This window comes from Rhodococcus sp. ARC_M6 (assembly GCF_022810305.1).
GTDB lineage: Bacteria > Actinomycetota > Actinomycetes > Mycobacteriales > Mycobacteriaceae > Rhodococcus_F.
Genome location: NZ_JALGQH010000002.1, coordinates 114,283 through 479,212, shown reverse-complemented (window position 1 = coordinate 479,212; position 364,930 = coordinate 114,283). Strand labels below are relative to the sequence as shown.

The 364,930-nt window shown below is 61.5% G+C and carries 333 protein-coding genes, 6 tRNA genes and 8 pseudogenes (1 of these 347 cut by a window edge); 188 read left to right on the top strand and 159 right to left on the bottom strand.

Annotation, left to right across the window (positions count from 1 at the left end):
• Together MTX36_RS05090 and MTX36_RS05085 are read left to right on the top strand one after the other, a co-directional pair.
• On the top strand, positions 1–13,577 hold a 13,577-nt coding region (locus MTX36_RS05090), incomplete at its 5' end, for a non-ribosomal peptide synthetase (protein WP_243618628.1).
• A 118-nt stretch (positions 13,578–13,695) separates the two neighbouring features.
• On the top strand, positions 13,696–14,715 hold the full coding sequence (locus MTX36_RS05085) for an alpha/beta hydrolase family protein (RefSeq protein ID WP_243618627.1): 1,020 nt from the start codon (positions 13,696–13,698) through the stop codon (positions 14,713–14,715).
• 61 nt (positions 14,716–14,776) lie between these two features.
• Here MTX36_RS05085 and MTX36_RS05080 read toward each other — a convergent pair whose 3' ends face one another.
• Positions 14,777–15,367 (bottom strand): TetR/AcrR family transcriptional regulator, encoded by a 591-nt coding sequence (locus tag MTX36_RS05080; RefSeq protein WP_243618626.1) that lies wholly within the window; start codon positions 15,365–15,367, stop codon positions 14,777–14,779.
• Between the two features lie 141 nt (positions 15,368–15,508).
• Here MTX36_RS05080 and MTX36_RS05075 point away from each other — a divergent pair, with 141 nt between their 5' ends.
• The 3 genes from MTX36_RS05075 to MTX36_RS05065 all read left to right on the top strand — a co-directional run bounded on the left by MTX36_RS05075 (position 15,509) and on the right by MTX36_RS05065 (position 19,014).
• Entirely contained in the window at positions 15,509–16,267 is a 759-nt protein-coding gene (locus MTX36_RS05075) for an SDR family NAD(P)-dependent oxidoreductase (RefSeq protein ID WP_243618625.1), read from the top strand.
• A 339-nt stretch (positions 16,268–16,606) separates the two neighbouring features.
• Positions 16,607–17,773, top strand: a complete 1,167-nt coding sequence (locus MTX36_RS05070; RefSeq protein WP_243618624.1) for an NADH:flavin oxidoreductase — start codon at positions 16,607–16,609, stop codon at positions 17,771–17,773.
• A gap of 107 nt (positions 17,774–17,880) precedes the next feature.
• On the top strand, positions 17,881–19,014 hold the full coding sequence (locus MTX36_RS05065; RefSeq protein WP_243618623.1) for a Rieske 2Fe-2S domain-containing protein: 1,134 nt from the start codon (positions 17,881–17,883) through the stop codon (positions 19,012–19,014).
• A gap of 74 nt (positions 19,015–19,088) precedes the next feature.
• Here the strand turns inward: MTX36_RS05065 and MTX36_RS05060 are convergent, their stop codons facing one another.
• From MTX36_RS05060 to MTX36_RS05050, 3 genes and pseudogenes are all read right to left on the bottom strand, one after another.
• Positions 19,089–19,859 (bottom strand): IclR family transcriptional regulator, encoded by a 771-nt coding sequence (locus tag MTX36_RS05060; RefSeq protein WP_243618622.1) that lies wholly within the window; start codon positions 19,857–19,859, stop codon positions 19,089–19,091.
• Positions 19,860–20,051: 192 nt separating this feature from the next.
• Positions 20,052–21,530 (bottom strand): MFS transporter, encoded by a 1,479-nt coding sequence (locus MTX36_RS05055; RefSeq protein WP_243618621.1) that lies wholly within the window; start codon positions 21,528–21,530, stop codon positions 20,052–20,054.
• Between the two features lie 411 nt (positions 21,531–21,941).
• Positions 21,942–22,354: pseudogene (locus MTX36_RS05050) on the bottom strand (hypothetical protein).
• A gap of 514 nt (positions 22,355–22,868) precedes the next feature.
• Here MTX36_RS05050 and MTX36_RS05045 point away from each other — a divergent pair.
• Positions 22,869–23,135, top strand: a complete 267-nt coding sequence (locus tag MTX36_RS05045; RefSeq protein WP_243618620.1) for a GlsB/YeaQ/YmgE family stress response membrane protein — start codon at positions 22,869–22,871, stop codon at positions 23,133–23,135.
• A gap of 98 nt (positions 23,136–23,233) precedes the next feature.
• Here the strand turns inward: MTX36_RS05045 and MTX36_RS05040 are convergent, their stop codons facing one another.
• Positions 23,234–23,518, bottom strand: a complete 285-nt coding sequence (locus tag MTX36_RS05040; RefSeq protein WP_243618619.1) for a DUF1214 domain-containing protein — start codon at positions 23,516–23,518, stop codon at positions 23,234–23,236.
• A 341-nt stretch (positions 23,519–23,859) separates the two neighbouring features.
• On the opposite strand from MTX36_RS05040, the gene MTX36_RS05035 reads away from it, so the two are divergent.
• Both MTX36_RS05035 and asnB read left to right on the top strand, forming a co-directional pair.
• Positions 23,860–24,117, top strand: a complete 258-nt coding sequence (locus MTX36_RS05035) for a hypothetical protein (protein WP_243618618.1) — start codon at positions 23,860–23,862, stop codon at positions 24,115–24,117.
• A 214-nt stretch (positions 24,118–24,331) separates the two neighbouring features.
• On the top strand, positions 24,332–26,170 hold the full coding sequence (gene asnB / locus MTX36_RS05030; RefSeq protein WP_243618617.1) for an asparagine synthase (glutamine-hydrolyzing): 1,839 nt from the start codon (positions 24,332–24,334) through the stop codon (positions 26,168–26,170).
• 25 nt (positions 26,171–26,195) lie between these two features.
• Here the strand turns inward: asnB and MTX36_RS05025 are convergent, their stop codons facing one another.
• Positions 26,196–27,818 (bottom strand): NAD(P)/FAD-dependent oxidoreductase, encoded by a 1,623-nt coding sequence (locus MTX36_RS05025; RefSeq protein ID WP_279394182.1) that lies wholly within the window; start codon positions 27,816–27,818, stop codon positions 26,196–26,198.
• Between the two features lie 109 nt (positions 27,819–27,927).
• Here MTX36_RS05025 and MTX36_RS05020 point away from each other — a divergent pair, with 109 nt between their 5' ends.
• The 4 genes from MTX36_RS05020 to MTX36_RS05005 all read left to right on the top strand — a co-directional run bounded on the left by MTX36_RS05020 (position 27,928) and on the right by MTX36_RS05005 (position 32,995).
• A complete protein-coding gene (locus MTX36_RS05020; protein ID WP_243618615.1) occupies positions 27,928–28,542 on the top strand; it encodes a TetR/AcrR family transcriptional regulator in 615 nt (204 codons plus the stop codon).
• An 89-nt stretch (positions 28,543–28,631) separates the two neighbouring features.
• Entirely contained in the window at positions 28,632–29,612 is a 981-nt protein-coding gene (locus MTX36_RS05015) for an alpha/beta hydrolase (protein ID WP_243618614.1), read from the top strand.
• The gene (locus MTX36_RS05010) at positions 29,605–31,338 is read left to right on the top strand and encodes an amidohydrolase family protein (RefSeq protein WP_243618613.1); all 1,734 of its coding nucleotides are present in this window, start codon (positions 29,605–29,607) and stop codon (positions 31,336–31,338) included. The genes MTX36_RS05015 and MTX36_RS05010 overlap by 8 nt, the downstream gene beginning before the upstream one ends.
• Before the next feature lie 43 nt (positions 31,339–31,381).
• A complete protein-coding gene (locus MTX36_RS05005) occupies positions 31,382–32,995 on the top strand; it encodes an ABC transporter substrate-binding protein (RefSeq protein ID WP_243618612.1) in 1,614 nt (537 codons plus the stop codon).
• Positions 32,996–33,085: 90 nt separating this feature from the next.
• Here the strand turns inward: MTX36_RS05005 and MTX36_RS05000 are convergent, their stop codons facing one another.
• The 3 genes from MTX36_RS05000 to MTX36_RS04990 form a co-directional block, all read right to left on the bottom strand.
• Positions 33,086–35,404 (bottom strand): sulfatase-like hydrolase/transferase, encoded by a 2,319-nt coding sequence (locus tag MTX36_RS05000; protein ID WP_243618611.1) that lies wholly within the window; start codon positions 35,402–35,404, stop codon positions 33,086–33,088.
• A 75-nt stretch (positions 35,405–35,479) separates the two neighbouring features.
• A complete protein-coding gene (locus tag MTX36_RS04995) occupies positions 35,480–36,217 on the bottom strand; it encodes an energy-coupling factor transporter transmembrane protein EcfT (protein WP_243618610.1) in 738 nt (245 codons plus the stop codon).
• Positions 36,214–38,247 (bottom strand): ATP-binding cassette domain-containing protein, encoded by a 2,034-nt coding sequence (locus MTX36_RS04990; RefSeq protein WP_243618609.1) that lies wholly within the window; start codon positions 38,245–38,247, stop codon positions 36,214–36,216. Before MTX36_RS04990 ends, MTX36_RS04995 begins: the two co-directional genes overlap by 4 nt.
• 145 nt (positions 38,248–38,392) lie before the next feature.
• Here MTX36_RS04990 and dapB point away from each other — a divergent pair, with 145 nt between their 5' ends.
• Both dapB and MTX36_RS04980 read left to right on the top strand, forming a co-directional pair.
• Positions 38,393–39,148, top strand: coding sequence for a 4-hydroxy-tetrahydrodipicolinate reductase (gene dapB, locus MTX36_RS04985; RefSeq protein WP_374230424.1), 756 nt, complete (start codon positions 38,393–38,395; stop codon positions 39,146–39,148).
• A gap of 11 nt (positions 39,149–39,159) precedes the next feature.
• The gene (locus MTX36_RS04980; protein WP_243618607.1) at positions 39,160–39,642 is read left to right on the top strand and encodes a hypothetical protein; all 483 of its coding nucleotides are present in this window, start codon (positions 39,160–39,162) and stop codon (positions 39,640–39,642) included.
• 33 nt (positions 39,643–39,675) lie between these two features.
• Here MTX36_RS04980 and MTX36_RS04975 read toward each other — a convergent pair whose 3' ends face one another.
• From MTX36_RS04975 to MTX36_RS04960, 4 genes are all read right to left on the bottom strand, one after another.
• Positions 39,676–40,281, bottom strand: coding sequence for a DUF3105 domain-containing protein (locus tag MTX36_RS04975; RefSeq protein ID WP_279394239.1), 606 nt, complete (start codon positions 40,279–40,281; stop codon positions 39,676–39,678).
• 67 nt (positions 40,282–40,348) lie between these two features.
• On the bottom strand, positions 40,349–41,317 hold the full coding sequence (locus MTX36_RS04970; RefSeq protein WP_243618605.1) for a hypothetical protein: 969 nt from the start codon (positions 41,315–41,317) through the stop codon (positions 40,349–40,351).
• A 140-nt stretch (positions 41,318–41,457) separates the two neighbouring features.
• A complete protein-coding gene (locus MTX36_RS04965) occupies positions 41,458–42,768 on the bottom strand; it encodes a lysine N(6)-hydroxylase/L-ornithine N(5)-oxygenase family protein (RefSeq protein ID WP_243618604.1) in 1,311 nt (436 codons plus the stop codon).
• A gap of 131 nt (positions 42,769–42,899) precedes the next feature.
• Entirely contained in the window at positions 42,900–44,063 is a 1,164-nt protein-coding gene (locus MTX36_RS04960) for an isochorismate synthase MenF (protein ID WP_243618654.1), read from the bottom strand.
• A 200-nt stretch (positions 44,064–44,263) separates the two neighbouring features.
• Here MTX36_RS04960 and MTX36_RS04955 point away from each other — a divergent pair, with 200 nt between their 5' ends.
• The 10 genes from MTX36_RS04955 to MTX36_RS04910 all read left to right on the top strand — a co-directional run bounded on the left by MTX36_RS04955 (position 44,264) and on the right by MTX36_RS04910 (position 63,415).
• Positions 44,264–44,494 carry a phosphopantetheine-binding protein gene (locus tag MTX36_RS04955; protein ID WP_243618603.1) on the top strand — a complete coding sequence of 77 codons (231 nt, stop codon included), beginning with the start codon at positions 44,264–44,266 and terminating at the stop codon, positions 44,492–44,494.
• Entirely contained in the window at positions 44,482–45,279 is a 798-nt protein-coding gene (locus MTX36_RS04950; RefSeq protein WP_243618602.1) for an SDR family NAD(P)-dependent oxidoreductase, read from the top strand. Before MTX36_RS04955 ends, MTX36_RS04950 begins: the two co-directional genes overlap by 13 nt.
• Positions 45,280–45,315: 36 nt before the next feature.
• A complete protein-coding gene (locus MTX36_RS04945) occupies positions 45,316–46,974 on the top strand; it encodes a (2,3-dihydroxybenzoyl)adenylate synthase (RefSeq protein WP_243618601.1) in 1,659 nt (552 codons plus the stop codon).
• A 37-nt stretch (positions 46,975–47,011) separates the two neighbouring features.
• The gene (locus MTX36_RS04940) at positions 47,012–47,659 is read left to right on the top strand and encodes an isochorismatase family protein (RefSeq protein ID WP_243618600.1); all 648 of its coding nucleotides are present in this window, start codon (positions 47,012–47,014) and stop codon (positions 47,657–47,659) included.
• Between the two features lie 45 nt (positions 47,660–47,704).
• Positions 47,705–48,157, top strand: coding sequence for a flavodoxin family protein (locus MTX36_RS04935; RefSeq protein WP_243618599.1), 453 nt, complete (start codon positions 47,705–47,707; stop codon positions 48,155–48,157).
• Between the two features lie 148 nt (positions 48,158–48,305).
• The gene (locus MTX36_RS04930) at positions 48,306–60,029 is read left to right on the top strand and encodes an amino acid adenylation domain-containing protein (RefSeq protein ID WP_374230423.1); all 11,724 of its coding nucleotides are present in this window, start codon (positions 48,306–48,308) and stop codon (positions 60,027–60,029) included.
• Positions 60,026–61,039, top strand: coding sequence for an ABC transporter substrate-binding protein (locus tag MTX36_RS04925; RefSeq protein WP_243618597.1), 1,014 nt, complete (start codon positions 60,026–60,028; stop codon positions 61,037–61,039). Before MTX36_RS04930 ends, MTX36_RS04925 begins: the two co-directional genes overlap by 4 nt.
• Positions 61,036–62,337, top strand: a complete 1,302-nt coding sequence (gene entS / locus MTX36_RS04920; RefSeq protein WP_243618596.1) for an enterobactin transporter EntS — start codon at positions 61,036–61,038, stop codon at positions 62,335–62,337. Before MTX36_RS04925 ends, entS begins: the two co-directional genes overlap by 4 nt.
• Complete coding sequence (locus MTX36_RS04915; protein WP_243618595.1) at positions 62,334–63,266, top strand: siderophore-interacting protein; 933 nt, start codon at positions 62,334–62,336, stop codon at positions 63,264–63,266. Before entS ends, MTX36_RS04915 begins: the two co-directional genes overlap by 4 nt.
• Positions 63,263–63,415: a hypothetical protein gene (locus MTX36_RS04910; RefSeq protein WP_243618594.1), complete on the top strand. Its 153-nt coding sequence runs from the start codon at positions 63,263–63,265 to the stop codon at positions 63,413–63,415. Before MTX36_RS04915 ends, MTX36_RS04910 begins: the two co-directional genes overlap by 4 nt.
• Before the next feature lie 343 nt (positions 63,416–63,758).
• Here MTX36_RS04910 and MTX36_RS04905 read toward each other — a convergent pair whose 3' ends face one another.
• On the bottom strand, positions 63,759–65,030 hold the full coding sequence (locus MTX36_RS04905) for an alanine racemase (protein ID WP_243618593.1): 1,272 nt from the start codon (positions 65,028–65,030) through the stop codon (positions 63,759–63,761).
• Positions 65,031–65,208: 178 nt separating this feature from the next.
• Between MTX36_RS04905 and MTX36_RS04900 the strand changes: the two genes are divergently transcribed.
• The 3 genes from MTX36_RS04900 (at position 65,209) to MTX36_RS04890 (ending at position 67,437) form a co-directional block, all read left to right on the top strand.
• On the top strand, positions 65,209–65,445 hold the full coding sequence (locus MTX36_RS04900; protein WP_243618592.1) for an RGCVC family protein: 237 nt from the start codon (positions 65,209–65,211) through the stop codon (positions 65,443–65,445).
• A 67-nt stretch (positions 65,446–65,512) separates the two neighbouring features.
• Entirely contained in the window at positions 65,513–66,136 is a 624-nt protein-coding gene (locus tag MTX36_RS04895) for a TetR/AcrR family transcriptional regulator (protein ID WP_243618591.1), read from the top strand.
• A gap of 44 nt (positions 66,137–66,180) precedes the next feature.
• A complete protein-coding gene (locus tag MTX36_RS04890) occupies positions 66,181–67,437 on the top strand; it encodes a DUF1214 domain-containing protein (protein ID WP_243618590.1) in 1,257 nt (418 codons plus the stop codon).
• 61 nt (positions 67,438–67,498) lie between these two features.
• Here the strand turns inward: MTX36_RS04890 and MTX36_RS04885 are convergent, their stop codons facing one another.
• Positions 67,499–68,128, bottom strand: coding sequence for a bifunctional 2-polyprenyl-6-hydroxyphenol methylase/3-demethylubiquinol 3-O-methyltransferase UbiG (locus tag MTX36_RS04885; protein ID WP_243618589.1), 630 nt, complete (start codon positions 68,126–68,128; stop codon positions 67,499–67,501).
• 108 nt (positions 68,129–68,236) lie between these two features.
• Positions 68,237–68,383, bottom strand: a complete 147-nt coding sequence (locus MTX36_RS04880) for a hypothetical protein (RefSeq protein WP_374230422.1) — start codon at positions 68,381–68,383, stop codon at positions 68,237–68,239.
• A gap of 335 nt (positions 68,384–68,718) precedes the next feature.
• Between MTX36_RS04880 and MTX36_RS04875 the strand changes: the two genes are divergently transcribed.
• On the top strand, positions 68,719–69,093 hold the full coding sequence (locus tag MTX36_RS04875; protein ID WP_243618588.1) for a hypothetical protein: 375 nt from the start codon (positions 68,719–68,721) through the stop codon (positions 69,091–69,093).
• A gap of 186 nt (positions 69,094–69,279) precedes the next feature.
• Here MTX36_RS04875 and MTX36_RS04870 read toward each other — a convergent pair whose 3' ends face one another.
• The 19 genes from MTX36_RS04870 to MTX36_RS04780 all read right to left on the bottom strand — a co-directional run bounded on the left by MTX36_RS04870 (position 69,280) and on the right by MTX36_RS04780 (position 87,834).
• Positions 69,280–69,462 (bottom strand): acyl-CoA thioesterase domain-containing protein, encoded by a 183-nt coding sequence (locus tag MTX36_RS04870; RefSeq protein WP_243618587.1) that lies wholly within the window; start codon positions 69,460–69,462, stop codon positions 69,280–69,282.
• 350 nt (positions 69,463–69,812) lie between these two features.
• Positions 69,813–70,487 carry a lysoplasmalogenase gene (locus MTX36_RS04865; RefSeq protein WP_243618586.1) on the bottom strand — a complete coding sequence of 225 codons (675 nt, stop codon included), beginning with the start codon at positions 70,485–70,487 and terminating at the stop codon, positions 69,813–69,815.
• Positions 70,488–70,519: 32 nt separating this feature from the next.
• Positions 70,520–72,115 carry an NADH-quinone oxidoreductase subunit NuoN gene (nuoN, locus tag MTX36_RS04860; RefSeq protein ID WP_243618585.1) on the bottom strand — a complete coding sequence of 532 codons (1,596 nt, stop codon included), beginning with the start codon at positions 72,113–72,115 and terminating at the stop codon, positions 70,520–70,522.
• On the bottom strand, positions 72,112–73,749 hold the full coding sequence (locus tag MTX36_RS04855) for an NADH-quinone oxidoreductase subunit M (RefSeq protein WP_243618584.1): 1,638 nt from the start codon (positions 73,747–73,749) through the stop codon (positions 72,112–72,114). Before MTX36_RS04855 ends, nuoN begins: the two co-directional genes overlap by 4 nt.
• A 23-nt stretch (positions 73,750–73,772) precedes the next feature.
• Positions 73,773–75,665, bottom strand: a complete 1,893-nt coding sequence (gene nuoL, locus MTX36_RS04850; protein ID WP_243618583.1) for an NADH-quinone oxidoreductase subunit L — start codon at positions 75,663–75,665, stop codon at positions 73,773–73,775.
• Position 75,666: 1 nt separating this feature from the next.
• The gene (gene nuoK, locus MTX36_RS04845; protein WP_094272470.1) at positions 75,667–75,966 is read right to left on the bottom strand and encodes an NADH-quinone oxidoreductase subunit NuoK; all 300 of its coding nucleotides are present in this window, start codon (positions 75,964–75,966) and stop codon (positions 75,667–75,669) included.
• Positions 75,963–76,775: an NADH-quinone oxidoreductase subunit J gene (locus tag MTX36_RS04840; RefSeq protein ID WP_279394180.1), complete on the bottom strand. Its 813-nt coding sequence runs from the start codon at positions 76,773–76,775 to the stop codon at positions 75,963–75,965. Before MTX36_RS04840 ends, nuoK begins: the two co-directional genes overlap by 4 nt.
• Positions 76,772–77,299, bottom strand: a complete 528-nt coding sequence (gene nuoI, locus MTX36_RS04835) for an NADH-quinone oxidoreductase subunit NuoI (RefSeq protein WP_243618582.1) — start codon at positions 77,297–77,299, stop codon at positions 76,772–76,774. Before nuoI ends, MTX36_RS04840 begins: the two co-directional genes overlap by 4 nt.
• Positions 77,292–78,554 carry an NADH-quinone oxidoreductase subunit NuoH gene (gene nuoH / locus MTX36_RS04830; RefSeq protein WP_243618652.1) on the bottom strand — a complete coding sequence of 421 codons (1,263 nt, stop codon included), beginning with the start codon at positions 78,552–78,554 and terminating at the stop codon, positions 77,292–77,294. Before nuoH ends, nuoI begins: the two co-directional genes overlap by 8 nt.
• Before the next feature lie 8 nt (positions 78,555–78,562).
• Complete coding sequence (locus MTX36_RS04825) at positions 78,563–80,977, bottom strand: NADH-quinone oxidoreductase subunit G (RefSeq protein WP_243618581.1); 2,415 nt, start codon at positions 80,975–80,977, stop codon at positions 78,563–78,565.
• A complete protein-coding gene (gene nuoF / locus MTX36_RS04820) occupies positions 80,974–82,275 on the bottom strand; it encodes an NADH-quinone oxidoreductase subunit NuoF (protein ID WP_243618580.1) in 1,302 nt (433 codons plus the stop codon). Before nuoF ends, MTX36_RS04825 begins: the two co-directional genes overlap by 4 nt.
• 1 nt (position 82,276) lies before the next feature.
• Positions 82,277–83,095, bottom strand: a complete 819-nt coding sequence (nuoE, locus tag MTX36_RS04815) for an NADH-quinone oxidoreductase subunit NuoE (RefSeq protein ID WP_243618579.1) — start codon at positions 83,093–83,095, stop codon at positions 82,277–82,279.
• On the bottom strand, positions 83,092–84,426 hold the full coding sequence (gene nuoD / locus MTX36_RS04810) for an NADH dehydrogenase (quinone) subunit D (protein WP_243618578.1): 1,335 nt from the start codon (positions 84,424–84,426) through the stop codon (positions 83,092–83,094). The genes nuoE and nuoD overlap by 4 nt, the downstream gene beginning before the upstream one ends.
• On the bottom strand, positions 84,426–85,088 hold the full coding sequence (locus tag MTX36_RS04805; RefSeq protein ID WP_243618577.1) for an NADH-quinone oxidoreductase subunit C: 663 nt from the start codon (positions 85,086–85,088) through the stop codon (positions 84,426–84,428). The genes nuoD and MTX36_RS04805 overlap by 1 nt, the downstream gene beginning before the upstream one ends.
• Positions 85,085–85,639, bottom strand: a complete 555-nt coding sequence (locus MTX36_RS04800; RefSeq protein WP_094272479.1) for an NADH-quinone oxidoreductase subunit B family protein — start codon at positions 85,637–85,639, stop codon at positions 85,085–85,087. Before MTX36_RS04800 ends, MTX36_RS04805 begins: the two co-directional genes overlap by 4 nt.
• A gap of 60 nt (positions 85,640–85,699) precedes the next feature.
• Entirely contained in the window at positions 85,700–86,059 is a 360-nt protein-coding gene (locus tag MTX36_RS04795) for an NADH-quinone oxidoreductase subunit A (protein ID WP_169633751.1), read from the bottom strand.
• 214 nt (positions 86,060–86,273) lie between these two features.
• Positions 86,274–86,696 (bottom strand): hypothetical protein, encoded by a 423-nt coding sequence (locus MTX36_RS04790; protein WP_243618576.1) that lies wholly within the window; start codon positions 86,694–86,696, stop codon positions 86,274–86,276.
• Between the two features lie 136 nt (positions 86,697–86,832).
• The gene (locus MTX36_RS04785; RefSeq protein WP_243618575.1) at positions 86,833–87,267 is read right to left on the bottom strand and encodes an SRPBCC family protein; all 435 of its coding nucleotides are present in this window, start codon (positions 87,265–87,267) and stop codon (positions 86,833–86,835) included.
• Between the two features lie 105 nt (positions 87,268–87,372).
• Positions 87,373–87,834 carry a toxin-antitoxin system HicB family antitoxin gene (locus MTX36_RS04780; protein WP_243618651.1) on the bottom strand — a complete coding sequence of 154 codons (462 nt, stop codon included), beginning with the start codon at positions 87,832–87,834 and terminating at the stop codon, positions 87,373–87,375.
• Positions 87,835–87,973: 139 nt separating this feature from the next.
• Between MTX36_RS04780 and thyX the strand changes: the two genes are divergently transcribed.
• Genes thyX through MTX36_RS04760 form a run of 4 tightly spaced genes read left to right on the top strand, consistent with a single transcriptional unit; the run spans position 87,974 to position 92,338 of the window.
• On the top strand, positions 87,974–88,723 hold the full coding sequence (gene thyX, locus MTX36_RS04775; protein WP_243618574.1) for an FAD-dependent thymidylate synthase: 750 nt from the start codon (positions 87,974–87,976) through the stop codon (positions 88,721–88,723).
• Positions 88,724–88,769: 46 nt separating this feature from the next.
• Positions 88,770–89,675: a 4-hydroxy-tetrahydrodipicolinate synthase gene (gene dapA, locus MTX36_RS04770; protein ID WP_243618573.1), complete on the top strand. Its 906-nt coding sequence runs from the start codon at positions 88,770–88,772 to the stop codon at positions 89,673–89,675.
• Positions 89,676–91,691: an RNase J family beta-CASP ribonuclease gene (locus MTX36_RS04765; protein WP_279394178.1), complete on the top strand. Its 2,016-nt coding sequence runs from the start codon at positions 89,676–89,678 to the stop codon at positions 91,689–91,691.
• A 23-nt stretch (positions 91,692–91,714) separates the two neighbouring features.
• Positions 91,715–92,338 (top strand): TIGR03085 family metal-binding protein, encoded by a 624-nt coding sequence (locus tag MTX36_RS04760; protein ID WP_243618572.1) that lies wholly within the window; start codon positions 91,715–91,717, stop codon positions 92,336–92,338.
• Between the two features lie 17 nt (positions 92,339–92,355).
• Here the strand turns inward: MTX36_RS04760 and MTX36_RS30180 are convergent, their stop codons facing one another.
• Positions 92,356–92,721 (bottom strand): hypothetical protein, encoded by a 366-nt coding sequence (locus tag MTX36_RS30180; RefSeq protein WP_243618571.1) that lies wholly within the window; start codon positions 92,719–92,721, stop codon positions 92,356–92,358.
• 22 nt (positions 92,722–92,743) lie between these two features.
• Between MTX36_RS30180 and MTX36_RS04750 the strand changes: the two genes are divergently transcribed.
• Positions 92,744–95,278 (top strand): DNA translocase FtsK, encoded by a 2,535-nt coding sequence (locus MTX36_RS04750; RefSeq protein ID WP_243618570.1) that lies wholly within the window; start codon positions 92,744–92,746, stop codon positions 95,276–95,278.
• Positions 95,279–95,326: 48 nt separating this feature from the next.
• Positions 95,327–96,301, top strand: a complete 975-nt coding sequence (locus MTX36_RS04745; RefSeq protein ID WP_243618569.1) for a TerC family protein — start codon at positions 95,327–95,329, stop codon at positions 96,299–96,301.
• Between the two features lie 6 nt (positions 96,302–96,307).
• On the opposite strand, the gene MTX36_RS04740 is transcribed toward MTX36_RS04745, so the two are convergent.
• Positions 96,308–96,592 carry a YciI family protein gene (locus MTX36_RS04740; protein ID WP_243618568.1) on the bottom strand — a complete coding sequence of 95 codons (285 nt, stop codon included), beginning with the start codon at positions 96,590–96,592 and terminating at the stop codon, positions 96,308–96,310.
• Positions 96,593–96,625: 33 nt separating this feature from the next.
• On the bottom strand, positions 96,626–97,150 hold the full coding sequence (locus MTX36_RS04735; RefSeq protein WP_094272489.1) for an amino-acid N-acetyltransferase: 525 nt from the start codon (positions 97,148–97,150) through the stop codon (positions 96,626–96,628).
• Positions 97,151–97,270: 120 nt separating this feature from the next.
• On the opposite strand from MTX36_RS04735, the gene pgsA (MTX36_RS04730) reads away from it, so the two are divergent.
• From pgsA (MTX36_RS04730) to MTX36_RS04710, 5 genes are all read left to right on the top strand, one after another.
• Complete coding sequence (gene pgsA / locus MTX36_RS04730) at positions 97,271–97,921, top strand: CDP-diacylglycerol--glycerol-3-phosphate 3-phosphatidyltransferase (protein WP_243618567.1); 651 nt, start codon at positions 97,271–97,273, stop codon at positions 97,919–97,921.
• Between the two features lie 5 nt (positions 97,922–97,926).
• The gene (locus tag MTX36_RS04725) at positions 97,927–98,424 is read left to right on the top strand and encodes a CinA family protein (RefSeq protein ID WP_243618566.1); all 498 of its coding nucleotides are present in this window, start codon (positions 97,927–97,929) and stop codon (positions 98,422–98,424) included.
• Between the two features lie 150 nt (positions 98,425–98,574).
• Entirely contained in the window at positions 98,575–98,958 is a 384-nt protein-coding gene (locus MTX36_RS04720; RefSeq protein ID WP_243618565.1) for a helix-turn-helix domain-containing protein, read from the top strand.
• A 199-nt stretch (positions 98,959–99,157) separates the two neighbouring features.
• A complete protein-coding gene (locus tag MTX36_RS04715) occupies positions 99,158–99,970 on the top strand; it encodes a PspA/IM30 family protein (protein ID WP_243618564.1) in 813 nt (270 codons plus the stop codon).
• Positions 99,971–99,999: 29 nt separating this feature from the next.
• The gene (locus tag MTX36_RS04710) at positions 100,000–100,845 is read left to right on the top strand and encodes a hypothetical protein (RefSeq protein ID WP_243618563.1); all 846 of its coding nucleotides are present in this window, start codon (positions 100,000–100,002) and stop codon (positions 100,843–100,845) included.
• Between the two features lie 23 nt (positions 100,846–100,868).
• Here MTX36_RS04710 and MTX36_RS04705 read toward each other — a convergent pair whose 3' ends face one another.
• From MTX36_RS04705 to MTX36_RS04695, 3 genes are read right to left on the bottom strand one after another with little or no spacing between them, the layout of a single operon-like run.
• A complete protein-coding gene (locus MTX36_RS04705) occupies positions 100,869–101,474 on the bottom strand; it encodes an energy-coupling factor transporter transmembrane protein EcfT (protein WP_243618562.1) in 606 nt (201 codons plus the stop codon).
• Positions 101,471–102,151, bottom strand: a complete 681-nt coding sequence (locus tag MTX36_RS04700; protein ID WP_243618561.1) for an energy-coupling factor ABC transporter ATP-binding protein — start codon at positions 102,149–102,151, stop codon at positions 101,471–101,473. The genes MTX36_RS04705 and MTX36_RS04700 overlap by 4 nt, the downstream gene beginning before the upstream one ends.
• A 6-nt stretch (positions 102,152–102,157) precedes the next feature.
• Positions 102,158–102,754 carry a biotin transporter BioY gene (locus MTX36_RS04695; RefSeq protein WP_243618560.1) on the bottom strand — a complete coding sequence of 199 codons (597 nt, stop codon included), beginning with the start codon at positions 102,752–102,754 and terminating at the stop codon, positions 102,158–102,160.
• A 225-nt stretch (positions 102,755–102,979) separates the two neighbouring features.
• On the opposite strand from MTX36_RS04695, the gene MTX36_RS04690 reads away from it, so the two are divergent.
• From MTX36_RS04690 to recX, 8 genes are all read left to right on the top strand, one after another.
• Positions 102,980–103,156 (top strand): hypothetical protein, encoded by a 177-nt coding sequence (locus MTX36_RS04690; protein ID WP_243618559.1) that lies wholly within the window; start codon positions 102,980–102,982, stop codon positions 103,154–103,156.
• 18 nt (positions 103,157–103,174) lie between these two features.
• Entirely contained in the window at positions 103,175–103,888 is a 714-nt protein-coding gene (locus MTX36_RS04685; protein WP_243618558.1) for a PIG-L deacetylase family protein, read from the top strand.
• Between the two features lie 50 nt (positions 103,889–103,938).
• On the top strand, positions 103,939–104,577 hold the full coding sequence (locus MTX36_RS04680; protein ID WP_243618557.1) for a TetR/AcrR family transcriptional regulator: 639 nt from the start codon (positions 103,939–103,941) through the stop codon (positions 104,575–104,577).
• 4 nt (positions 104,578–104,581) lie between these two features.
• Positions 104,582–106,126, top strand: coding sequence for a glycerol-3-phosphate dehydrogenase/oxidase (locus MTX36_RS04675; RefSeq protein WP_243618556.1), 1,545 nt, complete (start codon positions 104,582–104,584; stop codon positions 106,124–106,126).
• Positions 106,127–106,158: 32 nt separating this feature from the next.
• Positions 106,159–107,322 (top strand): glycosyltransferase, encoded by a 1,164-nt coding sequence (locus MTX36_RS04670; protein ID WP_243618555.1) that lies wholly within the window; start codon positions 106,159–106,161, stop codon positions 107,320–107,322.
• A gap of 45 nt (positions 107,323–107,367) precedes the next feature.
• Positions 107,368–107,562 carry a DUF3046 domain-containing protein gene (locus MTX36_RS04665; protein WP_243618554.1) on the top strand — a complete coding sequence of 65 codons (195 nt, stop codon included), beginning with the start codon at positions 107,368–107,370 and terminating at the stop codon, positions 107,560–107,562.
• Positions 107,563–107,757: 195 nt separating this feature from the next.
• Positions 107,758–108,795, top strand: coding sequence for a recombinase RecA (recA, locus tag MTX36_RS04660; RefSeq protein WP_094274950.1), 1,038 nt, complete (start codon positions 107,758–107,760; stop codon positions 108,793–108,795).
• 8 nt (positions 108,796–108,803) lie between these two features.
• The gene (gene recX, locus MTX36_RS04655) at positions 108,804–109,418 is read left to right on the top strand and encodes a recombination regulator RecX (protein WP_243618553.1); all 615 of its coding nucleotides are present in this window, start codon (positions 108,804–108,806) and stop codon (positions 109,416–109,418) included.
• Positions 109,419–109,499: 81 nt separating this feature from the next.
• Here recX and MTX36_RS04650 read toward each other — a convergent pair whose 3' ends face one another.
• From MTX36_RS04650 to gluA, 4 genes are all read right to left on the bottom strand, one after another.
• Positions 109,500–110,396: an amino acid ABC transporter permease gene (locus MTX36_RS04650; RefSeq protein ID WP_243618552.1), complete on the bottom strand. Its 897-nt coding sequence runs from the start codon at positions 110,394–110,396 to the stop codon at positions 109,500–109,502.
• Positions 110,393–111,073, bottom strand: coding sequence for an amino acid ABC transporter permease (locus MTX36_RS04645; RefSeq protein ID WP_243618551.1), 681 nt, complete (start codon positions 111,071–111,073; stop codon positions 110,393–110,395). Before MTX36_RS04645 ends, MTX36_RS04650 begins: the two co-directional genes overlap by 4 nt.
• Before the next feature lie 100 nt (positions 111,074–111,173).
• On the bottom strand, positions 111,174–112,010 hold the full coding sequence (locus MTX36_RS04640; RefSeq protein ID WP_243618550.1) for a glutamate ABC transporter substrate-binding protein: 837 nt from the start codon (positions 112,008–112,010) through the stop codon (positions 111,174–111,176).
• A 42-nt stretch (positions 112,011–112,052) separates the two neighbouring features.
• Entirely contained in the window at positions 112,053–112,781 is a 729-nt protein-coding gene (gene gluA, locus MTX36_RS04635; protein WP_243618650.1) for a glutamate ABC transporter ATP-binding protein GluA, read from the bottom strand.
• A gap of 213 nt (positions 112,782–112,994) precedes the next feature.
• Between gluA and miaB the strand changes: the two genes are divergently transcribed.
• Entirely contained in the window at positions 112,995–114,524 is a 1,530-nt protein-coding gene (gene miaB / locus MTX36_RS04630; RefSeq protein WP_308198189.1) for a tRNA (N6-isopentenyl adenosine(37)-C2)-methylthiotransferase MiaB, read from the top strand.
• Positions 114,521–115,114, top strand: a complete 594-nt coding sequence (locus tag MTX36_RS04625; protein WP_243618549.1) for a hypothetical protein — start codon at positions 114,521–114,523, stop codon at positions 115,112–115,114. The genes miaB and MTX36_RS04625 overlap by 4 nt, the downstream gene beginning before the upstream one ends.
• Positions 115,115–115,164: 50 nt before the next feature.
• Here the strand turns inward: MTX36_RS04625 and MTX36_RS04620 are convergent, their stop codons facing one another.
• Positions 115,165–116,565, bottom strand: a complete 1,401-nt coding sequence (locus tag MTX36_RS04620) for a DUF349 domain-containing protein (RefSeq protein ID WP_243618548.1) — start codon at positions 116,563–116,565, stop codon at positions 115,165–115,167.
• A 163-nt stretch (positions 116,566–116,728) separates the two neighbouring features.
• Between MTX36_RS04620 and MTX36_RS04615 the strand changes: the two genes are divergently transcribed.
• The 3 genes from MTX36_RS04615 to MTX36_RS04605 all read left to right on the top strand — a co-directional run bounded on the left by MTX36_RS04615 (position 116,729) and on the right by MTX36_RS04605 (position 119,193).
• Positions 116,729–117,460 carry a class III extradiol dioxygenase subunit B-like domain-containing protein gene (locus MTX36_RS04615; protein ID WP_243618547.1) on the top strand — a complete coding sequence of 244 codons (732 nt, stop codon included), beginning with the start codon at positions 116,729–116,731 and terminating at the stop codon, positions 117,458–117,460.
• On the top strand, positions 117,448–118,383 hold the full coding sequence (gene miaA / locus MTX36_RS04610; protein WP_374230421.1) for a tRNA (adenosine(37)-N6)-dimethylallyltransferase MiaA: 936 nt from the start codon (positions 117,448–117,450) through the stop codon (positions 118,381–118,383). The genes MTX36_RS04615 and miaA overlap by 13 nt, the downstream gene beginning before the upstream one ends.
• Positions 118,384–118,521: 138 nt before the next feature.
• Entirely contained in the window at positions 118,522–119,193 is a 672-nt protein-coding gene (locus MTX36_RS04605) for a class F sortase (RefSeq protein WP_243618545.1), read from the top strand.
• Between the two features lie 98 nt (positions 119,194–119,291).
• Here MTX36_RS04605 and MTX36_RS04600 read toward each other — a convergent pair whose 3' ends face one another.
• Complete coding sequence (locus MTX36_RS04600; RefSeq protein ID WP_243618544.1) at positions 119,292–120,305, bottom strand: hemolysin family protein; 1,014 nt, start codon at positions 120,303–120,305, stop codon at positions 119,292–119,294.
• Complete coding sequence (locus MTX36_RS04595) at positions 120,305–121,690, bottom strand: hemolysin family protein (RefSeq protein WP_243618543.1); 1,386 nt, start codon at positions 121,688–121,690, stop codon at positions 120,305–120,307. The genes MTX36_RS04600 and MTX36_RS04595 overlap by 1 nt, the downstream gene beginning before the upstream one ends.
• A gap of 286 nt (positions 121,691–121,976) precedes the next feature.
• Here MTX36_RS04595 and MTX36_RS04590 point away from each other — a divergent pair.
• From MTX36_RS04590 to MTX36_RS04575, 4 genes and pseudogenes are all read left to right on the top strand, one after another.
• Positions 121,977–122,087, top strand: a pseudogene (locus MTX36_RS04590) (hypothetical protein); the annotation flags it as partial.
• A gap of 56 nt (positions 122,088–122,143) precedes the next feature.
• A complete protein-coding gene (dapF, locus tag MTX36_RS04585; RefSeq protein ID WP_243618542.1) occupies positions 122,144–123,013 on the top strand; it encodes a diaminopimelate epimerase in 870 nt (289 codons plus the stop codon).
• A 46-nt stretch (positions 123,014–123,059) separates the two neighbouring features.
• Complete coding sequence (hflX, locus tag MTX36_RS04580) at positions 123,060–124,562, top strand: GTPase HflX (protein WP_243618541.1); 1,503 nt, start codon at positions 123,060–123,062, stop codon at positions 124,560–124,562.
• A gap of 175 nt (positions 124,563–124,737) precedes the next feature.
• Complete coding sequence (locus MTX36_RS04575) at positions 124,738–125,604, top strand: hypothetical protein (RefSeq protein ID WP_243618540.1); 867 nt, start codon at positions 124,738–124,740, stop codon at positions 125,602–125,604.
• 84 nt (positions 125,605–125,688) lie between these two features.
• Here MTX36_RS04575 and MTX36_RS04570 read toward each other — a convergent pair whose 3' ends face one another.
• Genes MTX36_RS04570 through MTX36_RS04555 form a run of 4 tightly spaced genes read right to left on the bottom strand, consistent with a single transcriptional unit; the run spans position 125,689 to position 129,805 of the window.
• Entirely contained in the window at positions 125,689–125,946 is a 258-nt protein-coding gene (locus tag MTX36_RS04570) for an HPr family phosphocarrier protein (protein ID WP_243618539.1), read from the bottom strand.
• A 39-nt stretch (positions 125,947–125,985) separates the two neighbouring features.
• Positions 125,986–128,040, bottom strand: coding sequence for a fructose-specific PTS transporter subunit EIIC (locus MTX36_RS04565; protein WP_243618538.1), 2,055 nt, complete (start codon positions 128,038–128,040; stop codon positions 125,986–125,988).
• A 17-nt stretch (positions 128,041–128,057) separates the two neighbouring features.
• Positions 128,058–129,041, bottom strand: coding sequence for a 1-phosphofructokinase (gene pfkB / locus MTX36_RS04560; protein ID WP_243618537.1), 984 nt, complete (start codon positions 129,039–129,041; stop codon positions 128,058–128,060).
• Complete coding sequence (locus MTX36_RS04555) at positions 129,038–129,805, bottom strand: DeoR/GlpR family DNA-binding transcription regulator (protein WP_243618536.1); 768 nt, start codon at positions 129,803–129,805, stop codon at positions 129,038–129,040. Before MTX36_RS04555 ends, pfkB begins: the two co-directional genes overlap by 4 nt.
• Positions 129,806–129,953: 148 nt before the next feature.
• On the opposite strand from MTX36_RS04555, the gene MTX36_RS04550 reads away from it, so the two are divergent.
• The 3 genes from MTX36_RS04550 to MTX36_RS04540 all read left to right on the top strand — a co-directional run bounded on the left by MTX36_RS04550 (position 129,954) and on the right by MTX36_RS04540 (position 134,259).
• On the top strand, positions 129,954–131,627 hold the full coding sequence (locus MTX36_RS04550; protein ID WP_243618535.1) for a phosphoenolpyruvate--protein phosphotransferase: 1,674 nt from the start codon (positions 129,954–129,956) through the stop codon (positions 131,625–131,627).
• 76 nt (positions 131,628–131,703) lie between these two features.
• On the top strand, positions 131,704–132,984 hold the full coding sequence (locus MTX36_RS04545) for a uracil-xanthine permease family protein (RefSeq protein WP_243618648.1): 1,281 nt from the start codon (positions 131,704–131,706) through the stop codon (positions 132,982–132,984).
• A 132-nt stretch (positions 132,985–133,116) separates the two neighbouring features.
• Positions 133,117–134,259, top strand: a complete 1,143-nt coding sequence (locus tag MTX36_RS04540) for an acyl-CoA dehydrogenase family protein (protein WP_243618534.1) — start codon at positions 133,117–133,119, stop codon at positions 134,257–134,259.
• Between the two features lie 97 nt (positions 134,260–134,356).
• Here MTX36_RS04540 and lexA read toward each other — a convergent pair whose 3' ends face one another.
• Complete coding sequence (gene lexA, locus MTX36_RS04535; RefSeq protein ID WP_243618533.1) at positions 134,357–135,082, bottom strand: transcriptional repressor LexA; 726 nt, start codon at positions 135,080–135,082, stop codon at positions 134,357–134,359.
• 371 nt (positions 135,083–135,453) lie between these two features.
• Here lexA and MTX36_RS04530 point away from each other — a divergent pair, with 371 nt between their 5' ends.
• Both MTX36_RS04530 and nrdR read left to right on the top strand, forming a co-directional pair.
• Complete coding sequence (locus MTX36_RS04530; protein WP_243618532.1) at positions 135,454–136,152, top strand: LysM peptidoglycan-binding domain-containing protein; 699 nt, start codon at positions 135,454–135,456, stop codon at positions 136,150–136,152.
• Positions 136,153–136,352: 200 nt separating this feature from the next.
• The gene (gene nrdR, locus MTX36_RS04525; RefSeq protein ID WP_243618531.1) at positions 136,353–136,853 is read left to right on the top strand and encodes a transcriptional regulator NrdR; all 501 of its coding nucleotides are present in this window, start codon (positions 136,353–136,355) and stop codon (positions 136,851–136,853) included.
• 269 nt (positions 136,854–137,122) lie between these two features.
• Here the strand turns inward: nrdR and hrpA are convergent, their stop codons facing one another.
• Entirely contained in the window at positions 137,123–141,028 is a 3,906-nt protein-coding gene (hrpA, locus tag MTX36_RS04520; RefSeq protein ID WP_243618530.1) for an ATP-dependent RNA helicase HrpA, read from the bottom strand.
• Positions 141,029–141,099: 71 nt separating this feature from the next.
• Between hrpA and MTX36_RS04515 the strand changes: the two are divergent.
• Positions 141,100–141,772, top strand: a pseudogene (locus tag MTX36_RS04515) (Pr6Pr family membrane protein).
• Between the two features lie 44 nt (positions 141,773–141,816).
• Here the strand turns inward: MTX36_RS04515 and MTX36_RS04510 are convergent.
• From MTX36_RS04510 to MTX36_RS04485, 6 genes are all read right to left on the bottom strand, one after another.
• A complete protein-coding gene (locus MTX36_RS04510; RefSeq protein WP_243618529.1) occupies positions 141,817–142,065 on the bottom strand; it encodes a hypothetical protein in 249 nt (82 codons plus the stop codon).
• Between the two features lie 774 nt (positions 142,066–142,839).
• Positions 142,840–143,055: a hypothetical protein gene (locus MTX36_RS04505; RefSeq protein WP_374230420.1), complete on the bottom strand. Its 216-nt coding sequence runs from the start codon at positions 143,053–143,055 to the stop codon at positions 142,840–142,842.
• 178 nt (positions 143,056–143,233) lie between these two features.
• Positions 143,234–143,461 carry a hypothetical protein gene (locus tag MTX36_RS04500; protein WP_243618527.1) on the bottom strand — a complete coding sequence of 76 codons (228 nt, stop codon included), beginning with the start codon at positions 143,459–143,461 and terminating at the stop codon, positions 143,234–143,236.
• A 49-nt stretch (positions 143,462–143,510) separates the two neighbouring features.
• A complete protein-coding gene (locus MTX36_RS04495) occupies positions 143,511–144,158 on the bottom strand; it encodes a superoxide dismutase family protein (RefSeq protein WP_243618526.1) in 648 nt (215 codons plus the stop codon).
• Between the two features lie 47 nt (positions 144,159–144,205).
• Complete coding sequence (locus tag MTX36_RS04490) at positions 144,206–145,144, bottom strand: DUF5996 family protein (protein WP_243618525.1); 939 nt, start codon at positions 145,142–145,144, stop codon at positions 144,206–144,208.
• A gap of 48 nt (positions 145,145–145,192) precedes the next feature.
• A complete protein-coding gene (locus MTX36_RS04485; RefSeq protein ID WP_243618524.1) occupies positions 145,193–145,513 on the bottom strand; it encodes a DUF2322 family protein in 321 nt (106 codons plus the stop codon).
• A gap of 130 nt (positions 145,514–145,643) precedes the next feature.
• Here MTX36_RS04485 and MTX36_RS04480 point away from each other — a divergent pair, with 130 nt between their 5' ends.
• Entirely contained in the window at positions 145,644–146,870 is a 1,227-nt protein-coding gene (locus tag MTX36_RS04480) for an aspartate aminotransferase family protein (protein ID WP_243618523.1), read from the top strand.
• A 3-nt stretch (positions 146,871–146,873) separates the two neighbouring features.
• Here MTX36_RS04480 and MTX36_RS04475 read toward each other — a convergent pair whose 3' ends face one another.
• Positions 146,874–147,128 (bottom strand): hypothetical protein, encoded by a 255-nt coding sequence (locus MTX36_RS04475; protein WP_169634024.1) that lies wholly within the window; start codon positions 147,126–147,128, stop codon positions 146,874–146,876.
• 18 nt (positions 147,129–147,146) lie between these two features.
• On the opposite strand from MTX36_RS04475, the gene MTX36_RS04470 reads away from it, so the two are divergent.
• Positions 147,147–147,845 carry a hypothetical protein gene (locus MTX36_RS04470; RefSeq protein ID WP_243618522.1) on the top strand — a complete coding sequence of 233 codons (699 nt, stop codon included), beginning with the start codon at positions 147,147–147,149 and terminating at the stop codon, positions 147,843–147,845.
• Positions 147,846–147,917: 72 nt separating this feature from the next.
• Here MTX36_RS04470 and MTX36_RS04465 read toward each other — a convergent pair whose 3' ends face one another.
• Both MTX36_RS04465 and MTX36_RS04460 read right to left on the bottom strand, forming a co-directional pair.
• On the bottom strand, positions 147,918–148,457 hold the full coding sequence (locus MTX36_RS04465) for a carboxymuconolactone decarboxylase family protein (RefSeq protein ID WP_094272541.1): 540 nt from the start codon (positions 148,455–148,457) through the stop codon (positions 147,918–147,920).
• Between the two features lie 2 nt (positions 148,458–148,459).
• On the bottom strand, positions 148,460–149,047 hold the full coding sequence (locus tag MTX36_RS04460) for a peroxiredoxin (RefSeq protein ID WP_094272542.1): 588 nt from the start codon (positions 149,045–149,047) through the stop codon (positions 148,460–148,462).
• Between the two features lie 195 nt (positions 149,048–149,242).
• On the opposite strand from MTX36_RS04460, the gene MTX36_RS04455 reads away from it, so the two are divergent.
• On the top strand, positions 149,243–150,202 hold the full coding sequence (locus tag MTX36_RS04455) for a hydrogen peroxide-inducible genes activator (RefSeq protein ID WP_243618521.1): 960 nt from the start codon (positions 149,243–149,245) through the stop codon (positions 150,200–150,202).
• Between the two features lie 10 nt (positions 150,203–150,212).
• Here the strand turns inward: MTX36_RS04455 and MTX36_RS04450 are convergent, their stop codons facing one another.
• The 7 genes from MTX36_RS04450 to MTX36_RS04420 all read right to left on the bottom strand — a co-directional run bounded on the left by MTX36_RS04450 (position 150,213) and on the right by MTX36_RS04420 (position 156,116).
• Positions 150,213–151,187 carry a hypothetical protein gene (locus MTX36_RS04450; RefSeq protein ID WP_243618520.1) on the bottom strand — a complete coding sequence of 325 codons (975 nt, stop codon included), beginning with the start codon at positions 151,185–151,187 and terminating at the stop codon, positions 150,213–150,215.
• Between the two features lie 437 nt (positions 151,188–151,624).
• Positions 151,625–151,864: a hypothetical protein gene (locus MTX36_RS04445; RefSeq protein ID WP_243618519.1), complete on the bottom strand. Its 240-nt coding sequence runs from the start codon at positions 151,862–151,864 to the stop codon at positions 151,625–151,627.
• Between the two features lie 3 nt (positions 151,865–151,867).
• Positions 151,868–153,076, bottom strand: coding sequence for a colicin E3/pyocin S6 family cytotoxin (locus tag MTX36_RS04440; protein WP_243618518.1), 1,209 nt, complete (start codon positions 153,074–153,076; stop codon positions 151,868–151,870).
• Positions 153,076–153,366, bottom strand: a complete 291-nt coding sequence (locus tag MTX36_RS04435; RefSeq protein ID WP_243618517.1) for a WXG100 family type VII secretion target — start codon at positions 153,364–153,366, stop codon at positions 153,076–153,078. The genes MTX36_RS04440 and MTX36_RS04435 overlap by 1 nt, the downstream gene beginning before the upstream one ends.
• Positions 153,366–153,698: a WXG100 family type VII secretion target gene (locus tag MTX36_RS04430; RefSeq protein WP_243618516.1), complete on the bottom strand. Its 333-nt coding sequence runs from the start codon at positions 153,696–153,698 to the stop codon at positions 153,366–153,368. Before MTX36_RS04430 ends, MTX36_RS04435 begins: the two co-directional genes overlap by 1 nt.
• Positions 153,699–153,840: 142 nt before the next feature.
• Complete coding sequence (locus tag MTX36_RS04425) at positions 153,841–155,226, bottom strand: FAD-binding oxidoreductase (RefSeq protein WP_243618515.1); 1,386 nt, start codon at positions 155,224–155,226, stop codon at positions 153,841–153,843.
• A gap of 41 nt (positions 155,227–155,267) precedes the next feature.
• On the bottom strand, positions 155,268–156,116 hold the full coding sequence (locus MTX36_RS04420; protein ID WP_243618514.1) for a LysR substrate-binding domain-containing protein: 849 nt from the start codon (positions 156,114–156,116) through the stop codon (positions 155,268–155,270).
• A 56-nt stretch (positions 156,117–156,172) separates the two neighbouring features.
• On the opposite strand from MTX36_RS04420, the gene MTX36_RS04415 reads away from it, so the two are divergent.
• Positions 156,173–156,580, top strand: coding sequence for a DUF5997 family protein (locus MTX36_RS04415; RefSeq protein ID WP_094272551.1), 408 nt, complete (start codon positions 156,173–156,175; stop codon positions 156,578–156,580).
• Between the two features lie 59 nt (positions 156,581–156,639).
• On the opposite strand, the gene MTX36_RS04410 is transcribed toward MTX36_RS04415, so the two are convergent.
• From MTX36_RS04410 to MTX36_RS04400, 3 genes are all read right to left on the bottom strand, one after another.
• Positions 156,640–159,144, bottom strand: coding sequence for an RNA helicase (locus tag MTX36_RS04410; protein WP_094272552.1), 2,505 nt, complete (start codon positions 159,142–159,144; stop codon positions 156,640–156,642).
• 26 nt (positions 159,145–159,170) lie between these two features.
• Positions 159,171–160,208 (bottom strand): alpha/beta fold hydrolase, encoded by a 1,038-nt coding sequence (locus MTX36_RS04405; protein ID WP_243618513.1) that lies wholly within the window; start codon positions 160,206–160,208, stop codon positions 159,171–159,173.
• Positions 160,209–160,383: 175 nt separating this feature from the next.
• Positions 160,384–161,343, bottom strand: a complete 960-nt coding sequence (locus tag MTX36_RS04400) for a proteasome assembly chaperone family protein (RefSeq protein WP_243618512.1) — start codon at positions 161,341–161,343, stop codon at positions 160,384–160,386.
• Between the two features lie 316 nt (positions 161,344–161,659).
• Between MTX36_RS04400 and MTX36_RS04395 the strand changes: the two genes are divergently transcribed.
• Both MTX36_RS04395 and MTX36_RS04390 read left to right on the top strand, forming a co-directional pair.
• Complete coding sequence (locus MTX36_RS04395) at positions 161,660–162,415, top strand: sensor domain-containing protein (RefSeq protein WP_243618511.1); 756 nt, start codon at positions 161,660–161,662, stop codon at positions 162,413–162,415.
• Positions 162,416–162,571: 156 nt separating this feature from the next.
• Positions 162,572–163,702 carry a DUF4192 domain-containing protein gene (locus MTX36_RS04390; protein WP_243618510.1) on the top strand — a complete coding sequence of 377 codons (1,131 nt, stop codon included), beginning with the start codon at positions 162,572–162,574 and terminating at the stop codon, positions 163,700–163,702.
• Here the strand turns inward: MTX36_RS04390 and galE are convergent.
• Both galE and MTX36_RS04380 read right to left on the bottom strand, forming a co-directional pair.
• Positions 163,699–164,682 (bottom strand): UDP-glucose 4-epimerase GalE, encoded by a 984-nt coding sequence (gene galE / locus MTX36_RS04385; RefSeq protein WP_243618509.1) that lies wholly within the window; start codon positions 164,680–164,682, stop codon positions 163,699–163,701. The genes MTX36_RS04390 and galE overlap by 4 nt on opposite strands.
• A gap of 8 nt (positions 164,683–164,690) precedes the next feature.
• The gene (locus MTX36_RS04380) at positions 164,691–165,377 is read right to left on the bottom strand and encodes a metal-dependent transcriptional regulator (RefSeq protein WP_243618508.1); all 687 of its coding nucleotides are present in this window, start codon (positions 165,375–165,377) and stop codon (positions 164,691–164,693) included.
• Positions 165,378–165,552: 175 nt separating this feature from the next.
• Here MTX36_RS04380 and MTX36_RS04375 point away from each other — a divergent pair, with 175 nt between their 5' ends.
• Together MTX36_RS04375 and MTX36_RS04370 are read left to right on the top strand one after the other, a co-directional pair.
• Positions 165,553–166,824, top strand: coding sequence for an acetoin utilization protein AcuC (locus MTX36_RS04375; protein WP_243618507.1), 1,272 nt, complete (start codon positions 165,553–165,555; stop codon positions 166,822–166,824).
• Between the two features lie 46 nt (positions 166,825–166,870).
• Positions 166,871–169,534, top strand: coding sequence for a bifunctional GNAT family N-acetyltransferase/acetate--CoA ligase family protein (locus MTX36_RS04370; RefSeq protein WP_243618647.1), 2,664 nt, complete (start codon positions 166,871–166,873; stop codon positions 169,532–169,534).
• 81 nt (positions 169,535–169,615) lie between these two features.
• Here the strand turns inward: MTX36_RS04370 and MTX36_RS04365 are convergent, their stop codons facing one another.
• The 3 genes from MTX36_RS04365 to MTX36_RS04355 form a co-directional block, all read right to left on the bottom strand.
• Positions 169,616–170,593: a sigma-70 family RNA polymerase sigma factor gene (locus MTX36_RS04365; RefSeq protein WP_094272559.1), complete on the bottom strand. Its 978-nt coding sequence runs from the start codon at positions 170,591–170,593 to the stop codon at positions 169,616–169,618.
• A 159-nt stretch (positions 170,594–170,752) separates the two neighbouring features.
• A complete protein-coding gene (locus MTX36_RS04360) occupies positions 170,753–172,240 on the bottom strand; it encodes a class I SAM-dependent methyltransferase (protein WP_243618506.1) in 1,488 nt (495 codons plus the stop codon).
• A 38-nt stretch (positions 172,241–172,278) separates the two neighbouring features.
• Positions 172,279–172,638, bottom strand: coding sequence for a DUF3099 domain-containing protein (locus MTX36_RS04355; protein WP_243618505.1), 360 nt, complete (start codon positions 172,636–172,638; stop codon positions 172,279–172,281).
• Between the two features lie 85 nt (positions 172,639–172,723).
• On the opposite strand from MTX36_RS04355, the gene MTX36_RS04350 reads away from it, so the two are divergent.
• Positions 172,724–172,960: a DUF3039 domain-containing protein gene (locus MTX36_RS04350; RefSeq protein ID WP_094274965.1), complete on the top strand. Its 237-nt coding sequence runs from the start codon at positions 172,724–172,726 to the stop codon at positions 172,958–172,960.
• Here the strand turns inward: MTX36_RS04350 and MTX36_RS04345 are convergent.
• Positions 172,933–174,162 (bottom strand): YihY/virulence factor BrkB family protein, encoded by a 1,230-nt coding sequence (locus MTX36_RS04345; RefSeq protein WP_243618504.1) that lies wholly within the window; start codon positions 174,160–174,162, stop codon positions 172,933–172,935. The two genes, MTX36_RS04350 and MTX36_RS04345, sit on opposite strands and share 28 nt — an antisense overlap.
• A 256-nt stretch (positions 174,163–174,418) precedes the next feature.
• Between MTX36_RS04345 and MTX36_RS04340 the strand changes: the two genes are divergently transcribed.
• Positions 174,419–176,218, top strand: a complete 1,800-nt coding sequence (locus MTX36_RS04340; RefSeq protein ID WP_374230419.1) for a DEAD/DEAH box helicase — start codon at positions 174,419–174,421, stop codon at positions 176,216–176,218.
• A gap of 107 nt (positions 176,219–176,325) precedes the next feature.
• Here the strand turns inward: MTX36_RS04340 and MTX36_RS04335 are convergent, their stop codons facing one another.
• A complete protein-coding gene (locus MTX36_RS04335; RefSeq protein ID WP_003942643.1) occupies positions 176,326–176,517 on the bottom strand; it encodes a hypothetical protein in 192 nt (63 codons plus the stop codon).
• 234 nt (positions 176,518–176,751) lie between these two features.
• Between MTX36_RS04335 and MTX36_RS04330 the strand changes: the two genes are divergently transcribed.
• The 5 genes from MTX36_RS04330 to MTX36_RS04315 all read left to right on the top strand — a co-directional run bounded on the left by MTX36_RS04330 (position 176,752) and on the right by MTX36_RS04315 (position 179,309).
• Positions 176,752–177,129 carry a DUF952 domain-containing protein gene (locus MTX36_RS04330; RefSeq protein WP_243618503.1) on the top strand — a complete coding sequence of 126 codons (378 nt, stop codon included), beginning with the start codon at positions 176,752–176,754 and terminating at the stop codon, positions 177,127–177,129.
• A gap of 73 nt (positions 177,130–177,202) precedes the next feature.
• On the top strand, positions 177,203–177,685 hold the full coding sequence (locus tag MTX36_RS04325; RefSeq protein WP_094272564.1) for a cation:proton antiporter regulatory subunit: 483 nt from the start codon (positions 177,203–177,205) through the stop codon (positions 177,683–177,685).
• Between the two features lie 7 nt (positions 177,686–177,692).
• On the top strand, positions 177,693–178,865 hold the full coding sequence (locus MTX36_RS04320; protein WP_243618502.1) for a cation:proton antiporter: 1,173 nt from the start codon (positions 177,693–177,695) through the stop codon (positions 178,863–178,865).
• Between the two features lie 61 nt (positions 178,866–178,926).
• Positions 178,927–179,016 (top strand): hypothetical protein, encoded by a 90-nt coding sequence (locus MTX36_RS30490; RefSeq protein WP_374230418.1) that lies wholly within the window; start codon positions 178,927–178,929, stop codon positions 179,014–179,016.
• Between the two features lie 11 nt (positions 179,017–179,027).
• The gene (locus tag MTX36_RS04315; RefSeq protein ID WP_243618645.1) at positions 179,028–179,309 is read left to right on the top strand and encodes a hypothetical protein; all 282 of its coding nucleotides are present in this window, start codon (positions 179,028–179,030) and stop codon (positions 179,307–179,309) included.
• Between the two features lie 9 nt (positions 179,310–179,318).
• Here the strand turns inward: MTX36_RS04315 and MTX36_RS04310 are convergent, their stop codons facing one another.
• On the bottom strand, positions 179,319–180,803 hold the full coding sequence (locus MTX36_RS04310) for an RNA polymerase sigma factor (protein ID WP_279394173.1): 1,485 nt from the start codon (positions 180,801–180,803) through the stop codon (positions 179,319–179,321).
• A 75-nt stretch (positions 180,804–180,878) separates the two neighbouring features.
• Positions 180,879–181,634 (bottom strand): polyphosphate--glucose phosphotransferase, encoded by a 756-nt coding sequence (ppgK, locus tag MTX36_RS04305; protein ID WP_243618501.1) that lies wholly within the window; start codon positions 181,632–181,634, stop codon positions 180,879–180,881.
• 93 nt (positions 181,635–181,727) lie between these two features.
• On the opposite strand from ppgK, the gene MTX36_RS04300 reads away from it, so the two are divergent.
• Positions 181,728–182,642, top strand: a complete 915-nt coding sequence (locus MTX36_RS04300; RefSeq protein WP_243618643.1) for an inositol monophosphatase family protein — start codon at positions 181,728–181,730, stop codon at positions 182,640–182,642.
• Here MTX36_RS04300 and cei read toward each other — a convergent pair.
• Positions 182,632–183,315 carry an envelope integrity protein Cei gene (gene cei, locus MTX36_RS04295; protein WP_243618500.1) on the bottom strand — a complete coding sequence of 228 codons (684 nt, stop codon included), beginning with the start codon at positions 183,313–183,315 and terminating at the stop codon, positions 182,632–182,634. The genes MTX36_RS04300 and cei overlap by 11 nt on opposite strands.
• 480 nt (positions 183,316–183,795) lie before the next feature.
• On the opposite strand from cei, the gene MTX36_RS04290 reads away from it, so the two are divergent.
• Entirely contained in the window at positions 183,796–184,098 is a 303-nt protein-coding gene (locus tag MTX36_RS04290; RefSeq protein WP_003942593.1) for a DUF4193 domain-containing protein, read from the top strand.
• An 85-nt stretch (positions 184,099–184,183) separates the two neighbouring features.
• Here the strand turns inward: MTX36_RS04290 and MTX36_RS04285 are convergent, their stop codons facing one another.
• Entirely contained in the window at positions 184,184–184,681 is a 498-nt protein-coding gene (locus MTX36_RS04285) for a DUF3093 domain-containing protein (protein WP_243618499.1), read from the bottom strand.
• 41 nt (positions 184,682–184,722) lie between these two features.
• On the opposite strand from MTX36_RS04285, the gene dut reads away from it, so the two are divergent.
• Positions 184,723–185,217: a dUTP diphosphatase gene (gene dut / locus MTX36_RS04280; RefSeq protein ID WP_243618498.1), complete on the top strand. Its 495-nt coding sequence runs from the start codon at positions 184,723–184,725 to the stop codon at positions 185,215–185,217.
• A gap of 3 nt (positions 185,218–185,220) precedes the next feature.
• Entirely contained in the window at positions 185,221–186,096 is an 876-nt protein-coding gene (locus tag MTX36_RS04275; RefSeq protein ID WP_243618497.1) for a DUF3710 domain-containing protein, read from the top strand.
• 8 nt (positions 186,097–186,104) lie between these two features.
• On the opposite strand, the gene MTX36_RS04270 is transcribed toward MTX36_RS04275, so the two are convergent.
• Positions 186,105–186,833 (bottom strand): alpha/beta fold hydrolase, encoded by a 729-nt coding sequence (locus tag MTX36_RS04270; protein ID WP_243618496.1) that lies wholly within the window; start codon positions 186,831–186,833, stop codon positions 186,105–186,107.
• 137 nt (positions 186,834–186,970) lie between these two features.
• Between MTX36_RS04270 and MTX36_RS04265 the strand changes: the two genes are divergently transcribed.
• On the top strand, positions 186,971–187,345 hold the full coding sequence (locus tag MTX36_RS04265; protein WP_243618495.1) for an OB-fold nucleic acid binding domain-containing protein: 375 nt from the start codon (positions 186,971–186,973) through the stop codon (positions 187,343–187,345).
• 32 nt (positions 187,346–187,377) lie between these two features.
• Entirely contained in the window at positions 187,378–188,061 is a 684-nt protein-coding gene (locus MTX36_RS04260; RefSeq protein ID WP_279394172.1) for a DUF3159 domain-containing protein, read from the top strand.
• Here MTX36_RS04260 and MTX36_RS04255 read toward each other — a convergent pair.
• From MTX36_RS04255 to MTX36_RS04245, 3 genes are all read right to left on the bottom strand, one after another.
• Entirely contained in the window at positions 188,054–188,338 is a 285-nt protein-coding gene (locus tag MTX36_RS04255; RefSeq protein ID WP_243618493.1) for a GNAT family N-acetyltransferase, read from the bottom strand. The genes MTX36_RS04260 and MTX36_RS04255 overlap by 8 nt on opposite strands.
• 18 nt (positions 188,339–188,356) lie before the next feature.
• Complete coding sequence (locus MTX36_RS04250) at positions 188,357–189,019, bottom strand: TrkA family potassium uptake protein (RefSeq protein WP_243618492.1); 663 nt, start codon at positions 189,017–189,019, stop codon at positions 188,357–188,359.
• A gap of 70 nt (positions 189,020–189,089) precedes the next feature.
• Positions 189,090–189,755 carry a TrkA family potassium uptake protein gene (locus MTX36_RS04245; RefSeq protein WP_243618491.1) on the bottom strand — a complete coding sequence of 222 codons (666 nt, stop codon included), beginning with the start codon at positions 189,753–189,755 and terminating at the stop codon, positions 189,090–189,092.
• A gap of 171 nt (positions 189,756–189,926) precedes the next feature.
• On the opposite strand from MTX36_RS04245, the gene MTX36_RS04240 reads away from it, so the two are divergent.
• From MTX36_RS04240 to MTX36_RS04225, 4 genes are all read left to right on the top strand, one after another.
• Positions 189,927–191,921 (top strand): APC family permease, encoded by a 1,995-nt coding sequence (locus MTX36_RS04240; RefSeq protein WP_243618490.1) that lies wholly within the window; start codon positions 189,927–189,929, stop codon positions 191,919–191,921.
• A gap of 74 nt (positions 191,922–191,995) precedes the next feature.
• Entirely contained in the window at positions 191,996–193,273 is a 1,278-nt protein-coding gene (locus MTX36_RS04235; RefSeq protein WP_243618489.1) for a class I SAM-dependent RNA methyltransferase, read from the top strand.
• A gap of 132 nt (positions 193,274–193,405) precedes the next feature.
• Positions 193,406–193,912, top strand: coding sequence for a MarR family winged helix-turn-helix transcriptional regulator (locus MTX36_RS04230; protein ID WP_243618488.1), 507 nt, complete (start codon positions 193,406–193,408; stop codon positions 193,910–193,912).
• A gap of 5 nt (positions 193,913–193,917) precedes the next feature.
• Positions 193,918–195,519, top strand: coding sequence for an MDR family MFS transporter (locus tag MTX36_RS04225; RefSeq protein WP_243618487.1), 1,602 nt, complete (start codon positions 193,918–193,920; stop codon positions 195,517–195,519).
• Here the strand turns inward: MTX36_RS04225 and MTX36_RS04220 are convergent, their stop codons facing one another.
• Both MTX36_RS04220 and glsA read right to left on the bottom strand, forming a co-directional pair.
• Positions 195,520–196,188: an SIMPL domain-containing protein gene (locus MTX36_RS04220; protein ID WP_243618486.1), complete on the bottom strand. Its 669-nt coding sequence runs from the start codon at positions 196,186–196,188 to the stop codon at positions 195,520–195,522. It abuts the gene before it with no gap.
• A gap of 48 nt (positions 196,189–196,236) precedes the next feature.
• A complete protein-coding gene (gene glsA, locus MTX36_RS04215; RefSeq protein ID WP_243618485.1) occupies positions 196,237–198,036 on the bottom strand; it encodes a glutaminase A in 1,800 nt (599 codons plus the stop codon).
• Positions 198,037–198,288: 252 nt separating this feature from the next.
• On the opposite strand from glsA, the gene dxs reads away from it, so the two are divergent.
• On the top strand, positions 198,289–200,226 hold the full coding sequence (gene dxs, locus MTX36_RS04210) for a 1-deoxy-D-xylulose-5-phosphate synthase (protein ID WP_243618484.1): 1,938 nt from the start codon (positions 198,289–198,291) through the stop codon (positions 200,224–200,226).
• A gap of 17 nt (positions 200,227–200,243) precedes the next feature.
• Here dxs and MTX36_RS04205 read toward each other — a convergent pair whose 3' ends face one another.
• The 9 genes from MTX36_RS04205 to MTX36_RS04165 all read right to left on the bottom strand — a co-directional run bounded on the left by MTX36_RS04205 (position 200,244) and on the right by MTX36_RS04165 (position 211,998).
• The gene (locus MTX36_RS04205) at positions 200,244–201,686 is read right to left on the bottom strand and encodes a sugar porter family MFS transporter (protein ID WP_243618483.1); all 1,443 of its coding nucleotides are present in this window, start codon (positions 201,684–201,686) and stop codon (positions 200,244–200,246) included.
• A 154-nt stretch (positions 201,687–201,840) separates the two neighbouring features.
• Positions 201,841–202,311: an SRPBCC family protein gene (locus MTX36_RS04200; RefSeq protein WP_243618482.1), complete on the bottom strand. Its 471-nt coding sequence runs from the start codon at positions 202,309–202,311 to the stop codon at positions 201,841–201,843.
• A gap of 41 nt (positions 202,312–202,352) precedes the next feature.
• Positions 202,353–203,366 (bottom strand): iron-siderophore ABC transporter substrate-binding protein, encoded by a 1,014-nt coding sequence (locus MTX36_RS04195; RefSeq protein WP_243618481.1) that lies wholly within the window; start codon positions 203,364–203,366, stop codon positions 202,353–202,355.
• Between the two features lie 129 nt (positions 203,367–203,495).
• Positions 203,496–204,902, bottom strand: a complete 1,407-nt coding sequence (locus MTX36_RS04190; RefSeq protein ID WP_243618480.1) for a beta-propeller fold lactonase family protein — start codon at positions 204,900–204,902, stop codon at positions 203,496–203,498.
• A 196-nt stretch (positions 204,903–205,098) separates the two neighbouring features.
• Positions 205,099–207,204, bottom strand: a complete 2,106-nt coding sequence (locus tag MTX36_RS04185) for a 3-hydroxyacyl-CoA dehydrogenase NAD-binding domain-containing protein (protein ID WP_243618479.1) — start codon at positions 207,202–207,204, stop codon at positions 205,099–205,101.
• Positions 207,205–207,207: 3 nt separating this feature from the next.
• Positions 207,208–208,425, bottom strand: a complete 1,218-nt coding sequence (locus MTX36_RS04180) for a thiolase family protein (RefSeq protein WP_243618478.1) — start codon at positions 208,423–208,425, stop codon at positions 207,208–207,210.
• Positions 208,426–208,588: 163 nt separating this feature from the next.
• On the bottom strand, positions 208,589–209,878 hold the full coding sequence (locus MTX36_RS04175) for a ribonuclease D (protein WP_243618477.1): 1,290 nt from the start codon (positions 209,876–209,878) through the stop codon (positions 208,589–208,591).
• A gap of 11 nt (positions 209,879–209,889) precedes the next feature.
• Positions 209,890–211,344, bottom strand: coding sequence for a wax ester/triacylglycerol synthase family O-acyltransferase (locus MTX36_RS04170; RefSeq protein WP_243618476.1), 1,455 nt, complete (start codon positions 211,342–211,344; stop codon positions 209,890–209,892).
• Between the two features lie 63 nt (positions 211,345–211,407).
• Positions 211,408–211,998, bottom strand: coding sequence for a DUF3000 domain-containing protein (locus MTX36_RS04165; RefSeq protein ID WP_094272597.1), 591 nt, complete (start codon positions 211,996–211,998; stop codon positions 211,408–211,410).
• Positions 211,999–212,201: 203 nt separating this feature from the next.
• Between MTX36_RS04165 and hemE the strand changes: the two genes are divergently transcribed.
• From hemE to MTX36_RS04145, 4 genes are read left to right on the top strand one after another with little or no spacing between them, the layout of a single operon-like run.
• On the top strand, positions 212,202–213,299 hold the full coding sequence (gene hemE, locus MTX36_RS04160; RefSeq protein WP_243618475.1) for a uroporphyrinogen decarboxylase: 1,098 nt from the start codon (positions 212,202–212,204) through the stop codon (positions 213,297–213,299).
• Positions 213,296–214,648 (top strand): protoporphyrinogen oxidase, encoded by a 1,353-nt coding sequence (locus MTX36_RS04155; RefSeq protein ID WP_243618474.1) that lies wholly within the window; start codon positions 213,296–213,298, stop codon positions 214,646–214,648. Before hemE ends, MTX36_RS04155 begins: the two co-directional genes overlap by 4 nt.
• A gap of 4 nt (positions 214,649–214,652) precedes the next feature.
• A complete protein-coding gene (hemQ, locus tag MTX36_RS04150; RefSeq protein ID WP_243618473.1) occupies positions 214,653–215,348 on the top strand; it encodes a hydrogen peroxide-dependent heme synthase in 696 nt (231 codons plus the stop codon).
• An 11-nt stretch (positions 215,349–215,359) separates the two neighbouring features.
• Positions 215,360–217,669, top strand: coding sequence for a molybdopterin guanine dinucleotide-containing S/N-oxide reductase (locus MTX36_RS04145; protein ID WP_308198188.1), 2,310 nt, complete (start codon positions 215,360–215,362; stop codon positions 217,667–217,669).
• Here MTX36_RS04145 and MTX36_RS04140 read toward each other — a convergent pair.
• Positions 217,659–218,273, bottom strand: a complete 615-nt coding sequence (locus MTX36_RS04140; protein ID WP_243618472.1) for a dihydrofolate reductase family protein — start codon at positions 218,271–218,273, stop codon at positions 217,659–217,661. The two genes, MTX36_RS04145 and MTX36_RS04140, sit on opposite strands and share 11 nt — an antisense overlap.
• 196 nt (positions 218,274–218,469) lie before the next feature.
• Here MTX36_RS04140 and MTX36_RS04135 point away from each other — a divergent pair, with 196 nt between their 5' ends.
• Genes MTX36_RS04135 through MTX36_RS04125 form a run of 3 tightly spaced genes read left to right on the top strand, consistent with a single transcriptional unit; the run spans position 218,470 to position 220,158 of the window.
• Entirely contained in the window at positions 218,470–218,931 is a 462-nt protein-coding gene (locus MTX36_RS04135) for a YbaB/EbfC family nucleoid-associated protein (protein ID WP_243618471.1), read from the top strand.
• Entirely contained in the window at positions 218,924–219,235 is a 312-nt protein-coding gene (locus MTX36_RS04130; RefSeq protein ID WP_243618470.1) for a WXG100 family type VII secretion target, read from the top strand. The genes MTX36_RS04135 and MTX36_RS04130 overlap by 8 nt, the downstream gene beginning before the upstream one ends.
• Positions 219,235–220,158 carry a hypothetical protein gene (locus MTX36_RS04125; RefSeq protein ID WP_243618469.1) on the top strand — a complete coding sequence of 308 codons (924 nt, stop codon included), beginning with the start codon at positions 219,235–219,237 and terminating at the stop codon, positions 220,156–220,158. The genes MTX36_RS04130 and MTX36_RS04125 overlap by 1 nt, the downstream gene beginning before the upstream one ends.
• 309 nt (positions 220,159–220,467) lie before the next feature.
• On the opposite strand, the gene MTX36_RS30485 is transcribed toward MTX36_RS04125, so the two are convergent.
• The 5 genes from MTX36_RS30485 to MTX36_RS04105 all read right to left on the bottom strand — a co-directional run bounded on the left by MTX36_RS30485 (position 220,468) and on the right by MTX36_RS04105 (position 225,157).
• Positions 220,468–220,611, bottom strand: coding sequence for a DUF2510 domain-containing protein (locus tag MTX36_RS30485; RefSeq protein ID WP_374230427.1), 144 nt, complete (start codon positions 220,609–220,611; stop codon positions 220,468–220,470).
• 437 nt (positions 220,612–221,048) lie between these two features.
• Positions 221,049–221,468 carry a peptide-methionine (R)-S-oxide reductase MsrB gene (msrB, locus tag MTX36_RS04120; RefSeq protein ID WP_243618468.1) on the bottom strand — a complete coding sequence of 140 codons (420 nt, stop codon included), beginning with the start codon at positions 221,466–221,468 and terminating at the stop codon, positions 221,049–221,051.
• Between the two features lie 9 nt (positions 221,469–221,477).
• Complete coding sequence (locus tag MTX36_RS04115) at positions 221,478–222,761, bottom strand: glycosyltransferase family 87 protein (RefSeq protein ID WP_243618467.1); 1,284 nt, start codon at positions 222,759–222,761, stop codon at positions 221,478–221,480.
• 61 nt (positions 222,762–222,822) lie between these two features.
• Positions 222,823–224,379 (bottom strand): alpha/beta fold hydrolase, encoded by a 1,557-nt coding sequence (locus MTX36_RS04110; protein WP_243618466.1) that lies wholly within the window; start codon positions 224,377–224,379, stop codon positions 222,823–222,825.
• Between the two features lie 19 nt (positions 224,380–224,398).
• Positions 224,399–225,157 carry a pyrimidine reductase family protein gene (locus MTX36_RS04105; protein WP_243618465.1) on the bottom strand — a complete coding sequence of 253 codons (759 nt, stop codon included), beginning with the start codon at positions 225,155–225,157 and terminating at the stop codon, positions 224,399–224,401.
• Positions 225,158–225,191: 34 nt separating this feature from the next.
• On the opposite strand from MTX36_RS04105, the gene zapE reads away from it, so the two are divergent.
• Positions 225,192–226,208: a cell division protein ZapE gene (gene zapE, locus MTX36_RS04100; RefSeq protein ID WP_094272610.1), complete on the top strand. Its 1,017-nt coding sequence runs from the start codon at positions 225,192–225,194 to the stop codon at positions 226,206–226,208.
• On the opposite strand, the gene MTX36_RS04095 is transcribed toward zapE, so the two are convergent.
• Both MTX36_RS04095 and MTX36_RS04090 read right to left on the bottom strand, forming a co-directional pair.
• Entirely contained in the window at positions 226,209–226,757 is a 549-nt protein-coding gene (locus MTX36_RS04095) for a GNAT family N-acetyltransferase (RefSeq protein ID WP_279394170.1), read from the bottom strand.
• 51 nt (positions 226,758–226,808) lie between these two features.
• Positions 226,809–228,152 carry an MFS transporter gene (locus tag MTX36_RS04090; protein WP_374230426.1) on the bottom strand — a complete coding sequence of 448 codons (1,344 nt, stop codon included), beginning with the start codon at positions 228,150–228,152 and terminating at the stop codon, positions 226,809–226,811.
• Here MTX36_RS04090 and MTX36_RS04085 point away from each other — a divergent pair.
• Positions 228,128–229,513, top strand: a complete 1,386-nt coding sequence (locus MTX36_RS04085; RefSeq protein WP_279394169.1) for a GH1 family beta-glucosidase — start codon at positions 228,128–228,130, stop codon at positions 229,511–229,513. The genes MTX36_RS04090 and MTX36_RS04085 overlap by 25 nt on opposite strands.
• Positions 229,514–229,688: 175 nt before the next feature.
• A complete protein-coding gene (locus MTX36_RS04080; RefSeq protein WP_243618462.1) occupies positions 229,689–230,171 on the top strand; it encodes a 2-isopropylmalate synthase in 483 nt (160 codons plus the stop codon).
• Positions 230,172–230,301: 130 nt separating this feature from the next.
• On the opposite strand, the gene MTX36_RS04075 is transcribed toward MTX36_RS04080, so the two are convergent.
• The 5 genes from MTX36_RS04075 to MTX36_RS04055 form a co-directional block, all read right to left on the bottom strand.
• Positions 230,302–230,376 (bottom strand) — tRNA-Val (locus MTX36_RS04075).
• Positions 230,377–230,394: 18 nt separating this feature from the next.
• Positions 230,395–230,470: transfer RNA gene (locus MTX36_RS04070), tRNA-Gly, on the bottom strand.
• Between the two features lie 92 nt (positions 230,471–230,562).
• A tRNA-Val gene (locus MTX36_RS04065) sits at positions 230,563–230,637 on the bottom strand.
• A 1-nt stretch (position 230,638) separates the two neighbouring features.
• Positions 230,639–230,709, bottom strand: a tRNA-Cys gene (locus MTX36_RS04060).
• 25 nt (positions 230,710–230,734) lie between these two features.
• Positions 230,735–230,807, bottom strand: a tRNA-Gly gene (locus MTX36_RS04055).
• A gap of 287 nt (positions 230,808–231,094) precedes the next feature.
• Between MTX36_RS04055 and MTX36_RS04050 the strand changes: the two genes are divergently transcribed.
• A tRNA-Val gene (locus MTX36_RS04050) sits at positions 231,095–231,166 on the top strand.
• Positions 231,167–232,348: 1,182 nt separating this feature from the next.
• Here the strand turns inward: MTX36_RS04050 and MTX36_RS04045 are convergent.
• The 3 genes from MTX36_RS04045 to MTX36_RS04035 form a co-directional block, all read right to left on the bottom strand.
• Entirely contained in the window at positions 232,349–232,552 is a 204-nt protein-coding gene (locus tag MTX36_RS04045; protein WP_243618461.1) for a hypothetical protein, read from the bottom strand.
• Between the two features lie 205 nt (positions 232,553–232,757).
• Positions 232,758–232,985 (bottom strand): hypothetical protein, encoded by a 228-nt coding sequence (locus tag MTX36_RS30480; protein ID WP_374230417.1) that lies wholly within the window; start codon positions 232,983–232,985, stop codon positions 232,758–232,760.
• Positions 232,986–233,325: 340 nt separating this feature from the next.
• Positions 233,326–233,691 (bottom strand): YtxH domain-containing protein, encoded by a 366-nt coding sequence (locus MTX36_RS04035; protein WP_243618460.1) that lies wholly within the window; start codon positions 233,689–233,691, stop codon positions 233,326–233,328.
• Positions 233,692–234,210: 519 nt separating this feature from the next.
• Here MTX36_RS04035 and MTX36_RS04030 point away from each other — a divergent pair.
• Entirely contained in the window at positions 234,211–235,482 is a 1,272-nt protein-coding gene (locus tag MTX36_RS04030) for an IS110 family transposase (protein WP_243618459.1), read from the top strand.
• 318 nt (positions 235,483–235,800) lie between these two features.
• On the opposite strand, the pseudogene MTX36_RS04025 reads toward MTX36_RS04030, so the two are convergent.
• Positions 235,801–236,217 (bottom strand): annotated as a pseudogene (locus MTX36_RS04025) (hypothetical protein).
• Positions 236,218–236,380: 163 nt separating this feature from the next.
• On the opposite strand from MTX36_RS04025, the gene MTX36_RS04020 reads away from it, so the two are divergent.
• The gene (locus MTX36_RS04020) at positions 236,381–237,397 is read left to right on the top strand and encodes an FUSC family protein (protein ID WP_243618458.1); all 1,017 of its coding nucleotides are present in this window, start codon (positions 236,381–236,383) and stop codon (positions 237,395–237,397) included.
• Positions 237,398–237,540: 143 nt separating this feature from the next.
• Here MTX36_RS04020 and MTX36_RS04015 read toward each other — a convergent pair.
• Positions 237,541–237,744 (bottom strand): annotated as a pseudogene (locus tag MTX36_RS04015) (transposase); the annotation flags it as partial.
• 177 nt (positions 237,745–237,921) lie between these two features.
• On the opposite strand from MTX36_RS04015, the gene MTX36_RS04010 reads away from it, so the two are divergent.
• The 4 genes and pseudogenes from MTX36_RS04010 to MTX36_RS04000 all read left to right on the top strand — a co-directional run.
• A complete protein-coding gene (locus MTX36_RS04010) occupies positions 237,922–239,286 on the top strand; it encodes an FAD-dependent oxidoreductase (protein WP_243618457.1) in 1,365 nt (454 codons plus the stop codon).
• Between the two features lie 657 nt (positions 239,287–239,943).
• Positions 239,944–240,348 (top strand): hypothetical protein, encoded by a 405-nt coding sequence (locus MTX36_RS30175; RefSeq protein WP_308198187.1) that lies wholly within the window; start codon positions 239,944–239,946, stop codon positions 240,346–240,348.
• Entirely contained in the window at positions 240,290–241,450 is a 1,161-nt protein-coding gene (gene ltrA / locus MTX36_RS04005; RefSeq protein WP_308198186.1) for a group II intron reverse transcriptase/maturase, read from the top strand. Before MTX36_RS30175 ends, ltrA begins: the two co-directional genes overlap by 59 nt.
• 78 nt (positions 241,451–241,528) lie before the next feature.
• Positions 241,529–241,823 (top strand): annotated as a pseudogene (locus MTX36_RS04000) (transposase); the annotation flags it as partial.
• A 55-nt stretch (positions 241,824–241,878) separates the two neighbouring features.
• Here the strand turns inward: MTX36_RS04000 and MTX36_RS03995 are convergent.
• The 3 genes from MTX36_RS03995 to MTX36_RS03985 form a co-directional block, all read right to left on the bottom strand.
• A complete protein-coding gene (locus tag MTX36_RS03995; RefSeq protein ID WP_243618456.1) occupies positions 241,879–242,742 on the bottom strand; it encodes a DUF1206 domain-containing protein in 864 nt (287 codons plus the stop codon).
• A complete protein-coding gene (locus MTX36_RS03990; RefSeq protein ID WP_243618455.1) occupies positions 242,735–243,973 on the bottom strand; it encodes an acyl-CoA desaturase in 1,239 nt (412 codons plus the stop codon). Before MTX36_RS03990 ends, MTX36_RS03995 begins: the two co-directional genes overlap by 8 nt.
• 65 nt (positions 243,974–244,038) lie before the next feature.
• Complete coding sequence (locus MTX36_RS03985; protein WP_243618454.1) at positions 244,039–244,194, bottom strand: DUF6131 family protein; 156 nt, start codon at positions 244,192–244,194, stop codon at positions 244,039–244,041.
• A 641-nt stretch (positions 244,195–244,835) separates the two neighbouring features.
• On the opposite strand from MTX36_RS03985, the pseudogene MTX36_RS03980 reads away from it, so the two are divergent.
• The 3 genes and pseudogenes from MTX36_RS03980 to MTX36_RS03970 all read left to right on the top strand — a co-directional run.
• Positions 244,836–245,250 (top strand): annotated as a pseudogene (locus tag MTX36_RS03980) (TetR/AcrR family transcriptional regulator C-terminal domain-containing protein); the annotation flags it as partial.
• Positions 245,251–245,717: 467 nt separating this feature from the next.
• Complete coding sequence (locus tag MTX36_RS03975) at positions 245,718–245,891, top strand: CsbD family protein (RefSeq protein WP_094275016.1); 174 nt, start codon at positions 245,718–245,720, stop codon at positions 245,889–245,891.
• A gap of 364 nt (positions 245,892–246,255) precedes the next feature.
• Positions 246,256–246,714, top strand: a pseudogene (locus tag MTX36_RS03970) (hypothetical protein); the annotation flags it as partial.
• A gap of 505 nt (positions 246,715–247,219) precedes the next feature.
• Here MTX36_RS03970 and MTX36_RS03965 read toward each other — a convergent pair.
• Positions 247,220–248,422 carry a glutamate--cysteine ligase gene (locus tag MTX36_RS03965; RefSeq protein ID WP_243618452.1) on the bottom strand — a complete coding sequence of 401 codons (1,203 nt, stop codon included), beginning with the start codon at positions 248,420–248,422 and terminating at the stop codon, positions 247,220–247,222.
• A 199-nt stretch (positions 248,423–248,621) separates the two neighbouring features.
• Here MTX36_RS03965 and MTX36_RS03960 point away from each other — a divergent pair, with 199 nt between their 5' ends.
• Positions 248,622–248,927: a hypothetical protein gene (locus MTX36_RS03960; protein ID WP_243618451.1), complete on the top strand. Its 306-nt coding sequence runs from the start codon at positions 248,622–248,624 to the stop codon at positions 248,925–248,927.
• 148 nt (positions 248,928–249,075) lie between these two features.
• Here MTX36_RS03960 and MTX36_RS03955 read toward each other — a convergent pair whose 3' ends face one another.
• Positions 249,076–249,405, bottom strand: coding sequence for a hypothetical protein (locus MTX36_RS03955; RefSeq protein WP_243618450.1), 330 nt, complete (start codon positions 249,403–249,405; stop codon positions 249,076–249,078).
• 271 nt (positions 249,406–249,676) lie between these two features.
• Between MTX36_RS03955 and MTX36_RS03950 the strand changes: the two genes are divergently transcribed.
• The 11 genes from MTX36_RS03950 (at position 249,677) to MTX36_RS03900 (ending at position 255,678) form a co-directional block, all read left to right on the top strand.
• Entirely contained in the window at positions 249,677–249,937 is a 261-nt protein-coding gene (locus tag MTX36_RS03950; RefSeq protein ID WP_243618449.1) for a hypothetical protein, read from the top strand.
• Positions 249,938–250,405: 468 nt separating this feature from the next.
• Entirely contained in the window at positions 250,406–251,092 is a 687-nt protein-coding gene (locus MTX36_RS03945; RefSeq protein ID WP_243618448.1) for a hypothetical protein, read from the top strand.
• Between the two features lie 5 nt (positions 251,093–251,097).
• Positions 251,098–252,228, top strand: a complete 1,131-nt coding sequence (locus tag MTX36_RS03940) for an SRPBCC family protein (RefSeq protein WP_243618447.1) — start codon at positions 251,098–251,100, stop codon at positions 252,226–252,228.
• Complete coding sequence (gvpJ, locus tag MTX36_RS03935; protein ID WP_243618446.1) at positions 252,225–252,635, top strand: gas vesicle protein GvpJ; 411 nt, start codon at positions 252,225–252,227, stop codon at positions 252,633–252,635. The genes MTX36_RS03940 and gvpJ overlap by 4 nt, the downstream gene beginning before the upstream one ends.
• A complete protein-coding gene (locus MTX36_RS03930; protein WP_243618445.1) occupies positions 252,635–253,423 on the top strand; it encodes a GvpL/GvpF family gas vesicle protein in 789 nt (262 codons plus the stop codon). Before gvpJ ends, MTX36_RS03930 begins: the two co-directional genes overlap by 1 nt.
• 3 nt (positions 253,424–253,426) lie before the next feature.
• On the top strand, positions 253,427–253,678 hold the full coding sequence (locus MTX36_RS03925; protein ID WP_243618444.1) for a gas vesicle protein GvpG: 252 nt from the start codon (positions 253,427–253,429) through the stop codon (positions 253,676–253,678).
• A 6-nt stretch (positions 253,679–253,684) separates the two neighbouring features.
• Positions 253,685–253,972: a gas vesicle protein gene (locus MTX36_RS03920; protein ID WP_243618443.1), complete on the top strand. Its 288-nt coding sequence runs from the start codon at positions 253,685–253,687 to the stop codon at positions 253,970–253,972.
• On the top strand, positions 253,969–254,376 hold the full coding sequence (locus MTX36_RS03915; protein ID WP_243618442.1) for a gas vesicle protein: 408 nt from the start codon (positions 253,969–253,971) through the stop codon (positions 254,374–254,376). Before MTX36_RS03920 ends, MTX36_RS03915 begins: the two co-directional genes overlap by 4 nt.
• On the top strand, positions 254,363–255,142 hold the full coding sequence (locus MTX36_RS03910) for a GvpL/GvpF family gas vesicle protein (protein ID WP_243618441.1): 780 nt from the start codon (positions 254,363–254,365) through the stop codon (positions 255,140–255,142). Before MTX36_RS03915 ends, MTX36_RS03910 begins: the two co-directional genes overlap by 14 nt.
• A gap of 4 nt (positions 255,143–255,146) precedes the next feature.
• A complete protein-coding gene (locus MTX36_RS03905) occupies positions 255,147–255,356 on the top strand; it encodes a gas vesicle protein (RefSeq protein ID WP_094272926.1) in 210 nt (69 codons plus the stop codon).
• Positions 255,349–255,678 carry a gas vesicle protein K gene (locus MTX36_RS03900; protein WP_094272925.1) on the top strand — a complete coding sequence of 110 codons (330 nt, stop codon included), beginning with the start codon at positions 255,349–255,351 and terminating at the stop codon, positions 255,676–255,678. The genes MTX36_RS03905 and MTX36_RS03900 overlap by 8 nt, the downstream gene beginning before the upstream one ends.
• Before the next feature lie 40 nt (positions 255,679–255,718).
• Here the strand turns inward: MTX36_RS03900 and MTX36_RS03895 are convergent, their stop codons facing one another.
• From MTX36_RS03895 to MTX36_RS03880, 3 genes are all read right to left on the bottom strand, one after another.
• Positions 255,719–255,913, bottom strand: coding sequence for a CsbD family protein (locus MTX36_RS03895; protein ID WP_243618440.1), 195 nt, complete (start codon positions 255,911–255,913; stop codon positions 255,719–255,721).
• A gap of 1,365 nt (positions 255,914–257,278) precedes the next feature.
• Entirely contained in the window at positions 257,279–258,457 is a 1,179-nt protein-coding gene (locus tag MTX36_RS03885) for a zinc-dependent alcohol dehydrogenase (RefSeq protein ID WP_243618439.1), read from the bottom strand.
• 880 nt (positions 258,458–259,337) lie between these two features.
• Positions 259,338–259,766 carry a hypothetical protein gene (locus MTX36_RS03880; protein ID WP_243618438.1) on the bottom strand — a complete coding sequence of 143 codons (429 nt, stop codon included), beginning with the start codon at positions 259,764–259,766 and terminating at the stop codon, positions 259,338–259,340.
• 1,099 nt (positions 259,767–260,865) lie between these two features.
• On the opposite strand from MTX36_RS03880, the gene MTX36_RS03875 reads away from it, so the two are divergent.
• From MTX36_RS03875 to MTX36_RS03830, 10 genes are all read left to right on the top strand, one after another.
• Positions 260,866–261,276 carry a TIGR02611 family protein gene (locus MTX36_RS03875; protein ID WP_243618640.1) on the top strand — a complete coding sequence of 137 codons (411 nt, stop codon included), beginning with the start codon at positions 260,866–260,868 and terminating at the stop codon, positions 261,274–261,276.
• Between the two features lie 132 nt (positions 261,277–261,408).
• The gene (thrS, locus tag MTX36_RS03870) at positions 261,409–263,466 is read left to right on the top strand and encodes a threonine--tRNA ligase (RefSeq protein WP_243618437.1); all 2,058 of its coding nucleotides are present in this window, start codon (positions 261,409–261,411) and stop codon (positions 263,464–263,466) included.
• Entirely contained in the window at positions 263,463–264,017 is a 555-nt protein-coding gene (locus MTX36_RS03865) for an HIT domain-containing protein (RefSeq protein WP_243618436.1), read from the top strand. Before thrS ends, MTX36_RS03865 begins: the two co-directional genes overlap by 4 nt.
• A 27-nt stretch (positions 264,018–264,044) precedes the next feature.
• Complete coding sequence (pgsA, locus tag MTX36_RS03860) at positions 264,045–264,704, top strand: phosphatidylinositol phosphate synthase (RefSeq protein ID WP_308198185.1); 660 nt, start codon at positions 264,045–264,047, stop codon at positions 264,702–264,704.
• On the top strand, positions 264,701–265,603 hold the full coding sequence (locus tag MTX36_RS03855; RefSeq protein WP_243618435.1) for a phosphatidylinositol mannoside acyltransferase: 903 nt from the start codon (positions 264,701–264,703) through the stop codon (positions 265,601–265,603). The genes pgsA (MTX36_RS03860) and MTX36_RS03855 overlap by 4 nt, the downstream gene beginning before the upstream one ends.
• Positions 265,600–266,727, top strand: coding sequence for a glycosyltransferase family 4 protein (locus MTX36_RS03850; RefSeq protein ID WP_243618434.1), 1,128 nt, complete (start codon positions 265,600–265,602; stop codon positions 266,725–266,727). The genes MTX36_RS03855 and MTX36_RS03850 overlap by 4 nt, the downstream gene beginning before the upstream one ends.
• Positions 266,724–267,746: an NUDIX domain-containing protein gene (locus tag MTX36_RS03845; RefSeq protein ID WP_243618433.1), complete on the top strand. Its 1,023-nt coding sequence runs from the start codon at positions 266,724–266,726 to the stop codon at positions 267,744–267,746. Before MTX36_RS03850 ends, MTX36_RS03845 begins: the two co-directional genes overlap by 4 nt.
• 115 nt (positions 267,747–267,861) lie before the next feature.
• The gene (gene pdxS / locus MTX36_RS03840; protein ID WP_308198184.1) at positions 267,862–268,770 is read left to right on the top strand and encodes a pyridoxal 5'-phosphate synthase lyase subunit PdxS; all 909 of its coding nucleotides are present in this window, start codon (positions 267,862–267,864) and stop codon (positions 268,768–268,770) included.
• Positions 268,771–268,796: 26 nt separating this feature from the next.
• Positions 268,797–269,459 carry an AzlC family ABC transporter permease gene (locus tag MTX36_RS03835; RefSeq protein WP_243618432.1) on the top strand — a complete coding sequence of 221 codons (663 nt, stop codon included), beginning with the start codon at positions 268,797–268,799 and terminating at the stop codon, positions 269,457–269,459.
• Entirely contained in the window at positions 269,456–269,764 is a 309-nt protein-coding gene (locus MTX36_RS03830) for an AzlD domain-containing protein (RefSeq protein WP_243618431.1), read from the top strand. The genes MTX36_RS03835 and MTX36_RS03830 overlap by 4 nt, the downstream gene beginning before the upstream one ends.
• Positions 269,765–269,784: 20 nt before the next feature.
• Here the strand turns inward: MTX36_RS03830 and MTX36_RS03825 are convergent, their stop codons facing one another.
• The gene (locus tag MTX36_RS03825) at positions 269,785–270,264 is read right to left on the bottom strand and encodes an SRPBCC family protein (protein ID WP_243618430.1); all 480 of its coding nucleotides are present in this window, start codon (positions 270,262–270,264) and stop codon (positions 269,785–269,787) included.
• A 38-nt stretch (positions 270,265–270,302) separates the two neighbouring features.
• Here MTX36_RS03825 and MTX36_RS03820 point away from each other — a divergent pair, with 38 nt between their 5' ends.
• From MTX36_RS03820 to MTX36_RS30170, 3 genes are all read left to right on the top strand, one after another.
• Positions 270,303–271,058 carry a methyltransferase domain-containing protein gene (locus tag MTX36_RS03820; RefSeq protein WP_243618429.1) on the top strand — a complete coding sequence of 252 codons (756 nt, stop codon included), beginning with the start codon at positions 270,303–270,305 and terminating at the stop codon, positions 271,056–271,058.
• Positions 271,059–271,140: 82 nt separating this feature from the next.
• Positions 271,141–271,512: a BlaI/MecI/CopY family transcriptional regulator gene (locus MTX36_RS03815; RefSeq protein WP_243618637.1), complete on the top strand. Its 372-nt coding sequence runs from the start codon at positions 271,141–271,143 to the stop codon at positions 271,510–271,512.
• Positions 271,509–272,468 (top strand): M56 family metallopeptidase, encoded by a 960-nt coding sequence (locus MTX36_RS30170; protein WP_243618428.1) that lies wholly within the window; start codon positions 271,509–271,511, stop codon positions 272,466–272,468. The genes MTX36_RS03815 and MTX36_RS30170 overlap by 4 nt, the downstream gene beginning before the upstream one ends.
• Here the strand turns inward: MTX36_RS30170 and MTX36_RS03805 are convergent.
• Positions 272,461–272,949, bottom strand: coding sequence for a hypothetical protein (locus MTX36_RS03805; protein ID WP_243618427.1), 489 nt, complete (start codon positions 272,947–272,949; stop codon positions 272,461–272,463). The genes MTX36_RS30170 and MTX36_RS03805 overlap by 8 nt on opposite strands.
• 118 nt (positions 272,950–273,067) lie before the next feature.
• Here MTX36_RS03805 and MTX36_RS03800 point away from each other — a divergent pair, with 118 nt between their 5' ends.
• From MTX36_RS03800 to MTX36_RS03785, 4 genes are all read left to right on the top strand, one after another.
• On the top strand, positions 273,068–273,778 hold the full coding sequence (locus tag MTX36_RS03800) for a thioredoxin domain-containing protein (protein ID WP_243618426.1): 711 nt from the start codon (positions 273,068–273,070) through the stop codon (positions 273,776–273,778).
• A 6-nt stretch (positions 273,779–273,784) separates the two neighbouring features.
• Complete coding sequence (locus MTX36_RS03795) at positions 273,785–274,657, top strand: cytochrome c biogenesis CcdA family protein (protein ID WP_243618425.1); 873 nt, start codon at positions 273,785–273,787, stop codon at positions 274,655–274,657.
• 125 nt (positions 274,658–274,782) lie between these two features.
• On the top strand, positions 274,783–276,324 hold the full coding sequence (locus MTX36_RS03790; RefSeq protein WP_243618424.1) for an HNH endonuclease signature motif containing protein: 1,542 nt from the start codon (positions 274,783–274,785) through the stop codon (positions 276,322–276,324).
• Between the two features lie 79 nt (positions 276,325–276,403).
• On the top strand, positions 276,404–276,727 hold the full coding sequence (locus tag MTX36_RS03785; protein WP_243618423.1) for a hypothetical protein: 324 nt from the start codon (positions 276,404–276,406) through the stop codon (positions 276,725–276,727).
• Between the two features lie 76 nt (positions 276,728–276,803).
• On the opposite strand, the gene MTX36_RS03780 is transcribed toward MTX36_RS03785, so the two are convergent.
• The 3 genes from MTX36_RS03780 to MTX36_RS03770 are packed head-to-tail and all read right to left on the bottom strand — an operon-like array spanning position 276,804 to position 279,708.
• Positions 276,804–277,496 (bottom strand): TetR/AcrR family transcriptional regulator, encoded by a 693-nt coding sequence (locus MTX36_RS03780; RefSeq protein ID WP_279394166.1) that lies wholly within the window; start codon positions 277,494–277,496, stop codon positions 276,804–276,806.
• Entirely contained in the window at positions 277,496–278,314 is an 819-nt protein-coding gene (locus MTX36_RS03775) for a Fic family protein (protein ID WP_243618421.1), read from the bottom strand. Before MTX36_RS03775 ends, MTX36_RS03780 begins: the two co-directional genes overlap by 1 nt.
• Positions 278,311–279,708 carry a putative nucleotidyltransferase substrate binding domain-containing protein gene (locus MTX36_RS03770; protein WP_243618420.1) on the bottom strand — a complete coding sequence of 466 codons (1,398 nt, stop codon included), beginning with the start codon at positions 279,706–279,708 and terminating at the stop codon, positions 278,311–278,313. Before MTX36_RS03770 ends, MTX36_RS03775 begins: the two co-directional genes overlap by 4 nt.
• Before the next feature lie 201 nt (positions 279,709–279,909).
• On the opposite strand from MTX36_RS03770, the gene MTX36_RS03765 reads away from it, so the two are divergent.
• The 6 genes from MTX36_RS03765 (at position 279,910) to MTX36_RS03740 (ending at position 287,553) form a co-directional block, all read left to right on the top strand.
• On the top strand, positions 279,910–281,433 hold the full coding sequence (locus MTX36_RS03765) for an amino acid permease (RefSeq protein ID WP_243618419.1): 1,524 nt from the start codon (positions 279,910–279,912) through the stop codon (positions 281,431–281,433).
• Positions 281,430–282,299, top strand: a complete 870-nt coding sequence (locus tag MTX36_RS03760) for an urea amidolyase associated protein UAAP1 (RefSeq protein WP_243618418.1) — start codon at positions 281,430–281,432, stop codon at positions 282,297–282,299. Before MTX36_RS03765 ends, MTX36_RS03760 begins: the two co-directional genes overlap by 4 nt.
• Complete coding sequence (locus MTX36_RS03755; RefSeq protein WP_243618417.1) at positions 282,296–282,949, top strand: urea amidolyase associated protein UAAP2; 654 nt, start codon at positions 282,296–282,298, stop codon at positions 282,947–282,949. The genes MTX36_RS03760 and MTX36_RS03755 overlap by 4 nt, the downstream gene beginning before the upstream one ends.
• Complete coding sequence (locus MTX36_RS03750) at positions 282,946–284,958, top strand: 5-oxoprolinase/urea amidolyase family protein (protein ID WP_243618416.1); 2,013 nt, start codon at positions 282,946–282,948, stop codon at positions 284,956–284,958. Before MTX36_RS03755 ends, MTX36_RS03750 begins: the two co-directional genes overlap by 4 nt.
• Positions 284,955–286,631 carry an allophanate hydrolase gene (gene atzF, locus MTX36_RS03745; protein WP_308198183.1) on the top strand — a complete coding sequence of 559 codons (1,677 nt, stop codon included), beginning with the start codon at positions 284,955–284,957 and terminating at the stop codon, positions 286,629–286,631. The genes MTX36_RS03750 and atzF overlap by 4 nt, the downstream gene beginning before the upstream one ends.
• A 100-nt stretch (positions 286,632–286,731) precedes the next feature.
• Entirely contained in the window at positions 286,732–287,553 is an 822-nt protein-coding gene (locus MTX36_RS03740; RefSeq protein ID WP_243618415.1) for an acyl-CoA thioesterase II, read from the top strand.
• Here the strand turns inward: MTX36_RS03740 and MTX36_RS03735 are convergent.
• A complete protein-coding gene (locus tag MTX36_RS03735) occupies positions 287,538–288,158 on the bottom strand; it encodes a hypothetical protein (RefSeq protein ID WP_243618414.1) in 621 nt (206 codons plus the stop codon). The genes MTX36_RS03740 and MTX36_RS03735 overlap by 16 nt on opposite strands.
• Before the next feature lie 87 nt (positions 288,159–288,245).
• Between MTX36_RS03735 and MTX36_RS03730 the strand changes: the two genes are divergently transcribed.
• Positions 288,246–289,100, top strand: a complete 855-nt coding sequence (locus tag MTX36_RS03730; RefSeq protein WP_243618413.1) for an acyl-CoA thioesterase II — start codon at positions 288,246–288,248, stop codon at positions 289,098–289,100.
• Positions 289,097–289,702 carry a pyridoxal 5'-phosphate synthase glutaminase subunit PdxT gene (gene pdxT, locus MTX36_RS03725; RefSeq protein ID WP_243618412.1) on the top strand — a complete coding sequence of 202 codons (606 nt, stop codon included), beginning with the start codon at positions 289,097–289,099 and terminating at the stop codon, positions 289,700–289,702. Before MTX36_RS03730 ends, pdxT begins: the two co-directional genes overlap by 4 nt.
• On the opposite strand, the gene MTX36_RS03720 is transcribed toward pdxT, so the two are convergent.
• Together MTX36_RS03720 and MTX36_RS03715 are read right to left on the bottom strand one after the other, a co-directional pair.
• Positions 289,699–290,655, bottom strand: coding sequence for a hypothetical protein (locus MTX36_RS03720; RefSeq protein WP_243618411.1), 957 nt, complete (start codon positions 290,653–290,655; stop codon positions 289,699–289,701). The two genes, pdxT and MTX36_RS03720, sit on opposite strands and share 4 nt — an antisense overlap.
• Complete coding sequence (locus tag MTX36_RS03715) at positions 290,652–291,008, bottom strand: GntR family transcriptional regulator (protein ID WP_243618410.1); 357 nt, start codon at positions 291,006–291,008, stop codon at positions 290,652–290,654. The genes MTX36_RS03720 and MTX36_RS03715 overlap by 4 nt, the downstream gene beginning before the upstream one ends.
• Positions 291,009–291,153: 145 nt before the next feature.
• Here MTX36_RS03715 and MTX36_RS03710 point away from each other — a divergent pair, with 145 nt between their 5' ends.
• The 10 genes from MTX36_RS03710 to MTX36_RS03665 all read left to right on the top strand — a co-directional run bounded on the left by MTX36_RS03710 (position 291,154) and on the right by MTX36_RS03665 (position 302,736).
• Positions 291,154–291,909 (top strand): YebC/PmpR family DNA-binding transcriptional regulator, encoded by a 756-nt coding sequence (locus tag MTX36_RS03710; RefSeq protein WP_243618409.1) that lies wholly within the window; start codon positions 291,154–291,156, stop codon positions 291,907–291,909.
• Positions 291,910–292,038: 129 nt separating this feature from the next.
• On the top strand, positions 292,039–292,641 hold the full coding sequence (ruvC, locus tag MTX36_RS03705) for a crossover junction endodeoxyribonuclease RuvC (RefSeq protein ID WP_243618408.1): 603 nt from the start codon (positions 292,039–292,041) through the stop codon (positions 292,639–292,641).
• Complete coding sequence (gene ruvA, locus MTX36_RS03700) at positions 292,638–293,234, top strand: Holliday junction branch migration protein RuvA (RefSeq protein ID WP_243618407.1); 597 nt, start codon at positions 292,638–292,640, stop codon at positions 293,232–293,234. Before ruvC ends, ruvA begins: the two co-directional genes overlap by 4 nt.
• Positions 293,231–294,307, top strand: coding sequence for a Holliday junction branch migration DNA helicase RuvB (gene ruvB / locus MTX36_RS03695; RefSeq protein ID WP_243618406.1), 1,077 nt, complete (start codon positions 293,231–293,233; stop codon positions 294,305–294,307). Before ruvA ends, ruvB begins: the two co-directional genes overlap by 4 nt.
• A 179-nt stretch (positions 294,308–294,486) precedes the next feature.
• The gene (gene yajC / locus MTX36_RS03690; RefSeq protein ID WP_243618405.1) at positions 294,487–294,828 is read left to right on the top strand and encodes a preprotein translocase subunit YajC; all 342 of its coding nucleotides are present in this window, start codon (positions 294,487–294,489) and stop codon (positions 294,826–294,828) included.
• 118 nt (positions 294,829–294,946) lie between these two features.
• Positions 294,947–296,680 carry a protein translocase subunit SecD gene (gene secD, locus MTX36_RS03685; RefSeq protein WP_243618404.1) on the top strand — a complete coding sequence of 578 codons (1,734 nt, stop codon included), beginning with the start codon at positions 294,947–294,949 and terminating at the stop codon, positions 296,678–296,680.
• Positions 296,677–297,912 carry a protein translocase subunit SecF gene (gene secF, locus MTX36_RS03680; protein ID WP_243618403.1) on the top strand — a complete coding sequence of 412 codons (1,236 nt, stop codon included), beginning with the start codon at positions 296,677–296,679 and terminating at the stop codon, positions 297,910–297,912. Before secD ends, secF begins: the two co-directional genes overlap by 4 nt.
• A 2-nt stretch (positions 297,913–297,914) precedes the next feature.
• Positions 297,915–299,648 carry an ABC transporter substrate-binding protein gene (locus tag MTX36_RS03675; RefSeq protein ID WP_243618402.1) on the top strand — a complete coding sequence of 578 codons (1,734 nt, stop codon included), beginning with the start codon at positions 297,915–297,917 and terminating at the stop codon, positions 299,646–299,648.
• The gene (locus tag MTX36_RS03670) at positions 299,645–300,226 is read left to right on the top strand and encodes an adenine phosphoribosyltransferase (protein ID WP_243618401.1); all 582 of its coding nucleotides are present in this window, start codon (positions 299,645–299,647) and stop codon (positions 300,224–300,226) included. Before MTX36_RS03675 ends, MTX36_RS03670 begins: the two co-directional genes overlap by 4 nt.
• Positions 300,227–300,324: 98 nt before the next feature.
• Positions 300,325–302,736 (top strand): bifunctional (p)ppGpp synthetase/guanosine-3',5'-bis(diphosphate) 3'-pyrophosphohydrolase, encoded by a 2,412-nt coding sequence (locus tag MTX36_RS03665; protein ID WP_243618400.1) that lies wholly within the window; start codon positions 300,325–300,327, stop codon positions 302,734–302,736.
• Positions 302,737–302,811: 75 nt separating this feature from the next.
• Here MTX36_RS03665 and MTX36_RS03660 read toward each other — a convergent pair whose 3' ends face one another.
• From MTX36_RS03660 to MTX36_RS03650, 3 genes are all read right to left on the bottom strand, one after another.
• On the bottom strand, positions 302,812–303,927 hold the full coding sequence (locus MTX36_RS03660; RefSeq protein ID WP_243618399.1) for an alpha/beta hydrolase family protein: 1,116 nt from the start codon (positions 303,925–303,927) through the stop codon (positions 302,812–302,814).
• A 186-nt stretch (positions 303,928–304,113) separates the two neighbouring features.
• On the bottom strand, positions 304,114–304,914 hold the full coding sequence (locus tag MTX36_RS03655) for a peptidylprolyl isomerase (protein ID WP_243618398.1): 801 nt from the start codon (positions 304,912–304,914) through the stop codon (positions 304,114–304,116).
• Positions 304,914–305,798 carry a peptidylprolyl isomerase gene (locus tag MTX36_RS03650; protein WP_243618397.1) on the bottom strand — a complete coding sequence of 295 codons (885 nt, stop codon included), beginning with the start codon at positions 305,796–305,798 and terminating at the stop codon, positions 304,914–304,916. The genes MTX36_RS03655 and MTX36_RS03650 overlap by 1 nt, the downstream gene beginning before the upstream one ends.
• A 166-nt stretch (positions 305,799–305,964) precedes the next feature.
• Here MTX36_RS03650 and MTX36_RS03645 point away from each other — a divergent pair, with 166 nt between their 5' ends.
• The 6 genes from MTX36_RS03645 to MTX36_RS03620 all read left to right on the top strand — a co-directional run bounded on the left by MTX36_RS03645 (position 305,965) and on the right by MTX36_RS03620 (position 311,833).
• Complete coding sequence (locus tag MTX36_RS03645; protein WP_243618396.1) at positions 305,965–306,645, top strand: MBL fold metallo-hydrolase; 681 nt, start codon at positions 305,965–305,967, stop codon at positions 306,643–306,645.
• 16 nt (positions 306,646–306,661) lie between these two features.
• A complete protein-coding gene (hisS, locus tag MTX36_RS03640) occupies positions 306,662–307,933 on the top strand; it encodes a histidine--tRNA ligase (protein ID WP_243618395.1) in 1,272 nt (423 codons plus the stop codon).
• Positions 307,923–308,552 (top strand): hypothetical protein, encoded by a 630-nt coding sequence (locus MTX36_RS03635; protein WP_243618394.1) that lies wholly within the window; start codon positions 307,923–307,925, stop codon positions 308,550–308,552. Before hisS ends, MTX36_RS03635 begins: the two co-directional genes overlap by 11 nt.
• Before the next feature lie 53 nt (positions 308,553–308,605).
• On the top strand, positions 308,606–309,595 hold the full coding sequence (locus MTX36_RS03630; protein WP_243618393.1) for a malate dehydrogenase: 990 nt from the start codon (positions 308,606–308,608) through the stop codon (positions 309,593–309,595).
• Positions 309,596–309,643: 48 nt separating this feature from the next.
• Entirely contained in the window at positions 309,644–310,618 is a 975-nt protein-coding gene (locus MTX36_RS03625; protein ID WP_243618392.1) for a hypothetical protein, read from the top strand.
• A 213-nt stretch (positions 310,619–310,831) separates the two neighbouring features.
• Positions 310,832–311,833 (top strand): hypothetical protein, encoded by a 1,002-nt coding sequence (locus tag MTX36_RS03620; RefSeq protein WP_243618391.1) that lies wholly within the window; start codon positions 310,832–310,834, stop codon positions 311,831–311,833.
• Positions 311,834–311,860: 27 nt separating this feature from the next.
• Here MTX36_RS03620 and MTX36_RS03615 read toward each other — a convergent pair whose 3' ends face one another.
• Together MTX36_RS03615 and MTX36_RS03610 are read right to left on the bottom strand one after the other, a co-directional pair.
• Complete coding sequence (locus MTX36_RS03615; RefSeq protein ID WP_243618390.1) at positions 311,861–312,304, bottom strand: hypothetical protein; 444 nt, start codon at positions 312,302–312,304, stop codon at positions 311,861–311,863.
• Positions 312,305–312,479: 175 nt separating this feature from the next.
• The gene (locus MTX36_RS03610; protein ID WP_243618389.1) at positions 312,480–313,220 is read right to left on the bottom strand and encodes an acyl-CoA thioesterase II; all 741 of its coding nucleotides are present in this window, start codon (positions 313,218–313,220) and stop codon (positions 312,480–312,482) included.
• 142 nt (positions 313,221–313,362) lie between these two features.
• On the opposite strand from MTX36_RS03610, the gene MTX36_RS03605 reads away from it, so the two are divergent.
• Both MTX36_RS03605 and MTX36_RS03600 read left to right on the top strand, forming a co-directional pair.
• Entirely contained in the window at positions 313,363–313,692 is a 330-nt protein-coding gene (locus MTX36_RS03605) for a helix-turn-helix transcriptional regulator (protein WP_243618388.1), read from the top strand.
• On the top strand, positions 313,692–314,390 hold the full coding sequence (locus tag MTX36_RS03600) for a cation transporter (RefSeq protein WP_243618387.1): 699 nt from the start codon (positions 313,692–313,694) through the stop codon (positions 314,388–314,390). The genes MTX36_RS03605 and MTX36_RS03600 overlap by 1 nt, the downstream gene beginning before the upstream one ends.
• Positions 314,391–314,408: 18 nt before the next feature.
• On the opposite strand, the gene MTX36_RS29760 is transcribed toward MTX36_RS03600, so the two are convergent.
• From MTX36_RS29760 to MTX36_RS03590, 4 genes are all read right to left on the bottom strand, one after another.
• Positions 314,409–314,543: a hypothetical protein gene (locus MTX36_RS29760; RefSeq protein ID WP_254922840.1), complete on the bottom strand. Its 135-nt coding sequence runs from the start codon at positions 314,541–314,543 to the stop codon at positions 314,409–314,411.
• A 257-nt stretch (positions 314,544–314,800) separates the two neighbouring features.
• On the bottom strand, positions 314,801–314,932 hold the full coding sequence (locus MTX36_RS29755; protein WP_279394165.1) for a hypothetical protein: 132 nt from the start codon (positions 314,930–314,932) through the stop codon (positions 314,801–314,803).
• 146 nt (positions 314,933–315,078) lie between these two features.
• Entirely contained in the window at positions 315,079–316,515 is a 1,437-nt protein-coding gene (locus MTX36_RS03595) for a hypothetical protein (protein ID WP_243618386.1), read from the bottom strand.
• On the bottom strand, positions 316,512–316,841 hold the full coding sequence (locus tag MTX36_RS03590; protein WP_243618385.1) for a type VII secretion target: 330 nt from the start codon (positions 316,839–316,841) through the stop codon (positions 316,512–316,514). Before MTX36_RS03590 ends, MTX36_RS03595 begins: the two co-directional genes overlap by 4 nt.
• 98 nt (positions 316,842–316,939) lie before the next feature.
• On the opposite strand from MTX36_RS03590, the gene otsB reads away from it, so the two are divergent.
• Together otsB and MTX36_RS03580 are read left to right on the top strand one after the other, a co-directional pair.
• Positions 316,940–317,734: a trehalose-phosphatase gene (gene otsB, locus MTX36_RS03585; RefSeq protein WP_243618384.1), complete on the top strand. Its 795-nt coding sequence runs from the start codon at positions 316,940–316,942 to the stop codon at positions 317,732–317,734.
• Positions 317,735–318,106: 372 nt separating this feature from the next.
• On the top strand, positions 318,107–318,658 hold the full coding sequence (locus MTX36_RS03580) for a transglycosylase family protein (protein ID WP_243618383.1): 552 nt from the start codon (positions 318,107–318,109) through the stop codon (positions 318,656–318,658).
• A 154-nt stretch (positions 318,659–318,812) separates the two neighbouring features.
• Here the strand turns inward: MTX36_RS03580 and MTX36_RS03575 are convergent, their stop codons facing one another.
• Positions 318,813–319,073 (bottom strand): hypothetical protein, encoded by a 261-nt coding sequence (locus tag MTX36_RS03575; protein WP_243618382.1) that lies wholly within the window; start codon positions 319,071–319,073, stop codon positions 318,813–318,815.
• 825 nt (positions 319,074–319,898) lie between these two features.
• On the opposite strand from MTX36_RS03575, the gene MTX36_RS03570 reads away from it, so the two are divergent.
• Positions 319,899–321,440, top strand: a complete 1,542-nt coding sequence (locus MTX36_RS03570; RefSeq protein WP_243618381.1) for a glycoside hydrolase family 71 protein — start codon at positions 319,899–319,901, stop codon at positions 321,438–321,440.
• A 118-nt stretch (positions 321,441–321,558) separates the two neighbouring features.
• On the opposite strand, the gene MTX36_RS03565 is transcribed toward MTX36_RS03570, so the two are convergent.
• From MTX36_RS03565 to MTX36_RS03555, 3 genes are read right to left on the bottom strand one after another with little or no spacing between them, the layout of a single operon-like run.
• Positions 321,559–322,989: a putative nucleotidyltransferase substrate binding domain-containing protein gene (locus MTX36_RS03565; RefSeq protein WP_243618380.1), complete on the bottom strand. Its 1,431-nt coding sequence runs from the start codon at positions 322,987–322,989 to the stop codon at positions 321,559–321,561.
• Positions 322,990–323,038: 49 nt separating this feature from the next.
• On the bottom strand, positions 323,039–323,932 hold the full coding sequence (locus tag MTX36_RS03560; protein ID WP_243618379.1) for a DUF5995 family protein: 894 nt from the start codon (positions 323,930–323,932) through the stop codon (positions 323,039–323,041).
• Between the two features lie 44 nt (positions 323,933–323,976).
• Positions 323,977–324,342, bottom strand: coding sequence for a RidA family protein (locus tag MTX36_RS03555; RefSeq protein ID WP_243618378.1), 366 nt, complete (start codon positions 324,340–324,342; stop codon positions 323,977–323,979).
• Positions 324,343–324,488: 146 nt separating this feature from the next.
• Between MTX36_RS03555 and helR the strand changes: the two genes are divergently transcribed.
• The 9 genes from helR (at position 324,489) to MTX36_RS03510 (ending at position 336,721) form a co-directional block, all read left to right on the top strand.
• Positions 324,489–326,645, top strand: coding sequence for an RNA polymerase recycling motor ATPase HelR (gene helR, locus MTX36_RS03550; protein ID WP_243618377.1), 2,157 nt, complete (start codon positions 324,489–324,491; stop codon positions 326,643–326,645).
• Between the two features lie 45 nt (positions 326,646–326,690).
• The gene (locus MTX36_RS03545; protein WP_243618376.1) at positions 326,691–327,713 is read left to right on the top strand and encodes an Rv2578c family radical SAM protein; all 1,023 of its coding nucleotides are present in this window, start codon (positions 326,691–326,693) and stop codon (positions 327,711–327,713) included.
• A gap of 63 nt (positions 327,714–327,776) precedes the next feature.
• Positions 327,777–329,180, top strand: a complete 1,404-nt coding sequence (locus MTX36_RS03540; protein WP_243618375.1) for a 3' terminal RNA ribose 2'-O-methyltransferase Hen1 — start codon at positions 327,777–327,779, stop codon at positions 329,178–329,180.
• On the top strand, positions 329,177–331,720 hold the full coding sequence (locus tag MTX36_RS03535) for a polynucleotide kinase-phosphatase (protein ID WP_243618374.1): 2,544 nt from the start codon (positions 329,177–329,179) through the stop codon (positions 331,718–331,720). The genes MTX36_RS03540 and MTX36_RS03535 overlap by 4 nt, the downstream gene beginning before the upstream one ends.
• A gap of 134 nt (positions 331,721–331,854) precedes the next feature.
• Entirely contained in the window at positions 331,855–332,343 is a 489-nt protein-coding gene (locus MTX36_RS03530; RefSeq protein ID WP_243618373.1) for an FBP domain-containing protein, read from the top strand.
• A 174-nt stretch (positions 332,344–332,517) separates the two neighbouring features.
• Positions 332,518–332,916 (top strand): nitroreductase family deazaflavin-dependent oxidoreductase, encoded by a 399-nt coding sequence (locus MTX36_RS03525; protein ID WP_308198182.1) that lies wholly within the window; start codon positions 332,518–332,520, stop codon positions 332,914–332,916.
• Between the two features lie 112 nt (positions 332,917–333,028).
• On the top strand, positions 333,029–334,630 hold the full coding sequence (locus tag MTX36_RS03520) for an alpha/beta fold hydrolase (RefSeq protein ID WP_243618372.1): 1,602 nt from the start codon (positions 333,029–333,031) through the stop codon (positions 334,628–334,630).
• Positions 334,631–334,802: 172 nt separating this feature from the next.
• Positions 334,803–336,050, top strand: a complete 1,248-nt coding sequence (locus tag MTX36_RS03515) for a M23 family metallopeptidase (RefSeq protein ID WP_243618371.1) — start codon at positions 334,803–334,805, stop codon at positions 336,048–336,050.
• 131 nt (positions 336,051–336,181) lie between these two features.
• Positions 336,182–336,721, top strand: coding sequence for a hypothetical protein (locus MTX36_RS03510; RefSeq protein ID WP_243618370.1), 540 nt, complete (start codon positions 336,182–336,184; stop codon positions 336,719–336,721).
• 292 nt (positions 336,722–337,013) lie between these two features.
• Here the strand turns inward: MTX36_RS03510 and MTX36_RS03505 are convergent, their stop codons facing one another.
• From MTX36_RS03505 to MTX36_RS03490, 4 genes are all read right to left on the bottom strand, one after another.
• Positions 337,014–337,610, bottom strand: a complete 597-nt coding sequence (locus MTX36_RS03505) for a CHAP domain-containing protein (RefSeq protein WP_243618369.1) — start codon at positions 337,608–337,610, stop codon at positions 337,014–337,016.
• Between the two features lie 27 nt (positions 337,611–337,637).
• The gene (locus tag MTX36_RS03500; protein ID WP_243618368.1) at positions 337,638–339,197 is read right to left on the bottom strand and encodes an MDR family MFS transporter; all 1,560 of its coding nucleotides are present in this window, start codon (positions 339,195–339,197) and stop codon (positions 337,638–337,640) included.
• Between the two features lie 333 nt (positions 339,198–339,530).
• A complete protein-coding gene (locus MTX36_RS03495; RefSeq protein ID WP_243618634.1) occupies positions 339,531–341,051 on the bottom strand; it encodes an MDR family MFS transporter in 1,521 nt (506 codons plus the stop codon).
• A gap of 70 nt (positions 341,052–341,121) precedes the next feature.
• Positions 341,122–341,754: a TetR/AcrR family transcriptional regulator gene (locus tag MTX36_RS03490; protein ID WP_243618367.1), complete on the bottom strand. Its 633-nt coding sequence runs from the start codon at positions 341,752–341,754 to the stop codon at positions 341,122–341,124.
• Positions 341,755–341,865: 111 nt separating this feature from the next.
• On the opposite strand from MTX36_RS03490, the gene MTX36_RS03485 reads away from it, so the two are divergent.
• Complete coding sequence (locus MTX36_RS03485) at positions 341,866–342,210, top strand: zinc ribbon domain-containing protein YjdM (RefSeq protein ID WP_243618366.1); 345 nt, start codon at positions 341,866–341,868, stop codon at positions 342,208–342,210.
• Here MTX36_RS03485 and MTX36_RS03480 read toward each other — a convergent pair.
• Genes MTX36_RS03480 through ppk2 form a run of 4 tightly spaced genes read right to left on the bottom strand, consistent with a single transcriptional unit; the run spans position 342,197 to position 347,891 of the window.
• Positions 342,197–342,445 (bottom strand): PLDc N-terminal domain-containing protein, encoded by a 249-nt coding sequence (locus MTX36_RS03480; protein ID WP_243618365.1) that lies wholly within the window; start codon positions 342,443–342,445, stop codon positions 342,197–342,199. The genes MTX36_RS03485 and MTX36_RS03480 overlap by 14 nt on opposite strands.
• A 27-nt stretch (positions 342,446–342,472) precedes the next feature.
• Positions 342,473–344,179, bottom strand: coding sequence for a SulP family inorganic anion transporter (locus tag MTX36_RS03475; protein ID WP_243618364.1), 1,707 nt, complete (start codon positions 344,177–344,179; stop codon positions 342,473–342,475).
• A 49-nt stretch (positions 344,180–344,228) separates the two neighbouring features.
• Positions 344,229–347,009, bottom strand: coding sequence for a cation-transporting P-type ATPase (locus MTX36_RS03470; protein WP_243618363.1), 2,781 nt, complete (start codon positions 347,007–347,009; stop codon positions 344,229–344,231).
• A 30-nt stretch (positions 347,010–347,039) separates the two neighbouring features.
• A complete protein-coding gene (gene ppk2, locus MTX36_RS03465) occupies positions 347,040–347,891 on the bottom strand; it encodes a polyphosphate kinase 2 (protein WP_243618362.1) in 852 nt (283 codons plus the stop codon).
• Between the two features lie 167 nt (positions 347,892–348,058).
• Here ppk2 and MTX36_RS03460 point away from each other — a divergent pair, with 167 nt between their 5' ends.
• Both MTX36_RS03460 and MTX36_RS03455 read left to right on the top strand, forming a co-directional pair.
• Entirely contained in the window at positions 348,059–348,271 is a 213-nt protein-coding gene (locus tag MTX36_RS03460) for a three-helix bundle dimerization domain-containing protein (RefSeq protein ID WP_243618361.1), read from the top strand.
• A 122-nt stretch (positions 348,272–348,393) separates the two neighbouring features.
• Positions 348,394–348,771, top strand: a complete 378-nt coding sequence (locus MTX36_RS03455; protein WP_243618360.1) for an SHOCT domain-containing protein — start codon at positions 348,394–348,396, stop codon at positions 348,769–348,771.
• Positions 348,772–349,324: 553 nt separating this feature from the next.
• On the opposite strand, the gene MTX36_RS03450 is transcribed toward MTX36_RS03455, so the two are convergent.
• Positions 349,325–350,359, bottom strand: coding sequence for a hypothetical protein (locus MTX36_RS03450; protein WP_243618359.1), 1,035 nt, complete (start codon positions 350,357–350,359; stop codon positions 349,325–349,327).
• A gap of 373 nt (positions 350,360–350,732) precedes the next feature.
• Here MTX36_RS03450 and MTX36_RS29750 point away from each other — a divergent pair, with 373 nt between their 5' ends.
• From MTX36_RS29750 to MTX36_RS03440, 3 genes are all read left to right on the top strand, one after another.
• Entirely contained in the window at positions 350,733–350,855 is a 123-nt protein-coding gene (locus tag MTX36_RS29750) for a hypothetical protein (RefSeq protein ID WP_279394164.1), read from the top strand.
• A gap of 128 nt (positions 350,856–350,983) precedes the next feature.
• Positions 350,984–351,403, top strand: coding sequence for a DUF1622 domain-containing protein (locus MTX36_RS03445; RefSeq protein ID WP_243618358.1), 420 nt, complete (start codon positions 350,984–350,986; stop codon positions 351,401–351,403).
• 30 nt (positions 351,404–351,433) lie between these two features.
• Positions 351,434–352,834 (top strand): DUF2252 domain-containing protein, encoded by a 1,401-nt coding sequence (locus MTX36_RS03440; protein WP_243618357.1) that lies wholly within the window; start codon positions 351,434–351,436, stop codon positions 352,832–352,834.
• Positions 352,835–353,041: 207 nt separating this feature from the next.
• On the opposite strand, the gene MTX36_RS03435 is transcribed toward MTX36_RS03440, so the two are convergent.
• The 3 genes from MTX36_RS03435 to MTX36_RS03425 form a co-directional block, all read right to left on the bottom strand.
• A complete protein-coding gene (locus tag MTX36_RS03435; protein WP_243618356.1) occupies positions 353,042–353,758 on the bottom strand; it encodes an SRPBCC domain-containing protein in 717 nt (238 codons plus the stop codon).
• A gap of 3 nt (positions 353,759–353,761) precedes the next feature.
• On the bottom strand, positions 353,762–354,373 hold the full coding sequence (locus MTX36_RS03430; protein ID WP_243618355.1) for a helix-turn-helix domain-containing protein: 612 nt from the start codon (positions 354,371–354,373) through the stop codon (positions 353,762–353,764).
• Positions 354,374–354,442: 69 nt separating this feature from the next.
• A complete protein-coding gene (locus MTX36_RS03425) occupies positions 354,443–355,372 on the bottom strand; it encodes a neutral zinc metallopeptidase (protein ID WP_243618354.1) in 930 nt (309 codons plus the stop codon).
• A gap of 162 nt (positions 355,373–355,534) precedes the next feature.
• On the opposite strand from MTX36_RS03425, the gene aspS reads away from it, so the two are divergent.
• The 3 genes from aspS to MTX36_RS03410 are packed head-to-tail and all read left to right on the top strand — an operon-like array spanning position 355,535 to position 359,556.
• Positions 355,535–357,343, top strand: a complete 1,809-nt coding sequence (gene aspS / locus MTX36_RS03420) for an aspartate--tRNA ligase (protein WP_243618353.1) — start codon at positions 355,535–355,537, stop codon at positions 357,341–357,343.
• 18 nt (positions 357,344–357,361) lie between these two features.
• Positions 357,362–358,327 (top strand): DUF389 domain-containing protein, encoded by a 966-nt coding sequence (locus MTX36_RS03415; RefSeq protein WP_243618352.1) that lies wholly within the window; start codon positions 357,362–357,364, stop codon positions 358,325–358,327.
• 53 nt (positions 358,328–358,380) lie between these two features.
• Positions 358,381–359,556, top strand: a complete 1,176-nt coding sequence (locus tag MTX36_RS03410; protein ID WP_243618351.1) for a kinase — start codon at positions 358,381–358,383, stop codon at positions 359,554–359,556.
• A 72-nt stretch (positions 359,557–359,628) separates the two neighbouring features.
• Here MTX36_RS03410 and MTX36_RS03405 read toward each other — a convergent pair whose 3' ends face one another.
• On the bottom strand, positions 359,629–360,009 hold the full coding sequence (locus MTX36_RS03405) for a nuclear transport factor 2 family protein (protein ID WP_243618350.1): 381 nt from the start codon (positions 360,007–360,009) through the stop codon (positions 359,629–359,631).
• Between the two features lie 82 nt (positions 360,010–360,091).
• Between MTX36_RS03405 and MTX36_RS03400 the strand changes: the two genes are divergently transcribed.
• The 4 genes from MTX36_RS03400 to mltG all read left to right on the top strand — a co-directional run.
• A complete protein-coding gene (locus MTX36_RS03400; RefSeq protein ID WP_243618633.1) occupies positions 360,092–361,483 on the top strand; it encodes a replication-associated recombination protein A in 1,392 nt (463 codons plus the stop codon).
• Positions 361,484–361,552: 69 nt separating this feature from the next.
• Positions 361,553–364,225: an alanine--tRNA ligase gene (alaS, locus tag MTX36_RS03395; protein ID WP_243618349.1), complete on the top strand. Its 2,673-nt coding sequence runs from the start codon at positions 361,553–361,555 to the stop codon at positions 364,223–364,225.
• Between the two features lie 2 nt (positions 364,226–364,227).
• Positions 364,228–364,761: a Holliday junction resolvase RuvX gene (ruvX, locus tag MTX36_RS03390; protein ID WP_243618348.1), complete on the top strand. Its 534-nt coding sequence runs from the start codon at positions 364,228–364,230 to the stop codon at positions 364,759–364,761.
• Positions 364,758–364,930, top strand: partial view of an endolytic transglycosylase MltG gene (gene mltG / locus MTX36_RS03385; protein ID WP_243618347.1) — the beginning only. Its footprint extends 1,141 nt past the window's final position; only the first 173 of its 1,314 coding nucleotides appear in the window; it begins with the start codon at positions 364,758–364,760; the stop codon falls past the right edge of the window. The genes ruvX and mltG overlap by 4 nt, the downstream gene beginning before the upstream one ends.

Genomic DNA, 364,930 nt, shown 5'->3' with positions numbered 1-364,930 from the left:
CGTTGGCGGATCTCTTTGATGCGCAGGTGGCGCGGACTCCGGGTGCTGTTGCGGTGGTGTTCGAGGGTGCGGTGTTGTCGTACCGGGAGTTTGATGCTCGGGTGAATCGGTTGGCCAGGTTTTTGATTTCGGTGGGGGTGGGGCCGGAGGTGTCGGTGGGGGTTGCGGTGGGGCGCAGTGTGGAGTTGTTGGTGGGGATTTATGCGGTGGTGAAGGCGGGTGGGGCGTATGTGCCGATCGATGTGGATCAGCCGGCGGAGCGTGTGGGGTTTGTGGTGTCGTCGGCGGGTCCGGTGTTGATTTTGACGGTCGCCGGTGGTGGTGGGTTGCCGGTGGGGGTTCGGGTTGTTGATCTTGATGTTGTTGATGTGTCGGGGTTTTCGTCGGATCGGGTGACGGATGCGGATCGGGTGGCGCGGTTGTTGCCGGAGCATCCGGCGTATGTGATGTTTACGTCGGGGTCGACGGGTCGTCCGAAGGGGGTGGTGGTGCCGCAGGTGGGGGTGGTGAATCGGTTGTTGTGGATGCAGGATCGGTATCCGTTGGGCTGCGATGATGTGGTGTTGCAGAAGACTCCGGTGACGTTCGATGTGTCGGTGTGGGAGTTGTTTTGGCCGTTGATGGTTGGTGCTCGGTTGGTGGTTGCGGCGGTGGGTGGGCATCGTGATGCGGTGTATCTGTCGCGGGTGATTGTGGAGCAGGCGGTGACGGTGGTGCATTTTGTGCCGTCGATGTTGGAGGTGTTTGCGGCGGAGCCGGGTGCGGCGGCGTGTGTGGGGTTGCGTCGGGTGTTTGCGTCGGGGGAGGCGTTGTCGGTGGTGTCGGCGGTGCGGTTGCGGGATGTGTTGCCGGGTGTTGAGTTGCATAATTTGTATGGTCCGACGGAGGCGTCGGTGGATGTGACGTTTCATGAGTTCGGTTCGGGTGATGTTGGGGTAGGGGCGGTTCCGATCGGTGTGCCGGTGTGGAATACGCGGGTGTTTGTGTTGGATTCGCGGTTGCGGCCGGTGCCGGTGGGTGTGGTGGGGGAGTTGTATTTGGGTGGTGTGCAGTTGGCGCGGGGGTATGTGGGTCGGTGTGATTTGACGGCGGATCGGTTTGTGGCGGATCCGTTCGGGGGTTCGGGTTCTCGTTTGTATCGGTCGGGGGATGTGGTTCGTTGGGCCCCTTGCGGTGAGTTGGAGTATGTGGGGCGTAGTGATTTTCAGGTGAAGTTGCGGGGGCAGCGGGTGGAACTCGGTGAGGTGGAGGCGGTGTTGTTGCGTCAGGTGGGGGTGGCGCAGGCGGTGGTGGTGTTGCGGGGTGGTGGTGGTGGTGGGGAGTATTTGGCGGGGTTTGTGGTGCCGGTGGTGGGGGTGACGTTGGATGTGGGGGTGGTGTTGGGGGGTGCGGCGTCGGAGTTGGTGGGGTTTATGGTGCCGTCGGTGTTGGTGGTGTTGTCGGGTTTGCCGGTGACGGTGAATGGGAAGTTGGACCGAAAAGCGCTACCGGACACTCACTTCAGCGGAACAACCTATCGTCCGCCCATCACGCCGACGGAGCAAGCGGTGGCCACGGCCTTCGCTGACGTCCTCGGGGTCGACCGAGTGGGAGCTGACGACAGCTTCTTCAACCTCGGGGGAGACTCACTGAGCGCCACCCGAGCGGTGGCGCGCATCAACAGTGCACTTGGTTCAACGCTGGGAATCGCGGCGTTGTTCGACGCACCGGTCGTGTCCGCGTTGGCTGCGTGGGTCGAATTGACAGCGCGGACTACTGCGGCTGCCCCGATGCTCAGCAGGAGGCTGCGACCCGACCGGATTCCCCTTTCCCTTGCGCAACAGCGGATGTGGTTTGTCAATCAATTCGACACGTCCTCGCCGGCCTACAACCTCCCCGTAGCACTGCAGTTGGACGGAGTGCTGGATCCGGATGCGTTGCGAGCGGCACTCGGTGACGTCATTGAACGACACGAGTCTCTGCGAACTTTGTTTCCCGGCTCCGCGGACGGGCCTTGGCAGGCGATTGTCGATCCCACTACGCTTGCTCTGAATCTGAGCCCGACTCCCGACCGAGAATTGCGATCCTCGCTCAGTTGCTTCTTCGGCGTCGGATTTGATGTCTCCGAAGAACTTCCGCTCCGGGTGAAGTTGCTGAGGCTCGCTTCGGAGCGGCATGTCCTTGCCATTGTCGTCCATCACATTGCTGCTGACGGCGTGTCGATGGCGCCCTTGGCGCGGGATTTGATGCTCGCCTATGCCGCCCGCGCACGGCAACAGTCGCCGGGTTGGGAACCGCTTCCCGTGCAGTATGCCGACTACGCCCTGTGGCAGCGCGAGGTGCTGGGCACGGATGCGCAGACACGTTCGGAGGTGTCGGGCCAACTCGACTACTGGACGCGGACATTGTCGGGAATCCCGGAATTGCTGCAGTTGCCACTGGATCGGCCACGGCCCGCACAACGGTCCGTAGTCGGCGGAGTTGTTGCATTCGACATCGAACCCGTGCTGCATCGAACACTGATAAATCTTGCACACCAAAGTAATTCATCACTGTTCATGGTGATGCACGCCGCATTGGTGGTGCTGCTGGAAAGGCTGTCGGGTTCGGACGACGTAGTGGTGGGAACTCCGGTAGCGGGTCGTGGCCAACGGGAACTCGACGACGTCGTGGGGATGTTTGTCAACACGCTTGTCCTGCGTACCCGCGTCGACGCAGGGGCTACGTTCGCCGAAGTTCTCAGCGGTGTTCGAGCGGCAGACCTCGGTGCATTCGAGCATGCGGACATCCCCTTCGAGCGCGTGGTGGACGAGCTTGCCCCCGAGCGATCGACTTCGCACACACCTCTCTTTCAAGTGCTACTCGAATTCCAGAACACCACTGCGCTGCGCCTGGAACTGCCTGGACTTGCCGTCCGGTCGATCGATGTGGATCTGGACGTCGCGAAATTCGATCTGCAGTTGAGCCTGATGGAGCGCGTCGACGAGCATGGTGCGCCTGCGGGAATCAGTGCCGGCTTCCGGTACGCGTCCGATGTATTCGATCGTGAGTCGGCGCAGCAGATCTCGGACCGATACCTGAGAGTGGTGGAGAGCGTCACCACGGATCCGACGAAGCCGGTGGGGGATATCGACATCCTGCGGGCGTCGGAACATGTGCTCACGTCAGCGAATCGCCCGGGAACAGCTGTCGCGTCCGCGACCTTGGCGGAATTATTTGATCGATCGGTGGTTTTGTCAGGCGATACTGTGGCGGTATCTCCAGTCGGCACCGTCGCGGTGACATACCGGGAGCTCGACGCGCGAGCGAACCGGCTCGCAAGGCTGCTTCTGGCGCAGGGTGTGGGTGCAGAATCGCTAGTGGCCGTGGCGATGACAACTTCGGTCGATCTTGTGGTGGCCATATTGGCAGTGGTGAAGTCCGGGGCCGGTTATGTACCGGTGGACGTGACCTCTCCGACTGAGCGGTTGGCGTTCATTCTCGGTGATGCGCAGCCGCGGTGTGTCCTCACCACTACTGCGGACTCGCATGCAGTCGGTACCAGCGATCTCCCGATGATCCTGCTCGACGATCCGGAGATAGTGTCTGCACTGCAGAAGTTTTCGCCACTTCCGGTGGGAGTCGGAGACCGGCAGGGGCCGCTACATCCCGACTCGGTGGCCTACGTCATCTACACGTCGGGTTCTACCGGGCAGCCGAAGGGCGTACAGGTTTCGCATCGAAACGTGGCCACTTTGCTCGCAAACACGCAGTCGCTATTCGGATTCGGGCCGTCTGACGTGTGGACTATGTTCCATTCCTCCGCATTTGACTTCTCGGTGTGGGAAATGTGGGGAGCGCTCTGTCACTGTGGTCGACTGGTGCTGGTCGACTACTTCACGGCACGCTCACCCTCGAAGTTCCTGGACCTACTGCGTGAGCAACGCGTCACCGTCCTCAATCAGACGCCCACTGCCTTCTATCAGTTGGCCGAGGTAGATCGTCTGGCGGATACTCCCGATCTGGCAGTGCGGTATGTGATCTTCGGTGGGGAGGCCCTCGAATTCGGGCATCTGAAGCGCTGGTACGAGCGGCGAGATGAAACAGCCCCGGTCCTGGTCAACATGTACGGCATTACCGAAACAACTGTGCATGTCAGTTATCTGGAGATTGACCGTGACCTGGCGGCACACGAGTCCGCGTCGGTGATCGGCCATGGCCTGCCCGGGTTGCGGGTCTACGTTCTCGACGGGCGACTCCATCCCGTGCCGTCCGGTGTTATCGGAGAAATGTACATCTCCGGCGCACAGGTCTCGCGCGGATACCTCGGCCGGTCTGCCCTCACCGCTGCCCGGTTTGTTCCCGACCCCTTCACCCCGGGATCGCGGATGTACCGGTCGGGTGATCTCGGCCGGTGGAACGCGAACGGAACGCTGGAGTACCTTGGGCGCAACGATTTCCAGGTTCAGTTGAAGGGCTATCGCATCGAACTCGGTGAAGTGGAGTCTGTACTGCTCGCATGCGGCGGGGTTGCGCAATCGGCGGTGACAGCGCATGGGGATCGCTTGGTCGGGTATGTGGTGCCGGAGAACGGTGCGGTGATAGATCCGGTCGCGATCATCGATGAAGTGGCGCAAACACTGGCTTCGTACATGGTGCCCGCGGCAGTGCTGGCCTTGCCCGAGTTGCCGCTGACACTCAATGGCAAACTGGATCGAAAAGCCTTACCCGAAGCAGACTTCGGAAATAATGTGACCCCGAGTCGGAAGCCGGTCACCGGCACAGAACGCATCTTGTCTGACCTGTTCGCGGAGGTACTGGGTCTCGATGCCGTCGGCGTCGACGACTCGTTTTTCACGATCGGTGGGGATTCGATCATGTCGATCCAGCTGGTCACCCGAGCTAAAGCTGCCGGAGTAGTGATCTCGCCGCGTGATGTGTTCGATCGCAAAACCGTTGCGGCACTGTCCGAGATAGCGGGGACTGCCGACGAGGTGGTTGTCCTCCCGGAACTGGCCGGGGGTGGCATCGGGGAAATTCCGTTGACGCCGATCGCGTCGTGGATGCTCGGACGCGGCGGGGATTTCCGCCGTTATTCACAGTCGGCACTGTTCACGCTCCCCACGACACTGGACGTAGACACCCTGACGAGGGCATTGCAGGTAGTGGTTGACCGACACGATCTGCTGCGGGCGAGGTTATTCCGGACCGACAGCACTGAAACCGGTTGGGGGTTGGAGGTAGCGGACGAAGGGGCGGTGCGTGCGGCCGCGATTGTCCGTCGGGTGGAGGGATCCGGAGCGGACGGCGAGTTCGCGGCGCGGGAACTCGACGCGGCTCTTGATCGCCTCGATCCCGAGTCGGGCGTGATGCTGCAGGTGGTCTGGCTGGACAGTGACAACAGCGACGACAGGGACGACAGCAGCGCCGCGAGGTTGCTGATCGCGGTCCATCATCTCGCGATGGACGGTGTGTCTTGGCGGATCCTGATGCCCGACCTCGGAAGTGCATGCGCGCAACTGCAGTCCGGTTCGGAGCCGACGATCGAGCCTGCCGGGACATCGATGCGCCGGTGGGCGCACGCACTCGCAGATTTCGCCCACGATCCTCGGTGTATCGCAGAACTCGAGTTGTGGCGGGGAATGCTGGATGCACCCGATCCGATGCTGGGATCGCGACCACTCGCCGTTTCCGATACCGAGTTCATTGCTGCGGATGTAGAAGTACGGGTTCCGGCGTCGCTGACCGAGACCCTACTGACGACGGTGCCGGCGGCCTTCCACGGCAGCGTGGGCGACGGATTGCTGACGGCGTTGGCTCTGGCGTTGATCCGTTGGCGTCGACGCCGTGGGGTCGATGTGGCGGAAGCACTTCTGAGCCTCGAAGGTCACGGACGAGAAGAGCAGTTGGCGCCCGGAGCGGACCTCTCTCGCACAATCGGATGGTTCACCACGATCTTCCCGGTACGACTCGATCTGCGCGACGTGGATCTTGACGACGCCTTCGCTGGGGGCCCGTCCGCCGGTGCCGCGATCAAGAAGGTGAAGGAACAACTTCTCGCGGTTCCCGATCACGGGATCGGTTTCGGTCTCCTTCGATATCTGAATACTGATACAGCGCACTTGCTTTCATCTCAGGCGATGCCTCAGATCAGTTTCAACTATCTCGGGAGATTGGGCGGGAGCTCGACCGGGAGCGCCGACGGCTGGGTGCCGATCGAGGAACCCGGACTGCGTGAAAGGTTGACTGCGGGCCTGCCCCTTGCCGCCGTTGTCGATGTCAACGCAATGACCGTCGACACCGATGACGGCCCCGTGTTGACCTCGACATGGACTTTCCCGCCGGGTGTGATCACCCGAGAGGAGGTTGATGAACTTGCGCAGGGGTGGGTGCAGGCGTTGCACGCTCTGAGCGCACACGCGCAAGCTGGTGGTACTGGATTCACGCCGTCGGATTTGGATCTCGTCGAGCTTCCGCAGGATGGTATCGAAGAACTCGAGAGCCGAGTTCCAGACCTGAGCGACGTGTGGCCACTGTCGCCGCTGCAGGCCGGAATGCACTTTCATTCCGAACTCGCCGACGAGTCCGTCGACGCCTATCTGGTGCAGTTGAGCCTTGATCTTGTCGGCTCCGTGGATGTGCCTCGGTTGCGCCGTGCGGCCGACGCTCTACTGAACCGGTATTCCAACTTGCGTACGGCATTTCTGCATGACGCGGAGGGCAACACGATCCAGGCTGTCCGGTCGCGGGTGGAAATACCGTGGACTGACGTCGATCTGACGACACCCGATTCGAGTTCGATTGATGTGGAGCGGCTCCTCGACGATGACAGGCTCCGTCCGTTCGAGATGACCCGGGCACCGCTGATTCGGTTCATGGCGATCAAGACTGCGCCGGAAAAGTATCGACTGGTGTTGACCAACCATCACATTCTTCTCGACGGGTGGTCGATGCCGCTGCTGATTACGGAGTTGCTGACGCTTTATGCCACGGATGGCGACCAAGCTTCGTTGCCCCGGGTGCGCGGATATCGCGATTATCTGGAGTGGATGAAGAACCGAGATCAGGTTGCATCGCAGGAGATGTGGGCGCAGGCCCTGGCCGGGGTAGAAGGGCCGACGTTGCTGCTTCCGTCTGGCCGGGGGCAGCAACTGTCAACGATTTCTCAGGAGTGGGTTTTCGACCTCTCCGAGGACCAGACCGCACGGCTCCTCGACGTCGCGCGCTCGCGCGGTCTGACCGTCAACACGATCGTTCAGGTGTCGTGGGGGATTGTGCTCGCCGCGCTGACCGGCCGCGACGACGTGGTGTTCGGTGCCACGGTCTCGGGTCGGCCACCGGAACTTGCCGGGATCGAGACGATGATCGGACTGTTCATCAACACGCTTCCTATTCGAATCAGGTTGCGGCCTGACGAAACTCTGGGAGATTTGCTGGAGCGGGTTCAGGCCGAGCAGGCTGCGTTATTGGATCACCACTACATCGGCCTGTCTGAGATTCGGCGGGCCGCGGAACCCGAGGTCGGATTCGACACACTGGCCGTGTTCGAGTCCTATCCGGTGGATCGTGGCGGCCTGACCACCGATAGCGATATCGCCGGAATGAGAGTGGTCGGAGTGGACGCAAAAGACGCCGCCCACTATCCGTTGAGCTTGGTAGCGTCCGTCGATACTCAGCTACGTCTTAAGTTCGAGTACCTTCCAGATGTCGTCGACGCGAATACAGTTGACGGCATCGCGGCGCGGCTGGTGCTGGCACTCGAGGCCTGTGACCGTCCAGATCAGCCGTTGGCCGCGCTGTCGCTGCTGACCGAGCGGGAGCATGAGGGTCTGGTGCCGGTCAGCGGCGGAGCGGGTGGGTCTATCCGCACTCTGCCGCAGATTCTCGAAGATTCGGCTGCCCTGGATCCCTCCGCGATTGCGCTGTCCTACAAGGATGTTGACGTAAGCTACGGGGATCTCAACAAACGATCGAACCGTCTGGCACGTGCGCTCATCGATCGAGGCGCCGGCCCGGAAACCTTTGTGGCAATCGGGATACCGCGCTCCATTGACTCGGTCTTGTCGGTGTGGGCGGTAGCAAAGACCGGAGCGGCGTTTGTGCCCATCGACCCCAATTACCCGGACGAGCGCATTGCTCACATGCTCAGCGATTCCGGAGTTGCGCTCGGTGTGACCACGATGGAGCACCGAAACCGGTTGCCTGGCAGCACTGACTGGATGGTTCTCGACGATCCGGACTTCGCGCGAGAATGCGCCGAGCGATCCGGGAGTCGCCTGCACCGAATCCCCGCAGACACGCTCGATAGTGCCGCCTACGTCGTGTACACGTCGGGGTCTACGGGCCAGCCTAAGGGCGTGGTGGTCACCCATCGCGGACTGGACAATTTTGCTCGCGATCAGATCGAACGATTCGGAGCGACAACACAATCCCGCACGTTGCATTTTTCGACTCCGAGTTTCGACGGATCGGTGTTCGAGTACCTGCAGGCCTTCGGTGCCGGTGCGACCATGGTGATCGTGCCGACCGACATTTACGGTGGCAACGAACTGGCGGACCTCGTCAAACGCGAACGCGTCACCCATGCCTTCATCACGACCGCTGCGTTGGCGTCACTCGATCCGACGGGGCTGGATTCTCTTGCCGACGTTGTGTTCGGCGGCGAGGCGTGCCCACCCGAACTTGTCGCTCAGTGGGCCGATCTCGATCTCCCGAGTATCCGAGCAACGGGTCGTCGGTTGTACAACGCCTACGGACCGACCGAGACCACGGTCATGTCCAACATCAGCAGACCGATGGTCGCCGAGATGCCGATCACCATCGGTGGGCCCATTCGAGGTGTGACGGAACTGGTACTCGATCACCGGCTGCAACCAGTCCCCGTGGGTGTTCCGGGCGAACTGTATCTCGCCGGAGTGGGACTGGCCCGGGGGTATCACCGCCGGCCGGCGCTCACCGCCGAACGGTTTGTTGCAAACCCGTCCCAGCCGGGGGCGAGGATGTACCGCACCGGCGACATTGTGCGATGGACAGCCGAGTACGCCCTCGAGTACGTGGGCCGCAGTGACTTTCAGGTCAAGGTCCGTGGGTTCCGGATCGAACCCGGCGAGATCGACGGTGTTCTCATGTCGGAGCCGAACGTCGGATTTGCTGCGACCCTCGCGCAGACCGGACCCGCCGGCGACACACTGCTGGCGTCCTACGTCGTGCCGACCCCGGGACGCTCTCTCGATGCCGCCGAGCTCACCCGGGCGCTTGCTGAGCGCCTGCCGACGCACCTGGTGCCGTCGTCGATCATGGTGCTGGAACGCATTCCGCTGACAGCAGTCGGAAAGCTGGACCGTGCGGCACTGCCGGAACCCGTCTTCGATTCTCGGACAGTGCAATACCGTGCTCCGTCGGGCCCGATCGAGGTGGCTGTGGCGGGTATCTTCGCGGAGGTTCTCGGGATCGAAGATATCGGCGCCGACGACGGGTTCTTCGACCTCGGTGGCAACTCCCTCAATGCTACCCGGGTGATGGCCCGAATCCGAGCGTTGCTTGGCACCGACAACGGGGTGCGGGACCTGTTCGAAGCGTCGACCGTCGCGGCGCTGGCCCCGCGCATCGAAGGTGTCGCGGCGCACGAACGGTCAGAGCGTCCGACCCTTGCACGTCGCCCACGGCCGGAAGATATTCCGCTCTCGTTTGCTCAGCAGCGAATGTGGTTCGTCAATCAACTGGACACCACATCACCGGCGTACAACATTCCGATTGTGGTGCGACTGCGCGGTGAACTCGACACAGAGTCGTTGAGCACAGCAATTACGGACGTCGTACGCCGGCACGAGTCGTTGCGAACAGTGTTCCCAGAACGCGAGTCCGGGCCGGTTCAGCAGATTCTGCCCGCCGAGAGTGTTGTTTCCACACTGGCATCCGTGGCTGTTGTGGACGAGGAACACCTGCGCGGTGAGCTTGCCCGTCTGGTTTCGGCAGGTTTTGATGTCACAGTCCGTGCACCGTTGTCCGTCGGACTATTTGCGCTGACCACAACGGAACACGTACTTGCCGTTGTAGTGCACCACATTTCCGCTGACGGGTTCTCCATGGTTCCACTGGTGCGCGACGTGATGGCGGCGTACGGGGCGCGAGTGAGCGGCAACGTCCCGGGGTGGTCGTCGCTCCCGGTGCAGTATGCCGATTACGCCCTGTGGCAACGAGAGGTGCTGGGTTCCGATGAAGATCCCGAGTCGCTGTTGTCGGCGCAACTCGACTACTGGACGACGACGTTGGCGGGAACGCCAGATCTTCTGGAAATACCTACCGATCGTGACCGGCCGTCGCAACAATCTTTCCGCGGGGGACGTATCCACTTCTCCGTCGACCGAGACCTTCATCGGCGCATCAAGGAACTGTCGCGGAGATTGCGCTGCACCGAATTCATGACCATCCACGCCGCGCTCGCGGTCCTGCTGGCACGGCTGGGCAGCACCGACGACGTGGTGATCGGAACGCCGATTGCCGGTCGTGGGGAACGCAGCCTCGACGATCTTGTCGGCATGTTCGTGGGCACACTCGCACTACGTACTCAGGTGGATGCCGCGCGGTCGTTCACGAGCACGGTGGCGCACTGTCGCGACGTCGACCTCGGTGCCTTCGCGCACGCCGACGTTCCGTTCGAACGTGTGGTGGAGGAAGTCGGGCCGACCAGATCGACGGCGTATTCACCGATTGCTCAAGTCTCCCTGGAATTTCAGAACAACGAGCGACCGGTGCTGCACCTGCCGGGATTGGAAATCGAGGGAGCCGACCCCGAACTCGATGTCGTCAAGGTCGATCTCGAATTCCTCTTGGCGGAGGAGTTCGATTCGAACGGTGAACCGGCCGGGATGACCGGAGCGGTCGACTTTGCCACCGATCTCTTCGACGGTGACACCGTCCGAAGTTTCGCCGATCGATTCGTTCGAATTCTCGTTGCTGTCACCGAAGATCCCGACGAGGCGATCGGCGAAATCCCACTGCTCGGCAAGCGAGAGAGTCGAGAGTTGGCGCCGGCGCGAGGCCTGCCCGACGTCCTACCGGCACTGTTGCCCGACATGTTGACAGCCGCCGCCGCACTCGATCCCGACGCCGTCGCGCTGTCCTACGAGGATCGGCAGATCACGTACCGCGAACTCGACAAGTGGTCCAACAGTGTGGCGCGGGTTCTGCGCGGACACGGAGTTGGTCCGGAAACCTTTGTGGCGTTAGGAATGCCGCGTTCGATCGAGGCGGTGGTCTCGATTTGGTCGATCACCAAGGCCGGTGCAGCATTTGTGCCGGTGGATCCGGCGTATCCCACTGAACGTATCGACTACATGCTCACCGACTCCGGGGCATCGGTCGGTCTGACGTTGCGAGGCAGCCGGAGTCAGCTTCCGCACACGGTGTCGTGGTTGGTGCTCGACGATGCGGACTTTGCCGAGCAGTTGGCAGCTGTGTCGTCGGCACCGCTTACCGACGATGACCGAACCAGTCCGCTGTATCTCGCGCACCCGGCCTATCTCATCTACACGTCAGGGTCCACCGGAAAACCGAAGGGAGTCAACGTCACTCATCAGGGGTTGGCCAACTTTGCCGCGGAAACGCGAGAACGATTCGAAGTCACGCACGACGCTCGGGTCTCGCAGTTGACCTCCCCGAGTTTCGATGCATCGGTATTCGAACTGATGATGGCATTCAGCGCTTCGGCGCGGGTCGTGATCGTTCCGCCCACAGTTTACGGCGGCACCGAGTTGGCGGATCTGCTCAAACGTGAGCACGTGACCCATGCGACCATCACGCCGACAGCTCTGTCGTCCCTCGGTGAAGACGGTCTCGATTCACTTCGTGTTCTTGATCTGGTGGGGGAGGCATGCCCACCGGAAGTGGTTGCACAATGGGCGCCGGGGCGGAGCTTGCACAGCGGGTACGGGCCGACGGAGACCACCGTTCAGGCCAGTGTCAGTGCGCCGATGCGTCCCGGTGAGGGTGTGAATATCGGGGCACCGGCGCTGGGATTCAGGTTCTTGGTCCTTGACGACCGGTTGCAACCCGTCCCGGCCGGCGTACACGGTGAGTTGTATATCGCCGGTCCAGGTATGGCGCGCGGGTACCACAATCGGATGGCGCTGACCTCGGAACGATTTGTAGCCTGTCCCTTCGGCGACCCGAGTAGCCGGATGTACCGGACCGGCGACGTGGTGCGCTGGCGCGAGTCCGGGAACGGCACCGGTCACACCCTCGAATACATCGGGCGCAGCGACTTTCAGGTGAAAGTCCGTGGCTTCCGAATCGAACTCGGAGAGATCGACGCCGTGCTCGCGCGCCATCCGGCGGTTGGTTTTGTTGCCACCATCGGGGTCCCCGGCCCATCGGGTGAGACGGTACTTGTCTCCTACTTGCGAGCTCGAGACGGCCAGGATGTGGTGCCCGCAGAACTACGCACGTACGCGTCTGAGCGTCTGCCCTCACACATGGTGCCGGCTGCAGTGGTCGTGCTTGATCGGATTCCGATGACGCCGGTCGGCAAACTCGATCGAAAGGCATTGCCCGCCCCGGAGTTCGGCTCGAGCATTGCCGCATTTCGCGCGCCGACAACGGAGACCGAGCGCATTGTCGTGGAAGCGTTCGCGGAGGTTCTCGGGGTGGAGAAGGTGGGTACGGCCGACAGCTTCTTCGACCTCGGTGGAAGTTCCCTCGTCGCCACCAAGATCGTCGGCGCACTGCACGCAAAATTGGATCGGAAGATTCCGCTGCAATGGATGTTCCTCGATCCCACTCCGGCCGGAATCGCACGCCGCCTCGACATTCCTACGCAGAGCGCAGGCGCGGAAGAGGCACTCGCCGTGGTGATTCCGTTGCGCTCGCAGGGAGATGGACGACCGTTGTTCTGCGTGCATCCGGGAATCGGATTGGCCTGGGGATACGCTGGGCTGGTGCAGCACCTGCCCCCGGACAGGCCTGTGTACGGGCTGCAACTGCCGACGATCAGTGGTGACGGTGAATACCGCTCGATCGAACAACTTGCCCACCGCTACGTCGAGGAAATTCAGGCAATCGAGCCCACCGGTCCGTACGATCTGCTCGGTTGGTCGCTCGGCGGGGTGATTGTGCACGCGATGGCCGTCGACCTGCAGATGGCGGGCGAAGAAGTCGCAACCTTGGCGGTCATGGACAGCTATCCCGAGAATGGCGAAGATCCGCAGTCCGGGGACCTCGACATGCGGGAGTTGCTGCTCGGGTTGGGGCTCGACATCGACATGGAGATGGACGGTGACATGACCTACGAACGCGCGGCACAGTTGCTAAGCGAGTCGTTCGGGACCGAGACCGGAGTGAGCGCGCGTGACCTCGCTCGGATCGCTTCCGGCTACGAGAGTTCCCGGCGTATCGGACACCAATTCGTGCCGCAGATTTTTCATGGCAACATGCTGGTCTTTCCCGCTCTGCGCGACGGGGACGGCGCCACCAATGTGCGGTCGTCGCAGGAGTGGAGGCCGCTCGTGACCGGTCGAATCGACGAGCGGCCAGTGGACTGCGGACACAACGAGATGATCGAACCCGGGGCGCTGGCGATCATCGGACCGGCACTTGCCCGTGCCCTCACTGCGGGTACTTGAGGGGATGACCGACTGCGTGGATGTTTTCCGGTCACGATGACGGGGAATGTCACTCAGTACCGGATCAGCAATCAGCGGTTCGGTGTCCAGGCACCGCAATCAAGTTCGAGGAGCGACTATGCGCGCGATCAGGCACCGCACAATCGGACGCTGTCGGGCGCTCGCGGTTGTTACCGTGATTGCCGCGTCAGGACTGTTCGGGCAGGTGTCCGTAGCGTCGGCCGACAGTCCCGCGCTGGATCGCGTCGAGCACATCAATGACCGCCAGATGAACATGTACGTGTACTCGGCCGCGATGGACAAGGTAATTCGCCTCGAGGTAATCCGGCCCGAAGATACGAGCGTGAGCCGCCCAACGTTGTACTTGCTCAACGGCGCCGGCGGCGGCGAAGACGGCGGCGCGGACGCGGCGACCTGGCAGACGAAGACTGACGTGGTCGATTTTTTCGCTGACAAGAATGTCAATGTCGTGACTCCCATCGGCGGCGCGTACAGCTACTACACCGACTGGCAGCAGCCCGATCCTGTTCTCGGCCTGAACAAATGGACAACCTTCCTGACCGAGGAACTTCCTCCGATCGTTGACGCCACGCTGGGAACGACCGGCGTCAATGCCATCGCCGGACTGTCGATGGCGGGAACTTCCGTCCTCAACCTGGCCGAATCGGCACCGTCGCTGTATCGAGCAGTCGGTGCTTTCAGTGGGTGCGCCGAGACGAGCACCCAACCCGGTCAGAGTTACGTCACCTTTGTGGTCAGCGCACGCGGCGGAAACGCGAACAACATGTGGGGCCCACCCAGCGATCCGGCGTGGATAGCTCACGACCCCGTAGTCAATGCCGAGAAGCTGCGCGGCATCAACTTGTATATCAGCAACGGCAGCGGAATGCCCGGCCCTCATGACACCCTCCAGGATCCGCAGGTCAACGGAGATATCGGTACCCTTGCCAACCAGGTGATCGTGGGCGGAGCCATCGAGGCGGGAACTAATCAGTGCACCCAGCGATTGGCCGAGCGGCTCAGTTCTCTGGGAATTCCGGCCACGGTCGACTTCCGTCCCACCGGTACCCACTCATGGGGTTACTGGCAAGACGATCTGCACAACTCCTGGCCCATGATCGCCGGTTCCCTCGGCTGATTCTCTCGCCTGTCACATACGGCAACATCGGTGAGTCGAGCAGGAATCCGCTGGTTTGTGGTCAGCCATTCCTTCCAGCTCGAAAGCCGTCGATGAACAGGGTCCGAACATCGGCTGCCAGTGCCGCATTCGAATACTCAGGAGTGGGTCGGTGCCACTGAGTGGACAGCCAGACTGCATCACGAATCAGCTTGTAGAACACACGTGAGTCGATGTCCGTCCGGAACGTGCCGGCGGAGAGGCCTTCGTCAATAGTTGTGAGCCAGGCATTTTCAACGTCGGTAGCAAGCGTCCCAAGCCCTGCTTCGTGCATCTTTTCCGGCATGTACTCGCCTTCGTTCTGCCAGATTGCCGTGGCGCCGCGGTGAGTGTCGGACGAGTCGAGTGCCGCCTCGATGAGTTGTGCCAGGCGGTCGACCGGATCGGTGGCTTGTGCCATGACGTCATTGCATCGTGACCACAGATCGTCCAGATACTCGCGGATGATCTCGACTACCAATGCGTCCTTGGACGGAAAATAGTGATAGAGCGTGCCGGAGTAGACGCCGACGGAATCTGCGATCTCCCGCACGGTAGACGCGGCGATTCCCTTGCTTGCGAATACCTCTGCAGCGCAGTCGAGAATCTGGCGTCGGCGTTCCTGCGGTTGCATCTGACTCACTTCTTATTGTTCGGTGTACCTGATCTGACATGTTACCCACCGGTTCTGTTGTGGATATGACAACCCGAGCCTACATTGATTGAACGCTTGCTCAATGCGGTTGGTGAAAATAGTCTTGAACAGTGAGGTGCAGTGAATACAGTGCTCGCGGGACAGATCGCGCTTGTGACCGGAGCTGGGCAAGGAGTAGGGCGAGGGATAGCTTTGGCGCTCTCCGGTGCCGGAGCGCAGGTAGCGGTGGTCGGTCGATCCCCGGAGACGATCGAGGCGACAGCTTGGGAGATTCGGGCGAGAGGAGGTGACGCACAGGCGTTTCTGTGCGACGTGATGGACGCTGGTCAGATCGATCGGGTAGTCGAGGCCGTTGTCGCCCGATTCGGCGGATTGTCGATTCTTGTCAACAATGCACAGACCTCGGTTCACGGACGCCTGCTCGAGCTGGACGAGCAGGTATATCAGGACGGGATGGATTCCGGTCCGTTGGCGGCCCTGCGGTTGATGCGTGCGGCGCACCCCCATCTGGCGGGCAACGGTGCAATTGTGAATCTCGGTTCAGCGGCGGGTGTTCGGTGGGATCCGTCCGGCTACGGCGGGTATGCGGCAGCCAAGGAAGCCATTCGAGTGTTGACGCGCACAGCGGCCTGTGAGTGGGCATGCGACGGAATTCGTGTGAATGCAATTCTGCCACTCGCGAATTCGCCCGCGCTCGAAGAATGGGCGCGAGCACGTCCAGAAGAGTCGGTCGAGTACTTGCAGACTGTTCCATTGGGGAGATTTGGTGATCCCGAATTGGACATCGGCCCGGCCGTCGTATTCCTCTGCAGCGCTGAGGCTCGCTACATTACCGGGCATTCTCTGCCTGTGGACGGCGGACAGGCGCTGATGCGGTAGAAGGTTACCGCTCAATGGAAACGGTGCAGATATGCGAGGAATGCATTCGTACTGTCGGATGAAATCCCACGAAAGGATGGTGTCCGAAATGAAACCACTTGCTTGCGAATCTTGCGGCAACACAGTACTAGTCGAGAAATTCAGCGAGGTCCATACTAGTGTGCAGTGGATCGAAAACGTCACTTCGAGATGCACGGAACTCGAGCGACGGACTCGCGATGGCGTGCCGGCTTCGATAGTCAACTCGTGCGATCGACTGCGAAAGTCGATCCATCACGCTGTTTCCGATGGTCGGTTGGTCGTATCGGACTGCAGCATGCCGACTCACGGAGCGTTGCAATGAGTGGATTTGGTGTGTTCGGTGCCGCAACACTCGGACCAACAAAACTCCGCAACCGCACAATCAAGGCGGCCACGTTCGAAGGTATGACTCCTGACGGGAGCGTGACCGAGGAGCTGATTGCATTTCATCGCGCGCAGGCGCTGGGAGGAGTGGCGGTCACGACAGTAGCGGGGTGCGCAGTATCAGCGGACGGTGCCAGTACTGGCGGTCAGATCGTCATGAGACCCGCAGTGGTGCCAGGACTTCGACGGCTTACCGATGTTGTGCACGAAGCGGGTGCGGCGGCTTCGATACAGCTCAATCATGCCGGTCCGGTGGCGGACGTGCGGGCAAATGGTCATCCGGCGGTAGCGCCTGGCAAAGTGTTCAGCTTTATCAGTCTTCGCAACAGCAAGGCTGCATCAGAGGTGGACATCGAACGCATCACCCAGGATTTCGTGAACGGCGCACTGCATGCAGTCGACGCCGGGTTCGACGTGATCGAAATCCATATGGGCCACAACTATTTCATCAGTTCGATGCTCAGCCCGAAACTGAACAAGCGGACTGATGGCCACGGAGGGTCTCTCTCGAATCGCGCTCGGATGGCAAGAGATGTGGCAAAGCGTGTGCGCGAAGTTGTCGGTGATCGAGCTGCTGTGATCGCGAAGCTCAGCATGGACGACGGCGTGCCTGGCGGCACCTGGATCGACGAGGCGCTGCAGACGGCGCAGTGGTTGGACGAGGACGGCGCACTCGATGCGTTGGAACTGACCGTGGGCAGTTCGTTGCTGAATCCGATGTATCTGTTCAAAGGCGAATCTCCGATCACGGAGTTCGCGGCGGTGATGCCACAGCCCGTGAAACTCGGCACCCAACTTTTCGGCAAACTCGTGCTGAAAGAGTATCCGTACCAGGATCTTTTCCTTCTCGAGCAAGCTCGACAGTTCATTCCGGCGGTCAAGGTTCCACTGATTCTTCTCGGCGGAATCACGGATCGCGCAGGGATGGACACGGCTATGGGTGAAGGGTTTTCATTCGTCGCGATCGGTCGGGCGTTACTCCGCGAACCCGATCTGATCAATCAGATCAAGGCTGACAATCACAAGCGCTCGCTGTGTATTCACTGTAATAGGTGCATGCCCACGACGTACACCGGTACGCGGTGCGTTCTCACTTCCTAATACATTGCCGCTGAATGGAACCGGCCTATTTTCCGCGACAGCGCCCTTCGATGATCGAAGGGACAAGTCGTGGGTTCGCCGGAGCCCTGCCATCGAATGGAGAATTTATGAGCATCGACAGTTCGGTCGATATCGAGGTACGTCAGATCAAGACAGGAAGCAATCCCACGCGATATGCACGCGGTTGGCACTGTGTGGGCTTGGCCAAGACCTTTCGTGACGGTAAGCCCCATCAGGTCAAGATTTTCGGTACGGATCTGGTGGTTTTCGAAGACTCCCGGAACGAGTTGAAAATCTTGGATGCCTTCTGCCGGCACATGGGTGGAAACCTGGCTCGGGGAGAGATCAAGGACGGCAACATCGCGTGTCCCTTTCACGACTGGCGTTGGGGCGGCGACGGACGTTGCAAGGATGTTCCCTATGCTCGACGAGTTCCGAAGATCGCCCGCACACGCACCTGGATTACGCTCGAGCGCAACGGAATACTCTTTGTCTGGAACGATCCGCAGGGCAATCCACCGCCGGCCGACGTCACCATCCCTGAGATCGAGGGCTACGGTACGGACAGGTGGACCGAGTGGACCTGGAACACTTTCCTGGTCGAAGGTTCGAATTGTCGCGAGATCGTCGACAACGTCGTGGACATGGCCCACTTCTTCTACGTCCACTTCCAGATGCCGCAGTTCTTCAAGAACGTCTTCGAAGGCCACGTAGCTTCTCAGCACATGCGGTCGACAGGCCGTGATGACATCAAGACCGGCGTGCAGTTGGATCTTCCGGACTCGGAAACGATTTCGGATGCGTCGTACCACGGACCGTCCTTTATGCTCGACACCGTTTACACCGTCTCCGGTGACATCGCAGTAGAAACGAAATTGATCAACTGCCATTACCCGATAACCCAGGATTCCTTCCTCCTGCAGTACGGCACCATCGTGGAACGAGTCAAAGGCGTTCCGGCAGAAGAGTCCGACGCTATGGCGACCATGTTCACCGAGGGCGTCGAGACACAGTTCAAGCAGGATGTGGAAATTTGGAAGCACAAGAGCCGAATCGAGAATCCGTTGCTCACGGAGGAAGATGGCCCGGTCTATCAGTTGCGACGCTGGTACAACCAGTTCTATGTCGACATCGAGGATGTCACGCCTGATATGACGCGGCGATTCGAGTTCGAGGTCGATACGACTCGGGCGTTGGAGAATTGGCAGGTCGAGGTGGAAGAGAACCTCGCAGCTGAATAGACGAACATGAGAGCGGTTGCACCTGACAGGTGCAACCGCTCTCATGTTTTGCTTCGGTATTTCCGCCGTCGACGTCAGGCGCTCAGGGAGCGGTGTTTTCGTGGATCACCGAGTAGACGGCGGCAGGTGGCCAAGGCAGCCATACGTACGGGTGCGATCATGGCGGTACTGGTCATGGTGCGAGTGGGACCGCAGACCGAGATCGCGCCGTAAGTGGTTGTGCTGTCACTGATTGCCGCAGCCACGCAGGAGACCCCGAGCAGTGATTCGTCGTGATCGTGCGCAACGCTCTGCTCACGAATACGTGCGAACTCCCGGCGTAACGCCGCCGGATCCGCAATGGTGTTCGGTGTTGCAGCTACGGGGCGTTCGGGTAGCGCGGTTATGGGATCAGCTCCGGTCTGCGCAAGAAGTGCTTTGCCCAATGCAGTCCTGTGTGCGGGCGCGCGTCCTCCCACCCTGGAGGGCACCGCCATGCCGAACCTGCCCCCGATTTTATCCAGGTAGAGGATGTCGGAGCCGTCGAGGACCGCGAGATGTACGACCATTCCGGTTGTGCACTGCAGTTCGTGAATGATCGGTTCTGCTGCCTTGTGTACGCGATCGTGCTGCTGAGCCAGTGAGCCGAGTTCGAGCATTTTCATGCCCAACTCGTAGGTGTGATCTTGCCGCCGAAACCACTGAATATTGATCAGTTGCAGCAACATTCGATGAGTCGACGAACGCGGAAATCCAGTGCGTCGGGATAGTTCGGAGAGGGTCAAGCGCTCGGTGTCGGCAAATGCGTCGAGTAGAACAGCTACGCGATCAATGACTGCGATCGGTGATTCGTGTTCGGTTGACATGGGTACGGGTCCTTCGTGAGAGAGTCTGCCAAGCCATTGAGCAAGCGTTCAATCAATCTTGTGGGCGACTTTAGCAGGGCCCGTCCTCATACGCGTCGGTATTGCAGTGAGTGTCGAAAATGAAAACCACAGATCCTGTGAAATGCGATGTGGGGCCACCGAAACCGGTAGCCCCACATCGCCAATATTGTCCTAGAAACGTGCGCTCCGTGCCAGTTCGGAGTCCTCCGGTGGGATACGCGGAGCATGTCGCCTTCGGTGAAGCAGCAGGCTCGCCACTACGATTGCAGCTACGGAAGATGCTGCACAGAGTACGTACGCACGAGCCATTCCGCCGTCGGTGTAGTAGGTGTACCCGTCGACAACTGTCGCTACGTGTGCGCTCAACATGGCAAAGGCAACGACGGGGAAGATCGAGGCAATCAAGGTCTGTGCCGTCTGGACCATACTCGACATCGTGGCCTGCACGGCTGCCGGAACGGATGCGATCACAAGGTTGGGAATTGACGCGGTCGCAGCGCCCATTCCGATTCCGAACAGTAGAACCCAGACGAGCAGTGCTGTGCGATCGGCATGTAGTGCGGCAGTCAGGACGGAACTGGTCGTCATGAGACCTAGCCCCACGATCAGGGTGACGGTGGGCTTGATGTGGCGTATCGCGCGCCCGGCTGACAATCCACCGATCACACTTCCGATGCCGATGGGTGCCTGCAAAATTGCGAACTGCTTGGCATCGATGCCGAACCCGTAGCCGAGAGCCAACGTAGCCGGTGCCATGCACATGAGTGGCAGCATCGTGGTGTAAAGCGTAATGGTTCCATAGCTGAATCCTGCTGCGGTGGTGATCTTCAACATCGGACCGCGGCGGAAGAAACGAAGGTCGATCAAGGGTTCCGGTATCCGAAAACTGGATGTCAACCACGCTGCGAGAAGACCGACCCCGCCCACGAGGAACAAAAGTGTGCTGGAATTTGCCCATCCCCAGGTCGGTCCGAAGCTGACTCCGACCAAGACCGCGGCCAGGCCGCCTCCGAGAAGTGCCGCACCGATCAGATCGACGCGAGATGCGGTGCGTACTGGGGACTCTCGGGTGGTGAGGACCACGACAGGGGCAAGAATGACGAGTGAGATGGCGAAGAACCAGAAGATGCTTCGGAATGACCAGGTAGCCAGGAGGATTCCCGTGAGGAATGGTGAAGGAATCGACATCAAACCCATTCCGGCTGCAGTGATGCTCACCGCGAGCGCCAGAATCTTAGGAGGGAAGATGTCTCGCATCAACGAGTATGCGAGGAACATGCATGTGATCAGGCAGCCGAAAAGTGCTCTCCCGACTATGAACAGCCCAAAACTGGTTGCCGTCGCGGATATCAGCGCTCCGACCGTCGCGATAGCAAGTGATATCAGGAACATTCGGCGTTTGCCGTAGACATCGGCAAGTTTGCCGACAATCGGACATGCAATTGCGGCCATCAACAGCCAGGCCGTCATTACCCAAGCGATCTGATCAGTCTTGAAGTACTCACCGATCGGCTTGAGTGCCGTGGCGGTCATATACGAACTGATGGAGATAACCTCGAGCACGAGACCCATCGACACGAGTGACATGGTCAAGCGCGGTGTCCAGCCGTCGTGAGTTGCCTCTGTTGCGGATGATCGCACGAACATCATGTGCCTTTCCCGAGCGCCGATGCCTTATGGCCGGCATGTGCCGCTCATTACAGACCCAGATGCATCGCTCAGTGAATGGTGCTTCAGCTCAACGGAACACATTCGAATCTTGTTCGCTGCGCTTGCCCCGCGCGTCGGAATTGCAGGATATTCGTGTTCCATTCGCCGGGATGGATCTACCCGAGCGGGGTTCTTTGGCAACGAGGGCTCCTCGATCCTTCCCGCACTGTCATCGACGGGACTTTGCGTCGTACCTGGAAGATGGAGAGGGTTGCACTTTTGTGACTGGTCCGATCGCTGCGTGTTATCGAAACAGTCGCTCACGTTTCGGTGTTCTATCTGGTAGACGTCCGTGGCGGTCGAATCTTGTTGGCACTCTCTACCGACGGCTCGGAGCAGTGAAGGCGATGATTACTCGTTGTGCTTCCACGTGGGGACAGCCCAGACAACTACGATGTCGAGTGCGATGACGAGAATCGGCCACCGAGGGTAGTAGGGAATCCAAAGGAAGTTCGCGACGATCGACAAAGCGGCAATAACGAAAGCGAGGCCGCGAGCCCAACTCGCTCCGGAGAAGAGTCCCAGTGCAACAACGATTCCGATGGCACCCAGGATGGCGTGGATCCATCCCCACGTGGTGATGTCGAGTCGGTAGGTGTAGTTGATTCCGACGACGAAGAGATTGTTGTCGGCTGTGCGGCGATTCTTTGTAGAACACTGACGAGCCCTGCTGCGAGCAGCAAAATCGCGGCCGTGAACGTTGTGCCGGCGGCGATGCCTTGCTTGACCGGGCTAGTGGATTGAGTTTGCGACGTTGTGGTCATCTGATTTGCTTTCGGCGGAAGTGTCTTCGGCCAGTCTCTGATGAACGCTGCAATCGAACAGCATCCTCAACGGATGATCACTCATCTGTTCCCGGTGATTCCGTCGACCGACTCTGCCTGAGACTCTGAACTCGAACATTGCGGGTTTATTAGTTTCGGAAGGAAACACTTCAGGGCGCAATCGGTCGAGCCCCCGGACTGGTCACTTCCACGCAGGTCACTGCCAACATAATTGCAGCGAAAAGGATTACCCTGATGGGCGGCGCCCCTCGTCGCGCTGGTCGCGGTCTACAGCATTCTCGACCGGCTTTCCAGAATTGATGCGAACCAGTGGCACCGAAAGGAACTTCGCCGACGGAAACTGTGCCTGACCCGGAACCCGACAAGGTCCTGGTTGCATGATTGTCCCACCGCGGCGCCGCGTCCGGCTCGCTTTATCGGCCAGCAAAGCTGACTCGCAAGAAGATTCAAGATTCCGGTTCACACGCCCGGCCGACGTAGTTAGGATTCCAGCATGCTTCTCATCGCGATCATATTGTTCGGGACAATCATCGGTGCCGCAGCCCAGCTGCTTCTGGGAAAGTCCAAGAAGGGAGTGGACTGGAGCGCGGCCTTCGCTGCCGGAATCATCGGTTCGTTCGTCGGTGGCTTACTGGTCAGCCTGCTCTCAGGTGACGGCCTCGCGTTTCGCCCGAGCGGGATCATCGGTTCGGTGGTCGGAGCAATCATTGTCACGGCAGGATGGTATTGGTGGAAGGGCAAATATGCTGCGCGCGTGTAGCGGATAACTTCCACGCGGCGGTGCTGTTTCGTCAGATAGCGACGAGCGCCCGCAGTATCCCACCGGTAGGTCAACCGAAGCCGACCTACCGGTGGGGTTCAGGTACGGACGATGGCGGGGGTGACGTAGCTTCCATCGAGGACAGCGGGCAGTGGTTCGTACATGCGCAGCACTGGTCTGAAATCGCCGGCAGGGGCCGGTAGCCAGTTGGCTGCGGCATCCGAGTCGGACGGCTTGTCATGACTGATGGTGATTGTCAGGACGCCGTGCTCGTCGAACACCAATCCCGGAGTCCGGTCGCCGATCGAGTAACGCTCGATCAAGTTTGCGACGAGAAAGAAATCGGGGACGGAATGCATGGTCAGGGACCAGAAAGCGTTCACTGGCGGCACCGGATCCAGATGCACAAGTGTATGTGCGTGCTCCGTTGAGTTGCTCACCACGGTCATCGATATAGGTCATGGTGGATGCAGCTTCGTAGGGATGATTTCCCCAGAGCCCGCCTTTGGCTGCGGCTGCACGCTGGATGATGCGCAAGGACGGATTCTCGATCTTGAACGCCGCGTCGTCGATCGTGCCGACCTCGAAGAAGTCGAGGATGTAATCGAAGGCATGAAACGTCAATGTCCATCCGTTGGCCTGTGGGCTGGATCCGGGAGTGGATTTGTCGAGACTCTAGGCGGGGTCGTCTCCGTCCGCGGCATTCGGGGTCATCGGGGTACTGATGCTTATCGTCAGCGCAACTTCTTTTGCACGAGCGTTGGGCAGAATGTACGCGCGGACGTGGTTGGTCCCGGCTACGACCTTCCGCCAAGCGTGGAGCTGGTTGGCAGTCGTGGTCGTGATCGCGCTCGCGGTGGCGTTGGCAATGTGGTGCAATTCGTTGCGCGACATCCACGTGGTCGGAGTAGTTCTCGAACTGCTGTATTCCTACCGCGGATGGCGCAGAGTTCCGAGGATCAATTCGGAGTCCTGGGCCTGATGTTCACCTTCGTCGGGTGGCTCTTCGCCTACTCCGCGATCGTTGTGACCGCCACCTGCATCAGCGCTTCTTTCTCGCGAGGCTCCGGATCTCTCGGGGCATGGTTGCGTTCCAGTCCGACATGTGAAGGCCAATGGTTTCACCAAAAGGATTAGCGTGGAAGGAAGGTGGTTGGAAAGCAACAGAACAGCGTCAGTGACAGCCCGAGGAAGCCATGTGTGGAATAACCGGATGGATCTCGTTCGATCGCGACCTACGGTCCGAGCAGCCGACAGTCGACTCCATGACCGAGACGATGAAATGTCGTGGACCAGACGCGCGCGGCACTTGGGTGGTCGAGCATGCCGCGCTGGGGCATCGACGGCTCGTGATCATCGATCTGCCCGGCGGGAATCAGCCGATGAGCGTCAACACTGCGGGTGGGCCGATCATGATGGTCTATTCGGGCGAGGCGTACAACTTCGGTGAACTGCGCGAAGAACTACTCGGACGCGGACACGTGTTCGTCACGGACTCCGACACCGAGGTTGTGCTGCACGGATACCTGGAATGGGGGGAAGACGTCGCGCAGCGCCTCAATGGCATGTATGCGTTCGCCGTCTGGGATTCACGCGTCGACACACTTGTGATGATCCGTGACCGCATGGGCATCAAGCCGTTCTACTATTACCAGACGCCGGACGGTGTTCTGTTCGGTTCGGAACCCAAAGCGATACTTGCCAATCCGATCTCCGAGTCGACCGTCACGATGGACGGGATCCGCGAGCTATTGGCATTTGTGAAGACGCCGGGTCACGCGGTCTGGGATGGAATGCGTGAGGTGGAACCGGGAACGGTGGTCACCGTTTCACGCGCGGGTGTGCGCACTCATCGCTATTGGACGCTCCACACCCGACCGCACACCGATGACCAGGACACCACAGTGGCGCATATTCGTGAACTTCTCGATGACATCGTGCGTCGGCAACTGGTCGCCGACGTGCCGCGGTGCACGCTACTTTCCGGCGGTCTCGATTCTTCCGCGATGACCGCGATTGCGGCGCAACAACTTGCCGAGGTCGGCGAGACGGTCCGGTCGTTCTCTGTCGATTTTGTCGGTCAGACCGAACATTTTGTCGCCGATGAACTGCGTGGAACTCCAGACGCCCCCTACGTCCACGACGTGGCTCGACGGTCCCGGACTGCTCACGAGGACATCGTGCTCGACAACGACGCGCTGGCCGATCCTGCGGTGCGGGCGAAGGTCATCCGGGCGCGCGACATTCCGACAGGACTCGGCGACATGGACGGGTCGCTGTATCTGCTGTTCAAAGCGATCCGCGGGCTTTCCACGGTGGCGTTGTCCGGAGAGTCGGCTGACGAGGTATTCGGCGGGTACAAGCAGTTTTTTGATCCCGACGCGCAAAAGGCCGACACGTTTCCCTGGCTCGTGCACCGAGTGGAACGTTTCGGCGACGACAGTGACATTTTCACTCCGGAGGTGACTGCGGCATTGAACCTGGATGTGTATGTTCAGGATTCGTACGACAGTGCGATTTCCGGAATCGACAGGCTAAGTGGCGAAACCGACTTCGAGTGGAGGATGCGCAAGATCTGCTACCTGCATTTGACGAGGTTCGTGCGATTCCTGCTCGACCGCAAGGACCGAATGAGCATGGCTGTCGGGCTGGAGGTTCGTGTGCCTTTCTGCGATCACCGGTTAGTGGAGTACGTCTACAACACGCCGTGGTCGATGAAGACGTTCGACGGACGGGAAAAGTCACTACTGCGGGCAACGTCCCGAGATGTGTTGCCGCAGTCGGTGATCGAGCGGGTGAAGTCGCCGTATCCGTCCACTCAGGACCCCAGGTACGCCGTGGCGTTGCAGCAGCAGGGCAAGGAGTTGCTCAGTCGGCCCTCGCACCCGGTGTTCGGGTTGATAAGCCAGGGATGGCTGATGCGGGAGGTGTCCGTCGATACCCCACAGGTCACTCAGGTTTCTCGTCGTGGCCTAGAGCGCACCCTCGATCTTGCGATGTGGATGGACATGTACAACCCCACCATCCGGCTCTAGTTAGAGATGTACCGGCGGGGAGAATTTAGATGGTTGTCGTAAATCCTCGGTAGTCGTCGTCGGCGATCTGGGCGCAGAGTGCTCGGTAGTTTCCGACGCCTCCGAGGTACGGCAAGAAGATTCTCGGCTTTCCTGGGATGTTTGCGCCCAAGTACCACGAATCAGCTTGCATATAAAGGCTTTCCGCGGCAATGCCCGTCACGTGGTTTGCCCACTCATCCTGGGCGGCGATGGTTGCCTCCGTGAAACGTGCTCCGGTCCGGCGCATGTGATCGATGTAATCGACGACCCACTCGACGTGCTGTTCGATCGAGACGACGACATTGGAGAGCACTGACGGACTACCCGGTCCGGTGACAGTGAACATGTTGGGAAAGCCTGCGACTGCCACCCCGAGGTATGTCCGTGGTCCGGCCGCCCACGCGTCGCGCAATGCGAGGTTGTCTCGCCCTCGGATATCGATGCCGTCCAAGGATCCGGTCAAGGCGTCGAATCCTGTGGCGTAGACGATCATGTCGAGTTCGTGGAGTTCGGCTGTTGTCTCGATGCCGCCTCGATCCAGGCGTTCGATCGGCGTCGCGCGTACGTCTACCAGCGTGACGTTGTCGCGGTTGAAGGTCTCGTAGTAGTCGGTGCCGATGCACAACCGCTTTGTTCCCAGTGGATACCCCTTGGGGCACAGAGCTTCTGCGGTGATCGGATCCGAGACGGTCTCGCGGATCTTGGACCGGACGAACTCGGCGGCAGTCTCGTTTGCGGCGGCGTCGAACATGAGGTCGCCGAACGTAGTCTGGAACGCAATTCCGCCTGCTGCCCAGCGACTCTCGTACTCTTTGTCGCGGACCTCCGGTGAGGCCTCGAGTGCCATTCCGGCGGGTGGTGGCAGTATCCATCCACCGTGGGATTCACGCTGAAGTGCTCGGCGCGACGGGTATTGCGCCTTGATGTCGTCGAGTTCGCCCGGGCTGAGAGGCCGGTTGCGGGCGGGGATGACAAAGCCTGGAGTCCGCTGAAATACCGTGAGATGATCGGCTTGCTCGGCAATGATCGGGATCGCCTGCACCCCGGACGATCCGGTGCCGATGACGCCGACTCGCTTGCCCGTGAAATCGACACCGCCTGCGGGCCAGTCCGCGGTGTGATGGACGTCGCCACCGAAAGTCTCCTGGCCATCCATCTGAGGTATCCGGGCGGCCGAGAGCGCACCGGTCGCCATGATCATCCACCGTGCGGTGACGGTGTTGTCGTCGTCGGTGGTGATGACCCAGAGTCCGGCGGTCTCGTCGAAGTGGGCTGAGTTCACTCGGGTGTCGAAGGTGATGTCGTCACGGAGACTGAAGCGGTCGGCGACGTGCTCGAGGTAGCGAAGGATCTCCGGCTGCGTCGGAAAGCGTTCGGTCCACACCCATTCCTGCTGCAGGTCGTCGTCGAACGAATACGAGTAGTCGGCACTGTCGACGTCGCAGCGGGCACCCGGATAGGTGTTCCAGAACCATGTGCCGCCCACCCCGGTGCCGGCCTCGAACCCGTGCACGGACAGTCCGCGCTGTCGGAGGCTGTGTAGCGCGTACAGCCCGGCGAATCCGGCGCCAACGACAACTACGTCGTAGATGGCGTCAAGTGACGTGTTATTCGACAAGGTGGACATCCTCATTTCGTGGTGAGCGTTCTTGTGGTCAGTTGTGGTGCCAGTAGCATCAGTGCAGGCAGTACAGGAGTTCCGCGATACGGGCGGGTGCAACGGGAGGAACGTAAGCGTGGACGCAGGGCCCATGGACAGGCCGAATCGGGCGCAGCAGCTCGATCTCGCATCGTTGCCGAAGGGGCAGCTGGCGAGGCGTCAGCACATCATCGACGTTGCGGGTGAACTGCTGGTCACCGACGAGTTCGAGAGGATCCAGATCCGTGACGTTGCTGAGGGCTCCGGCGTTGCACTCGGAACCGTGTACCGCTACTTCACATCCAAGGAGCATCTGTACGCAGCGGTGTTGCGGGACTGGTCGGCAACGGATTCCGAAACTCTCGGAAGTCCGGTGGATCTGTCCGTGTCGGACTCCGATCGGATGCGAGCGCGCCTGCATCATTCTGTCGACAGGTTTGAGAAGTATCCGACATTCCTTCGCCTGCAAGGAGTTTTGCGGCAGTCCACCGATCCGATCGTGTGCGAGATTTTTGCAGAGTTTTCGGAGCAGGTGCTGACCTCGTATCGCGAGCAACTTGTTGATCTGCCCGTTGAGGAGGCCTCGGACGTCGTCGCGATCGTGACTGCCGTGCTGGCTCATGAGTTGAATTTGTTCGGCCTGGGGCGCCAGAGTACCGCCGAGGTGCATCGACTGCTCGATCGGACGGTGGACTTGATCTTCACACGCTGAGGTCACACAAGCCCGGTACGGATTGCCCGCGCCTTCTGGTTTTGATGTGACCGTTGTCATGCCGACAGACTAGAGTTAGATTCTAGTTCATGACAAGTAGCGTGCAGCGAGTACAAAGCGAGTTGGATCCCGCGCTGCGGGCCGTGGCTGATGCGGTCGAGGGTGCGGGGCTCCCGCCGATGATCGACCTCACGCCGATTGAGGCGCGCGGACGGATCCGCGGGGCATTGCCTATGTGTGCACCCGGACCCGAGATGTCCGCCGTCGACTCGCATGCCATCGGAGACAAGGTATCGGTCCGGATCTACCGCCCGTTGGCGGTGAAGGCGTCGGGCACTGTTGTGCACCTCCATGGCGGAGGATGGGTGACCGGGGATTTCGACTACGCCGATGCCACCTGTCGACTGTTGGCCGACACCGCCGGCGTTCCGGTGGTGAGCGTGGATTATCGACTGGCGCCGGAACATCAGTTTCCAGCTGGTGTCGACGACGCGTCGGCAGTCCTGCGTTGGGTTGCCGCCGGATCCGAAGGGCTTGATCCGCGGATTGTCGTCACCGGAGACAGTGCGGGCGGAAACCTTGCGGCGGTCTGCGCACAGACGATGCGTTCCGACAGCGAAGTCTGCGTGGTGGGTCAGGTACTCATCTATCCAGTCGTCGACGCCGATCTGACGCGAGACTCGTATGTCGCTAACTCGGGTGTGTTCCTCGGCTCGAAGGAAATGCAGTGGTTCTTTGATCATTACTGCCCCGATGCTGCGGATCGGAATTCTCCAAGCCTGGCGCCGATTCGCGCGGCAGACCTTGCCGGACTGCCGCCTGCGATTGTGGTTGTGGGTGGTCATGATCCGTTGCTCGACGAGGGCTTGGAGTACGCGGAGCGATTGGCTGCGGCTGGTGTGGCTGTGGAACTGCTGCACTACCCGACGCTCCCGCACGGTTTCCTTCAGTTCACGGCCGTCTCCGCCGATGCCCGGGAGGCTGCCGCCGCGGTGGCGTCCGCTACTGCACGACTGTTCAAAAATGCTGGCCTACAGACTGATTCGATCGAAGGAGTTGCTCGTGCATGATCTCGTGATTCGAGGCGGGCTCGTTGTCGACGGGACCGGTGCGGTGCCGAGACAAGCGGATGTGGCCGTCGACGGCGGCCGTATCACGTCGGTGGGCGAGGTATCCGAGCCCGGACGCCGTGAGGTCGACGCAGCGGGCATGCTCGTGACGCCCGGCTTTGTCGATATTCACACCCACTACGACGGTCAGGTCACATGGGACGCGCTGCTGACGCCGTCGTCGCTGCACGGGGTTACGACAGTGGTGATGGGGAACTGCGGTGTGGGATTTGCACCGGTCAAACCGGAACAACGTGACTGGCTTATCAGCCTGATGGAGGGTGTGGAGGACATCCCCGGAAGCGTGCTGGCCGAGGGGATGACGTGGAACTGGGAGTCGTTCCCCGACTACCTCGACGCGATCGACACCCCGCACGCCATCGACTTTGCTGCCCAACTTCCGCACGGCGCCCTTCGTACGTATGTGATGGGGGAGCGGGGCGGCGATCACCTTGTTCGGCCGACCAACGACGAGATCGATCGGATGCGTGACCTCGTGGCCGAAGCTGTCGAGGCAGGCGCACTCGGCTGGTCAACCTCGCGAACCGCGGTGCATAAGACGTCGGACGGTGAACCGACGCCGAGCCTCACGGCGTCGCGGGAGGAACTGATCGGCCTTGCCCGCGGGCTGGCCAAGGCCGGTGCCGGTGTCGTCGACTTCATCTCCGACTTCATGGAAGAACCCGCGGAGATGACATTGGTGAGCGAGATCGTCGAGGCGGCGCAACGGCCCATGTCGGTCTCGATCGTGCAGAGTGACCGTGCACCGGACAAATGGCGTGAGCTGTTGGATGGATTGGCGGAAGTGTCTGCACAACAGGATATTCCGATCACAAGTCAAATTGCACCGCGAGCAGTCGGGATAATGCTCGGCTGGGAGTTGAGTTGGCATCCCTTCATGGCGCATCCCAGCTACAGTGCGTTGGCGGACCTTCCGCGAGAAGAGCGCGTGAAGCAGTTGCGTCGGCCCGAGGTCAAGGCAGCTCTACTGGCTGATCGGCCCGTGACGGACAGTGACTTCGTCTCGAGGCTGTCGACGCAATTCGAGCACGTCTACCTGCTCGGTGATCCTCCCAATTACGAACCGGGACCGGGCGATTCCGTCGCCGCGCTGGCGGAACGTTGTGGCGTCTCGGCCGTCGAAGTTGCCTACGACGCGATGATGGCCCAGGACGGCCGCGCCTTGCTGTATTTCCCGATGCTCAACTACGCCGGCGGAAACCTCGACGCTGTCCGGGAGATGCTTGCCCGGCCCGATACGGTACCGGCACTCGGCGACGGCGGCGCCCATTGCGGTGCGATCTGCGACGCGAGCTTCCCGACGACTCTGCTCACCCACTGGGGTCGTGACCATCGGAACAGTGAGTCTCTGTTTCCGGTCGAGTGGTTGATCAAGCGGCATACTGTCGATACTGCCGCAGTGGTGGGGCTGCTCGATCGGGGTCAGGTGCGGCCCGGGTACCGAGCGGATCTCAATGTGATCGACTTCGATCGGCTCCAGGCTGACCATCCGGAAGTGTTGTACGACTTGCCAACTGGTGGCCGTCGTCTGATGCAGACTGCAACCGGTTATGTTGCGACGGTGGTGGCGGGTGAGGTCGTCTTCGAGGAAGGCCAGCACACCGGCGCTTTACCGGGACGGCTTGTGCGTGGCGCCAAGACAGCTCCCGAACCAGCCGTGTCGTGACATGCATTCCCACCGTTCACATTCTCAGCGAAAGTAGAACTATATGAAGCGTTGTTCACTCACCCGAGTCGCTACTGCGCTCATCGCATTGACGACGGTGACAGCACTGGTGGCAGGGTGCGCCGGAAGTGGATCGACTTCCGAGACTGACGCATCGGACGTGACGACAGGACTCGTCGGCAATCAGGAAAGCGGTGGCGACCCGCAATCGGGAGGAACGCTGTCTTTCGCGACGTACAACGGCGTCAGCAGCCTCGATCCGGCTGACCGGCAGGACGGCGGAGCGACCGGGGGCAACGAGATGGCTGCAATCTACGACCTACTCATGCGGTACAACCCGGAGTCCAAAGCGTTCGATCCGCAGCTCGCGAAGTCACTGGAAGCCAACGGCGACAACACAGTCTGGACTTTGAAGCTGCGTGACAACGCCAAATTCAGCGACGGTTCCCCGGTGGACGGCGGTGCGGTGGTCTGGAGTATCAACCACTACCTGGAGAAGAAGGGCACACACACGCAGGTCTGGAAGGCGAGCGTTGCCGACGTTCAGTCGCCTGATCCGTCGACGGTCGTGTTCACGCTGAAGCAGGCATGGAACGAGTTCCCGATCATGTTCACCACCGGTCCCGGAATGATCGTCGCGCCGTCTTCGATGGCTACGGGAACCTTCACCCCGATCGGCGCCGGCCCGTTTCAGGTCGAGAAGTTCGCTTCGCAAGACGAATTAGTGCTTGCCGCCAGCCCAACCTACTGGAACGGCAAGCCGAATCTGGACAAGCTGCGTTTTCCCGCGATCGTCAGTGAGCAGGCCAAGGTGGATGCTCTCCATGCCGGCGGAATTCAGGCCGCCTATCTCCGTGGTGCCGACGCAGTCCACAACGCGCTCAGCGCCGGCGACGTGGGGTATGTCTACACGGTCAATATGGGTGGCGTCGGCAACATCAATCAGCGTGAGGGACGGGCAGGCGCCGACGTACGGGTTCGCAAAGCGATTGTGGCAGCGTTCAATCCCGATACTTTCAACGAGCGGGTGGAGGACGGCTACGGAATGCCCGGCAGCGACATGTTCGCTTCGTGGTCGCAGTGGCATGGATCTGTGGCCGGCAACGGCTATGACCCGGAGGCAGCCAAGCGGTACCTCGGTGAGGCGAAGGCGGACGGATACGATGGCAAACTCACCTACGTGGGCCTGAATGATCCGGCTGCTCAGAGGAGTGCGTTGGCGTTCCAAGCAATGCTGCAGGCCGTCGGTTTCACCGTCGAGATCGTCTATGCCACCAGTATCAACGACCTCGTGAAGGCTATGTACGCCAAGCATGACTACGACATCGGATATGCGGGATTCAACATCCTCGACGAGTCGCCCTTCGTTCGCATGTACGGAAACCTCTACAGTGAATCGTCCTCGAATGTACTGGGCTACAAGAATGCGACGATGGATTCGCTGTTGGCCAAGCTGCAGAGCGCTGCATCAGACGACGACCGTAAGAAGGTTGTCGAGGAGATTCAGGCCCTGGTCAACGAGACGGCTCCGATGGTGACCGTCAACACCGGCAAGTACTTCATTCCGTGGAGCAAGAACGTCCACGGGATCACACCCAGCGCGGACGGCATCATGCTGTTCGGAAATGCTTGGATGGCTCCGGATTCCGCATCCTAGTCCGGTAGTGAACTGCCGCAGATAGCCGCAACGGCGGGGTCGTGAAGACCCCGCCGTTACTGGTTTTCCGCGCAGAATTGAGTGCCGCCGCTACTGCGTGGCAGCGCCCATTTTCCGGAAGTGGTCGAGCATCGTTGCCATGGCATCGGGTGCAAAGTTGCCCGGCCGGAAGGTAATTCGGCTGAACCGGCCCGAGTACGCGAACACGCCGCGGCGCAGATGCAGATCCCACGAAATCGGCGAGCGGCGCATTGCTCCCACATAGAGACCGCTGAAGGGAACCAGCCAAGACAATTGGACGAACTGGATGTCGGTTCGCACGCACTCGCCGTCGACGAAAATGCTTGCCAGCCAACGTGCTTTGCCCGGGGCATCGACAGTCACGCGGATTCGCTGAGTTCCGTCGCGCAGCGGCACCGGTTCGGCCGCGATCATCCGTCCCCACGCATTCTGAACGAGATGCAGTTGCCCGGCCTCGATGTAGAGCATGTAGCCGCTCTCCTGGCCTCCATGGGCCAGCAGTACGCCTTCGTCGGCCGTGGTGAAATCGGTGAGCTCTACCTCGAATTCAAATGATCGTCCGTCGATCAGCTGGCTCGCGCGGAATCGCTCGAGCGTCGGGGTTTCGGGGAGCAAGACCACATCCGTTGCGAAGCGCTCATCGAGCGGATCCCGCTGGAACCAATGCAAAGGACTGCCATTCGCCATCGGAAACACCTGATTGCGTTCCGCAGCATCGCGCCACGCAGCGATCAGTTCTTCGACCCGCTCCGGGTTCTCGGCGGCGAGATTGTTGAGCTGATTGAAGTCCTCGGCAGTCTCGAACAGTTCCCAGCGATCCTGATCGAACGGGGTCATCGGAGTGCGTTGCGCGACAGCTTCCCAATCGCCGGCGTAGTAGGCGCGTTCGCCCAGGCACTCGTAGTACTGCTCGGTGTGATTGCTGACGGCGTCGCCGCGGCGCAGCAGCTCCGCCATGCTTGTGCCGTCGAGGGGACGAGCGGCAAGACCGTGGCGCTCGGTGGACACCGGCAGGCCGATGAGGTCCATCAGCGTCGGCGCGAGGTCCGTGACGTGGGCGTATTGGTGTCTGATCGCCCCGGCAGAGTCCGGCAGTCCGGCAGGCCAGGACATCAGGAAGGACACTTGGTGTCCACCGCGATAGGTGCTGAACTTGTGGCGGCGGAACGGGGTGTTGGACACGGTCGCCCAGCCAGTTGCATATTGCGGCCAGCTTGTGGGGCCGCCGATCTCGTCGATCCGAGGCAACTGCTCCGCGATTCGATCAGCATTGCTCACGACGCGCGAGCGATCGAGATTGGCGAGGTGATTGAAGGCGCCGACGTCGTGGCCGCCGCCGCCGGAGGCGCCGTTATCACTCAGGAAGACGAAGATCGTGTTCTCGAGTTTGCCGAGTCGATCCAGAACGTCACGGAGCTTTCCGACGCTCTCGTCGATAGTGCCGACCATCGCTGCGAAGCCTTCCATGTGGCGCGCGGCGAGAGCTTTTCCGTCGTCGGAGAGTTCGTCCCAGGCGGGGACGTCGTAACCGGCCTCTTCGCTTCGGGGCGAGAGATCGGTTCCGGGAGGAACAACCCCCAGGGCTTTCTGACGTTCCAGGCGGGCTTCGCGGATCGCATCCCAACCCTGGGCGTACTTCCCCCGGAAGCGGTCCATGTCTGCAGGTTTCACGTGCATCGGTGTGTGAACCGCAGCGTGCGCGAAGTACATCATGAACGGCTTCGACGGATCCGCCGCCTGCGTATCGGCAATCATCTGAAGGGCGCGGTCCGTCAGATCGTCGGTGAGGTAGTAGCCCTCCGGGTACTGGTCGACGTGGACCGGGTTGTTGCCCTCGTACAGCTGATGTGGGAAGTGAAGATTGGACTGTGCTTCCAGGAATCCGTAGTACTGGTCGAAGCCCCGCTGCAGCGGCCACGAATGGCGGTTGCCCGCGGAATGCATGTCGGATTCCCGGCACAAGTGCCATTTTCCGATTGCCATTGTGGAGTAGCCGTTGTCGCGAAGCATCTCCGCGATGGTGGGCTGATTGGCCGGGAGTTCGGCAGCGTAACCGGGGAAACCGTCGTCGACGTTGGCGACGGCGCCCATACCGACGGCGTGCGAGTTGCATCCGGTCAGCAGGGAGGCCCGTGTCGGGGAGCACGTCGGTGTCACGTGAAAGTCGGTCATGCGGACGCCTTCACCGGCAACTGCGTCCAGGTGAGGGGTCGGAATTTCCGATCCGAACGCTCCGATGTCCGAGTAGCCCATGTCGTCGACGAGCATCACGATGACGTTCGGTGCGCCGGCCGGGGGCGTCGGATTCTGAGGCCACGACGGTTGGGAGCTTGCGATTGATTCGGTGATGATCCCGGCGAACTCGGGACTATTCGATAGTGCTGCCATTCTCGAGACTGTAGAGACCACGGGTCACCGAGTCAGGTCTGAATTCCGTTCATCGAGACCGAAAACATGGTTGAGCTATCCGCCCAGAATCACCGTCAACACGATTGCACCGACGCACGATACGGTGACGATAAGTATCGCAATCAGGTCAGCACGCCGCGGTCGTTTGGGATACGCGGCAATCAAACCGGTACCGCCGCGGGCAGAGATTGCCTCACCCATTTCAGCGGACCGGCGGATTGCCACCGACATCGTGGTGGTGATCAGGTCGATGATCGTGTTGTCGGAAGCACTGTGCACCACACCCTTCGGTCGAAGGCGCCGCGCAGCAGCGAGTGTGAGCATCTCCTCGATCAGGAGGGGGAGTGATCGGATGCAGAGGGCTGCCGCGATTGCCCACTCGTCCACGGGGATTCGCAGGAATCGCAGTGGTCGGCCGAGCGTTGCGAGTGCGGGCGCGACATCGCTCATGGACGTAGTCAACGCCAACATCAGTGAGGCGCAAAGTAATACGATGCCGAAAGTGATGGCTCGGAGATACAGATAGACGGCGTCGAGTCCGATCGGAAGGTTGACCAGCGCGCCGCCCAGCAACAGCAACCAAAACCACCACGGTGGCCGCGGGAATGCGGTCACGGGAACTCGGCCGATGATCGCGGTGACGAGAAGCAGTCCGACGATCACTGCAATGGACGGCCACGACGGTGCGATCACCAAGACGAGGCTGATGAGAACAACGGCGATGATCTTCGTTCCCGCCCACAACCGGTGAATCGGCGACGTGGTGGGTACTTCACGCAGGAGAGTGGTCATCGCTGTGCCTCTTCCAGGCTGGCGGGGTTTTCGGCAAGAATGCCGTCGGCAAGGTGAATTGTTCTGCTGCACACGGCGTCCATACCGTCGACGTCATGTGAGATCACGACAATGGCCGTGCCGTTGCGCCGGATCCAGGAAAGGACGTTCATGATGGCCGCTCTGCCCGGCGGGTCGAGTCCGGCCAGGGGCTCGTCGAGAATGAGCAATCGGGGTTGGCGGACAAGGAGTCCGGCCAGTACCAGCCGACGCATTTGTCCGCCGCTGAGTTGGTCGATACTGCGGCCCGCGAGGTTTCGATCGAGGCCGACGGCGTCGAGAGCCCAGGACACCTGGGTGGTTCCGATTTCGGGTCCGCCCGCGGCTTCGATGTCTTCGGCGACGGTGCGGCGTTGGAGTTGTAGTCTCGAATGTTGGAAGGTCAGTCCCACCGAGCCGACTTCCTTCGCAATGGGTTTGCCGTCGAACAGTGCGGTGCCGGCAGTAGGAACCGTCAACCCGGCCATGATCCATGCCAGTGTCGATTTGCCGGAACCGTTGCCGCCCAAGACGAGTAGGCCGTCACCGGCACCGATAGTGAGGTCTACATCGGACAGCGCAGTCCGAGACCACGGTGTCCGATTGTTGTAGGTGTGCGAGAGATTGCTGATCTCGAGAAGCGGCCGGGTGCTGTGTGGCCAAGGGGCCGAGGGCAATGTCGGTCCGGCGCCGAGCATCCAGTTCGGTTGATGCTCGATCTGACGTCCGCCTTGGAGCTGAATGACGCGGTCGGCTCGGCGCGTATCGGCCTGATGATGGGTGACCAGAACGACCGCCATGTCATGGCGCCGCGGGAGTGTGGCCAGCAGTTCCACCAGTTCTTCGCGGCCGGCGCGGTCGACCATCGCGGTAGCTTCGTCGGCGATGAGCAACGCAGGTTTGCGTGCGAGGGCGGCGGCAACAGCCAGACGCTGCATCTCGCCTCCCGACAGTGACGACGTTTCACGCATCGCCATCCCGCCTAACCCGACCTCGGTCAGCAGTGCCTCGACGTCGGGAAGATGGTCGGGTTGCAAGCCCCACACCACGTCGTCAGCCACCCGGGTGCCGAGGATCTGACTCTCGGGCCGTTGCAGGACAACGGCTGTTCCACCGGTGCGCCCGAGTCCCGCCGCTCCCGGTCGCACCACAATGCCGGTCGACGGCGCTCGTCCGGCAAGCAACCGGGTCAGGGTGGATTTACCGGAACCGTTGTGGCCGACGATGGCGATGAATTCGCCGCGGTCGATCGTGAAGTTGATGTCGGTCAGGGATGCGGAGTGAGCCCCGGGGTACGTGAAACCGACGTGTTCGAGAGCGAGCGGCAAGGGGCTGATCGGTCGAGTATCGAGGGCTGTTTCCAGTTGATCCTCGGTCGGAATGGCCGCCAAACGATCGAGAACCGCGCCGAGTACGAAGTACGACACAACAGTGGTGAAGACGATGCCCAGCGTGGCAGACGCGGCAATCCACACCCACCAGTAGTCGATGATCGACCCGACACTGTTTTCGATCCACTCGGCCGCGCCGATGAACGGTGGCCAACGCTTCAGGATTGCCGCGACGCCCCGTGCTGTGTAGTCCAACGAGTTCAGGATCAGATTTCGCAACGGCGAGAGAATCAGCAGCAGAACTATCGAGAACAAGGCAATAAGTGGGCCGACGACAAACGACGCCAGTAATGCGGAGGCGAACCCGCGTCCGCGGCGTTTGACGTTGCCGATGATGCCGCCGATCAGGACACACAGTGCGACTGCCGACGCCGATCCCGAACCGGCTGCGACAAACGCCACGACCGTCGCCGATATGCCGGAGGCAACTACAGCACGAAGCCGGAATCTCTGGGCAACGATTCCCATCGGCACCGCGGCAACAAAGTGAAGCGCACTAGCGAGTGGGATTACCGTTGCGATGACCGACAGGGCGACGGTGAATCCCGCCATCACGGCACCGGTCGCCAACTCGAGTGGACGTAGGTTACCGGTGGTACGGACTTCGGGGCGGCTGCTCACCGACTCCAGTGTGCCAGTTGTATCGAAATTGCTGAGTTGTCGAAACTGCGCGGTGATGAAACTCCCGTCCCACTGATGGTGAGACGATCTGCCCGGTTGCGTAGGCTTCGCCTTACAACTATGCATCGGATGGAGCGTGGAAGACGTGAGTGCAGCACCCATCAGGGTCGGGGTTCTGGGAGCCAGGGGCAAGGTCGGCCAGGCGATCTGCGCAGCAGTGGAAGCCGCTGCTGATCTCGAATTGGTCGCGCAGGTCGATACCGGCGATCGCATCGAAACGTTTGTCGATACCCGCACTCAGGTCGTGGTTGATTTCACGCACCCGGACGTTGTGATGGGAAACCTCGAGTTTCTCGTAGCCAACAGGATTCATGCTGTGGTCGGCACCACAGGATTCGACGACGCACGTCTGGGCACAGTTCAATCTTGGCTCGACGCGCAGCCTGCTGCCGGTGTGCTGATCGCTCCCAACTTCGCGATCGGCGCAGTGCTGATGATGCGCTTCTCGGCGGCAGCGGCGCGGTTCTTCGATTCCGTCGAGGTCATCGAACTTCATCACCCCAACAAGGCTGACGCTCCGTCCGGTACCGCATTCCGGACCGCTGCGATGATCGCCGCGGCCCGCGCCGAAGCCGGTGTCGGAGCCAGTCCCGATGCCACGACCGTCGAACTCGAGGGTGCCCGCGGTGCCGACGTCGACGGCGTTCGCGTGCATTCGGTTCGTATGGCCGGCATGGTTGCGCATCAGGAAGTGATCCTGGGTACGCAGGGCGAGACACTCACCATCCGCCACGACTCCATCGACCGAAACTCGTTTGCCCCGGGCGTCCTACTCGGTGTTCGTCAGATCGCGGCCCACCCGGGTCTGACGGTCGGTATCGATTCATTCCTGGACCTGTGAGTACTACATCGATGAGCAGCAAATCAGTGAACAACAAGACCACTCGCACGCTCATCCTGATCACAGCGATCTGTCTTGCGCTCGGCGTGTACTTCGTGCTGCTCGGTCAACGCGGAATCACACTGATTCAGCAGGGAGGCGTTGTGCCCATCGGCCTGGGAATCGGCGTGATGATCCTGCCGTTCCTGGGATTGTGGCTGGTGATTTCAACGCTGCGCGCCGGTTTCACCCATCAGCGTCTGGCTCAGCAGATTGTCGACGAAGGCTTGGCCGTCGACGCGTCGTCGCTCCCCAAGTTGCCTTCGGGCCGCATCGAGCGCGCTGCTGCCGACGAGTTGTTCGCGAAGGTCAAGGTCGATTGGGAAGCTGATCCCGACAACTGGAAGCAGAACTTCCGCCTTGCTCGCGCCTACGACTATGCCGGTGACCGCAGTCGCGCCCGCGAAACCATGCGTCGGGCAGTAGAATTGGAGCGCCGCGAGCGCGGCAGGTAGGCCCGCCGCGAACGCGGTAATCAACCTCGCAGGCTACTCCGGAATCGTGTAGGGCGAAGCCGGATCCGGAGTAGTGGGGTCGAAGGGTGGCGGGTTGTCCGGGTCGAAGCTTGTAGGCGGCACCGAGCACGTTGCTCCCACCTCGGGGTACGTCGTGGGGTTGAGTCGCAACGCCGAGATGAAGTGGTCGATCCGAGGATCGTCTGATTTATCGAGCTTCAACTGATGGCCCCACGACTGCAATGATATCGGGGCGTCGAGCGTCGGATACGGGGACATCAGTGTGTAGCCGACTCCGCTGACGCGTTGCGCGAGCCGCTCGACGTCCTGGTCCGACACCAAGTCCGGGTTGTAGGTAATCCACACGGCACCGTGTTCGAGTGAGTGAACAGCATTCTCGGTTCGAATCGCTTGGGGGTACACAATTCCCGTGCACTTTGCCCACACCGAGTCGTGCTGACCACCGAATGGTGGTGAATATGTGTACGCCACACGCTCATTGGGGCCGACATGTAGCGCCGCCGGGTATTCGACAAACGTGACACCGTCGATAGTTTCCGACTGATCGGGGTTCTCGCGGCTCGGTACAAACCGATCCGGAACGGGCGTACCCTGGATCGGCTGCGCGCAACCAGACATGCCGACTACTGCAGCTACAGCGATGATTGCCCGAATTCGTGTGTTCACTCCGCGATGATAGCGGCAGTCAGGAGCCAGTCGAACCGGTCGATCCCAGCGAACCGAGCGATCCGGATGGGCTGCCGGATTCCGCGATCTCGGTTGCTCCCCGCAGGATTCGCAGTGGAGGCATCGGTCCTCCGCGGGTTTCGGAGCCGCTGACCAGATCGCCGTCGTCGTTGAACGTGATTGCCTCACCTTGCGGTTCGTTGGGAAGGGGAACTCGGATTGCTCTGGTGGTCAACGCTTTCACGACGTCGCCGTCCGGTGCGAGATATAGATACACATCCGTGTAGGTCCGCAATGCGACTACTGTTCCGTCCTTGCTGACCGCGCCGCCGGTGACGGCCATCGTTCCTGCGCCGGTGACTGGCCCACCCGGTGTGAGGGTCGGGGTGAACTGAAGGTGCCCCACCTTGCTCAGCGGTGTGGGGACCGAAGTACCGAGGTTGTGAACGCTGGTCCGGTCGGCGGGTGTGTATACGTAACTCGCGCCCAAGTAGTCCTTGGTCACGATGACCGGCAATCCGTCGTTCTGGATCAGCAGGGCCTCGGCGTCGTGGGCTCCGTCGGGATAAGCAAGCGGGTGAGCGGTGGCTGTTCCGCCGTCGGGATCGAATCCGATCAGTGAAACTGACGAGCGAACCTTGTTGTTGTCCCCGATGTCGGCGAGCCACAGGGACCCGTCGGCGGTTGCATCTAGATCTTCGACGTCGACGGTAGGCGTACCGACGGGCATCCATCGAGTGACCTGGCAGTTCGTGTCGAGTTCGGCTATTTGGTCGTCCGCACCGCTGTCGCCGATTGCGTACATTCGAGCATCCGACACAGCCAGTCCGGAGAGTTCGGCCAGTCCCGGATCGGTGGGGGTGCAGAGGACGTCGAAACTCGTGGTGGCCGCTTGCGCCGCAGTGGTGAGACCGCCCAGAGCGATCGTCATTGCGGATGCAACGGCGACAGTCGTCACGGTGCGGACTGTTCGTCGTTTCGATGTCACTGCGTGTTCCTCCGTTGGGGGAAGTCGATTGCTGCCGCTGTGAGAGGCAACAGTGTCGGACTAGATGCAGTGTCAGACTAATTGTGCAATCGGGACTTCGGTGGAGAATGCCGGACAAAGGTGACGGGACACCGGTTTTGTCAGACAGTCACTGCCGCTCGGTGCGATGTGACAGCCGCAAGGATCTCACCCGATCGGATTGCGATGTTGGACAGCAATGACGATGTGAGCCCGTGTGATTGCTCAGTACCGCCTTGGAGAAATATCGAGCCGCCGCATTCCTGGTTGGTGATCAATCGATAGTCGCGGGTAACCGAAGGACCATTTTTGTCGAAATCGGTTCTGTTGCAGAGTGGTCCGAGGATGGATGGCAGGTCCATAGGCTTGAAGCCCGTCGCATAGATGACGGCGTCATTGCGGAAAGTCTCAGTTAGTCCGGTAGGGCGGTGCTCGACGGTGACGTCCACTCCGGCGGCATCTTCGTGAATCTCGGAGATCGACGACGCTCCGTGGACGAACAGGCGCCGCGGGCCTTGTACGCGCTCGGCGTATTCCAGCGCGTACAGCTCTTCGATCAGTGGCAAGTCGACCGCCGAATAGTTGGTTCCGCGATGATATCTGAGCAGTTGTTCCCGAACATCCGGTGATGACGAGTAGAAATCGTCGACAGCGACGGGGTCGAATATGCGGTTGGCGTAGGGACTGTCGTCGGACGGGCTGTACCCGTACTTCCCGAACACGGCGTGCACCTCGGCCTGCGGGTACGTCGAATGGAGATACCGTGCCACTTCGGCAGCGCTCTGTCCCGCGCCGACGACAACAAAGGAATTGTTGAGGATGGGCGGTAGTTCCGCCAGTTCGAACAAGAGGTTGTGGTTGTGGAACTGGCGGTTGCTGGGGGAGACGCCGTCGGGCAGTGTGGCCGTCAACCCGCCGGCCATGACGATGTTGCGCGCCCGGAGCATCCCTTCCACCTTGCCATTGGTCGTGACCTCGAAATAGTCACCGGTGCTTCTGATCTCGACCACCCGAGTGCCGTAGTCGACTGCTGCGTCAACGGTGGCGGCCGCCCATTCCAGGTACTGGTGAAATTCGATCCGCGTGGGAAAGAACGTCTGGTAGTTCACGAAGTGACTCAATCGTTCGTGCTCGGCCAAGAAGTTGAGAAACGTGAAGCGACTAGTGGTGTTGCGTTGTGTGGCAAGGTCCTTCAGGAAGGAAACCTGCATGGTTGTGTCAGGAATCAGCATTCCGGGATGCCAGCCGAATGCCGGCTTCGATTCGACGAACCGAGCTGAAATATGGTCCTCGCGATCCCGTATCTCGTTGTACTCGCGAATGGCGATAGCGAGGCCCAGATTCGACGGTCCGAATCCGACTCCGATCACATCGATGACGTCGTCATCGTGCGGTGTCGAGTTCTGGTGATTCACAGTGTCACGGAAATGCATGATTTCCTCCTGATATTTCGTGGAAAAGTCAGTGAACCGTATTGTCCACCAAAGAAAATGAGATTTCGCGCGTGACGAGCGTCAGACGGCGATCGAACTCAAAGTATCAAAATTTGGCCACTCTGTGTCGCCTACGTGTCGAGATCGCTTTCAGTGACTCCGAATGCGGTGAGTACGGTTCGGAATTTCGTGCGTGTCTCACGCAATTCGGCCTCGGGATCGGACGACGCCACAATTCCTCCGCCCGCGTACGCACGAGCGGACATGCCGTCAGCGGCGATCTCGGCACATCGGATGGCCACCATCCACTCGCCGTCACCGGTCCGGTCGCACCAGCCGATCGCGCCCGCATAGAACCCGCGATCGGCTTCGGTCGCGGTGATGTGGTCGCGGGCGACATCGGTCGGTGTCCCGCAGATTGCCGGAGTGGGGTGCAATGCCAGGGCGAGTTCCAGCGCTGTCAGATTCGGATCGGCCAGCACTCCTTCGATTTTGGTTCCGAGGTGCCAGAGTTGTGGTGTGCGAAGCAGTTCCGGAGCTTTCGGCGCAGAATACGACCTGCACAGCGGTTCGAGAATCGCGCTGACCGAATCGACCACAAAAGCATGCTCGGTCAAGTCTTTTGCGGATGCCACCAGTTCGCGGGCATTCGTCTCATCCTGCTGTGGATCAGGGTGGCGCGCAATCGAACCGGCGAGCGGATGGCACGTTACGACATTTCCGCGTCGTTCGATCAGGACTTCGGGCGTCGAACCGACCAAAGATCGTCCGCGATATTTTCCGCCGGCCGGAGAGAGGTCAACGCAGAATCCGTTGTGCGATTGATCGAGTTCGATTAATCGGCTTGCCAGTGCGGTGGGTGAGATCGGTGATTCCGTCTCGATTGTCAGCGAGCGTGCGAGAACCACTTTGTGTAGTTCTCCGGCTTGCAATCGGGTGATGGCGCCGCGAACTCGGTCGGTGTGCGCGCGGGGTTTCGGTTCGAGATCGGTGACCCGGGCAGGTGGAAGATCAACGCCGTATGAGTGATGTAGATCACCTCTGACTCGGGTGAAACTCAGCGGCGCGATGAGTGCACAGGGGGTTGTCGAGGTGAACGGAATGGCGCCCACGACCGAGTCGATGCGCCCGGTTTTGAGGGCTTCGATGGCGTCGAAAGCCGAGTCGAATTCCTCGACCACGCCTGACGTTCGTACCGACGTTTGCCTACGTGAGAGCAAGAAAACCGAATCCGTACCGGTGTCAGATCGGTTGGTGTGCAACGGGTATTCGGCGACTTCGGCGACTGCGAACATGGACACCTTTCCAGGTTGATCGAGACACTTACTGTGTTGAGGCTAGCCTTAGTTGGCTGAAAATTGTGTTGCAGGTTTTGATGTTGTGTACTTGCGTACCAATGTGGTTAGGCTGTCCAAAGTCGCTACGGTTGTGTGAGGTCGAAATGAGGTTGATGCGACCCGCGCCGAGCGTGTCGATCACTACTTCGAGGAGATCAATGAGCAGCACCGTAGACCGCGACCGGATCGTGCGCGACGTCGCCGAGGTTCTGTCGATGAGGGCAGAACAACTCGGCGGCGACGCGGATCTCGGGGATGAAGGACTGGACTCGGTCCGCCTCATGACGCTCGTCGAACGCTGGCGGGCAGACGGGGCGGATGCAGATTTTGCAGAGTTGGCAGAAGAGCAGACGATCAATGCCTGGGCATCGGTTCTGTGCCCCCGCTGAGTCAGCACACTAGGGTTGCAGTTGTCACGGGCGCCGCCGCGGGTATCGGCGCCGCGGTGGCCCGGACGCTGGCCTCGGACGGCTACTCTCTGGCACTGCTCGATCGTGACGGTGTTGAACTCGGCAGTGTCGCAGCTGAATTGGCTGCATCGTTCGACGGTGAGATCGTCACCTACGTCGTCGATGTGACTGATCGAGACGGCGTCGACACGGCGATCGAGTCGGTCGTCGAACGATTCGGAACAATCGATGCTCTGGCGCACGTGGCCGGGGTGCTCGATACGGGCTCGGTACTCGATTCGGATCCGTCAGTGTGGCGCAACATCTTCGACGTCAACGTCTTCGGATTGCTCAATGTCCTGCAGAGCGTCGGACGAGAGATGCGTACGCGTCGGTCGGGTTCGATAGTCGTCGTCTCGTCCAACGCTGCGGGGGTTCCCCGAATCGGTATGGGTGCCTACGGATCTTCCAAAGCGGGCGCAACAATGCTGGTCCGTACTGCCGGACTCGAACTTGCCGGCGACGGAATCAGGGTCAACGTCGTAGCTCCCGGGTCCACAGACACCGCCATGCAGCGTTCACTCTGGGTCGATCCTTCGGACGCCGCGGGTGCCGAGGCCGTGATCGAAGGTAACCTCGCTGCGTATCGCCTGGGAATTCCGTTGGGCAAGCTAGCAACTGCAGCTGATATCGCCGACTCCGTGCACTTCTTGTTGTCCGATCGGGCAGCGCACATCACCATGCAGGCGCTGTATGTAGACGGCGGCGCCACGCTCAAAGCATGAGAAACATCCGTCGAATCTTCGAAGAGGAGTCTCCGCATGACTACGAGGATCGCCCGCGAGCCCTTGGCTCCGGTAGCGCAGTATCCGCCCGAGTTGGTGAAACATTATCGTGAGCAGGGCTATTGGACGGACGATACGCTCGCCGGGTTTTTGACCGCCGCATCTGCACGTTTTCCCGACAACGACGCTGTTGTGGGCCGTGACGGGGACGGCGCCGATGTACGCCTGACCTATTCCGATCTCGACCGGCGAAGTTCGGCCGTCGCCGGCGGTTTGTCAGCACTGGGCATCGTTCCCGGTGACCGGGTCCTGTTGCAATTGCCGAACATCGTGGAGTACACCGAGGCGCTGTTCGCCGTGCTGAAGTTGGGTGCACTACCGGTCTTCGGGTTGCCCGCGCATCGGCGTACGGAAATCGGATACTTCTGCGAGTTCGCTGATGTCGCTGCGTATATCGTCGCTGATCGACATGGTGGGTTCGACTACCGAACACTCGCTCGCGAAGTGATCGAGACGCTCGAAGTGCCACCCATCGTGATCGTTGCCGGTGATGCCGAAGAGTTTGTCAGCTTCGGTTCGTTGAGGGAAAACGATGCGCTGGTACCGGCGTCAGTGGATCCTCTCTCGGTTGCGTTTCTTCAGCTTTCCGGCGGCACGACCGGTGTCTCGAAGCTGATTCCGCGAACTCATGCGGACTACCTGTATTCGGTGCGAGCGTCGAATCCCATCTGTGGTGTCGACGAGTCGACACGCATGTTGGTGGTTCTTCCGGCAGCACATAATTTTCCGATGAGTTCGCCCGGAATTCTGGGCGCACTTCATGCTGGCGGCACAATTGTTTTTGCCCCGGACGCCATGCCGTCTACCGCTTTCCGGCTGATTGAACAAGAACGCGTCACTCATGCGTCTTTGGTACCGCCTATCGCGCTGGGATGGATGGCAGCTCCCGGCAGATTGGATCATGACCTGTCGAGTTTGCGGGTTCTGGGCGTCGGAGGTGCGAAGTTCAGTGCGGAAGCCGCAGCTCGGGTCCGCACGGAACTGGGGTGCACGCTGCAGCAGGTGTTCGGAATGGCTGAAGGTTTGGTCAACTACACGCGGCTCGACGACAGCGATGACCTGATTGTCGGCACTCAGGGCCGGCCGATCTCATCCGATGACGAGGTGCGAGTTGTCGACGATGAAGGTGACGCTGTCGGACCCGGAATCACGGGACACCTGCTGACCCGGGGGCCGTACACAATTCGCGGGTACTACCGCGCGGACGCGCACAACTCCGAGGCATTTGATGCCGAAGGTTACTACCGCACCGGCGATCTCGTCAGTGTTACCGAGACCGGGCATCTGATTGTCGAGGGCCGCGCAAAAGACCAGATCAACCGCGGCGGCGAAAAAGTAGCCGCCGAGGAAATCGAAAACCACCTGCTCTCACACCCGGCGGTTCACGATGCGGCCGTCGTCGCAGTTCCCGACGAATACCTGGGGGAGCGCACGTGCGCCGTTCTGGTGATCTCGGGTGAAGCGCCGACAGTGGGAGACATCAAACGATATATCCGTGCGCGAGGCGTTGCGGCATACAAGGTTCCGGACCGCGTGGAATTCGTGACGGAGTTCCCCGTTACCGGAGTCGGTAAAACCAGCAAGGCGGCGCTACGCCGCGCAATCAGTGAATCGATAGCTGCTCAGATGTCCTGAGTTGTTCGATTCCACCTGACATCTCGAGGAGAATCTCATGGCTTTACCCACGGCAGTCCGATACTCGATGCCCACCGAGTTTCCCGAAAACCGCGTCGACTGGACTCTTGATCCCTCGCGCGCTGTGCTACTTCTGCACGATATGCAGGAATACTTCGTCGGCGCGTACGACCGGACAGCGGACCCACTCAGGACGGTGGTACCGAACATTGATCGTCTGCGTTCCGCAGCTCGCGCGGCCGGAATTCCGATTGTCTACACCGCGCAGCCGGGAGATCAGGATCCCGAGGAGCGCGCGCTGTTGTCGGATTTCTGGGGACCAGGTTTGAAAGCCGACCCCGCGCACACCGATGTGATCTCCGAACTGGCGCCGCACCCGGAAGACGTGATGCTCACGAAGTGGCGGTACAGCGCATTCATCAAGACGGACCTTCGGGAGCGACTGAGCGAGAGTGGTCGCGATCAGCTGATCATTACCGGCATCTACGCGCACATCGGTTGTCTGACTACCGCTTTGGACGGGTTTATGCAGGATGTTCAGATCTTCTTCGTGGGAGATGCAGTGGCGGACTTTTCGTTGGAAGAGCACGTCGGGGCTCTTGACTACGCCGCGGGACGTTGCGCTTCGGTCACCAGCACCGACGACCTGGTCAAGGCAATGAGTGCCGAGACCGTCCTGGCTTGAGCGAGAACGGCGACGGGCACGGCGCTTCGCCGTATTCTCGTGGGCGTGAAGACTTTGTTGGTGGTTCACCATTCGCCCTCGCCCGCTACGCACGAACTGCTCGATGCCGTGCTGGCAGGCGCTCACGACCCCGAGATCGAGGGCGTCGCGGTGAAGGTGATTCCGGCATTGGCCGCGACGGTGCCGCACGTCCTGGCTGCTGACGGCTACATCTTCGGAACCACTGCGAATTTCGGCTACATGTCCGGCGCCTTGAAGTATTTTTTCGACACCACCTACTACCAATGTCTTGGTGCCGTTGCCGAACGGCCCTACGGGCTGTGGGTGCATGGCAACAACGACACGGCCGGCGCCGTGTCGTCGGTGCGCAAACTTGCTACCGGAATGGGTTTGGTGGCGGTGGCCGACGCACTCGAAGTGATTGCGCCGGTGGATAAGTCGATTCGGGAACAGTGCTACGAGCTGGGTGGAACGGTTGCCGCAACGTTGATGGAGTAAGAACTCCCGCAGTGCTTTGTCGACACTAGTTTGTTGAAGCTCCAACTCTCGCTGGACTATTCCATGGTCCTGAGTGTCGGCGTCCCCCATTTTCGCTTGATTTAGTTTAGGCTACCCAAAATAAGGTAAGGCCATCCTGGGATGGCGTGTGTCTAAAGATGAGGGGATCAGTGTGAGCGTTCTTCCAGGTTTGAACTCCAGCGTGCCGAGCAGCGATTCATGTGCTCTCACAGGAGCTCAACTCGGGATCTGGAACGCCCAGAGACTCGATCCCGAATCTCGGAGCTATCTCGTCGGTGAAGTACTCGAGATTTCCGGAGACGACGCGATTAACCCCGCACTACTGACGGAGGCCATCAAGGCCACCATCGGCGAGGCCGAAACAATGCGCCTGCGGATGATCGAGACCGAAGACGGTCCGCGTCAGATCATTTCCAACGCACCGCTCGGCGACATTCCGATCACAGATCTGCGCGCCGAACGCGATCCCATCTCGGTGGCCAATGCGCTCGTGGACGCGGAGCGCAGTCGAGCATCCGAGTACTGCCGCTTCATGGTGGACCGCCCGCTGTACACGTACTCGCTGATCAGGCTCTCTGACCGCGAGGTCTGGTGCATCCAGCTCTATCACCACCTGATCGTCGACGGATACAGCGCGGCAATGATCTCTCGCCGCGTTGCGGCTCACTACACAGCGTTGAAGCACGGAACTGACATTGCACCAACACGATTCGGATCGATTGAGCAGTTGGTTGCCGAGGATGAGGACTACCGCGCGGGCGAGCAGTTCGCCCGGGACCGTGACTACTGGCGCGATGTCCTGACACCGTTGCCGGCGCTGGACGGACGTGGCAAGCAGGTCGCAGGGCCTGCAGAACGAACCATCCAGGTTCGCGAGGTCATCAGTGCGAAGACGCTCTCTGATCTCAAAGCGGTAGCCGACGCGACGGGGACAACCTGGGCCGAAGCTCTCATCGCTTGCTATGGCGCGTTTCTGCATCGATTGCTCGGTGAGACGGACGTCGTCATCGCGATGCCGCTCATGGCCCGCGTCGGACGCACGGCCCTGCGGACTCCGGCAATGGCGGTCAATGTCCTGCCTTTGCGTCTGACGGTCCGCAGCCATGACCGACTCGGTGATCTGAGCAAGCAGGTAGCAGAGTCGATGAAAAGCCTGCGCGCGCATCAGCGTTACCGCGGCGAGAACCTGGCTCGTGATCTCGGTGTTGCCGGTACTGGCGCGCTACTGCACGGAATCGGTATCAATCTCAAGGCTTTCGACTTCGCTCTGGACTTCGCAGGCGCGGTGGGGGTTTTGCGCAACGTAGCCGGTGGACCGCCCGAGGATCTCGGTTTGACCGTGACACCGATTGCAGACGGTGAAATTCTTCTCGGCTTCGAGGTCGATGCCCGTACCAATACTCGTGATTCAGTGACGCGGCGCCTCGCAGGATTTGTCAGCATCATCAATGCGATGGTGGGGGAGGGCAATCCCGCCGTCGGTCACGCGGATATGGTGCCCGCGCTCGAAGGCGCGGGGCTTCTTGCCGATCGGGTGAGCGCGCCGATCGTGGGTCGCGTTGACCCTGTGCCCGATGTGTTCGATCGGGTTGTGGCCGACCATGCTGACGCGACCGTCCTTGTTTGCGGCGAGGAGCGACTGACTGCTGCAGAACTCGGCGCACGCGTACATCGTCTGGCTCGCGCATTGCGCGCACGAAGTGTCGGCCCGGATGACATTGTCGGAATCGCACTTCCGCGTACTTCTGACATGATTGTTGCCCTTCTCGCGACCCTTGATGCCGGTGCCGGGTACGTGGCGTTGGATCCCCAGCATCCGGCCGAGCGACTGCGAGATCTGATCGACGACGCGCAGCCGAAGGTAGTGCTCACGACAGGCGCTTTGGCAGGCCAACTTGTCGGAGACTCCCGGCCGACTCCGGTTGTCATGGATTCCGAGCCTGCGCGCGGGGAACTTGCGGGCTACTCCGATTTACCCTTGGCTCCGGAAGAACTCGCGGCAGCGCGCCATCCCGATCATCTTGCCTACGTCATCTACACGTCCGGATCCACCGGCAAACCCAAGGGTGTTCTGGTGCCGAGCGGCGGACTCGCGCATCTGTTGCATCATCACACCGCGAGGATCTTTCACGACACTGCAGCGCGCGTCGGCAACCGGCAGCTGCACACGGCGCACACAGCGTCCTTTGCCTTCGATGCCTCTCTCGATCAGCTGCTGTGGCTGCTGGGCGGTCACCGAGTTCACGTGTATGACGAGGAACTCCAAAAGGATGCAGCCGCGCTGGTTTCCGCGTTTGCACGTGACCGGATTGATGTAGTTGACACAACCCCGTCGATGGCCGCAGCGTTGGTCGACAACGGATTGCTGACCGGGCCACAGCGTTTGGCGCTGTTGGTCGTCGGCGGCGAAGCTGCGCCTCCGGCGCTGTGGGACGCCATCATCGAAGCGGGCGTACCGGCGCAGAACCTGTACGGGCCTACGGAAACTACGGTCGACGCCATCGCGACGGCCGTCGAGGGTGAGCGCCCCCGAATCGGTTACCCTCTGGCGGGAACTCGCGCCTACCTTCTCGATAGTGCACTGAAGCCGGTTGCCGACGGCGAGCGAGGCGAGCTCTATCTGGCCGGGCCGCAGCTGGCCCGGGGATACCTCGGCCGGGCTGCTGCGACGACCGAACGATTTGTTGCCGACCCCTTCGGAGCACCGGGCGACCGCATGTACCGCGCGGGTGACGTGGCACGTTGGGTTCCGGGTCGCGGATACGAGTTCATCGGTCGTAGTGACAAGCAGGTGAAAATCCGTGGCCATCGCGTCGAGTTGAGCGAAGTCGAAGCAGTTCTCGGCTCGGTGCCGGGCGTCGGAGCTGCGGCTGCACTGATTCGGACCGAGGGCGGACGCCCGACCTTGGTCGGCTATGTCGTCCCCGCGGCCGGGGTGGCCCTGCCGCCGCAGGAGGAACTGCGCCGCGATCTCGCCAGTCGGGTTCCGGATCATCTGGTTCCGTCTGCACTTGTTGTTCTGGAAGAACTTCCAGTGACGGTCAACGGCAAGCTCGACCGTGCAGCTCTGCCCGCGCCGGTCGCCGAATCGGAAGGTCGGGCTGCCACCACACCACGCGAGCTGATCCTCTGTGATGTTGTTGCCGAGGTTCTGGGACGGGATCGCGTCGGTACCGACGAGGATTTCTTCGGACTCGGTGGCGACAGCATCACCGCTATCAGCATCAGCAGTCGCTTGCGTGTGCGCGGATTGATCATCGCGCCGAAAGAACTTCTTGCTCAACGTGACCTGGGGACCATCGCGGCGGGGGCGCGTGATGTGGAGGACGACAAGACATCCACCGTCGCAGTAGTCGACGTGGCTACAGGGTCAGTTGTTGCGCCGCCGATCGTTCGAGCTTTGACCGACAAGAACGTCACCGACGAATCCATCGCCGGATATGCCCAGTGGACTGCGGTGCGCATAGACGAGGTGCTGACCCAAGGCGAAGTGCAGTCCGGGGTGCAGACCATCCTCGATCGACACGACGCTCTACGGCTACTGCTGCGCCGCGGAACCGGTAACAGCGCAACCGAGTTGATCGTTCGAGAGTCGGGTGCCGTCCGTGCGGACAGCCTCGTCACAGAAATCTCCGGAAGCGCGGATGCCGAACAGATCCGTCGAACTGCCGAAGCGGCTGCGAACGAACTTGATCCGCGAGCGGGCAACCTACTCCGGGTCATTCTGGTGCGGACCGATTCAGATCAACCCGATCAGTTGATCGTGGTTGCGCACCACCTGATCGTCGACGGGGTTTCCTGGCGGATCCTGCTTCCCGATCTCCACGAAGCGACCGATGCTGCACGCGACCGCAGGCCGGCCAAGCTGGGTATCGTGGGAAGTTCATGGCGTCGATACGCGGGGCTACTGGCGGAGTTGGGCACTTCTGGCAGCCTGCGATCCGAACTCGACTACTGGACTTCGGCGTCCGCATCCATTGATGATGCGCCGATCGGCGAACGACGTCTCGACCCTGCCGTCGACGTGGTCGACACCGCGTCGCGGACGACGACTGTCGCGTCCGTCGCGGTCACAGAAGCATTGTTGACGACGCTCCCCGCCGCGTACCGGGCACGGGCCGACGAGATACTTCTTGCCGGGCTGATGCTGGCGCTGCGCTCCTGGCAGCACAGCCGCGGACAGGTGTTGGGTGACGCGCAGAGCGTGACCGTCGAAGGCCACGGCCGTGACCCGCTTACCAGCGAGAGCGACTTCGCCGGAACAATCGGATGGTTCACCAGCGAATTCCCGGTTCGAGTTCCTACCGGTGCAATTTCGACCACGACCCAACTCGCCGACGCACTCAGTGGCGGTTCGGCCGCTGGGCATCTACTTCGCGCCGTCAAGGAATCCAAGCGAGCTGTTCCCGGCGGCGGGGTCGCCTACGGAGTGCTGCGCTATCTGGATCCTGTTGCTGCACCCGAGCTTTCCGAATCGGATACTCCCGAATTGTTGCTCAACTACCTCGGACGCTTCCCGTCTTTGCCCGGAACCGGATGGAGACTGCCCGAGCGCGACGCGTTCTCGGTGGTTGAGCCGGCGACCAAGGTGATGTCGGAAGTGCTGGCGCTCAACGCGTTTGTCCGTGAAGACGGTGCCCCCCAGTTGGCTGTCGAATGGACCGCGGCCAGCAGCGTGCTCGACGCCGTGACCATTACGCAATTGCAGGCACATTGGGATCAGGCGCTGGCCGCGCTCACCGCCCACGCTGCTCTCTTCTCCGGCGGATTGACGCCCTCGGACTGCTCGGCAGAGTGGGTCGATCAGGACGGCATCAACGAACTCGAGTCCGTCCATGGTCCACTCGCGGATCTACTTCCGCTGTCGCCACTCCAGGAAGGGCTGCTGTTCCACGCAGTTCGAGATGGCGCTGCAGATGTCTACACCCTGACCGCGCGTTTCGATCTGAGCGGGCCACTGGACGAAGCGCGGTTGGCTGACGCATTCGAGACCGTGATCGACCGGCACCCCAACCTCCGCGCCGCCTTCCACTACGAGCAGTTTGCCCGCCCGGTACAGGCGATTCCGCGTGCCGCAAAAGTTGCTTGGCGCTCCGTGGACCTGACGTCCGTGCCGGCGGCTGCAGCACTTCGTTCGGCGGATCGACTCGAGAGCGAGGCCGCCGAGCACGTCTTCGACGTCAGTCGGCCGCCGCTGTTGCGTGCCCTTCTGATTCGCATGCCCGGCGACGTGCATCGGCTGATTCTCAATGCACATCATCTGCTCACCGACGGTTGGTCAACTCCGATTGTCTTGCGTGAGTTGATGAACGTATATCACGACGGCGACGCACATCTGCCGACGCCGACGCCGTACCGCGATTACCTGGCGTGGATTGCCGATCGTGATCAAGAGGTTCAGCAGTCGGCGTGGAGTGAGCGTTTGCGTGGCCTGACTTCCCCGACTCTGGTTGCCGGCGACAAGCCGGCACGTGGAGTGCCGGTCAGTGTTCCGGTGCCGCTGTCGACGTCTGATGAGCAAGCGTTGATCGACCTCGGACGCAAACGCGGGTTGACTATCAACACGCTGGTCCAAGGGGTCTGGGCCGCAGTGCTGGCTGAGGTGACGGGGCAGTGGGACGTCGTTTTCGGCGCTACCGTGTCCGGTCGCCCGGCCGATCTGTCCGGTGTGGAAGGAATGGTCGGGCTCTTCAGCAACACGATTCCGGCTCGCCTGCACATAACGGCGGACGAGCCACTTCTGGATCAATTCGCCGGGCTCCAGAGCGCCCAGTTCGACATTCAAGACGTGGAGCACACGAGTCTGGCCGAGATCGAACGCATCGCCGGCATCGGGCAGTTGTTCGACACCTTGCTGATCTTCGAAAACTTCCCGAACTCCGGTGCGGGTCAGCCTGATTCGCACACGCTGCGCGTCGACGGATTTGCGAATCATGGTGTCACGCACTATCCGATGACTCTGATGGCGCCGCCGAGTACGGGTCTGGACCTCGTGCTGTACCACGATCCCGCGGCGGTTTCCGGCGTGATGGCCCAGCGTATTGTCACCAGGATCGGTCAGATCCTCACCGGGCTACTTACCGCGCCGATGACGCCTGCATCCGAGGTTCTGACGGTCGTTCGGGTGGCTCGAAATGTCGTGGCCTCGCCTACATCGATTGCCGCTCCGGCTAGTGCATCAGCTGACGTGGACCCTTCGGTCGTGGAGGCAGTGTGTCATTGTGCGGCAACAGTGTTGGAACTTCCCAGCGTGCATCCGGACGAGAATTTCTTTGCTCTCGGCGGGCATTCTCTGACTGCGATGCGCGTGGTGGGAAGTCTCCGCAAGCTGGGCATCCGCGTCGTCGTCTCCGATGTCTTCGATACTCCGACACCGCGCGGACTCGCTGCGGCGGCCCAGATCGATTACTCGAAGTTCGCGGTCGGGGACGTCGTGACAACGTCTGCCTCGGTCGTGGACGAGCTGGAGCCGGTACGTCTTGCTGCCGCTCCGGGCGATCCCGATCACGAGCGGTACTGGGTCAAGGCTCTCGCAGGGTTGCCGCTCGAGCTGGACCTTTCGTCTGACCGTCCGCGTGGTACGGCGTACCGCGCGCACACGTACTTCCGGCAATTGAGTAGTGGGATCGATTCCGAGACGGTGCTGATCGCTGGCGTTGCAACTACTCTCAACGCATTCGGGGGCGGCCGCGATATCGCAGTCGGTCTCGTCGACAACAACGCCGAGAACGTCATCCGGGTAAATCTGAACGGTCGGCCGACCTTCGGTGAGGTCGTGACCCGGGTCGACGACGCAGTTTCGGGAGCGTCGGCGCATGGCGACGTGACCCTCGATCGTATTGCGGATCTTCTGGACCGGCCTCGCTCACGGTTGTTCGCCGCCCGCGTCGGTCATCTGGCCGAAGACCCCGTAGACCTCGAATTTGTCTGTACCGGAACCGAACTTCGGCTGACGGTCAATGCCGAGTTGTTCGACGCCGTCACCGCGGATGCAGTGCTCGACGGCGTGAAGTCGGTGCTTGGAGCGGGCGCCGATGTTGTCGTCTCGGACGTGCGTTTCTCGGAGGGTGAACCGCATCGGGATCCACCGCGCCGTGAGGTGGCGCCGGCGGGAATTTCGCTGTTGTTTGCACGGCAGATTGAGCGAACCCCCGACGCACCTGCAGTTGTTTCCGGCAGTTCTACGCTCACCTATCGGGAGCTGTCTGCCCGCGTGGACGAGGTGGCACGAGAACTGGTCGCTGCCGGTGCCGGACCCGAAAAGGTCGTGGCGGTCGCGTTGGACCGGACTGCGGATCTGGTGGCTGGACTGCTGGCAGTTCTGCGCATCGGAGCGGTCTATCTGCCCCTCGATGTCGACTACCCGGCCGAACGCCTCGAGTTCATGATCGAGGACGCGGCACCGGTGTGTGTTCTCACGAGTACTGATGTCGCCGGACAACTTCCAGACGCTGCGCCGGCGATGGTTCTGGTCGACGGTGAACTCGCTGCGCTGGGCGCTGTGCTTCCCACACCACGACCCGCTGGTGAACACCTCGCCTACGTCATTCACACCTCAGGGTCGACCGGTCGACCCAAGGGCGTGATGGTCTCGACGGCAAACCTCGCGGCATTCACGGACACCGTCATCGAAGATCGCTGGATTAGGCCGGGTGATCGCATTGTTGCTGTGACGACGGTGTCGTTCGACATTGCAGCGTTGGAGTTGCTGTGTCCCCTCGCTGCCGGCGCAACTATCGTTCTTGCCGATCGTCGCACGGTCCGAGATCCGGATGCGTTGCTGGAGTTGATTACCGCCAGCGGGGCGACCGTCATGCAGGCAACACCGTCGCTGTGGCGAGTGGTCACGGAACACGAAAATGCGCAGCAACTCGGTCAGGTCCGCGCGTTGGTGGGCGGAGAAGCGCTCCCGCAGGATCTGGCTGACAACCTCGTGCAGTTCAGCTCTGCAGTGCGAAACGTGTACGGGCCCACCGAAGCTACAGTGTGGGCGACGTCGGCTGTGCTGGCCTTCGGTGATCGGGTCACAATCGGGCGACCGTGGACCGATGTGCATGCTCGAGTTTTGGACGACGATCTGCGCGAGGTTCCGGAAGGTGTTGCCGGCGAACTGTATCTGGGTGGTACCCAGGTTGTGCGCGGATACCTGAATCGGCCCGATCTCACGGTCGCGCGGTTCGTGGCTGATCCAAGTGTGCCGGGCGCACGCCTCTATCGCACGGGTGACCTGGTGCGACGCCGTCAGGGAGTGCTCCACTTCTTGCGCCGCGCAGATGATCAGGTCAAGGTTCGCGGTTTCCGCATCGAACTCGGCGAGGTCGAAGGTGCGCTGAACGCGCTGAACGGCGTGTCCCGCGCCGCGGCCACCGTCCGGGTGGATGCTGCCGGAACGGGCAGTCTGCACGGATACGTGGTGCCCGTCGGAGGCTCGGTCCTCGATTCGGTGCTGGTTCGCAAGGAGGTTGCGCTGCTCCTTCCCGAACACATGGTGCCGCAGACGATCACGGTGCTGAACTCACTTCCGTTGACGCTGAACGGAAAGGTCGACCGCAACGCGCTGCCGGAAACTGCACCGGATCAGATCCGCCGCCCGTTGGTGACAGTGGACGTCGATCGTCGGGCAAGACTCGATTCCCTCAGTCCGGACTGGCGGGATGTCCTGCCTTTGGGACCCTTGCAGGAGGGCATGTACTTCCAGTCGGTACTCGACGGAGCACATGGTACCGACGCTTATCACATGCAGCCGCGGTTCGAGTTCTCTGCGGACGCCGCAGTAGATGCATCAGCACTGCGCGCGGCAGGCGATGCTCTGTTGCGGCGCTACCCGAATCTGAGCGCAGGATTCACGCACGCCGGCTTCGATGCGCCGGTCCAGTTCGTTCCGCGAGCTGCCGAGATGCCGTTTCGTGAAGTGGACCTCACCGGTGTTGCCGCTGATGAATTGGATTCTGTGGTCCAGACTTTGGACGAGGCAGAGTTCGGCACACTCTTCGATTTGAGTGCTCCGCCGCTCATCCGGATGGTCCTGGTGTGGCTACCGGGTGGGGGAGCGCACCTCGTCTTCACGCAGCATCACCTGCTGACCGATGGTTGGTCACAGACATTGATGTACGCGGAGCTGTTTGCACTGTACGAGCTCGCGCGTTCGCAGGGCGCCGATCCGGTTCGCCTGGATGCAGCGTTGGAAGAACCTGCCGATTTCCGTGATCACTTGCGATGGCTCGCAGAAACAGATCGAACGGAGGCGTTGTCGGCGTGGAAGAACTATCTGGCGGACCTCGAGCAGCCGACGCTCTTGGGCGGTACTGGTTCCGGCGGAAGCGCGCCGCTGCCGGTATTCAGCCGAGTTCTGTTGGAACCGAGCGCTACCCAGGCTGTTCGTGATCTTGCCCGTCGTGGCGGCGTGACACTGTCCACCGTTGTCTCCGCTGCGTGGGGCTTGGCATTGCGGGCAGTGACGGGTCGCGACGACGTCGTCTTCGGTGCGACGGTGTCCGGACGCTCACCGGATGTGGACGGCGCCGATCGGATGGTGGGGTTGGCACTCAACACCATTCCGGTGCGTGTTCAGGTACGGCCCGGGGACACGATTCCGGACCTGCTCGGTCGCCTGTTCCGTGAACAAGGCTCCATGCTCGGACATCACCATCTCGGTCTCGGCGACGTTCAGCGCGCTGCAGGGTTTGCGACGCTCTTCGACACGCTCTACGTCTTCCGCAATACTCCGCGTGATGAACAGGGACGTCGGAACACGTTCGAGCGCAGCGGAATTGTCGGCTTCGACGCAGTGGACGGTACTCACTATGCACTCACTTTGGATGTCGATCCTGGAATTGCTGACGCCTCGATGTCGCTCGTTCTGGAAAATCGGCCCGATCTGGTTCCCGCTTCCCTCGCGGAGGACCTGCTTGCCCGCACCGTCGCGATCCTCCAACTGATCGCGGGGTCGGACGCTGTCACGGTGGCGGACACGGCTGTTCCGCGTGCGAACACCCCCGTCGAATTTGCGCCACCTCGTGTTGTGATGCCACTTCCCGGTGAGCCCAGCGGCAGCGTCGACGCACTACTGCGCGAGCGAGCGCTGGCGACACCGGACGAGACTGCCCTTGTCTTTGGTGGCGTCACACTGAGTGCTGCAGAGATGAACACTCGTGTTGATCGGTTGGCACGGATCCTGGCCTGGGCAGGTGCCGGGCCGTCCAGCGTTGTGGCGCTAGCTCTTCCGCGTACTGCAGACCATGTTGTCGCGATCTTTGCCGTCATGCGAACCGGAGCCGCGTACCTTCCGCTGGACCTGGCGCATCCGCCGGCGCGGTTGCGGGAGTTGATCGAGGACAGCAACGCAGCGCTGGTGATCACCACCAGTGAGCAGCGTGACGTCGTTGCTCCGGACGGACGTCCGTGCGTGGTCATCGACGCAACGGATGTGGCAGACGTACTCGACGGGCGGACCGAAGCGCCTGTTGTCTCCGCGGCAGCGGTTGGTGGACCGACGACGGCGGATCAACCCGCCTACGTCATCTACACCTCCGGCAGCACCGGCAAACCCAAGGGCGTTGTGGTGGGTCATCGAGGCTTGACCACGATGTACCACAATCACAAGGCCGAAATCTTCACTCCCACCGAGAAGAAGGTCGGACGTCTGCGCATTGCGCATACGGTGTCGTTCTCCTTCGACATGTCCTGGGAAGAGCTGTTCTGGCTGCTCGCCGGCCATGAAGTTCACGTGATCGACGAGCAGGCCCGCCTTGATCCGGGGTCGCTGGTCAAGCACTACCGAAAAGTCGGCATCGACGTGGTGAACGTGACGCCGTCGTATGCACGGGAATTGATGGCAGCAGGTCTCCTCGACGGTGAGCGGACCCCCGCCCTGGTCATGCTCGGCGGAGAAGCCGTGCCCGCGGAATTGTGGTCACGATTGCGCGATCAGGACGGCGTCGACGGCTACGACCTGTACGGACCCACCGAGTTCACGATCAATGCGATGGGGTCGCCGGTGCAGGGGAGCGTCACGCCGTGCCTCGGCCGACCTGTCCGCAATGCTTGTGCACGAGCACTTGATTCGGGTCTTCGTGAAGTTCCCGTCGGCGCAGTGGGGGAGCTCTATATGTCCGGTGACGGCACGGCTCTGGGTTACCTCCACCGAACGGCGCTGACATCTTCGGTGTTTGTTGCCGATCCGCACGTAGTGGGCGGACGCATGTATCGAACGGGCGACATGGTTCTGCGACGCCGGGACGGCGAACTCGAATACCGGGGCCGCGCAGACCATCAGGTGAAGATCCGCGGGATTCGAATCGAGTTGGGTGAAGTGGAAGCAGCGCTCGCTGCGTGCCCCGGCGTACTTCGCACAGCGGCAACGGTCCGCAGCGAGAACGGTGCGCCGCCACGTCTGATCGGATATGTGATTCCCGAAGACGGTTGTGCGCCTGGTGATCTCCGGCCGTACCTGCGTGAACGTATACCGGCGCATCTAGTTCCGTCCGACATCGTCACGGTGGACACGATCCCGTTGACCCCGAACGGAAAACTGGACCGCGCAGCATTGCCGGCGCCCCCGCCGCGCGCCGCCGCACGGGCGCCGCGCACAGACGCCGAAAAGCAACTGTGCCAGGTCTTTGCGCGCGTTCTCGACGTCGAAACCGTGAATCCGGAGGAGAGTTTCTTCGATCTCGGCGGCGATTCGCTACGGGCCATGCACTTGGTGGGCGAGGTGGAACACGACCTCTCGATCACCGTCGGCGTCGGGACCCTGATGGCTCATCCGACAGTTGCCGAACTTGCGACACACCTTGCTTTGTCGCACCACACAGACCACACAGTTGGAAACACAATGGGAGATAACAAATGAAGTCCACACCACCGCTCGCGACACGGAGTAGGCGACGTCCCGCCGCTATCGCGGGACTGATGATCGTCGCACTCATGGCGATGGTCGGGTGCAGCAGTGCGTCATCGGACGAACCTGCCAAGGCAGACGAGCCCACGACGCGCATAGTCCAGACCGACAAGGGTGCCGTCACGGTGCCGGCTTCGGCCGAGCGCATCGTGGTCCTCAGCGGCGGACTCGCCGGCTACCTCTACGCTCTCGACGCTCCGGTGGTTGCCACCGATACCCGCGTCCTCGGTGTGACCAACCTCGAGGGTGGATTCCCGCCGGCCTGGTCGGATGCAGCCAAGAAGCAGGGCACCACGGAACTTCCCGCTGGTGAGCAGCTCAGCGTCGAGGCCGTTGCCGCCGCCAACCCTGACCTGATTATCGGTGGTGGACAGGGTGTTACTTCTGTTCAGGCCGAGGAACTTTACGACAAGCTCACCGCTATCGCACCAACGGTTCTGGTCCCGCGGACCGTAGCCGCCTGGGACAAGCAGCTCGAAATCGTCGCCGACGCAGCGGGCCGTTCCGATCAGGTTCCCGCCCTCATGGCCGCCTACGACGCGAAGGTGAAAGACGTCAAGGGCAAGATCAAGGTTCCGGCCGGCAACGTCGTCTACATCCTCTCGCTTGCCAACAACAAGCCGTACCTCGTGCCGCCGACGGCAGCCCTGCCCGCAATGCTCAGCGAGCTCGGGTTTGTCGCTGACGACGTCATGACCAAGGCCGGTAACCCGCAGCTCTTCGGTTCCGGTGACTCGTTCGAGGTCAGCCCGGAACTGCTGTCGCAGGTTGCCGACGCACCGGTGGCGTTTGTCATTCCGGTGTCCGGACGTCCGATGGCAGAACTTGCCACCGATCCGCTGTACTCACAGTTGCCGTCCTTCAAGGCCGGTACGACGTTCGAGCTCCCCGCCACCAGCTACCGTCCTGACTACGACGGCGCAATGGCAACTCTCGATCTGATCGGTCAGACCTTCGGATGACCCGACTCGGTGGGCTGGTGATCGATGTTTCACCATTGCGGACCAGCCGTCCCTTCCGGTACGCCTTCTCCGCGCGATTGATCTCGCTGCTCGGGATCGGGCTGCTCGTTGTAGCCGTTCCCGCGCAGACGTACCAGCTCACCAGGTCAACCTTGCAGGTTGCCGGAGTTTCCACCGCGATGGCTATCGCGATGTTCTTCGGCAGCCTGTTCGGCGGTGTGCTCGCCGATCGATACGATCGCCGACGCACCATCCAATTGGCCCGCAGTGCTGCGGGTCTCGGATTCATCATTCTCGGATGCAACGCACTACTGCCACATCCGTCGATGTGGGTCATCTATGTCGCAGCAGCGATCGACGGATTGGCCGGTGGTGTCAGTAGTTCGGCGCTGATGGCCTTGATGCCGACATTGTTGCCGCGCAACAAGATGGCGGCGGCCGGCGCACTGGTAGCGCTGACCACCGATATCGGGACGATGGTCGCGCCGGCTGTTGCCGGCGTGATCATCGCGGCCGGCGGAATCCCCATCACGTACTTTGTAGCCGCAGCGGCTACTGCCGGAACTGTCACGTTGTTCCAGGCGGTCGGACCGGCCCCCGCCCCGGGAACTGATCACGAGAGCCCCATTCGGGCGCTCGTGACCGGGGTGAAGTTCGCGGGCAGCCATTCCGTCATTCGTGGGATCCTGATCAGCGGGCTCCTGGTCATGTTCGTCAGTGGGCCGATGGTGCTACTTCCGGCATTTGTCGATCAGGTGCTCGGCGGCGGGCCCACGATGCTGGGTCTGCTCTACGCAGCGCCGGCAGTGGGCGCGGTTATCGGGTCGTTGACCAGTGGATGGACCGGACGTGTTCACCGCAACGGTGCAGCCATGCTGATATCGGTAGCCTTCATGCCGCTCGGGCTGGTAATCCTCGGGGCGTCGGGGGCTGTGGTTCTCGCGTTCCTCGGTCTCGCCGGCTTCGGGCTCGGACGAGCGCTCAACGATATTCTGAGATTTGCGGTACTCCAACAGAACACACCCGACGAGCTTCGAGGCCGGGTGTCAAGTCTCTGGATGGTGCAGGCCGTCACGGGCACGGCCATCGGGTCGATGGCCGCCGGATTCCTTGGGCAGTGGCTGGAGCCGGGAACTGCGCTGTTGGTCTTGGGTATTGCCGGTTCGGTGCTTGGGCTGCTTCTTCTCGGGACGCTGGGTTCGGTACGGCGGGCAACGTCGGAAGTTGTCGAGATCGATCTTCGTGAAAGTCCGGTGCCGGTAGGCACGACACAGCAGGAAAAGGAAGGTAGTTCATGAACCGAGGAGACCACCTCGCGGCCATCGCCGAAGTTCGGGCCGGCGCCAGCAGCGCAAAGGTGCCGTACCCCATCGGTATTCGCGAACTCGAAGTTGTCCGCAGCACTATGGTCGGTTCCGGGTTGCTGCGACTGACGTTGGCCGGCCCGGAGTTGGAGGGCTTCGAATCGCACGCCCCCGACGAGCATGTACGGCTGGTGTATCCCGATGCCGACGGCACCGTACGGTTGCCGGAACGTGATGGCAACGGCCTGAAGTGGCCTCGCCCACTTCCGATTTCACGTGAATACACAGTGCGTCGGTACGACGCCGAACTGGGGGAGTTGGACCTCGACTTCGCGCTCCACTCCGGTGGCTTCGCCTCCGATTGGGCGATTGCGGCGACTCCCGGAACCCGGGTTCACGTCGCGGGTCCGCCTGGTGGCGTCGTAGTTCCGTGGACGTACGACCGCTACCTACTGGCCGGCGATATCACCGCGTTGCCGGCTATTGCTCGCTGGTTGGAGATGCTTCCGGAAGCCGCCGCAGGATGGGTGTTTATCGAGGTCACCGATGCGTCGCAGCAGATCGAACTGGCCGCTCCCGAGGGTGTCGAGGTTCGGTGGTTGCACCGCGGCGACGTTCCGGCTGGGCATTCTGATCTGCTCGAGCGCGCAGTCGGAACGGTGTCCGTGCCGGAAGGCGAGCGCGTCTACGCCTGGGTGTCGGGTGAGGCCACCAGCCTCAAGCCGATCCGACGGTTCGTGCGCGATGAACTCGGCCTGAGCGCCGGTGACCACCTGATCACCGGTTACTGGAAGCGTGGAGTTGCCGACTTCGACGAGGACGACGACGAGCCCGTACCTTCCGCCTCGATTGGCTCAGTGTCGTTGCCGGACACGCATGTTCCGATGCAGGACCAGGCGAAGTCGACCGCTGTCGGGAAGTGATCGGACAGCGGAGTGCTGTCCTCGGTGGCGAAATCGGTGTGGGCATTGCGATATCCGGTCGCCCCGAGGGTGACGTGATCGCCACTACGGTAGAAGACTTTGTCCACGGTTTCGCAGTCGACGGTCGGTGTGGTCTCGTCGCAGAGTAGTGCGGGCTCGCCCTTCGCTGGGGGGTCGCTGTTCCTGACCAGATCCACCCATGCGTCTCGCAGGCCGTTTGCGGCGGCAATCGCGTCGTGCGGCGCCGGGACGGCGGCACCCGTGGAGGCGGGAACACCCACCACTGACCACAGGAGCAGGGCGGTTATCCATTGGAGTCGCTGTCCACTCCGTGAGGTTGCCCGGCGCCAGGCCGGAGTCCGGGTCGTCGCGTCTGTGGACACGCACCCAAAATAGCTCCTCGAAACACATCTCGAGTCGTGTTCGTCATCACGGTGAAAGGCGCTTCCAGCGTCGGTTTGTGTGTTGAAGTGCTCATCCGCCTAGGTCTGGTCAGAAGAACGTGTGAACCAATCCGACGACCCGATAGTCCGCGTCGACCTCAGGAATCAGTGACCACTTGTCGAAAGTGGTGCACGGGTGCGAAATCCCGCAGCCCAGCAGATCGCCGACCTGCACGTCGAAATCTGCCGGCACATCGACGTAGGCATGCTGATCGTTGAGGGCAGTGATCGACAGTGACCGAGCTGGTTGATTGGAGCCATCTCGCCGTCGCCACAAAACCTTGGGAAAGCCCGCGTCGGAGCCGACGTCGCGACGACCGAAGCCCAGGATCGCGCGTCCCGGCTCCGGGAGGGAGAGCACAACGCCCCAGACCTCAGCGGCTGCCCGCAAAGTCCGCGGACCATCTGCCCAGGGAGAGGTATCGGCGTAGAGGCCGTGGTCGTGAGTGATGTAGCAACCACTGCGCAGAATGACGCGCACGTCGTTGTCAGCTGCCCAACGCCCGGCCAACTCGCGGACTACCAGATCGTGAAATGCACTGCCGCCGAAGGTGACCAGGGGGAGTGGGGCTTTGGTTGAATTGTTCTCGAACAGGTTCTCTGCCACGCAGATTTCCGTGAATACTCGCGCGGATCTGAGATACGAATCGACAGAGATGCGGCGCGCAGCCACCGAATCGCCCGGCATCATGCCCTCGAAACCTTCGACTCCGGTGAGGATGAGAGAAGGTGCCTGTGACGCTGCGCGGGCAACGTCGAGGGCTTGCTCGAGAGTGCGCGTTCCGGCTCGGCCGCTGTCATAGCCGAGTTCGACGAGTACTCGAATTCTGCTGCTCGGTGAGATATTCGCGATCAACCGCTCCATCAACTGGATGCTCTCGATCGAGTCGACCAGGATGGCAACGAAGAATTCGGGATCCGCCGACTGTGCGTCGCAGATCCATCGAATGCCCGCTGAGTCGAGAACTTGGCTCGCGATGACGATGGTGTCGACGCCGAACTCGCGGAGAATGCGAGCCTGGGCAACAGTTGCCGCAGTCATTCCCCACGCGCGGGCGTCGAGTTGTCGACGAACCAACTCCGGACTCATCGTGGTCTTGGCGTGAGGTGCCAGGTCTACATCGTGGTCGGCACAGAACCGTGCCATGACATCCAGATTGTGTGAGATCGCTTCACGCTTGAGTGTCATCACCGGGAGGAGGAGATCGCCGTCGAGAGCGGAAATCCCCAATGCTTCGAGATCGGAACTGCGCAGACCGTGGAGGTCACTTCCGAAGGCTTTGTGCTGCCAACCGATCGGTGGGCTCGTATTCTCGGTCATGGCGTCAATTGTGCCCTTGGTCGCCGGTGAGGGGTGCAGCGGTGACATGACGGTAGTTTCCGTGGGAGCGGGTAGCGTGGAGGATGCCGAGGGCAATTCGAATATGCGCCCTCTAGCCATGTCGTCCTCGGCGCCCAAATCGGTCTGAAGTCCAACGGCCGAGAATTGGAGAACCGCCATGGCTTCGAACCCCACTGATGTGTCGAATTCCGCCGAAGTTTCTCAGTCAACTGCTCCAGAGCAGGCAGCGGGATCGACTGACTCGACGCCGTCCTGCCCGGCCTGTGGGCACAGTCTGGATTCCCACGATCCGCTCGGAATTCGATTCTGCGCCGTGACTTCGGACCGGAGTCTTGACCGAAAGTGCATCTGCCCTGATGAACACGCGAGCCAGCAGCACTACACCCGGTACTGAATTGATCCCAGCATCTAATTAACGCACTGCATTGACAGTTTAATGCAGTGCGTTATACCGTCGTTGCATGGCATCCGTAGATCCCAAAAGTGCAATGGTCGATGTCGCGGAGCGACTCCTGGGAACCCAAGGGGTCGACGCGCTGTCGATGCGAGATGTGGCAAATATTGCGGGCCAACGTAATACGTCCGCGGTGCAGTACCACTTCGGTGGACGCGATCAACTGCTGATCGAAGTGTTCCGTCGGCGAATGGCGGCAATCGCAGAGGCTCGACGCTCGTTCTTGACGGCAATTGACGCAGAGGGTCGTGGCCGCGAATTGCGAGCACTCGTCGAGGCGTCGATTATTCCCTTTGCCGCCTCGGTGAGTGGATCCGTCGCCGGCGCGAACTACGCCGAGTTCATTGTGAGAATCCTTCCTACGGTTGACTATTTCGGTGCAGATCTAGATTCCCCCGGCAACGTGAACCGTGAAATCCATCAAAGATTGGTGGATTCATTGACCCATTTGTCGGAGGATCAGGCCGCCCAGCGAGTCGAGATGATGTTCAATATGGCCTTCTCGGCGATCGCTATGCACATGAAACGTAATGCGCTCGGAATTGGCACTGCTACAGGAACTTTCGATGGCTATGTCGAACATGTTCTGGCGGTGGCCGTTACCGCGTTGTCGGCTCCGCAATCACTCTGACTATCAACGCATTCAAACCTACCCACAAACTGAAATGAGCAAAGATGGATGCTCCTTCTTGTCCCGAATCCGAAAATGCTGCCCTGGATGCAGCCTGGGCAACGATGTGCGACGACTTGCGGTCCGCAGGCAACCTCGTCGCGCGTGACCCGGTATCGGTCGATCCCACGATGCGTTCGGCGGGATACCGATACTTGCTCAATCTTCTCAATGCCGGGCTGGAACAGATGGTATTCAGTGCGGACCCGGAATATCCGGAAGTTGGTCACCTCCAGGACAATACGAAGCGATATGCGACGGAGTCACCGGACTGCCTGTTCGGGCACGCAACTCTCGATGCGGCCGGAACATATCGACTGACAGGTGCCGGTGGGTTTGCGCGGTATCTGGGGTTGACGTTGTACGACTCCATTAATCTCTACGAGAACCTCGACCGTGCCGCGCTGGAGCAAAAAGATTTTGCGGCGGCATTCAAAGCTGCGACGGCCGGAACCCTGGGGGCGATCTCGAATCCGGGTGGAATCACCTTGGGGGCGGGCGGCAACTTCGAGGTGATCATCAGTGCCGAGCGCCAGGATGGGAACTGGTTACCGATGGATCCTGCTGCGACCAAGCTGATGATCCGGCAGTACTTCTACGACTGGGAGAATGAAGAGCCGTATCATATTTCCATTGAGCGACTTGACTTCTCTGGTACTGGGCCGGTGCCGGACCCTGTGGTGATCGCCAGTCAGGTGACGAGAGTCGGTGAATTTGTCGACGGATTCTCGGATTACTGGGCAGCGATGTATGCAGCTCGCGCCGGCGATCGCAACGTACTCCGCACCCAGCCGGTGGTCAGCGACAACTATGCCTCTGATTCCGGGTATATCGCGTACGGAGGAGGAAGCTTCGAGATCGCCGAGGACGAAGCCGTCATCATCGAGGTGTCCCCGCCCGCCTGCCATTTCTGGAACATTCATCTTGGTGATTACTGGGGGCAGTCACTGGATTACACGTTCCGCCAGACTTCGTTGAACGGACACCAGGCAGTGCTGGACGATGGTGTCTTTCGGGCCGTCGTCGCACACCGTGATCCGGGCGTGGCCAACTGGCTCGACACAGCCGGAAACAGGTTCACCCGATGCGTCTACCGATGGTGGCTTGCCGAGAGTGATGATCTTCCGACACCGACTGTGCGAGTAGTGAAGTTCGCAGATCTGGCCGAGGAGTTAGTCGGCGTCGAACCGATCTCGACGGACGAAAGGAAGTCGGTGCTCGATCGTCGGCGTCGAGCGGTATTGGCTCGCTATCAGCGATAGGGGTTAGCAGTCGACGTATCCGAAAGACGTCCCCGCGGGGACGTCTTTCGGGACACGATGGTCAGTTCGCGCGCGAGAATACCGCCACCAGAAAGCCGGAATTTTCGGTGAAGGGGCGCAGGTCCCAGGTCTCCAGCAGCAGATCCACGGTCAGTCCGCTTGCCTGGGCATCGGCAAGGAACTCGGAGAATTCGTAATCTCGCCCGGCTCCGAACCCGATGACTACCCGGCCGGTGGGGGAGAGATGACGTGCGAACCTCGAGAGGACTGTCTGCCGGGTCGACGGTGCCAGGAAGGTCACCACATTGCCGGCACATACGATGACGTCGAAATCGGCTGCAACTCCGCGTGCGGGGAGATCCAACTCGGCAAGGTCACCGACGAGCCAGGTCGGCCCGGGATGATCTTCCTCGGCGGCGGCAATCAGCACTGGATCGACGTCGACACCGACAACGTCGTGCCCGGCTTCGTGTAGGTAGCCACCCAGGCGGCCCGGTCCACATCCTGCGTCGAGAACTCGTCCGGCACGGCCGAGCATCGCGTCGATCAGTCGAGCCTCACCGACGATGTCCTTGCCCTCCGCCACCATTGACCGGAATCGCTCAACGTATCGCGTGGAATGAGTTGAGTCGACGGCCACAATTTCTTCCCACTGGCTGGGGGTGCGCTCGCTGGGTGTCGGTGTTGTCATCTCCGGATGGTACCGAGCGATCGCCTGATGCCGACCACGCTCCCGTCGGTGAGGTATCCGAAAGTGTTGGGAAGACCTGCTGAACGCTCGTCGCCGGGAATCTTCCGTTCAGTCGGTGATCGTGGCGGGATGGTTCGAGAACCAAAGGTTTTCCTCGGTCAACCGCGCACTTCGCCAACCGTTCGAGGTGCGCACCACCTCGTGGTGGTAGTTCCCGCCGCAGTACGTCAGATCCTCGGCTCCGGGGAGGCGCATCGGGTTGTGAACCTCCGCGATGAGGCCGGGTTGGGTATAGAGCCAGGACCTGGTGACGTTCTCAGTGCGTGCGAGCGCGGCAACGGTGATCGGAAGTCGAGTGCAGCGTCGTCTCGCTTTTCGGTTGTGTACTACGACGTTGTGCAGAAACTCAGCAGCTCACGGCGGGCGCTTGCCTGTCACGGTGATCCGTTGAGCGACAACGGTGCCCGACTCCAGTGTCCCGGCGGCAATGTGGATTGTATGGCTAGTTCTTCGTGGGCTTCGAGGGAATCGAGTGGCATACCGATCGATTCGGCTACGAGGTGCAGAGAGGGGCTGGAACTGGATCGCACGTGTGCAATTCGGTTTTCGTCGAAGTCGGCCGGTGTCCGACCGAATCCCATGGCATCGAAGAGGATGCCGGGCGAATTGCGTTGGGAAAGATCGGCGAATTCGCCGATCACAGGATGGTTGAGTTGACGCTGAATCGATTTCGGTACCAGGGGGAGTGCCTCGGCTACGTGTCCGGTGCTGCCGCCCGGGCAGTGGATCGAAGTTTCATCAATTCGGCAGACGGCGTCGGCGTTGAACTGGCCTGGCATGTGGAGCGCACAATCCGCCCTCTGCCCGATGGCGTGGTCGATACAGTCAGTCGCGATTACCCCGGAGTTCGCGATGCTGCACAATTCCCGGCGTCGAGTCCGGTCTTGTCGACTGAAAAGGCTTAGACACCAGCCAGTTCCAGGTTCGAATGTTCAATGACGCCGCGCAGGGAAACGGGTACCGATGTTGCCGGTGGCTCATTGAATGACTCGATGGGCGCCTGTCTCGGGTATCGCCTGAAAAGTACTGTCGGACAGTATATTTGAACTCATGTTACTCCTCAGGTTGGTCTGTGCCATCCGGACCCGATGTCACGGTAGGTGAACAAGGGCTTCTTGGGCATACGAGGCGACAAGGTTGCCGTCTTCGGTGAAAATGTCGCCACGGCCGTAGCAACGGCTGTGAACCGACAGTGGACTGTGCTGGCGCAGCAGGAGCCAGGAGTCGGTGGTGAAGGGTCGGTGAACCAGAGATTGTGTGAGGTGACCGCGCACGTGCAGAGGTTTCGTTTCCCGAGTTGGCGCAGGTCGTCGACCGGCCGCAATGCGATTCCGATGAGGGTGATGTCGGTAGCGTAGGAGGTGAGTGCGGGCGCAAGGCGGTGGCGACACCCCCACAACTGGCGTGCGATGACGGAAGGTGTTGCGAAGGATCGACCCTCGTGTTGGCGTGTCACTTCGTAGAGAACGGACTGGTCGACGCGGCCCTCGAGTGCCAAACAGTGAGTGAAGTGACTTGATGCTCTTGCTTGGGCATGTCAGTTCCGTAATGCTTGGTCACTGTCCCGGCTACGTCCCTTTTTTGCTCTGTTGATCCGAGGCTTGCATCGTGTGGTTCGAGGTCGTCACACCGATGTCTGGCGTTCGCGGCTGAGGATACCGATTGTCAGGAGCAGTAGGGCGAGGATGTAGGTGGTCATGATCCAGATATCGGCGGGCTCAGGTCGCCATTTGTCTGCCTGTCCCAGTAGGATCATCGCGTCCGAGGCGAGAAACAGTGCACCGCCCAATCCCGCAATCCGGTTGTAAGCCAATGAAGTTGCTGCCGTGCCGACGAGGATCGCAGCGTAGATCGGGACGGGGATCGTGAGATCACCCAAGCCAGACCACGTGTAGCAAACGAGCGCGATTGCCGCGGCCGTGTAGGCGATGAGAACCCACGGGTTGCGGCGCACTTCCGTCAGTGCACCGCGGGAGATGAAGAATCGGATGAAGCAGATGTGGCCGACTGCGAAGGCGGCCATGCCGACGATGAATGTGTCATCCCAGATGAGGAAAAAATCGCCGAAGGCGCAGGCGATGAGTGCTGCCGCGACAATGCGCGGGCCGTGATCGGCGACAACCCAGGCGGCCAGTAGTGGAGCGAGCATAACTTTGCTGATGCCGTCCCACGGTGACGCGTCCGCCGCATTGAGGGTCAGGTGCGCGACGGCGACAATGGCGAAGGCAATGAACCACGGGCTCCGCATCGTGTCGGATAGCCGGGTACTGCGGTTATCGAGACTCATGTCCTTCGTCATTGTCTGAGAGTATCGGGCATGCGTGGCGCCACTCAGCGAATGAACTCCGCGGCGCGCTCGGCGAGGTCGAGTGCGGGCTGGGGGAGGACGCCGAGGATGAGAGTTACACCCGCGCCGAGGCCGATGACACTACTGGTGAGGGAGCTCGGAACAACCACGGTCGGAGCGTCGTCCGTCGGATCGGTGAAGAACATCAGCACGATGACACGGACGTAGAAGTACGCGGCAATCGCGCTGCACAGGACGCCGACAATCACGAGAGGAACGGCGCCGCCCTCCGCAGCCGCACGGAACACTGCGAACTTCCCGATAAACCCACTGGTCAAAGGGATTCCGGCGAAGGCCAGAAGGAACAGTGCAAACACGGCCGCGATAAGTGGTGAGCGCCTACCCAATCCGGCCCAGCGGGAGAGTTCGGCAACCTCACCGTCGGCGTCCCGGACAAGGCTGACAACGGCGAAGGCGCCTACGGTACTGAAACCGTAGGCGAGGAGATAGAACATCGTCGCAGATAGTCCCGCATCGGAATCGGCGACAACACCGGTCAGTATGAATCCGGTATGTGCGATGGCAGAGTATGCAAGCATTCGCTTCATGTCGGTCTGGGTTACAGCGACAATCGAACCAACAACCATTGTGAGTATCGCGACGCCCCACATGAGTGGACGCCAATTCACATACTCGTTGGGCAGTGCCACGTAGAAGATTCGCAGGATGGCCCCGAACGCCGCGATCTTGGTGGCCGTGGCCATAAAACTGGTGATCGGAGTGGGTGCACCCTGATACACGTCCGGGATCCACGAATGGAATGGCACCGCACCGACTTTGAACAGCAGGCCAACCGCGACGAGACCGGTGCCGAGCCACAGGAAGGAGTCGTTCTCCGTGCCGATACGGGCGGCGTCGGCAATCCCCGCGAGATCGACGGTGCCCGCGTAGCCGTAGAGCATGGCAATTCCGAAGACGAAGAACGCCGACGAAAATGCTCCCAGCAGAAAGTATTTCATTGCAGCTTCTTGCGACAGGAGACGGCGTCGCCGCGCCAGTCCGCACAGCAGGTACAGCGGCAGCGAAAACACTTCGAGCGCAACGAACATCGTCAGGAGGTCGTTGGAAGCAGGGAACAGAAGCATCCCGCCCACAGCGAACAGTGTCAGCGGAAATACCTCGGTCTGAGCGATCCCGGCCTTGGTGGCTTCCTGCTCGGCAACACTTCCCGGGACACTCGACGCTTGCGGTGTGAAGCTCCCGAGAGCGTCGTGATTCGGCGATTCGGGGACGGTGTTTCCCGATCCGCGTTCAGCAACAAGCAGTACCGCGGGAATCGAGACCAGCAGAATTGTGCCCTGTAAGAACAAGGTTGGGCCGTCAACGGCAACAGAACCCATCATGGCCACGGACTTCGTTCCCGCCAGCAGGACGACGGCAACAAATGCCGCTGCCAATCCGCCGACCGCGAGAACCAGTTGGACGGGATAGCGCACGCCGCGTGGTGCAAATGCTTCGACAAGCACGCCCACTACCGCTACCCCGAACACGATCAACATGGGCGAAAGTAGGCCGTATTCGATACTGGGTGAATGGTTGGCGGCTTCACTGAGAAGTGTCAGGTTGTCGAAGGAACTCATTTGTGGGCACCTCCGTCGGCGTTGGCATCAGTGACAAGCGGTGTCGGTACCTGATCGACTGTTACAGGCGTCGGAACCTGATCGACGGACGTGTGACTGACTGCGGGGGTGATGATGTCGAGAGCAGGCTTGGGGTAGATACCAAGGAAGAGGAGTAGCGCGAGCAATGGCGCCACGACGATGATTTCGCGGCGCACCAGATCTCGAATCTTGTCGGACCCTTCCTTCTCGGGTCCGCCCATCACACGCTGGTAGAGCCACAGGATGTAGATCGCGGACAAGACCAGTGCGAGCGTCGCAATAATTGCGGCTACGTGATAGCGCGAGTACGTGCCGATCAAAACCAGGAATTCGCTGATGAACGGCGCGAGTCCCGGTAGGGACAGTGTTGCGAGTCCGGCAACCAGGAAGGTGCCGGCCAGAACCGGGGCGACTTTCTGGACGCCCCCGTACGCCGCGATTGCTCGTGTACCTCGCTGGGAGACAAGGAAACCCGCGATCAAGAACAGTGCCGCCGTAGAAATTCCGTGATTGACCATATAGAGCGTCGATCCGGCTTGGCTTTGAGTGGTCATCGCGAAGATCCCGAGAATGATGAACCCGAAGTGCGATATCGATGTGTAGGCGATGAGTCGCATGATGTCGGTCTGCCCGATCGCCAGGATTGCGCCGTAGACAATTCCGACGACAGCAAGGGCGATGATCCACGGAGCGAAAGTTGCCGATGACTCCGGAAACAGTTGCAGGCAGTAGCGGATCATCGCAAAGGTGCCCACCTTGTCCACGACGGCCATCATCAGAACGGCGGTTGACGGCGTGGATTCCACCGCCGAATCCGGCAACCAACTGTGTAGTGGCCAGAGCGGCGCCTTGACAGCAAACGCGAACATGAATCCGAGGAACAACGCGTTGAGAACACCCGGTCCGACACCCAGATCGCCGTTTGCTGCCGCAGTCGCGATCGCCCGAAAATCGAAAGTGCCTGCACTGAACGGGCTTTCTGCACGGGCTGTGACAACGTAGAGTCCGATGACAGCCGCGAGCATGACCAAGCCGCCGAGCAGGTTGTACAGCAGGAACTTCACCGCTGCGCGTGATCGGTTGGCTCCGCCGAAACCTCCGATGAGGAAGTACATCGGGATCAGCATTGCCTCGAAGAAGATGTAGAAGAGAAGGACGTCGAGCGCGCTGAACGAGACCAGGACCATCGACTCGACAACAAGGATCAGCGCGAAGTAGGTATGCGGAAGGCGTCGTGGCTCGGCATCCGGAGTATCGAGCGGAACCGCGGGAACATCATGCCAACCGGCAACCAGGAGCAGTGGTACCAGGACTGCGGTCAGGAGCACCAAAACCAGTGCAATGCCGTCCAATCCGAGTGTGTAGCTGGTTCCGAAGGCGGGAATCCAACTGTGCCTCTCGACAAACTGGAATTGTTCTCCGCCGCGGTCGAATTTGCTTCCGAGAACAACCGCGATCACCAGTACGGACAAAGACATTGCGAGCGCGACGTATTTGGCGAGTTGATGCGACCTAGCCGGCAGCGCGACGACTACTGCGGCACCCACGAGGGGGAGCAACCACAAGGCAGTCAGCGCGGGAAAGTCGCTGTTCGCAACGGTCTCGGTGGTCATTAGTTGAGTCGCCACAAGTTGGGTCACCACAGTGTCACCGCCATCATCGTCGCGACTACCAGTGTTGCCCCGACAAACATCACCAGGGCATATGAACGAACAAAGCCGGTCTGCAGCCTGCGGACAAGGGTCGACAGCCCGGTGATGACTACGGCGAAGCTGTTCACCACGCCATCGATGCCCTTGGTGTCGACCACTTCCAAGGCTTGAGTAAGTTGTTGGCCGGGCTTCATGAACACCGCCTCGTTGAAGGCGTCACCGTACAGGTCGCGGCGTGCCGCGACGGTCAGTGGGGAAACGGAAGTGGGCGCGTCCCGGGGAATTTCCCGAGTGGCGTACTCGTGGTAGGCAACTCCGACGCCGGCCGCAACGACGACGAGCGCCAGCACGGTGATGGTCCACGCCGGAATCGGCGGCTCGACGTGATGTGATCCGACAACGGGCTCGAGCCAGTTCTGCAAGCTGGATCCGACGGTCAGCAGAATTCCCCCGACAACGGAGCCCACGGCGAGCAGGATCATCGGCGACGTCATCACAGCGGGGGATTCGTGGGGTTCCTGGTTTTCCCAGCGAGGTTTTCCGAAGAAGGTCATCAGCATCACGCGCGTCATGTAGAACGCGGTGAGTCCGGCACCCAGCAGGGTGACGATGCCGAGAACGATGCCCTTGAGGTCGCCTTCGCCGATGGCAACTTCGATGATCTTGTCCTTGGAGAAGAAGCCGGCAAACGGCGGAACACCGATGATGGCAAGGTAACCGAGCCCGAAGGTGATAAACGTCAGAGGCATGAACGCGCGGAGTCCGCCGTAACGCCGCATATCCGTTTCGTCGTTCATCCCGTGCATCACGGAACCAGCGCCGAGGAAGAGACCGGCCTTGAAGAATCCGTGCGTCAGTAGGTGCATGATCGCGAATGCATATCCGGCAGGGCCCAAACCGGCAGCTAGAACCATATATCCGATCTGACTCATCGTGGACGCGGCCAGCGCCTTCTTGATGTCGTCCTTCGCGCAACCGATGATGGCCCCGAACAGGAGGGTGACGGCACCGACGATCACAACAACAGTTTGGGCGTCGGGCGCCAGATCGAAGATCGGGTTGGAACGCACGATCAGGTATACACCCGCGGTGACCATCGTTGCCGCGTGGATCAGCGCCGACACCGGGGTGGGGCCTTCCATCGCGTCGCCGAGCCACGACTGCAGTGGCACCTGGGCCGACTTTGCGCAGGCTGCGAGGAGCAGCATCAGACCGATTGCCGTCAGCACGCCCTCGCTAGCAGCCGACGCATTGCCGAACACATCGCTGAACGAGAGCGATCCGAACGTACTGAACATCAACATCATTGCGATCATCAGTCCGACGTCGCCCACCCGGTTGACCACAAACGCCTTCTTGGCTGCAGTCGCCGCGGTGGGCTTGTGCTGCCAAAATCCGATAAGCAGGTACGACGCCAATCCGACGCCCTCCCAGCCGACGTAGAGACCGAGGAAGTTATCGGCGAGGACGAGCAACAGCATCGCCGCGAGGAACAGATTGAGGTAGGCGAAGAACTTACGACGCTCCGGGTCGTGGGCCATGTACCCAACCGAGTAGATGTGGATCAGCGATCCCACACCCGTGATGAGCAGTACGAAACACATGGACAGCTGGTCCAATTGGAGTCCGAACTCGACCTGCAAGCTCTCAACCGGCACCCAACTGAACAGGTGCTCGTCGATGCTCCGCTCGGCGGTATCGCGGCCGAGCATGCTGATGAAGAACGCCACGGCAACGGCAAACGATGCTAGCGCCATCACACACGCGAACAGGTGCCCCCACACATTGGTGCGGCGACCGGCAAGTAGTAGGACGGCAGCGCCGCACAGCGGCAGTGCAGGCAGTAACCAGACGGCGGACGTGATTCCTCCTGACATATCAGTACTTCAGCAGGTCTACGTCGTCGACGGATACAGAACGCCGAGATCGGAAGATAATCATGATGATTGCCAGGCCCACAACCACTTCGGCAGCAGCGACGACCATGGTGAAGAACGCGAAGATCTGGCCGTCGAGATTGCCGTGCATCCGCGCGAAGGTGACAAACGCAAGATTGGCGGCATTGAGCATCAGTTCGACGCACATGAAGACGACGATAGCGTTGCGTCGCAGGAGAACTCCGGCAGCGCCGATCGTGAACAGTAGAACCGACAGATAGAGATAGTTCTCGGGATTCATCGATCGTTCTCCTCTCCGAGGTGCTGCGACGGTCTGCGCGGCGTCAGTGCGCTACTGACGGAGATATCCGAGTGCGAACCGTCGGGAAGCCTCGCCGGCATGTCGACGGCATTGTGGCGCGCATAGACACCGGGGCTGGGCAATGGTGTGGCCGAGCCTTTTTCGGGACTGTCTTCGTCACTGCTCAGGTACTTGAAACGGTGCTTGGAGAGTTCTCGTTGGTTCATTGCCGCTTCGATCTTTTCGCGGTGCGCCAGCATCATCGCCCCGAGGGTTGCCGTGATCAGCAGTGCACCAGTCAATTCGAAGGCCCAGACGTAGCGAATGAAGATCAGATCGGCGAGGGCTTCGATGTTGCCCTGCTCGAGCCCAGTGAACCCGGTGAACCCTGAAATCGACGCGTTGCCGAGCCCACCGATCAGGAGCAGTCCGAAACCCAGGCCGATAACGATGGCACTCACACGCTGCCCGCGAAGACTCTCGACCAGCGAATCCGAGGAATCCACGCCGACCAACATCAGGACGAACAGGAACAGCATCATCACCGCGCCCGTGTACACGACGATCTGGACGACACCGAGAAACAGTGCGCCCTGGACCATGTAGAACACGGCCAGAATGATCATCGTCATCGCCAGGAACAGTGCTGAATACACAGCTTTGGGTGCAGCGACGACGCCGAGTGCGCTGATGACTGCCAGTGTGCCGAGAATCCAGAACTGTACGGCCTCGCCCGTCGACGTCGACACCATGGTTTGTTGTGCGAGGGCCCCGTCGGCGAGCACTGTGGTGACTGCCGCCGCGATCATTGTTCCGGCTCCTGGCCAGCAGCACCGATGTCGCCGCGGTAGTAGTCGTCCTGAGTGGTTCCGGGACGAAGTGCATGCGGCGGAGCATCCATGTCGGGCTCGAGCGGCGCGAGCAGTTGGTCCTTCTCGTAAATCAGATCAGCGCGATTGTCGTCTGCCATCTCGTACTCGTTGGTCATGGTCAGTGCCCGGGTTGGGCAGGCCTCCACACACAGTCCACAACCGATGCACCGCAGGTAGTTGATCTGGTACACCTGGCCGTACCGCTCACCCGGGGAGAACCGCTCTTCCTCGGTGTTGTCGGCACCTTCGACGTAGATCGCGTCGGCGGGACACGCCCAGGCGCAGAGTTCGCAGCCGATACATTTTTCGAGTCCGTCGGCGTAACGATTGAGTTGGTGGCGACCGTGATAGCCCGGCGCCGTGGGGCGCTTCTCCTCCGGATAGAACTCGGTTTCGGGCTTCTTGAACATGGTGGAGAGTGTTACGCCGAATCCGGCGAGTGGTCCGAGGAATTCAGGCATGGGAGTCCTCCGAGGGAGCAGTGTGACCTGGCATCGGCGGGACAGGGAACCCACCGGCCATCGGATCGAAAGGTCGGGATTCGAGAGGTTTCTCAGGTCCGGAGCCGACTTCCCGGCGACGACTGCGGAAGACGTTGGCCACCAGAATGAGCAATGCAATGCCGAGAACAACGCCGACGCACAGCAGCACCAACCACGTGTTGTAGCCGGCATTGCGGAATGCGCGCACCGTCGCGATTGTCATGACCCACACCAATGCTCCCGGGATGAGGATCTTCCAACCCAGATTCATGAACTGGTCGTAGCGCAATCGGGGGAGCGTGCTGCGGAGCCAGATGAACACGAAGAGGAAGAACCAGACCTTGCCGATGAACCACAGAACTGGCCACCACCCGGAATTTGCCCCGTCCCACAGGTTGAGGGGGAACGGTGCATGCCAGCCGCCGAGGAATAGTGTCGTGGCCAGCGCCGAGACGGTTACCATGTTCACGTATTCGGCGAGCATGAACATCGCAAATTTGAGTGACGAGTATTCGGTGTGGAATCCGCCCACCAGTTCGCCCTCGGCCTCGGGGAGGTCGAACGGTGCGCGGTTGGTCTCGCCGACCATTGCCGTCACGTAGATCAGGAACGACGGGAGAAGCAGGAAGACGTACCACGTGCCCTCCTGTGCGCTGACGATTCCCGACGTGGACATCGTTCCGGCATAAAGGAATACGGCGGCAAACGACAACCCCATCGCAACTTCGTAGGAAATGACCTGCGCCGTGGATCGCAGTGCGCCGAGGAGTGGATACGTCGAACCGGACGACCAGCCGGCGAGCACGATGCCGTACACGCCGATCGACGTGACTGCCAAGATGTACAGCACTCCGACCGGGAGGTCTGTCAGTTGCAGCGGCGACCAGGTTCCGAAGATCGATACTTCCGGACCGAAAGGAACAACGGCGAACGCCATGAACGCCGGCACCACCGCGATGATCGGGGCAAGCATGTAGATCGGTTTGTCGACGCCGGCCGGCGTAATGCCTTCCTTGAGAGCAAGTTTGACTCCGTCGGCCAGGCTCTGGAGCATGCCCCGCGGACCCACGCGGTTCGGTCCGACACGCATCTGCATGCGCGCCATGACTTTGCGTTCGGCGTAGATGGCGACCAGCGTGGTGAGCAGGAGGAACACGAAGATGACCAGCGCTTTGGCGACTATCAACCACAGAGGATCGTGGCCGTAGGCCGAAAGGTCAGCCGGGGCAGACATATACCCGCTCATGATGGCACCTGCTTCGAGATCCTGACGACGCCACCGGGGGAAACGGCCAGCGTTCGGTTGACCGCGCTGCCGGGTGAGTTGAGGGGGAGCCAGACAACTCGACGTGGCATATCGGTGATCACCAACGGCAACGTGATCGTCCCGCGTTCCGAGCTGACAGAAACCGGCTGGCCCTCCTCGGCTTCGATCTCGGCGGCCGTCGTTGCAGACAATCGGATGACGGGAGCGTGCGCTGTGCCGGCCAGGTTTGGTTCACCGTCCTGGAGTCGGCCGAGATCGAGAAGTAGGTGCCAGCTGGCCAGAATGGCTTCACCCAGTTTCGGCTCGGCGGGGGCAATCGGTGATGACGGAGGTGCCGGAACGCGCTCGCCAGACCACTTTCCGAGCTTGCCGATTTCTGCGCGCGCGGCGGCGGCATCGGGTAGCCGGAGATCCAATCCCATCTCGGCGGCAATCGCGTGCAGGACTCGCTGGTCCGGCATTACACCGGTTGTCCGCAGGGCCGTATCGAAGGGACGCTTGCGGCCTTCCCAATCAACGAATGTTCCCGGTTTCTCGGCAACCGGAGCTACCGGGAATATGACGTCCGCCAGTTCCGTGACCGAACTGTGCCGAATTTCGAGGCTGACCACAAAGCCTGCCGCTTCGACGGCAGCCTTTGCAGCATCTGGATCTGGCATGTCGGCAAGGTCGACGCCGCCAATGAGAAGTGCACCCAGCGCCGACGCTGATCCCAGTATCTGCGCCGCATCTTGGCCGTCGGCGGCGGGAATCTCGCCATCCCACAGCGAGGAAACTTCCTGCCGAGCAACAGAATGGGTGATCGGTCGACCACCCGGCAGTAGCTGCGGCAGTGCGCCGGTCTCGATTGCGGCGCGGTCACCGGCGCGGCGCGGAATCCAGGCCAGTCGTGCGCCGGTGGCTTCGGACAATTGCGCTGCTGCTGTGAGTCCGCCGGGAATTGCGCCCAGCCTTTCTCCGATGAGGATGACGGCACCAGGTTGGCGTAGGAGCATGCCGATCTCACTGGATTGCTCGCGCAGGGCGTCGAGAACCGCAGGTTCGTCGCCGGGGCGAGCCTGCAGTAGTCGGCCCGACATTTTCTGGAGACCGCGAGTTATGTACGGCGCAAGTGAGATTACTGCTGCTTTGCGCGTACGCGCAGCCTTGCGCAGGCGGAGGAAGATGATCGGGGACTCTTCCTCGGGTTCGAGCGCCACCAGCAGTGTGACCGGCGCGGAATCCAGGTCCTCGTATCTGATCGAATCTTCGAGCGTCTTTCCGGCCACGTGTGAAGCCAGGAATTGAGCCTCCTCGGCGGACTGGGTACGAATCCGGAAGTCGATATTGTTGGTACCCAGCGCGATTCGTGCAAATTTGCTGTACGCATAGGCATCTTCCAGCGTTGAGCGCCCACCGACCAGCACACCGGCATTGTCGCGGGCTTCGATAAACTTTCGGGCCACCAGGTCGAGAGCAAATGGCCACGACGCGGGAACCAGCGTGCCGTCGTCATGGCGGATAAGGGGAGTCGTGATTCGATCACCCTGTGTTGCATAGGAAAACGCGAACCGGCCCTTGTCGCAGTTCCACTCCTCGTTGACCTCCGGATCGTCGCCGGCAAGGCGTCGGAGAACCTTTCCGCGGCGATGATCGGTGCGTTGCGCGCAACCGTCGGCGCAGTGTTCGCAGACGCTCGGACTGGACACGAGATCGAAGGGCCGGGCACGGAACCGGTACGACGTGTTGGTCAGTGCGCCCACCGGGCAAACCTGAATAGTGTTGCCGGAGAAATAGGACTCGAAGGGTTCGTTGGCGTAGATCCCGACCTGCTGCAGGGCGCCGCGTTCGAGGAGTTCGATGAAAGGGTCACCGGCGATCTGCTGCGAGAACCGGGTGCATCTTGCACAGAGGACACACCGTTCCCGATCGAGCAAGACTTCCGACGACAGGGGAATCGGCTTGGGATAAGTCCGCTTCACTTCACCGAACCGGGACTCCGTTCGGCCCGTCGACATCGCTTGATTCTGCAAGGGGCACTCGCCGCCCTTGTCGCAGACCGGGCAGTCGAGCGGGTGGTTGATGAGCAGCAATTCCATGACGCCGCGTTGCGCCTTCTCCGCGACAGGTGAGGTGACCTGGGTGTTCACCACCATGCCTTCGGTGACCGTAGCGGTGCACGACGCCAGAGGTTTGCGTTGACCTTCCACCTCGACGATGCACTGTCGACATGCGCCGACGGGATCGAGGAGGGGGTGATCGCAGAACCGGGGAATGACAATGCCGATCATCTCGGCGGCCCGGATGATCAACGTGCCCTTGGGGACCTGAACTGTGGTGCCGTCAATGGTGAGTGTGACGAGTTCCGAAGGGGCGGCCTCGCCGGTTTCTACATCAGAGGCTGCGGTCATGACGCGTACGCTCCTGTCGCGAGAACGGACCGGTGCGGATCGAACGGGCAACCGTCTTGATCGAAATGGGCCAGATACTCGTCGCGAAAGTACTTGAGCGAAGACATGATCGGGCTGGTGGCGCCGTCGCCCAGGGCGCAGAACGACTTTCCGAGGATAGTGTCGGAGATGTCGAGCAATTTGGTCAGGTCGGCTTCAGTACCGGAACCACTCTCGAGGCGCTGCAGGATTTGCACCAGCCAGTACGTGCCTTCACGGCAAGGAGTGCACTTGCCGCACGACTCGTGGGCGTAGAACTCGGTCCAGCGAAGCACCGCCCGAACGACACACGTGGTCTCGTCGAAGATCTGCAATGCTTTGGTGCCCAACATGGATCCAGCGGCGCCGACGCCCTCGTAGTCGAGGGCGACATCAAGATGTTCGTCCGTGAAGATCGGTGTGGACGACCCGCCGGGCGTCCAGAACTTGAGAGTGTGACCGGCGCGCACACCGCCGGCGTACTCGAGTAGTTCACGCAATGTGATGCCGAGGGGAGCCTCGTACTGTCCGGGCGTCGTGACGTGGCCAGACAACGAATACAACGTGAATCCGGGCGACTTTTCAGTACCCATTGATCGGAACCATTCCGGTCCGTTGTGGATGATTGCCGGCACGCTGGCAATGGATTCGACATTGTTGACCACGGTCGGGCACGCATACAGTCCGGCGACGGCGGGAAAGGGTGGACGCAATCGCGGTTGGCCACGGCGACCCTCCAGGGAGTCGAGCAACGCGGTTTCCTCGCCGCAGATGTACGCGCCCGCACCGGCGTGTACCACCAGATCGAGGTCGAAACCGGTACCGAGGATGTTCCGGCCGAGGTAGCCGGCAGCGTAGGCCTCCGCGACAGCGGTCTGCAAGCGCCGCAGTACCGGGACAACCTCGCCGCGGACGTAGATGAAGGCCTTCGCGGCGCGAATCGCGTACGCCGCGATGATTACACCTTCGACCAGTGTGTGTGGCGTCGCCATCATCAACGGCATGTCCTTGCACGTACCGGGCTCGGATTCATCCGCATTGACCACGAGGTAGTGCGGCTTGTCATCTCCCTGCGGGATGAAACTCCACTTCAATCCCGTGGGAAATCCAGCGCCACCACGCCCACGCAGACCCGCATCCTTGATCGTGTCGATCACGGAATCGGGTGTGCCGGACAGTGCTTTGTGCAACCCCTGATAGCCGTCATGGCGTAGATACGCGTCGAGAGCCCACGACGAGGGTTCGTCCCAGTACCGACTCAGTACAGGCGCGAGTGGCATGTCACTTCCCTTCGCCGGGCGTGGACGTATCGGTTGCAGAGGGTTCCTGCCGGTGCGCAACTCTCAAGCCGGCGAGGGTAGCGTCGCCGCAGGTCTCCGCCTCCGAGGCCTCCACGCGAGAATCTTCGAACCCCGCGAGGGTGCGGGCCGTTTCACGGAACGAGCACAGTGTGGCGCCTCGACTGGGCGTGACGCGCTCGCCGCCGCGCAGTGCATCGACCAGGGAGCGCGCTGATTCCGGCGTCTGGTTGTCGAAGAACTCCCAATTGACCATCACCACCGGTGCGTAGTCACACGCGGCATTGCATTCGATGTGTTCGAGGGTGATCTTGCCGTCGGAAGTGCTGAGCGAGTGTGACGCGTCGTCGCGGGTTCCTGCTGATCCGAGGTGCTCTTCGAGGGCTTCGAGAATGGCGTCGCCGCCCATGATCGCGCACAGAGTGTTGGTGCAGACACCCACCAGATATTCTCCGGTCGGACCGCGTCGGTACATGGAGTAGAACGTGGACACTGCCGCAACTTCGGCCCCGGTGAGCCCGAGTTTGCCTGAGCAGAAGTCGATTCCGGCCGGCGTGATGTACCCGTCCTCCGACTGGACGAGATGCAGCAATGGAAGGAGCGCTGATCTGCTGGTGATCGACGTCTGCCCGGCGGAGTCGTCGCGGTACCTCGCGATAATTGTCTCGGCATCGCTGTCGAGTCGAGCGAGAACATCAGCAGGGTAATTGGTTCGGGCACCCGGACGAACCAATTGGGTGGGCTCCTCCGGGCGCGGTCCGAGTTCGATGAAGACACGGGTGCCGTGTGCGCTTTCGGTCATCGATCTACTCCGCCCATGACGGGATCGATGCTGGCTACCGACGCGATTACATCGGACACCATGCCTCCCTCGCACATCGCTGCTACGGCCTGCAAATTGGTGAACGAAGGATCCCGGAAATGCACGCGGTACGGCCGGGTGCCGCCGTCGCTGACCATGTGAACGCCGAGTTCCCCCCGAGGTGATTCAACGGCCACATAAACCTGACCGGCTGGAACGCGGATTCCTTCGGTGACCAATTTGAAGTGATGGATCAGCCCTTCCATCGACGATTCCATGATCTTGCCGACGTGTTTCTGGGAATTGCCGAGGCCGTCAGCACCGACCTCGAGGTCTGCCGGCCACGCAATTTTCCGGTCGTCCACCATCACTGGTCCGGGTCGCAATTTGTCCAGGCATTGCTCGACGATCTTCAGGGACTCCTTCATCTCCTCCACCCGGATGATGTACCTCCCGTAGCAATCGGATCCGGTGTGAGTGATCACGTCGAACTCGTAGTTCTCGTAACCGCAATACGGCCCGGCCCGACGCTGATCATGCGGATACCCCGTGGCTCGCAACACCGGCCCCGTCACTCCGAGAGCCATGCAACCGGTGAGATCCAAATATCCGATGCCGCTGGTGCGGGCCTTCCAGATGGAATTGTCGGTGAGCATCAATTCCATGTCGCGCAGGCGATTCGGCAGAACCTTCAACAATTCCCGTACCTTCGCGACCGATCCGTCGGGAAGATCCTGCGCCAATCCACCGGGACGAATGAAGGCGTGGTTCATTCGAAGCCCGGTGATCGTCTCGAAGACGTCGAGGATCAGTTCGCGTTCGCGGAAGCCGAACAGCATGGCGGTGACAGCGCCCAACTCCATGCCGCCAGTCGCCAACGCGACAAGATGCGAAGAAATGCGATTGAGTTCCATCAGCATCACGCGAATTACGGTTGCGCGCTCGGGGATGTCCTCGGTGATGTCGAGTAGTTTTTCGACGCCCAGGCAGTACGCCGTCTCGTTGAAGAACGGAGACAGATAGTCCATACGAGTGACGAAGGTGACGCCCTGTGTCCAGTTTCTGTACTCGAGGTTCTTCTCGATTCCCGTGTGTAGGTAGCCGATTCCGCATCGCGCCTCGACCACCGTCTCACCCTCGATCTCGAGGATCAGGCGAAGAACGCCATGCGTCGACGGATGCTGAGGGCCCATGTTGACGACGATCCGCTCGGCACCGGCATCGGATCGATTCTGCGCCGCAGTGGCAACAATCTGGTCCCAGTCCTGACCGGCAGCGGTGTAGACGGTCTCGGGCCGTGTGGATACTTTCTTGTCTGCAGTGTTATTCATCAGCGGTACGACCTGCGCTCGTCGGGGGGCGGTATCTGGGCTCCCTTGTATTCAACGGGGATTCCGCCGAGGGGATAGTCCTTGCGCTGGGGGTGGCCTTGCCAGTCATCCGGCATTTCGATCCGCGTCAGCGCCGGATGGCCGTCGAAGATGATGCCGAAAAAATCGTACGTTTCGCGTTCGTGCCAATCATTGGCCGGATAGGTGCCCACCAGCGACGGAATGTGCGGATCCGAGTCGGGTACGGACACTTCCAGTCTGACCCGGCGATTGTGCGTGATGGACGAGAAGGGGTACACGGCGTGCAGTTCACGTCCGGTATCCGAGGGGTAGTGAACTCCGTTGACACCGAGACACAATTCGAACCGCAAGTCCGCTTCGTCCCGGAGACGCCGGGCTACCGGCGGCAAGTACGAACGCTCGACATGCAGGGTCATCTCGCCGCGGAAGATCACGACTTTCTCGATTGCTTCCGAGAATTCGATGCCCTTGTCGGCAAGTGCGGTGGTCAATCCGTCGGCTATGGCGTCGAAATAGCTTCCGTACGGCCGAGAAGCGTTGTCCGGCGCTGAGATCGGTCGGGTCAGGCGGCTGTATCCCGAGGTGTCTCCGCTGCCTCGCACACCGAACATTCCTCGTCCATCATCGCGATCAGTGGTCATCGCAGAAGGCCCTTCACCTCGAAGAGGGGAGTGGACGCCAGTGCCGCGCGTTCAGCAGCCGCGCGTGCCTCCTCTCGGTTGACGCCCAGCGGCATTTCCTGAATCTTCTTGTGCAATTCGATGATTGCGTTGAGGAGCATCTCGGGACGAGGTGGGCACCCGGGCAGGTAGATGTCGACCGGAACGATGTGGTCGACACCCTGGACTACCGCGTAGTTGTTGAACATTCCACCCGACGACGCGCATACACCCATGGCCAGCACCCACTTGGGCTCTGCCATTTGGTCGTACACCTGGCGCAGGACGGGCCCCATCTTCTGACTGACACGACCGGCGACGATCATCAGGTCCGCTTGGCGAGGGGACGCCCGGAAGGCCTCCATACCGAATCGCGCCAGATCGAATCTGCCGGACGTCGTGGACATCATCTCGATTGCGCAGCAGGCGAGGCCGAACGTTGCCGGCCACAGGGAGCCCTTGCGAACATAACCGGCCAAGCCTTCGACAGTGGTCAGTAGAAATCCGCTGGGAAGCTTTTCTTCGAGACCCATACTCGACTCTTTTCAGTCGTAAGTGTTGCTGTGACCGGCATTTTCGGTTCGGTGAGGGAACTAATCCCAGCTCAATCCACCTCGTCGCCATTCATAGGCGTAGGCAACCGAGACGTTGACGATGAACAACCCCATGGCGGCCAGTCCGAACAGGCCGAGCGAGTCGAAATGAACTGCCCAGGGGTAGAGAAAAACGATTTCGATATCGAAGATGATGAACAACATGGCGGTGAGATAGAACTTGACCGGAAAACGACCGCCACCGGCTGCGCGGGGTGTCGGCTCGATTCCACACTCGTACGCTTCAAGTTTGGCGCGGTTGTACCTACGGGGGCCGACGACGGACGCCAGGATTACGGACACAACGGCAAAGGCCATCGCAATGGCACCGAGCACGAGAATTGGTACATACGCGTTCATGTCGCCCGAACCCCTCTCCGTCGCCGAAAAGACTGTGCTGATCCTGCCAAAACTGGTACTGCCACACCGATACTGCCAGCAACTCGCCGATCATGTGACCTGTGACACCACACTAGGGGGTGCCTCCGACATTGGGGTTGATTTTCGGTGTGTGGAGTTTGCGTCCCCGGTTACGAAGTAGCCGCTGCTGCAACGGGACACCCAAGATTCCGAGCTACAGGCCGAGCCGAGTTCGAAGCAAGCCGATCACCGTCGACGCCAACTGCAGGGGATCGATGGGCTGGGGAACAGCGGCTTCGGCGCGCGACCACGATGCCAGCCACGCGTCGTCGGGCCGACCGGTCAGAATCACGATCGGCGGACAGTCCGTGATTTCGTCCTTGAGCTGCTTCGCGACGCCCATGCCCCCGGCCGGAACTGCCTCGCCGTCGAGGATCGCAAGGTCGATGCCGCCTCGATCGAGCTTGTCGATCACCACCGGAGCCGTCGCCACCTCGATGTAGTCGATCGGGGGGAGGTCGGGATGAGGACGCTCACCGAGTGCGAGGCGCACCTGTTCGCGGGTGTGGGCGTCGTCGCTGAAGACGAGTACACGCACAGTGGGCGTGATGCGGGGCTCTGCTGTCGCTGCGGACACGCGGCCGACGTTACCCCGAGTGCGTTGATCGCGGCGGTGAATCTTTAACTTGATCAAGGACTTTGCGCAAAAATGCGAGAGTCCCCGGCTCCGGAGATTTCCGGGGGCCGAGGACTGCTGCGAATAATCTTGGGTGTCAGAAGCTTTCGACGAACTTGGTCAAACCCTTGCTGGCAGTCTCGAGAGCCACCTTCTGGGCTTTCTTGACCAGGAAACCGGGCAACGGAATCTTGGGGTCGATGGTCAGTTCGAAGCTGATTTTCGTTCCGCCGTCGGTCGGGGTGAGTACGTACGACCCGTCCTGCTGGTTCTGTTGTCCACTCTCGACCAGAGTCCAGGTCACCTTCTCGTCGCCTTCGAAGGTGTAGTCGACAACCTGCTCGTCGTTGATGCCGAGAACCGATACGGACATCCGGACCCGCTGGGGCCGGCCGTCGTCGTGGGTGCTTTCGATGGTGATCTTCTTGTGCGCCGACGACCATTCGGGCAACCGGTCTACGGCCGCAACGGCTGCCATGACAGTGGCCGGATCGGCCTTGATCTCAAATTCCTTGACGCCCGAAACGGCCATACGACTAACTCCTCCATGCCTGAGCGCGACAAATTCGTGCAACGTGTGCGGTGCAATTAGATCATTGCGGAACAGTTGCGCGGGGAGTGGATTTGCCGTGGCGTTTCAGTAGTCCATGCCGTTCTTGCGCATCTGATCGCGCAGCGCGCCTTGGACGGCTTGCGACACCCAGGAGTTCAGGGAAACTCCGTTCTGATTTGCGGCCTCTTCGGCGCGGGCCTTGATCTGTTCCATCATGCGTAGGGTCACCCGACTGATGTCGCCGCTGACGTCGTCGAAGGAGTACGTGTTGTCCTTGCCGTCGTCGTCGGCTGTGCTGCCTTCTGTAGATTTCTGGACGTCGACGAGTATTTCGTTGCCGTCGAGACGAACTTTCACGTCCCGGTTCTCGACCTCGGCGCTGATTTCTTTGGCAAGTTCGGTGGCAGCAGCCAGGATTACCAAACGAATCGACGGTTCGATGGCGGCGGCGAGAGACGTCGCGATTCGGCGAGTCTGATCATCGCCCAGTTCTGCTGCCGTGACGAGGTCGTCGTGCAGCTTCGCGGTGTACTCCGAAATGTCCATGACACCAACTGTGGCGTCAGAAGTGGCGTCAGTCAAGGCGTCAACTGATGTCACCCAATTTACCTGTCGGGATCTCCCTATAGAGTTGCCGCGCAATAGGGCCGGTAGAGCCTGACAAGTGCATCTCGAGGAGTCAGTAGTGCCGCACACTGTGTCACTGAAAGTGCAGATGGTGGCGAAGTCCGAGTTCTTCCCGCCAGATGACATCGACTGGGAAACAGATGCCGAAGGCGGCGAGGCACTCGCAGAATTCGCTGGTCGAGCGTGCTACCAAAGTTGGTCCAAACCAAATCCGCGTACCGCCACCAATGCCGGATACATCAGGCACTTGCTCGAAGTCGGCCACTCGTCCGTCTTGGAACACGCAACCGTGAGCTTCTACATCACCGGCATCTCACGATCCTGTACACATGAACTGATTCGTCACCGTCACTTCTCGTACTCGCAACTCTCCCAGCGGTTCGTCCGCGAAAACGATGCCAACGTCGTCGTACCGCCAGCAATCGAAGGTGACCCGAAACTCGAAGCCCTCTTCCTGGCGGCGACCGACGAGAGTCGCAGCGCCTACGGCGAACTGCTCGCGGCTTTGGAAGGCAAACTTCAATCTGTTCCGGGTGCGCCGGAGCGTGGCAAGCAGGCGCGTCAGGCTGCGCGCTCGGTTCTGCCCAATGCCACCGAAACGCGTCTGGTCGTCAGCGGAAACTATCGGGCCTGGCGCCACTTCGTGGACATGCGTGCGACCGAGCACGCCGACGTCGAGATTCGTCGCGTCGCAATCGAGTGCTTAAGGCAACTTCAGGCCATCGCGCCAAATGTGTTCGGAGACTATGAGATTCTCGGAAAATCGGACGGATCCGAGATCGCTGTCAGTGCATTTGCAGCCGAGTGAAGACTCGTGTGCAGAAGTAACCTCCACACCGGGTAACCTTCTGACCATGACCTACGGTGATTCCGCTTCTCTCGTCGAGCGTCCGTTCGGCACCATTTCCGTTGCGATGGTGACCCCGTTCACTGCCGACGGGAAGTTGGACGTCGACTCCGGAGTGCGCCTCGCAGCGCACCTCGTAGACAACGGCTGCGACGGCCTCGTACTTGCCGGCACGACCGGTGAGTCTCCGACCACCACCGAATCGGAGAAGCTCGACCTGCTCCGCGCGGTGATCGACGCCGTCGGCGACCGCGCCAAGATCATTGCCGGAGCCGGCAGTAACGACACCGCCCACAGCGTTGAATTGGCGCGGGACGCAGCTCGTGTCGGCGCCCATGGACTTCTTGTTGTCACCCCTTACTACTCGCGCCCCCCTCAGGCCGGACTCTTCGCGCACTTCACCGCCGTTGCCGACGCCACCGACCTGCCCGTCATGCTCTACGACATTCCGCCCCGCTCCGTTGTCGCCATCGAGACGGAGACCATCCGTCGCCTTGCCGAGCATCCCCGCATCAAGGCAGTCAAAGACGCCAAGGGTGATCTGAACGCGGGCGCAGAATTGATCGGCACTACCGACCTCCAGTTCTTCTCCGGCGACGACCCGCTGAACCTCCCGTGGCTCGCGGTCGGCGCTACCGGATTTGTCAGCGTCATCGGGCACCTGGTTCCGGGTCGCCTGCGTGACCTTCACACCGCGTTTGTCACTGGCGATATCGCCCGGGCGCGCGAAATAAACCTCAGTTTGATCCCTGTGATCCGTTCCGTCGCCCGTTTGGGTGGCGTCAGCGCTTCGAAGGCGGGTCTGCGACTCATCGGTATCGATGTCGGAGAACCGCGCCTTCCGCAGGTTGCACCCACTAAAGAGCAGATCGACGGCTTGGCCGCCGATCTGCATGCGGCAGGAGTTCTGTAAATGACCCGTCCCCCCCGACGTCGTAGCGCTAGTCGCCAAGCCGGACCGCCTTCGGCACCGGCTCCTGAAACGGCAGCCCCGAAAACTGCAGCCCCGGCACCGGCTACCCCGGTGGAAGCTCCGGTAGCCGCAGCGGCTCCGAAAAAGGCTGCGGCGCAGAAGAGCGCGCCGCCGAAGGCTGCTTCTCACAAGGCCCCAGCCCAGAAGGCCCCAGCTCAGAAGGACGCACCTCAAAAGGCTGCGCGCAAGTCCCCGTCGGGTAATCGCCCCGCAGCAAAGTCCGGTGGCTCACGCTCCGGAAACCGGCGTCCTGAGAACCGCCCGTCGGTAGATCCGACTGCACGACTGGGTATGCCGCCCAAGGCTCCGGCCGGCGGACTTCGTGTCGTCGCGCTCGGTGGAATCGGCGAAATCGGTCGAAACATGACCGTGTTCGAGCACCAGGGTAAATTGCTGATCGTCGACTGCGGCGTCCTGTTTCCCGAGGACCAGCAGCCTGGCGTCGACCTGATCCTGCCGGACTTCCGCTACATCGAAGACCGTATGGACGACGTCGAAGCCGTCATCCTGACGCACGGTCACGAGGACCACATCGGCGCTCTGCCGTTCCTCCTGCGCTTGCGCTCGGACATCCCCGTCATCGGCGCCAAGTTCACACTGGCACTGGTAGCAGCCAAGTGCCGCGAGCACCGTCTGCGCCCCAACCTCATCGAGGTTATCGAAGGCACATCCACAAACCATGGACCGTTCGAATGCGAGTACTTCGCAGTCAACCACTCCATCCCGGATGCGCTGGCCATCGCGATTCGTACCGACGCCGGCGTTGTACTGCACACCGGCGACATCAAGCTCGATCAGCTCCCGCTGGACGGCCGACTGACCGACCTCGCCGGCTTCTCCCGTCTCGGTGACGAGGGCGTCGACTTGTTCCTGGTCGACTCCACCAACGCCGAGGTTCCGGGATTCGTCACGCCGGAACGCGAGATCGGTGGCGTTCTCGATACCGTCATCGGCAAGGCGAAGCAGCGTGTCATCGTTGCATCCTTCGCGAGCCACGTGCACCGCATCCAGCAGGTCGTGGACGTCGCAGCGCGCTACAACCGTCGCATCGTGTTCGTCGGTCGCTCGATGGTCCGCAACATGCAGATTGCCCAGGATCTCGGTTACCTCACCGTGCCCGACGGCCTGGTAGTCGACATCGACACCGCTGCAAGCCTTCCCGACGACCGCCTGGTGCTCATCTCCACCGGATCCCAGGGCGAGCCGCTGGCAGCACTTTCGCGGATGGCACGCGGCGAGCACCGCCAGATCAACATCCGCGCAAACGACCTCGTCGTTCTCGCGTCGTCGTTGATCCCCGGCAACGAAAACTCGGTCTTCGCCGTGGTCAACGGTCTGGCTAAGCGTGGTGCCACCGTCGTTACCCAGCAGAGCGCCAAGGTTCACGTCTCGGGTCACGCTTCCGCTGGTGAACTGCTGTACCTGTACAACGCAGTTCGGCCCACCAACGCCATGCCCGTGCACGGAGAATGGCGCCATCTGCGCGCCAACGCGGCACTCGCCAAGGCAACCGGTGTTCCCGAAGAGCGCATCATCCTCGCCGAGGACGGCGTTGTGGTCGATATGGTCGACGGTCTCGCCGAGATCGTCGGACGCGTTCCCGTCGGGCACGTCTACGTTGACGGACTTTCCGTGGGCGATGTCGGCGAGCCGACACTGTCCGATCGTCTCGTGCTCGGTGAAGGCGGCTTCATCGCCATCACCATCGTCATCAACGAGTCGACCGGCCGCGCGGTCAGTACCCCGGAGGTATCGGGTCGAGGATTCTCCGACGACCCGACCGCGCTCAAGGATGCTGCCCAGTTGGTGGAATCGGACCTCACGCGTCTGGCCGGCGAAGGCATCATCGATGCGCATCGCATCGCACAGTCCGTGCGCCGCGTTGTCGGCCGTTGGGTTGCGGACAAGTACCGTCGTCGCCCGATGATCATTCCGACGGTTATCGCGGTTCCCTAAAGTATTCGAGTACGTTGGCGAAGGTGACCTTCGCGCATGATGAACGACTCGCCCTGGTGGACAGCATGGCCGACTTCGGTCCCGATGCTCCGACACTGTGTGGTGAGTGGACAAACCGTGATCTGGCAGCACATCTGATCATCCGGGAGCGGCGTCTCGACGCCGCTCCCGGAATCATGATCAGTGCCTTCGCCGGTCATACCGAGAGCGTACGAAAGGCCACCGCAGCGCGGCCGTGGGACGAACTCCTGCACGATGTGCGCAGCGGGCCGCCCACATGGTCGCCCCTGTACTGGCTCGACGCCCAGATCAATACCACCGAGATGTTCGTCCATCACGAGGACGTTCGACGCGCTCACCAACATTGGACCGCCCGTGCCCTGCCGGTGGGGCGGCAAGCACAACTGTGGAAATATGCGCGTCAGATCGCGAAGATGGGGTATCGCAAGGCGCCTGTCGAAGTGATCTTCGAACTGCCGTCCGGCGAGAGCGCAGTGGTGCACAAATCGGATTCACGTACCGTAGTTCTGCAGGGGGAGCCTGCCGAGCTTCTGTTGCATGCCTTCGGCCGCAACGAAGTCCTGATCGAGGCCAAAGGCGAGCTTGCCGACGTCCAATCGGTGATGAGCCTGGACCGCAGCGTCTGAATCGTCTGCTTGGGCAGCTAGCCGTCGCGAATATCACGATTCGAACGTATAAACGGTGTTGCTGGTGTTGCGGATGGTCCGGATGGGGTGGCACCGACTAGCCTGAACGACATGGCAGGTAAGTCGAGCGCCCGGGGACCTAGTACAAGCACGTCCGCGTCACGCACATCCACGTCCCAGGCATCGACCAGGTCGTTAGCATCTACTCCACCGGCGAGGGGCGGCGCAAAGTCGCGAACACGCACCGTCTCCACCCCACGTAACGTCACGACGTCGTCGCACGCCGGTGGTGCCAAACCTGCTCCGCGCAAAACTGCAGCCAAGAAGGCTGCGCCGGGAAAAGCTGCACCGCGAAAGGCTGCACCGCGAAAGGCGACGGGCACGTCCTCGTCCGCCCGCCGGCCCGTGTCCAAGGCCAAGGCCAAGCAGAGCTCCAGCCCCTTCGACGCGGTAGGCAAGGGCATTTCCAAGGGTTGGTCGTTGGCCGCCAGGGGAGTGGGGGCAACCACCCGTACCGTCGGCAAAGTCGGTGATATCGAAGCCGGCCACCGGCGCGACGGAATCGCGCTCGGACTCATCGCTTTCAGCGTTGTCGTTGCGGGAAGTGTGTGGTTTGCAGCCGGGGGTCCGATCGGCGGTGGAATCGCGACGGCCGTGCGCGCGGTGTTCGGAGCGGTATCGGCGGTCCTACCGATCCTGTGTGTCGGCATCGCGATCCTGCTGATGCGAACGGAACCCCGACCGGAAATCCGGACACGATTGTTCATGGGCTCGCTGCTGGTCGGTCTGCCCGCGCTCGGACTGTGGCATATCGGATCCGGTGCGAAGACAACTGCGCAGACACATGAAATGGGAGCCGGCTTCGTTGGCCGGGCGGTCGGTGGACCGTTGACAGATGGTCTGACAGTGTGGCTTTCGGCCCCGCTGCTCATGATCGCTGTGGGCTTCGGAATTCTACTTCTGACCGGCACCACTCTGCGTCAGGTGCCGGGGAAGTTTCAATCCTTCTTCGGCTCGCCTTCCGATGACGACGAATTCGATGACTACGGCAGCGAATTCGACGACGACAGCTACGGCCGGGACTACGGCGGTTCCTCCTATGATTCGTCGGACTTCGACGCCGACGGTTATCCGGTGGACACTTACGCGGAGCCGCCCCTACGGCCGTCCAAACGCTCGAGTCGTCGGGCACCGATCGACAACTATCCGACAGACGAATTCGAGTCCGGTGACAAGAAGACCGAGATCCTCGGATTGTGGAGTCCGGAACCGGATCCTGAACCTGCACTCGAGGTCCCCGAGGACGTTGCACCGGCACCTGTCGTCGAAAAGCCCGTAAGCCGTCCCAAGATTCCCGCTCGTTCGGTTCCGGTTGCAAAGCCGGCGCCCAAGCCTGAGCCGGAACCCGAGGAGACCGAGAGCTTTGTCACCGCTCCGGTGAGCGACAGTGACTACAACCTTCCGCCGACGTCGCTGTTGATCGAGGGCGAGCCGCCGAAGCTGCGCAGTCCGGCCAACGACGCGATGATCGAGGCGATCAGCGAAGTTCTCGAACAGTTCAAGATCGATGCTGCCGTCACAGGATTTACACGCGGCCCGACGGTGACCCGATACGAGGTCGAACTCGGTCCTGGCGTCAAGGTCGAGAAGATCACGGCACTCGCGCGAAACATCGCGTACGCCGTGGCCACCGACAACGTTCGTCTGCTGGCGCCGATTCCCGGCAAGTCGGCCGTCGGTATCGAGGTACCGAACTCGGACCGTGAACTGGTCCGTCTCGCCGATGTGTTGACTGCGCCGAGCATGCGCCGCGAGCGCCACCCCCTTGTCATCGGACTGGGCAAGGACATCGAAGGCGACTTCGTTCACGCGAATCTCGCGAAGATGCCGCATCTCTTGGTTGCTGGTTCGACCGGATCGGGTAAATCGAGCTTCGTGAACTCGATGCTCGTGTCACTGCTCACCCGCGCGACGCCCGAAGAAGTGCGGATGATCCTGATCGACCCCAAGATGGTCGAGTTGACGCCCTACGAAGGCATCCCGCACTTGATCACGCCCATCATCACGCAGCCGAAGAAGGCAGCCGCAGCGCTGGCGTGGTTGGTCGAGGAGATGGAGCAGCGCTACCAGGACATGCAGGTCAACAAGGTGCGTCACATCGACGACTTCAATGCCAAGGTGAAATCCGGCGAGATCTCCGCGCCGCTCGGCAGCGAACGCGTCTACCGGCCGTACCCGTACATCCTCGCGATCGTCGACGAGTTGGCGGACCTCATGATGACCGCGCCTCGCGATGTCGAAGAGGCGATCGTGCGCATCACTCAGAAGGCACGCGCCGCCGGTATCCACTTGGTCCTGGCCACACAGCGTCCGTCCGTCGACGTCGTCACCGGCCTGATCAAGACCAATGTGCCGTCGCGACTGGCGTTCGCGACGTCGTCCCTGACCGACTCACGAGTCATCCTCGATCAGCCCGGTGCCGAGAAGCTCATCGGTATGGGCGACGGTTTGTTCCTGCCGATGGGTGCGGGCAAGCCCACGCGTATGCAGGGCGCATTCATCACGGACGAAGAAATCTCTGCTGTTGTGGATTTTGCCAAGAACCAGGCAGAGCCCGAGTACACCGAGGGAGTCACGGCCCAGAAGGCCGGCGAGAAGAAGGACGTCGATCCGGATATCGGCGACGACATGGATGTGCTGCTTCAGGCCGTCGAGTTGGTGATTACCAGTCAGTTCGGTTCCACCTCGATGCTGCAGCGCAAGCTTCGCGTCGGCTTCGCGAAGGCGGGTCGTCTCATCGACCTCATGGAAAATCGTGGAATCGTCGGACCCAGTGAAGGTTCCAAGGCTCGTGAGGTACTCATGAAGCCCGAAGAACTCGACGGGGTGCTGTGGTCGATTCGCGGCGGAGATCCGGAGGAACCGTCTTCCGAGGACTGACAGTTCGGCCCGGCGGGTAATCCGTCGGGCCGAGAACCGGAGGTTGTCGTGCACGTGTCACCGCTGGCTTGGGGCATCACGATCGTGGTGATCCTCGGGTTGTTCGTCTTCGACTTCTTCGCGCATGTCCGAACGCCGCACGCTCCGACGTTTCGTGAGTCGGCCTTCTGGTCGACGGTCTACATCTCGATCGCGATAATCTTCGGCCTGGTCGTGATGTGGATCTGGGGAACCACGTACGGCGGCGAGTACTTTGCCGGATACGTCACCGAAAAGGCGCTGTCCGTCGACAACCTGTTCGTGTTCGTCATCATCATGTCGACGTTTGCGGTGCCGCGTGAGTACCAGCAGAAGGTGCTGCTCATCGGTATCGTTCTCGCGCTTGTCATGCGCGGCATTTTCATCGGTATCGGTGCGGCCGCGATCAATGCCTACAGTTGGGTGTTCTACCTTTTCGGGGCATTCCTGATCTACACGGCTTTCACCCTGATTCGCGATCACGGACACGAGAAGGAAGTCGAGGAGAAGCGAGACAGTCGCATTATCGCTATCGTGAAGCGGGTCCTACCGACCACCGAGGAGTACGACGGCGACAAGCTCGTCACGAGAATCAACGGCAAGCGCGTCGTCACACCGTTGTTGTTGGCACTCATCGCAATCGGATTCGCAGATGTGCTGTTCGCGCTGGATTCGATCCCGGCGATCTACGGGCTGACGCAGGAGCCCTACATCGTCTTCACGGCCAACGCGTTTGCTCTGATGGGCTTACGGCAGTTGTACTTCTTGATCGGCGGACTGCTCGAGCGACTGGTCTATCTGGCGTACGGACTTTCGGTGATCCTGGCCTTCATCGGGGTCAAGTTGGTGTTGCATGCACTCCACGAAAACACGCTGCCGTTCATCAACGGTGGAGAGCATGTCAGTGTGCCCGAGATTTCGACGATGCTGTCGCTGGCCGTCATCATCGGAGTGCTGGTCGTGACCACGATCGCGAGCCTGCTCAAGACTCGCGATCGTGCGTGACCAGTTTCAGCCGCTGAACTGACCCAGCACCGGCACCCACTCGGTGATCCGAACGTTCGCGATCAAATCTGCGATGGCAAAAGGATCGTGGGTGAACAGTAGAGCCACGGTCTCGGCGTCCGCGGTATCGACGATGATGAGGGCCCCCAGACCGTCGGCAAATGGGCCCGACGACAGCACGATGTCACGTTCGAGAAGATCAGTGAGCCACGCGCGGTGGTCGGCGCGAATCGCATCGCGCGCAGCGTTCTTTTCGGGGGCGTAGGTGTATTCGACGAGGAACAACGACATCGGGACCGCTTTCGGGGAAGTGTGTGAACCTTTTCAGAGCGTCAGAAGCATACGGGTATTGCCGAGAGTGTTGGGTTTGACGTAACTGAGGTCCAGGAACTCGGCGACACCGGCGTCGTACGACCGGCACATCTCGGTGTAGACCTCAGCGGTGACCGGAGTTCCCTCGATTTCCACGAAGCCGTGACGGTGGAAGAAGTCGGTTTCGAAGGTCAAGACGAAGAGTCGTTCCAGTTCCAATTCGCGGGCAACCTGGATCAGTTTGTCTACTACCTGGAAACCGGCGCCCTGGCCCTTGACCGTCGGATCGACGGCGACAGTGCGGATCTCGCCGAGATCGGCCCAGAGCACATGCATCGCTCCGCAGCCGAGAATTCGGCCGTCTTTCTCGGCCACCCAGAATTCCTGGACAGCCTCGTAGAGCGTGACAAGGTTCTTTTCCAGCAGGATCTTGCCTGAGTAGATATCGATGAGACGTTTGATTTCCGACACATCAGATGTTCGTGCCCGCCGCACGATCAAGTGGCTCTCGGTGTCGCTGCGCGCGGTGGAAGTCATGTGGTGCACATTAGTCAATGGGTCTACCGATATTCTGAGTCGCGTGCCCGTCCGCCCTATGAAATTCCTCCGCCGCTCGGTGACCTCCCGGGTTCGGCCCGCAGTCTCTGCGGTGATCCGATGACCTCGCCGCGCGATCATGCAGATGCCCATCGGGCCGCTGTCGGACCGTCAGATGGAACACCGGCCGCGGACAACCCCGTGCCACTCTTCAATATCGCCAACATCTTGACGATGCTCCGAATCGTTCTGGTTCCGGTGTTCCTCGTCGTGCTTTTTGTCGACGACGGACATCAAACCGCGTGGCGTCTCGGTGCCATGGCCATCTTCATCGTCGCGGCCATCACCGACCGGATCGACGGGCAGTTGGCCCGGAAGTACGGATTGGTCACCGACTTCGGGAAACTGATGGATCCGATCGCGGACAAGGCGCTGATCGGCGCCGCGCTGATCGGCTTGTCGATGCTCGGCGATCTGTCCTGGTGGGTCACGGGCGTGATCATTGCCCGCGAACTCGGAATCACAGTGCTGCGGTTCGCGGTACTGCGGCACGCCGTGATTCCGGCCGGCAAGGGCGGCAAACTCAAGACGCTCGTACAGGCCGTAGCTATCGGTTTCTACATCTGCCCCCTCCCGAGCAGTTGGGACACCGTCAGCTGGCTTCTGATGGCCGCGGCGGTCGTCCTGACTCTGGCGACCGGCATCGAATACATCGTGCAGGCAATCCGATTGCGCGCCGGGGTCCGATCTGCCGATCGCGACGGGCACTAGTTTCCGTGCAGGATCCGTTGCTCGAACTCGGTGTCGTCGAATTGGTCGCGGCATTGCTGGACGCCGGAGAGACTGTCGCTGCTGCAGAATCGCTGACTGCGGGGCTCTTCACCGCAGCAGTTGCCTCGGTGCCCGGTTCCAGTGCTGTTCTACGCGGCGGACTGGTGGTTTATGCGACGGATCTGAAAGCGACTCTGGCGGGTGTCGACGAGGCTGCATTGGCGGCTGACGGACCGGTGTCAGCGCCGACCGCGATCGCCCTGGCAGCTGGGGCACAGCGTCGGTGCGAAGCGGACTGGGGGATCGGACTGACCGGGGTGGCAGGTCCGAGTGAACAGGACGGGCATCCAGTGGGCACGGTATTTCTCGGTATCTCCGGGCCCGACGGAACTACGTGCGAACGTCTGTCGTTGAAAGGTGAGCGGTGGGAAATACGGACTTCCGCAGTCGCGACGGCCGTGTCGCGGTTATGTGATCGTGTCGGCGTGGATCGGGCAAGATAGGCTCGGGAACCAATCGGTCGAGTTCGGACGTTGATTGTTGAGAAGGTGTACAACAGCGACGTGAAGAGCAGTCACGATGTTGGCCTGTGACGGTTTACGCCGTGACGTTTTCGGCCTGGCACGATAGGTGATGGATGAAGGAGGAGCGAGATGGCGCTGCTATTGCGTGAGGCAATCGGTGACAGTCTCCGGCGTACGCGCGTTTCGCAGAGTCGCACGCTACGTGAGGTGTCGAACAGTGCGCGCGTGAGCTTGGGCTACCTGTCCGAGGTGGAACGTGGACGTAAGGAAGCGTCCAGTGAGCTTCTGGCCGCGATCTGCGATGCGCTCGCCGTGCCGTTATCGGATGTTTTGGTCGATGTCAGCGAAACGTTGGCCACCAAGAAGAACGCTCCGGCCCTCGGTCGGCCAGTCGCCAATTCCGGGGTGACGTCGTCCGGTGCGAGTGCGTCGGCATCCGGTTCCCCGACCATCGCCCGCGATACTCGAGTTGTTATTCCGGCACCCAACGCGCGCAGGTTGGCCGCTGCATAGCCACTGCCGGTCCCAACCGATAGGTTTTGTACGTAACCGCCAGTTTTCGAGGCGGGGACACGAAGTTCAGAGTTACGGCAGTACAGGTCACGGCAGTACAGGTCACGGCAGTTGGGGCGCAGCCCTTGTTACGGTGTGCGACGGTCGCTCACCGGGTCGCGCAGAGCGCGGCGCATCAGATGGAGGCAGGATCAAACCCATGGCTAATCCTTTCGTCAAGGGCTGGAAGTACCTGATGGCGCTCTTCAACTCGAAGATCGACGAGAACGCCGATCCGAAGGTTCAGATCCAGCAGGCGATCGAGGACGCGCAGCGTCAGCACCAGGCGCTGTCCCAGCAGGCCGCGTCGGTGATCGGTAACCAGCGTCAACTCGAGATGAAGCTCAGTCGCCAGCTCGACGAGGTCGAGAAGCTCAACGCGAATGCGCGCCAGGCTGTCAACCTCGCGGATCAGGCTGCCGCTGCCGGTGACAACGACAAAGCAATCCAGTACACCAATGCCGCGGAGGCTTTCGCCGCCCAGCTCGTGACCGCCGAGCAAGGCGTCGAGGACCTCAAGGCACTTCACGACCAGTCGCTGCAGGCTGCTGCACAGGCCAAGAAGGCCGTCGAGCAGAATGCGATGACCCTGCAGGCCAAGGTTGCCGAGCGCACGAAGCTGCTCAGCCAGCTCGAGCAGGCCAAGATGCAGGAACGGGTCAGCGAGTCGCTGCGCTCCATGGACAGCACGCTCTCCGCTCCCGGTAACACCCCCAGCCTCGACGCCGTGCGCGACAAGATTGAGCGTCGCTACGCAAATGCGCTCGGTTCAGCGGAACTGGCACAGAACTCGGTGTCGGGTCGCATGATGGAGGTGCAGCAGGCCAGCGTGCAGATGGCCGGCCACAGTCGCCTCGAGCAGATCCGCGCGTCCATGAAGGGCGAGGCATTGCCGTCCGGTGGCGCCGCTGCAACTCCGGCTCCGACATCCATCGAAAAGCAGCCGCCCGCAGCCGGCACGACCGGGCAGTAGTCCGACGACAACACACGATTGATGTTCTGATGTTTTCTTCACGTGGTGGCCGACCTGAGCGAGAGTTCCGGTCGGCCGTCCCTGTTTCAGTGACCGGCGCCTTCGGGGCGCTCGGACGAACCGCCGATTCACTCCGGGAAGTCGGCTTGTCGGCCGCCGAGGCCGCACGTCGTTGGCAGGACCCTCGCGCCAAGTTCGAACGCAAACGCGGCCGTGCGAGACGTCGGGCCCAACGTTGGGGCTTCATTTCCGGCGGCACAGTGATCGGAACGGCCGGTCTTGCCGTGGCATCCGCTCCGGAGTGGTCCATGGTTGTTGCTGGTGGGGGAGCTGCACTCTTTGCTGTCCCCGCTGTGGTTGCGCTCGGGCGGTATCGGTCGATGAACGCGGGACCGCCGCCGTCGGCTCCGATGCGTCGACGCCTGCCACCGTCGTCGTCGCGTGCTTTCATCCCGATGTCGAGGCTCGTCGGCGCCGAGACGTCGTTGTTCGAGATTCTCGGTGTACTCCGACGCGCCGACACCATCGATCCTGCGGAGTTGGACGAGATCACGCTCACCGCGGATTCTGCGATACGAGCGATGTTCGCGGTGTCATCGGACATTGTCGCGATGGAACGGGCCGTGAAATCAACCCCCAAGGTTTCCGAAACGCTCGATCCGACGGTCAACGGTGCGATGCACGAATTGCGAGCGGGTCTGGATCAATACGAAGACCTGGTCAATTCGGCAGCCACTCTCACAGCTCCGCACACGCCTTCGGCGCTCGTGGGATTCAATCGCGAACTTTCGGCGCTCCACCAGGCTGCGGAGCGACTCTCCAGCCTGGCCGACGCTATCGGCGAGGTCGACGAGATCACTCGCAAATACGGCTGAAGTTCTCGGCGAACCGGGAAAGTTCAGTCGTCGGCGCCGCGAGCAGCGAGAGCTTCACCCATAGCGTCGGCGGTCATGAGCGTCCCGATGATCACGGGTACGGCGAATGACCGGAGCGAGAAGCCGAGTCCACGTGCTTTCCGGGCTTCCGACACCTGGGTGATGACGTCGAACATCAGCGGTATGCACCGAATCGTCATGGCCAGGAGCAGTGCGATTCTCTCCGGGTTGACTCCGAATCGTCTCAGGGGCATGAGGAACCCGGTAATTGCGTCGAGCATTTCCGAGATTCGGGTGGTCAGTCCCATGAGCGCTGCAAGAGCGATCGAGAGTACGAGTACACCGCAGATCAGGACAGCTCGTTCCCAGCCGGCGAACAGTATCTGGAATCCGCCGATGAATACGATCATCCACAGTGCGGGGCGCAGTTGAATGATCGCAGTTCGCAGGGGAATTCGCGCGGCAATGTAAAGCGCAACGACGATCAGCGTGGGCGGAATCAATTGCCAAGGGGCGCGGACGAATACCGATACGGCAATGATCGCGAGGATGAGCGCGAGAAGTTTGAGTCCGGGTCGTGTCCGATGGAGAATCGACGTTCCCGGGCGGTAATGACCGAGGGTGGTCATGCGACGAGGGAACGATAGAAATCGATGGAATCCGCAGGCGGACCGTCGGCCACGACGAGTCCTTGATCGATGACCAGGACTCGGTCGAACGAACTGATGAGATCGAGCTGGTGCGTCACGACAATCAATTGCTGTTCGAGTGAAGCGAATACTTCGCTGATGAGCCGCGAGTTGCGGAGATCGAGCAAAGTGGTGGGCTCGTCTGCCACCAGCACTTTCGGCTCGGTCACCATGATGGCCGCGAGCGCAAGAAGTTGCTTCTGCCCGCCGGACAGTTGGTGAGTGGGATGGTCGGCGTGACCGTCCAAGCCGAAACGGCTCAGAACTGACGTGACCTTGGCAGTCCGTTCGGGTTTGCTCAGGCCGTTGCGGCGCAACGAGAATTCGATATCTTCGGCGACCGTCGGCATCACGATCTGATGGTTGGGGTCGGTGAAGACGAATCCGACGCGCTTGCGTACGTCTCGGCCCTTCTTTGCGGTATCCAAACCGTCGATACGCACCGAACCCGTCGCCGGAACTACCAACCCGTTGATCATGCGGGCCAGCGTTGATTTTCCGCTTCCGTTGGCACCGACGATTCCGATGCGCTGCTCGGTCAATGTCAGATCGACACGGTCGAGCACGGTGCGTTCACCGAAGCTGTGACCGACACCTTCGAAGATGATCTCGCTCATGGAGATTCAGTTCGCCAGAGCAGTTTTCGAGCGTGACGTGACGGTGTCACGCAGCAACGCCGGGTAGGCGCGGTGAACCTGGGATGCGACCACGGCGGTTACGACGGCTTTGGCAGCGTCAAGAGGGATGAAGGCTGCATTGGCGGTCCAGGCGGCGAGGAAGGTCATGTGACCGCGAATCATCATTCCGCCGATACCGAATACGTAGAGAACTACGACACCGCCGAGGAGGTTGATTCCGATTCCGGGGACAACTCGATACTTCGGAAGCATCTTGGTTGTCAGCCAGCCGATGAGGAATGCGGCTGGTATCCAGCCGATCAAGAACCCGGCAGTGGGACTCGACAGCGAAACCAGCGCAGTACGCCCGCCGGCGAGGACCGGCAATCCGACGAGGCCCAATGCGATCACGGTGAGGACTGCGAGCACTGCCTTACGTGGGCCGAGGAGTGCGCCGGCCATCATCACGCCCAGTGATTGAAGGGTGATCGGCACTCCGGAGATTCCGATGTTGATGGCGCCAGGCAGTCCCAACGCGATGATGAGCGCCGCGAAGACAGCGACGTGTGCGAGATCGCGGGCAGGGAAACGAGAGGTTGACACTGCGGACGTGCTCCTTAGGCCTACTGGATGGAACTTCGCGAGTTTACGTCAGCGGGTCCATAAGCCGGGTTAGACGCATGCCCAGTCTGCTCGTGGTGACTCGGGGTGAACCCTGATCTTTTCCTGATCTTGCCGGTGAGCTGCTGCTTTGTCGGCTCGAACGTGTCAGGCTGGTCTCACGGACTTCAGCAGGTGGGTCCGAGATACGGCAAGCGGAGGTAGATCATGTTTTGGAAGATCGTGTTGGCAGTGGTGCTGGTGTGGGTTGCTCTCGCAGTGGTCGGAACGTTGATCAAGGGCTTGTTCTGGGTGCTGGTCATCGGCGCTGTGGGCTTCGGGATCTATTTTCTCGTCAAGGCAATGTCAGGCAATGACGAGAATTCACCCGCTTCGCGTCTGTGACAGGCAAGATAAGGCGGTATGGACCTTTTCCCTGAGGACTGGCACCGCGCCGTCGTCATCGTGGCGCATCCCGACGACATCGAGTACGGAGCCGCCGCTGCTGTGGCGCGGTGGACGGATCAGGGCAAGGACATCAGGTACGTCCTGGCGACCAGTGGAGAAGCAGGCATCGCAGGACTCGCGCCGGCAGAGTCCGGACCGCTCCGCGAAGAAGAAGAGCGTCGGTCGGCTGCAGTGGTGGGAGTTGCGGAGGTCGAGTTCCTCGGACTTCCCGACGGCCGATTGACCGAGGGCTTGGAATTGCGTTCGATATTGGCAGCGGCGATTCGCCGGCATCGCCCGGAGTTGGTTGTCACTATGAACTTCTCGTTTACCTGGGGTCCGGGATACCTCAATAGCGCTGATCATCGCGCCCTGGGGATCAGTGTTCTCGACGCCACCTCCGACGCGGCCAATCAATGGATCTTCCCGGAACTGTCGGCCGACGGACTTGCGCCGTGGACCGGAGTGCGGTGGGTGGCCGTAAATTCGATGACGCCGACTCATTGCGTCGACGTCACGGACACAGTGGTCCGCGCGGTGGATTCGCTGGCGGAACACGCTCGGTATCTGGCCGCACTCAGCGACATTCCGGTTCGGGAACAAGCCCAGGCCCAGATCGAGATGGTGTCTGGGCTCAAACCGGGTTTTGACGCGACCCGAGCGGTCGGGTTCGAGTTGTACTATTTCTGACACGCGTCCGGTGCACATTATCCGGAGAGTCCGGTACCGTGTTACAGACGATGGCAATCCGTAACGCAGATGACCGTGTCCTTGAGCGACAGGGCGACGGTCAGCGCACTTCCAGTCGCGAGATCGATGATCTGATTCTTGATGCTGCGCGATCGTGCGTGCTCGATTTCGGTATGCAGCGGACGACGTTGGCCGAGATCTCTCGCCGCGCCGGTGTCAGTAGGCCTACGGTCTACCGGAGGTGGCCCGATACGCGCGCTGTCGTGGCAGATTTGCTCACACGTGAGATTCGCGCAGCCCTCCCCGAAATGATCGACACGGGCAGTGCCCGGACTCAGTTGGTCGCGGCTGTTGTCGATGTCGTGTCCCAGATTCGGGACCATCCGCTGTTCGTCAAGATTCGTGTTGCCGACCAGGAGTTGTTGACCACCTATATCGTCGACCGCCTCGGTGCCAGCCAGCGATCGATTCTCGAATTGCTCACTGCCGTCGTTGCCGCCGGTCAGCGGGACGGATCGATTCGCGACGGAAATGTCGGTGAGATCGCGGCGATGACGTTGCTGATTGCGCAGTCCGTCGTGATTTCGGCACCGACCATGGAGGGCCAACTTTCACGTACTGCGGCGGTCGAGCACATGCGCAGTGCGATATCGGCATATCTGACACCCGTCGCCGGATCGGGGCACTAGGAGCATGGTGGATTACGAGCGAACCACGCCCGAACCGGGATCTTCGGCTCTCAATGCTGCCCGACGAACGCGAGAGTTGAACGAACTTACGCACGGTGATTCCGTGGACGTGTTGGTGATCGGCGGTGGGATCACCGGTGTCGGAGTGGCATTGGACGCCGTGACGCGCGGACTCAGTGTCGCTCTCGTTGACAAGCATGATCTGGCATTCGGTACCAGTCGCTGGAGTTCCAAACTCGCGCACGGTGGTCTTCGGTACCTGGCGTCGGGAAATGTCGGTATCGCCCGTGAGAGTGCGGTGGAACGCGGAATTCTGATGACGAAGACGGCGCCGCATCTCGTGCGTGCCATGCCGCAACTTGTTCCGCTTCTGCCGCAAACGTCATTCTTCGGAAAGTCATTGGTGCGCACCGGATTTCTCGCCGGCGACGTCCTGCGGGCCAGTGCGCGGACGCCGTCGTCCGTGTTGCCTCGTTCGCGCACCGTCAGTGCGTCCCGGGCCCAGGAATTGGTGCCGGGTGTACGACGCGAGAATCTGCGTGGCGCTCTCACGGCGTATGACGGCCAGTTGATCGACGACGCCCGTCTTGTGGTGAACATCGCCCGCACCGCCGCTCTGCACGGTGCACGAATCTTGACCAGGGTCGGAGCTTACGACGTATCCGGTACCTCCGCGACTCTGCGGGACGAGTTGACCGGAACCGAGTTCCTCTTGCGTGCGCGGACAGTGATCAATGCAACGGGCGTGTGGGCGGATCAGGTGGATTCCAGCATCACTCTGCGCCCCAGTCGCGGTACACACTTGGTTCTCGACGCGAAGTCGCTAGGCAATCCCACTGCGGCACTGACTGTTCCGATTCCCGGCGAAACCAATCGCTTTGTCTTTGCCTTGCCGGCGCAACTCGGTCGTGTCTACCTCGGTTTGACCGATGAAGCAGCGCCGGGTCCCGTCCCGGATGTCCCGACCGCATCCGAGTCCGAAATCGATTTTCTCCTCGAGACGGTGAATACGGCTCTGGAAGTGCCGCTGACGCGTGCCGATATTCTGGGCACGTTTGCCGGGTTGCGACCGTTGCTCGATACCGGCGACGGATCAACAGCAGATCTCTCTCGTAATCATGCGGTGGTCAGGTCGGGGAGTGGGCTGATCACGGTGGTCGGCGGCAAACTCACCACCTACCGCCGGATGGCGCAGGACGCCGTCGACTGTGCCGTCGAGGTGGGCGGGCTGAATGCACATGCCTGTCGAACCCGGAACCTGCCTCTCGTGGGTGCCGCGACTCGGGCGGAATTGAACAAGATCGCAGCTCCCGCTTCGCTTGTCGCGCGTTACGGCACCGAGGCCGAGGCAGTGTTGGCGTCAGGCGATCATGGCCTTGATGCTGTGGCCGGCTTGGACGTCTGCGCCGCCGAACTCGCTTTTGCGGTGTCGCATGAAGGTGCGCTCGACGTGGACGACATTCTGGACCGCCGGACGCGCATCGGTTTGGTGGCTTCCGATCGTGAGCGTGCGTTGCCGGCGGCGGAGAAGGCAATCCGGGCGGTATGACCGGTCTTTGTGGCATGTGACACGCTGTCCGAGTGCGTGTAGCCGTAGTTGCCGGGCCGGACCCGGGTCATGCTTTTCCTGCAATCGCGTTGTCGCTGGCGTTGATCGCAGCCGGCGACGAGCCGATTCTGTTCACCGGTTCGCGATGGGTGGACGCCGCCAGGGCGGCGGGAGTGGAGACCGAGCCACTCAAGGGTCTGGCTCCTCGGCCCGGTGACGACGACCTCGATGCGGGCGCTCGGATCCACGGGCGGGCCGCCTATATCTCGACGGAACTGCTACCGGACCTGAGAGCTGTCTCGGTTGACCTTGTTGTCTCCGACATCCTCACTGCCGGAGGCGGATTGGCCGCTGAGCAGTTGGGGATTCCGTGGGTCGAGCTGTCTCCGCATCCGTTGTATTCGCCGTCTCGGGGTTTGCCTCCCATCGGTAGTGGGCTCGCGCCGGGTATCGGACTTCGTGGTCGACTGCGCGATACCTTGATGAGGGCTGCGACGGGTCGCTCGATCAAGCAAGGACTCGCGCAGCGTTCCGAAGCGCGCGTCAGCGTGGGGCTTCCGGCAGTTGATCCGGGCCCGGCCGCGAGGTTGATCGCGACGCTCCCCGCGTTGGAAGTTCCACGTCCGGACTGGCCGGAACACGCCCATCTGGTCGGTCCGTTGTTGTGGGAGCCGACAGAGAAGGTTCTGGAACCGTCGGTGGGCTCGGAGCCGTTAGTCATGGTGGCACCGTCGACGGCGCACACCGGCGCTGTGGGAATGCTCGAGGCCGCCGTCGACGGTCTGGAAGGTGCCGGGGTGCGGTTGATCGGATCGGTACTGGAAGGCTCGGACGGGCAGCATCCGGAGTGGGTTCGAGCCGGACTCGGCCGTCAGGACGTGATGCTCCGTGACGCGTCTGTCCTGGTGTGTGGAGGAGGCCACGGAATGCTGGCCAAGGCCATGTTGGCCGGGGTGCCGACGGTGATCGTTCCCGGCGGCGGCGATCAGTGGGAGTTGGCGAATCGCGCTGCTCGGGGTGGCAGTGCGATTATCGTGCGGCCCGCTGATTCCGGATCCATCAGGGACGCGGTCCTGCGGGTTCTGGCGGACAGTAGCTTCGCCGACGCGGCCCGCGCTGCGGCGCTGACTGCATCCGACGTTCGTGATCCGGTGGCCGTGTGCCGAGAGGTTGTTGCCCGGGGAGTCCGGGCCTGACCGCTCTGGTGCACGAAGCGCTCTGTGTGCACTACCGTTGCGGCTGTGCGATTGACCGAATTTCATGAACTGGTACGCGAAGAGTTCGGGCAGGTACGAGGCGACTCGATGCTGGTCGACCATGTAATGACGAGTGTGGGTGGGCAGACTGCGAAGGCGGCGCTCGAAGCCGGCTGGGACCCTCGTGAGGTGTGGCGAGCGTTGTGCGCCGACTTCGATGTTCCGCTCTCCCGTCGCTAAATTCTTCGACGGTGTTCGAGCCTTCTCTGTTGTTCGAACAAATGTTCGTCTATGCTGACTGTGTTCAGTGGTAACTGCCGCTTCCGCGATTGCAGGATTTCGGTAGGCCGGCACGACGAGCGCAAAGTTTGTCGGTGGCCGGTTCTACTCTGATCGCAACACCACTGAGACTGACTTTTAAGGATGGGGATCACGATGGCACCACAGGCACCTGATCGGGACAAGGCGCTCGACCTCGCGTTGGCGCAGATCGACAAGAACTTCGGCAAGGGTTCGGTGATGCGCCTGGGTGAAGGTGTCCGTCAACCCATCGCTGTAATCCCCACCGGTTCCATCGCGCTTGATGTCGCGCTGGGCATTGGAGGGTTGCCTCGTGGACGCGTCGTAGAGATCTACGGGCCGGAGTCCTCGGGTAAGACCACTGTTGCTCTGCATGCGGTTGCCAATGCTCAGGCAAACGGCGGCATCGCTGCATTCATCGATGCTGAGCACGCACTCGATCCCGATTACGCGGCAAAGTTGGGTGTCGATACCGACGCGCTCCTGGTCTCCCAGCCCGATACCGGTGAGCAGGCACTCGAGATCACCGACATGTTGATCCGCTCCGGCGCCCTCGACATCATCGTGATCGACTCCGTGGCCGCACTTGTTCCCCGCGCCGAGATCGAAGGCGAAATGGGCGACAGTCACGTTGGTCTCCAAGCCCGTTTGATGAGCCAGGCCCTGCGAAAGATCACCGGCGCCATGAGCAACTCGGGTACCACCGTGATCTTCATCAACCAGCTTCGCGAGAAGATCGGCGTGATGTTCGGTTCGCCTGAAACCACCACCGGCGGTAAGGCTTTGAAGTTCTACGCTTCGGTCCGTCTGGACATTCGCCGTATCGAAACGCTCAAGGACGGCACCGACGCAGTCGGTAACCGTACCCGCGTCAAGGTAGTCAAGAACAAGGTTGCTCCGCCGTTCAAGCAGGCCGAATTCGACATTCTTTACGGTCAGGGCATCAGCAAGGAAGGCTCGCTCATCGATATGGGCGTCGAGCACGGCTTCATCCGCAAGTCCGGATCCTGGTACACCTACGAAGGTGACCAGCTGGGTCAGGGCAAGGAAAATGCTCGAAAGTTCCTGCTGGAGAACACCGATATCTGTGACGAGGTCGAGAAGAAGATCAAGGAAAAGCTGGGTATCGGTGCAGACGTCACCGCTACCGATGAAGCTTCTGCTGACTTCTGAGTCCAGCCATGGTTTTTATCGACGGTGATGGTGGCGAGGACGCCGGCTATCGACGTTCTCGCTCCCGATCCGCGCAGACAAGGCGGCGCGGCGAGCGCGGCCAGCATGGTGAAAGTGGCCAGCGGCGGGAACGTGAACCGCGTGCCGAAGGTGGTACGGAGGCGCAGGCAAAAGATGCGTGCCTACGTCTCTTGAGCGACCGGGCACGTAGCCGTTCCGAGCTGGAAAAGAAGCTGATCAGCCGAGGGTTCGAGACTGAGATCATCACTCGCGCGCTGGACCGACTGCAAGAAATCGGTCTGATCGACGACGCCGACTTCGCGAATCAGTGGGTGCATTCGCGTCACACCTATTCAGGCAAAGGCAAGAAGGCACTCGCCGTCGAACTCAGGCTCAAAGGCGTCGATCAGGACATTGCGTCTGAGGCGCTCTCTCAGATCGACTCAGCGGATGAGCGTGAGCGCGCTGCAGAGTTAGTGCGACGGAAGCTGCGAAACAAACCGGTCGAGGATCGCGACAAGGTGATGCGACGGCTGGTCGCCATGCTTGCGCGCAAAGGGTATTCGGCAGGTATGTCGTACGAGGTAGTCAAGACGGAGATGGCAGCAGCTGCAGATTCGTAGTGCTATCGATTGACAGAAGCGGGGTGTGTCACCGAATTCGGTGACACACCCCGCTTCTCATGACTCTGGGAGTGCCCGGGGTCAGGGTTCGGTGAGATCCATACCCGGAACCGAGACACCCACAGCTGCGATCGGGGCTGCGATCGGGCCTTTGCCTTTTCGCTTTCCGGAGCGCAGGCGCTTTTCGACCTTGGTGGCGAGGTATGTCAGCGACGAGTTCAGGATGATCATGATCACTGCCGCCACGATGAGGGCGGGCAGATAGTTCCGGAACGCGGCACCGATCTGGGTGGACTGCCGGACAAGTTCGGTGTAGCCGATGATGTAACCGAGAGCCGAGTCCTTGAGCGCCACAACCATTTGCGAGATCAATGCGGGCAGCATGGTGGTGATGGCTTGCGGTAGCAGGATTGTCGCCATGATCTGGGACTTACGCATACCCAGGGCCTTGGCTGCTTCGCTCTGTCCGCGGGGAAGCGAATTGATTCCCGATCGAACGATCTCTGCGATCACCGATCCGTTGTAGAGCGTCAAACTCACGACCACGGCAGCGAGTGCAAGGAGATCGAGTTTGAATACCTTGTATTCGGCAAAAACCGCATACATGAAGATCATCAGCAGGAGAACGGGAATCGCACGGAACAGTTCGACGAAGACACCGCTGATAATTCGCACGACGCGATGATCCGACAAGCGTCCGATGCCGAGAATCGCCCCGAGGACCAGCGCAAATACGATCGACAGTGCAGCAGCTACCAATGTGCCTTTGATGCCGGGAAGTAGATACGTGGTCCAGACGTCTGCCTGCAGGAAGGGATCCCACTTGGCTGAAGTCAACTGATCTTTGTCCTCGAGGGCCCGGTAAACGACGTAGGCGACTGCGAGGGCCACGATTGCCACCGCGACCGATATCAGGCGGTAGATGACGCGCGCCTTCGGTCCGGGCGCGTCGTAGAGAACTGTTGCGCGGTCGCTCATCGTGACACCTCGAATTTCTTGGCCAGCTTGCCGAACAGCAATCCTGTCGGCAGGGTCAGGATGACAAAGCCGACTGCAAAGATTCCTGCGGTAACGAAGAGTGCGGCTTCGTTTTCAAGGATCTCCTTCATCAACTTCGATGCCTCGGACACGCCGATCACGGCGGCGACCGTGGAGTTCTTGGTCAGGGCGATCAAGACACTGCCGAGTGGTGCGATGACGGCGCGGAATGCCTGGGGAAGAACGATGAGTCGGAGGTTCTGTACGAAGGTCAACCCGAGGGACCGGCCGGCTTCGGCTTGCCCTGCGTTGACAGTGTTGATTCCGGCGCGGATCGATTCGCACACAAACGATGCCGTGTAGATGCTCAGACCCAGAACCGCCAGGCGAAAGTTGTTGTCGATCACGAAGGTCGAGGAATTGTTACTCGCGAGATTCACTCCGAGCGTCTGGGACAACCCGAACACACAGAACAGCAAGATCAGTGTGAGCGGTGTATTGCGGAAGATCGTGACATAGGCGGTGCCGAGGAATCGGGCGACAGGCACGGGCGATACTCGCATCGCGGCAATAATCACGCCGAGTATCAATGCGCCGATCGCCGAGAAGATCGTGAGCTGGATCGTGGTCCAGAACGCTTCGAGGATCTGGCTTCCGTATTCGTCGAGAATTTTCACTTACCGTCTCCCCAGTTCATGGGTCGTTGTTGAAAGTGCTTACCCTGGTGCGGTTTCCGGATGAGGAAACCGCACCAGGGGTGGGGACTGCTCAGGTGATTCAGTACCGATTGACGGTGGGCGGTGTCGGCATCGGGTAACCCGACGGTCCGACGGTTTCGGTGAATGCCGCTGCCCAAGCGCCGGAAGAGATCATCTTCTCGATGGCATCATTGATCTTGCCGCGTCCCTCGGAATCATCCTTGGCCAATCCGATTCCGTAGTTTTCGGTCGTGAACGGCTTACCGGCGATCCGGAACTCGCCGGGAGACTGCGCCGCGTAGCCGGCCAGGATGATGTCGTCGGTGGTGACGGCGTCGACCGCGCCGTTGCGCAGTGCTTCGACACACGCTGAGTACGTGTCGAATTCCTGGAGCTGGACGTCCTTGGCGTAGGTGTCCTTGACCTTCTGTGCGGGGGTGGAGCCTGCTACCGAGCACAGGATCTTGCCGCCGTTAAGCGATTCGGGGCCCGTGATGTCGGTGTTGTCGGCCTTGACCAGCAAAGACTGCCCGGCGACGAAGTATGGTCCGGCGAAGCCGACCTTTTCCTTACGAGCGTCGGTGATCGAGTAGGTGGCGACGATGTAGTCGACCTCACCGTTCTGGATCAGCGTCTCACGCTGGGCGGACGGTGATTCCTTGAACGTGATGTTCTCGGGCTTGACGCCGAGCTCGTTTGCGACGTACTGGGCAACCTCGACGTCGAAGCCACTGAACGTGCCGTCTGCGTTGCGCAGGCCGAGTCCGGGTTGGTCGAACTTGATGCCGACGGTGAGCTTGCCGTCGGCGGCGTTCTCGCTGACGGTGTTGCTTGATTCGCTGCCACCGCACGCGGTAGCCGCGAACGCGATGGCCATGATTCCGATTCCGAACCGGACGGAACGATTGATCTTCATGGAGACCCTCTCAATTGTTTACGTGTGAACAGTGCGGTCGGATCAGTGCGCGAGGATCTTGCCGAGGAAGTCCTTGGCCCGATCCGACTTGGGATGGGTGAAGAACTCCGAGGGGGTGGTGTCTTCGACGATCTGGCCGTCGGCCATGAAGAGCACACGATCGCCGGCTTTTCGTGCAAAGCCCATCTCGTGGGTGACCACGAGCATGGTCATGCCTTCCTTGGCGAGCGAAGTCATGACGTCGAGCACTTCATTGACCATTTCGGGATCGAGCGCCGAGGTGGGCTCGTCGAACAGCATCACTTTCGGTTGCATGGCCAGAGCGCGGGCGATGGCTACGCGCTGTTGCTGTCCACCGGAGAGTTGAGCCGGATACTTGTCGGCCTGATTGGCGATGCCGACGCGCTCGAGCAACTGAAGCGCGGACTTCTTTGCGTCGTCCTTCTTGGCCTTGCGAACCTTGATCGGCGCGAGCATGACGTTCTCGAGGATCGTTTTGTGGGCGAAGAGGTTGAAGGACTGGAAGACCATGCCGACGTCGGCCCGAAGCGCTGCGAGTGCTTTGCCTTCCTCGGGGAGGGTCCGACCGTCGACCTTGATGACGCCCGAGTCGATGGGTTCGAGTCGGTTGATGGTCCGGCACAGAGTTGATTTACCGGACCCGGAGGGGCCCAGGACAATCACCACTTGGCCCTTGGGTACCTCCAGATTGACCTCTTGCAGGACGTGAAGTTCCCCGAAGTGTTTGTTCACCGAGGTCATCGAGATCATGGATGTGGAATCGCCGGAGGTGGTCGGCGTCTGCGCATCGTCGGCTTGGGTCATACCCGAGAACCTTAGGCGTAGTTTCCGTCTGTGCCCCGGATTTGGCGAGGGTTCCGAGCAGAAGTAATTAAAAATTTACGACGGTGACGTTTATATAGCACTTTGTCGGTTTACCTGGGCGTTATTACAGACCGTAGTGGACGTGAGCTAGGCTGAAGCGTGTCACTGATCGACGAAGAGTCCTCCACCGAGCCTGCCCGTACCTACGAAGTGCGGACCTACGGCTGCCAGATGAACGTCCACGATTCCGAGCGCTTGTCGGGTCTCCTGGAAGAAGCGGGATACAGCAAGGCGGAGTCGGGCGCCAATCCTGATTTGGTGGTGTTCAATACCTGCGCCGTCCGTGAAAACGCTGACAACAAGCTGTACGGAAACCTCGGCATGTTGGCGCGGCTCAAGGAAGTGAACCCCGACATGCAGGTCGCCGTCGGTGGCTGCTTGGCGCAGAAGGACCGCGAGATGGTGGTCAAGAAGGCGCCCATCGTCGATGTGGTTTTCGGAACCCACAACATCGGGTCGTTGCCGGCGCTGCTGGACCGCGCTCGTCACAATCAGCGTGCCGAGGTCGAGATCCTCGACGCGCTCGAGGCATTTCCGTCGTCGCTTCCCGCGAAACGTGAATCTGCTTATGCCGGTTGGGTTTCCATCTCGGTTGGATGCAACAACACGTGCACGTTCTGTATCGTTCCTGCGCTGCGAGGCAAGGAAGTTGACCGCCGTCCGGGCGACATCCTGGCTGAGGTGCAGGCCCTCGTGAACGAAGGTGTCTCCGAGGTGACGTTGCTCGGTCAGAACGTCAACGCGTACGGCGTGTCGTTTGCCGATCCGGAGCAGCCGCGCGATCGTGGCGCTTTTGCCGCCCTTCTGTCTGCCTGCGGAAACATAGAGGGCCTCGAACGTGTGCGCTTCACGTCGCCGCATCCGGCCGAGTTCACCGATGACGTCATCGATGCGATGGCCAACACCCCCAACGTGTGCCCGCAGTTGCATATGCCGCTGCAGTCCGGATCCGATCGGGTCCTCAAAGCAATGAAGCGCTCCTACCGCAAGTCCAAGTATCTCGGCATCATCGAGAAGGTACGGGCGGCGATGCCACATGCGGCCATCACCACCGACATCATCGTCGGATTTCCCGGAGAGACCGAAGAAGACTTCCAGGAAACGCTCGACGTGGTGCGGCAGGCACGATTCTCGAACGCATACACGTTCCAGTACTCCAAGCGTCCGGGTACACCCGCGGCAGAGATGGAGGGCCAGCTTCCCAAGGAAGTTGTCCAGGAGCGCTACCTACGTCTGCTCGCAGTGCAAGAAGAAGTGAACATCGAGGAGAACCGCAAACTTGTCGGTACCGAGGTCGAACTTCTGGTTGCCTCCGGTGAAGGCCGCAAGAACGCGGCAACACTGCGAATGAGTGGGCGCGCCCGCGACGGCCGCCTCGTCCATTTCCGACCTGTCGGAAACGTGAACGAATCGATCCGGCCAGGTGACGTCGTGACGGTGGTCGTCACACACGGCGCTCCGCATCACCTCGTAGCCGACGACGGGGTTCTCACTCACCGTCGCACGCGCGCCGGAGATTCTTTCGACAAGGGCATCACGCCCAAGACTGCGCCGATCGGCGTCGGTCTCGGGCTTCCGAAAATTGGTGCCCCAGCCCCACAACCCGTCCAGATGGGATGCAATTCATGAGTTCACAGAACGACAATCCGGCGTCGCAGTCCGCCGACGATGCTTCCTTCGAGGAATACCGCCAGGACCTCGACGCGGTCGAGCGCAAGATTGCGGGGGAGATCGATCCGGGTGCCCGCGCGATGGTCGTTGCCGTCGCAGTGTTGGTGCTGGTCGGCACCCTCGCGTTGCCGCACGCCGGTGCCGCAAACGGTTGGGATGTTTTGGCGTTCAACGCGGATGCCGAGTCCGAGCGCATTGCGTTGTTCTCGCGACTATTCGTGTGGTTCGTCGTGATCTTCGGCATCGGCTTCTCGATGCTCGCGCTGGTCACCCGGCGTTGGGCACTTGCCTGGGTTGCGCTGGCCGGTAGTGCCGTCGCGAGCGCTTTGGGAATGATGGCGGTGTGGTCGCGTCAGACGATTCCCGCAGGATTCCACGTCGCGGGCCCGTCGATCGGCCTGATCGTCGGTTGGTTCACCGTTGTCTTCCTGACGTTCCACTGGCTCAAGGTCGTCTGGGCACGTTCGACGCTTCAGTTGGCTGCTGAGGAAGAGCGCCGCGTAGCAGCAGCAGAAGCTGAAAAGAACCAGGAATGGAACGTCGGCTGACCCGATGTTCTGGGCCAGCCGACGAGTGAACCTATTCCGTCTGAACTCAATCAGTCGTTGACTGCGCCTTCGGCTGCCTCGGCCCATTCACGCCACTGCGCGGCCTGAGCGAGAGCCTTCTCGGCATCCTTGGTCTTGCCCGCAGCCTGAGCCTTGGCGGCCTGCTCCTCGAACTGTGCGACCCGTTCGGTGAACTGGGCTGCACGGGCGAGGGCTTCCGGGTCGGTCCGACGCCACTGGGCGTCGACGGCGTCGTGGACCTTGCTTTCGAGTGCCCGCAGCTTCGCCTCGAGATCCTGCATCCGATCACGCGGGACCTTGCCGATGGCATCCCACTTTTCCTGCAAGACTCGCAGCGACGCGCGTGCGTTGTCGAGGCCGTTCGCGGGATCGATGTTGGCGTGCGCAGCGAGGAGTTCTTCCTTCGCCTTTGCATTCTCCTCGAACTCCGCGTCACGCTCGGCGGTTGCGGCGTTGCGTGCTGCGAAGAAGACGTCCTGGGCGGCCTTGAAGCGTTCCCACAGAGTGTCGTCGGCTTCGCGCGGTGCGCGGCCGGCAGCTTTCCACTCGGCGAGGAGATCGCGGAACTGTCCGGCCGTCGGTCCCCATTCCTCCGACTTGGAGAGCTTCTCGGCACGCTCGACGAGCTCTTCCTTGGTGGACCGGGCACTCGCGCGATCGCGGTCGAGTTCCGCGAAATGAGCGCCGCGGCGGCGGTTGAAGGATTCGCGGGCCTTGGAGTAACGCTTCCACAGGGCGTCGTCGGTCTTGCGTTCGATTCCGCGAATGGTCTTCCATTCGTCGAGAATTTCGCGGAGGCGGTCGCCGGCGGTCTTCCACTGGGTGGACTCCGTACCGATCTGCTCGGCCTCGACGGCAAGAGCTTCCTTACGCGCGGTGTTGGTAACCCGCGACTGCTCCTTCTCCTCCTTGGCGTGTGCTGCAGCCTCGTCGGAGCCTTCGATGATGTGGTCGAGTCGGCGAGCCAGGGCATCGAGATCGCCGATGACGGCTGCGGTGGGCAGCGATTCCGACAGTGCGACCGCGGCTGCCTTGGTCTTCTTGGCATCGCCGGCACCGGACGTCAGGCGAGCTTCGAGAAGCGTGACCTCGGTCGCGACGTCGTCGTAGCGGCGTCCGAAGTGCGCCAGACCCTCGGCGGCGTCACCGGCTTGCCATGAACCGATCTGTCGTTCCCCGTCAGCAGTCTTGACCCAGGCTGTGCCGTCTTCCTCGACGCGGCCGAACTTGCTCGGATCACTGGCAGGTGTCGTCGCGGCGGCCGGGCGGGTAGCGGCCGGTCCTGGCCGTGGAGCGCTGGGTCGCGGTCCACCTGGTTTCGGAGCACCTGGTTTGGGTGTCGACGCTGTGGGCTGCTCCGCACCCGGTGTGGGTGCGGCGGGAGCCGAACTGCGCTCTGTTCCGGTGGTGGGTTCGCTGTTCTCGGTCATCGGTCCTCGTCTCTGCCGCGCGTCACGGCTGCCTGATCGCATTCCTGGTTCCATTGAACCCGGTACTGACGTTCTACGACTATTGAATCAGGTAACGCGATGTGAGGTTGTCACCTTGGTGACAGTGTGGGCGTCCATGTCGGGTTCGACTAGCGTGGCACCTGTGTTCACAGCTGCAGCCCTGGTCCCGTCGCCGCCACTCCTAGTTCCGCAATTGTCGGGTGACTCGGCCCTGTCAGCCGAGGTCCGCGCCGCTGTAGTGGGTGTGGCCCGCGAACTCGCTGCCCTGTCCACGCACTGGATTGCGGTCGGCGTCGATGAATCCTCGGTGGCGGGAGATGTCAGCCGGTCGGGGGTCGGGCGTGGTGAGTTCGGAACCTTCGCCGGGTTCGGGGCCGATGTGCGGACGCAACTCGACGCGGATGCGGTGGGCCCGGTCAATCGCGAGTTGCCGTTGGCTGCGCTCATGGCGGGTTGGCTTCGGAGTCAGGTCGAGCACGAAATTCGCATTGACCTGCACCTCGTCTCGGTGGATGCGACTGCGGACGAATGTCGCGCCGTCGCAGTTGAGCTACGCGCGCAGCTCGACGACGGTGACGAACCCGTCGGCCTGTTGGTTCTCGCGGACGGCGCCTCAACGTTGACACCGAAGGCTCCGGGCAGTTTCGACGATCGTGCGCCGGCAGTTCAGGCAGTGATCGATGCAGCGCTCGGAAAGGGTGATCGTGAGGCGTTGCTGAGTTTGGATCCGAAACTGTGCTCCGATATCGGTGCGTCGGGCCGGGCCGCGTGGCAAGTCTTGTCGGCAGTGTTCACCGAGCAGCCCGCGGCCTCGGTCGAATACAACAGTGCGCCGTTCGGCGTCGGATACCACGTGGGGATGTGGCGCGCGTGAGCATTCCCGTGCATCTTCGTCCGATTGCCGTGGTGGGCCCGACGGCCTCGGGAAAGTCTGATCTGGCTTTGGATCTTGCCGAGGAATTGGGCGGAGAGATCATCAATATCGACGCGATGCAGCTCTATCGCGGCATGGACATCGGTACGGCAAAGCTCAGCGTGAGCGAACGTCGGGGGATACCGCATCACCTGTTGGATGTTCTCGACGTGACCGAGACGGCCACCGTTGCCCGCTATCAACAGGAGGCCATCACGATCGCGGAGCGGTTGATGGACTCCGGTCGAGTGCCCGTCATCGTCGGTGGTTCGATGATGTACGTGCAGTCGTTGCTCGACGAGTGGGCATTCCCCGCCACGGATCCCGTCGTGCGAGCGCGTTGGGAGGCTGTCCTTGCCGACGACGGTATCGGCGCCGTGCATGCTGCCCTGGTGGCGGCGGATCCCGTCGCGGCAGCATCGATTCTCCCGACCGACGGACGTCGGATGGTGAGGGCACTGGAAGTGGTGGAGCTGACCGGGCAACCGTTTGCGGCTTCGGCGCCGCAGATTGGTGAACCACGTTGGGGTGCAATAATTCTCGGAGTTGACCGCGAAACGGAAGGGCTCGATGCGCGCATTCGATTGCGCACGGACCAGATGTTCGAGAGCGGGTTGGTCGGCGAGGTCGAGGGCTTGATCGACCGCGGCCTGCGCGACGGTGTCACGGCGCCGCGAGCGATCGGCTATTCGCAGGTGCTGGCGCACTTCGACGGTGAGTACGACCTGGACGAGGCGCGCGAGCGCACGTTCATCGGCACGCGCCGCTATGTGCGTCGTCAACGCTCGTGGTTTCGTCGTGACTCGCGAGTGCAGTGGATCGACGGCGGCGCTGACGGTGTTCTGGATGCTGCACGCCGCGCATTGTCCGGCGGCGATCGGTGACCGTTTCGGGCCGATGTGTAACAAATCTTCCTGTTCCGCTATTTTACAGATAGCTATCTAGTGGTTAACTCTGTGAAGTGGCCTCCAGGTGGCGTCACGACCGATCAGTCTCGACAAACCGACGGAGGACGACAGATCATGGTGCAGACCGGGTCGCACGCAAAGCCGAAGCGTCGGCGCAAGAAAAGCCTGCCGCTGATCCTGCTCTTGGTCGTGTTTCTCGCAGTCGGCGGTGGATTGATCTACTTTGCCGTCAGCGCGGCCGGTAAGCCGATCAGCGCACCGTTGCCGGATGCACCGTTCGAAGTCGGAACGGCACCGGATCCGGGAATAGTCTGGGCTCCGGCACCGACTGATCTCCCGCCCAACACACTCGCGATTCCGGACCTGGATGTGCGAGCGGACATCGTGACCAGTGGTCTCGGTGCCAACCGCGGCATGATCCTGCCGCACCCCGACAAGGTCTCCCATTTCCTCAACGACGTGCATTTCGGCGCTCCGGTGGGAACCAATCTCGTAGCCGGGCACGTCGACGACGGTGACCGCACCCATGGAGCGCTCTGGCCGCTGCACCAGATCAAACCGGGCACGCCGATTTACGTGACCGACGACGTCGGGGTCATGTTCACCTACCACGCGTCGAGCCTGAAACTCTTCGAGAAGGTTGCGTTGCCGGCCGAGTTCTTCTCGGAAACCGGCGAACCGCGCCTGGTCCTGGTGACGTGCGGCGGGCCGACGGTGCCGGACCCCTCGATGCCTTCCGGTTTCACCTATGAACACAATCTGGTTGTCACGGCTGCACCTGCATAAGTCGAACGAGTGGCTGACTGAGATGTGAGCGGTACTCGATGACCAGCTTGTGGCCGTCGAGTACCGCTCAGATCCACTACCTGATCGTCCCCGTGAGGTCAGACCGCCGGTTCGGGTCGAGGAAACAGCCGCGAGAGGACATCGGCGAGCGTGACGATCCCGATAGTTGTCCCACCGTCGGTAACCACTGCCAGATGGTTGCGGGTTTCCCGCATCGAAGCCAGCGCGACGTGAACGGGAGTATCGGATGTGAGGGTGAAAGCCGGTCGCATGATCTCTTCGGCGCGAATGTGATCGGGGTGGAGCAGTGTGTCTCGGACGTGCAGGATTCCGAGCGGAACACCGTTGTCGCGAACCAGGATCCGCAAGTGTCCCGATCGCTTCGAGACCTCTCGCACCTGATCGAGGGTGGTGCTCGTCGTCACGGACGTGGGCTCCTTGCCGCTGCGCAGCAGATCCCGCACAGTCAGCGTCTGGATATCCAGGGCGCCGGAGAGTTGAGCGGAATAGCGGGCATCGAGCGCTCCCACGTTGACGGAATGTTCGACCAAATGGCGCAGGGCTGCGGGATCCTGCCCGCTACCGACCTGATCGACCGGTTGCACACCGACCTTCACCAACAACCAGTTCGCCATCGAATTCAACCGCCGAAGTAACGGGCGTGTGAGCCACATGAATCCGCGCATCGGAATGGCGAGCAGGGTCGCTGATTTCTCGGGATGGGCGATAGCCCATGACTTCGGAGCCATCTCTCCGACGACCAGGTGCAGGAACGTCACGATGATCAAGGCGAGAACGAAACCAGCGACGTCCGCGGTCCATAGTGGCATTCCCCAACTGCTGAATGCGGGGGTGAGCCAGTGGTGGACTGCAGGTTTGGTGATCGCACCGAGGGCGAGTGTGCAGACGGTGATGCCGAGTTGGGAGCCCGCGAGCAGCACAGTGAGCTCGGAGGCACTGCGCAGAGCGGCGCGGGCAGAGCGACTGTTCGGAGCAGCGTCTTCGAGGCGATGCCGTTTGGCGGAAATCAGGGCGAATTCGACAGCAACGAAGAATGCGCTCAGAGCGATCAGGGTGACGGTGATCGCAATGATGATCCATGGGTTGTCCATTAGTTCTTCTCCTCGGAGGTGGCGTCATCGGCCTGCGGGGCAATCTCGAGGCGGATGCGCAGTGACGAGGGGACGTATCGATCGACGGCGAGGACATCGATGACGACCGAATGCCGGGGTTGTTCGTCGTCGGAGATCAGATCGGTGGGGTCCGGCGGCAACTCGACGCGGATCCGCGCGCCCACTGGCGGCAGTTCGCCGTAGTGGGCGATGGTGAACCCTGCGATAGTTTCGTAGTCGCCGGCGGGAAGGTCGTGTCCGATCGCGCGCTCGACTTCGTCGAGATGTACGCCGCCGTCGACCGTCCACGAACCGTCCTCGGTGGGCAACTCGAACGGTCGGTCCGGATCGTGTTCGTCGGTAATTTCGCCGACAATTTCCTCGGCGATGTCCTCGAGTGTGATGACTCCGGCGAATCCGCCGTATTCGTCGATGACACAGGCGAGTTGGTTTTTGGTGTCGGTGAGTTCGGTCAAGGCTTTCGGCAATGGCAGTGTGGTGGGAAGGATCAGGGCAGGACGGGCCAGATCCTGGACTGTCAGATCACTCGAGGACGTCAGCGTGAGTACGTCGTGCAGGTGGATGACACCGACGATGTCTTCGGAATCCTCACCGGTGACCGGGTAACGGGAGTGACCGGACCCCATCAAGGTGATGACATGGTCCAGTGAGTCGTCGGCGCGGACGGTGTCGACGTGTGTGCGGGGGATCATCGCGTGTTCGACCGGGCGGGTCGGGAAATCGAGAATGCGATCGAGCAACGTGGATAACTCGGGCGCAAGATCACCTGTTTCGCGTGATTCGGCGACGATGTGTTCGAGGTCGCGGGCCGAAGCAGAATGTTCCACGTCGTGGACGGGTTCGATTTTCAAAGCACGCAACAACAAGTTCGATGCATGATCGAAGATCGAGATCAACCAGCCGAACAACTTCAGATAGATGTTGGTCGAGCGCGCGAGCCAGCGCGCTACCGGTTCGGGCCGAGCGATCGCCAGATTCTTGGGGAAGAGCTCACCGAAGAGCATCTGTACGAGAGTGGAGAAGAGAATCGCCAGTACAGCGCCGATCGCCAACCCGAGCGCGGTCGGAATACCGATGCCGCCGAGGATCGTCCCCAAAGACTCGCCGATGAGTGGTTCCGCGACGTAACCGACGAGAAGGCCGGTGACGGTGATGCCGAGTTGGGCACCCGAAAGCATGAACGATGTGCGGCGGGTGATCGCCAGGGTGCGCTGCGCGCCCGCGTCGCCGCCTTCGGCGAGCGAGTTCAGTCGAGAACGATCAACGGTCATGTAGGCGAACTCTTGAGCGACGAAGTAACCGGTGACTGCGGTGATGAGCAGTACGACCATGACTCCGAGCATCAGCGTCAGGGCGATCGTCATGAGCCGGACACCCCGCCATCACATTTGGCTACGTAGTGGGTGGTATCCGGCCGGGGTCTGTGACTGTCCATGGTGCTCTCTGTAGGTACGGAAAAGTTCTGTCCTTACTCTACGATTGCTGGGCCTTGAAAGTTCCGACCGGCATGCAGCAGTGTGGGAATACTTCACGTTTCGGATAGTTGCTCTTTGCCAGTCGTTCGGCGGGCACACCGACGCCGAACTTCAGCGTCGACGGCGCGAGCTAGAGGGTTGTCAATTGTGGTGCTCAGTGCGCGTCCCGTCCCGGGTGGTGGGCCTTGTGCTTGGTTTGCGCAGGTTCAGTCAGCAAGGGATGTTCTTCACCGGAGGAAGCCTCGCCGACAGATTCGGCAAGCGTCCGATCATCTCGTTGGGGTGTCAACCGCTGTGGTTGGGCTGTGTAGCGCCAGTATTCCGCCCGATATGATCACGCTCATGGATTTCAGCAAGGGACACGGCACGCAGAACGACTTCGTTGTTCTCCCTGACCTCGACGTTCGCATCGATCTCGAGCCCGGCAAAGTCGCGGCACTCTGCGATCGTCAGCGCGGATTGGGGGCCGACGGCATCTTGCGCGTCGCTCGGGCCGGTGCGCTCGCAGAAGCGGGAGTCCTGGCCGAGATCCCGGCTGGAGTTGCCGCCGACGACTGGTTCATGGACTACCGCAACGGTGACGGTTCCATCGCTGAAATGTGCGGCAACGGTGTCCGTGTATTTGCGCATTATCTGAAGGCTTCCGGCCTTGAGAACCGTCGCGAGTTCGTCGTCGGCAGTCGCGCTGGTGGTCGTCCGGTTATCGTCCATTCTGCTGACGGCACGGCTGGTGAGGTCACCGTCGCAATGGGCCTGATCAAGGAACTGGGTTCGAGTACAGCGACGATCGACGGGTACACGTTCACGGGACTCGGCATTGATGTCGGGAACCCGCACCTTGCCTGTGTCGACGCCGCGCTCACCCCGGAAGTTTTGGCGGCACTTGACCTCGACAACGCTCCGGAATTCGATCCGGTCTTCTTCCCGCACGGCGTCAATATCGAAATTGTCACGGCTCTGCAGAACGGAAGCGTCAACATGCGCGTCCACGAACGGGGCGTCGGTGAGACGCGTTCGTGTGGCACCGGGACCGTCGCTGCGGCCGCTGCGGCGTTGAAGCACGACGGGCGCGTCGACGGCACGGTGACTGTCCGAGTACTCGGTGGTCAGGTGCAGGTTACCGTCGAAAACGGCCACGGTTTGTTGCGTGGACCCTCGGTCCTCGTCGCGTCCGGAACGATCAGCGACAACTGGTGGAATTCGCTCGAATGAAAAGCGGATGCATCACCATGGCGTTTCGTGGGATCATGGGTCTTGTATGACGAAATCACATGACAGTCAAGAATCCGCTGCAGACGAGTCTGCAGAGTCGTTTGCTGCCGACGAGTCCACAGGACACGAGCAGCCTGAATACACGGCGCCAGCCTCGTCCGGAGATCCGTCGGTCGGCGAGATGCAGCTCGAAGCTCGCGACGCTCGGCGCCGCGTCTCCGGGCTGTCTACCGAACTCGACGATGTCACCGAAGTCGAGTACCGGCAGTTGCGTCTCGAGCGCGTGGTCTTGGTGGGTGTCTGGACCCAGGGGACGGCCGAGCAAGCAGAGAACAGCATGACCGAGCTGGCTGCGTTGGCCGATACGGCTGGGTCCGAGGTTTTGGACAGCCTCGTACAGCGCCGCGACAAGCCGGACACAGCCACGTACATCGGGTCAGGTAAGGCACAGGAAGTGCGCGAAATCGTGCTCGCCACCGGCGCCGACACCGTCGTGTGCGACGGCGAATTGACGCCCGCGCAGCTCACGGCGCTGGAAAAGGTCGTCAAGGTCAAGGTCATCGACCGTACGGCCTTGATTCTCGACATCTTCGCCCAGCACGCCACCTCCCGTGAAGGTAAGGCGCAGGTCGCCTACGCGCAGATGGAATACATGATTCCCCGCCTGCGCGGTTGGGGTGAGTCCATGTCCCGTCAGGCCGGTGGTCGTGCGGGAAGCAACGGCGGTGTGGGTCTGCGTGGCCCCGGTGAAACCAAAATCGAGACCGACCGTCGACGCATTCGTGAGCGGATGGCAAAACTGCGCCGCGAGATCAAGGCAATGAAGGCTGCTCGCGACACCAAGCGGACGCGCCGTCTCCAGAGTGACATTCCGTCGGTTGCGATTGTCGGCTACACCAACGCCGGCAAGTCGAGTCTTCTCAACGCCCTGACTGGTTCGGGTGTTCTGGTGGAAAACGCACTGTTTGCCACCTTGGATCCGACTACACGACGGGCATCGCTCGACGACGGTCGCGAATACGTCCTGACCGACACTGTCGGATTTGTGCGACACCTGCCGACGCAGTTGATCGAGGCCTTCCGCTCGACTCTCGAAGAGGTCACCGACGCCGATCTGCTGATGCACGTGGTGGACGGATCCGATCCGTTGCCCACCGATCAGATCAACGCAGTCCGCGGTGTCATCACCGATGTTCTGCGCGAGACCAATTCGCCGGCCCCGCCCGAATTGATCGTGGTCAACAAGATCGATGCCGCGGATCCGGTCACACTCACGCAGTTGCGAGCGCTCCTGCCCGGAGCTGTCTTCATCTCGGCTCAGACCGGCGAGGGCGTTGCGGAACTGCGCGCCCACCTCGCCGAGGTGTTGGTGCGTCCCGACGTCGAAGTTGACGTCCTGGTTCCGTATCACCGCGGCGATCTGATGGCCAGAATCCACTCCGACGGAACTATTTTGGAGTCCGCTCACGAGGAGTCCGGTACGAGGGTTCACGCCCGCGTGCCACAAATGTTGGCATCCGCATTGGTCGAGTACGCACCGAGTGCTTAGGCGGTCGAGTACGCACCGAGTGCTTAGTTCGACGCGAGTAGCCGCTGCAGCAGGTGCGCTCTTGGTGATTCTTTCGGGAAGTGCTACTGCACAAGCGAATACGCCCGTTCCAGGAACGGGCGTATTCGAGCCATTATGCACACCAACCGATCCGGGCCTCGAAGAGCTTTCGGGAATGGTTGCTCTCGGGGAGCGAATCTTTGCGATCGGCGACAGCGGCAACGACGAGGTTGTCATCGAGATGGATTTCGATTGCGCTGTGCGTGGCCGCATTCCGGTGCCGATCGACCCGTACGACGTCGAGGATCTGGCGTCGCACGGCGGTCTCCTGATTCTGGCGGACACCGGCGACAATCGGCGGGCTCGGGAAACCGTTGCCTTGCTCACCTTGGATCCTGAGTCGGCTGATGGCACCCTGCGCCGACTCACTTATCCGGACGGCCCGCACGACGCCGAGGCGGTGCTCGTGGATCCCAACGGTCGTTTGTTCGTCGTCACGAAGGAACTGCTCGGACCGAGCAGCGTCTACACACCCGAAGGCGGGCAGACAATCTCCGGCCTGGCGGAACCCGGACCCACGCCGCTGACCCGGGTCGGCACGGTGCGCACCGGTGATACGTCGACGGGCGGGTTCAATTCCGTGATGTTCACGGGCGGCGCAGTCGCCGCAGACGGTTCGGTATTGGCACTGCGCAGCTACACGGATGTGTACCTGTACCTGTACCGGATCGGTGACGACGGTATCGGCGCGGCGCTGACAGAATCAGAACCCCTGCGAGTCCCGACGCCCCACCAGCCACAAGGTGAATCAATGATGTTCACCGATGGCGGTGACCTGGTGATCGGCTCCGAAGCGCAGGGTGGCGCACTGCCGCCGTTGTACGTCATGCGCGGGGTAGTTGACGGGATGGCACCCGATGATGCGGCAGCGGCAGAAGACGCTACGTCGACTGCCTCGAACGGGGTTGTGCTGTGGGGTGGCATCGGAATTGTCACCGTTGTGCTGGCAATTCTGGTCGGCTTCCGAGTGCGTCGGCGCTGAGACCGGGAAGCTGAGAGCGGAAACGCGAGAGGCCGGGCTTCGCACTGAATGTCAGTGCGAGGCCCGGCCTTTCAAGCCTGTTGCTCAGGCGTCGAGATCCGCGGCAACCAACTCGGCAACCTTCTCGAGGGCGGCAACGTCGTCGGACTCGACGGTGACTTCGGTGTCCTTGGCAGCGCCGAGCGTCATGATCATGAGTGCTGACCCGGCGTCGACGGGCTCGCCGCCGGCAACGGCCAGGGTAACGGTGGCTCCGGATGAGCCGACTGCTTCTGCGATCAGAGCAGCGGGGCGAGCGTGGAGGCCGACTGCGGAACCTACGGCAACGGTCTTACTGGGCATGGGAACTCCTAGAGGTGTGGTCGTAGTGGTTGGTGTTGATCATGCCGCAGCGGGCACGGTTTCGGGGTCCAACTCTGCGTCGGTGGGTCCGGAGCGGATGAACTGTTTTGCTGCGACGACTGCCAGTGCTGCAACGACGGTGCCCGCGGCGAGGGAGACGATGAACCATCCGATTCCGCCAATGGCGAAGGCGACGAAGATACCGCCGTGCGGTGCACTGAGAGTGACGTTGAAGGCCATGATCAGGCCTCCGGTGACGGCGCCGCCGGCCATCATCGAGGGAATGACGCGGAACGGATCGGCGGCTGCGAACGGGATGGCGCCTTCGGAGATGAATGCGGATCCGAGCAACCAGGCAGCCTTTCCGTTCTCACGTTCAGCTTCACTGAAAAGCTTGGGACGCAGGACAGTGGAGGCGAGGGCCATCGCGAGCGGCGGAACCATACCGGCGGCCATGACTGCCGCCATGATGCGCAGCGAAGCCGGGTCGTCGACGTTCAGGCCTGCAACAGCGAATGCGTATGCGGCCTTGTTGACGGGACCGCCGAGGTCGAAGCACATCATCAGACCCAGGATGATTCCGAGGAAGATGGCGGAACTGCCCGAGAGTCCGTTGAGCCAGTCGGTAAGTCCGGAGGTAATCGCGGCGAGGGGTCGTCCGAGGACGAGGAACATCAGTGCGCCGACCACCAGGGTGGCGAACAGCGGGATGATCACGACGGGCATCAACCCTCGTAGCCACTGAGGGACGGCGATTCGGCCGATGTACAGCGCCACAACGCCGGCGATGAGACCGCCGACCAGGCCACCGATGAATCCCGCGCCGACAAAAACAGCCACGGCGCCGGCGGTGAAGCCGGGAGCAATGCCAGGGCGGTCGGCGATAGCGAAGGCGATGTAACCCGCCAGTGCCGGGACAAGGAAGCTGAAGGCCAGCGAGCCGATCTGGAACAGAACGGCGCCGAGGTAGGTCGCGAGTCCGCCGTCCGGCAGATTCGTCAGCGAATTGTTGAGCACGATGTCCTGCGCCGGCCCGGAGATTTCGTATCCGCCGAGCAAGAAGCCGAGGGCGATGAGCAGGCCACCGGCCGCGACGAACGGGATCATGTAGCTGACGCCGGTCAGCAGTACCTGGCGCAGGTGTGTGCCGAAACCGACTGTGCCGGTGTCGTCGTCCGCTGCGGCAGCTGCGCCGTCGACAACCGCTGCGGCCGGATTATCGGCAGCGCGCAGTGCCTCGGCCAGCATCTTGTCCGGTTCGTTGATGGCGCGTTTCACGCCGGAGGCGACGACGGGTTTGCCGGCGAACCTTTCACGGCCCTTCACCCCGACATCGGTGGCGAAGATGACCGCGGCGGCGCTGGCAATCACGGACGGCGCGAGGGCTGTGCTTCCGCTGGACCCTTGGGTTTCGACGTGGACCGTGACACCGGCACGTTCACCGGCGGCAACAAGGGAATCAGCGGCCATGTAGGTGTGCGCAATGCCGGTGGGGCAGGCGGTGACCGCAACGATGTGGCGTGGCTCTGCCGGCTCGGGCGTGGCTGCTTCGGCAACATGTTTCCCGACGGAAACAGGCGCGGGTGCGGGAGTTGCGGGTGCCGGCGTTGCCGGGGCCGGATTGAGAACCTCGTCGACCAAGCGCACGACCTCGTCGGGCGTCGACGCTTCGCGAAGGGACGTCACGAATGCCGGGCGAACCAAGGCGCGGGCCAGGGAGGAGAGGAGCTTCATGTGCTCTGCCCCGGCGCCTTCCGGTGCGGCGATCAGGAACACGAGGTCGGCGGGGCCGTCGGGAGCTCCGAAGTCGACCTTCGGGTCGAGGCGGGCAAATCCGAGGGATGCGGACGTCACGGCTGCGGAGCGGCAATGGGGGATCGCGATTCCGCCGGGAAGGCCGGTAGCCGACTGGGCTTCGCGGGCGAGGGCGGCCTCGACGAGGCCGTCGGCGTTGTCGGCGCGACCTGCCGCGGTCAACCGCGCAGCCAAGGCGCGAATGACGTCGTCTTTGGAGGAGCCGAGGTTGGTGTCGAGTGAGGTCAGTTCGGGGCTGATGATCGGGGAGCCGGAACCGCGTGCGGTGGGATCGGACATGTCAGTTTCCTTAAAACTCAGGCGAGTTCGGTGGGCAGGACGGACTCGGCAGCCACGATCGTGACGCCTGCGAGATCGACTTGTTTCGGTGTCGGGAGGGTGGTTCCGGGAAGGGATGCTGCTGCGCTTCCGTAGGCGACCGCATGACGGAGGCATTGTGCTTCATCCGCTCCGGCGGTCGCGGCGAGGATGTAGCCGGCGAGTGACGAATCACCGGCACCGACGGTACTGACCGCGACGATCGGGGGAGCGGTAGCGATCCAGGCGCCGTCGGCGGTGACCAACACCGCGCCCGCTGCACCGAGCGTTGCGAGTACGGCGCCGACGCCACGCTCGACCAGTCGGTTTGCTGCAGCGATCGCGGGGCCCGGATTGCCCGCTTGTGCAGCATTTTCCAGAAGATGGCTGTCAACGCCGGTGAGTTGAGCCAACTCTTCGCCGTTGGGTTTGAGCAGATCCGGCGCCGAGTGGGGGAAATTCTCGGCCAGTGCTGACAGGGGTGCGTCGGAGGTGTCAACGGCTACTCGGCACGGGTGATCTCGAAGGGCCGCAACAAGTTCCGCGTACCAGCCGGGGTGAACCCCGGGCGGTACCGATCCGGACAGGACTATCCAGTCGGCGATGTCGGCCCGCGAGATCAGTTCGTGGGCTAACGCCTCCAGCGTCGACGCGGACAGTGTGGCGCCCGGTTCGTTGATTTTGGTGGTCGTGCCGTCTGGTTCTGCCACGGTGATGTTGGTGCGGGCGAGGCCCGTCGTGGCAACACCGAGGTGGGGGATTGCGCCGGTAGCGAGCGCGCTCAGAAGCGGGTCACCGGGATTGCCGGGGAGAATCGCGAGTACTTCGAGTTGTGCGGCGCTCAGGACGCGGGCCACATTCACCCCCTTCCCGCCGGGATCGCTACGGGTGGACTGTGCGCGTAGGACGGAGCCCCGCACGAGGGGTTGATCCAACTGCACTGTTCGATCGATGCTCGGATTGGCGGTCAGCGTGACGATCATGCGATCACCACCTCGATTCCGTGGTCGTGGAACTCGGATGTATCTGTGGCACTGATTTCCTCGTCGGTAATGAGGACGTCGATGCTGTCGAGCGGAGCGAAGCTGATGAGATGCTCGCGGCCCACCTTGGTGGAGTCGGCAAGCACGACAACATGATTGGCGGCCTTGACCATGGCGCGCTTGACCGCGGCCTCCTCGTTGTCGGGGGTCGAAAGTCCATGTCCGGGACTGATGGCGTTGGTGCCGATGAAGGCGACGTCGACGCGGAGTGTGCTCAGCAGACGTAGAGCGTCCTCGCCGACTGCGGCCTGGGTGACTCCGCGGACACGACCGCCGAGCATGATCAGTGACACCGAACTCATCGATGCCAGGCGTGCGCCGATCGGCACGGAATTGGTCACGGCCGTGAAATCGAGTTCAGGGGGGATTTCGGGCATCATGCGTCCGGTGGTGGTGCCGGCGTCGAAAATTACGCTGCCGCCGCTGACCGGCAGGTACGTGGTGGCGCACCGTGCGATGCGGTCCTTCTGCTCGGCGCGAGTCTGATCACGTTCGGCCATTCCGGGTTCGGTGACGTGAAGCGAAGCGGTGGGAACGGCGCCGCCGTGAACGCGGCGGATCTGGCCGATTCGTTCGAGGAAGGCGAGGTCGCGTCGAACGGTTTCGGTGGTCACGCCGAAGGTTTCGGAAAGTGCTGACACGGACATGCGGCCACGCTGCGACACCATTCCGGCGATCGCTTGCTGACGTTCTTCCGCGTACACGTGTTCTCCGATTCGACGAGGGGATCTGGCGGTCGGTTGCCGATCACAGTTGATGTTGCTTTATGTTGTTTTACGCCCGAGTGTGTTGACATGTCAATAGTTGCGAGTAACCTTCGTCACAACGAGGCTGAGTAAGTAGGAGGACACGATGACCGAACAGATCGATCGCGCAAGCGTGCAGGGGACTCCCGTCGTACCTGGCGTCGCCTACGGACCGGCCATCTGGCCGGCCCGGCGCCCGGAACTGGTCTTCGAGGCACCGCCGCTCGACGAGTCCGTACGAGCAAGCGCGCAGGACGACTTCATCGCCGCAGCCAAGACGGTGGAGGGACGACTGCTCGCGCGCGCCGCCGACGCCACCGGCGCTGCGGCTGAGGTACTGGTGGCCAACGCGGCGATGGCCGCGGATCGTGGTTGGATCGGCGCCGCCCAGAAATCGATCGCCCAGGGAGTCCCGCCGGTGCAGGCGGCCATCGCGGCGACAGAGCAGTTTGTCACCGTCTTCACCAAACTCGGTGGGTTGATGGCTGAGCGGGTCACGGATCTGAAGGACATTCGCGATCGCGTCATCGCCGAGTTGGCGGGCCTTCCCGAGCCTGGTATTCCAGCTCCGGAAACCCCGTCGATTCTGTGTGCCGACGACTTAGCACCGGCTGATACGGCCGGCCTGGACCCAACGAAGATCATCGGTCTCGTGACTGTTCTCGGTGGTCCCACCAGTCACACGGCGATCATTGCGCGTCAGCTCGGGATCCCGTGCATCGTCGCGGTCAAGGACCTGGCCACGGTTGTATCCGGGACGCCCGTACTGATCGACGGTACGACCGGCGAGGTGATCAGTACGCCGGACGCGGATCAGGCTCGCGCTTTGGTCGAGGTATCCAGGTTGGACCGTGAGCGTGTCAGCACGTGGGTCGGACCCGGACAGACCGCTGACGGCGTGGCCGTCAACATCATGGCAAATGTGCAGGACGGTGCCGGTGCTCGCGCGGCGGCGCTGACGCAGGCCGAAGGTATCGGACTGTTTCGTACCGAACTGTGCTTCCTCGGACGCGAGACCGAGCCGACAGTCGACGAGCAGGCCGCGATCTACACCGAGGTGCTGGAAGCATTCGCCGGCAAGAAGATCGTGATCCGCACCTTGGACGCCGGGTCCGATAAACCTCTGAAGTTTGCCAACCATCAGGAAGAAGCAAATCCGGCTCTCGGCATTCGTGGTGTTCGAATTGCGTGGCAGGACATGGGGATTCTCGATCGTCAGCTCGATGCCATCGCAGTTGCGGCAGCGCGAACCGGCTCGCAGCCGTGGGTAATGGCACCGATGATCGCGACACCTGGCGAAGCCAAGCGCTTTGCGGACGCCGTCCGTGCCCGCGATCTGGTACCTGGTGTGATGGTGGAGATTCCGGCCGCGGCTTTGCTGGCAGATCAGATTCTCGAGCACGTCGAGTTTCTGTCGATCGGTACCAACGACCTCGCTCAGTACACGATGGCGGCCGACCGGATGTCTTCCGAATTGGCAGAACTGACCGATCCGTGGCAGCCCGCGGTGATTGCTCTGGTTGCTCGGACAGCGCAGGCCGGAAAAGCAGCCGGTAAGCGAGTCGGTGTATGCGGCGAAGCTGCCGCGGACCCTCTGCTGGCGTGTGTTCTTGCCGGTTTGGGTGTCTCGTCGCTTTCGGCTGCAGCCGCGTCGGTGGCCGGTGTCGGGGCCAAGATCGGGTCCGTCACGGTGGCGCAGTGCGAGGCAGCCGCGACGGCGGTTCTCGCGACCGGCGATCCGGCCGAGGCGCGTAAGGCTGCGGCTCGCGTATTGGCGTAAGTGGGATTCGACCAGTGTGACGCCGGGGAGCCTGCGTCGGCCTCTAGTATTTCGACCTGTGACTGAACGAGAAACTATGACTGGGTCCGGCCGAATCGGCTGGAGCGTCCACGGAGACGGTAAACGAATTGCCGACGGGGCCGTGGTCGGACCGGATGAGCGGCTCAGCTGGCCCCGCACTGTCGGGATCGGGATGCAGCACGTCATCGCGATGTTCGGCGCCACGCTGCTGGTGCCGACCATCACCGGTTTCCCCGTCACGACGACGCTTCTGTTCTCAGGTATCGGCACGGCGCTGTTCCTGATCATCACGAAGGGCCGGATTCCGAGTTACCTCGGTTCGTCGTTTGCGTTCATCGCGCCCCTGACTGCGTCGGCGGGTTCGGGTCCGGCCGCTCAGCTCGGTGCCGTGATGGCGGTCGGCATCGTGCTGATGCTGATCGGTCTAGCTGTTCGCCTGATCGGTGGACGCATCATCGACGCTGTCATGCCTCCCGTGGTGACCGGTGCCGTCGTGGCGTTGATCGGCCTGAACCTTGCGCCGACGGCCGCCGGCTCGTTCCAGTCTCAGCCCCTGATTGCCACTGTGACGCTGGTGTCGATCCTGCTGGTCACGGTGGTCGGGCCGGGTTTGCTCGGGCGGCTCGGAATCCTCGTCGGCGTTGTCATCGGCTGGGTGTTTGCCGCGGTGTACGGCGGTCTCGACAGTGAGCGTGTGACAGCGCTTCACGACGCCGACTGGTTCGGCCTACCGACCTTGCACGGGCCGTCGTTCGACTGGTCCGTCATCGTATTGGCTCTGCCGGTCGTGATCGTTCTGGTCGCCGAGAACGTCGGACACGTCAAGGCAGTCTCAGCGATGACCGGGAAGAATCTCGACGATCTTGCCGGGAATGCACTCTTCGCCGACGGTCTGGCGACGACACTTGCCGGCGCCGGCGGCGGTTCGGGTACGACGACGTATGCCGAGAATATCGGCGTGATGGCGGCGACGCGCGTCTACTCGACAGCGGCGTACTGGGTGGCAGCAGCGACAGCGATGGTTCTGGCCTTCTCGCCGAAGTTCGGCGCACTTGTCTTCACAGTTCCGAACGGTGTCATCGGTGGTGCAACGATGGTTCTCTACGGCCTCATCGGAATCCTGGGTGTACGGATCTGGATGGAAGCCAAGGTCGATTTCACGGATCCCGTGAACCTGACCGTGGCCGCTGCGGCACTCGTTGCGGGTATCGGCAATCTGACGCTGACAATCGGGTCGGTGGAGCTCGGCGGCATCGCCTGGGGCTCGATCGGCATCCTGGTCGCGTACCCGGTCATGCGTTCTCTGGCCAAATTCCGTACTTCGAGTAACAGATAACCGGTACAGTCACGAATCGTGATCGTTCGGGTCATCGACGGATTGGGTGAGTAGTTCTACCGTCGGTACGAAAAGACAAGTGGGTTGTCGAAGTTCGCCCGCCCAGAATGTATCGAAGTAGTAGGAGTCGGCGTGGAGCGCACCTTGTTCGAACCAGAGCACGATCTCTTTCGGGAGTCGTACAAAAACTTCTTGGCACAGCACGTTGCACCCAATCACGAGAAGTGGGAAGCGCAGAACATCGTAGACCGCGACGTCTGGGTAGAAGCGGGCAAGCAGGGTTACCTGGGAATGGCGGTCCCCGAAGAATTCGGCGGCGGCGGAGTCAAGGACTTCCGCTACAACGCGATCATCACCGAGGAGACGACCAAGGGTGGTTTCAGCGGTATCGGATTCACGCTTCACAACGACGTCGTCGCGCCCTACCTGATTGACCTGAGCAATGAGGAGCAGAAGCAGCGTTGGCTCCCGGGTTTTGCTTCGGGCGAACTGATTTCGGCGATCGCCATGACCGAACCGGGCACCGGTAGTGACCTGCAGGGCATCAAGACCAGGGCCGTGCGCGACGGTGATCACTGGATCCTCAACGGCTCCAAGACTTTTATCACCAACGGTATCAACGCCGACATCGTCATCGTGGTCGGCTGCACCGACCCTGAGAAGGGTGCGCAAGGGTTCAGCCTGTTTGTTGTCGAGCGCGGCATGCCGGGCTTCGAGCGCGGCCGCAACTTGGACAAGATCGGTATGAAGGCCCAGGACACCGCAGAACTGAGCTTCACCGACGTTCGGGTGCCGGCAGCAAATCTGCTCGGCGAAGAGGGCATGGGCTTCCTCTACCTGATGAAGAACCTTCCGCAGGAACGACTCTCGATTGCCGTTGTTGCCGCCGCTGCAATGGAATCGGTCCTCGAGAGCACGATCCAGTACTGCCGTGATCGCAAGGCGTTCGGCAAGTCGATCGGCAGTTTCCAGAACACCCGATTCGTACTGGCGGAACTGGCAACCGAAACCACGGCGGTCCGCATCCTGGTGGACAAGTTCATCGAACAGCTCAATGCCGAGAAGTTGACGGTGCAGGAAGCTGCCATGGCCAAGTGGTGGACAACCGAGGCCCAGGTCAAGCTGATCGACCGCTGCCTCCAGCTGCACGGCGGCTACGGCTACATGAAGGAATACCCGGTTGCCAAGGCGTACCTGGACTCCCGTGTCCAGACGATCTACGGAGGCACGACGGAAATCATGAAGGAAATCATCGGACGGTCGCTGAACCTCTGATTGCGCAGAACTTCAGATCGCAGAACCACAACGACGCGGGCCCCGGCATCAGCCAGGGCCCGCGTCGTTGCATCTTGCTATTCGATCTCGGGAAGCGTCAGATCTTTCGCATAACGGTGACGACCTTGCCCATGATGACTGCGTTGTTTCCGGAAATCGGCTCGAACATCGGATTGTGGGGCATCAGCCAAACATCCTTCTTGACCCGCTTGAATGTCTTGACCGTGGCCTCGCCGTCGATCATGGCCGCAACGATGTCACCGTTCTCGGCAACATTCTGCTGACGGACGACTACCCAGTCGCCGTCGCAGATCGCGGCGTCGATCATCGACTCTCCGACGACCTTCAGCATGAACAGTGAGCCCTGGCCCACCAATTCACGGGGGAGCGGAAACACGTCTTCGACGGCTTCTTCTGCAAGGATCGGCCCACCAGCTGCGATCCGACCGAGTACGGGCACAAAGGCCGGCTCGGGAAGTGGATCGCCCGTGCTGTTGCGGATCTCCGACGAGTGCTTGGTCACCGATGCAATGGCAGTATCGGCGGCAACCTCGTCGAGCCCTCGAACATCAACTGCTCGGGGACGATTGGGATCGCGGCGAATGAACCCCTTGCGCTCGAGTGTGCGCAGCTGATGTGCCACCGACGACGTCGAGGTAAGCCCGACGGCGTCGCCGATCTCACGAATGCTCGGCGGGTAACCGCGTTCGGTCACCGATTCGCGAATGACTTCGAGAACACGGCGCTGCCGTGGAGTGAGCGACTCGGCTGACGTCGCGGTAACTCCTGCCGTTGCGGCACTTGTGGAGCGATCGTCCTTCATGGCGTTGTGCCTCCGTGTCTGCGGTGTTTGGTCGTGCTGTGTTCTGGGTCGTGCTGTGTTCTGGGTCGTGCTGTGTTCTAGGTGGTGCTGTGTTCTAGGTGGTGCGGAGTTCTGGGTGGTGCGGCGTTGCTTATCGGTAGGTCCTGATCAAATCAGCGTCAGCACGTAGAAGTCGCTCAGGGATCGTGCTGTGTGCTCTGACACGAATCTATCTCTATTTGCTCAGGGTTTCAAACATCTGTTCGAGACGTGTCGCTGGAAACGCGAGACTTTGTCGGACGAACGTGGTAGAAATTCGAACATGCGTTCCATCGAACGCAGGTTCGAATCGTTGGCAGGTCCGAATCGGTCGGTGTAGATCCGCGGAGGTCATGATGGGCAACGCAGCACTGAAGAATGAAGTGTTCGATGAAACGGCACTGAAGAATGAAGTGTTCGATGACGCAGAACTGAAGTACGCAGCATTCGATTGTGATGTTCGGCCCGGCTACGGCACAGCATCGGGGAACGCTGGTCGGAACTCTGCCGCGGTGCCGAAATATCACGCATCGTTCTATGACGCCGCGCCCTATGACGTGGCCGTCGGCGTGATGCCGTACCGAGTGCGCCGCGAGGTATCACACATTCGCGAGCGCCGCGACAGTACTCGCGAAAGTGGTCGGAACTTTGTCGTGGATCGCCGGTTCGAGCGTGATGTGGACAGCGTGCGACCCCAGGGCGGCAATTTCGAACACCGCAATCGGGTAGGCGTGTCGCGCGCACCCCACGTTGTCGATTTCGTTGACGTAGGTTGGCGGAGCATGGTTTTGGGTGTGCTGCTGACGGCGGTAGCGGTACTGGGTTTGGTGGGCCTTGCCTCCGTGTCCGTGGGTGGGGTTTCAGGTCAGGTCGACGAGACGGGCGTGGTTCGGGTTGCTGCGGGGGAGACGCTCAGCGACATCGCCGCTCAGGTAGCGCCAGGGCAATCTGCAGGCACGGTGATCGATCGGATCATGGACCTCAATGCAATGTCGAATTCGAAGCTGAGCGTTGGTCAGACCCTGATTGTTCCGGTGGCGCAGGGTCGTTGATGTCGGACGGCTGGAGTGTTCGATCGGGGTCGGCGTGCATGAAATCGATTTCGTCGAGTACGAGTAAGCTGTGGGCTTGACAGTCACACCACTCCGTGTGGTCGCGTTGTGCCCGCGTGTCTGCTCTGCGAATCGTCGGAAGATTTGCAGTGGTAGGGAATCGGAATGGCGGCCATGTCGGCAACACAAAAGGAACAACGATGCATTGCCCGTTCTGCCGACACCCTGACTCCCGAGTGGTCGACTCGCGTGAGGCGGATGAAGGGCAGGCAATTCGCCGTCGGCGGTCCTGTCCCGAATGCGGTCGGCGTTTTACGACGGTGGAAACAGCAGTGCTGTCGGTAGTCAAGCGCAGTGGCGTCACCGAACCCTTCAGTCGTGAGAAGGTCGTCAAGGGTGTGCGTCGAGCGTGCCAGGGTCGTCAGGTCGACAACGATTCATTGAATCTGTTGGCACAGCAGGTCGAAGATGCCGTGCGCTCTTCGGGTTCCGCAGAGATCCCGAGTAATGAAGTAGGACTTGCCATTCTCGACCCACTACGCAATCTCGACGAGGTCGCATACCTCCGGTTTGCGTCGGTCTACAAATCCTTCAGCTCGGCCGAAGATTTCGAACGCGAGATCACCGACATGCGGGAGCATGCGCAGAATCGGGAAACCGTGAAGAAGCCCGGCGAAGAAGCCGTCTCCGCTGTCGATTGAGGCCCGCTACTTAGATAACGCTCCGGGCACAAAAATGCGTTTTGCCCGAATCTGAAGCCCGCAGGGGCATACGCTCGGCGGGTACGTTCAGCGGTTCGAGTTGGTTTCGTGCCCCTCGGATCGTCAACCGATAGTTATCGTTACGGAGGCGTTATGCCCTTGAACGGAATCATCGCAGTTCTCAACAGTCTGGTCACAACGGGCTTTGCCAACACTGTCACGACAATTGGTGGCTCAGTGACAAACGTGAACGTCATCTGAACCGACGATCATCGTTTGATCGACTCGATCGCCTTCAGGACCCGCTTCTCGGAGATCGGTGTAGGCGTTCCCAACGATTGTGCAAACAGGCTCACCCGAAGTTCTTCGATCATCCATGAGATGGCATCGACATCTCGGGCAGTACGACGCTCTTCGGGTAGTGAGTTGAGTAGTCGGTCGTAGGCAGCGTAAACGCGGTCGAGCACGTCCATGGCTTGCTGGTCGCGAGTTGCACTGGCAGGTAGGGCTTCGAGTCGGAATGTAGCTGCTGCCAGGTAGCGGGGTAGCTCGCGCAGTCGCGCTGAACCCAGTTCGGCGACAAAGCCGGGGAAGAGGAGCGACTTCAGTTGCTCGCGAACGTCTTCGGCGGGTTCACCGCTTGAACGGTGGAGAACCACGTTCAAGCGGTGCGACTGTTCGAGGATCGGCACGATCATGCGCAGTATCGCGGACACGCGTCCTGCCAGTTCTGATCGCGCGACTTTGACGAGTGCGTCGAATGCGTCGGGTGTGCGCACCGGTCCACCCTTGGCCGCGATGATCTCGTTGGCAGCGGCGACTCGGCAATCTTCGACCAATGCTTCGAGGCTTCCGTCCGGGTTCTGGCCCAGCAGGAGTCGATGCGTATTGGAGAGCCCAGAAGTAACAGCTTTGAGTTGCGTCGGCACCGCTGCGAGGAGCAAAGCGCGGGACCCGTCGCGCATCGACTGAGCTTGCGCCGCAGGGGTACTGAGGACGCGAACTGCCACGCCACCGTTTTCGGGAACCAATGCTGGATATCCGGTGACCTGTTGGCCGCCGATCTTTCGGGTGATGGTGGGTTCCAGGGCACCCAAGGTTTCGGACGTCCACACCGCTGCAGCTGCTCGTTCGGTTCCGGTGGCGGCCTTGGCAACTTCCTTCTGGACGCGCGGAGCGAGTGTGCGTCGGAGCTCCGCCAGATCTTTGCCCTTGGCCAGTACCTGGCCTGATTCGTCTTCGACTACGAAAGTCATCCGCAGATGATCCGGCAGTGCGCTCGGATCGAAGTCCTTGGATTCGATGTGCACTCCGCCGAGGCGGGAGAGTTCTCGGGCCATTGCCGTGAGTAGCGGTTCGGAGCGGGGCTTGATCGACGCGAGTGCGGCGCTTGCATAGTCCGGTGCCGGCACAACCTGGCGTCGGACGTTCTTGGGCAGTGTCTTGATCAACGCCGTGACGAGGTCGACGCGCATACCCGGTACCAGCCAATCGAACCCGACGGGCTGGAGTTGCGCGAGTAGGCCGACGGGGATGTGTGCGGTGACTCCGTCGTCATCCTTGCCGGGTTCGAACTGATAGGTGAGCGGCAGCTTCATATCGCCCTGGCGCCAGGCGTCGGGGAACTCGCCCCCCAAAACCGTTGCAGCATCGGAGTTCACGACGGTTTCCGGCGTGAACGTCAGGAGGTTGGGATCTTTTCGGCGCGCAGTTTTCCACCACTTGTCGAAATGGCGTGCAGAAACGGCTTCCTCACCGATACGGGAGTCGTAGAACTCGTAGAGTGTCTCGTCGTCAACCAGAATGTCGCGTCGGCGCGCTCGGTTCTCGAGTTCTTCGACGTTGTCGAGCAGTGCTCGGTTTTCGTGGAAGAACGCGTGCTGGGTAGTCCATTCGCCCTGTACCAAGGCATGGCGGATGAACAGTTCCCGCGAGATTTCCGGGTCGATCGAGGAGTAGGTGACAGCGCGGCCCGTGACGAGGGGGACGCCGTACAGAGTGACTCGCTCGTACGCCATCGCGGAACCGCGTTTGGAGGACCAATGTGGTTCGGAGTAGGTGCGTTTGACCAGGTGCGGCGCGAGCTTCTCGGCCCACTCCGGTTCGATGCGGGCGGACATGCGAGCCCACAACCGCGACGTTTCCACCAGTTCGGCGGCCATCACCCAGCGCGGTGGCTTCTTGAACAGGCCGGAACCGGGGAAGATCGCGAAGCGGCTTCCCCGAGCGCCCAGGTAGTCACGCTTCTCGCCTTCGCGAAGTCCGATATGGGAGAGCAATCCGGCCAGCAGCGACTGGTGAATTGCGTTCTCGCCGGCGGGTGCGTCGTTGACGGTCCATCCGAGTCCACGCGTGATCTGACGGAGTTGACCGTGCAGGTCCTGCCATTCGCGGATGCGTAGCCAGTGCAGGAATTCGTTTCGGCACATCTTGCGGAACTGGCTGGAAGACAGATCGTTTCGCTGATCGCGGACATAGTCCCACAGCTTCAGGTATGCGAGGAAGTCGGAATTCTCGACAGCGAAGCGGGCATGTTTTTCGTCGGCGGCCTGCTGGAATTCAGCTGGGCGCTCACGCACATCCTGGATGGACAACGCCGCGACGATAACCAATGTTTCGTGCAAGCAGCCGTTTGTCTTGGCTTCCACCAACATTCGCGCCATGCGTGGGTCGACGGGGATCTGTGCGAGTTCACGTCCGATGGGAGTGAGTTCCGGATGGGTTGCATCGGAGCCCCGCGCGATGGCGCCGAGTTCTTCGAGTAGCCCGATTCCGTCCTTGATCGCCCGCGAATCCGGCGGTTCGACAAACGGGAAGGCGGCGATGTCTCCAAGGCCCAGCGCCGTCATCTGCAGGATGACCGACGCCAGATTGGTGCGAAGAATTTCGGGTTCGGTGAATGCCGGCCGTGATTCGAAGTCTTCTTCGGAATACAGGCGAATGCAGATGCCCTCGGCCACACGACCACAGCGGCCGGATCGCTGGCGCGCCGACGCCTGGGAAATCGGCTCGATGGGCAGTCTCTGCACTTTGGTACGTACCGAGTATCGCGAGATGCGCGCCGTACCAGGATCGACAACGTAGCGAATTCCGGGAACAGTGAGCGATGTTTCGGCGACGTTGGTGGCCAGGACAACTCGTCGGCCGGTATGGGCTGAGAACACCTTGTGCTGCTCGGCGGCGGACAGCCGCGCATAGAGCGGAACAATTTCGGTGTTGCGTAACCGTTTGTCGCGCAGTGCATCTGCAGTGTCGCGAATCTCGCGTTCGCCCGAGAGGAAGACGAGGATGTCGCCCTCGCCTTCGGCGCTGAGTTCGTCGACGGCCTCGCAGACTGCGTCTACGGGATCTCGGTCGTAGCTGATGTCACCGGACTCGACAGTCAGTGGCCGGTAACGCATTTCCACGGGGAACGTGCGGCCGGACACCTCGACGATGGGCGCGGGGTTGCCGTCGACGGCAAAGTGCTCGGCAAAACGCTGGGGATCGATGGTTGCCGACGTGATGATGACCTTGAGATCAGGTCGACGGGGGAGTAGTTGCGCCAGGTATCCGAGAATGAAGTCGATGTTGAGGCTACGTTCGTGAGCCTCGTCGATAATCAGCGTGTCGTAGCGACGCAGCATCCGATCGCGCTGAATCTCCGCGAGCAGAATGCCGTCCGTCATCAGTTTCACGTAGGTGCGGTCGGACACCTGATCGGTGAATCGCACCGTGTAGCCGACGGCGTCGCCGAGTTCTGTGTCGAGTTCCTCGGCGATACGTTCGGCGACGGTACGTGCGGCGATGCGTCGAGGCTGGGTATGGCCGATGAGCCCGCGAACTCCGCGGCCCAGTTCGAGGCAGATCTTGGGGATCTGGGTTGTTTTGCCGGAACCTGTTTCGCCGGCCACGATCACGACCTGGTTTTCGGCGATCGCGCGAGCGATGTCGTCCTTGCGCTGGCTGACGGGCAGCGATTCGGGGTACGAGATTGCGGGCACACCGGCGGCGCGGGTGCTCAGTCGAGCGCGAGCCTTTTCTATCTCGGTGGCCACCGCTGCCAAGGCGTCCGGGGTGCGGGCACGGTCGAGTGTGCGACGGAGTCGATTCTCGTCACGCAGGGAGACCTGTGTCAGTGCGTTCTTGAGGTCACTGCGTCGGGGCGAGAGCGGGACCGGTGGTGTAGTAGACATGCTGACGACAGCCTATCGAATAGGTATGCAACTCCTGCCCGCAGAGTCCGGGGTTGTGAAAACATCGACCAGTGACGACAAACACGGTTAATGGGGCATCCGACAGGACCGCGTCGACGCCGATTGTTGTGCGTGCACTTCGACTGGCCTTCGCTATTTACGCGCATCGCGGCGCTCTTGTGGATTCCGATCCGCAACGCCGACGGGTTCTCGCTGACGAATTATCTGAGCTACTTCACCATCGAAAGCAACATTCTGGCGGTGATCGTCCTACTCGTGGGAGCGGTTCGCGATCCGCAGTCGCGTACCTGGCAGTCGATCCGAGGTGCAGTCACCCTCTACATGGTCATCACCGGCATCGTCTATGCGGTGCTGTTGGCAAACGTCGACGTGATGCTCAAGGACGCGTGGATCAATGCCGCACTGCACCGAATACTTCCTCTGGTGCTGCTTCTCGACTGGGTCGTCTATGCGTCCCGGCGCAAGTTGTCCGAAGGGGAAGCGCTGAAGTGGCTCGCATTTCCCGCCGCCTACGGGATTTTCTCTTTGATTCGCGGACCCATCGTCGACTGGTATCCGTATCCCTTCCTCGACCCGAGGCAGCAGGGTTACCTGTCGTTGGTCATCGGAATGGTGGTGCTCGCCGTGGCTATGGCCTTGATGGCGTTGGCGGTCAACGCAGTTGGGCGTCTTGGTGCCAAGTGGAGGTATCGCGATGACGAGACGGTTCTCGCGGCACACTGATCGAAGGCGTTGCGCTGTCCGTCGTGACGACTGTCAGATGACCTTCACTGGAATCCATAGCGGCGGCGCAGTTGATCGAGGGCGTGAACATCTTCGTCGGTAAGTGCCGTGGTCTGTGCCAGCTCCATGGCGAGGAGGTAATCGTGGTGCCGGCGATCGCGGTCGGTGTCGGGGAGATCGGCATATCCGGGGCGATCATCCGATGCTGTGGTTCCGGGTTGATCTGTGCGTTCGAACTGAGCGAGGTAGGTGGCGATGGACGCGGCTTGGCGTCGATGGTCGGCTGGTGTCATGTTCGCATCTTTCGGATGATCATCATGGTGCCCCGACTCCACTCGTCAGGGCTGGTCGATAGTCATAGGGGATAGCTGAATCCGGGTCGCCGGTGAATGGCGAGCATCAATCGTAATGATCGTGCTGTTTCTGCAGCTCCGGGCAGTATCACCATCTCTGCTGGTTGACGTTTTCGTAGATCGGAAACGTGTCACTTTCGTGGATCTATGTACAGCATTCGGCAGTGCTCGATAATAACGACCTACTCTCCGACCCGCTAGGTTACCCGACAGTAGCAATGTACCGGTTATCGAGAGTACTTGCAGACGCGCTACACGGCACGCACGTCCTCCGTGACCGGTAGCGATACGTGTCAAACCGGATGTCGGTGGCGGTTTGTTCGGAAGTTCGATGCGCGGCCTGTCGGGCCGAGTGTTTGTCGGTTCAATGGGTATACGGAAAGTCAGGGACCGTTGATACTGCGGTCGGAATTCCGACCTCGGTTCCGAGAGGAGGTAGTGCATATGAAAATTTTGATATCGGACTTTGCGACATGCCATTATCCGGTGCCTCAACCACCCGTACCTCAACCGCCGGTGCCTCCGACTCCGCCCGTTCCGCCACCGTATCCACCGGAACCGGGGCCAGTGCCGGAACCTCCTGTCCCGCCGCCATTTCCGCCTGAACCCACTCCTGAACCGGATCCGATGCCTGAGCCCTTGCCGCCGCCGCAGATCGGGCTCCGACTCTTCGAGCGCGAGTAATTGTGCCCGCACCTCGGTTTGAGGTTGGGGTCACTGACTCGGTTGGGGCAGTGTGCAACTCGATATCTTCGGATTGACCCCGAAATAGTTCAACGGTCCTGCGATCACGGTGACCGCGATCGTTCCGGCACTCGCGCAGCTGGTCTCGGAGCTGTTACTGAAGTAGCCACGCTGGCCCGCCGCGACTGCGCCGACGATCAGCCATATCAGGACGATCAACACAATGATCCTCATTGCAATCACCACATTCGTCAGATCGGTGAAGGTGGAATGCCCTCGCTAGGTCCCGGCAAACCTACTTCCGAGATCCTTTCTGCCAGCTAGTTTTCGGACCCTGCGTCACTGCGCGAGCCTCCGGTACCGACACGAGAGGATCAGCGAAAAGATTCTATGATCTTCTACTGTCCGTAGCTCCGACTACCGCTCACCGATTTGCCCAAGCGCGAGCGATCTCTGGGTGTGCGCGTAGGATCTCGTCGACCATGTGGTCGTCGGCAGTGTCGACCTCTGCTCGGTGCCGTTGCGCTGTGACCAGGGGACCCGTCGGTGCGCCCGGTGGATCCTGCGGCGGGTGAGATGGGGCGTCTGCTTCCAAGTCCAAAACCAATTCGTCCAGTCGGGTTGTCAAGAAAGCCCGTTTGCCCGTACTCATCGACATCACTCCCATTCGATCCAGGTGCCCAGGCTGTGCCCTCGGCTACTCAAAAGTCCTCGTCTATGCAGGCCAGACGATCGCCGGCCATGCCGGCCATGCCGGGGTCGGTCATGGTGTGTTGCGCGTGAATCACGACCGATTGAGCTTGGTCTTCGCGGAATTCCCAGTCGACAGTGCTCGACGATTGGGCATTTCCGGCAGCGTCGGTGGTGACGTCGAGCCAGACTTCGTTCTGGGGATTGGCGTAGGCCGGATCCGACGACGGAGTTTCCGGCGTGGCCGCTGGATCGACGTTGTTTTGATAGTGAGGTCCTGCATCCGACGGTTTCGGTCCGCATGGCCGCGTATGGACGTGGACGCCGAAGTCTCGGTTGGGGGCGAGGCCCTTCGCGGTGAACGTGACGGTTGTACGGCCGTCGTTCTCGTCGGATTCGATGTCCACGGACGAACCCACGGGGACTGCGGCGGCGTCGTATGTGAAGGCGTCGACTTCTCCGCTGCTTGTCCCGGGTGTTTGAAAGACATCTCCATTCATCCCAGGCATTGGCATGGCGGTGTTGGTCGTTTCGCGAGACAGGGGAGGCGTTTCGATGGTGACGGTCTCAGTCGTCGACGAATTGTTGCTACCGCATCCGGCGGCGACGAGTACGGTCAGGGATACGCCAGCGATGACAGTTGCGCGTCGTATATCCATGATGTGGCATTACCCGCGATATGCAGCCCTGAACCAGACGATCGGACCTATCGTCGAGATGCCCAACGATTTGGGTCGCACTCCAACGCTGCCCTGTCCCAGTGTCCCAACTCGGCGGCAGCCCGGTACGTGGTTTCCAGGAACGCCCGGAGTGTCGCGTCCGGGTCCGCTGAGGTACGGACGGATTCGTACGGCAGCAGAAATTGGCCGAAGTCGTCGCTGTAGAACGCCGCCGACGGCTCAACGCTGGAATCCTTGAACCCATCGGGCGGGGGATAGCAGTACGAATAGAACGCACCTTCGTCGCCACCGCCTGGCCAGAAGCCGCAGCTGCTCAGCTCGTGGGAGTACCCCTCCACCATCACCCAGTCGCCGCAGTTTGGGGCGCCTCCCGGATGCGGTGGAGCGGTGCGTCCGGAGAATCGCGTACAGGCGAGGTCCATCGCGCCCCAGAAGAAGTGCACCGGCGATACCTTTCCGATGAATCCCGCACGGAAGGCTGCGATGACGCGGTCCGCGTGAACGAGTTGACGCCAGAACAGGTGGACTGCTCGGGCGTCGTAGGTGCAGTGCGTGTGATCGTCAGCGAACGGTACAGCCGGATCGACTTCATTCGGTGTTGGTTGAATGTCGACTGAAATGCCCAGGGCTCGAAGCGCTTCCATCGTTTGTGCATAGAACGTCGCAACGGATTGAGGTTCGAGAGCGAATCCGTGTGACGCCCCGGAGCTGTCGCGGATTTGTAACCGGTGATCGCACAAGTCGAACTCGATGTCGAAAACGCGGCCGCCGTACGGAATCGATGAGGTTGTCAGTCCTCGGGGCGTGACATACAGCGTTACCTGCCACCAGTGATTGACGAGTGGGGAACACGCGAGCCGAATCTTGCCGATGATCTGCACCCACATGTGCAGTGTGCTGCGCGTATCGGCCCAATCGTCCACTCGTAGTACGGGCCAATCCTCCGAAGTGCTGGATGCAATCATTCGATGTCCTCCACACTCGATCGACGATGTCGCCGCGACGATCCACGGCTACTGCTGAGCTGGAACTTCTTGCAGTCCGAGGGTGTTACCGGTGGCAATGACCCGATCGAGGCGATCGATGTTGGGGTGCTTGCCCGGGTTCGCACGCGCGTCCTCGGTATGTTCCGCGAAGATGGCCAGCGCGGCCTCTGCAGCTTCCGGGGTGATCGCGCCGTAGACCTGTGCCACATGGTTGTAGACCTTCACCGAACCGGACTTGCCGGGCTTGTTCTCGACGGTGTCGATAATTGCACCGTCGGCATCGAGCACGTTGATGGCGGCGAGGTGATCGATGGCGGGCAGGGCAGCGAGATTGTCGGCAAAAGTCATGGTTTCAAGATTACGTGCTTTCGGCGTAAATCCCATCGTCGGGGAACAGTGCTCGGGCCTCGATCTCGAGAGTCGATATAGTCGCAGCACATCGTTTGCGCACCAGCATCGTTTGTATTCGAAGGGGAAAATGATGGCTTCGGCACTGTGGCACGGTTTCGCGGATATGGGCGCGGTAGAAAAGAACGGCGCATTTGTCGTCTCGCGCGGCGAGGGCGCATACATCTGGGACTCGCAGGACAATCGGTACCTGGACGCGACTGCCGGCCTATGGTTCACCAATGTGGGCCACGGCCGCACCGAGATCGCCGACGCCGTTGCCGCTCAGCTGTCGAAGATCGCTCACTACTCCAACTTCGGCGACTTTGTCCCCGAGACCACTCAGGCGTTGGCAGAGCGTCTTGCCGAGATCGCGCCGGTTCCCGGCAGCAAGATCTTCTTCACCTCGGGCGGTTCCGATTCCATCGATACCGCGGCAAAGTTGGCTCGCCGGTACTGGCATGAGGTGGGTCAGCCCGACAAGAACATCATCGTCGGTCGCGAGAAGGCCTACCACGGAATGCACGTTGCGGGAACGGCTCTCGCCGGTATTCCCGTCAACCGTGAAGGTTACGGCGAGCTGATGGCCGACGCCGCCACAGTGAGCTGGGACGACGCTAAGAGCCTGCTCGCGCTTATCGAGAAGGTCGGTGCCGACAAGATTGCGGCATTCTTCGCCGAGCCCATCATCGGTGCCGGTGGCATCTACCTTCCGCCGGAGGGATACCTCGCCGAGGTTCGCGATATCTGCCGTGAGCACGACATCCTCTTTGTCGTCGACGAGGTTGTCACAGGCTTCGGCCGCATCGGCGGTGAGTGGTTCGCGTCCACCCGCTTCGATCTGCAGCCCGACATGATGACCACGGCAAAGGGTTTGACCTCCGGCTACGTTCCGATGGGCGCAGTGTTCATCGCTCCTCGCGTCGCCGAGCCGTTCTACAACGGCGCGTGGTGGCGTCACGGCTACACCTACGGTGGGCACGCCGGTGCGGCCGCTGCAGCGATGGCCAACCTCGACATCCTCGAGCGTGAGAATCTTCTCGCGGAGTCCAAGCGTCTCGAAGCGTCGTTGCACACGCACCTGCAGCCGCTGGCCGAGCACCCGCGGGTTGCCGAGGTCCGCAGTGGCCTCGGTGCCGTTGCAGCGGTGCAGCTCGTCGATCCGGCTGAGGCACTGCCGTTCGTGAAGACTCTGCGTGAGCACGGAATTTCGGGTCGCGCCGCGGGTCAGGGAGCTATGCAGATTTCCCCGAGCTTCGTGATGACGGACGAGCAGGTTGCCGACATGGCTGCCGGAATACTCGCCGCGCTCGGATAGGCTTCAGCTTCGGCGCCGAATGAGCTTCTTCATTCGGCGCCGAAGTGCACTCGGCACCGGTTCGAGTTCGATTTCTTCCTGCACCGATTGCTTTGCGTACGCCTGCGTGTAGCGCTCGTGCAGAACCGAGCGAATTTCGTCAGGGGAGTAGGCCCGGCGCGTTCTTTCGTTGCGCGCCGCCAGAACCCCGGTGGCCGCGACTCCCATGACGCCGGCCAGGCCGACGAGCTTCCAGATGTGCGAGGCACGAAGTGTCATGCCTCTAGGCTAGAGGCTATGGACCGACGACTGCATTCCCAGGTGACTCTCGACGAGGCCGCGGCCGCCACACGCACCGGCGATATCTGGATCTTCCGCGGAGAATCCAAGGCAGACAAAGCGATCCAGACGCTCACCAACAGCCCGGTCAATCACGTCGGCATGTCGGTGGTGCTCGAGGATTTGCCGCCTCTCATGTGGCATGCGGAATTGGGACATTCGCTTCAAGACATGTGGACGGGAAAGTTTCAACGCGGCGTGCAGTTGCATGATTTGAAAGCGGCAGTTCAGGTGTGGGGTGCCAAGTACGGGCAGCAGGGTTGGTTGCGTCAGCTCGAGACTCCCGTGACCCGTGAGCAAGAGGACGCTTTGTTGCGCACCATCGCACGCTTGGACGGCACTCCGTTTCCGTCTACCGCCAAGCTGGCGTCACGCTGGTTCGGTGGGCGTATCCCGAAGTTCCGTAAGAAGTCCGAGGCACCGGCATCGGGAATCGAAAGTGCTTATTGCGCCGAGGTTGTCGCGCAGACATACGAGGCAATGGGTCTGATGCTCGCGAACCGTCGGATCAACTGGTTCGATCCGGGCAAGTTCTGGAGTGGCGATCATTTGCCGCTCGTACCCGGAGTGAATCTCGGTGACGAGATTACTGTGACGCTGCGCGCCGAAGACCTTGAAGCGGGCCGTAATCCAGCGGGATACACACAGAGCTCCTGACTGCAGGCACAGCAAAAAACCTCCCCACCAGTGAAGGTGGGGAGGTTTTTCTCTACTGCGTGAAGTCTGTGATCAGACCTGTGCGGCAGAAAGGATCTCGTTGGCTTCGACAGCCTGAGCAACGCCCATGACGATGGAACCGGCACGGATCGCTTCGAAGATGACCTCGCGGGAAACGCCTTCCTGACGGAGGGTGTTCTCGTGAGCTTCGAGGCAATGGTTGCAGCCGTTGATCGCGGAAACCGCGAGCGACCACAATTCGAAGTCAGCCTTGTCGACGCCCGGGTTGCCGATGATGTTCATCCGCAGACCCGCACGAAGGTCGTCGTACTTACCGTCAAGGTAGCCCTTGGTGCGGTAGAAGACGTTGTTCATGCCCATGATCGCCGCTGCGCCGAGCGCTGCGTTGTAAGCCTCAGCTGAGAGGTTGTCTGCAGCCTCCGCCGCGATTTCCTTGAGCGTGGTTGCCGACTTGGTGGCAGCGGCCGTTGCGAGGAGTGTGCCCCACAGCTGCTGCTCGTTCAGAACTGTGGTGCGCGCAATGGAACTCAGGTTGAGCTTGAGGTCCTTGGCGTACTCGGGGAGCGAGTTCTTCAGAGTGTCGACACTCATGATCAGACGCTCGCGGTGAGGAGCTCGCCGACGTTGATGGTCGGGTCGCCCTTCTTCCAGTTGCAGGCGCACAGCTCGTCGGACTGCAGTGCGTCGAGAACGCGGAGGACCTCGTCGACGTTCCGGCCGACGGAACCGGCTGTGACGGAGACGAACTGGATCTCGTTGTTGGGGTCGACGATGAACGTCGCGCGGTCTGCAACGCCGTCAGCGTTGAGGACGCCGGTGGCCTCGGCAAGCTCGCGCTTGAGGTCCGAGAGCATCGGGAAGGGGAGCGTCTTGAGCTCGTCGTGCTGTGCACGCCACTGGAAGTGCACGAACTCGTTGTCGACGGAAGCGCCGAGAACCTGTGCGTCGCGGTCAGCGAATTCGTCGTTCAGCTTGCCGAATGCTGCGATCTCGGTGGGGCACACGAACGTGAAGTCCTTGGGCCAGAAGAAAACGACGCGCCACTTGCCGGCGTAGTCATCGCTGGTGATCTGTGTGAAGTAGTCGTCAGGCTGCTGCGCATCGACCTTGGAAAGGTCGCCGCCGATAACGGCCTTCAGGTTGTATGCCGGGAACTGGTCGCCGATTGTCAGCAGAGCCATATGTCTCGTTCTCCTACTTGTCTTGTGAACAGGGATTTTTCACACGCACGATCACAACTGGCGTGATCGATGAGGTTTATTACCTTCGAGCGGGTCTCGCCGTAACGGTGCGTGACCGGCGCTTTTTGGTATGAGTCCATTCTGCATCAAAGTGTTCAAAAGGTAAAGGTGATCAGTGGCACTACACTGATAGGCATGGCTGATCAGACTTATCAACCTTCCTTGTCACAGCTGCGTGCCTTCGTCTCGGTCGCCGAACATCGACACTTCGGTACCGCCGCAGCACGTTTAGGTGTGAGTCAACCCACACTGTCGCAGGCGCTGGCGGCGCTCGAAGCGGGACTCGGGGTGCAATTGATCGAGCGAAGTACTCGACGCGTGCTCGTCACGAGCGACGGCCAGCGACTCCTGGGGCAGGCCAAGGTGATCCTCGAAGCCGCCGAAGGATTTGTTGCGAGCGCAGCCGGAACGGGGGAGCACCTAGCCGGTCCACTGCGCATCGGGTTGATTCCCACCGTCGCGCCCTACGTCTTGCCGACGCTCTTGCCGGCGTTACGTGAATCCATGCCCGCGGTCGCGCCTCAGGTCATCGAGGATCAAACAGCCAGATTGCTCGACGCACTGCGTTCCGGAGCTCTCGACGTGGCACTGCTTGCACTGCCGGCGGGCGCACCCGGGCTGATCGAAATACCGCTCTACGACGAGGATTTTGTCCTTGTCGTTCCCACGGAGAATGAATTGGCGGGGCGTACGGATCTGACGGCCGAAGTCCTGGACGAACTGCCTCTGCTGCTCCTCGACGACGGTCATTGCCTGCGCGATCAGACGTTGGATCTGTGCCGCTCCGTCGACGCACATCCGCTGTCCGGGGATACCCGCGCAACGTCCCTGGCGACAATCGTTCAATGCGTTGCCGGTGGTCTGGGCGTTACCTTGGTCCCGGAATCGGCTGTGCTGGTGGAAAGTCGGCGCGCTGAACTCGCTACCGCGACGTTTACTGCTCCCGCACCGGGGCGCACGATCGGGCTCGTGTTCCGCTCGTCGAGCGGCCGCGCAGCGGGCTTCCGCCAGTTTGCGGATGTCGTGAAATCTGTTGCGCCGGGAAGGCAATGCATCGATGAGGCGGCCGTCGTCACCGTGGCCAATTCTGCGTAAACCCGTCGGATCAATATTTGACGGGTTTGGCATCCGGAAACGCCGGAAGAAACTCTGGCGGCTTGTGGTAATTCCAAATCTCTCCGGGTTTGATGATCCGGGCGTTGAACGTCGTCGGGTTGGCATCGAGAATCGGCTGGAGGTCGCGGTCGACATCCGAGAGCTTGGCTTCGGCAGTGGTCAAGGCGCCGATTGCGCTCTGTGCAGCGGCATCGACTGCGTCGAGTACGACACTGATGGCCGCAATCGTTGCTTCTGCGCTCGCATCGGTGACGCTGGCTGTCCCGATGGTTTCGACAATGCGCTGGCGGGCGTCCACGATCGTCGTGGCCCAGTCCTTGCACACAGTTGCCAAGTTTTCATACTTTTCGTGGACGTCCCTAGTGGAAACGTAGACGCCATTCATGTACGCCAGGGCATGTGGCACCTCATCCGAGGCAAATTCTTCGAGGGTGCCCCACGCGTTGCCCGTTGCGTCATTTGCATCGCGGAGACAGTCGGATGCCGTTTGCCATACAGAAGCGAGTGCTCGCAGTTTGTCGGGGTTCCCGTCAGGCCAGCGGCGCCCCTCGAGTTTCCGACTGATCAACTCCCAACCGTCAGGTGCATCGGCCTCGCCGCCGTATGAGCATTTGAATGTCGGTACGGTAGATGAAAGAAGCTGCGGGGGAGTGCTTTCGGTCGGTTCGGCTGGATTCTTGGTGAATCTCTCGATGTTGACGAAGTCGACCCATGTCGCAGCGAGTAGGTCGTGCAGTTTCCCCGACGCGTTGGCAATGTTCGTTCCCGCTACAACGGCCTCGATTGCGATGCGGTCGTAGCCCGCGGCCCATTGTGTGCCGGCGTCGTCGGTCCCGGCGCAGGCCGAGTGCGCGTCGAGTGCGGTAGCAAGCCAACGAATCACGTCGTCGGTGTAGCTTCTGATCGCGCTGTAATCGTTGGCCGCGTCGAGGAGGATCTGAGGGTCCATCGTGGTGGGCGGCATTTGGGCAGCCTCTCTGTGTTGTGTTTGATGTTGTCTACGTTTCGGTTGGCGGCGCATTCAGGTCGCCGCAAACTTCGTGAATGTCGTTTTGGCATCTAGGCCTGAGGCATCCTGATGGACTACTGTATTCGCACTATTGTGCGTAGAAGCTAATTTGATAATCACATGACTTATCGATTGAGAATGGTTCATCGACGTATTTGAGCACTAGAGGAAGTTTGGAAGTTGAAATATCGCAACCATATTGTTCGATGGCGAGGTCGATATTGAGCAAGTTTTTGAGGGAACTGGCGTCTATTTCCGAGATTCGATACCGGCGAACCAATAGCGACGATTCTTTTTCGAATTCCTCTAGATGTATAATTTTTGGTGCCGTTTCTGTTGCTACTGCGAGGCTCGGACGATTGGGTTGGTGATAGATAGTGGGTGGTGTGAGCTCAGTCTGCTGAGAGTCCGACATAGTAATTATATGATGTGTTTTCGGTGACCGATTCGTTCAGATGGCTGGCCAGCTTGTGGAGTTTTGCCACAGGTACAGGATTTTCGCGGGACTCAACGGGATCGAGATTATCTCTTATGTCGAATAGCTCTGTGAGCGTTGGCCCATCCATATCGTGCAGTTCGTATTCACGAACAAAATTTCCGGACTCTCGCTCAAATACGCTCAAGTTCCACATGATTCATCCTCCAGATTTGCGGGTGGGATCGGCGGGTTTTGTCTGTGCGCCGGTGTCGGCATCAAACTCACCTAAGTGCTTTCCGTTCCTGCTGTATTTCTCGACGGCACCGTGCTGGTAGTCCCATTCGTAGATGTTTCCTTTGTCGTCTGTCCATCGTTTTCGATAGCGTGGTCCTATTGGATCAATTTTACGGGCATTCGGGAATCCCGGGAGGTTTTTCGGCGCAGGATAGTAGTGGTGCGAGTTTCCGCCGCCGGTGTTGGCGTTGAAGGTAGTCGGGCTGGCTTCGAGGAGTGGTTGTAGCTCGTTGACCGCACCCACAGCCGCGGTCCCTGCCGCGGCGACGGCACCGACCGCCGCTACAGCGACCGAATCCACCGCACCGAGGACCCCGACGACACTGGCAGCGATCACGCTTCCCGTTGCACCGGCAGCGGCGACGGTACCGGCACCGAGAGTGAAAAGTGCGGTGATCGCGCCGGCCACAGCGCCGATGATGATGGCTTTGCCGACGAGGTCGAAGATCTTCCGGTGAGCTTCTTCGATGGTCTGGGCCCACTCGTCGCAGGCGGCGGCCAGGGTGTCGTACTGGTCGGCGACATAGTTGGTGGTGACGAAGACATTGTCGAGTTGTGCCAGGACCTGCGGCATTTCGTCGGAGGCGAGTTCTTCGAGGGTGACCCAGGTGGTGCCGGTTGCGTCGTTCGCATCGCGTAGTCCGGTGGCGGCGGTACGCCACGCTTTGCCGAGGGTTTGGAGTTTGTCGGGGTTGCCGTTGGGCCAGGTGTGGCCTTGCAACCAGGCGGTGATCAGTTCCCAGCCGAGGGGTGCGTCGGTGTCGCCGCCGTAGGCACCGTAGAACGTCGGCGCGGAAACCGGTGGGAATTGTGGGGGAGGACCGTCAGGCGGTTCGGGTGGGATCGTGTTGGATCGTTCGGTGTTGGCGTGGTTGACACCGGTGGCGGCGAGGAGGTCGTGGAGTTTGCCGAAGGCGTTGACGATGTTCGTTCCGGCGGCGACGGCCTCGAAGGCGGCGGGATCGTAGCTGGCGGCCCACTTGGCGCCGGCGCTGTCGGTTCCGGCGCAGCCCCAGTTGGTGTGGAGGGTGCTGGCGAGTGATCGGATGACCTCGTCGGCACTGTTTCTTACGGTTTCGTACTGCGCTGCGGCGTCGGTGAGGATGTCGGGGTCCATCGTGATGGGCGCCATCAGGGCCACATTCCGCTGTTGTGTTGGGCGTTGGCAATATAGCGGTCGTGCGCGCCGCGGGCGGTGGTTTCGAGTTGCGCGAGTGCGGTGCGCATGTCGTTCATCTCGCGGCGGCGGGTGTCGTGTTTGGTGCGGTGCGCGGTGGCAGCGTCGCCGTCCCAGTCGACGTTGAGGGCGGTGACTTCGCGTTCGATGTCGGTGATGCGTTGTTCGAGGCGTTGGTTGATCTCCTTCGCCCGGTTCACCACGGCGAGGATCTGTTCGGTGTCGGCGCGGTAGCGGCCGCCCATCAGAGGTTCATGTTCAGTCGAGCACCGGAAATGCAGCTCGCATTTGCGTGATCGGTCTTGCTGTATTCGGCCGCGGCCTGGTGTAGGAGTGCGGGGTCTTCGGTGAGTGCGCCGGCGACTTGCCGGGCGGAGTCGACCCATTCTGCCCACAGGGCTGCGTGGGTGTGGGCGGCGTCGCCGGTCCAGTCGGCTGTCGTGAGGTTTTCGGAGTCGCGGCGAAGCGATTCGACGTCGTCCCAGAAGTCGTCTGCGAGGTCGGAGATCCGTGTCGCTGTGGCATGCATCTGTTCGGGATTTCCGTGCATCAGTGACCACCAATTGGTGTCGGGCACAGTCGTTTTGCCGCGTTCGTACGATTTTCTTGGATGGCGAAGTTGTGCATTCTGCCGGTCCCCCCCAGGCGTCATGAATGTTGCTGGGAGTCTAACCCGGAATGGACCGATGGCGCCTACTCAGGGTGGTTCTGTGGGGATACTATTTTGCGGCGATCACCGCTCCGGGATTGAGGATTCCCAACGGATCGAGTGCGCCTTTGACCTTCCGATTGAGGGCCATCACGTCCTCGCCCAGTTGAGTTGGTAGCCAGTCACGTTTGATCCGGCCCACGCCGTGCTCGCCGGTAATGGTGCCGCCCAGTGCAATTGCGAGATCCATGACGCGACCGAACGCGATGCGGGCGCGTTCGGTCATATCGGGATCGGATGGGTCGAACACGATCAGGGGGTGGGTGTTTCCGTCGCCGGCGTGTGCGACAGTGCAGATCAGTACGTCAAGATCTTCGGCGATCGATTCCACCCCGGTGATCAACTCCGGTAGTTGGCGCATCGGAACACCGACATCCTCGAGCATGAGGCTCCCCAGCGCCTGCACGGCGGGGAACACCGCACGCCGGGCTGCCGTGAATGCGTCGCCCTCTGCTTGATCGTCCGTCGCAAAAACTTCGGTAGCGCCATTGTTTTCACATGCCGCGACAATGGTCTCGATTTCGAGAGTGCCAGCCGCGCCCGGAGCGTCGGACTGAGCGAGTAACAGTGCCCGGGCCTGTCGATTGAGTCCCATCCGTACCGAATCTTCGACGGCATTGATGCTGGCGTGGTCCATGAATTCGAGCATCGCGGGCCGAATGTTTCTGGTAATTGCCAAAACTGCGTCCGCAGCGTCCGCCACGGAGTCGAACGAAGCGACGACCGTCGACGTCGGCGGTTGAGCTGGGATGAGTCGGAGCGTCAGTTCGGTGATGATGCCGAGCGTTCCTTCGCTCCCGACAAAGAGTTTGGTGAGCGATAGTCCCGCAACATCTTTCAAGAGCGGTCCGCCTAGCGATACCGCAGTACCGTCGGCGAGTACCACTTTCAGCCCGAGTACATAGTCGGTGGTGACGCCGTACTTCACGCAACACAGGCCGCCCGCGTTGGTCGCGGCGTTTCCTCCGATGGAACAGATTTCGAATGACGACGGATCCGGCGGATACCAGAGCCCGTGCTCGGCGGCAGCCTTCTTGACTTCGGCGTTCATCGGACCGGGCTGCGTAACGGCAACCCGAGCGACTGGATCGATCGTGATCTCCCGCATCCGCTCGGTGCTGACCACGATGCAGCCGTCCACGGCGCTCGATCCACCGGAGAGTCCCGAACCGGCGCCACGCGGAACCACCGGCACCCGATGCTCGGTGGCCCAGCGCATGACGACTTGAATGTCTTCAGTGCAGGTGGCTCGAACGACTGCGGCGGGATGCCCGGCAGTCGGATCCGCCGCCCAGTCTTGTCGATAACCTGCTGTCAGATCGGGATCGGTGAGCACCGAACCATCAGGCAGCAGTGCGATCAGTTGGTCCAGGGCGCTCGAATGCTCCGAAGTCATGGTTACCATCATGCTCGCCGAAGCGAGATTTCAGGGGAGGTTCAGCGGCCCTTCGGCTTACTCGAGAACCGGCCACCGGAACTCTTTGTGCCACCGGACTTGCCGCTGCCCGCTTTGCCGCCGGCCTTGGCTTTGCCGCCAGCTGTGTTGCGGCCCGACACACTCTTGGCCGTTCCGGAACTCTTGGCCTTGTGCTCAGCTTTGGCAGCCTCAGCGCGTCGTTCCTTCGCCGCTAGCTTGGCCTTGACCGAGCCCTTGATCTTCTCGGCCGGCTGACCGTTGCGTCCACGGGAACTCTGCGCGGTACGTCCACGCACGATGCCGATAAGTTCCTCGACCAATTCTGTGGTCTTGGACTCCATCCACGCGAGCGCGATCGGAGACTCGGGAGCACCGTCCACCGGACGGAAAGTCAGATCCTTGCGGTGGTGCAGGCGCGCCAGCGAATGGGGGACCACAACAACGCCAACGCCGGCCGCTACCAACTCGATGGCGTCGGCGATTGTCTCCGGACGTTCGGCTGCCGCCTTGCCCGGACGCGTCGGCCATTCCAGGGTGTCGTCGAGGGGATTGAACACAATCTCGTCGTTGAGATCGGCGACGGAAATCTGATCGACAGTGGTGAACACGTGATCCTTGGGGATCACTACCACCGGCTTCTCGGCATACAGGGAGATGGCGCTGAGCTCCGTGCGGTCGATTGGCAAACGAACCAAACCCGCTTCGGCCTCACCAGCGCGAAGTGCCGCTACAACCTCGAGGACGGGGAACTGAACGAGCTCCAGGCGAATGTCGGGGAGACGTTCGTTCCACACCCGAATCCACTTGGTCGGCGTCACCCCGGGGGCATACGCGAGACGAAAAATTGCCGGACTATCCGCGTCTGTCACCTGGCAAGGTTACCGCCTTGGTAAAACACTTCGCGACGGCTGGCTACTCTTGTTGCATGACGTCGAACAAAACGCCCCAGACGATGAAGCCGACGACGGCTGCCAAGAAGCTGGGTGTGTACCTGGAAGCAACACCGAAAGAGTTCCAGGAAGGCGACGTGACCCGTGAAGAACTGACGGCGCTGCAGACCGAAGCTCCGGAGTGGCTGCTCGAGCTGCGCAGCACCGGCCCGCATCCCAAGCAGGTCATCGCAGCCAAGCTGGGCATCTCCATCGCCGGTTTGGCGCGCGGAGGCGTCGAAGAGGCGCTCACCACGGATCAGGTCGCTGCCCTGCTGGAAGAAAAGCCCGAGTGGCTACAGAAGGAGCGCAAGCTCCAAGCCGACGTGCGCGCGGAGAACGTCCGCATCAAGGAAAAGCGTGCATCGCGCCGCAATCAGCCGCGCAAGGCTCGTCGCGGCTAGCTCGTCAATGTAAAGAAAAGGATGGTGCGCATCGATTCGGTGCGCACCATCCTTGTTTCTCAGCCTTCTACGACGCTGAGTTCGTCGAATACGATTTCGCCCAATGCGTCGGATTCCGGGATGTCCACGACGCCGAGCAGTGCCCAACCGTGATCGCCCTCGGGATCCTCGAGGACCTGACGCACGCGCCAGAACTCGTCTTCCTCGACTACCTGGAACAGGGCCGGCCCACGTGCCGACGGCCCGGTTCCGATGGAGTGATACTCCTCGAAGTAGGGGAGCAGTTGCTCTTCCCACTCCGCGGCGTCGATACCGTCCTCGAGGTTTTCGAGTTCGTGCCAGCGTCGACGTGATGCGAGGTCGATACGACGGAACATCGCGTTGCGCACCATTACCCGGAATGCCCGTGGGTTCGCGGAGATCGGCCGGGGAATGTCGGCGCCGAAGGCGACCTGTTCGGCGTCGATCTCAGCTCCGGGATCGGTGAGCGATTCCCACTCGTCGAGCAGGCTCGAGTCGACCTGACGGATCAATTCGCCCAGCCATTCGATGATGTCTTCGATTTCTTCGGTACGAGCTTCGGTGGGAACTGTCTGGCGCAGTGCGCGGTAGGCGTCCGCGAGGTAGCGCAGGACGAGTCCCTCGGAGCGGGTGAGTCCGTAGTGGCTGATCAATTCGGCAAATGTCATGGCGCGCTCGATCATGTCGCGCACGACGGACTTGGGGGAGAGTGCAAACTCGGTGATCCACGGATGGCCTCCGCGGTACATCTCGAAGGCGGGGAACAGTAACTCCGACAACGGTTTCGGCCAGGTTACTTCTTCGAGGAGTTCCATGCGCTCCTCGTATTCGATGCCGTCGGCCTTCATTTGAGCCACAGCTTCGCCGCGGGCAAAGTGCTGCTGACCCATCAACACCTGACGGGGATCGTCGAGCGTCGACTCGATGATGGACACGACATCGAGTGCGTAAGTATCGGATTCGACGTCGAGGAGTTCGAACGCGGCCAATGCGAAGGGTGAGAGCGGCTGGTTCAACGCAAAATCGCGCTGCAAATCCATGGTCAAGCGTGCCATGCGGCCGTACTCGTCGGGTTCGTCGAGGCGTTCCACGATGCCGGCGCTGAGCAACCCGCGGTACAGGGAGATCGTCTTGAGGATGTGCTTACGCTGAGCCGGCCGCGATTCATGGTTGTCTTCCAACAGATGCCGCATCGCCTCGAAGCAATTACCCGGCCGTGCAATGACATTGAGCAACATGGAGTTGCTGACCGAGAACCGTGACACCAGCGGTTCGGGTGAAGCGGTGACCAAGCGGTCGAAGGTCGCTTCGCTCCAGGACACAAAGCCTTCGGGTGCCTTCTTGCGTTGAATCTTCTTGATCTTCTTAGGATCGTCACCAGCCTTGGCGACGGCCCGCAGGTTGTCCACCTCATGTTCCGGTGCCTGAACGACGACGGTACCCATCGTGTCGTAGCCGGCGCGGCCCGCACGCCCCGCGATCTGATGAAACTCGCGTGCCTTCAAGTGACGGGTGCGGACGCCGTCGTACTTGGCCAGGCCTGTGAGCAACACTGTGCGGATCGGGACGTTGATGCCCACACCGAGAGTATCGGTGCCGCAGATGACCTTGAGAAGGCCGTCCTGAGCCAGGACTTCGATAAGGCGGCGGTACTTGGGGAGCATGCCGGCATGGTGAACCCCGATGCCGTGGCGAACGAGGCGAGAGAGGGTCTTGCCGAACCCGGTAGTGAAGCGGAATCCGCCGAGCGCCTCGGCGATTGCTTCCTTCTCGGTCTTGGAGCAGAAGTTGACGCTCGTGAGTGCTTGGGCGCGTTCCAACGCTGCGGCCTGCGTGAAATGCACGATGTAGACGGGCGCCTGGTTGGTGGTGACCAGATCTTCGATAGTTTCACCGACCGGCGTCGTTGCATACGAAAACATGAGGGGGACAGGGCGTTCGGTGCCGGACACCACGGTGGTGGGATTGCCGGTACGCCGCGTGAGGTCCTCGGCGAAGAAATCGACCTCGCCGAGTGTGGCGGACATCAACAAGAACTGGGCGTGCGGAAGTTCGATCAACGGGACCTGCCACGCCCAGCCGCGATCGGGTTCGGAGTAGAAGTGGAACTCGTCCATCACGACCTGGCCGATGTCCGAGTTCGCGCCTTCGCGCAGAGCCAGGTTCGCGACGATCTCTGCGGTGGCGCAGATGATGGGTGCCGACGAGTTGACTGCGGCATCGCCCGTCATCATGCCGACGTTCTCGGCTCCGAACACCTCGCAGAGGGCAAAGAACTTCTCGCTCACCAAAGCCTTGATGGGAGCCGTGTAGTACGTGCGTTTACCGCGAGACATCGCGTAGAAATGCGCACCGATCGCCACCATGGACTTACCCGAACCAGTCGGAGTCGCCAGAATGACGTTGGCGCCCGAGACCAGTTCCATGACGGCCTCTTCCTGAGCAGGATAGAGCGTCAATCCTCGCTCCACGGTCCAAGAGGCGAAGGCGTCGAAAACGGAATCGGGATCCGCGTTGTCGGGGAGCAGTTCCGTCAGCAGCACTCGTACAGGCTAGCCGTTGTCGGTGATCAGGTTGCGCTGCGCTCGTCGGAACCCATCGCGTCGAGCACCGCCATCCGCGTCGACGACGAACCGGTGATCATGTTTTCGCCGACTCCGGCAATCAGCATGTGCCGCCACCGTGCTTCGTCGAAGGTCAACGGAACAGTGGTCGAGAGGAAGTCTTCGACGACATGCAGGAAACGGATGGGGTCGTCACGGAACGGGAAGTGACCCGATCCGCGGAAGATTTCGAGGCGAGAATTGGGCATTGCAGCGTGCGCAAGATGAGCGTGAGAAACGGGGATCACGGAATCGTCGTCTCCCCAGATCAGCTGAACCGGGAGATTCTCCGTCAGATAACACCGATCGAGCATGGTGACCACTTGACCTCGCCAATCGACCACGGCGCGCAAAGTGCGGAGGTATGCCTCGTAGGCGGTGGGATCGGGCAATTCGGCGAGCACCCGGATCAGATCGGGAGTGTCGTGGAGCATGGTTCCCGGACGAAGGTTTGATCCGTGGACCGCACCGGCAAAGGTTCCGGCGAGTCGTACCAATGGCATGGCCCCGGGTAGGCGAAGGAGTTTGAGAACTTCGTTGACCACCGGCACCGACATGAGTCGCAGAATCGGATGCACGTCCTTGGTGATGCCGCCCGCAGAGACCAGTACCAGACGATCGACCATGTTCGGGAACTGATAGGCGAACTGCATCGCGACGCCACCACCGAGTGAATGCCCGATCACCGAGACATGTTCGATGCCCAACGTCGACAACAGATCGCGCATGCCGTTGGCGTAGGCGGCCACCGAATAGTCGGCACGCGGTTTGTCGGAACGGCCGTGACCGAGAAGGTCAGGCGCAATCACGGTGTAGTTCTTGGCGAGGTGGGGGATTATTTCGGTCCACGTGGAGGAGTTGTCGCCGATTCCGTGGAGCAGGAGAACTGCGGGACCCTCGCCGGCGATTCGAAACGCTCGACGGTAACCGTGAATTGTCCGAAACATCATCCGCGGTTCCTCGTCGGGTACCGGACGGAGCTGTCGCGTTCGGGGTCTGCTCATGTCGCCTCCAGGATCATGGCGTGACCTCGGCTGACTGATGCGCTCCGATTCGTTGAGCCGTCAACAAAAGCTACGCTGAATTTGAGGCTATCCGACGAAAGTGTCGAGGACAACATTTCAGATAACGGCAGGGTTGCGGAATGCGCACAATGTGCACATTCCGCAACCCCGTTCGTCAGTTCTGGTCGGTGTCGCCATCTCCGGGAGCATCGAACTCTCCGCTGCCGGCCTGTTCGGCCAGGAAGCGCTCGAATTCGGCCCCAATCTCGTCTCCACTGGGGAGATCGGCCTCTCCGGCCAACAGGGACGCCTGTTGTTCCTGGGCTGTGACAAAAGTGTCGTATTGCCGTTCCAGTGCCTGGACAACCATCTGAACTTCTTCATTCGCAGCAATGTGCTCGTTAACCTGTTCCCGGACTCGCGCCGAGGCTTCGCCCAGGGCGGCCAACGGGAATTCGAGCCCGGATACCGTGGCAACATTTTCGAGCAGAGTCTCGGCTGCGCCGGGGTAGTCGGTCTGCGCGAGGTAATGCGGAACATGGACCGAGAAGCCTACGGCTTCGTGCCCGTGCTGAGCCATCCTGAATTCGAGCAGCGACGACGCGCTACCAGGCACCTGTAATTCACCCGACCAGCGCTGATGGTCGCCGATCAGTTCCTTGTTCGTGGAATGCGCAGTCAAGCCCAAGGGGCGGGTGTGCGGAATTGCCATGGGGATTGCGTTCAAACCGATGGTCTGACGAACGCCCAGTTGTTCTGCGAGCAATCGAACCGCGGTGGTGAACCGTTCCCACTTCAGGTCTGGTTCCATACCGGCGAGCAGCAGGAACGGAGTTCCGACGGTATCGCGCAGTGCGTACAAGTTGAGCGTGGGCTCGGCGTAGTCCGAGAAGTGATCGGCCTTGAATGTCATCAATGGCCGACGCGAGCGGTAATCGATCAACTCGTCCACAGCAAACGATGCGACAAGTTCGGTTTCGAGGCTCTCGCGCAGGTGCGTCGTTGCAAGCTTTACCGCGTGACCTGCATCGGAGTATCCCTCAAGTCCGTGAATGAGGACCGGTCCCTGGCCGTCGGCAGCAGACAATTGGGGTGCCGGGAATTCCAGCTCGTACATTTTCGACTGGTCGTCCATCGCAGTCCCCTTCTTTCGCAGTGCTTCATTCCAGTGTCCACTATCAGCGACGGCTGATTGGCAGTGGAGTCACTCTTCGGTCGAGGTTCCTCTTATGGAACACGCCCGCTGTGCTCGGGCATTCCCGAAATCGTGCACTGGTGTGTTCGCCGCGAGCGAATATTGGTTTAGGGGGGTTTCTTCGCGGGCGGTCCGGTTTCGACACCGTCGGCCGCCGTGACGGCAGTTCCACGATCCGGGAGTCGGACATGGCAGAGTGACAGTGAGGCACTGCCGCCGTGGATTTCGGTTCGGCTGCAGCCGAATGGAGGCGCACATGCAGAACGGCCGAGGAATGTTGCGAACACAGGTCTGTGGTGTCGCCGCAGCGATCGCCGCCGTCGGCCTGCTGGCAGGCTGTGCGCAGCCGGTGCCAGGAGCGGCCGTCGCGGATCCGGCAGTGGCGTCGCCGAGTGCGGTCGATGCGACATCTGTTACCCGTTCACCGGAGCCGGCTGCGAAGCTTTCCGATCTGCTATTGACTCCGGCAGAGTTTCCCAAGCCTTTCGACGCGGTTGTGCTTCCCGCGCAGGCTGTGCCGATGGCGGCACCTGACCTCGTCGGCGTTCCGCGCGGCGCCGCAGTCGATCCGGTCGATTGCGCTCCGCCGAAACAGGATTACGGACCCGAGGGCACCGTCATGGCCGTCGGGACCGACAACTCGACGAGATCAACGATTTCCGTGGAACTGACGCGGATTGACAGCAGCCTCGCCGAGTTGGAGGCGCAGACCGAAGATTGCACGTCGATGACCGTGACTGCCAATGGCGTTATCACGACGGTCACCACAGTCATTCTTCCGCCGTCGCCGATCGCTGCGGACCAGACTTTATCGCTGAGACGGACAGTCACGGCGCCGTCCTCGGCCGCCGGTGACCAGTCCATGTTGACCCTGCTTGCCCAGGTAGGCGACGTGCGAATTTCCGCCACCCTCATGACATTCGGGGCGGCAAACGGAGCGGGTAACGCTGCCACAGCTGAACTCGACCAAGCATTTACCGCAGCCGTTCAGAAGGTTCGCGCGGGCAGCTGAGAATGATGCAGGGCCCACCGACAGGTAGTGGCGTCGCGCAAGGTGAAAGCTCGATTCATCCCCAGCCTTCCGCGTAATCCACAGATGTCATTTCTGTCGACGTTTTGCCAGGTCGATCAGTGGGAGACTTCGGTGGTACTTGTCATGGTTTGTGGCATGACAACATCACCGTTTTCCCGCGAATTCGAATCCTCCGACCATGACGAGAGCACCTCGGCGCTGCCTCTGTCCGAACACCTTTCGGATCCCGGCGAATTGATTGCCGCAATTCCGGCGCTGTTGGGATTTCGCCCGGTCGATTCGATAGTCGCGATGTGCTTGATGGACACCACCCCGAAAACGCTTGGCCCGATCATGAGGCATGACTACTTTCCGAACATCGGTTCCGAACTTGCGCCCGCGATGCATGCGGCCCTCGCACAGTTCGTCCGAGTCTGCGCGGTGGAAGGAACGGTTGCCGTGATCCTCGTGATGGTCGGAGATCATCCTCTCGGTGAATTATTCGACATCGCAGGTGAATTCAACGACATGCTCGTCGGCGAGGGAATCGACCTCATCGATGTTCTCTGTACTGCCGAGATCGCACCCGGCCGCGAATGGATGAGCGTGTTCGCGCCGGACCGCTACGGGAGATTGCCTGATCCGGCGGCGTCGTCGGTGGCTGCGGCGCAGGTGTTCGGCGGCCGCGTCATCAGGGGGTCGAGAGAAGAGTTGGTGCTCGCGGTGCGCGGTGAATCGCCCAACCACACGTCGATCGGATCGTCGATCGACGTGGAACGAGCATCCGTAGCGTCAGCGCGGTGCGCGGCCCACTGTTCGAACGATCCCTTCGCCCAGGTTCGACGGGAGGTTGAGACCGTTCTGATTTACGTCGAGAGTGTCGAGTGCGGGATGTACCCCGACACCTACGAGTGCGCACAGTTGGCGCTCATGTTGTCGGACGTGCGCGTACGCGACGCAATCATGGGGCTCGCTGCAACAGAGTGCGCAAGTGCTGCGGAAGCGTTGTGGTCCATGCTCACACATGAGCTTCCAGTTCCGGAATGCGCTTGGGCGGCATCACTTTTGGGATTCTTTGCCTATGCCCGTGGAGACGGACCCCTGGCCGGCGTTGCGCTGGCCTACGCGCTGGAAGCGGATCCCGAACACACTCTTGCCGGCTTGCTCGACAAGTCGTTACAAGCCGGCATCAGGCCGGACGGAATCCGCGAACTCGCGACCGTCGGCCTCACTCTCGCCGGGGAATTGGGTGTCACTCGAATGCCCGAAATGCGGCGGACGAACTAACGAGCTGCGTGTGAAGCAGCGCCCAAGTCTTGAAGGAACTGCCATGCGTCGGCCACGATCACGTCGAGGTCGGTACGCGTTGGCGTCCATCCCAACTCAGCGATTGCCTTGTCGCTGGACGCGATGAGAACTGCAGGATCACCCAGGCGTCGGGGTGCGTCCTCGACGTTGATCGGTAGGCCGGTTACACGGGCGCAGGATGCAATGACTTCACGGACGCTGAACCCCGTACCGCTGCCGAGGTTGTAGATGCGGTGCTCCGCGGGCGTGGCCGATTCCAGTGCGAGCAGATGTGCTTCGGCCAGGTCGAGAACGTGAATGTAATCGCGAACCGCGGTGCCGTCGGGAGTCGGCCAATCGGTGCCGAACACCGAGATCTTGTCTCGTTGGCCGAGTGCAACCTGGAGGACGAGGGGAATCAAATGTGTTTCGATAACCCGATTTTCGCCGGCGGACTTGTACGCGCCCGCGACATTGAAGTATCGCAGGCTGGTCGCCGCGAGTCCGTGCGCGATCGAGTACGACGTGATCGCGTGATCGATCGCGAGTTTGGATGCCCCGTACGGATTGGTCGGGCGGGTCGGGGCGGTCTCCACGATGGGCGACTGCTCCGGCTCACCGTACGTCGCTGCCGTAGAAGAGAACACCAAGCGCGGTGTACCCGAGAGACGAATTGCCTCCAGAAGAGCAAGGGTGGTGACTACGTTTCCCTGCCAGTACTTTTCGGGATGCAGTACCGATTCGCCGACAAGGGACTGTGCCGCGAAATGCAGCACACCGTCGAACTCGGCGGAATTTCCGAGGACCTCTGACGCGAGCTTTGCGACGTCGCCTTCGATGAACTCGGCACCGGCGGGAACAGCATCGGCATTTCCGGTGGAGAGATCATCGATGATGACAACCTCATGTCCACGTTCGAGCAGAACTGTGCTGCAGACACTTCCGACATAGCCGGCACCGCCGGTGACCAAGAGTTTCATGAAGACCTTCAGACCTGCTTTACCTGTACGGCGTGTGCCATTTCTTCGGACAATTCGAACCCGCTGTGGCCGGGCACCGTGATGGTGACGGAGCCGGGCCGTGTTTCGACGGTGACTCTGGCGTCAGGAACGACGCCGGCTTCACGCAACTGCGCAATGAGTTCGGGATCCGACTGCACGTGCTCGGCGAGCCTGCGCACAACGACTGCCGTCGGCTTGCCCGGCGGAACGTCGGTGAGGCGCATCAGCGTCTCGGGCGTGCTGGTTACTCCGGCCAAACCCAACTGATCGAGCCCGGGGATCGGGTTACCGTACGGCGAGGTGGTCGGGTTGTTCAGAACGACAACAAGTCGCCGCTCGACTTCCTCGCTCATGACGTGCTCCCAGCGGCAAGCCTCTGCGTGCACGTCTTCCCACTTCAGCCCGATCACATCCACCAGCAGGCGCTCTGCCAATCGATGCTTACGCATGACCGATACCGCAAGGTCGCGGCCCTTGTCGGTGAGCTCCAAGTGTCGATCGCCGGCAACAGTCAGCAAGCCGTCGCGCTCCATGCGAGCAACGGTTTGGCTGACGGTGGGTCCGCTCTGTTCGAGCCGTTCGGCGATCCGCGCCCGGAGTGGGACAACGCCCTCTTCTTCCAAGTCGTAGATCGTCCGGAGATACATCTCCGTGGTGTCGACTAGATCCTTCACACTCAACCCCTTCGTCGGAAGTCATTCTACCGTTCAGTTCACTGATCTTGTGCCGCTCGCGCAGCGGCGAGTCCAGGGCATTGTCCGTATTCACGTTTATCGGCGCGATTGCCTGGCCGGGAGAGTGCAATGGTGTGGTGCATGGCACGAATCGAACAGCAAGTAGCGTGATCGCATGACCGCCTCGATCAGATCTGACGGGGACCCTGCGCCGCCTCGAACAAATCGAGTTGTGGTGTGGAGTCCGGAGTACCTGAGTTATCGGTGGAGTAACGATCACCCGATGAACCCGACGCGCCTCGACCTCACGATGGAACTCTCGCGAGGGCTCGGATTGCTCGAGGGAATCGAGTTCCTCGAGCCCACTCCGGCTACCGATGTCGACCTCCTGCGGATTCATACTCCCGCTTACCTTGCGGCGGTGAAACAAGCAGGCCATTCTGCGTCCAACGGTGTCACGGGCGCAGATGTTCCCCACGGCCTCGGAACCGAGGACAATCCGGTGTTCCCGCAGATGCACGAGGCGAGTGCGATTCTCGCCGGTGGATCTCTCGCTGCGGCAAAAGAAATCGCGTCGGGTCGCACGCGACGAGCCGTCAGTATCGGCGGCGGCATGCATCATGCGATGGCCGACTGGGCTTCCGGTTTCTGTGTGTACAACGACGCGGCAGTTGCGATCTCCTGGCTCCTCGACAACGGATACGACCGCATCGCTTACATAGACGTCGACGCCCATCACGGTGACGGCGTGCAACATGCGTTCCTGGGTGACCCCAGAGTTCTGACGGTCTCGCTGCATCAGCATCCGGCAACACTGTGGCCCAACACGGGCTGGTCCAGTGAAGTCGGAGACGGTGCGGCAGAAGGAACAGCCGTCAATATTCCGGTATTACCGGGAACCGTCGACGCGTTGTGGCTGAGGGCATTTCATGCTGTCGTTCCGGGCGCGATCGCGGCGTTTCGCCCGCAGATCATCATCAGTCAATGCGGTGTGGATTCGCATAGAGAGGATCCTCTCGCCGATCTGGCCTTGACGGTCGACGGTCAGCGAGCGGCGTTCCTGGCGATGCGTGACCTTGCGGATCGCTACTCCGAAGGGCGTTGGCTGGCTGTCGGAGGCGGGGGGTACGGACTGGTGCGGGTTGTACCGCGTGCGTGGACACATCTCATTGCGGCGGCTCTCGACCGTGAGATCGATGTGAATACAGCAGTTCCGGACGGATGGAAAGAAACGACCGGAGCGCTCGCACCCGGTGTGGATCTACCGTTGACGATGGGTGACGGCGGCGATGTGAACTACGCCAAGTGGGACGGCCCCGGTGGTACCCCCGAAACCGGAATTGCTTCCGTGGACCGAGCGCTCACCCGCATCGATTCCGCCATCATCGCCACGCGACGCGCTTCGTTCCCGCTTCTCGGACTCGACCCGGAGGATCCCCGTGACTGAACAGTCCGATACCGAACCGACAGTGTCCGAACCGACACCACCAACCGTGGCCCCGGCGCCTGATGCCGCGCACGACTATCCGCACAGTTGGGTTGTCGACGTCCTTGCCTCCGACGGTGGCGCAGTAGCACTGCGTCCGATCGTCCCCGAGGACGCGGACAAGTTGGTGGAATTTCACGGCAAGCTGTCCGAGCGAACCCGTTACCTGCGGTACTTCGGCCCGTATCCCACGATGTCCCAGAAGGACGTCAAGAACTTCACGACGGTCGATCATCACAATCGAGTGGCGTTTGTGATGATGCTCGGTGACGAGATCATCGCTGTCGGCCGATACGAGCGACTGCTCGACGTCGGTGACGGCAAGTCGGCGGAAGTCGCGTTCGTCGTTGCCGACGCCCATCAGGGCCGCGGCCTCGGGCCGATTCTGCTCGAATACCTGGCTGCTGCTGCAGCGGAGAACGGTCTGACGATGTTCGTGGCCGAGGTGCTCTCGGAGAACCGCAACATGGTGACGGTGTTCCGGGAGGCCGGGTATCAGGTCAGTCGATCATTCGACGGGGGAGTGCTGCGTCTGGAGTTTGCGATCGACCCGACGGAAGCTCTGGTTTCCGTACGTAATTCGCGTGAACGCGCGGCAGAAGCCCGAAGTATGGGCAACGTTCTGCGCCCTCGATCGGTTGCGGTGATCGGTGCGTCCGCCGATCCGGCGAAGGTCGGCAATGCGGTTCTGACGAACTTGTTGCGCGGCGGTTTCACGGGGCCGGTCTACCCGGTCAACGCCGAACATCGTTCCGTCCACGGAGTTCGCGCCTACAAGACCGTTCGCGAGATTCCGGACGATGTTGATCTGGCCGTGGTCGCGGTTCCCGCCGAATCCATCAACTCGGTCCTCGACGACTGCCTGGACAAGGGCGTCAAAGCGCTTGTCGTGGTGTCCTCCGGATTCAGTGACAGCGGCCCGGACGGTCGGGCATCCGAACGTAAACTTGTCCACGCTGCCCGGGCGCACGGTATGCGACTTATCGGCCCGAATGCGCTGGGTGTTGCAAACAACGATCCGTCGATTTCATTGAACGCGACGCTCGCACCGGTCCTGCCCGCAGCGGGCAACGTCGGATTCTTCTGTCAGTCGGGCGCACTCGGAATTGCCATCCTCGACGAGGCTGCTCGCAGTCGAATCGGATTGTCCGCCTTCGTCTCTGCTGGAAACCGCGCCGACGTATCCGGCAACGACCTTCTGCAGTACTGGGATTCCGATCAAACCACCGAAGTAGTGCTCCTGTACTTGGAGAGCTTCGGTAACCCACGGAAGTTCTCCCGCATCGCTCGGCGGGTGGCGCGAAAGAAGCCGATCGTGGCCGTCAAGAGTGGCCGCCACGCCGTCCCGCCGGTCCTGGCGGCAACCGGTGTGGAGATCGACGATTCTGTAGTCCGTGCGCTGTTCGAGCAGGCCGGCGTCATCCAGGTCGGATCGATCTCTCAACTCTTCGACTGCGCACTGCTGTTCGGGTATCAACCGCTGCCTGCCGGTCCGCGTTTGGCAGTCATCGGAAATTCCACAGCCCTCGGTGTACTCGCGGCCGACGCCGCTCGCAGTGAGGGCCTTCAAGTCAGCGATCCGATCGATCTCGGTGCACAGGCCAGTCCGGAACTCTTCGCGTCCGCGGTCCGTGACGCCCTCGGCTCCTTCGACGTCGACGCGGTTATTGCCGTCTTCGTTCCGCCCGTCGCCATCCCGGTCGAGCCGTTTGCCAAGGCCCTCAAGGACGCCGTCGCCGGATCGGACAAGCCGATTCTCACCACCTTCCTCGCTGCGGAGGGTGTGCCGGAAGTGCTGACGATCCGCGACGACGCCGGCAACCCCACCCGCGGATCGGTACCTTCCTATCCGGGGCCCGAACGCGCCGCACTGGCATTGGCGCGGGCCTGGCGCTACGCGGAATGGCGAAGCAAGCCTGCGTCGAAGGTGGTTCGGCCGGCGGGAATCGACTCGGAGCGTGCTCGCGCCATGGTTGCGGATTGGCTCGAAAATTCGCCCGGCCGTTGGCTTTCCGACGTGGAAGCGGCAGCGCTCCTTGCCTGCTACGGGGTCGACGTCGTCGAATTCCGTTCGGTACTGAGCGAGGACGAAGCCGTCGAGGCAGCCGACGCGTTGGGCTATCCCGTCGTGGTGAAGGCCACCGGTGAACTGTGGCGGCACCGCCCCGATCTCGGCGGGGTCCGTCTGGACCTGGTGGGTCCGGATTCGGTTCGACTGGCGTACAGCGATCTGGCTGCGGCGTCGGGCGAGCCGCTCCTCCATGTGCAGAAGATGGCGCCGAAGGGAATCGGGTGTGTGGTGGCTGTGCAGGACGACCCGTCGTTCGGTTCGCTGATCTCGTTCGGTTTGGCCGGAGTCATCTCGGATCTGCTCGGCGACCGGGCCTATCGCGTCCTACCGCTCACCGAGGACGCTGCGACCGAACTGATCGATGCGCCCAAGGCAGCGCCGCTGCTCTCCGGATACCGAAACGCCGTCCCGGTCAACAAGGCTGCACTGGTCGATTTGGTTCAGCGGATTTCGACGCTGGCTGACGACATTCCGGAGGTCCGGGAAATGGCCTGCGAACCGGTCCTGGCGTCGGCGGTCGGAGCGGAGATCACTGATGCGAGGGTGCGAATCGGGCCGGAGCCGAGTGCGGTGGATCTAGGACCGCGTCGCTTGCGCTGAGATAACGCACAACACCGGCCCGATCCGTTTCCGAGTGGAAACGAACCGGGCCGGTGTCTTTGGCTTTATGTACTGACTGGATCAGCTGGCGTCGGCGTACGAGCGCAGCTTCTCGGCGCGATCGCCGACCCGAAGCTTGCCCATGACCTCACGTTCGATCTGGCGGACACGCTCACGGGAGAGTCCGAAGAGCTTGCCGATCTGATCGAGGGTGCGAGGCTGGCCGTCGTCGAGACCGTAGCGCAGACGGATGACCTGCTGTTCACGCTCGTCGAGAGTGCCGAGCACGCTGCGGACGTCGCTGTGAAGCAAACCGGCAATGACGGCGTTCTCGGCTGACGTTGCTTCGGCATCTTCGATGAAGTCACCCAAGGGAGCTTCTTCGTCGCTGCCCACCGGCATGTCCAGGCTTACCGGGTCGCGGCTGTGGTCGAGGAGATCGGCAATCTTGTGGGCAGGAATGCCCGACTCTTCGGCCAACTCGTCGTCTGTTGCTTCACGTCCAAGTTGCTGATGCAGTTCACGCTTGATGCGGGCAAGCTTGTTGACCTGTTCCACGAGATGGACTGGGAGCCGGATGGTGCGACTCTGATCAGCCATACCGCGGGTGATCGCCTGACGGATCCACCACGTTGCGTACGTCGAGAACTTGAAGCCTTTGGCGTAGTCGAACTTTTCCATCGCTCGGATGAGTCCGAGGTTGCCTTCCTGGATGAGGTCCAGCAAGGGCATACCGCGTCCTGTATAGCGTTTGGCCAAGGACACGACCAGTCGCAGGTTGGCTTCGAGCAAGTGGCTCCGCGCGGACTGACCTTCACGAACGATCGTTGCGAGATCCCTCTTCTTGGCGACTGTCAGGCGCTTTCCCGTGGCGAGAACGTGGCTGGCGAACAGCCCCGCTTCGATTCGCTTCGCCAGTTCGACCTCGTCGGCTGCTGTCAGCAGCGCGGTGCGTCCGATTCCGTTCAGATAGACACGAACCAGGTCTGCGGACGGGCTCTGGGCGTCCAGATCCGCAGCGCTCGGGCGAATGCGAGTAGTGGTGCTGGGGCTTGTCATGACTTGCCTCCCTATCGGCGGTCTCTCACAAGGTTCAACGTGTGAGAGTTCCAGATAAGTTCCCGCAGCGAATTCTCCGAAAGCGCCCTGAACTGCAGTGTTCCCGTTCTCGTCCTGAGAAGTTGCTGAGAACTCGAAAATCTGCAACCTGATCGGAACTCAATTTGTGACGGGCAACACCAATCCGTGACGAACCAGTGATAGCAACAGGCTGACGACCCCGCCGCTCAGGACTTCGGGGTCTTCACCGTTGGCCGCAGCGAGGAGTTCCACCAACTCCGCTACGACCAAACCGTCGGCACGCAGGCCCGCGAGAAGAGCGGCTCCCAGATCGTCGATCTCGTGCTGCCAATGTGGGCCGTTGCCGCGGTGGACTCGGGTGACCACCTGCTGCCACCCTTCCTCACCCGGCAGGTAGACGCGTTCGAGTGCAGTATTCGGATCGACGACAAACCGTTCCTGCAGTACATCGTGCTCGCGCAGCCACGCGACGCGATCGAAGTAGGCCAGGGCTTCGGGGCCGAGCGGGTCGGAGAAGCCCTGCAGAAGGTCCTCGGCCATCAAGTCGGTCGGAGAGTCGGTACGGCGCAGGAAGACGAACCCGAAGCCGACACCTTCGACGTGTGACTCTTCGAGATGGTCGAGCCAGGCGTTGGCACGAGCCTCCGTCGCCGGATCGCGAGGATCCTGGCCACCGTCCTTGAGCCAGGTTCCGACGTACAGAGCGGGATCCGCGACGTCGCGCTGAACCACCCAGGCGTCGACGCCGTGCGCCGGCAGCCACGACGCGATGCGTGATCGCCAGTCTTCGCCTTCGATGTGCACCCACGACGCCAACAGTGCTGCCGTGCCGCCTGGGTTCAAGTAGTCGATGGAACGAGAAATCATCAATTCGCTGGCGCCGTCGAGATCTAGTCCCGAGTCGCGGTACGTGTGGTGAACCCGCGCCTCGCCGACGACAAACGGGGGATTCGCGACAACCTGATCGAAGGTGCGTCCCTCCACCGGCTCGAACCAGGAACCCTGATGCAATTCGACGTCGAGGCCGTTGAGCGCCATGGTGGCGGCGGTGAGATCGATCGCTCGCTGGTTGATGTCCGTCGCGGTCACCGAATCTGCGTAAGTCATTGCATGCAGAGCCTGGATTCCGCAGCCGGTACCCACATCGAGAACACTGCCGACGCGTGCGGTCGGTGTTGCCTGCAGTAGTGACAGCGATGCATGTCCCACGCCGAGAACGTGATCACTCGTTGTGGCCTGCGTCCGGCGAATTCCACCGTCCAGGTCCGAGATCACCCAGCGATCTCCGGCACCGACGTCGAGGGGACGTAGATCGACCGCTGCACGCACGACGGAGTTGTCACCTTCGAGCAGTCCCGCGTCGATGGCATCGTCGACGCTCAGCGGCGTCAGGGCAGCTTCGACATCTGAGCGCGGACAGTCGTCGGCGAGAAGGAACAGCCGAACGAGCACACCGAGATCACCGTGCTCGCGGCTGGCGCGTCGAACGGGAACCGGCTCACTGCGGCCCAGGGCAGCGTGAGCTTCCGGACCCAAGGTTTCCAGAAGGGTTCCGGTGTCGAACTGATTGCGACGCAAGGCGGTACGTAGTGCCGGAGTGATGGACAGGAGTGTTTCGCTTCTCACTCGAGCATTCTCGCAGGTGCACCGTCAGTGGACGCGAGTCAACCTTCGATCGTGTGGTGTGTTCCTGCTTCGAGGGCCCCGGAGTTGTGCCGTGGGCCGTCGTAACGGCTGGGCTCGTCCTTGGTTCGCGGGGGACGATCATTGGCGATCAGGACCGCGATCCAGGGGAGCGGGATGGACGCACCGATGATGAGCATCGAGACCCAGCCGTTTTCCCAGATGCCGTAGGCGATGGCGGCAAAGATCAAGGCGGGGAAGCGGAAGGCCATGATCGTCATGTACTTCCGGACTCGCGCTTTGTGCTGCTCTTCGACGGAGAGCTGTGCTGCGGTAATCAGTACGGGATTGTCGGGTGTTCCGGCTTCGTCGGACTCGCCGAACGCGCCATTTCGTGCCATGGGTCCACTGTTCCACTCTCGGCCGACAATTGCACACACGACCCGTCGGTCGCATCCCCGCGAAGGAGGCGGCATTATTGGAGGGGTGAGCACTCAAACCAAGGAACGTCCCGACGTTTCCACAGACGAAACAACCGACGACGACACCCCCAAGTTCTTCCATTACGTGAAGAAGAACAAGATTGCTGAAAGCGCCGTCATGGGCACCCATGTTGTCGCGCTGTGCGGTGAAGTCTTTCCCGTCACCAAATCGGCGAAACCTGGATCGCCGGTCTGCCCCGACTGCAAGAAGGTCTACGAAGGACTACGTAAAGGCGAGTGATCGCGCTCCGCGTGATCTAGCGGCGAGTGATCCTGCTCTGCGTGATCTGACACACAATCCGAACTCGGCGGATCGACAGTTTCGACATCGACCGCCGGGTTCGTCGTGTCCGAATTCGCGCGCAGACTCCGCGGCCGCCCATACGAGGGAACCGTCGCAGGGTCGGCCTTGTCGCCGGAGATGCGGATGGGGCTGGTAGTCAGACGCCATGTCAGGCTTGCCACCGGGCCGACGTCGTCGTCGTCGCTCTGTTGCGCGACAAGCCACTCGCGGACCTGTTCCATGCGGGTCGCGCGCGCCGGCCAGAATTCTTGGACCGTGGCATTGAACTCGGCACCGAGCACCACCGCGAAACCGAGAAAGAACGTAAAAAGCAAGAAAGCAATCGGCGTCGCCAAGGCGCCGTACGTGTATCCGGCGCTCGACACAAATCCTAGGTACCAGCGAAGACCCGTACTTGCCGCCATGAAGAACACACCCGCCACCAGCGCCCCGGCGAGAAGTCGGTGCCACGGCAGTGACTTGGGCAAGGCGACTTTGTAGAGCGTCGTGAGACCGATGATCACCAGTAGGCCGACCGCGGGATAGTAGAAAGTGTCGACCAAATGTGAGCCAACTTCGTACCAGGACGGTGGGAGTGCCCGGCCGATCATCGTGGGGCCGAGTGCGACCAACGGCAGCGTGAACACCGCCATGGTCAGGAACATCACGTACAGCAGCAACGCGAAGATTCTCTGCCAGATCGGGTTGCGTGCGTCTTGCTGGCCGTGAGCATCGACTATCGAATCGACGAACGTCGAGATGGCCGAGGACCCGGCCCACAGTGACAGCAGGAAACCCACCGAAATAATGTCGGGCCGACCGCGCTGGAGGATATCCGTGACCGTCGGCCTGATGATCTGATCGACGACGCTTTCGCTGAAGATCGTTCCGCTGAAGGTGACGATCTTCGATTCGATGATCTCGACCGTGTTGGGGCCGAACCAGCCGCCGATATAACCGATCATGCCGAGCAGTCCCAGGAGCAACGGTGCGAGTGACAAGGTTTGCCAGAACGCAGCGGTTGCGGCCTTCCCGAAGATCGAGTCGTCCCACGCCTTGCTGAGAGTGCGCCCGATCAATTGACCGGTACGGCGCAACGGGTGCCATCTACGGTGATGTAGATCACTCTCGTGAGACTGTTGGTCCGGCTCGTCGCTCATGATCACTCCAGCATTCCTGATGACATGCCAGGTTGCCCAACTGCAGCACTGCTGTGTCGCATTTTTTTCTGACACAACTTGTGTCCGTCGTCTCTCTAAATCCCTGGTGGAGAACGCCCTTCCAGTGAATCCGGCCATGCCGAAGTACTTCGGGTGCGGCTTTCGTCGGTGGCTGCGGTTACGCTCGTCGCCGGACATTCATTGAAAAAATCTAGGAGCTCGAGACACCAGTGCGAATCCAGCGGAGGCGCGGCCGATGACGTCTGAGGCAGTTGCGGTTAGAGCTAGCGGGGCGGCAGAAGTGACAGGGCAGGCCGACGCCGACAACTCGTCCGAGAGCACCGGAGGGCAACCTGCCGCCTCGATGCAGTCGCTTCGCGCCTGGCAGCGACGTGCGCTCACGAAGTACCTGTCGAGCAGTCCTCGAGATTTCCTCGCGGTGGCAACTCCGGGTGCCGGCAAAACGACGTTTGCGTTGCGGGTTGCGTCGGAGTTGCTCCGTGATCGAACCGTTGATCAGATCACGGTTGTCGCGCCCACCGAGCACCTCAAACATCAGTGGGCGGAGTCGGCGCAGCGCTCGGGCCTGGCTCTCGACTCGCGGTTCTCCAACTCCACCGGCCAGACGTCCAGCGACTATCACGGTGTTGTTCTGACGTACGCCCAGGTTGCGGCGCATCCCACCAAACACCGGGTGCGCACCGAAGGACGCAAGACGCTGGTCATCCTCGACGAGATCCACCACGGCGGAGACGCCAAGAGTTGGGGCGAGGCCATCCAGGAAGCATTCGGTGACGCGACCCGCCGATTGGCTTTGACGGGAACTCCGTTCCGAAGTGATGACAGCGCAATCCCTTTCGTGCAGTACGAGCCCGACAAGGAAGGTCTGCTGCGGTCGAAAGCCGATCATTCCTACGGCTACGCCGATGCACTCAAGGACGGCGTTGTTCGTCCGGTGGTGTTTCTCGCCTATTCGGGTGAAGCTCGTTGGCGCAACAATGCCGGCGAAGAATTCACGGCCAGGCTCGGTGAACCGCTCAGCGCCGAACAGACGGCTCGGGCCTGGCGCACCGCCCTGGACCCTACGGGCGACTGGATTCCTGCCGTCCTGCACGCAGCACACACTCGTTTGGCGCAGTTGCGCAGCGGCGGCATGCCCGACGCCGGCGGTTTGGTCATCGCGACCGATCAGACGGTCGCTCGTGAATACGCCAAGGCCTTGACCGCGATCACCGGTGAGGTGCCGACGGTGGTTCTCTCCGACGACCCCACAGCCTCGAAACGGATTGCCGAATTCGGTGCTAGTGACGACAAGTGGATGGTCGCCGTGCGCATGGTGTCGGAAGGAGTCGACGTTCCACGTCTGGCGGTCGGCGTGTATGCGACTAGTGCCTCGACCCCGCTCTACTTCGCGCAGGCGATCGGCCGTTTCGTGCGTTCGCGTCGCAAGGGGGAGACAGCGAGTGTCTTCCTGCCGTCGGTGCCGGTTCTGTTGGATCTGGCGTCGCAGCTGGAAGCGCAACGTGACCACGTCCTCGGTAAGCCGCACCGTGAGAAGGACGGGCTCGACGACGATCTGCTTGCTGACGCCAACAAGCAGAAGGACGAGCTGGGCGAAGAGGAGAAGGCATTCACCTCACTCGGTGCCGATGCCGAACTCGACCAGGTGATCTACGACGGTTCCTCCTTCGGAACCGCGACGTTCTCCGGAAGTGACGAGGAAGCCGACTATCTCGGGTTGCCTGGGTTGCTCGACGCCGATCAAATGCGCGCGCTGCTGCGTCAGCGTCAGTCAGCACAGGTCGACAACAACACTGCGAAGGCTGCCGCGCCGGCACCGACCGCAGCTGTCGTGTCGGATCGCGCTGCGGCAGCTGATCAACTGGGTGCATTGCGCAAGGAACTCAACGGACTGGTTGCGATGAACGTGCACCGCACCGGAAAGCCCCACGGAATCATTCACGCGGAATTGCGTCGGGTGTGCGGTGGCCCGCCGACGGCCATCGCAACGGTCGATCAGCTCACCGAACGCATCGCGATTCTGCGAAGTTGGTAGCCGAAGTCGGCTAGCTGAAGACGGCAAAACGGGCGATCACATAAATGTGATCGCCCGTTTCGGCGTTCATGGTGCGCCTCGTGAAGAGGCCACCCCCGGCTGACTGGTCAGATTGCGGGTTCACTCTCGGAGACGACGGCATTCATCTCGCGAAGTCGATCCGCGTGTTCGGTTGCGTGGTGTCCACAGAAGAGAAGCTCGCCGCCGGTGGGAAGCACCGCGCGTACGCGGGCTCCGGCACCGCACCGGTCGCACCGGTCGGCAGCGGTCAACTGTGGGCTGGTCAGTGTTCCGGGCATGACTCCTCCGTACTGGCTAGCGGCTTTCGTGCCGTGTGCCTGGGGCCTGGTCCGCCGCGTCGGAATGGCGCGGTAGATCCACTCTTACAGACGTTTGGGGTTCATGGGTTGTTCCCGCATACGTTTCTTAGTGTCGTGTCTCACTGGAAATGCGCTGGGCTGGGGTTCTGGTGCTGAAATTGTTCGCTGACAGCTGATTCGAATTTTTCGCCGACAGCTCGATAGTCTGGGCCGATGAAACCGGAATCCGGACAGAACGAGAGCGAACCCGTCGAGTTGCTACACATGTGCACGCGCGCCGAATGGGAGCGCGCGCAGGAGATCGGTGAGCGCATTCCGGACAGATTTGCGGCCGAAGGATTTGTTCACATGTCGACTCCGTACCAAGTTCACCTGCCGGCCAATCGGATTTTTGCGGGCCGGGACGACGTCGTATTGCTAACCCTCGATCCCGCGCTGTTGGGCGCAGACGTGAAGTGGGAGCCAGGAGTTCCGGCGGATCCGGATTCGATGCGATTTCCGCATCTCTTCGGTCCGATACCCGTCGGCGCCGTCATGTCTGTCACCGAGTACCGGCCCGACGTGAACGGGGTATTTCCGGCACTGCGGTGAAGGCTGCGAGTAGCGAGCAGCAAATTGCAACCCTATTGCGGTGGATGTCGGCGATCGGCGCTACCGTTGATCTATGAATGTAGAAGTCACCCCACTACCGGGCATCGGGACTCGCAAAGATTTTGTCCTGGCTTCCGGTCGCCGCGTGGGTGTCGTCACTCACCGTGACGGTCATACCGACCTCATCGTCTCCAAGGCAGATGATCCCGATGCCTGTGCTGCCTCGTTGCCGCTCACCACGGAAGAAGCCGCTGCGTTGAGCAATCTTCTGGGTGCGCCTCAGTTGGTTGCGCAACTCGAAGAGGAGCACAGCGATGTTCCCGGGATCCGTACGAAGCAGTTGTACATCAAGGACGGTTCCCGCTACGACGGACAGACTCTCGGTGATACGGGAATGCGAACACGCACCGGTGTCTCGATTGTTGCAGTCATGCGCGCGGGGCAGGTGAACCCGTCGCCGAACCCTGATTTCACTTTTACCGGGGGAGATCTCCTGGTTGCGGTCGGGACACCGGACGGTCTCGCCGCTGCGGCAAAAATCTTGACCAACGGCTGACTGACGCGTGAACACAACCACCCTCGCGCTGATCGAACTCGGCGCGGTCTTTTTCGTGCTCGGATTACTCGGAAGGCTTGCAGCTCGGTTCGGCATGTCGCCGATCCCGTTTTACCTGATCGGCGGCCTGTGCTTCGGGCAGGGCGGATTCATTCAGCTCGGCGATATCGGTGAGTTCTCGCACCTCGCCAGTGAAATCGGCATTGTTCTCCTCTTGCTTCTGCTTGGCCTCGAGTACACCGCAGCGGAGTTGATGACTGGGCTCAAACGCTCGCGGGTCGCGGGCTTGGTCGATCTTGTCCTCAACGCGACACCGGGCGCGGTAGTCGGACTCATGCTGGGCTGGGGTGTTGTCGGTGCGACGGTCATGGCCGGTGTCACCTACATTTCCTCGTCGGGAATCATTGCGAAAGTTCTCAGCGACCTCGGGCGTTTGGGTAACCGTGAAACGCCGGTCGTCTTGTCGATCCTGGTGTTCGAGGATCTCGCGATGGCGCTCTACCTGCCTATCTTGACGGCGATGCTTGCCGGCGTGAGCTTCATGGGTGGGCTGGAAGCCGTGGGAATCTCGCTGTTGGTGATCACCGTGGTTCTCGTGGTGGCACTGCGATATGGGCGCTATGTCTCCGCTCTGCTGGACAGCCCCGACAGTGAGACGTTGCTGCTCAAATTGCTGGGTGCGGCATTGTTGGTAGCTGGCATCAGTTCCGCGATGCAGGTATCAGCCGCCGTCGGCGCCTTCCTTCTCGGTATCGCGATCTCGGGTTCGACGGCACGCAATGCCAGTCGGGTCCTCGAGCCGCTGCGAGATCTGTTCGCGGCCATGTTCTTCGTCGTGTTCGGGCTCAACACTGATCCGAGCACAATTCCGCCGGTCATCGGGTGGGCGGCGTTGCTGGCCGTGGTCACGGCTGTCACCAAGCTCATGACGGGTGCTTGGGCCGCCAAGCGACAAGGTGTGGCTCGGATGGGTCAGGCCCGCGCCGGCGCAGCACTGATTGCACGCGGTGAGTTCTCGATCATCATCGCTGGACTTGCCGTCTCTGCCGGTGCCGTCGAGGCTGAATTGGCGGCGCTCGCAACGGCATACGTTCTCCTGATGGCAGTGATCGGTCCGGTTGCGGCAAGAATTGTCGAACCTGTCGCCTCGATGTACATCAAAGTTCGTACCAAAGCCTGATTTCGTCGCCAGCAAGGCGTTTCACGACGCACTGACAAACGTCGAAGCTGCCAACGGCGCGGTGATGTCTCACCGCACGTCGGGCAAGGACCGCAACGGGCGGATGACGGCAGTTCTGCTCACCATCCCGGCGTGGACCGGGAGGCGGTGAATGCCGACTACATGTTGAGCAATCACTATCTGGGCGGTACGTCCCCCGGCCCGGCGCTTCCGGGCGGTCGTGAAGCGATCGTTTCGCGGTCCAGCCGGTTCGAGCAGTCCTGGCTCGATGCTTCGTTTGCGGCCTTCGACCAGAAGTACGGCAACTTTGACAATTACGTCGGCAGGGATTGGGTCTCACCGACGCAGATATCGCGTCGCTGCAGGAAAACTTCTCAACTGAGATCTTGTCGAAATAACAGAACGGCCCTCGGATCAAGGATCCGAGGGCCGTTCTGGATGTAAATGTTGTGGCTAGTCGAGGTAGTCGCGCAATACCTGCGAACGCGACGGGTGGCGCAGCTTCGACATGGTCTTCGATTCGATCTGACGGATACGCTCGCGCGTGACGCCGTAGACCTGTCCGATTTCGTCTAAAGTCCTCGGCTGGCCGTCGGTGAGGCCGAAGCGGAGGCGAACGACGCCGGCTTCGCGCTCGGACAGCGTCTCGAGGACAGACTGCAACTGATCCTGCAGCAAGGTGAACGAGACGGCGTCAACTGCGACAACTGCCTCGGAGTCCTCGATGAAGTCACCGAGCTGGCTGTCGCCCTCGTCGCCGATGGTCTGGTCGAGAGAGATGGGCTCACGCGCGTACTGCTGGATCTCCAGCACCTTCTCGGGCGTGATGTCCATTTCCTTGGCGAGCTCTTCCGGGGTGGGCTCGCGGCCCAGATCCTGGAGCAGCTCACGCTGGATGCGGCCGAGCTTGTTGATGACCTCGACCATGTGCACCGGGATACGGATGGTGCGGGCCTGGTCGGCCATCGCGCGGGTGATGGCCTGACGGATCCACCACGTCGCGTAGGTCGAGAACTTGTAGCCCTTGGTGTAGTCGAACTTCTCGACTGCACGGATAAGGCCCAGGTTGCCTTCCTGGATGAGGTCCAGGAAGGCCATGCCGCGGCCGGTGTAACGCTTGGCGAGCGATACGACCAGACGGAGGTTTGCTTCGAGAAGGTGGTTCTTGGCACGGTTGCCGTCGCGGCAGATCCAGCTCATGTCGCGGCGCTGGGCTGCGGGCAACTTTTCGCCCTTTTCGGCCAGGTCGGCCATGATCTGCACGGCGTACAGGCCGGCTTCGATGCGCTTGGCGAGCTCGACTTCCTCTTCTGCGTTGAGGAGTGCGACCTTGCCGATCTGCTTGAGGTAGGCACGAACCGAGTCGGCGGAGGCCGTCAGTTCGGCATCCTTACGAGCCTGGCGCAGAGCCTCGGATTCTTCTTCGTCCCAGACGAAGTCTCCGGAAGCCTTGTCCTTGTCGGTCGGCTCCGCGGTGGCAGTCTCTTCGTCCTCGCCGACGGCGACGACCTCGACTACATCGGACTCGGCCTCTTCGAGATCACCATCCGTGATGTCGATGTCTTCCAACTGAACATCGCCGTCTTCGGCGCCGTCCAGGGGATCTCCGGCCTTCTTCGGGCTGGCCTTCTTGGCAGCGGCTTTCTTTGCCGGAGCTTTCTTGGCGGGAGCCTTCTTTGCTGCTGCTTTCTTGGCGGGGGCCTTCTTAGCCGGGGCCTTCTTTGCAGCCGGAGCTGTGACGGTAGCCGGAGCTGAGACAGTGGCCGCCTCCACGGCTGGAGATTGTGGCTCTGACTCTGATGGAGAATCAGCAGTCTGACGTGTATCGGTGGCTGCCACGTACGCCCTTTCGTGACGGTGTCGTGCGGCGTCACGCCAGAGTGGTGATCCGGCGGAGAGGTCAATGGTTGTGGCCGGCGCGCAGCCGGACTTCACCATTGTAACGACTCTCAGGAAACTCTTACGTCACGACGGCCGGTAACGGCTATTTCATCCCCGATTTCACCCGGCCGGTCAGGCGGAAGTCGCAGACTGGGACGACGCCAGAGCTGCTCCCGCGATGCCGGCAGTGTTCAGAAGAGTGGCGGGAACCACCTTCGTACGGTTAGTGAGCAACGGAATCCACTTCTCGTGCTTGCGGCTGATGCCACCGCCGGCGATGAATAGATCTGGCCAGAGCAAGTTCTCGAAAGTGACGAGAACCTTGGACACCTCGGCGGCCCATTCCTTGTAACTCAGGTCCTTCTTTTCCTTCACCGACGACGCAGCGCGGTGCTCGGCTTCCTTGCCGTCGACTTCGAGGTGACCGAACTCCGTGTTAGGCAACAGGACACCGTTGTGCAGAACGGCCGATCCGATGCCGGTGCCGAAGGTGAGCAAGATGACTACGCCCGACGTGTCCTTGCCGGCGCCGAACGCGTCTTCGGCGATGCCGGCGGCGTCGGCGTCGTTGAGGACCGTGACTGCGCGTCCGCCGAGCGCTGTGCCGAACAAGGCCGACGCGTCGGTTCCGATCCACGACTTGTCGATGTTCGCGGCACTGCGCGCGATGCCGCCGGTGATCACAGCCGGCAACGTGATGCCCACGGGGCCGTCCCAGCCGGCCTGCTCGACGATCTGCGCCACTGTCGCGGCTATCGCGTCCGGAGTGGCAGGTTGCGGCGTCAGAATCTTGATGCGGTCGCCGATCATCTCGCCGGTGTTCAAGTCGATAGTGCCGCCCTTGACGCCACTGCCGCCGACATCGATACCGAAACCTGTGGTTGTCATCGCCTGATACTCCTGAGGGCTCGAATGAGAACGTCGTGATTGCCGCACGCAAACATTAACCTTCAGGCCCGACGAGTGGTGCCCTGCATGCCGATGTGTTCCGATGGGCGAGTGCCTTCACAAGAGATTTCCCTGTCCGACGTGTCCGCAAATTCGGTAGATCCAGCAGTGCTGAGAGTGGTGGCGGTGACGGTCGCGGAGGCCGCGGCGGCACACGTTCGGGCACGGCGTCCCGAAGTATTCGGAGTAGTGGGTTCGGGTGTACTTCACGATGATTCGGTGGAGGTCAAGAGCACCCCGACGGACCCGGTGACGATCGTCGACACCGAGACCGAAGAAGTGATTCGGGATCTGCTCGCGAAACTTCGGCCGGCGGATTCGATTCTCGGCGAGGAAGGTGGCGGCACTGATGATTGTGACGGTGTCCGTTGGGTAGTCGATCCGATCGACGGAACCGTGAACTTTCTCTACGGTATTCCGGCCTTCTCCGTGTCGGTTGCGGTACAGATCGATGGCATGTCGGTAGCGGGTGCGGTGGTGGACGTGTCCATGCGTGCGACGTACTCCGCGCATCGCGGCGGCGGAGCAACGATGACCGACGTCGACGGCAACGTCAGTGAGCTCGCCTCCAATTCGGTGACGGACCTGTCAATGGCGTTGGTGGCCACGGGTTTCGGCTATGACGCCAAACGTCGGAAGGTTCAGGGACGACTGATCGCCGAGATCTTGCCGCAGGTACGTGACATCAGGCGGATCGGTTCGGCTGCACTTGATTTGTGCATGGTCGCAACGGGGCGCGTCGACGCCCATTTCGAGCACGGGTTGAGTCCGTGGGATTGGGCGGCCGGGTCGCTGATCGCGGAGGAAGCCGGCGCTGTCATTCGGATACCCGGACCGAATTCGACGTCAGCCGGGGGAGAGATCGTCTACGCCTGCGCTGCAGGAATTGCCGACGACTTTGCACACATGCTCACTGCCGGGGGCGGCGGCGAACCGATCAGCACCTAGCGGTACGGGCTGCCTTGAGGAGTCCGATGTCCATCGGGGCGGCCTGTGCATTAGCAGGCTGCTCCGCGAGGGCACGAAGGATCTCGGCTGCGTCGGTGCTGGGAGACAAACTGGACGGTGTGTAGGTGCCCAGTGCCAAGTCGACGGTGTCGTCGGTGCGGCCGTCCCTGATCAACTCCGCGCAGGGCGCGACCAGCCACACCGCGCTAGCGGCGGCAGTTCCGTTTGCGCCGAAGCGAATCTGGCCTTGGCACTGCATGTTCTGGTCGACGTAGACAGGGTCGTTGCCGACCTGAACGTCCGGGGCACTGGCAAAGCCGTAGTCCTTCAACTGTGCCGCTACCTGGGAGGCCTGACCATGTTCGCCGTTGGCGTTGAATACCCGAACCCTGGTTGCGGACAGCGCCGCCGGCTCGACGTCTAGTAGCGTGGTGCGATCCACCACCGTTCCGAGTGGCAGCGGCGCCGGGGCGGCCGGATCGGAGGAAGCCTGCGGACGGTTGCACGCCACGGTCTCGCTCAGGGCCGCGTCGGCCGTAAGGATGCGGATCCACAGTGTGCTGCCCAGGACGGCGAGTACAGCGAACACCGCAACGACAGGCCACACTCGTCGGCGTTTGAACGGACGACCACGATCGTCGTTCGCGCTGCCTTCGGTGATCAGTGAAACCACGGTATCCCTCGATTTTCTCGGCGAACATGAGCTTTTCTCGCCAAGCCGGAGCAGAGGGCGTGACGTTCGGTGCCTACCTTAGAGGGCGCGATGTCGAATCTCTCCCACGTCGCCGCACAAGTCGCCCGTCGGCCTACTTTCGGAGGGGCGAAGATCACAAAATGCTGTGCAGTTGGTGACAATTCGTAGACGTTTTTCGGAATTGACCGATTGGGTTACTACTTTGGCTCCGACTTCGGCTACTGTCTGGCGGCCCAGGTCGTTTGACTGGGCGTCGGCTCCACGCCGTAATGACAACCAAATGAGGCGCAGATCACGTTCTCGGGAGCACCTTCCGGGCACTTTTTCCTCCGCTGCAGCGTTATGCAGCGACAGGGAATGATCTCGATGCCACGGCGGTTTCCATGCGCATAGCGGGATCTACCGGATTCCAGGCGTTCATGGGACCGGGATACACGAAGAGGATGAGGGGTAGACGACATGGCAACTGACTACGACGCACCGAGGCGCACAGAGTCCGACGAGGTATCGGAGGATTCACTCGAGGAGCTGAAGGCGCGGCGCAACGAGGCGCAGTCGGCTGTCGTCGATATCGACGAGACCGACACCGCAGAGTCCTTCGAGCTGCCGGGTGCAGATCTTTCCGGCGAAGAACTGTCGGTGCGCGTCGTGCCGAAGCAGGCCGACGAATTCACGTGCTCCAGCTGTTTCCTGGTGCATCACCGCAGCCGTTTGGCCAGCGATGCCAATGGACAGCTCGTGTGCATGGATTGCGCTGCCTGATATTGATTCCCGACGGTCGACCCGATTTGAATTCGGGTCGACCGAGGGTTCAGGTCGGCGCATAGAAGGCGTGAAGCCTTCGTGATCACTTGTCGAGCGCAGCGACCAGGTCGTCTGCGCGACGTGTACTCACCAGCCAGTACGGCGTGGGGTCTTCCGGATCGTCGAGGACGATCAGGGCCATGGTTTTGACCCACGGTCGATGCTGAACAAATGCGGCGGGGTCGAGTTGACGACCCAGGGCGGCGCTCTTGGCCGAAGCCGGGACCGCAGCGGCCCGCGAGATCAGGTCCACGGGCACGTGCGCACGTCCCACATGCAATTCCTTGACTCCGCCGGTCTCGACGACCTCGATGCGGGTGCGGCTCAGCCAGAACGACAGCCAGATCGGGATCGGCAGCAGCACGACATATGCCAGGTACGAGACAAGCCCCGGACGGCCCATGTGGACCTCGGCGGCCAGCAGGGCGGCTACAGCGATTCCGGCGGCCCACCACCAGATCGGCAACCAGAGGCGCTCGGAATAGAGCGTGGTGGATGCGGGGGTGGTGGAAGCGACGTCAGGTCGAGATGTTTCGGGCACCTGTCAAGGATAGTCGGTCACGACGAGTAGTCTTGGCCGACGTGAGCGATCAACTCTCCATCGCCTTGAAGCGACTGGACCCAGAACTGCCGGTTCCACAGCGTGCGCATCCCGGGGATGCAGGCGTGGATCTGTGCTCCACCAGCGATGTCACCATCGAACCGGGGCGTCGTACCCTGGTGGGTACGGGCGTTGCGATCGCCTTGCCGATGGGAACTGTCGGACTCATTCATCCGCGTTCCGGACTTGCCGCAAAGTCGGGTTTGTCCATCGTGAACGCGCCCGGCACCGTCGACGCCGGCTACCGCGGTGAACTCAAGGTCTGCTTGATCAACCTCGATCCGGATACCGCGATCGAGATTCGCCGGGGTGACCGAATCGCGCAGCTCGTAGTCCAGCGCGTCGAGCTTCCCGTATTCGTTGAGGTGGAGTCGCTCGACGACACGGCGCGCGGTACCGGTGGTCACGGTTCCAGCGGCGGACACGCGATACTCGACACTGGTACAGGTGTCAGTTCTGTCGGAGAGGGAGTCTGAAACATGTTCGGACGTAAGAAGAAGGCAGACGGCGACGAGGAACCTACGGGTTTCTTCGGCGACGAGAACGAAAACTCGGATCAGGTCGAAGGAGACCTCGATTCCGTGAATATCGACGAGGATTTCGACGCCGAGAGTGACGAAACCGAAGGTCCGTACGATTTCGCGGACATCGATTCCGAAGATCCCACTGCCGGCCGTGACGGTCAGCGACTCGATCTCGGGTCCGTCCTGGTGCCGATGCCCCCGGGCGGCCAACTTCAGGTGGAGATGGCACCCGACGGTTCACCTCAGGCTGTGCACCTGGTCACCGAACACGGGCGGGTTACCGTCGCTGCGTATGCGGCACCCAAATCGCCTGGTCAGTGGCGTGAAGTTGTCAGCGAGTTGGCGCAGTCGCTGCGTGACGACAATTCGCCGGTCAGTATCGAGAACGGCCCGTGGGGTCGCGAATTGGTAGCCGAAACCGCCGCCATGGACCTGCGTTTCATCGGCGTCGACGGTCCGCGCTGGATGGTGCGATGTGTCGTGGCGGGTCCCAGCGGATCGACCGCGGCCGGTACACAATTGGTGGAAATAGCGCGTGACATTTTGCGCGATACCGTCGTCAATCGTGGAACCGAACCGCATCCGGTTCGGACGCCGTTGCCGGTCGTATTGCCGCAGGCATTGGCCGAGCAGCTCGCCTCCGCGCATGAGCAGCAGATGATTGCGCAGCAGCAGGCAGCGGCTCAGCAGCAGGTAGATCAGCAGCAGGCAGCGGCTCAGCAGCAGGTAGATCAGCAGCAGGCCGCCGCGCAGCAGGAAGCCCCGGCGCAACCGGCTCCGCCGCAGAGGCGCGGCGAATCCGGTTCTGCCATGCAGCAATTGGGTCAGTAGCGATCGTTTTACTCAGGCACTCGCGGTGTATCGGTTTCGATCGCCGCGAGTGCCTTGACGCATGTAGACCCCAGGATCGCGGGGTCCTGACCGATCTGTTCGAGCGTCAAGGTTCCGACGTGGGCGTGGGGGAGCGCTGCTGCCCATTCGTGAGCAATCGCCGTGGGATGGACAGGATCATCGACGGCTGACGCAATTCCCACGGGGACACCGATTTTCGACATCGCGGCTACGGTCAGCCCGCTGTACGTCGAGGCCTCGTCGAGTGCGCAGGGCAGATCCGGCCACTGGGAACGCCACGAGCGCTCCAGTTCCCGGCCCAGCCAGGCCGGGCTGGACGCAAGCATCGCTGCAATCACCGATTCCAGTCCCTCACTGCGCAACTGGGACGCCGTGAACCGTGCGCTTGCGGCGGCAGGTGCCCCTTCGGGTGCGCCGGTCCATGCGGGCAAGGCCGCCAACACGCCCGTCGTCAAATTCGGATTGCGGGCGGCCCACTGCAATGCAACGGCGGCTCCGATGGATACACCGCCGACCAAGATCGGGCCGTATTCTGCCGCGGCGGCATCCATCGCCTCGAGGTAGCTGTCGACGACACGCCGGGGGTCCGGTTCGATTGCGACAGTGAGCACACTTCGGGCATCGAGTGGGCCACGGAACGCCCGTTCTGCGAAGTGTGCATCGGAGCCTGTACCAGGGAGAACGACGGCAACGGTGGGGGATTGTGTGAGCACCATGACTTGATCTTGCCCGGTGCCTCCAGATCGCCGACCGACCGGTGTGGTTACCCGATCGTATTGGGGCTACAGTGGCGATCACACAGCCCTTCAGTGACGCGAAACCCGTGCGTCACATTTGTTCGCAGGAGCGCGCAATGGCACCCGCCGCCGCAGGATATTTTCGCCGATTGACCCGTCGTCTCACCGAGGACATCGATCAGTTGGATGCCCAGGAAATGACCGATTCCATCGAGGCTGCCGGAGGCCAGAAGGCATGCGATTGTCGGCGCGGTGAAGAAGTCACGATGGTGGGTCGACTCCGAAGCGTCGATGCGTGTCCCAAGTCGGGCAATGCAAGCATCGAGGCGGAGTTCTTCGACGGGACCGAAGTAATCAATCTGGTCTGGATCGGCCGCCGCCGCATTCCCGGCATCGAAACCGGAAAGACCCTGCTGGTCCGTGGCCGTGTCGGCGAGCGGGACGGCCGTAAGGCGATCTTCAACCCCTATTACGAACTGCGCGGAGAGTAGACGCGCACCGCATTCGTCGCGAATGCAGACGGATGTGGCACCCTCGACAGGTGACTGAACCAAAACAGCAATCGATCATGGACCAACTCGGCGGATTGAGTGGTCTGATCTACACTTCGGTGCCGATTCTGATTTTTGTCCCGGTCAACAGCATCTGGAACCTGACCGCCGCAATCTGGGCGGCGCTGGGCGTGGCCGTGTTGATCGCGGCCTGGCGAGTGTTCCGCAAAGAATCGATCCAGCCCGCAATTTCGGGTGTTCTCGGCGTGGGTGTGTCCGCATTCATCGCGTACCGAACCGGAGATGCCAAGGGCTACTTCCTTTTCGGCATCTACACCAGCCTTGCCTACGGCGCTGCGTTCGTGTTGTCGATCGTGGTGCGTTGGCCTCTGGTAGGCATCATCTGGGGATTTCTCAACGGTCACGGAAATCTGTGGCGTAAACACCCCCGGGCTGTACGGTTCTACGACATCGCCACAGCGGCATGGGCATTGGTGTTCGGTGCCCGGTACCTGGTGCAGTCGCAGTTGTACGACACCGATCACACGGGATGGCTTGCCATTGCCCGTATCGGGATGGGGTGGCCGCTCACGGGACTCGCATTGCTGGTCACTATTTGGGCTGTGCGCAAAGCAGATCGGATCGTTGAGCCCTCGCCTACCGAAGAGCTTGATGACGCGATAGACGAGGACCCGGATCGACGCGATCTCAGCTGACGATGTCCTGATACTCCGGGTGCTTGCCGAGGTACTTCACGACGTACGGGCACACCGCGTGCACCTTGAGGCCGCGGGCCCGAAGCTGCTCCAACGCGCTGCCGACGAGAACGGCGGCCAGACCAAGGCCTTCGTGCTCCGGATAGATCTCGGTGTGATTGAACGAGAGCACATCACCGGAGGTGGTGTAATCCTCGATGCCGGCCAGGGTTCCGTCGACATGAATTTCGAAGCGACTCTGCGTCGGATTATCTGTGACTACGGTGTTTCCGGTCATTCGATTTCCCTCTCGTTGTCAGCTGTTGAGACGAAGTGCGTTGCGTAGTTCATCCTCGGCGTCCACGGCTGCCACGAACAGGAGTTCGTCGCCGCCTTCGATCGGATCGTCCATCTGAGGCACGATGACACGGCCACCACGCAGAATCGTGACCAACGCGCAGTCCCGGGGAAGTTCAAGACGCTTGACGGCCTTGCCGGCCAGTGGTGTGTTGTCGGGCAACGTGATTTCGACGAGGTTGGCCTGACCCTGGCGTAGCGTCATCAGTTTGACGAGATCGCCGACCGACACCGCTTCTTCTACGAGTGATGCGAGCATTCGGGGAGTGGACACCGCGACGTCGACACCCCAGGACTCGTCGAACAACCACTCGTTGCGTGGATCGTTCACGCGGGCGACTACGCGGCGGACACCGAATTCGGTTTTTGCGAGCAAACTCAGAACCAGGTTGGCTTTGTCGTCGCCGGTTGCAGCGATGACGACCTCGTACGATTCGAGGGCCGCGTCTTCGAGTCGGCTCAGTTCGCAGGCGTCAGCATGAATCCAGGTGGCTTCAGGCACGGATTCCGGCTCGATGTGCTCGAGTTTGCGTTCGATCAGCATGACGTCGTGTGCGCTACGAATGAGCTCACGCGCAATCGAGCGACCTACGGCACCTGCGCCGGCGATGGCAACCTTCACCTTGATTTTCCAATCACGTTGTTGTGCAGCGACGGTGGCTGCGGGTTCGGATCAGTCACGGCAGTCGGCATCAGTCGTCGCTCGGCGGCGGATTGCCAGCGAGGGCAATGGCTTCGGCGACAGTGCCTGAAACTGCAGCCACGTACACCTGATCGTCAGCCTGGATGACGGTTTTGCGATCGGGGAGGATTCCGGTGCCGAATCGAATGATGAAGGCAACCCGAGAATTGGTCGCGCTCTCGAGGACCGCGACGGGCTTGCCGGCCCAATCCTCGTGGAGCGCAAGTTCGGTGATCGCAACGGTGCCCGACGGATCACGCCATTTCGCGGTCTGGCTTTCCTTGGTCAAGGTGTGCAGGAATCGATCCGTCGACCACGGAACAGTCGCGACGGTGGGGATGCCCAAACGCTCGTAGACGGCGGCGCGCTTGGCGTCGTAGATCCGGGCGACGACGCGCTCGACGCCGAAGATCTCGCGCGCGACTCGCGCTGCGATGATGTTGGAATTATCACCCGAGGACACTGCAGCGAAGGCATCGGCTCGTTCGATACCGGATCGAATCAGGACGTCGCGGTCGAACCCCATACCCAGTACTTTGGTTCCGGTGAAATCATGGTCGAGACGCAAAAATGAGCTTTGATCGCGGTCGATGACCGCAACTTCGTGTCCGATCCTGGTCAGAGATGCGGCGAGGGAAGACCCCACGCGGCCGCACCCCATGATGACGACATACACGCCCTACTCCGTTCATGGACTTCTCGGCGAGATTGCACGCCGAAACGAACGGTACATCTCTTGGCGGGAAGAGCAAGTTTCGACCGGGGCAAGGCGGCCGCGTTCGGGTCGTTTATGGGCAGTTCCACTGCTGATGACTCGAATTCGAGGCGGACGGCTTACGCTTTGCTCGTGTCTAAGCTCTCGACCGCTACCAAGCGGCTCCTGCTCGGTCGGCCGTTCCGAAGCGACAAACTCGGGCACACGCTGCTACCGAAGCGGATTGCGCTACCTGTCTTCGCTTCCGACGCTATGTCGTCCGTCGCCTACGCCCCCGAAGAGATCTTCCTGGTTCTCTCCGTAGCGGGCATTTCTGCCTACGCCTACACGCCGTGGATCGGCTTGTCCGTCGCGATCGTGATGGCTGTGGTCGTGGCCAGCTACCGTCAGAATGTTCACGCGTACCCGTCCGGTGGCGGCGACTACGAGGTTGCGACGGTCAATCTCGGTCCGACTGCAGGCTTGACGGTCGGCAGTGCTCTGATGGTCGACTACGTGCTTACCGTTGCCGTATCGATCTCAGCGGCAGCGTCGAATATCGGGTCTGCGTTGCCCTTTGTGGCGGAGCACAAGGTGTTGTTCGCAGTCGCGGCGATCGCATTGCTCACGGCGGTGAATCTGCGCGGTATCCGGGAGTCGGGCAGCGCATTCGCACTTCCGACGTATGCCTTCATCGTCGGCATGTTCGTCATGCTCGGCTGGGGGTTCTTCAGGATCTACGTTCTGGGGGAAGACGTTCAGGCCGAGTCGTCGTCGTTCACGCTCAATGCCGAGGACTCGCATCTCTACGGCGTCGCCTTCGCGTTCTTGATCGCCCGCGCATTCTCTTCGGGTTGCGCCGCGTTGACCGGCGTCGAGGCGATCAGCAACGGCGTCCCCGCTTTCCAGAAGCCGAAGTCCCGCAACGCTGCGACCACACTGTTGATGCTGGGCGGTTTCGCGATTGTCCTGCTCATGGGAATCATCATTCTGGCTCAGAAGATCGGCATCGTCTATGCGCATAATCCGGCAGAGCAGCTGGTCGGTGCGCCCGCAGGGTATCAACAGAAAACATTGATCACACAGCTCGCCGAAGCTGTCTTCAGCGGTTTTCCGATCGGGTTCTTCTTCATGGCGATCGTGACGGCACTCATTCTCGTGTTGGCAGCGAACACAGCTTTCAACGGATTCCCGGTTCTGGGTTCTATCCTCGCGCAGGATCGCTACCTGCCTCGTCAGTTGCACACACGCGGTGACCGCTTGGCGTTCAGCAACGGAATCCTCTTCCTGTCCGGTGCAGCCATTGCATTTGTTGTCGTCTTCGGTGCCGAAGTGACCAAACTGATCCAGCTCTACATCGTCGGCGTATTCGTCTCGTTCGTGCTCAGCCAGACCGGCATGATCAAGCATTGGACGCGTCATCTGAAGTCCGAGACGGACAAGGCTCAGCGCATGAAGATGAAGCGCTCGCGCGTGATCAACTCGATCGGTCTCGCCATGACCGGTGCGGTTCTGATCATCGTGCTGATCACCAAGTTTGCGGCCGGCGCGTGGATCGCCATCGTCGCAATGATCGCGATCTTCGGTGTCATGAAGATGATCCGGCGCCATTACGACAGCGTCGCAACCGAACTCGAAGAGCAGGAATGGGACGGTGTTCTGCCCAGCCGGACCCACTCCATCGTGCTGGTCTCGAAGCTCCACATGCCGACGATGCGTGCCCTCGCGTATGCCCGGGCCACCCGGCCCGACACGTTGGAGGCAATCACCGTCAACGTCGACGAACCCGACACTCGCGCCTTGGTCCGTCAGTGGGAGAAGAGCGACGTGACAGTGCCGCTGAAGGTGATCGAATCGCCGTACCGGGAAATCACGAAGCCGGTCCTCGATTACGTCAATCGGGTGCGACGCGATTCGCCGCGCGACGTTGTCACCGTGTTCATTCCGGAATACGTGGTGGGGCATTGGTGGGAGCAGATCCTGCACAACCAGAGCGCATTGCGACTGAAGAGCCGATTGCTCTTCCAACCCGGCGTGATGGTGACCAGCGTGCCGTGGCAGTTGAACTCGTCGGAGAAGGCGAAGCCTCTCGACCTCGAAAAGACAGCGGGAGCGACCCGGCGCGGGTTCGATTCTGGAGAACCCTGACGTCGGGTTCGATTCTGGAGAACCCTGATGGCAAAAAGTGATTTATCCGAGTATGGAACGGCAGGCGTAGTTCGTTGAGTGAGAATTGGACCGGGCAGACTTTCGAGGCTGATTTGGGAAAGCCCGGGCACGGCGGGTTTGTCGTCGCTCGCCACGAGGGGCGTGTGGTGTTCGTTCGTCACGGTTTGCCGGGGGAGCGGGCACTGGTTCGGGTGACTGAGGACAAGGGCGGTTCGTTTGCCCGCGCCGACGCGATTTCGATCCTCGAGGCTTCCCCGCATCGAATTGATCCGACCTGTCCTATCGCGGGGCCAGGGGGCGCGGGTTGTTGTGACTACTCGCATGCGGATCTGCAGATCCAGCGAGAGATGAAGACTTCGGTGGTGCGTGAGCAACTTCAGCGACTGGCGGGCGTCGACTCGGATGTCGATGTGGAGGAGCTGCCCGGAACCGGCGACGGCACCGGATGGCGGACTCGCGTTCGCCTGGCCGTCGACGGCAATGGTGAAGCGGGGTACCACGGGTACCGCAGTAACAAGATCGTGACGGATCTGCGCTGCACGCAGATCGAGCAGCGTGCGTACGACGGTTTGGCCGGTCCGCAGTGGACGCCGGGCAGCGAACTGCAGGTGGTTCTCGATTCCACGGGCGCGACGCATGTTGTCGAGATCAGTGCGCCGAGGGTATCGAAGGCGGGGCGCGGCGCACCGGGTCGACGCGGAGCGACGGCGCGCCGCGCTGCCAGCAGTGGGCCTCGGAAAACACGTGTCGCTCTGGGCAGTGAGACGGCGCTCGAGCGCGTCGGATCCCGGGAGTGGGCATTGTCCGCGACGGGCTTCTGGCAGGCGCATCGTGGTGCAGCCCAGGCGTATTCACAGGTCGTGCGGGACTGGGCCGGCGTGGATTCCGGTGCTACGGCGTGGGATCTCTATGGCGGGGTAGGTGTATTCGCGGCGGTTCTGGCGGATCTTGTCGGTCCGACCGGCATTGTGGAATCCGTCGAGTTTTCCGCGCAAGCTGTCAAGGACGGCCGGGCAGCGTTGTCCGATCTCGAGCAGGTCCGATTCCACAGTGAGCGGGTCGAGAAAATCGTGGGTGCTGCTGCTCCGTTGGCACCCTCACCGGGGGTTGTGGTGTTGGACCCGCCGAGGGCCGGCGCGGGCCGCGCTGTGGTGGAGGCGATCGCGTCGGCCGGTGCCGAGCGGGTAATCCATATCGGGTGTGACCCGGCGTCGTTCGGCCGCGACATCGGCCTCTATCTGGAACAGGGTTTCCGGCTCGGTGGACTGCGGGCATTCGACGCGTTCCCGCAGACTCATCATGTGGAGTGCGTCGCGCTGTTGGAGCGCTGACCACTCGTTTTCTGTATCGCTGCAACGGCTGTGACGCTTATCGCGTCGTCAGCCGTTGCTTGCGTTACGCAACTAATTGTATAGTTGCGTTCTGCAAGTAGTTTTCTCGTAGAACATTGTCAGGGGTACGCGATGTCTGTACAGCCCGAAACGGCGCAAGCACTTGTCGACACAGTTTTCCTGTTCGGCAGGTCATTACGGGCAGTAGTCACGGCAAGCGCTGAAAATGTGTTGCCCCCGGCGCTGGTCAGTGTGTTGTTCATGTTGGCAGTGCGAGGGGAGTGCCGGCAGAACGAGTTGGCTGCGGACCTCTGTGTCAGTCAGTCCTCACTCAGCCGGCAGATGTCGGACCTCGTGGACGCCGGGTACGTCGAGAGAAGCCCCGACCCCGCTGATAAGCGGGCATTCCGCATCCGAGTATCGGAAGAGGGCCATGAGGTTCTCGAGGAAACGAAACAACGGCGTGCGGCGCGATTGCGCAGCATGCTCGAAGACTGGAGCCAGGAAGAGGCCGCGGCTGCATTGTCGTCGCTGAAACGTCTCAACGGGACATTCAGCGCCACGATCCATCGAGAGGCCTCACCTGCATCTCTGCGCCCGGCATTGCCGATCGCAGGCGTAGAAACTATTGGGAGATAACGAACATGGCAGCCACAGTAGGGGAAACTCGGGCAAGTACCGAGAGCGGTGCAATGACGCACCGCGAGATTCTCGAAGCACTCACCGGACTTATCGCAGCGCTCTTCACCGCGTTGCTGAGCAGCACGATCGTCGCGACGGCCCTCCCGACCATCATCGGGGAATTGCACGGGACGCAGACGCAGTACGCCTGGATCATCACGTCAGCTTTGCTGGCGACAGCAGCATCGACGCCCATCTGGGGCAAACTTGCCGACCTCTTCAACAAGAAGATGCTGGTCCAGACATCGATCGTCATCTTCGTGGTCGGTTCGGTTATTGCCGGCGCAGCGCACAACGTGCCGTTGCTGCTCGGTGCCCGCGTCATCCAGGGCATCGGCATGGGTGGTCTGACCGCCCTCGTCGTGGCGATCATCGGCACCATCATCCCGCCGCGTGATCGTGGTCGCTACTCCGGTTACATGGGCGCAGCAATGGCTGTCTCGATGTCCGGTGGACCCATCCTCGGTGGTGTGATCGTAGACACCGTCGGCTGGCGCTGGTGCTTCTACGTGTGCGTTCCGCTCGCTGTTATCGCACTGTTTCTTCTTCAGCGCACTCTGCATGTCGAGACAGTCAAGAAGGACAACGTCTCCATCGACTGGTTGGGCGCCACTCTGCTCACCGCCGGCGTCAGCGTTTTGCTGATCTGGGTTTCCTTCGCCGGTCAGGACGATTACTACGCCTGGTTCTCGACGCAGTCCTTCTGCTTCGTTGCCGGTGGACTGGCACTGCTCGGTCTGATGATGTTTGTCGAAACCAAGGTCAAGGACCCGATCCTGCCGCTCAAGATCATCACCGAGCGCACCACCGCGCTGGCGATCGTTGCTTCGGTTGCAGTTGGTGTCGGCCTGTTCGGCGCCACCACGTTCCTGACGCAGTACTTCCAGACGGCTCGAGGTTTCGACCCGACCGCAGCCGGCATGCTCACCATCCCGATGGTGGCCGGCATGTTGATCGCATCAGTCGGTTCCGGTCTGTTGATCACCAAGTTCGGTAAGTGGAAGCCCTTCATCGTTTCCGGCGCAGTCCTGCTCGTCATCGGTTTCGGTCTTCTGTCCACTATCGATCACGCGACCAGCCTGTGGGTCATCGGAGTCTTCATCGCCATCGTCGGTTTGGGTACCGGCATGCTGATGCAGAACATCGTTCTCGCGGTGCAGAACACGGTCAAGGCCGAAGACATCGGCGCAGCCAGCAGTATCGTCGCCTTCTTCCGGACCTTCGGCGGCGCCATCGGTGTCTCGGTGTTGGGTTCCATCCTGGCAACGCGCGTCAAGACACTGACAACGGAATCCGTTTCAGCCTTGCCGCCCGAGCAGCAGGCCGTAGCGGGCAAGAGCCTGATGGACGGACTGGACCTGGGCAAGATGCCTGACTTCGTCGCACAGATCGTTCGCTTCGCCTACGGCGACGCAACAGGCCGGATCTTCCTGGTCGCGGGGTTCGTTGCCATCGTCACGTTGATTGCGGTCATCTTCATCCCGAACCGGCCGCTGCGGACCACGATCGACATCGTGGAGCCCGAGGCAGCCGAGGTCAACCTCGAGAAGAGCGTTTCTCGCTGATCACTCCATAGACCATCGGACACGGACCGAGATCGTTTCCTCGATCTCACCGTGTTCGACGGCTATCGGAGCAGAAACCGCCCGGGCTGCGGAAACCAACCCACGGACCGGGCTCATCTGGTCGACGCCCTCGATGATCTCGAGGACGTCGACCAGATTTTTCTGTGCCAGGTCCGCGAACTGTCGGGCTTTGGACAGCGCTGCAGCCCAAGCTGATTCGCGTGCCCGTTCCGCCAATCCGGTGCGATCCTCGAGATCGAACTCGAGCGAATCCAGCCGAATGGCGTCACCCCCCGAGGCGACACATGCCGTGATGACAGCGGCGGGGGAGTGAGCTGCGCCGGGTGCCAGATCGCGTAGTACGGCTCGAAATGACGTGGAAGCTGTGAAACCCGTGGTTTCTTGGCGCCCACCGTCGACCCACTGGGTCTGGGGGTGGACGCTCAATCCTGTGGTCACGAGATCAGCTCCGGTTACCCCGCGTTCGTGCAAAGCCTCCGTCAGTGCAGCCGATTGACGCGCGAGGGCATCGACGGCGTCGGCGACGGTGGGGTGTGTTATCGAGACGCCGATCGTTATGCGTGCTATATCGGGAGTCGCGGTGGCGCAGGCGCTTCCGGTGACTGTCACGGTCGTGGCGTCGTTGCCAATGGGTTCTGCAGTAACCATGAGTGTTCTCCTATCCGATCGGACCCGCAGCGATGACACTGCGCAAAGTCATCGCAAAGTCATATCGAGTTGTTCGTAGGCTCCGGCGGCCAGACGCTCGAGAAGCGCAAGTTTGAGTTCCGGTGCGTGCGCGGTCAGGGCGCTGTACTTCTCCGATGTCAGGACGGCTACCACGACGGTGGTGTCAGCGCGAATGTCGTTGAGGAACCTGGTGTCCAGGAACATCGTCATCTCGCCGAACGTCATGCCCGCCGACAATGTGGTGATGCGGTGCTCGATGTTCTGGCTGTCGGTGAACATGGTGCTGACCTGGCCTTGCAGAATCAGATAGAACCCTGACGCCGGATCGCCGCGCCGGGCGATCATGTCGCCGCGGGCATAGGTCCGTTGTTCGAGCTGAGATACAAAGGCAGACAACTGATTTGAAGACAATGCGTCGAGCATGGGGTGGTCTTCGATCGTCACCGTCGACGGTTGACGTTGCTGCGGGCAGTGCGCCGCGAGCAAGGTGTCCTCGCACCACTGCAAGGCGGAGTCGAGGTCGGCGAAGACGCGGCCACTGCGCTGATCGGGGTCGATGCTCGAAGTCCGCTGTCCGAGAAGTCCTTTCGGATCCACGAGCGCAACCCCACACCCTTGTTCGCCGAGTTGGGCCCGCAGTGCTGTGATCAGGCGAATTGCGGCGGCGCTGGCGTCGTCGACACGTCTGACATCGATCACGACAACTTCGAGTCCCTCATCCAGCGAGCCGATTTCACGCACGGCGGACTCCGCGCCGGCGAAGAGGAGGTCGCCGTGCAGTTCGTAGACTCTGCTCTGCTTGCCGACATCGTCGAGAACTGCCTGCTCGGTGGGTGTTCGACGCATCCGTGACGGCGCATCGGTCACGTTGTAGCGCGCACGGATCGAGGACCTCGACGCGCGAGTCACGTGCAGGAAGTGAAGTTCCAATTCCTTCGACAGTGCTCTCGTGGCGGCGACACCACGAACACTGTTTCCGTGGACGTCGAGCCTCGGGGAGTAGACGGCGATGCCGATCTGCCCCGGCAATACGGCAAGCACTCCGCCGCCGACGCCACTCTTGGCCGGCAAACCCACTTCGACCAGCCATTTTCCAGCGCCGTCGTACATGCCGCACGTGGCCATGACGCTGAGGACCTGTTCGACTCCGATGGCTGTGAGGGCGCGCTCGTGTGTCACGGGGTTGACGCCGTTGTTGGCCATCGTCGCGGCCATCAAGCTCAGGTCGCGGCACGTCACGTCAATGGAGCACTGCCGAAAGTAGAGGTCCACAGCGTCGTCCGGGTTTCCGGAGATGACGTCGAACGAGCGAAGCATGTGGCCGATCGCGCGATTGCGGTGGCCGGTACGTGATTCGGATGCGTAGACCGACTCGTTGAAGGACAGCTCGCGTCCGGCATACCGTGAATAGGCGCTGCGAATGCGTTCGAAGCGTGCTGCGGGATCCGCGCCCTCGACCATTGATGCCGCAGTGATGGCGCCCGCGTTGATCATCGGGTTCCGGGGGCGCTCGGTCAGCGGATCCAGACTGATCTCGTTGAACGGCTCACCCGACGGTTCGACGTCGATCTTGTCGGCGACTGCGTCCGGGCCGTGATCGGCGAGGGCCAAGGCGTAGGTGAACGGCTTGGAGATCGACTGGATGGTGAAGGGGAGTCCGGTTTCGCCGATCTCGTACACGTAGCCGTCGACGGTCGCGACGGCGATACCGAAAGTGTCGGGGGCAACGGAAGCAAGTTCGGGAATGTAATCGGCCAATTTGCCGGCATCGAGAGCGCGGACGTCGTTGAATATTCGGGTTATCAGATCGTTGACCACGTTTCCCATGGATCGACTCTAGGCGGGTTCGACGCTGGTTTCGGGGAGCGAAAGTATGCGCGTGAGAGATCTGCAACCCGATTTGCCTGTGATTGCGCTCACGATCGACGGCCGTAGTCGCCCTGTAACTCGAAGTCACATGTGAATCACGCGGAGTCCGCGTGTCGGTTCGACGCAACGCTCCGTAGACTGACAGCACTGTCGCACAGACAGCCGCGGCGCGCACCGGTGCAGCTGTGAAGCACGGAGGGAGCGATCTCGTTGGGTGTTCTTGCCCGCATTCAGGGTCCTGACGATCTACGTCAGTTGAGCCATGCCGAGGTATCGGAGTTGGCCGACGAGATTCGTGAGTTCCTGGTGCAGAAGGTCGCGGCCACGGGTGGTCACCTCGGCCCCAACCTCGGAGTCGTCGAATTGACGATCGCGCTGCATCGTATTTTCGACTCGCCGCAGGATCCGATCATCTTCGACACCGGGCATCAGGCGTATGTCCACAAGATCCTCACCGGTCGCAAAGATCAGTTCGACACCTTGCGCAAGCAGGGCGGACTGTCGGGTTACCCGTGCCGGGCCGAGAGTGAACACGACTGGGTCGAGTCCTCCCACGCGTCGGCAGCATTGTCGTACGCCGACGGCCTGGCCAAGGCCTTTGCGCTGACCGGCCAGAACCGCCACGTCGTTGCCGTCGTCGGCGACGGTGCGCTTACCGGTGGAATGTGTTGGGAAGCCCTCAACAACATTGCGGCCGGTAAAGACCGTTCCGTGGTGATCGTCGTCAACGACAACGGTCGCTCGTACGCGCCCACCATCGGCGGCCTCGCCGATCACCTCTCCGCCCTGCGCACCGCACCGAGTTACGAGCGTGCGCTCGACAATGGTCGCCGGATGGTCAAGAAACTTCCGTGGGTCGGACGCACCGCGTACTCCGTACTTCACGGCCTGAAGGCCGGTCTCAAGGACGCTGTCAGCCCCCAGGTCATGTTCACCGACCTCGGCATCAAATACCTCGGCCCCGTCGACGGACACGACGAGGTCGCGATGGAATCCGCACTGCGCCGCGCCAAGGCGTACGGCGGTCCGGTGATCGTGCACGCGGTTACCCGTAAGGGCAACGGCTACGCACATGCCGAGAACGACGTCGCGGATCAGATGCACGCCACGGGCGTCATCGACCCCGTCACCGGTCGCTCCGACAAGACCCCGGTACTCGACTGGACGTCGGTATTCTCCGATGAGTTGATCGCCCAAGCGTCGCGCCGTGACGACATCGTGGCGATCACCGCGGCAATGGCCGGCCCGACCGGTCTGGCTGCGTTTGCCGACAAGTTCCCGGACCGCATGTTCGACGTGGGCATAGCCGAGCAGCATGCAATGACCTCTGCCGCCGGCCTTGCGCTCGGCGGTTTGCATCCGGTCGTCGCGATCTATGCAACGTTCCTCAACCGCGCCTTCGATCAATTGTTGATGGATGTCGCGCTGCTCAAACAACCCGTCACGGTGGTTCTGGATCGCGCCGGTGTCACGGGCGTCGACGGTGCCAGTCACAACGGAGTCTGGGATCTGTCGTTGCTCGGAATCATCCCCGGCATTCGCGTCGCCGCACCGCGTGACGCGGACACTCTCCGCGAGGAACTCGACGAGGCACTTCTTGTCGATGACGGCCCGACCGTCGTACGGTTCCCGAAGGGTGCTGTCCCCGAGGCAATTCCGGCGGTAAAGCGTCTTGACGGCATGGTCGACGTGCTGCGTGCCAGCGAGGGGGAGCACGGCGACGTTCTCCTTGTCGCGGTGGGCCCGTTTGCAGCATTGGGGCTCGAGATCGCCGAGGGCCTCGACAAGCAGGGCATCTCGGTTGCCGTCGTGGATCCGCGTTGGGTGCTCCCGGTGTCGGATGCGTTGGTGAAGTTGGCCGACAAGTACGCACTGGTTGTCACTCTCGAAGACGGCGGAGTACACGGCGGTATCGGTTCGACGGTGTCTGCGGCTTTGCGCGCTGCGGGAGTTCACACGTCGTGCCGCGACCTGGGTGTACCGCAGCAGTTCCTTGATCATGCGTCGCGTGAGGCTATTCACAAGGAACTGGGCCTGACGGCGCAGGATCTCTCGCGCAAGATCACGGGTTGGGTTGCGGGCATGGGTGGTTCGGTTGTTCAGGTTCAGGCCGATGCACAGGCGCAGGGCGAAGTCGCGCAGGGCTGAACCTGATGGATCGACTCTTACTGCACTGATTCGAGGGTGCTGCCGCGCGTCTCCTTCACGAATTTCAGCACCACGAACAGCGACAGCAATGCCATGACGGCATAGCCGCCGTAGGTGAGAGACAGATTCCAGTCGGCCAGCGACGGGAACGTCCACGAGACGAAGAAGTTGGCGACCCAGTTGGCGGCGGTGGCGATTCCGACTGCGGCGGCGCGGACTCGGTTGGGGAACATCTCGGAGATGAGGACCCAGACCACCGGTCCCCAGGAGAGTGCGAAGAAGAAGACAAACGCGTTTGCGCCGATCAGGGCGATCGTGGCGTTGGCGCCGCTGAGGGTGGCAACGGATTCACCGATTTCATTCTTGGTCACTGTTGCCGAATGGAAACAGGCTGCTGCCGTCCCGAGTGAGATCGCCATACCCGCAGAACCGACCAGCAACAACGGTTTACGTCCGACGCGGTCGATGACGGCGATGGCGACGAAGGTGCCGACGATGTTGACCAGCGCACTGACGACGCTGATCAGGAGTGAGCGATCGGGGCCGAAGCCGACGGCCTGCCAGAGAGTGCTGGAGTAGTAGAAGATCACGTTGATGCCGACCAGTTGTTGCAGCGCTGCCAACGCGATACCGACCCAGACCAGCTTGGATACTCCGAGCGGCTTCGAAAAGAGCTCACGCACAGTAGTTTTGGCTTGTTTGAGCTTGAGGGAATCCCGAATTTCGTCCATGCGCGCGGTGACGGCGTCGTGATCGCCGCCTTCGAGGTCGGAGATGATCTTCCGGGCGCGGTCGTCGTTACCCTGAGCGACGAGGTAGCGGGGAGACTCGGGGATCGTCGTGGTCATGACGAGATAGAGCAGGGCGGGGACGGCTTCGAGCATCAGCATCCACTGCCACGCTTCGAGGCCGGCAATCTGATTGCGAGCGCCACCGGCCGCTGCTTGGAGTGCGTAGTTCACCAACTGGGACACGGCAATTCCCAGCACGATTGCCAATTGGTACATGGAACCGAGGCGCCCTCGGATCGCTGCGGGTGAGATTTCAGCAATGTAGGCCGGTGCGATCACCGATGCAAAACCGACAGCCACGCCGCCGACAATGCGCCAGAAGGTGAGGTCGTAGACGCTGAACGGTATTGCCGATCCGACGGCGCCGACAACAAACAGGACGGCGGCGATCTGCATGACGCGGATCCGGCCGAGGCGATCAGCGAGCGACCCTGCCATCCAGGCGCCCACGGCGGCACCGAGAAGTGTCAGAGAGACGGTGAGACCGGTTGCACCGGCCCCAATGTCGTATTTGTCGCGGATCGCTCCGACTGCCCCGTTGATAACGGCGGTGTCGTACCCGAAGAGAAAACCGCCGAGCGCAGCAGCGCCGGCAAAGAGAACTGCATGTCCGACGTCGGCGCGTGTTACCCCGGTTCCGCCGCTGTCTGCCGTACCGCTGAATGCCATGCCTGCCCCCTTCGGGCCAAGTGAGCGACGCGCTGACGCGCCGATCCTCCAGTGAGCGTCGATCTATCAGTGAACACTGTGGACGCTACGCGCTGTGTGTCCGATTCGGCGGCTACTCGGAAGTCGTTATCGGGCTGAGTTGTTCACCGGCAGGTCAGGCTGACGCGATTCGTTCGGCCTTGGCAGCAAAATCGTCGAGGTCCTTGGCCATCATCTTTCGGGTGACCCGTAGTCCGAGGCGTCCGAACACCGCGCCGAGGATCTTGGCCGCCATCGAGGTGGACGTGGATACGCCGGCAAAGTTCATGGTCAGCAGCGTGCCGTCGGTGTCAGGCTCGAGCGTGAATCCGGACGTGTAGTCCATTCCGTTCGAATGCGCCTTGACGACTGTGCGAGTGGGCGCTTCCACTTCGGTAACCCACATTTCCTCGGAAGCTTCCTTGCCCATCATCTTTCGGGTCTCACGCCACCTGGTTCCGACGCCGTACCCCTCGCCGGCGAGCCGTTCGATACGGGTGACGCCGGCGAGAGTGTCCACGGCACCGTCGAGGTCGGTGACAACCTTCCAGACGGTGTCGATGGGTGCGTTGACGTGCTTGGTCACTGAGACCGACAGTTCAGACATGCGCTGAGCATAGAACCGGGGACCGACAGCGGTGGTGTTCTTTAGCCGACGCGGTTCGCAGCCTCCGTCAGTGCGGGGGTGATCTGGCCCAGAACCCACGGGACGCTCAGAACGTTGACGTTGCTCAAGCCTCCGATCACCTTGGTGTCGCTGAGAAAGACCGTCGATCCACGCTTCACCGCGTCGAGTCCGCCGACGGCGGGAATGCTCGACGGGTCACCGGACCCATCGGTGAAACCGACGATCACGTCGGCGTCGATGTCGGCGATGTTCTCGTACGAAATGGTCTTGAAGAACGTTCCACCGGCGTTGTCGGCCGCCAATTTTTCGACACCAGGTGCGTTGACGAATCCGAGTTCCGTCAAGACCTGCACACGGGGATCGGTGGGCAGATAGACATTGATGTTGCTGGCATCGGTGTCGAAATTGACGACGGCAATTGTCTTGCCCGCGTATTCGGGGTGAGCAGAAGCGGTTTCGGCGAGCGTCGTACCCAAATCGTCGACAAGCTTGTCGGCTTCGGAACTCTTGCCGACAGCCTTACCGACAATCCGTGTCTGGTCCTGCCAGGACGTCTGCCACGCTGCTCCCGGGTAGGCGGCAGTGGGTGCGATCTTGCTCAGTTGGTCGTAGACGGACTTCTCGAATCCCTCGTACGGCGCGAGGATGACGTCCGGGGTCAGGGAGGCGACGATTTCGACGGGCGGTTCACCGCTGGCCGACATGTCGAAGAGTGTGGTCTTGTCGGCGTCGAAATACTCCTGAGCCCAGGGCATGACGCCGTTGTCGTCGGCACCGTAGGTGTACTTGGGCTGCCCGACGGGGGTGAGTCCGAGTGCGTAGAGGATGTCCTGAGCGTTCCAGCCGAGCGTCACCAATCGCTCGGGCTGTGACTCGATGGTTGTGGTCCCGAAGACGTTCTCGATACTGACGGGAAATCCGTCCGCACTTGTCGACGCTGTCGAGGATTCCGAATCGGAGGAGCAGGACACGAGCGCTGCGGCGGTGATGGCAGCCAGTCCCAGTGCGGCCAATCCACGAAGAGAAGATTTCATGCAGGGAAGCCTAACCTATTTTCGACGCTCCGAAAATTCGGACTTCGATCGCGATGACAGGCGCCGATGGACCCTCGCCCGATCCCGGGGCGAGGGTCAATCGGTTTGATCGGTGGAGGTGTGCGTGTGTCAGGAGCCGAAGGTGCCGAAGTTTTCCAGGGATCCGAGTGATCCGGAGGAGGTCGGGGCGTCAGCGATCTCGAGGGTCACCGGAAGCGTTACGGGCTCGCCGATGTTGTTGGTTGCCGTGATGGTGAATTCGAATCGTCCACTGGTAGTGGGTGTTCCGGTCAAGATGCCGGCCGGGCTGAGAGTGAGCTCGGTGGGAAGTGTGCTGTTGGGGGCGACGGTCACTGTCGGTGCGGGTCGCCCGATGATAGTGAATGCGTAGTCGTAGGGCTGGCCGACGACGGCGGGGGGTGGGTTTCCGGTGAGGGTGGGTGCTTGCTCGATCTTGATGACGGACACGGTGTCGTCGCCCATGTTGGCGATGTAGGCGTGGTTTCCGTCAGGGGTGATCGCTACACCGGTCGGGCCCCGGCCGACGGTGAGGGCGTTGATGACGGTGTTGGTGGTGGTGTCGATGACGGACACTGTCTGGCCGCCGTACTGGTAATTGCTGTTGGTGACGTAGGCGCGTTGTCCGTCGGGGGTGATTGCCACCTTGTTCGGATTGTTGAAGGTGTTGGCGGTGTCTGTCACGGTCGTGACGGTGTTGTCGCTGATCTTGACGACGGACACGGTGCTGCTGTTGTAGTTGGCGACGTAGGCGTACTTCCCGTCGGGGGTGATCGCGATCCCGATCGGAGTGGTACCGACAGGGACGGTGCCGATGACGGTGTTGGCGGGGACGCCGAGGGCGTTGAGCGCAGTGTCGATGACGGACGCCGTTCCGTTGCCGTTAGTGACGTAGACGCGTTGTCCGTCGGGTGTGATCGCCACATCACGCGGCGCGTAGATGGTGTCGGTGACGGTGGCGATGACCGCTGGGGGGTCGGTGGTGGTGTTTATGACGGACACCGTGCTGCTGCCCACGTTGGCGACGTAGGCGTACTTCCCGTCGGGGGTGATCGCTATCCCGTTCGGGTTCGTGCCGACTGGGACGTTGGCAGTGACTGTGTTGGGGGCGTCGCCGAGGGCGGTGTCGATGACGGATACGGTGTCTCTGCCCCATTGGTTGGTGACGTAGACGTGTTTTCCGTCGGGGGTGATCGCCACAGTGCTCGGCTGATTGATGTCGGTGCCGGTGACGGTGGCGATGACGTCGTTGTTGCTGGTGTCGATGACGGACAACGTGTTTCCGCCGTAGTTGGTGACGTAGGCGTACTGCCCGTTGGGGGTGATCGCCACCCCGAACGCCGCCGTGCCGGTGACGTTGACCGTGCCGACATCGATTGGAGGTGTGAGGACGGTGTCGGCGGACGCGGCGCCCACTGCGGTCCCCAAGGTAACGGCGACAGTGAGGGCCGCGGCGCCGAATACTGCGGCGGTTCGAGACCGTCGTGAGAGTGGATGCAGCCGATGGTGAACAGTCACAGGTATATGCCCTTTCGGGTTATCCGCACGCTGTTGAGGGTGCGCAGCAGCGACAGGACCGTTGCCACCACCGATGAACATAATGGACAATTGGCTAAAATGGTCGGTTATGTCCATTTTGCATCCCTGGATATGGCGACGCACCCGGCTTGCCGAAGCAAACCGGGTGCGAAGTTCCTGCAGGTAAAACAGCTGTTTAGACGCTGGCAACACCAGGCGCGAGGAAGCGCTTGCCGTTGACGGCCTCCGAGGTGCCGGTTCGATCCAGGTACGGCGTGATGCCGCCGTTCCAGAAGCCGAAGCCGCCACCGAGGAGCAGACAGAGGTCGATGTCCTCGGCTGCTGCGACTACACCTTCGTCGAGCATGATCGAGATTTCCTCGGCCATGGCGCGGCGCGTGCGATCGAGCACCTCTTCCGAAGTGGAGGCCTTGTCGCCCTGAGGCCACAGTGCTGCAACCTCGGGGTCGACGGTCTGGCCGTTCTCGCCCCAGGTCCAGACGCCGGGCTTGCGAGCCTCGACCAGAGCTTCGAGGCCGGGGCTGGATTTGAACCGCTCCGGGTACGACGCCTGCAGGGTCTCGCCGGTGTGCAGTGCGACTGCGGGTCCGACGAGAGCGAGGAGCATGAACGGCGACATCGGCATGCCCAGTTCGGCGATGGCGTTGTCGGCGACGTCGAAGGGGGTGCCTTCGTCGACGGCGGACATGACCTCACCGAGGGTGCGGGTGACGAGGCGGTTGAAGACGAAGCCGGCCTTGTCGCCGCATAGGACAGCCGACTTCTTCAGTGACTTCGCGGTCGCGAAAGCTGTTGCGAGCGTAGCGTTGTCGGTCTTCTCGCCCTTGATGATCTCGAGGAGCGGGAGAACTGCAACCGGGTTGAAGAAGTGGAAGCCCACAACGCGCTCGGGATGAGCGAGACCTTCAGCCATCTCCGTGATGGAGAGCGAAGACGTGTTGGTCGCGAGGATGGTCTCGGGAGCGATGAACTGCTCGAGTTCCGCGAAGACCTTCTTCTTGACATCCATGTTCTCGAAGACGGCTTCGATGACGAAGTCGGTCTTCGAGAATGCAGCCTTGTCGAGCGAGCCGGACACGAGTGCCTTGAGGCGGTTCGCGGCGTCGGGGGACAGACGTCCCTTGCCCTGGAGCTTGTCGATTTCGGTGTGGACGTAGCCGACACCCTTGTCGATGCGCTCCTGATCGATATCGGTCAAGATGACCGGCACCTTGAGCTGGCGGACGAACAGCAGCGCGAGCTGGCTGGCCATCAGACCGGCGCCGACGATGCCGACGCCGTTGACCTTGCGGGCCAGCGAACGATCGGGAGCCCCGGCGGGGCGCTTGGCGCGCTTGTTCACCAGGTCGAAGGCATACAGGCCGGCGCGGAGTTCGTCGGTCAGAAGAAGCTCGGCGAGAGCCTCGTCCTCGGCCGCGAAGCCCTTGTCCAGGGACGCTGGATCGGTGATGTCAGTGGTGCGAGCCAATTCGAGCAGCTCGACGGACTTCACCGCGCCGGGAGCGTTGCCCTTGGTCTTGCCGTCGACAATCGCCTTCGCGCGGGCGATGGCGTCGTCCCAGCCCTCGCCGCGATCGATCTCGGGGCGAACGGGAGTGATGGTTCCGGCGAGAACCTGAGCGGCCCACGCAAGAGACTGCTCGATGAAATCGGCGGAATCGAGAACGATATCGACGACGCCGAGCTCGAGTGCCTTCTTCGGGGAGAGCACTTTGTTTTGGTTCAACGAGTTCTCGATGACCACCGTGACAGCGTTCGCGGGGCCGACGAGGTTGGGGAGCAATTGTGTTCCGCCCCAACCGGGTACGAGGCCGAGGAAGGCTTCGGGCAGGCCGAGAGCGCCCGCATTTGCGGCAACGGTGCGGTAGTGGCTGTGCAGGCCCACTTCGAGACCGCCGCCCAGAGCCACGCCGTTGATGAAGGCGAAGGTAGGAACGGAGGATTCACGAAGGCGTCGGAATACCTTGTGGCCCAAGCGTCCCAGTTCGAGACCCTGTTCACGCGAGGTGATCGCCGGAACTCCCTTGAGGTCTGCGCCGGCAGCGAAGATGAACGGCTTGCCGGTGACGGCGATGGCAACCGGGTTGGCTGCGAACGCTTCGTCGAGGGCAGCGTCGAATGCTGCGAGTCCGCCGGGACCGAAGGACGACGGCTTGGTGTGATCGAACCCGTTGTCCAGGGTGATCAACGCGAACGGACCCTCGATGCCGGGGACCGAGATGATCTTGGTGTACGCGTTCGTCACGACCTCGTCGGCGAATGCTGTTGCAATATCAGACATTACTTAGACTCCTGCCTGGTAATCAGCGTGGTTCGGGTTCTCCCAGATGACGGTGCCACCCATGCCGAGACCGATGCACATGGTGGTCAAGCCGTAACGCACGTCGGGACGCGTCGCGAACTGGCGCGAGAGCTGCGTCATCAGACGCACACCTGTCGAAGCGAGCGGGTGGCCGCACGCGATGGCGCCGCCCCACTGGTTGACGCGCGGGTCGTCGTCGGCGATTCCGTAGTGCTCGAGGAACGCGAGGACCTGAACGGCGAACGCCTCGTTGATCTCGAAGAGTCCGATGTCTTCGATCTTCAGACCGGTGCGAGCGAGAAGCTTCTCGGTGGCCGGAACCGGGCCGATGCCCATGACTGCGGGGTCGACGCCCTGGTAGGCGAAGCCGACCATACGCATGCCGACAGGCAGGCCGAGCTCTGCGGCGGTGTCTTCACCGGCGAGCAGTGCTGCGGTGGCGCCGTCGTTGAGCCCGGCGGCGTTACCGGCGGTGATGCGGCCGGCGGGACGGAACGGAGCCTTGAGCTTCGCAAGATCTTCGACGGTCGTACCGGGACGCGGCGGCTCGTCTTCGGTGGCGAGGCCCCAGCCGGTGGCGCTGCGGGTGGCGACAGGTACCAGGGTGTCGGCGAGGAAGCCGGCCTTCTTGGCTGCGTCGTACTTGTTCTGGCTGTTTACGGCGTACGCGTCGGTACGTTCCTTGGTGATGGTGGGGAACCGGTCGTGCAGGTTCTCGGCGGTGTTACCCATCACGAGGGCGCTCGGGTCGACCAGGCGGTCGGCGAGGAAACGCGGGTTGGGGTCTGCGCCCTCACCCATCGGGTGGTGGCCCATGTGCTCGACGCCACCGGCGACGACGACGTCGTACTGGCCGAAGCCGATGCCCGACGCGGTGGTGGTCACGGCAGTCATTGCGCCGGCACACATGCGGTCGATGGCAAATCCGGGGACCGACTCGGGCAGGCCCGCGAGAATCGCGGCGGTGCGGCCGATGGTCAGACCCTGGTCACCGGTTTGGGTGGTGGCTGCAATCGCTACTTCGTCGATCCGCGCTGGATCCAGCTGCGGGTTGCGGCGAAGAAGTTCGCGGATGGCTTTGACGACGAGGTCGTCGGCACGCGTCTCGGCGTACATGCCCTTGGGGCCTGCTTTGCCGAACGGGGTGCGAATGCCGTCGACAAAGACGACGTTGCGTTGGTTGTGTGTGGATGGAGCCACGCGAATTCCTCCTGATGGAGATGCCCACCACGCGTAAAGCGGGTGAGACTTACGGTTCGGCGATCACGGCCAAGCGTCCGGCCTTGCAACAAGCGTACTACTGCCCGTTACTGGCCGGTAACTTAACGTGTCGAATTGCTCCACCGCCGACGCGCGCCCCACCTCAGGATTCTGCTGCGACCTCTTCCGGTTCGCTCGGAACCACGGAGTTCAGCGCTTCGGCGAGGACGGGAACAGTCAAAGTGCGTTGCCAGTCTCGTGCGCCACCAGAAGTGAGTTTTGTCTCGACTGCGTCCGTGGCGACGTCGATATCGGAACCGGGTTCCAGCTTCCAGTCCCAGCACAAGCGTCGTACCAGGTCCGGTTGCAGCAAGTTTTCGACGGGAACGGAAACTTCGGCACTGATGTCCGACAAAGCGGCGCGGGCCGCAGTCAGTCGATCGGCAGCCGCGGGATCCTGACGAGCCCAACGTCCGGCGGCAGGCGGGCCGACGATCGCGGGAGTCTTGGACGGAAGTTCGCTCTCGGGCAGAGCCCGCGCTGACTCCAAGGCGTCCATCCAGATTCGTGAATAGCGTCGCTGCCGCGGACCGCCGAAGACGGGAAGCGAACGCAATGCGTCCATCGATCGGGGATCCTTGAGTGCGGCGTCGATAATTGCCGAATCCGGAAGCACACGACTGGGGGACACGTCGCGCTTACGGGCAAGATTTTCTCGGGCTTGCCAGAGCGCGCGCACCGCAGCCAGTTGCCGCGTGGTCTTGAGAGACGTGATGTGCGACGTCCGACGCCAGCGATCCGGCTTCGGCTTCGGCGGGCCGGCCAGGCGGATGTACTCGAATTCCTCTTTCGCCCACTCGAGTTTTCCTTGCGAGCGCAGTTCCTCTTCCATCGCGTCGCGAAGTTCGAGCAGTACCTCGACATCAAGAGCCGCATAGTTGAGCCACGGCGCCGGCAACGGGCGGGTGGACCAATCGGCGGCGCCGTGCCCCTTGCGCAGTTCCACGCGCAGGGTGCGTTCGACGATCGCGGCCAGACCGACTCGTTCGAATCCGGCGAGTCGGCCTGCCAATTCGGTGTCGAAAAGAACGGCTGGATACAGGCCCAGTTCGGCGAGTCCGGGAAGGTCCTGATCGGCGGAATGCAGTACCCACTCCAGCGGATTGATCGCTTCTGCCAGAGGTGCCATGTCCCCTGCAATGGGGATCGGATCGATCAGGAACGATCCTGCACCCGCGCGGCGAAGCTGAATCAGGTACGCCCGTGCCGAATACCGGAAGCCTGATGCCCGCTCGGCATCGACAGCCAACGGTCCGGTTCCTGCTGCCAGCGCCGCTGCGGCGTCGGCGAGTCCCGCAGCGGTGGCGATGACGTCCGGCACACCGTCGCGCGGTACCAGCAAGGGTTCTACATCGGAGGTGGGCTCGGCTGCATCATCGGTGACTTCGGACATGATCAATGACTCTACGTCGCAGAGGGCAGGGTAGTTACGTCCCGTTCCCCGTCGTGTTGCTCGCCTTGATCGTCAGGCTCCGTTACGGGGTCTGCCTCGAAGAGTTCGTCGAGCGCCGTGCCGAATCCCTGCGCGAGCTCGTGCAATTGGGGCGCCAGATCGGTGCAACTGACAATTCCCACGTCGAGATTGCCGTCGAGCGACATGACCGTCACGTTGAGTCCCGCGCCGTGAAAGATGGGACCCAGCGGGAACATTCCCTTGATCTGCGCGCCCAGGAAGTACAGCGGAACCGGCGGCCCGGGAACATTGGAGACCACCAGGTTCGACACGACGGGGTGACGCTCAGCGAGCTTGAGGGACGAGTAGACGCGCATTGCCGCGCCGAAGACTGCGGGTGATGCGAACTGTGACCAGTCCTGAAGCATGTTGGCGCCCAACGCCTCATTGTGATTCTTCGAGGTCACGTTGTAGTCACTGATGGCGAGGAGGCGCTCGACGGGGTCTGCGACCTGGGTGCTGAGCTGTGTGAACATGCCCGAGATCTGGTTGGTGCCGGCCCGGTCCGACTTGCCGTGAACGGACACCGGAACCATCGCGACCAGCGGATCGGTCGGAAGTTCGTCGCGGCTTTCGAGATAGCTCCGCAACGCACCGGCGCAGAGTGCCAGCACTACGTCGTTGACTTTGACGCCGTATCGGTCCTTGACCGCCTTGACCTTTGCAAGGTCGAGTTGGGCGAAAGCTACGTTGCGGTGTCCGGTGATCGCTCCGTTGAACGATGTTCGCGGGGCAGTGAACGGCGCCGGCATGGCCTCGCCCTTGCGGGCACGCGTCACCCATTTGGGGAGCATGGCGATGCCGCCGGGAACGAGTCGGGCGATGCGAGCAGGCCGAGCGATCACGGCGAGCAAGCCTCCGACGGCGATATCGAGAGTGCTCGCATCACCGGCACTCTTGGCCGTCGTGTCCACCAAAGACTGGGAATCCGGTTCCAAACTGCACAGTTGCGCCAGAAGGTTTGCGCCGGTGATGCCGTCAGCGGCACTGTGATGAATCTTCGACATGACAGCAACACGGCCGTCGGCGAGTCCTTCGATGACCCACATCTCCCACAGCGGCCGAGAGCGATCCAGCGGTTGACTGGCAATGTGTCCGGCGAGTTCCGCCAATTCGTCATGGCCGCCGGGAGCGGGAACCGACGTGCGATGGCAATGGCGTTCGATGTCGAAATCATGATCGTCGACCCACACCGGGTAGTCGAGGTTGAGTCGCGAATCTTTCAGCTTGCGCCGAAATGTCGGCATCCCTGCCATTCGGGCGTCCAACTCGCCCAGGAGGGTCCGATAGTCGTATCCGCCGGGAATTGTCGACGGGTCCAGTACGACTAGGCCACAGACGTGGAGGAGTTGTGTCGAGGTTTCCAAGTAGAGGAAGGTTGCGTCGAGTCCGCTGAGACGTTGCATCTACCCACTTTAGAACGGGTTCTAGTCGAGATTATGGAGAATGCCCAAACGCGGCAGTTGGTCTCAGTCATTCTTCCGCGACAATGTGGTTATCCCCGTGGGAGGCAAACCCGCGGCATACGCCAGCACTTCGCAGAACGCCTCCACGTGGTGTGACAATTCTGTCGACGTTGCGGTCCACGAGGCTCGAAGCTCCAATTGATGCGCTCGCGGCGGCCCGGCGATATCGCCGTAGCGGACCGACGTCGTTGCAGTCACTGTGCCGCCAAGCGCCACATAGGGTTCCGATCCTGCTTCGAGGGCGTCCACCAGCCAACTCCACGCAACCTCGGGAAGTAGTGGATCGGAGGCGAGGGACTCGTCGAGATCGGCCTGGATGTAGGCCACCAGGCGCATCGTCCCGTTCCAGGCTTCATCGCCGTCCGGATCGAACAGCAGGATGAGTCGGCCAAACGCGTCGCCTTCGGACTGCTCCGAAATCGTGTCCGATTCGGGATGAAGTACCTCGGCGCCGACGGCGTGGCTGTACGGGGCGAGTCGCTGCGGCGGACGGATAGGCCCGACTTCGATTTCTGGCCGGACCTGCGCCGAAGCCATTGCGGCAATTGCGGCACGAAACTCGGCCGGGTCGGCGGTCGATCCGGAAGTCGTCACAGGTCAGGACGTTAGTCGCGTAAATCGCTGTCGACGTGGAGGCGCGCCGACCGAGTGTGAGGTGGCTCGCGATGAGGCACGGACAAACTCAACAGTCGGTATGTGTCGGGGCTCACTAAAGATGACGTGGCCTTCACTCTGCGACGAACATGGCAGCATTGAGGTCGGTCGAAGACACACGTTGGCGGAGAGCGCGAGGATTGATGAGCGGGTTGGACAACTTGAATTCAGGCACCATCGGGTCGGCGGAGTACAGCGCCCGGCGAGTACTTCCGGAAGCACCGTTGTTGGCTGCGGCCACCGGCCGGACTCCGAGTCGGCGTCCGGTGTGGTTCATGCGCCAGGCCGGCCGTTCTCTTCCGGAGTACCGAAAGATTCGTGCCGGAGTCGGAATGTTGGAATCGTGCTTCGATCCGGCATTGGTTTGTGAGATCACGATGCAACCCGTCCGTCGTCATGACGTCGACGCAGCAATCCTGTTCTCCGACATCGTGGTCCCGCTGAAGGCCGCGGGTATCGATCTCGACATCGTTGCCGGAGTCGGCCCCGTGGTGGCCAATCCCGTGCGTTCGGTCGCCGATGTCGCTGCATTGCCGCGATTGGTACCGGAAGAGGTCGGCGCAATCTCGCAGGCCGTGCGACTACTCACCGCAGAGTTGGGTTCGGTGCCGTTGATCGGCTTCGCCGGCGCGCCCTTCACTTTGGCGTCGTATCTGGTCGAGGGTGGTCCCAGCCGGAACCACGAGAAGACCAAGGCGCTCATGCTCTCGGATCCCACGACGTGGCATCAGCTGCTCGGAAAGATCGCAGACGTCACCATCTGCTTCCTACAGGCGCAGCTTCATGCCGGCGTCGACGCAGTGCAGTTGTTCGACTCCTGGGCAGGTGCACTGTCGTTGGCCGAGTATCGCGAATTTGTGCTGCCGCATTCCGAGCGAGTGTTGGCCGAGGTAGCCGGCGCCGGAGTGCCGCGGATCCACTTCGGAGTGGGGACGGGCGAACTGCTGGGCGCAATGGGTGAAGCCGGGGCCGACGTCGTCGGAGTCGACTGGCGCATTCCGCTCGACGTTGCCGCGACGCGTGTCGGTCCGGGCAAGGCTTTGCAGGGCAACCTTGATCCGGCGGTGCTGTTTGCCGGTCCCGACGCGATCAACCGTGAGGTCAGGCGCATTGCCGCTGAAGGCGATCGCGCGATCGAAGCCGGTGCCATCGGACATATCTTCAACCTCGGACATGGTGTTCTCCCGGACACCGATCCCGCGGCGATCACGGCGGCGGTGGAGCTGGTGCATTCGCTGTGAGCGTTTCGGTGGCGGTGATCGGTGGCGGAATCTCCGGGCTGGTTGCCGCCTACCGGCTTCGCTGCAGTCTCGGCCCTGACGCGGACATCTCGATTGTCGAGACCAGTTCGCGTCTGGGCGGCAAGCTGCGCACGGTCGATCTTGGTAGTGGCCCGGTAGACATCGGTGCCGAAGCGTTCATTGCGCGTCGGCCCGAAGTCCCCGCGCTGTTGGCTGAGCTCGGGCTGTCGGATCAGATCGTGTATCCGGCGGGGTTGAGTCCGCTGATCTGGTCGCAGGGGTCATTGCATCGCCTTCCGGCCGGAACGTTGATGGGTATCCCGGCTGGTGGGGACGCGGTCGCGGGACTTGTTTCTTCGGACACGCTGTCCCGGATCTCCGCCGAGCGGTCCGTCCCGTTTCATTGGGAATGCGGCTCGGATTGCAGTGTCGCCCACTTGGTCTCGGAGAGATTCGGCGATCAGGTGGTGCGGCGCAGCGTGGATCCATTGCTGGGTGGGGTGTACTCGGGATTGGCTGAAACCATCGGCGTCCGCGCTGCCTTGCCCACCCTTGCTGCAGCCCTCGACGCCGGCGCCACGAGCCTTTCCGACGCCGTCGCAGCGGCTTTGCCGACGCCGGCGCCCGGGCCGGTTTTCGGGGCCTTGAAGGACGGTTACGGGGTTCTGCTCGACGCGTTGCTCGGCGCATCCGGTGCGAAGGTGATCACTGCGGCGGCGTCCGGTCTGCGCCGCGAGGGCACACGATGGTTTGTCGACCCGATCGGAACTGTTGACGCCGTAATTTTGGCGGTGCCGGCGCCGGCGGCGGCTGCGCTCTTGGCCGACGTAGCGCCCGTGGCCGCGCGAACCGCTGAAGAGATCCGACTCGCGTCGTCGGCCGTCGTGGCACTGCGGTTCGCTGGTGACATCGACTTACCGCAGAATTCCGGGATCCTGGTTGCGACCGATGCCGACCTCACGGCCAAAGCCTTCACCCTGTCCAGTCGCAAGTGGACGCACCTGGCGCAGCGCGGCGATCACCTGGTGCGGGCGTCGTTCGGCCGGTTCGGCGCAGCCGAGATCGTGGAGAGTTCTGATGCGGAACTGATCGCGCTCGCACGCGAAGATCTATCGACAGTGACGGGAATCACTGACGAGCCGACTGTGGCATTTGTTCAGCGGTGGCACGGCGGACTTCCTCAGTACGCCCCAGGTCACACGGCGATGGTCGCTGAAATCGAGCATGGCGTGGCGGAACTCGCAGGCGTAGAAGTGGCAGGTTCCTGGCTCCACGGCGTCGGAGTGCCGGCGTGTGTTGCGGTCGCACAGACGGCGGCTGCACGGATCTGCGAAGGGGTGGCACCATAGAGCCATGGCACGCCTTGATTTCGACAAACTGAACTCTGAAATTCGTTACCTCATGTTCTCCGTGTTCCAGGTGGAACCCGGTGTGCTGGGCGATGATCGGGAAGCTGCGGTCAAGGACGCTCGCTTGTTCTTCGAGGGTCTCGAAGACAAGGGCGTCGAAGTTCGCGGTATCTACGACATCGCCGGGATGCGCGCCGACGCGGACTTCATGATCTGGACCCACGCGGCCAGCATCGAACAGTTGCAGGCTGCGTATTCGGACTTCCGTCGCACCACGGCGCTGGGCAAGATCAGTGCTCCGGTGTGGAGTAACTCGGCGGTTCACCGTCCGGCCGAGTTCAACAAGAGCCACGTCCCGGCATTCATCGCGGGCGAGGATCCGGGCGACTACATCTGCGTCTACCCGTTTGTGCGTTCGCTCGAGTGGTACCTGCTTCCCGACGAGGATCGTCGCAAGATGCTCGCCGATCACGGCATGGCTGCGCGTGCGTACAAGGATGTCCGCGCCAACACGGTGCCGGCCTTTGCACTCGGCGACTACGAGTGGATTCTTGCGTTCGAGGCACCGGAACTGATCCGTATCGTCGATCTCATGCGTGACCTGCGTGCCACCGAGGCTCGTCTGCACGTGCGTGAAGAAGTTCCGTTCTTCACCGGACCTCGCGTCGACATCGAGAAGCTGGTCCTCTCGCTTCCCTGAAAGTAGCTTCTGTGACCTCCGCACCGAACCGGCGATATCAGCACACGTCTCATTGGGGCATGTTCACCGCCGAATCAGTGGCCGGCGAAGTAACCGCTGTGCATCCGTACGAGGGCGATTCCGATCCCTCGCCGATGCTGGGTAACTTCGCCGGTTCGGTGCGCAGTCGGAGCCGTGTGACTGGTCCGGCAGTGCGCCGGGGGTGGCTCGAGAACGGCCCGGGTCCCACCGAACGTCGGGGATCCGACGAGTTCGTCTCGGTGTCATGGGAACAACTGACCGAACTGCTCTCACGCGAATTGCGCCGGGTGGTCGATACCCATGGCAACAATGCGATCTTCGGTGGCTCGTACGGCTGGGCCAGCGCCGGTCGATTCCATCACGCGCAGAGCCAAGTTCACCGATTTTTGAATCTACTCGGCGGTTACACCAAGTCGGTCCACAGCTACTCGCTCGGCGCGACGGGTGTCATCATGCCCCACGTAGTCGGCACCCACAGCCAGTTGTTCGAGCGCTCCACGTCATGGGACGTCATCGCGGAACACTCCGACCTGCTGGTCTGCTTCGGCGGAGTTCCGATCAAGAACACCGGCGTCAATGCCGGTGGTAGCAGCGATCATCCGACGAGCGGTGCACTGAATTCGTTCCGCGACCGCGGCGGCAAGATCGTCTCGTTCAGTCCGCTGCGCGACGATCTCGACGGCGAATGTGACTGGATCGCACCGATTCCCGGGACCGACGTCGCGATCATGCTGGCGTTGGCCTACGTGCTCGCGTCGGAAGGTCTTCACGATCGTGCCTTCGTGAATCGGTACTGCGTCGGCTACGAACGCTTCGAGGATTACCTGCTCGGACGCTCCGACGGCATCCCGAAGGATTCGCTGTGGGCACAGGAGATTTCGGGAGTGCCGGCTGCCACGATCGTGAGTCTGGCTCGGCGGATGGCGTCCGGCCGCACATTGGTGTCGGTCACGTGGTCGTTGCAACGCATCAAACACGGTGAACAAGCCCCGTGGATGGGCATCACTCTCGCGGCGATGCTCGGTCAGATCGGGCTTCCCGGAGGCGGTTTCGGACACGGATACGGTTCGATGAACGAACCGGGCATGGCTCCGGTCCGGTACCCATTGCCCACGTTTCCACAGGGGCGCAACCCTGTCGCCGACTTCATCCCCGTCGCCGCAATCTCCGACTTATTGCTCTCACCGGGTGAGGAATTCGACTACGACGGCCGACGCCTCACCTATCCCGATATCCGACTGGTGTATTGGGCGGGCGGAAATCCGTTCCACCATCACCAGGAATTGTCGCGACTGCGACGCGCATTCGCCAGACCCGACACCATCGTCGTTCACGAGCCGTACTGGACTCCGATGGCCAAGAATGCCGACATCGTGGTGCCGTCGACGACGTCCCTCGAGCGAAACGATCTCAGCTGCACGAGAAATGATGCGCTGCTGGTCGCGATGCATCAGGTAGTTCCGCCGTTTGCGGACTCCCGCGATGACTACGAGACCTTTGCGGCGCTCGCCGACGCGCTCGGTTTCGGTGAGGAGTTCACCGAAGGGCGATCGTCGCAGCAATGGATCGAGCATCTCTACAGTCAGTGGCAACCCGCGGTGGATGCCGACGGCGGAAACACCCCGTCGTTCGAGGATTTCTGGGCCGATGGTCACTATCGGATGCGTACCCAGGACAGCTTGATTTTGTTCGGTGAGTTCCGGGATGACCCCGACAAGAATCCGCTCGGGACTCCCAGCGGGAAGATCGAGATCTTCTCCGAGACCATCGATTCATTCGGCTACGACGACTGCCACGGCCACCCTCGTTGGTACGAACCCGAAGAGTGGTTAAACGGTTCACGCGCGGAGCAGTTTCCGCTCCACCTCATCGCCAACCAGCCCAAGACCCGGCTGCACGGTCAACTCGATCACGGCGCCGTAAGTCAGGCGTCGAAGATTTCCGGTCGTGAACCGATTCGTCTGCACCCCGATGTGGCCGCCGAACGGGGTCTGGTCGCGCGCGATGTCGTGCGAGTATTCAATGACCGCGGTTCATGTCTGGCGGGTGTTGTGATTGATTCGGGGATGCATCCCGACGTCGTTCAGCTTTCCACCGGAGCTTGGTACGACCCTCTGGACCCGGCCGATCCCGACGCAATGTGTGTGCATGGAAACCCGAATGTTCTGACGCCGGATGTCGGAACATCCTCGCTGTCCCACGGCTGTACCGGCCAGCATGTGCTGGTGCAGATCGAGAAGTTCGACGGGGAACTTCCGCCTATCCGCGCGTTCGATCCTCCGGTCCTGCTTAGGAGCTGACCGACATGTCACCGACGCCGGGCGTCCCGTCGGCGAGCATGTAGCGGTGGCGCACCGCACCCTTCGGTGAGGTGACGGCAGGCTCCATGAGTCGCAGGTTCGTCGGAACTACCCCGTCGGCGAAGACCTTCTTCCCGCTGCCGAGGAGGATCGGATACACCCAGAGGGTGAGTCGATCGAAGAGTCGCTTGGCGAACAGGGTTTGAACGAAGTCGAGACTGCCGATGACATGGGTGTTCGCGTGCCGCTCGCGTAGTTCGCGGACAGCGGTGACGGTATCGCGATCAAGCAGTGTGGACTCGGCCCATTCGAGGGGCCAGCTCTGGCGCGAAGCCACGTATTTCGGGATGGTGTTGAACCGCTGTGAGATGTCGCCCTCCGCGTGCGGCCAGTAGGCGGCGAAGATGTCGTAGGTCCGACGGCCGAGCAGCAGTGCGTCCATTCCCGCCATACCGGACTCGACCTGCTCACCGACGACCTCGTCGATGAGAGGTGCCTGCCAGCCGCCGAACGCGAACCCGCCGGCGGTGTCCTCGTCCGGACCGCCCGGTGCCTGCGCGACGCCGTCGAGTGTGGTGAACAGGTCGATGTGGATGAGTCCCATGCCAAGCTCCCGCAGGGTTGTGTGTCGCTGGGTCGCCCGTCGTCGTCGCGGCGACGAGATCTCTTCGAGCCTGTCACATGATTCGTCGGCGAAGCTACTGCTGTCGGCTAACGACGGAACCGGTCGACCCCTGATTGCGTCGAACTTGGTGAGCGCCTGAATTTCAGGAGAACGCATCGAGCGAGGTGGGGGCATCGTGAGTGCAGTGGAAGTGGAGTCGGTACGGGCGAGATCGGAAGTGCTTCGGGGACAGATTGATTCGATGATGGAGGATCTGCGAACCCGGACTGCGAGGCTGGCGACAGCTCAAGAGGCGATCGCGACTTCCACGGCGCAAGCTCGATCTGCAGACGGTTCCGTAGAGGTTGTCGTCAATGCGTCGGGCGCGCTTGTCGGGGTCAAATTTTCTGCCGACGCGTTCTCCCGGACGACGCCGAGGAAACTCGCGGTCGCCGTTCTGGCGACGGCAGGATTGGCTGCTGCGGACATGCGCCGACAGAACGCCGAGATACTGAGGCCGTTCATCGCCGCGGCACAGGTGGATCTGCCGGATCTGATTCCCGGAGCGCCGAGTTTGCGTGAAGGCGTGCCGGTAGGTGCTGGCGACGACGACGTGGCGTGGAACTGCACTGTTTTGAGGAGCGCCGGTAATGCCTGAATTCTGGATTGATGTCGCGGCGATGCGTTCGGTTGCGCCGAGATTCGCGGGCATTTCGCGAGACCTCGAAAATATTCGGGTCAAAATCGAAGAAGTGACGGCTGCCGAGGGGCCGAGTTGGGGCACCGATACCTTCGGGGTCACCTTCGCTTCTGCTTACCTGCCGGGTTCTGAATCGGTTCTTGCCGGTGTCACGATGACGGCCGGTGCATTGCGCAATCTCACCGACGCGTTATTTCGGACAACAGCGAACTTCGAGGGCGTCGACGCACGACTGGCCGACAATCTGGCGGGTGGGCTCTGATGGGGATCGAGATTCCGGGATACCTGCAAGCCGTCGCAAGCGTCGCGGTGGGCAGCGACTGGCCGGACGGCGATGAGACATCATTGTGGCGTCTGGGGGATGCCTGGGTGGAGGTGGCTGCGGCGCTAGGAGTTGCCTCTGAATTTGGTGACACGGCCGCTCGGGGAGCGCTTTCGTCGATCGACGGCGAAATGCAGGATTCACTGGCCACATTCTGGGGCCATTCCGGTGGCGTTGCTGATGTCCTTGATCGGTTGATCTCAGCGGCAACGGAACTGGGGGAATCCTGTGACTCGACTGCAACCGACATCGAATACACCAAGCTGTCGATCATTGCGGCTTTGATTGCCCTCGCGATTGAGCTTGCGAGTATGGCCGCCGCCGCGGTACCGACTTTGGGTCTGAGCACCGTGGGAGCCGCTGCCGCCGAAGTGGCAACCGCGCTGACCGTTCGAATGTTGTTGCGACAATTACTGATCCGGGTGATCGAGGCCGCTGCCGTAGAAGCTGCTTCGGCCGTCTTTTCCGGCCTGGCCATTCAATTGGGGCAGATGACGATGGATCATCGGCAGTCCATCGACATCGGGAAGGTTGTCACCGAGGGGCGCGATGCATTTGTTAAAGGTGCCGCAAATGGCGTCCTGAGAACTACCTCGGTCTCCAGCAATATTGCGCATCCCGTTACCGGCGCGGCCACGACTCCCTATCAGCGGATCGCCCGTAACGGGATGGATGACGCAGTGAGCGGAGCATCTGCCGCCGTCGTCACCAAAGAAGTTACCGGCGGTGATGCCTCAATCACGGACATCACGTCCGGCGCCGTCGGCGGAGCAACGGGATCGGTGAAAGACGGATTGATTGCCCGCACCGACGATCTTGCTGCGGTGGGTGTGACGTCGAACCTTCTGAACTGGAATTTCTGAATGAGAAGGCTTATCGGGGGTTATGTTGAGGACGTGAACGCGTGCCCGGGTTGTTCCGCCGAATCGAATGGCCGCTGTACCGTGTGCCGCCGTCAAGGCCCGGTGAAGCGTCCGTCGACGCCCGTTTTCAACGGATTCCTGTATTCGGCAATCGGACTCGTTCTTCTGACTCCGCTGGTAGTAGTTTTCTATCCAATTTTCGGTGAAATTGTTGGGAATGCAGTCGAGGTAATTTTTGGGATTCTGATCGCCGCGACAACCGGGCTGCTCATACTCATTCGGGGATCAAGAAAGTCGTGAGGTCGGGCGCTATCGCGGAGTGACCTGATCGGTCCAGGTTTGCCCGTCGTGCCAGCGTACGAAGCGTGGATCGCCGGCGTCCGGATACCAACCGGGAGCAACGGCTCCGTAATTTCGTGGAGCATTTCGAGATTGGCGACTGCGATTCGACATGATGACTGCTGTGGCAATTCCTCCGGGGATCAAGAAGAATACGAAGAAGATGATGAGCCAATGTATTGGCTGTAGGGCGCCCATCGCCAGATTATTGCCGAGTATTCTTGTCTCCGTAGAAGGTTTCAAGAATATCGTTTGGCTCGGTAGGGGAACCAGCGAAGTTCCTTGGCGAGGCTTCGGAGATGCATGATGCTGAAGTGATGAAAAAAATAACTACGGGCGAAACAGGCAGGTCGGGTAATGAGCCGTGCCTGAGTGCACATTAGTTCGCAACTTCGACGGGATCCCGTACCTGGCATCGATTTGTGGACAGAAATACCCGGCTAGGTGGGGCAGGTAATCGTGCCTGGCCGCGATCGATACCAACCACCGCTGATTGTGAAGGATTCAGCTCGCTCAGCGACCAGAATCCTTCACAACCAACTCATGTTCGGTTACTGCGCGGGATGCAAAACTAGAGAAATGGAGTTGATGCAGTACCGCTGATCTGTCGGGGTGGGGTAGCCCTCGCCCTCGAAGACGTGGCCGAGGTGGCTGTGGCATTTCTTGCACACAACCTCGACGCGGCGCATTCCCAAGCTCACATCTTCCTTGAGGATGACTGCATCGGAGTTTGCCGGATCGAAGAATGACGGCCAACCGCAGTGCGATTCGAACTTCTCGGTGCTGCGGAACAGTTCGGCGCCGCAAGCCCGGCAGGAGTACACACCTTCAGTAGTGGTGTTGGTGTACTCGCCGACATTGGGTCGCTCGGTACCCGCTTGACGCAGGACCGCGTACTCGGAGGGTGTCAGTTTCTCGCGCCACTCGCTCTCGGTGAGGGTGACTTCGGGGACGCTGTCTGGAGAACTCATATCTCTACGCTAATCCTTCACTGAAGGTTCGGCTTCGCGCGCAGGTGAAGACGCTTCGAGTGGTGGATCTAGTAGATAGGCGGGATCGATTCCGCGGTCCAGACGGCCTTCCCGTCGTGCAACCAGGTACCGGTAGCCCAAGACACAGAAGATCACGATCAGGAGCAAACTCCAGCCGAGAGTGCTCTTCATGTACTCGGCTGCTCGGCCGAAGGCGGGCCATCGCAGCGACCACCAGTCGTCGAAGGTCATGCAGCCGTAGACGGCAAGCCAGGCCGGCCAGTTTCGCATTACCGAATTCTTGAGTACCACCGACATCAGGAGCGGGAACAGCATCATCGAGTAGTACATCTGGCCCAGTGACGGCAGCAGGAACGATGCCGTCATGATCAAGCCCGTTGTGGTGGTGAGGAAGAACAGTTCGTCGTTTCGGTAGTAGCGATACAGCAGCCACAGTGACACGAGGACCATGACGGCGAATATCGCTCGCAGCGACAGGATCAGCCACTCGGGCAGACCGAAGTATGCGCCGTTCCCCACGATCGAACTGTTGAAGTAGTCGCGAGATTCCAACAGGTAGGGGACGGTGCGTTCGACAAACGCCATCGGGTCGGCAGAAAGCGGTACTGCGACGACGGTGAGGATGAACGGGATTCCCAGTGCGGTGACAAATACCTTCCACTGCCCCCGAACCAACGGCAGCAGCAGAAGTGGGGCCAGGGTGGGCTTGATAGCGAGGGTGATACCGATCGCAGCACCCGCCCACAGGTCTTTTCGGCGCATCAGGAACAGCAGGAACGCCATTTCGCTGAGCAGCACGATGCCATTGATATTGGTGAAGATCAGCGTGTTGGTGACGGTCTCCGACGTGAACGCCGCCAGAACGACGATCGGTGCGGCGATGGAGCTGATCTTCAGATCGAACAGGCGCAGCAGTAGATACAACGCGACCAGGACGGCAACTGCGTTGACGCCGATGAAAAGCCAGCGGGACCGTTCCGGATCCAGGATGGAGAGTGGTGCCATCAACAGCGAACCGGATGGTGGGTAAAGGTAATGCGGATCTACCGAATTGAAGTCGGCGGTGTACACCGGGCGGCCGTTCCAGAACGCCAGAGCTGCGTTGTAAACCGGCCGGAAGTCATCGGTGATAGCCCCGTTGACGGCCTTCACGACGACGCGATTGATCACGGTCATCACGGCGATCGGCCACAAAACGTAGTTGACGACTTGTTGGGTTGTCCGCCCTGTACGAGGCTCGAGCTGTCTAAGGAACACTTCGGAACGGTACACCGAAGGCTGACCGTAATAGGGGATGCACCCTAATTTGCGAAGTGGGGAGCGTCGCAACGCGTCAGGCGGGGCAGACACTTCCGTTGGGCGGCAAGGTTTGATTGTCGAGGTAGGACACGGAGGCCTTCTGCGCGCAGTTGGATTGCATTGCGGGGTGACCGGCGCCTTGCCAGTCGAGGGTGGCGAACCGGGTTCCAGCATTGGTGACGACTCCGGTGACACTGGCCAGTCCGCTGTTGCCGACGGCAGGATCCGCCTGGCCGCTCAACACGAGGACCGTCGGTTTCAGAGCGGTCGGTAGGGGAGTCGGGGTGGTCGTCGGCCAGCTGGCGCACGCTAACAGCCCGAGTGCGGCTTCGTTCCCGAACACCGGATAGGCGCTGCCCCACGTCTGCTGCAATTCACGGACGCGTCCGACGCCCGGCCACTGCCCGCCGTCCGTGCAGCGTCCGACGAATTGTCCGTCGCTGCCCAGATCCTTTTCGGCCGCAGCGGCGCGTTCACGCATCGGCACCGGATTCCCGCTACCGAGCGCGCTCAGGGCGTCGGCGAGGGCGGTGGTGTCCAACTGTCGGTTTTGTCCAGAGATCCCGAGGCTCGCGGAGATGGCGTTCGCGAGAGATGACGCCGACAACGGGCGGAAGTCTCCCTTCCGGGCGCGTTCCATCAGTGTGAGGACGGCGGCGTGCGGGTCCGGACCGAGAGAGCATGAGAGTGCGGCGCAGCGCGTGGCGAACGCTGCGAGAACGGCTTCCTGTCCCCGGACGTGGCTTTCGGCTTCGGTAGCCGCGTCGGTGGCAACCGGGGCGGGTGAGTCGAGTATCAGCCGCGAAACGTTGTCGGGATGAGCCGCGGCGTAGCTCAACGCGATGTCCGAGCCGGAACCGGCGGCCCACAGTGCAATCGTGTCGACGCCCCAGCGCGAGCGCAATGCCTCGATGTCTTGGGCGGCAGCATCGGCGCCGAACTTCAGTTCCTGGGGTTCGAGGTAGTCGGTGCACGCAATGGTGGCGTCGTGGCCGAGTTCGGCGACGGCGCTAGCGGCATCGCCCGAAGTGCTCGGTTCGAATTGACCGAGGTCGGCGAGCCCGCGGCGGGTGTCCGGTTCCATGCATTCGATGGGCGTCGAGCGGTCGATTCCACGGCGATCGAGTGCGACGACCGGGTGGGCGGCAAGTACGGCACTCAGACCGGATGATCCCAGCATCGCCAGGGTGCTTCCGGATGAGCGATCGGTTCCGGAGGTAAATACGACAGGATAGGCGTCAGCCGGTGTGGAGGACGTTCGGGCGCGGGTGGCGGCGGCCGTGAAAGTTCCGTCGATCTGGCCGCTGACGTCGATGGGCGCGCTGAACTCGGCGCAGTCGAGGATGACGCCGGCGGTTGCAGCGGCCAACGCGCGGTCGCTTAGCGACGTTCCGCTGCAGTCGCGCCAGGGGAGGTCGTTGCTTGGGACAGCGGGTTCGGGGACGGGCGGACTCACGGTTCCCGACGCGTCGGTTGTGGCCGGGCTTCCACCGGTGTGACCTTCGACCGCTACGACAGGGCGAAGTGAGGGGCCCGCTCCACAGGCACAACACGTTGCCAGGACTACTGCAATCAAAGCCGCTCTGCGCATGCCGACCAGAGTGCCAGGTTCAGTGCCGAGGGCGGCGACGAACCCACCGCGAGAGAATCGTGCCGTCGGCGTCGGTGAGGATGTGCGCGGGTGTCATCGGGGTGGGTAGGGAGTGAGGGGAGGTTGCAATTCGTCCGGCCGCGCCGCCGACGAGTTGCGGTGAGGTGGTGATGCACAGTTCGTCGACGACGTCGTCTGCGATCAGTTGGCCGAACAGGGAAGGTCCACCCTCGCAAAGGATTCGAGACAAATTCAATTGGGAGCATGCCGTCTCGATATCGACGCTGCGCACCGCGGGATTCTCGCTCCGGTGAATGTCGGCACCGGCTGCGCGAAGGTTCGCGACGGCGACGGGGTCTGCGTCGCGTCCGACGAGAAGGATCGGCGGAGCCGTTGTGTCTCGGAACAATCGGCTTTCCGGGTCGATCGCTGCACGTGCCGAGACGACCAGCATTGGCGGCACGGGGGCCAGGCCCGCGTTGACGCGGCGTTCCCGAGCGTCATCGCGCATCACAGCTCCGCCGTAATTTTCGGAGCGAGCAGTGCCGGCTCCGACAACCACGACGTCGCAGAGTTCCCGCAAAATTCCGAACACAGTCTTGTCTGCCGGGGTGCCCAGGCCTCCGCTCACGCCGCTGACGGAGACGGCCCCGTCGATGCTCGACACAAAATTCACGCGCAGCCAGGGACGCGTGAGGTTTTCCGGGTACGCGTAGAGCGCACGGAGGCCATCCGGATCCTCCGGTGTGAAGTAGGTCGCAATATGCGTACGGTGCATAGGAGAGATCACACCACGTAGATACGCTGGATGGATGCATGAACGTCTTGTCGATCGCAGCCCGGTGGTACCCGCCGATCAGTTGGTAGCTCAAATGGTCCCACCCGCAATGTTCGACGAGGTGAGTTTCGCTTCCTACATTCCTGATCCCAAGGAACCGAGCCAGTCGGCTGCTGTCGCTAAGGCCGAGGAATTCTCCAAGCGCGTAGCCAAGATTCGGGGCGGTGGACGTCGCGGATTGTTCGGCAAGAAGACTCCGTCGACCGGTGCCGGTCTGTACCTCGACGGCGGTTTCGGTGTCGGTAAGACGCACCTTCTGGCATCGATTTTCCACAGCGTTCCTTCGCCCAAAGCTTTCGGCACCTTCGTCGAGTTGACCCATGTCGTGGGCGCGCTCGGCTTCAACAAGGCCGTCGAGGCGTTCTCCGAGCACAGCGTTCTGTGCATCGACGAATTCGAGCTCGACGATCCAGGCGACACCATGCTCGTCTCGCGGTTGCTTTCGGAGCTTTCTGCACGTGGTGTATCGATCATTGCGACATCCAACACGTTGCCGGGCCAGCTCGGTGAGGGCCGTTTTGCAGCGCAGGACTTCTTGCGCGAGATCAAGAAGCTCGGATCGATCTTCGAGACCATTCGCGTCGACGGTCCCGACTACCGTCACCGCGACCTGCCGCCGGCTCCCGATCCGATTTCCTCGGATGAGTTGGTGACGCGTGCCGCGTCCATCGACGGCGCCACACTCGATAACTTCGACGAGCTGTGCAAGCACCTCAGCACGTTGCACCCGTCGCGGTACAACAAGCTGGTCGAGGGTGTTCGCGCTGTCTTTATCGACGGCGTTCACCCCGCAACAGATCAGTCGGTGGCTCTACGTTTCGTGGTTCTTGCCGACCGTCTGTACGACGCGAGCATCCCGGTCACCGTTTCCGGTGCCCGTCTCGACGAAATCTTCACCCCGGAGATGCTGGCCGGCGGTTACAAGAAGAAGTACCTCCGTGCCACGTCGCGTCTGCTCGCTCTGTCGCGCTTCGAGGTTGCAGCCAACTAGTCAGACTTCTCGCTCCATCACGAAATCGTGATGGAGTTGGGCGCCGACGACAAACGTTTTGGTGCCGACCTGCGTGAACCCCTTTTTTGTGTAGAACTTCTGCGCGCGCACGTTCTCCTGGTTCACACCGAGCCAGATTCCCGCGCTGCCGCACTTCTGCGCGTGTGAGATAGCTGCGTCCATCAGTGCTGCGGCAGCACCACTTCCGTGATTTCCGGGAAGAACGTACAGCTTGCTCAATTCGGTGGTGGGTCGCAGGGTCAGCGCGGCCTGCACATCTGGATCGGTGGGCTCATCGTCGATCAGCATCGCGTATCCGACGATGGCGTCGCCGGAGATCACCTTGAGGACAGTGCGCGTCGGGTCGGTCAGGTATTCGGAGAACTTGTCGACGGACAGAACGTTGTCGATGAATGCACTGATGTCATCGTCGGAAGCGTCTGGTGGACAGGCGAGGGGGAATGTCACCGCCGCCACGTCGGCGATGGCTTCGGAGTCCCAGATTCCAGCTCGGTCAACGGTGATCGTCACGTAAATTTTGCCCTTCATACACGTGCATTGGTGCGACAAGTACATCACTTGCCGCACCGCACGCGACTGTCAGGCTTTCTCGGGTACCCCGGATGTCAATTGCTTCACGGCGAAGACAGGTGCCAAGGCGATCAGAATTCCGCAGAAGACCAGCGGAATCAGGAATCCGACCCGCAAGTCGCTGACTGCGGCAACGGCTCCGACAATTCCGCCGCCGACTACGGTTCCGGCGTAGTTGAAGAGGTTGATGCGTGCGATGACGGCGTCGACCTGACCGGGCGCAGCCATACGTCCGGCGGCGCTGAAGCAGATCGGGGCGATGACCGGGACGCCGAGACCGACGATCGTGAAGCCGATGATGGCAACGACGGGGGACTGCGATGTCACGACAACAGCCATGCCCGCGACGCCGATCAGCGACCCGATTCGGACGACGGTGATTTCACCGAATTTGCTCACCCAGTAGTCGCCGGTCAATCGGGCGACGAGTGCGGCAATCTGATAGGCCGCCACTGAGAGAGCGGCAGTACTGGTACTCGCGAGAAGGTCGTCCTCGAGGAACATGGTGGACCAGTTGCCGACACTGAAGTCGACAGCGTAGAAGAGGGCCATTGCGACGCCGAGCAGAATGAAGACTCGCATCGGAACGGTGAGGTCGACCTTGCCGGGGGTGCCGGCGTCGACGGATTTGGTTTCGGAACGGTTGAGAAGTTGTGGGCCGAAGGCGAGGAGGAGAACTCCGACTAGGATTCCTGCACTCAACTGAATCGTGCGTATGGAGAGATCGAATCCTGATGCGGCCGAGACGAACAGGGCTCCGACAATGGCTCCGACGCTCCAGGCGGCGTGAAACGAGCTGAGGATGAACTTGCCCTTGGCGTGTTGGATCGAGACGGCTTGCATGTTCGCGGCGGCGTCGACCATGCCGAGTCCGATGCCGTAGATCGCCAGGAAGGCGAAGAAGGCAACCTGGTTCGGGGCAATTCCGATAGCTCCGCCGAAGATCGCGATGACGGCGAGGCCGATGCGCAGTGTCGTTTTGCTTGATGTCCGTACTGCGATCATCTCGGCGAGGACACTGCCGAGGCCTGCGATGACCGACACGATAACAACGGCGACAACAACCAGGCTGTCGCTCAGTTCGAGAAGATCCCGAAATTTGGGAAGCTGCGTCAAGATCGAGGCGAGCAGAAATCCTTGGAGTGCGAACGCCACTGAAGTGGCGATCCGTGCCCTGGTCAGGGTGCGGGGAAGATCCGTCATGAAGCGCGGCCTTTGTCTCGTCTGTCTCGTTCGGTCGGGATGGCTGAACGGTACTTGATCGTCGTACTGGTCGAGTGTCCAACAAAGTTGATTGTTTTGCAGCGTTCTTTGATTAACTGACCTACATGAGTTGGAAGCCAGCGCCAGAATTTCCGTCGTCCTTTCTATGGGGAACCGCCACTGCGGCGTACCAAATCGAAGGAGCTGTGGCCGAAGACGGTCGCGGACGCTCGATTTGGGACGACTTCTGTGAACGTCCCGGAGCGATTATCGGTGGTGAGACCGGCGTCGTCGCCGCTGATCACTATCACCGCTGGGAATCCGATGTAGACCTGATGACCACACTCGGGCTCGACGCGTATCGACTGTCCCTATCTTGGTCGCGGATCCTTCCGACCGGAACCGGGCAGGTGAACGTCAAAGGTCTCGACTTCTACGACCGGATGATCGATCGACTGTGCGACGCCGGAATTACGCCCGCGGTCACGCTCTATCACTGGGATCTGCCGTCGGCGCTGCAAGAACAGGGCGGTTGGATGAACCGTGACACGGCTTTTCGGTTAGGGGAGTACGCGCAGATCGTGGGCGAGAAGTTCGCCGATCGCGTCGGAATGTGGATGCCGCTCAACGAACCGGTAGTTCACACCCTGTACGGGCACGCGCTCGGAGTTCACGCTCCCGGGCTTGCACTCGGATTCGAGGCGTTTCAGGCCGCGCACCACCAACTGCTCGGACACGGACTCGCGGTCAACGCGCTGCGTTCGGCCGGATGCTCCAACATCGGCATCGCATCGAATCACGCTCCGGTGCGTGCCGCGTCGGAGTCGCCCGAAGACGTCGTGGCAGCCGACATCTACGACCACGTCGTCAACTGGATGTTCGCGGATCCGGTGCTGGTCGGAAAATACCCGGCGGACGAGTTCGCTCAGCTGCTCAGCGGGCCGATCGACGAGGATCTGAAAATCATTGCCGCGCCACTGGACTGGTACGGGATCAACTACTACGAGCCCACGATGATTGCGGCGCCGGTCGAGGGTGAGGGCACCGCTGGTGTTCTCGAGATCGATCTGCCGCCGGGATTGCCGTTCGCTCCGGTTGCGATAACCGGTTATCCGACAACAGATTTCGGCTGGCCGATCATTCCCGAGGGTCTCGGTGAGATTCTGCGAACCTTCCAGTCCCGATTCGGTGACGCGCTGCCCCCGATCTACATCACCGAAAGCGGGTGCTCGTTCCACGATGCTCCGAACGAGGCCGGCGAGGTCCATGACCCTGCTCGCATCGACTACCACGACGCGCACTTGCGTTCGCTGCGATCAGCCATGGACGACGGCGTCGACGTGCAGGGCTACTTTGTGTGGTCGATGCTCGACAACTTCGAATGGGCGGCCGGCTACAAGGAACGATTCGGCTTGGTCCACGTCGATTTCGATACACAGAAGCGGACCCCGAAAGACTCGTTCGAGTGGTATCGCGCGTTGATCTCAGCGCACAAGGCGGCGCGGGTCTAGTTTGTCGACGGAGGCGGCCGGGTTGCGTTCTGCGGCCCGGCCGCCTAGCCTCGACTCTCATGAAGCGCATTCTCGTAGTACACCGCCGTAGCGGGGTCTGAATCGGACCGACCCCCCGCTGCGGGTCGTTGTGCTACCTGTTGGTCCTCCGCTTCATTCCAGGAAGACCACGATCATGACTTTCAACTTCGCTTTCGCTTCTGATTCTTCGACCGCCTTCGCAGCCGATCCTTTTGCTGCGCGCCACGGAAAATCCCTGCCGGCCGGCCTGCGTTCCGAATGCTCCGCGATGTCGTGGAACGAATTCGAATCCACGTACGCCGCAATGAACGGCCCGATCCGTCTCGGCGCGTGGTCAACCGAGAAGATTGCACCCGGCCGTTGGACCTTCGAGGCGACACTCGGCCTGGGGGAGCGGATTGCCAAAGCCTCCGCCACCGCAACCGGCGCGATCTCGGCTATGACATCGATGCTGTACGACGCGGGAATCTCCCTGGAAATTCTGTCGTTCCATCAGCACCAGATCGGTCACCGTACGGCCACATTCATCTTCACCGAGTGCGGTGGCCGTCGCAGCTGGGCTATGGGCATCGGTGAGACCGCGACAGAATCCTCGCTCCGGGCGATGACGTCGGCTGCGAACCGCTTCTCCAACTGAGAAACCCGAACATCCAGATACATTGAGGCGGGATCCCGAATGGGGTCCCGTCTCAATCTCATGCCACAATTCTTGACAGACAACGCAAAAGTCCGGAACCCCAAAGGGATTCCGGACTTTTGTACTGCCGTGGTGCGCGATACTGGGATTGAACCAGTGACCTCTTCCGTGTCAGGGAAGCGCTCTCCCGCTGAGCTAATCGCGCGGGATCTTGAGAGAAAAATGGAGCGGACGACGGGATTCGAACCCGCGACCCCAACCTTGGCAAGGTTGTGCGCTACCAGCTGCGCCACGTCCGCATTCGCAATAAACTCCGTTAACGGCGCTCAGTGCTTGTCTAACCTATCAGACCCGCAAGCGGGTTTTTACCATCAGGCCCGAGGGCCTGACGTGGTGCGCGATACTGGGATTGAACCAGTGACCTCTTCCGTGTCAGGGAAGCGCTCTCCCGCTGAGCTAATCGCGCGAGGTGGAGACGGGAATCGAACCCGTGTGCACGGCTTTGCAGGCCGTTGCCTCACCACTCGGCCACTCCACCGTAAAAGGTTGAGTCACACCTCTCGAGCGGACGACGGGATTCGAACCCGCGACCCCAACCTTGGCAAGGTTGTGCGCTACCAGCTGCGCCACGTCCGCATTGCACCGTGTTGCTTGGGGAGCGGGTTGCTCTCCTCGGTGCGTTGAAAACATTAGCCGACGGCATCCGAAACATACAAATCACCAGTTCAGGGGCAATTTTTAGTCTGAAATGAAGCAAAATGCTGTCCTGAACGTGCCTCAGAGCCCGGATGTGGAAGGTCCTGAATCGGGGAATTCGAGTCGGGATGCCGCCGGCGTGAATGACAACCTGGTGATTCGTATTCAGCGCTGGGTCGTGTTAATGTTCCAACTCGTTCGAGCGCATGCGTTCGGATGTTTCAGAAGGTCCCGTGGCTCAGTGGAAGAGCGTCCCGTTCACACCGGGAAGGTCGCTGGTTCGATCCCAGCCGGGACCACCCGAAGAACCCCCTGGCAACAGGGGGTTCTCTTCGTTTTGCGGAGGGCTAAGCGTGGGGCCGTGGCCCCTACGTGGGCCCTAGCAGTTTACGGCGCTGTCTGGTAGGCCCTGTGCCCCACCGTGTCGTGGCGGCTGGGAGCCAGACAAGAGAAACCTCGGGGTCGTCTGAGATACCCCCGATACCTAGGCGGGTAAGACGCCACAGCGCGCGGGAGCCGGACAGAATTATCTGTCCTGGAGTCTCCTTGTCTACTCGAACTTTTGCATCGACACCCCCCGATCCGTACGCCGACTTACGGGCGTTCAGCGTGGTTCAAGTGGCCGAACGGATACAGCTCAGCCAGCGCGCCATCTGGCGCTTGCTTGCCGACGGCCACCTCTAAACCCTTTTCGCCCGCAAGCCGGGCGTTCCGGTACGCATTCCGGCCGAAAGCTTGCGTGCACTTCTGGCAAACGGCCACCGTGACGGTATTGGTGGCGATTCCTGGTGCCGCTGCTGACCCACCGCACGGTCTACCTGGATGGCCCGCTACTCAAAGTCGGCTGCGCGCTTCTTCCTGGCAGCGGGGCGTGGTAAGACCTGGGTGTGTCTGCGGCGTGCCAGGACGCGGCGAAGGCTGTCAGATGGCCACCAGTGTTGCTATGTACCTGTTCCTGGACGCAATGGTGTCTGCAAGCCGTATGCACGCCTGCGGATGCTTGGGAGGCCCGACGACGCCATCCGTCGGCGCACAGTGAACGTGATGGACCCGGATGCGCGGGGTGGTGAGCCGCAAGAGCACGTTTGAGACGTCCACAGGGCCCTTGAATCCGCAGGGCCCTGAAGCAACCCCGCCCCGACTGCTCATCATCGACTCGTTCCTCAAGGCAATCGCGGTGATGGGGTAGCGAGAACGATGCTTTAGATACCAACCGAGTACTAGGCCTCGTCGAGGTGCTCCGGACCCTGCTCGGTGGTGATCGACCACATAGGTCACGAGAGCAGGCGCCGGCCGCGTGGTGCGGCGGCGAAGGTCGACATCCCCGACACTGTCGTGATGCTGCATTCCATGGGGATGCCCACGTCTCGGTTGTGGCTGTCAAGGACCGACACAGCGCGCTCCGGCACCTCGCCGCCTCCGGTGACCGCATGGCCTCGGGGGAGTCACCTTCGCGGTAGTGCGAGGGTGGTGGTGCAGTTTCACACCAAGCCAGCGAGGTCGCTCTTGGCAATGCCACTAATACCCGACTCTGCGATGCAGCGCTCGACTTCAGTCCGCCGCTCCGAGTTCGGGTCGGTACCGGTGGCACGAGCGGCCGAGGTGGCCGTCTCGGCGCCTACTTTCGCGGCCTTCGCTGTCAGCAGATCGACCACGTACGGCTCACCGTGCCTCGCTCGGATCACCCGACGTCGACACCTACGAGGGGGCGCTGGGCTTGTCCGAACGACTCGATGAGGGCGAGGTTGCGCGGTTGGTGGCGATGCACTCCAGGGTGAATTAGGCGCTGATCGGGATGGCCGGACTGCGCTGGAGCGCAATTGATTTGGACGCCGGACGCATCACGGTGGCCGCACGGACCAGGGTTCGCGTCACAGGCCGAACCATCGATCAGAGCAACGGTAAGATCGCCAACGCGCGGCGATCACTGAAACTGGCGGCCTCGGTACTGACCGTGGTGCGGGGTACGGAGGAACGACAGAAGATCGCATCTCTTCGCTCACCTTTGTCGCCCATTTGTTTGGCGTTGCCCTTGGACTGTTCCTTGCTTCCATCTGCTTCGAGGTGGGCGTTCCCGGTGGCCTTACCGAAATACTTGTGCTGGATTTTCTTTCCCATGCTCATGACCATGTCCTGTTCTCTGCGATCCCGGTGCGGCCGCCCCGAACTGCTTGGGAAGATTGTGCCGAAGCACTCAGCGGTGAGGCGAGTGACAAACTTGGTGAGCCTCGTCCGCGCGGAGGGACACTGCCCTTTGTTGCCGGACATCCGTCGCTCGACCAGTTCCGCATCGGGCGGCCTGGATAATTGCTAACGCCGAATACAATCCCTGGCTGCTCTTGATTGCTCGCGCCTCCAGCACCAGTCAAATCGCCCACGGGGCTGCTGTCGAGAACGTTTGACCGTCATCTACCCGCGGCCGACGAGCTTTCACCCGAGGATGATGATCGGGGCCTGATCACAACGAACTCTGCCCCTTGCTGGAATCGTCTGGTGGGGAAGGGATCTCGGGCGTTGGGCTTTCGACTGCAGGAGTTGTGGTTGCAGCTTCATGCAGGGACTCTCCGGCGGTGGGAATATTCGGGGCACTTGCGTCCGTGTTTTGGTGGACAGCCTTCTTGGCCAGGTCACTGACCTTCTGCTGTACTTGCGGAGCCTTCTCCTTCACCGTTTCCGTCGCTTCGCTCACTTTCTCCTGAACGGCGGGATTGTGCCAGAGATCGTGAGACTGCTGCCTCATCTTCTCGTAAGTTTGCCGCCCGGATCGGGTGCCCACGATAAAGCCCGCGGCGGCGCCCGCTATGAAGATCAACGCTTTCTGCATGACGTCTCCTGTTGTCGTGTGGCATGAGCGAGTTATCGCTGATTGCGCGTACGTCGACGAATACCCCTCAGCCTGAACGCTAACCGCGAGACAGAAACGAGTGATCGGTAACCGCGTTCCGGTTCGACGGCCGAACAGGGTGCCAGTGTTTCCTTTTGCGCGTGGTGGCAGTGAATTCCGGCGATGAACGCGGTGGTTTCTTCCTGGTCCGTGACGGATTGAGGGATTGCGTCCGAGTTCGTGTGCATCTCGCCCATTCGCATAGGCGCCCACCCTCTCTAATGGGATTAGTCGGGTGCTTGTGGAAGGCTCGACTACACAGCGGTCGGTGGATCAGCACTCACCCTCCCAGGCCCCTCATCGAGGCCTAATGACAGACCGTGCGCCCACCGACACGCCGGTGGCCAGACCGCTGATGGGATGCCGTGCCCGCTCCGGCGTGAGCACTTGATCATTAGAGTGCGGGGGTCTCCGGGAGCTGTGATCTTGCCTGACGGACCACGGAGGAGGACGAATGCGATGTTGTTCATCGGAGACGACTGGGCGCAGGACCACCACGACATAGAGATCGAAGACGAAACGGGGCACCGACTGGCGCGGGCACGTGTGCCGGAAGGTTTGGAGGGCATCACACGGCTACATACCCTGCTCGCCGAGCACGCCCCCACAACCTGGGTGGAACTGCCACCTGAACAGGTCGCCGAGCAGATCGTCGTCGGAATCGAGACCGACCGCGGCCCCTGGGTAACGGCGCTGCGAGCAGCCGGCTACCAGGTGTTCGCGATCAACCCACTCTCGTCCGCGCGCTACCGGCAACGCCACGCCACCTCCGGCGCCAAGAGCGATGCCGGTGATGCGCATGTGCTCGCCGAAATCGTCCGCCTCGACCGCGCCCATCACCGTCCGATCGCCGGGGACAGTGACGTGGCCGAGGCGGTGAAGCTGTTGGCACGCGCGCACCAAAGTGCGATCTGGGACCGAACCCGCCATGTGCTGCGGCTGAGTTCTGTTCTGCGCGAGTTCTTTCCCGCAGCCATCGACGCATTCGAGGACCTTGCCGCAGTGGATTCACTGCGGCTACTTGCCCGGGCACCGGATCCGGTGCTGGCCGCGAAACTGACCCGAAGCCAGCTCATTGCCGCATTGCGGACTGCCCGCCGCCACCATGCCGAGGCCAAAGCAAACACGCTACTGGCGGTACTCCGCGCGCCCGCGTTGCGGCAACCGGCGGCCCTTGAGTGTGCCTACGCACGCATCGTTCCCGGAGAGGTCAGGATCATCACCGCCCTCAACGAGCAGATCGCACAGTTCGAGACGGTGGTGGCCGAGCATTTTGGCCGTCACCCGGACGCTGATATTTATCTCAGCCAGCCGGGTTTCGGGGTGGTCCTGGCTTCTCGGGTCCTCGGCGAGTTCGGGGACGATTCCACAAGATTCGCAGACGCCCGGGCACGCAAGAACTACTCCGGGCAGAGTCCGATCACGCGGGCCTCGGGCAAGAGGACCGTTGTCCTTGCCCGTTACGCCACCAACCACCACCTCGGCGCCGCGCTGCACCTGCAGGCCTTCTCCGCGCTGCGCGCATCTCCCGGTGCCCGGGCCTACTACGACGCGCTACGCGGCAGAAGAATCGGCCACCACGCAGCGTTGCGTCAGCTTGCGAACAGGCTGGTGGGCATACTGCACGGCTGTCTCAAGACCGGCACACCGTACGACGAGGATATCGCGTGGCAGCATCACCGAACCGGAACCACCGCTACGGCTGGAACCACAACCACAGTGGCTGCTTGACCAAATTCAGCATGGGATGTCTGTCAGGAGTGCGGGGTGATTGAGGCACTGAAGTACCTGCGGCATAAGGACGCGGAGGCTTTGTGAGGAGACCCTCGCACAAGGATCGAGGCGCCGCCGCGCGGCGGCGTCTCGCCAGGGAGTTGGCGCCATGACGGTGTCGATACCGGCCAGTTGGACAACGGTGCCAATCTGATCGAAATGCTCGAAGTCAGTGCTCGGGGTCTCCCTACGCTCACTATTTCCACGTACCTCACTTTGGCAACTCTGAAAGACAGGGCCTTCCTTCCGACACGGCGAAAATCGCACGTAGCGCGGCTACGGCCGTGCCTCGTGCCCAGGGTGCCCGTGAGTTCGCCGAGCTTCCTTCATTTCGGATTCGAAGACATGACGGCGCCCACCACAAAGCTCGCTGCGCACGATCACTTCACACTCGCGAAACGCGGACTAAAAGTGGTCGTCGAAATCCTCGACTACCTGGAACGTCCATTGTCCGGGAAAGACGTTTCGGCCGACCAGTTCGGTCTCTACCTTCTCCGCGAGATCGTGACGGCCGGCTTCACGTGGCTTCTGGACCGCTTCGTCGAGCATCAGGTCGGCACGCCCGATCAATTGGTGAAAGTCGTACGGGCGTCCACGTGCACGTTCGACAGTCTCAAGGGCTTCGGAGAGCTTGCCTGCAGCGGCGACCTCTATGCGCTTACTCTGGGCAGTCGCGGCCGTGGTCACTGCGATCTACGACGCAACCGGCGTGGGGCGCGTGATCTGCCTGTTTACAGGGGACAAAGTTCGCTTTGGTTGAATCGATACCAGAAACTGTCAATCGAACAGTGAGGAGCAAGGAATTCTCGAGCACCCCCTGGTACAGCGATGTGAAAGCATAGGTCTCGTCGCGGCCGTGAAAGGCACGGTGGCCGTGGCTATCGCGTGGGTTATCGCAGACAGGGTATTTCACAGCCCTGAAGCGTTTCTGGCGCCGTACGCTGCGCTCTTCATCATCGGTAACACGGTGCGGAACTCGATGCAGGTGGCGGCACGTCAAGTGAGTGTGGTCGTCCTCGGCGTCATCGTGGCTGCGATCGCAGCGGTGATACTCCCGCCCGTCGCAGCTCTGGCTCTTGCAACAGCGGCAGGTTTACTCGTCGGCCGAATCCCGCTGCTGTCGCCTGACGGAGTGTGGGTTGCCGTCACCGCGGTGTTGGTCCTTCTGTACGGAACAGCGACGAACGCAAACCTCGTCATGCACCGTATAGGCGATGTAATCCTGGGTGTTGCCATCGGTATTGCGATAAACGCAGTATTGGTCCCGCCGGACCACCTGTCACACGCCAGAGACGTGCTCGTGATGCGCACCCACGAGGTGTCGGACGTCCTGGGGCATTTGGCCGAGGGCGTGAGATCAGGCGGCGGCAATAGGGATAATTGGCGGCAACGGGCATTGTCGGTGAACAGATCCGTGGCCGCCGAAACGGTCGTACTGCAGGGTGAAGACAGCCTCGTCGGCAACTTTCGGAAACGCAGCTGGTTGCGCATCGGGGGGCCGGAACTTTTCCGCCCGGTAGCCGAGGCGGTCGATCGGGCAATGCTGCACCTGATGGGCATGGTCCTTGCAGTCGAGGCCTGCATTCTCGACGAGGACGTGACGTCGAAAGATCCCCTCGCCCGTTTGCTCGAAGCGATGGCCGACGCATTCGGCGATGCCGGGAGAGGCCCAGTGGGCAATCCCAACGGAGACACCGTAGTCACGGCGTTACCTCAGGTTAAAGAACGGCTTTTGGAGTTCGAAGAACTCTTGGAGTGCGAGAAGATTACTTCGGTAGCCACGTCTTCGATCATTCTATCCAGTCGAGGATTGCTTGCAGAGCTTTCGGCGCTGGGCCGAAAGGGGCAGAAATCCGACGGTATGGACGACTGAGTTTCAGTACGCTCTGCGCTGTGCAGTTCGAGCATATGTGCGGATACACCGGGTTCGGCTCTCAAGCCCCGGAGTTCGACGATCCCGTTGTCTTCGGTGTGGCTTGGGTTTTGCGCCCACTGTTCTCGGCTTGTTCTCCCCAGGGAGGAGTGCTCGGTGGGTACCAAACCCAGATAAGCGCCGACGCTGCGACCCGTCAGCCTCTTCCAGTCGCCGATCTCCACCGCCAGAGCGAACGCGGTCAGCGCGCCGATCCCACGCAGGCATCCCAGCCGGTCCACCACCGCGGTGAACTCGCTGTCGGCGGCCATCACGGTGATGGCCTTTTCGAGCCGCTCGCGCCGCTCACCAACCTGACAGTGCCCGGTGAGCCCTTCAACCCGCGCCGCCGACCGGACTAGGAGTGTCTCTTCACGGGAGACGGTTGAATCGGCGGCACTGCTCGTCGTTCCGCGCACCGAATATCATCACCGATGAGCAGTGGACGTCGATCGATCCGTTGTTCCCCCGAGGAAGGAACCGTCGTGAGTCCGAACAACCCGCCCCCAAACTCCGCAACCATCTCCGTTTCGGGCTTCGGGCACCGCGGTGCCGATGCATCCGCGCAGCCCGCAGGCTCGGTTCTCGTGATCGGAGCCGGCATCGCGGGGCTCACCGCAGCGCGCGACCTGATCCGGGGCGGGCATGAGGTGACGGTGCTCGAAGCGCGCGACCGCGTGGGTGGTCGACTGTGGACCGATCGCACCTGGCAGGACATGCCCCTCGACTTGGGCGCCTCCTGGATTCACGGCGTCGAGGAAAACCCCGTCAGCGAGCTCCGCGACGAGTTCGGTCTGCCCACCGTGGTGCTCAACCAGAACATGATCACCGCCTACAGCGGCGGCCGCCAACTGGACCCGGCAGCGATGACCGCGTACGGCACCGACATCGAGGCGGTCATGACCGCGATGCAAGGGCTGTCCGCGCAACGAGGGTTCGCGAACACCTCCTTCGCCGCCGCAGTCGAATTGGTGCTGCCGCAGCTTGGGATGAGCGACATTCGCGCCAACCTCATTCGAAATACCGTCCGCCACTTCATCCAGGACTCTTTCGGTGCAGACGCCGACCAGGTTCCCCTGTGGGTAGGGCAGCACCACGACAGTCACAGCGGTGACGAGGTGGTCTTTCCTCGAGGCTACGACGAGATTGCGACCAGGCTCGCCGAGAACCTGGATGTGCGGTTGGGACACGTGGTCGATCGCATCGTTTACAGCGCCGCAGGTGTCCAGGTGCACACCACCGACCGCGGTGTCTTCGACGCCGATCATGTGATTGTCACGCTGCCACTGGGTGTGTTGAAGACCGATGCCGTCATTTTCGACCCGCCCTTGCCTGCTGAGAAGCAAGAGGCGATCGGCCGCCTCGGTATGGGTGTCTACAACAAGCTGTATCTGCGCTTCGACGCTCAGTTCTGGGACGATGCCGAGCTCATCGCCCAGTTCGGCTTGCCGGATGATCCGATGGCCGCTTGGTTTCCGCTACAAAGCGTCACGGGTGTGCCCGTGATCGCCGTGCTGCGCGGCGGGTCGGTCGCGCGCCGCATCGAATCCCTCGATGACACCGCCACCGTCGCTGAAGGGATGCGAGCTCTGCGTGTCATGTACGGCGAACGTGTGCCCGAACCTTCCGACTACCAGGTGACTCGCTGGTCGGCCGACCCCTACGCCCGCGGCTCCTACTCCTACCCGGGGCTCGAATCCACTCCCGACGACCGAGCGATCGTCGCGGCACCGATCGGCCACCGAGTCTTCTTTGCCGGTGAGGCCACACACGCCACCGAAGCGTCCACCGTTCACGGGGCGCTGCTCTCCGGTCGACGCGAGGCCGACCTCATCTTGAGGATCGGATGACCGGCGCACGTAGCGAGGAAGTCGTCGAGAACGTCTGGCCGGCGACTACGGTCCAGACATGCGTGATCCATTTGATTCGCAACGTGCGCCGTGAGGCGCCTGACTCACCGATCGGAGGTGGAAGACCTTCGACGCCGGGCCGCCGTAGCGGTTCGGTGAAGCTGGGGGCAGCCTGACTCGGGGAGCGCCGAGGAGGGTGGGAGCAGCCCCGACAAAGCCGGGACGTACTAGCACTGCCAGATGGTGCGGGCCCGGCAAGCGAGACGAGAGGGTGTACGCGAGGAATCAGCGTTTGACGCCTCGTTAACAAGAACCGGCTCGAATCTGGCGGATGTGGGTCGGGATGCGGTGCGCGTCATCATTGTTGCGGTGATGGCGCCCGTCTGCACCGAAGCCGTCGGTGTGGGCAGGTCGGGAGGAAAGTCTGCGGCGTACTCCCGTCGACCGCCGGGGTATAGCTGGGCACCGGACTCGTCGAGCGGTGACAGGTGAACACGGGAACCGTCTCGGTCCCACCACATTTCCCGCGCATCCAGTGCGGGCGGTCGGGTTGGGTCCGCTGTCGGCCGATCGGGCCGGGGCGGGGCGGAGTCGTCGTAGTAGTCGGAGGCCGGGAAAGCCGGTCACAGGGCGAAGGGCGGCAGCAAGTGAAGCAGAATGGGAGTTGTCATGCCGGAAGAGGCGCCGGTGAATATCGGTGCACTGCTGGAACGTCCATACACGGTGCGCCAGCGGGTACTGGGGATTCAGACCAAACTGCACAGTTGGGCGGCGGCCGATCCTGGTCGTTGTTTCGATGATCTGTTTAATCTCGTGGTGGACCCAGGGTTCCTCGTCATGGCGTGGACGCGGGTCCGGGAGAACAAGGGCGCCAAGACGGCTGGGATCGACGGGGCCACCGCGTGGTCGGTCGAGAACAGCGAGCGCGGCGTGGCCGGTTTCCTGACCGAAACTGCGGACCTCGTTGAAGGACCGCTTGTTTCGTCCGGTACCGGTGCGGACGGTGTCGATTCCCAAGGCGAACGGCGAACGTCGTCGCCTGGGCATCCCCACTCTTCGTGACCGCGTCGTGCAGGCGTCGTTGAAGCTGGTGTTGGAGCCGATTCTGGAGGCCGATTTCGACCCGTCCAGTTATGGGTTCCGCCCGGAACGTCGATGTCAGGACGCCATCGAGGAAATCCGGTTCTATGCCGCACGCGGCTACGAGCAGGTCTTCGAGGGCGATATCGCGGCATGTTTCGACGAAATTTCGCACCCGGCCCTGATGGACCGGTTGCGGCTTCGTGTGTCTGACCGACGAATCCTGCTGTTGGTCAAGGCGTTTCTGAAAGCGGGACTGTTGGACGAGCTGAACGAGGTCCGCGACACCACCACCGGCACTCCCCAGGGTGGGATTTTGTCCCCGCTGCTGGCCAACCTCGCTCTGTCGGTCCTCGATGAGCACTTCCGGGAGAGGTGGCGGGCCATGGGCAACCAGACCCAACGCTGGCGTGCCACCCGCCGAGGCGCCGCGACCTACCGAATCGTCCGCTATGCAGACGATTTCGTGGTCATGGTGTTCGGCACCCGGCAGCAAGCCGAGGATCTTTACGGCGAGATCGAGACCGTGCTTGCGGCGGTCGGGCTCCGTCTGGCGCCCGAAAAGACGCAAGTGGTCGGGATCGACGAGGGCTTCGATTTTCTCGGTTTCCGCATCCAGCGGCACCGACAGAGGGGAAGCGACCGGAAACTGATCTACACCTACCCGTCGAAGAAATCGATGAACACCATTCGGCGTAAGGTCACGACAGCGACCGGTAGACAGACCACCAGCTTGCCCGCAAAAGATATGTTCCGACTTTTGGGACAGATCACTCGCGGCTGGGCGTTCTATTTCCGGCACGGCGCGTCGGCCCGTGCGTTCGGCCTGCTCAACCACCACCTGTGGTGGCGGGTCTGGCGTTGGCTACGCAAGAAACATCCGAACCGGAAGGCGTACTGGATCATTCGCCACTATTACGGCTCCGGTCGATGGTGGCCGGAAGCGGGCGGGATCACGTTATTTCAACCCGCGACGGTGACAATCAAACGCTACCGATACCGCGGGGCGCGTATCCCCAACCCGTGGCTGATCCATGCCCAGAAGGCAGGACCGACAGCATTTGCGGAGAGCCCGGTGCGGTGAGAATCGCACGCCGGGTTCGGCGGGCGGCCCGAGGAAACGGACCGGGAGTAATCCCGATACCGCGTCTCGGGTCGACCCCACACCTTTCGGTTGTCGTCGCGTCGGCACTGGGGCGGGCTCAAGCACGATCTCAAGTCGATCTATACCGCCCCGACCGAGACGACCTCCTCGAGTAGCGTTCGACGACCTCGCTGAGCGTTGGGGTGAGAGGTACCGGGCGATCATCCGGCTGTGGACGAATGCCTGGCAGGATGGGGGGTCCCGCCCTGCACGTAGTGCTCGGGGGATCATTCCGTTCCTCGATTACGACACCGAGATACGGCGAGTGCTGTGCTCCACCAATGCGATTGAGTCCCTCAACGCTCTTCTTCGGTTAACATCTCCCGTAACACAAGCGATCGAGACATCACGAAGCCGATGGTGTGGCACTACATCTTGACGTATCGGGCCATCGCGAAGCAGTACAGACCGTAGGTGATGATCCCCAGGCCCGCCAAGACAAGGAGTGTCGCGCCGTACGGCTGGGCTAACAGTGTCTTGAAGGCGCCGTCGAGTCCGGTGGCTTTGCTCGGCGCTGATTGGGCGGCCGCGAGGATGAACAGTAAACCGATCGCCGCGATGGCCAGGCCCTTCGCGATGTAACCCACAATGCCCAGTCGTCGTACTAGGTCGCTGGGTTCACCCTTGAGGTCCTTGACGAAGTTCCGGCTGGCTCCCTTGTAGACGTGGTAACCGCCGACCGCGATGACGATCAGGCCGACGACGATCAGCGCGACGGTTCCCGCGGTACTTTGCATGAGGCGGGCGCTCAGGCCCGAACTCTGGGCGCCACTGGATTTTCCGCTGCCCCGGGCGAACCCGAACGCGGTGAATGCGAAGGCGAAGTAGACCACACTCAAAGCAAAGGCCTTGATGCGGTTGATCACTTCGGATGGTGCGCTGTCGGACCCCGGTTCAGACGACTTTCCGAGCGCAGCTTCGGCGAGGCGCCACAGTGCCATCACCAGGAATGCGACAACACCTACCCACAGTGCGATCTTTCCGCCAGGCTTGCTGGCTAGTTCCGCCATCGCGCCGGATTGGTCGGTGGCACCAGCAGCGCCGCCCAGGGCAACCCGGATGGCGATGTAGCCGATGATCAGGTGGACGATTCCGCTGGTGACGAAGCCTGCTCGGGCGAATCTTTCGAAGATACTGTTCTGGGCTATCCGGCCCGCCGCCGAGGTCAAGTTGTCGTATGACGCTGAGTGATCACCGTCCGACGATGTCGTAGACGAGTTGGGTTCAGCCATCGCGTTCGCTCCGTGTCGGTCGATGAATGCCGTGAGGTGTGACGGGCGGGGTCCGCTGCGCGGTCCGGAGTGCGATTCGCGCGGCCCCGGCAGGCTGGTCGCCGGCTGGGCGGAACTTGAGTTCGGAGGCGGTCTCCGGTGCATCGTCCGCGGACGCGGTGAGAAACCAGTCCGGCAATGCCAGTTTGTGGACGGTGCGGAGAACCAGAAGGTATTGCCACGCAAGGGAACCTGTGGTGTAGGGCACGTCGAACTTCTCGCACAAGGCACGTATCTTCGTCGAGATCTCCGCATAGCGATTGCTGGGAAGGTCGGGAAACAGGTGGTGTTCGATCTGATAGCAGAGGTTGCCGCTCATGAACGCCATCACTTTTCCGGCCCTGAAGTTGGCTGTGCCGAGCATCTGGCGCAGATACCATTCCGCTCGGCTCTCATGCTCGAGTTCCGCCAGAGTGAACTTCTCGGCACCGTCGGGAAAGTGCCCGCAGAAGATCACGATGTACGCCCACAGGTTCCGCAGCAGGTTGGCCGTGATGTTCGCTTTCAGGGTCCGTCGCCACCGCCGCCCGCTGAGGATCGGGAAGAACAGGTAGTCCTTTCCCGCCTGGCGGGCGATCTTCCCGAGCAGTGCCCGCGTGTGGGCGGATTTCTCGGTGTCGGTGCCTGCGCGGGCGTGTTCGGAGTACAGGCCGTGCAGGGCGATGCCCCATTCGAACGTGGCCGCCAGCAACACGTTCCGTAGGGGTTGGAGCAGATGATTCGGCCGCCACGGCTGGTCGCGGGTGATGCGGATGACGCCGAAGCCGAGGTCCTCGTCGATACCGACGACGTTGTTGAACATGTGGTGGCGATAGTTGTGGGAGTAGCGCCACTGCGACGACAGGCCCGCCATGTCCCACTCCCAGGTACTGGAGTGGATTTCGGGGTCGTTCATCCAGTCCCACTGACCGTGGGACACGTTGTGCCCGATCTCCATGTTCTCGATGCTCTTCGCCGCGGCCAGAGCTGTCGTTCCCAGTGACCAGCCGGTCGTTGTGCGGCTGCCGACTATCAGCAGCCGAGCGGCGGTGTCCAGCATCCGCTGGAATGCGATGGTGCGGCGGATGTAGGCTGCGTCCGCCGCGCCGAGCGAATCGGTGACCTCGCGGCGGATACTGTCGAGTTCGCGGCTCAACTCCTCCACATCTCTACTGCTGAGATGCGCGTATTCCTTGATGTCGGAGATTGCCATGAGGGTTCACCAGTTGTCCGAGACCGAGAACCCGTGGGCTCTGTGGCGTGGGGACGGGACGGCGGTCAGTAGTAGTGGCGTCGGCCACCGACTGCATGGCCCGCCGAGCCCGCGACCATCAGCACGATACCGATGACGAGCAGGATGACCCCGAGATACAGCAGCACGGGGATCGAGAGTAGCCATCCGGCGACAGCGAGAATAATTCCGAGGATGATCATGACGAATTCCTAGTTGGTGAATCGACAGAGCCTGAAGTGGAGTGGGTCCCCGGCATCGCGACTACCCGATCAGGTGGACCCGGGGTTGTCGGGTCAGTGCTTGAAGGCGTCTTTGGCTTTGACGCCCGACTGTTTGAGGTTGCCTTCGGTCCGTAGATGGGTGTTGCCGGTAACCCTGCCGACCACTTCCTTGACCGACCCCCTTTGCGGCTTCGGCCTTGTGGGCGATCTTTGCCGATGCTCATGGCGATGTTTCTGCTTCCTCTGATGTTCGACCGACGGGGATGCGTCGGACACTCCGAGGGGCTAGCGGCCGGACTGTGCCGGTGGTCGTTCGGGTGAGGCACCAAGGCCCTGCCAGAGCACGCGTGCCAGTCCCAAGACGATGATCATGGCGGCCTACCGTCGGCACACTGTCGTACCTAGTCAACGCCGCATTCGATGGCGCGTCAACAGTGTAGTTCTCTGCTTGAGGCCTACAGTGTGAGAAAGGGATTGAGGGTTGTGATGTCGAAAGATCCTGCCCGTCGCTCGACACGTCGCGGTGTCGGTCAAGCTGACGGCGGCCCGATCACCCGGCAACGGATCCTCGAGGTCGCGCTCGAGAGCATCGATCGCGACGGCATCGATGCGCTGTCCATGCGCTCGACCATCCTCAGGTGGTGCCGCTGCTCGTCACCCGACCGCTCTCGACGCCCCTCGGGCTTCGGCCGCTGGGAACGCTACGCCCTTGAAGCCATCCTTGCGCTGCTCATTCGGGCCGGCTTCAGTGACGCCGAGGCGCTGCACGTCTACCAGGCATTGTTCGGCTTCCTGCATGGGCACGTTCTTAATGAGCTGCAGAAACTCGTCGAACGGCCCGAGGAGACCGACGACCTGCTGCGCCTGGGGTTGCACCGCCTTCCGATCGGCGACTTTCCCCTTCTGCGTGGCCTTGCGTCCGTGCCGGCCGCGTACGACGGCGAAGTCGAACTCGAACGTGGTCTCGACATCCTGTTTGCGGGCGTGGCGGCAACTCTGACCGATTCCTGCCGTCAAGTACCTGCGGTCGTCTAAACCTGTCGATCGTGTTGTAGGTCTACACCATTGGCGTAGGTCGACCTGCGGAGTTAACTGAAGATCTACACATCAGTCAGCGGGTGGCGATGCAGATCCCGATCGTCTTTCGACACTCGGCTGGAATCGGCATATTCGCAGCCGGAGCTGTCGAAAACGCGATCGGGAACTCGGTCTCTGGGACGATCAATTGCATATCCGTTGGCAAGTCGGCGCGAAGCGGTGGCGCGGCAGCCATGGACAGACACGATTGCCTCGATCGGTCATCCTCCACCTGAATTTTCGGGTGGTCGTGGTGCTTTTGCTCGAACCTCCCGCGAGCAGCGACAACGGATCCCGTCGAGAGCGGTTGGACATCACCGGGACGGGTATACAGCTCACTGTCCGCGTGGTGATGTCGCCTCACGGGGCGTATTGCACAGGGTGGTCGACCGTTCGACCAGTACGCAAAGGAGAAGGAGAAGCCCATGGGTGCCGTCGACAAGGCGAAGAACAAGGCCGAAGAGTTGGCCGGCAAGGCCAAAGAGAAGGTCGGGCAGGCGACCGGAGACAAGGACACCGAAGCCGAAGGAAACAAGGATCAGGCCAAGAGCAACCTGAAGCAGGCTGGCGAGAAGGTCAAGGACACCTTCAAGGACTGATTCCCGTCGACGACCTTTGTCGTCTCGTCGACGAACACGGCCAGGCGGGAACACGGTGCCGAACTGGCGTCCCTACCAGGGGCCCGCGTCAAGTGTTCTAGCCCATGCGGGCATCGAACCCAGCACGCTGGTGTCAAGCCGAAAACCGGACGATCTACGTGCTTTCTGTGCTCGTTTGGTCGTGGTATTGGCCGAGCAGAATGTGACGACGTAGCACTTGTTTTCGGGAAGGAGTGGACTTATGGCCAGTCATGACATGTCTCGTCCCGATCCGGAGAACGCGCACTCGGTGGATCCAATCTCATCGGATGACTACTCTTCACCGACGACCGCGGAGAAAGCCGCCGGTACGACGCCCGGCCGGATGTGGGTACCCCGTAGTCGCGGCGCAATCTCCGGGATTCTGCTGATTCTGCTGGGACTGTGGGGTGCGTTGATTCCGTTTGTCGGCCCGTACTTTTCGTTTTCCTTCGTACCGGACGAAGCCTGGGTCTGGACATCGGGCCGAGGCTGGCTCGAGGTGCTACCCGGCGCTGTGACGGTGGCCGGTGGAGCTCTGCTTCTACTGAGTGCACATCGTGCGGTCGCCAGCCTCGGTGCATGGCTGGCCGTTCTCGGTGGTGCCTGGTTCATCGTCGGTCCGGTTCTGGCACCGGTCCTGCACACCGGCGACCCGGGTAGTCCTACAGCGACCAGACCGGCGAGCGTGGCTTTGCAGCAGTTGGCGTTCTTCGAGGGCCTCGGCGCTGCAATCTTGTTCCTCGGTGCTATGGCCGTCGGGCGTCTGTCTCTTCGCAGTTATCGAGACGTGCAGAGGGCACAGACGTACCCCGCGACGTAGACCCGCCCCACCTCGAATATCCGGAGTATCAGAACACGGAATGGCGCTCGGACCCGCACTCTTGTGGGACCGCGGGGTGGCAGACCGGGCGATGGGCAACCGAATGGCGCTCAGGACCAAGCGTGGACGTGACTTGGCACTAGCGGCACGACCGCCGAATCGTCGCCGAGATTGCGGTGTTGTTTTGTCCCGTGTGGGTGCTCATCGCTCATATGATTCGATCCGCCCCTTTCTAGGTGGGTTTCGTCATGCACTAGGTCTATGCATGCTTGAGCGTGGGCATCTATCGCTTGCGGCAGACGTCTCCTCGGGGCAGGGGTTTGCCGTGTACGGCCAGCCGTTCCGGCTTTCACTCGTCGGAGGTGGGCCCGAAACTGCGCATCATGCCGGTTCGATGCGTACGGCTCATCCATGTGTCTTCTTGCGGTGGGTATACGCCTGGAAGACGAAGCAGCATCGGCACTCCTCGAGATCGCGCGGACTTACATCAGTGTCTGGCCGAAGTGATGCCAGGTGGACTCTTGCGTGAGCGAGGGCGCCAATTCCGGATCGGATCGGCTTGCGGATCGCACCCTTCGAATGTGCGCCGCGCGGATTCGTCGATCACGTCGGCAACCTTGCCGCGACAGGCAAGCGTGCGGCGTTGAACGATCGCCCCGTTGCCGTGGTCGAGCACGGAAGCCAGCGACGTAGTGACCTGCTCGAGTTCGCCGAGTTCTGCGAGTGTCGATGCGGTGTGAGCCAGAAGCTGGCGGATCAAGTGGCGAGCGGGCACCAGACGCTTCCTGTTCACGTCCAGCCCGCGTCCGGAGAGTCCGTCGCGGGCAGCTCGCCAGCACGCCGCATGGAGTAATTCTTGGTCGACGATCGGCGCGGACTCGCCTCGGCTGATTGCCTTCATCGCGGTGGTGACCAAGGCGTGTACCAGCGTGGCAAATGTCATCGTCTCTTCGACAGTGGCCGGCACGTCACTGATCCGGATCTCGATGGTGGGGAGGTGATCCGATATGCGCACGTACCAATAGACCATGTGCGGATCGAGGATGACTGCAGTCTCGAGCATCGTCGCGACGGCGGCGTCGTAGTCGTTGGCGGACTCGAAGTACGGAGGTGGCCCGGAGCTGGGCCACCGTCCGAACAGGATGTGACGCCAACTGGCGTAGCCGGTATCGACACCGGCACTGATCGGCGAGTTCGCAGTCAAAGCCAGCAGTGTCGGCAACCACGGCCGTAGATGGTTGATGACCTGCACCGCTCGTTCGCGGTCTTCCACGCCGACGTGCACGTGGCAGCCGCACATCACACCGGTGGTGAGGGCGCCGAATTGTTCAGCCATCTGCTGATATCTCGGTGTGGTGGTGATCGAGTCCGGGGGTGGATCGTAGAACGGCGTTCCCACCGCGAGTAATTGACATCCGGTGCGTGCAGCAGCGTCGGCGGTGACCGCACGCGATTCGCACAGTTGATCGCGAAGGTCGCGGATGTGGGTGCCGATGGATGTGGACGTTTCGATCTGGCAGCGGGAGAGCTCGAGTTGGACGGTGAGGCCGAGTGCATCGGCCGCGGCGGCAACGTCGGTGTTGCGTAGGCTCGGTCGTCCGGTGTGCGGATCGCAGAGGTGAAACTCCTCCTCCACACCGAGTGTGGGTGTCTCTGCGGAGTTTTGGTGAGGAGCAGCCTTGTCCACCATGGGATTTCCTCCAGTTCGAGCCCCCGGATTCTCAGCATACGACCTTGCTGGGTCTCTCGTCCTTTTCCGCTAGGTTGCACACTGTGTTCTCGAAATTCTGGCTGCGGCGCACCTCGCCCAGTTTTCGTCGGTGCATCGCTCGGGTAATTGCGAAATGGGCCGACGATGGCTGCGAAGCATGCGTCGTCATGATTTCAGGATGGAGAGGGTGGTGACCGATGAGAACGGGGGCATTCCCGTGGACGATGAACGCACGATTCGGTCGCATGCCGGTGAAGCGATCACCGACGGTCGCAACCTTCCCGGATATCTACTGATCGGACTTGGGTTGGTGGCGCTCGGATTGGCCTTGGTAGCAGCAGGTTACGGATTTCGGGGCTGGGCGTTGATCGCTGGGGTCGTATGTGTGGTGTCCTTCGTAGTTGGAGTGCTCGTCATTATGAGGGAACACCGTCGTGTCAAGGAACTCGAAGGTCAAGCGCTCTTCGATCAGGAAGGTCATTGAGAAGGACGACCACGACGTTCAGGTGAAACGGGAAGTCTTCCGCTCTGGTTTGAAGATTTCCCGGTGGGTAGATTGGATGTATGTGTGCACGAGGGAGAATGGGCGGGAGGACCACACCGGCCGGGCCGGAGCGTGGACGTGCTTTCTCCTACGGCAGGACCACGGACAGTGACAACCTCGCGGCGGTAAGCGACTCGTCCGGTGCGGCGGCTCGGTCATCGAAGACAGCGAAAAGGTCAACCGCCGCTTCCGTCGGGGCTTCGGGGCGGCTGCCACGCAGGCGACCGCTACCGCCCAGGCCACCGGCTGCCCCGAAATCATCCCCAACCTCGTCCCGTGGCAGCATTTCAGGCGGGAAGAATTCGGCGCCTCGACCGTCACGAGCCGATGCCGCCGCCGAACCCGCGTTGGGCAGGCCCCGCCGGCGGCGCCCCGACCGTGCCGCATCCCCAGGACGTGCGCGGTCATCCGAAGTCACTGTGAAGCCAGTGGCTCGGACGTCTGTCCGAGGTAAGTCCCAACCGTCCGCACTCCGCCGATCCACCGAGCAGAATCGCACGCGTCGACCAGACCAGCCTCCACAGGAGATCACAGGCGAGCAGCCTTCGGAGGCTCCTCGCGGCCGAGTGGCGCGGTCGGTTGAGGCGATCATCGAGTGGTTGAAAACCTACGTTCGCCGACAGCTGGACGCGGTGCGAGACCGCGGTGAGACGGTGACGAGGAAAATTCAACAGAAAATCCGGGATGGGATGGATACGCTCGTCGACGGTGTCGCACGCAGCCCGGGGATGAAAGCCGGCCTCGCAGGCATTCGGGCGATCCTGACGGGCAAGAATCCTGCGTGGGCCGCGATCAAAGCGCTGGTGACCGGACTGAGCGGAAAGACCAAGATCGCCCTCGCACTGCTCCTGATCCTCGGACTCCTACTCGGTCCGGTACTACTCGTGGTTCTTCTACTGGCACTCGTCGTCGCGGCTGTAGTCGCAGCAGTGCGGTCCGGTGCCGAGTGACATGACGACCAGTGAGAGTTGTTGAGCAGCAACACTTTGTCGTAAAAATACCTAGATGCTCGGCGCGGTCGACAACGGAAGCGCCGAGCAAGAAAATCGACATGTTTGGGCCTTCCACACCAATGCGCTACCCCGGCGTTGTGTCGGGGTGAGCAAATGAATCCGTCACCGTCTCCGGGACACAACAAGTCACAATTGTCGTGGTTGGGAGATCACAGCAGCCAACTGGCGGATCGCCGCCGGCCAGGCTTTTCGGGCAGGTAACGACTGCGCACCGTCGCCGCGCGGGAGTTGGCCGAATCGAGGGGTCGGCTGCTGGTTGAGTGTGCTGTGAGTGGGTAGTCGAAAATGGCGCCTCCCTTACCGCGCACGGTTTTGCGAACACATTCCCGAGCATGGACCTGCGACACAATGCCGCGACGTTGGCACGAGACGCGCCTGTGACTACTCGGCAAAAGGGGTTCGACGATGAAAACCAAAGGTCAGGTGGCGTTGGCCGTCGGCGCGGGATACGTGCTGGGCCGCACACGCAGAATGAAGATGGCGCTGATGCTCGCCGGTGCGGGGGCGACCGGACGCTTCCCCGGGGGGCCGCGTAACTTACTCGAACGCGGCACCAAGATGCTCGCGGGTTCCCCCGAGTTCGCCAAGTTCAGCGACTCGGTTCGGGAAGAGCTCGTCAGCGCGGCGAAGGCCGCAGCGGTTACCGCCGCAAGTCGGCGCATTGATTCGCTCAACAACCGACTCCTCTCAGGCGGTGGAGCAGTCGTCGACACCGTGGACGGCACCGTGGACGGGATCGGCGACACGGTAGGCAAGCTGAGCAAGGTCGGAAAACTCGGTGCTAAGCGCCGCGGTCGGTCTCAGAACGACGAGTACGACGAATCCGAAGTCGACGAAGAGCCGGACGAGCCGGACGACGGCGAGGAAGACGAGTACGAGGAGCCCGACGAGGAAGAAGCCGCTGACGAGGAACCGGCGCCACGTAAGCGGCCCGCTGCGCGCCGGCGGACACCGGGCAACAGCTCGGGGGCGACCAGCAGGTCGCGGCCCGCGAAATCTGACGAGGATGACGAAGAAGCTCCGTCGCGCGGTCGCCGGACACGGGCCAAGGCGACGACTGATTCTGCGCCCGTCCGGCGAGGAGGACGGTGATAGCGATGACGAACGCCGCGAACAAGCAAGGAGAATCCATATCGGGCGACGGGCAGGGATCGTCGGGTGTGTTGCAGGGTGCAGTGCAGAGGCTGGTCGGCACGGTGGCCGACAAGGCACTCTCGTCGGTCTCGGACAAGGTGCAGAACGCATCGGGCAGGCTCGCCGACTACGCCGAGGGCGGCGGTGGAGGACTGATTTCGGCTGTTACCGGTTCCGAGAAAAAGTCCGAGAAGCAGACAGAGGGTGAGTCACCGATCAAATCTGCGGTGAGCGGAGGCTGGGAGGGTGCCAAGCAGATGGTCAAGGACAAGGCTTCCGACGTCAAGGAGGCTGTCACCGGTGGTGGGAGCAAGGGCGGCGGCAAGGGCAAGAAGCTCAAGTTGACCAATATCGTCGAATCAATCGATGTGGGCGCCCCGGTCCAGTTGGTCTACAACCAATGGACTCAGTTCGCCGATTTTCCTTCCTTCATGAAGAAGGTCGAGCGGGTCGAGCAGGAATCGGAGGAGAAACTCGAGTGGAAGGCGCAGGTCTTTCTGTCGCACCGAACCTGGGAATCGTCGATCATCGAGCAGGTTCCCGATGAGCGGATCGTGTGGAGCTCGAAGGGTGCCAAAGGTTTTATCGACGGCGCGGTGACGTTCCACGAGGTGACTCCCGATCTCACTCGAATCATTTTGATACTCGAGTATCACCCGAAGGGCCTTTTCGAGAAGACGGGAAACCTGTGGCGTGCTCCGGGGCGACGAGTTCGTCTGGAGTTGAAGCACTTTGGACGCCATCTCATGACGCAGGCTGTTCTCCATCCCGACGAGGTGGAGGGCTGGCGTGGGGAGATCCGGGACGGCGAGGTGGTCGAACCCGAGGAGGCCGACGAACTCGAAGAGGCCGATGAACTCGAAGAGGCCGACGAGGCCGACGAGGCCGACGAGGAGTCGGAGGAAACCGCGGAGGACGAGGCTGGGCCGGCCGATGATGACGATGATGACGAGGGGGAGGCCCCGTCGCCGCCGAAACGCCGCGGACCTCCGCGTAAGACCGCAGCCGCCGATGAGAACTCGGCACCCCCGAAACGGCGTGGCCGATCGAGTAAGAGTGCGGCCGCCAGCTCCAGACAGGGCGCAAAGCGATGACGGCGATACAACCGGCGGGCGGAGGCGGCGGAGTCAGTGGCGGCCCCAGTTCCAGTAGCCTCGCCGACGTCATCGACACCATCCTCGACAAGGGCCTGGTAATCGACGCCTATGTACGCGTCTCCCTGGTCGGCATCGAACTGTTGACCATCGACGCACGCGTCGTCGTCGCCAGCGTCGACACCTACCTGCGTTTTGCGGAGGCCGCGAACCGACTCGAGGTCGGCAGTGGTGAGCCGCAGGGTCTGACGGATCTGGTCGGATCTGTCACCGAGGGCGGCGCCAAATCGAAAACCAAGGGCGCGCTCGAGGCCGCTGGTGAGAAACTCGGCGACATTCTCGGAGGAGGGCAGGAAGATCCTGAGCGCGAACGGGTTTCGCGAAAGTCCACTCGAGGGGACCAATGATGTCTACGTCAGACCAGAGCACCGATTCACCCGAGGAACCGCGCACCAGCGGTGTCTACGTGTACGGCATCGTGCCCGCGGACATGGAAGCCGAAGAGGATGCGGTCGGCGTGTGTGACGGCCCGGTCACCATCGTCAAGCACGGCGGCATCGCAGCACTCGTGAGCGAAATCTCGGTGGAAAGACCGCTCGGGAAACCCGAGGACCTGCAAGCCCATGCATACCTACTGGACGGCACATCTCGTGTGGCACCCGTACTCCCACTTCGTTTCGGTGCGGTCATGACCGATGAAGAGTCTGTCGAGAAGGAATTGCTCGCAGCACACGCCGACGAGTTCGCCGCGGCGCTGCAGGAACTCGAAGGTCGAGCCCAATACGTCGTCAAGGGACGGTACGTCGAGCAGGCAATCCTTCGTGAAGTGATCGACGAGAGCGAACAAGCCGCCCAATTGCTCGGCGCGATCCGCGATCAGCCCGAGGAAAGTACCCGCGATGCCCGGATGGCGCTCGGCGAGATCGTAAGCAACGCCATCGTCGCCAAGCGGGACGCCGACACCCGCAAGGTGCTCGAGGCACTCGACTCGCTGTCCGATTCGGTCAACGTACGGGAACCGACTCACGAGGAAGAGGCCGCGCAAGTGGCCGTTCTCGTCGAGGTGGCCCGGCAGGAAGAACTCGAGAAGGCGGTGGGGGAACTGGCCGAGCAGTGGGACGGCCGGGTCGACATGCGCCTGCTCGGACCTCTCGCCGCCTACGACTTCGTGGTGACCCAGAAGCCGGAGGGCTGACCGATGGGTCTGCTGTCGTTCATCGCCACCTTGCCACTCGCTCCCGTTCGTGGGGTGATATCGCTGGCCGAGTTGATTCAGCGACAGGTCGAAGACGAACTCCACAATCCCGCGAGTGCGCGCCGCGCTCTCGAGGAGTTGGAGGACGCCCGCGCGACGGGCGAGATCTCCGCCGAAGAGGAAGAGCAGGCTCAGCAGGCGATCCTCGACCGAATGACCGGGACGGGGCAGACCACCACTCCGGAGAAGGAGTGATCGGTGATGGCAGAACAGGAGCCACCGTTGCCGGCACCCGAGATCGCCGAGATAGCAACGCGTGACATCGCACAGTTGACCGGCAAGAAACCGTTGGGCGCGACGTCGGTCATGCCGACCGACGACGGCTGGACGGTGGAGGTGGAGGTAGTCGAGGATCGGCGAATCCCGTCGTCGACAGACATGCTCGCACTGTACGAGGTGGTGTTGGATCTGGATGGAGAACTGTTGTCCTACCGCAGAACTCGCCGCTACGTACGGGGTGTCGGTGACAGTGGGAGCGGGCTGTCATGACCATCGCCGGTGGCGGTGCGAGCAACCTTCCGCAGAGCTCGGGCGGCGGACTGGGTGGCGGGCACCAGTCGACGAACCTCGGCGAGATCCTCGAGCGGGTGCTCGACAAGGGACTCGTGATCGCCGGGGACATCCAAGTCAACCTGCTCGACATCGAACTGCTGACCATCAAGGTGCGACTGGTGATCGCCTCGCTGGAGACCGCGAAGGAGGTGGGCATCGATTGGTGGGAGCATGACCCTTGGCTGACCGGCAGGAACAGTGACGTCGAACTCGAGAATCGGAAGCTGCGGGAGCGGATCGCCGAACTCGAGTCCGACAGGTCGGTGCATTCTGCCATCGAGGCCGCCGAAACGATCGAGGTGGAGGCGAAGCGGCAGGAGCCTGGCGATGACCGCGGATGACGGTGTCTGGCTTTACGGCATCACGACCGACAGCATCGGCGACGCACAACTCGCCGGGGTCTCTGGGGTGGCCGGGGAGCCGGTCCGGGCCGTGGCGTCGGCGGGTCTCGTCGCGGTGGTGGGGACGGTGAGCCTGAGCGAATTCGGGCAGGCACCGCTGCAGCACAACCTCGAGGACCTCGACTGGCTGGCCACGACCGCGAGGGCACACGACGCTGTGGTGGCCGCCATGGTGCGCTGCGGTCCCACCGTTCCACTGCGATTGGCCACTGTCTACCTCGACGACGACCGGGTTCGTCTACTCCTCGACGAACGACGGGAGGAGTTCAGGGCAACGTTGCGGAGGGTGACCGGACGGAGCGAGTGGGGCGTGAAAGCGTACGCAGACTCGAAGACCTTGGCTCAGAACGCGAAAGCGGAACCTTCCCCGACCGGTGCGGGGGGAAAGGGGACCGCGTATCTACTGCGCCGTCGTGCGGAGTTGAGCGCGCAGCAAGACGTCGAACGCAGGGCGGCGAGCCATGCGGAGGAGATTCACTCGGCGCTCTTGGGGAATGCTGTCGGCGGGCGCCGGCGACAGGTCACCGATCCGGTGCTCACTGGCAAGCGTGCCTGGATGATCTTCAACGGCACCTACCTGGTGGACTCCGAGCGGGTCGACGACTTCGCCGCGCTCGTCGCGGCCCTCGACGACGAGCGCCCAGGCGTCGCACTGGAACTGACCGGACCGTGGCCGCCGTACTCCTTCGCCGGGATCGACGAGTGAGCCCATGAGCGAGATGGTTCCTTCGGACGACACGCGCCGCATCGCTCTCGTCGACCTGCTCGATCGAGTGCTCGGTGGTGGTGTCGTCATCACCGGTGAGATCACTCTGTCGCTCGCCGACGTCGACATGGTCCGAATCTCGTTGCGCACGCTCATCGCATCGGTCAGCGCACTCGTCCCAGACCCGGCCGGTCAGGAGCCTAGCGATGACTGAGCCCGAGCCCGAGTCGGATGCGCCGACCGACGTCGGTCGGCGGGTTCTGCCTCAACGGATCGATGCCGACCCAGAGTCCGTCGAGAAGGGGCTGGTCGCACTGGTCCTCACCATCGTCGAGCTCCTACGCCAGTTGATGGAGCGGCAGGCGCTACGCCGAGTCGAGCACGGGGACCTCAGCGATGAGCAGATCGAACGCATCGGCACGACGCTGATGCTGCTCGAGGAGCGAATGGCGGAGCTGCGTGATCATTTCGATCTCACGCCCGAGGACCTGAACATCGACCTCGGACCGCTGGGGCCGCTGCTGGCGAACGAATAGCCGGTTTCACAGAGTTTCGGTCGGACTCACCGAACAATGATCAGTGTTTGAAAGCGTTCTTGATCTTCTTTCCAGCGTCCTTGAGCTTGTCGCCCATTTGTTTGGCGTTGCCCTTGGCCTGTTCCTGGCTTCCCTCTGCTTCGAGGTGGGCGTTCCCGGTGGCCTTGCCGAAAGCCTTCTTGGCGGCGCCTTCCGCGGTTTCGACCTTGTGCTGGATTTTCTTTCCCATGCTCATGACCATGTCCTGTTCTCTGTGATCCCTCGGTGCGGCCGCCCGCACTACTTCGGAAGAATGTGCCGAAGCGGGCGGCAGTGCGGTGAGAGACAAACGTGGTGAGTCTGACCGCTCTTGATTGGTCACGCCTCCAGCACCAGTCAACTCGTCCACAGCACTGCTGTCGAGAACGTTTGACCGTCATCTACCCGCGGCCGACGAGCCCCACACCCGAGGAAGATGATCGGGGCCCGTACAGGGCGCCTCCATCGGGCCGGGGTGACTCGACGGAGGCTTCACGATCGACGTCCGGGGTTCAGGGCGTCTAACCGCGACTCTTCCAGTGTAGGAAAACCTTTGCAGTTGTGAAATGCCCAGACAGGGGGCCCCACATAGGCGCGAAGGTTTCGACGAAGCTGCCGACGAGCGCAACTCGATGTGATGCCGCCATGGCCGGAGTTTCGGTAGTCGATGGCGAAGGAACCCGGAAACCGTGGCGTGCACGGTGTAAACGGTCCATGAGACCGACAACCTCCAGTATCGCGCTTCAATATCGCGCTGGGCATGGACCCTGTCTCGAAGCTGCCGAAGAGAATGAGATTGTCGTCGCGCGCGGCGATGTGTTACCTCGGGAAAATGCTGCGTTGGCTATTGTCCGTGACGCGCACGGACAAGATACATGGACCTGGCGAAAGTTGTTCATACTCCGCATTTCCCGCACTGGGTGTGTTCGAGGTGATGCGTGTGTTCGAGGTGATGCGATGTCCCGTTGAAACCAAAATCAGGGGGGAAGTGGGGGCTTTGTGTGAGTTGGGGTGAACCCACCGGCACGAAACCTGTGACCGCGGCGCGCCGGTGGGTGCGCATCGAACCGACGCGATGCACTTTCCCTGCCGTCCACCTCCGGCGAGGGACAGCCGGTAGGCGGATCATGTGCGGCGGGTCTCACCTCCGTGAATTCTCCGCTGCGACAGTGATGTATCCGTTCGTCTCGAGTTTTGACACAAGCCGTCCTTCGATGCGCGGTAATCACTTCGGCAGCGGCAGACTTGCCCCCGACCAATCGGTAGTGGCTCAAGGCTCACGGCGTGCCCCCAGCGCTTAGGCGGTTACCCCGGCGTATTCCGGGTAGGCGGATTTGTAGGACGCGCCGGGAAGTGATGGGAGGGCGCAGTCGAAACGGAGCTTCGAGACAAGACGATCGCATCTCTGGTCGCGTCGGAGGGTGTCGAGCAGGTCGAGCTGACCGAGCCGTGGCGGGCGGTGGTCAACGCGGGTGCGCGCCCGATCCTGGTCTCGACCGCAGCAGGCAGGATTCAGGCCTACAAGGAGCGGGTGGCGGCGACGGGGAGGATCGCAGCGAAAACATGAATACCGTCCTGGGAGTTACGGTTTCAGTAGGATTTTGATGGCACCGTCCTGCTTCTTTTGAAAGATTTCGTACGCCTGGGGGGCACTTTCGAGTGGTAGCTCATGGGTGGCGAAGGAGTCGACACCGAGTGGGTCGTCGTCGGTCAGAAGTGGCATGATGTCGTCCGCCCACCGCTTCACATTTGCCTGTCCCATGCGCAGTTGGATTTGCTTGTCGAACAGGGTGAGCATAGGTAGTGGATCTGTCATCCCTCCGTAAACGCCGAGCAGAGAGATGGTGCCGCCGCGTCGGACGATGTCGATAGCCGAATGCAGAGCCTGGAGACGGTCAATACCGGCATGGGTCATCAGTGGCCCGGCGATCCGATCGGGAAGCAGCGACGTGGCCTGCTGAACCAGCCGGGCACCGGGCGAGCCGTGTGCCTCCATCCCCACGGCGTCGATCACCGAATCGGGACCCCGACCGTCGGTGATCTCTCGCACTGCGTCACCGAGATTGTCCACCTGGCTCGAATCGAGCACCTCGATTCCGCGGGCACGCGCACGCTCGAGTCGCTCGGGCACCAGATCGATAGCGATCACCCTGGCTCCCCGGTGCGAGGCGATACGTGCCGCCATGTCGCCGATCGGCCCCAGCCCCAGCACAGCCACCGAGCCGCCGGCAGGAATGGAGGCGTACTCGACGCCCTGCCATGCGGTCGGTAGTACGTCGGACAGATAGACGAAACGGGAGTCGGGGGGACCGTCGGGAACCTTGATGTGGGTGTACTGGGCGTGCGGTACCCGCAGGTACTGAGCCTGCGCCCCTGGCACCTGACCGTAGAGCGCGGAGTATCCGAACAGTGCTGCGCCGGAACCCTTATCTCGAACCTGGGTGGTCTCGCACTGCGTCGGCAGACCGGCGTGACACATGTAGCACCTGCCGCAGGCAATCTGAAATGGGATGACCACTCGGTCGCCTTCGTGCAGTCCGTTGACCGCGTCGCCCACCTCACGCACAACGCCCATCGGCTCGTGCCCGAGTATGTCCCCGGCGTTCATGAACGCGCCGAGCACTTCGTAGAGGTGGAGGTCGGATCCGCAGATATTGGTCGTAGTAAGTTCGACGATCGCATCGGTCGGCACGCGGATCTCCGGATCCGGAACGGTATCGACACTGACATGTCTTTTTCCCTGCCAGGTCACTGCTCTCACGCCCGTGCTCCTTACCTATGGTCCGATCGGAGCTTGTTCGACAATGACCGCCCGAATCGAAATCAGTCTCGTGGGGGCGACGTGTGTGCCGCCTTGCGAATCGGCTACCCCTGTTCCTTTGCGTCAAACCTCTCCAGCCGCCTCGGCACTCGGAAGCTGGTTTGGTTCATCAAACTGCTTGCCCTGCAGAACATTACAAAATACAGGCGACCTGTTGTCCGTGACTTTCCAGTACATACTCAACTACCCAAGTAGCGCAATATCGTCACGCACCATGGAAGTCGACGCTTGAGAGGACCCACTGCTGGTCGATCGGGCTCATGCACATGGCCGATCCTGGCGTTGTCGGAATCCGAAGGGCGCCATTCTTTCCGCCCCGAATCGGATTGAAGTCCACCGACCTTGATACTTGCCTTTGAATCGAAGGAACTGTGCCCCATCGACAACGGCGCCATATTCGCAGAATCCACCGTTCAATTGAGGAGCCCGCCTGGTCGGGTCCCGGGCACTGCGAGGTTGACGAGTGGTTCGCTGCGGCGATTAAGGAACAGTCGGCGGGCACACCACCTGCAATGGCTACACAGGGAGTGATTGATCACGCAGGAAATGTGACCGACACGCGCAACATCGACCGTGCGGAAGACATACACGCAAGGTTTGTCGACGTCCGCGCAGACAATTCCGCGCTCGGGTGGCACGAAAGTACGTCATGGCGACAACTGGTCCTTCTCGACGACAGTGAGGGCGCATCTAGTTGACCAACTGCGGGTGATTCGGCCGGCTGAAAAGACTATTGCCCGAGAATCTGGCATACGTGGACTCAGCTCGACAGTCGCTGGATCTCACGCCCAAGCCCTGCAGTTGCGCACCCGCGGATCAATCACGGACAGGCCGGCGTCACCATGTCATAGATCCGTTCGGCCTGGTCCATTGTCGGCTCGTTGCCATTGTGAGCAGCGAGGTTCCGAATCTCTTCGGTGACTTGTTGCTCATCCGCACCGGCAGCGATGTCCTGGCAAGACTCCAGGACGATCTCTTCGATACTCGCATCGTCGCGGTCTTGAGCAAGTTCCGAGTAGCCGGTACGAAACGCGACGACAAACGTGGCGAGTTTCGCTTGGTCAATTCTTCCCAGGTCGTCCGTTGACTCCACCGTCGAACTCTGATTCGGTGCCGTTGTAGTCGGTGTTTGCATAGTCACTTCGCTGGTGGTGTCGTTGTCCACGTCTGTTTCTGCGTCGTCGTTTCCGCAGGCTGCCGTGGCCACTAGTGCGCCGGCAATCGCGATCGTTGCGATGGTTCTTTTCATTTTCACTCCATCTCGATAGGTGATGCCGCTGGTGGTCCGACAACACTTGTCAAATGATGTGGGGTGTCGAGCGCGATGTGCTTCAACTGCTCCGGGTTGCGACTTTCGGGTTCGGCATTGTGGTACCGAATTCGGAACGTTGATGTTCGACGTATGACCGCCTACGCGCATCCCGTCACTCAGTGTGCATTTCCCTCCTGAAACAGGAGGCGTACGTCGTCGTGGTACCCAGTCTCGACCGTGGTTATCCGTGACAGCTCCGGAGGTGAGAGGCAACTTGTGAACAGAGTGAAGTCGGGGCTTGGTGAGCAACGTGCTTCGCGGCGGGTCTGGGGCGGTTACCGTGGCGGCCGTGATCGCCAAAGCGATATCAGCGGGCGCTGGCCGAGAATTGGTGATCGCAGAACCCCTTTCGTGACAGTCGACGATGCACTCGAGTAAGAGCAGGGGCGTAGCGGCTCGCCCGTGCTATTGGTCCTGGTGGCGACCCATTTTTCGGCGTACACACCGAACGCGACAGCTTTACGTGCATCCTCGGCCTGAGTAGCTTGACGTGCCACGGCAGCGTCATCTGGGTGTACCCAGGTGCCCCCGGCGATTGCATCCTGCCGCGTGTTCAGCCAGGTCTGTGCCGCGCCTTTCGTGCTGAACGTGCTGGGTGCCGGGATACGTTCCGCGCTCCCCGGAGTGGGGTTGGGGTGGCGGGCTCGATACCGGCCTGACGGCAACTTTTCAATACGTCCGAAGACTTTTCTGGCCATGCAGCTGTTTTCCTTGATTTCGTGGGCCCTCTGTGGGACCTAGAGTGTCAGAAGTTGGCATATCTAGGCACGGTGTGGCACTCCTCGGCGCCTCTGACCTTATGGTTAGCTGCTCCGAGCAGGTATATAACATCTGGTTCGATCCCAGCCGGGACCACAGGAGGAACTGAAGGCGTTCCCGATTACGGGGACGCCTTCAGTCGTCTCCGGGTGTTCTTTCGACTGCAAGTCGGAGAGGACGTTTCGGTAGCCTGGTTGCTGACACACACATACGTGACGGAAATAGGTGAGGGACGTTGAGTACCGAAGAGGTCGACACTCACGTCGACGATTCCGATCTGTCGCCCTTCCAGGAAGCCGAGTCCCGCTGGCATCGGTGGCGGGCGCATATCGCAGCTCGTCCGAGTTTGAACCTCGCGTACCGAATCGGCGTGGGAGTTATCGGCCTGATCGTGCTCGCAGTCGGCGTCGTCACCATTCCGTACCCGGGACCGGGCTGGCTCATTGTCTTTGCCGGCCTCGGAATACTCGCGTCGGAGTTCGCTTGGGCTCATAGGCTCCTGCATTTCGCCAAAGCGCGCTACGACCGATTCATGACGTGGTTCGGCAAGCAGTCCTTGATCGTCAAAGGTCTAGGCGTTTTGTTCACCACCGTGGTCGTGATGGCAACTCTGTGGGTTCTCGGCACCTTCCACCTGCTCGGAACGTGGGTCGGTCTGGACTACTCGTGGCTCGAGTCACCTCTCTGACGTGAAAGTCGCTTGTTAACTTCACTCGGTTGACTCGTCGGTACGGCGGGGCCGATAACATGATCGTGCGCGCGTCCTCATCGAGCGATACGCACGTCTTACTTGCCGCAAATACATTAGGAGCACATCGCCGTGACCAGTCCCGCGCCAGAGCACTCAGCCGCCCCACTTCGGGTGCCCGCGGGGACGACCGCCGGGACAGCGGTTCGTGAAGCAGGATTCCCCACTAAGGGCCCGGACGTCATCGTTGTTGTTCGTGACAGTGAAGGCACGCTCAAGGACCTTTCGTGGACTCCTGACGTCGATGTCGAGGTCGAACCGGTTGCCGCGTCCACCGACGACGGCCGCAGCGTTATCCGCCACTCGGCTGCTCACGTTCTGGCGCAGGCAGTGCAGAAGGAATTCCCCGACGCGAAGCTGGGCATCGGCCCGCCGATCACCGACGGCTTCTACTACGACTTCGCGGTCGATCGTCCGTTCACCCCGGAAGATCTGACCAAGCTCGAAAAGCGGATGAAGCAGATCATCAAAGGATCGCAGCGATTCTCGCGTCGTGTTGTCGACTCGATCGAGGACGCGCAGGCCGAGTTGGCGAACGAGCCGTTCAAGCTCGAGCTCATCAACGACAAGTCCGGCATCGACGACCCCGAGGTCATGGAGGTGGGCGGCAACGAGCTGACCATCTACGACAATCTCGATCCGCGTACCGGCGACACCATCTGGTCCGATCTGTGCCGTGGTCCGCACATCCCGACCACCAAGCACATCCCCGCTTTCAAGCTGACCCGCAGTTCTGCGGCATACTGGCGCGGCAACCAGGACAACGCTGATCTTCAGCGTGTCTACGGCACCGCCTGGGAGTCCACCGAAGCGCAGGATCAGTACCTCGAACTCCTCGCCGAGGCCGAGCGTCGCGATCACCGCAAGCTCGGTACCGAGCTTGACCTATTCAGCTTCCCTGACGAGTTGGGCTCCGGCCTGCCGGTCTTCCACCCCAAGGGCGGAATCATCCGCACCGAGATGGAGAACTACTCACGTAGCCGTCATATCGAGGCCGGCTACGAGTTCGTCAACACCCCGCACATCACCAAGGGACATCTGTACGAGGTTTCCGGTCATCTTGACTGGTACAAGGACGGAATGTTCCCGGCGATGCACGTCGACGAGGAATTGAACGAGGACGGCACCGTGCGTAAGCCGGGCCAGGATTACTACCTCAAGCCGATGAACTGCCCGATGCACAACCTGATCTTCCGTGCGCGTGGCCGCTCGTACCGAGAATTGCCGTTGCGGCTCTTCGAATTCGGTTCCGTGTACCGCTACGAGAAGTCCGGTGTCATTCACGGTCTGACTCGCGTGCGTGGCATGACTCAGGACGACGCGCACATCTACTGCACCCGTGAGCAGATGCGCGACGAGCTCACCACCACCCTGCAGTTCGTTCTCGCACTGCTCAAGGACTACGGTCTCGACGACTTCTACCTCGAGCTGTCCACCAAGAACCCGGACAAGTTCGTCGGCAGCGACGAGGTTTGGGAAGAAGCAACCGCGACACTGGCCGAGGTCGGTCAGGCTTCCGGTCTGACGTTGGTTCCGGACCCGGGCGGAGCTGCGTTCTACGGCCCCAAGATCTCGGTTCAGGTCAAGGACGCGCTCGGCCGCACCTGGCAGATGTCCACCATTCAGCTCGACTTCAACCTGCCGGAGCGTTTCGACCTCGAATACACCGGCAACGACGGCGTCAAGACCCGTCCGGTCATGATTCACCGTGCGCTGTTCGGCTCGATCGAGCGGTTCTTCGGTGTGTTGACCGAGCATTACGCCGGTGCTTTCCCGGCCTGGCTGGCTCCCGTGCAGGTTGTCGGAATCCCGGTGGCCGAGGCCTTCGCCGATCATCTCTTCGACGTCACCAAGAAGCTCAAGTCGGCCGGCGTGCGCGCCGAGGTCGATTTCAGCGACGACCGGATGCAGAAGAAGATCCGCAACCACACCACGCAGAAGGTTCCGTTCATGCTCCTCGCAGGCGAGCGTGACGTGGAAGCCGGCGCTGTCAGCTTCCGTTTCCGCGACGGCACCCAGATCAACGGTATCCCTGTCGACGACGCAGTTCGAATCATCACCGAATGGATTGCGCGCCGCGAAAATGCTTCTCCGACTGCCGAACTGGTGCAGCCAAGTGTGGCGCCATGACAACGCCGGATGACGATGGCCCGGGTTCGCTGATCGACCACGGCGTCGGCGATCCCGATCATCTGCAACGTATTTGGTCGCCGCACCGCATGTCTTACATCGCGGAGGCACCCAAGACGCCGGGCGTACCCAACGAACCGTTCATCGAGATTCCCAAGATGGCTGACGAAGAGGGATTGATCGTCGCGCGCGGCGAACACGTGTATGCGGTTTTGAACCTGTACCCGTACAATCCGGGCCACCTGATGGTGGTTCCGTACCGCAAGGTCGCAGCACTCGAGGATTTGACGCCGGAGGAAAGCGCCGAGTTGATGGCGTTCACCCAGCAGGCGCTGCGCGTGATCAAGCGGGTGTCCAACCCACATGGTTTCAACGTCGGCCTCAACCTCGGTGCCGCGGCCGGTGGGTCGCTGGCCGAGCATCTGCATCAGCATGTGGTTCCTCGCTGGGGCGGTGACGCCAACTTCATTACCGTTCTGAGTGGGGTGAAGGTCATGCCGCAGCTGTTGCGTGACACCCGAGGGCTACTGGCACGGGCCTGGAATGACTGACAATTTGTCGCGAGAAGGGGCTGTTCGGTGCTGAGTATCTTCGGACGAGCATCGGTGTCCAAGGTGACGGCACCGATGGGTCAAGCGCTGATCAAGACCGGTTTGACCCCCGATGCCGTGACAATCATCGGAACGGTCGCGACGGTTGCCGGTGCGGTGACGCTGTTCCCGTCCGGACACTTGTTCTGGGGAACTATCTTCATCTGGTTCTTTGTCATGTTCGACATGTTGGACGGTGCGATGGCCCGTGCGCGTGGCGGCGGAACGCGCTACGGCGCGGTTCTCGACGCCACGTGTGACCGAGTTGCCGACGGCGCGATCTTCGCCGGCTTGGCGTGGTGGGCGGTGTACCACGAGAACAACAAATGGCTGTTGGTGGCGACGCTCATCTGCCTCGTCACGTCGCAGGTCATTTCCTACGCGAAGGCTCGCGCCGAAGCGAGTGGACTGACTGCGGACGGCGGCTGGATCGAGCGTCCGGACCGGCTGGTCATCGTGCTCGCGGGTGCCGGTCTCACAGGACTCGGATTGCCCTGGGCAATCCACATCGCCATGTGGGTTCTCGCTGCGGGCAGTATCGTGACAGTTTTCCAGCGGGTGCTCGCGGTGCGGAATTCGCCGGGGGCTCGGGAGCTTCTGCCGATCACACCGCCGGCACCCAAGACTGAAGGTGAGTCCGACAAGTGAGTGTTGCCGAGCGCGCTACCGATCTGGGTTACGCCGCTGGTTGGCGCCTGGTTCGCAGTCTTCCGGAGTCGGTGGCAGTCAAGCTTTTTGACGCCGGCGCTGATTTTGCGGTCCGAAAGGGTGGACCGGAACAGTTGCGTCGCAACTTGGCTCGCGTGCTCGGCACAACTCCCGAGAACGTCCCGGATCAGTTGATCAAGGACTCGATGCGCTCATACGCACGGTACTGGCGTGAGGCGTTCCGTCTACCGTCGATGGATCTTGTGGAAACGGGTAAGTCGCTGGATTCGCTGATCGAAGGGAAGGAACACCTCGAGGCGGCGATCGCAGCCGGCAACGGTGCCATCCTGGCTCTGCCTCACAGCGGGAACTGGGATATGGCGGGGGTCTGGTGTGCCCAGTACTGGAACGGCTTCTCCACTGTCGCAGAACGTTTGAAGCCGGAATCGCTGTATCAACGATTTGTCGACTACCGAGAGAGCCTCGGATTCGAGGTGTTTCCGCTCAGCGGCGGCGAGCAGCCGCCGTTCGTGGAGCTCGCGAAGCGGTTGCGGGACAACCGGATCGTCTGCCTACTCGGCGAGCGGGACTTGGCGAAGCACGGTGTGCCCGTCAATTTCTTCGGTGAACCGACCCGGATGCCGGCCGGTCCGGCAAAACTGGCCATCGACACCGGTGCCCATCTGCTTCCCGTCCACTGCTGGTTCACACCCGACGGTTGGGGATTCAAGGTCGATCCGCCCATCGACGTGTCCGGCGGAGTCGGCCCGGCTACTCAGGCGCTCGCAGACCAGTTTGCGATCAATATTGCGGCCCACCCGGCGGATTGGCACATGTTGCAACCGCTCTGGCGTTCCGACCTCTCCGAATCGCGGCTCGCCCGTATGGAGGGTGAATGAAAATCGGCATGATCTGCCCGTATTCGTTCGACGTACCCGGTGGGGTGCAGGCGCACGTGGTGGACCTGGCCGAGGTTCTGATCGAACGTGGCCACAAGGTCAGTGTCCTGGCGCCGTCGTCGGACGACGACGAACTGCCGAACTTCGTTGTCTCCGCCGGTAAGGCTGTCGCGATTCCGTACAACGGTTCGGTAGCTCGTTTGTCTTTCGGTCCTACCGCCAATGCGCGACTGCGTAAGTTCATTGCCGACGGTGACTTCGACGTCCTGCACATCCATGAACCGAACGCACCCAGCTTGTCGATGCTGGCGTTGCGTATCGCCGAAGGACCCATCGTTGCCACATTCCACACGTCGACGACAAAATCATTGGCACTGAGCACCTTTCAAGGTGTTCTGGCTCCGTACCTGGAAAAGATCAGCGGACGCATTGCAGTCTCGGAGTTGGCGCGTCGCTGGCAGGTCGAATCTCTCGGATCCGATGCTGTAGAGATCCCGAACGGCGTCGATGTTTCCGCGTTTGCCAACGCGGCACTCCTACCGGGTTATCCGCGTGAAGGTGGGACGGTCCTGTTCCTCGGTCGCTACGACGAACCACGCAAGGGGATGGCCGTGCTGCTCGGTGCATTGCCGACGCTGGTCGAGCGCTATCCCGACCTCGAAGTCATTGTGGTGGGGCGCGGGGACGAGGAAAAACTTCGCAAGGATGCCGGCAAGTACTTCAAGCATTTGCGTCTCCTCGGCCAGGTCAGTGACGAGGAGAAGGCGTCGGCGCTTCGTAGCGTCGACGTGTACTGCGCGCCGAACCTGGGTGGGGAGAGCTTCGGAATCGTGTTGGTCGAGGCGATGGCTGCCGGTACTGCCGTGGTAGCCAGCGAGCTCGACGCATTCCGCCGGGTACTGCGTGACGGTCAAGCCGGATTGTTGGTTCCGATCGGGAATTCTGATGCTCTCGCGGAGGCGATCGACTCGGTTCTCGGTGATCCGGACCGGCGGCGGGCATTGGTCAATACGGCGACCGCTGTTGTCTCCGAATATGACTGGCCGGTTGTTGCTGAGCAGATTCTTCGTGTGTACGAGACAGTGACGGTGGGCGGTACCGGCGTGCGTGTGGTGGGATCGTGACTTTCTCTGCACTCACAATTTTTGTCCTCGGACTCGTTGCCGCCATTGTTCTGGTCATCGGGCTGTGGGCCTACGGGACGGCTAACCGGCTGGACCGACTGCATGTCCGTTCAGACCAGTCGTGGCTGGCGCTCGATGCAGCGTTGTCGCGGCGTGCTGCCGTGGTTCGTGCCGCTGCCGTCGACATGAGCGCTGATGACGCCCGAAGGTTCGTGACCTTGGCTGACGCGGCCGAGCGGGCTGATCGGCCGGACCGAGAGCTGGCGGAGAACAAGCTCTCCAACGCTTTGGCTGCCTATGGAACTACGTCTCTGCGGCCCCAGCTTGTTGCCGAGTTGGCGGACGCCGAGGCTCGGGTACTGATTGCACGTCGTTTCCACAACGACGCCGTCCGCGACACTCTCGCGCTTCGAACCCGAAGGCTTGTCCGCTGGCTCCACCTTGGTGGAACAGCACCGCTGCCACAGTATTTCGAGATCTCCGAGCGGACGACGGCGGCTGCGGTGCCCGAGGGAATTACCGTCGACACGTCACGAACCTCGGCGCGCGTCGTTCTGCTCGACGAGCTGGACCGGGTGCTGCTGCTTCGCGGACACGATCCGCAGATTCCGAACTCGCATTTCTGGTTCACGGTGGGCGGGGGATTGGAGCGTGGTGAGCACCTCCGCGCGGCTGCAGTTCGTGAAATCGCCGAGGAAACTGGATTGGTTGTCACGGGAGAGGACCTTCGGGGTCCACTGTGGCGTCGCGTCGCAATTTTCCCGTTCGACGGGGAGTTAATCCGAAGCGAAGAGCTCTTCTTCACCACGCGCACACACGGTTTCACGCCCGTATTCAAGGGCCACACCGAGTTGGAGCAGCGAGCAATTTCCGGCTTCCGTTGGTGTAGCGCCGATGACATCCGGGAACTTTCCAAATCCGGGGAACCTGTTTACCCGCTTGACCTGGCAAATCTGCTTGCAGAAGCTGCGACTATTGCAGACGGAACCGAAGACCCGGCCGTACGTTCTATTCGTTGATCTCACCGCTCTGGCGATTTAAGGCCAGCAAAGCGAAATTGGCTACGGATTTAAGGTCCGGTTCGTTCTAGAGTTTTGGCGTTCGATCATCACGCCACTACTGCAGGAGTTTGCTGTGAGCACCCCCAGTTCTGCCCCCGTAACTGCCGTCGGCACTGCGCGCGTCAAGCGCGGCATGGCTGAAATGCTCAAGGGCGGTGTGATCATGGACGTGGTCACCGCTGAGCAGGCCAAGATCGCCGAAGACGCCGGCGCCGTTGCCGTCATGGCACTCGAGCGGGTCCCCGCAGACATCCGTGCTCAGGGCGGCGTCTCGCGCATGAGTGACCCCGACATGATCGACAGCATCATTGCCACTGTCAGTATCCCGGTCATGGCCAAGGCACGTATCGGTCACTTCGTCGAAGCGCAGATCCTGCAGAGCCTCGGCGTCGACTACATTGACGAGTCCGAGGTTCTCACCCCGGCCGACTATGCCAACCACATCGACAAGTGGAAGTTCACCGCTCCCTTCGTTTGTGGCGCCACCAACTTGGGTGAAGCACTGCGTCGCATCAACGAAGGCGCGGCCATGATCCGCTCCAAGGGTGAGGCCGGCACCGGCGATGTCTCCAACGCCACCACTCACATGCGGACCATCCGCGGCGAGATCCGTCGTCTCACCTCGATGAGCGAAGACGAACTGTACGTTGCGGCAAAGGAACTGCAGGCTCCGTACGAGTTGGTCGTCGAGGTTGCCAAGGCCGGAAAGCTCCCCGTCACCATGTTCACCGCCGGTGGCATCGCCACCCCCGCCGACGCTGCGATGATGATGCAGCTCGGCGCCGAAGGCGTGTTCGTCGGTTCGGGAATCTTCAAGTCGGGTAACCCGCAGCAGCGTGCCGAGGCAATCGTCAAGGCCACCACGTTCTTCGACGACCCGGACGTGCTCGCCAAGGTTTCCCGTGGACTGGGCGAAGCTATGGTCGGCATCAACGTCGAGGAACTGCCGGTTGGTCACCGTCTCGCTGAGCGCGGTTGGTGATTTTCCCGAGGCGGTAATCTGTCTCGGTGCCTGATCGTCAATCCCTAGCTGCTCTACTCCCGTTGGGGTTGGCGATGGCATTGGTCGGTGCGTCGTTCGGAGCGGTTGCGGTAGCAGCGGGCGTGTCGCTGCCGCAGGTTCTCGTTCTCTCCGCGGTCGTCTACGCGGGCGGAGCTCAGTTTCTGGTAGTGGCGGCGGTGGTTGCAGGTGCAGCCCCCGCCGCCGTTGTCTTCGGTGGACTACTTCTCAACGCCCGCCACTTGCCGTACGGGCTGGTGCTCGCCGACGTTCTGCGAGGCAGTTGGCCTTCGCGTATTTTCGGCGCTCACCTGATGACCGATGAGGCCACCGCCTTCACTACAGCAGAACTTGCTTCTCATGGTGATGTTGCCCGCGCACGGAAAACGTTCTTCGCGGCTGGGATCACGCTGTTCCTGGCCTGGAATGTCGGCACCGCGATCGGTGCAGTGGGTGGGAATTTTCTGGGTGATCCCAACGCGCTCGGTATCGATGCGGCATTTCCCGCAGCGCTCCTCGCGCTCACTGCAGGGGCGTGGCGCACTCGGGTGGATCGCCGAGTTGCTTTGCTGGGGGCGGTAATTGCGGTGGTGCTCACGCCTGTACTGCCAGCCGGACTCGGCGTCGTCGCCGGATTGCTGGGCCTGATCGCAGCGGGACGAAACCGATGAGTTGGTGGACTATCGGCCTGATTGCGTTGGGCACGTTCGGGTTTCGTGTCACCGGTCCGTTGTTGCGTGAGCGGATACATCTCAGTCCCCGGTCCGTGCGAATGCTCGGATTGGGCGCCACAGCCTTGCTGGTCTCGTTGGCCGCAACTCAGACGGTGTACTCCGGCGACGGGTTTGCCGGGTGGGCACGGGTGCTCGGCGTCGCGGTGGCGGGTGTGTTGATCTGGCGGCGTGCACCTTTCGTGGTGGTTGTCGTGGGTGCGGCAGCATCGACAGCCTTGCTACGTCTGGCGGGAATGGACTGAAGTCGAGGGTGTTCGCTACGTTAGCTTTCGAGTGCAGCCAGCACTTCGGGATTCGAGCATCCTTTCGCGAATCCGCTGATACGCCTTTCGATATCGCGGCCGAGAACGTGCAGTCCAATCCGTTCGGCGATCGGAGCAAGCCACGCCGGTCGGCAGGTAAAGCTGTAACGCCACGTCGCGACAGTTCTGTTGCTATCGCCGTCCACTGGTACGAAGCGCCATCCGGCAGCTAGATTCTCGAGAAACCAGGGTCCTTCGATCATCTTCATCCCGACATTGGTCGGAGGATTGTAAGAGACGTATTGGCTGATCATTTTCAGATGCCAATGGTGATGGGTGAGCGTCCGAACACTACGCGCGGGTTCGTCGGCTCCGTCCAGAAACTTCTGCGATGCGATGAACGGATCCCACAGCAATCGAGTCGTGCCTGTGGTTTGAGAGACAGCGAAGGCGATGTGGGTGCTTACCGGGATCTCGACACTCGACTCGATGACTGGCATGAACTCATGCTGCCATGAGTGAGGCTAGTCTCGCTGCTGTGAGCGCTCGAGAGAAACCTATGATCAATTCCGGAATCGGCGACATGCTTGTCACCTCCAGATCCTTCGTCGAGTATGTCGCGATGTTCGCCATCTCCGATGCCGATCTTGCTGGAAAAATTCTGGATTGCCCGGCAGGTGCCGCGTCGTTCAGTGCCGTTGCCAGAGAGCGTGGAACTGCCGTGACGGCCTGCGATGTGGCATATGACGATATGGCCGGAACCGTGGCGAATGCGCGAGCCGAGGCCGTTCGCGGGAACGAGTACGTCCGAGCGCATCCCGAACAATTCGCCGGCCAATTCTTTACCGATGCCGATCATCATTTGAGTCATCGCCTGGAGGCGTCTGATGACTTCGTCAGGGATGTGGCGGAGAATCCTGACTCGTATGTCGTTGCAGCACTTCCTGATCTGCCTTTCGGCGACTGTTCTTTCGATCTGGTCCTGTCGTCGCACCTCCTGTTCACCTACGGCGATCGGTTCGATCAAGCGACTCACCTGCAGTTCCTTCGTGAGCTGCTCCGCGTGGCGCGGAAAGAGTTACGGATCTTTCCCTTGGTCTCCCATGTAACGCACCAGCGGTACGAGCATCTTGATGCGCTCCGGAGGGCGCTGCATGCCGACGGTGTCGAAACCGAGATCGTCGCTGTGGATTACGACTTCGAGAGGGATGCTCACGAGATGCTCGTCTGCATCCGTCGAAGCGTTATCTCGGATCTGCCGAGTGGTACGTCCTGTCGCGAAGTCACCGGCTAAGGGGTGGCCGATCGGGTTGGGCAACTGGCGGCCGATCAATTCCCGCTAGCATTGCTCCGATAGGGAACTCGAGACGGAAATGGTGCCAGCTGTGATCGGATTGGGTGAACTCGAGGCATCAGTCATGGAGGTGATGTGGGGCGCGGACGTGGCACTCCGAGTCCGAGACGTGATGGACCGACTCACGCCGCCTCGTCCACTCGCATACACCACCGTGATGACGGTTCTGGATAATTTGCACTCCAAACAAATGGTTACCCGGGAGCGGAACGGACGTGCATACCGCTACCGCGCCAGTAGGTCACGGGAGGAGCAGGCCGTAGAATTGCTCCGCGAAGTGCTGCGCTCCAGTGGTAATGCGGAACAGGTCATGCTGCATTTCGCCAGTTCGGCGAACGATGAAGAATCCAAGATTCTTCGCCGCGCGGCGCGCAGAACGTCGAAGCACAAGTGATTCTCGCTGCAAGCCTGTGCGCGGCTGCTCTCATCATCGGCGTCACGGCACCGCGCTATCTCCGGCCGTTGCTGTCGCCGACCCGTAACCCGAGCCTCGCACTATCAGCTTGGACGATTTCACTGATTCTTTTTGTGCTTACGCTGCTAGCGACCCCGGTCGCGTTGGTAACCCGGCCGGGACAGTACATGCCGCGCCTGCGATCGCTTGTCCTGACCTGTGCCGAGTCGCTGCAGAACGATGATCAACTAGCGTGGGTGCCCTTCGCTCAACTGACCCTCGTCTCAGCGGCGATCGCGCTTGTACTTCGGATCGGATTCGTTGGGTTCACGTTGATCGCACGCCACCGACAGCACACTGCTCAGCACCTGGCGATGCTGAAATTGTTGTGCCATAAGGCGTCTCGCGATGGTGTATCGGAGACGCTGTGGCTGAAGAGTGACCGTCCGGCGGCATACAGTATCGCAACCGGGCGGGGCGTTATCGTCGCGACCGACGGGTTGTCTGCCCTTACGCCGCAACAACAGCGGGCAGTGCTTGGGCACGAGCGCGCGCATCTGCGTGGCAGACACCATCAGTTGGTGTTGTTTGCCGAGATTCTCAGTGCAGCACTACCGTTTGTTCCGTTGTGTCGACAAGCGCCGGCATGGCTTCGTGTTCTTACAGAACTGGCGGCAGATCGCTGTGCCGCCCGTGAATTCGGGACCGAGGCAGTTCGATCTGCGCTGGTGCGGTCCTCCGGTCGGCGCGTCGATCGTGGGAATGATCCGCTGGGCAAAACACTCCGGTCGCCGACGGCAGTGTCGGATCGGATTCATTGGCTCGACGCGATGCCGGAGCGAGGACAGATTTCGTCTGCCGTCGACTATTCGGTGGGCGCACTGTTGTCGGTAGTGCCGTTGTTCCTTGTCATCGCAGCGGGTTTCGGCTCGGTCGCTATTTTCTGTCTTACCTGACGGCGGCCAGGTCGGTTGTGCACGTGTCGTCAGAGCAATCGCGTCGGCGCCACCGATAGGTTACGGCCATGGTGAGTAGGGCAAGCGAAACCACTGCGAGTATCGGCTGAATCGGCGCCCAGATCCCGAGTGCCCCCGAGACTCCGAGCGCCGCGACGACGAGTTTGTTGCAGACCGGGCAGCCGACTGCGAACACGGCGAGCGCAACCCCGGCGTACGTCTTGGTTGGGCGTTCTTCACTGCGTGGTGGCGCTTGGATTCCGAACCAGGCAGCGGTAAGCAGCACCGTCGCACCGAAGACCGGGTACTCCCACCAGCGAACAGGGACCTCCCGGCTAAACAGGGCGGTATCGACGATATCAGTGGGAACTCCGACGATCAGTGCCGTCACTGCTCCCGCTACAGCGGCGCGCAGCCAATGAGGTCGGGTACGGAATTTTCGTTCGGTAACGGTGTTCTGCGGGGAATCTGCGGCGGGCATGGAGTCCTCTCCGGTTGCGATGGCGTAGTCGCCAACTACTAAGTAGCTTAGTAGTTGTACTACTATCCTTGATAGTAGTTAAGCGTGCGTACAAGCCAGTCGGGTCGAGAGGTCATCAGTGGGAGCAACACGCAAGAAGCCTGGAATCCGTCGAGAATTCTGGTTGATCGGAATCCTGGCGGTGGTGGCTGTCGTGCTCGGCACGGTCCTCGTGATCGGCAACAACGGTGAAGAAAAATCAGGCGCATTAACACCGCCGGCTGTGGCCATGGTGGGTCCCGCCGGGGATCACTCACGACGTATCAGCGGTGACCCTCTGGCAATCGGCTCCGTGGATGCCCCGGTGGTGCTGGTGGAGTATTCCGACTATCGATGCCCATTCTGCGCCAAGTTCAGTCGTGACACCGAACCTGCGCTGATCGAGAAGTACGTCAACGATGGCGTATTGCGAATGGAATGGCGCGACCTGCCGATCTTCGGTGAACAATCAACTGCCGCAGCGCGGGCCGGTCGGGCCGCAGCCGCGCAGGGCAAGTTCTGGGAGTACAACTCGGCCCTGTATTCGCAGGCTCCCGACCGAGGGCACCCCGACCTCACTGCGGCAACACTCAATGACATTGCCGCCAAGGCCGGTGTGCCCGATCTCCAGCAATTCGAAGCTGATGCAGCAAGTTCGAAATTTGACGAATCAATTTCGCAAGACATGTACGAAGCCAGGACGATCGGCATTTCGAGCACTCCGTCGTTTATCGTCAACGGCACTCCCGTCCTCGGAGCGCAGCCTCTGACGACCTTCGAACAGGTAATTGATCGGGCTGCGGGACTCTAGCGGCGAATGACGAATATCGGATTGGTCGGAGCCTTCTTCGGCGGCTTGCTTTCGCTGGTCAGTCCCTGCTCGGCGCTGTTGCTGCCGTCATTCTTTGCCTACGCGTTCGACGGAATCGGACGCCTCGCGATGAGGACCGCTCTCTTCTACGTCGGTCTGGCCACCGTCCTCATGCCGCTCGGTGCGGGACTCGGCATGATGGGGTCCGTCCTTGTCGAGCACCGCACGCTCATAACCCTGATCAGCGGCGGCGTTTTGATCGTCCTCGGTGTTCTGGCAGTTTTGGGAAAAGGCTTTGCCTTCGCGCCGGCCCAACGAGCGTCGCAATCGATCACGGTCTCGGGTTCAGTGTCGGTCTTTGCACTCGGCGCGGTGTACGGGTTTGCGGGATTCTGCTCAGGCCCGTTGCTTGGCAGTGTTCTTACTGTCGCAGTCTCCGGTGGATCGGCGGGGTATGGCGCGGTTCTGATGGCGCTGTATGCCTTGGGAATGGCGATGCCGTTGTTCCTGCTTGCCCTTGTCTGGGACCGATTCGATCTCGGTCGGCGAAGCTGGCTTCGAGGGCGAGCGATAAAGCTCGGTCCGATCACCACTCATACAACGTCGCTGATCTCGGGCTTGCTGTTCATTGTTATCGGAATGCTGTTTCTGCTCACAGACGGAACCGCGAATCTCGGTGCACTGATGGGTGTCGACGACCAGTTCTCGCTGCAGGTCACCGCCGGCAATGTGGCAGAGAAATTTTCCGATCTCGGTGTTCTGCTGGCGGTAGTGCTGGTAGCCCTCGTGGTGCTGACGGTTCGACTCTTCCGGCGGATGCGGGCAGAAGCGGCTGATTTGGCGGCTGATGCCACCGAGTCAAACGGATCTGATGTGTAGCTTCCAGTCCTGGGAATTTGACCGAAAAATATAGCAGCCCTGGATGTTCCACCAATACTCGGACTTTTCCGACTGATTTGCCCGTGACCGTTGTCTTCGAACATAGTTTCGAATACGGTGGAGGGATGTTGGAGTCGGGGGTGGGAAATTGCGGTCCGTCAGCGCAGCTGACCGGTGCCGAATCCCATTGCGCCCTCATCGATCTCATCTCTGAACTGCATTCGTGTGAAGCTCGGTTGGTGGAGCGAAAACTTGCTGCGATTGCCGAGTTCTTCACCCGCCGTAGCGCCGAGCACACCGCCACCGGAACGTGGTCGTCGACGGCGCACGAGTTGGCGGAATCGGAAATCGGAGCGGTACTCACGATGGGCCGCTCAGCGGCCGGGAAACTCATCGGACTGGGCTTTGCGTTGAAGACCCGTTTGCACCGCACGCGGGCGGCGATGGCGCGCGGGGACCTGGATGTGTATCGGGTGGGGTTGATCGACTCCGCGACCGCGAACGTCTCGGATGAGTTGATCGATGAGGTGGAACGCCTTGTCCTGGAACAAGTCTTGGCTCCGGCAGTCGAGGGTGGGACAGGGTTGACGGGTCGCCGGTTGACGGGCGCGATCGATCGGATTGTGGCGCGGGTGGATCCGGAGGGGATGCGGGAGCGCCGACGGCGTGCGTTGGCGGACCGGTTCATCGGGGTCAGTGCCATGGAGGACGGGATGGCCCGGATCGTGGGCAGTATCCCGGCGGAGCAGGCTCGGGCGTTCGACGGTCGGTTGCGGGAGTTGGCGTGCTCGGTGTGCCGGGATGATTCGCGGACGTATGAGCAGCGGCGGGCGGATGCGTTGAGTGCGTTGATGGATGGTTCGGCGGTGTTGCCGTGTGACTGCGGGCGGGTGGATTGTCCGCAGGACCGGAGTGGGTTGACGGTGGTGCGTCGGCCGTTGGTGGTTGTGGTGATGACGGAGTCGACGTTCAACAACAGCACCGATGGTGGTTCCGAGCCGGCGCATCTCGACGGGTACGGGGTGATCAGTGCCGATCATGGACGGGAGCTCGTGAAGGGTGCGATCGTCAAGGAAGTGCGGGTGCCGGCCGAGGAATCCGCGGCGGCGTTGGTCTACCGCCCCGGTGCGGCAGTGGATGCGTGGGTGCGGGCGTTGGCGGGGAGTTGTCAGTGGTTGCACTGTGATGTTCCGGCGTGGAATTGCGATCTCGATCATCTGGTGCCGTTCGATCACACCGATCCCGGCAATGGTGGGAAGACGACCGCGTCGAATCTGTCGGCGTATTGCCGTAATCATCATCGGCTCAAGCATTCCGGACGTTGGGTGCATACCCCGAACCCGGATCGGACGGTCAGCTTGGTTTCTCCGACGGGGCATTGTTACCGGACTCGGGCGGCGGGATTGCTGGCGGGATCAACTGAACCGATCCCACCGGAGGGTGGGCCGCGGCGGCGGACCAAACTCGAGAACAAGGCTGCCCGGGTTGGGGGTGAACGCAGACGGCAGCATGCTCGGATCCGGGTGCAGATTGAGAAACGGATAGCGCGGGAGCGGAACCACAAACTGCAGAAGCTGCTCCGAATCCAGGCAACAGCCTCGGGACGTAAGTACGTGGTTCGTCCACGGAAGCCGGTGGACTACGGGGATGATCCACCACCGTTTTGACGCTATTTTTTCGGGTGCGAGGCGCTGCGGTCGAGATAATTCGGGAGGCCAGTGTGTGCTCTTGTGACAGGCTCGGATGATGAATACCGAGGATCGCGACGAGTTGGCGGGTGACAGCCGTCCGACTGCACATGATGGGCCCTTCAGCTTGAATGTTGACGGGGAGATCTTCTCTGTGACGCTCCGTCGAGACGAACCGGGCGCATGTGATTACGACTGGGAATCCGGACCGAACAAAGGGTACGGATTTTCGAGCTCGCGGCACGTGGCCTATGGCAGCGTTCTAGACCTAGCGAACTCACCATCCGCTGCACTCGAGACGCCCACGATTGCCGAGCATCGCGAGTCGATCCGCGATTTCCTTCTCCAGATCAACCCCGAAACTGGATACATCGGAGACTAGCGATGGTTCGTCATGCCTGAATTGCCAGCCGTGTCGCACCCAACCACCGCCGTCAGCGATCAGTTGGATATCCAACTCACATTCCTTGGTATCCCTCGTAGTCAGCGATAAATCTCGTTGTGCGAGAAGCAAGCTCAGCGATAGATCCCGTCCACCCGAGGACCCTCATTGCCGCGTCTGCGATGATGTCGGGAGATGGTGGGGTGCCGGCGCTTTCCGCCTCGACGTCCGACCGTGTGTTGATCACGGTCTCGACGAGACGGAACGGCAACTGAGCGATACGGAGATCGGCATCGCGGAGCGGATCGATCTGGATCAGCGTGTCTCGGGCGAACTCTGTGTAGAGGTCCATGAGTGTGCCTCGTTGGGCGCGGAACGGCTCGAATCTCTCGGACCGCAACTCCGGAAGAAGATAGAGGGCGCCGAGGTTCCATCGCGAGGTCGCGAGTTGATGGGCGTCGAACCATGTCAGGGCGTACATACGCACTGTGGCAGGTTCCTCCCTCTCGGACAGTTGCTGTGCGAATGCGACGGGGGAGGTGACCGTCTCTACCAGCAGTGCCGCCAGCAGGTCTTCCTTGTTCGCGAAGTGGTGATAGAGAGATGCCTGCCTGATGCCCACCGCATCGGCGATCATCCGCGTCGATGTGGTGGTGAAACCGCCGGTTGTGAATAGCTCGGCCGCCGCATCCAGGATCTCGTCGCGCGCAGTTGCTCCGGGACGCTTGCGTGTCGACAGCCTGGGTCGACCGGCTCCGGTAGTGGTCATCACACCATCCTTCCATCGCAACGGTCTATGAGCGCGCGTCGCAGCAGTGGGATCAGTGGGCGAGGCGACGGTGCGCCGGTGCGGCGGAATGGAGCCGAGTCACGTGAGCTGGCAACCCATTCCGCAGCATTGATGCTCGACAGGTCCAGGAGGAATCCGGTCGATCCGGTGAGCTGGTGCAGCAGCAGGGTGCCGGTGCGGCCGTTGCCTTCACGAAAGGGATGTGCATGGTTGTAGGTGACGTAGACGGTTGCCAGTGCGTAGGCCAGGCGGCCACGGTCGACGCGATACCAATTTGTCGCGGCAACCGCGATCTCGACCTCACGCAGGTAACGGTGGATCATCCCGATCGGCGCGAAGGTGTCGCCGTTCTTGGTGATATCGACGATGCGTTGTTGCCCCGCCCAGCCGAATACGTCACCGAACACGTGTCGGTGGAGCGCGAAGATATGGTCGGCGTCCACCAAACGTGGAGACGGTGCCGGCCGAAGGTGGGCTTGTAGCAGCCGGGCAGCGGTCACGGCAAACTCGACGTCCCGCAATTGGGCAGAGTCCCGGAATCCGAAGTTGTTGCGCAGCACAGTGGTTCCCGTGACCAGGTATGGGCGGGGTAGCGCCATTCGACGTCGCCGGTGTGGGACCGTCCGTGCGGCGGCGTCTCGGCGGTGACGTTCGATGTGGTCCGCGAGGGTGAGCGTGCCGACGGCCAGCAATTCCAGATCAGCGAGGTCGTTGTCGCCGGGTTGCCAGCCCTCGAGCCTTTCGGCGGCCACGGTCTGCTTGACTGCGTGCCGCTGAACCTCGGTCAGCTCCGTCATGTCGGAGGCCCGGCGTAGGCGAGTTTGCGCTGCACCCCGGCTATCTCGCGAACCGCACTCGCGAGCAGGCTCCGATGCAGCGGTGTCAGGGAGTCCAACTGGGCGACGTCGGTCGGGGTTTCGCCGCGGTCAATCTGCTCGCACTGGTGCCGCAACCGGATCTGGGCCAGCGCGTCGAACGACTCCGCGAGTACTGCTGCGTCGTCGTCCGGCAATGCCCCGGCGCCTGCTGCAATTCGCAACCGAACTGCGGTGGACGGGTCGGTGCAGCCGGCCGCAAGCCCGGCCCATCGCGCGATGTTCACGATCGGCATGACGCCCTGCGCTTTGATGTCGACAGTATTGGCTCGGCGGGTGAGTCGTTCGCGAAGCGAGTGCATCCGGGCCTTGCCTTCGACGGCCTCCTTCAGCAGCAGTCGCAGTGGTTCCGGACTCAGCCGCTCGAAGACGGCGGGGGAGAGGGCGAGCCGGTTGTCGCCGAACGCGACGCGGCTGTCGGCGAGCAGCGACACCATGACCACGCCCTGATCGGAGTACGGATCAGCGAGCCAGCCGCCGAGCCCACGCAGCCACTCGGATTCGGAACGCGCGAACCGTGGGCTCGACGTCACCGCCCCGTTGGCGTCTGACGGGAGCCCGCAGCGTTCCAACAGTTCGTGCACCTGATTCCCGTACTCGAGTTCGCGGGCCTGCCGTTCCGGATCGTCGTCTGCCCAGATCAAGGCGCTGTCGACGTCGGAGCTGGGCATGGCCTCGCGGCGGGCGATACTGCCGAGGGAGAGCCAAGTGGAACCAGATTCGGGACGAGAGTCGGCGAGTAGGTAGGCGGCGCGGGTGATTGCGGCGTCCATGATCACCGACGTGATGGCGCTGACGTCGAGCGCTGCCACTCGCGCTCGCCACAGCCCGACCACGAACTTCGGTATCCGCGCGGTCGCAGCCACCAACTCGTCGGCATCAGCCGCTCGGGAAATGCTGCCTCGCAGCAGGAATCCGCTCCGCGTGGCGGTGGCAAACAGGTCGGCGTCCTCGACCACGCCGAGAACGTCGCCCCGCTCGGACAAGACTGGTAGATGCCGCACACCGCGTTCGAGCATGTCGAGCAGCACGTCCGCGCCCAGGCGGTCGGTAGTCGCCGTGTGCACGGGGGTGGTCATCACCGCGGCGATGGGAGTTGTCGTACTAAGTCCGGCAGCGACGACCCGCCGGCGCAGGTCCCCGTCCGTGAAGATGCCGAGCCGGCCGTCGCCGAGTGGAACGAGTACGTAGCGCCGGCCGGCGGATGTCATGGCGCGGGCGGCGTCGGCGGCAGTTGTCTGGGGCGTGCAGGTCAGTGCCGGCCCGCGCAACAGCTCACCGACCGGGCGCATGGATGGATCGCGGACGACGTTCATGTCCCCTATCTAAGGCTGTGCTGCGACGCCCTGCGTCACCGACTGCCGGTGTGAGGGTTCGGAAACTTCTCGTTAACGGAAGTCATGGACTCGCAACGTAATTGCTACACGGGGAAACGTGCGGGACACCGCGTGGGAACGAAGGGACGGAAAACTATCAACTGACAGAAATACCGCCCACCGTCCCTCTCAGGAGAACCTATGACGATCGCGGCACCTAAGCCCAGCGACGACAACGACCTCGCCGAGTTCGGCTACGAGCAGCAACTGCATCGCTCGCTCGGCAAGTTTGCCTCGTTCGCCGCAGGCTTCTCGTTCGTCTCCATCCTCACCACGATCTTCCAGCTGTTCGGGCTCGGATTCGGCTTCGCAGGACCAGCATTCTTCTGGACCTGGCCCTGCGTGTTCCTCGGCCAGTTCATGGTTGCGCTGTGCTTTGCCGAACTTGCTGCGCGGTACCCGATTTCGGGGGCGATCTACCAGTGGGCGCGGCGGATGGGCGGCGAGATCATCGGCTGGTTCGCCGGCTGGTTCATGATCATCGCGCAGATCGTCACTGCTTCGGCCGCGGCCATCGCGCTGCAGGTGGTGCTGCCGAACGTGTGGAGCGGATTCCAGATCGTCGGCGAGGACAGCTCACTCACCTCGTCCAGTGGTGCGACCAACGCGGTGCTGCTCGGCTCAGTGCTGTTGGTGCTTACGACGGCGATCAACTGCGTTGGTGTCAACTGGATGTCGCGCATCAACAACATCGGCGTGACCTGCGAGATCATCGGCGTCATCGCGGTGGTCGGCATGTTCTTCACCCATGCTCAGCGCGGTCCGCAGGTTGTGTTCGATACGGGCGCCGCCGGCACCGAGCCGGGCTACATCTGGGCTTGGATCGTCTCCGGTTTGATGGCCGCGTACGTCATGGTCGGCTTCGGCTCGGCGGGTGAGCTCGCTGAGGAGACCCACAATCCGCGCCGCGTCGCGCCGCGGACCATCCGCCTGGCTCTGTCCGTCTCCGCTCTCGGCGGTGGCCTGATGATCGTCGGCGCACTGATGGCCGCGCCCAGCCTGACCGACGGCCGACTTGCCAGCGAAGGTTTGCCGTACGTGCTCGGCGCGATCCTGAGCTCTCCGTGGGGAACCCTGCTGCTGATCGACGTGGCGATCGCGGTCTTTGTGTGCACCCTGGCGATCCAGACCGCGGCATCCCGGCTGATGTTCTCGATGGCCCGCGACGGCCGTCTGCCCGCATCGAAGACACTCGCGAAAGTCAACGCCCGCACCGGAACTCCGATCGCTCCATCGGTACTGATCGGGATCGCCTGCATCCTGGTACTCGCCGTGAACGTCGGAAACTCGGCAATCTTCACCACCCTGTCGAGCGTCTGCATCGTACTCATCTATCTGGCGTACCTCATGGTTACAGTTCCGCTGCTGCGTCGCCGTTTGCAGGGCTGGCCGTACGGCGACGTGCAGTACGACTCCGAGGGTCGCAAGCTGTTCTCGCTGGGCGTCTTCGGTATCCCCATCAACATTGCCGCAGTGCTCTACGGCGCAGCGATGGTGATCAACCTGTCCTGGCCGCGCGCCGAAATCTTTAATCCCTCCGGCGATATGCCCATCCTGCAATGGGCCGCCCCGATCACCGTTATTGCCGTCGTCTTGGTGGGCAGTTTCTGCTACCCACGCGGCAAAACCGTTCCGAACCCTGTCACGATTGGAGCCACGAAGTGACCACCAGCAGTACCCATACCGACACAACGGCGGCCGCTCGCGACCATGCCCGCTCGCAGGCCGGCGCGATCACGGACTCGATGCCTGTCCTACCGGCCTCCGCCTGGCCAACACCTCCCGCCGGTATTGACGCCGACCGGCTGACCTGGGCGGAGACCGTGCCCGGCGGTCGATATACCTCGAAGGTGTTGGCCCGTGGCACTCGAATCCGGTTGCGCGACATCGATGGCAGCGCTTGCGCCAACCTGTTGGTCTACCGGGCCGACGCCCCACACGAGCGACTCAATATCGCCGACACGGTCAAGGTGCCGTGGCAGGCGTATCTGAGCGTCGGCCATCCGCTGCTCTCCGACCAGGGTCGAGTTCTGGCTACCGTCATTGCCGACACCTCCGGTCACCACGACGCGTTCTGTGGAACTACGTCATTGGCCACGAACACTGCGAAGTACGGCGAGGGATCCGCGCACTCGAGCGCACCCGCCGGCCGAGAACTTCTGAAGCTGGCGGGAGCCAAGCACGGCCTGACTGCCCGCGACCTTCCGCCCGTGCTCACCTTGTTCCACGGAGTGCGGGTCGACCCTGACGGTGCGCTTGTCAGCACCGGAAATGCCGGCGCCGGCCGGGAACTGGAACTGTTGATTCACCTGCCGGTGATCGTGCTGATCGCGAACACCGCCCATCCTCTCGACCCGGCATCCACGTTCAGCACGACGGCACTCGAAGTTCTGGCCTGGGCTGCGCCCGCAGACCTCGAATCCTTGCCGAATAACGACCCCGAGTACCTCCGGGCGGTTCTCAACACCGAAGACGCCTGGAACGCCGCCACGCCCGTCAATGAAACCCAGCTCGGAAGGGACGTCAAATGACCACCGCTGTAGACACTCCCGCCCTTGTCCCCGGAACCGTGATCCTCGACGAGACTGTCGGCGCCCGCGGGCCCTGGTCCACGATCGTGCGGGCCGGAGACATCCTGACCATCGTGGACCTGCACGGCAATCAGGCCGTCGACTCCCTCTTCTATGCTGCTGACGATCACGGCCTCCGATACTCGGCAGCGGCCACCGTTGCGGCACAGCGCAATCTGTTTCTGACGACAGGGTCCGTGCTTCGGGCCGACGACGGCACGGCGCTGATGACTCTGGTCGCCGACGAGGTGGGCAACCACGACACCGTCGGCGGCGCCTGTTCCCAGGAGTCGAACACCCTGCGCTACGGCCACCACACCAAGCACCAACACGCCTGCGTCGAGAACTTTCTGATCGAGGGCGCCAAGTGGGGACTCGGCAAACGGGACCTGGTCTCGAATATCAACTTCTTCATGAATGTTCCCGTCGACGCGGACGGCACCCTCGGCATCGTCGACGGACTGTCCGCACCCGGTAAGCGACTGGCCCTCCGTGCCGAGATCGACACGCTGGTCCTGGTATCGAACTGCCCCCAGATCAACAACCCCTGCAACGGTTTCGACCCCACTCCGGTGCGAATGATCGTCACCCGGCCCGAGGAGCAGCGATGACCGAGATCACCGTGCAACGTCCGGGCATGTTGAGCACAGTCCAGGACTGGCCCGGTCGTGTCGGCTACTGGCAGATCGGTGTGCCCCCGTCGGGGCCGATGGACGACCTGTCCTTCCGACTGGGCAACGTTGCACTCGGCAATGAGGAGGGGGCGGCTGGACTCGAATGCACGATGGCCGGTCCCGCATTGCGCTTCGCCGAGGCAACGGAAGTCTGCGTCACCGGTGCACCCGCCACCGTCCTGGTGGACGGTGTTCCGGTGCGGACTTGGGCGCCGGTGCAGATTCCGGCCGGCGGCGTTCTCGATGTCGGGGCAGCCTCCGGACCGGGACTGCGGATCTACGTGCTGGTGCGCGGCGGCATCGACGTGCCGGATTATCTGGGCAGCGGGGCGACGTTCACCCTCGGCAAGTTCGGCGGTCTCGAGGGCCGGACACTACGCGAGGGGGATGTGTTGCACTGCGGCGCGGGCCCTTCCAATCCTGATGACGCCCAGCCGGTTCCGATGGAGCACGTGCCTGCGATCGGTGGCCGCTGGGAGATCGCTGTCACCGAGGGGCCCCACGGTGCGCCGGAGTTCTTCACCCGCCAGGACATCGACACTCTGTACGCCACGGACTACGAGGTGCACTTCAACTCCGACCGCACCGGGGTCCGGTTGATCGGTCCGCAGCCGGACTGGGCGCGCGGTGACGGCGGCGAGGCAGGCCTGCACCCCTCCAACATTCACGACAACGCCTACTCGGTGGGTGCGCTCGATTTCACCGGTGACACTCCGATCCTGCTCGGACCCGACGGACCGAGCCTCGGAGGATTTGTCTGCCCCGTCACGGTTGTATCGGCGGAACGGTGGAAGCTCGGGCAACTGAGCCCCGGCGACACCATCCGGTTCGTACCGATCCGGGCTGAGCGGGCCGCGTCGAAGCGTCAACTGGGTCTGCGTCGTCGCGCAAGTCAGCCGGCGGTATTCGGTGCCGGCGGCGACGGAGATGACGGCGTGATCGCCCGGCGCGACGGTGCAACCGCGGTGACCTACCGCCGCTCCGGTGACGACAACGTGCTCGTCGAATACGGGGACATGACGCTCGACCTCGCGCTTCGGGCGCGGGCGCACGCTTTGCATCAGCGTTTGGAGGCCGAAAAGCCGGCCGGACTGCTCGATCTCACGCCGGGCATCCGGTCGCTTCAGGTGCGCGTCGACCCGGACGTGCTGCCCGTGTCGAAGCTGATGGGCTTGCTCGCCGAGGCCGAAGAACAGATCCCGGACTCATCCGAACTCGTCGTGCCCAGCCGGTCAGTGCGGATGCCCCTGTCCTGGGACGACCCGTCGACGAGGGAAGCAATCAAGCGGTACATGCACGGCGTGCGCGCCGATGCGCCGTGGTGCCCCTGGAACATCGAATTCATCCGGCGGATGAACGGACTGGACTCGGTTGCCGATGTCTTCGACACGGTTTTCGACGCCGAATATCTTGTGCTCGGGCTCGGCGATGTCTATCTCGGTGCGCCGGTCGCTACGCCGCTCGATCCGCGGCATCGACTGGTCACGACAAAATACAACCCGGCACGCACCTGGACGCCGGAGAACGCAGTCGGAATCGGCGGCGCGTACCTGTGCATTTACGGCATGGAGGGGCCTGGCGGTTACCAGTTCGTGGGACGCACCACGCAGGTCTGGAACCACCGGTATCCCGAGAAGTCCGGTCCGTTCGAGCACGACACACCGTGGCTGCTGCGTTTCTTCGATCGGATTTCATGGTATCCCGTCGAACCGGACGAGCTGCTCGAACTGCGCGCCGAGACTGCGGCCGGTGGGCCTGGCGGCGTGCAGATTACGGATGGCACCTTCTCTCTCGCCGAGCATGAGCAGTTTCTCGCCGATAATGCGGATTCCATCGCCGGATTTCGGGCCGGCCAGGCTGTTGCATTCGACGCTGAACGCGACGCTTGGTCCGCTGCGGGTGAATTTGCCCGCACCACAACAACAGTCAAGGAGGTGGCCGCGTGAGCGCGACGAAGCGGGTATCGGCTGCGTATCGGGCCATCGAGGACGTGAACCGGCCGGAGATCTGGATACATCTGCGCCCAGAGGCCGACGCGTTGGCTGAGGCCGCAGATATCGACGCATCCGCAGCGCATTTGCCACTGCGAGGGATGGTGCTCGCGGTCAAGGACAACGTCGACGTGGCCGGCCTTCCGACAACCGCCGGGTGTCCCGAATATGCCTACACGCCAACAGGTGACGCCGCCGCAGTAGCGGCACTGAGGGCGGCCGGTGCCGTCGTACTGGGCAAGACCAACCTCGACCAGTTCGCGACCGGGCTCGTCGGCACGCGCAGTCCTTACGGGGCCGTTCGCGATGCTCGTCGGCCGGAATACATCTCGGGAGGCTCGAGTTCGGGATCCGCGGTGGCCGTGGCGCTCGGACTGGTCGACCTCGCGATCGGTACCGACACCGCCGGCTCCGGCCGCGTCCCGGCCGGCCTGCAAGGCATCGTCGGTATCAAGCCGACCTTCGGGGCCGTCTCGACAGAGGGAGTGGTGCCGGCGTGCCGGTCCTACGACTGCGTGAGTATCTTCGCTGCAGACCTGGCCGGTGCAGAGTCCGCGATGGCGGTTATGGCAACGGGTGCGCCGGACCGCGCTTGGCCGAGCGATGTTCGTTTGTCTGCGCCGCCGCGGCCGCGAGTAGCAGTACCGTGCGAGTTGCCCGGTCTCGACTCGCAGTGGTCGGCGGCGTTCGGTGTCGCCGTCGAACAGCTACGCGCAGCGGGTGCCGAGATTGTGGAGGTGGATCTCACGCTCTTCCTCGATGCCGCGAAGCTCCTCTACGACGGTGCTCTGGTTTCCGAAAGATATGCGGCGGTAGGCGAATTCGTCGACGCACACCCTGACGGTGTGGACCCGACGGTGTGTTCGATCGTCGCGCCGGCCGGCAACATACCTGCTCATCGTCTACTCGAAGACCGGGAACTGTTGGCGCAGTTGCGGAATCGAGCCATGAAGAACCTCGACGGAATCGATGCGCTGATGGTGCCGACGGCACCGGAGCACCCGACGATCGCCGAGGTCGCGGCTGATCCGATCGGGGTGAACTCCCGGATGGGGACGTACACCAACTTCTGCAATCTGTTCGACCTCTCGGCGGTTGCGGTACCGGCTGGAATGGCAGGCGAGGCGCAGTTCGGCGTGACGGTGCTGGCGCGCGCGTTCGAGGACGCCGTTGCCGCGGATATTGCGGCAATGGTGACGGGAGAGTCGGCCGGCGGATGGACCAGCACACCGGGAGAGGCCGTCGAACTGGCAGTATTCGGCGCTCACCTGCGTGGTCAACCGCTCGAGCATCAGTTGACGACGCTCGGTGCCCGGTGGCTCGGGCCGGTAGCCACTTCTCCCCGCTACCGGCTCAGTGCGCTGGACACGACCCCGCCCAAGCCCGGCCTTGTCCGAGTCGCCGAGGGCGGGGTGTCGATAGTCGGTGAGCGTTGGAGACTGGCCCCCGCAGCACTGGGCAAGTTCCTGGCCTTACTTCCGACGCCGATGATGCTCGGCGCTGTGGGGTTCGACGACGGGAGTTGGGGGACCGGGTTCGGGTGCGACCTGGAAGCCGCGGCGAGTGGCAAGGACATCAGTGAGTACGGGGGATGGAAGGCGGCATTGGAGGCAGGAGCGCTGGGCTGAGTAGTTTTTTGCGTCGGTATCCGGTTTCACATGACCGCCGACGATCAGGCATTGTGTGAGGGTCGGAATTGGTCGGCTCACCTCAAGGTTTGGAGCATCGATGGCGAAGATCGAAGAAATCCTGGAACTGGAACGCCTCGAGCGCGATATCTTCCGAGGAATCACCGCTGAGACGACGTTGCCCAAAACTTTCGGCGGCCAGGTTGCCGGCCAGGCCTTGGTGTCCGCGGTTCGCACCGTCGACCCCGCGTTCTCGGTCCATTCCTTACACGGCTACTTCCTGCGTCCGGGAAACACCTTGAAACCCACGGTCTTCCTGGTCGATCGGGTTCGTGACGGTCGATCCTTCGCTACTCGGTTGGTGACGGGGATCCAGGACGGCCAGGCGATTTTCACGATGTCGGCGTCGTTCCACGTCCAGGACGAGGGTATCGAGCACCAGGACGAGATGCCTCCCGTTCCGGACCCGGAGTCGCTGCCGCTTGCCCGCGATTCAGAGGACTGGGAGACCGCCTGGCTGGCGCGGGAGTGGGCGGACTGGGATCTTCGTCTGGTCCCGAAAGCCGATATCAGTAAGCGCCCAGGTTCAGTTGCCCAACAACAGGTGTGGTTCCGATCCCGTGAGGCACTGCCGGACGATCCGGTTTTTCATGTGTGCACCCTCGCGTACATGAGCGATATGACGTTGCTCGGCTCTTCCCGTACGCCGCACCCGGATGTAGCGATGCAGTCTGCGTCGCTCGATCACGCGATGTGGTTTCTGCGTCCGTTCCGCGCCGACGAATGGCTGCTCTACGACCAGACGTCGCCGTCGGCCGGTTTCGGTCGGGCTCTCACTCAAGGGCGGATTTTTGATCAGCGTGGAAACATGGTGGCAGCGGTAGTCCAGGAAGGATTGACGCGGAACTACCGGCCCAAGTGAGCGCGTACGGCCGGCCGAGCGGGATGGTCGTAACGCACTTCCAGATCAACAGGCTCGGTCACGGCGCTATGATGCTCGAGAAGTGCGTCGATCGTCCACACGGCCGCCGACGGAGTGTGTCGTCGTAGCGCGGCTTCGCTCATGTCCAACCGAACCGTGATGGCGAAGTCGAGTCCGCGTCCGAGCAGCATCGGACCGGCAACGATGAGGACATGGCGTTCGTGAACCGTCTCACGTGTTGACCGCGCTGATCGATCAGTAGTTTCGTCCCAGAGCTTGGGGAGCCAGGTCTGTCGATCCCGGGAGGACGTGATGACTTCCCGGTCGAGGGCCTCGTAGTCGAACCACATGGTCCGGTAGCTCAGGGTGTCTTCGTGCCCGAACTCGAACCGCAGCGATGCCGGACGTACGTAGTCGTGAAGTGAGACAACATTACTCGGGCGATCAAGTGCTTCAACGGCAGAGCCGATCAACCGGGCGAGTTCGACAGGTCGAGCACAATCCGCGCCGTCGACGGCCACCACCGTCACCGACGGACGTGACTGACACAGCGCCGCGACCTGTCCGGCGAGAGCCTGTGGCGTGGAAGGTATGAAGATACTCACGCCACCATGGTGCCGTGTCGACCCGTCGAGGCGATAATGTGAACCAGTTCGGCCGGCGTTGTCGGCATCTACATCGCCGGAGGACACATGGTTGGTATCGAAGAGATCCTCGCTCTCGAAACGCTCGAGAAGGACATCTTCCGCGGGGCAGTTCATCCCACCGGGTTGCCGCGCACGTTCGGCGGACAAGTGGCCGGCCAGTCGCTGGTGTCAGCGGTCAGCACCGTGGACGAGAGCTACCGCGTCCATTCACTACACGGTTATTTTCTGCGGCCCGGAAATCCGAAGATCCCGACGGTGTACCTGGTGGATCGGATCCGTGACGGCCGCTCGTTCTGCACTCGCCGAGTGAACGCCGTGCAGGACGGTAAAACGATCTTCACGATGTCGGCATCGTTCCACATCGAAGACGAGGGCATCGAACATCAGGACCAGATGCCAACCGTGCCGGCGCCGGAGGATCTGCCTGATGCATTGACGATTCCGGAACTTGCGAAGCTGCCGTACTACCAGGAGTGGAAGAACTGGGATGTGCGGATCGTGCCGGCCGACGACGCGACGGCGTCGCCCGATCTTGCAGCACAGCAGCGAGTCTGGATGCGGTACCGGGACACCCTGCCGGATCGTCCGCTCCTGCATATTTGCACGTTGGCGTACCTCAGTGACATGACTTTGCTGGGCACATCCAAGGTTCCGCACAAGGATGTTCAGACGCAGAACGCGTCGCTCGACCACGCGATGTGGTTTCTGCGTCCGTTCCGGGCGGACGAATGGTTGCTCTACGACCAGACTTCGCCGTCGGCCGGTTTCGGCCGGGCACTGACGCAGGGGCGCATCTTCGACCGTGCGGGCAATATGGTGGCAGCGGTTGTGCAAGAAGGGTTGACGCGGATCGAGCGTGAGCCTGCGAAACGTGAGAACAAGACAGGAACTTCGGCATGACTCGTCCGTTGATCGGTGTGCTGGCGCTTCAAGGTGACGTCCGAGAGCACCTTGCTGCTCTGACGGATTCCGGGGCCGACGCGATCGGTGTCCGCCGTCCCGAAGAGCTCGACAAGGTTGACGGAATCGTCATTCCCGGTGGGGAATCGACGACGATGAGCCGACTGCTTCAGGTTTTCGAGTTGTTGGATCCGCTCCGTGAACGGCTTCGCGGCGGTCTGCCGGCTTATGGTTCGTGCGCGGGAATGATTCTGCTGGCCAGTGAGGTGCTCGACACCCGGCCCGACGCCGAGAGTCTCGGTGCTATCGATATGACGGTGCGCCGCAATGCGTTCGGTCGTCAGGTCGATTCCTTCGAGTCCGATCTGGAGTTCGAGGGAATCATCGGTGATCCGATCCGCGCCGTGTTCATTCGCGCGCCGTGGGTCGAGCGGGTGGGACCAGGCGTCGAGGTGCTGGCGCAGGTACCGGCGGCAGCGGGCGAAGCAGCGGGTCGCATCGTGGCGGTGCGGCAGGGTTCCGTGATCGCGACGTCCTTCCACCCCGAGGTCACCGGAGACCGCCGCGTTCACGAACTTTTTGTCGACCTGGTGCGGGGTTAGATCTCCCGAGAGCTTTTCGCTTGAACCAATGAATTGATCAGGCGGACTCCGTCTTCTGGTTGGTCGACCGTGACTGCGAAGAGGCGACCGGTATCGAGCGTCAGTACGATGGCTTCGCCGGATCGCAGAGTGATCGCAGTTCCGCGAGGAGTGAGGCGGTAGCCCCAACCGCCCCATTCCATCGGCCGGATGTTGTCGACGGATGCCGATTTCACCCGGGTGATGGCGATCTTCTTCCATCGGATGCCCCACGAACTGATACTCATGCCCGTGTTGTCGACTCGTACGGTGACGGATGCGAAAGCCGTGATGAGGACAGTCGAAGCGAGCAGGATCAGCGCAACCCACCAGTCGGAGTAGGTGGCAGTTCCGACGGTAAGCGCCGTCAGGCCGACGGCGAGAATCCACGGCCAGATGCTGTGCGCGCGACCGATCCACACGGCACGTTCAGTGGCGGAGAGCGGCGTGGCCAACGTCGGGGTGGGTAGTGAGGACATCGCACCTGATCCAGACTGGGACGTCAGCGCCCACGCGGCGATTCCCGTCAGTGCCGCTGCGATCGGTGCGATGATCCACCAGCCGATCCGGGCTTCTTCGGGCGATCCGGCATCCAGCGTAAGGGCAACACTGAGGATCCAGATTGTCGCGAAAGTGGCGCTGGTTGTCGCTGTGACAGAGAGCAGCAGCGGCGAATTCTCGCCCCCGCGAACTGCAGTGACAGCGGCAACCACCGAGGCGATCAGGGACAATGCCAGCGTCCACGCGAAAAATGTTGTGGTCGTGCTGAACCCGTCCGGAGTTGAGCCGGACCAGTGACTGGCGACGGTGTGTGGGAGTTCATTTCCCCAGACCAAGCGCGCAATGATCAGGGCGGCCGTCGGAATGAATGTCAACGAGGCTGCGATCCAGAGTCGGGAGGCTGCGGCCCCCAGCCGGATCTTGCTGGTGCTCACGAGTTGCTGGTCTCCTTGATGAGGTTGAGCATCTGGGCGGTATCGAGCCCCAGATTGCGGGCTAGCTTGACAAACTCACGGGCAGATTCGTTGAGAGCTGCTGCACCGGAATCAAATTCGGCGCGGATGACCGCACCTCGGCCGCGCCGGAGGTCGATGAGGCCTTCGTCGCGAAGCGCGGCGTATGCACGCAGCACCGTATGCAGGTTTACGTCGACGGACTCGGCGAGAGCCCGGGCCGACGGCAGTCGATCACCAGGACCGATCTCGCCGCGGATGACGGAACCACGGACGCCCGCTGCAATTTGATCCGCGAGGGGAGTGGTGGACGCGTGGTCTATCCGAACCAACATGTTTGCATTCTATGCAAACAATCTCGTGTTTGGCGAATTCATCTGCGGGGGATGCAGCATGTGGCGACGTGGGGCGGGTAACATCGGCAGAGCTGAAACCGCGCATTCGGCGTGCGCAACACAGCAGGAAAGGGGCTTGAATCGCATGAGCGGCCACTCAAAATGGGCCACCACCAAGCACAAGAAGGCTGTTGTCGACGCACGTCGTGGCAAATCCTTTGCGAAGCTGATCAAGAACATCGAGGTGGCGGCACGAACCGGCGGTGGCGATCCCACGGGCAACCCCACCTTGTTCGATGCCATCCAGAAGGCGAAGAAGACTTCTGTCCCCAATGACAACATCGAACGTGCGCGCAAGCGTGGCGCCGGTGAAGAAGCTGGTGGCGCAGACTGGCAGACCATCATGTACGAGGGTTACGGGCCCAATGGTGTTGCCGTGCTGATCGAGTGCCTCACCGACAACCGTAACCGTGCAGCCGGTGAAGTTCGTACCGCGATGACCCGTAACGGTGGCAACCTCGCTGATCCGGGTTCGGTTTCGTACCTGTTCGCCCGTAAGGGTGTCGTGACGCTCGAAAAGCACGGGCAGTCCGAGGATGACGTCTTGATGGCGGTTCTCGACGCCGGCGCTGAAGAGGTCACCGATCTCGGTGAAACCTTCGAAATCGTCTGTGAGCCACATGATCTCGTCGCGGTCCGTACTGCGCTGCAGGAGGCCGAGATCGATTACGACTCGGCTGAGGCCGATTTCCGTGCATCGCTCGAGGTTCCCCTCGATGCTGACGGCGCACGCAAGATCTTCAAGCTCGTCGACGCGCTCGAAGATTCCGACGACGTGCAGAACGTGTACACCAACATCGATCTGTCCGACGAGGTCCTTGCAGAACTCGACGCTGAATAAGTCGACAGTTGTCACACTCGACCCGGTCGCGACGCACTTGTCGCGGCCGGGTTGCGTGTTGATGTCGGCAGTTCGCCCGCACACCGCTAGGCTATCGAACAGCTGTTCGGTGTGGAGAGGTGTGATGGTGTGCGCGTGCTCGGAGTGGACCCTGGCTTGACCCGATGTGGATTCGGTGTGGTCGACGGGAGCAACGGCAGAGTTGTGCGGCCCATCGCAGTCGATGTGGTGCGAACGCCTCCTGACATGGCCCTGGCCTCACGGCTCCTACGGATCTCCGATGCCGCCGAACTGTGGATCGAGCAGTACAAACCAGAAGTTGTTGCCGTCGAGCGGGTGTTCGCTCAACACAACGTCAGTACCGCCATGGGTACAGCGCAAGCCGGCGGCATTGTTGCCGTCGCGGCAGCGAGAGCGGGAATCCCGGTGTTCTTCCATACTCCTTCCGAGGTGAAGGCCGCAGTCACGGGCAGCGGTAATGCAGACAAGGCGCAGGTCACCGCGATGGTGACGCGAATCCTCAATTTGAAACAAGCCCCTAAGCCCGCAGATGCGGCGGATGCGCTGGCCATCGCGATTTGTCACTGTTGGCGGGCACCGATGATCGAACGGATGGCAAAAGCCGAAGCGATGGCGGCAGAACAGATCCGCAAGTATCAGGCAAAATTGGCCGAGACCACCAGAGTCGAAGCCAGCAAAGCAGAAATCACCAAGAAGGCAGGTTCACGATGATCGCGTCGGTACGCGGCGAAGTACTCGACATTGCGCTCGACCATGCAGTCATCGAGGCAGCCGGTGTCGGCTATCGAGTCAATGCAACTCCGATAACGCTGGGCGCGTTGCACCGGGGGAGTGAGGCTCGGCTCTTTACGACGATGATCGTTCGTGAAGATTCGATGACGCTCTACGGATTTTCCGACACGGAGTCCAAGGACTTGTTCAGCCTGTTGCAGACGGTGTCCGGCGTCGGCCCCCGGTTGGCGATGGCAACGTTGGCGGTTCTCGAACCCGATGCACTCCGACGGGCCCTTTCGGAGGGCAATCTGACGGCGCTCACACGAGTTCCGGGGATCGGCAAACGTGGTGCCGAGCGGATGGTCGTCGAACTCCGAGACAAGGTCGACGCCGTGCCTTCGGCGGCCGGTGCATCGGGCTTGATTGCAGCCAACGCGATTCGCGATCAGATCGTCGAAGCACTCGAAGGTCTCGGATTCCCACTCAAGCAAGCAGAACAGGCCACCGATTCGGTGCTGGTCGAAACTCCCGAGGCGACCACGTCCGTCGCTCTTCGGTCCGCTCTCTCGTTGCTCGGTAAGACTCGATGAACTTCGATCCGATCGAAGATTTCGACGACGAATCCCAGGTCAGCGCGGAATTGGTCGCGGGGGACGGTGAGGTCGAAGCGAGTCTGCGCCCGAAGAGTCTGGACGATTTCATCGGACAGCCACGCGTTCGCGAGCAGCTTCAATTGGTGCTCACCGGCGCGAAGATGCGCGGCGGAACCCCCGATCACATCCTGATGTCCGGGCCGCCCGGACTCGGAAAGACATCGATGGCCATGATCATCGCGGGCGAGCTCGGTTCGTCGCTTCGGCTCACTTCGGGTCCAGCTCTCGAACGCGCGGGGGATCTCGCCGCGATGCTGAGCAACCTGGTAGAGGGTGACGTTCTTTTCATCGACGAGATTCATCGGATTGCCCGGCCGGCCGAGGAAATGTTGTATCTCGCGATGGAAGACTTCCGCGTCGACGTCGTGGTGGGCAAAGGCCCCGGCGCCACTTCGATTCCGCTGGAAGTTGCGCCGTTCACACTGGTCGGGGCAACAACACGATCCGGTGCTCTGACGGGCCCGTTGCGTGATCGTTTCGGTTTCACGGCGCACATGGATTTCTACGACCCGAATGAACTTCACCAGATCTTGATGCGGTCGGCCGGGATTCTCGGTGTGAATCTCGAGTTGGATGCGAGCGCGGAAATCGCACGACGGTCACGCGGAACGCCGCGTATCGCCAACCGGTTGCTACGACGTGTACGAGATTTTGCGGAGGTTCGCGCCGACGGCATCGTGACGATGGAGGTCGCACGAGCGGCACTTGCGGTGTACGACGTCGACCAACTCGGATTGGATCGCCTCGACCGGTCCGTTCTGAGCGCACTGGTGCGTTCTTTCGGTGGCGGCCCGGTAGGGGTATCCACTCTGGCGGTTGCGGTCGGTGAAGAACCGTCCACAGTCGAAGAAGTGTGCGAGCCGTTCCTTGTCAGGGCCGGCATGATTGCCAGAACTCCACGTGGGCGTGTGGCGACTGCCGCAGCGTGGACTCAACTCGGATTGACGCCACCGCCGGACGCTGCTGCCGGCGGCATCGAGGTACGGGTCAACGAACCACCAGCAGTTTGACGGCCACTGCGAAGCACGCGCCTGCTGCGGATGCGGTGGGATTGCCCGGTAGCTGAGGGAATCTTTCGGCCGAACTGTCGGGATTCTTAAGGAACTAGTGGCACACTGGTGTCTTGCGTAGGTCCATCCTGGGCCCGCGCGTCGAAAAATATGCTACAAAACCTGAGGTTGATCAAGACATGTCGAGTTTGCTTTTCCCCCTCCTGATCCTCGCGCTGCTGGTGCCCATGTTCCTGGGTATGCGCAAGCAGAAGAAGGCGCTGGCCGTGACTGCCGAAATGCAGGACTCCCTGCAGGTCGGTGACCGTGTACAGACCACTGCCGGACTGTACGCAACCATCGAGTCGATGAACGAAGAAACCGTAGATCTCGAGATCGCACCCGGTGTCGTCACCACGTGGTCGCGTCTCGTTATCCGCGAGCGCGTCATTGAATCCGCTGACGCGGAATCTGTCGACGAAGACTCCGACTTCGAAGAGTCCACGTCCGACACCGAAATCCGACTCACCAAGGAATCCTGAACATACCTGTTCAGGAACCTGTTCTAGAGTTGCTGCGTACATTGCAGGTTCGCGCATAAGTAGCTCTCGTGGTCATCGACCGCGCTCGTCCGGCACCTACTGAGGAGACTTAAAGATCGTGGCACCTTCCACCGGAACGGTGCATCCGGTCCGCTACCTAGCCCTTTTCGGGGTTTTGGTCGTGGCACTGTATGCACTGGTGTTCTTTACTGGCGATAAATCGGCCACACCTAAACTCGGTATCGACTTGCAGGGTGGAACGCGTGTCACGCTGACCGCGCGCACGCCGGACGGCAGCGCGCCTAGTCAGGACAGCCTGAAGCAGGCTCAGGAAATCATCGAGACCCGCGTCAACGGACTCGGCGTGTCCGGATCAGAAGTTGTGATCGACGGTGACAACCTCGTCATCACGGTTCCCGGCGACGACAGCGCGCAGGCGCGTTCGTTGGGTCAGACCGCACGTCTGTACATCAGACCGGTAACCGGATCGATCCCCGTGGCGACGCGCGACGCGAATCGCACCGCAACCACGCCGCCACCAGCAACTGACGTACCGACGACAGAAGCGCCAGCTACCGGTGCCGAGACTCCGGCACCCGCCCCGCAGAATCGTCCGTTCCCGGCGCAAGAGCCGCCCACCGCGGAAGCAACACCCCCGGTAGAAGTAGCGCCCATCTCCGGAGTCACACCGACTCCGGCACCGGAAACGTCGAGTGACGGAACCGATGCCGGTGACGCAGCAGCCGCAGAGATCACCGCGGCGCGGGCGCTACGTCAGAGCACCGATCCGGCTGTTCAGGAACAAGCTGTCGCCAATTTGGACTGCTCGGTACCTGACCCGTTGCGTGGCAACGATGATCCGGCCCTCCCGTTGGTGGCCTGCTCTCAGGATGGCGAGACCATCTACCTGCTCGGCCCGGCGATCATCGACGGTCAGGAAATCGCCGACGCGTCGTCGGTCTTCAACTCGCAGCAGTCGCGTCACGAGATCAGCCTCTCGTTCAAGACCACCGGCAGCAACACCTGGGCACAGTTCACATCGGCCAATATCGGCAAACAGGCAGCATTCACCCTTGACTCCAAGGTTGTCAGTGCGCCCACCATCCAGGGTGCAACACCCGCTGGTAGCGCCACGTCGATTACCGGCAGCTTCACGGCGGACAGCGCCAAGGAACTTGCCAACACACTGAAATACGGTTCGCTTCCGCTCTCGTTCGCGGCTTCCGAGGCCGAGACGGTTTCGGCCACACTCGGATTGGCTTCGCTGCAGGCAGCTCTGATCGCCGGTGCGGTCGGTCTGGTGCTGGTGCTGATCTACTGCCTCGTCTATTACCGCATGCTCGGCGTTCTGATCGCACTGTCCCTCGTGCTCTCGGGCCTCATGGTGTACGCGATCATGGTTCTTCTCGGCAGATACATCGGATTCACCCTCGACCTCGCCGGTATGGCGGGTCTGATCATCGGTATCGGTATGACAGCCGACTCGTTTGTTGTGTTCTTCGAGCGCATCAAGGACGAGATGCGTGAAGGCCGCAGCTTCCGTTCCGCGGTTCCGCGTGGTTGGGCACGAGCGCGTCGTACCATCCTGTCCGGTAACGCTGTCAGCTTCATCGCTGCCGCCGTTCTGTACGTGCTGGCAGTTGGTCAGGTGCGAGGATTTGCCTTCACCCTCGGCCTCACTACGATCCTCGACGTTGTTGTGGTCTTCCTCGTGACGTGGCCGCTCGTGAATATGGCCTCACGTTCGGCGTTCTGGTCCAAGCCCAGTGTCAACGGCTTGGGAGCAGTGCAAGAGGTTGCCCGCGAACGTAAGGTTGCCGCCGCTTCGTCGGCTAAGGAGACACAGGCATGAGTGAGTCCAACAACAACTCTGCAGAAGATTCTTCGGCGGATACCGCAGCGCGGTCCGAAACCACGGATTCCGGAGTTGACCAGACTGCGATGCCGAAACACAGCCTCCTGTCGAGGTTGTACACCGGTACCGGAGCGTTCGAAGTCGTCAGCCGGCGTCGGTTCTACTACGGACTGACCGGTGCCTTGGTCGCGATCGCTCTGCTGAGCATCATCCTGCGCGGCTTCACGTTCGGAATCGACTTCGAGGGCGGATCACGGATCCAGTTCCCGGCTACCGAAGGTATCGAGACGTCGCAGGTAGAAGCGGTGTACACCGAGGCTCTCGGGTTTGAACCGGTGACGGTGCAGACCGTCGGCTCGGGTTCGAGTGCCACGGTCCAGATTCGGTCCGAGACGCTGAATGCAAACCAGGTCACAACGCTGCAGACGGCGTTGTTCGACGAGTTCCAGCCCGAGGACAAGAACGGAAATCCGTCTGTCAACGCGATCAGCTTCGCCGACGTCAGTGAGACGTGGGGTGGTCAGATCACCAAGAAGGCGTTGATCGCGCTGGTGGTGTTCCTGGTCATCGTGAGTATTTACATCGCCGTTCGGTTCGAGAGAGACATGGCGATCGCCGCGATTATCGCTCTGTTCTTCGACATCATCGTCACGGCCGGCATCTACGCACTGGTCGGTTTCGAGGTCACTCCCGCGACAGTCATCGGGTTGCTCACGATTCTAGGTTTCTCTCTGTACGACACCGTCGTCGTGTTCGACAAGGTGGAGGAGAACACGAGAGGAATCCTGCATCTGACGCGTCGGACGTACGCCGAGCAAGCCAACCTCGCCGTCAACCAGACGCTCATGCGATCCATCAATACCACCGTCATCAGTGTGCTTCCCGTGCTCGCCTTGATGGTTGTCGCAGTCTGGATGCTCGGTGTCGGTACCCTCAAGGACCTCGCGCTTGTGCAGCTGGTGGGCATCATCGTCGGCGCCTACTCGTCGATCTTCTTCGCGACGCCACTCCTGGTGTCGATGAAGGAACGTTGGGGACCGGTCGCGGATCACACTCGCAAGGTTCTCGCTCGCCGGGCTACGCTTGCGGAAAAGGGGCTCGGCGACAAGAGCCTCGGAGACAAGGGCGCAGAGACCGTCAGAGTGGGAGCGTCGACTGCACGACGTAGTGCGGTTGCACCTTCGGCTGGTGCTCGGCCGACAGGAAAGCGAAACAAGAAGGCGCACTGATCATGCTCCAAGTGAGGCGGGCACTCGTTCGCTCGCTGTCATTGGTTGCTGCCACTGCGGTGGTCACAGGTTCGTTGGCGGCCTGCTCGTCGGAAAATTTCGAGCAGGTCCCGTCCATCGGCTATGCAATCGACAACACCATCACGACGTACAACGCGAATACGACAGCGGGATCCGTTTCGGGAGCGATGGCAGCTCTCGGCCGGGTCCTGCCTGGCTTCACCTTCACCGGTCCCGTCGGGTCGCCGGTGTCCGATACCGACATCGGCACGGCCGCGGAGTTGCCGGGTCAGACGTTGACGGTGTCGTACAAACTCAATCCGTCATCCGTGTACTCGGACGGCATTCCGCTCTCCTGTGACGATCTGGTGCTCACGTGGGCGGCGTCGAACGGCCGATTCACGAAGGACGTGGACGGCGCCCAGGTGCCGATGTTCGACACGGCAAACACCTTGGGCTATTCGGACATCGACCGGATCGATTGCCAATCAGGTTCCAAGGACGCCACAGTCGTCTTCAAACCGGGCCGTGCGTTCACAGAATGGCGAACGCTCTTCGGAGCGACCTCGTTGATGCCGTCGCATATCGCGGCGCAACGTGCCGGAGTACCCGATCTGGTTACTGCGGTGAATTCAGGCGACACGGAAGCGCTCTCGAAGATCGCGGATTTCTGGAACACCGGTTGGAACATGGTGCCGGGGCAGTTAGACAAGACGGTTCTGGTGTCGTCCGGTCCTTATCGGGTTGACGAGTACACCGAAGACGGTGGGCTGGTACTGGTCGCCAATGAGCGATGGTGGGGCAACAAGCCTGCCACCGATCGCATTGTCGTCTGGCCACGCGGCGTGGATCTGGTCAAGGATGTGGATTCGCAATCCATCGAAGTGATCGATGTGGGCGCCGGCGCGGCCGGAAATCTCGGTGAGCTGTCAGGATTTTCGACGGTCCAGATCCCTTCGCGATCCATCGAACAATTCATCCTGGCGACGTCGGGGACTCTCGGCGACGATGCGGCCCGTCGAGCGTTTGCGCATTGTGTTCCGCGAGCAGCGTTGTTCGACCAGTTCGGCAAGACACCGAATGTGCCGGCAACAGGTGTCGGGTCGGGTGTCGTGGATTCCCGTCTGGCCGTTCCTGATTCGCTCGTCTACCGCGATGCCGCAGCCGCCGACGGCGATCGCTACAGCAATGCTGACGTTGCGGCGGCCAAAGTTTCGCTGTCCGAGGCGGGACTGGACGAGTTGACGGTGAGAGTCGGATATCTTGCCCCGGATCCGGCGCGCGCCCAGATCGTGTCCGAGGTGAAGGCCGCGTGCGCACCGGCGGGAATCACGATCGAGGATGTCAGTAGTTCGAGCTTCGAACCGCAGGCTCTGCGCGACGGCGACGTCGATGCCGTCCTCGCCGGTACCGCCGGTCAGGCCGGCGCAGCGGGGATGGTGGACATGATCGACGCCCGGGGAGCGTTGCGTGGTGGAAACTCCTCGAATTTCAGTGGATACGAAAATCCGCGGATCGACCAGATCATCGATCAGTTGAACACCGATCCAGGAATAGCTGCGCAATTGGGACTGTCGGTGGAGGCGGAGAACATCCTCTGGACGCAGGTGCCTACTATTCCTCTGTTCAATCAGGTGCGAACTGTTGCCGTTGCTCAGGGTATGAGTGCGGTGGCGGCCAATCCGACTCGCTCCGCCACAGGCTGGAATATGGATAGATGGGTATTGCGTAGATGACGATTTCGAGTGAGATCACTGCAGGGACTTCTGTGGCTGAACTGAGGGAAATTAACCGGGCGGCCGCGGACGCCGTTGTTCGCTTGACTCGGTGGGCTGACAATTTTCCGGCACCGGGTGTGCGATTCGCAGACTTGACGCCGGTCTTCGCCGACGCCGAAGGTTTCAGTGCGGTTCTCGACGCTTTGATCGCCTGCGCACCTGACGCAGACACGATTGCTGCCGTCGATGCGCGTGGCTTCCTTCTCGGTGCCGGTGCGGCGGCACGTATGGGCGCTGGCGTGGTTGCGGTACGCAAGGTCGGCAAACTGCCACCACCGGTGCTCTCGCGCTCGTACAGCCTCGAATACGGCTCGTCGACCCTCGAGATTCCAGCAAACGGCTTCGATCTCACCGGACGGAATGTTTTGGTGATCGACGACGTTCTGGCTACCGGAGGGACACTGGAGGCAGCGGTGCAGTTGGTGGAGTTGGCGGGCGCGAACGTGGTCGCAGTGGCAGTGGTGCTCGAGATCGAGGAACTTCGGGGCCGAGATCGCTTCGTTAAGTACCCACTGACATCCCTGGTCAAGGTCTGAGTATTAAAGTTGGCTCCTGGGGGTCGAAGTAGACCTCCAGGGCAATTTCCCGTTGCAGGGCGGTTGCCTCAACCAACTCGGTGGTAGGAGGTGGCGACATGACGTCGAATCTTGATCGATCACAGAACTCGGGTGCAGTGTCGCAGGAAGCGGGTAACACCCCGGTTCCGGATACGACACCATCGAAGTCCGGAATCCCGGATGCGGATACTTCTTCGCAAACAGCAGGCAACCGGATCGGTCAAGGTGTCGCGGTGCCCGCTTCTGCGTCCCGCCGCGTTCGGGCGCGTCTGGCTCGCCGCATCACGGGTCAGCGAAATGCCACCATCCGCCCGGTTCTCGAACCACTGGTCAGCCTGCATCGTGAGCTGTACCCGAAGGCCGACCTTGCGCTGCTCCAGCGTGCCTACGACGTCGCGGAAGAACGGCACTCGAGTCAGCGTCGTAAATCCGGTGATCCGTACATCACCCACCCGTTGGCTGTCGCGAGCATCCTCGCCGAGTTGGGTATGGACACCACCACTCTGGTGGCTGCACTGCTTCACGACACAGTTGAGGACACCGGGTACTCCCTGGAGGAGTTGACCCGCGACTTCGGCGACGAAGTCGCGCATCTCGTCGACGGTGTCACCAAACTCGACAAGGTTGTTCTCGGGACAGCGGCCGAAGGCGAGACCATCCGCAAGATGATCATCGCGATGGCACGCGACCCTCGGGTCCTCGTGATCAAGGTTGCCGATCGCCTGCACAATATGCGGACCATGCGATTCCTGCCACCGGAGAAGCAAGCCCGCAAGGCGCGCGAAACTCTCGAAGTAATTGCGCCGCTTGCACATCGGCTCGGTATGGCCACTGTCAAATGGGAACTCGAGGATCTTTCCTTCGCGATCCTGCACCCCAAGAAGTACGACGAGATCGTGCGTCTGGTGGCTGATCGTGCGCCGTCACGCGATACGTATCTGGCGAAGGTCCGGGCGGAGATCAACTCCACGCTGTCGGCTTCGCGGATCAATGCCATCGTCGAAGGACGGCCCAAGCACTACTGGTCGATCTATCAGAAAATGATCGTCAAGGGCCGCGACTTCGACGACATTCATGACCTTGTCGGCGTCCGCATTCTGTGTGACGAAGTCCGTGACTGTTACGCCGCTGTCGGCGTCGTGCATTCGTTGTGGCAGCCGATGGCGGGGCGATTCAAGGACTACATCGCGCAGCCGCGGTACGGCGTCTACCAGTCCTTGCATACGACGGTCGTCGGTCCCGAGGGTAAGCCGCTCGAGGTGCAGATCCGTACTCAGGACATGCACCGGACGGCAGAATTCGGTATCGCTGCTCACTGGCGGTACAAGGAGACCAAGGGCAAGCACGCGGGCGATATCGCCGAGGTCGACGACATGGCGTGGATGCGTCAGCTACTCGATTGGCAACGTGAGGCCGCGGATCCGGGGGAGTTCCTCGAATCGCTGCGCTACGACCTCGCGGTCAAAGAGATTTTCGTCTTCACACCCAAGGGTGACGTGGTGACCTTGCCGGCCGGTTCCACGCCCGTCGACTTCGCGTACGCGGTCCACACCGAGGTGGGGCATCGCTGCATCGGCGCACGCGTCAACGGTCGACTGGTCGCGCTCGAACGCAAGCTCGATAACGGCGAAGTTGTGGAGGTCTTCACCTCGAAGGCTGCTACCGCGGGGCCGAGTCGGGACTGGGCGACGTTTGTCGTCTCACCGCGCGCCAAGGCCAAGATTCGTCAGTGGTTCGCGAAGGAACGACGCGAAGAAGCGCTCGAGTCCGGTAAAGATCAGATTGCCAAGGAAGTTCGACGCGTCGGACTTCCCTTGCAGCGCTTGATGAACGCTGAATCGATGAGCACGATCGCGCACGAACTCCGCTACCCGGATGTTTCCGCGCTCTACACGGCGGTGGGTGAGAGTCAGGTCAGCGCTCACCACGTCGTACAGCGGTTGGTGGCGCATCTCGGTGGCGTCGGCGCAGTCGAAGAGGAACTGGCCGAGCGCTCAACGCCGTCGAATATGCCGATGCGTACGCGCAGTACCGGCGACGCCGGAATTCTGGTTCCCGGTGCTCCGGGTACGGTGGCGAAACTCGCGAAGTGCTGCACCCCGGTGCCGGGCGATTCGATTCTCGGATTTGTCACGCGCGGCGGCGCAGTCAGTGTTCACCGCACCGACTGCACCAACGCAGACTCGCTGCATGGTCAGTCCGAGCGGATCATCGAGGTCGAATGGGCGCCGTCCGCTTCGTCGGTGTTCCTGGTCGCCATTCAGATCGAGGCCCTTGATCGTCATCGTCTGCTCTCCGATGTCACCAAGGCGTTGGCTGACGAGAAGGTCAACATCTTGTCGGCTTCGGTCAATACCTCCGGTGACCGGGTTGCGATCAGTAAGTTCACCTTCGAGATGGGCGACCCCAAGCATCTAGGTCACGTACTCAATGTGGTCCGCAATGTCGAGGGCGTTTACGACGTGTATCGAGTGACCTCGGCTTCATAGAGGTTGAGACGACAAGCATGCACCGAACAGTTCTACTGCTCGGTGCATGCTTGGTCTCGGATCTACAGCGGCGACTTACAGCGCTTCCAGGCCCAATGCCTTCTCGAGCGTCGGCCACGCCTTCGGTAGTTGATCCTTCCAGTACGGCCACGCGTGCACCCCGGCTGGCTCGTATGTCACCGTCACCGGAATATCCAATTCGTTCAGGCGATCTTCCATCGTCTTCGTGCAACGGTTCGAACCAACCTCGATTGGGCCGCCGACAACTACGGCTTGTGCGTAGTCCGCGTCCGCCGGATCTTCGTGCGGGCCGGGCGTTCCGTCTGCGACCGACAGGTAGATCTGTTTGCCGCGCAGTGCTTCTGCATTGATGACGGAATCGTGCGCTTTCCACGTATCGTTGCCGAACTCGCCCCAGATATTGGCGGGGTCGCCGCTCTGGTGGGATGCGGTCAGTTGGACCGAGAGTCGACCGATGGCATCAGTGGTCGAATAGCACCCGCTGAAGGCCGCCACGCCGCCGTACAGGGTTGGGTTTCGATGTGCCAGCATCATCGCTGCTTGGGCGCCCATGGAGTTGCCCGCGATCGCGTTGACGCCGTTGGTGTTCAGTTCGTTGTCGATCAGCGAAGGCAGTTCCTTCGTGATGAAAGTTTCCCACTGGTTCAGGCCGAGAACGGGATCGATCTCGTTCCAGTCTGTGTACAAACTCGAGCGGCCACCATTGATCATCACGACGTTGACGTTTTTGTCCGCGAAGAAGGCGGGTCCGTCTCCCATCTTCATCCATCCACTGCGGCTGTCGCTGGCGCTCACTCCCTCGAGCATGTACAGCGTTGGGCGCTGTACGGAATTGTCGTTGGGCAGCAGTACATCCAGAGTTACTGCGCGCCGCAGTGCCGGAGATTCGACTTCGTACCGACGTTGCTTTCCGGACTGGCTCTTTTTCATGATTGCCGGAACGAGGATGTCGTCGCGGAGAACCGGCGGCGGGCCGGGATTCGTCTGAAATGCATCCGGCACTACCGACCCGGACGTGACGCTGCCGCTGTCGAGACTGCCTGAGTCTGGTGCGGCGGTGGCGATTCCGCTGAACATCAGGGTTGTGGCGGCGGCAAGTGTGCCGACTGTGCCGACCCGCGAGGCGCGGCTGAAGAACTGTGAACGAGCAGAGTTAACTGTGTGGCGCATCGGCAACTTCCTGATTTGTCTCAAATGCAAAATTTAGATAACGGTACATCTAACAGGAATAGTGCCTAATACGGACGACCTGAAAAGCGATAATCCGTTATCGCGATATCGGTCCGCTTGTGGTCTGAAATCAAGAAAAGGCGGTGCGAGAGTAACTCTCGCACCGCCTTTGTGTCTCTGCAGTCGTTAAGCGACTACGGCTGTTTCGATAGTGATCGGGGTGTTGGGTGTGCCGCCACCGGCCGGCATCGAGCCGTCGTCGCCGCCGGCCGCAACCTTCTCGATGGTCGCCAGTCCGGCTTCGTCGATGGTCCCGAAGACCGTGTAGTTGGGCGGCAGGACCGAATCTTCGAAGACGAGGAAGAACTGGCTGCCGTTACTGCCGGGCTGTCCCGAGTTGGCCATTGCGAGAGTGCCGCGAGGGTAGACGGCAGAGAGCGTCGCCTTGGGATCGCCTGCGGCGAATGCTGTTGTCGGGTACTCGTTGTCGAAGCCGTAGCCCGGGCCGCCGGTGCCCTTGCCCGACGGATCGCCGCACTGGAGGATCTGCAGACCCGGGCTGGTGACGAGTCGATGGCACGGGGTGTTGTCGAAGTACTTCTGCTCGACCAGGTTGACCATGCTGTTGACGGTGCAGGGAGCTTCGGTGCGGTTGAGATCCATTCCGATGGGGCCGACAGTGGTGGTCAACTGGACCGTGACGATGCCCTCAGCCGGCACACCCGTGGCGCTCGGCGGGTTGACCGACTTGGCTGCACCCGCAGCGGCCGGGTAGGAGCAGTCGACCGTCGCGCCGGCGGGGGCCGGAACGGGAGGCAACTGAGCGAACTGCGACATATCCAGCGGCGGTGACTTCGTTGTCGACTTTGCAGTTGACTTCGCGCTGGACGTCTCCGTCGTCGCAGTTCCGGAATCGTTACTGGAGCAGCCGGCCAGGACCAGAGCGGTGGCGCTGAGAGCTGCAATCACCAGGGAAGCGCGTTTCATCAGTCGATCCTCACGGTCTTGATGTCGATGGGCGTGTTGGGCTTTCCGCCGCCGGCGGACATCGAGCCGTCGTCGCCGCCTGCAGCGACCTTCTCGATGGTGGCGATGCCCGTCTCGTCGATGGTGCCGAACACGGTGTAATTCGGCGGAAGCTGTGAATCGCCGTAAACCAGGAAGAACTGGCTACCGTTGCTGCCCGGTGCGCCGGAGTTCGCCATCGCGATGGTGCCGCGGGGGTAGGTGACCGCGGACGTCAACGCGGGATCGGACTCGGAGTACTGATCTGTCGGGAATTCGTTGGCGAATCCGTAGCCCGGTCCGCCGGTGCCGGTTCCCGTGGGATCGCCGCATTGGAGGATCTGGAGCCCACTACCGGTGACCAGTCGGTGGCAGGACGTGTCGTTGAAGTAGCCCTGCTCGGCGAGGCTGACAAAGCTGTTGACCGTGCACGGCGACAGCGTTCCGTCGAGATTCAACCCGATATTGCCCTGCGTTGTTTCGATGCTGATGCTCGGAGTCGCATCCGGAGCGGTGGTGGGAACACCATCTGTACGCGGCGGGTTGTTGGGCTTGGACGCCGCCCCGCCGTCCGTCGGGTACGAGCAGCTCACAGTGTCGGCGAGAGGCGTCGAACGACCGGCCGGCATGACACCTGCCGATTGCTCCGACGTCGGTGTGGCGTCGGCTGCGGTGGTGTCGGTGCTGTTGTCGTCACGGTTGGTGAACCACACCAGGCCTGCGACAACAGCAACAACTGCTACGACACCAGCTGCCGAATAGGCGATCGTCATCTGCTTGCGCTTACGGGCACGTTCTGCGCGGTTCTCGAGCTGGCGCTCGAGCTTGCGTTTGGCCGTCTCGCGGCGCTGCTCGTTACTCGGCACTGCTGTAGTCCTCCATATTCGCGGGTGGAACGGGTTCTAATCAGTATTACGTGAGGCGTGTAGAAGTCTCCCACTGCAACCTGAGAACTTACTGGCTGGGCAGCGGCTTTAGGCTGTACGTGACACCGTGTTGCCTGATTGTGCCTTCGAAGAGGAGTTACCCAACGTGCTCGTGACTGGTTTTCCGGCCGGGATGTTCCAAACCAACTGCTACATACTCGCTCAGGACGACGCGTGCGAGTGCGTAGTCGTCGATCCGGGCCAGGATGCTGCGGCGCCGCTGTTCGAGTTTCTCGACTCCAAGGACATGACAGTGACGGCTGTATTGCTGACCCACGGGCATCTCGACCACATCTGGTCGGCCCGCGAGGTGTGTGAGCGGTACTCGGCTCCGGCATACATTCATCCGGACGATCGTTACATGCTCAGCGATCCGGCGCGGGGAATCGGACCAACGATGAAGGACTTCATTCAAGGAATGTCGTTCGTCGAACCGGACGAGGTCATCGAACTTGCCGACGGCGACGCTTTCGAACTTGCCGGCATGTCGTTCGAGGTCGATCACACTCCGGGGCACACGCAGGGGTCCGTCGTCTTCCGCACCAAGGCCGGCGCGGAAGAAGGACCGGTCGATTTGGCCTTCACCGGCGACACGTTGTTCCAGGGATCGATCGGCCGAAGTGACCTTCCCGGCGGCAACGGTGAGCAGTTGCTCGACTCGGTGGCCCGCAAACTTCTCATCTTGGACGACGCGACCGTCATCCTTCCCGGCCACGGCGACAACAGTTCCATCGGAGCCGAAAGAAGCTCCAATCCGTTTCTCGTTGGACTCAGCGGACAGAAATAAGGAAAAGTAACCAATCGTGAGTAAAGCCAGCACCTTCTCTGCACCCAAGGGCGTCCCGGATTACGTTCCGCCGCAGTCCGCCGAATTTGTTGCCGTCCGCGACGGATTGACACGCGCCGCCCGGCTTGCCGGATACGGCCATATCGAATTGCCGATTTTCGAGGACACCGCTCTGTTCGCCCGCGGCGTCGGTGAATCGACCGACGTCGTCAGCAAGGAGATGTACACCTTTGCTGATCGCGGTGACCGTTCGGTCACACTTCGTCCCGAGGGCACCGCCGGTGTCATGCGTGCCGTCATCGAGCACAACCTCGACCGGGGAACGCTTCCCGTCAAGGTCAGCTACGCCGGTCCCTTCTTCCGGTACGAGCGTCCGCAGGCCGGTCGCTACCGTCAGTTGCAGCAGGTGGGTGTCGAGGCCATCGGTATCGACGATCCGGCGCTCGACGCCGAGGTCATCGCCATTGCCGACGCCGGTTTCCGTTCGCTGGGCCTCGACGGTTTCCGCCTCGAGATCACCTCGCTCGGTGACGACACATGCCGTCCGCAGTACCGGGAACTTCTTCAGGAGTTCCTCTTTGCACTGCCGCTCGACGAGGAGACCCTTCGCCGCGCCGAGATCAACCCGCTGCGTGTCCTCGACGACAAGCGTGAAGATGTCCGCGCAATGACGGCTGATGCGCCGCTGATGCTCGATCACTTGTCGGAGAGCTGCAAGGCACACTTCGACGAGGTCCTGGCGCACCTCGACGCGTTGGGTGTTCCGTACGTGGTTAATCCGCGCATGGTTCGCGGGCTCGACTACTACACCAAGACCACTTTCGAGTTCGTGCACGACGGTTTGGGCGCTCAGTCCGGTATCGGCGGCGGCGGTCGTTACGACGGTCTCATGGAGCAGTTGGGCGGACAAGCGTTGTCCGGCATCGGTTTCGGTATCGGCGTGGACCGAACGGTGTTGGCGCTCGCGGCCGAAGGTAAGACTGTTGCACCGCCGGCGCGGGTCGACGTTTTCTGTGTTCCGATGGGAATAGAGGCGAAGGGCAAGCTCGTTGCCATCGCACATCAGTTGCGCGGCAGTGGTATTCGCGTTGACCTTGCGTACGGAAATCGCGGCGTCAAGGGTTCGATGAAGGCCGCGGACAAGTCCGGTGCCGCCTTTGCCTTGGTCCTCGGTGAGCGTGAACTCGAAGAAGGTGTGGTAGTTCTCAAGCACCTCGCGACGGGTGAACAGGAATCGGTTGCGCTGGACGAGATCGTCGGCAGACTCGGGACTCTCGTTGTCTCCTGACCCCGAACCGGTTTCCCTCGACCTGGTTCCGATCGCACTGATTGCGCCGCGGCTCAAGAAGATCGCCGTTGCGGTGATCATCTTGGGCGTGGTGATCGGCTTGATCGTGAGCGTGTTCGCGTCGAACACGGTGGCGCTGCTGGTCGGCTTCATCATCGCGGTACCGACGTCGCTCGCCATCTTGATGACACTGCGTCGGCATATCACGTTGCACGGCACCAAGGTTCGGGCGCAAGCCGGGTTCCGCACCGCTGAGGTCGACGTGGCACAGGTCGTGTCCGCCGAGCTCCTGGTGCGGACCGGCCGGATCAGTGAAGCCAGCATGAAACTGACCGACGGGCGCTCAATCGTGCGGATTCCTCTCGCGCTGTACACCGCCGGGGGCGGACGCGAGCTGGAGATTCTGGCGCTCCGCAAGCTTGCCGACGCCTTGGCGTCGAGCGAGTTGGTGCCGGCGGCAGCATTGTCGTCGGTCTTGATCGAACAACTGCGCGCGGAAGCGCGTGGTGCGGGGCTTGCGGAGCGGCCACTGTACCGGGCTGTCGAGCTTGTGACGACCGCTGGGCGAGTGCCGAGAACCACACTCACGGATCACGAAGTGGCGGGTTTGCTGGACTAGCGTGGAAGTCGTTCGCAGATGCGAAAGCAGAACGGCAAGTGGAGGAGTCGGCAATGAGTGTTTCGCCCGTGACCGTCACAGTGACCGGAGCGTCGGGCCAGATCGCCTACGGCATGCTATTTCGTATTGCTGCTGGTGACATGCTTGGTCTCGACGTTCCGGTTCGCTTGCGTCTGCTCGAGATTCCTTCTGCGGTGTCTTCTGCTGAGGGCGTGGCGATGGAACTCGACGACGGTGCCTTCCCGCTGCTGCGCTCCATCGACATCACTGACGACCCGGACACTGCATTCTCGGGGGCAAACGTCGGAATGCTGGTCGGAGCCAGGCCTCGCACCAAGGGCATGGAACGCGCTGACCTGCTCAGTGCCAACGGAGCGATCTTCTCGGTGCACGGCAAGGCGATCAACAACAACGCGGCGTCCGATGTGAAGTTGCTCGTGGTGGGAAACCCGGCGAACACCAACGCGTTGATTGCGATGAACAACGCTCCCGATGTTCCGGGCACTCGATTCACTGCGTTGACCAGGCTCGATCACAATCGCGCAATTGCGCAGGTAGTCAAGAAGACCGGCGCGCGGGCGTCGAACGTTCGCAAGGTGTCGATCTGGGGAAACCACTCGGCTACCCAGTACCCGGACCTGTCTCATGCCACGGTTGAAGGCAAGCCTGCACTCGAGGTGATCAACGACCGTGAATGGGTGGAAAACGATTTCATCCCGACGGTCCAGGTGCGGGGGACGGCGATCATTGCGGCGCGGGGATCGTCGTCGGCAGCGAGTGCGGCCAGTGCGTCCATCGATCATATCCGTGACTGGGTCAGCGGTACCGCCGACGGGGATTGGGTTTCGATGGCTGTTTCGTCGGACGGTTCGTACGGTGTTCCGGAGGGCTTGATCTCCTCGTTCCCGGTGACCTGTGCCGATGGTGCCTACAGCATTGTTCCGGGTCTCGAGGTCGACGATTTCTCCCGCGCCCGCATCAACATCTCGGTGAACGAGTTGGAGCAGGAACGAGATTCGGTACGCGAACTCGGTTTTGTCTGAGCTCGAAAAGGATGTCGGTGGCGGTCGTCGGACCGTAACGTGAAGTCCATGGTCACCTGGACGGAAGTGCTGCAGCGGATTACCGACGGCCCCGACCTGCCGATACGAGGCACGGTCGTCGAACGGGATCCGAGTCGCTCACCCGAAGCGGAGTCGTTTGCAACTTTGGGTCCACTTCCGATGTTCGTCGGGGCTGTCGACGGTGCGCGGATCTGGCGGCACGGCGAAAAGTTGCGAGTAGAGAATCCCGTCGACATGCCGGTGTTCATATCTGACGGTGTAGTCGCGTGGGACTTTGTCCGAGATCGACACGCTCCTCGGTTGGGGGCGGTGAACAACGTGCGGTACCTGGGATCTGCTCAGTTTCTACTGACGCGGCGCATTGCCTCCGAGTGGATCGGTGACGATTTCACTCGCCCGACGGGGCAGCCAGAAGAATCGACCTACCTTGGGCGTGCTTGTTGGACAGTTGAGTTGGCGCCTCCAGAACGTAAGCCGTATCCGATTCAACTTGTGGTCGACGCCGAGACGGGCATGTTCCTCGAATATCGAGTCGACGCTGTCGGGCACTCGTATTCGTTCACGGACATCGTCATCGGCGGCGATCTCGACGACGGACTGTTCACTTGGACCGGACCGAGCGTCAGTGACGAAGATCTGAAACGTCGGAAGATGGCGGAACACCGCGAACATGAGGCGCAGAAGCATCGGTGGTTCGAGGATCGCGTTACGAATAAGTCACTCCGCGTCCGGGTTCCGATGGATTTGGCGCCGGATCGGATCTACTCGATCGACGAAGAGTCGGGCGCATTCGAGGCGGGATTGAAGGGTGGCAGCCTCGCGCGGCGGCCGAGGTCTGACCTCGACTGGGATCTTCGTTGGAACGGTGTTGTCCACCGTTGGTCGACGCCGGAATTCGATTGGGCAATCACCATGCGGGATTTCGAACTGGACGCAGAGGCGCTCACTGAACTTCGTGAGCGCCTCCATCCTGGGGCTCCGGTCGATCAGATGGATATCTAGGGGGGCGACGATGCAACCAGGTCCGATGGGTACTCCCGAATTTACCTTCACCGTTTCGATCGGCCCACCAGCTGAAGTTTGGTACGCCGTCAAGGAATGCTCACCGGGTGCCGTCGGGGTCCAGAGAGTGAAAGCGTGGCCGAGGATGACAGGGTTGCCAAAATCGCTGTGAGACGGGGCGCAGCGTTACGATTTCAGGAGGCGACACGAGGAATGTCGGTCGAGGATCCGTTTCGACGCTCAGCAGAGATAGCCGACGCAGTCCGTGCATGGTATCCGCGGCGCATAACCCGTCTTCAGAGCAACATCAAGCGCGTCGTCTCTGTCGAGTTGAAGACCAATGACCGCACCGATCCAGGTGATCGCCTGGGCGGGCCGGCGTTCGATACCCGAGACACTCGAGTTTGTGTCGGGCACAGCTTCCGCCCGTACGTTACCGACCTCGGTTCATTTCCCGCAGGTGTCGCCCCACAGTTTGTTCGCCTCGGAGTCTCGGTAACTCGATCCGCAGCTGATGCCGGTATCACGATTTCCTACGAGGAGGCAGAGGGCTGGTTCCGGGCTGCGCTGGGAGTTGAGTGGTCCGACTACGCCTACCAGTACGGTGCTACCACGGACTTCCGTTCGCCTGCTTCGTATTTCAGTTTCGGTGTCATTATCGATCGCACTGGAAGGCCTTTGCTTACGCCCGACAACTTCGACTGGACCAGGATCGACGGCGAAGGAACGGTCGCGCGGAAGATCGTGCCGGATCCCGCAAACGTGGGACTGATCGAGCAGCTCGATCGAATTGGGCCATGTATCGATACGAGCGCCTACCGGGACCCGCGAATAACACCCGACGGCCGGTGGGTTCTTGCTGTCACCACTGCCAATCCGGATCCGTCGTCGATCAGGGCGTTCGACGCTCTGGTGGATCGGCTGAGAGTTCGCGGCTTGATCGATACGCGCTTCGTTCCGCATGCAGTTCATCTGGCAGGCTCCACAGCGGTTGTCGAATTCAGACGAGTCGGTGTTGATCGAAACTTTCGCGAATCGGTACCTGTACCAACCGAAGAAGATCTCCGAATCCGTCCTGAGTCGGGAGAGTGGGTCCTTCAGCTCGGGTATCGCCCTTCAGTGTTTCCACAGGAACCGGATCAGTGGGCATTGGGCCTGTGCGCTCACTGGACTGAGATGTTTGCCTACGGTCCTTTAGGGAAGATCGCGGAGTAGTTTCAGCGCGGCACCTGAATTGGGCGACTACATGGGCGGGCATAAGAATTGGAGTGATTCATTCCAGAAGGGAAAGAGGTCTGTAGTCGTCGCGGTGGGTTGATCGACTCGTGCCAGATCGTAGAAATCGAGAACGGTCCGTCCCGCGGTATTGTTGATGCCACATGCTTGCAGGCTCAGTTTTGCGGCCGCGGTGAAGCGGATTTCGCGGGCATACGGGCCGAGCGCCCCCGAATCGACAAAGCTCTCGAGGCCGTGTCCCCACTGGTTGTATGCGGACTGCAGATCGAAACTGCAGGTTTCGTGAAACAGTCCGGCACAGGTGACTGGTTGCCCATGGATGACGACGACCGCATCCGGGGCCGTGTGCGAGTCGGGTTGCCGCGTGAAGCCGCTGAAAAACAGAATGGCGGAGGCCGCGAGAGCGAATACGACTGTTATGCCCAGCAGAAACGTCAGGTACACCTTCATGAGCGTTCCTCCTCGTGAGGTGTGCGCGCTGCGAGTCGTTTCAGTGTTACCCCAGCGGATGCCAGGTACCCGCAGCGTTCCGGCCACAAACATTCGGAGACAGGCGCCGTGGTTCGGTTCAGAAGGGAACAGTGCTCCTCGAACAGGGCCGTCGCGGCGATGTCGGATACGAGATTCAGGCGAGTATTCGGCGAAGCTGCCTGGCCTGCGCTGCGAGTTCTCCAGTCGCGGTGAACAGTTCGGTTTCGTCGACGCACAGAGAATCCGTCGCCCACACCGTGCGGTGCCGTAGGCGATGCCACGGCGACATTGTCGGGGACGTTGGTGCGAAGTGTGCACTGAATTCGACGGTCGGGATGGCTACCGGCATGGTGAGGGTTGCGAATAGTCCTGGTGGCAGGGCGTCGAGCAGTACTGCAGAGCGTTCTTGCGCAGTGAAGTCGAGGTCGTCGAGTAGCCGGATCCAGACATCGAACTCGGGGGAGTCGCCGCCGGCAAAGGGTCTTGCTGCGTTGATCGGGCGGATATCGAGGTGTTGTGAGAAGGGGACGAAGTCGACCGGGATCTCGAGCCGTGGCAAGGTCGACGGGTCATCCGGTGCCGGTGCAACACGCAGGGTGGATCGCGTCGAGGGGCCTACATCGCGAGCGAGTCGCACGAGTGCCGTTCCAGCATGGGTAAGCGTGACAAGGCAACTGATGGTTCGTCCGCCGAGTGTGCGGTCGAGGACCATCTCTGCGGGTCCGGATGGCACCGGTCGATCGAGGTGTGCTGTGACGGCGACTGGAATTGCCCCGGTTGCGTCGGCAGCAGTTCGAATCATTCTCGCAACAGCAAGACCGCCGTGGATTCCGTCGAAACTTTTCCAGGTGGCGTCAAATTCGGTGCGATGAATTGCTGCGGTGGTGACGCTCATGTCGAGGCTCCGTAACTGTGGCTGGCTCTGTAATCACGTAGTCAGCACGTTAGGTCCTGGCTATGCTTTTGGCAAGCCAGCATCATGTCTGGGTGATCATTTCACTCTTTTCTGAATTCATAATCTGATGTACTGTTTCCTCATGGAAACCATGATTCACCGCGATGCGTTGTCCCGCTTCGGCAATGCGCTGTCGGACAAGACTCGAACCGAGATACTTCTGAGCCTGCGCACCGGCCCGCGGTATCCCTCGGACTTAGCCGAGCAGATTGGCGTTTCACGGCAGATCCTGTCGAACCATCTCGCGTGCCTGCGTGGGTGTGGACTTGTTGTCGCGGTGCCCGAGGGGCGACGCAGTCGGTATGAGCTCGCAGATCCACGGATCGGGCGCGCACTCGAGGATCTGATCGGTCTGGTGCTCGCGGTCGACCCATCCTGCTGCCCTGACGCCGACGCCGACGGATGCTGCTGATGGCTTCCGAACTCGAGCACGTCAGGATGGTTCCGGCACTGACTGATCAACGGCGGCAGCTACTTTCGCGGCGCATCCGAATCTTTGTCGCCGTGACCATCAGCTACAACGTGCTCGAGGCGATTATCGCGCTCACGGAAGGCGTTCGAGTCTCGTCGACGGCGCTGATCGGCTTCGGTCTGGATTCTGTGATCGAAGTGTCGTCGGCAGCGGCTGTGGCCTGGCAGTTTTCGGCAAAGGATCCAGAGTCGCGGGAGAAGGTGGCGCTTCGGATCATTGCATTTTCGTTCTTCGGTCTCGCCATCTACGTCACAGTCGATGCTGTTCGATCGCTGTTCGGTATCGGCGAGACGCAGCATTCCACAGTTGGAATCATGCTTGCGGCAGTGAGTTTGGCTGTTATGCCCGTGCTCTCGTGGGCTCAACGTCATGCCGGTCGTGAGCTGGGCTCACTCTCCGCGGTTGCCGATTCCAAGCAGACACTTCTGTGCACGTACCTGTCCGCTGTCCTTCTGGCCGGGCTGCTCCTGAACAGCCTCTTCGGCTGGTCGTGGGCAGATCCCATCGCTGCCTTGGTTATCGCCGTCATAGCAGCGAAGGAAGGGATCAATGCGTGGAAAGGCGACACGTGCTGTCCTGCGCCGGTCAAGATCGCGGCCAGCGAGGACTGCCACGAGTGTGGCTGTGGGAACGAGTAGTTACCACCAGTTGGTCGCTTAGATGACGGCCCCGCCACTCAGTACGCTCACTAGTCCGATTGCGATAAACGCAACGACGTAGAGTGGCCCGCGAATGGGGTCTCCGGCACTTGCGCCCTCCTGGAGCCAATTCAATATGTCGACTGAACCCATCTGCATACTCCTTGTTCGATACTGACGTTCGATACTGACAATCCTTCAGCGAGTTCATCGCGATCAGGATTGCCCGCGTTACTGCGTGTAGCGAAAGTCTTCTTGCGAGGTGCCCTCTGGCCCAGGGGTATTCGGCCGAAAATGTAGTCCGTGCTCGGGAGCTGCGATCAGGGTGCCCGGTGGCCGCTGCCCGCAGCGTCACACGAATAAGACGAAAATTCGATCCCGCCTCGGAGGTCTTGTGACCTGGCGATCGCTCAGAACGGGTCGCCGTTCAGCATGAGCGAGAATCCGGCCACGATGAACAACAACGTGGAGAGCATTTGTCTGAATGGGTCGTCTCCTTCTTGAACCCATTTGAGGAAATCAGTTGAACCATGTGAACCCATATTTCTACTCCTTTACTTCGCGTTGACGTTCGTAGGGCGATTTCATCGCCACCGCGACTGGCTGCGTTACGAAGTGTTTGGAACTCTTTTGACGAGGCCCATTCTGGCCCAACGACTCTCACTGCGCGCTAGTTGGGGGCCAGTGCTCAGATGCCGGAAAACAACGCGCCTTCGGGATCCTCGGTTCCGATCACGGCAGGTGTAACCATCGGCAGTTCTCCGATGATGGCGTTGTTATCGGACACGTCGATCAGGTAACCCGGCGTGGTGCGGGAAGACTCGTCATCCTGTTGTCCGCGCGCACCCGCGCCGCGGGCGCCGCCGCCCATCATGCCGCCGCCGGCAGGGCTGGTGCCCGGCATCGAGCCGGCCGGACTGCCCACTGCCGGTGAAGCAACGGAGGTCGAGCCGCTGGTCGGTCCGGACAGTGCTGCTGCTCCCGAAATACCGCCGACCCGGCTTCCGGTGGAAGCCCCGAATGTCCCACCTCCCGCGCTGGCTCCGGTCACCGATCCGCCTGAGCCAACGGCATTCGCAACGTGTGACGAGGTGGGTGCGGCCGGGGGAGAGAGTGGATTTCCTGTGCCCCAGAGCTTGTCGACGCCCGCGAGTGGCGATGCCGAAGCATTTGCCGCTGTGGTGCGCGCCGAGGTTGATTGAAGCTGACTATCCGGCGTCGATCCACCTGCTTGCGTCTGGCCTTGTGTTGCAGCGCTGATTGTTCCGGAGCCGGCTTGTTCGACAACCTGTGTCAGCTGTTGTGCTGCTGTCTGTGCGATTGGTGACAACGCGGCGAGCGCGTCGCTCACCGGAGGCGGTGGAACCGGGATCGATCCGGCAAGCGAGTTCATGACGGTTGTGTGCGCAAGCATTTCGCCGCGGGTCTGATTGACAGCAGCGATGGCTGCCTGCATATGTTCGGACGCAGCGGCCAGCAGCAATGCCTGCCCCGGAGGAGTCCACGCGATTGGCGCTGCAGCAACAACTGCCGTCGCAAATGATTGCGCGATGGCAGCCAACTGAGCATTGCCGCGTTGCACTGACTCCGCAGCAGCGGCTGTTGTCGTGGAGATCGCGGTGCCGCGTTCGCTGAGTTCGGATCCACTGCGATAGGCGGCTTCATTGGTATCTGTGGCAACTTCGTTGCCGGTGCCGTTCCAGGTCTGACTGACATCGGCCAGACCGCTCTTGGATAATCCGCCGGCTTTCTCGATGAGGGCACTGGCTTGATTGAGGACGTTGACGGGGTTGGTTCCGTTGAAGACACCCGATCCGAGGCTCTTCGCCAGATCGATTAAAGGCTTGAACAGTGCGTCGACTCCGGGGAGCGACGGAAGCGCAATCCCTTGCATCAGCGATTCGGCAGCGTTGGGCGGGAATTGTGGCTTCGCCGGCGCGACGAGAAAATCGGGAATTGACGGTAGGTCGACCGCACCGGGGATCTGCATCCCGAGAACCGGAGCCAGCGCCGAGTGCTCGACGGCACCGAGCACCGCGGTACCGGCCGGCGTGTCGAGCATGGGTCCCACCGCACTGCCCTGCAGAAACTCGAGCACCGTGGTCGGATCGTGGGGACTGTTCATGCGAGGTCACCGTTGTCAGTGGTCGTGCGTCGAAGTTCGGCCGCTGTCGATTGGTCGGTGGCGTCGTACGATTCGGCGGCCGCACCGGCCGTTGCGGAAGTCCCGGCATAAAACACTGCGAGAGCCGCAACATCTTTGGTGTGTGCGGCCTGTGCGCGCGCGAAGGCTTCGAGGAATTCGATACCGACAGGCCCCACTGCCGGTGCCACCGCTGCAAGATTTGCATTGAGGTCGACAACAGCGGCTTGTGCAACATGACCCGCGGCTTCGGCTGCCGTAGCGCCGTACTTGCGGATGTCGTCAGTGACGACAGAAAATTCGCTCATCTTTACCCCCGTATTTGGTAAGCGTCGTCAGGACTCTAACGGAAGCGCGACTATGAGTGCATGTTCGTGGGCGTCGACACCTTTGACACACTGAACCCATGAGAACCGCTTCGGACGTTATTGCCCGCCTCACGTCTGATCCCGCACGATCTGGACTGGTGATGGACTTCGACGGGGTTCTGGCCCCGATCGTCGACGATCCTTCGGCGAGTGCTCTTTTACCGGGCGCCGCAGACGTCCTCGGCTCGCTCTCACGTCATCTCGGATTGGTCGGTTTGCTCTCGGGTCGGCCGGTGTCCTTCTTGCGGGATCGAGTGTCGGTGGAGTCGGTGGTGCTCATGGGTTCCTACGGCGTCGAGACATGGTCGGACAGCGGCCCCACGGTGCTTCCGGCCGTTGCAGAGTGGAAACCGACGGTCGTGGAGGCCGAGGCCGAGTTGCGACGGGTGTTCGCAGCGTCGGCAACATCGGGGATCCATGTGGAGGGGAAGGGCCTGGCCGTAGCGGTGCACTGGCGGCAGGCAGGCGATCGAGTTGCTGCACGGCAACTGGTGGAGCGGGCGACCATCGATATCGCCGCCCGGACCGGGTTGCGTCGAGAACCCGGCAAGCTCGTCGAAGAGTTGCGCGCACCGGTCGAGGAGGACAAAGGGACGGGATTGTTGCGTGCAATCGCGACAGCAGGCGTTGAAGCTGTTGCCTACGCCGGCGATGACCGCGGGGATTTGCCGGCATTTGCGGCAGTCCAAGGGGTCGGGGGCGACGCGTTGGTGGTGGGCGGCGCCGATTGCGCGCCTGAGGTTGCCGCTGTGGACGGGGTCATGTTCGGCGGGCCGGAGGAATTTTTGGCCTGGATGAAGGAACTTGAATCGGTTCTCGGCGCACAGATTTGAGTACAAGTCACGCAATTCAGTGCGGCGAGTCACAAAGATCCTGTGATGGTAGTCACGTAACGGACGGATAACGATTGGTACGGTTGAAGCCTCAATTGAACCGCTGAACTGCGCATGCCGGTGCGATTTGGTCAGTTTTCTAATACGATCGTGCCAAAATATTGACCCGTGACCTTTCCGTGATCATGGCCTAGCGTCGTTGGCAGTCCGAAACAACCGGACAAACACCGACCCGCAACTGCGTGCTTCTGCCCCGCGGGTCCGGTACTCCCCAAACCTTCGCGGGGCAGGAGTGAAACAGGCGAGTCGTTCGATACGGCGCACAAGTGCCCGATCCGATGTCGTCCGCAGTAGCGGAGAGGATTTCCCCTGATGACCAGCATTACTTTCAAGCGCGCACTCGGCGCAGTTGCAACCGCAGGCGCAGTAATCGCAATTCCTCTCGCCATGAGCACCGGCACCGCCTCGGCTGCAGGCCACGACTGGTCCGGAGTCGCAAACTGTGAGTCCTCCGGAAACTGGGCAGCCAACACCGGAAACGGCTTCTACGGCGGCTTGCAGTTCACGCAGAGCACCTGGAACGCATTCGGCGGATCGGGCAACGCTGCCAACGCCAGCCAGGCAGAGCAGATCCGCGTGGCCGAGAATGTTCTCGATGGCCAGGGCGTCGGTGCGTGGCCCGTTTGCGGTCAGTACCTCACCGGCGGAACGACGGCGGGCACCTATGAAGCAGTCTCGGCCCCCGTCACCGCAGAGGCCTCCGTCGAATCCGCTCCCGCAGCAACCGCTGGCGGCAACTACGTAGTGAAGGCCGGCGATACGCTGTCGAAGATCGCTGCAGCCCACGGTATTTCGCTCGAGAACCTCGCAAGCCAGGTTCCGAACCTGAACCTGATCTTCCCCGGACAGAGCTTGTCCGTCTAAATCTGCCGCCCATTCGGGCTCAAGAACGCCGAAGTTGTTCGGAACCATAAGGTTCCGGACAACTTCGGCATTTCTGCATTCAAGTGGGTCAGGCGCCTCGATCAGGGCCCGAATCCTTCCAGAGATCCGGCGGTGGGCGGTTGGTCGATCGAGATCACCGAGACCGAGTTCCCGCCCCAGTTGGCGACGGAGGCGCGAGCGCCGTCGGGGTGATCGACACCCCCGTCGGATCCGCGGTGACGGGGATGGTGGTGGTGACGGAATCGCTGGTTGAGGTACCGACCGCGCTGGTCAGGGTCATGGCAACGGCGGGAGTGCCGACGCCGAGTACGGCAGTTGCCCGAGACCGACGAGAGAGTGAATGGGGTCGTTCGATGGTGACGATAGTGGTGCACCCTTCGAAGCTGCGGTGCACACCCGGTGGGGGTGCACAGTGGCTACACAAGGCAACCACCTAAAAGGAACATCACGGACAATCGGTTGGGTTGTTCCGTAATTGGCGGCATCCGGTTCTGATAGCGCTGACGACTCGATACGGCCTTCGTCGGCTACGTGCTGGCGGTACTTGCCTGGCCGGCCAGAATCTGCACTCCGGCCTCGATCCGACTTGCTTTCAGTTCATCGTCGGTCGCTGAGTGCTTACGCCCCACTAAAATTAATCCCCCGACCATCGGTAAAGGTCTGGTGCGAGTAGTCGGGGCAGTCTCGGAGGCGGGGAGTCTTCAGTCTGGCCGTGACTACCAGTATCTAAAGTCGGCTAATCGAAAGCAACATTTAGTGTTGCTGATCGTGATCTATTGAAAATATGCATCTCCAGTAGGTGGATTCCAAGTATTTTTCGCGGACAAGTATTGTTGAACGATATTTCGTATTTACTAGGTAATGTGCAATTTATCCGTTCTGCTGGCATTTGTCTGTTCTGTCGAAGTTTCGTCAAGGATTGAGTGGATCGAAGCGGCTCAGGAGTTTCGCATCGACGAAATTTCTGTTGTACCCTGGCATTCATGTTAACAATTTCTCTTCACCTCTCTTGTCAATCAATATTGAATATGTGGCCTCCTCCTTAATTGCGAACCGTTGAATTTTTCAAGCCAATTGTCGACGAATGGCCCTCATTTTCCGAGGGTAGGGAAAGGTTACCGTTACGATGAATGTTCGTTCATATTTGATTAGTCGTCCTATTTACTTGATTTTCTTACTTGTTAGTCTCTTGCTTGCCCTGGCCGTCCAGGCCGCGCCGGTGAACGCGCTCCCAACGGGTTCACTCGGAGAAGATGCCCCGAACGTAACGCCGCCGACAACCACACCCGCACCCACAACTGCGCCGCTGGTTCCCGAGCATCCTGCCGGGGGCAGGCCGGACGTTGCGCCGCCTCTGGGGGGCAGGCCGGGCCCTACGTCGTCGTCGCTGCCGTTCGACGTGCCGCCCAAGTCGGAGTTGAACGGAAAGCTGGTTTTCGCTCACTATTTTCCTCCGTACCCGATCTCACTCGACAACGTGAATCCTTCGAGTGACCACTACGCAACTCAGTATCTGACCGCGAACGGTGAGAATAATTCTGCCGTCGGCCAAGGTGGACTCCTGCGAGATCGTCCGCAGACTCGGCAACCGTTGGCCGACACCCAGTGGCGGCAGCGCGATCTCGAGAACGAAGTACGCCAAGCTATCTCTGCTGGTATCGACGGGTTTTCTGTGGATATCCTGTCCGCTGCTTCGGACACCAGTTGGTGGGGTTCAGCCGTGCCCGCAGCTCTCATCAAGGCTGCGGCAACAGTTGATCCCAACTTCAAGATCATGCTCATGCCTGATATGAACTCCGCTATAAAAAATATGTCGCCGGCGCAACTTGCTGCTGAAATGATGCCATACGCATCAATGGCGTCGACGTTCAAACTCGGCGACGGCCGTTTGGTGATTTCTCCGTTTCTCGCCGAGGTAAAACCTGCGAGTTGGTGGTCGCAGTTCATATCGATCATGAATACTTCGCATCACATCGAAGTCGCATTCGTTCCGGTATTCCTGAACACCATCGCGAACCGGGATGCATTTGCGTCCATCAGCTACGGAATGTCGAACTGGGGCAATCGGAATCCGGTTGACAACCCGGTGTCGGCATCTGACCCGAATTCGCCGATGGGCCTGGCGGCCGCAGCGCACGCGATGGGGAAGATCTGGATGCAACCGGTTTCGTTTCAGGACGCGCGGCCGAACCAGTCGATCTTCGACGAGGCGCAGAACTCCCAGAATCTGCGCAACACCTGGCAAATTGCGATGGCGTCGAACAGTGAATGGGTCCAGATCAGTACGTGGAACGACTACAGCGAGGGGAGTTCGTTCGCGCCGAGTGTCGGACATGGCAGCGCATTGCTCGACATGAGCGCGTACGGTCTGTACTCGTTCCGTACCGGAACGGCCCCGGCAATCGTGCGCGACACGGCATTTCTCAGCTACCGGAATCAGCTGGTTTCGGCCGTGCCGATGAACGGTTCCAACGTCCCGATGACGTTGCGCCCAGGATCGGCCCCCGCTCGTGACACAGCGGAGGTGCTGACGTATCTGTCCGCTCCCGCGGTTGTGAAAGTGACGGTAGGGTCCACGACAACGACGTGTAATGCCCCGGCAGGTGTGAGCAGTTGTCTCGCTCCGCTCCAGGTCGGATCGATCACCGCGACGGTCGTGCGTAATTCAACCGAAGTTGCCCGTGTCAACTCTCACGCCGAGGTAACCGCCAAGCCGTACAACCAGAACTTCGAATACCTGGTTGACTCGAGTAGAAGGTAGGTCGGTGTCGGATCGGGTGAGTGTCCATACGGCGCTCACCCGATCTGCGTTTCCTTCTCCGAGGCGTCACCGCGGCGTTGTCGGATTCGAACCGTGACATGCTGGGGCGCAGCAGAATTCATGGTTCGATGTCAGGTATGGCAGACGCCGATGCCGTGTATTCGAGGCGTCGTTGAACGCCGGCAACTTCCCGAATAGCGTTGCCGAGCAGGTTGCGTGAGAGGGGAGTGAGATCGGCGATCACGATCTCGTCGTTGGGCGGGTTCCCGGCCGCGAACTGCTCCGTCTGATGTCGAACACGGATTTGCTGGAGCACCTCGAAGGATTCGATCAGGACCTGGGCGTCGTCGCTGGGCAGGAAACCGTTGTCCGCGGCCACTTTCAAGCGTTCGAGAGTGGTACTGGTTCGTGCGCCCACTGAAATGCCGGCCCAGCGTGCGATGTTCACGATCGGTTGCACGGCTGTGGTCTTGAGATTGACAGTGCCGGTGTGGCGGGTCATCACGTCACGTAGTGAATGCAGTTTCGCCTTCTGGCCCACTGCTTCTCGCAAGAGTAGTCGCATGACGGGAGGATGCAGGCGTAGTTGATCGAGCGCTGAGGCTCTCGGGTCGAGTGCCGGATCGCCGGCGACAACCCGAGCGTCGGCTAACATCGACAGCATGACGAGCGCATGGTCCTGGTAGGGATTGGACACCCATTTTCGTAAGGCATCGCGCCATTGCGGAAGAGTGCGGGCGAATCTGGCCTGAGTTCCTGCACTGGCCAATTCACGAGGGAAGCCGCATCGGTCGAGGATGTCGTGAATGCGTTTTGCCGCATCGGCACCTTCGCGGTGCGATTCGCCGCCCCACACCAGTGCACTGTCGATATCCGACGAGGGGAGTGCCTCACGTCTGGCGACGCTGCCCAGCGAAAGCCAGGCAAAGTCCGGGCTTTCGCCGCCTCCGACTACTAGTTCGATCGCACGCCTGACTGTCACGTCGATCAGAACCGACAGCGTTGCGCTGATGTCGAGAGGTGACACTCGCGATGCCACCAGAGCGGTCACCAGTTCCGGGACAGCACGAGCAGTGGTGATCAGCGCGGCGTCGTCCGGGGCAGTGGCAAGTTGAGCCCGGAGTTGGAAACCCTGATTTGTTGCCGACGTCAAGAGGTCGCTCAATTCGAGCACTCCCAGGAGCGTCCCCGTGGCTGTGACAACAGGAAGGTGGCGCAATCCATGTTCGAGCATGTCGGTAACGGCGTCGACTCCGAGGCGGTCCGGATCGACCGTCACCGCTGACGGAGTCATCACACTGGACACCGGTAGTGCGCTGTCGATTCCGCCGACAACCACGCGAGCGCGCAGATCGCCCTCCGTGAAGATTCCGTAAGTGCTTGTGTCTGTAGGGATCACGACGGCGCGACGGCCGGCTTCGGTCATCAGGGTTGCTGCTTCGCGAATGGACGTTTCCCCCGAGCAGACGATTGCCGGTCCGTGCAGCAGATCTCGCACCGGACGCATGGCAGGGTTCGGTGTTGCTGTTCGCGGTCCGTGCCCCGTCATGGACTCATTGTTGCAGGTATGTCCGATCTATTTGCGTCTTACTGTGATGTCACAGACCGCCGACCTGCGAAAGGATGCCGAGTGCAGCATCGGTGGTGTGCCACAACGAGTCAATTTCCTGTTCGGTCCCGGCGCGGGTCTGTGGATTCTGTAGTGCGAATCCGTTGGCCAATGTGATGGTGTTGTATCCGCTGTCGGCGGCGCGCAGGAGCAATTGTGACGGTTCGGATGTGCCGGCTAGTTTGTCGAGGCCTTCGCCGAGGAAGTAGAACCGCCACAGCGGACCCAGATCGGCGTTGTATTCGTTTTTGGTCTCCGTGACAATCGAACCACCTTTGACTGCAATGGAATCGACAATCTTGTAATAGTCCGGGATGTCGACTGGCTGGGTACCGGAGGCTTCGACGGCATGTGCGAGGTCGACAGTGAGGTGCGCGTTGTATCCGGCCATGGCGACTCGCGCGGGGCTGACACCACATTGGTGTGTCAAGGAAAAATAGTTGCTCCACGCGGGATCTGTCGGGGCGCCGGTGAATTCGGCATGGATGTTGACGAGATAGCGGCGAAGTAGTTCGTAACTCACCGAATGTGCCCATTGTCTATCGGCGAACGACGCTGGGTCGCGTTGCAGGGGCATGACAGCGTCGTGTTCGACGGCGTCGAGTCCGATCGAGAACAAGCCGCGCCAATCATGATGGGAAACAAGAATTGTCGTGATCTGGTGATGGCGTTCGACGGCTGTTTCCAGGCGTTCGAGGCCTTCGCCGCCCAGAGTTGTGACATCGCTGAGGTCGGCAATTCTCGCGACGTCACTGGGAGTCAACGGAGTTCCACAGGCGACCGAAAGACTCTCGCCCGGTTCCGCTGTTGCGAAACCGGGCGAGAGGAGAGTGATAGAGATGCCGAGCGCGATTGCCAGAGGTGTGAACCGACTCGATTTCATCCGCTCACACTAGGCTCGTTCACTCGGCGATGCTGGGTGAACGATCAGCTCAGGACTGCGTCGGCTTCGATCTCGATGAGCAGAGCGGGATCGATCAGCGAGCTGACCTCGAGAATCGTGGTGGCCGGACGGATATCGCCGAAGACCTCGCCGTGAGCGAGTGCAGCCTGCTCCCACTGCGACATATCGCGCAGGTACATGCGGGTGCGGATGACATCGCCGAGAGTCGCGCCCGCTTCTTCGAGCGAGGACTTGATTGTTTGGAGAGCGGCACGAGTCTGGTCCTCGAGGGTTTCGCCCGGGGCGGTTGTGCCGGATACTGCGACCTGGTTGCCGATGCGGACGGCGCGCGAGTAACCGATCTTGGGTTCCCATTCGGAACCGGACGAGATGTTGATTCTGTTTGACATTGTCCAGATTCTGCCAGACCGGGAAGGGTAAGTTCCCAACCCTTTCCACTTTCAATTTATAGCGCACTGGTGGACTTGCGGCAAGGCCGGGGTGGTGCCGCAGAATGGCTGACCTAGACCGCAATTCAAGGAAATGGCAGTTGATAATGAACAGTGTGTTCGACCTTCCCGACCAACTCGCGCGCAAGGCTGATCCGGTTCTGATCGCCCGCGACGTGCAGCACTTCTCGGTCATCGCCGATAACCTCGAGCGGGCCCTGGCAGACTTGACCGAACGTATCGACACCGAACGTAAGGCACCTCGTCGCTTGGGCCAGGAGGTCATGGAGCGCGACTTGATGGTCCATCAGCTCAGCGCCCAGCTGCGCACCCTTCGCCGATTCGGTCTCGACCTGTGCCTCGGGCACATCGTGAGCTCGGACAGCCCGGAACCTGTGTACATCGGGCGTCAAGGCCTCCTTGATCGTGCGGGAAACTCACTGCTGGTCGACTGGCGCTCGCCGGCGGCCGAACCCTTCTTCGGTGCAACCCACGCCAACCCGATGGGTCTGGCGCGTCGTCGCCGGTACCGCTGGAGCTTGGGGCAATCGAGCGGGGCGCGGATCAGCGATTACTGGGACGAGGTGTTCACCGCCGACGGACTGATCGGGTTCGAGGAATCGGCCGCACTCGACGATCAGTCGGCATTCATCGCCAGCCTGGGCAGTAGCCGTTCGCCACGAATGCGAGACGTACTCGGGACCATCGCATCCGACCAGGACGCCATCATCCGCGAAGGCTCGCGTGGCGCGCTCGTCGTCGACGGCGGTCCGGGTACGGGCAAGACCGTCGTCGCGTTGCACCGCGCCGCGTACCTGCTGTATTCCGACGCGCGACTGCGTCACGGCGTGCTGTTCGTCGGTCCGCACGAGCCCTATCTCGCGTACGTCGCGGACGTTCTGCCGAGCCTCGGTGAGGACAGCGTGCAGCTGTGCACGGTGAGTGACCTTGTCAAAGAGGGCGCCGGCGCAATAGTGGAGACGGACCCGGAGGTGGCCCGACTGAAGTCGTCCGCGGACATGGTGAAGGCGATCGAGACGGCCGTCAGGTTCTACGAGCAGCCGCCGACCGTGGGAATGACAGTCGAGACCGACTGGGCGGACATCTGGTTGAGCGCCGACGACTGGGCCGAGGCATTCGGCGCCCCGGAACCGGGTACGCCGCACAACGAAGCGCGCGAACAGATTTGGGAGCTGCTGCTAACCATCCTGACGGACAAGTGCCGGGCAGCGCCGGCCGATCAACTCCGAAAATCTTTGCAGCGCAGCGATGATTTGCGTAGGACGCTCGAGAATGCGTGGACGCTCGTCGAAGCCGCCGACCTCGTCGGCGACCTGTGGTCGGTTCCCGCCTACTTGCGTACGTGTGCTCCCTGGCTCAGCTCGGAGGACGTGCGGAAGTTGCAACGCGTCGGTGCCGACCAGTGGACCGTGTCCGATCTTCCGCTTCTGGACGCGGCGCGGCAGCGGCTGGGGGACCCGGAGGCGTCGCGACGTCACCGTCGGCGGATCGCGGCTGTTGCTGCTGAGCGTGAGCAGCGGTCCAGCGTTATCGACGATTTGATTGCGTCGGACGTCTACAGCGACGGTGAAGGTTTGATGACGCAGCTACGGCAGCAGGACTTGCAGGAGATGTTGGTCGACGAAGCTTCACTGCCTGACGCCGACCCAGATCGCCTTGCCGGCCCGTTTGCGCACATCGTCGTGGACGAAGCGCAGGAGTTGACCGACGCGGAGTGGCAGATGTTGCTGCTCCGCTGCCCGTCCCGGAGTTTCACTATCGTCGGCGACCGAGCACAGGCTCGGCACGGGTTCAGGGAGTTGTGGAAGGAACGGCTCGAGCGGGTCGGGCTCGACCGGATCAATCTGACGTCCCTCAACATCAACTACCGGACACCGGAAGAGGTTATGGCAGAAGCCGAGCCGGTAATCCGAGCCGTACTTCCGGACGCCAACGTCCCGACCTCGGTCCGGAGCAGTGGCATCGCCGTCGTCCATGGCTTTGTTTCGGATCTGGACTCGATCCTCGATTCGTGGCTCGCCGAGAATTCGGAGGGGATTGCGTGCGTCATCGGCGCGGGTGATTTTCGGGGTGGAACGTCTCGTGTCCGGTCGTTGACCCCGGAACTCGCGAAGGGGCTCGAGTTCGACTTGGTTGTACTCATCGACCCGAATTCGTTCGGCACCGGCATCGAAGGCGCAGTCGATCGTTATGTCGCGATGACCAGAGCGACCCAGAAGCTCGTCATTCTGACAAGTTCTTGAACTCCAGCGATTGACATATCCTAGAACAAGTGTTCGACTTGGGTTATGAGGTGGTCGGGTCAATCGCTGGATGCGGACGACGGGGCGTTGCCTGGGCTTGAGCGCGCTGGTTTGGTGCGTTCGGTCCAGACCCCGGACTTCGAGGGCATCACGTTCCACGAAGTGCTGTGCAAGAGTGCCCTCAACAAGTTGCCTGAGGAATCCACGCTTCCATTCAGCTTCACCGTCAACGCTTTTCGTGGATGTTACCATGCGTGCCGCTATTGTTTTGCCAGGCCCAGTCACGAATACCTCGACCTCGATGCCGGTCATGATTTTGATTCGCAGGTAGTGGTCAAGACCAATATCGCGGCAGTCCTCCGTAAGGAATTGGCGCGGAAGTCGTGGAAGCAGGAGCCGGTTGCATTGGGGAGCAATACCGATCCGTATCAGCGTGCGGAGGGGCGCTATCGGTTGATGCCCGGCATCATTCGTGCGTTGACCGAATCCGGTACGCCGTTTTCGATTCTCACCAAGGGAACGCTGCTGCGACGGGACCTTCCGCTGCTGAAAATGGCTGCCACGCAGGTCGACGTCGGAATCGGAGTCTCGCTGGCAATCAACGATCCCGTTTTGCAGAAGCAGATCGAACCCGGAACGCCGTCGCCGCGCGCTCGCCTGGAGATGATCAGAGCAATCACCGACGCCGGATTCTCCTGCAACGTGATGGTCGCTCCGGTTATCCCGTTTCTCACGGATTCCAACGAGCACCTCGACGGACTCTTTGCTGCACTTGCCGAGGCCGGCGCTACCGGGGTGACTGTCTTTCCGATGCACCTGCGAGGGAGTACACGCGGATGGTTTCTGAACTGGCTCGCTCAGGAACATCCCGCGCTGATTCGTCGATACCGTGAGCTGTACGGGCGGGGCGCCTACGTCACGCCCGAGTACAAGCAGTGGTTGAAGAAGCGTGTGGATCCGTTGGTTGAACGTCACGGATTAGGCGGGCAATCCAGCCATCGCGTTGCCCCGGCACCGCGTATCGAACGTGAACTCGTCGGTGCCGGGGCTGCGCTGACATTGTTCTGACGGTAGGGCGTTGCTCCCGTAATTCGGAGGCGCGGGCTCCCGGTCGCGGGATACAGTCGCCTGGTGCTGCTCACCCTGACGTCCACGCCAACCTCGCGGTTCACCGATGCCACTGCGTTGAGTTTTCTCGTGCACAAACACCCCGACAAGGTGCAGACCTTCGATTTGTCCGTCGGAAAAGCCACGGTGTTGTATCCGAATGCCGGCCCGGAGGAGACGACGGTTGCCCTGATCGTCGACGTCGACCCAATCGAACTGGTGCAGAGCAGGTCTCGGCGAGGAAAAGGCAACGACAGTTTTGCGCTGGGGCAATACGTCAACGATCGGCCGTATGCGGCGTCGTCCATCCTGGCCGTGGCGCTGTCGAAACTGTTTCGGACCGCGTTGGCCGGGACGTGCACTTCGCATCCCGAACTCGTGGATGCCGAACTGGCGCTGACGGTTTCGATTCCGGTAGTTCCGGTGGGCGGCGATACTGACTTACCGCGCCGGTTGTTCGAACCGCTCGGGTGGGATGTGACGGCGGTTCCGGTACCGCTTGATCCGCATCTTCCGGACTGGGGTGACTCCAACTTCGTCTCGCTCACGCTTACCGGGGAACATACGGTGCAGAGCACCCTCCGGCACCTGTACGTCTTGCTGCCGGTTCTCGACGACGTCAAGCACTACTGGGTGGGATCCGACGAGGCCGACAAACTTGTACGTGTCGCCGGCGAATGGTTGGCCGCGCATCCCGAGGCGCCGTTGATCATGTCCCGCTACCTGGCACGCCAACGTGACTTGGTTGAGTCCGTCGTCGACAGGCTTGTGCCCGACGCTGCGGAACCTGTGGAAGAGCTGCCGCGTCCGGAACCGCCGCTGGCGCGTCGGCGTACCGAAGCCGTTGTCGAAGCGTTGCGCCAGCTGCACGTTCGACGCGTAGTCGACATCGGATGCGGTGAGGGCAAGCTCATCGAGGCGCTCATGCCGCATGCCCAATTCGATCGACTGGTCGGTGTCGACGTGAGTGCTCGCGAACTTGCCCGCGCAGAACGCCGGTTGAAACTCGCCGAACTATCCGATCTTCAGCGTGAACGTGTGTCGCTGATGCAGTCGTCGGCGACCTACCGCGACTCGCGCCTCAAAGGATTTGATGCCGCAGTTCTCATGGAGGTGGTCGAGCACGTTGATGCCACGCGCCTGCCGGCATTGGTGCGATCGGTCTTCGCTGACGCCGCGCCACAGGTAGTACTGCTGACGACGCCGAACTCCGACTACAACGCGCTGTATCCAGCATTGGGCGAGGGAAAGTTCCGCCACCCGGATCACCGGTTCGAGTTCTCGCGAGCTCAATTCGAGGAGTGGGCCGCCGACATCGCTACGGACCACGGATATTCGGTGCACTTCAGTTTTGTCGGATCAGTTGATCCCGATTTAGGCGGCCCGACGCAGATGGCGATCTTTACGAAGGAGGCACGCGAGTCATGACGATTTACGAGATTCCCGACCTCGCACTGGTTGTACTGATCGGCGTCAGCGGCTCCGGGAAGTCGACGTTTGCCGCACATCACTTCGGTCCCCACGAGACACTCTCGAGCGACCAGTTCCGGGCCTGGGTCAGCGACGATCCGAATTCCCAGGACGCAACGTCGGACGCGTTCGAAGTGCTGGAGTTTGTTGCGGCCAAGCGTCTGCGACGTGGCCGGTTCACGGTTGTCGACGCGACCAACGTGCAGCCGGCTGCCCGCAAGCGGCTCATCGCGCTGGCACGTGACCACGACGTTCTTCCGGTCGCGATAGTGCTGGATGTTCCGGAATCGGTGTGCTCCGCGCGCAATGAGGCTCGCCCGGATCGCGGGTTCGGCCGCGACGTCATACGGCGTCAGCACCAACAGTTGAATCGTTCGCTCCGAGGGCTCGGTAAGGAGGGTTTCCGCACCGTTCACGTGCTCAGCGGGGAGGGCGCGATCTCCGAGGCCGAGTTCGTGCGTCGGCCACTGCGCAGCGATCTGCGAACGAACCATGGTCCGTTCGACGTCATCGGCGATATCCACGGTTGCCGAAGCGAGTTGGAATCGCTCCTGACAAAGCTCGGGTACACCATCGACTATGGTGCCGACGGAGCACCGAAAGACGCTGTGCCGCCACAGGGAAGGACGGCGCTCTTCCTCGGCGACTACGTGGATCGTGGGCCGGACTCGGTGGGTGTGCTTCGTCTTGTGATGGGCATGGTTGCGGCCGGTCACGCGCTTGCGGTGCCGGGAAATCACGAGAATAAACTCGTAAAAGCCTTGCGCGGCAAGAAGGTGACAACAAGTCATGGTCTGGCCGAGACGCTCGAGCAACTTGCAGCGGAACCGGCAGAGTTCCGGCGCGACGTCGTGGACTTCTGCGACGGTCTGGTTGCCCACCTGGTTCTCGACGACGGAAAGCTGGTGGTCGCGCATGCCGGTTTGAAGGAGGATTACCACAATCGTGCCTCCGGCCGGGTGCGGAGCTTCGCGCTGTACGGCGATACCACTGGCGAGACAGACGAATTCGGGCTGCCGGTTCGGTATCCGTGGGCTGACGACTACCGCGGATCGGCCGTAGTTCTGTATGGGCACACTCCGGTTCATGAGGTGGAGTGGGTCAACAACACAGCGTGCCTCGACACGGGATGCGTGTTCGGCGGAGCATTGACGGCTTTGCGGTACCCGGAGCGTGAGCTCGTATCGGTTCCGGCTGAGCAGGTTTGGTACGAGCCGGTTGTGCCGTTGGCGCCGCCGACCCGCGCATCGGATGTTCTTGATCTGGCCGACGTGCTTGATTCGACCGGCGTCGAAACCGCGTTGCGGGGACGCGTCTCGGTTCGACCCGAATACGCGGCCGGAGCATTGGAAGTGATGAGCCGGTTTGCTGTGGCGCCGCAGTGGTTGCGATACCTACCGCCCACGATGGCGCCCTGTGCGACATCGCAATCGGTTGACTACCTGGAACATCCATCGACCGCATTCGATGCATATCGAAGTGCCGGGATCAACATGGTGATCTGCGAAGAGAAGCACATGGGATCACGCGCTGTTGTGCTTGTGTGCCGTGACGCCTCCGTCGCGCGTGAGCGATTCGACGCCCCGGATTCACTCACCGGAATGGTCCATACCCGAACAGGCCGTCAATTCTTCGACGACGAGCTGACGCAGCAACTGCTGGATGATATCGCCGCAGCGCTCGCGGCGGCCGGAGTCTGGGAAGAGTTGGGAACTGACTGGGTGCTGCTCGATTGTGAGCTGCTGCCGTGGAACGTCAAAGCTGAAGGGCTGCTGCGTGATCAGTATGCGGCTGTCGGAGCGGCAGGCCGAACGGACCTCGGTGCCCGCGCGAGGGTGCTCGACCAGGCAGCATCCCGAGGTCTGGATGTGTCGGAGCTTTCGGAACTGACGTCGGTCAGAGCGGCCAGCATCGAGCGATTCAGCGAGGCGTACCGGCAGTACGTGTGGTCCACCAACGGGTTGGACGGTGTCCGCGTCGCGCCATTCAAGATCCTTGCCACGGAAGGGCAGGCGTACGGCGAACGCGATCACGAATGGCACCTCGCTGTTGCGGATCGATTGGTCGCAGTGGATCCGAATCGATTTGCCACTACACGTCGCGTCGTTGTCGAACTCGATTCGGAAGAATCCGTGTCACAGGCGACGAAGTGGTGGGATTCGCTCACGGACGCGGGCGGTGAGGGGATGGTGGTGAAACCACTAGCGAATCAGATTCACGGACCGCGAGGGTACAACGCTCGAGTCCAACCCGGCATCAAAGTTCGTGGGCGGGAGTACCTGCGGTTGATCTACGGAGCCGACTATCTGGAGCCGTCGACGCTCGCGCGTTTGCGTAACCGCAACCTCGGGCACAAACAGTCAATGGCTCTGCGCGAGTACGCACTTGGAATGGAAGCGGTGTCGCGGCTCGTTGAGCGTGAACCGTTGTGGCGCGCGCATCAGGCAGTTTTTGCGGTGTTGGCGCTCGAATCGGAACCTGTTGACCCGAGGCTGTAACTGTTGACATAGACGCTGATAATCCCTGACCTTCCTGCCACTTCCGGAACTGATCGGAAAACACGTTGCACCAGGTAATGACTGCCGCGTAGCGTCGAGGTGCACTGATTCACCAGCCGAAACGGAGTTCTACCGTGTTGCCGCTCACCGAACGCGATATTCGCGGATCCTTCGTCAATTGTTCGAAAGGTGAAGCGAAGCGGCTTCCGGTTCCGCGGGATTTGGATCGGCGACCGTGGGAAGATTTGGACTTCTTCGGCTGGAACGATCCGACAATGCCGGGGCGTGGGTATCTGGTGATTCCCCAGGGCGACGAGTTGATCGGTATTGCGCTCCGCTACCAAACCGGGAAGTCGGGTCGCGCCCAGATGTGCACCATTTGCTTGACGACGCACGGCAGTGGGGGAGTCTCGTTGCTGACCGCAGCCAAGGTCGGTGAGGCCGGCCGACGCGGCGACACCATCGGTACCTATATGTGCACTGACCTGGCGTGTCCGCTGTACGCGCGAAACAAACGACGGCCGTCTGCGGGCAACAGGTACCAGGAAAATCTGACGTCAGAGGAAAAAGCAGAGCGAGTTGTCACGAACATCGGTGCGTTTGTAGCAATGCTGAGCCACTGATCAAGTGGGCCTACGGGCGCTTGTGATCCTGTACATGTGAGTGCGTCGGCGGGACAATCGAGTATGGCCCGTGACGGGTTTCCAGATGTCCGATGGGGACGCGATCGGCCGATGCTCAAGAAACCGCTGGACGCTTTTGCATCATCGCGGTTCGGCTCTTGGTGCATCCGGAAAATGACGCCGATCGATCGCAAGCTACTCAATCGAAGCAACGGTCGATTGACCATATTCGGTCCCATCGGTGTGCCACTGCTGTTGTTGACAACCACCGGCCGCAAATCGGGGCAACCTCATACCACTCCGCTCACGTATATGTGTGAAGACGATCGCCTATTTCTGGTCGGTAGCAACTTCGGGCAACGACACCATCCCGCGTGGTCGTGGAATCTGTTGGCCAACCACGACGCCGCGGTGTTGATGGGCGGCATCGAAATCCCTGTTGCAGCAACGATGCTGACGGGCGCTGAGCGTGAGCGCATCTTCGACAAGTTCGTCGAATACACCCGCACCTACACGGAATATACAAATCGCACCACACGCGATCTTCGTGTATTTGCTCTCGATCGACGGTAGTCCTGATTGTGAGTCTCGATATCGGAGAATTCAGAACAAAACGGCCTTTTCGTGCATAGGCTCCACTCAATTGGGCCAACGCGCTCGGCACAGGTCCGTTCTGGAGTTTGTCATGACGAATCCATATCGCACCGGACGTTGGTATCGCCGCTGCGGGCTGGTCGCCGCCGCCATGCTTTTTGTACTGACCGGGTGCACTGCCACTCCGAATGAGACCGAGGTGGCCGATCCGTCCGCACCGTTGCCGCTAGGAAACTTCAGCTACGCGGCGAATCCCTGCCTCGATCCATTGATTCCCGGCATGACTCTTCCGTCATTTGGTGCCGATTTCACCTGCGGCACACTGACTGTCCCGCAGAATCGTGAGAAGCCTGATGGTGCCGTCGTCACCATTCCCGTGGCGCGCCAGCGGGCACAGTACCCGACCGCTGCGATGCCTCCCTTACTGATGCTGGCCGGCGGACCCGGAGAGAGCGGGCTGGTCGACGCACTGGTTACTTACAGCGGCCTGGACCTCAACAAGAACCGCGACGTGATCTACATCGATCAGCGCGCCACACTGCGTGCGACGCCGTTCGTGCCGTGCCCTCAAGTGGATGCCTTCATGCAAGGCGCACTGGCCAAGCCGTCTTCCGACCCTGGGACGAAGGCTGCGAGTAACGCTGCAGTCGCAGCCTGCAGTTCGCAATTTCGGGGCGAGGGCATTGACCTGCATGCCTTCAATTCTCTCGAGAATGCTGCTGACGTTGCCTCGTTGCGGTTAGCCCTGGATATCCCGGAGTGGGATGTGTACGGGGTGTCGTACGGCAGTGACGTCGCGCTGCAGTACCTGCGTGATTACCCGGACGGGATTCGCGCCGTTGTGGCGGATTCCGTGGTGCCGCCGCAGATGAACCTCGCAGATACGTTGTGGCCGAACGCGGCCAAAGGATTCGATGCCCTCGGCACTGCCTGCGACGCACAGCCCGCCTGCCAGGCCATGCTCCCGGACCTGTTCGGGACGCTGGCTACGACCGTGACCGACCTCGATGCGCGTCCGCAGGTGGTCTCGGTAGCCGCGGGGGATGGGCCGCCGGTCGATGTGATGGTTGACGGCTACAAGCTCGCGTCTCTGGTGAACTCGGCCGCGATGGCGGCCAACGGACTCGTCGATATGCCGGCAATCATTGCGGCCGCCGGCCGCGGCGACGTCACTCCCGCCGCGCAGGTGCTCGCGACGGGGGCACAACCCGCACCCGTCCCGATCGTCGGGTCGGGACTGACGTACGGGGTGATCTGCGGCGAAGCCGTCGCGCACACCAGTGCCGAGGTCATGTTCGGTGCCGCGAAGAAATCGTTGCCGCAGTTCCCGGATGCGGTCCTGGGGCTGACCCCGCGGTTGCCATGGCTGGTGGGGGACTGCGCGGCGTGGAACATCGGGGCAGTCCCGGACCGTGTCGCGCAGCCTGCCAACAGCACCGTCCCGGTGCTGTTGTTGAGCGGCGGCCTCGACGGCGTAACTCCACCCGGCAACGCAGCGCTCGCCAAGGCCACGCTCCCGAATGCCGTCGTGTTGACCTTCCCGGAGTCGGGGCACGGCGTGCTCACCCAATCTGATTGCGGTCCGGCGGCCGTCACTGGATTTCTGGGCGATCCGTCGCCGTCGTATCGGCCACAGTGCCTCGACACGATTGCGATTCCGTCATTTTCGACCTCACTGGCCGGGCCCGCATGATGGTAGAACGTGGCGCCACAGGGTGAAGCCGAGGGTGAAAAACTCAGGTCGGATTGCCCGATTTCTTGATGATGGATGCTGTCGGGAAAATTCACGACAAAATCCGACATGCGAGCATAGGCTCGGTGCTCCGAGTCAACGCAGCCGGTAGAGGCGAGATTAGGACACCACTATGCGCAGAACTCCCGTCGTCCTGGCCACCTGTGCCGTCTTACTCGTGGGGTGCTCAACGACTGTCGATTCAACGGGGTCGACCTCGCCACCGACTGCGACGACGGACCCGCGGGGCGGCATCCCACCGGGCTACCCCCTTGATGTCGATGTGATGGCACCCCTTGTCATTACGACACTCGGGCCGGATCCGATTCCCGTCACCGGTACCGACGGCAAGGTCCACGTCGCCTACGAAATATCGGTGCTCAACGTCTCGCCGCGGCCCGCGACAATCACGACGCTGGACACACTGGCCGGTGGACCGGACGGCAAGGTAGTGGCGAGCCTGAACAAGGACGAGGTGCTGGCTCGCACCTTCCTGTTGGCGAACTTCGAGGCGGCACCGGTTACCGACATTCCCGTCGGGCGCCCTGTTGTGCTGGTACTCGACGACGTCTATGACACCCGTGCCGACGTTCCGGCTGAGGTGACCCACCGTTTGGTCACCTCGTACGGCCCGTTCGTCACATCGAATTCGGGACTCGAGGCGAGGTATCCGGATACTGTGACTCAGATCGGTGGAGCTGTCACGACCGGGACAGGTTCGCCCGTGATCATCGGCCCGCCGCTCGCCGGAGACGGGTGGGTCGCAGCCAACGGGTGTTGCGTGATCACCTCGCACCGCGGGGCGATGATGGCGGTCGGCGGACGGATAAACGGCACCGAGCGATATGCCATCGATTGGATGCGGATCGATGCGAATAACTCGGAGCTGAGTTCCAGCAGAGGTGACGGCTCGAAGAACGAGGACTACTTCGCCTACGACGCACCGCTGTTGGCCGTAGCCGACGGCACGGTTGTGGCCGTCGTGTCGGACAAGCAGGACGAGCCGCCGCACCAGGTCAACAGCAACCTCACGTTCGATCAGCTCGGTGGCAACTACATGGTCATCGACATCGGTGAGGGCAATTACGCTTTCTACGCGCACATGATTCCCGGATCTGCCTCAGTGAAGCTGGGCGACAAGGTTTCTCGCGGTCAGGTAATCGGGAATCTGGGAAACTCGGGCAACACCACCGAGGTCCATCTGCACTTTCATATCTCGCGGGCCCCTGCCCCGTTGTCCGGCGACAACGTGCCCTACGAAATCGACGGCTTCACATTCGTCGGTTCGACGGCCACCGATACCCTCGTCAAGGGGCCGAATTCCGGCGAGCGAACCGATCAGCTTCCGCTCAATCTGGATGTCATCAACTTTCCCAAATAAGGACACCGTCAATGCGCAAAGCTCCGCTCGTTCTTGTTGCGGCCGTTGCATTTCTGGCGGGCTGCTAGTCCTCGACCGAATTCACCGAATCGAATGCATCCCCACCGGATAACGGTCAGCGGGATGCGCAGGTGAACTTCTGGGCCGCTGACCGCGGTGGCTGCAAGGCAGATTTCACTATCGAGAACCACACTAACGTCACGACCTACACAATCGACTGGCGTATCGACGGCGAGTCTGGGCGCGATATCGGCGTGGGATTCGATGTCTATCGCACCGGTACCCCGAACATGGCGAGCAAGGCATTATCGCCGACCTGGTCGGACGAGGTGCCGGAGAACACGGTCGAGAACCGCACGATGCTCTCTGACCTCCCAGCTGTCTCGGCGACTTACACGCAGGTCCTCAAGAACATCATCGCCAGCTGGAACCCTCCTCTGCCGAACCCGGCCGCGGACACCCACACGGTGGAGTACCGCATAGTGCTCGGCCCGCCCGGGAACAATGGGCAGACTCCCAACGAATTGCCCGAATGGCTCGGTAACCGGGCGTGGCACACCGTCACGGTTACCGGCTGCAATCCGCCGCCGCCGGCAACAGGCTCGCTGGGCTCGAGCAGTTGGCTGGGCTCGATCTTCGGAGGGTCCACCGGCTCGATCGGCGGATCTTGAGACGCCGGTGAGCGGGTCTGGAATGAGTGCGCCCGAGATTCGGTGATGTGAAGAGCGGGGGCGGCGTCGTGATGGCGTCGTCCCCGTTTTGTCCGCGTTGGGACAGTCAGCTCCGCAATTGCACTGAGCAGTATCCTTATTCACCAGACAATATTGTCGGGAACCGACGGAAACAATGAATTTTCCGAATCTATGTTTCCAAGTTCCTCACGACACCCTGCACGAAAGTGACCGTCCAATGTCACGTCCCGAGCAACGCAAGATCCATCAGCACAGACGGGGAGGATCGGCCTCAGAACGTGCCGAAACCGACGATTCCAGCGACTTCAGCCGGATCGATGCGGTGGATCATCACCGAATTGTTCTCGTTGCCACCGATGGTGGTGAGGGTGCCGGCGTCGTTGACCAGCACGATGTTGACATGCTGGCCGTAGGGACTGTCTCCGCTGTACAAGATCGTGTCCCCGACCTTGGGCTGATAGTCCTGGCCGTACGGCACAAAGGATCCGACAGATTCGTAATACTCCTGCAGCGTGTAGACGCCAGGGATTCGCCACGATCCCGAATTCGGGTTGGAAAACGGTGCGCCGATCTGGTTCATGTTCCAGCTGACAAAATCGGAACACCAGGACTCTTCGACGCCCTCGGCGTATTTGGTGCCCGGGTCGCCGGATTTCCATTCCTGTTCGAGGCTGGTCACCAATTCGCTTTGCGCGGAACTCAATTCATTGTGGCTAACAGTCGGGAAGGAGTTGAGTTTCTCGCCCGCCAGAGCGTCGCCGTGGCGGTTGAAGTACCAAAGTCCGCCTGCCAACAGGAGTGCCAGTACTACACAGAATCCGACCAGACCGACGAGCTTGGATCTTGTCGGGTTCTGTTCGAGTGGCATCACAACACGATAGCGGACTATGCGGTCTTACTCGAGGGGCTGAGCGGACCGATCGATCGTGGTGGCCAGTGGCTTTTCCTTCACGAAGAACAGCAGGACGACTGCGACGATGACCAGTGGCACGAGGTACAGGAAGATCGGTGCCAACGCGTCGTTGTAGGCGCCGACGATCAATTCGCGGATCTGGGCCGGTAACTTCCAGAGAATTTCAGGCGTCAGTGAATTCTTGTTCTCGGCGACACTTTCGCCACCGGCGGGAAATCGCTCTGTCACAAGATTGGTCAGTCGGGACGCAAACAGGCTGCCGACCAGCGCGCTACCCAGTGAGGCACCGATCTGGCGGAAGAAGTTGTTGGCTGCCGTTGCAGTGCCGACTTCGGATGCGGGGAAGGTGTTTTGGACGATCAGAATCAAGACCTGCGAGACGAGTCCGATGCCGAGGCCGAGGACCGTGATGTAGATGCCGAAGACGAACAGTGACGTCGACGGTGTCAGTCGCGAGAGCAGAACCAAGGCCACGGCGACGATCGAGGTACCGATGATCGGGAACATTTTGTAGCGACCGGTCTTGCTGATGATCTGCCCGGAGACGACGGACGTGACGAGGACGCCGGCCATCATCGGGATCATCATCAGGCCGGCTTCGGTGGCGTTCTTGCCGGTCACCATCTGAATGTAGGTGGGGAGGTAGGCCAATGCACCGAACATCGCGATGCCGATGATAAGTCCGGTGACGGTGGTGAGTACGAAGTTGGACTGCGAGAACAGGTGCATCGGGATGACTGGTTCAGTTGCCCGCTTCTCGACAATGACGAACGCGACTGCGGTGACGATGCAACCGACGATCAGTCCGATGATGACGGCGGAACCCCAGGCGTAGGTGTGGCCGCCCCAGGTGGTGAACAGGACGAGGCACGTAGCGGAGGCGGAAACCAGGATCAAGCCGAGATAGTCGATGCTCGGCTTGCCGAGCTTGGGCTTGGGCAAGTGGAGGAAAGCCATGGCGCTGGCGATCGCGAGAAAGCCGAGTGGCACGTTGATCCAGAATGCCCAGCGCCAGCCGATGCCCTCGGTGAACCAGCCACCCAGCAGCGGACCTGCCACTGCTGAGAGTGCAAATATGCCGCCCATTGCACCGACGTAGCGGCCACGTTGCCGTGCCGGTACGACGTCGGCGATAATCGCCTGTGACAGCAGAATCAAACCGCCGCCGCCGAGGCCCTGGACCGCGCGACCGGCGATCAGCGTGGTCATGTCGTGGGACAGTCCGCCGATGATCGAGCCGACGATGAAAATGCTGATCGCGCCGATGAACAGGCCTTTGCGGCCGATTTGGTCGCCTAATTTTCCGTAGACGGGCATCATGATCGTCGACGCGAGGATGTAGGCCGTCGATATCCACACCATGTGATCGACACCGTTCAATTCGCCCACGATGGTGGGCAATGCGGTGCTGAAGATCATCTGGTCGAGGGACGCCAGAAGCATCGTGATCATCAACCCGGCAAAGACCAGGTAGATGGATCGTTTGTCCGCGGCAGTTTCCAGTTCGTCTGCGTCAGCGAGCGCGGCTTCTTGTGTGGACATGAAGTTCCTTAGTCGAAATCGATAATCGTGTTAGGGGTCGGAGCGGAGAATTCGGGACATCAACGCGGGGTAGGCGCCCCGGTTTGTTCGCTTGAAAGCGCTGTGGCCCCAACTCGTACGCCAAGCAGGCAACCGGCCCTCCGACGCGGCTTCACGGACGCCTGCCGGTGGCCTGTTCAGGTATTCCGCTGTGTCACCGATTTGCGTGATCGGGTAGTAGCCGGAAGCGTAAGGAGTATCAGTACTACGCAGAATCCGACTAAGCCCATGAGATTGGACCTGGCCGGATTCTGTTCGAGTGGCATTACGACACGATAGCGGACTATTCGGGCCTTACTCGAGTGGTGGAGCGGACCGATCGATCGTGGTGGCCAGTGGCTTTTCCTTCACGAAGAACAGCAGGACGACTGCGACGATGACCAGTGGCACGAGGTACAGGAAGATCGGTGCCAACGCGTCGTTGTAGGCGCCGACGATCAATTCGCGGATCTGGGCCGGCAACTTCCAGAGAATTCCGGGCGTCAACGAATTCTCTTCGCCGCCAACGCCTCCGCCGTCCACTGGTAGTCGCTCTGCGAGAAGGCTGGTCAGTCGGGACGCAAACAGGCTGCCGACCAGCGCGCTACCCAGCGAGGCGCCGATCTGACGGAAGAAGTTGTTCGACGCCGTTGCAGTGCCGACTTCGGCAGCGGGGAAGGTGTTTTGGACGATCAGAATCAAGATCTGCATCACGAGTCCGATGCCGATGCCCAAGATGGCGATGTAGATCCCGAAGACGAACAGTGACGTCGACGGTGTCAGCCTCGAGAGCAGAACCAAGGCCACGGCGACGATCGAGGTACCGAGGATCGGAAACAATTTGTAGCGACCGGTCTTGCTGACGATCTGTCCGGAGCCGATAGAGGCCACCAGGAGTCCGGCCATCATCGGGATCATCATCAGGCCCGCTTCGGTGGCGTTCTTGCCGGTCACCATCTGAATGTAGGTGGGCAGGTATGCCAGCGCGCCGAACATCGCGATGCCGATGATGAGTCCGGCGATCGTGGTCAGGACGAAGTTGCGTTCCGAGAACAGGTGCATGGGAATGACCGGTTCGGTTGCGCGTCGTTCGACGAACACGAACGCGACTGCGGTGACGATGCAACCGATGACAAGTCCGATGATGACGGCGGAACCCCAGGCGTAAGTGTTGCCGCCCCAGGTCGTGAACAGGATGAGGCAGGTGGCAGACGCCGCGACCAGAACCATGCCGAGGTAGTCGATGCTCGGCTTGCCGAGCTTGGGCTTGGGCAAGTGGAGGAAAGCCATGGCGCTGGCGATCGCGAGAAAGCCGAGTGGCACGTTGATCCAGAATGCCCAGCGCCAGCCGATGCCCTCGGTGAACCAGCCACCTAGCAGCGGACCTGCCACTGATGCGAGAGCAAAAACGCCGCCCATCGCACCCATGTAGCGGCCGCGTTGCCGTGCCGGTACGACGTCGGCGATAATCGCCTGTGACAGCAGAATCAAACCGCCGCCGCCGAGGCCCTGGACCGCGCGACCGGCGATCAGCGTGGTCATGTCGTGGGACAGTCCGCCGATGATCGAGCCGACGATGAAAATGCTGATTGCGACGATGAACAGGCCTTTGCGGCCGATCAAGTCGCCCAATTTTCCGTAGACGGGCATCATGATCGTCGACGCGAGGATGTAGGACGTTGTCACCCACACCATGTGATTGACACCGTTCAATTCGCCCACGATGGTGGGCAATGCGGTGCTGAAGATCATCTGGTCGAGGGACGCCAGGAGCATCGTGATCATCAACCCGGCAAAGACCAGGATGATGGATCGTTTATCCGACGCGGTTTCCAGTTCGTCTGCGTCAGCGGGCGCAGCTTCTCGAGTTTGACATGAAGTTCCTTAGTCGAAATCGATAATCGTGTTAGCGGTCGGAGCGGAGAATTCGCGACATCAGCGCCAGTGCTGGATCCACGAGTGCTTGTCGCGGACGGTCTCTTTCGCCGTTTTGCCAGCGGCGGAAGACGTAACGCATCGCCGCGCCGGCGACGATTACCGTGGCGGTCGCTTCGTCCACGGCATCGGTATCGGTGGGGAGTCGGCCGAGGCTCGGACGTTCGAGGAGTTCTCGAGTGAGCATCCTGGTGAGCGTGTCTTCGAGTTCGTGGAACGTCGCAAGATGCTGTTGGAGCAACGTCGGGTGTCTCTCGAACAGTTGTTTTCGGTGGATGAGGAGGTCTGGCCGCTCATCCATGATTTTCATGGCTTCTGCGAAGACTGCGAGTGCTCCGCGGAGTGGGTCGTCGGGATGTGCGGCAAGCAAGTCGGCTATCACTGCGGTGGGTGGAACCACGATTGCGATTCCGCCGATTGCCGCGTCCTTCGTCGGAAAATAGTTGAAGAACGTCCGAGTTGATAGTTCGCAGGCTTCGCAGATGCGTTCCACGGTCACTGCGTCGTAGCCCAGATCGAGAACAAGTTCGACGGCAGTGAGTTCGATCAATGCCTTGGTTGCGATTCGTTTCCGCTCGCGCAGACCCAGATTCTCGGTACCCATGTCATCAATAATTACATAGACTGCAAATCTTCACTAAGTGCAAAATATTCTCCAAGATGCGGTTATGAGTTGTAAAAATTGGAGATCGGAGAAAGCGGATAGGGTGATCACGTGGAAGACACCTTGCCTCCGTGCCCCGAATGTTCCAGCGAATTCACCTACGAAATGGGTGCCCTCATGGTCTGCCCCGAATGCGCGCACGAGTGGGCGCCGACAGAGGCAGTCGCTGAAGAAGACGGCGTCATCAAGGATGCTGTCGGCAACATCCTGGCCGACGGTGACACCGTCACCGTCATCAAAACACTCAAGGTCAAGGGCAGTCCCACCGGCATCAAATCCGGAACCAAGGTGCGAAACATTCGTCTGGTTCAGGGAATTGGTGACCACGACATCGATTGCAAAGTCGACGGAATCGGCCCGATGCAACTCAAGTCGAGCGTCGTCAAGAAGGTCTGACACGGCCTTCTGCGATTCGGGACCGTTCGGCCATACCGTCGCTTTTCAAAATCACGTAGACCAGGCCGGATACGAACGGAACAAGTAGCAGAAAGCACACCCAGAGTGCCCTGTTCCACCCAGACTCGGTGTGGTCACGGAAAAGGTCGGCGCTGATCTCGAACAGCAGCAGGAGGTACGAGAGCAGCGCCAGACTGATGACGCCGAGCCAGAAGATGGTCCAAAAGGAATCCATGCGTCGTTCTCCCGTCCTGATGTCCGGTCAGTTGTCGTCCGGAACATCGTTGCGACTCGTGAAGGCGTTTACGGCGGCTTCGAGGGTGGGGAAGAAGTGCGTCGAATCGAACCGGTCGCCCACGCCGAATCGGATGAGCCTGTCCTTGATCGGGCCCTTCATCTCCGCGAAGGCCAGCCGGATTCCTCGGCCCTCCAGGTAAGTGTCGAGGTCGACGAGTTCGTCGACGGCAGTGGTGTCGAGGCCGGTGATCGGCTCGGACGCGATGACGACCCATTCGACCGGTGTCGGCGCCGTGTCGACAACGGAGCGCACGTACTCGTCGAAGATTTCGCCGTTCGCAAAGAAGAGTGGCGCGTCGAAACGCACCAGCACCAGACCAGGGATGCGACGCCCGTTCGGGTGCCGTTCAATGTCGTGGAATCCCAGCTGGTCACCCGTCTTCACGAGTTCGGTGCGGTGCGGCTGCCACACCTGGGCGATCACCGCCACGAACGAGAGCCCGATCGCGACCAGAATTCCTTGCAGAACTCCGACGAGCGCAACTCCGAGAAACGCGGCGACAGCAAGTCCGAGCTCGACGGTGCTCATGCGCCACATCCGGACCATCCCGCCGACGTCGATCAGCGCGCTTGCCGCGACGATCACTACGGCCGCGAGAGTTGCGTCGGGCAGATACGCGGTGAGTCCTGGGGCAACAAGAACGAACACCAGTACGGCCAGCGCGCCGACGACGCCCGCCAATTGTGTATGGGCACCGCTCTGTTCGGCGACCGGCGTTCGTGATCCGCTCGCCGAGATCGGGAAACCGCCGAACAATCCGCCCGCCACATTGGCGACACCAATGGCCTTCATCTCGGTGCTGCCGTTGACGGCCTCGCCGTGTCGGGCGGCGAAGGTGCGTGAAAGTACGCCGGTGTCGGCAAACGCAATCAGAGCGATACCGGCTGCGGGACCGATCAGGTTCCCGACGTCCTGCCAGGTAACTCCGCCGACGGACGGCAGCGGTAGACCTTCAGGCAGTGCGCCCACCATTCCGATCTGATCGGTGAGTCCAGCCGCTGCGGACAAGACGATTGCCCCGACGACAGCCACGAGGACGCCGGGAACGACGGGCACCCAGAGTCGGAACGCCATGATGACGGCGAGCGAGCCGATTCCGACGGCAGCGGCAACGGGGTCGACGCCGCCGCTCGCCACGGACTTTCCGATCTCGCCGATTTCGCTGAGCAAGCCGGACGCGTCGACCGAGAACCCCAGCAGTTTGGGGAGTTGGCCGACAACGACAACCAGAGCAATGGCATTGAGATACCCGAGTCTGATCGGCTTCGAGAGGAGTTCGGTGACGAATCCGAGACGCAGGAACCCGCCGATCAGGAGGATCAGGCCGACGAGGATGGCCAGGACGCCGGCAAGTGCTAGTGCATTTTCGGAATCACCGACGATGGCCAGCGGCAGGACCGCGGCGGCGATGAGTGGAGCCAGCGATGAATCCGGCCCCAGCACAAGAATTTTCGACGGTCCCACCACCGCATAGGCCAGGAGTGGCACGATGGTCGCGTAGAGCCCGGCGTACGCGGGAAGCCCGGCAGCTTCGGCATAGCCCATGCCCGCCGGAATCAGCAGGGCCGTGAGGACGAACCCGGCGGTGATGTCTGTCCGGAGCCATTCGCGACGGTACCCGCGGGCAGTTGCGATCCCGGGTAGTCGGCCGAGACTCTCAGTCCAGGACATTTCTTGAGTATCCTCCCTTTCGCGGTGGCGAAGCTCGAGACTACGTCGATCAGCGTGCGCGTTGGGGGTCGACCGCCTTGGTGGCGGGGATCGGTGTCGGCGGCGGGGTGAGGCGCCGGCGTCGTAGCGCCTTGTCTGCTTCGACGACGATCGGGACGATCAGCGACCACCCGAGACAGGTAAGCCACTGGCCTCCCGTCAACGAAGTTGTCATAAGGAGATCCTGGAAGAAGCCCGCCTCGACTGCGAAAACCGTGACGACGGTCGGGATCGTCAGGATTTTGAGGGCGCCGAGGACTGGTGGGATCAGACCGGATTCCGGATCGCGGCGCATGGCGAGTCCGCCGAGGATTGACCCGAAGGACAGGACGACAAATGCGGTGGTCATGGGGACGTTCCCCTCGGTGGTACTCATGGCGCCAGAGGCGAGAAGCATCGCGGCAAGCGTGACGGCGAACTGGAGGACGCCGTACGCCAGCCATTGGACGAGCGCGCCGCGGTTGGCGATCGGCATTTTCGGGTCGCGGGGAGGCTTGTTCATCAGATCCGGCGCGGGTGGGTCGAGCATGATCACGGCGACGGGGAACAGGGTGATGAAAAAGTGTTGGAAGAGCACCATCAGTGGGGTGAGCGCCACCCCTTCGTTGATGTTGAAGATGCTCGCGGCGAGGAACAGGAAAACCAGTGAGAAGAGTTTCGACATCTGGTATCGGATGTAGGACACGATCTTGCCGTAGATGTTGCGGCCCAAGCTGATTGCGGTGATCAGGGTTCCGAAGTTGTCGTCGGTGAGCACCATCTTGCCTGCTTGTTTGGTGACCTCGCTGCCCGAACCCATCGCGACGCCGATGTCGGCCTTCTTCAACGCGGCGGCGTCGTTGACGGCATCGCCGGTCATCGCGACCACCGCGCCACTCTTCTGCATGACGCCGACCAATCGCAGTTTGTCCTGCGGTGTGACTCGGCCGAAGACATGCAGATTCGGGAGTGCAGCTTCCAGGTCTTCGTCGGTCAGGTCCTGGAGTTCGGCACCTCCGATCGCACCCGGGCCCAGTCCGAGCTCGGCGCCGATCGCGGAAGCCGTGATCGCATGGTCGCCGGTGATCATGCGGACGTGAATCCCGGCTGTGTGGGCGGTGCGCACCGATTCGACGGCCTCCGGCCGAAGTGGGTCGATGATGCCGGCCATGCCGACGAACGTGAGGTCGTCGACAAAGGACATGGGGTCCGCCTTCACGGCGTCTTCCTGCCCGTCGAGTCGTTTGACGGCGAAAGCCAGGACCCGAAGCCCTTTCTCGGACATGGCCAGGTTGGCTGCTGTCAGTTCCTCGCGGACTTCGTCGATCGGCACCGGTCGACGGCCGGGCAAGAACGCAGTCCCACACCGGGCCAGAAGCACGTCGGGGCCGCCCTTGACCAGTTCCACGAATTGCGTGCCGCCGTCGACCTGGAGGTGATGAAACGTCGCCATGAACTTGTACGCGGAGTCGAACGGCACCGTCGCAACGCGCGGATACGTGCGCCTCGTGAGTGGGGCGTCGACGCCGATCTTGGCCGCGAGCACAACGAGCGCGGCCTCGGTCGGATCACCGACTACATCTCCGGCGTCGGAGACTGTGGCATCGCTGTCGAGGCACAATCCGTAGGCGAGCAGCGTGAAGTCCGGCGGTGCTTCGCCCGCAACCTGGGTGATTCTCCCGGTCTTGGCGTAACCCTCACCTTCGACGGTGTACCACCGGCCGTGGACGTACAGCGACCGAACCGTCATCTGATTCATCGTCAGTGTGCCGGTCTTGTCGGAGTTGATCGCGCTCGTCGCACCCAGCGTCTCGACGTCGGTCAGGTTCTTCACGACGGCTTTCGCGTCGGCCAACTGCCGTGCGCCGTAAGCCAGCATGGCTTGGACGAATGTCGGCAAGCCTGTCGGGATCGCAGAGACACCCATCGCAATTCCCAGTAGGAGAAGCGTTGTCAGGTCCTGCCCGCGAATCACTCCGATGATGACGATGATGGTCACCGCCGTCCAGGCGATAATTCCGAGAATCTTTGTGAGCGTATCGAGTTCGCGCTGCAGCGGTGATTTTCCGGGTGAAACCGCTGACAGCATCGACGCGATCTGGCCGATCTGGGTCTGCATCCCCGTTTCCGTGACCACCATGGTGGCGGTACCGCGAGTGACCGAGGTGTTCTGGAAGACCATGTTGCTGCGGTCGCCCAAAGCGACGTCGGTGGTGGCGAGTGTCTCTGGGTCCTTCGGGACCGGCGCACTTTCCCCGGTCAGTGCGGCTTCCTGCGTTTCCAAGGTCGTCGAGGCAAGGAGCCTGCCGTCGGCGGCGACGATATCGCCTGCCTCGAGTTCGACGACGTCGCCGGGCACGAGTTCAGTGGCATCGAGTTGGGTCAGTATCCCGCCGCGAATCACGCGTGCTTGTGGCGTCTGCATTTTCGCCAATGCGTCCACACTGGCGCGCGCCTTTACCTCTTGCCTCGTACCGAGAACCACGTTGAGTACAACGAGGACCCCGACCACGATCGCCGTCGGGATTTCCCCGATGGCGATGCTGACCGTCGCCACCACCACCAGCATCAGGTTCATCGGATCCTTCAGCTGCGCCAGCGCGATCGACCACATCGAAGGCGTCGGCGCTGCAGCGATTGTGTTGGAACCGTATCGACGGCGGCGTTCCTCCACTTCGCCGACGGTCAGACCAACCTCCGGATCGGAGCCCAAGTCGGACAGCACGGACTCTGTGCTGCGGGCATACCATTCCTTCGACTCAGAATGGGGGGTGGGCGCCCGGTCGTGCGGCGCGGGTTCCGTGTGGCTCATGACCGCACGACCTTTCCCGGGTTGGAACCGTCAGTAGGGTGTCGGAATCCAGTGCAGCGGTTGCGGCGGCGTCTCGTAGCCTTGGGGTTTCTGCCGCTTCGGCAGAGAGACATCGGGGCGTTCCAACGGTTCGTACTGGATCTGGCTCAATATGTGGCTGATGATGTTGAGCCGTCCGCGTTTCTTGTCGTCGGTCAACGCGACAAACCAGGGCGCCCAACCGGTATCGGTGAAGCGGAACATCTCGTCACGCGCGCGTGAATAGTCGTACCAACGGCTGTACGACTTCAGATCGAGGTCGGAGAGTTTCCAGGTTTTCCGGGGGTCGTCGATCCGGCTTTGCAGACGCAGCATCTGCTGCTCCTCGCTCACTTCGAGCCAGTATTTCAGCAGGATGACGCCGGATTCCACGATCGCGCGTTCGACCGTCGGGATCAATTGGAGGAACTGACGGGCTTGCTCGTCGGTGCAAAATCCCATTACTCGTTCGACTCCGGCGCGGTTGTACCAACTGCGGTCGAAGATGACGATCTCCCCGGCCGCCGGAAGATGCGGAATGTACCGCTGCACGTACATCTGCGATCGCTCGCGCGCGGTCGGGGCAGGTAGGGCGACTACTCGGAACACCCGCGGACTCACTCGTTCGGTGATCGCTTTGATCACTCCACCCTTGCCGGCAGTATCGCGGCCCTCGAACACGATGCAGACCTTTGCGCCGGACGCCTTGACCCATTCCTGCAGGGCGACGAGTTCGGCTTGGATCGGCTTGAGATCGCGGCGATATTCCTTGTACTTCATGGGCTCGGAGGGCACGACAGGGTCAGGCCGGGACATCTCGAGTTCGGAATTCTTTTGTTCGCGGTGCTTCGAGTTCTTGCCCACTGTCGCTCCTCGGCGTCCCGTGCGCGGACATTTGTGCGTAGGTCTTCTCCTCGCAGCATGCCCAGTGGCCGGTCAACCTACTCCGCAGTCGTCGCAACCTAATCGTGTTGTATTCGAATCTGTTTCGACTCTTGACCGTGACCGATGTTCAGGCAGACGATTAGCTGATGACCGTCGACGACGAGTTACTCCAGGTCGAACGCATAATCTCGCGCCTGATCGCCCGGTACCCGGCGGTCTCACCTACGGAAATCGAACACGACGTGCGGATTGTTTACAGCCGCTTGGCCGGCGGGCGAATACGTGATTTTGTGCCACTCCTCGTAGAAAAGGCGGCCCGACGCGACATTGCTGACTGGACGTCGGAGAGTGCCTCGTGATAATCACGGCGATAACGCGTCTCGGCTGTACCCGATCCTTTGCTGAGGAAGACCCCTAGCCGCGGCCAATGTTGTCAGCGCATACTGAAAAGCCGTGATCAGCGAGTGTACGGAGCATTGACATGGAAGGTTTTTGGGAGTTTTTCTGGTTTATCTTCGTCTGTTTCGCCTTTGTCGCCTATTTGAGCGTGTTGTTCTCGATCATTACCGACTTGTTCAGAGATCACGACACCTCCGGTTGGATCAAGGCAATGTGGATCGTTTTCCTCTTTGTCATTCCCTTCCTGTCGGCGATGATCTACGTCGTTGCCCGCGGCGATGGTATGGCCCGGCGGTCGATGGCCGTGGCGAAGCAACAGATGCACGCGCAGGAAAATTACGTTCGGAACGTCGCGGGAAAGTCTCCGGCCGACCATATTTCGGATGCCAAGGCACTGCTCGATTCCGGTGCAATCAATGAAGACGAGTTCAACGCGCTCAAGATGAAGACCTTGATGTAGTGACCCGGCCCTTTATCGGCTCCGATGCACTGCGCCGACCGTACGGTGCCCCCGGGCAATGGGTTGTCTTGTCCCATCAGGCTTTTCGACGATGATAACTATGTTGTAGACCATTCATCGAGTGCCTTCGGTTGTGGTGGCGCGATCGGCCCGACCGACCAGAGCCTGCACTTTGTACGGTCGGGGCGTCGGTGACACGTTCGAGTTTGCGCGACTTATTGTCGAGAACTCGAACGGGGTGGTGATGTGCCTGGCGATCAACTACGCCGTACCGGCGGTCGGAATACAAGCCGGATTCTGGGCGGCCGAGCAGATACACGTTGCCTTCGTGCAGCACGCTCGCACCGCCGGGTGTTCAACCGGCTCCCGCCCGTAGACGGGGCGGGCGATTGCATCAACAGTTTCGTCTGTAGGCGAAGGGAATTCGCCGGCTGCAGTGAATTCGAGCAGTACATCGACTGTGTCGCCCGACGACGCCCGCGGAAAGGATCCGTCGTCGATCACCCAACCCGGCACAAAGACGCGGAGCTTGCGACGGGGCTTTCGGTACGTTTCACAGCCCGGAATCCGCTTGCGGTGCAACGGGCGGGGTGCCCAACACGGCGTCGTTCGGATGCAGCCATCTTTGGATACGACGCGCGGCGTCGTCGTCGAGCCGGCCGTGGTAAATCACCGCAGTCCAATCGAAATCGTGTGTAGACCAAAGGATCTGATACTGGGGCACCGCGATCATCCATGGCTCCGTGGAACGGGCCCGGCGAGCGATCCACGCAGATTGCTCGTTCGCTGCCGTATGGCCGAGATAGGCTCTGAACTCCCCGGTTCTGGAGTCAACGTCGGCCGCGTAGGTGGACAGATCAAGGTGGACAGGTACTTCGATCGGATCGGGAGTGACATTTTTACGGAACCACTCCGCGCCCAGTTGTTGTTTGTTCGGTGACGGACGGCCGGCGAGTTGCCTTGAATCCTCGTCGGTGACTACTGGCCCGTCCCAGCGGAACAAATCCGGGTCAATGGTGTCGGTGACGGCGAGATCGATATACGCGGCACCTTCGATTCCGTCTGTCGAATGTTGTGCCACGACGGCGCCGGTTTCGGCGTCCACGATGAACTCTTGATCGACGTGGCGTCTGCGTCGTCTGTCCGTGCCGGCGGCGAGCGTGACGGACCAGCATCGGCGTCCGAGAAACTCGAGGTCAGAGACAGGACCGATAGGTTTTGGCGCTCGCTCACCCACCCAGTGTTCGGCTGAGTGACCCAGCACGAGTGCACGGCCAGGGCCGAAGAAGTACATCCTCGTTTGCTTGGTTTGGCGTGGTCGATCCAGATTGTCGCGGAAGTCCCACACCGTCGTACCGTCGGCGCAGAGCATCAACGCACCATCGAGAGACTCGATCCGGAATCGGTTTCCCCAGCGCGACAGTCGGATTCCGCAGGGAGGAAGGACCAGCAGTATCGGTTCTTCGCCGTAACTGCCGTAATGCAGATGGAGTGGTTCGTCGGTGTTGCGATAAGGCTTCACGACGCCGGAGACAGGGTGTTGTGGTCCGTCGACCATGGCGATGAGTACTTCGATCCAGGCGGTCATGACGCCTCCACCAGCCTGGGCGGATATTGAAGTCCGCGATTGTGCGGCAGCGGGAGTGCAGTGTGTGCACTCGCCGCTGACAGATCAGCGGGCCGAGACATTCTTTCGAAGAAGAGTTGTAGTCATTTTCTCACCGTAGCTCAACTCTGCACCGACTTGATGATCGGCACGTGGCACATGTTGCGCGGGAAATTTCGTTGGGTGGTCTCGGGCGCTGCAATATTGGGCGTTGGCGCACTTACTGCCGCCATGGCCTTCGGCGGCGCGGTGGGTGCGGCAGGTGCGGACCCCGTCGTGGTAGGCGACTCTGGCACTGAGTGAGGCCGGTGTTCTGGCCGGAACACCCACCAAGGCCGGGTTCTTCACCTTCACGGTGACCGCTTCCAACGGCGTCGGCACCCCGGCCATCCTCGAGAATGTGACGGTCGAGATCACCGACAACACACCGCCCGCGAGCGGATCTCTCGGATCCTTGGGTGCGATCTTCGGATCGTAACCACGATGCTTTGACCCCTTAGATTCCGCCGCACCATTGAATCGTGGCCGCTCACCCCTCTGAAAGTGCAAGGGGTGGGCGGCCATCGGTGTTGACACCGCACGCGAAATACCTCGAGAATCATCGATATGGACACAATCAAGTTCTTCGAGCTGGTCACCGAATGGTTTGAAGTACTCGGCGTTGTCTCAATGGTTTTCGGGTTCTTGTTCGCCTTTGTCATTGCAGGCCGATCATGGTTCCGGACACGCGACGGGGGATCGGCATTCAAGACTCTCCGAGAAACCCTCGGAGCAGTAATTCTCTTGGGCCTCGAGATTCTTGTCGCCGCAGATCTGGTCAAGACGGTGACGTCCTCGCCGTCACTGACGGACGCGGCTGTCCTGGGAATGATCGTGCTGATCCGTACCGTACTGAGCCTCTCGATTCAGATCGAGATCGACGGGGTACTTCCGTGGCGCAAGGCATTGGTGACAGGCCCTGAGCTGCTGGTCCGCGCGGCGCGCGGATCGGGTGGGCGAGCGATGCCTGACGCTCCCAGTTCATAGGGACCATATATCGAGTGAAAGGTCTGGTAGATGACCGCAGTGCGCACTGAACATCTCACGGTCGACGAGCGCAAGGCTCTGGGTCGTCAGGCCCGACGAGCGACGCCTCTGGCGACGCTCGCAGACCTCGCTGACAGTGATCGCGACCCGATTTCGCTATTGCAAACTCAAGCGGAATGTCGAGTACCCGAGTTGGTGCCGATTCGGTACGGCCGGATGTCGGCATCACGTTTTTCGTTCTTTCGCGGTGCGGCCCTGGTGATGTGCGACGATCTTTCGCGTAGTGCACATTCCGGGATATACACCCAACTCTGTGGAGATGCGCATCTGAGTAACTTCGGAGTCTTTGCCACTCCGGAACGTAAGTTGGCGTTCGATATCAACGATTTCGACGAAACTTATCCGGGCCCGTTCGAATGGGACGTCAAACGTTTGGCTGCCAGTTTGGCGATTGCCGGCAAAGACAACGGATATTCAAGTAAGGAACGTAAACAGATTACGCGGGGTTGCGCCGCCGAATACCGGGAAACGATGGCCAAGCAAGCCGCTTTGGGAAATTTAGCGGTGTGGTACTCGCACATCGAACCCGAGGACGGCCTCGAAGAACTGAGCAATCAGATCAAGAAACGAATGCTCGATCGCGCGATGTCGACACTCGACAAAGCGCGCCGACGCGACAGCGTCCAGGCCGCATCGAAATTCACTGAAGTTGTCGACGGTCGTCGACGGTTCATCAGTGATCCACCGTTGATCGTTCCGGTGGAAGAGTTATTTGCGGGGCAGGATCTCACGGTGGCCGAAGAGGTGCTTCGTGAACGAATCGGTGCCTATCGCGGCACGCTTCAGTGGGATCGTCGGGTTTTGTTGCAGAGTTTCGAGATGGTGCACATTGCGCGCAAGGTGGTCGGTGTCGGCAGCGTCGGCACGCGGGCGTGGATGATTCTGTTGAACGGCGTCGACGTCGACGATCCGTTGATTCTGCAGGTCAAGCAGGCACTACCGTCAGTTCTGGCCGGCTATGTGGACGGCCCGACGTTCCGGAACGAGGGGGAGCGGGTGGTCAACGGTCAGCGATTGATGCAGGCCAGCAGCGACATTTTCCTGGGGTGGGAACGCGGCCCAGGCCCGGATGAAGCAGAGCATGACTTCTACATTCGTCAACTACGCGACGGTAAGGGTTCCGCGATCATCGACGGCATGAAACCCGAAGGAATGGAGATGTACGGGCGCCTGTGTGCGCGAGTGTTGGCTTATGCTCACGCTCGATCGGGTGATCGAATTTCCATCAACGAATATCTTGGTGAGGGAACAGAATTCGACTTCGCGATCGCAGAATTCGCGGCGGCGTACACCAAGAGAAATTCTCGCGATCACACCGCTCTGCTGACAGCTATCGACGACGGTCGGGTGTCAGCAGAGCAGGGCATCTAGGCTGCGGTTCGAACGGCGAACCTTAGCGCGACGCCATGGATTGGCTGAGGGATTCGGAGCCCATCCAGGCCCACGCATGGACTAGCGCATTCAATCCGCTCATGATGTCCCGCAATGACTCGATTGAACCCATGGAGCACACTCATTTCGTGTTGAAGTAGACGGACAATCTGGATTATCACATGCGATTGGCGGGTAGATTCCGGTTCACGCGTAAACGGAGTCGAGCCACATCTTCCAGGCGTCATTGGCTGCTTCGCCGTCGGCATCGTCTGCGAAGAGGTGATGTGCGGCGTCGACGTTGCCGCCGAAGGCATTTCGTCCGTAGAAGCGCAGGAGTGCATCGTCGGTCCGGAGCCCGATGAACCAGTCGTTGAGGTAGTCGACCACCGCGGACACGGAGCCGATTCCGGGGACGTCGAAGGTCACGGTGTCACCGATCGCGGTCGTGGCGTCGATGCCGAGCGCGCTGCGCAGCGCTGTCATGGCTTCGGGGGTTCCGGATGCCTCCGGGCCTTCGACCGATACGTAGGTGGTCGGTCGCCCGGCAAAGTACTGCAGATACTGGCCGAGGCTGTGCAGGTAGAAATCGGTGTGCTTGCTGGCGCCGTCGTACTGGTTGTCCCAATCTTCGGCAAAAACTCCGGCGTGGACGTACCGGACGACGGCAGTGCTGTTGTCGCGAGCTTCGATCAAGTACTCGAGGTTGTTGAACCAGCCGTCGGGGCCGGCCATCTGGATATCGAGTTGGGTGGGAGGCTCCCAGGAGGCGATGACGGGACTGTCGGGCTTGCTGCCGTCGGCGGGAACTTCGAGAGGGGACGGGAACATCCAGCCAGCGGTTTCAGCCGAAATGGCGGCCCAGATCTGTTCCGGAGTACCGGGTACGACAACTTCGCGACGAATCTCGAATTTCTTGGACATCGGCTACTTCTCCGTTTCGGATGATGCGGTCGGGGGGATGGTGAGGCTGGGGTGAAGTGCGACGACCAGACGGTGTTTGCGACCACGATCTGCGTTGCCGTCGTGATACTTGGCCACAAGGCTGTTGACTGCCTCACCGAGTTCTCCGGCAAACGCCGCACGGTCGGCGGCGTTTGCGAAGGTGATCTCACTGTCAATCGCGTACGACGCCAAAGGCTTTCCAGCTGCGGTGGCACCGGAGATGAGTTCGCCGACCTCCCGAACAATTCGTGCGGCCAGCGATACGAGCCAACGGGCCGAGAGTTGATCGGGAAATCGGTTGGGATCCGGCGCGAGGGCGGACAGTGCAGCGGGGGAGATGACGTACGACGCGGCACTTGCCTGCATGACACGTTCGGTCATATTGCCGCGTTTGCGTTCCTCCACGAGGTGGACGAGTCCGTGCTCTTCGAGGGTTCGCAGGTGATAGTTGACCTTTTGGCGGGTCAAGCCGACCAGCGGTGCCAGCGCGGCAGCCGACGCCGGAGTGACCAGTGCCGCCAGGATCCGCTGCCGAAGGGGATCGAGGGATGCCTCCGCGGCGGCCGGCAGGTCGATAACTGCTACGTCCAACATGACAAAACCATCCCACCGACAACAAGTTCTGTCAAGACAGAAAAAATTGTCGGCGGGATGGCTTCGAAGTTACTTGACGAGCGCCGGGGGGTTGTTCAGGTCGCGTGCCGAGTATGTGTCGCACGCCGATACCTGGCCGGTCTTGTATCCCGCGGCGAACCACTTCTGTCGTTGATCGGACGAACCGTGGGTCCAGCCCTCGGGGTTGACCCGACCAGTCGACGCCCTCTGGATTCGGTCATCGCCCACGGACGACGCTGCTGACAGTGCGTCGCGGATGTCGGTCTGCGTCAACGGCTTCAGGAAGGGGAGTCCGGTCACCTCGTCCGGAATGGTGTCGGCGTAATGTGCCCAGACTCCGGCGTAACAATCCGCCTGAAGTTCGGTGCGGACGGCACCGGACTGCTCACCCTGCGGGTCGGACTGTGCCCGCCCGATATCGCCGAGTTGGTTCTGGAGGTGATGACCGAACTCATGGGCCACGACGTATTCCTGGGCCAACGGTCCGGCGCTGGACCCGAAACGGTCGACCAGGAGCTGGAAGAAGCTTGTATCGAAATACGCGGTCTGATCGGCCGGGCAATAGAACGGACCCACGTCACTCGACGCCTGGCCACACCCGGTGTTGACCGAACCGCTGAACAGAACCACCTCCGGGCGCACATATTTGGTCCCGGTCTGCTTGATCAGCTGCTGTTCCCAGACGTCGTCGAGGCTGCCGACGGTCAACGTCACCCGGCAGTTGACGTCCTTGTTTGCGTCAGTGCCGGTGCAATCGTCGACCGAGGCGAGGCCCGTCGACGAGCTGGCGGTATCTGTGGAACTGCTCAACCCGCCCAAGAGTGAACCGGGATCGCCGCCGAACAGCAACGCGAGGATCAGTACGATGATGCCGCCTGCTCCACCGCCAATTGCCATCTTGCTGCCGCGGCTACCGCCCCCGCCGCCCTGAACTTGAACGCGCCCCGCTTCGCCGCGGGCCCCCTCGTTGAAGGTCATATGTGTCGCTTTCTGTTCTCGAGAACAAGTGCTGACTGTCACTTCTGGTGATAGCTTCGCATGCGATGCGGGTCCGCGTTTCCGCTCTGGGCTGTTAGCTCCGTAGGATTACAGACCAAAGTAGTCGGTTGTCGGTTATTGAAGTTGTTCGAAAGGAATCTCGTGCTGCGCACACATCTCGCCGGTTCATTGCGACCCGAGCAGGCAGAGCAGACAGTAACGCTCACCGGTTGGGTAGCCAGGCGTCGTGATCATGGTGGAGTGATCTTCATCGATCTTCGTGATGCATCCGGAGTTGCGCAGGTAGTTTTCCGGGCAGGTGAGGTGGCCGAGCAGGCTCACCGTCTGCGCGCGGAATACTGCGTTCGCGTAACCGGAACGGTCGAAGTTCGCCCCGAGGGCAACCAGAACTTCGAAATCCCCACCGGTGCAATCGAAGTCAACGCCACCGAGCTCGAGGTCCTCAATGAGAGTGCACCTCTGCCGTTCCAGCTCGACGATCAGGTCGGCGAGGAAGCGCGTCTGAAGTACCGCTACCTGGACCTGCGTCGCGAAGGCCCCGGACACGCAATTCGCTTGCGCTCCAAGGTTAATGCCGCTGCACGTAGTGTGCTGGCGCATCACGAGTTCGTCGAGGTCGAAACCCCGACGCTCACCCGTTCCACCCCCGAAGGTGCTCGCGACTTCCTGGTGCCGGCACGTTTGCAGCCCGGTAGCTTCTATGCGCTCCCGCAGAGCCCGCAGCTGTTCAAGCAGCTCCTCATGGTCGGCGGCATCGAGCGGTACTACCAGATTGCTCGCTGCTACCGCGACGAGGATTTCCGCGCCGACCGCCAGCCTGAGTTCACTCAGCTCGACATCGAGATGTCCTTCGTCAACCAGGACGACATCATCCTGTTGGCCGAAGAAGTTCTGTCGGCACTGTGGAAGCTCGTCGGCTACGAGATCAAGACGCCGATCGCGCGCATGACCTATAACGAGGCAATGCGTCGTTACGGCTCTGACAAGCCTGACCTGCGTTTCGACATCGAACTCGTCGAGTGCATGGACTTCTTCAAGGACACCACGTTCCGCGTGTTCCAGGCCGAGTACGTCGGCGCCGTCGTGATGCCGGGCGGCGCGAGCCAGCCGCGTAAGCAGCTCGACGCGTGGCAGGAATGGGCTAAGCAGCGCGGCGCCAAGGGCCTCGCGTACGTATTGGTCGGCGAAGACGGCACCCTCGGTGGCCCCGTCGCCAAGAACCTCACCGATGCCGAACGTGAGGGTCTCGCCGCTCACGTCGGCGCCCAGCCCGGTGACTGCGTCTTCTTCGCCGCCGGTGCAACCAAGCCGATGCGCGCACTCCTCGGTGCTGCTCGCGGCGAGATCGCACGCAAGAAGGATCTCATCGATCCCAAGGCCTGGGCCTTCGTTTGGATCGTCGACGCTCCGATGTTCGAGCCGACCTCCGACGCCACGGCCTCGGGCGACGTTGCCCTCGGCTACTCGGCCTGGACCGCGGTGCACCACGCGTTCACCTCGCCCAAGCCGGAGTTCTTCGACACGTTCGATACCGAACCCGGCACTGCGCTCGCCTACGCCTACGACATCGTCTGCAACGGCAATGAAATCGGCGGCGGCAGTATTCGTATCCACCGCAAGGACATTCAAGAACGAGTGTTCAAGGTGATGGGTATTTCGGAGGAAGAGGCGCAGGACAAGTTCGGCTTCCTGCTCGACGCCTTTGCCTTCGGCGCTCCGCCGCACGGCGGCATCGCCTTCGGTTGGGACCGCATCACCGCGCTCCTCGCCGGCATGGATTCCATCCGTGAGGTCATTGCGTTCCCGAAGTCCGGTGGCGGCGTCGACCCGCTCACCGATGCACCGACTCCGATCACCGCGCAGCAGCGTAAGGAATCGGGCGTCGACGCGAAGCCCGAAAAGAAGGCTGAAGAAAAGAAGGCCGACGGCGATACTGCCGACGGCAAGTAGAGCTGACTGCAGATCACCATGCTGCATATGAGAGTGATCTGCCCGTCCGAGCGCACCGAGGAAGTTCTCGGTGCGCTCGAGGCGGAACCGGGCGCGACGCACATTGTCGTGTTCCGTGGTGCCGCGGTTGAACCGCGCGGCGACATGGTGCAGGCCGATGTTGCGCGGGAGTGCGCCAACGAGGTCCTGAGCGCATTGAAGGCCCTCGATGTCATTGAAGATGGCGGCGTGACGATGGTGCCGGTGGAAACGGTGCTGTCGGCGGCGGCCCGCAAGGCTGAGCATGATGCACCGGGCGACGCAGCAGATTCCATCGTGTGGGAGGAACTCCTCTCTCATACTCGTGAGGAATCAACTCTCAATCGGGTGTTTGTCGCCTTCCTGACTATCGCTTGCCTGCTGGCGGCAATCGGCGTGGTGACGGATTCGCCGATCACCATTGTTGGTGCCATGGTGGTCGGGCCGGAGTTCGGTCCGCTGGCAGCGCTTGCGGTGGCATTGGTCAGGCGTGACCGGAAGCTGCGTCGGCGCTCGATTCTTGCGCTCGTCGTCGCTTTTCCGATTGCAATGGGCGTGACCCTGTTGGCCACGTTCGTGGTGAAGATGTTCGGCTGGATGGACGTCGGGAGCCTCGAGACTTTGCATCAGGTTGATTTTGTCTACAAGGTGGGGCCCATCTCGTTTGTGGTGGCGCTGCTGGCCGGTGCCGCCGGGATGCTCGCTTTGCTGTCGGAGAAGTCTGCGGCCCTCGTCGGAGTTTTCATCTCGGTCACCACAGTCCCGGCTGCAGGATTTGCTGTGGTTGCCGCTGCTAACGGTGAGTGGCGAATTGCCGGACTGTCTTCCCTCCAACTTGCTGTCAACATGCTGGGGATTGTGACTGCCTGCGCGTTGGTGCTGTGGGTCAGGACCCGCGCCGACCAGGAGTTTGCTGCCGCCCTGAAAGGCATTTCAAGTCTGGTCGACGACCCGAATTCACCGTAAGTGCAGCGGCGGGGACGCATGATTGTCGTCACTAACGGGTAAGTTATGAAGCGATGACCGTATTACTGGCAGACCCCGTATCCGAAGTCGTGGCAGCTGCCGAGCAGTTGCTGACACGCCGTACAGGGGCACCCGTCACCCTCGTAGATCCCACAGATCTAGGTGGAAGTGGCCGCACAATCGTGCTCCGCGTGAGAGTTGCCGAGAACCCGTTTTCGCTACCTCGCACCCTCGTGATCAAACAAGTCCGTGATCCCTACCTCGGGGTGAAGAACGGCGTGACGCCGCCGGCAGAAGTTTCGCAGGTATTCGATCCCGACACCGCGTTCCTGCGGGAGGCAGTGTCCTACCAATTCGCCAATGCACTGGCTCAGGATGCACGGCCCGGCGCCGAGTTGCTGGCTTACGACTTGCATGCCAGGCTCCTCGTGCTCAGCGATCTCGGTGACGCCACCGCGATCAGTGTCCTGCTCGAGGACGCCGGCGAAGACACCGTCACCAACACGTTGATGGCGATGGCTCAAGCCATGGGCCGCATGCATGCTGCCACCGTCGGTCGTGAAGAAGACTTCACCGCGCTGCTTCGGCGCGCGGAGGTCGCTCACAGCTCCGACGAAGTTGCCGATCAAGTCAGCCGCGTCGTTGCCAATGTGCCGTCGATGCTGTCCAAATTTCTTGGTGTCGACGTTGCGCCCAGCGTTCTCGGACAGGTCCAGAACGCTCAGAACTTGTTCAGCGGCGGACGGTTCCGGGCATTCAGTCCGTCCGATCTGTGCCCGGACAACATCATCGTCAACGGCGAAGGCGTTCGGTTCCTCGACTACGAGTGGGGCGGATACCGCGACGCCGTCCTCGACATCACCTATGCGCTCGTGTCGTTCCCGGGTTGCCTGTGCAATATCGACCTGACCGAAGAACGAGCGTCGGCAATGGTCGACGCGTGGCGTGCCGAAGTTGTGGGGATGTGGCCGGCGCTGGCCGACGAAGCCGAGCTGGGACGACGCCTGGTCGAGGCTCAGCTCATCTGGGTGTGGCTGAGCACGTATCTGTTCCTGCCCAATGATCACTCGAGAATCGCGGCCGTGCGTGAGCATTACCTGTCGGTTCCCCGAACCGAAGCGCTGGTCGGGCGGTGGGCTCGCTTGGCTCGCTCCGCACAACTGAGTGGCAACACGGACGTCGAGGCCCATGCCCGTGAAGTGTTCGCTGCGCTCCGTGCGCACGGCTGATGAGATCAGTATTTCAATCCGGAACTAAGAAACCACCCGTGCCGACGCACGGGTGGTTTTCTCTTTTTGATGTCAGTTGTCGGTGACCTCGTCGGCCTCGGACAGATCGGTGGCTCCCAGCGCGGTTACTAGATCAGGATGGCGGAACGTCGACGTGACCTGATCCTCGACCACCCGGAATGCGGAAGCGAGCGTGGCGGACTTATCGGGCTCCGCGGTCCACGTCGCGGTCTGTTCCACGACGATAATTCCGTGGTGGACGAACATCCTGCCGGGAACGAGGGTGATACCGGCGTTGGTCGCCCACTCGCGCAGCGCCGCCAACCCCTGGCTGGCCCCCTTCGGCCCGCCGACCTCGATGTCGTCGCTCGACAACTGCAGGAGTGTGTCGATGTCTTGGGAGTTGAGTGCGTCGTGCCACGCGAGGACGGTGGCGATCTCGGAGGTGCTCATGGCCACACGCTATCCAATGAATTACGTCGGTGCCCTCCGGTAGCGTCGTTTTGTGAGCGATTGGCAAGCTGAGGACAGCGTGATGGATGACAACGGTCTGTTCGAGGCCACTCCTGAAGTGGCTGAGGCAGTGGACGAGCCTGACGTTGTCTCGGCTGCCGAGCGGGCTTTGGCGTCGGTGTCGTCTAGCGCTCCGCTGGCGGTTCGGATGCGCCCACGCACTCTCGGTGAGGTAGTGGGACAGCAACATCTCCTCGGGCCCGGCGCGCCCCTGCGTCGGATGGTCGAGGGTTCCGGCGCGGCGTCGGTGCTGTTGTACGGGCCGCCCGGTACTGGCAAAACCACCTTGGCGTCGTTGATCTCGGGGGCGACGGGTCGACGGTTCGAGGCATTGTCCGCCCTGTCCGCCGGTGTCAAGGAAGTTCGCGGAGTCATCGAACTGGCCCGCCGACGCCTTCTCAACGGTGAGCAGACGGTGTTGTTCATCGACGAGGTCCATCGCTTCTCCAAGACGCAGCAGGACGCCTTGCTGGCCGCGGTTGAGAACCGGATCGTTCTGCTGGTCGGTGCCACCACCGAGAACCCGTCGTTTTCCGTGGTGTCGGCACTGCTGTCGCGGTCACTGGTTCTGCAGTTGCAGGCGCTCACCGCCGCGGATATCCAAGAGCTTCTCGAGCGCGCCGTCGCCGACGAGCGAGGCTTCGGCGGCGCAATCACCATCGCCGACGACGCGATGGAACACTTGGTGCGTCTGGCGTCCGGAGACGCCCGACGCGCCCTCACGGCTCTCGAAGCGGCCGCCGGCTCAGCCATCGACACGGCTGGTGCATCATCCGGACCCGTCGTGGTTGATCTCGCGACGGTAGAGGCGAGTGTCGACAAGGCCGCCGTTCGCTACGACCGCGACGGGGATCAGCACTACGACGTCATCAGCGCGTTCATCAAGAGCATTCGAGGTTCCGACGTCGACGCGGCATTGCACTACCTGGCACGAATGCTGACGGCCGGGGAAGACCCGCGATTCATTGCCCGCCGGTTGGTGGTGCACGCGAGTGAAGACATCGGCATGGCCGATCCGATGGCATTGCAAACGGCAATGGCTGCAGCTCAAGCCGTGCAGTTGATCGGTATGCCGGAGGCTCGGCTGGCTCTGGCGCAGGCAACTATCCATCTGGCAACGGCACCGAAATCGGGGGCAGTCATCGAGGCGCTCGGAGCTGCCATGGCCGATGTAGCTGCAGGTAAATCAGGGTTGGTCCCGCCGCATCTGCGTGACGGCCACTACAAGGGTGCCGAGCAATTGGGCAATGCGGTTGGTTACAAATACCCCCATGAGGCTCGTGACGGTGTTCTGAGGCAGCAATATCCGCCGGACGAGCTGATCGGCGTCGACTACTACCGACCCACCGCCCACGGTAACGAGCGAGAGATCGCTGATCGGGTGGGAAAACTGCGTCGAATCGTGCGGGGTTAAAGCTGCAAGTGGGGTGCAGGTTACGCTGGACAGCGACAGTTCGACGCTCATGAAGGTAAGGACCGGTTAGTGCAAACCCACGAGATCCGCAGGCGATTCCTCGACCACTTCGTCAAGGCCGGCCACACCGAGGTCCCCAGTGCGTCGCTGATTCTCGACGATCCGAACCTTCTGTTCGTCAACGCCGGCATGGTTCCGTTCGTGCCGTACTTCCTCGGCCAGCAGACGCCGGCGTACACCCGCGCCACGTCGGTGCAGAAGTGCGTCCGCACCCTGGACATCGAAGAGGTGGGCATCACCACCCGTCACAACACGTTCTTCCAGATGGCCGGCAACTTCTCCTTCGGTGATTACTTCAAGAAGGAAGCCATCTCGCATGCGTGGGCTTTGCTCACCGGTTCCGTTGACAACGGCGGCTACGGCATCGACCCGACGCGCCTGTGGGCGACCGTCTTCCATGACGACGACGAAGCATTCGCAATCTGGCGTGACGAGGTCGGTCTTCCCGAGGAGCGCATCCAGCGCCGCGGAATGGCCGACAACTACTGGTCCATGGGCATTCCCGGCCCCTGTGGCCCGTGTTCCGAAATCTTCTACGACCGCGGCGCCGAGTACGGCATCGAGGGCGGTCCGGAAGCCGACGAGGATCGCTACATCGAGATCTGGAATCTCGTATTCATGCAGAACGAGCGCGGTGCGGGCATCAGCAAGGACGACTACCCGATCCTCGGACCGCTGCCGAAGCAGAACATCGACACCGGCATGGGTGTCGAGCGCGTTGCATTCCTGCTCCAGGGCGTCGAAAACGTTTACGAGACAGACCTTTTGCGTCCCGTCATCGAGAAGGCTGCTGAGTTGACCGGCAGCGTTTACGGTGCCGATCACACGTCCGACGTTCGTTTCCGCGTCATCGCAGACCACGCCCGCACCGCTGCCATGTTGATTGCCGACGGCGTCAACCCGGGCAACGACGGACGCGGCTACGTCCTGCGCCGTCTGCTGCGTCGTATCGTGCGTTCGGCCAAGTTGCTCGGCAGCGAGCAGCCCACCATGCGTGAGTTCATGGTTGTCGTCCGCGACACGATGGCTCCGTCGTACCCCGTTCTCGAAACCGACTTCAAGCGCATCGAAAACGTTGCCGTCGGCGAAGAGACCGCTTTCCTCAAGACACTGGCTTCGGGTTCGAAGCTGTTCGAGGGTGCTGCCGAAACCATCAAGGCTTCCGGTAAGTCCGTCATTGCCGGCGACCAGGCATTTGCCCTGCACGACACCTACGGTTTCCCGATCGACCTGACACTCGAGATGGCGTCCGAAGCCGGTCTCTCGGTCGACGAGGACGGCTTCCGCACGCTCATGGCCGAGCAGCGCAAGCGCGCCAAGGACGACGCTCGTGCCCGCAAGCACGCACACGCCGATCTCTCGGTCTACAAGGAACTGCTCGATCGCGGCCCCACCGAATTCACCGGTTTCAACGAATTGGTGTCCGAGGCTCACGTCCTCGCACTGATTGTCGACGGCGTTCGGGTGCCCGTGGCCACGGCCGGTCAGTCCATCGAGGTCATCCTCGACCGCAGCCCGCTCTACGCAGAGTCCGGCGGACAGATCGCCGACATCGGATCGCTCACGGCGCCTGGCCTCGAAGCCAAGGTCAACGACGTCCAGAAGGTCGCCAAGAAGGTCTGGATACACAAGGTGACGGTCCAGAAGGGCGAGATCACCGAGGGCGACGTCGTCCTCGCTCACGTCGACGCCGAATGGCGCAAGGGTGCAACCCAGGGCCACTCCGGTACCCACATGGTGCACGCGGCACTGCGTCAGGTGCTCGGCCCCAACGCCGTGCAGGCCGGCTCGCTCAACAAGCCCGGCTACCTGCGCTTCGACTTCTCCTGGCAGGGCGCTCTGACCGAGTCCCAGAAGCAGGAAATTGAAGTAGTCACCAACGAGGCAGTTGCGTCCAACTTTGCAGTGAACACGTTTGTGACCGACCTCGACAAGGCCAAGTCGATGGGCGCAATGGCTCTCTTCGGTGAAAACTACGGCGACGAGGTTCGCGTCGTCGAAATCGGTGGCCCGTTCTCGATGGAACTGTGCGGCGGTACTCACGTCGGCAGCTCCGCTCAGATCGGTCAGGTCACGCTCCTCGGTGAGCAGTCCGTCGGATCTGGCATTCGCCGTGTCGAGGCGTACGTCGGTTTGGATTCGTACCGCTACCTGGCTAAGGAGCGTGCGCTTCTCGCCGGCCTGTCCTCGTCCTTGAAGGTTCCGTCCGAAGAGGTCCCGGCTCGCGTCGAGGCACTTGTCGAGCGCCTCAAGGCGGCCGAGAAGGAACTCGAGCAGGCCAAGGCCAAGGCTGTTCTCGCCTCGGCCGGCGAATTTGTCGAGAAGGCAAAGCGCATCGGAAGCGTGCTCGTCATCGCTGAACCCGCACCGGCGGGCGTCGGCGGCAACGACCTCCGCGCGCTTGTCACCGACATCAAGGGCCGTCTCGGCTCCGAGCCCGCAGTGGTCGCGTTGCTCGGCGACATCGACGGCAAGGTTCCGTTTGTGGTCGCCTCCAGCAAGGCAGCTCAGGCACTCGGCGTGAAGGCCGGCGACCTCGTCGGTTCGTTCGGACCCAAGATCGGTGGCCGCGGCGGCGGAAAGCCTGACATGGCTCAGGGGTCGGGTTCCGACGCCTCCGGAATCACGGCGGCGCTCGATGCCATCCGGGACCGGGTCTCAGAACTGGCGGGCGGCAGCTAACGGTGGTGGCGCTGCAGGGCCCCGATCGCCCCGGTCTCGACGACCCAGGCCGCGGCCGACGCATCGCGATCGACGTAGGCAGTGTTCGGATCGGGGTTGCATCCAGTGACCCCGACGGAATTCTGGCGACACCCGTCGAAACGGTTCCCCGAGCCAAAGAACGTGGGCCCGACGCGCCGGATATCCGGCGAATTATCGACATCGTGTCCGAATACGAGGCCGTGGAGGTTATCGTCGGACTGCCACAGACGCTGCGCGGTGAGCAAGGTAAAGCCGCCGGCATCGCCACTGCATTCGCCAAACGACTGCAGCGGGCTGTTGATCCGATCCCGGTGAGACTGTCCGACGAGCGACTGACGACGGTTACGGCTGCGCGCAACCTTCGCGAAAGCGGAGTCAAAGCTCGCGGTCAGCGTCCGATGATCGATCAGGCTGCGGCGGTAGAAATTCTGCAGGGTTGGCTGGACGAGCGGAGTAGAGCAGTGAAACCAGGGGAGTCGTCGGGGGACGCGCCTGCGTCGGAGGAAGATCTGTGAACCAGCGGTGGGACGACGGTGAAGCGCACCAGCGCCCGGCGCGTTCATTTGATTTCGACAACGACGAGACCATGGTCATGCGTGCGCTGCCGCAGACCATCGCCCCTCCGCAGATGTCGAGGGCCCAGGCACGCAAGCAACGTGAGGCGCAGAACAAGCGCGCCAAGCG

Bases quoted from the DNA above. Each gene is read 5' to 3' on its own strand.
- MTX36_RS04595 (WP_243618543.1), bottom strand. From the start codon at position 121,690: ATGACGATCGCCCTGACGCTGATGCTCGGAGTCATGGTCGTACTGCTC.
- MTX36_RS04740 (WP_243618568.1), bottom strand. From the start codon at position 96,592: ATGTCGTTGTTCCTCGTCGAATACACCTACGCCCCCGAAAAGAACGCT.
- nrdR (WP_243618531.1), top strand. From the start codon at position 136,353: ATGCATTGCCCGTTCTGCCGACACCCTGACTCCCGAGTGGTCGACTCG.
- nuoH (WP_243618652.1), bottom strand. From the start codon at position 78,554: ATGTCTGCCCCGGCTGACCTTTCGGCCTACGGCCACGATCCTCTGTGG.
- MTX36_RS04415 (WP_094272551.1), top strand. From the start codon at position 156,173: ATGACGTCGAACAAAACGCCCCAGACGATGAAGCCGACGACGGCTGCC.
- MTX36_RS03490 (WP_243618367.1), bottom strand. From the start codon at position 341,754: ATGGGTACCGAGAATCTGGGTCTGCGCGAGCGGAAACGAATCGCAACC.
- MTX36_RS04965 (WP_243618604.1), bottom strand. From the start codon at position 42,768: ATGCATTTCCGTGACACTGTGAATCACCAGAACTCGACACCGCACGAT.
- MTX36_RS04405 (WP_243618513.1), bottom strand. From the start codon at position 160,208: ATGAGCAGACCCCGAACGCGACAGCTCCGTCCGGTACCCGACGAGGAA.
- MTX36_RS05085 (WP_243618627.1), top strand. From the start codon at position 13,696: ATGCGCGCGATCAGGCACCGCACAATCGGACGCTGTCGGGCGCTCGCG.
- gluA (WP_243618650.1), bottom strand. From the start codon at position 112,781: ATGATCTCGATGACCTCGGTGAACAAACACTTCGGGGAACTTCACGTC.
- MTX36_RS04395 (WP_243618511.1), top strand. From the start codon at position 161,660: ATGCAGAACGGCCGAGGAATGTTGCGAACACAGGTCTGTGGTGTCGCC.
- MTX36_RS04600 (WP_243618544.1), bottom strand. From the start codon at position 120,305: ATGGACAACCCATGGATCATCATTGCGATCACCGTCACCCTGATCGCT.
- MTX36_RS03500 (WP_243618368.1), bottom strand. From the start codon at position 339,197: ATGTCCACACAAGAAGCCGCGCTCGCTGACGCAGACGAACTGGAAACT.
- MTX36_RS29755 (WP_279394165.1), bottom strand. From the start codon at position 314,932: ATGGGTTCACATGGTTCAACTGATTTCCTCAAATGGGTTCAAGAAGGA.
- MTX36_RS04975 (WP_279394239.1), bottom strand. From the start codon at position 40,281: ATGTCTGGTTGCGCGCAGCCGATCCAGGGTACGCCCGTTCCGGATCGG.
- MTX36_RS05065 (WP_243618623.1), top strand. From the start codon at position 17,881: ATGAGCATCGACAGTTCGGTCGATATCGAGGTACGTCAGATCAAGACA.
- MTX36_RS04435 (WP_243618517.1), bottom strand. From the start codon at position 153,366: ATGGGCGGCCGCTACCGCGCCGACACCGAACAGATCCTCGCCGTGGTG.
- MTX36_RS04925 (WP_243618597.1), top strand. From the start codon at position 60,026: ATGAAGTCCACACCACCGCTCGCGACACGGAGTAGGCGACGTCCCGCC.
- recX (WP_243618553.1), top strand. From the start codon at position 108,804: ATGGTTTTTATCGACGGTGATGGTGGCGAGGACGCCGGCTATCGACGT.
- MTX36_RS04900 (WP_243618592.1), top strand. From the start codon at position 65,209: ATGGCTTCGAACCCCACTGATGTGTCGAATTCCGCCGAAGTTTCTCAG.
- nuoE (WP_243618579.1), bottom strand. From the start codon at position 83,095: ATGACCGAAAGCGCACACGGCACCCGTGTCTTCATCGAACTCGGACCG.
- MTX36_RS03450 (WP_243618359.1), bottom strand. From the start codon at position 350,359: ATGACCGCCTGGATCGAAGTACTCATCGCCATGGTCGACGGACCACAA.
- MTX36_RS04140 (WP_243618472.1), bottom strand. From the start codon at position 218,273: ATGGGACTCATCCACATCGACCTGTTCACCACACTCGACGGCGTCGCG.
- MTX36_RS03990 (WP_243618455.1), bottom strand. From the start codon at position 243,973: ATGGCAATCTCCGACATCAAGGAATACGCGCATCTCAGCAGTAGAGAT.
- MTX36_RS04625 (WP_243618549.1), top strand. From the start codon at position 114,521: ATGAGTTCACAGAACGACAATCCGGCGTCGCAGTCCGCCGACGATGCT.
- MTX36_RS04825 (WP_243618581.1), bottom strand. From the start codon at position 80,977: ATGACCGCAGCCTCTGATGTAGAAACCGGCGAGGCCGCCCCTTCGGAA.
- MTX36_RS04510 (WP_243618529.1), bottom strand. From the start codon at position 142,065: ATGACACCAGCCGACCATCGACGCCAAGCCGCGTCCATCGCCACCTAC.
- MTX36_RS03710 (WP_243618409.1), top strand. From the start codon at position 291,154: ATGAGCGGCCACTCAAAATGGGCCACCACCAAGCACAAGAAGGCTGTT.
- MTX36_RS03415 (WP_243618352.1), top strand. From the start codon at position 357,362: ATGCTGCATATGAGAGTGATCTGCCCGTCCGAGCGCACCGAGGAAGTT.
- MTX36_RS04565 (WP_243618538.1), bottom strand. From the start codon at position 128,040: ATGTCCGATCCCACCGCACGCGGTTCCGGCTCCCCGATCATCAGCCCC.
- MTX36_RS04915 (WP_243618595.1), top strand. From the start codon at position 62,334: ATGAACCGAGGAGACCACCTCGCGGCCATCGCCGAAGTTCGGGCCGGC.
- MTX36_RS03915 (WP_243618442.1), top strand. From the start codon at position 253,969: ATGACCATCGCCGGTGGCGGTGCGAGCAACCTTCCGCAGAGCTCGGGC.
- secF (WP_243618403.1), top strand. From the start codon at position 296,677: ATGAGTGAGTCCAACAACAACTCTGCAGAAGATTCTTCGGCGGATACC.
- MTX36_RS03925 (WP_243618444.1), top strand. From the start codon at position 253,427: ATGGGTCTGCTGTCGTTCATCGCCACCTTGCCACTCGCTCCCGTTCGT.
- MTX36_RS04955 (WP_243618603.1), top strand. From the start codon at position 44,264: ATGAGCAGCACCGTAGACCGCGACCGGATCGTGCGCGACGTCGCCGAG.
- MTX36_RS04170 (WP_243618476.1), bottom strand. From the start codon at position 211,344: ATGCAACGTCTCAGCGGACTCGACGCAACCTTCCTCTACTTGGAAACC.
- MTX36_RS04715 (WP_243618564.1), top strand. From the start codon at position 99,158: ATGGCTAATCCTTTCGTCAAGGGCTGGAAGTACCTGATGGCGCTCTTC.
- MTX36_RS05015 (WP_243618614.1), top strand. From the start codon at position 28,632: ATGACAAGTAGCGTGCAGCGAGTACAAAGCGAGTTGGATCCCGCGCTG.
- MTX36_RS04255 (WP_243618493.1), bottom strand. From the start codon at position 188,338: ATGACCGGAAACACCGTAGTCACAGATAATCCGACGCAGAGTCGCTTC.
- MTX36_RS03605 (WP_243618388.1), top strand. From the start codon at position 313,363: ATGGAAACCATGATTCACCGCGATGCGTTGTCCCGCTTCGGCAATGCG.
- MTX36_RS04490 (WP_243618525.1), bottom strand. From the start codon at position 145,144: ATGATTGCATCCAGCACTTCGGAGGATTGGCCCGTACTACGAGTGGAC.
- MTX36_RS04890 (WP_243618590.1), top strand. From the start codon at position 66,181: ATGGATGCTCCTTCTTGTCCCGAATCCGAAAATGCTGCCCTGGATGCA.
- MTX36_RS05055 (WP_243618621.1), bottom strand. From the start codon at position 21,530: ATGATGTTCGTGCGATCATCCGCAACAGAGGCAACTCACGACGGCTGG.
- helR (WP_243618377.1), top strand. From the start codon at position 324,489: ATGAACAGTGTGTTCGACCTTCCCGACCAACTCGCGCGCAAGGCTGAT.
- MTX36_RS03965 (WP_243618452.1), bottom strand. From the start codon at position 248,422: ATGGTGGACAAGGCTGCTCCTCACCAAAACTCCGCAGAGACACCCACA.
- galE (WP_243618509.1), bottom strand. From the start codon at position 164,682: ATGAAACTCTTGGTCACCGGCGGTGCCGGCTATGTCGGAAGTGTCTGC.
- MTX36_RS03985 (WP_243618454.1), bottom strand. From the start codon at position 244,194: ATGATCATCCTCGGAATTATTCTCGCTGTCGCCGGATGGCTACTCTCG.
- MTX36_RS04530 (WP_243618532.1), top strand. From the start codon at position 135,454: ATGATGGGCAACGCAGCACTGAAGAATGAAGTGTTCGATGAAACGGCA.
- MTX36_RS03590 (WP_243618385.1), bottom strand. From the start codon at position 316,841: ATGAGCGAATTTTCTGTCGTCACTGACGACATCCGCAAGTACGGCGCT.
- MTX36_RS03555 (WP_243618378.1), bottom strand. From the start codon at position 324,342: ATGTCAAACAGAATCAACATCTCGTCCGGTTCCGAATGGGAACCCAAG.
- MTX36_RS03470 (WP_243618363.1), bottom strand. From the start codon at position 347,009: ATGAGCCACACGGAACCCGCGCCGCACGACCGGGCGCCCACCCCCCAT.
- MTX36_RS03445 (WP_243618358.1), top strand. From the start codon at position 350,984: ATGGACACAATCAAGTTCTTCGAGCTGGTCACCGAATGGTTTGAAGTA.
- MTX36_RS04290 (WP_003942593.1), top strand. From the start codon at position 183,796: ATGGCAACTGACTACGACGCACCGAGGCGCACAGAGTCCGACGAGGTA.
- MTX36_RS04270 (WP_243618496.1), bottom strand. From the start codon at position 186,833: ATGGTGCTCACACAATCCCCCACCGTTGCCGTCGTTCTCCCTGGTACA.
- MTX36_RS04495 (WP_243618526.1), bottom strand. From the start codon at position 144,158: ATGGATATACGACGCGCAACTGTCATCGCTGGCGTATCCCTGACCGTA.
- MTX36_RS03945 (WP_243618448.1), top strand. From the start codon at position 250,406: ATGAAAACCAAAGGTCAGGTGGCGTTGGCCGTCGGCGCGGGATACGTG.
- MTX36_RS04855 (WP_243618584.1), bottom strand. From the start codon at position 73,749: ATGACCACCGAGACCGTTGCGAACAGCGACTTTCCCGCGCTGACTGCC.
- MTX36_RS03865 (WP_243618436.1), top strand. From the start codon at position 263,463: ATGACAACGCCGGATGACGATGGCCCGGGTTCGCTGATCGACCACGGC.
- MTX36_RS03455 (WP_243618360.1), top strand. From the start codon at position 348,394: ATGGAAGGTTTTTGGGAGTTTTTCTGGTTTATCTTCGTCTGTTTCGCC.
- MTX36_RS04310 (WP_279394173.1), bottom strand. From the start codon at position 180,803: ATGGTGAAGTCCGGCTGCGCGCCGGCCACAACCATTGACCTCTCCGCC.
- MTX36_RS04865 (WP_243618586.1), bottom strand. From the start codon at position 70,487: ATGACGAAGGACATGAGTCTCGATAACCGCAGTACCCGGCTATCCGAC.
- MTX36_RS03625 (WP_243618392.1), top strand. From the start codon at position 309,644: ATGGTCACCTGGACGGAAGTGCTGCAGCGGATTACCGACGGCCCCGAC.
- MTX36_RS03515 (WP_243618371.1), top strand. From the start codon at position 334,803: ATGCGCAGAACTCCCGTCGTCCTGGCCACCTGTGCCGTCTTACTCGTG.
- MTX36_RS04940 (WP_243618600.1), top strand. From the start codon at position 47,012: ATGGCTTTACCCACGGCAGTCCGATACTCGATGCCCACCGAGTTTCCC.
- MTX36_RS04675 (WP_243618556.1), top strand. From the start codon at position 104,582: ATGGTGGATTACGAGCGAACCACGCCCGAACCGGGATCTTCGGCTCTC.
- ruvA (WP_243618407.1), top strand. From the start codon at position 292,638: ATGATCGCGTCGGTACGCGGCGAAGTACTCGACATTGCGCTCGACCAT.
- dapA (WP_243618573.1), top strand. From the start codon at position 88,770: ATGACCTACGGTGATTCCGCTTCTCTCGTCGAGCGTCCGTTCGGCACC.
- MTX36_RS04335 (WP_003942643.1), bottom strand. From the start codon at position 176,517: ATGCCCGGAACACTGACCAGCCCACAGTTGACCGCTGCCGACCGGTGC.
- MTX36_RS04260 (WP_279394172.1), top strand. From the start codon at position 187,378: ATGTGGCACCCTCGACAGGTGACTGAACCAAAACAGCAATCGATCATG.
- MTX36_RS04205 (WP_243618483.1), bottom strand. From the start codon at position 201,686: ATGGCATTCAGCGGTACGGCAGACAGCGGCGGAACCGGGGTAACACGC.
- MTX36_RS04700 (WP_243618561.1), bottom strand. From the start codon at position 102,151: ATGAGCGAGATCATCTTCGAAGGTGTCGGTCACAGCTTCGGTGAACGC.
- ruvB (WP_243618406.1), top strand. From the start codon at position 293,231: ATGAACTTCGATCCGATCGAAGATTTCGACGACGAATCCCAGGTCAGC.
- MTX36_RS30480 (WP_374230417.1), bottom strand. From the start codon at position 232,985: ATGGGAAAGAAAATCCAGCACAAGTATTTCGGTAAGGCCACCGGGAAC.
- MTX36_RS04455 (WP_243618521.1), top strand. From the start codon at position 149,243: ATGGCTGATCAGACTTATCAACCTTCCTTGTCACAGCTGCGTGCCTTC.
- MTX36_RS03740 (WP_243618415.1), top strand. From the start codon at position 286,732: ATGGCGAAGATCGAAGAAATCCTGGAACTGGAACGCCTCGAGCGCGAT.
- MTX36_RS04840 (WP_279394180.1), bottom strand. From the start codon at position 76,775: ATGATCGCGGCGGCAGTCACCACAGTGCTCGCCGACGGGGCCCTCGCA.
- MTX36_RS03475 (WP_243618364.1), bottom strand. From the start codon at position 344,179: ATGTCCTGGACTGAGAGTCTCGGCCGACTACCCGGGATCGCAACTGCC.
- MTX36_RS04945 (WP_243618601.1), top strand. From the start codon at position 45,316: ATGACTACGAGGATCGCCCGCGAGCCCTTGGCTCCGGTAGCGCAGTAT.
- MTX36_RS03505 (WP_243618369.1), bottom strand. From the start codon at position 337,610: ATGCCACTCGAACAGAACCCGACAAGATCCAAGCTCGTCGGTCTGGTC.
- MTX36_RS04960 (WP_243618654.1), bottom strand. From the start codon at position 44,063: ATGTTCGCAGTCGCCGAAGTCGCCGAATACCCGTTGCACACCAACCGA.
- MTX36_RS03440 (WP_243618357.1), top strand. From the start codon at position 351,434: ATGACCGCAGTGCGCACTGAACATCTCACGGTCGACGAGCGCAAGGCT.
- MTX36_RS04200 (WP_243618482.1), bottom strand. From the start codon at position 202,311: ATGTCTGAACTGTCGGTCTCAGTGACCAAGCACGTCAACGCACCCATC.
- MTX36_RS04500 (WP_243618527.1), bottom strand. From the start codon at position 143,461: ATGAGTACGGGCAAACGGGCTTTCTTGACAACCCGACTGGACGAATTG.
- MTX36_RS03560 (WP_243618379.1), bottom strand. From the start codon at position 323,932: ATGAAATCGAGTCGGTTCACACCTCTGGCAATCGCGCTCGGCATCTCT.
- MTX36_RS03825 (WP_243618430.1), bottom strand. From the start codon at position 270,264: ATGCCAGTCATCGAGTCGAGTGTCGAGATCCCGGTAAGCACCCACATC.
- MTX36_RS04460 (WP_094272542.1), bottom strand. From the start codon at position 149,047: ATGGCTCTGCTGACAATCGGCGACCAGTTCCCGGCATACAACCTGAAG.
- MTX36_RS03770 (WP_243618420.1), bottom strand. From the start codon at position 279,708: ATGAACGTCGTCCGCGATCCATCCATGCGCCCGGTCGGTGAGCTGTTG.
- MTX36_RS30485 (WP_374230427.1), bottom strand. From the start codon at position 220,611: ATGTCGAATCGCAGTCGCCAATCTCGAAATGCTCCACGAAATTACGGA.
- MTX36_RS04470 (WP_243618522.1), top strand. From the start codon at position 147,147: ATGGACCGACGACTGCATTCCCAGGTGACTCTCGACGAGGCCGCGGCC.
- MTX36_RS03995 (WP_243618456.1), bottom strand. From the start codon at position 242,742: ATGGCTGAACCCAACTCGTCTACGACATCGTCGGACGGTGATCACTCA.
- MTX36_RS04475 (WP_169634024.1), bottom strand. From the start codon at position 147,128: ATGACACTTCGTGCCTCGCACATCTGGAAGCTCGTCGGCCTGGCCGGC.
- glsA (WP_243618485.1), bottom strand. From the start codon at position 198,036: ATGGGAAACGTGGTCAACGATCTGATAACCCGAATATTCAACGACGTC.
- MTX36_RS03665 (WP_243618400.1), top strand. From the start codon at position 300,325: ATGACGTCGAATCTTGATCGATCACAGAACTCGGGTGCAGTGTCGCAG.
- MTX36_RS03460 (WP_243618361.1), top strand. From the start codon at position 348,059: ATGACCGTCGACGACGAGTTACTCCAGGTCGAACGCATAATCTCGCGC.
- MTX36_RS03850 (WP_243618434.1), top strand. From the start codon at position 265,600: ATGAAAATCGGCATGATCTGCCCGTATTCGTTCGACGTACCCGGTGGG.
- pgsA (WP_243618567.1), top strand. From the start codon at position 97,271: ATGACCTCGCCGCGCGATCATGCAGATGCCCATCGGGCCGCTGTCGGA.
- MTX36_RS04365 (WP_094272559.1), bottom strand. From the start codon at position 170,593: ATGACAAGCCCCAGCACCACTACTCGCATTCGCCCGAGCGCTGCGGAT.
- ppgK (WP_243618501.1), bottom strand. From the start codon at position 181,634: ATGACAACCACAGGTTTCGGTATCGATGTCGGCGGCAGTGGCGTCAAG.
- MTX36_RS03785 (WP_243618423.1), top strand. From the start codon at position 276,404: ATGAATACCGAGGATCGCGACGAGTTGGCGGGTGACAGCCGTCCGACT.
- msrB (WP_243618468.1), bottom strand. From the start codon at position 221,468: ATGAGTTCTCCAGACAGCGTCCCCGAAGTCACCCTCACCGAGAGCGAG.
- MTX36_RS03525 (WP_308198182.1), top strand. From the start codon at position 332,518: ATGACGCCGATCGATCGCAAGCTACTCAATCGAAGCAACGGTCGATTG.
- otsB (WP_243618384.1), top strand. From the start codon at position 316,940: ATGAGAACCGCTTCGGACGTTATTGCCCGCCTCACGTCTGATCCCGCA.
- MTX36_RS04995 (WP_243618610.1), bottom strand. From the start codon at position 36,217: ATGACCACTCTCCTGCGTGAAGTACCCACCACGTCGCCGATTCACCGG.
- MTX36_RS03595 (WP_243618386.1), bottom strand. From the start codon at position 316,515: ATGAACAGTCCCCACGATCCGACCACGGTGCTCGAGTTTCTGCAGGGC.
- MTX36_RS04125 (WP_243618469.1), top strand. From the start codon at position 219,235: ATGGGGATCGAGATTCCGGGATACCTGCAAGCCGTCGCAAGCGTCGCG.
- MTX36_RS04230 (WP_243618488.1), top strand. From the start codon at position 193,406: ATGTCTGTACAGCCCGAAACGGCGCAAGCACTTGTCGACACAGTTTTC.
- MTX36_RS04710 (WP_243618563.1), top strand. From the start codon at position 100,000: ATGTTTTCTTCACGTGGTGGCCGACCTGAGCGAGAGTTCCGGTCGGCC.
- MTX36_RS03430 (WP_243618355.1), bottom strand. From the start codon at position 354,373: ATGTTGGACGTAGCAGTTATCGACCTGCCGGCCGCCGCGGAGGCATCC.
- MTX36_RS04355 (WP_243618505.1), bottom strand. From the start codon at position 172,638: ATGGCACGAAATGGCGCGTTCGGCGAGTCCGACGAAGCCGGAACACCC.
- MTX36_RS03830 (WP_243618431.1), top strand. From the start codon at position 269,456: ATGAGTTGGTGGACTATCGGCCTGATTGCGTTGGGCACGTTCGGGTTT.
- MTX36_RS04480 (WP_243618523.1), top strand. From the start codon at position 145,644: ATGATGGCTTCGGCACTGTGGCACGGTTTCGCGGATATGGGCGCGGTA.
- MTX36_RS03960 (WP_243618451.1), top strand. From the start codon at position 248,622: ATGGAGAGGGTGGTGACCGATGAGAACGGGGGCATTCCCGTGGACGAT.
- nuoK (WP_094272470.1), bottom strand. From the start codon at position 75,966: ATGAATCCCGAGAACTATCTCTATCTGTCGGTTCTACTGTTCACGATC.
- MTX36_RS03910 (WP_243618441.1), top strand. From the start codon at position 254,363: ATGACCGCGGATGACGGTGTCTGGCTTTACGGCATCACGACCGACAGC.
- MTX36_RS04110 (WP_243618466.1), bottom strand. From the start codon at position 224,379: ATGCGCAGAGCGGCTTTGATTGCAGTAGTCCTGGCAACGTGTTGTGCC.
- nuoD (WP_243618578.1), bottom strand. From the start codon at position 84,426: ATGAATAACACTGCAGACAAGAAAGTATCCACACGGCCCGAGACCGTC.
- MTX36_RS04080 (WP_243618462.1), top strand. From the start codon at position 229,689: ATGACTTTCAACTTCGCTTTCGCTTCTGATTCTTCGACCGCCTTCGCA.
- pdxT (WP_243618412.1), top strand. From the start codon at position 289,097: ATGACTCGTCCGTTGATCGGTGTGCTGGCGCTTCAAGGTGACGTCCGA.
- MTX36_RS04030 (WP_243618459.1), top strand. From the start codon at position 234,211: ATGTTGTTCATCGGAGACGACTGGGCGCAGGACCACCACGACATAGAG.
- MTX36_RS04705 (WP_243618562.1), bottom strand. From the start codon at position 101,474: ATGACCACCCTCGGTCATTACCGCCCGGGAACGTCGATTCTCCATCGG.
- MTX36_RS04400 (WP_243618512.1), bottom strand. From the start codon at position 161,343: ATGGACGACCAGTCGAAAATGTACGAGCTGGAATTCCCGGCACCCCAA.
- MTX36_RS03675 (WP_243618402.1), top strand. From the start codon at position 297,915: ATGCTCCAAGTGAGGCGGGCACTCGTTCGCTCGCTGTCATTGGTTGCT.
- recA (WP_094274950.1), top strand. From the start codon at position 107,758: ATGGCACCACAGGCACCTGATCGGGACAAGGCGCTCGACCTCGCGTTG.
- MTX36_RS05000 (WP_243618611.1), bottom strand. From the start codon at position 35,404: ATGGCAGCACTATCGAATAGTCCCGAGTTCGCCGGGATCATCACCGAA.
- MTX36_RS03975 (WP_094275016.1), top strand. From the start codon at position 245,718: ATGGGTGCCGTCGACAAGGCGAAGAACAAGGCCGAAGAGTTGGCCGGC.
- MTX36_RS04550 (WP_243618535.1), top strand. From the start codon at position 129,954: ATGACCGAACAGATCGATCGCGCAAGCGTGCAGGGGACTCCCGTCGTA.
- MTX36_RS03900 (WP_094272925.1), top strand. From the start codon at position 255,349: ATGACTGAGCCCGAGCCCGAGTCGGATGCGCCGACCGACGTCGGTCGG.
- MTX36_RS03580 (WP_243618383.1), top strand. From the start codon at position 318,107: ATGACCAGCATTACTTTCAAGCGCGCACTCGGCGCAGTTGCAACCGCA.
- MTX36_RS04035 (WP_243618460.1), bottom strand. From the start codon at position 233,691: ATGCAGAAAGCGTTGATCTTCATAGCGGGCGCCGCCGCGGGCTTTATC.
- MTX36_RS04225 (WP_243618487.1), top strand. From the start codon at position 193,918: ATGGCAGCCACAGTAGGGGAAACTCGGGCAAGTACCGAGAGCGGTGCA.
- MTX36_RS03750 (WP_243618416.1), top strand. From the start codon at position 282,946: ATGACCGAGATCACCGTGCAACGTCCGGGCATGTTGAGCACAGTCCAG.
- MTX36_RS03730 (WP_243618413.1), top strand. From the start codon at position 288,246: ATGGTTGGTATCGAAGAGATCCTCGCTCTCGAAACGCTCGAGAAGGAC.
- MTX36_RS04570 (WP_243618539.1), bottom strand. From the start codon at position 125,946: ATGCCCAGTAAGACCGTTGCCGTAGGTTCCGCAGTCGGCCTCCACGCT.
- MTX36_RS04485 (WP_243618524.1), bottom strand. From the start codon at position 145,513: ATGACTTTTGCCGACAATCTCGCTGCCCTGCCCGCCATCGATCACCTC.
- hflX (WP_243618541.1), top strand. From the start codon at position 123,060: ATGACGAAATCACATGACAGTCAAGAATCCGCTGCAGACGAGTCTGCA.
- MTX36_RS04735 (WP_094272489.1), bottom strand. From the start codon at position 97,150: ATGACTTCCACCGCGCGCAGCGACACCGAGAGCCACTTGATCGTGCGG.
- hemE (WP_243618475.1), top strand. From the start codon at position 212,202: ATGAGCGGGTTGGACAACTTGAATTCAGGCACCATCGGGTCGGCGGAG.
- MTX36_RS03790 (WP_243618424.1), top strand. From the start codon at position 274,783: ATGTTGGAGTCGGGGGTGGGAAATTGCGGTCCGTCAGCGCAGCTGACC.
- MTX36_RS03400 (WP_243618633.1), top strand. From the start codon at position 360,092: ATGGATGACAACGGTCTGTTCGAGGCCACTCCTGAAGTGGCTGAGGCA.
- MTX36_RS04795 (WP_169633751.1), bottom strand. From the start codon at position 86,059: ATGAACGCGTATGTACCAATTCTCGTGCTCGGTGCCATTGCGATGGCC.
- MTX36_RS03425 (WP_243618354.1), bottom strand. From the start codon at position 355,372: ATGACCTTCAACGAGGGGGCCCGCGGCGAAGCGGGGCGCGTTCAAGTT.
- MTX36_RS03610 (WP_243618389.1), bottom strand. From the start codon at position 313,220: ATGAGCGTCACCACCGCAGCAATTCATCGCACCGAATTTGACGCCACC.
- MTX36_RS04105 (WP_243618465.1), bottom strand. From the start codon at position 225,157: ATGCACCGTACGCATATTGCGACCTACTTCACACCGGAGGATCCGGAT.
- MTX36_RS04780 (WP_243618651.1), bottom strand. From the start codon at position 87,834: ATGGACATTTCGGAGTACACCGCGAAGCTGCACGACGACCTCGTCACG.
- MTX36_RS03670 (WP_243618401.1), top strand. From the start codon at position 299,645: ATGACGATTTCGAGTGAGATCACTGCAGGGACTTCTGTGGCTGAACTG.
- MTX36_RS04340 (WP_374230419.1), top strand. From the start codon at position 174,419: ATGACGTCTGAGGCAGTTGCGGTTAGAGCTAGCGGGGCGGCAGAAGTG.
- MTX36_RS03480 (WP_243618365.1), bottom strand. From the start codon at position 342,445: ATGGATTCCTTTTGGACCATCTTCTGGCTCGGCGTCATCAGTCTGGCG.
- dapF (WP_243618542.1), top strand. From the start codon at position 122,144: ATGGATTTCAGCAAGGGACACGGCACGCAGAACGACTTCGTTGTTCTC.
- MTX36_RS03715 (WP_243618410.1), bottom strand. From the start codon at position 291,008: ATGTTGGTTCGGATAGACCACGCGTCCACCACTCCCCTCGCGGATCAA.
- MTX36_RS03620 (WP_243618391.1), top strand. From the start codon at position 310,832: ATGTCGGTCGAGGATCCGTTTCGACGCTCAGCAGAGATAGCCGACGCA.
- zapE (WP_094272610.1), top strand. From the start codon at position 225,192: ATGCATGAACGTCTTGTCGATCGCAGCCCGGTGGTACCCGCCGATCAG.
- MTX36_RS03940 (WP_243618447.1), top strand. From the start codon at position 251,098: ATGACGAACGCCGCGAACAAGCAAGGAGAATCCATATCGGGCGACGGG.
- MTX36_RS04445 (WP_243618519.1), bottom strand. From the start codon at position 151,864: ATGTGGAACTTGAGCGTATTTGAGCGAGAGTCCGGAAATTTTGTTCGT.
- MTX36_RS03565 (WP_243618380.1), bottom strand. From the start codon at position 322,989: ATGACGGGGCACGGACCGCGAACAGCAACACCGAACCCTGCCATGCGT.
- MTX36_RS03920 (WP_243618443.1), top strand. From the start codon at position 253,685: ATGGCAGAACAGGAGCCACCGTTGCCGGCACCCGAGATCGCCGAGATA.
- MTX36_RS05070 (WP_243618624.1), top strand. From the start codon at position 16,607: ATGAGTGGATTTGGTGTGTTCGGTGCCGCAACACTCGGACCAACAAAA.
- MTX36_RS03520 (WP_243618372.1), top strand. From the start codon at position 333,029: ATGACGAATCCATATCGCACCGGACGTTGGTATCGCCGCTGCGGGCTG.
- MTX36_RS03930 (WP_243618445.1), top strand. From the start codon at position 252,635: ATGTCTACGTCAGACCAGAGCACCGATTCACCCGAGGAACCGCGCACC.
- MTX36_RS04895 (WP_243618591.1), top strand. From the start codon at position 65,513: ATGGCATCCGTAGATCCCAAAAGTGCAATGGTCGATGTCGCGGAGCGA.
- MTX36_RS03880 (WP_243618438.1), bottom strand. From the start codon at position 259,766: ATGAAAAGAACCATCGCAACGATCGCGATTGCCGGCGCACTAGTGGCC.
- MTX36_RS03795 (WP_243618425.1), top strand. From the start codon at position 273,785: ATGACGAATATCGGATTGGTCGGAGCCTTCTTCGGCGGCTTGCTTTCG.
- MTX36_RS03535 (WP_243618374.1), top strand. From the start codon at position 329,177: ATGACGATTTACGAGATTCCCGACCTCGCACTGGTTGTACTGATCGGC.
- MTX36_RS04375 (WP_243618507.1), top strand. From the start codon at position 165,553: ATGACCGCCTCGATCAGATCTGACGGGGACCCTGCGCCGCCTCGAACA.
- MTX36_RS04265 (WP_243618495.1), top strand. From the start codon at position 186,971: ATGGCACCCGCCGCCGCAGGATATTTTCGCCGATTGACCCGTCGTCTC.
- MTX36_RS03805 (WP_243618427.1), bottom strand. From the start codon at position 272,949: ATGCCCGCCGCAGATTCCCCGCAGAACACCGTTACCGAACGAAAATTC.
- MTX36_RS03775 (WP_243618421.1), bottom strand. From the start codon at position 278,314: ATGACGGAGCTGACCGAGGTTCAGCGGCACGCAGTCAAGCAGACCGTG.
- MTX36_RS04330 (WP_243618503.1), top strand. From the start codon at position 176,752: ATGAAACCGGAATCCGGACAGAACGAGAGCGAACCCGTCGAGTTGCTA.
- MTX36_RS04680 (WP_243618557.1), top strand. From the start codon at position 103,939: ATGGCAATCCGTAACGCAGATGACCGTGTCCTTGAGCGACAGGGCGAC.
- MTX36_RS04315 (WP_243618645.1), top strand. From the start codon at position 179,028: ATGTTGAGCAATCACTATCTGGGCGGTACGTCCCCCGGCCCGGCGCTT.
- MTX36_RS05045 (WP_243618620.1), top strand. From the start codon at position 22,869: ATGCTTCTCATCGCGATCATATTGTTCGGGACAATCATCGGTGCCGCA.
- MTX36_RS03600 (WP_243618387.1), top strand. From the start codon at position 313,692: ATGGCTTCCGAACTCGAGCACGTCAGGATGGTTCCGGCACTGACTGAT.
- MTX36_RS04440 (WP_243618518.1), bottom strand. From the start codon at position 153,076: ATGGCGCCCATCACGATGGACCCCGACATCCTCACCGACGCCGCAGCG.
- MTX36_RS04640 (WP_243618550.1), bottom strand. From the start codon at position 112,010: ATGAAGATCAATCGTTCCGTCCGGTTCGGAATCGGAATCATGGCCATC.
- MTX36_RS03405 (WP_243618350.1), bottom strand. From the start codon at position 360,009: ATGAGCACCTCCGAGATCGCCACCGTCCTCGCGTGGCACGACGCACTC.
- MTX36_RS04765 (WP_279394178.1), top strand. From the start codon at position 89,676: ATGACCCGTCCCCCCCGACGTCGTAGCGCTAGTCGCCAAGCCGGACCG.
- MTX36_RS05080 (WP_243618626.1), bottom strand. From the start codon at position 15,367: ATGCAACCGCAGGAACGCCGACGCCAGATTCTCGACTGCGCTGCAGAG.
- MTX36_RS04300 (WP_243618643.1), top strand. From the start codon at position 181,728: ATGTGTTCCGATGGGCGAGTGCCTTCACAAGAGATTTCCCTGTCCGAC.
- MTX36_RS03630 (WP_243618393.1), top strand. From the start codon at position 308,606: ATGAGTGTTTCGCCCGTGACCGTCACAGTGACCGGAGCGTCGGGCCAG.
- MTX36_RS04345 (WP_243618504.1), bottom strand. From the start codon at position 174,162: ATGAGCGACGAGCCGGACCAACAGTCTCACGAGAGTGATCTACATCAC.
- MTX36_RS05035 (WP_243618618.1), top strand. From the start codon at position 23,860: ATGCTTATCGTCAGCGCAACTTCTTTTGCACGAGCGTTGGGCAGAATG.
- MTX36_RS04085 (WP_279394169.1), top strand. From the start codon at position 228,128: ATGAGTTGGAAGCCAGCGCCAGAATTTCCGTCGTCCTTTCTATGGGGA.
- MTX36_RS04425 (WP_243618515.1), bottom strand. From the start codon at position 155,226: ATGACTTCGGAGCATTCGAGCGCCCTGGACCAACTGATCGCACTGCTG.
- MTX36_RS04220 (WP_243618486.1), bottom strand. From the start codon at position 196,188: ATGGTTACTGCAGAACCCATTGGCAACGACGCCACGACCGTGACAGTC.
- hemQ (WP_243618473.1), top strand. From the start codon at position 214,653: ATGGCACGCCTTGATTTCGACAAACTGAACTCTGAAATTCGTTACCTC.
- yajC (WP_243618405.1), top strand. From the start codon at position 294,487: ATGTCGAGTTTGCTTTTCCCCCTCCTGATCCTCGCGCTGCTGGTGCCC.
- MTX36_RS04905 (WP_243618593.1), bottom strand. From the start codon at position 65,030: ATGACCGAGAATACGAGCCCACCGATCGGTTGGCAGCACAAAGCCTTC.
- MTX36_RS04885 (WP_243618589.1), bottom strand. From the start codon at position 68,128: ATGACAACACCGACACCCAGCGAGCGCACCCCCAGCCAGTGGGAAGAA.
- MTX36_RS04880 (WP_374230422.1), bottom strand. From the start codon at position 68,383: ATGCGCCTCCCCGGAGCCGAGGATCTGACGTACTGCGGCGGGAACTAC.
- MTX36_RS04195 (WP_243618481.1), bottom strand. From the start codon at position 203,366: ATGAAATCTTCTCTTCGTGGATTGGCCGCACTGGGACTGGCTGCCATC.
- MTX36_RS05005 (WP_243618612.1), top strand. From the start codon at position 31,382: ATGAAGCGTTGTTCACTCACCCGAGTCGCTACTGCGCTCATCGCATTG.
- MTX36_RS04685 (WP_243618558.1), top strand. From the start codon at position 103,175: ATGGACCTTTTCCCTGAGGACTGGCACCGCGCCGTCGTCATCGTGGCG.
- MTX36_RS03950 (WP_243618449.1), top strand. From the start codon at position 249,677: ATGGATACGCTCGTCGACGGTGTCGCACGCAGCCCGGGGATGAAAGCC.
- MTX36_RS04805 (WP_243618577.1), bottom strand. From the start codon at position 85,088: ATGACCACTGATCGCGATGATGGACGAGGAATGTTCGGTGTGCGAGGC.
- MTX36_RS04130 (WP_243618470.1), top strand. From the start codon at position 218,924: ATGCCTGAATTCTGGATTGATGTCGCGGCGATGCGTTCGGTTGCGCCG.
- hrpA (WP_243618530.1), bottom strand. From the start codon at position 141,028: ATGTCTACTACACCACCGGTCCCGCTCTCGCCCCGACGCAGTGACCTC.
- MTX36_RS04450 (WP_243618520.1), bottom strand. From the start codon at position 151,187: ATGCCGCCCACCACGATGGACCCTCAGATCCTCCTCGACGCGGCCAAC.
- MTX36_RS05025 (WP_279394182.1), bottom strand. From the start codon at position 27,818: ATGTCCACCTTGTCGAATAACACGTCACTTGACGCCATCTACGACGTA.
- MTX36_RS29760 (WP_254922840.1), bottom strand. From the start codon at position 314,543: ATGGGTTCAGTCGACATATTGAATTGGCTCCAGGAGGGCGCAAGTGCC.
- lexA (WP_243618533.1), bottom strand. From the start codon at position 135,082: ATGAAGGACGATCGCTCCACAAGTGCCGCAACGGCAGGAGTTACCGCG.
- entS (WP_243618596.1), top strand. From the start codon at position 61,036: ATGACCCGACTCGGTGGGCTGGTGATCGATGTTTCACCATTGCGGACC.
- MTX36_RS04465 (WP_094272541.1), bottom strand. From the start codon at position 148,457: ATGAGTGTCGACACTCTGAAGAACTCGCTCCCCGAGTACGCCAAGGAC.
- MTX36_RS30175 (WP_308198187.1), top strand. From the start codon at position 239,944: ATGGGAGTTGTCATGCCGGAAGAGGCGCCGGTGAATATCGGTGCACTG.
- MTX36_RS04720 (WP_243618565.1), top strand. From the start codon at position 98,575: ATGGCGCTGCTATTGCGTGAGGCAATCGGTGACAGTCTCCGGCGTACG.
- MTX36_RS03660 (WP_243618399.1), bottom strand. From the start codon at position 303,927: ATGCGCCACACAGTTAACTCTGCTCGTTCACAGTTCTTCAGCCGCGCC.
- MTX36_RS04800 (WP_094272479.1), bottom strand. From the start codon at position 85,639: ATGGGTCTCGAAGAAAAGCTTCCCAGCGGATTTCTACTGACCACTGTC.
- MTX36_RS04650 (WP_243618552.1), bottom strand. From the start codon at position 110,396: ATGAGCGACCGCGCAACAGTTCTCTACGACGCGCCCGGACCGAAGGCG.
- MTX36_RS04605 (WP_243618545.1), top strand. From the start codon at position 118,522: ATGGTGCAGACCGGGTCGCACGCAAAGCCGAAGCGTCGGCGCAAGAAA.
- MTX36_RS04545 (WP_243618648.1), top strand. From the start codon at position 131,704: ATGACTGGGTCCGGCCGAATCGGCTGGAGCGTCCACGGAGACGGTAAA.
- MTX36_RS04390 (WP_243618510.1), top strand. From the start codon at position 162,572: ATGACAACATCACCGTTTTCCCGCGAATTCGAATCCTCCGACCATGAC.
- MTX36_RS03905 (WP_094272926.1), top strand. From the start codon at position 255,147: ATGAGCGAGATGGTTCCTTCGGACGACACGCGCCGCATCGCTCTCGTC.
- MTX36_RS03780 (WP_279394166.1), bottom strand. From the start codon at position 277,496: ATGACCACTACCGGAGCCGGTCGACCCAGGCTGTCGACACGCAAGCGT.
- MTX36_RS04095 (WP_279394170.1), bottom strand. From the start codon at position 226,757: ATGAAGGGCAAAATTTACGTGACGATCACCGTTGACCGAGCTGGAATC.
- MTX36_RS03765 (WP_243618419.1), top strand. From the start codon at position 279,910: ATGACGATCGCGGCACCTAAGCCCAGCGACGACAACGACCTCGCCGAG.
- pfkB (WP_243618537.1), bottom strand. From the start codon at position 129,041: ATGATCGTCACGCTGACCGCCAATCCGAGCATCGATCGAACAGTGCAG.
- MTX36_RS03655 (WP_243618398.1), bottom strand. From the start codon at position 304,914: ATGAAACGCGCTTCCCTGGTGATTGCAGCTCTCAGCGCCACCGCTCTG.
- nuoL (WP_243618583.1), bottom strand. From the start codon at position 75,665: ATGTCAGGAGGAATCACGTCCGCCGTCTGGTTACTGCCTGCACTGCCG.
- MTX36_RS04175 (WP_243618477.1), bottom strand. From the start codon at position 209,878: ATGTCCGAAGTCACCGATGATGCAGCCGAGCCCACCTCCGATGTAGAA.
- MTX36_RS04620 (WP_243618548.1), bottom strand. From the start codon at position 116,565: ATGACCGAGAACAGCGAACCCACCACCGGAACAGAGCGCAGTTCGGCT.
- MTX36_RS03410 (WP_243618351.1), top strand. From the start codon at position 358,381: ATGACCGTATTACTGGCAGACCCCGTATCCGAAGTCGTGGCAGCTGCC.
- MTX36_RS03435 (WP_243618356.1), bottom strand. From the start codon at position 353,758: ATGTCCAAGAAATTCGAGATTCGTCGCGAAGTTGTCGTACCCGGTACT.
- MTX36_RS04325 (WP_094272564.1), top strand. From the start codon at position 177,203: ATGAATGTAGAAGTCACCCCACTACCGGGCATCGGGACTCGCAAAGAT.
- MTX36_RS03545 (WP_243618376.1), top strand. From the start codon at position 326,691: ATGAGGTGGTCGGGTCAATCGCTGGATGCGGACGACGGGGCGTTGCCT.
- MTX36_RS04575 (WP_243618540.1), top strand. From the start codon at position 124,738: ATGGTTGCTCTCGGGGAGCGAATCTTTGCGATCGGCGACAGCGGCAAC.
- MTX36_RS04690 (WP_243618559.1), top strand. From the start codon at position 102,980: ATGTTTTGGAAGATCGTGTTGGCAGTGGTGCTGGTGTGGGTTGCTCTC.
- nuoF (WP_243618580.1), bottom strand. From the start codon at position 82,275: ATGCCACTCGCGCCTGTACTGAGTCGGTACTGGGACGAACCCTCGTCG.
- gvpJ (WP_243618446.1), top strand. From the start codon at position 252,225: ATGACGGCGATACAACCGGCGGGCGGAGGCGGCGGAGTCAGTGGCGGC.
- nuoI (WP_243618582.1), bottom strand. From the start codon at position 77,299: ATGCCTGAATTCCTCGGACCACTCGCCGGATTCGGCGTAACACTCTCC.
- MTX36_RS03895 (WP_243618440.1), bottom strand. From the start codon at position 255,913: ATGAGCATGGGAAAGAAAATCCAGCACAAGGTCGAAACCGCGGAAGGC.
- nuoN (WP_243618585.1), bottom strand. From the start codon at position 72,115: ATGAGTTCCTTCGACAACCTGACACTTCTCAGTGAAGCCGCCAACCAT.
- MTX36_RS05060 (WP_243618622.1), bottom strand. From the start codon at position 19,859: ATGTCAACCGAACACGAATCACCGATCGCAGTCATTGATCGCGTAGCT.
- MTX36_RS04785 (WP_243618575.1), bottom strand. From the start codon at position 87,267: ATGGCCGTTTCGGGCGTCAAGGAATTTGAGATCAAGGCCGATCCGGCC.
- MTX36_RS04185 (WP_243618479.1), bottom strand. From the start codon at position 207,204: ATGTCTGATATTGCAACAGCATTCGCCGACGAGGTCGTGACGAACGCG.
- MTX36_RS03755 (WP_243618417.1), top strand. From the start codon at position 282,296: ATGACCACCGCTGTAGACACTCCCGCCCTTGTCCCCGGAACCGTGATC.
- MTX36_RS03615 (WP_243618390.1), bottom strand. From the start codon at position 312,304: ATGAAGGTGTACCTGACGTTTCTGCTGGGCATAACAGTCGTATTCGCT.
- asnB (WP_243618617.1), top strand. From the start codon at position 24,332: ATGTGTGGAATAACCGGATGGATCTCGTTCGATCGCGACCTACGGTCC.
- MTX36_RS04980 (WP_243618607.1), top strand. From the start codon at position 39,160: ATGAGCAGCAAATCAGTGAACAACAAGACCACTCGCACGCTCATCCTG.
- MTX36_RS04275 (WP_243618497.1), top strand. From the start codon at position 185,221: ATGTTCGGACGTAAGAAGAAGGCAGACGGCGACGAGGAACCTACGGGT.